The organism is Nannocystis exedens (assembly GCF_002343915.1).
GTDB classification, from domain to species: Bacteria; Myxococcota_A; Polyangia; order Nannocystales; family Nannocystaceae; genus Nannocystis; species Nannocystis exedens.
This window is the reverse complement of the sequence record NZ_NETK01000001.1, coordinates 10709977-11171349: the sequence shown is the minus strand read 5'-3', so window position 1 is coordinate 11171349 and position 461373 is coordinate 10709977. Positions and strand designations below refer to the sequence as shown.

The window sequence follows — 461373 nt, the reverse complement described above, 5'->3', positions numbered from 1 at the left end:
ACCGCTGGTGCGCGGGGGCTCATGCCGTCTTGAACCCATCCTCCGGTGACGAGCTTCTCACCGCACGCGCCGACGGAAGAAAGACCGTCTTCGGTCGAGTCGAGTCCCGCCGACGTCCAGGCGCCGACGAGCACGCCGCCGAGCGTATACTGCGCCGAGAACGCCCGAGTATACATGATGTTAAGGCCCTTCACCTGTCGGTCGCCGACCACCGTGAGGAGCTTCGTCTCCTCCTGCCACGCTACTCCGCGGGGGTGTTCGTTGTGGATGTTCTCGTCGTCGGTCCAGTCGTCGCCGGGAAGTGGGGCTGCGACTGGCGCCGACCAGATTTTAGTGCCCTTCAAGTCGAAGGCCTCCACGCGCCCATCGATGCGTAGAGGTTGCTCGTCGACCACCCGTTCACCGACCACGAAGATTCGTCCGGATGCCGTGGTTAGGCCACTGTATGTGTCCCCCGTGGCGCCCACGCGCTCCCACACGAGCGCTCCGCTCGGCGTGAGGACCGCGAGATACGGCCTACGATTGAGCCCGCTTCCAAGGTTCGCCGCGATCGCCGTGCGCCCGAGCTCGTCGACGGCCACGCTGACGGCCTGCGACGGCACGACTAGCGCGAGGTCACTCCACTTCGATATACTCCAGGGAAAGCCCGCCTCCGGCTCACACAGCCCAGGGTCAAGACGCCAGACAGTCGCTTCGAGCGACGGTGTCGCGTGAGTGCCGACCAGTAGAAGTGCCTCGTCGCTGTACGCCGCCCCGTTGAGCCAGCTCGTGCCGGTGTCCTCGAGGAAGCTGCACCTTTCTGTGCCTGTCGCAGGGAGCATCACCTCGAGCTCGGCCGACTTCATGGCCTCAAGCCCTTCGCCGTCGCGCGCCGTGAGGACGAACTCGTGGAGCCCGTTCGACGCCATCGCCGACGTGGCCCAGTAGGTCCACTCGAAGTCGTTCGGAGGGCCAGACCAGACCTCGGCTCCGTCGACGTCCAAGCGGAGGCTGACGACGTCGCCGCTGACCGACGCGCTCGCCGACGCCGTGCCCGCCTCGTTCAACTTCATCGGCTCGACCTCGAACTCGAGGATGTGGGGCCCCTCCGAGGGCAGGCCGCTCGAGGAGCTCGTCGAGCTCGAGGAGCTCGTCACTTCGGCCGAGGTCGTGGTGGGCTCGGCACCGGTTACCGTCTGGACCGAGTCCCCTCCGATCGTGCCCGCCTCTGCCGTGTCGCCCTCGGAGGTGCTTGTGCCGGTGCCCCCGGCCGTCGCGCTGTCGGGGAACAGATCAGACGCATCCGCCAGCAAGTCGGGCAGGCAGCCCGGCAGCGCGATGAGGGCGAGGACTAGAGATGCTCGAAAGCTCATGTTAGGCTCCACCTTCGTCAACGCTGGTCGGACCGCATGCTGTTCCTGGCGTCGAAGGTTGGTATACCAAAAAAGCACGGCCCTGACGGCCTGTCCGCACCGAGCGCCGCGAACGCCATTCTGGCGGAGACCTGTTGACGCTGAACCAGCGTGCCGCCCGTCACCTGCTAGGATCTCGGCGGCAATGTCGGAGCGGCCCAAGGTTCGACCGAGACGCGAACAGTTGTCGCTCGTGGTCGTGCTCCGTGCCGAGCTCGTCGCGCTGGCGGAGGACGCCGTGCGGCGATGTGAGACGGCGAGCCCAGCCGAGCGGCGCGACAGCCCCAGCCGAGCGGCGCGACGGTTCGAGCGATGACGACGTCCGCGGGGATGCAAGCGGACGCGCAACGCGGTAGGCTCGCCACGTGGTCGAGCTCGTGCAGGCGCTCGGAACGCTTCATCCGGCGGCTCAGGTGTTGAGCTTGTGCGTCGTTCTTGCCGCGCTTGTCCTGGCCGGCCTGGCGCTTGGCCTGGTGTTCGAGCGCGGCGACTGAGGGGCCGTGCAGCGACTCGTCGGCCGGCGCGGTCGGGTCTTATACGTATAAGACGCCGACCGCCCGGAAGTGCGCGGCCGGGTGGTATTCTCGCGGGTTTCGGCCCTCGCAACGCCGAGGAGGGGCGCGGCGCGGCTCCGTAGAGTCGAAGACGTGTCCGACGAGCGCTACTACACCGTCACCGCGAAGTTCGACCCCTCCGTGATCGCGTCGACAGACGACCCGTGGGTCCCTCCTGCGACCGCGGGCCAAGACCCCTCCGACATGCGGACCCGCAGGTTGGTGACGGCCGAGGTGGGCCGGTTTCCGCCCGAGGTCCTTGGGCGGAAGACACGGAGCGGGCGCTCGCTCGTGCAGGTCTGGACCGACGGCCCGGTCGCTCAGGGCGACCAGTACTTCGTGCTGGGTTCCAACAACCCCGACGAGTCCGACCCGCCGAACACGATCCGCGGCTTCGCCACGCCGCTCACGACCTCGGCGCTGCGGGCCCAGGTGGTCATGCTGGGGCCCGCCGACCACCTGGCAATCGAGACCCGCGACACCACCACCTGCTACATCGCCGTCCTCGATCTCGATGAGCACCAGCTGCTCGAGTGGCTGGCGGACACGCAGGGCGCCTTCCCCCTGACGAACCAGCCGCCGACCCAGATCGACGTCGGCGATGCCGCCCAGGTCGGCGTGATGCCGGAGGCCGCCCGCGCCGACCACCAACATCCCCTACCCGCTCCGCCGGCGCCGGCGACCGCGGGGGGCGTCACGAACGACGCCGGCGTCTCCACCTTCGTCTCTCGGGCCGACCACCGACACCGGGTCAACGTCGAGGTCCAGGCCGGCGGTGTGCTCCAAGGAGCGCGGCCGAGGCTCAACTTCATCGGCGCCGTCAGCGTCGCGGACAACGGCGCCAACGAGCGGGTCGACGTCACGGTCGCGGACTCTGCTGCCATCACCCTCCAACTCGCCAACGCTTCGGTGCTCCCGGCAGCAGTCGCTGGCGTCGCGCCGATCAGCGGCGCCATCGACTTCTTGAGCCTCATCGCCAACGCGAACATCGCAGGCGGCCCCCTGTCGGTGTCCCTCGAGCTCGCGGGCGGAGTCCTCGTCCCGGGCAGCCTCGTCACGTTGGCCAACGGAACCGCCGCGTTCACCCCAAGCGGGGCAGTGCCCCCGCCCACGACCGTCGTCCAAGGGGACGCTATCATCGCCCGCTTTACCGGCACGAACTCGGCCGCGGCGGTCGCTTCGGTCACGGTCCGCTTCAGGCGCTGACCCACCTGAGGGGTGCAGAACCTGGACGGCTTGAAAGCTATTTGCTCGAAAGCGGGCGTCTGGCGTTGGTCGCTGTAGCTTGACTCACAGTACACCAGCCTCCAGCGACGCGTTCTCCACAAGGGCGCGCGGTAGATCGAGCTCGTGCTGCGCAACGCTATAGAGCGTTTCATCGAGTTCATCACGTGCGTGCGGCGTCTCTCGCCGCACACCACTCGCGCCTACTCAGGTGACCTCCACGGGTTTGCGAACGGAGTCGAGCGCCGACACGGCCGGCCCGCCGCGCTCAGCGACCTCACCCGAGCTGAAGTGAGGACACATCTCGCAGAGAGGTTCGGCGAGACGGCTGCGAGCACGGCCGCCCGCGCCATCTCCGCCCTGCGCAGCTTTGGAGATTTCCTGCGCGAGAGCGGCGAGCTGGACGACAACGAGGTAGCGCTGGTCCGCCTGCCAAAGATTCCGGAGCGGTTGCCGCTGGTGCTTGAGGAACATGACCTTGAGAACATGATTGAAGGGCCAGGCCATGCCGAGGGCGCTCGTGGCCTCCGTGACCGCGCGGTCCTCGAGGTGCTCTACGGGGCCGGTCTACGTGTCGCCGAGTGCGTTGCGCTCGATGTTGATGATCTTCGTTGGGATGGCGACGATCTGACCATCCGGGTGGTGCGCGGCAAGGGGGACAAGGACCGCATTGTTCCCATTGGAACCCTCGGCGCGGCGGCGGTGCAGCGGTACCTCGAGGTGCGCCGCCAGTGGCTCAACGCGCCAGCCTCGCCCCTCTTCCTCGGCAGGAACGGCACCCGCCTCAGCGACCGCACTGTTCGAGAGCTGGTATATCGCCGCTGCAAGGCGGTCGGGGCCAAGGTCCGCGTGGGGCCTCATGGGATCCGCCACAGCTTCGCCACGCACCTGTTGCTGCGAGGCTGCGACCTGCGAAGCATCCAGGAGATGCTGGGTCACGCAAGTTTGAGCAGCACGCAGCGCTACACGAAGCTCGACCTCGGTTGGCTCGCGGCCGAGTACTACCGAGCCCATCCACGAACGTGAGGCGGGGATGCGGGCTTGGCGCCCCTGGCATTCCACCACCTTGTTGTGATACTGCGCGTCTGTGCAGGTTCCTGCCCAATTCGCCAGCCAGGAGCAAGTCATCACAGCCGCAGGCGTGCCCTCCCCTGTCGTCCGCAAGTGGGTGCAACGCGAGCTCATGCCAGAGCCGCGCCGGGCCGGCGGAGGACACGCCCAGGGCACCAGGAACCTGTGGCCGCCGTGGGCGGTTGAGCGCGCCAGCTGGATCCGTGAGCAACTCCGCGGTGGCGCATCGCTCGAGCAGCTGGTGGTGCTCGTGCGGCATGGCTTGGGCGTCCCCTCGGCGCCGATTCTCGAAGCTGAGGCAGACGGCGAGCTCTCTCACGCGCCGTCAGAAGAATCGGCAGTCGTCGACGCAAGTCCGACAATCATGAACGACCCCGTTGCTCCGGAACCGCTTCAGATCACGCTGGAGAGCTTCAACCTCCTCGCCGCCGAGCGCCGCCTTTGCGAAGTCGCACTCCAGCGCGCCGGCTCGCTGGTTGGAGCCGCCAAATTGCTCGGCATCACTCGGCACGCGCTGAAGCGCCGGATTATCAAGCTCAGGCTGGACGGCCCGGGGGCGCGTCAGGAGTGATCAGGCGCTCGGCGGCCGCGAGCGCCCGCCGAGCGACCCAGCCTCGGATCAGCAGTACCAGGGGCTCCTCGCCCACGCGAGAAACGCCGCGCGGTGCGGCTCGTCCCAGGAGGCCATCGCCGCGACCACGTTGAAGGTGCCGACCCGCCACGTCTCGGCGTTCGCCAGGCGCCGCAGCACCTGCGCCACCGGCTCGGTTCGTTCCTCCTCGGCCAGCCACTGCCGCACCGGGGTGTACTCGCAGGCGAGCTCGGCGGCGAGGCCGGCGGCCTCACGTGCCTTGAGCAGCTCGCCGAGCTGATAGGCGCGCCATGCCGCGAGCATCTTCTCCCGCGCGTGCGCGATGCGGCGGCGGATCATGGGCGCTTCGGTCTCCTCCCGATCGTCGAGCCGTTGGTCGCAGTCCTCGCGGATGCGGCGCAGCTCGGTGCAGAGTGCATCTCGCACCATTCCGACGGGGTTTGGCGGGCGATTCCAGATCGCAAGCACACAGGCGGCCGCGTGGCGCGAGCCGGAGGTGCCGGCCGGGCCGGCCGCCCATGTGTCGAGCGCGACCGGGTCCCACGGCTCGAGCGGCGCGTCGGCGAGGGTCGGGAAGCTGCGGGCGAAGTCGATGATCTTCTCGTACATGTTGATGTCCTCGTGCAAGCAGGCGTTACAGACTCAAGACGCCCGGCCCTCACGCAAGAGGGCGCCGTTCGTCTGAAGAGGCAAAATCAGCGCTAGCAGCTCGTCGCGCCGCCAGTCCGAGCACGCGCCGTCGGCGAGCGCATCGGCACGCAGAATTCGGGCGCGATGCGCCAGCGTATCGTTGTCGTGATCGATGTGTCGCACGCCCCTGTTTGCGCACGGCCGGCCCGGCCGTGCGCGACACGTGGGGCAGTACACCGCGTCGGTCCTGATGAACATGAGCTACTCCGCTGCGACGGACGCCGCAGCGCGCGCGCACGCCGGCGTGAAGCCTTCCCAGTGCGCTCGCACCCGGATCGGCGAGCTCGCCTTGAGCCACAGCCGATGCGTGCTGCTGCGCGGTGACAGGGAGCCGTGGAAGACGATCCAGTCGCCTTGCTCATCGGCCTCCACCGTCGCGTGGGCCGTAACCCCGGCGGACGCCGCCTCGGCACTCAGTTGGTGCGCCACGATACGGCCTTCGTCAGCGGTCAACCCGCCCTCACGCCCCTGCGACCAGCGCTCGCGCAGGAGCGACTCCTGGCGCGCGAGCTCTGCGCGGAGTCGGCAACCGCGTGCGAGCTCATGTCCTTGACGGTCCCCGCGACGACCACGGCCGCTCTTCGAGAGGTCGCCGGAAGCGAGGCGCAGGTCGAGCTCTTCTCGCAAGCGCGTGAGGTCGGGATGGTCCTTCAAGAATTCATCGATGGTCACCGGCATGCAGCTCGAACGCCCCAGACTGTCCCATTATTCAGGCTGTCCGAAAGGACATGCAGGAGACGGACATCGCCGGCCGATCATCGTGATCGGCCAGACCGCCCGTCCGAGCTTGCACGAGGCGATCGTCGCGTGTTATCGGAGCGGCATGGCACTCGTCGAAGAGATCAGGCTGCAGTCGAGAGATGTGCTAATCGCGGCTTTACGGCAAATTCTTCAGCGTGAACCCGATGCGACGCTCCAGGACCTCGTCGGGTGTCTGAAGATCCGGCCGGACCTTCGAGAGGTTCGCATCGTGGAGGTCCTCCCTGCGCTCTCAGGGCACCCGAGAGCTGCATCGCCAGCGCAGGTAACGAGGCCGACGCGCTCGCGGGCGAGGTCGACGCGCCCCTCGGTGACGCTGTCCGCGAGCTCTCCGACAGCGCGCTCGCCCGCGGCGAGCGCCAGGGCGAGCTCGCCGGTGACGAGGTCGACGCGCTCGCCGGCGACGTCGACGCGCTCGTCGGTGACGCCGTCCGCGAGCCCATCGGTAGCGCGCTCGCCCGCAGCGGCGACGAGCGGCAGGGCGAGCTCGCCGGCGACGACCAGCGCGAGATCGCCGGCGACGGCGGCGACGACGTCGGCGACGGCCAGCGCGAGCTCGCCGGCCACGTCGGCGAGCTCGCCGGCGACGTCGGCGACGACCAGGGCGAGCTCGCCGGCGACGTCGGCGACGACCAGGGCGAGCTCGCCGGCGACGCCGGCGAGCTCACCAGACACGCCAGCGACGCCGAGTTCGCCGACCGACTCCGAGCCGACCAGCCCGACGTCAGCAACGTCCGAGCGAGCGCACTCTCATGAGGCGCAACGGCGGCTCGCCGAGCAGAAGGTCGCGGCCTACTTGGTACAGGAGCTGCCTCCTGGGTCACTCAGCTTGCGGGTGACGCAGCAGACCATCGCCTGCGCCATCGGCAGCACGCGGCAATGGGTCGATGTCGTGCTGATCTACTTCCGGAACCAGGGCCTGCTGCAGCTGCGTGGTCGGGCTCTCGAGATCCTCAATCTCGAGGCGCTCAAGAGCCTGATCCCGCCACCTCCGCCGAGCGTGCTGCGGCGCAGACCATCCGATCCGCGACCTCGAGGCGCGCTGCGGAGCGCCGCTGTCACAGCGCGTCCGCGGCGTGACTTGTAAGTCGCTGTAATCATTAGGTTTTTACAAAGTCTCGCGCTCTCCCGCAAGCTTCTACAATCAGAGTCCGTCGCGCTTGCGAATGGCGCGCGCGAGCAGCGGGTCTACTTCGTCGAGCACGTCGAGGATGCTCGGGTTCCTCTCGTAGTGCTCGAGCCAGGCGCGGTGATAGCGGATCACGGGTTCGCCGTCGCGAAGGCCGAGCCGAGCGATGGCGTTGTTCGCGCGCTCGCGTTGCTCAGCGGGGCATCGCTCGGTAACGCGGAGCTGTAGACTCGGGAGGATGAGCTCGAACCAGTCGTCCTCGATCATGCACGGATCGAGGAGCTCGCTCGCGCGGACACGGTTTTTTCGGCTGTTGATCGACGGAGAGCAATAGCGGTAGTTGCTCCACTCGTAGGCGAGACTGCGGTCCTCGTGGCACGAGACGAAGTGGTCGACCTGGCCGTCGTAGATGGCGATCGCAGAGTAGGCACAACGCTGCTTGAACGCCGCCGCGAGCGCGGAGGTGATGACGACCCAGAAGTCGCGCGGCCGGCGCTTGTGCGGGTTCTTCTCGAGCCACCCGTTACCGGGTCGCCGAACCTCAGCGTCGAAGTTCGGCGGCTCTTCAGTGCGTTCGCAGCGGATCACGAGCCCACCCGAGTACTCACGATCCAGCGCGGCCAGAACGGATCTATGCCCGGTAGGAGGCGGCGGAGCTGGGCGTCGATCGCGTCTTTCGTGCGGAGGTCGTCGGAGAGGGCGGCGGTGTCGCCGCGCATGAAGGCTTCGGCGGCTTCGATCGCGCGCTCGGCTTCGACGGAGCGGGCCTGCTCGAGGCCGAAGTTGTCCGAGACAAGCCAGTTGACGACGTCCCCTTGCTTGGCCCAGGGCTGGCACTCGATGGCCGCGCGGCCGTCGACGAGTTCGAAGCGAAAGAGGGCGTCGCGCTCGGGCTCGAAGTGCGGCTCGAGCGAGGCAAGGACCAGCGGAGAGTGGGTCGTGACGACGAGCTGGACGTGGACGTCGCCCCACAGACTACGGATCGCTTCGAGGAGCGCGGGGAGGATCCGGCGCTGCCATTGCGGGTGGAGGTGGGCCTCGACCTCGTCGATGAGGAGGAGGAGCTCGCGGGCGGGCTCAACGCCACTGAGCTCGGCGGCGCGTACGTGCTCGTGGTAGGTCCAGACAAGCATGTACGCGAGGCTGAGGATCCGCTTCATGCCCGCGGAGGCGTGAATGACCGGGACCGCGGCGTGCGGGAATTCGAGGATGGGGATGTCTTGGGCCAGCGAGCGGGAGACGCGGGTCGGCTGGCCGAGGACGAGGCGCTCGTGCGGATGCGGAGAGAGCACTTGCAGGACGCGCTCAAGGTGAGGATACGGGGAAGACTGGCCGGCGGCATACATGAAGCACCAGGTCACCCAGTCGTCGAGCAGGCCCTTGCAGAGCTTGGACTCATGGCCGTACCAAATCGCCCGCTCGTCGAACGGAAAGACTACGCATGGCTCGTCGGGCCCACGCGGCCAGCGTTGCGAGTCGGATAGGGAGAAGCGGCCGTCCGCATGGGCGAAGAGATACGGGCCGGAGGTCGTCGGGAACGCGTGAGAGGGGCGGCTCCACTGCTGGATACTGTGCTTGAAGGCAGCGCGGGTCTGCTCGCGGGCGCCGTCGAGGAGCCACCGTAGCTCGGGGTGGCTTTCCTTCGGCGCGAAAGGGCGGCCGGGGGGGCGGAAGGGGCCGGCAGGGAGGCCGGCCCAGGTACCAGTCATGACCCACCAGATGACGTCGAGCAGGAAGCTCTTGCCGAGCCCGTTGTCGCCTGTCAGGATGTTGAGCCGTTCGGCGAGCTCGACGTCGAGTCGGGGGCTCGGACCGGTGTCGATGAGGTGGAGCTCGCGGAGCATGCGAGCCACGAGGATAGGACAGAAGCGCGCAGCGAGCCAGCGGGCCCAGCGGGGCTGTCAACGGCCTGCGCGGCAGTCAGGAGGGTGCCGCGGCACAACAACCCGCAGGAGGCCTACTGTCGCTCGTGGTGTCGTGAGCGACGCGGATTCGACTCGAATCGGCCGGGCCGGTCGCGGTGCTTGGGCTTGGATCTACCTTTTGCTCGAAGCCAAGGCGCATGCGCTCGCCCTTCAGCCTGTTCCCGTCGCCGCAGCGGAGCGCGGCCACGTCGAGGATCGCCTCTTCAACGAGTAGATGCCCTTTCAACAGGATCAGATCGGATCGGTCGTCGAGCGGGAGCTTCAAACGCGCGAGAGCGGCCGTGCGTAGGCGTTGTGCGAGGTCGGCCAGAGGTACCAGGCCAGGCCGAGGCCTGCGCCGACGATGACGCAGCCGACGAAGAACGCCGACATGTCCACCGGCGGCGGCGGCGGCTTCTTCTTCTGGTCGTTCATGAGGTCACCGTCCTGTCCTCGCTCAAACGGAGGAGCCGGCGGACCGACTCTGTGTGCCAGGCCCGCCCGCGGGGGATGAAGTTCTCGGCCGACAGCTGGCGGCCGATGGCACGGAGCGACGCGCCGGTCTCGGCGAGCTCGGCAGCTCGAGCAGCTGCAGCCCGCTCGCTCTCGGCGGGCACGAGGTGCTTGCCCTGGGCGGCGAAACCGTACGGGGCGCACGGGCCGGTGACCCGTCCCTCGGCCCGGCGGTGCGCCAGCGCCTGGCGGGTCCGGACCTTCGTCCAGAGCCGCTTGTACTGCGCGAGCGCGTCGAAGAGGGCTCGTTGGAACACGTCCTCGGGGCTGTCGTTCTCGCCGGTGCCGTCGAGCGCCACGAGCCGCGCGCGTTGCTCCGTGACGATGAACTCGAGCTCCGCCGCCACGTGTCGGTCGCGCGCGAACCGGTCCCGGTGGATGGCGACCAGCACCCCGGCGCCGTGAACCTGCAGGTCGGCGAGCGCCGCGACGAGGCCGGGCCGGCGATCGAGCCGGGTAGCGCCACTGACGCCGAGGTCCTGGTGGACGGCGATGAGCCGCTTGCCCCGCTCGGCGGCCCAGCGCTCGAGCAGCCCGCGCTGGACGTCGGGGCTGACCTGACCCTCGTCCTTGCTGACCCGCACGTACCCGATCGCGAGGTTCGGGTCCGTGGGGCGTCGCCGACGTGTCCGCTTCACGCCTCCCCCACCCCCTGCAGCAGCTCGGGCCAGAGCCACGCCTTGAAGACCGCGGTCGTGACCGGGAGGTCGAAGTCGCCGATGAGCAGCTCGGCGTTGAAGCCGCGCGAGGTCATGAGCTTGAAAGCCTCGGTGGTGGCGTCCTGCACCGACTTGGATAGCACGGACTGCAGCCACTGGCGGATCTTGACGTCGGCCTGGGGCGCGAGCGGCACCGAGCTCGTGTTGTAGCTCCCGCCGAGCGCGTAAGCCTGTCGGACCGCGAGGCCGGCGAACAGGCCCAGCGCGGTCGCGAGCGTGCCCGACGACCCGAGGCCGACGACGATGAGGCGGCCCTTCACCTTCCGCTCCTGCAGCGCGGCGAAGAGGAAGTCCTGCAGCCCGATCGAGACCTTCTGCAGCGTCATCAGGTCCGCCTGCGGCTCGATGTAGCTGCGCTTCTGGCCGCTCCCGACCGTGCCCAGCGGCACCAGGACGCGCGCGGGCGACTCGAAGCCGGCGAACATCGCGCGGATGTCCGCGTCGCCGCTGTCCGTGTCGTGGAGCACGACGATCGTCGGCAGCTCGGCGGCGGGGTCGGTCGCGGTGGTCGTCCACTCGGCGAACTCCCACGAGCCCAACTTCGGGGGCCCGTTGCCGTTGCCGTTGCCGGTGCCGTTGGGCGTCGGCTGGCCGAACGTGGAGATGAGGTAGCCGGCGCCCGCAAGGGTCGCGGCCGTGGCGAAGACGGTGACGAGAACTTTTCCCAGTGCCATGGTGTGCCTCCTCAGAACGGAATGTCGTCGCTCGGCACTCGAGCCTCGCGGGCATCCGTGAGCCAGCGGGCCGCGACCGCCCGGTCGCAAGTGCCGTTCTTGCAGCAGACCTCGAGCTCCTGCAGGTACGTCTCGAGGGGGTCGTACGAGCACACTTCCCCGCCGTAGCGCGGGTCGGCCGCGCACAGCTGCTCGGGCGCGAGCCAGGGCTGGTCCACGTACTTGCGGAAGGTCCGGATCCGGAGGCGCACCATCCGAGCCGCGTCCTTGCTCAGGCAGCGCTCGTTGTCCTTGAGCGCCTTCGTGCTCCGGCTGACGGCGTCCTTGAACCGCTCGGCGTCGTAGGCGTTCTTCACGGGCTCCTGCAGCTCGGGCGCGAGGCGCCCGTACTCGGACGGGCTCGGCAGGTCGCCCGAGCTGATCTGCTCGGGGCGCCACGTCACCGTGATGTCGGCCGTCTTCCCGCGGTCGAGGGCGTTGCGGCCGATCGCGGCGCCGAGGTATCGCTCGAACTCGGTGACGCGGTCCCAGGGGACCTGGTCCCAGCGGCGAGCCTTGCCGAACAGGTACTGCAGCAGCGCGGTCGTGCCGGACTTCGGCCCGGCCCGCCACAGCCGCTTCAGCCGCTTGCCTGCCTCGGTCTGGTCGAGTCCGACATGACGCTTGCCCCGCTTCACCTCCTGGCGCGACATCCACTCGGTGATCGTCTCCACATCGGGCGCGTAGTTCAGCGAGTGGTAGAGGCCGTTGTTCCGCATGTACTCCTGCACCGCGTTGCGGGTGGAGCGGAACGGCAGGACCCGTGTCCTCGTCTTGTGGCTGCGCCGGCGTTGTTCGTCGGCGGCTTGCTCGGCCGCTGCGCGCCGGTACTTCGGCGCGCGCTCGGCGGGCACGACGAAGCGGCTGAGCCGCGGCTCGATGTCGTCGGGATCGACGTAGACCGTGACGCGGCCGTGGGGGGTCGGCACTTCGGCCATGTATCCCCGCCGCAGCTCGGCGCCCAACATGCTCGCGCGGACAGGTTCCTCGGTCACCGGATCGATCGCCGCCACGTGGGCGGTGAGCGGGCGCTCGGCGGAGGCGGTCCGTTCTCGTTGCGCCAGGCGCTCGGCTTCACGACGCTCTCGATCGGCAGCGCGGGCGACCTCGGCTTCTCGGGCCCGCTCCCGCTCGGCCTGCTTCGCCTCGCGCTCGGCCTTCTTGGCGGCCTGCTCGGCTTGTTTTGCCTCGCGCTCGGCCTTCTTGGCGGCCTGCTGGGCCTGCTTGCCTTCCCTTTCGGCCTTCTTCGCCGCGGCCTGGGCTTCTTTGCCCTCCCGCTTCGCCGTCTTCGCCGCGGCGCTGGCCTGCTTGCCCTCGCGGGCAGCGGTCTTCGCCGCCGCTCCGGACTGGGACTTCGAGCTCGAGCTCTTCTTGGCGGCCTTCTTCTTGGCGGCCTTCTTCGGGGGCATGCGTGTCGTGCTCACGGTCGTTGTTTCCTGGGGAGGCCATGGCGGGGGTTGGGGGCCTGCGGGGACGTGTCGGTACGGTCCAGGTGGCCAGGGCTGGTCTGCGCGCTCGAACTGGTCGTGGCCCGCGCTGAACTGGTTGCTGTAGCGAAGGACGCCGCGCTCGAGGCCGCGAGCGATCGCCTGGTCCAGGTGGTCGCCGCGTAGTTGCCCCCGTGTCTTCGGACCATCCGACACGGCGGCGAGGATGGTCGCCAGCGTCGCATCGACGGCGGCGTCGCGGCGCCGGACCCGTTCATCCTTCGCCGCGCTGCGCCGCGCGAAGCCCTGGGGATCCTCGGCCTCGTGCTCGTTGCGGAACTCTCGCACCGCGCGTCGCTCCGCGGCGAGGCCTTCCGCGGCCTCCGGTCCGAGCATCTTGACGATGTCGAGGGACGCTGACTCGGGCCCCGGATAGCGGGTCTCCTGCTCACCGTCGTCTCGCATCAAGACGAGGTCGTCGCGGTTCCAGAACACCCTCCACCCTCGGCCGCCGGCCTCGAACTCCAGGACTTCCCGGGGACCAAGCTCGCGCAGGCGCTGCACCAACGAGGGGCGCCGAGGCGCGACGTAGGTCGGGATGGGGACGATCGGGTACTCCGGTCGGGTGCGAGGCACGTTCATCACCTCCGTGGGTCGTCGGAGATGCACGGTGACGGTGGCGACGTTGGTGGGCCGAGACGACTTGAGGAAGGCGCCCTCGTCGTTGTCCTGCCAGGTGCCGCCGATGCTCTCCAGCCAGCGCACAAATTCGGTCTCGATCCGGCCCTGTCGGAAGAACGGACCCTTGCTCATGATGGAGACCAGGACCCCGCCGGGCTTCAACAACGTGAACGCGTGGCGGACGTGCGCGACGTCCTGGTTGTCCTCGAAGGGTGGGTTCTGAATGATGGCGTCGTAGCCGCCCTGGTCGTGCTCGAGGAAGTCGCGGCCGATCAGCCTGAAGCCCTTCGCGGCGAGCAGGTTGCGCAGGCTCTCCTGGCGCTCGATCACGTCGAGCTCGGCTGCCGGCTGCGCGCGCTGGATCGCCTCGGCGAGGGCACCGCTTCCCGCCGACGGCTCAAGGACCCGCATGCCCGGGCGGAGCTTCGCGAGCGCGACCACCTCGTCGGCCAGGTCCGCCGGGGTCGGCACGAAGCCAGGAAAGCGCACGCCGACGAGGGCACGTTCGGCCGCCTTGATCGGGTCCTCCTGCTGCGGCCGGCCGTAGCAGCAGCTCAAGAACTCGCCCAGCGCCGCCCGAAACTTCTCCGGGGAGTCGAGACCCATCCGCTGCACTCGATGGAAGTCCGCGACCTCGTCCTTGATCCGCTTGGACATCCACGGGTCGAGCTTCGCGACCTTCTCGCCGAGCTCCTCGAATTCGCGGATGAGCCGTGGGTCCGTCAACTCGTAGCTCTGGCGGTTGTCGGCGTGTTGGAACAGCCTGCGGAACTTGCCCGCGAGGTCCTTGAGGCCGCGCTCGCCCTCGAGCTTCATCAGCGAGCCGAGGTAGTGGTCGGGCCAGGGGTCAGGCCAGGGGTACTTCGCGCGCGCGAGGTCCTCGCTGGTGAGGACCCGGCCGCGTTGTTCTTCCCTCGGCGGGATGAGCCGCGCGAGCACCCCGCGGAGCAGCTCGACGTGGGTCCGAGAAGACACGCCGTGTAGATGAGGCGCTGCGCCGCGTTCTACGGCATCGGCGACGCGGCGCATCGAGTCCGCGACGGCCTGCTGATGCCTCGCGCTCTGGTCGATGCCCGCTGCGATCCCTGCCCGGCGCGGGGTGTTCGCGTTGCGGGGACGGCGGAGTTCTTGCTCGGCGCGCCCATGCAACGTGTCGGCTGCGGCTCGCAGCTTGGATGCCGCCGCGGCGCGTGCCCCTGCTGGGGCGGGGCCTCGCTCTGCCCTCGCGCGCGCGGCTGCCGGCGCGGACGCTCGCTCTGCCCTGGCGGGCGCAACTGCCGGTGCGGACGCTCGCTCTTCCCTCTCCGCCCTCGCCCGTGCGTTGCGGTCTGAGTACGCCCGGCTCGGCGGGCTCATGCTCGCGGGCTGCGCCGCGAAACCGCCGTCTCGCAGCTCGAAGATGTTGTAATCGCCGCCACCTGGGCCAGACCCAGTCCCGCTGAGGCTCGAGCGGGTGCGGAAGCTCGCCCCCTCCACGTCGGTGTCCTGGAACATGGCCGGCTGCCACTCGCTGACCCAGGCGTCCTCGGACGCGAACCGATACCCGATGCCCGGAACGAGGCGCGGCTTGTCGATGAGGTCGGCCTCCGCGACCTTCCTCGAGGCGGCGCCCGCCACGACGGCCAGCCGCCGCCGTTCGAGCCCGGCCGCCAGATAGTCGTTGACCGGGCCCCTCGACGCGTCGAGCTGCCTCTCGTTGAGCAGGCCGACCCACACCTTCCGCGTCGCGGACATGATCCGCTCAAGCGCGGCCGCCGTCGTCAGCTGCTTCGTTTTCCAGGGCGGCGTGACCAGGTCGAGGCTCGGGTCACCCGGGCTCGGCACGATGCGGCCGCCGGCGCGAAGGTACTCGAGCACTCGAGCGGCCGCGCACTTCATCTCGCGCTGGTCCGAAAACGCCGCGAGCACCAGCTCGCGCCAGGTCAGCGCATCCGCGTCCGGTCGGGGTACCACCGGACCGAGCGGCGTGCGATCGGGCGTCGCGGGGACGGGACAGGCCTGCGGTGACGTGGCGAACAGCTCGCGCGCGAGCCTGCGTCCTTCCGCGAGCTCGGCGTCGGTGGGGACGCCGGCGACGCTCGCCGGAGAGGTTCCGAGCTCGGCCGCGTTCGCCTCGCCCTCCGTCGCGCCCGCCTTGCATCCGCAGTGGCAACTCTCCTCGCCCTCGACGTCCTCACGCACGGGGTGGAACGGCACGACATCCGCGTCGAGCGGCTCTGGCGGTGCGGATGCCTCCGCGGTCGCGGGCGCGCTCGGCCACGCGACGCCAAGCACCTCGGCGACGGCTCGGCGCGCGGCCTCGTTGCGCTGCCGCTGCCAAGCTCCATCGGAGGGCGCCCACCGGAAGCCCGAGCGCTTCAGCCGCTCGCGCACCTCGAACGAGGGCTTCGAGTCGAAGAAGATCTGAATCCGGTTCTTGTCGGTGTTCTCCTCGACGCGACCGCCGTCGAACGCGAAGCCGCCGGCCGGTCGCGCGCGCTCCTGCTGGAGCTCCGCGATGCGCTGCTCCATGCGACGGATGTTTGCGAGGTTGTTCGTCAGGGCGTAGTCGGGGAAGCCGATCCGTCCGGCGAAGTCCTTCTTGAGCAACTCGGCCGCGCTCACAGGCTTGATGCCGAGGGTCCCCAGCTGCTCGATCTTCTGCGCGTCGGTGAGGTTCCGTCGGATGATCTGGTTCGCCGCGCGCATGCGCTGCTGCAGCACCCTGCCCTCTTCGACCTTCCGCTGCAGGAGCTCGACAGCGTCGCTCCGGTCGGACGAGATGACCCGCGGCTGAGAGGGCCGCACCTCGTGCAGCATCGCGCGCTGCCGCTTCTCGTCCCAGTCGAGAAAGTCGTTGACCCGTTTCTCGTAGACCTGGCTCCGCTTCTCTTGTTGGCGGACCGGGAATCGTGACGGCCCCGCGACGAGCGTGCTCACGAGGCCGGCGCGGGTGCTCAAGACCTCCCGCTGCCGCTTCAACCAGTCGACCCGGTACTGCCGAAACAGCGCCAGGGCTTGCGTGAGCTCGGCCTCGTCACGCGCTCGGCGCTGTAGCGCGTGCCAGACCCGGCGCATGTGCTCGAGGTAGCCCTGCCGCACCTGGTGGCCCCGTCGGTCCGGCACGTGGGATGTGCCCGTGTGCGCGCGCTCGGCGAGCTCCCGCGGGATGTCGTCGATCGAGACGTCGGGCGGTTCCTCCTGACGAGCCGCCGGTGGCACCGGCGGCGGAAGGGATGCGGCATCTTCGAGCGCCGGCACGCTCACCTCTGCAGCTCTTCGAGCGCGGCGATGGACTTCTTGAAGTCCTTCTCGGTCAAGAACAAGCGGCGGCTCAAGAACGACGAGAGCGGCCTCGGCGTCACGACGCGTCCTTCGACCGTCACCTCGCGCTGAAGCGCGTCCGCGATGAACTGCGCCGCCAAGGTGGCCGTCGCCGTCTCGGGCGGGTGGTAGCCGAGAAACACGTCGTGGGTGGGGGCGAACGCGGGCTTGGCGGCGAGCCACACTTGCGCGAAGGGCTTGCCGGTCCAGGTGACGGTGTAGCTGCTGCGGGCGAGGCTCCCGGCATCCACGAGCCCGGTGGTGTCTCCCTCGAAGGAGAACCGGACCGTCGGCTCCGGAGCGTACAGCTCGGTCGCGAACAGGTGCTTACGACTCGTCGCCGCCATCGGTTGAGTGTCGGCGAGGCGGAGGACTCGCTCTTGGGCAACGCGTGCGCTTCGGAGGTCAGAAATGCCGAGGTCGTGCGCGGTCGTGCGCTGGCACCGACGAGTTCGCTGGAAGCCGTGCAAGGGCCGCCATCGTTGAGTCGTAGCTCCGACTCGGGCGAGCACGCGGCGGTCGGCGGCCGGCTGTCAGGGCGCGGGCTCGACGAGCCGCAGCTCGACGTCCTGAACCGTGCGGGTGGCGGCGGCGGCCGGCGCGAGCAGGGTGTAAAGCCCTGCGTCGAGGTCGAGCTCGACGTCGGTGTCGAGACCCGGGAGCCCGCTCGGCAGATCGACACAGGCGCCGCATCCCCACAGCTCGGCATAGCCGGAGGAGCGGAGGCGATAGCGGCCGGCGCGCTCGACCCGGAGCGTCATGGCGGTCCACATCCCCGTAAAGAACGCTTGCGACGAGTCGCGGACGCCGACGTAGCCGGGGTCGTCGCACGAGACGACGAAGCTGTGCGCCCAGACGTCCGCGATCCGTTCGGCGCTGCCCACGTCGCAGAGGTCGACCGCATACGTGCAGCCGAGCGGCGTGGCCAGGTATTCCGCCTCGAGCTCAGCCAGCGACTCACCGTAGACCTCGAGGAAGAGCGCGCGGATGTCGTCCTCGGACCATGTCTGCGCGCCCTGATACATCCGCCGGAAGGCGTCCACGCCGCGAGTGTCGATCAGGAAGCGGGTGAACAGCGCCACCGCGCCGTAATCGAGCGTCCCCGTCGTGAGGGTGAGTTGATCGCCGACGGGAACGGGCGCGCCCACGAGTTCGGGCCCCTGCAGCGCGGCGGCGATGCCCTCGGCGAAGAACGAGATGCTGGGCCCCCACGCCTCCCACGTCATTGCGTGGACGAGCTCGTGACGCAGCGTGGTCAGCGGCAGACCGAAATTGGCGAGCGATTCGAGGTACGACGTGTTCGGGTCCCCCAGGTAACACGCCGCCGCCGCCGCCGGGCACAGGGAGATGTCGCCCACCTCCACGAGCGCGACAAAGTCGTCGGGGACCGGCTCGCCGAGGAAGGCGAAGGTGCGCTCGATGAAGCGATCGAGGCTCTGCACGCTGCCGGCGCACAGCTGCTCCGTCTCGACAGTGGTGTCGATGGTGAAGTGCTCACCGACCCACGCCGGACGCGGCTCCTCGGCGTCGGACACCGGAGGCGCGCAGGCGATGAGGACGGCGAGGACGAGAAGAGGAGCGCGCATTCAACCCCCGCAGCCGTCCGGATCGACGAGGCACAGGCCGGTGCCCGGCTCCCCGTCCGCGTCTTGCTCGGCGTCGCAGACGGAGTCGTCGGGCCACGGGCACGGATCGAGCACGGTCACCTGGCCCTCGTTGTCGCCGACGCGAGGCTCGCCGTCGTGCTCGACTTCGGTGAGCAACGCGTCGACGGCCGCGGGAGGGAGCGCGGCGTTGCCGAAGATCCACAACTGGTCGGCGCGGGACAGCGCGGGCAGCCACGAGCGGAGCTCGGTGAGGCTCGCGTTGTGCTGGATGCGCAGGCCGCTCAAGCGCGCGAGGCCCGTCCAGGGGGCGATCTGCGCGAGTGCGGCGTTGTCGGTGAGGACCAGCCACTTGAGCTCCTCGCCGTCGATCGCGCAGTCGAACCGCGTGAGCGCGGCGTTGCCGGTGACGAAGACCGAGGCGGTCGTCTCCGGGACCGGGGTGAGGACCGCGGCCAGGCGCTGCAGGCCCGCGTTGCCGTGGACACTGAGGGAACCGAGGGCCCAGCCGGTGAGATCGAGCTCGGTCATCCGCGGGTTGTCCCCGAGGATGACCGCCCCGACGCTCTCGAGCGCGGAGAGCCCGGCCAGCCCGTCGAGCCCCGTGGACGCGAAATTCAAGCCCCCGCTCCGCACGAGCCCGGAGAAATCGACGCTGCGCAGGTTCGGCAGCGCGGCGAGACGGAGCCCCCCGTCGACGCGCGCCAACGCGGGGAACTCGAGCGTGGCGAGCCGCCCGCTGTCCTGGACGATGAAGTCGCCGGCCACGGACTCGATGCGTTGCAGGCCCGCGATCGAGGCGAGCTCGGGGTTGAGCGCGAGCTGGAGGCCGCCGATCTCGACCAGGCGATCGCCGAGCGCGACGGACACGAGGCGCGGGTGCTCGCCGACGTAGAGCGTCCCGCCGATCCGCTCGAGCGCCGGGAAGGCGTCGATCTTGGTGAGCGCGGGGTTGTCGGAGATCGACAGGGCGCCGCCGATCTCTCGCAGGGAAGCGAAGCGCGGCAGCTCGGTCCATTCGGGGTTGGCGAATACGAGGAGCGAGCCGGCGATCGATTCGATGCCCTCAAGGCGGGCGAGCTCGGCGGCCGTCCGCTCGTTCACGACGACGTCGCCGAGGACACACAACTGCCCCGAGACGCCGGCGTCCCACAGATCGAGCCCCTCGACCTCGGTGCACGGCTCGGGCGCACAGGCCAGGAGCCCGGCTCCGAGGATTCCGGCACGAGCCCTTCTGGCGACCATCCAATCCATCGTAACTGCGCCTCCTCCGTGGCGATATCGGGCCTCGCCTGGCCTCGACGCGGCCGCGCCGCCGCTTCGAGCGCAGGTCGATGCACGGCAGCAGGTCGTGCAGGCGACCGCCGTCGTCGGGTGCCTGGCGCGTCAGCTCGGTGCGTCGCGCCGCCACCCCGAGCGCCTCGGCGAGGCGGAGAACTCGCTCTTGGGCAACGCATGCGCTTCGGAGGTCAGAAATGCCGAGGTCGTGCGCGGTCGTGCGCTGGCACCGGCTGGTACGCTGCGATTTGTGCAAGGACCCGCCATCGCTGGAGTCGTTCTTGTCGGCGTTCTCGCGCTGGAGGGGCTCGGGGCATGGCTCCGCTTCAGCGAGCGCAGCTCGTTGTTCGCCGCCGCTGTCGCCCGCGCGAAGGCCCTCGGGCGCCCGCTCGTCGTGATCGGCGACCCCGACGCCGGCATGCACACGCGGCTCGCCCGGGCCTACGGCTGCGGCGACGTGTGCGTCGACCTCAACGGATGCCCGCTCTGCCCCGTGGCGATCGCGGCCGACATCACGAAGCCCCTGCCCTTCGCGGACAACAGCGTTGTGGTGTTCGTGTCCTGCGTCTTCGAGTACGTCGACAACGTGGAGGCCGCGTACGCCGAGCTGCTCCGCGTCGCCGGCAGCCCCGATAACTTGTTCGTGGTGGCCGTCCAGCCGTGGACGATCACGGCGCACCTGTACCCGGGCGCGAGCTGGGCGGGGCACGCAGTCAACGGCCGCGTGGCATTCGCTCCTGTGCCGACGTGGCGGAAGGTCGTCTACGGCGCGGGCCTCGTCGGACTCCTCGGCTACGCCACATCGCCCTGGTGGTGGCCCACGTCCGAGCCCGCGCTGGCCCCGGCCCCGACCCCCTCGCTCGAGGTACCCGATGCGCAGCTGGTCTCAGGTTGAAGCCGAACTCCGGGCCTCGAGCCCAGGGACGCGCATCATCGTCGGGAAATCCGAGATCGAGACGCCGGCGCAGGCCGGCGCAACACGGTCGATCGGGCTGCCGAGCGGCCAGCTGTCGGACTGGCGCTTCCCACCTTCTGCGGGGTGCCGCAGTGTGCATGTCCAAGAGTTTCCGACGACGTACCTCGCGCACCTGGACGAGGTCGACCCCGGCTGCGCGCCCGTGCAGCATCTCCTCGTGGATGCGCCGATCGTCGCGGCCCTGGGCGTCGGTGGCGCGGTTCTGGGGGCGATCGTGGGGCGGGTGCGGGGGACGTTCGTCGGACTGGCCGGTGGACTTGTCCTCGGCGCCCTGGTCCACTGGGCGGTCACTGCCCCTCCGCCAGCACCGACGCGTTAGGGGACCGAAGCCCGCTGGCCGGCCGCCATGTCCTGGCGCGCGTGCGGCCCACCGATTAAACTCTCCGGTATCCGCGCGCTCAGGTCATTGTCGTTTGTCGCCGCGATCGCCGCCTGTCAGCCCGAGCCGCCGGCCGTCGCCTTCGTCACCGACCGCTTCGACATCGCCCCGGAGTTCGACGGCCCGCTGTGCGCGGGCAACATCCCCTACATGGAGGCGCGCCTTTCCTGGCTCGAGGAGGTGCTGGAAGTCGAGCCGGTCGGACGCGTCCGCTACAATTGGGTCTCTGACGCCGGCGAGTTCTGCGACGGCCCGCTCGCTTGCGCCATCGGTCACACGCTCTACGGGCCCTGGAGCGAGTTCGAGCACGAGCTCGTCCACGTGATCGCCACGACGTCCATGGGGCGGGCGTCACCGTTCCTCGAGGAGGGCCTGGCGGTCGCGCTCACCAGCCTCTCGGCGGCGCCCGGTGTCCCGTCGGAGTGGCTGGGCCGGTTCCCGCACGACCTGGAGACGACGGCGCGGGGCGACTTCTACGGGGGGGCCGGCCACTTCGTCCGCTTCCTCCTCGACACGCGTGGCATGGCGCCGTGGAAGCGGCTCTACGCCGCCTCCGACTACGACGACAGCGCCGCCACCCTCCGCGCCAGGTTTGCCGAGGCCTACGGCGAGAGCTTCGCCGAGATCGAGGCGGAGTACCTGGACGCGGCGTGGGACGCCTACCCGCCGCTGTCCGGCTGCCCCGCGCCCGATCTGTTGCCATGGATGCCCTCCGGCGAGTTCGCGCTCGAGTGTGACGATCCGGCAGTAATGCGCACCGGGCCAAACGTGATGGTGCGACCGATCACCCTCGGTCTCGTCACCCGCACCGTCGGTGACTTCCTTGTGGCGGGTAAACGCGCCTCCCCCGACTGGTGCCCGCTCCGGCCGGTGTCCATCGACGGGTTGTTCGTCGGCTCGCTCGAAGCGGGCCTGCATACCGCGACGGTCGGGGCCCCGCTCGACGAGCCGAAGGTCGTGCGGGCCGAGTTCTGGCTGCGTTGACGGGTCACCGCGCGCCCGCCTCTCCTCGAGGTTGGGACTCCCGGATGGGCAGTTCACCCACCCCTCCGCCAGCCGGCCCGTTAGGGGCGTTCGTTCTCTGTGTACCAAAAAACGACCCCCTACCCTTTTTTTTTGGTGTCGGTAGGATCTACTCATGGTGCGCCTTGCACAGGCCCGTGAGGAGACCCTCGACAGAAAGCTCGAGCGGGCATCGCAACTCTTGTCGGAAGGCTACGCCGTTGGCGAAGTCGCACGTCGCATCGACCTTCCAGGGTGGGAATTTCGACGGCGCTTCAAGGAGCGGTACGGCCGAACACCGCAGCAGTTTCGGCCTCGCCGCGAGCAGCCGACCGTCTCGTTCAAGCTGAAGAGCGCTGCGGAACTGCACCTTCTTGAGGCCGCCGCGTCGCGCGCCAAGACCAACATATCGACGTTCGTTCGGCACTTAGTGCGCCGTCACCTGCGTCTGACAACGGCCTCTGAAAAATGATCGAAGGGACAGGTCGTGTTAGGCACCGTGCATGGCCAAGTTGCCGGCACGGTTGCGGCTGCCGACGCTGAAGCTGAAGGAGCTCGAGGCGATGGCCATTCGGCTGGCCCTGGAGCGAAACTTCTGGTCGCTGGCGGAAGCTGCAGAAGAGCTCGGCATCTCGCGGTGGGCGCTCATGCGCCGGATGCGAAGTCTCGGCCTGCGGAGCCCCCGAGCCGTGAGACGGCCGAGCATGAAGACGGATGGCACCGAGGGCAGCGAGCCTTAGAAGCGGCCACCCACCACCAGGCCGGCGCCGGTGAAGTCGGCGTAAGGCTTGAGGCGCATTGCACGTCGTCCGCTGACCACGAGGGGAATCGCCGCGCCGAGGAGTGCAGCGCTCGAGATCCCCAAGGCAATAGAGATTCTCTGCGCCGACTTCGCTGCGCCGTAGGCCTCGTAGAAGCTCGTCATCTCGGCCGGGGTCAGGTCCCGATGCTCGGCGCGTGCGCCGTCGACCAGCTCTCGGCCGAGGGAGACGTGGTGGCCGAACGCTGCGACCGTGCCGATCGTGGCAACGAGAAAGCCCCCGCCGAGGCCCGCCAACGTCCAGCCAGTGACGACCCTGCCCTTCCCAGGGGTGAGTGAGTTCGGCGCCAGACTCGCCGGCGACGAGCTCGCCGGCGACGAGCTCGCCGGCGACGAGCTCGCCGGCGACGAGCTCGCTGGCGACGAGCTCGCTGGCGACGAGCTCGCCGGCGATGCGGCTGGCGAGCTCGCCGTCGCCGTCGACGAGCCCGCCGGCGACGACGACTCGGAGCTCGCCGGTGACGCCGGGCTCGCCGGCGGCCCCTTCGGCGAGCCCACCGGAATCAGTGAGAGTTGAGCGCCGCCCGGTGGCGGTGCGGCCGTCACGTCGTCACAGCTGAGTGAAGCGAGTTCACGGTGCCGTCGCTCCAAGGCCGCGGTGTGCGGGACCTTCGGGTCGGCGAGGTATGCGGCCAGGAGCGCCTTTGCGGCGCAGCGCGAGGCCGGCGAACCGTTCTGCAACCAACCGCCCACCGCGATAGCTACGGCAGTGCGACGATCCTCGGGGTCGACTGCTGGGTCCCGTGCGAGCGGAGCTGCGAGCTCGGCCGCCTCGAGCGTCTGGCCCGCGAGCACGGCGTCGCAGACCCGCGTTAGGTTTTCGGGACAGTTCGGCGCGAGCAGGAGGAACAAGGACAGGGCGTGCATGCGTCTGATCCAACGCGGTGCGGTTTGCGGGTGTTCCTTCTGAGTATACCAAACTCCACGCGCTGTGTTAGGAAGGTTCATGGTCAGACCGGATCCGAAGCAGTGGGTAGGTAAGACCGTCGGCGGCGTGTACACGATCAAGCGCCACGTTGCGAGTGGCGGCTTCGCCGAGGTCTACGAGGCGTGGCACAACGAGCTGGACACACCGGTCGCGGTGAAGATGCGGCGGCCAGTCGCCCGCGAGACCGACAGCGCGTCTCAGAACGCCCGAACGGAGGACTACGCGTTCGCACACTTCAAGACGGAGGCCATCCTCGGCTTCCGACTGCGCGACCCGAACGTCGTGCGCGTCCTCGACTTCCGTCTCGAGGCCAAAGCGGAGTATCTCGTGATGGAGTGGCTCGACGGCCAGAGCCTCAGGGACCTGCAAGACGGCAGGCCGATGTACTGGCGCCGCGCTGCCGAGCTGACGGCTGCCGCCGCTGAGGCGGTCGCCAGTCTTCACGAGAAGGGCTGGTTTCACCGCGATATCAAGCCCGACAATTTCATGGTCGTTGGGGACGGCGCCGACGAGCGTGTGGTGCTGATCGACCTCGGCCTCGTGCGGCATCGGCCGCTCGAAGCACCGATCATGTCGCAGCTCGCGGAGCCCACCGGCTGGATCCCCTACACGCCCGGCTACTGCGCTCCCGAGGTCTACGCGCGCTCCGGCCAGCCCATCGAGGAGTCCCCCTTCACGGAAGCCTCGGAGGTCTTCGCCCTCGGCGTTACGCTGTTCAAGTTGCTCACCGCCCGGATGCCCTGGCCTGGAACCACAGCACAGGCGCAGCAGGTGGAGATTGCGCTCGGCGTCGTTCCGGCGCGTCCGTCGGAGTTCGAGGTGCGGTTGCCGACGGACCTCGAGAACCTCGTGATGCGAGCTATCGGCGGAGACCCAGCACAGAGGCCGGCCTCCGCGGCCGAGCTCGGGCGGCAACTTCGGCGACTCCTGGAGCCCTCAGCGCGCAAGGCCGCGGCGCCGACCGCCCGCGCGCCCGAACCGACGCCGCCGGCGCCAGCGCTCACGCCGGTCACCGGTCTCCGTGTCCCGCTCGGCCCCTCCCCCGCTCTCGCCCGGTCATCGGCGACGACGGCTCGGCCGCCCGTCCTCCCGCCACCGAGCACGCCCGCGCCGCCCAGGCCGTGGGTCCTCGCCGCGTCGCTCGGTTTCACGGTGCTTTTCGCCTGCACCTTACTCGCGGTCTTTCTCCTGCCCCCGGGCGTCACGAGTCCGACCGCCGAGCAGCTGGACGCGCAGCGGCTGGACGCGTTCGAGCCCGTCCCGGTGCCGACGTTGATCCCAGTGGAGCAACCTACGGCCGCGCCTGCGCCCACCTCGCCCACGGTTGTCACCACGCCGTCGCCGTCTCCGCCGACGCCGGCGCCACCGGCAGCGAGAGAGGTCTCTGAAGGAGAAAGACGTCAAAAAATCGAGGCACGTCTCCGCCGCTGCCCCGACGCTCCGTCAGGGCTTGTCATGGTCGAGATGCGGGGGGGCCGGTTGCGGACCATCGAGCTCGAGCCGTACGTGTCGACGGATCCGTGGCACGCCTGCGCTGCGCAGAAGCTTCGCGGTCTCGCCGACGGTCAACACGCCCTCCGGTTGTAAGTGCGGTGACGCAGGCAACGCGCCACCGGGCGCGCATGAGGCCCGGCGGCGCGCGTCGCGCTCACCTGCAGTGGACGTCGACCTCAGCTTGCTCGCCGAGAACCGTCACGTCACAGGTTGCACGGCTGTGCGGGCCACCGTCATTCGGACGGAGCGCAAGCACGACTGCCACGCTGATGCATGCGACGGCGAACACGTAGAGGCCGAGGTCGTTGCGAGCCCGGGCGAGGTTCTTGCGCCTATGACGCAGGGCGCGTACCGTCCGGGGCACGAGGAGGCAGGGGCTCTCTTTGACTCGCTTCTCGTAGGGTCCGGCGGAGTACCAGTCCGCCGGGCCCATTTTGCTGGTCTGCCACCTGCCTGGAGGAACCCACCTTCGTGGAGGAACCTGGCTTGATCGATCTCGAATTGCTTTCATCGGGATGTTCCTTCACCCGCTCGGGGTGAGGACGTCGCGTAGCGCGACTCTCGTGATCGAACAAGGGGTGAACGCGCCATGCACCGGGGGCGTCGCGCTTGTCGGCGAGCACGCGGTTGAACTCGTCGTAGCGGGGCTGGGTCGACCTGCCCTTGGTCGCCCCGTCGGTGACCGACAGCAAACCGCACTGGCTCACCCTCGACCTCGGCGGCGGGCAACGTCCAGGGCCTCCTCGTCCGCTTCACCGACGTCGATCTCGACATGGCCACCGCCGAGGAGGTTCGCGCGCCTTCCTCGCCTTCAAGGCCGAGGGCAAGCGAAAGCTCGTCTGTTACGCGGCCCCACTAGGCGCAGAGACTCGGTCATGGTTTACTCCGGTCGATGCTTCTGCCCGTCTCCTGGATCGACTTCGTCCTCGTCGGGTTCATCGCGCTCTACGTCGCAATCCAGTGGCGCCCTGCTCTGCAGGCGCTCGGCATCAAGCTCGGCCGGCCTTCTTGACCATCCGTTTCTCCGCCCGAGCCTGGGCAGCAGCGGCTCGACGGGCAGCAGCTCGATTCCGGCGCGAGCTCGGGTCGTCTTCGGAGGGCGGCAACGAAGGAGGCTCCTTGTCCGGCGGCCAGGGCGGTTCTCTCCCGACGTAGCGGAGGAAGTCCCGGCCGTCCTCGACCGGCACGAGCTGATACCAGTAGGGACCATGCGACGGCCTCGGGCAGCCAGCCCGACAGGTCTTCTTGCCGCACGCGGTGAACTGCAGCCGATACAGCGAGCCGTCGAACAGTTTGCGGTCAACGACCCACTGGCTTCCATAACCTCGCTTCTTTCGTCCCGGACGACGCACCTCACACCTCCCCCATCAATGCACGCCGCAGCGTGCTCCACCATCCAAAGGGGCCCGTCTCTGCATGCCTGAGCCGCTCGAGGCGGACGGGGGTTTCTTCCTCCCGAAGCCGCACGACCGGCTCGCCGGCGTCGTTGACGAAGGCTCGCCCCTGAACACGCACGAGCCCCGACCCGTCGAGGCACATCTCGCTGCCCTCGGCACAGCGCTCGTTGAAGCGTACGACCTGTAGCTCGGCGCAGGCGCGTTGCCAGCAGAGCGTCAAGTCGTACACGCGCAGCTCCACCTCGGCCTGGAACAGCCAGGCGCCGAGCCCCCGCCCGCATGAGCTCGTGCGCACCACGTGGAAGATGAAGGCCGGAGCTCCCTCGCTCCCGACGATCACGAGCATGCGGCCGCCGAGCTCCTCCGCGGTGGCGCGACGAGCTGCTTCGTCCGCCGTGGCGCCCTCGTAGAAGCGAACGACGCCCGACGCCCACAGCGTCTCGAGCGTCTGTCCCTCCAGCTCGGGATGCCAGTCGAGGGCCACGCAACTCCACGCGACGGGCCCCGTCACGACCGACCTCGGCGAGCCAGAACCTGCTCGAGGAACCCGTTCTCCATGGCCTGAATCACGCCGTCCCCTCCGAGCTGTTCAGCCGCCCGTGAGCCCACGCGATCGCCAGGTCGTCGCAGTCCTGCGGTCGGACCAACGCCGCGGTGAGCTGATCGCGTCGCCAGTCGTCCCTCCGCAGCAGCTCGTCAGCCTGCGGCTCTTGCTGTAAGCCGTCGGTGGCCACGTAGAGGGAGAGCGCAGGACCCTCGGCCTCCAGCACGACCTCGAGGCCGCTCACGACAGCTTCGACATCGCCCCCGCGACACAAGTTCGCGACGGTCATCGGCGAGTCGGGCTTGTGCTCCCGGCCGTGTGCGCTCCACCTTCGGCCGTAGCATGCGATCGCCACGGGCGACACGGGCGACGACGGCGAGCGCCCACGCCCGAGGCTGCCCGACGCACCCCAGGCGCCGTCGCCGACCAACCAGATGGCCGTCCACGCTGGCGTCGTCACGGCCAGAACGAGGGTGCAGTGGAGAAATGTCCCGGCATTCGGGCTGAGAACGGCCCAGAGGGGCAGCAGCTGGCGGACGAGGACCGTCGCCACATGCGTGCGCGCCTCCACGAAGCTCTGGCCCCGCAGGGCGGCGTCGAACGCAGCTCGCGCCGCGAGCTCGGCGACGAGCGCCGCGCCGACCTCTGTCTGGCTGGGGTGGCCATCCACCCGGCTCACGCCGTCCGCGACCGCTAGCGCGACCGCCCCCCGGTGTCGGAGCGCGACCGCGTGGTCCTGGCCACCTTGACGACGGCTCAGGTGGCGCTCGCCGGCGTCCACCAGCGACCCAGCCGTGTAGTTCTGACCGAGGTCGAGGTCACAGTCGGCTCGCCGCGGCTCGAGCGCCGCACGAAGACGAAGGCCCTCCAGGACCGGCGACGAGCTGTGCATCGGCGCGCTCATTCGCTGCCCCCTCTCTTCCTTCCGAAGTCATGCCCAACCGCCGAAAACAACAAGGAGACACAGACCAGGGGCAGGAAGGCCTGCGGCGGGGTGACGAGCTGGTGCTGGTCGTACAGCGCCACCGCGAGCGCACAGCCGAAGGCGCCCGCGACGAAGCCGGCGGCGCCGGCTACGTGGCCCCGCCGCATCACCAGGTGGATGTACACGGCGACGAAGAACGTCCAGGCCGCGGCGAGCTGCTCGGCGCGCTGATCCCCCGGATCGCGCTGGGCGGTGAAGTCGAGCAGCAGCATCAACGCGATGCCGATCGCCGAACCGAGAGCTTGCAGAATGAGGCTGGCCTGCATCATCGGCATTTTCATTGGCCGCCCTCCGTCCTGCGGATCTGCAGTCGCCAGGGCGAGCTCGGCGAGGGCTCCATGAACTCGAGCCAGTCGTCGCCGAACACGCTCACGATGTACGGGTGTTCCCACGAGCCCGGTCGGTGAAACCCATCGTCCAGGCGATCGAGCAGCTCGCGAAGCGCGGCCGTGGCGGACGGGCAGCCCTGGGACTGTTGACGGCGTAGGAGTCCAGCGTGGAGCGTCTCCAGCATCTTCCGTCGTTCTTCGGTCACGAACAGCTCGAGGCGTTCTGTGTGGCGGAACCAAGGGCGCCCCGTCGAAGCGAACGCCGCTGACACTTTCGCCGGGTCAAGCGTCCCGTGATGCGTGAGCGCGTCGGCGGTCGCCGCTGCGACATCGAACAACTTGAGCTCGAGCAGGTCGCGGATGGTCTTCAAGCCGGCTTCGCCTTCTTCCTGTCGCGCGATGGCGGCCTGCTCTTCGGTGAGTAACCGGGCGCGCACGCCGAGGTCGATCGCAAGTCGTCGGGCCTCGCCGCTCGTGCAGGCGAGAAGTGCGCGCAGGTCGGCTTGTGCGAGTTCGTGGTCGGTGAAGGTCTCGTCGTCGCTATCGCTGGTGGTCATGGCTCAGTCCTTTCGCATCCGGGTGTTGGTTCGGTTGTCGGTGAGTCGGCCTCGACACGAAGGCGACTCACTGCGGCCTCGAACAGGGCCGCAAGTTCATGGGCGCGAAGCGGGCGCTCGCGGCTCGTGCAGTACGAGGCGGCGAGGAAGTCGAACGTCCCGGCGATCGCAGCGATCGCTGCGAACTCGTGCTCCGTCGCCGCTCCGCGGTAGATCCCGTCGACGCAGGCGGCGCCGTCGCCCACCGCCCCGAGAGGGTCGTGAGGCTGTCCGGGCCATGCGCTGCAGCGTGGGCAGCAGCCCAGTGCAACCCGGGCTACCTGGTACAGCGCATCGAAACGGCGCCCGTAGCCCACGAGGGACACGAGCGACGGCACGGCCGCTTCGAGAAGGTCGGCCGTCCGCCTGAAGTAGGCACGAGAGGCCAGCGACCAGGCACGAGAGGCCAGCGACCGGTTCACGGCCCGTCCTCCGGCTTCTCGCCGCTGATGTTGAAGGCGCGTAGGGTCTGCCCGAGCTCGGCTTCGAGATGCTGCGCGAGGGCGGCCCGCCGCTCCCGGCCGAGGCGCCGCTCCACCAAGAGCACCATTCGGGCGGCGTCCTCGAGCTCTCCCGCGACCGTCCGGTCCCGCCAACGCCAACCGACGATGACGCCGAGGATGAACCCGCCGGCCAACACCAGGCCGAAAGCGATGGCGTAGATCACGACCCTCCCCCTTCCAGCACCGTCCACCCGCGATCGGCCACCAGGTCGGCGACTTGCCGCGCAAGCAGTCGGCCCGTTCGACGTCCCTCCTCAGGGGCCGGCTCGGGTGGGCCGAGGTGGAAACCCACGCGCTCGTCGAGAAGCGCGAGCGTCAGGCCGATGTCGGCGGCGGCGCCCAGCTCGTTGAAGAGCGCCCCAACCGCGAGCACGGCCGCCACTTCGCGCGGCTCCTCAAGGTCCCACGCGGCCCAGAACACATCGCCGAGGCATTCGTGGCCGAGATGTCGCTCACCGGGCCAAGCTTCACACTCGACGCACATGCCGAGCAAATCGGCGCCCATGTCGTAGACGCTCGTGGGCTCGGGCTCGTGACCATCCACCAGGTCGCTGCGGCTCTCGGCGCAGAGTCTCCGGGCTCCGACGACCAGGTCCCTTCCCGGTCCCGAACTCGGATGCAGGCGCGGCAGCGTGCGGCGGGCTCGCTGTTCGGAGAACATGCCTCGCTCGGCGAGGAACGCGATAAGCGCCGTGCGAGCTTCAGCGCTGAGAGCACTTCGAGCGCCGATGCAGTCCCACCGTGGATCCGCGACACAAGCCGGGCAGCAATCGGTCGCGCTCGACAGCGCCGCCGGCCACTTGCAGATCACGCAGGGCCGCGCATGGACAGCTCGCGCTCTCTTCTCGCGCCGCAGCAGCGCGCACCACAAACCACCGAGAATCGTCGCCGACACCGTCATGATAACTCCTCATCCAGGTCCTCGTCGGACTCAGGATGATCACGCGGCAACGAAGCCAGTTCTTCCGCTGTCCTTTCGGACATGTCCTCGCCGACACGCCCGCGTGCGCCGAGATCGTGCATCGCCTGCGCTCCCCCGCGTGGTCGGTGCATCACGGCGCGCCCCCCTGCACAGGTTTCTTCGCGATGAACAGCGCCTCGGTCGCTGCCACATGGCCAGGCCTCGGGTAGGCCAGCAGGCCGAGAGACCGGAGCGCGCCGAGGTTGTTCGCGAACGCTGAGCTCTCGGCGCTGGCACCGACTCGCCCCGCGAGCGCTTCCTTCTCAAGAGCTCGCGGATGGACCTCGAGCAAGGCCTTAAGCAGGCGGACTCGGGGGGCCGAGAGGCGCGAGAACACCTGCTCCTGCAGCTCGGCCGAGGTCGTCGGGAGACTTTCAGGGCTGGCGACCTGATGTCCCGCAGCCGTGAGTCGCACGAGGCCGCTCCCGGGATAGTCGATCAGACCCCTCGTCCGCAGGGCGCCGAGGTTGTTCGCGAAGGCAGAGCTCTTCGCGCTCGCGTCCGCCATCAACGCGAGGACCTGTCGATCGACGGTGTCGCGGATGCGCGCGAGCCAGGCAAGTGCGTTCAGGATGGCCTGCTGCGGCCGAGTGATCGCGGAATCCTCAGAGCGCTGCTTCCTCGGCCTGGCCCTCGCCGGTGACGGCGACCTCGCCGGCGACGGCGAGCTCGGCGAGGTCGGCGAGCTCGGCGAGGTCGGCGAGGTCGGCGAACTCGCCGACCTCGCGAGCCCCGACTCGCGGTCTCCGGCGAGCGCGAGAGCGTCGCGAACCGCGATCGCCATGGCCTCCTCGAGGTGACGCAGGGTTTGGGCCAGGTCGCTGACCCGAGCTCGCACGTGGACGAGCTCCTGCTTCAGTCGAGCGAGTTCGTCGGGCTCGCCGACGACGCCGCTGCCGCTCGCGGGCAAGTCACTCAGCTGCGGCAACAGGGCCCGGATCGTTGCCGTTGGAGGCGGCGGCGCGAACGCCAGGCGGCCGCCTGCCCTCGGATGGGACGTCTGGACGGGACCGATGGCGACCTCGGTGATGGTCGAGCTGAGCGCCGGGCCGAACGCGAAGAACTCACCTGGCTGCAACGTGCGAAGGGCTTCGCGGTCCGACCGCGACATGCCGAGCTCGTCACCGGCGCGCGCGATGTCCACGTCGAGCGCGGTGCGTCCGATGAGCTTGTTGTTGCACTCGGCAGCGGCATCCTTGTGGAGTTTCGAGAGCCTTTGCGTGGCGAGGACGGCGCAGTAGCCACGTTTTCGGCCGCGCGTGGCGAGGTCGATCACGGCTCGCGCACTCTCCGCGTTGCCCTTCTGCGGGCAGAACACGTGGGCCTCGTCGATGACGACCAAGGTGGGGTGCCACAGCTCCTTGGGGGCCTCGACTAGCGCCTCGAGGAACAAGCGCACGAACTCCACGCGCTCCGGAGCGCGGAGCTCGTAGATGTCGAGCACAGCCGAGACGCCGAGCTTCAGAAGGCGCTCCGCGAGGACCTTGGCGGAGCGCGGATCAGCAACGGCGTCAGCGTCTCGGCGGCCGACGAGGACGTAGTCGAACTTCTCGCGCAGCGTGGCGAACTCGCCTTCAGGGTCGATGACCAGCTGCTGGATGTGGCCGTGCGTCTGCTCGAGGAACCGGCGCACGCACCAGGACTTCCCGCCGCCGCTGTTCGCCTGGATTAGCAGCCGGGTGTCGACGAGGTTGCCGAGCTGGCAGCGCACCGGCTCGTTTGGCCCGGCCCCGAGCTGGAAGTGGAGGTCGGCGCCGGTCATGCCGCTCCCCGCCCCGCGCGTGGCCGTCTTATACGTATAAGACCCGCGCCAGCCGGCCGGCCCTCGCTGGCGAATCTGCCCCAGTGTTCATGTTGCATCGTACATGCTCCTTAGTTCGTGTTTTGACTGGCCGACCTGAACGACGCGGCCGCCCCTCACCTGGTTGTCGAGCCAGCGCCAGGCCGTACGCCGGCTGATGCGCAGCACCGCGGTCAGTTGCTCGAGGGAGAACCGCTGCGCCAGGGTCCCGAGCTCCTGGGCGGTCCGGGCGCGGCGCCAAATCTCGTCCGAGCGGAACGGCTTCAGCGGCCTCATTTCTGCACGCTCCCGTCCTCCTCGTCGGCGCCCGACGGGTAGTCCTTCAGGACATGTCCCAAAGTTTCGGCCAGCCGATGAAGCGCCGGCGGCGGTGCGGGCATCGCCGCGACGGCCCGGGCGAGCTCGGCGAACGCCGCGACCCGGGCGCCGTGCGGGCTTCCGCGGGCTGTCGCGTGGGCGACGACGGCAGCGAGCGCCTCGGCTGCCGGCGGCGGCGTCCCTCCGGCGTCGAGCGCCGCGCTGAACCGGAGCGACAGACGACGGAGTTCTGGATCGGGCGACACGCCCGGGCTCGCGGCGCGGCTCCACATCCGAGCGAGGACCGCGACGCTCCCCTCGTCGAGCTCGAGCCGCGGCGGCGCGGGCAGTCCCCGGCCCCGCCGCGCTGTCTTTTCGGCCATGTCCTGGCGGACACGCGCGCCTTGATCAGATTCTTCTCTTAATTTTTTAAATTCGGGGGTTGTGGTCGCGATTCGCGACGGATGACGACGGGCGAAAAAATTTTGAAGCTCGTCGTCCGTCATGCACACGGACGTCGTGTCGAGCCCCGACTGAACCTCGAGGCGCCATCCCTCCTCGGTTCGTTCCCAGCCCTCGCGCGTCGCCTGGCGTTCGACCTCCGCTCGTTCGTCGACCGCCGGGGCGGCAGGGACAGGTGGCTCGGACGCGGCTTCGATCAACGCGATGAGGGCGAGCTGGTCCGGGTTGACCTGCTCGCCCTGCGCCGTGACGTCCTCGCTCGTTTCGACCGGCTCAGCCCACGCCCCTCGCGGGCAGTCCTCTTCGGCCGGCTCGAGGTCGGGAAGGAGCGGCTCCTGGCGGGCTGGTTGCCGCGGCTCCGTGCCTCGCTGCTTCCCGTAGATCGCGATCTCGGCCTCGCGCCGGAGGCTCTTGGCGACGTCGGGGTTGGAAAGACGATCGAGAAGCGTCGGGCCCGGGAAGTAGAGGTTGGTCTTCGACCTCGCCTCGTTCTTGCGGACCTCGCTGGACTTCATGACGCAGACCCAGCCCTCGTCGGCGGCCTGCTGGCGGTACCGCCACCACGAACTGCGAGAGCGGCCGAGCTCGCTGGCGCCTTGCTCGTAGGACAGCTCGAGCGCCACGGCGCCGTCGCCATGGGCGCCGAGCACCATCGACAAGAAGCGGTCGAGCTTGGGGTCGTTGCCGAGGGCTCGATGCAGCGGAAGCGTCGTCCGCGAGCACAGCGCCTGCATGCCCCAGGACCGGCGCCGCAGCTCCTTCCACGCGGCCGCCGCTTCAGCGTGGTGCTCGGGCGACCTCCTGGGATGGCGGGTCGCGTCGTCGATCAGCTTCGAGCTCGATTCGCGGGGCCGCACCGCACGCGCGCCGGTGCGGAAGTACCTCAGAGGCCGGGGGAGAGATCTCTTCCAGGCCAGTGCGGGCGCCAGCTTCTCGAAGACTTGACCAACGTTTACGCGCATGGTGGAGCGGAGGATGGAATTCCACCGCTCGCAGCCGGTGCGTTAACGCACTTGACTAACCGAGATATCTATTATCGGCGAAACGGACCCCGGCCGAGGGACGTGTCGGTCACCTCCGCGCCGTCCACGAACACGCGCAGGCGCGCCGACCGGTCGTGGACCTCGAGCGACCGCCGCGCGAGCGCGGGCGGCGTCGGCGCGATCCACACGCTCAACGTCGGCCGTCCCTGCACCCCGAGCTCGCGTGCGAGCCGGCTCGGCGGGCCTCGCTGAACCTGCGTCACCACCAGGCGGCTGAAGGTTCGCGGCGCGTCCGAACTCCCAGAGAAAGATCCGGTTTCATCGGAACCATTATCCGCCCGCAGGTCGTCGTCCAGCGCCACATTTGCAGCATCGCATATTGGGGATTTTCTTCAATTCGATCCGGAGCAATTCAGTTATTATCACCTCCATTGATACGCTCGATGAAGCGCGCCAAATTTTGAGCGTAAGCGCCGGCGCGGGCCGCGACGCGGTCAAACGGGCGCATCGACGCCTGGCGTTCGCTTTTCACCCCGATCACCACAAGAGTTCGACGCAATTCGACGAGTTCCAGAAGCAGATAAACGTCGCCCGCGATACGCTGTATCGTGAAATAGACCGTCTCGCTGAATCAGCACTCAGCGAGACAGACAGCGCAATGGAGACGCCCGCGCCTCCAGCACCAGCGGCGGCTCCCCCGAAGGCGCCGCGAACGCGAGTTCGGCCCCCTGCTCCACCCGGCGTCGACGAGTACCGGGAGATCAGCTTCCCGTTCCTGACGATGCTGCGCGGGGGTCGGACGCGCATCAACGTGCCCCGGCCCGACGGCACGCAAGAGATGTTCGTCGACGTCCCCCAGGGCGCTGAGGCGGGTGTCCTGCTCCACGTCGTTGGCGGCGGCGGGCCGGGTTTACCGCCGGGGGACTTGCTGCTGCAAGTCGTCTCGGTTGAACCCGACCCCGTGTGGCGGTCTGCTCGCGCCGACGAGGGGCGCGCGCTCGACCTCGTCACGCGCCTCACTGTGACGTACGCCCAGCTCTACACCGAGCGCCTGATCCCCGTGCAGAGCCCTTGGGAGACCCGGAGCCTGGCCGGTGACACCGACAGCGTCCGTGGGGGGGCGATCGGTCTTCCACTGCGGGCGAACAACCTCGGCCCGTACAAGGTGAGGGGCCACGGTGTGCGTCGCGGCGGGGCTGCTGGCGACCTCCTGGTCTTCCTCCACGTCGTCTGGCCCGAGCGAGGCCGCGCGGACCTCGCCGCGGCCCTCTGGAGAGTCCAAGGGACTTCCACGCCAGACGACCGCTGACGCAATGCGCCCGCATGGCGCCGCGATGGCCATGGTGCTGGCGCACATCTGCCACCGAGACCCAGCGGTCGCAGTGCGCGCGGCTGGGCTGGACGCCCTATGCCCCGCTCCGCGCAGGTTCGACGCCTGTGCGGAGGCGGGCGGGTAATCTTCCGGCTGGTACCGCCCGGCGCAGGTGCGCCGCATTTTCCTGAAGGCCGCGCTCCGCCAGCACATGCGGCTCTCGACGGCCCAAAGTACCGTCCGGCCTACCGCGCAGTGACGCCTTTGGGCTCGAAGCGTGCGGTTCCCCGGCCGACGCTAGGACACAACCGCTCGTCCCGCCACGGGCCGGCAGCCGGCAGCATGCCCTGCAGCCGTGCCAAATCTCGCGTGGGCCTGCCCGCGCAACTGAAGCAGCAGGCGGACCGCCGACGAGCGGCGGTTGCCACGGCCGCCCGCAAGACGCGAACGAAGGGCTCGCGCCAGCCACGGCTGTGCGGACGAGGCGCGCCCGTGAGCCGTGTCCGCTGCTAGCTTTGGGAGCGTGCGCGCACCCGTCCTCGTCCTCGCCCTCACCGCCTGCCGTGCGACCTCCGGCGCCGGCACCCCGCCCGCCGAAGCGCCTGTCCTCGCGGACAGTTCGCGCGGCGTCTCCGACGGACCTGGCGCTTCGGACAGCTCGCTCGCCATGCGGGCGGACGACCGCGCGGTCGCCCGCGACGCGCTGGCAGCCGCCGACGGCGCCCCCGACCGTGCGGAGACGGCTGTCCTCGGGGACATCTCCGGTCCGCCGGGCGCGGGGGGCGGCGGACAGGGAAGCGGCCCGATCACCCTGGGGACGGTCGCGGATGCACCCCTGTCCGAAAGACCAGCCCAACAGCCAGGACCGGCCAAGAAGGCAGCTCCCTTGCCCGCGGACGCGCTCGTCGCCGGTCCGCTCGACGAGCGCGACGGCTCGTCGCTGTGTCCGGAGGTCGGCCCGTCGCACTGCTCGGTCCGGTTCGAGCTGGCCCGGTTCATGCTGCAAGTCGAGTTCTCGCCGGACGGCAGCGATGTCATCGCCGCACGCGGTCGTCTCCGCGCGTCCGAGCACGCGCTGCTCGCGTGCGCCGAAGCGGCCCGGCGGCGCGACCCGTGCGTGCGCGAGGGCCTTCAGCTCGACTTCCGGGTCACGCCGTACGGCCCACCGACACCGACCGGCGTGCGCGGGCTCGCCGACGCCGAGGCGCGAGCGTGCGTCGCGGCGATAGCGACCGAAGCGGGCCTGCAGCGAATGCTGCCGCGCGACGCGGGTGCGAGGGCGCTGCGGTTGCGGCTCGTCTACGTCCCGGCGCACGAGCAGTCGTTCGTCAGCCACGACGGGGACATCAGCTTCGGCCCCCTTCGGTCGCGCAACGCCGACCCACCGTGCCGCGACGTCACTGGGCGGGCCGGCTGAGTCCGCCTCGTACGGGCATTGTCGCGGCGAGGTGGATCGTCGAGCAGCTGGGCCAGATCACTCGACGCGCTCCCGGAGAGCGAAAATTCTGGCGAACCATGCCGGGCAGCACTAGCACGGCAGCCCGCGCCATCTCCGCCCTGCGCAGCTTCGGAGATTTCCTGCGCGAGAGCGGAGAGCTGGGCGACAACGAGATGATGCTGGTCCGCCGGCCGAAGATACCGGAGCGGTTGCCGCTGGTGCTCGGCGAACATGACCTTGAGAACATGATTGAAGGACCAGGCCAGAGTTGCGGCCCACGCGACGGTCGAGGCTGATGAGCGCGAGAAGAACTCGACCAGCGCCTCGCTTCCGGCCTTCGTTGGGACGGCGACGAGCAGACCATCCGGGTGGTGCGCGGCAAGGGGGACAAGGACCGCATTGTTCCTATCGGAACCCTCGGCGCGGCAGCGGTGCAGCAGTACCTCGAGGTGCGCCGCCAGTGGCTCAACGCGATCCCTCCACCTCCGTCCAGCGTGCTGCGGCGCAGGCCATCCGATCCGCGACCTCGAGGCGCGCTGCGGAGCCCCGCTGTCACAGCGCGTCCGCGATGTGACGCGTTAGTTTATGGGATCATTCGATTTTTTGTCCCAATCGTGACATGGACCTGCCGGGGCGAGGGTGGCCCGTGCCGGCCGATCGAGGCCTCATCGATCAGCTTCGCTCCCAGCGCTCGGCTATGCGCATCGCACCCGATCGATTCGTCGCGCGCGGGCCGGAATCGGGCGGGCGTGCCTATCGCCCGACAGGCTCACCGCGAAAGCCGCTTCAACGCCTCCGCCGAGTCGGTGTTGCCGGGATTGAGCCGCAGGGACTTGCGATACATCGCGACCGCCTCGTCGATCCTGCCGGCCTTCTCCAGCGCCTCGCCGTAGCTGTTGTAGGCGTTGTCGCTCTGTGCATGGAGCGCGGCGTTGATCCTGAAGGTCTCCAGGGCCTGGGCGGTATGGCCCTGCTCGAGGAACTGATAGCCGAGGTTGTTCAGGTCGTGCTCGCCCAGGGCGTAGCGTTCGGGCTGGTCCCGCAGGTCCTGCAGCTTGACGAAGGCGGCGTCGGCGCCGTCGGCCATCAAAGTGCGGCCGTAGATCCTGGCGAGGGACCGGGTGAAGGCCACGGGCGGCCGGCCGTTCAGCAGGCGCATCGCCGACAGGCCTTTCTTGTAGAGACCCTCGCCGCCAGTGTTGTCGAAGACGACGACCACCTGATCCTTGTCGAGGTTGCGCAGGAACAAGGTCGCGCAGCCGGGCATGCCGCCGGTGTGCCAGACGATCCGCCCGTCGTGCGCGTCGCGGAATACGAACCAGCCCAGGCCGTCGTCGGCCTCGCCCATGCCGCCGATGTTCAGCCAGACGAAGTCAGGCCCGCCGTCGGCCAGCCTGGCCGGCGTATAAGCCTCCCGGAGGGTCTCGGGCTTGAGCAGCCTGCCGTCGCGCAGCGCCCGGTCGAGCCGCAGCATGTCGCCGGTCGTGGAGACGACGCCGGCGTCGCCGAAGGTTGCTTCTTCATAATAGTCGAGCCGGACGCGCTGGCTCGAATAGCGGAAGGGATAGTCGTAGTTCCGGGCGAAGTTCGGCGTGTCCGCCCGATTGATCGCGGCGGTCTTCAGATAGGTGCGCCTCATGCCGGCCGGCCGCAGGATATGGGCCTTCAGGTAGCGGTCGAACGACTCGCCCGAAAGGTCCTGGACCAGCAGGGCCAGCAGCTTGTAACCGAGGTTGCAGTACCACCATTTCTCGCCGGGCCTCAGCTTCAGGTCGACCTTCGCCCCGGCCACCGCCGGGACCAGGTCGTTCATGCCGAGGCGCTGCGGCGCGATCCTGGCCCTGTACGCGTCGAACGCCGGGGCGAGGTCCTGGTCCGACAGGCCCGACGAATGCGACAGCAGCTGGCGGATCGTGATCGCTTCGTAGGGGAAGGCCGGGAAATACTTGGCGAGCGGATCGTCGAGGCCCAGCCGCCCCTGCTCCTTCAACTGCAGCACGGCCACGGCAGTGAAGACCTTGGCGATGGAGGCCATCTCGAACTCCGTGTCGTTCGTGTTGGCGCGCCTCGCCTCGAAGTCGGCATGACCGAAGGCGCGCTGGTAGACGACCTGGCCGCGCTCGGCGACCAGCACCGCGCCGTTGAACTCCCCCGCGTCCGCCAGCGCGACGAAATAGGCGTCGAGCCGCGCCCGGTCGGCGGCCAGGGCGAGCTGCGCGGGTTTCGACGGGACCGGGCCGGCGGTCGCGGCCGAGGATGGACCGCAGGTCACCGCGCAACCCCAGAGCACCGCCGACACGAGAAACCCTGCTTTCAACGCCCGCCTCCCGTCATGGTCCGATTCGCCCGGGATGATGCGGATCCTGCGAGGGACGCCGCAAGGGCGAGGTGACCACGTGGGGGCAACGTCCGCGCAGGGATGAGGGAGACCCGGACACCATCCGCACGCGAATTTCGCGCATCGATCGCCGGTGACCCCGATGCCCGGGTTCGGTGTTGCAGCGCCCGTCATGCCGCTCCCTCATCGTCCCCTTCTCTCGCGCCTGCTTCCCGTCGTCGCCCTCGCCTTCGGCGGTTGCATCCAGCTGACGGGCAACGGCGACGTCGTGGTCGAGGACCGCGCGCTCCACGGGTTCGACGCCGTCCACAACACGACCTCGCTCGAGGTCGAGATCGCGTTCGCCGACGAGGACGCAGTCCGGGTCGTCTGCGACTCCAACCTCGTGGACGACATCGAGACCTACGTCGACGTCGACGTGCTGTGGATCGACTCCCGCGGGGTGGCCAAGCTGCGCCCACGCGGCGATTGTCGGGTCGAAGTCGAGGTGAAGCGATTGACCACCCTCGAGAACAGCGGTTCGGGGCACGTCGAGGTCCTCGGCGAGGCGACGGAGCTGACGCAGGTCCTCCTCCAGGGCGCGGGCGGGCTCGTCGTCGAAGCGCTGACCGCCCCGGCGGTCGAGGTTCGCTCGACCAGCTCGGGCGACGTGCGCCTCGGCGGGCAGGTCGCCGACCTCTCGCTCGACAGCAGCGGCTCGGGCGCGATCTTCGTCCGCGAGCTGGCCGCCGAGGCCGTCGTCGTTCGATCACGCGGCTCGAGCGTCATCGAAACGAGCGCCAGCGAATTGATCGACGTCCAGTTGACCGGCTCCGGTGTCGTCCACGTGTGGGGTGAGCCCGGCGATAGCGACATCGACCAGACGGGCTCCGGTCAGGTTCTCTTTCACTGAGCGCTCGGTCAGGCAGAGGAATCGTGGGCAAGCTCGTGGGCGTCACAGGGATGCGACACCGGTCAAGCTCCCCTTGGGCACGTCCGCCGGTGACGCGGTCCCAGGGGGACCTGGTCCCAGCGGCGAGCCTTGCCGAACAGGTACTGCAGCACCGCGGTCGTGCCCGACCTTGGGGCCGGCCCGTCAAAGCCGCTTCAGCCGCTTGCCGCGCGCGGGCGGTGCTATGTCCGATTCGACATGTCCGAAGAGATGTGTCGGAAGGCGCGGGGGAATCGGGCGGCGCGGGGGAGCGGGACCCCGCGCGGGTGCGCGATACCCGCGGCGAGAAGAATTTCGAGGCGCTGTCGTGCCGGGAATTGCTCGCGCGTCTAGGATCGGACGCCGACAGCGCCACCACGAATCGCCCGGATCGGCGAGCTCGCCTTGAGCTCACCGGTGCATGTCGCCGGCCTTGAGCTTCGTCAAGCACGGCAGCGAGCGCACGGCCTCGGGGATCTCGGTCAACCGGTTCGCGCTCAGCACGAGCTCTCTCAGCTCGACCAACTCGGCGATCCGCGGCGGGCAGCGTGTCATGCTGACGTTGGCCAGCTCCAGCACTTGCAGCGAGCCGGGCAAGTACGCGTAGGTCGGCGTGTCCGCCAGACGGGTGCTGGACAGCACCAGCCGCTCGAGCGGCACCTCGCGCAGCTCGGCCGCCAGCTCGGTCATCGGCTCGAACGGTAGGTGCAGCACCCGCAGCTGCGAAAACCGCCCGATCGCGGGCGGGATGCTCGTGAGCCCCATGCAATGCGAGCCGTAGCCGTGCAGCTCCGCGAGCGTCCGCGGCAGGCGATCGAACAGCGGCGCTCCCAGCTGGCCCGCGAGCTGAAGCGTCGACGACGCGGCGAGCCCCCGGAGGTCGGGCAGCGAGCGCAACCTGTTGCCGAGCTCGAGCTCACGGAGATGCACGAGCTCCGCGATCGCGTCGGGCACCTCCTCCAGCTCGGACTGGGCCCTCAGCACAATCAAGCCGCGCGGCAGGGCGGCGACGTCGAACGCCGCGAGCCGATTGGCGGTGAGGTCGAGCCACTCGATCCGGCTGTCGCGCACGAACGCCGGGGTCTCCGAGATCGCGTTGAACCCGAGGTTGAGGCTCCTGAGGGACGGCGACGAGCGCAGGCTCGGCGGCAGCTCGACCAGCGAGTTGAGCTCGAGGTCGAGCTGCTCGAGCCGGGGCAGTTCCGCGAAGCGATCGGGCAGCGGCTCCAACTCGCAGCCGGACAGATCGAGCGACTCGAGGTTCGGCAGCTCGAACACCCCGGGGGGCGGTTCCGGACCCCCTCGTGCATGGTGATCCCGAGCGAAGTGATGTTCGTGCGCGCGACCTCGGCGACCAGCGAGCGCGTCAACAGCTCCGCCGGCACCGACAGCGCGGACCGGTTCTCGAACGCGGCGAGCGGCGGAAACTCCTCGCCGTCGCGCCACGCCATGTACAGATCGAGCATGCGCACGCTGGCGGTCGTGTAACGCCCAGTCCAGCAGGTGAAGTAACCGCTGCCTGGATCTTCGGTGTACTCCGCCGTCATGCGTGCCGCAGGATGACACGCCAGCACTCGCGCGTCGTCTCGCTGCGCAAGTTGACGATGTCGCCTGCTCTCGACGGCCGGCCGACGGCCGGGCTCGGCGTAGGGGACGCGACTCGACGGGCGGTTCTCGTTCACCGGGGCCACCCTCCGCCAGCGCCGACGCTTCCCGCCTTCCGCGGGGTGCCGCAGGTGCATGTTCAAGAGTTCCCGACGACGTACCTCGCGCACCTGGACGAGGTCGACCCTGGCTGCGGCCCGTGCAGCATCTCCTCGTGGATGCGCCGATCGTCGCGGCCCTGGGCGTGGGTGGCGCGGTTCTGGGGGCGATGGTCGGGAGGGTGCGGGGGACGTTCGTCGGACTGGCGGGTGGGCTTGTCCTCGGGGTCCTCGTCCACTGGGCGGTCACCACCCCTCCGCCAGCGCCGACGCGTGAGCCCTTCTTGGCCGACTTCTTTCGCCCCGGCCTTCTTGGCACGTTCAGCCCTCGCATCACCTCCGCTTCAGGATCCGTGCGGGCGTCTCGTTCTGCCACGGCCTGCACGGGGCGGACAAGCAGCTCGAGGTCGGCGACAAGAGCGGCCCGCAGCGAGTCCGGATACGCCGGCCCGGCTCCCGCATCCTTGCCTGCAGGCTCCTCGAAGTCGTCGCTCATCGCGGCTTCCTCTTGCTCCCCCACCCGCTTCATCGCGGGGCGCTGGCGAAGGCGCCGGAGCGGTGGCAGGCCGAGGCCGAGAAGTTCTACGCGGAGCTGGTGGCGGCGATGCGGTGAGGCTTCGCGTCACGGGTCGAATACGAAGCAACTGCACATGTCGAAGTCCTGGCTCTCGCACAGGATCGGGGTGGGGTCGAGGGTGGCGGCCCAGCCGGCGAGAGTGCCGGGGGCGAGCGAGGGGTTGTGGACGGCGTGGAGCTCGCTGACCGTCGCTAGCTTGGGGGCGCCGGTGAAGCCGGCGAAGTCGTCGTTGTTGCCGATCACGACGTTCCAGGCGACCTCGAGGTTGTCGAGGCCGGTGAGGTCGACGAGCTTGTCGAGGCCGGCGTCGGGGTTGTCGTCGCACGACCCGAGGCTGAGCTGGATGCTGATGGTGTGCAGCGACGACAGGCCCGACAGGTCGGACAGGGCGGGTAGGCGGTCGAGGGAGAGGACCGCGATGTTCGTCAGGGCGGACAGGGCGGACATGTCGGTGAGGAGCGGGAGGTCGGCGAGGGCGAGGATGTCGGTCTCGGCGAGGTCCTCGAGGCCGTGGAGGTCGGCAAGCTTCGGCAGCGAGGAGGCGTTCAGGGTGTGGATCGTTTGGGTGCCCTCGAGCTCGGCCAGCGAGGCGAGCTGCGGCAAGGACAGGAGGTCGAGGTTGTTGAACGCGGGGACGCCGTCGAGGCCGGCGAGGTCGGTGAGCGTGGCCAGGTCGCGGAGATAGACGAACACCGGGTCGGCCGACCGCAGCAGGTCGCCGACGCCGACCACGCTGGTCAGCGCGGGGCAGCCGATCGCGGTGAAGTAGAATTGGCCGTTGGTGGTGGTCATGCCGGCGAACACGTCGAGGTCGGTCAGGGCCGGGAGGTCGACGAAGCTGAGGCCGCCGAGCGCGTTGTCGGGTTCGAACGTCCATGCGGGGAGCTCGCTCAGGACCGGGAGGCCGTCGAGGTAGATCCCGCCGACGCGGCGGAGGTCGGCGAGGCCGGCGAGGCTGGTGAGGGCGCCGTTGTCCTGAAGACTGAGGCTGCCGGCGCTGCGCAGGCCGGCGAGGCCGGCGAGGCTGGTGAGGGCGCCGTTGTCTTGAATACGGAGGGCGCCGACGCTGCGCAGGCAGCCGAGGCCCGGAACGTCGGTGAGGCCGGCGTTGTCCCGGATCGTCACGCCGCCGGTGACCTCCTCGAGGTTGCCGAGGTGCATGAGGATGTCGCCGTCCGGCAGGTCGTGGATCTCGAGGTCGCCGTCGATGCGGCGGACGCAGGCGAAGGTCTGTGGGTCCGTGCCGGGCTCGATCTCGAGGTTGCCGGTGATGTCGCGCAGCTCGGCGCACGCGGGGCCGCACAGGGTCGGCTCGCCGGTCGTGGTCGATGTGGTGGCGGGCGGGTCGAGCGTCGTTGACGTGTTGTCGTCGGGGGCGCTCGTCGTGGCGTTCGTGGGCGTGTTGGTGGTCGCGGGCGAGTCGCTGGTGTTCGTCGGCGAGGGCGCGGAGGACGAGCCGGGGATGTCGCTGGTGGAGCCGTCGGCGGGGATCGGGAGGTCCGGGCCGCACGCGAGGAGGAGCAGGACGGGGGCGAGGCGGCGCATCTCGCCACTTTATCTCCGTTTGAGGTCAGCGCACAGGCGCAGCAGGTGGAGATTGCGCTCGGCGTCGTTCCGGCGCGTCCGTCGGAGTTCGGGGTGCGGTTGCCGACGAACCTCGAGAACCTCGTGATGCGAGCCATCGGCGGAGATCCAGCGCAGAGGCCGGCCTCCGCGGCCGAGCTCGGGCGGCAACTTCGGCGACTCCTCGAGCCCTCAGCGCGCAAGGCCCTGGTGCCGACCGCACGCGCGCCCGAACCGACGCCGCCAGCGCCAGCGCTCACGCCGGTCACCGGGCTCCGTGCCCCGATCGGCCCCTCCCCCGCTCTCGCCCGGTCATCGGCGACGACGGCTCGGCCGCCCGTCCTCCCGGCCTCGAGCACGCCCGCGTCGCCCAGGCCTTGGGTCCTCGCCGCGTCGCTCGGCTTCACGATGCTCTTCGCCTGCACCTTGCTCGCGGTCTTTCTCGTGCCCTCGGACGTCATGTTCCCGACTGCCCGGCAGCTGGACGCCCAGCAGCTGGACGCGTTCGAGCCGGTCCCGGTGCGGTTGTCATCACGCCGTTGCCGCCGACGCCGACGCCACCGGCAGCGAGAGAGGTCTCCGAGGAAGAGAAACGTCAAAAAATCGAGGCGCGCCTCCGCCGCTGCCCCGACGCTCCGTCAGGGCTCGTCATGGTCGAGATGCGAACCATCGAGCTCGAGCCTCACGTGCCCACGGATCCATGGCACGCCTGCGCCGCGAAGAAGCTTCGTGGTCTCGCCGACGGTCAACACGCCCTCCGGTTGTAGGCGCGCCGGGCGACGCGGCAGGCCAGCGATGGCCCTGCAACGGTTGTCGTCGGTGACGTAGGCGACGTACCGTTTGCCGCCCATGCTTTGGCAGGAGCCGAGTGCGGTAGTTCCGCTCGCTCGGATCTGTGCGGGGGCGGCCCGAGCTGAAGGGCGAAGGGCCGTCCCTACCGCGAGAGAAGGAAGGACCGGGCCTTGTGAGGCGCGCCGGCGGCCGGCCGCCGCGTCTGGTATAAGAATCAAGACTCCCGCCCTCGCCCACATGCACGTCGTCTTCATTCATGGCCCGGCCGCCTCCGGCAAGCACACCATCGGCACCCACGTGGCCGAGGTACTGGGCATCCCGCTGTTCCACAACCATCTGGCGGTGGACGCAGCGCTGGCCTTGTTCGAGTTCGGCAGCCCGGGCTTCCGCCGCCTGCGCGCGGCAATCTGGAGCGCAGCGTTCGCCGAAGCCGCCGCGGCCGGACGCTCGTTCGTCTTCACCTTCCATCCCGAAGCCAGCGTCGATCCGGCGCTGATCGAGTCCTTGACCGAATCGGTGCGCGCGCACGGCGGCGAGATGGTGTTCGTCGAACTGCTGTGTTCGCCCGAAGCCATCGCCCAGCGGCTCGACCAGCCCAGCCGGCGCCGTTTCGGCAAGCTCACCGATGTCGCCTTGTACCGCTCGATCGAGCGCGCCGGCGGCTTCGCGTTTCCGCCGCTGCCGCCGCCGTCGCTGCGCATCGATACCGAAGCGCACACGCCCGAGCAATCGGCGGCGCTGATCGTCGCCTTGCTCCACAAGACGGGTTGAGTCGCGCTGCTTCGGGTTCATTGCCCCCTTGGAGGCTGTCGTGGTCAACTGCGCGTGACGTCGTCCGCGTCGGGTTCATCGCGCCCTACGCCGCGCTCCAGTGGCGCCCTGCTCTGCAGGCGCTCGAGCATCAAGCTCGGCCGGCCTTCTTGACCGTCCGTTTCTCCGCACGAGCTTGGGCAGCAGCAGCTCGACGGGCAGCAGCTCGATTCCGGCGCGAGCTCGGGTCGTCTTCCGAGGGCGGCAACGAAGGAGGCTCCTTCCCTCCCCTCATCGAGGGCCACGCGGGTCCGCATGCGTGCGCTGCTCTGGCTCTCAATCATCGCGCTGGTCCTGGCCGGGCTCGGCTGGGGGCATCTATTCGCTCGTCTACGCCGATCTCGAGCGTGTCAAGGGACGGGCAAGCGGATGGTCGTCGGGACGGCCAAACGGTCGGGGACAGCGAGGTCGGCACGGTGGGCCTGACATCTGGACGCCGATGTTCGAAGTCGTTGCCGGCGAAGGTGGTGACCAGGACGCCGGACGTCTCCGCTCGCACGCCAGGCCGCCACATGCTTCTTCCACGTAGCTGCATCCGCCATCCCCTGCACCCTGCACTGCTCAGCCGGTCCTGCTCAAGACGGTGCTCGTGCAGCGGGTACGCGGTTTTGCGGGGCGAGAAGGCTCCCGACGACGCGCTGGCCCGCGAGCTGGGCGCGATGGGGGCTGCTCTGAGTCAGCGCGCGCGCCCGGCGGGGCCCTGTACCTGCGCGAGTTCGGGGGTCCTGCGGTGCGGCTGTTCGAGCTCCCCGCAGTGTCCCACAGGTTGCTCGTTTGCGCGGGCAACCTCGACGGCTGCGACCGTGACGGCAGCATCGGGCCCGACCACTACCGCGTCGTCCTGTGGCCGGGGATGCCGGAGCCGCCGCGCGTGGTCAAGGCGTACGAACCGGCGCTGCACATGCGGCGCACGCCGACCATGCCGCTCGCGTGGTGCATGGAGCTCGCGGCGAGCACCGACCGCGCCGCGCGCTACCACGCGATCGCCGAGCTCGCGCGGCACGGCACGGACGAGGCGCTGGCGCGACTCGAGGCGTGTGCGCGCCGCGGCGACGCGCTCGACCGCGTCCTGGTCGTGCAGGCGTTGGGGCTGGGCGATCCGGTGCGCCTCGATCGCCTCGAGGTCTTCCTCGACGACCCGCAGCCGGAGGTCCGGTTCGCGGTCTTGTCCGTGCTCCACCACGCGATGCTGGACTTCGAGTTCGACGAGCGCGCCGCGGCGACGCTCGATACGGACGTCGCGTACCGGATCCTGCACCGCGCCAGCGCCGGCCGCGACGCATCGGTGCGCGAGGGGATCGCCAAACTCACCAGCTACCTCGACGGCCTCGTCGACCTCGTCCCGCCCGCCGCCGATGCGGAGACGATCCACGCCCGTTCATTGCTCGCACGACTGTGCGACGAGGGTCTACTCGCGGTCGATTCCGACTTCGACCTCGAGGCCGCCGCCCGGGCGGTCGCCGCGGCGATCGACGAGAGCGAGGACGACGCCTCGACGACGGCCGCCGCGATCGCGGATACGGTCGTCGACCTGCCCGGCGTCGTCGAGCTCTACGCCGACGAGGACGCGCTGGCCCGCATCCTCGACGCGACCTCCTGATGAGCATGGTGGTGTGAGGATTCGGGCGGCCAGCTCAGGCCGCGGCAGGCGGGGCGCCGGGTCGTGCTCGCCGGTCGCGTGGGTCGGGTGGTGGGCGGCCACGTCCGCCATCTCAAGGTGAACTCGCTGCTGGGAAGTCGCTGCCCCGGGTCGGCCCGCGCGGGCACGCTGGCCGCCGCGTCGTCTCGGCCCGCGCCCGGCGAATGACCCTTTAAACCTGTGCGATCGGTCATGTGATGGGGGCGGGTGTCAGGGAACGGGGTCATGGATCGCGTCCGGGACACCCAAGCGGATCGCGTTCGGGATGGGCAAGCGGATTCGACGCAGTCTTCGCCGGGCTCGAGCGAGCCGAGCAGCTCGCCGCGACCATCGCCGGACCGAGCCGCCGCAAGCTGTCGTTCACGTGAGCGACGCGATCGGCACCGCCGCGACCGACCGCGGCGACGTCCCGCGGGCGCGGGCCGCCTACGCCGCGATCCTCGAGCGGGCCGAACGAGCCGCAGCCGCCGATCCGGGCGACGCCGACGTGCAGCACGAGCTCGCCATGGCGTGGAACGAGGTCGGACGCGGCGCGCGGCGTGCCGGCGGTCAAGGCGCGCCTTCCCGCACCTTCAGGGTCGTCTCGCGGACGGGCAAGACTGGACGGCGCTTTCGTCCGACCGCATGAACTGGTCGGGCTCGGCCTGGATCAGAGAAAAGCGCGGGACACTTTCGCCGTCGACCTCGACCGACTCCAGGAACATCGACAAAGGCCGTACCCAGAGGCCGTAATCGCCGTAGAGCGCCTGGTAGAAGACCATTTGCTCCTCGGTCTCGGAGTGCCGGGCGACACCGAAGACCCGGTACTCAGGTCCCTTGTAATGGCGATAGATACCAGGCTGTATCTGCATGTTCACTCCTCTGGAAAGATTCGCACGAGCTTGTCGATCCGCAGCGCCGACAGGCGGGGCGGGTCGCTCGCTTCGAGGGCGCGGGGCATGGCCGCCATCCTGCCGTCCGCCTTTCGGCGGCGTCAACGGCCCGCGGAGGCAGGGACGGCGCCGGCGGCGACCAGCCGTGGCCCTCGCTCCGACCGCGACGACGAAACACACGGCCGTCATGCCCGAGCGCTGGTGCAGGTCTGGACCGACGGGCCGGTCGCTCAGGGCGACCGATAATTCGGGCTGGGCTCCGACAACCCCGACTTGTCCGACCCGCCGAACACGATCCGAGGCTTCGCCACGCCGCTCACGACTTCGGCGTTACGGGCCCAGGTCGTCATGCTCGGGCCCGCCGACCGTCTGGCGATCGAGACCCGCGACACGACCACCTGCCACATCGCCGTCCTCGATCTCGAGGAGCACCCGCCCCTGCCCGCACGTCGTCCACGTTCACCAGTCGATCGCCAGTCGGGCCATGCACGACGAAGCCGTCCGGACGCAGGTCCTCCGCTTTCACGTCGCTGACCGCGCCGAGACGACCGCCGGCGCCGAGAGCACGACGAAAATCCCGTCCTCCGCCACATGGCTCGAAGGCCATGTGATGCGACCGCCGGCGGACGGGGACCGCCGCCGCGAGCGCAGGGACGCCGAAGGCCGCGCGGCTCGTGCGCCCGACGTCGTTCTCCGGCGTAGGCCAGGGTTGTCAGCTCGCGGCGGCGCGCGTTAGGGTCGGAGGCATGAGCCTCGACCGCACGCTGGCCGCCACGGGGGCGGTGATCGGGGCGGACGCCGGCGCATGGGCGACCGGCGGGCTCGCCAACGGGACCGCGGTCGATCGCTACATCGTGCTCGGCAGGCTCGGCGCCGGGGCGATGGGGGTCGTGTACTCGGCCCACGATCAGGAGCTCGATCGCCGGGTCGCGCTGCGTCCGGGATCGACCCGCTCGACGACAAACGCCGCGGCGTGAAGCGGCGCGTGCTCCTCGACGGCCCGATCAACGTCGCCGAATCCATCTGCGCTCGCCGTGTCGTTCCTCGCCCGACGGGCCCCCGACACGCTCGCCAGCGCCTGTCGGCGTCCGGCGTGAGGACTGCTCGAAGGGTCTCGGTCGCTAGGTCGAGCGGACGCACCCGACACCCGCCGGATCGTTCGCGGGTGCCGGCGGAAGCGACCCGTCGAAGTGGCGATCGCGCAGGACGATGCTGCGGACCGGTCCGCTCTTGTCGTCCTCGATGACTTCGTCCCAAGAGAAGAACACGCGCTCCGGCTGCGGCCGCCGCGGCACGACGAGCGAGCCGCTGCTGGACAGCATCGGCAGGGGTTCTTCTGCCTGCGGGGCCAGGACGACCGCGATGCCGGTCGGATCCTCGGAGGCCACGACGCCGCGACGGAGCGCTGCGCGGCCCTTGTAGACGTTGACGGGGGCGCCGATGAATTGCATGGTGGTGCCGCCTGGGGTTGGGGGGTCATCCACGCGGCGCGGGAGCGCTGCCAGTACGCTCTGCTCGCCGCGGCCGCATGACAGTCATAGCGCGGCGGAACGCATCGGCCAGCCGACATCGATCGGACGCATCATGCACCGCCTACGACGACTCATTGGCGGTCCTCGTGTACCCGAGCCTGCTCGGCGCCACAGCCCCGCGTTAGCGCCGCCACGCCGTGAAACCTGATTCAAACGCAGCGAACGGCGCTGCCGCGAACGTCGGTCGGGGCGGCGAAGCGCCGCGTTGGCTCCACGGCGACGACGATGATTGCACGTGCACCTCCGACATCGACACGCGCGATACGACCTCGAGAGCGTGGGCAGCGCGAGCTTTGCTGCGGCGTGCGAGCGCCCGAAATCGCCGCGAAGACGCTCCAGACGCCGCCCTGCGCGCCGGACGGCCCCCCTTCCTCCCCTCGCCTTCGCCCGCACCGGCTGTTTCCGAGCGTCGCAGCGAGGACCCCAAGGCGTGACTGCGTGAGTCCGAACAAATGTCCGGACGCCTGTCCGCCGCCCTGGCCTGGTCCTGAGACGCGATCTCGGGCCGTCCGGCAGAGATTTCCAATTTTGATGGTCCCAGCATTCTCTGTGGGTGCGAATCCTCGACTCCAACGAATGCGCCTCGCATGAGGCGCCACATGAAATTTGCTCACTGCGATGATTCGCCCTCCCTGACTCGCCGACCCGGCTTGCCGTCCGATGGGCACGTCTCTCAGGACAAGCTTCAGAGCACCTGCACGCCCCCGAGCCGCGGAACGGGCCGGACGCGGTGACACGCGCAGCCTCCTGTCGCGGCCGGTGGGCTCGAATCTGCAGGTGTCCGGAAGAACATGCTCCTAAAAACATGTCTAAAAGACAATACACGCCCTGTCGGCGCGAATGCGGACGGGGCGTGACCTCGCGCCCCGCGGTCTGGTACGCGCCGGGAACCTCCCGCCCGAGCCGCTGTCGATCGCGGCGTGCGCCGCGATCCTTCGATCGCCGGGCGCCGAAAGGTCGTCATGCGCCGGATCTTGTTCGCGGTGTCGTGCGCGTCGTTCGCGTACGGCGCGTCCCTGTCTACCAGTCACGCCGCGCTCTCCGTGGCAGAGTGTGTCCAGGTCGATTCCGAAGTCGGCGCGCGCGGGATGTCGCTGCGCGTCCACAACCAGTGCGATGTCGACGTCCGCTGCGAGCTGCGCTGGAGCGTGCGTTGCGAGGGCGACACCACGGACACGGCCGCGCGACCGATGAGCCTGGTGGTCCGCCTCGCTCCGGGCCACGCGCGCGATCTCCTGGCCTCCGGCGAGGCGTGCGGCGAGCGGATCTGGGAGATCGCCGACGACGTCTGGGAGTGCAAGGAGACGCGGTGAGCCGTCGCAGTGCTCCGCCGCGCCTCGCGCCGCGCTCACTCGAGCGAACAGTTGATGAAGCCCATCTCGAGCGGCCGGATCACGTCGAGCACCGTCGACGACAGCGAGTACGCGTCGACCGCGGGCGAGTTCAGCCGCATGAATTCGAGCGTCAGCGCCCGGCCGTTGGCGGGCGCCGTCACCAGCCTGAGGCACAGATCCAGGGCCGCGCGGGCCTCCGCGTTCATGGCGATCGACACCTTGAACGTCGGCGGCGAGAAGCTCCACTTGTTGCGCTCGCTGACCGTCACCCCGCCCGAGCCCTCGATCTCGAGCACGTCCGAAGCGAACTTCGTCCCGAGCTGGGAGCTGTTGAAGCTCGAGCGCAGCTTCAGCGCGCCCGCGTCCTTGAACGTCACCAGCAGGTCGCGGAGGTCGTTGGCCACCACCTTCGGCGGCAGCGTCGTCGACGGCGGGGGAGCCGCGGGGGCCGCCGTCAGCTTCGCCCCTGACTGCGACGGCCCGGACGGCGACGCGGGAGCCTCCCGCTTGCCCGGCTCCTTCTGCGCCGCCGCCACGCTGTAGGACAGCGCCGACGCCCCTGCGAGCGCGAGGGACAGGCCGAGGAGCTTCGGGGCGGAGAGGGAGTGACGGGGCCGCATGCTCATTCGTTGTCCCAACTCCGGCCACCGCGATCAACGTGCGGATCCGCCCGATGTCGCCTGGACCCCGCTGCGCGCCGACGCGCCGCCACCACGACCTCGCGGAGCGCGCCCGTGCGAGTCCACGTGCGTCGGCCGCACCGCGGGTCCAGCGTGCTCGACCGTGACGATGACGGCGCGCGCCGGCTCGAGCGAGCCGTGCGCAAGGATCCCGCGCTTTGCCGGCGCACCGGCACGACGCCGACAGGATGCGGCCGGTGTCCGCTGAGCTCGGTTCACGTCGAGCGCCCTGCCCCCGCTCCTGCGAGTCGCGGCGCGCCGGCCAGCGAACCCTTCGGCCAGGCGGAATTGCGTGCATCTGCACGAACGCGACGCCGACTCGTCGAGCCCTGCACAGGTCGAGCGTGCCCGCACTTTTGCGAATCGCCCAGCGGAGCGCTGCACTCTCGCCGACGTCGACGCCAGGCAGGAACGCGTCACTCGATGAATCGCGGCTCGCGGAGCCTGGCGCACCACGAGCGCCGCCCACTCGCTCCTGCGAGTCGCACCCCACACCCAGCGCCTCACGTTCGGCGCCGTCGGCGCCAGGCCAGGCGCGCCAGCACCAGCAGGCCTGCGCCCGGCGAGCCGTCGTGACGGCAGCCGCAGCCGTCCTCGGCGCCGAAGCCGGGCGGCAGCGCCCCGTCGGGCGCCGAATCCTGCGTCGTCGACGTCGCCGACGCCGAGCCGTCCTCGCCGGTCGGCGCCCCGCTGGTCGGCCCATCCGTCCCCGAGCTGCTCTCGCTCGCCTCGCAGCCCGGTTCCTCCTCGCCGGGGATGCACAGCGGGTCGTCGAGCACGTAGATCTTCGGACCTGTCCCTTTGACCAGCAGCGGCAGCGGCCGCAGCGGCGGCGCTCCGGCAGCGCCATCCGCAGCTCCGGGGCCCACGTCTCGGTCGCCTCGAGGTCGAGCTGCCACGCCGCCGCGATCGCCGGGTCGGTCAGCGGTCGACGCGTCCCCTGGTCAATCAGCCAGGTCGTCTCGGGCGCCGCGGGGCTGCGGGCCAGGATCGGCGCCGGCGGCGGGTCGGCCCCGGGCAACGCCGTCACCGCCGGGTCGGGGCCACGATCATCTGCCAGAACGGCGTCCCGAGGGACATGCCCCATCGGACCTGGCTCCACAGCCATTCAGCGCACCTGCGCCACGATCGACCGGTCCTGAAGGACCTATGCAGCCCCGGCGTCACTGGCCACCTCCGCCGACGAACGCCAGCGCCTCGACCTCCGCGCGCAGCGCGGCCAGGTCGCAGCCGGTGTCGCGGGCCGACGCGCACTCGAGGTCGAGGGCATACGCCGCGCCGTGCTCGATCCACGTCGCCGACTTGATCCCGTCGTTGTCGCTGACGAACGCGGGCACCCCGCGCAGCCGCTCCGGCCCCTCGTGGCGGCCGACGTGGGGCCGCAGCGTCGCCAGGCGCGAGCCGTGCAGCGTCAGCGTCCGCCCGGGCGATTGCGTCGCAAGCGTGAAGCGGAAGCTGGGCCCGTCGGGCGTCCGCGGGCTCGAGATCCGCGGGCGCCGCACCGGATCGGCCGGCGCCAGCACCGGCACCGGCGAGGCCGCGATCGCCGCCAACGCCGCGGCATCGAGGCGCGCGCGGGTCCGCTCGTCGCGCAGCGCCGAGTCCGGTGAGGCGATCACCCGCTCCACTCGCTCCCCCGCGACCAGCCGGCCACGGGAGGGCCTGGGCGGCGCCGACGGCGTCGATCTCGGCGCGGCCGGCTCCCGGTCCCCGGTCACGTCGCAAGCGATCAGGGCGGCGCAGAGGGCGAACGGCGGGACGAGCGCTTTCACACGACCATGAAGCGCGCAGTTTTGCGCCCGTGTCAGCCCGCCGGGCCGGTCGCCCGGACCGGCCTCCCCCGGGCCCCCTCGCCTGCAGCCAAGAGCGTCGGGGGGCCCCCGCGGCCCCCTCGCGCCGCTTTCAGCCCCTTGCGGAGACCGGGTACTTCGGCCACCCTCCCGGTCTCGCTCGCATAGCTCAGTTGGATAGAGCGACAGTTTCCTAAACTGTAGGTCCCAGGTTCGATCCCTGGTGCGGGCGCCAGGAGCCAGACTCCCTCAAGGGGGGCTGGACAGTTTGATCGAAGCGGCCGGGCTGGCTGGCCTGTTCGCCGAGATTTGCCACGGTGAACCGTGGAGGTCTCGCACGTGACCGTGGGCGAAGCCACGGCGCTGTGGCTGGCCGACATGGAGTCGCGCGCGGCCCCGCGTCCGGACGGGCTCCCTCCGGAGGCAAGCGCACCACGGTCAACGGGTGCCGCAGGGTGCTCGTCCCCAGGTCGCGGTGTTGCGACGAGGCACCGACGTGTCAATGCTCGGCCTCGGCAGCAGGACGAGGCCAAACGAGCCCGAGCTTGGTGATCTTCTGCTGCAAGGCATCTGGAGTGATGCCCAAGAGCTTGGCGGCCTTGACGATGCTGCCTCCGCGTTCAAGCGCCAGCTCGCACAGAGAGCGCTCGGCGTCCTCAAGGTTAAGGGTGGTCAGGACGACGGGACCCTGGTTTTCGGTGCATTTGTCCTTCGCCTTGCAGTCCGCAAGCTTCTTTGACCAATGGCTCTTGGTCCATGCGAGGTCCTTGTTGCATTTGTCAAGTTTCGCTTTCCAATGCGCGTTGCATTGGGCTGAGCACTGCGTGCAGGATGACCACCGACTGTTCGTCGACGAGAAGGTCGTCGATCCCGCAGTCGCGGTCGCAGTCGCACCAGGCACATCTCCGCCCGCGGGCGGCGCTGCCCAGCTCAGGTCGGGCAGCGCCAGCACAAGCATGAATACGGGGACAGCGAATTTGTTCATGAAGTTGGACTCCACTCAGGGTAAAGAGTAGCGACCCCTCCGCTTCGATCCAAAATAGTTGGCGATCTCTCGCCCGCGCGAGGCCACGCCCTCGCTGGGTGCAGCCTGCGCCTTCAGTGACGGACGTGGTGCGGCTGATCCCAGGCGGGCGCTACTCGATGCGCTTCAGCGGGTGCCGCCCACCAACGGCCGCCAGAACGCCGCGAACGCGAGCGCTGTGACCGTGGACGCGATAGCGAGGACCACCCCGAGATGAGGCACTGGCTTTCGGCTTCGTCACGGCTCGGTGGTGAGGCCCTTGCGGAGCCTGAAATGCAGGTGGGTCGAGCGCCCGGGCCAGTTGGAGACCTTGTAGGGACGCCCGGCGAACGCCACGTCGCGCGGCGCCGTTACGCCAAGGGTCTCGAGCCACTGCGCGATCGATTCGAAGACCGCGGGCGCGCGGGGGTCGACGGGCACGGTGCCCGGCGTCGGATAGACGCCGTCGAGCGTGAACGCCATGTCGAAGTCGCGTCCCCAGCGGTGCGACTTGTGCGGCGGGTACGGGACGCCGGGGCCGGCAGCTGGGCCGAAGGCTCGGTGACGCTGTGGTGCCCGGTGACGCTCTCGCTCGGCGATCCACTGTTTCCCGACAGCCTCTCGACCTTGCGCCTGTGGTACCGCGACCCGGACGGCACCGGGACCCGCAGCAGGGTCACGGCGCAGCTGCACTTCCGCCCCGCCAACTCGAGCACGCTCTCGACGATCGGCAGCCTGATCGACTCGAACACGAGCAGCGTGATGACGAGCGATCGCCTCACGAGCAGCGTGATGACGAGCAACCGCCTCACGAACGACTTCGCCGACCACACGCTGACGGACTCGCTCTACTTCGTGAAGGTCACGAGCTTCCGCGACGAGGCGCTCGAAAACGTGGCCTTCCACGGGATCGACCTCGGCCTCGACCCCTCGACCTGAGCGGCCGCCGCCCCGGTGGCCCTCGTCGCCTCACCGCTCGAGCGTCCCACGCGACGTGCGACCGCGCTCGCGCACCCCCCTCGCCGGCCGGCGCGAGGAGGACGCGAACGAGTCGCGGTCCTCACCGCTCACTGAGGTTCGGGCAGGCAGACGCCGCCCCCGAGAGACACCTGCGCCTGCGTGCGGAACGTGTTGAGGTTCTTCCAGCTCTTCGGCTCGACCTGCGGGATCGTGCCGTCCTCGCGGACGTTGGTGACGTGGTACGTGTGCTGGTTCCAGATCCGGCGCGCGGGGATCCAACGGTCCATCTTGTCGCGGATGACCTGGATCGGCGGCGCGTCGCTGTTGTTGTAGCCGAGGTTCGAGACGACCACGATCTCTGCCGACGCGTCGTTGTCGACGTCGACGACGATCGGCATCTCGAATTGCGTCCAGCTCCCGCGCGGCGAGGTCAGGTACGGCTGGCCCATCCCGTCGAAGATGAACAGCGACGTCTCGTCGGCGTACATCGCCTCGGCCGTGCCGTCGCCGAGGAAGTCGAACGCCGTGCTCGACGCGTAGCCCGAGCTGTCCTGAATGCTGGCGGTCCACTTCGGCGTCAGGTCGAGCTCGAACACGCTGTACGTGCTGCCCGAGCTGACCGCGAACTCCGGCTGCATGTCGCCGTCGAAGTCGTGGATCGACGCGGCCTGCAGGACCGCGAGGTCCGGCACCTGGTTCGCGTAGGTCAGCGCGCCGTTGTGTTCGATCAGCGCCAGGCCGGCGATCGTGACGACGAGGACCTCCGGCTCGCCGTCGGCGTCGAGGTCGGCGACCTGCGGGTGGCCGTCGCCGATCGGGACGCTGTAGTACAGCGTCCCGTCGTGGTGATACGCGGTCGGCCCGAGGATCACCTCCATGTCGTCGTCGCCGTCGAGGTCGGCCATCGTGTTGATGTATGCGCTCGTGCTGTTCGGCGCCTGCCACAGCAGCGCGCCGGTGTGGTCGAACACGCTGCCGTGGTGGACGATCTCGACGTCGCCGTCGTTGTCGAGGTCGGCGACGGCGATCGCCGACGAGCCGATGTCGTACTCGACCGCGCTGACCCACTTCTCGGTGCCGTCGTGTTCGAGCGCGAGGAGACGCCCGAGAGAATTCCCCACCGACGGGCGCCCGGTCAGGATCTCCGGCACCCCGTCGGCGTCGATGTCCGCGATCGCGGGATACGTGATGGCGCCGACGTTCGCGACCTTGTAGTGGACCGCGCCGGTGGCCCCGTCGAGGACGTAGAGGTTGCCCTGGTCGTTGAGGTACTCCGGCCCGGCGTACGCCGGCACGACGATGTCGGGCACGTCGCACAGGTCGATCGCGCCGTCGCCGTTGTCGTCGGTCAGGTTGGCGACCGCGACGGTCACCGCGACCTGCGTGTCGCCGTCCTGGCCGGGCCACGCCCACTGGATGTCGGGCTCGAAGCTGTTCGGCGGGGCCTCGTCGACGCACGGCACCACCGCGTCCATGTCGTCGGAGACCTTGCACAGGTCGACCGGCTCCCCGGTCGTGTCGTTGCCGGTCGTCGTCTCGCCGTTGGTGCTGCCGGTGCTCGTCGTCGTTCCGGTCGCGGTCGTCGTCGACCCGCTGACGGTCTCCGCGGTCGTCTCGTCGACGGGCCCGGTCGTGCTGGTGCCGGTCGCGCTGCCGGTGCCGGAATCGGTCGTGCCGGTCGGGACCTCGGTGGCAGTGCCGGTCGGGGACGCGGTCGCGCTGCCCGTCGGGCCGTCGCCGGTGGTGGCGGCCGTCGCCGAGTTCGCGCTCGTGCCGGTGCTGTCGTCGCTGCAGGCGACGAGCGCGACGGACAGACCGAGGGAGAGACAGCGGGGCGCGGTGCGGAAGATCGAAGAAGAAGACATGCTCGGCGATGATAGTCCGACAAGGCCGCGTGCCGGCAGGCCGCGATCCGCCGAATGCTCCACCCCTCCTCGGCCTCCACGCGAAGCGCGAGACCGACCGGCGAGCGAGCCGGCGAGAGAAGCGAGCTCCGCTCGAGGCCGGCATCGGCCCGCGCCGAGAGGGCCCGCGAGCGGCGCGCTTCGTGGTCGCACGTACGCGCCGCAGCCGGCCTCCGTCCGCGCCCTCATTGCCCGAGCTCGAACGCCCCGATGTCGCAGGCCTCGCCGGCGGTGCGCACCTCGCCGCGCTGGTCCGTCGTCAACGGCACCCCGTCGAGGTCGACGCAGCCGAGCGGATCGCCGGCGTCGCGCAGCGGGCTTGCCGGCATCAGCGCGTGCGTCGGCGTCGGGCCGCCGTTGTCTTCGAGCGGCCCGAACAGCGGCTCGGCCGGCGACAGGTCGCCCTCGCCGGTCTGCACCGCACACTCCATCGCCCCGAGCGCGTCAGCGTCCGCGTCCCGCCGAGCTGATCGAGTCCGCCGCCGCGCGAGCGGGCGGACGCCACGACAGCCTTCACGAGGGCATGTTGTCGAACACCGCCGAGTCCTCCACGATCACCTCGGCGTCCTCGACGTACAGTCCGCCGCGGGCCTCGACCGCGCCCGGGCCCTCGACCGTTGCGATGTCGGAGCGGACGGTGCTGCCTTCGAGCAGCGCGAGACTCCCCCGCGAGCATCCATGTGTCAGCGCAGGCGGTCGCTCTGGTCGCCGTCCTCGCAGGCCCCGGTCCGGTCGTTGCCGCTGGGGTCTGCTGGATGCCGTCGCCGCAGCGCTCCCGGGACATGTCCATGGAGACATGTCCATATGGCCACTCGATGAGCCCGGCGGACCCGCCCGCTCCCCCTGTCCCCGCTGCGGCCGTCTGCAAGCGGCTTCTCCCGCCAGGTCGCGGCCGCAGCCCCGGGGCCCGCCGGAGCCCGGCGGTCCTCGGGTCCCGCCCCGGCGACAAGACCTGCGACGGTCCTCATCGCCTCGCAGCCGCCCCCCGAGCAGTATCGGCTAGTCTCGGGCGCATGCCCAAGAAGCCGAGCACCGCTGCCAGGGCGAAGGCGACGAAGGCGACGAGGACGACCGCTGCCAAGCCGGCGACGAAGAAGACCGCCGTCAAGAAGGCGACGAAAACCACCGCCAAGAAGACCGCCGCCAAGAAGGCGACGAAAACCACCGCCAAGCAGACCGCCCCCGAGAAGGCGACGAAGAAGACCGCCACCAAGCGCCCCAAGATCGATCCGCTGCGCGAGCTCGCCTGGGACGTCCACGGTGCCTTCGACGCCGAGGACCCCACGCCGGCCGTGCAGATCGACTTCGTCGACGGCTACCTGGCCACCGCGGCGGACCGCGGCATCGACGTCGACCTCGACGCTGCCCTGCCCTACTGCGCCGAAGTCCTCGACCTCGAGCTGGGCGAGCTGCGGGCCACCTACGAGGCGCACGCGCGTCAGCTCGCGGCGGCGCGCGGCGCCTCGGGCCAGGCCGGCGAGGTCGACGCCCTGATCGCGCTGTGCCGCGGCGAGGGCCGCCACGGCCAGAGCTTCAAGGACGACGCCGCCAGGGCGTTGCCCCCCGCCTGGCCGCGCCTCGGCCCCGAGCTCGGCCGCTGTCTGTTCGCCGGGCGCAAGCACCTGTGGCTGCGCAACGCCGGGCCGTTCGCCACCCTCGCCGGCTTCGAGGCTGCCCGTGACGCGCGCTCGCTCGAGCTCCAGGTCACTCCCGACTGCGACCTCACCCCGCTCGCCAGCCTGACCCGGCTCGAGAGCCTGCGGCTCGACGGCAAGCTCGAGGGGTTCGGCGCCCTGGCCCGGCTGCCCAGGCTGAAGTCGCTGCAGACCGAGGCGAACGCCGCCGGCATCGCCGAGCTGGCGAGCCTGCCCGTCCTGCGGGTCCTCTCCCTCATCGTCGCCGCGGACGTCTCGATCGCCGGCCTCGTCGACCTCGAGCAGTTGAACCTCCTGGAGCTGCAGGCCGGCTCGCGGCCGCTCGACGACGTCACCGCCGCCACCATCGCCACGCTCGCCCGCAAGAAGTCGCGCTTGCTCCGGCTGGCCGAGCACGAGGGCTGGCCCCTCCAGCTCGCCCTGCCCTACCGCCGGACCCCGGGCTACGTCGACATCAACCGCCGCTGAGCCCCCGCGTCGCCCGCGGCCGCCTCGCCCGCGAGCGCCTCCACGAGCGGACTCCTCCGCCCGAGCCCGCCGCGCCCGGCCTCGGGGCGCGCGCCTCCGGGGACGGACCATGCGCCTGTCTCTGGGGCCATGTCGATCCTCACTCCCTCGCCGGCCCCGCGAGCGCACGCGTGCGCAGCCTCCGCAAGGGCAGACGCGCGTCGGATCGGGCCGGCGGCCTGCTAAAGATCGAAGGGATGTCGCTCAGCCGGATGGTCGTGTTCCTCGGGCTCGTCCTCACCGTGTCCGCGGGGATCCACTACTACCTATGGGCGCGGCTCGTGCGCGACATCGGCTGGCCTGCGCCCTGGGGACGCGTCCTCGGCTGGGGCATCGTCGCGCTGGCCCTCGCCTTCCCGCTGTTTCAGATGGCCTCGCGGTCCCTCCCGCGGGAGGTCGCCAGCCCGATTTCGTGGGTCGTCTACGGCTGGCTCGGCCTGATGTTCCTCCTGTTCGTCCTCCTGATCCCGGCCGACCTCGTCCGCGGGATCGCCTGGCTCATCGAGCGGCTCGCCGGCACTCCGGCCGACCCGGCGCGGCGGCAATTCCTCGCCCGGCTGTTCGGCGGCCTGGTCGGCGCCGGCGCGCTCGGGGCCGCCGGCTACGGCGTCTGGTCGGTCCTGCGACCGATCGCCGTCAAGCCGGTCACGGTCCCGCTGGCCAACCTGCCCGACCCGTTCGCCGGCTTCGTCATCGCCCAGATCACCGATGTCCACGTCGGCCCCACCATCGGCCGGGCCTTCCTCGAGGAGCTGGTCGCGAAGACCAACGCGATGGAGCCCGACGTCGTCGCCATCACCGGCGACCTCGTCGACGGCAGCGTCGCCCGGCTCGGCCACCTGCTCGAGCCGCTCTCGCGGCTCAAGGCCCGGCACGGCGTCTACTTCGTCACCGGCAACCACGAGTACTTCTCGGGCGCGGCCGAGTGGGTCGCGCATCTCGCCACGCTCGGCGTGCGGGTCCTGCGCAATGAGCGGGTCAGCATCGAGAAGGACGGCGCGGCGCTCGACCTGGCCGGCATCGACGACCCGACCGGCGGCAACTTCCTGCCCGATCACGGCCCGGACCTCGCCCGGGCGCTCGCCGGACGCGACCCCGCCCGTCCGCTCGTGCTCCTGGCTCACCAGCCGCGCCAGGTCCAGGAGGCCGCCGACCACGGCGTGTCCCTGCAGCTGTCCGGGCACACCCACGGCGGCCAGATCTTCCCCTTCAACTTCCTCGTGCCGCTGCAGCAGCCGTTCGTCGCCGGCCTGCACCGCGTCCGCGACACCGCCATCTACGTCAGCCGCGGCACCGGCTACTGGGGCCCGCCGATGCGCGTCGGCGCGCCGGCCGAGCTGACCCGGATCGAGCTCGCGCGCGCGTGATCGCGCATGGGGTCTGGAAGCCTCACCCTGTGGGAGGCCGAGATCGCTTGTCAAGAATTGCGGCGACCGAGGCGGAGGGGCTGGTTCCCGGCGTCCTGAACGATCTGGGTCCAAAGTGTAAGACGGGGGTAATTATCCCACAGCCGGGTGTGCGGCGGTCTTCGCACCCCCGGGTGACCGGGGCGACCCCGCTCGCCGGGTCGGAGTGGGACGCACCTGTGACCGGAGTCATACTGAAGGGCTGCTCCGCCCGATGTCCCTGCCCGCTCCGAGCCCGCGTGACTCGCTCAGCAGCGCCGATCTACACCGGCTCGATCAGGCCGCGTGGTTGCTGGCGCAGAAGGAGCCCACGCCGGATCCCGACGCCTTGCTCAGCGTCGCCGCCGGGCACGCTCTGGCGCACGGTCGGACCGGGCGCAGCGACCTCGTCATCGTCCTCGTCGCGGCGATGATCGACCGCCCGCCGGTCAGCAGCGCCCGCAACCAGGCGCGGGAGGACTGCGCCGCGCGGCGGCTGGCCGACCTTCTTCACGAGCTCGCCGGCTCGGCCGAGGTCGCGCTCGTGCAGCGGGCCATTCGCCGCGGCGGCCTCGACTTCACCCTCGCGTTGCCGGCGGCGCGGCGGATCCGTCGCGCCCTCAAGCGATCGCTGCGCGAGGGCCAGGCCAGCGAGACCGAGGTCGAGACCTTGCGCGGCCTGGCCACCGCCGGCTGGGAGTCCTTGCTCGACGCCCTCGCCCGCTCGCTCGCCCTCGACGGCGACGACGAGGTCTTGACCGACGTCGCCCTCGACGCCCCGCTCGACGGCTCCGGGGCCCGGCTCGCGCGCGTGCGGGCCCTGTTGAACCCGAGCGAGCCGATGCCGGACATCGAGCTGCTCGCGCGGGCCGGCGAGGCCTCGGCGCTGAGCCGGCGGATCGGTCGCTTCGTCCTCCTGCAGCGGATCGGCACCGGCGCCATGGGTGTCGTCTACGCCGCCTACGACGATCGCCTCGATCGCAAGGTCGCGATCAAGGTCCTGCGCCCGCAGGATCCCAAGCACAGCGCCCGGGCCCAGCTCCGCCTGCTGCGCGAGGCCCAGGCCATGGCCCGGCTGTCGCATCCCAACGTCGTCGTCGTCCACGAGGTCGGCACCGACGGCGCCGACGTCTATGTCGCCATGGAGTTCATCCGCGGCGTCACCGTCCAGGCCTGGCTGGCGAGCAAGTCGCGGACCTGGGAGGAGGTCGTCGACGTGTTCGTGCAGGCCGGTCGCGGCCTGGCCGCCGCGCACGCCGTCGGCCTCGTGCACCGCGACTTCAAGCCGAGCAACGTCATGATCGGCGAGGACGGGCGGGCCCGCGTGCTCGACTTCGGGCTGTGTCAGACGGGCGAGGACGCCAGCGGCGAGCATACCCGTTCGACAGGCTCGCTCAGCCGCGATCGCAACGCGGTCTCGGAGAAAGTGACGCAAGGCGGCGAGGTCGTCGGCACGCCCGCGTACATGCCGCCGGAGCAGTTCAGCGGCCGCCTCGTCGGCCCTGCCTCCGATCAGTTCGCCTTCTGCGTCTCGCTCTACGAGGCGCTCTACAATCAATTGCCGTTCCCCGGCGACACCGTCCACGAGCTGGCCCACGCGGTCGCGCGCGGCGAGGTGCGCGACCCGCCGCGGCTGACGCGGGTGCCCGCGTGGGTCCACAGCGTCGTCCTGCGCGGCCTCCGGCCTGACTCGAAGGACAGGTTCTCCGGCCTCGACGCCCTGCTGCGCGCGCTCGACCGCAACCGCGCGATCGGCCGCCGCACCTACCTCGGCGGCCTCGCCTTCGCCGGCGTCGCCGCGCTCGCCGGCTTCTTCGCCGCCAAGACGCAGGAGCCGCGGATCGACCCGTGCAGCCACGGCACCGCCGAGATCCACGGCGTGTGGGACGGCGAGCGCCGGCGGGCCGCCGAGCAGGCGTTCGTCGCCGCCGGCCCGGCCTTCATCAACGAGGTGTGGCCGCAGGTCAACGAGCGGCTCGACGTCTACATGAACGACTGGTCGCGCGCCCACGCCGACGCCTGCGAGGCGCGGCGGCGGGGCGAGCAGTCGGACGAGCTCGTCGATCGCCGCATGGCCTGCCTGGCGCAGCGCAAGGCCGCGCTGGCCGAGGCCGGCGCCCTCCTGGCCGAGCGCGACCAGAGCGTCGCCGTCCACGCGCTCGAGCTCACCTACAAGCTCCCGGCCATCGATCGTTGCAACGACCTCGCCGCCCTGCAGGCCGAGGTCGCCCCGCCGGACGACCCCGACGTGAGGCGTCGCGTCGCCGACGTCGAGGAGGGCCTGACCCGCGTCGTCAGCCTCGAGCACATCGGCCGCACCTCGCAGGCGATCGAGCTCGCCGACCAACTGCTCGCCGACGCCGCGGCCATCGACTACAAGCCGCTGCTGGCGCGCGCCCTGCTCTATCGCGGCCGGCTCTCGCTCAACCGCACCGCCATCGTCGAGCCGCAGTTCGAGATGCTGCAGGCCGCGATGCACACCGCGCTGGCCGCCGGCGTCGACTACGTCGCGGCCGAGGCCATGGCGCACATGCTGTTCGTGCGCGGCCGCCTGCCCGGCGGGGCCGCGCGCGCGCTCGAGGACCTCGGCACGTACAGCGCCTTCATCTCGCGGCTGTCGAAGCCCGGGCACCTGCAGGGCCTGCTGCTCAACAACGCCGCCGTCGTCCGCTTCGCCAGCGGCGACGTCGAGGGCGCGCGCAAGCTCTACGCCGAGGCGCTGGCGGTCAAGCGGGCCAGCAACGACGCGCCGCTCGAGATCGCCTACAGCCTGACCAACCTCGCCATCCTCGAGGACGACGGCGACGCGCGCGCCCACGACATGGCCGAGGCGGTCCGGATCTTCGAGCGCGAGCTGGGCCCGGCGCATCCGCAGACGATCGAGGCCCGGATCACCGCCAGCGTGTACATCCGCAACCCCGAGACCGCACGCCGGATCTTGCGGCCCGGCTGCGACGCGCTGGTCCGCTTCTCGCCCGGCGATCCGGTCCCGCGGGCCCGCTGCCTGGCGATGCTCGGCTATCACAGCAGCGAGGCCGGCGACTCCGACGAATCGCGGCAGGCGCTGCGGCAGGCCGCCGCGCTCCTCGCCAGCGAGCACTTCGACGGCGACCTTATCCGCGGCGTCGACGTCGCCCTCATCAGAGGTTTCGCCGCGCTCGAGGGCGGCGATCACGAGAGCGCCGTCGAGGAACTGCGGCGGGTCCTGGCCACGCGGCAGGGCGACTCGTGGTGGCGCCAGCGCGAGGCCGCCGAGCTCGAGCTGGTGCTCGGCCTGCACCTGCGAGCGCTGGGCGACCTGGAGGGCGCCGCCGAGGCGCTGCGGGCCGCGGTCGACGGCCTGGTCGCCGCCAAGGCGACCGCCCGCGACGTCCTCGTCGATCAGCGCCTCGCTCGCGCCCGCGTCGTGCTCGCCGACGTCTTGCTGGCCGCCCCGCGGCCCGCCGCCGACGACCTCGACCGCGCCCGCGTGCTGCTGACCGACGGGATGCGCTGGTACCTCGAGGGCGGCGACGAATACGCGTGGCGACTCGCCGAGATCCGCGCCCTCGACAACCTGCTCTCGCAGCGTCGCAGCGACCGCCGCGCAACGCCCTGAAAACATCGGCTCACGCGGCGAGTGTGGGCGCGGATCACATCCACCCTCCGATCGGGCTTGAAAGCGGCCCGACACTGCATAGAGAGGGAGTGGAGGGATTGTTGTGAAATCAAGAAACTGTCATGGAATCCGCGCCGCGATGGGCTTTTGCGGGCTGCTCGCCGCCTGTGACATTGATAAGACATTGATAAAGGAGGACCCTGGTGTCACCAATCCCCGAATCGGCGAAAAGGGCTCCAGTTGCCCGATCTGGCAGTGCGGATTCAATGCCGCCGAGGTGTTCGGCAGCTCGATCCACGAGCTCCACCTGGGCGGCGAGGTCAACGCGGCCGGCCTGCGGATCGTGAAGGTCGCGCCCGGTCCCAAGGCCGCGGCCGGCGGCTACGACCGGCTCGACGTCGTCGGCGACGCCCTGATCCTCCGCGACGCCCACGGCGCCGCGCTCGCCGGCGATTCCCTGGTCGGCACGCGCATTTACCTCGGTATGGGCGGGCAGTCGTTCGCGACCGTGATGATCGCCTCGCACGCCCGCGTCGCCCGCTGGGCCGCCGGCGCCCCGGACGTGGACGCCTACGGCCTCGTCTATATCGACGGTCATCACATCGAGCGGAATGTTTGCACCGGGAATCATGATTCACCCCGGGCTCCGATCGCGCTGGTCCTCGGCGGCGAGACCTACGACATGGAGGCCAAGGAGGTCCGCCCCGACCCCGAACAGCGGTGGTTCAGCATCGCCTGCGCCGGCTCGGCCGCGGCCAAGCTGTCGCTCCTGGGGTACGGCCCGCAGAGCAGCAACACCAGCCCCGCGCAGCGCCAGGCGACCCTCAAGATGATCACCGCGGATTACTGCGGCGACGGTCACAGCTACACCGCCGACGGCACGCCGATCCAGTGGGAGAACGTCGCGGGCACCGTGGAGCTCGGCGCCGAGCCGGCCGCGATCGAGGCGGTGTGGACCGCGGACGGGGCCCTCTGCGTCGACGAGACGCGGGTCGCCGGCACCGAGATCGAGTGCACGCTGCCGCGCTGCGGCAATTACGACCTCGCCGACGGCGAGTGGATCACCTACGTCCCCATGGTGCAGTGACTTGCAACCGGCCCCGGGATTTGCGACACGCATCGAGGCGTGGACTCCCTCTTCCCCTGCCTCGCGCACCCAGACGGCCGAACGGTGCTCACCGTCGGCGACGACACGTACACCGACCGCCAGCTCCTCGCCGCCGCGCGTCGCCACGCCCAGGCGCTCGCGCGCGCCGGCGTCCGCCCGGGCGACCGCGTCGGCGTGTGGACCCAGCCGCACCTCGGCACCGTCGTCGCCGTGGTCGGCGGCGCGCTCGCCGGCGTCGTCACCGTCCCGCTGAACCCCCGGCTCGGCGAGCGCGAGCGCTCCCACATCGCCGCGGACGCGGCCCCGCGCTGCTGCTTCGCCGCTCGCCCCGAGGAGTGCCCCGACGGCCCGCTCGGTCGCGCCTTACCTGTCACAGAGGACATGTCTGAAGACTCATGTCCTGAAGTTCACGAAGAGTTCGACCGCGCCGACGACCGCCCGCTCCTCCTCATCTACACCTCGGGCACCACCGGCGCGCCCAAGGGGGCGGTCCTCACCGCCGCGGGCGTGGCCGCCAACATCGACGGCCTCGCGCGCGCGTGGGCGTGGACGGCCGCCGACACCGTCGTCCACGCCTTGCCGCTGTTCCACGTCCACGGCCTCGTGCTCGGCCTGTTCGGCAGCCTGCGGATCGGCGGCCGCCTGCACTGGCAGCCGCGCTTCGACCCGGCTCCGCTGGCGGCGGCCCTGCGCGGCGGCGGGGTGCTGTTCGCCGTGCCGACCATGTACGTCCGCCTGGCCGAGCTGGCCGAGCGCGAGCCCTCGGTCGCCGCCGACCTCGGGTCCGCGCGCCTCTTGATCTCCGGCTCCGCGGCCCTGTCCGCGCGCGAGCACCGACGGCTCGCCGCGCTCACCGGCCGCGGCGTCTACGAGCGCTACGGCCTCACCGAGACCCTCATCGTGTGCGCCGTCCCGACCTCGGGCCCGCCGCGGCCCGGCCTCGTCGGTCCGCCCCTCCCCGGCGTCGAGGTGCGGCTCGTCGATGAGCGGCGTCACTCGCTCGACGTCGCCGACGACGCCACGCTCGGCGAGATCGCGGTGCGCGGCCCCAGCGTGTTCGCCGGCTACCTCGGGCGGCCCGACGCGACCGCGGCCGTGCGCGACGCCGACGGGTGGTTTTACACCGGCGACCTCGCCACCCGCACCGCCGATGGGGCCTACCGGATCGTCGGTCGCCGGGCCACCGACCTGATCAAAAGTGGCGGGTTCAAGATCGGCGCCGGCGAGATCGAGACCTGCTTGCTCGAGCACCCCGAGGTCGCCGAGGTCGCGGTGGTCGGGCTGCCCGACGACGACCTCGGCGAGCGGATCGTCGCCTTCGTGGTCGCCCGCGACCCGGCGCGCCCGCCGCTCGCCGAGCACCTCGTCGACCACGTCGCGCGGGCGCTCGCCCCGCACAAGCGACCGCGCGACGTCCGGTTCGTCGATGCCCTCCCGCGCAACGCCATGGGCAAGGTGATCAAGGCCCAGCTCAGCCGTCCCTGAGGCACCCGACCTCGCGGGCCACCGCCTCGACCACCGCCCCGTGACGCTCGGCGATGTGGCGGTGCATCATCGCGTTGTAGCCGCGCGCGTGGCCGATCACCGCCGGGTCGACCCCGCACGCGCCCACGTTGCGGTAGTCGATGTCGTATCGCAGGCGCAGGCGCTCGGCCAGGCGCGCGTGACAGGCTCGCGGCTGCTCGTACGACTCGAGCGCCAGCACGCCCCGGGCGAGATCGAGCGCCGCGTCGAGCGAGCCCTCGTCCTCCGCGTCGACGCTGCTCGTCGGCGCCGTGAGTCGCCGATCCGGGCAATCCGTCCGCCGGGCGACCGTCCAGTCCGCCTGCGGCGCCGCTTCCATCTCGATTGTTTCGTGGCCGTGAGGGGCGCAATTGGTCCCCGTCGTCGCCACCACCACGCACACCACCGTCTGACCGATCCGTCGCAGCGCGCTCGCTCGCATCGCAGGTCCTCCGCGCGCCGAGACAACCGCTGCGCGCCGCGGTTCCGGCCCGTCTGCAAGCGAGCGGTTGGCCGGCCCTGTCCGCCTGGTATCGTGCCGACATGCCTGGCCTGACCTGGATGCATCGCCGCGCCTGGATCGTCGTTCTGGCCGGCGCCTGCGGCTGCCAGATCTTGAACCCCGCCTTCGGGCTCGACCGCGACAGCGACGGCGCCTCCGCGACCGAACCTGTCCTTACGACCAGCAGCGGTCCGACCACCACCGCCGCGCCGACCACCGACGAGCCCGCCACCGCCACCGGCCCCGACACCACCGCGGGCAGCGAGCCGCCGCTCACCACCGGCGTCGACACCCACGACAGCAGCGGGCCCGTCCCGTCCACCTGCGGCGACAAGATCCTCGATCCGGGCGAGGAGTGCGACGACGGTGACGGCGTCGACGGCAACGACTGCACCAACAGCTGCACGATCGCCGAGTGCGGTGACGGCGTCGTGCACGACGGCGTCGAGGAGTGCGACCCGGGCGACGCCATCGACGCGCCGTGCACCCTGGCGTGCAAGCTCCCCGCGTGCGGCGACGGCCTCGTCCACGGCGACGAGCAGTGCGACGACGGCAACACCGACTCCTTCGACGGCTGCGCCGGCGATTGCAAGCTCTCGTGCAACGACGGCATGTTCGAGCCCGACCGCGAGGAGTGCGACCCGAGCGACCCGCTGTTCGCCGACTTCGTCCCCCTGTGCTCCGACGCCTGCGAGCTGAAGGCCTGCTTTCGCCTGACCAATACCGAGGACAAGGACTTCGCCGACCCGACATGGTTCGACGCCTGCGCCACCGCCCCCGGCCAGCGGATCGCCGTCCTCCTGCGCGACCAGGCCGGCGTGCAGTACCTGCGGTTCGGCGACAAGCCGGCGTCCATGTTCCCGTGGACCCCGTCCGACATGACCTGCACCAAGCCGCCGGCCGACCAGTGGAAGTTGAGCCACCACGACCGCAAGGTCGAGCTGACCGACCTCCTCTTCGACGAGCCCGAGCCGGTCGTCGACGTCCTCTATGCGTTCGGCGCCGACAGCCAGCCCAAGGCCTCCGAGGCCGCCACCTGCCCCTCGAGCCTCGGCGACGGCTACGCCCTGGCGATCGTCCCCGAGGGCCAATCGACCCACGCGCGCGTCCTGCTGATGCCGTTCGCCGGCGACACCATGCCGCGCAACCTCGGCGGCTGGCTCGCTACGGGCCCCGGCGTCGAGCTCGCCTTCGACGGCGCGCCCATGCCCCTGTGCAGCGCCGACCAGCCTCCCATCCCGTTCCTCGGCACCGTCGCCATCGCCGTGTTCTGAACATCATGTCCTCGTGAGCATGTTCGCAGGGGCATGCCCCTTGCAACATGCCCCTCGAGACATGCCCTTTCAGACATCCCCGGCCGGGCGGGCGCCGAAGCGCAGGCGGATCGCCTGGGCCCGGTACTCGAAGATCTCGCGCAGCCGCGGGCGCACGAACAGCACGTCGGCGAGCCGGGCGAGCGGCCCGAGCGGCGGGCGGTAGTAGACCGTGTCGTCCATCTCCGTCCCGCCGTCCTCGCGCGGCGCGAAGCGGTGCTCGTGCCACCAAACCGCGAACGGCCCGCGGGTCTGCACGTCGACGAAGCGGCGGTCCGGCTCCCACAGCTCGAACTCGGTGGTCCAGCGCACGCGCACCGGGCCGACCTGCAGCTTGTAATCGATGTGGCGCCCGGCCTCGACGATCAGCGGCCGCGGCGTCAGGATCTCCATCACCGCCGCGCGCGGCGTCATGATCCCGAGGTTCTCGGCGCGCGAGAAGAACGCGAACACCGCGGCGATCGGCGTCGCCAGCACGGTCGTCTGCCGCAGCACCGTCGTCGGCGAGCGGCGGGCCAGATACGGGCTCGGGGGCGCCATCTCGGCCGGCGCGAAGTGGGGCCGGTCGCGCCCGCCGAACAGGTCGTCGAGGGCCGCCGGCAGCGTCGGGAATTGGAACTCGAACCCGAGCGCCAGCGTGCGCGCCGGGATCGCCCGCTGGCTGGCGACCAGCGCGTCGGCGGCCTCGCCCTTGGCGACCCGCAGGGCCAGACGCGGCACCGGCAGGCGGGCCTTGCGGCCGAGCGACTCGGCCAGCGCCTGCGAGAAGGCCAGGTTGGTGACCGGCTGGGGCGCCACCGCCAGCACCGGCCCGCTGTAGCGCGCGTCGGTCACCGCGATCGTCAGCAGCTCGACCAGGTCGTGGAGGTGGATCCACGGGAACCACTGCTCGCCCGAGCCGAGCGGTCCGCCGAGCCCGGCGCGGAAGATCGGCAGCAGCTCCCCGAGCACCCCGCCGCCGTGGCCCAGCACCAGCCCGATCCGCGGCGTACACACCCGGACCCCGTGCGCCTCGGCCTTGCGGGCCGCCGCCTCCCACGCCTGGCACATCGAGCCGAGGAAGTCGTCGGCCGGCCGCGACGTCTCGTCGAGCTCCTCGTCGCCGCGGTCGCCGTAGTAACCGACGGCCGACGCCGACACCAGCACGCGCGGCCGCGGCTCGGCCGCCGCGATCGCCCGCACCAGCTTTTCCGTCAGCGCCACGCGGCTGTCCCAGAGCTCGCGCTTGCGCGCCGCCGTCCACCGTCCGACCCCGACCGACTCGCCGGCCAGGTGGATCACCGCCTCGCAGCCCGTCACCGCGCGGACCAGCGCCGTCTCGTCGCTCGCGGCCACCAGCTCGACCTCGGCGCCCAGCAGATCGGCCGCGCGCCGCGGCGAGCGCACCCAGGCGCGCACGTGGTGACCATCTCGCAGCAATCGGAGGACCAGCGCCCGTCCGACGAACCCCGTCGCGCCCGTGACCAGAATGTGCATGGGTATTCCGCTCGTCGGGCGGCAACTGTGGCACACGCCGGACGAGCGTCAAGCGCGGCCGCGACCGCAGGGCGCAGCGCCGCCGCGCAGCGACGTGTGACACGAGGGTCCGGTGATCCGCGAGAGCACGCGACCTCGCCGAGGCGGCGGCCGCGAGATCGCAATTCCGGTCCGCGACGCCGTGATTCGCCGTCGCCCGAGCGCCAGCCCGCCTGCTGAGCCCCGTCGTCCGCATCCCTGCCCTCCGCGACGGGTGCGAGCGCTGCATCACTGCCAGCGCGACATTCGGGCGCGACCTCTCGCAGCGTCGGCTCGTCGACTCGCGCCCCTTGCGAGTGGGGGCGAGCGACCGGCCGCCACCGCACGGGCCTCTCGCACGCTTCGCGGGCGACGGACCGTAGGAAACCCCCCTGGACAGCGCCTCCGTGATCTCATCCACTGACCGGGCGACGATGCCGCGCCTCACCGACCTCCTCCGCCCCGCCGCCGACGCCTCCGTCTTCTCCAACCACGGCCGCGGCTTCGCCGGTTCGGTCGACCGGACCGTCGTGCTGCTCGTCACCCTCGCCGGGCTCGCCTGTCCCTACGGACCTGTCCTTTGGTACAAGTCAATGCTGCTCGCCTTCGCCGCCGTCGGCGGCCTCGTGCTGCTCGGGGCGGGCGCCGCGACCGTGTTCGCGACGCGGCGGGGCGAGCGGATCCAGGGCCCGCGGCGGCGCGCCGCCCTGATCGGCCGCAGCGCCGGCGACACCGCCCTGGCCGCCTGGATCGCCGCCTGCTTCGCCGCCTGGCCGATGGCTCGTGCCGACGCCGGCGAGCCGATCGGCCTGGTGTGGTCGCTGGCCGAGGCCGGAGGCCTCTCGGCCGTCGTCTGGCAGACCTTGCTCGGCGTGCTGGTCCTCGACGCCTGGCTGTACTGGAAGCACCGGCTGCTGCACACCCGCCTGCTCTTCCCGTTCCACCGCGGGCACCACGTCTACCGCGACCCCACGCCGTTCGCCGGCTTCGCCGTCGGTCCGGTCGAGTCGGTCATGACCTTCTGGCCGATCCTCCTGGTCGCGTTCCCGTGGGCGACCCACTTCGGCCCGACCTATGTCGCCCTGGTCGTGGGATTCGTCCTCCTCAACTATTATTTGCACTGCGGCGTCACCTTCCGCGCATTGGAGGCGACGCTGCCGCGCCTGTTCGTCAACACCTCGGCGTTCCACAACCGCCACCACGCCAACGCCGAGGTCAACTTCGGCGAGGCGTTGACGCTGTGGGACCACATCTGCCGCACGCGGGCCGAGGACCGGCGGCGCTAGCCCGTCGCTGCGGCCAGCCGCGTCGGTGACGGCTGAACCGGGGGCGGCGGGCGGCAAGCGCGGCACAGGCCGGTCGCGGCGCCGCCTGCCCGCTCGGGTCCGCTTCCGATATCCTGCCGGCGCATGACGCCGCAGCACGAACCCGGCCAGGCCCGCCCGTTCCGCGTGATGAAGTTCGGCGGCAGCTCGGTCGGCGCCGCCGATCGCCTGTTCCAGGCCCTCGACCTGATCGCCCGCGAGCGCGAGAACGGCCCGGTCGCCGTCGTCGTCTCGGCCATGGCCGACACCACCGACCGCCTGATCGCCGCCGTCGACGCGGCCGCCGCCGGCCTGCCCGGCGACCCCCACGTCGACGCCATCGAGGCGCTCGTCGTCAACGTCGCACGTGACCTCACGGACAGGCTCGATCGGGCAGGTCTCTTAAAACATGTCCCCGAGGACCTGTCCTCCGCGATCGCCGAGCTGATGCGCCCGCTGCGGCAGCTGCTGCTCGGCGTCGGCCTCGTGCGCGAGCGGACCCTGCAGACCCGCGACCTCGCGCTGTCGTTCGGCGAGCGGGCCAGCGTCTTGGTCGTGCGCACCTTGCTGGCCGCGCGGGGCGTCCCGGCGGTCGGCGTCGACGCGCGCGACTGGACCGTCACCGACGACCGCTTCGGCCAGGCCACCCCCGACCTGGCCGCCTCGGCGCTGCAGCTCGGCGCCCTCTCGGCCGCGTGGAGCGGCGCCGTCAGCGTGCACACCGGCTTCCTCGGCCGCACCCGCGACGGCCGCACCACCACGCTCGGGCGCAACGGCTCCGACTACACGGCCGCCTTGCTGGCCCAGATCCTCGGCGCCGCCGAGCTGCAGATCTGGACCGACGTCTCCGGGGTCATGACCGCCGACCCCGAGCTCGTGCTCGAGGCCTACCCGGTCGCGCACCTCAGCCAGGCCGAGGCGCTCGAGCTCGGCGACCTCGGCATGATCCTGCACCCGCGCACCATGTCCCCGCTGATCGAGGCCCAGATCCCGCTGCGCGTGCGCAACACCGCTCGCCCCGACGATCCGGGCACCCTGATCGACGCCGTCGGCACCCGCGACGAGCGGCACCCGGTGTGCGTCGTCTCGACCGAGGACCTCGCGCTCCTCGACCTCGAGACCCGGCGGCGCCTCGGCCACGAGCGGATCGGCGAGCGAGCCCTGCGCGCGCTGGCCAACGCCGGCGTGCCGGTGTGGGTCGGCACCTCCGCCCCGCGCGACCGCGCCTTCGCCGTCGCCGTCGCCCGCAGCGACGCCGCGCGGGCCGAGGCCGCCCTCGCCGCCGAGTTCGGGCGCAACCCCGACGGCGAGCCGATCGAGCTCGCCCCGATCCGCGTGCGCGAGCCCGTCACCCTCCTCACCCTCGTCGGCGAGGCCATGGGCCGCACCCCCAACGTCGCCGGGCGGTTCTTCGGCGCGCTCGGCCAGATCGGCGTGCTCGTCCGCGCCAGCGCCCAGGGTGCAGGCGAGCGCTCGATCTCCGCCGTCATCGACGGCGAGGACACCGCCACCGCCGTGCGCACCGTCCACGCCGCGTTCAACCTCGCCGCCCAGGAGGTCAACCTCCTCGTCCTCGGCAAGGGCACCGTCGGCCGCGAGCTCCTCTACCAGCTCGCCGCGCAGCAGCAGGCGCTCGCCGGCGACCAGGACGTCCTGATCAAGCTCGCGGGCCTCGCCGACAGCCGGCGCGCCGTCTTCGATCCGGCCGGCATCCCGCTCGCGCGCTGGGACGTCCGGCTGCAGGAGTCGCATGTCCCTCCGGACATCCCCGCCCTGCTCGATCGCCTGCGCCGCCTGCCCGTCCCGATCCTCGTCGACTGCACCGCCGAGGACACCACCGTGATCTACGAGGCCGCCCTGACGCGCGGGATCCACGTCGTCGGCGCCAACAAGCGCCCGCTCGCCGCGCCATGGCCGAAGAGACAGGGTCTCATGGACCTCGCGCGCGCGCGGCACCGCCGGTGGGAGTACGAGACCACCGTCGGCGCCAGCCTCCCGGTCATCGACACCCTCAAGGGCCTCGTGCGCACCGGCGACACCATCCTGCGCATCGAGGGCAGCTTCTCCGGCACTCTCGGCTACCTCGCCGGCGAGCTGTCGCGCGGCGTCCCGCTGTCGCACGCCGTCCGCGACGCTCGCGCCCGCGGCTACACCGAGCCGCACCCGCGCGACGACCTCTCCGGCCTCGACGTCGCGCGCAAGGCCCTGATCCTCGCCCGCGAGCTCGGCATGCAGCTCGACCTCGACGCCGTCGCCATCGAGCCGTTCGCCCCCTCCGCGGCGCTCGGCCACGACGACCTCGAGCGGTTCTTCCTCGCCCTCGCCGAGCACGACGAGGCCGTCGCCGCCCGCATCGAGCGCATGCGCCAGGCCGGCCGCGTCCTCCGCTACCTGGCCCAGATCGACCCCTCGGCCCCCGCCGGCGCCCCGGCCGTGCGCGTCGGCCCGGTCGAGGTCGAGCCCGATCACCCGGCCGCGCGCCTGCGCGGCACCGAGGCCTTCGTCGCCTTCACCACCGACCGCCACCGCGCCTACCCGCTGCTCGTCCAGGGCGCGGGGGCCGGCGGCGCCGTCACGGCCGCCGGCGTGCTCACCGACATCCTCAAGATCGCCATGTCGCTGCGCGGGCGCTGATGGCCAACCTCGGGTACATCCAGGTCGTCCGCCACTGCAACCACTTCTGCGGGTTCTGCAGCAACCCCGCCACGCCGTACGTCCACACCCTCGAGTCGATGCAGGCGCTGGTCGACGACCTCGTCGCCCGCGACTACTTCGGCGTCATCCTCACCGGCGGCGAGCCGACCCTCCACCCCGAGCTGCCGGCGATCGCCGCCTACGCCAGCGGCCGCGGCCTCGACGTCCGCCTGATCACCAACGGCACGCGCCTGGCCGACCCGGCCTTCGCGCGGGCCCTCGCCGACGCCGGCGTCCGACGCGTCCACGTCTCGATCTACTCCGTCGTCCCCGAGATCGAGGCCCGCCTGCGCGGCGCCCCCGGCACCCTCGACAGGGCCTTCGCCGCCCTCGATCGCGCCCACGAGGTCGGCATCGACGTCCACGTCAACTGCGTCATCAACCGCCTCAACGCCGACCACCTCGATCGCAACATCCGCCACTTCCTCGCCCACCACCCGTACGTCCGCCACTTCGTGTGGAACAACCTCGACCCGTCGATGGGCCGCGCCGAGGTCAACCAGGCCGAGTTCGTCCCGCGGCTCGAGCAATTCGAGCTGTCGCTTTCGCGGGCCATGCGGCTGCTGCACGCCAGCGGCCGGACCTTCCGCGTCGAGAAGGTCCCGCTGTGTTACATGGGCGAGTTCGCGTGGGCCAGCACCGAGACGCGCAAGATCGTCAAGGGCGAGGAGCGCGTGGTCCACTTCCTCGACGACAAGCAGACCGTGCGCCAGACCGCCTGGGGCCACCTCTACGCGCCCGCGTGCGGCGTCTGCCGCCTGCGCCCGATCTGCGGCGGCCTGTTCGATCGCGGCGCCGCCTACGACCCTCGGGAGCTCGCCCCGCAGTTCGTCGATCCCGAGCCGATCGTACGCGCGATCCTCGACGACCCCAGCGACCCCACCGTCTCCGATCGCACCCTCTCCTCCTGGCGCGAGGAGTTCCGCCGCCGCGGCGCCGCGCGGACCGCCGTGACGACCGAGCCGGCCGCCGCGCCCCCGCGCGCCGCCGATGCGCCGCCCGTGGGCCGGATCACCGTCGAGGGCGTGCGCCTGTACCAGGCCCGCCGCCGCGCCGAGGCCCGCAAGGCCGACGCCCTCGGCGTGCGCCAGGAGCCCGGCCGCGACGACGAGACCTGACCGAACGGCCATGGCCCGATGAACCGGACCGATCGAACATGGCAAAAAATCCATGTTTTTCAGCACATGGTGAATAAGGCATGGCCATCACGACATGCTTTTGTCGACATGTCGCGACGGACATGAGCGACGCGCTCGCGACGAACATGTCCATCGAACAGGTGCCGCCCGTGGAGCGAGACGTCGCCGGCTCGCTCGAAGCGCGCGGGTGCCGGAGGCACGTCCCTCGCTCGCGGGCGCGCCCCTCGGCCGCGGCCTGCGCCGCTCGCCGCGCGTCCCGAGGCCCCGTTCACCCGCGCCCGCGCCTGCGTCTGCGCGGCCGCAGCAGCCCGAGCCCGATCAGCATCAGCGCGCCGAGCGGGCTCGGGGTCGTGCTGTCGCATGCGCACCCGTGATCGACCAGCCCGTCCTGCCCGCCCGACGCCGGTCCCTCGGACCCGTCCGTGCCCTCGGTCCCGTCGCTGCCCTCGCTCCCGTCCGAGCCCTCGCTGCCCGGCCCGTCGGTCGTGGGTCCCTCGGTCGGGTCGCCGCTGGTGTCGCTCGTCGTCTCTTCCCCCGCGGGCCACGGCGTGCAGTTGGCCGGATCCCAGTTCCACCCGTCCTCCGCGACCGCGCAGGTGTAGGCCCCCTCGGCGCACTCGGCCTTCAGCGCCGGCGCCGGATCGATCGCGTGGTCGCCGAGCTGCGCCGCCACGTCGGCCCCGTGACATGTCTCTTCGGACAGCGCCGTCTCGCCCGTGGCGAGGTTGCGCAGCCGCGCCGCCACGCAGAACGGCTTCGACTCGCGGACCGTCAGCGCGTCGAGGAAATCCGGGCGGAACGGCGTGCCGTCGACCATCAGCTCGCGCACCACCTGCGCATTGGTCGACGCCGGCAGATCGACCTCGACCGTGACATGCAGCTGCAGCGAGCCGAACGCGCGCTGCGGCGCGCAGAAGCCCTCGGTCCACTCGACGTACAAGCCCGACCCGCCGCAGTCGAACGCGTAGCTGTAGGGCATCGCCCCGTCGCAGCACACCAAGTCTTCGAGGTCGTCGCTGTCGTCGACGAGCAGCGTCTCGGAGACCGTGGCCTTCGGCGGGCTCAGCGGCGCCGCCGCCTCGGCCTCGACCGTGAACCCGAAGTCGAGCGCCAGCTCCTCGGGCGCGCAATCGTAGTACGGGATCTCGTCCGGGTTGTCGACGCTGCCGACCACCTTGTACTCGCCCGGCTCGAGCGGCTCGGCCGGCCGCCACAGCAGCACGTTGCGCACCCCGGCGGCCTCGACCGCGCCGGCGATCGGCTGCCCGTCGCGCGTGACCGTCAGGTCGACCTTGTCCAGCCAGTCCGCCTCTGGCGACGAGCCGTGACGCGCCCCCTGCAACAGCAGCACGCCGTCGACCGGGATCGTCGTGCTCACCGCCTCGAGCGAGCTCCACGCATCGATGTAGCCGCAGGGGTCAGGGGAGCAGGCCTCGGCCTCGTTCGGCATCAGGGCCGCGCCGGCCAGCGCGAGGGTCATTGCTTGGATCGCAGCAGAGTTGGCAGCCATGGGCGCCGGCGAGGTGCATGCGACGTGCCGACGCCCGTCTCCCCGCCGGCGCGCGCGCTCGGCCTTGCGAGCCTGCGCAGCCCGGCCCCGGACCTCCGCCCGCTCACGACGCCGGTGTCAGACCCCATGACCTCGCGGTCGGGTGGCCCGCGTCGCGACCGGCACGCCCCGTCCGCGACCGCGCCTCCGACGGCGGGGAAGGTCCCGTCCTGCGGCTGCACCGAGACCGACGCGACCGACCCGCCGCTCACCACGCTTCATCGCGGCCCGATTCGACACGCGGTTCGAACCTTTCCGAACCGATATGTCTGCCTGGACATGCCCCTTCGAACCTTTCCGAGGCGACATGTCCTCAAGCCTCTGTCCCGAGCGACATCCGGCACGCGGCCCCGAGCGCCCGACCGGTCGCCCGCGCCCGCCCCTGCCTCGGAGTCTCCGCCCCCGCTCACGCGCGCCGGGACCGGCGGCGCAGCGGCAGGAGCCCGGCCAGCAGCAGCAGCCACGAGGCTCGCGGGCCGTCGTCGGTGCGGCAGTCGCAGCCGTCGTCGCCGCCGTCGCCCCCCGTCAGCCCGCTGGCCCCGGTCGCGCCGGTGACCCCGCTCCCCCCGCTCGGATCGCTCGCGCCGGTCTCGTCGCCGTCGGACGTCCCGTCGCTGGTGGTCGGCGCGGGCCCGTCGGTCGTCTCCTCGCCGCCGGTCGTCTCCTCGCCGCCGGAGGTGCCCGGGTCCCCGGTGGTCGAGCCCTCGGCCGGCTGCACCGTCACGGAGAACGTCTCGCTGTCGGCGTTGCCGTACGCGTCCATCACCTCGATCTTGAAGGTGTACGTGCCCGCGGGCGGCTTGGTCAGCTGGATGAAGTCCCACGGGTCGTCGATCGGCCGCCACGCCGCGTACTTGTCGTTGCACACGTCGTTGGTGCAGCGCGAGTAGCCGGTGTCGGCGAAGTCGGGCGGCAGGCCCTCGAGCCAGCTCCACTTGACCCCGAGCATGTTGTTGTCGTCGGTCACGTCGGCGGTCACCAGGAACGACTCGCCGACGGTGAACACCGTGCCGTCGGCCGGCGACACGCTCAGGATCTCCGGCGCCACCGTGTCGGCCGCGCGCGGCCCGAACACCCCGAGCAGCTCGCCGTGCGAGTTCTGCTGCTCGCCCTGTCCTTCGGGACAGTAGAGCTCGTGGACGTACGTGCACTGCGTGACCCCGTTGCCGGTCGCGTGCGAGATGTCCATGCACTCGTCGCGGAACGAGTTGGCCCCCATCACGAACGGGTACATCAGATCCTGCTGCACGTCGGTGTGCTCGAGGCCCCAGTTGTGGGCCGTCTCCTGCGCCGCCACCTCGGCGGTCACGCCGACGCAGCTGTCGGGGAACGACAGCGACACGTGGTTGCGCTTGGCCCCGTCGCAGGCGACGTTGGCGATCCCGCACACGCCGTTGCTCTGGCCGGCGTTCTGCGACGACCCGCCGATCACCGCCATCGTGTACGGCAGGTAGTCGGGCGGGCGGTTGGTCGTGATCACCAGGTTGTACGCCGCGTAGTAGTTCTGCAGCTCCTGGAGCACCACCGCCTTGGTGTTCTCCCCGCCGGGCGGCTTCGGGAACACCGTCTCCTTGGAGACCAGCGGCGAGCAGTTGAGCGCCGCGTTGGCGCTCTGCGGGTGGAACCCGTTGCACTGGGGCCGCAGCGTGACCCCGTCCATCGCCAGGTAGAGGATCCCCGCCGTGGGTTCATGATCGAGCGCCGGCAGCGGCAGGCCCTGCTGCTCCAGCACGCTCCGGGCCAGGCTCTCGCCGTCGTAGACCAGGTTGCCGTCGCGCAGCGGGGCCACCAGCGTCGGGTCGTAGCCCTCGCCGAACAGCGATTCCAGGTAGCTGCGCGGCCCGTCGGCGGGCGCCACGGCCCACGGCGTGTCGGCCGAAAGCGGCGCGCCGGGCACGATACGGGGCAGCGGCGCCCCGGCCGCGTCCTCCAGCGACAGCGACGCGACCGCGAGCGACAGACCAGCGACGAAAGTCAACATGGTCTCACGCTACCCGCGGCGGACGCGGCCGTAAAGCCCCGTTTCGGCCGTCTTTCACCCGCGTGGCCGCGACCTGGACGAGCCGACTTCTCACCGCGGAAGCGGGCGGGTACCCTGTCGCCCGGGACCGGCGCTCGCCGGCCCCCGCAGCGCCTCGGGCCCCCTCCGTGACAGCCGCCGATCCACACGTCTCGCCCGCCGTCCTGGTCGTCACCCGCGACCCGGCCCTCTTCGACGACCTCCACAGCTTGCTCCGCGCCCGCGGCCGCCCCGTCGTGCACGTCACCGATCTCACGACCGGTTACGACCGGGCGCGGATCGGCCTCACGATCCTCGACACCTGCGACCTCGTCGGCGTGGAAGAGGCGCTGGCCCAGCTGCCGCGGCCGATCCTCGCGCTCACGGACGACGACGGGCGCGCCGAGGCCCTCGTCGGCGCCGGCGCCAGCGACTTCGCGGTCCTCCCGTGCAGCCGCGCCGTCCTCTCGGCCCGGATCTCCGCCGCGCTCAAGCTGCGCGAGCGCGTCGTACCTGCCCTTTCGGACAGCCAGGGCTCGCTCCAGACCCTGCTCGCCAACCTCCCCGGCGTCGTCTATCGCTGCGCCAACGACCCCGAGTGGTCGATGCAGTTCATCAGCGAGGGCTGCTACGACCTCACCGGCTACGCCCCCGACGAGTTCACCTCCGGCCGGGTCCACTTCGCCGGCCTCGTCCATCACGAGGACCGCGACCGCGTGCGCGAGCAGGTCCAGCAGGCCCTGGCCGACCGCCGCCCGTTCCGCGTCACCTACCGCCTCCACACCGCCTCCGGCGCCTGCAAGTGGCTGTGGGCCCAGGGCCAGGGCGTGCTCGACGCCGCCGGCGAGCCGATGGCGATGGAGGGCGTCATCACCGACCTGTCCGAGCTGCGCCAGACCAAGCTCGAGCTCGAGGAGCGCGAGGTCCTGCTCGAGACCCTGCTCGCCGTCACCGAGACCGCCTACATTTTGTGCGACGAGCACGGCGCCGTCGACTACGCCAACCTGGCCGCGCAGACATGGCTCAAGTTACCTGACAGCCGCCTGGTCGGCGCCCGCTTCGCCGACCTCCTGACCAGCCTGCCCAACGAGCTGCGCGAGGCCGTCGGCCGCGGCCGCGACTCGATCTTCACCGTCGACCACCAGGGCGGCGACTTCGAGGCCTACCACCTCGTCATGCGCAACGTCCAGATCAGCGGCCGGCCGCACACCGCCTACGCCTTCAAGCGCCTGACCCGCGAGCTCGCGCGCCAGGAGGTCGAGGTGTGGAAGAAGGTCATCCGCCTGATCGCCCACGAGATCAACAACACCCTCGCGCCGATCTCGTCCCTGCTCCACTCCGCCCGCCTGATCAACGCCGCCGAGGCCCGCGACGCCCGCCTCGACCGCATCATCGACACCATCTCCGAACGCAGCAAGCACCTCGGCGAGTTCCTCAAGGGCTACACCCAGTTCGCCCGCCTGCCGCGCCCGCGGCTCGAGAGCACGAAGTGGCGCAGCCTCATCGACCGCCTCGACGAGCTGGTCCAGTTCAAGATCGACGCCGCCCCCGAGGACCTCAACACCGTCAACGCGGTCGACCGCAGCCAGATCGAGCAGGCCCTGATCAACCTGCTGAAGAACGCGGTCGAGGCCGGCGGCCCGCCCGAGGAGGTCACCCTCCGCCTCCGCGCCCACCGCGAGGGCGACGAGATCCAGGTCCTCGACCGCGGCCCCGGCATCCCGCCCGAGCTCCTGCCCAAGGTCCTGCTGCCGTTCTACTCGACCAAGCGCACCGGCACCGGCCTCGGCCTGCCCCTGTGCCGCGAGATCATCGACGCCCACGGCGGCAACCTCCGCATCGAGGCCCGCGAGGGCGGCGGCACCGCCGTGATCCTTTGGCTGCCCCGCCTCGCCGCGGCCTGAGCTTCGAGGCATGTGCGAACGGACATGCCCGAGAGGGCATGTTCCCCGCGACATGTCCCTCCCATCACGTCGGACCTCGAGGCCACGGCCGCGGAGGCCGGGCGGCCAGCGCGTGGCCCTCCTCGTCGGTCAGGCAGAGCCGTCGAACACCTCGATGTCGACCTCGCGCCACATCCACGTTGGACGGTCGGTGCCGCGCTCGACGCCTTCCACCGGTCGGAGCCCGCCGCTCCTCTCGCGGCGCCCAGCGCCCCGCCGCCGCTCAGAACCCGATCTTGCGCATCACGAAGCGCGGCAGCCAGCGGATCACCAGCATCACCCAGCGCCAGATCGACGGCGTGTAGACGACCGGCAGCCCGCGATCGATCGCCCGCAGCACCTGCTGCGCCACCGCCTCGGGCTCGCCGGCGAACGGCGGCGGCTTCAGGCCCGCGGTCATCCCCGTCTTCACGAACCCGGGCTTGACCGTCACCGTGCGCAGCCCCTGGGCGCGGAACTTGTGGTCGAGCCCCTCGAGGTAGCGCGACAGCCCGGCCTTGGCCGCGCCGTACAGCACGACCGGCTTGCGGCCGCGCTCGCCGGCCACCGACGAGAACACGCACAGCGTCCCGCCGCCGCGCGCCAGCAGGCGCTTGCGCGCGTGCTCGCAGAACACCACCGTGCCGGTGAAGTCGACCGCCAGCACCTGCTCCGCCAGCGCGACGTCGGCCTCCATCGCCTCCTGCGTGGCGAACAGCCCCGCGGTCACCACCACCGTGTCGAACCCGCCGAGGTCCGCCTCGGCCGCGTCGAGCGCCGCCGCGAACGTCGCCGACGACGCCAGGTCGCACGCGTGCGTCCCGACCGGCGCATGCTGCGGGTGACGGGCCGCGAGGTCGGCCGCGCTGCGCTGCAGCTCCTCTGCTTCGCGCCCGAGCAGGAACAGTCGATCACCGCGCTCGACCATGCGTCGCGCCAGCGCGCGGCCCATCCCCTTGGTGGCTCCGAGGAACACCACTCGCATGCTTGGGGAGGCTCGCAGGTGCCGCGCACGCGCGCAAGGTCCTTGCGTTCCGGCCCGCGCGCGCTACGTGGGAGGGTCGTGAAGATCGCAGTCTGCGCCGACGAGACCTACCCCGTCCATGCCGCGCTCCTGCGGCTCATCGAGATCCACGGCCACACGCCGGTGCGCTTCGGCTCCTTCACCGGCGCCGATGTCTCGTGGCCCGAAGCGGTCGAGGCCGCTGCCGAGGCCGTCGCCGCCGGCACCAGCGACGAGGGGATCTTCCTCTGCTGGACCGGCACCGGCACCTGCATCGCCGCCAACAAGGTCGCCACGATCCGCGCCGCCCTCTGCACCGACGCGACCACGGCCGCCGCCGCGCGCGTGTGGACCCACGCCAACGTGCTGTGCCTGTCGCACCGCCTGCTCACCGACGACCTCGCCGACGAGATCCTGCGCGCCTGGTTCACCACCGACCCCGGCGACCGCGGCCGCGACGGCGTCGCCCGCCTCGCCGCCGTCGACCGCCGCCACCGCCGCTGAACCCCGGAGCGGCCCGCGCAGCGCCGCCGCACATGGACGAGGACACGCCGCCGGCGCCGTCCCACGGGTCCGGCGCTCGACGCCGCGCGCGGGCGCGCCGCCTCCCGCCGGCGACCCTGGTGCCGTCCGCGCGAACATGCTCTCTACGACATGCCCCGCACGACATGTCCAGGAGGACACCAAGCTCTGTTCCTCATGACATGTCCTGCACGACATACCTCGAGCACCATGTCGGAGAGGACATCCCAGCCTGTCCCTCGCAACATGCCCCAGGCGTCCGGTCCTTCCGGACATGCCCAAAAGCACATGCTCTTTTAAACAGCCTCAGGGCGGGTCGCCGAACATCCGCACCGACTGGGCCGAGCGGATCGTCCGCTGCGGGTCAAGGCGGTCGCGCACGGCCAAGAACCGCGGCAGGCGCGGGTCCATGGCGGCGTAGTGCTCCGGGCGGGTGAACGCGTCCTTCGACAGGTAGATGCGCCCGCCCTCGGCGATCACCAGCTCGTTGAGCGCGTCGACGAGCTTCTGCGTGTCGTCGCGGACGGCGAAGTCGACCGCGATCGAGATCCCGGGCCGGAGGAAGCTGAGCATCCCCTGCCCCTCGGCGGCCGCGTCCTTGATCACGCACAGGAACGAGGCCCCGCCGCGGCGCGTCAGCAGGTCGAGGAAGCGGCGGGCCGCCCCGCGGCCGGCCTCGTCGGGCAGCACGCACTGGTACTGCGTGAACCCGCGGCGGCCGTAGATCCGGTTCCACTGCAGGATCGCGTCGAGCGGGTAGAAGAAGCTGTCGGGGTGGCACAACTTCTTCTTCACCCGCGGGACGTGGCGCCAGTACCACATCGTGTTGAACGCCTGCGTGGTCAGCCGCCAGCGCAGCACCCACTCAGGGAACATGAACGGCAGCGTCAGCCGGCGCGTGACCGGCAGCGGACGCCCGCCCGTCTCCTCCGGCGTGGCCCAGCGCCCGCGATCGAGCAGCCCGCGGCCCATGTGCTTGCCGCGCGACAGGCAGTCGATCCAGCCGACGGTGAACGGCCACGTCTTGCCCGCCTCCTTGAGCCCGTCGATGAACTGGTCGATGTCGTCGACGCGCTCGGACTCGCTCCAGATCCACGGCGACGGGATCGCCTGCGTCTGGCACTCGACCTCGAGGATGTGCCCCGTCAGGCCCATCCCGCCGATCGTGGCCCAGAACAGCTCGGGGTCGCGCTCTGGTGAACATTCGACCAGGTCGCCCGAGGGCAGGCGCATGCGCAGCGAGCGGACGTGGCGCGAACCGAAGCAGCCGTGGCTGTGGTGACCCTTGCCGTGGACGTCCGACGCCACCATGCCGCCGAGAGTCACGAACTGGGTGCCGGGCGTCGAGCCGATGAACCACCCGCGGCGCAGGAACAGGCGGTTGAACTCCCACAGCGAGAAGCCCGCCTCCGCGCGGAGCAGCCCCGTGCGCCCGTCCCAGTGGAGGATCCGGTCGGCGAGGCGCGTTCCCACCACCTCGCGGCGCGACGGCGGGGGCAGCGACGAGTCGCCGTAGGAGCGGCCGAGCCCGCGGCTCAAAACCGCGGCCCGGGTCGCGCGCTCGAGGTCTTCGCTCAGCACCTCGCGGCCGGGCACCGCGAGGTTGCCCCATCCCGCCACTGTCGGCTCGCCGCGGTCGCTCACGCGGTCGCAGTGTAGAGCAGCGTTCGCCGGTCCGCTATGCTCGCGCCGTGACCGCGGGCAGCAGCGCCAAGATCACGATCGTCAGCGGCTCCAGCCGGCTCGAGAGCCGCGTCCACGCCGTCGTCGGCCTCGCCGCCGAGACCGCAGCGTCGGCCGGGGCCACGGTCGAGGTCGTCTCGCTGCACGAGCTCACCCTCCCCGTCATGGTCTACGGCGACCGCAGCCAGGACGATCTGCCGGGCGTGCAGACGATCCGCCGCCACGCCGCGTGGGCCGACGGCTTCATCCTCTGCACGCCCGAGTACCACGGCAACATGTCGGGCTGCCTGAAGAACTGGTTCGACTTCCTCTACGAGGAGCTCGCCGGCAAGTTCGCGGGCGTCCTCGCCGTCACCGGCGGCGGCGGCGGCGACATGTCGATCACCGCGGTGAAGACCAGCTTCGCCTGGTGCCACGGCTTCACCCTGCCGTACCACGTGGCCGCGCGGGCGGTCGACTTCGACGCCGAGGGCAACCTCGTCAACAACATGGTCGCCGACCGGATCCGCCGCGTCGCCTACGACGTCGTCCGCTACGCCCCGCTCGTGCACGGCGCCTTCGAAGAGGCCCGCCGCCTCGGCCCGGGCGTCCAGGCCGGCGTCGCCGGCGCGCACACCTAGCCGCGGACGGACGCCCCGCGCCTTCAGGCGGCGACGAGGGCTCGCGTCGCGGGCCTTACCACGGGGCTCCACGGCCCGAAGCCGGGCCCGCTCGCGGCCTCGATCCGCGGCCCGCTCCGCGCGGAGGTCGCCGCGACCTGTCCTCGGCGTGAAGCCCGTGTCTCAACTCTCGCGGCCGCGCTCGTGAGCGCGCGGCCGCGTGATATCGTGCCCGGCGTCATGACCACGTCCATCGAAGGCGCCCCTGCCGGGCTCGTCGTCGCCGACGAGCAGGCCGCCGCCGTCCACTTCCTCGTCGACGAGGAGCTCTACCCGCTCCCCGCGATCTACGGCGCCGCCTACGTCTTCATCGATCGCTGTTATGTCTTTTTGGACAGGCCCGAGCCCGCGCGCGTGCGCGTGGTCCTGACCGCCAAGTCGGGCGCGGCCGCGCCCGAGGCCTTGCGCGCGCTGATCGGCGAGTTCGCCAACGAGCTGCTGTCGTGCGCCTTCCGCCACCAGATCGCGCAGGACAACCGCGTCCTCATCGAGACCGCCACCATGCAGGCGCTGGCCGGCGCGATGGGCCAGCCCAGCCTCGACGACCTGGCCAAGTTCGACTTCAGGGACCAGGGCTTCGACGACCCGCTCGGGATCGCCATGTCGTGGGAGGAGAAGCACGGCCGCAAGTCGCCCAAGCCCGAGAGCGAGGGCGCGCCGTGAGCGACGTCCACGAGCTCCGCTTCTCCCGCCAGCTCTACAGCGGCGAGGCCGTCGACCAGGCCGTCAAGGCGTTCGCCCGCTTCGCCGCCTTCGATCTCGAGCAGACCGAGGACCACTGGGTCGTGCGCATGCGCCCGAGCGACCCGAACCTCGCCCGCCGCCTGCGCGGCGAGCTCGGCAACCACGCCCTCGGCCTCACCGTCCAGCGCGGAGGCGCCAAGTGAACCTGTCCCTTCCGCCAGCCCCCTCGCTCGTGCAGCTGCGCCCGCGCGCCGGCACCCAGGCCTACTTCCGCTGGCGCGCCGTCGGCGACAAGATCCTCGTCACCAACCTCGAGGGCAACTGGCTGCTGCTGACCGCCCCCGAGTTCGCCGCCTTCGTCGAGGGACATGTCCCCGAGGACAGCGAGCTGCACGCCCGCCTCAAGGCCGGCAACTTCCTCCGCGCCCACTACGACGTGCGCGCCGCCGCCGAGCGGATCCGGGCCCGCAAGAGCTTCCTCGCCGGCGGGCCCAACCTGCACATCCTCGTCGTCACCCTGCGCTGCAACGAGACCTGCGTCTACTGCCACGCCTCGCGGGCCAACATGGACCAGGTCCACACGGACATGACCCGGGAGACCGCCGAGCGCGCGATCGACCTGGTGTTCCGCAGCCCGAACCCGTTCATCACCATCGAGTTCCAGGGCGGCGAGCCGCTCGTCAACTTCGACGTCGTCAAGCACGCCATCGAGTACGCCGTCGACCAGAACCGCGCCCACGGCAAGCGGCTGCAGTTCACGATGGTCTCGAACTTCGCCCTGCTCGACGAGGCCAAGCTGGAGTACCTGCTGCAGCACCGGGTCCAGCTGTGCACCAGCATCGACGGGCCCGAGAAGCTGCACAACGCCCAGCGCAAGCTGCCGACCCAGGACGCCCACCAGCGCGCGGTCGGCTGGATCAAGCGGATCAACGAGGCCTACGGCGCCAGCGGCCTCGACCCGACGCTCTACCACGTCGAGGCCCTGCTCACGACCACGCGCGAGACCTTGCCGCTGTGGAAGGAGGTCGTCGACACCTACGTCGGCCTCGGCTGCAAGGCGCTGTTCCTCCGCGCCATCGACCCGTTCGGCTTCGCCGACCGCACCCGCCAGCGGCTCGAGTATCCGCGCGGCGAGTTCATGCAGTTCTACCGCCGCGCGGTCGACTACATGATCGAGCTCAACAAGCAGGGCGTGCAGATCCTCGAGCGCTACGCCAGCATCTTTCTCACCAAGGTGCTGCGCGGCGAGGACCCCAACTTCCTCGACCTGCGCAGCCCCTCGGGCGCGGGCATCGGCGCCCTGGCCTACAACTACGACGGCAAGGTGTTCACCTGCGACGAGGGCCGCATGCTGCACGAGATGGGCGACGACACGTTCCACCTCGGCGACGTGCGCACCAGCAGCTTCCGCGAGCTGGTCGGCCACGAGACGGTGCGGGCGATGACCATCGCCTCCAACCTCGACGGCCAGCCCGACTGCGTCCACTGCACCTACCAGCCCTACTGCGGCACGATCCCGAGCTTCAACCACAAGAGCCAGGGCTCGATCTTCGGCCGCATGCGCGAGAGCAACGTCTGCGCGGTCCACAAGGGCATCCAGGACTACCTGTTCGAGAAGCTCGCCGAGGCCGACCCCGAGACCCTGGCGATCTTCGACCGCTGGACCACCGTCCGCAGCCGCGACCACTTCGTCCAGCCGGCGCCGTGAGGCGGGTCGGCCTCACGCGCTTTCGGACATGCCCGAGATGGCATGCCCGTTGGAGCGCGCGTTCGTCGGCGAGGAGGCGCTGGTCTCGCTGATCCGCGACGTCCAGCCCGGCCTCGTGCAGGCCTACCTCGCCACCGACCCGATCGAGGTCGCGCGGGAGCTCGCCCGCGTCGAGCCGATGCGGCCGGCCGCGCTCGCGCCGGTGGTCGTCGAGCTGGCCGGGTTCGGGCACCTGGCCGCGGCGCTCGAGCTGCGCGTGCCCGCGCTCGCGCGGGCGACCAGCCCCGACGACCTCGTCACCCTGGCCCCCGCCGTCCTCGCGGTCGCGGCCGACCGTTCCGCCGCCACCGCGATGCTCGACGAGCTCGACCGCGCCGACGCGATCCGCGTCCACCCCGCGTTCACGAGCTTCGACGCGCGGTCGGCTTGAACGCGGCCGCCAACGCGTATGCCGGAAAGGACATGCTCGAGCGAGCATGTTCATTGAAACATGTCGCGATGGGCATGCTCCGAAGCATATGTCCAAGAAGACAGAGCGACACCGGTGCATGCATCGGCCCCGGGCCTCACTCGCACAGCGGCGCGAGCTCCATGCACACGGGCTGGCCGAGGTCGTCGTTGCACTCCCACACCCCGCCCTCGCAGCAGCTCGCGCCCTCGAGGCAGGGCGGGTCCGGCTCGGTCCCCGGCACGCAGCACGGCTCGCCCGGGCACAGTTCGCCGGGCGCCGCGCACGTCGACTGCCCCCCGCCGTCGTTGCAGGCCCACGCACCGTCGTCGCAGCAGCTCGCGCCCTCGAAGCACGGCGGCTTCGTGAGCGGGTCGCAGCACGGCGGCGGGCACACCTCTCCCGGCGCGTCGCAGTCGTCGCACGACCACTGCCCGCCCGCGCAGCAGGCCGAGTCGACGCAGGCCGGACGCATCCGCGGCAGGCAGCAGCCGAGCTCGCCGCTCGTCTCGCCCATGGTCTCGCCGGGGATCTCGTCGGGCCCGGTGCTGGCGATCGCGGTGGTCGAGCCGGTCGTGGTGCTCGCCCCTGTCGTGACCCCCGTCGTCGCGCCCGAGGTGGTCGTCCCTGTCGTCGTGCTGTCCTCGCCGGTGGTCGTGCTCGCGCCGGCGGTCGTGCTCGTGCCGGTGGTCGGCGCGGTCGTGCCGGTCGACTCACCGGTCGTCGTCCCCGTCGTGCTGCCCGAGGCCGTCGTCTTGCCGTCGCCGCCGCAGCCCGCCAGCATCAGCATCAGCGCCGAAGTCCGAAGGAGAGACGCGTGCATGGATCTCCCTTCGCACGCCGCGACGCCGCGCGCAAGTCCGCCGCGGTCGACCACCGTCTCGACCTGTCCTCGAGGCCAGACGATTCTCGCGCCGCCCTCCTCCCCGGCCGACCCGTCGGCGCATTCCTGCCTCACGCACTCGCCGGCGCGCTCGCGGGCGCCAGCGGCCGCACCGCCAGCGTCAGCGCCAGGCCGACCAGCAGCGCCACCGCCATGATCTGCAGCGTCGACGCGTACAGCTCGACCAGCGACCCGCCCGGCGGCAGCGCCTTCAGCCGCGCCTCGCGGATCGACGTGATGAGGATCGGCCCGGCCACGCCCGCCGCGCTCCAGGCGGTCAGGATCACCCCGTGGACCGCGCCGACGTTGCGAGCGCCGAACATGTCGGCCAAAAACGCCGGGATCGTGGCGAAGCCGCCGCCGTACATCGTGAAGATGACGACGACCGCGAGCTGGAACAGCTGCCACTGCCCACCCGCGGCGAGCTGGGGGATCGCCAGGAACAGCGCCGCCTGGACCGCGAAGAAGATCGAGAACACCGCCCTGCGCCCGATCCGGTCCGACAGCGAGGCCCAGAAGATGCGGCCGAACGCGTTGAAGCCGGCGATCACCGACACCATCGCGGCCGCCTGCTCGGGTGTCCTCTGGAACATGTCCTGCATCATCGGCGACGCCTGGGCCAGGATCGAGATGCCGGCGCTGACGTTGATGAACAGCATGGCCCACAGCAGCCAGAACTGGCGCGTGCGCACCGCCCTCGGCATCGTCAGCTCCGGCTCGCCGCCGAGCTGGATGGCCTTCGGGACATGTCCTTCGGGTCGCCAGCCGTCGGGCGGGCGGGCCAGCGCCCGGGCCGCGCTCAACATCACGAAGAAGTACACCGCCGCGAGGATCCACAGCGTCGATGCCACCCCGACCGCCTGGATCAGCCGCTCCTTCACCGGCGCGGCGATCAACGCGCCGCCGCCGAAGCCGAGCACCGCCATCCCCGTGGCCAGCCCGCGCCGGTCGGGGAACCACTTCACCAGCGCGCTGACCGGCGACACGTACGCCAGCCCCAGCCCGGCGCCGCCCACCACCCCGTAGCCGACGAACAGCAGCCACAACCAGCCGAGCCACACCCCGAGCCCGCCGAGCGCCAGCCCGCCGCCGAACAGGCACGCCGCCAGCGTCGCCGCGCGCTTCGGACCATGTCTCTCGAGCCAGGTGCCGCCGAACGCCGCCGACAGCCCGAGCAACGCGATCGCGATCGAGAACGTGTACGCCGCCGCGCCCTTCGGCCACGCCGGGTGCAGCGCCTCGATCGGCTTGTTGAAGACGCTCCAGGCGTAGACCGAGCCGACACACAGGTGGATCGCCACGGCGGCGGGCGGGATCGTCCAGCGGCTGCGCACGCCTCCACGATGCCAGATCGCCGGCGCGTCGGCAGCGGGTCCGCGGGCCGCGGGACGCCGGCGTCCACGTCGCCGGCGGGGACACCCGCGCGTGGATCGCCGCGCTCAGCCGACGACCACCGTCAGCGTCACCGACTCGAGCGTGCCCTTGTCGGCGAACGCCGAGTCGCCGGCGCAGAAGCGCCACGTGCCCTCGGACGGCTCGCCGACGAAGTCGCCGAAGTCCTCGCCGGGCCCGGCGCCGGGGCTCGGCGCGTACTCGCAGACCCCGTCGTCGCGGCACACCGCCTGGTCGATGCCGAGAGTGTGCCCCATCAGCTCGGCGTCGATCCCGTCGTTGCGGAACGCGACCGGCCACACCGGATCGATGTCCGAGTTCTCGGTGCTGTCGGACATCCCGTCGTCGGCCGCCTCCGCCCCGCCGGGCAGGCTCATGAGCGTCAGCACCGTGCCCTTCGGGCTCCACAGCTTGAACACCAGATCGCCGACGTGCGGGTGGTCGGCCCCGATCTTCATCCGCACGTCGTGCACCACCCCCACCTTGGCGATCGCCAGGTCGACGCACGCCATCGAGCTCTGGCCGCCGTCGTAGAGGTCGCTCGGGATCATGAGCGCGAGATCCTCGAGCACCACCTCGGTGTCCTCGCCCTGGCTCTCGAACCGGCACTCGGGGTCGCAGCCGTCGCCCGGCGCGAGGTTGCCGTCGTCGCACTGCTCGACGTCGTCGCGCACCAGCCCGTCGCCGCAGGCCGCCAGCTCGCAGCTCGCGGTGCACGCGGCGTCGTCGGCGTTGGCCGCCCCGAGGTCGCACTCCTCCTCGCCCTCGACGATGCCGTTGCCGCACATGTCCGAAGGACCAGGTCCCGTCGTGGTCGACGTCGCGTCCGTCGTCGTCGGCACCGCCGCCGTGGTGTCGCTCGTCGTCGTGTCGCCGGGGGTCGTCGGGTCGCCCGTGTCGCTGCTCGCGGTCCCCTCGCCCGTGCTCGTGCTCGCCGACGTCGCCCCGCTCGTCGTCATGCCCACCGTGAGGCCGGTGTCGGCCGGATCGCCGCCGCAGGCCGGCAACAGCCCCAGGAACGCCACGAAGCGCCGCACGTGCATGCGGCGGCCTATCGCACAGCCGCGCGCGCGTGCCAAGCGTGGCTGTCCCCGCTCGTGACAACCTTCACGCCCGCCGCGACTCGACCGCGCGAGAACCTCTCGTCGCATCCCGCCGACGTCCGGCTGTCTCGCCGGCCGCCTTTCCCAAAGGACAGGTAAGCCGCCTCACCACCAGTCGCCGACCATCAGCTGCCAGGTCGGGAACAGCGTCACCGCCGCGACGAGCCGCAGCAGCTTCTTGGTCGGGCCGGCCAGCGCCGCGAGGGCCTCGCCCAGCGTGCAGGCCTCGCTCGCCCCGTCGGCGCACGCCCTGGCCGCCAGCGCGTCGGCGGCGGCCCGATCCTTCCGCACCCCGCGGCCGAGCGCCATCATCCGCGCCAGCCTCGCGCAGCCCTTCGGCTCCTTCGCGTCGCAGGCCTTGCGGAACAGGCTCACCGCCTGGCGGTACCCGCTCGGTCGCTCGGCCAGGGTGCGGCCCCAGCGGACGCACGCCAGCGCGTCGCCGCCGTCGCACCACGGGCGGAACAGCTCGGCGGCCGGCTGGGGCGCGTCGGCGGCGGCGAACACCTCGGCCGCGGCCAGCTCACACTCACGGCGGGAGTTCGACTCGTGCGACGAGCACGTGCGATCGAAGCCGACCCGCGCCGCCTTCAGGTCGCGCAGCGCCGGGTCGGTCGTCCGGATCACCGCCGCGTTCCAGCAACCGCCCGCGTCGCCGCCCTCGCACGCCTGGTCGTACAGCCGCAGCGCCCGCGGAGCGTCGCGCTCGCCGCCGCGGCCGTCGGTCAACAGGCCCGCGAGGTTGAGGCACGCGTGCGGCTCCTGCTGCGCGCAGGCCTGCTCGATCAGCGCCCGCGCGTGGGCCTCGCGCGCCTGCCTGGGCGCGGCCGTCTCGTCGCGCTCCGACGCGTCGGTCCACTGCAGCAGCCGCAGCGCGCGGAGGTTGTCGCACGGGCTCGACGCGCCGGGGCACACCAGGTGTCCGAGCGTGCGATCGATCGCCGGCCAGTCGGGCGTCGGCGCCCGCAGCAGGTGGCCCAGCACCGGGTCGCACTGCGACTCCGAGCCGAGCGCGCAGCCGCGTTCGGCGGCGCGGAGGGCCTTGTCCGGGTCGGGTGGGCCGTCGAGGACCGAGCGGTAGCGGATGCCGAGCTCCTCGCACGCGCGGACCGAGCCGAGGTCGCACCCGCGCTCGAGCAGCGCCGTGGCCTGGGCCTTGTCCTTGCGCGGCGCCCCGCAGCAGCCGATGTCGACGAAGTCGGCGATCCGCCGGCAGCTGTGCGCCTCGCCCAGCGCGCAGGCTCGCTCGTGCGCGCGGAACGACTCCGCCTCCGCGCCGGCGCGCAAGCTCCTGAGGTCCGCGAGCGCGTCGCCCAGGCGCACGCACGCCTTCGCGTCGCCGCCGCCGCAGGCGCGCCGATCGGCCGCGAACACGTCCTCGACCGGCGCGCTCGCGCGATGGGCACAGGCCGCGGACAGCCCGAGCAGCACACCGCCGACGATCGCGCCTCGCACGAGCCGAGGCTATGCGACGGGCGCGGGCCCTGGCAACCGCTCGCGAGCCCGGGACGGCTCGCCGACCCTCGCCGCCCACGCTGCGGGCGGCGCTCACCGCCGCGCCGTGATTCGGAAGCACTTGTGGATCTTCGGGCTGCGCGCGAAGTCCTTCGGGATCGTCTTCGCCGACAGGTCCTCGATCTCGAGGTCCGCGAGCCGCTCCTGGTCGAGGCGGAAGCGGCGGTAGTTGGTCGAGAAGATCAGCACCCCGTCGCGCTCGAGCAGGCGCACCGCCGCGCGGATCAGCTCCACGTGGTCGCGCTGCACGTCGAGCACGCCCTCCATCTTCTTCGAATTGGAGAACGTCGGTGGGTCGAGGAAGATGGCTCCGTAGCGGCGCAGCTCGCGGGCCATGAACTCGCGGCACTCCGCCTCGACCACCCGGTGCTGCGGCCCGCGCAGCCCGTTGAGCTCGAGGTTGCGGCGGGCCCACGCGCAGTAGGTGCTCGACAGGTCGACCGACGTCGTCGACAGCGCCCCGCCCTTGCCGGCGTAGACCGACGCCGTGGCGGTGTACGCGAACAGGTTGAGGAAGCGCTTGCCGCGGGCGACCTGGCCGACCAGCGCGCGGGTGTCGCGATGGTCGAGGAACAGCCCGGTGTCGAGGTAATCGGTGAGGTTGACGAGGAAGCGACCTGGCCCTTCGCGCACCTCGAGCAGGTCGCCCGCGTCGTCGCGGCGGCCGTACTGCCCGCCGCCCTTGGCCCGCTCGCGGCGCTTGCACACCACCTGCGCCGCCGGGATCTCGAGCGCGTCCGGGATCACGCGCAGCGCCTCGCGCAGGCGGGCCGCCGCGCGCACCGGGTCGATCTCGGTTGGCGCCGCGTACTCCTGGACCAGCGCCCAGTCGCGGTAGAGGTCGATCGCCACCGCGTACTCCGGGATGTCGGAGTCGTAGATCCGGTACGCCTCGATGCCGTGGCGCGCGGCCCAGCTGCCGAGCTGCTTGCGGTTCTTCCGCAGCCGGTTGAACAGCGCCTCGCCGCCCTCGCTGCGGGGGTGCTTGCGCGGCTGCGCGGCCTCGCGCGGCACCTCGAAGCGCAGCAGGTGGACCGGGATCGCGCCGTTGTAGAGCACGTGGCGCCGCTCGGCCCGCAGCCCGATCGCGTGCCCGAGCTCGAGGTCGGGCGCCAGGATGGCCGCCTTCCACCCGCCGAAGTGGTCGCGCAGCCGCTCGCCGAGCAGCTCGTAGAGCGCCGGCATGTCGGCGCGGACCCCGAGCCGCTCGCCGTAGGGCGGGTTGGTGGCGACCAGGCCGGTGGCCTCTCGTTCCTGTCCCGAAGGACCTGTCCCCGGGGCCACGAGCTCGGCGAGCTCGCGCCGCTCGACGCGGATCCGCCCGCCGAGGCCCGCCCGCGCCGCGTTGGCGATCGCCGCCTTGACCGCCGCCGCGTCGCCGTCGTAGCCGAAGATCGGCGGCACCTTGCCGAGCCCGATCGCCGCCCGCGCGCGCGCCTCGGTCAGCAGCTCGTTCCACACCGCCGGCTGATGGCCGCGCCAGCCGAGCAGGCCGAAGTACTCGCGCCCCAGCCCCGGCGCGCGGTCGCAGGCCATGTGCGCCGCCTCGATCAGCAGCGTGCCCGAGCCGCACATCGGGTCGACCATCGGCGCCCCCGCGGCCGCCAGCGCCGGCCAGCCCGCGCGCATCAGCAGCCCCGCGGCCAGGTTCTCCTTGAGCGGCGCCTCGACCCCTTCCTCGCGGTAGCCGCGGCGGTGCAGGCCCTCGCCGGCGAGGTCGATCGAGATCACGGCCTCGTCGTGGGATGTCTCCTGGAACATGCCCTTGATGCCAGTCGACGCCGGCTTGCGCAGGTGGACGCTGACGCGCACGTCCGGGCGGCGCACCGCGACGTCGGGGCGGATCCCCGTCTTGGCGTTGAATTGGTCGACGATCGCGTCCTTGACCCGCTGCGCGCCGAAGCGGGTATGGACGATCGCCGCGTTGGCGCCGGTGAAGTCGACCGCCATCGTCCCGCGGGCCGACATGTGCTCGCGCCAGTCGACCTTCTGCACCGTCGTGTACAGCTCGTCGGCGTCGCGCGCCGGGCCCGTGCCGACCTCGAGCAGCACTCGACCGGCCAGCCGCGACCACAGGCACGCCCGGTAGCCGACGACCAGCGCTCCGCGGAAGTACACGCCGGCCGGCTGGAGCCGGATCGCCGTCGCACCGAGCGCGCGAAGCTCGTCGGCGAGCAGCTCGAGGAGGCCTTGCGGGGCGCTGGCGAAGAAGTTGTGCTCGTTCACGTGGCGCCCGGGCTATAGCGACTTTCGCGCGCGCACGCGAGTCTGCCCGCGCGTGCGTCCGCTTGCGCCGGGCGTGCGAGCTGACCTCACGGACAGCCGCAGCGGTGCGCCGTATGCGGCGTGGGCCTCGCTCACACCGGTCTGCGGCGGCGACGGGCGCCGACGAGCGCCAGCATGGCCCACAGACCTGGCGCCAGCCCGCCCTGCCCCGCGCCGCCCAACCGGCAGCCGTCGCCCTGGCCGTAGCCGGGCGGCAGCGCACCGCCGCCGGCTGGGCCCGGTTCGTCGCCGGTGGTCGACGAGGGCTCGCCGCCGCTGCCGGGGATCCCGTCGGTGGTCGGCACCTCGGCCCCGGTCTCGTCCCCGCCCGTCCCCGTGCCGCCCCCGGTGTCCCCGCCGGTCCCGCCCTCGACCGGGCACAGCGGGTCCGCCGGATCGCCGCCCGGCGGGCACTGCGGATCGTCGAGCATGTACACCGCCGGACCTGTCCCCTGGACCAGGAACGGCGCCGGCCACACATCTGTCCCTTGGGGCATGGCCATCAAGTCAGCCGGCGCGATGACCTGCGCCGACGCGGCGTCGAACTGCCACGCCGCCGCCACCTCCGCGCTGGCGATCCGGCGGCGGAACCCGGCGTCGACCAGCCACAGCGTCGGGTCGCCGGCGACCTGGACCAGCGCCGGCGCGCCGGCGATCGCCTGCCACTCGGGGATCGCGTTCAGCGTCGCGTCGTCGACCTTCGCCATCTGCCACAGCGTCGACAGCGACCACGCCTCCAGCGCCGCCGGATCGGGCACGTGGCGGCGCACCCCCGCGGGCAGCGCGGGCGGCGGGCAGGCGAACTGCATCGGGCTGCCGTCGAGCTGCGTCGGCCCGTCGCCGCCGAGGTCGACCCCGTAGACGTAGACCGGGTGCGACGCGCCGTCGAGCAGACTGCGCGGCAGCGCGAGCGACAGCCCGTGCGCGCACGAGCCGAGCGCCTGACACAGGTCGTCGCGGTGCTGGTCCGCCTTGACCGTCACCTCGATCGCGTTGGGATCGCCGTGCGGCGCCATGAAGCTGACGATCGCGTCGACCGGCGTGTCCTTCTGATCCGGGTCCCACGCCCAGCCCTGGATCCCCGCCGCGCAGTCGGCCGCGTCGAGCGTGCCCTCGGCCGGCTTGTTCGGCGGCACCACGCACGCGCCCTCCGCCTGCAGGATCTCGATGTCGTCGCCGTAGTAGAAGCGGAGGATGTCGGCGACCCCGTAGCCCTTCGTGTTCTCGAGGCAGCGCGCGCCCCACTGCGACATGCAGCCGCGGTTCTGCCCGTAGCCGTTCGAATTGAGGTCCTCCGGGAACACGAACCCGAGCTCGGTCTGGTCGACGTCGTAGACCGTCTTGCCCTCGTTGAAGGTCACCCACTTCTCGGTCGCCGACGCCGTCCCGTTGGCGGTGTCGACGCAGCTCGCCGGCTGCTGGCTGTCGCCGGCGACGTAGAAGGCGTACGTCAGCCAGCCGTTGTACGACAGGTACTGCCCGGCCGTCGCCGCGACCGCGTCGTACGCGATCTGCTTCGGCTCGGTCCCGCAGCCGTACACCTGGCAGCCCTGGCCGTCGCAGATCTGGCCGTCGTTGGCCATCGCGTAGTAGGCCACCGAGCGGGCCGCGATCGCCTGGGCCTTGAGCGCCTCGAGGTTGGCCCCGCCGTTCTCGCAGGTGATCACGCGCGGCAGGTAGTCGGTCTCCATCGCCCGGGTCACCCCCTCGACGACGACGTCGCAGTAGGCCCCGCCGAGCGGCGCCGGCACTGCGGTCAGCGGCTCCGGCAGCGGCGAGCCCTTGTCGAGCGGCGGCCCCATGCCCCGCGGGTCTCCTGGCCGATCCGACAGGTCCGAAAGACCATCCACGACCTCGGTCCGCTCGACCTCCGCCTCCGGCTGGGCGGGATCACAGGCCGAGAGCGACACCAGCACGACGAGCGCGGCGCGGGTCATGACAGACACCTCCACCCGTCATCATGCCCGGGGCACTTTCGCGCTACAAGTGAACTCGACGTGCGCCCAAGGGTCCTGCCGATGCTCGCCCAGGGCCCGTCCTGCGACCTCACGCGCTCCACGCACTCCGCCCTCGGTCGCCCCCTGCCCGTTTTCCCGCCCTTTTCCAACGCGTGCGCCCCTGCGGCGCATCTCCTTTACGCACGCCGCAGCGGGAGCTCCACGCCTCTCCCGATCTCCAGTTCACGCGTCTGCCGCACTGGACATGCGGCGGGAATGCTCGGACCGCGCTACGGTTTCTCCGTCGCTGTCGTGATGGATGGGGATCGACGCGCCCGACGTGGAGCACCGCCGTGGACCCGACCCGCGAGCGCGCTCGGGCTCGCGGCGCTCGGGCTCGCGGCGCTTGTCGTGGCCTGTGAACCCGCGGATCCGTGCGCCCGCGCCGGCGCCCTGTGCCTCGATGTCGCCGGCGCGCGGACCTATACGTGGGGCCTCGCCATCGACGCGGTCGTCGTCGCCGACCTCGACGCCGACGGCCGCCCCGACCTCGTCGTCGGCGGCGGCGACCGCGGCACCGTCGGCGTGTTCTGGGGCCGCGCCGACGCACATGGTGTTCAGGACATGCTCGACGGGACAGCCACGAGCTGGTCGCTCGGCGAGCCCGCGCGCGACCTCGCCGTCGCCGACCTCGACGGCGACGGCCGCCTCGACGTCGCCACGGCCTTGCCTGGCCGCGCCGAGATCGCCGTCCTGCGCGGCCGGGGCGGGCGCTCGCTGGGCGAGCCCGAGCGGCTCGCGGTCGCCGACGGCCCGCGCCGCCTCGCGGCCGTCGATCTCGACGCCGCCGGCCCGCCCGAGCTCGTGGTCGTGAGCGAGACCGCCGGCGCCGTCACCATCGTCCGCGAGCTCGTCGCCGATCCGCCGCTGCTCGTCGGCCCTGGCGCCCGCGACCTCGCGATCGCCGATCTCGACGGCGACGGCTCCCTCGATCTCGCCGTCGCCGTCGCCGACGCCGGCGCGATCCAGGTGCTGCGCGGCGACGGTCGCGGCGGCCTCGTGCCCGGCCCGCGTCACGCCGTGGGCCTCGCGCCCACGGTCGTCGTCGCCGGCGACTTCGAGGACGACGGCGCGGTCGACCTCGCCACCCTCGACGTGCTCGACGACGCCGTCACGGTCCTCCACGGCGACGGCGAGGGCCGCCTGCGCGCGCGCAGCCGCTGGCCGGTCGATCCCCAGCCGCTCGCGCTCGCGGCGGCGCCCGACGAGCACGGAAAACCTGCCCTTTTCGCCCTGTCCGAAGTCACAGGCAACATCCAGCGCGTCGATCCCCGCCACGGCGTGGTCCTCAGCGGCACGCCGCTCGGGCAGGCCACCCGGCTGGTGGTCGGCGACCTCGACGGCGACGGCCGCGACTCGCTCCTCTACGCCGGCCTCTCCTCCGGCCTCGGCGAGCTCACGCCCGACCTCGGCCTGCGCGTCGAGCCGCTGTGGCAGCGCGAGCGCACCGGCGGCATTTTCCCGCTCGACATCGACGGCGACGGCGTCGACGAGCTGCTCATCGACCTCGACGAGCAGCCCGAGCCCGATCCGTCCCTCCCGGTCGATCCGGAGGACCCGCCGTCGCGCGTCCTCGAGGTCGCGCGCGGGCCGGAGCGGCTCGCGGTTCAGCTCGAGTCGGGCCTCGGCGGCGCGCTGCAGGGCGCGGTCGCGGCCGACTTCGACGGCGACCACCGCAACGACCTCGCGCTGTGGGATCGCCGCACGATCGCCGTCCTCCGCGGCCGGCCCGACGGCACCTTCGACCCCGGCGTACCCGCGCCGCAGCCCAGCCAACCCCAGCATTACGCCGTCGTCCGCGGCGTCGACCGCGATCGGCTGGCGTTCGTCGTCGACGCCGCGCTCCTGCTCCTGCGCCTGGGAGCCGACGGCGCGCTGGTCCTCGAGGCCGAACTCCCGCTCGACGACCACCCGACCGCCCTCTCCGCCGTCGACCTCGCCGGCGACGGTCGCACCGACCTCGTCATGCACCTGGCTTCGTCGCTGCTGGTGATCGAAGACCTGCAGCTCGACGCGCCGCGGCGGATCGACGCGCCGGCGCTCGCGCGCAGCCGGGCGCTCCTGCTCGTCCCCGGCGAGCACCCCGGGCGCGACGCGTTCGTGTGCTCGGAGGCGGGCCTGGTCCACGTGCCCGACCTGCTGGGGCCCTCGCCGGGCGAGCCGGTCGTGCTCGACCCCTTCGGCTGCGAGCGCCTCGCCCTCCTCGACCTCGACCGCGACGGCCGGCGCACCGAGGTCGTCAGCCTGCGCATCGACGGCCAGGCCGCCGGCGCCCAGCCGGTGGTCCTCACCCCCTGGCGTCGCGACGATCACGCCTGGCGTTCGCGCGCCCCGCGGGCCGTCGCCGACGCGTTTGGCGTGCCGTCGCTGATCCGCCACGGCGGCGGTCGGCTGGCCCTGCTGCGCTACCGCTCCGTCGACGAATTGGTCGCTGAGGACATGTCCTTCGGGCCAGCCCTCGCCGCCCGCCTGCGCGCCTCGCTCGCGCTCGGCTTCGGGGCGACGCTCGGCGACTTCGACGGCGACGGCGCCCTCGACCTGTTCGTCGACGCCGGCCTGGCGGGCGCCGCCGGGCGTCACGGCTTCGCCTTCGGCGACGGCGACGGCGGGTTCGGCCCGACCGAGCTGCGCAGCGACCTCTTCGCTCCCGGCCTCGGCAGCCAGCAAGTCATGGCCCTCCAGCTCGACGACGACCCCGCCGACGAGCTCCTGTTCACCGTCCGCTCGTTCGCCCGCGACGGCTTCGATCTCGTCCGTCTCGACCTCGAGGACGGCGAGCCGCGCGCGCGGCCGTTGCTCCGCCTCCCCGGGCTCGACTCCATGTCCTTCATTCCCGGCGATCTCGACGGCGACGGCCGCTCCGACCTCCTGGTCCGGGGCCGCCTCGACGTCGCCGGCGCTCCCGTCGGTCCGGGCGCGGACGTTGACGGCAAGCTGAGCCAGCGCCTCGCGTTCCTCCGCGGCATCGACGGCGGCTTCGCCGATGCCCGCTGGAGCGAGGTCCAGCTGGGGCGCGCGATCAACCTCATCGGGCTCGCCGATCTCGACGGCGACGGTCGCCTCGATCTGCTGACCTCCGGCTTCGGGCTCGAGATGGCCCCCGGCCTGGGCGACGGCCGCTTCCAGCCGTCACGCCGGTGGAGCGGCGTGCGGCCGGACGACTTCGCCGTCGGCGACCTCGATCGCGACGGCCGGCCCGACCTGGCCGCCGTCCACTTCAACTACGACGCTTCTGCGGAGCTCCAGCAGCAGCAGCTCCTCCTGCTCCCCGGCGGCGCCACGGCCGGGCCGCCGCAGCCGCTCTTCGCCGGCGCCCGCTCGGTCGATCTCGCCGACATGGACGGCGACGGCGAGCTCGATCTCCTGGTCGGCGGCGCCGACGGCGACCTGCACATCGGCCGCCGGCAGGGCGGCGCCTACCGCTTCGACCGCTATCCCTTGCCCGGCTTCGCCCAGCACGTGCGTGCCCGCGACGTCGACGGCGACGGTCTGCGCGACCTCACCGCGCTGGGCCTCGGTTCTCTGACGATCGTGAGGCAGCTGCCGTGACCGTCCGCCGCCTCGCCCTGCTCGCGGTCCTCGCCGCCTGCGACCGGCTGCCCGAGCCCAGCCTCGAAGGCGAGCACGTCCGGATCGGCGCGAGCCCTGGTCTTGAGCCGTGCGCCGGCAACCTCGCGCACATGGACCTGTTCGTCGCGCGCCTGGCCGCCGAGATGGGCGTCACGGCCCCGACCGGCGACGATCGCTTCACCTTCTACTGGCTCACCCCGGACGACTTCGTCGACCTCTCGCCGTGTCCGCGCGAGGTCACCGCCTGCACTGTCTTCGACACCATCTACTCCAACGCGGCGATGCTCGACCACGAGCTCGTCCACCTGTTCGCCCACGACACCTCGGCCTTCTTCGCCGAGGGCTTCGCCGTCGCCTACGAGGGCCTCGGCGGCGGCGTCCACGACGAGCGGGCCACCCGGATCACGCGCCGCGACGTCTGGCCCTCGCTGCTCTCGGTCCTGTGGATCGGCGTCGACTACGACGACGCCGGCGCCTTCGTCGCCTACCTCCTCGATCGCCACGGCCTCGCCGAATTCCAGGCCGCCCTGCCGCACTTCCCCCTCCTCGCCTCGCGCGCCGGCATCGACCGCGTCTTCCGCGATCGCTTCGGCGTCTCGCTGGCCGACAGCGTCGCCGAGTTCACCGCCGAGCGCGAGCGGTGCCCGCACCTCGCCTACGACCGCAAGCTCATGGAGTGCGACGCCCCGCGGATCGCCTGGGACGGCCGCCGGTACGCCGAGTATCGCCGCCTCGCCGCCGACGAGCCCGACGCGATCGGCCCGTTCGGACGCGACGGCCTGCTCGTCCTGCGCAGCATCGACATCCCGGAGGACGGCACCTACGAGCTCGAGATCGTCGTCGATCCCCGCGTCACCGACGGCGTCGTGTTCTTCCGCCCGACGGTGAGCGTGGTCGGCTGCGGCGGCTGCGACGACGAGCCGGTGGTGCACGAGACCGACCAGGCGCGTCGCGTCGAGCTGCGCGCCGGCCGTCACTCCCTGCGGCTCCATGGATCCACGCGCGTCGACACCCGCGTCGCCTGGTCGATCACCCGCGTCGACGATCCGACCCCGCGCTGAGCCTGCGTATGCCCGCGAGGACAGGTCCGGAGGGACAAGTCTTGGCGGCCTCGTCACATATCCCCGACGACATGTCCGAAAGAGCACCCGTTTCGCCGACCGGACCTGGAGCGGCCGCACGATCGCTGACCTCGCGGCACCGGTCGCATCGCACAACCGACCCGATCGGCGACGCCATCGGTACTCGCGCCCGGTGAAGCCCGGAACACCTCCCCCGGGACGAGGGACACGCTGCCTGGCTTGCTGCCCGCGACGTCCACGCGGACCGAGCCCGCGCTCGCCGCCCGACATGGCGAGTCGGACAGCCCGCAGGCCGTTCGGCGCGCGGCCGCGCGCCGCTCCAGGACGGCCGTCGCCGTCGCCCCGCCCCACGCGCGGACCCTCGGCTCCGGGCGCCCCTCCTCTCGCCTCCCTTCGGCCGGCGAGCTCCGCGCCGGCCCGCGTCCGAAGCCCGTCCCATGCGGCGCTTTACAATTTGCCCCCGGCAGTGCTCTCGTGATGCTCGGGTTGATGCGCCGCTCGGTCTTCGTGTGGTTCGGCCTCGCGGCGTGCGCCGGGGCGCTCGCCTGCGTCCGCGACGACGGCTGCGACGACGGCCATCGCCTGTTCGGCGGGCGCTGCCTCGATCTCGGCGGCGCGGTGGCCTCGCGCTGGGGCTTCGCCCCCGAGGCCTTGCAGGTCGCCGACCTCGACGGCGACGGCGTCGCCGACCTCGTCGCCGCCAGCCCCGACGCCGGCGCGATCACCATCGTCTGGGGCGGGAAGGACATGTCCTCGGGGACAGCCACCACCTGGTCGGTGGCCGCCGCGATCGACGGCCTCGCGCTCGTCGACCTCGACGGCGACGGCCGGATCGACGTCGTCACCGCGGCCCCCGACGACGACGCCGTCGCCGTCCTGCGCAACCGCGGCGCCCGCGAGCTCGCCGCGCCCGAGCTCTACCCCACCCTCGTGCCCGGACCGACCGCCCCGCGGGCCGTCGATCTCGACGGTCGCGGCCCGCCGGAGCTCGTCACCCTGCACCGGGACGCCCGCAGCCTCGGCGTGCTGCTCGACCTGAAGCCCTTCGTCGCGCTCGAGGTCGGCCTCGGCCCCGTCGCCCTCGCCGACGGCGACTTCGACGGCGACGGCCGGCGCGACCTCGCCGTCGCCCTGTCCGAGGCAGCAGCCGTCCAGCTCGTCGTCGGCGACGGCGCCGGCGGCCTCTCGCTCGGCCCGCGGCACCCCGTCGGCGTCGCCCCGTTCGCCGTCGTCGCCGGCGACTTCGACGGCGACGGCGCCCAGGACCTCGCCACCGCCGACGCCCTCGCCGACGCCGTCAGCGTCCTCTACGGCGACGGCGCCGGCCGCCTGCGCGCGCGCGCGAGCTGGCCCACCGATCCCGACCCGCGGGCGCTGGCCGTCGTCCCCGATGAAACCGGAGGGCATGTCCTTTACGTCCTGTCCTATCAAACATCGACCATGCAGCGCCTCGACCTGCGGCGCGGCGTCGACCAGGTCGGGGCCACCCGCGAGCGCGCCGCGGCCCTCGCCGCCGGCGACCTCGACGGCGACGGCCGGTCCGAGCTCGTCTACGCCAGTCGGTCGGCCCGCGAGCTCGGGCGGGTCGTCCCCGACGCGCCCGGCTTCTCGCTCGCGCCGCGGTGGGAGACCGGCCCGGCCCGGCGCGCCTTCCCGCTCGACCTCGACGACGACGGCCACGACGAGATCGCCGTCGTCCCCGCCGCCGCCGAGGACGCCGTCGTCGACCTCGAGCGCACCGCCAGCCTCCAGCTGTGGCGCGCCGACGTCGACGAGGTCGCCGACATCGACCTCGCCCCGCTGCCGCGCGTCGACGCCGTCGTCGTCGGCGAGCTCGACGCCCGCCCCGGCCGCGAGCTCGTCGCCTGGTCTTATGGACAGCTCGTGATCCTCGGCGAGCGCGCCGACGCGTGGGTCGCCGGCGAGCTGCTCGACGTCCCCGGCCTGATGGGCGTCGTCGTCGTCGACCGCGACGGCGACGGCCGCCAGGAGCTGCTCCTGAAGCGCATCCTCGCCTCGGGCAGCCGGCTCGATCACGTCGAGCTCGCCGAGGACGGCAGCCTGCGCGAGCTCGCCTCGCGCGCGTTCACCGGCGCGCTCGGCCCCGTCGCCGCCGTCGACCGCGGCGGCGCCGGACCGCGGGACCTGTTGGTCATCGCCGGCAACCAGCTTCGGCTCGACGACGGCGGCGACGAGCCGCGCACCATCGCCCTCGACGGCGTCGGCGGCGTCGGCGAGTTCGCGCTCCACGACTTCGACGCCGACGGCCGCCTCGACGCCGTCCTCTGCACCAGCGTCGGCCTGCTGCGGGTCGACGATCTGTTCGGCGACCCGCCTGGCGAGCCGACCCGCGTCGATCGCAACGGCTGCAGCCAGATCGACCTCCACGACTTCGACGGCGACGAGCGGCTCGACATCCTCGCCGAGCAGAGCGACGCCAGCGGCGGCGCCACCCGCAACCTCCTCACCCTGTGGCTTGGGGCCGAGACCGGCGGCTGGACTCGCCTCGCCAGCCAGAGCCTCCCGGCCAGCGCCGGCCGCACCCGCGTCGTGCGGCTCGACGACGACAGCTGGCTCGACCTCCTGGTCGACGAGCTCGATCAGCCGGCGCGCGTCTACGACATGTCCTTCGGGACAGCCCTCGCCGACGAGCCGGTCTTCACCGGCGACCTCGGACACCGCTTCACCGACCTCGACGGCGACGGCGTCCTCGACCTGCTCGGCCTCGGGCGCGGCCTCGCGGTCGCCCACGGCGACGGCCAGGGCGGCTTCTCGCCGGTCCATCAGCGCGCGCTCGCCGACCTCCTGCCGGGGGCCGAGCGGATCTGGAGCGCCGCCGTCGACGACTTCGATCGCGACGGCGACGCCGAGGCGATCGTCGTCGCCCAGCGCGCCGACGGCTGGCGCTCCGACCTGCGCCTCCTCGAACCCGGGCGCGCCGCCTCGCCCGACGAGCCGCCGTTGCTCGAGCTGCCGAGCGTGTTCACCCAGCTCGCCCTCGCCGACTTCGACGGCGACCGCGTCCTCGACTTGCTCGCCTACACCGGCCTGCCCGATCCGCAGTACGCCGTGCTGCGCGGCGACGGTCGCGGCGGCTTCGCCGATCCCTCCTGGTCCCCGATCGCGCTCGAGACCACCGCGCCCACCGTCCGGCCGATCGACCTCGACGGCGACGGTCGCCTCGACCTGCTCGCCAGCCGGAGCGACGGCCTCGTCCTTCACCGCGGCCTCGGCGACGGTCGCTTCGCCGAACCGCAGCCGTGGCACCCGCTGACCGGCGGCGGCTTCGCCGGCGCCGCCGACATCGACCGCGACGGCCGCCGCGACCTCGCCATGCTCGTGCAGGGCGGCCTCGTCGCCCTCCTCGGTCGGCCCGGCGGCGCCGCCGTTTCGCCCGCCGTGCTGTTCGCCGACGCCAGCGCCGGCGCCGTCGTCGATCTCGACGGCGACGGCCAGCTCGAGCTCCTCGCCGGCACCGGCGACGCCCTCCACGTCGGCCGCCGCGAGGCCGACGGCCGCACCACCTTCGTGCGCCACGACCTCGAGCTCAAGGGCCTGTCCGGCATCTTCACCGCCGACTTCGACGGCGACGGTCTGCTCGACCTCGGCCTGCGCAGCGGCGCCGGCCTCACGATCGCGAGGCAGCGGCCGTGACCCGTCGCCTCGCCCTCCTCCTCGCCGCGGTCGGCCTCGCCTGCGACCCCTTGCCGCCCGTGCGTCACGAGGGCGTCCACGTGCGCGTCGCCCCCGATCCGGGGCTCGAGCTGTGCGGCGGCACGCTCGCGCACATGGACGACTTCGTCGCCCGCGTGTCCGCCGAGTTCGGCGTCGACCCGCCGACCGGCGACGATCGCTTCACCTACTACTGGCTCGATCCGGACGACTTCGGCCGCCGCACCCCGTGTCCCGACGCCGTCGCCGGCTGCGCCCTCTACGACGCCGTCTACTCCAAGGCCGCCCCGCTCGACCACGAGCTCGTCCACAGCGTCTCGTTCGCCTACGGCGTCGGCCCGCAGCTGTTCGTCGAGGGCCTCGCCCGCGCCTACGAGGGCCTCGAGGCCTGGCGTTCGCCGCAGCCGGAGCGGCCGCGCGACGTGTGGAAGTTCGTCGGCGCCAACTGGATCGCCCCGCTCGACTACGACGTCGCCGGCGCCTTCACCAGCTATCTGATCGCCCGCTTCGGCCTCGACGAGTTCTTGGCGATGTACGCCGGCCTCGGCCTCGTCGCCCGCGAGGGCGCCATCGATCGCGCCTTCTCGAGGCACTTCGCCGTCGACCTCGCCCGCGCGATCGACGACTTCACCGCCGACGGCGGCGACTGCCTGCACGAGCACGCCGATCCCAAGCTCAGCGAGTGCGGCGCCCCCGAGGTCGCGTGGGACGGCGAGTACGTCGCCGAGTACCGCCGCCTCGCCTGCGATCAGGAGGACGCGGTCGGCCCTTACTACGGGGGCGACGTCGTCGTCATGCGCAGCCTCGTCGTCCCGGTCGAAGCCACCTACGACATCGCCGTCATCACCGACGAGCCCGCCCTGGCGCCCGCCCTGGCGATCTCGCTGTTCCCGTGCAGCCAGTGCGGCACCGACCTCGCGGTCACCGTCGGCGCCGGCGAGCGAGTCACCGCGCGGCTCGGCGCCGGCCGGTACGCCTTGCGGCTGCACGGATCGGCGCGCCGCGACGCCCGGATCGGCTGGGCGCTGACCCGGCGCCCCGACGTCGGCGAGCGCTGACAGGCGGCGGGCTGCGGCCGAGCCTCGCGCGAGGAATGCGGGTGGTCATGAGGACATGTCCTCGATGACATGATCTTTTCAACATGTCGTTTCCGACATGTCCCGGCGCCACCCGTGTCGACGCCGCAGGCGGCGAGCCTCGAGGGGTCTCCCGCGCGAGACGTGCGCCGAAGCTCCCCTGTCGACCCGCGAGCGCACCGCGCATCGGACGGCCTGACGGCTGGCCCTCGCTCGACCCTCAAGACGGCTTCAGCGCCTCGCCCGCGCGCTCCGCCTCCTGGAGCTCCGCCCGCGTCGGCGCCCCCGTCTTCTTCGCGCAGGTGTCGATCAGCTCCTGCGCCCGCTCGCGCGCGATCCCGGGGGTCGCCTCGCGGAACGCGTGCGTCTGGCAGGCCGCGAAGCGGAGGTTGTTCTGGGCGACGCAGCGCTCCTCGGCCGGGTCGAGGTCGACGCCCTTCATCACCGCCCACCGCTCGGACTCGGTTTGGTCGCCGCGGACGCGCTGGCCGACGAACGCGTCGTAGGCCGCGCGCATCTCGGTGCAGGCCGTCTTGATGTCGGCCGGCAGCGACGCGGGCACCGTCGCCGCCTTGTCGATCTCGGCCGCGATCGCCCGCTCGCGGTCGGCCTCGACCTTCTCCTTCAGCCGGCGCATGTCCTCGCCGGCCTGCTTCGCGCTCGCGGCCGGATCGCGCTGGTGTTCGAACGCCGCCGCGATGCTCTTCGATTGCGCGCCCGGCTTGGGTTCACCGCAGGCGAGCGCCAGCGGCGCGCACAGCAGCGCCGCCAACGGGTGCAGACGTACCGGTCCCATCGTGGTCCCTCCTGGTTGCTTGCACGCGCAACCATGGGAGGGGTCGCCGGTCGCGGCCAGCGACGACGCGACCGGGGCCGGGCCCGCGGCCTCACTGGCCCGTCGTGACCTGCAGCGTCGCCAGCGTCAGGTTGACGTAGTCCAGGTACAGCTTGAGCGCCCCGACGACCGCCAGGTTCTCGCGGCGCCCGTGCGTCCGGTACATCTGCTTCACGCGCTGGCCGTCGTAGGCGACGAAGCCGGCGAACACCACCGCCAGCAGCGCTTGCAGCAGCACGTGCAGGCCCGGCTGGCGCAGCGCCGCCGCGTCGAGGAACATCGCCACCAGCGCGCCGATCAGGCCGGTCGCCAGCGCCGCCCCCCACGGGCTGAGGTCGCGGCGGCTGTAGTAACCGACCAGCGACCCGCCGACGAACACGCCGGCGGCCACCCCGGCGGCCGTCGTCACCTGCTCGGCCGTCACGTGGGTCGCCGAGCCGAGCCACGCCAGCGCCGCCCCGAGCAGCACCGAGAACGTGAGGAACGCGACGCGGGCGACCGTCGGCGGCAGCCGGTGCAGGCGCGCGCCGATCACCAGCACCGCGACCGCCAGACCCGGCCAGAACAGCACCCGCAGCTCGCTCGCCAGCGCCGCCTCGAGGCGGGGCTCGCCGCCGAGGGCGATCGCCGTGGCGGCGCTGAGGCCCACGCCGGCGGCCATCCACGCGTAGACCGAATGCATGAATCGGCCCACGCCGGCGTGCAGGTCGATGCCCAGGGGGTCGCGGAGGCGCTCCGACATCGGCCCATCTGGCCACAAGCCGCCCCTCCCCGTCAACGCTGCGCGACGGCCGACCTCGCCATGGCGCCGCCCCGGCGGCGCGGGCACACTGCGGGCATGTCGACCCGCCTCCGCGTGCTTGCGACCGGCCTCGGCCTCGGCCTGACCATGGCCGCCTGCAGTTCCAACCGCGTCACCGTCGGCGGCGGGCCCAGCTATCGCTACCCGCACCAGGAGGCCTACGGGCGGACCATGACCTGTCCCGACAGCCGCCTGCCGCCCCTGCGCGACGGCGGCGTCTCGCCGGACGCGGCCCGCTGCTCGTTCGCCGACGCCCAGGGATCGCGCGTCGTCCACGTCGGCGGCAAGGTCCTGACCGAGGCCGAAGATCCCTCCGAGCCCGGCATCGGCGTCGCCGACGTCGAGGTCGGCATCCACCGCCTCGCCGGCGTCTCGCTCAACCTCGACGATCCCGGCCCCAAGATCGCCCACGCGCGCACCGACGCCCAGGGCCGCTACAGCGTCTCCGGCACCTTTCCGCCCGGCAACTACGCCGCCATCGCCCGCCAGCCGCAGGATCAGCGCTTCCTCGCCTACCGCATGTTCGTCGTCGCCGAGGGCGCGATCGGCCGCATCGACGGCGTGATGATCACGATCCCGCTCGACCAGCGCCTCGGCCCGTGAGCCGACCGGACCGCGAGCCGGTCGCGCTGTCCTGGGGGACATGACCTTCAAGCCAGCAACCACTGTCTCTCGGGGCATGTCCCATCCGCCAGCTCCGCCGCAGCCGCGTCGGCGGGGCGCGGGGGACCGGCCGAGCCGGCTTCGGCGCGCGGGCGGGGTCGAGCGCGCGGCTCCGGCGACGGCGCTGCGCCCTTCACGTCGGCGCCCTCGCCCGCAGCGGATCTCGCGCGGCCGCCGACCCGCGGCAAAAACCGGCCTGCGGGCGGCCAACTCGCCCTCTGCGGCCCGGTCGAGGGCGAATTTTCGGCTCGCGTGACGATCGCCATCCCGCTCGCGCGGCAGTTCCTCCCGCGATCGGTGCTACAACCCCCATGTGACTGAACGCGGATCCGACCTCGCCGGCGCCGGCCTCGAGTCTGGACGCGAGACCGAGCTCACCGGCCTCGCCGAGCAGTCCGCCGCGCTCGAGGGCCAGTCGGCCGAGGCCATCCTCGCCTGGGTGTTCGAGCGCTGGGCGGGGCGGCGGGTCGGCCTCAGCTCCGCCTTCGGGCCCGAGGGGTGCGCCCTGATCCACCTCGCGCGCCAGATCCGGCCCGACGTCCCGGTCTACACCATCGACACCGGCTACCTGTTCGCCGAGACCATCGCCGTGCGCGAGGCCTTCCGGGCCCAGGGCGCCGACATCCGCGTCGTCGAGCCGCTGGTCACGATCCGGGCCCAGGCCGAGCGCCACGGCCCCGACCTGTTCGCCCGCGATCCCGACGCCTGCTGCGACATCCGCAAGGTCGAGCCGATGCGCCGCGTCCTCGACGCGCTCGACGTCTGGATCACCGCCATCCGCCGCGATCAGGCCGCCACGCGCGCCGGCACCCCGATCCTCGGCACCGCCCGGCGGGCCGACGGCAGCCTCGTCGTCAAGGTCGCCCCGCTGGTCGCGTGGACGCGCAAGGACACCTGGCGCTACCTCATCGACCACGACGTGCCCTACAACGCCCTGCTCGACGCCGGCTACACCAGCATCGGCTGCGAGCCCTGCACCGCCCGGCCGCCGGGCGACGACGAGCGCGGCGGCCGCTGGTCCGGCACCGGCAAGACGGAGTGCGGGATCCACCACCTCTAGTCCTGTCCTTTGGGGCATGCCCGTTCGAACCCGTCCTTATCGACCTGTCCGATCTGACCTGTCCTTACGAACCTTCCCCTGAGCACCTGCCGCCATGCCCCTGCGCTTCGTCCACTGCTCCGACATCCACCTGCTCGAGCTGGCGGGCACCACCCCGCAGCGGTTCTTCAACAAGCGGCTGACCGGCGGCGTCAACCTCCTGCTCAACCGCAGCCGCAAGTACGACGGCGGCATGTTCCAGAAGATCGTCGCCGCGGCCCACGCGCACGAGGCCGAGCGGCTGGTGATCACCGGCGACCTGACCAACCTCGCGCTCGAGTCCGAGTTCGAGCACGTCAAGCGCCACCTCGAGGCCGTGGGCCTGCCGGTCACCGTCATCCCCGGCAACCACGACGCCTACACCCGCGGGTCGGCGCGCGCGCAGCGGTTCGAGCACTACATGTCCGCGTTCATGGAGGGTGAGCGCGAGCCGGGCAGCGACTACCCGTTCGTCCAGCGGCTCGGCGACGTCGCCCTCGTCGGCCTGTCGACCGCGATCCCCTCGCTCCCGCTGTACGCCGTCGGCCGCGTCGGCGACGAGCAGCTGGCCCGCCTCGGCCGGTTCCTGGCCAAGCTGCGCGCCGAGGGCCTGGCGCGGGTCGTCCTCATCCATCACCCGGTGGTGCGCGGCGTGGCCAAGCCGCGCCACGACCTGCTCGACCTCGACGCGTTCGGGCGGGTGATCGCCGAGCACGGCGCGGAGCTCATCCTCCACGGCCACGAGCACCGGCGCCTCGAGGGCGCGCTGCCCGGCCCCGGCGGCGTCCCCGTCCCGGTCCACGGCGTCGGCTCCGGCACCTATCTGTCACAAAAGCCAGGTCGTCACGGCGCCTACTCCCTTTACACCGTTCGACCGGGCCAGGTGACCCGCACCTATCACCGGTGGGACGGCCGCGGATTCGTGGCGGACGAGCCGGACGCGCCGCTCCTCGCCGGAACCGGCTCGCACTGACCGCGAACATCGTCTACATTCCCGGGCCATGTCCACCTTGCTCGAACACGGCCGCACCCACGACTGCGGCAGCTTGCGCGCCGCCGACGTCGGCGCCACCGTGGTCCTCTTCGGATGGGTCCACCGCCGCCGCGACCTCGGCGCGCGGATCTTCGTCCAGCTCCGTGATCGCTTCGGCATCACCCAGGTCGTGTTCGGCAAGGACCTCGACGCCGGCGCCTACGAGGCCGCCACCGGGCTGCGCGGCGAGTTCTGCGTCGCCGTCCAGGGCACCGTGGTCGCCCGCGGCGACAACACCAACGCCGCCATGGCCACCGGCGAGGTCGAGGTCAACGCCACCGCGCTGCAGGTGTTCTCGCCGGCCGACATCCTCCCGTTCAACGTCGCCGACGACGACAAGCTCGACGCCAGCGAGGCCCTGCGGCTCAAGCACCGCTACCTCGACCTGCGCCGGCCCAGCCTGCAGAAGAACTTCGTCCTCCGCTCGCGCCTGGCCACGCTGACGCGCATCACCCTCGCCGAGCAGGGCTTCCTCGAGCTCGAGACGCCCTACATGGTGAAGTACACCCCGGGCGGCGCGCGCAACTTCCTCGTCCCCAGCCGGCTCAACCCGGGGATGTTCTACGCGCTGGCCGAGTCGCCGCAGATCTTCAAGCAGCTGTTCATGGTCGCCGGCATGGACAAGTACTTCCAGATCTGCCGCTGCTTCCGCGACGAGGACCTGCGCAACGATCGCCAGCCCGAGTTCACCCAGATCGACGTCGAGATCAGCTTCGCCACGCCCGAGCGGGTGTTCGCCCCGATCGAGCGCCTGATCCGCCGCGCGTGGAGCGAGATCCTCGGCGTCGCCCTGCCCGACCCGTTCCCGCGCATGACCTGGGCCGAGGCGATGAACCGCTTCGGCAGCGACAAGCCCGACCTCCGCTTCGGCCTCGAGTTCGTCGACATCACCGACCTGGCCCACAAGTCAGGCGCCAAGATCTTCGAGGCGGCCGGGCTGGTGAAGGCGATCGTCGTGCCCGCGGCCCACGCCGAGCCGCTGTCGCGCGGCCGCATCGACAAGCTGACCGAGCTGGTCAAAAAGCGCGAGTCGGGCGGCGCCAAGGGCCTCGCGTGGGCCAAGGTGCAGGAGGGCGGGTCGTGGAGCTCGCCGCTCACCAAGGCCATTTCCGCCGAGTTCCAGGCCGAGATCAGCGCCCGCGTCGGCGCCGAGCCGGGCAGCGTCATCCTCGTCGTCGCCGACGAGCCGCACACCGTCCACGCCGCGCTCAACGCCCTCCGGCTCGAGCTGCGCGACAGCCTCGATTTGGTCAAGCACTCGAGCTCCGACCCGTGGCGGTTCCTGTGGGTCACCGACTTCCCGCTGTTCGAGAAGAGCGAGCGCGGCTACGTCAGCGCCCACCACCCGTTCACCTCGCCGCGCCTCGACCAGATCCCGCTGCTCGACTCGGACCCGAGCCAGGTGCTCGCGCAGGCCTACGACCTCGTGCTCAACGGCAACGAGGTCGGCGGCGGCTCGATCCGGATCCACCAGTCCGACGTCCAGGCCAAGATCTTCCAGGTGCTCGGCCTGTCCGAGGCGCAGATCCAGCAGAAGTTCGGCTTCCTGCTCGACGCCTTCCGCTACGGCCCGCCGCCCCACGGCGGCATCGCCCTCGGCCTCGACCGCCTCAGCATGCTGATGTGCGGCGCCCAGAGCCTGCGCGACGTCATCGCCTTCCCCAAGACGCAGAAGGGCACCGACCTGATGACCGGCTGCCCCAGCGGGGCCGACGACGCCCAGCTGGCCGAGCTGTACATCCGCCACCGCGACCTGCCCGCCACCCCCGAGAGCTGAGCCGATGTCCGAGGCCGACCCGACACCGCCGTCCGCGCCGTCCGCGTCGCTGCGCGCGGCGGTGGCGGTGTTGCAAGTCCCGAAGAACATGTCCGAAAAGACAGCTCTACACGCTCGCCTCGAGCGGCTGCCGCCGCGGCAGCGGGGCCTGCTGCGGGTCGCCTGCGTCCTCCTGTGCGCCGCCTGCATGGTGCTGGGCTCGCCCGACTACAGCCAGTGGTACCTCGGCTTCGTCGGCTGGGTGTTCTGGCTGGCGGCGATCGAGGGGCTGGCGCCGAAGAAGGCGTTCTGGCTCGGGTGGCTGTGCGGCATCGCCACCGTGTTCTTCGGCTTCTTCTGGCTCACCGAGCTGCTGATCCGCTTCGCCGACTTCCCCGGCTGGGCCACCATGCTGGTCCACTTCATCTTCGCCGCCTTTCAGGGCCTGCAGTGGGCCGTCCCCGCCGCCGCGCTCAACTGGCTGCGCCGGCGGACCGGCCGCGACGTCCTCCTGCTCGCGCCGCTGGTGTGGGTCGCCGGCGAGGCCGTCCTGCCGCACATCTTCCCGTCGTACCTGGCGCTGATGTGGTGCTGGCAGCCGCTGTGGCTGCAGGTCGCCGAGATCGGCGGCGTGACCACCGTCGGGATGGTCCAGCTGCTGATCAACGCCGGCCTCTACGCCGCCCTGCGCGACTGGCTGCTCGCGCGCACGGTCAACCGGCGAGCGCTCGCCGTCGCCGGCGCCACCCTGGTCGGCACCCCGCTCTACGGCGCCGTCCGCATGGCCCAGATCGACGCGATGCTCGCCGAGTCGCCCAAGCTCAAGGTCGGCGTCGTCCAGGGCAACTTCGGCATCACCGAGTGGGGCAACCCGCGGATGAAGTTCCAGATCCTGCGCCGCGAGCAGCAGGGGTCGGCCCGCCTCGAGGCCGAGGGCGCCGAGGTCCTGCTGTGGGGCGAGACCGCCTACCCGTTCTCCTACGCGCTCCCGCGCGGCGACGGCTTCGACCTGCCGCAGGCCAACCCGCGCCGCGTCCGCCGTGACTTCACGATCCCGCTGGTGTTCGGGGTCGTCACCGCCGACCGCAAGGTCAGCGAGTTCGCGTGGAACACCGCCCGCGTGCTCGAGGCCGACGGCCGCCTCGGCGACAGCTACGACAAGGTCTACCCGCTGTGGTTCGGCGAGTACACGCCGCTCGTCGACCCGCACTGGTTCAAGGAGATGGTCCCCTCCGCCTCGCACATCAACCCGGGACCTGGCCCGAAGGCCCTGCGCGTCCATACCGGTCCCGAAGGCCAGCACGAGTGGCGGCTCGGCCCGCTGATCTGCTACGAGGACATCCTGCCGCGGTTCGCCCGCGGGGTCGCGGCCGAGGGCATCCACGCGTTCGTCAACCTCACCAACGACTCGTGGTTCGGCAAGTCCAAGGAGCAGGACCAGCACATGGGCCTCGCGGTCCTGCGGACCATCGAGAACCGCCGGGCGCTGCTGCGCAGCGTCAACGCCGGCATCAGCGTCTACGTCGACCCCGCCGGCCGCGTGCTCCAGCGCATCGACTCGACCAACCCCGACGAGGACGGCCCGCTCCCCGCGGCGGGCTTCGTCGCCGAGGTGCCGATGATCGACCCCGACTACCGCACGCTCTACACCCGCACCGGCGAGCTGTTCAACGCCCTCGTGCTCCTCGGCCTGTGCGGGATCGGCCTCCGCGGCCGCCGGCGCGAGTAGCCCCGCCGCGGGCGGGCCGTCGCAGCGCCCTCCGGACATGCTTTGAGGGGCATGTCCGGGGGGGCATGGCCGTGGCGACATGTCCCCGCGAGCATGTCCGGAGCGTCCGCCGCTCCGCGCCGGCGGGGCCGCGCTCCTCGGCGCGCTCGCCGGCGTGCGGCCGCTCGCCGCACGACGACACGGGCGAGCCACGGCGTCTCAGAACCGGTAGCGCAGCGCCTGGTGCATCTTGGCGATCCGCGGCCGCTTCGCGCACCACTGCAGCACCTTGCGCTGCAGCCAGCCGAGCTTGACCACGTCGGGCGAGCCGACGAGGGGCCACGCGTCCATCAGCTCGAGCCCGAACACGTGGCTCTCGAGCTCGTGCGGGTCGTCGAGGCCCCACACCAGGCGCGCGCCGGTCTTACGCAGGCTCGAGTGCAGACCCTGGGCCCGCAGCGCGCGCGAGCTCAGGGCGTCGAACAGCACCTGACCTTCCGGGAAGCGGACGACGATCCGGCGCAGCAGATCCTCGACCTCGGCCGCGGTCAGGTACGGGAAGATGCCCTCGGCCACCACCAGGGTGGGCTTGTCGTCGGGGATCTGGCCGAGCCAATCGGGGTCGGTGACGGACGTGCCGATCATCTGCAGGCCCGGCCGCTCGGGATACAGGCGGCGCCGCACCGCGATCACGTCGGGCAGGTCGACCTCGAACCACCGCACCGACGGCGGCGGCGCGACCCGGTCGATCCGGCTGTCGAGGCCGCAGCCGAGGTGCAGCACCGTCGCGTCGGGGTGCGCCGCCAGGTACTCGCCGGTCCACGCGTCGAGCTGCTTGGCCCGCACCGACGTGGTGAAGCGGTCGCCCTGGGCCGACTTCAGGCGCGCGAAGTCGTACGCGATGCTGTCGACCAGGCGCTCGGCCGTCTCGTCGCGGAGGATCGGGTCGGGCGAGCGGCTCTCGAGCGCGCGCGCGTGGAGCGTGATGAGCAGCGTTTCTTGCACCCCCGAGAGCTCGATCTTCTCGGCGTTGGGCTGCGTCGCGGCCGGCGGTATCATGGCCGGCGATGATAGCCTCAGCTTCCTCCTCGCGCCGCAACGCGACCTTCACGCTGCTGTTGCTCGTGATTTCGCGCGGGGCCGCGGCCGCCCCCTGGCAGCCGGACCCGAACCGGGCTGTGCCGGACGACGGTGGCGGAGTCGCGCAGAAGGTCGAACTCGTCGACATCGACGCTGACGGCTTCGTCGATCTCGCGTTCGCCAATAGCCGCGGCGACGCGCTCGGCGGAGACGCCGACGCCCAGCTCAACGCGCTCGTCCACAACGACGGCGGACTCGGCTTCTCGCTGCTGCCCGGCGTGTTCGAGGAGCCCGACAACGCCTACGTGATCAAGGCCGGCGACCTCAACGGCGACGGCCTCCCCGACCTCGTGGTCGGCGTCGCCTACTCCGGCGCCAGCTACGTCCTCCTCAACCTGGACGGCGCGTTTCTGCGGCACGATATCCTCGGCGGCGCGCCCTTCAGCGTGGGCGACCTCGAGCTCGGCGACGTCGACGGCGACGGTTCCCTCGACATCGTCGCCGCCGACTGGGGCGTCTCGCAGCCCCTCGGCGAGCCCGGCGACGGCGGCGGCCCGCTGCGCCTGTGGCTCGGCCACGGCAACGGCCTCTTCACCGACGGCGCCGCGTTCTTGCCCGGCTCGCTGCTGTCCTGGTCGTTCGACCTCGAGCTGCTCGACTTCGACAACGACTTCGACCTCGACGTCCTCGCCGCCTCGCGCGGGCCCGGTCCCGCCGTGGCCCTGCGCAACGACGACGGCGTGTTCGTCGTCCACCCGATCCCCGCGCTCGCCAACAAGGAGATCAACAGCGCCTTCACCGTCCTCGACCTCGACGCCGACGCCGATCTCGACCTCGTCACCCTGCAGGACGGGTTCGGCGGCGCACGCAACACCGTGCTCGTCGGCGACGGCGCCGGCGGCTTCGTCGACAACCTCGGCGCCTACTGGGCCCTCGTCGACAACCCGATCCGCCTCGACTTCGACGCCGACAGCCTCGACTTCGACAACGACGGCACCCCCGACGTCGTCGTCCTCGGCCCGCAGCAGAACCCCGGCGAGGTGCACGCGAGGCTGATGCGCAACGACGGCAGCTCGCTCGTCCCGACCGCCCCCGACGGCGCCGCGTTCGCGCCGGTGCCCGAGCTCCTCGCCAGCTTCGGCGTGGCGATCGCCGACTTCGACCTCGATCGCCGGGCCGACCTCGCCGTCGCCGTGCGCAGCGACGTGGCTCCCGACGCCGTCCTGTTCGGCGGGCAAGATGTCCCCGAGGACAGCACGCCGCCGCGTCTCGGGATCATCGAGTCGCTGCCCGCGGTCCTCTTCCCCGGGACGCAAGCGCTCGTGCGCGCCCGCGTCGACGACGGCCGGGTCCCTGCGCGCTGGCACGACTTCCGCCACGACCCGCTGCTGCCGACCTACCACCTCCACGGCGGCGGCAGCATCGCGCACCTGCGACGGGTCCCCTCCCTCGAGTTCGCCTTCGACCTCGCCGACCCCGCGGAGCTCGCCGCGCTGGCGGACGACGACCCGCTCAAGCACATCGCGCCCGGCGAGTGGTACGGCGAGGCGCTGTGGCGCGTCGCGTTCGACGTGCCGCAGCAGTGGGCCCGCGAGCACGCGATCCTGGTCTGGCGGCTGTGTGCCAGCGACGCCGCCGGCAACAGGAGCTGCAGCGAGCCCGCGACGTCGTCGATCGCCCGCGAGCGCCCGAACGACTGCGGCAACGGCACCGTCGAGCCGTGGGAGGACTGCGACGACGCCGTCGACCTGCTGTGTCAGAACTGCACGTTCACCTGCGGCGACGGGGCCTGCATCGCCCCCGAGGACGGCGACAACTGCCCCGCCGACTGCGCCGGCTGCGACGACGACGGCGCCTGCGAGCCCGGCGAGGACGAGACCTGCTGCGACTGCACGCGCTGCGGCGTGTGCGGCGACGGCGTGTGCCACACCGACCAGGAGAGCGCGATCGGCTGCCCCGAGGACTGCAGCGCGTGCGGCGACGGCATCTGCGACCTCCTCGAGAGCGAACAGTCGTGCTCCTTCGACTGCGCCGTGTGCGGCGACGGCCTGTGCAGCGGCCTGGAGACCAGCGTCGACTGCCCGTGGGACTGCTCGATCTGCGGCGACTGCGTGTGTGAGGGCAACGAGAACCCCGACAACTGCTGGGAGGATTGCGGCCTGGGCTGCGACGACCCGACTCACGGGAGCTGGTGCGGCGACGGCGTGTGCGCGCCCGAGGAGCGGGGGAGCTGCCTCGAAGACTGCCCCGCGTGCGGCGACGGCACTTGCACCCCGGGCGAGCAGGACTGCGAGCAGGACTGCGGCGTGTGCGGTGACTGCCTGTGCCAGATCGCCGAGAACCCGGAGAACTGCCCGGAGGACTGCGGCGACGGCGTCTGCGGCGAGGGCGAGGACTCCGCCACGACCGCACCGGAGCCCGACGCGGTCGACGACGGCCTCGGCTGCAGCTGCCGCGACGCGTCGGGCGGCGGCGGCCTGGTCTTCGGCCTCGGCCTGCTGGCGCGCCGGCGCCGGCGAGGTGGCCGATCGGGCATGTCGTGATCGACATGTCGTAACAATCATGTTTTGATGGACATGTCCGCGAGGCCTGTCGATCGGGTCACGCGGGCGCCCACGCCCGCCTCACGAGCCGGCGTGCCAGGACCGCTCCCTCCGTGTCTCCCCGAGCCCGTCGCCTCCCGCAGCGGCGGCGCGATCGTTTGCGATGGGCGGGCCCCGGCGAGCGTGCTAGCGTCGCCGGTGATGCGCGGCCGGCTCGTGCTCCTCGGCGTGTTCGTGTTCGGTTGTGGGCCCTCGAGTCCGGGAGCGACGACGCTGGCGAGCGAGAGCGCGACCTCGACGACCTCGATGGGCGCGACGACCAGCACGTCCGGGGCGACCGCGAGCACGGCGGTGACGGAGAGCGCCGGCGAGGTCTCGACCACCGGCGGCTCGCTGAACTTCGCCCAGCAGCCGGACCTCCCGGCACCGGGCGTCGCCTGCGATCCGTGGCAGGACACCTGCCCCGAGGGCCAGAAATGCAAGCCGTTCGCCCAGAACTTCGGGCCGTGGGCCGGCGCCAGCTGCGTGCCGGTCGCCGAGCCGCCGACGCCGGTGGGCGGCGCGTGCGAGGAGGCCGAGTGGGCGATCACCGACGCGTGCGAGCGCGGGGCCGTGTGCCACGGGTTCCTCGGCGACGACGAGCAGGGCCGGCGCTGTCACGAGCTCTGCGCCGGCACTCCGACCGAGCCGACGTGCGCCGACGCGTGCTCGACCTGCTTCAAGAACGGCGCCGTCGCGGGCGTGTGCCTGTTCCCCTGCGATCCCCGGGCGCCTGCGTGCCCGGCGGGTCAGGTGTGCCAGATCGCGGCCGATCTGCCGCGCTTCGCCTGCGGTCCCGGCGGCCGCCCCAGCCCCGCCGGCGAGCCCTGCACGTCGCCGGGCACCTGCGCCGAGGGCACGGCTTGCGTCGCGGCCGCGCTGGTGCCCGGCTGCGCCGGCGACACCTGCTGCGCGCCCGTCTGCGACCTCGAGGGCCCGGACGTCTGCGCCGGCGCGCTGCCCGGCACCACCTGCGCCCCGTGGCCGGTGAGCAGCCCCGACTTCGACGACGCGTGCCTGCCCGCCGGCCTGGGGCTGTGCTCGGCGCCCTGACACATGTCCGTTCGGACAGGCGCCGCAATTCGCGACGGAGGCGCCCACCCGGCACCTGCACGTCCGAGGCGCCGCCCGCTCAGAACCGGATCAGCAGCCGCCCGGCCCGCGCCTGCACGCGCGAGCGGCCGCGGATCGCTCCGGCGATCAGCGCCGCCACGCCGGCCGTCAGCAGCGCCCCCGCCAGGATCCCGCCGACCAGCGCCATCCGGTTCGCGCGCAGCCCCTCGGCCACCAGCTCGGTCTTCTGGCGTTCGCGAGCGGGGTCGCTGCCGCACGGGTCGAGCGGGTCGTCGCCCTGACACGGGCGGGCCGTCACCTCCTTCAGCTCGTCGTCGACCGCGCGCCCGGTCAGGCCGCCGGCCAGCGCGACCACACCGGCCACCACCGCCCCGCTGCCGAGCCCCGCCGCCGCCAGCCCGGCCTTGCGGTCGAACCCGCGGCGCCCCGGCTCGACGCGCGGGGCCGGCCGCGGGCCCTCGGGCGCGGATGCGCTCTGGTACATGGCCCAAAGTTCAGCTCGCCGCCCCTCGACGCCGGCGCGGTTCTCGTCGTCGGTCGGGTCGAGCCCGCCGAGGTAAGCGTCGAGCGCCGCGATCGCGGCGTGGAGTCGGGCCGCGTCGCCGGTCTCGCGGTAGCCCGCCGCCTCCGCGTCCGCGATCGCCAGCGCCGCGGTCGCTCGCCGCGGCGCGTAGCCGAACCCGCCCGGGAGGGCCCGGAACGCCCGCTGCCACAGCGCGATCGCCCCGTCGCGGTCGCCGGCCGCCAGCCGGGCCTGGGCCGCGGCCGACAGCTCCGCCGCCTCGTCGACCCCGTCCTGCGCGGTCGCCCGCGGCGGGCCGGCCTCGACGGCGCGTCTCTCTTCGGACATGTCCGAACGAACATCCCCAGGCGCCGCCCGCCCCTGCGCCGGCGTGGCGGCCAGCGCCAGCCCGAGCCACGCCGCCAGCGCCGCCCGCCACGTGCGGCCCCTCGCCTCGGGTCCGGCCGCGAGCGCCCGCCCGGCCCGTCCATCGCAGGACCTGTCCCCTCGGACATGCGCCGAACTTTCCGACATGTCCTCCCGGACATACCCCGCACGCCGCCGCCTGGACAAGGCAGCCGCGCGCACGACCTCCCGCTCCCGCGCTCGCTCCGCTCGGACATGTTCGCCCCGTGCGTACCTGTCTGCCTGGACGTGAGCCGACCCGGCGGACATGTCCTCGCGGACATGTCCGACGCTCCCCCGCCCACACGTCGCTGCCGCGCCAACGACCTCCGCCCCGCGTGGTCTGTCCGCTCGGACACCCGACACCCACGCGGACCTGTCCGTTCGGACATGCTCCGGGCCCTCGGACACGTCCGCTCGAGCACGCGGCGCTACCGTCAGCGGGCCCGCCGGCACCGCCCCCGCTGACATGTCCGTTCGGACATCCCGCGCCCCCGCGGAGGCGTCCGCTCGTCCCGCGCCGACCTCCGCCCCCTCGTGGGCGGGCGAGCCGTCGGCGACCCGGTCCCGGGCGGAGCCCGCGGGGGCGCGCGCGGGCGCCCGGACGACGGCGGCGGGGATCGCGGCAGGCACGTCGTTCGGATGGTAGACCACCCCTCCCCCCGGACAAGGCCTCGCGGGGCCCGGGGTGCGTTGAAGCGCGGGGCAGTTTCCGGGATCCTGGTCGTCGCGGTGGCAGGTGCCAAGTCCACGGCCCTTGTGGGCCGGAAGTTCTCGAGCCTCGAGCAGGCCGACACGGCCACGCCGCCGGGGTCGTCGGTCGCGCCGGACGACGCGCGCCACCTGAGCCGCCTGGCCAGCGAGGCCCGGCGCGGCGACGCGCTCGCCCCCGAGCGGCTGGCGATGGAGGCGATCAAGGCGCGCCTGTTCCCCGGCGAGGCCGCGCCGGCCAAGATCGGCCGCTTCACCGTCCTGCGGCAGATCGGCGCCGGCGGCATGAGCGTGGTCTACGCCGCCTACGACGAGCGGCTCGATCGCCGGATCGCCGTCAAGCTGCTGCGCTCGGGCGAGTCGGCCGACAACCAGGCGCGGCTGCTGCGCGAGGCCCAGGCCATGGCCCGGCTGTCGCACCCCAACGTCGTCGCCGTCCACGAGGTCGGCGCCTGGGAGCAGCAGGTCTACGTCGCCATGGAGTTCGTGCGCGGGCCCAACCTGCGCGACTGGTTGCAAGCTGTCCCGCGGGACATCCGGGAGATCCGCGAGGTCTTCGTGGCCGCCGGACGGGGCCTCGCCGCCGCCCACCACGCCGGCCTGGTCCACCGCGACTTCAAGCCGGCCAACGTGCTCGTCGGCGACGACGGCCGCGTGCGCGTCGGCGACTTCGGCCTCGTGCGTCACGCCGGCGACGAGCCGGCCGACGGCCCCGCGCCGGCACCTGTCCCTGCGGCCAGCATCGTCCAGGCCGGCGCGCGCGTCGAGCTGTCGACCACCCTCACCGAGACCGGCGCGATCCTCGGCACGCCGGCCTACATGTCCCCGGAGCAGCACCTCGGCCGGCCGGTCGACGCCCGCAGCGATCAGTTCTCGTTCTGCGTCGCCCTCTACGAGGCCCTCTACGGCGCCCCGCCGTTCGCCGGCCGCGACCTGTTCGAGCTCGCCAAGCGCGTGCTCGCGGGCGCCGTATCACCTGTCCCCGAGGACAGCAAGGTGCCCGCCTGGCTGCGGCGCGCCGTCCTCCGCGGCCTCGCCGTCGACCCCGCCGCGCGCTGGCCCAGCATCGACGACCTGCTCGACGAGCTCGAGCGCGACCCGGAGCGGTCCTGGCGGACCCGCCGGACCGCCGCGCTGGTCGGCCTCGCGGTCGTCGGCGTGGTCGTCGGCCTCGTGGTCGTCGCCCGCGAGCGGGCCGACGCCGCCGCCCAGGCCCAGCGAGCCGAGGCCGCCGCCGAGCGCCAGCGGCGCACCGCCGAGGACGAGCGGGCCGCCGCCGAGCAGGAGCGCGATCGAGCCTTCATCGACGCCAAGGCCCAGCTCGCCGAGGCCCAGCGAGCCCAGGCCGCGCTCAAGGATGCGCTCGCGGCCGCCGAGGCCCAGCGCCTCAACGCCGAGGCCCACGCCGCCCTGGCCGAGCACGCGCTGGCGGAGGCCGAGCGGCGCCGGCGCGAGGCCGAGGCCCAGCGCAAGGAGGCCGAGCGCCAGACCGGCCGGGCCGTCCACGAGGCCACGCGGGCCCGCGACGCCAACCGCCTGGCCCAGGCCCTCGCCGGCGCGCGCGGCGATCCGACCACCGTGCTCGCCCTCCTGCGCGAGGTCGAAGATCCCGCGGCCGCGCCCGGGTGGGTGCCCGCGGCCGTGGCGGCGCTGCAGCAGCCGGTCAGCGCCGCCGTCCTGCGCGGCCGCGGGGCCGCCCTCCTCGCCGCGGCCTTCAGCCCCGACGGCGCCCGGATCGCCGCCGCCGGCGAGGATCGGCGCGTGACCCTTTGGTCCTGGCCCGACGACCATGTCCTGAAGATCCACGAGCACCAGGGCCCGGTCCGCGCCGTCGCCTTCGCCCCCGGCGGCGAGCTGGTCAGCGGCGCCGAGAGCGGGGCCGCCGTGTGGCGCGACCCGCCGGTGCGCCTCCCCTCCGGCGCCGGCGACGACCTGCGGGCCTTCGCCCTCGCGCCCGACGGCCGCGCCCTCGTCACCGGCGGCGGCGACGGCCGCGTGCGCGCCTGGGACCTCGACGCCGCCCCGCCGCGCCCGCGCGAGCTCGCCCGCCACGAGGGCCCTGTCCATGCGGTCCTGTTCGATCGGGCAGGTCGCCTCGTCGCCTCCGCCGGCGCCGACGGGGCCGCGCGGATCGTCGACCTGCGCGGCGGTCCCCCGCGCTCGCTGCCCCACCCGAGCGGCGCCGTCCGCAGCGCCGCCTTCAGCCCTGACGGCCGCCAGCTCGCCACCGGCGCCCAGGACGGCCTCGTGCGGCTGTGGGACGTGGGGGGCTCGGGCGCGCCGGCGCTGCTGCGCGGCCACGCCGACGAGGTCGTCGCCCTCGCCTGGAGCCCCGACGGGGACCGCCTCGCCTCCGCCTCGCTCGACCGCAGCGCTCGCCTGTGGAGCGCCGTCGGCGCCCCTTTGCGGACCCTGCGCGGCCACGACGGCCGCGTCTATGCCCTCGCCTGGAGCCCCGGCGGCGACCGCCTGGTCACCGCCTCCCAGGACGGCACCGCGCGGGTGTGGCCGGTCGCCGGCGGACCTGTCCCTGGAGACATGCCGCTCGTCCTTCGGGGCCACGGCGAGGCCGTGGTCGCCGCCGGCTTCAGCCCCGCCGGCGATCACGTCGTCACCGCCTCGCGCGACGGCACCGCCCGCGTCTGGCGCGTCCGCGGCGGCGACCCGCTCGTCCGCGCCGTCCCGCTCGGCGGCCCCGTCGATCACCTGGTGTGGACCGCCGCCGGTCTCCACGCCGTCCGCAGCGACGGCCGCGCCCTCCGCCTCGCGCCCGCCGCCCTGGCCGCTGCGGGCCTGGCTGTCGAGACATGGCGAAAGAGCCATGTTTCGGAGGACATGGCCTCCGGGGAAGGCCCTGAAGGCCATGTCTCCCCCGTCATGTCCATGGGGACAGCCGGATCCGCCACCGCCACGGCCCCCGACGCGGCGGCGAGCCGCGGGCCCTCGACCAGCGGTCCCGTGGCGACCGCCGACCCGGCGACGAGCCCCGCGCCTCCGTCGGTCGGTCCCGACCTCCCCGCCGCCGCGGCGACGAGCCCCGCCGGGCCGGCCGCGCGGGCCCTCGCCCTCGCCGGCGCGGCGGCCCCGAGCCTGTTCGTCGGCGCAGGTCCGAACGGACATGTCCTCACGGTCACCCGCACCGGCGCCCTCCAAGGCTGGGACGCCGCCCGCCGGCCGCTCGAGCCCCGCCCGCTCGGCCCCGGCGCCGCCGCGGCCGCCGTCTCCGGCGACCTCGCCCGCGCCGCCGTGGCCCTGCCCGACGGCGCGCGCCTGATCGACCTGGCCGAGGGGACATCTCGCCCGCTGACCGGCCACCGCGGCAGCGTCACCGCCCTCGCCTTCTCGCCCGACGGCCGGCTGCTCGCCACCGGCGCCGCCGATCGCACGGCCCGGCTCTACCGCGCCGACGATCCCGCCGCCGCGGCGCGCGAGTTCGGGCCCCACTCCGGCAGCGTCACGGTGCTGGCCTTCGCGCCCGACGGCCAGCGGCTCGCCACTGGCTCGTGGGACCGCCGGGTCCGGGTCTGGCCGCTCGACGGCGGCGCCCCGACGATCCTCGAGGAGCACAGCGGCCCGGTGCGCGCGCTGGCCTGGCGCCCCGACGGGGCCGCGCTTGCGACCGCCAGCGACGACGCGACCGTGCGCGTGTGGCCGCTCGACGGCCGCGACGAGCCGGTGGTGCTGACCGGCCACCAGGGCCCCGTGCGCGCGCTGGCCTGGTCGCCCGCCGGCCCGCACCTCGCCTCGGCCGGCGACGACGGCCAGCTCCGCCTGTGGTCGGCAGACTTCACCCCCGCGACCTTGAAGGCCCGCCTGCGCGCCGCCTCGCCGGTGTGCCTGTCGGCCCGCCAGCGCGGCCAGCTCCTCGGCGAACCTCCGGCCCTGGCCGAGGCCAACGCCGCCGCCTGTCAGAGCGAGCGCGAACGCCAATCCACGCCGTGAGCACCCGGTCGCCCGGAACAAGCACAGCCCGCATCGAGTACCGCCTCCCGATGTTTGCGAGCGCGAACCCGTCCACGGACGCCCTCGGTCCCCTCGTGCTACAACGCCCTCGTATGCCCCGCCGTAGCGCCGCCGTCGTCACGATCGTCGCGCTCGCGCTGACCGGCGCCCCCGCCCGCGCCCAGCAGCCCGGCCCCGTCGCGCCCGCCCCCGCGCCGGAGTCCGTCCGCGTGGTCGAGCCCGCCCCGCAGCCCGTGCTCGTGCAGGAGTCCCCGCCGCCGGCCGTCTACGACACCGTGATCCTGCGCGACGGCAGCGTCCTGCGCGGCACCATCCTCGAGCTCCACCAGGACCGCGAGGTCGTCATCCAGCTCACCGGCGGCGCGCGGACGATCCCGTGGGCCGACATCGCCTCGACCACGTTCGCCGGCGCCGCCACCACCGGTCCCGAAGGACATGTCCCCCAGCCTCCGGGACATGTCCCCGCGGACAGCACCGCCGCGGTCGCCGACGACGAGGTCGCCCCGGGTCCGAGCCGGCCGCGGATCTTCATCGAGCTCACGCGCCCGGCCGACGTCCACCTGCTCGAGGCCGTGGCCCCGATCGGCGCCGTCAGCCCGCAGGCGGCCCGGGCCGGGCTCGCCGGGGCTCGCTCGGTCTGTCGCGCCCCGTGCGGCAAGGTCATCGACGGCCGCGCCGGCTACCCGTTCTACTTCGGCGGCGACCGGATGATGCCGTCGCAGACCTTCTTCCTCAAGGACCTCGAGGGCGAGTACGTCGCCCGCGTCCAGCCCGGCCGGCGCGGCCTCCTCATCGGCGGCATGTTGATGTCGGGCTACGGCGCCGGCGGCACGCTGGCCGGCGCCATGCTCACCGCCATCAGCCGCGACGGCGACAGGCGCACCGTCGGCGCCGTCATCCTCGGCGTCGGCGTGGCGATGCTGATCAGCGGCATCGCCATGGCGATCCGCGGCTCGACCCGCTTCCGCCTCGAACGCCGCCCCTGACGCGCGGCCTCAGCCTCGCGCCCGCGCCTCGCGGACCACCCCGAGCGTCTCCGTCAGCACCTGCCACACCGCGGCCACGCGCGGCAGGTCGCGCTGCGACCTGTGCCCGACCAGCCACAGATCGTCGACCGGCCAGCTCGCCGCGCTGGCCGCCAGCGTCGGGTCGTGGCGCACCTCGACCAGCTCGCGCGCCCGCGCGTACGGGGCGGGCAGCAGCACCACGCCCATCCCCGCGGCCGCCCCCGCCAGCAGGCTGGCGTAGTGGCTCGTCCGCAGCACCACGCTCGCGCGCGCCACGTGGCGGGCGATCCACTGCGCCGCCGGCGAGCTGGCCAGGTCGTGGTCGAAGCCCAGCCACGGCGCCGCGCTCCAGTCGTGCAGCACCCCGAGCGAGCGCGCCAGCGCCGGCGACGTCATCGCCAGCGAGCGCGCGTGCATCACCTTGCGGAGCACCAGCTCGGCGGAGGTCGGCCGCACCGAGCGCAGCGCCAGGTCGGCCTCGCCGCGCGTCAGGTCGACCACCCGCACCGACGTCTCGAGCTCCACCACGATCCCCGGGAACCGCTGCCGCAGCAGCACCAGCGCCGGCACCACGAACATGTCCGCCAGGCCAGGTGGCGCGCTGATCCGCACCACCCCTTCGGGCGCCGCCTCGACCGCCGACGCCTCGCGACCGAGCCGCGCGTGGGCCAGCTCCATCGCCTCCGCCGCCGTCAGCACCGCCTCGGCCGCGCGCGTCGGCGTCAGCCCGTGGCGCCCGCGATCGAACAGCCGCGCCCCGACCGTCGCCTCGAACGCCGTCAGGCGGCGGCTCACCGTCGAGATGTCGACCCCGAGCCGACGCGCCGCGGCCCCGAGGTTGCGCAGGCGATGGGCCGCCAGGAACACGCGCACGTCGTCCCAGCGGCCCTCCTCGCTTCCTTGCATGGTTGCCGAGATCGCTTGCACCGCTGCCGATTTTCTTGCGCCCATGCAACGACCATCCTAGCAGCATGCAAGCCACCTCCGCACCGCTCCACGTCGTCCTCGGCGCCGGCCAGATCGGCGGCCGCGTCGTCGAACTCCTGCGCGCCCGCGGCCTGCGGGTCCGCCAGGTCCGCCGCTCGGCGGTCGGCGTCGGCCCCGAGCTCGTCGCCGGCGACATCACGGACCTCGACTTCGCCCGCCGGGCCGTCGAGGGCGCCGCCGTCGTCTACGACTGCATGAACCCGGCCTATCACCGCTGGCCGCAGGAGCTGCTGCCGATGGCCCGCGGCGCCCTCCATGGGGCCCGGCACGCCGGCGCTCGCCTGGTCGCGCTCGACTGCCTCTACATGTACGGGCGGCCGGGCGGGCCGATGCGCGAGGACTCGCCGCAGGTGCCGTGCAGCAAGAAGGGCGAGCTGCGGGTGAAGCTCGGCGAGCTGCGGCTCGCCGCCGATCGCCGCGGCGACGTCCCGGTGGCGATCGCCCGCGCCAGCGACTTCTTCGGCGCCGACCTCGCCTACGCCGTGTGGAACGACCGCTTCTTCCGGCGGGTCCTCGCCGGCCGCAAGGGCCAGATGTTCGGCGATCCCGACCTCCCGCACGCGTACACCTACGTCGAGGACGTCGCGCGCGCCCTCGTCACCCTCGGCACCAGCGACCGCGGCTTCGGTCACGTCTGGCACGTCCCCACGCCGCCGGCCGAGAGCACCCGCAGCCTGACGCAGCGCCTCGGCCGCGCCCTCGGCCGCGACGCCGACGTCACCTCGGTCCCGCGCTGGCTCGTGCGCACGCTCGGCCTGGTCTCGCCGACGATGCGCGAGATGGCCGAGATGATCTATCAGTGGGAGGTCCCGTTCGAGGTCGACGACTCGAAGTTCCGCGCCGCCTTCGGCTGGTCGGCCACCCCCGTCGACGAGGCTGTCGCGCGCACCGCCGCGTGGGCCCGCACGCGCTACGGCCTCGCCCCCGCGCGCGAGGCGTCCGCGCGCCCGTGACGGCGCCGCGCGCTCGAATCTTGTGTCCCCGAGGACATTCTCCGGAGGACATGCTCGATCGAGCATGTCCTCCGTGACACGCCGATGAGCGTCAGCCCGGCGTCACGCCCGGGGCCGCCGGATCGAGCGACCACTCCCACGCGTCGAGCAGCACCACCGAGTCGAAGATGTGGCCGCCGGTGTCCCAGATCGCCAGGCGGATCTCCATGATCTCGCCCGGCGCGACGTTGCCGCTCATCGTCAGCCAGCCGGTGCCGCCGCCGATCATCGTCTGCGACGGCTCGCACGTCGAGAAGTCGTTCTGCTCGAAGCCGGTGCCGACCAGATCGGCGGTGCCCTCGCAGCCGTTGTAGTCGGAGGTCGGGACGTTCTGCGCCGCGCAGCCGACCTCGCCGCCCTGGCACTGGGTGAACAGCCCGTCGGCGACCTTGACGAGGTTGACGCCGATCGGCCACTGCGTCTGGCCGTCGTCGTAGATCGCCACGTTCTTGTCGTCCGGGTTGCCGTCGGCGTCCGAGTCGACCAGCGCGACGAAGAAGTCGTTGTACTGGCTGCACACGTACTCGGGGTACTCGGCCGAGAAGAAGTACATCTTGGTGGAGAACGACTTGGCGTTGGTCGGCACCCGGATCCGCAGCTTGAGCATGATCGGGTCGTTGGCCGACGGCACCTGCGGCACGTTGCAGCCGGGCGGGTTGGGCAGCTTGCCGCCGATCGCCGTCCACCAGTCCTGCGGCGGCGGGCTCGTCGTGCCGAGGTTGGCGCCGCCCTCGAACTTCACGAAGTTCGGCTTGGTGTCGTTGGCGTCGGCGGCGTGGCCGCTCGACAGCACCATCAGGCGGCTGTGCTTCTGCGGCCCGATCTTGTCGCCGAACGCGGCGCGGATCGAGCGCGACGCGGCCGCCGGCAGACCTGTCCCGTCGGCCAGGCTGAACTTGCCGCCGATGACGCCCCAGGTCTTGTCCTTCGGGTCAGCCGGGTCCTCGACGGTCATCTGGCACAGGTCGAGCGCGCGGGCGTAGTCGAGCGGGTCGGCCGAGTCGCTGGCGAGGGCCGCGTCGCAGCTCGGCGCCTCCTCGTCGGTGTCGCCGTCGCAGTCGTCGTCGACGGTGTTGCCGACGAACTCGTACGCGCCGGGGTTGACCAGCTCCGGGTCGGCGCACGCCCCGCTGGCGACGTCGCAGCAGTCGCCGCCGCACACGCCCCAGCCGTCGCCGTCCTCGTCGGCGTCCTCGTCGGCGTCGCCGTCGCAGTCGTCGTCGATCGCGTTGCCGCACACCTCGGGCGTCGGCCACACCGCGCCCTCGCAGGCGCCGAACCCGAGGCCGTTCTCGAGGCACGTCCGGATCCCCGACACGCACGCGCCCACGTCCTGGGTGCCGTCCGGGCCGCCGTAGCACGGCTCCTGCTCGCCCGGCTCGCACGGCTGCGAGCACACCCCGGCGTCGACGTCGCACACCGGGCCGTCCGGGCTGTCCTTACAATCCTGGTCCGAAGAACATGGCGTTCCGGACATCGTGGTCGTGCCGGTGACCGCGCCCTCGGTCGTCGTCGTCGTCGCCGCCGTCGTCGGCTCCGGCCCGGTGGTCGGTTCGCCGGTGGAGGTGTCGCCGGTGGAGGTGGTCGCTCCGGGCGCCGTGGACGCGCCGGAGGTGGACGTCTCGGTGGCCGAGGCGAAGCCGTTGGTCGTCGCGCCTTGACCGCCCCCGCAAGCGAGGAGCGCCCACAGGGGCAGCGTGGTGATCGCGGCCGCGGACGGCCCGGTGATTCGTGAAGAACGAGACATCGCGTGCTCCTCCGGGCTCGCGGGACGCGAGCGCGGCGAAGCTATGCCAAAAAGCCTCTGCGCATGCACGTGGGCCGTTCTTCCGTCAACTCACGCGTCACGGCGTCGTGACTGGTGCTGGTTGCACCCGAGGTCGCGTCACCTCGCTGTCACTTGCTCCTGCAACGGACACTCGTTCATGACGACCGCGTCATTGCGCGGGCGGGAACGAAGCGGGTATCGTGCCGCCCGATGCACTTTGGGACCCGATCCAGCCTGGTGTTGCTGGTGAGCGCGATTTCGCTCCCGGCCTGCAACGATGATACGAGCACCCCCCAGACCGAGGGTGACACCGACACCTCGACCACCGGCACCAGCGCCGGACCCGGCACCGACACCGACGTCGTGCCGACGACCACGGCCCCGACCAGCACCGACACCACGAGTGACGTGACGGTCACCACGGTCCCGACCACCACCGAGGGGCCGACCACCGAGACCGACACCGGTGACGAGACCGACACCGGCGACGAGACGGACACCGGCGACGAGACCGACACCGGCGACGAGACCGACACCGACGGCGAGACCGACACCGGCGGTCCGGTCGACGGCATCGTCGAGTGCGACGCCCCGCCGCTGGTCCCGCCGGCCGAGGGCACCTGCGAGGTCCTGGCCCAAGGGCCAGGTGGCACCTTGATCCGCGGCACCGTCCTCGCCCCCGACGTCGTCTACGAGAACGGCGCCGTGCTGGTCGACCCCGCCGGGGTGATCGCCTGCGTCGGCTGCGACTGTCTCGATCACCCCGCGGCCCAGGACGCGACCCAACTCGGCTGCGCCCAGGGCGTCATCTCTCCCGGCCTGATCAACGCCCACGACCACATCAGCTACGCCGGCAACGCCCCGATCGGCGAGGGCGTCGATCGCTACGAGCACCGCCACGACTGGCGGATCGGCAAGAACGGCCACCAGAAGCTGACCGTCCCCGGCGGCGCCTCCGAAGAGGAGGTGCTGGCCGCCGAGTTCCGCTTCATCATGAGCGGCGCCACCTCGACGGCCGCGGCGGGCGGCGAGCCGGGCCTCTTGCGCAACCTCGACATGGGCCTGCTCGAGGGCCTGCCGATCGCGGTCGCCAACAGCGACACCTTCCCGCTCGGCGACACCAACGGCTACCAGAACGCGTCGATGTGCGGCGGCTACCCCGACATCACGCTGACCACCGAGATCGCCGACGAGAACGCCTACCTGCCGCACATCGCCGAGGGCATCGACGACTACGCGCGCAACGAGTTCGTCTGCCTCAGCCAGGGCACCAGCGACATCGTCTCCGGCCAGACCGCGATCATCCACGCCATCGGCCTCACCGCCGAGGACAGCGCCACCATCCACCCCGACAGCGCGCGCATCGTCTGGTCGCCGCGCTCCAACATCGTCCTCTACGGCAACACCGCCCAGGTCACCGTCCTCGACAACCTCGGCGTCCCGCTCGCGCTCGGCACCGACTGGGTCGCCTCGGGCTCGATGAACATGCTCCGCGAGCTCCGCTGCGCCGACGAGCTCAACACCACCTACTACAACAATCACTTCACCGATCGCGACTTGTGGCAGATGGCCACGCTGAACGCCGCCCTCGCGACCGGCAGCGAGCACGCGATCGGCCTGCTCCGGCCCGGCTACGCCGGCGACGTCTCGGTGTTCGACGGCGCCGAGCTCGAGCGCCACTCGGCCGTCACCCGCGGCGAGCTCTCGGGCGTCGTCCTCGTCATGCGCGGCGGCCTGCCGCTCTACGGCGACACCGCGGTGATGGCCGCCTTCGAGGGCATGACCTGCGAGGACCTCGACGTGTGCGGGCGGGCCAAGACCGCCTGCGTCAGCGGCGACACCGGCGGCGTCACGGTCGCGCAGATGAAGACCGCGATCGAGGCCACCTACCCGCTGTTCTTCTGCGGCACGCCCGACGACGAGCCGACCTGCGTGCCCTCGCGCCCGGGCGAGTACGACGGCCTCGCGGTCGCCGACGACCTCGACGGCGACGCCGTGCTCAACGCCGACGACAACTGTCCCAACGTGTTCAACCCGCCGCTGCTCATCGAGCCGGGCGTGCAGCCCAACGCCGACGGCGACGCCGCCGGCGACGCCTGCGATCCGTGCCCGCTCGACAACACCGACACCTGCGCCTTCATCGACGCCGACGACATGGACGACGACGGCGTGCCCAACGGCGCCGACAACTGCATCCGCGTCGCCAACGCCGACCAGGCCGACGGCGACGACGACGGCAAGGGCGACGAGTGCGACACCTGCCCGACCGCCAACCCGGGCTACTCGCCGTGCCCGATCACGATCGAGGCCATCCGCGATCCCAACCACCCGCAGCACCCGCAGGACGGCGCGGTCGTCAAGGTGGTCGGCGCCTACGTCACCGGCATCCGCCCGCTGTCGGGCAGCTCGCGCGGCTTCCACATCGAGACCGGCACGCAGATGCCCTACACCGGCATCTTCGTGTTCACCGGCAACGCCTCGCCGGCGGTCAAGGTCGGCGACAAGGTCGACGTCACCGGCACCTACGAGCAGTACTTCGGCCTCGACGAGATCTCGTACCCGCAGGTCTCGATCGTCGAGACCGGCAACGTCCTGCCGTTCGAGCCGCTGCCTGTCGAACCGGCCGACATCGCCACCGGCGGCCCCGACGCCTTCCCGCTGCAGTCGATGCTCGTCTCCGTCGACATGCTGTCGATCACCAACGTCAACCCCGACGCGCCGATGGACTTCGACGAGTTCGCGGTCACCGGCGACCTCCGCATCGACGACCAGCTGTCGGACGCCCTCAAGGACATGCAGCTCAACAACGCCTGCCCCGTCGGCACCCAGATCGAGTCGATCGCCGGCGTGCTCGGCTACAGCTTCAACAACAGCAAGCTGCAGCCGCGGGTGAAGAGCGACATCGTCCTCGGGCCCGACAACATGTGCAACCCGTGGCCGTAGCGCCGCCGGTCGCGACCGCCTAGACTTGCGCCCGGTGTCTCCGGGTCGCCCCTCTCGCCACGCCTCGGCCCTCCTCGGGCCGGGGCGTCTCGCGTCGCGCGACGCGGCGAACTCGCGGCGCGCCGCCGACGCCTCGCGCGTCGCCGCCTGCACCCCGCCGGCCCAGCAAAGGTCGCGGCCCGTCGACGCCGCGGCCGGCTGCGCCGCGTCGTCGCGGCCGTCCCGGCGGCCCCTCGTCGCCGGCGTCGTCGCGGCCCTCGCCTTGCTGCTCGCCGCCGACGCCGCCGCCGAGCCGGCGCGGCGCTGGCCGTTGTGGCCGTCCGAGGTCTCGCGGGCGGCCGAGCCGCTGGTCGGCGCGCCCGACAGCGACCTTCGGCTCGTCCGCGACAGCCGGCGCGTCGCGGCCGTGCGCGACCTCGACGCGTTCGCCACCCCGCTGGTCGCCTCGATCCTCGTCGCCGCCCTCGAGGACCGCTCGAGCGCCGTCCGCCGCGAGGTGCTGCAGGCCTGTCTCGAGCGCCAGCTCGTCGCCTGCGCCCCGGCGGCGCGCAAGATCTGGCAGAGCGAGCTCGACGACCCCGCCCTCCGCGTCGCCGCCCTCCGCGTCGTCGTCCTCGCCCCGGACCCCGATCGCATCCAGCTGTTCCTCACCGCCCTGCGCGACCCGGACGCCCTGATCCGCGCCGAGGCGATGCGCACCTTCGCCGCCGCGAGCTGGCCCAAAGACCAGCTTGCGATCGTCCGCACCAACCTGATCGCCAAGCTCGCCGATCCGGCCCCCGAGGTCCGGCGAGCCGCCGCGCACGGCCTCGGCGTCCTCGGCCCCGACGACCCGCGCAGCGGCCGATCCGACGGCGCCCTCCCGCTGACCCGCCTGCTCGTCGACCCCGACCCGCAGGTCCGCCAGGACACCGCCGACGCGCTCGCCCGCCTGCGCGACCCCAGGGCCGCGCCGGCCCTGCTGCGCGCCCTTCAGGTCGGCGACGAGACCTACGTCGGCCGCAGCCTCCTGCACGCCTTCGCGGCCCTGCCCGGCCCGGCCCCGGCCGCTGCGGGCAAGCCCGGCGAAGGCCCCGACGGCCTCGACGTCGACGCCGAGCTGCTGCGCCTGCTCGACGCCCCGCCGCGCAATCTCTTGCCGCGCCACGTCGCCGAGGCGATCGCGCGCCGGCGCACCCCGAGCGCCGCGCTGGCCGAGGGTCTGGTCGCCCGCCTGCGCGAGGACGCCCTGCGGCAGACCGAGGCGCACAACCTGCGCCAGCCCGCGCTCGACGCCCTCCTCGGCCTGGGCGAGGCCGCGCGGCCCGCCTTGACCGCCGCGCTGGCCCGCGGCCTCGAACCGCCGCTCGAGCGCGAGGTCCGGCGCCTGCTCGCCGCCCTCGATCCGCCGCGCACGGCCGCCGACTTCACCCCGCCGTGGCCGGCCGACGCCGACCGCGACGCCTGGCAGCGCGCGCTCACGGATCCCGACCCCGCCGCCCGCCTGCGCGCCGGCGCCGCCCTCGGCCAGCGGGCCCCCGACTGGCTCGGCGGCGCCGCCGGGCTCCGCCTGGAGCTGGCGGGCGGCGCGGAATGGCGCCGCCCCTGGCTGCTCGCGCTCGCCAGCGCCCCCGCCTGGGCCGCCGTCGACACCGCGCTGCCGGCCCGCCTCGCCCTGTGGGCCGACGATTTGGCGCTCGCCAGCGCCGATCGCTGCCTCGCCGTCGCCGCCCTGGCCCGCCTGCGCCACGGCGGCGCCACCTTCCTCCGCGTCGCCGCCCGGCAGGCGGCAGCCGCCGATCCCGGCGTCCGCGCCTGCACGGCCGGCGCGCTCGCCTGGGCCTCCGCCCGCGCCGCCGATCCGCTGCTGGCCGGCCTCCTGCGCGACACCTCGGCGCGCGTGCGCACCAGCGCCGCCCTCGCGCTCGCCTGCCGCGACCGCCCCGACCCCGAATTCGCCCCGCAGCTCGCGCTGATGGCCGCCCGCGACCCCGAACCCGCGGTCCTCCGCGCCGTCGAGCTCGCCCGCGCCCCCGAGCGCTGCGACGCCTGGGGCCTCGTGCTCGCCCCGCCCGGCGAGACCGGCCCGTGGCTGGCCCTGCGCCTGCGTGGCCACGACCTCCTCGCCCCCGCCGAGACCCTCGGCCCCCTCCGCCTCGCCTTCGGCCCTGGCCTCGCCGACGCCACCGTCCGCGACCCCGCCGGCCCGCCGGCGGAGCCGACCAGCCCGCGGATCGTCTTCGACTAGCGCCGCGGAGCCCGCCGGTTCCGGAAGGCGAGCAGCCACCGACCGGCGCAGCTGGGTCCGGAAGGCGAGCAGCCGCCGACCGGCGCAGCCGGGACCGGCATCGCCGCGGCCGCGCCGGACCCCGCGGCGGCGACGAGCCCGCCGAGCGGGCAAAGGCCCGTCGCCGGAATCTCGTCGCCCTCCGCCGAGCTGTCCGCACCGACGATCCGCGACGCGCCTCGCCGGCGCCGGGGAGACCGCAGGTGCTCCGATCCCAGCGCCCTCTTCCATACTAAGGAAGATCGTCCCACTGGCCTCGCGAGCCTCGACGGCCCTCGCCCATTCGGCCGCGTTCGGCCTCTGCCCGCGGTTCCCCGCGCTCGCGCGACCTCCCGGACCCCGGCACCCCCGCGCTGCGAATCGTGTATCACGCCCCTCCCGACGGCCCGGCCGGCGGACCGAAGTCACCAACAATTGCTTTCTTCTCGAGAAAGCAATCGCCCGTGCGGCCGCGATCCGCCCCTCGCCCTCAACCTCCTGCAACCACACGCTTTTTCGTCTGGACCCGGACTTGCTTATCAGGTCGGGCATGCGAGCCGTGACCCCTGCCGACGAGTTTCTGGCCCAGATCACCCCCCACCTGCCGCGCCTGACCAGCGTCGGCATGCGCCTCACCCGGCAGCGCAGCGAGGCTCAGGACTTGGTGCAGGAGGCCCTGACGAAGGCGTGGGCCAACTGGCACCGCTTCCGGCCCGGCGGCAGCCTCGGCGCCTGGCTGTCGCGGATCCTGGTCAACACCTTCATCTCGCGGCACCGCCACCAGCGGGTCGTCGACGTCACCGCCGGTCGCAGCGACATCGCCGAGCACCTGTTCGACGCCGGCCGGATGGACGCCTGCAGCGCCCCCGAGGCCGCGTGGCACGCCGAGGGCCTGTCGGACGAGGTGGCCGCCGCGCTCGCCGCTCTGCCCGAGCACTACCGCGAGGTCGTCGAGCTCGTCGATCTGCACGGTCTGGCCTACCGCGAGGCCTCCGAGCAGCTCGGCTGTCCGCTCGGCACCGTGATGAGCCGCCTGCACCGCGCGCGTCGGCTCCTCCGCGACCAGCTCTCGGACTATGCTCAGCAGCACGGCCTCCACGCCGCCGCCGCCTGATGTCCGCCCTTCGACCCCGCGCCCTCCTCACCTGTCTCTTGGGACTGGTGCTCCTCCCCGCCTGCGAGGGCAAGCCCGGCGTCGGGGCCTCGGGCAAGACCGGCGGCGCCGCCCCGGTGCTCGCGCTCGGCGCTCCGGTCCCGCCCTTCGCCGGCACTACCTTGCGCGGCGAGCCGCTCAGCCTCGCCGACCTGCGCGGCCGCGTCGTCCTCCTCAACGTCTGGGCCACCTGGTGCGACCCCTGCCGCGAGGAGCTGCCCGACCTGCAGGCGCTCCACGTCCGCCACGAGGCCGAGGGTTTGACCGTCGTCGGCGTCAGCACCGACGCCGCGCGCGACGCCAAGACCCTCCGCAACATGGTGTCCGGCTTCGGCCTCACCTACCCCGTGATCCACGACGAGCGCAACGTGGTCGGCGGCCCGTTCCAGGTCGTCGGCTACCCCGCCAGCTTCCTCATCGACCGCGCCGGCAACCTCCGCTGGCGCCGCGACGGCCTGATCCCCACCGGCGACCCCGAGCTCGCCGCCGCCCTGACCGCCGCCCTGGCCGAGCCCGCGCCCTAGCGCTCTGGGACATGTCCGCGGGGCCATGTCCTCGCGCGCCTGCCCCATCGGACATGCTCTGCCGGCCAGCTTCGACGACCGGCGCCGAGCCTCCCGCGCCGGTCCGCACGAGGCGGCCCCGCCGGGCTCGAGACGTTCGTCGTCCGGATCGCGCCGCTTGCGCCCGGCCTCGCGTCCTGCTCGGGCGACGGCTCGAACCCGCCTACCAGGTCCACGCCGCCCGACGGCTTCGCCGCCGGCGTGCCGCAGCGACGACCTGGCTTCGACGAACGCGTGAGCGTGTCGCGACCGCCACGCTCGCCGCCCCGCCTGCCCTCGATCGAGATCCCCGGGAAGCCGGGCGCTCGTCGCGACATGTCCTCACCAACCTGTGAGACAGACCGGCCCGGCCTCCGCGCGGTCGCTACCGCCACGCTCGCCGCCGCCTGCCTTCGGTCGACGACCGCCGGGAAGCCGGGCGCTCGTCGCGACCCGTCCTCACCGACCTGTCTTGAAAGACAGGCCGGATCGGCCTCCGCGCGCCGAGCGTGGGCGCCCGGCGCCCATGGCAGCGCGCTCGCGACCCCGAGCGCGGTCAGACCCCGAGCAGCTCGCGGACGCTGCCCGCCACCGCCGCCGTGGGCAGGCACATGCGGGCCCCTGCCGCGCGGGCGGCCATGCGGATCTCGTCGGTCGGCGCGTCGTGGACCGCGATGATCTGCGGGTTTCCGGGCCCGGCGGCGAGCTTGGCGATCACGTCGGTGCTCTTGAGGTCGGGCACCGTCATGCTGAGGATCACGTAGCGCGGCGGGGCCGCCTGGGCGACCAGGAGCGCGTCGGCGCCGGTCTGGGCGGTCTTGATCTCGAGCGGCGGCGTCGCGCGCTCGAGCTCCTCCTTCACCTTCGCGCGGAAGTCGGCGTTCTGGGTGACGAGGAGCACCTTCGAGTTCTCGCGCGGGTCGGGCGCGGGCTCGATGCGGGGCTCGTCGCGGAGGTGGAACGCCTCGACCACCCGGCGGCGGACCTCGGTGACGTCGAGCGGCTTCTTGAGGCAGGCCGAGGCGCCGGCGGCCAGGATCCGCTCCATGTTGGCCTCGGTGTAGTAGCCGGTGATGGCGATGATCTCGGTGTGCATCGTCGACGCGTCGCGCTTGAGGCGGGCGCACACCTCGAAGCCGTCGACGCCGGGCATCATCAGGTCGAGGAAGATCAGCTGCGGGCGGAACGTCGCCACCAGGCGACCGGCGTCGAACGCGTCGCGGGCGACCTCGACGTCGAACTGATGGGACAGGTCCTTGAGGACATCCCGGACCAGGTCGAGCACGACCGGCTCGTCGTCGATCACGAGCAGGCGGCCGACCTCGTCGCCGGTGGGCACCGTGAACGGGATCCCGCGCTCCTGACAGACGCGCTCGAGGTCCTCGCGGCGCACGCGGCGGTGGCCGCCGACCGTCTTGAACGCCGGGATCAGGCCGTCTTCGATCCAGCGGATCACGGTGGTCGGCGTGACGCAGCAGATCCGCGCGACGTCGTGGGTGGAGTAGGTGTCTTTGACTGGTGTGCGTCCGCGGCTCATACGCTGGTGGGCCCCCCTTCGGGGGCGTCCGGGAGGTGGATCGTGAAGGTCGTACCCAGCCCGGGCTGCGACCGCACGAGGATATCACCTCCGTGGTCTTTGATGATTCCGTAGGAGATCGCAAGCCCGAGGCCGGTGCCCTTGCCGATGTCCTTGGTGCTGAAGAACGGGTCGAAGATGCGGTCGAGGATCTCCGGGGCGATCCCGCAGCCCTCGTCGGCGATTTCGACCACCACGCGCCCGTCTTCTCGATCGAGGCGGATGCGGATCCGGCCGCCGCGGGGCATGGCGTCGACCGCGTTCGACAGCAGGTTGAGGAGCACCTGCTCGAGCTGGTCGGCGTCCCCGACGACCATCGCCGCCTGCAGCCCGGAGCGCAGGATCCGGACGTTGTGCATCCGCCACTGGTACTCGCCGATGCCGATCACGCGGTCGATGAGCCCGCTGAGGTCGACCAGCCGGCGCTTGCCGCCCTCGCGCTGGCGCGAGAACAGCAGCACGCCCTCGACGATCTTGCGGCAACGCTCGCCGCTGGCCGCGATCTTCTCGACCTTCTCGCGCACGTTCGGGTCGAGCGGCTTCTCGAGCAGGAGCCGGCTGTAGCCGACCACGCCGCTGAGCGGGTTGTTGATCTCGTGGGCGATCCCCGCCGCCAACAGGCCGACCGCGGCCAGCTTTTGCGTGCGCAGCACCTGGTCTTCGAGCGCCCGGCGCCGCCGCAGGTCGAGCGCGACGAGCACCGCGCCGGCGCCCGGATCGTCGGCCCCGCGCAGCAGCCGGCCCTCGAGGTGCAGCGGGATCTCCTTCCCGCCCTCGGCCAGCACCGCGACCTCGGTGGCGATCGCGCCGTCCTTTCGCAGGCTCGCCCACAGGCTGTCCCATCGGGCAGGTTCGGCCAGGCGCGCGACCTCGACCCCGAACTTGCGCCCGCGCGCCGCCTCCGCCGAGATCCCGAGCAGCTGCTGACTGGCGCGGTTCCACGTGACCACCCGCCCGGCCGCGTCGATCGAGTTGATCAGCACGCTGGTCTGGTCGAGCAGCAGCGCCTGGTACGCCGCCAGCGCCTCGGTCTCGAGCATCAGCCGTCCGCCCTCGAGCCCGAGCGCCAGCTGCGGAGCGAGCAGCGCCAGCAGCCGCAGCGGCGGCGCGTCGCGCGGCCCGGCGCCGGCCAGCACGAAGAACCCGGCCACGCGGGGGTTGGCGCCGAGCGCCAGGCGGAGCGCGTGGCGCCGGCCCTCGAGGTCGCCGAACCATCGCCGGTGCGTCGGCTCCGACGCGTCGATCTCGACCACCGCCGGCCCGCTGCCCCACGTCGCCGGCGGATCGCCCTCGGCCGGCAGCGTCGACACCCGCGGCGCGCAGCCCGTCCGCAGCGTCCACCGCTGCCAGCCCTCGCCGACCCGCGCCAGCACCACCCCGCGGGTGAACCCGAGCGAGTCCATGATCGCCCCGCAGGCCGCGGCGACGTTGTCGTGCGGCCGGGCCGTCGACACCAGCAGGCGGTCGACCTGGGCCAGCAGGCGATCCTCGAAGTCCTGCTGCCGGCGCTCGCGGAGGTCGCGGAGCAGCGCCACCGTCGGCGCCCCCTCCTCGCGCCCGCCCGCCAGCGACAGCTCGACCGGCAGCGGCGCCCCGTCGAGCCGGCGCAGCTCGATCTCGCCGTGCCAGTTGCCGACCCGCGCCTGCGTCAGCGCCTCGCTGAGCGCCCGCCCGGCCGCCGGCTCCGCCAGCTCGAGCAGGCTGCGCCCGCCCAGGTGCGGCCCGCTCCTGGCCTCCGAGTCCTGTCCCGAAGGCCAGGGCCTCCCGGACATGTCCTCCGCGCCCTGTCGAGATCGCACCGGCGGCGCCGCTCGCTCGGCCCCCGCGGCTGGGCGCGGCTCGCTCCGGCCGGAGCCCTCCTGTCCCCCAGGCCAGGTCCGAGCGGACATGTCCTCCGCGCCCGCTCGCGCCCGCGTCGCCGCGCCCGGCCCGTCGCCCCGTACGGACGCGCGCGCCCTCGCCTCGCCCGCCCCCGGGGCGTCCGCGCCCGCCGGCGACGCCCCGCTGCGCGACGCCCCGTCGTCGCTCCGGTCCGCACCAGCCCGCTCGCCCGCGTCCGAGGGTCGCCGGTCCGGCGCGCCGGCCTCGCCCTCCTGGTCTCGAAGCAATGTCTGTTCCGACATGTCCTCGGCGCCAGGCCGGACGCGCCCGCGGACGTCGCCGGCGAACAGCGCCCGCGCGGCCGGGTTGGCGTGGACGATCATCCCCGCGCCGTCGAGCAGCAAGAGCCCCTGGTCGAGCGCCTCGAGGCAGCGGGCGAGCGCGCGGCCGACGTCGGGCGTCTGCGAGCGCTCGGGCGCGGTGAAGGTGAGCAGGACGTTGTCGCTGGCGAGCTTGCTGGCCCGCACCGCGCACGGCCACGCCCGGCCGCGGCCCGGCACCAGCGTCAGCTCGAGCGAGAAGTGGTGCCCCGCGGATCGCCCGCGCAGGCCGGTGAAGGCGCGCCCGAACGCGCTGCGCTCGCTGGCGCGCGCGATGTAGGCGAGGAACGGCTCGCCGCTGAGGTCCGCGGCGGCGAGGCCCTCGGCGAGACCGGGGTTCGCGGCGAGGATCAGGCCCGCGGGGGTCAGCACGGCCGCCGGCATGGCCAGGGCCGCGACGATCTCGCTGTAGGCGCCGAGCGCGCCGTCGGTGCTGAGACGGACCGTCGCTTCGGCGTCGCCGAGGCGCGGCAGCGAGGAGGTCTTGGAGCCCTGGCCCACGAGTGAGGCGGCATGCTTAGCAAAATTCCCCGGCCGGTGCCCGAGGTCGAAAACGCGCGGCGCCGTCTCGCGCCCCTCCGTCACGCCTGCTAGTCTGCCGCGCCGATGACGCTCACCGACCCTGGCCGCCTCGCGGGGGTGCGGCTCGCCGCCACCGTCGTCCTCCTGCGCGAGCGCGCAGCCGGCGACCCCCAGGTCTTCATGCTGCGGCGCAGCGCCAAGAGCCCGTTCATGCCCGACACCCTGGTCTTCCCGGGCGGCGCGGTCGACCCGGGCGACGGCCCGGAGGGCAGCGACGCGGCCTTCGACGCCGCGGCCCGCCGCGAGTGCCGGGAGGAGGCCGGCGTCGTCCTCGACGCCCACGACCTCCACTGGTTCGACACCTGGCTGACCCCCGCCGCCGAGCCGCGCCGCTACTTCGCCCGCTTCTACCTGGCCCGCCTGGCCGAGGGCGAGGCCGAGGACGCCGCCGCCGACGGCCACGAGACCCACGAGGGCCGCTGGGCCACCCCGGCGGAGATCCTGGCCGCCTGGGCCCGCGAGGAGGTCGACCTCCCGCCGCCGACGCTCTGCACCCTCATGCGCCTGGCCGACGAGCGCCGCGCCGGCCTGGTCGGCCTCCCCACCGCCGCCGTCCACCAGCCGATCCTCCCCAAGGGCCTCCTTCAGCCCGACGCCACCGGCGAGGCCCGCCTCGTCGTCGTCCTCCCCCACGACCCCGCCTACCCCGACCTGCCCGGCGACGGCGTCCCCGCCCCGGCCCGCGTCGCCGACCTGCCCCACCGCCTCGTCCGCGCCGGGAGGACCTGGCGCCCGTGCTGACTCTCCAGTCATGGCTCGAGCGACATGCCCCGAAGGGCATGTCCGATGCTGCAGGTGCGAAGGACCATGTCTTCAGTGACAGGTCCTCGGCGCCAGCCCCATGCGCCCCGCTCGCCCCCTGCGGCCTGATCCGCGCACCATCCTCACCTGTCTCTCGCGCCATGTCGCAGCGGCCATCCGCCCCGCCTGTCCCTCACGTCCTGTCCCTCGCCGTGTCGCAGCGGCCGTGCGCGCGCGCCCTCGTCCTCGGCCTCCTCCTCGCCGCCTGCGGCCGCTCCGAGCCCGAGCGCCCGGCCGCCGAGCCCGCGACCGAGCCCGCGCCGCAGACTTCCGCCGCCGCCGTCGAGCCGCCCGCGCCCGCGACCCCCGACGAGCGGCGCGTCCTCGCCTGGCTCGACCCCGACTCGCCGGCCGTGGCCTACATGCGGCTCCCCGCCGACCTCGAGCCCGAGGCGCTCGGCGAGCTGTTCGCCCTGCCCCCGCGCGCGCTGGCCCTCCTGCGCGCCCCGCTGAGCCTCGAGTCCGGCCTCGCCGCGCTGATCGGTCCGGCCGCCCCGCCGCCGGAGCAGTGGCTCGCGCGCGACCTCGTCGTCATGCAGCCGGTGCTCGCGCGCGGCCCCTACCTCGTGCGCCGGCTGCTCGCGCCGCGGGCCGACGTCGAGGCCTGGCTGCGCACCGGCGGCATGGAGGTCGAGACCGTCGAGGGCCTCGCCGTATGGACCCCCGGCCCGACCGCGCCCGAGGCCCCCGCCGGCAGCGCCCCCGGCCTCGCGCCCGACCTGGTGTTCCCGTGGCGGCTGGTGTTCCTCGCCGACGATCTGATCGGCGCCTTCTCGCTCACCGAGATCGGCAACGGCCTCAGCCCCCTGACCGCCGCCCGCGACCTGCCGCCGTCCGAGCTCACGCGCACGATCGGCGAGGTCGTCGCCGCCGACCCTGCCCTCCTCCTCGAGCTGTACGTCCAGGGCGCCATGCTCCACTTCGACCTCAGCGACGACGTCGGGGTCGCCAAGCTGTCGCTGCGCCGCCTCGTCGAGGCCGACGGCTCGCGCTCGCTGCCCCGCCACGCCGCCGCCGGCATCGACGGCGAGGTCATCCTCCAGCCGCTGGGCGACGTCGCCGAGGCCGCGGCGGCCCTCGAGGCCCGCGTCCCCGCCGGCGCCGCCACCGACGTCCTGCGCGACCTCTACAAGGCCGTCGCCTACACCCAGGACGGCCCGATCGTCCGCGGCCGCCTCCAGCTCGCCGCCGACGACCTCGCCCCCCTGCGCCGCGGAGGCGGCGGGTGAGGCCCGGGCCCGGACCTCGCTCGCGCGCCGCGAGCGAGCCGAGAGTGAGCCCTGCGCTCGGACCCGCCTCGCCCCCCGCGCGCGAGCCCCCCGCCAGCGCGCGAAAGCCCCGTCGAGCGGCCCCGCGCGCCCTGTTCCTCGCGCTCGCCGCTTGCGGCAGCCCGCCCGTCGACTCCCGGCCGGCCGGGCAACCGGCGCCTTCGGCCATGCCCGAAGCGACAGGTCCGAACAGACAGGCTCCTCCAGACATGTCGAAGCAGACATGCCCGGAAGTTCAGGACCCGCTCGGCGACCTCGAGTGGATCCCCGCCGACGCCCGGGTCGCCGCCCTGTTCGATCTCGGCGACCCCGGCGTCGACGAGGCCGCCGCCGAGCTCGCGCGCGCCAGCGCCACCGCTCCGGGCATGCCGGTGGTCGCCGCGCTCGGCCTCGGCTTCGTCGGCACGCAGTTGCAGATCCTCCGCCGCCAGCTCCGCGACGCCGCGCTGACCCCCCGCGAGCTGCTGCTCCTCCACGATCCCGCCGGCGCCGTCGTCTGGCTCGTCCGCGTCCGCTGCGACCTCGCCGCCCTGCAGGCCGTGCTCGCGCGCGCCTGGGGCGTCACCAGTCGCACCACTGCTGCCGGACCGCTGGCCGAGCCCGACCCCGCGCGCGGCTTCCCCCACGACGTCGTGTTCCTCGCCGACGATCGCCTGGCCCTCGTCCCCGCCGGCGCCGGCGGCAAGGTGCGCCGCTGGCTCGAAGGCCAGGCCGGCCCGCCCGACCTCGGCGACCGCCGCCGCCGCGAGACCCCGGGCCAGGCGCTGGCCCGCCTCGAGCCCGCCCCGATCCGCGTCGTCCTCGCCGGCCGCGGCCTGCTCGCCGGCGACGCCGCCAGCGCCCCGCGGACCCTCCGCGCCTGGCCCGATCGCGTCGCCCTCGACGCCGCGCCGCCCTGACACCCCCGCTCGCCGCGCCGTCCTGCCCGATCGAACCGGTCGGGGAACCACCGCTCCGGACCCTCTCCGCCGGCGCACCGCTCGCAGCGCCGACGACACGAGCCATCGCGTCGCGCGCGAAGGTCCTTCGTACATGACCCGAAAGACATGCCCGAACGGACCTGCCCCTGCGGGCATGCGCGATCGGACCCGCACCGCGTGTCGCGCCCGTGACCCATCGCACCGGCGGCTGCGGGGCCGCTGCGCGCGCACGGAGCTTCCGGGGGCGCGGACCCGCGACCTGCGCGAGCGATGTGAACTTCGTTCGAGCGCCGTCCACCTCGCCGTGGGCCGCTGCGGCCGGTTTGCCGCCGGGGCGCGCCGACGTGGCCTGCGGGCCCCTTTGCGCGCGTCCTCGCTCCGGTATAGTGAAGGGTATGCCTGTCGATCCGGGCCCGAGTTCGTCCTCCTCGTCCTCTGCTGTCATGTCCGTCGCCGCGGTGCTCGCGGCCGGCTCCGGCCCCTGGCCGACGCACCCGCCCGCGCGAGCCGACGACGTCAACTCGATCGACGCCATCATCCGCGCCATGTACGCCTCGGTCTCCTTCTCCGAGGGCCGCGGCCCCGACGCCGAGCGTCTGGCCAGCCTGTGCGTCCCGCACGGCCGGCTGATCAAGGTCCACGCCAACAACATCGACGACATGAGCGTCCCCGAGTTCGTCGAGCGGGTGCAGACGCGGATCAGCGAGCAGGGCCTGCGCAGCTTCGTCGAGCGCGAGCTGTTCCGCCGCACCGAGGTGTTCGCCGGGATCGCCCACGTCTTCACCACCTACGAGAGCCGGACCGACGACGGCGGCGGCGATCAGCTGCTCTACCGCGGGATCAACAGCGTCCAGCTGCGGCACGACGGTCGTCGCTGGTGGATCCTCACGATCCTCTGGACCGACGAGCGCGAAGACTGCCCGATCCCCGCGGCGTATCTTCCTCGTTCATGAGCGCCGTCCGCGGTCGCTACGCCCCCAGCCCGACCGGACCGCTGCACCTCGGCAACGCGCGCACCGCCCTGCTCGCGTGGCTCGACGTCCGCGCGCGCGGCGGCGCCTTCGTCATGCGCGTCGAGGACGTCGACTTCACGCGTGCCCGGCCCGAGTTCGAGGCCCGGCTGTTGCTCGACCTGCGCTGGCTCGGGCTCGACTGGGACGAGGGTCCCGACGTCGGCGGGCCGTTCGGCCCCTACCGCCAGTCCGAGCGCGGCGACCGCTACGCCGCCGCGCTCGCGCGCCTCGACGTCTACGCGTGCACCTGCACCCGGCGCGAGCTGCGGGCCTTGCCGGTCACCAGCATGACCGGGGAGCCAGTGTACCCGGGGACATGTCGCAACGGACAGTCGCACCCCGGCCGTCCGGCCGCGATCCGCTGGCGCGTCCCCGCCGGCGAGGTCGGCTTCGTCGATCGCCTGTGCGGCGAGCATCACCAGGACATCGTCCGCGACGTCGGCGACTTCGTGCTGCGCCGCGGCGACGGGGCCTGGGCCTACCAGCTCGCCGTCGTCGTCGACGACGCCGACATGGGCGTCACCGACATCGTCCGCGGCGCCGATCTGCTCGACAGCACCCCGCGTCAGCTCCACCTCCTGCGCGCGCTCCACCCCGAGCTGCCCGCGCCGCGCTTCGCCCACGTCCCGCTGATCCTCGGGGCCGGCGGCGCCAAGCTCAGCAAGCGCGACGGGGCCCCCGATCTCGGCGCCCTGCGCGAGGCGGGCGCTCCGCCGGCGCGCGTCCTCGCGGCCCTGGCCCGCAGCGTGGGCCTCGTGCCCCCGGACGTCCGCGAAGTGCGGCCGCACGAGCTCCTGACCGCCGTTCAAGCCGACGATCCGCTCGCACGGCTGAAGCCGCAGCCGCTCGATCTCGCCGGCCTGTGACCTCGCCGACGCCGTCCTCGGGCGCCCCGTGAGTCGCCCGACGTCGCCCCGGCGAAGCCTTGTCCGCGCTGCCGCGGGTCGATACAAAACCCGAGCCCTCTCCGGAGTCTTCTCGCCGATGCATCGCCGCCCCTCGCCCTTCGCGTGGTTCACCGCCGCTCTCGCCCTCGCCGCCTGCAAGCCCGCAGCCTCGACCCCCGGGCCCGCCGACGCCCCTCCCGGCGGCAGCGGCGGCGGCGGCGAAGTGGCCGCCAGGTCGGCCTACGACTATCCGCTCACGCGCAAGGGCGACACCGTCGACACCTACCACGGCGCGCAGGTGAACGACCCCTACCGCTGGCTCGAGGAGCTCGACACCGACGAGACGCGCGCCTGGGTCGAGGCGCAGAACAAGCTGACCTTCGGCGTCCTCGGCGGCATCAAGCAGCGCGACGCCATCCGCACCCGCCTCACCGAGCTGTGGAACTACGAGCGCTACGGCGTCCCCTCCAAGGAGGGCGGCAAGTACTTCTACAGCCGCAACGACGGCCTGCAGAACCAGAGCGTCCTCTACGTCGCCGACAGTTTGGCCGCCGAGCCGCGCGTCCTCATCGATCCCAACACCCTCTCGCAGGACGGCACCGTCGCGCTGTCGGGCACCGCGATCAGCCAGGACGGCAAGTACATGGCCTACGGCCTCGCCGCCGCCGGCAGCGACTGGCAGGAGTACCGCGTCCGCGAGATCGCCACCGGCAAGGACCTCGACGATCACCTCAAGTGGATCAAGTTCAGCAGCGCCGCCTGGACCCGGGACGGCAAGGGCTTCTTCTACAGCCGCTACGACGCCCCCAAGGAGGGCGACGCGCTCAAGCAGAAGAACGAGTTCCAGAAGCTCTACTACCACAAGGTCGGCACGCCGCAGGACCAGGACATCCTCGTCTACGAGCGCAAGGATCACCCGCAGTGGGGCTTCAACGGCGAGGTCAGCGACGACGGCCGCTGGCTCGTCATCCGCGTGTGGGAGGGCTCGGCCGACAAGAACGGGCTGTTCGTCCACGACCTCGCGGGCGGCGTCGGCAAGAAGCCGGTCGTCGAGCTGCTGAACAAGTTCGACGCCGAGTACACCTTCGTCGGCAGCAAGGGCAGCACCCTCTTCATCCAGACCACCCAGGGCGCCGCGCGCGGCAAGGTCGTCGCCATCGACGCCGCCAAGAAGGACGCCGGCGATCCTGCCACCTGGAAGGTCCTGATCCCCGAGGCGCCGGAGACCCTGCGCAACGTCAGCCACGTCGGCGGCAAGCTGATCGCCTCGTACCTCAAGGACGCCCGCAGCGAGGTCCGCGTGTACGACGAGGCCGGCAAGCTCGAGCGCGACATCGCCTTGCCGGGCCTCGGCACCGCCGCCGGCTTCGGCGGCCGCGCCAAGGACACCGAGACCTTCTACGCCTTCACCAGCTACACCTGGCCGACCACCATCTTCCGCTACGACCTCAAGACCGGCCAGAGCGAGGTCTTCCGTCAGCCCAAGGTCGCCTTCGATCCGAGCAAGTACGAGACCACCCAGGTCTTCTACACGAGCAAGGACGGCACCAAGGTGCCGATGTTCCTGACCCACAAGAAGGGCCTCGAGCGGACCGGCCAGAACCCGACCTACCTCTACGGCTACGGCGGCTTCAACGTCGCCCTCACCCCCGGCTTCTCCGTCCCCGACCTCATGTGGCTCGAGCTCGGCGGCGTGCTGGCGGTCGCCAACCTGCGCGGCGGCGGCGAGTACGGCGAGGCGTGGCACGAGGCCGGCACCAAGCTGAACAAGCAGAACGTGTTCGACGACTTCATCGGCGCCGCCGAGTACCTCATCGCCGAGAAGGTCACCTCGCCGAGCAAGCTCGCCATCGGCGGGCGCAGCAACGGCGGCCTGCTCGTCGGCGCCGCCATGACCCAGCGCCCCGACCTGTTCGCCGTGGCCCTGCCCGGCGTCGGCGTCATGGACATGCTCCGCTTCCACAAGTTCACGATCGGCTGGGCCTGGGTGTCCGACTACGGCTCCTCCGAGGACGCCGAGCAGTTCAAGGCCCTGCGCGCCTACTCGCCGCTGCACAACCTCAAGCCCGGCACCAAGTACCCGGCCACCCTCGTCTACACCGCCGATCACGACGACCGCGTCGTCCCCGGCCACAGCTACAAGTTCGCCGCCGCCCTCCAGGCCGCGCAGGCCGGCGACAAGCCGACGCTCATCCGCATCGACGTCCGCGCCGGCCACGGCGCCGGCAAGCCGACCAGCAAGCAGATCGAGGAGTGGACCGACCTCTGGGGCTTCGTCGTCCACAACCTCGGCATGACGATCTAGCGGCCGGCCCCCCGCACTCGCGCCCCGCGACCTCGGCAGCGAAGTCGCGGGGCTTCGCGCGTCCGGACCTCGCCGCCCGCGGTCGCATCGCGCGGCCGCGTTCGCCAAGCAAACTGTCCCTTTCGACATGTCACCGTGAGCATCACGGTCTGAGGCGAACTGCTTTCAAAGACATGTTTTCAAGAACAAGTTGCGTAAGACATGCCCCTAACAACATGTCATGAACGCCAGCACGCTCCCTGAGCGTCCGCGGGCCCGGCTCACCCGCTGCACCGGCCTCGCTCGACCTGGCCGTGCGCTCGGCGGCGCAGCTCCTCGCCCGGCCGGGCGTCGCTCATGACTCGAGGGCCATGGTGTCGCCCGCCCCCGGCCGGTCCGCATCCGCAGCCGCGCGAGCTTGCGATCGCCCGTAGATCCGTCGCTCGGCCGGCACGTTGGCGAGCGGGCCGTCATGCCGATCCGTCTGCGCTCCCTCGCCTGTCTCGCCGCGTTCTCCCTTCTCACCACCGCCGCCGGGGCAGCGCCCGACAAGGAGCGGGAGCGCCGGGAGCCGCAGCCGATGAAGGCGAACGTCTACGACTTCTCGGCCGACACGTTCGCCGCTGAAATGATGGCCCCCTCGCCCGCCATGGGAGCCACGCCGGGCGGCGCCCAGGACATCCAGTACTTCCGCGATCGCGTCAAGGCCGGCGAGGTCCCGCACCCCAACACCTTCACGCCCGAGGGTCTGTTCAGCGAGCACGACCTCCCGCTGGTGGCCGGGCGCGCCTGCGATCAGCTGCTCTGCACCGTCGGCGAGGCCACCGGCGCCGCTCTGCTGGCCCAGCCCGACGTGCAGTACCTCGCCCAGCTCGGCTTCAGCTCGGGCCTCGATCCGAAGACCTTCAAGCGGGCCCCCCTCAACCTCGTCGCCGTCATCGACAAGTCGGGCTCGATGTCGGGTCAGCCGCTGGATCTCGTGCGCGAGAGCCTCTACCGCGTCCTCGATCAGCTCGGCCCCGACGATCAGCTCTCGATCGTCCTCTACGGCGACCGCGCCCACGTCCACATGGCCCCGACCTCGGCCCGGGACAAGCGCGCGATCGCGGCTCACATCGCCGGCATCGAGAGCGCCGGTTCGACCGCCATGGAAGAGGGGCTGCGCGTCGGGTACGACCTCGCGCGTCGCAGCGGCCACGGCTTCAAGGGCACCACGCGGGTCATGCTCTTCACCGACGAGCGGCCCAACGTCGGTGCCACCGACAAGCAGAGCTTCATGGGCATGGCGCGCGACGCCTCGCACGGCGGGATCGGCCTGACCACCGTCGGCGTCGGCGTGCAGTTCGGGGCCGAGCTCGCCACCGCGATCAGCAGCGTGCGCGGCGGCAACCTGTTCTTCTTCCCCGACGCCGCGCGCATGACCAAGGTCTTCCGCGAGGAATTCGACACCATGGTCACGGAGCTCGCCCACGACCTCAAGCTCGAGGTCAGGCCGGCCGCCGGGCTCAAGATCGCCGGGGTCTACGGGATCCCGGGCAAGGCGATCGAGTGGGCGCCCGGCGGCGCGATCCGCCTCAGCGTCGAGACCATCTTCCTCAGCCGCAAGAAGGGCGCCATCTACGTCGGCTTCGGCCCGGCCGATCGCAACCTGCCCGCGCCCAGGGCCGTGGCCGATCGTCCGCTCGGCCGCGTCAGCCTCGCGTACACCGAGGCCGCCGTCGGCAAGCCGCGCAGCTCCGCCGTCGACCTGGTCTATAAGCCAGGTTCGAACGCCAGCGTCGGCCTGGTCCGCGGCGCGCGGCTCGTCGATCAGGCCACCGCGCTGGCCAAGGCCGCCGCGCTGCACCACGAGCAGAACGATCAGGAGGGCGCCTACCAGCTCGTCCACGCCCTCGCCTCGCTCTACCGCCAGGATCGCGACCCCGACCTCGCCGAGGAGCGCACGCTCGTGTTCGCCCTCGAGCGGACCTTCGCCAGGCTCTCGGGTCATGCCGGCGAGCCGACGCCCGCCGCGCCCGCCGTCGATCGCGTCAGCGGCCTGCCGCCGGCGCCCTCGTCGCGGCGTTCGCCCGTCGTCACCGCCGGCCCGCGCCACGACCTCCTCGACCGCATCGACCAGCCCTGAGCCCGCGCCCTCGTCGCGGCGTTCGCCCGCCGTCTCGTCGGCCCGCGCCACGATCACGTGGACCGCATCGACCGAGAGCCCACGCCTTCATCGTGGCCTCCGCGGTCCGTACCGCCGCCGCGCCGCGACCTCCTCGCCCGCCTCGATGCCCGGGAGCTCGCCCCCTCGCCGCGGCGCCCGCTGGCCATCACCACCGGCCTGCGCCGTGACCTCCTCGACCGCTCGATCCGCGGGAGCTCGCACCCTCACCGCGGCGCCCGCTGGCCATCACCACCGGCCTGCGCCGTGACCTCCTCGACCGCTCGATCCGCGGGAGCTCGCCCCCTCGCCGCGGCGCCCGCTGGTCCTCGCCACCGGCCTGCCCCGTGATCTCCTCGACCGCATCATCCCCGCCGTGAGCGCGCGCCGCGGCGCCCGCCGGCGGCGCGTTTGCCCCGCGCAGCGCGCGGCGTTACCCTCCGGCGGTGTCGTCGCGCGCCGCGCTCTTCTCCCTGTCGCTGGCGGCCTCGGCGGTGATCGGTTGCACCGGCGCCGGCGAGGCACCTTCCCCTTCGGACATGTCCAAAAAATCGCCTCCCTCGTCCGCCGCCGAGGGCGGCGCGCTCGAGGGCTTCCCGCTGTCGCGCCTGCGCTTCGACCACAACCCGGTCGAGCCGCTCGAGCTGCCGACCCCGCTGTCCGAGGACGACCTCAAGGCCCGGGGCGTGCAGAGCCACCACGTGTTCACGGCCACGAGCCCGCGCGTGTGGCTGTTCGTGTTCGAGTTCGCCGATCAGAACGCGATGTTCGCCGCGCTCCAGGACCCGCGCCTGCTGCTCCCGTCCGAGCCGCCCTATTCCCCGGCCTCGGCGTTCACCGGCCGCTGGCTGCTGGTCACGGGCTTTCCCTCGGAGAAGCCCGTCTCGCCGGAGATGGAGGCCGCGCGGACCATCTTCCTCGAGCGCTGGGCCGGCCAAGAGTAGTCCGCGCCGCAGCCCGGCGTGCGGTCCGCCCGCCCGGTCGGAGTCCGGCTGTCCTTGCGGGCATGCGCCGACGGGCATGTCCGTTCGAGCGTGTGCCTGCGAGCATGCCCCTTCGAGCAGCTCCTTTCAGGGCCACGTCTGTCGGCTTTCCGGCGCCCGCCTGAACGGATTCGCCTGACCGATGGAGCATGTGCCCGCGGACATGCCCGTTGGATCAGGCGCGCGGGACATGCCTGCGCGGCGCTCGGCGCCGCCCGGCGGTTCGTCCGCCCCGGGCCGCGGCCCGCTCGGGCAGCGCGCGCCCGTCAGCCGAGGACCACGCGGACCGAGCTGACCAGGGCGCGCAGCGCGGCCACGACCTCCTCGGTCGTCGCGCCCTTGACGAGCGCGTAGCCCTCGCCCTCGTAGCCGGACGCGCGCGGCTGGCCGACCTGCGGCAGCTTGCGGTCGACCACCCACGCCCCGGCGCGCTCCTGGGCCTCGGCCAGCCCCTCGACCGCGCGGACCACCTGCCCCGGGCCTTGCCCGCGGAAGAACGCCGCCCCGGCCGCGAACTGGCGGGGAGGCGCCTCGAAGCGGTCGAACACCATCAGCTCGGCCCACTTCTGCCACATGTCGATCCCGTGACAGAGGCCCATCATCGGCATGAGGTGCACGCCGGGCGGGCGGGCCGCCACCTCGCTGATCACCATCGAGCCGTCGGCGCGGAGGAACCACTCCATGTGCGTGAGGGCCGTGCCGATCCCGAGGGCTTGCAGCGCGCGGATGTTGAGCGCCCGGAACGTCTGCGCGTGCGGCTGCAGCTGCTCGCGGGGCAGCAGCACGCAGTACTGGATCCACGGGTTCTCGAGCACCTGCAGCGGCCCCGGCAGGTAGTAGCTCGACGAGTGCCACACCGGCTTGCCCTGGATCGTGATGGTCTCGAACGTGTGTTCCTCGCCGCGCACGAACTCTTCCGCCTGGGCGGGGTTCGACGGCGTCACGAACAGCTCCGCCAGCGCCGACGCCAGCGACTCGTCGTCGGTCGCGCGGACCGTCGCGCGCGAGCCCAGGCCGGCCGGCGGCTTGAGCACGATCGGGTACCCGACCTCGCGGACGAACGTGCGCGCGTCCTCGGCCGAGCCGATCAGCGCCTGGCGGGCCACCGGCAGCCCCGCCTCGCGCAGCTTCGCCTTCATGCGGTTCTTCTCGCGGAAGTTGCGGGCGATGGCCTCGCTCATGCCCGGGATCCCGAGCTTGTCGCGCGCGATGGACAGCGGGATCTGCATCTGCTCGAGGAACCCGATCAGCCGGTCGACCCGGCCCCACCCGGCCTGGAACGCCTTGCCCGCGGCGATCAGCTGCTCGGCGTCGAGGCAGTCGCGGACCTGATAGTGACCCACCACGCGCCCGCGGTAGCGCTCGGGCAGCGTCGACTCGGGCTCGTGGGTGATGAGGCCGATCCGGACATCGGCCAGCGAGGCCAGCCCATCGAGGCACTGCAGGATGTTGGCGCTGTAGTACGGGGCGACGTAGAGGACGTGAACGGGCATGCGCGGCCGCGATCATGCCAGATCCGGGGCCGGGCGGCGACGCGCCCGCCCGCGAGATCCTTCGTCGGGCCCCCGGGCCCGCGCCCGTGGACCGCCGACTCGGGGGCCGCGGAGCCGCGGAAACGACGTCCCGCCCCGACCGTCGCGAGCGCGTGACGAGCGAGGCGATCCGCGGCCGAGAGCACCTGCCCCGACAGACAGGAGCGATCCGCGGCGACCGTCGCGCCGAACCGATCCCCGGCAGCGGCCGCGAGGCGCCCTCGCGCGAGCGGCCTGGCATGACCTGTCCTCAAGACCAGCCGGTCCGAGGTCGCCGCGACGCGGCCCCGTCGCGGACGTCCCGAAGGACAGCCACTCGACCAACGGACCTCGCGGACGAGCCCCCTCGCGAATGTCCGCTCCATCCTGCCCCAAAGGACATCCCCCCGACCTCGCCGCAGCGCGGCCATAGCAGAGCCTGCCCGATCATGTCCCAAAGGGCATCCGCCCGACCTCACCGCAGGGCGACCCTCGCGGGGCCTGCCCCGTCCCGTCTCAAAGGGCATCCCGACCTCACCGCAACCCTCGCAAAGTTCGGCCCCGTCATGTCCCAAAGGACAGGCGCCCACGCGCCGGCCCGTCGCACATGTCCGCCTCGTCATGTCCAAAAGGACATGAAGCGAACACGCCAGCTCGCCTCGGCCGTCGCCGATGTCCGGCCCGTCATGTCGGAAAGGACAGCAACCTCACCCGAGCTCGCCGCGATCGATCCGCTCGAGCGCCGCCTCGGCCGCCGCCGACTCGGCCGCGCGCAGGTTCGGGCCCTCGCCCTCGGCCAGCACCACGATCTGTCCGTCGGGGCAAGTCACCTCCGCCCGCACCCGCCACAGCGAGCGCTCGTGCGGCGGGCGATCGCCGAGCGGCACGTAGATCGGCGGCCGGCGCCAGCGCGCCTGGGCCCACTCCTGCAAGCGAGCCTTCGCCGGCTTCCCGTCGTCGGGGCGCAGGCCGGCCAGGCGGGGCCCCAAAAGCGCTTGAAACACCGTGCCCGCGCACGCCAGCGGATCGCGGCCGGCCGCGCGGGCGTCGAGGAACGCCGCCCCCAGCACCGCCTCGGCCGCGTCGGCCAGCGACCCGTCGTGCTCGCGCAGCTCGGCCTGGCGGTGGGCCACCCACAGCAGCGGCCCCAGCTCGATCCGCCGCGCCGCCTCGGCCAGCGCGGGCGCCGACACCAGGCTCGCGCGCAGGCGCGTCAGCACCCCCTCCGGCAGGTCCGGGAAGCGGCGCCACAGCGCCTCCGTGGCCAGCAGCGCCAGCACCGAGTCGCCGAAGAACTCGAGGCACGCGTTGCTCGGCCAGCCCGAGCGCGCGTGTTCGTTGACCCACGTCGGGTGGGTCAGCGCCACCCGCAGCAGCGCCGGGCGGGCGAACGCATAGCCGAGGCGCTCCTGCAGCGGCGCCAGGCGGGTCTCGTTGTCGGGCCACGTCGGCGCTCCGCGGCGGTCGGGCAGGTCCTCGAGCAGCTCCGTCATCCTGCGGCCTCCGCGATCCAGCCGCCGCCGAGAACCCGTTCCCCCGCGTAGATCACCGCCGCCTGACCCGGCGCGGCCGCCTGGACCGGCTCGTCGAACACCACCGTCGCCCGCTCGCCCGCCAGCTCGACGCGCCCCGGCGCCGGTCGCCCGCGGTGGCGGATCTGCACCTCCGCGCGCAGCGTCTCGCGCTCGCCGAGCGGGGCCAGCCGGCGGACATCGGTCAGCGTCAGCGCGTGCGTCTGCAGCGACGCCGCGTCGCCGACCACCACCTGGCGCTGCTCGGGCAGCACGCGCAGCACGTAGCGGGGCGACGAGCCCGGGATCCGCAGCCCGCGGCGCTGGCCGATCGTCACTCGGTGGATCCCGCCGTGCGCTCCGAGCACGCGGCCCTCGGCGTCGACCACCTCGCCGGGCCCCAGATCGGCGGTGCCCAGGCCCAGCGCCGCCGCGCGCGCCTCGACCACCTCGCCGTGGTCGCGGCCGCCGACGAAGCACAGCTCCTGGCTGTCGGGCGTGTCGGCGCTCGGCAGCCCGAGCGCGCGGGCCTTCGCGCGGACCTGGTCTTTGTGCCATGTCCCGAGAGGAAACCGCACCCCGGCCAGCAGCGCCGGCGGGACCGCGAACAGGAAGTAGCTCTGGTCCTTCGCCGCATCGACCGCGCGCAGCAGCGCCCCGTCTTCCAGGCGCGCGTAGTGGCCGGTCGCCAGCGCCTCCGCCCCGAGCGCGCGGGCGCGGGCCACCAGCGGCCCGAACTTCACGTGCTCGTTGCAGCGGACGCACGGGTTGGGCGTGCGGCCGCGGGCGTACTCGCGGGCGAAGTCGTCGATCACGTGGGCCGTGAAGCGCTCCTGCTCGTCGACCGTGTAGTGCGGGATCCCGAGCAGCGCGCACACGTCTCGCGCCTGATCGATCTCCGCCGGCGAGCAGCACGACCCGCCGCGGCCCTGGCGTTCGTGGCCGCTGGCGTCGTAGAGGCGCATCGTCAGGCCGACCACCTCGTGGCCCGCCTCGACCAGCAGCGCCGCCGCCACCGACGAGTCGACCCCGCCGGACATCGCGCACACGATCCTCATGACGGCGTCACCTCGCGCCAGTCGCCGCCGCCCTCGGCCCCGCGGACGCGCGCGATCGCCTCGGGCAGCGCGGCCAGCAGCGCGTCGACGTCGTCCTCCGTGTTGCCGGCGCCGAGCGAGATCCGCAGCGCCGAGCGGGCCGCGGCCGGCGTCAACCCGAGGGCCAGCAGCACCGGCGACGGCTCGGGCGTGCCCGAGCTGCAGGCCGCCCCGTACGACACCGCGATCCCGGCGAGGTCGAGGTTCATCGCCAGCAGCTGGCCGTCGCAACCTTCGAAGCCGACGCTGACGGTGTTGCCGACCCGGCGCTCGCGGTCGCCGTGGACTGTCACATCGGACATGTCCGCAAGACCAGCCCGCAGGCGATCCGCGAGCGCGACCACGTGGGCGTGGCGGGCCGGCAGCTCGGCGGCGGCGAGCTGAGCCGCGATCCCGAACCCGGCGAGGCTGGCGACCGGCTCGGTCCCGGCCCGGCGTCCGCGCTCTTGCTGGCCGCCGAGCAGCAGCGGGTCGAGCGCCAGCCGGCGGCGGTGGACCAGCGCGCCGACCCCCTTGGGGCCGTAGATTTTGTGGCTGCTGACGCTGAGCAGGTCGAGATCCCAGGCGTGAAAGTCGAGGGGCAGCTTGCCGAACGCCTGCACCGCGTCGCAGTGGACCAGCGCGTTCGGCGCGATTTCGCGCACCACGCGGACCAGCGCCGGGATGTCGTAGGCGTTGCCGAGCACGTGATTTGCGGCAGCGAGCGAGATAACTCCGATCTCCGGGTTCTCCCGAAGGGCGGCGCGCAGCGCGTCGGCCTCGATTCGGCCGTGGGCGTCGACCGCGACCAGCGCCAGCGGGTGCCCCTCACGCTGCAGGCGGCGCGCCGCGGCCAGCACCGCGGGGTGTTCGAGCGGCGACGTGAGCAGTCCGCAGGGGCGCCCGGCGGCCCGCAGCGCCCGGGCTGAGCCGAGCAGGGCCAGGTTGTCGGCCTCGGTCCCGCCGGACGTGAAGGTCACCTCGAGGGGCTCGGCGCCGAGGGCCCGAGCCACCGCGCGGCGCGCCTGTTCGACGGCCGCCCGGGCGCGCTGCCCGGTGCTGTGTACGCTGGCCGGGTTCCCCTGAAGGAGGGGATCCGCCAGCGCCGCGATAACAGCGTCCCGAACCCGGGGATCGAGGGGGGTCGTCGCGTTGTGGTCGAGGTAGCGCACCCACGGCGGCTATAGCACGAGGCCCGGCGCGTGGAGCCCCGGTTACGCCGGCTTGTTGACGTGATGGGCTCCGACGTTGAATCATCACAGCGCGTGAGTCTCCTCGGGACCATGATGGTGAGAGCGGGCCTGCTCTCCGACGAGCAGCTAGCCGCGGTACAGGCCACGAGCGCCGAGCGCAAGCTCTCCTTCGTCGAAGCTCTGCTGGCGCACAGCTTCGCCGATGAAGACAGCGTCGTCGGCTTCCTCCACAGCAAGCTGATGATCCCCAAGGTGGGCGCCAGCATCCTCGACGGCGTCGACCGATCCGCGCTCGATCGGATCCCCGGCGAGCTGGCCGCGCGCCACGCCGTGCTCCCGATCTCGAGCGACGAGACCGGCAACCTCACGCTGGCGATGGTCGACCCGACCGACATGAAAGCGGTCGACGCCATCTCGGCGCACACGGGCGCGTACCTGGTCCGCGCGGTCGCGCCGCTGCGGGTCATCCGCTCCTCGATCGCCCACCACTACGGCATCCCGGCGCCGATCCTGCCCTCGCTGCAATCCACCAAGCCGGCCACCGCCGCGACCCCGGCCGCGGTCATCCCCGCCGGCGCGTCCACACCTGTCCCCGGGGCCAGCCAGAGCCGCGCCGCTCCGGCCGCCGCGATCTCCGTGCCGACGGTGACGCCGCCGACGGTGACGCCGCCGACGGTCGGCGCGCCGGGCGTGAGCCCGCCGAACGGCGCCCATGCGCCGGTGGTGCCTCCCGTCGTCGAGCCGCCGGGCGGCGCCGGACCGGGCCCCAACGCCGCGCGTCCGTCGGCGCCGAGCGGCGCCGCGATCCGCCCCGCCGCCGTGCTCCAACCCTCGGCCGTCCTCATGCCCGGGGCCCCGCGCCCTGCCGCGGTCTTGCCGGCGGCAGCCTTCGCGCCCTCGCCCTACGGCATCACGCCGCAGCCCTCCGCGCCGGTGGTGGCGCCGACCGCCTCGGCGCCCGCGGCGGCACCTGTCCCTCCGGTCAGCCCACCCGGCAACGTCACCCAACCGTTCGGCTCCTCGAGCCTCGCCGCCGCGCTCGCCGCCACGCCGGCCGCCGCCACCGCCCCCGCGGGCAACGTCACCCAGCCGCTCGGCTCGGCCAACCTGGCCGCGCCGCCGGTCGTCGCCTCACCTGTCTCTTCGACCAGCCCCGCGGCGGGTCACGTCACCCAGCCGTTCGCCTCCTCGAGCATCGCCGCGCCGACCCTCGCCGCGCCTGTCCCTTCGACCAGCCCCGCGCCCGGCAACGGCACCCGCGAGTTCGCCTCGTCGAGCCTGTCCGCGCCCGTGGCCGCCGCCAGCAAGGTCCCCACGGCACCTGTCCCTTCGGCCAGCTCCGCGGCGGCCGTCGCCGAGCCCGTCGACGGCAAGACCGTGCCGGTGTTCTCCGGCGCCATGGCCACGCTGCGCCCCGCGGACGAGGTCGACACCTCGCGCGGCCGCACCGAGCCCGGCACCGAAAGCGCCGCCGACACTCTGGCCAGCGCCGCCCGCAACGCCGACGACCTCGACATCCCGCTCGACGACCTCGAGTCCGACCGCGGCGGCGCGTCCGAGCCCGGGCCCGGCGAGGCGACCTTCGACGCCGCCAAGACCCAGACCTGGATCCCGCCGAGCTTCACCGCCGCCAACGAGATCATCCCGCTCTCGCCCGAGGCGTTCCACCGCCTGCTGCCGCGCTTCGCCACCGTCAAGACGCGCGACGAGGTCACCGACCTCCTGCTCGACTTCCTCGCCGAGGGCTTCTCGCGGGTCATCATGTTCGTCCACGTCAAGGGCGAGATCCGCGGCCGCGACGCCCGCGGCGAAGACCTGCTGGTCGAGGCGGTGCGCCAGATCCGGATCCCCGCCAACGGCCCGTCGGTGTTCTCCGGCGTGATCGAGCGCCGCGCCCCCTACTTCGGCCCGATGCGGACCGACACCCCGATCGACGCCGCCTTCTTCTCGGCGCTCGGCGGCGTCGAGGGCGTCATCCTCGTCCTCCCCGTCCTCCTGCGCGAGAAGGTCCCGCTGATCGTGTTCGCCTCCGGCTCGAGCAACCCGGTCGACCCGCGCAGCCTGCACGAGCTGACCCACGAGGTCGCCGCCGCCCTCGAGCGCATCATCGTGCTCGAGAAGGCCCGCGGGAAGTAGTCAGCGCGCCTGGCCGAGGCGACATGTCCCTTGGCGCATGCCCCCTCGGGCATGACCCCGGGAGCATGTCCCCGGCACACGACACGCAGCCCTCGCCTTGATACAGCGGCTCGCCGAGGTGCGCGCAGGCTGGCCCGCTCGAACATGACCGCTCGGGCATGTTCGATCCGCACGAGCCTCGGCCGCAGCGCGCGCGTACGGCATCCCGGCGGTTGATGTCCGATCGCACATGACCGGTCGAACATGCCCGCTCGAGCATGTCCCTCCGCACATGCCCTCGCCCGCAGCTCGCCCGAACGAGCCCCGCCTCACACGAGCGGCTTGCCGACGCGCGCGCAGTGGCCGAGGTGGGCCTTGAGGTACTTGCTGGGCAGCTCGCGGGCCAGGTGGCCGCCGAGGCGGGCGCTGATCGCGACCAGGCGATCGAGGTCGATCCCGGTGCGGCAGCCCATCCCGTGCAGCATGTACACCACGTCCTCGGTCGACACGTTGCCCGACGCGCCGGGGGCGTAGGGGCAGCCGCCGAGGCCGCCGATCGCCGAGTCGACGGTGCGGATCCCGAGCTGCAGCGCGACCGTGATGTTGGCCAGCGCCGTGCCGCGCGTGTCGTGGAAGTGGACCGCGAGCTGGTCGAGCCGGACCCCCGCGTGCAGCAGGCCGTCGAGGATGTACTCGACCTGCCGCGGCGTGCCGACGCCGATCGTGTCGCCGAGGCTCAGCTCGTAGCAGCCCATGTCGAGCAGGCTCTTGCCGACCCGCAGCACGTTCTCGAACGGCACCTCGCCCTCGTAGGGGCAGCCGTACACGGTGCTGACGTAGCCGCGCACCGTCATCCCGCGGCTCTTCGCCTCGGTCACCACCTCGCGGTACGTGGCCAGCGCCTCTTCCGTGGTCTTGTTGATGTTCTTGCGGTTGTGCGTCTGCGACGCCGCCATGAACACCGCGATCTCCTGCATGCCCGCGCGCGAGGCCGCGTCGAGGCCGCGGAGGTTCGGCACCAGCGCGCTGTAGGTGACGCCGGGCTTGCGGCGGATCCGGGTCGCGACCTCCATGTGGTCGGCGAGCGCCGGGATCCAGCGCGGGTTGACGAAGCTCGTCACCTCGATGCGCTTGACGCCCGCGTCGACCAGGCCCTCGATCATCTCGATCTTGCGGTCGGCCGACAGGATCGTCGCCTCGTTCTGCAGCCCGTCGCGCGGCCCGACCTCGTAGATCGAGACCTCCGCCGGCAACGATCCGAACAGGCGCGTCGGCTCGACGGTGTCGGTTCCGGAGGTTCGTGCGGACGAATCAGTCACTGGCCTTGCTCCCGGGCGCCTCGGGGCGCAAAAGCTCGAAGCGATCCGTCGTGCGAGTGTACGCGATCCCGCCGAGGCGGCCGATCGACTGCAATTGCCCGGGGTCGATCGGAAGCAGGCGGCCTCGCGCGTCGCGACGGAGCAGCTCGCTGGCGACGGCGAAATGGACCACTTCGGCCACGACCAGCGTGGCCGAGGGTTTGCCGGGGGCGCCGCCCCCCAGCGGAAGCGCGTGGACGAGCTTGCACTCGAGACAGGCCAGCGCCCCGGCCACGCGAGGAGGCGCAACGACCGCAGCCGGCTCGGCCGCGATCCCGCATGCCTCCCACTCGGAGGTCTCGGGCGGAAACGGCGCCGACGTCGCGTTCATCGCCTCCGCGTGCGCGGAGGTGACGTGGTTGATGACCACCTCGCGGGTCGCCAGCACGTTCGCCAGCGTGTCCTTCATCCGTCCGTCGGGCCACCACGCGACGCTGAACACCACCATCGGCGGGCGCGAGCAGACGGCCTGGTAGTAGCTGAAGGGCGCCAGGTTGCGGCGGCCGTCGTCGCTCACGCTCGACACCCACGCGATCGGCCGCGGCGCGACCAGGTCGGTCATCAACCGGTACGTCTCGGCGGCGCCGATGCTCGGCGCGGGGATCTCGGTGTGGCCGGGGATGCTCTTGTGATTAGCAGAAAAGCCCGTCGACCTTCCGCACGAGCCCCGTCTGGACCCTCACATCCGCGGCCCGGGCCTCACCTGACCGAAGGGACAGACTCGACCGCGCCGCGCACGAACCCTCGCGCGTCGTCCTCGACCGTGCGGAACACCACCAGCATCCCCCGGTTCGACATCGTGTAGAAGCGGCCCAGTTCGCCGTCGTACACCGGCGGCCCGGAGATCCCGCTGCCGGTGTTGAGGTTGGCGAGGAACTCGCCGGTCTCGACGTCGTAGGCGAGCAGGCCGTCGTCGGAGTGAGCGATGAACGCGATGTCGCCGACGATCAACGGCGTCTGCACGAACCCGGGGTTGAGCTGCTGCCGCCAGCGCACGCGGCCGTCGTGCTCGAGCGCGAAGACCCCCTCGAGCGCCGAGGCCACGATCATCAGCCCGCGCGGACCGGCAGCCACCGAGCCCGCCCCACGCAGCGGCCGGTACCACCGCTGCAGCCCGTCGGCCAGCGCCAGCCCGTACACGCCCGTGCTCTGCCCGGTGACCACGAGCTCGCCGCGGTCGCCCAAAATCAGCGGCGTGCCGTCGGCGTCGACGAAGTCCCCGCCCGCCGGCGGCGCCACGTTCGCCAGCCACATCGGCTCGCCCGACTGGGCCCCGATCGCCGCGACCTTGCCGTTGCTGAAGCCGGTGAAGATCGTCCCGGTCGGCGGGCCGGGCGGGCCCTTGCCGCCGGCCTGACCACTCCCCGCGCCGCCCGTCGTCGCACCGGCCTTGCCGCCGGCCGAGCCATGGCCCGCGCCCCCGGCCGCCTCGCCGCTCCCGGCGGGAGTCGAACCCGTCCCCGGTGCCGCCGCGCCGCCCGCGAGCGCGCCCGTCGCCGGCGCAGCCGCCCCGCTCGCCGGTGCCGCGTTTCCTGCAGCCGCCGCGTCGTCGCCTTCAGCGGGCGCGTCGCCGCTGGTCTCCGCCGCTTCTTCCTCGTTCGCCCCGCCCTCGCCGAGCACCGCCTCCGCCGAAATGGCGCTGGCGCTCGCGGCCTGGTCCGGCGCCTGCGTCACCTCGGCTTCGAGGTACGACAGGCCCGCGTGCCCGTGGACCGTGAATTCGGTCGGATACGGCTGCTCGTACTGCCAGCGCCACGCCCCCGTCGTCAGCTCGAGCGCGAACACCTGGTCGCGCGAGTTGACGACGAACACCGTGCCCCCGCGGACCAGCGGCTCGTTGCGGATCGTCCCCAGCGTCGAGTAGCTCCACCGCGTCTTGCGGGTGTCGAGCTCGATCGCCATCAGGTCGCCGTTGTCGGTCCCGAGCAGCATCAGTTCGCCGTCGGCCGCCAGCTTCGGGACGCTCGAGATGGCCCCGGGGAACTGCTGCTCCCACACCACCTCGCCGGTCTCCATCGACAGCGCCAGCAGCGAGCCCGCGCGCGTGCCGACGTAGATCAGCCGGCGGCCCGGATCGGGCGCCACGCCGGCGAACTCGTCGGGGTTGAGCACGCCGTAGTCGGGCAGCGCGATCTGCTGCACCCGCGCCAGCTCGAGGTTGGCGCGCGCGCCGGGCGTCAGCTCCGGGTGGGGCAGGACCGTGCGGGTCTCGCCCGCACATGCCCCGAGGGACATGGCGAGAGCGACATGTCCCCAGAGACAGTGGGCCCGGACCGCGCGCGTCACGGGGTGGGCGCTCCTGGCGCGTCCATCACCTGGATCGGCGACTCGGGCGCCGGCTGCCCGGCGAGCGCCTGCGGATCGAGCTCCTCGAGCCGCTTGCGCACGTCGTTCTGGGCGATCGACGGCTGCTGCAGCGGGTACTCGGCGATGTACTGGCGGTAGACCTCGAGCGCGGCGTCGGTCTTGCCCTGGCGCTCGAGGATCCGGCCTTTTTGCCACAGCGCCATGTCGCGGTAGAACGCGCCCTTCTGCCCGGCCAGCGTCTCGAGCTCGGCCAGCGCGCCGTCGAGGTCGTTCTGGGCCTCGCGCGCGAACGCCAGCCCCTCGCGGGCCGAGAACAGCAGCGGATGTCCGGCGCCGGCTTTGCCGAGGAACTCGCGGTACAGCGCCTCCGCGCCGGCGGGATCGCCCGCGCGCAGCAGCCCGGCCGCCCGCACCAGCGCGCCGACCATGGCCGCGTCGGTGCCGGCCGCCGAGGCGTCGAGCTCGTCGAGCGCCTTGTTGACCGCCGCCGTCCGCTCCGCCTCGTCCTTGACGATCGGCGCCACCGGCTTGCCCTTGTTGGCCCCGAGCAGCAGCGCCGGGTCGCCGACCTCCGCCTCCGACTCGTAGCGGGCCGCCGTCGCCAGCTGGCGGGTCGCCGTCGCCGACGCCGTCTGCCGGCTGTTGAAGATCACGATGATGCCGACGATCACCGCCAGCGCCGCGATCGCGCCGCCGATCACGAGCCCGCTGCGCGCCTTGGCGGTGCGCCCCGCTTCCTTCACGCCGGTGACGAACGCGTCGTCCTGCGGGCCCGCGTCGCCGCCGCGGCGCTTGCTGCGGCTGTGGTCCCACGTCGGCAGCTCCATGCGCACGCCCTGCCCGGTCGCTGGCGCCTTGTCTTCTTCGCTCACCGGGGCTGTCTACCGGGCCGTGGCTGCTTTGTCCACCATCGCCGCCGGGGCCCGCCCCTGACCCGTGCCGGACCTCCCTGCCGGCCCCCGGCCGCGCCTCGCGCAGGCGCCTGCCACCCCTCCGGAGGCCCTGCTGCGACCTGCGCCAAAAGCGCAACCGGCGATCGCCACGCGGCCGACTGCCGTGTCGTGGCTGACGCGGACCCCCAGTCGTCGCCGTGTACCCACTGCTGGCCGCGGCGGCCGCGTCGGTGCTGGCTGGGCGGCACGCCTCGTGACGCCGTGAACTCGGCGCCGACGCGTCCCTGCGCGCCGGCATCGCTCATCGGCTGCCGGCGCTCGCGCGGCCGTCAGCTCGACGCCGACGTGTACCCGCGCACCGATCGCACCCACGCCAGGCGGGCCAGCACCAGCAGCGTCGCGCTCACGGCCGCCAGCTGCGCGACTGTCCCCCAGGACAGGCGACCGAGCAGCGCCTCGGCCGGGTAGCTCGTCATCACCAGCAGCGGGATGACGAACGTGAACAGCAACCGCAGCAGCGGCGGGAACACCTGCGCCGGCCAGCGGCCGAAGTCCATCAGCGCCTCCATCACGTGCGTCAGCGCCTGCAGCTGCAGCGCCCGGAACGACGCGCACAGCACCAGCACGCCGAACGCGTACAGCGCCATCAGCCCGGCCGCGCCGGTCACCAGGCCTGCCAGCAGCCCCGTCGCCGTCACCTCCGCCTCGCCGAGCGACAGCCCCGCGACCACCAGCGCCAGCCCGCCCAGCACCTCCACCAGGTGCCACGGCTGGAACGCGCACGTCAGGCACAGCACCAGCCCGTCGGCCGGCCGCAGCAGCACGTAGTCGAGCGTCCCCTTGAGGATGTGCGTCATGCTCGCGCGCAGCGCCGGCTGCAGCAGCGCCGTGAACAGCCCCGACAGCATCGTGAAGCAGCCCGTCAGCACCACCAGCTCCCACCGGCCCCAGCCCTCGACCGCGCCGAGGTGGTCGACCGCGACGAACAGCGGCGCGATGCCGATCACGCTCCACAGCAGCCCCAGCAGCCCCTCCGTCCAGAACCCGAGCCGGTACTGCAGCGCCGTCAGCGTGCTCATCGCCAGCTGCGCCGCCACCAGGCGCAGGTAGAACAGCAGCCGGGGGCCCCGGCCCTTCGCATCTGTCCCTTCGGACAGGTCGGCCGCGTTCACGACCCCCTCCGAGGCAGCTGACCCCAGGGACATGCCCTTTCGGACCTGCCCTTCACGACAGCTTCCGAAGTCCGGCGCCACATGTCCTCGGGGACATGTCCGCTCACGTCCCGACCCCCTCGTACGCCCGCACCCCGCGCCGCCATAGCACGGCCGCCAGCGCCCCGAACGCCGCCACCCACAGCGCCTGCAGCGCCAGCCCGTGCGTCACCGCGGCGCCGGTCGCGCGGCCGATCGCCAGCTCGACCGGGAAGCCGAGCGACGCGTGGAACGGCAGCGCGCGCACCACCTCCGCCAGCCCGGCGGGGTACAGGCTGGTCGGCACCGCGGCCCCCGACAGCACCAGGTACAGCCCCAGCCACACCTCGAACAGCGCCGTCGACTCGGTGACCCAGAACGCCAGGCAGCCGATCGACACGTGGACCCCGAGGTTCAGCAGCCACGCCAGCGCCAGCGACAGCGCCAGCGCCGCCAGCGACCCCGGGTTCGGCCACGCCAGCCCGCCGGCCAGCGCCAGCACCACCCCCCCGATCGGCAGCGCCAGGGCGCAGCGGATCGGCAGCGCCGCCAGGTTCTGGATCGCGTGGTACAGCATCGGCGACATCGGCCGCATCAGCAGCGTGTTGAGGTCGCCGCTGCGGATCTGCCCCGACAGCTCCCACACCACCCAGCTGGCGGTGAACTGGCGGATCAAAAACGCCGCCACGAAGTACGCCACGAAGTCCGGGCGGGCGTAGTCGCCGACCGGGCCCGACGCCGCCAGCCCCGACCACAGCGCCAGCGACACCAGCGGGAACGTCGTCGTCAGCACCCACATCAGCATCGACACCCGGTACGCGATCGCCTCCGCCAGGCTGATCCGCCACACCGCCGCGGTCACCCGCGCCAGCTGCCCCGCCCGCTGGGACATGCTCTTTCGCCCATGTCCTTCTGTACCTGGCCTATCGCGCATGCCCGATCGCTCCGCCGAGATCGGCCGCCTCCTCGCGCCCGAACAGCGCGCGCATCACCTCCTCGAGCGGCGCGTCGTGGACCGCCAGGTCCTGCGCCTCCGGCAGCGCCACCAGGGCGCCGACCACCTCCGGCACGCGCTCCGGCGCGACGTCGAGGACCAGCCGCCCGCCCTCCCGCAGCACCACCCGCCCCATCGCCGTCGGGTCGTCCGGCAGCGCCGCCGCCCGCACCGACACCCGCCGCAGCGGCCGGATCTGCCGCCGCAGCGCCTCGATGCTGCCGTCGAAGCGCAGCCGGCCGCCGTCGATCACCAGGATCCGCGGGCACAGGGCCGCCACGTCCTCCATGTAGTGCGACGTCAAGATCACCGTCGCCCCGTGCTCCGCGTTGTAGCGGCGGATGAACTCGCGGATCCCGAGCTGCATCGACACGTCGAGCCCGATCGTCGGCTCGTCGAGGAACAGCACCTGCGGCCCGTGCAGCAGCGCCGCCACCAGCTCGCACTTCATGCGCTCGCCGAGGCTGAGCTGGCGCACCGGCCGGCGCATCACCTCGCCGACGTCGAGCAGCGCCGTCAGCTCCTCGAGCCGGCGCTTGTAGTGGACCGGGTCGATCTCGTAGACCACGCGGTTGAACTCGAAGTTGTCGATCGCCGGCAGGTCCCAGCTCAGCTGCCGCTTCTGGCCCATCACCAGGCTGACGCGGCGGAGGAACTCCGGCCGGCGGTCGCTCGGCGTGAACCCAGCGACCTCGACCCGGCCCGCCGACGGCACGATGAGGCCCGCGAGCATCTTCAGCGTCGTCGTCTTGCCGGCGCCGTTGGGCCCGAGGAAGCCGACGCGCTCGCCCGGCGCGAGCGAGAATTCGAGGTCGCGCACCGCCTCGACCACGCGGTACTCCCGCCGCACCAGCGCCCGCAGCGCGGCGCGCAGCCCGGCCTCGCGCCGCGGCACCGAGAACCGCTTGCACAGCCCCTCGACGCGCACCATCGCCGCCGCCGCCGTCATGCCTTGCCTCGCCGCGCCACCTGTCGCAGCGGCACGAAGGTGCCGACCTTCGTACACGCGTTGAGGCCGAAGCTGCGGCACACGTCGGGCCGCGCCACGTGGACCGTGCAGCCGGCCGAGAAGAAGCGGCACGGCCGCTCGCCGAGCGTGAGGTAGCCCGCCACGTCGTCCGCCTCGTCGTCGCCACCTTGCCGCGGATACAGGCCCAGCCCGCGGATCGTCGTCCCGACGTGGCGCGCCAGGCGGCGCGCGTCGGCGCGGGTGATCGGCACGCGGAGGCTGGTGCAACAGGTCCCGGCGCAGCTGTGACACAGCGCCAGCGCGCGTGTGACGGCGCCCGTTTCCGGATCCACCGAGCTCTGCTCGGTCAGCGCCGTGACCGGGATCTTCGCCGCGCGCATGCGATTGGCCAGGCGCTGGAGCGCGACCAGAGGCACGTGGCCGACGTTCAGGTTCATCAGGGGCCCGAGGGGGTCGCGCGGCGGCATCGCGGGGGCTGTAGCGCACCTTGGAGCGCGACGCGAGCCTCGCCGCCGGGCCCCCCGGTCCGGCTCGCGGGCGCGCGCGGACTTGCTCCGGTGGACGTCCCTGGCTAATCTCCTCCACCGATCGCATTTCTCAGGTACCGTGGGACCCGCTCCCACGGTCGAGGAGGCCGCCCCCGTGACGTTCAACCAGCAACAGCAGCCGTATTACGCCGACACCGCCACTCCCCAGGCCGCCCTCGCGGGCCGCGCCAAGTTCATCGAGCGCACGTACATCCACCTCGCCGGCGCGATCGCCCTGTTCGTCGCCCTCGAGTTCGTGCTGCTCCGGACCCCGGCGACCCTGAAGCTGGCGATCCAGATGACCGGCAGCCCGACCAGCTGGCTCGTGGTCCTCGGCCTCTTCATGCTGGTCGGCACCGTCGCCACCCACCTCGCCCAGGCCGCCCGCTCCAAGCCGATGCAGTACCTCGGCCTCGGCCTCTACGTGGTCCTCGAGGCGATCATCTTCCTGCCCCTGCTGCTCGTCGCGCAGGTCCTGAGCGGCCCCGAGAACAACATCATCCTCACCGCCGGCGTGACCACCCTGGCCACGTTCGCCGCGCTGACCGGCATCGTCCTCGCCACGAAGCGCGACTTCTCGTGGATGCGCTCGGCCCTGATGATCGTCAGCTTCGGCGTCCTCGGCCTGATCGTCGCCAGCCTGCTGTTCGGGTTCACCCTCGGGCTCGGCTTCACGATCGGCATGATCATCCTCGCCGCCTGCTACATCCTCTACGACACCTCCAACGTGGTGCATCACTACGAGGAGGATCAGTACATCTCGGCGGCGCTGGCCCTGTTCGCCTCCGTCGCGCTGATGTTCTGGTACGTCCTCCGCCTGCTCATCTCGCTCAACCGCGAGTGAGCCCGACGCCGCGGCGCCTGGACGGGCGCGGGTCCCCCCCGCGCCCGTTTCGCTTTCTCCGTACGAGCGCCCGGCCGCGGGGTGCACGGCACACGTTCTCTCGCGTCCGCTCGCTTCTCCGCCCGACGCTCCCCGTCGCCGAGTGGTGGGACCCCTGTCCCCGGTTCGCTTGCTTCGCCCGACGTGCCACCGGGTGACGCCGCGGCTGCGCTCCACGAGACCGCGACCCGCTTCGAGCGCCCCTCCTCGCTGCGCCGCCCCGCAAGGCTTCGTGCGCCCCCCTCGCTGCGCCGACCCCTCGTGACCTCGTGCGTCACGCTCTGCGCTTCACCTTGGGCCGAGTCGTGCGGCACGGCTCACTTCTTCGCGCTTAGGCCGGCCCCGACGAGCCGCTACAATACAGCGTCTTGTCTCGCCTCCTCGTCGCCCTCGCCGCGCTCACCGTCTCGGCCTGCTCCGCGCCCGCTCCGGCGACGCCGATCGTCACTCCGCCGGCCGCCGTCGTGCAGCTCCCCGCCGTTCCCCAGCCCGGCCGCGATCCTCACTCGTTCGCCCGCCCCGACGAGGTCCGCGTCGACGCGATCGAGCTCGACCTCACCGTCGACTTCGACGCCCACGTCCTCCGCGGCAGCGCCACCCTCGCGCTCACGCGCAGCGTCGCCGACGCCCCGCTGGTCCTCGACACCCGCGACTTGGAGATCGAGCGGGTCGAGGCCCATCTGCCCGATCGGACAGACTGGGTCACCACCACGCACGCGCTGGCCGGCCCCCACCCGATCCTCGGCCAGGCCCTCTCCGTCGACCTCCCGCCCGGGGCCGACCGGGTGCGCGTCCACTACCGCACCAGCCCTGCCAGCACCGGTCTGCAGTGGCTCGCCCCCGAGCAGACCAGCGATCGCGCCGGCGAGTTCCTCTACACCCAGTCGCAGGCGATCCACGCCCGCTCGTGGGTGCCGTGCCAGGACAGCCCTGGGATCCGCGCCGCCGTCGCCGCCCGGATCGCCGCCCCCGCGCCGTACCGCGCCGTCATGGCCGCGGAAGAGCTATCCAATGAGACAGGTCCGAACGGACATGTCCTCCGGACCTTCAAGCTCGACCAGCCGATCCCCGCCTACCTGCTCGCGCTCGCGGTCGGGCGCCTCGAGTCGGTCCAGCTCGGCCCGCGCACGGCCGTGTGGGCCGAGCCCGGCGTGCTCCCGCGCGCCCGCGCCGAGTTCGCCGACCTCGAGGCCATGCTGACGGCCGCCGAGGCCGCCGTGGGCCCGTATCGCTGGGGCCGCTACGAGGTCCTCGTGCTGCCGGCCGCCTTCCCCTTCGGCGGCATGGAGAACCCGCGCGTCACCTTCGTCACCCCGACGATCCTCGCCGGCGATCGCTCGCTGGTGTCGCTGATCGCCCACGAGCTCGCCCACTCCTGGTCCGGCAACCTGGTGACCAACGCCACCTGGCGCGACTTCTGGCTCAACGAGGGCTTCACCGTCTACGTCGAGCGGCGGATCCTCGAGGCCATCTACGGCCGCGAGCGCGCCGAGGTCGAGGCGGTGCTCGGCCGCGAGCACCTCGAGATCGAGCTCGCGGACATGTCCGATCGACCAGGCGACCAGATCCTCCACCTCGACCTCTCGGGCCGCGATCCCGACGACGCCGTCACCGACGTCGCCTACGAGAAGGGCGCGCTGTTCCTGCGCCGGCTCGAGCAGGCCTACGGCCGCGACGCCTTCGACCCGTTCGTCCGCGCCTGGTTCGATCGCCACGCCTTCACCGGCCAGACCACCGAGGCGTTCCGCGCCTTCCTGACCGCCGAGCTCAAGGCCCCCTTGCTCCCCGGGCAGACCGCCCCCGACGTCGATCGGTGGCTCGAGGCCCCCGGCCTGCCCGAGGACGCTCCGCGTCCGCAGGCGGCCAGCCTCACGCTCGCCGCCGACGCTGCGCGGGAATTCGCCGCCGGGCGCAAGATCGACGCCCGCGCCTTCTCGCCCTTGCAGTGGATCCACTTCCTCCGCGCGCTGCCGCTGAAGGACGGCTCACGCCCGGCCGCCGCGGTGCTCGCCGAGCTCGACGCCGCCTACCACTTCACGGCCGCCGGCAACGCCGAACTCCTGTCCGAGTGGCTGATCCTCGCCGCCCGGCACGGCTATCGTCCGGCCGACGCGCGGATCCGCGAGTTTCTCACCAGCGTCGGTCGCCGCAAGTACGTCCTGCCGATCTACGACGCCCTGCTCGCCACCCCCGAGGGCGCCGCGCTGGCCCGCGAGATCTTCGCGGTCGCCCGTCCGGGCTACCACGCCATCACCCGCGGCAGCCTGGACGCCCTGCTCGGCGCGCCGTGATCGTCACATGTCCTTCGGGACATGTCATTCTCGGCGCAAAAAAAAGCGCGCGTCAGTTGTCTGACGCGCGCCGCGGCGGAGCACCCCCCAGTGCTCCGACGCACCACTACACAAGAATGTCCGAGACTCGACGAGACCCCCGCGGACTCCAGGGCGCGACGACGACGTGCGCCCGACGATGTGAGCGGTGTTCGGACCCCCCATACAACCCCCGCCGTGATCGGGAATCGCGGGGCTCGGCGAGTTCGGACTGTGGACCGCGGCACCCCGCGCCGCCGTTCGGGCAGACGCGGAGAGGAAGGGCGCTCCGGGTGGACCCGAGGCGCGAGCTTCGTGCGTGGCTCACGTCTCTTCATGTCCGGAGCCTCGACCGTCCTTCACGGTCGCGAGAATTTTTTTTCGAGGCCGACGAGGCCCGCGCTCAGACGCTCGACGGCGGGGGGGCGCACAGCCAGCGGACCCCGTCGAGGAGCACCGCGCTGTCGACGGTCGGGTCACCGACGTCGAACAGCGCGAACACGACCTCGATCGACTCGCCGGGGTTGATCCCGATCTCCCCTGCGTACCACGCCGTCCCGGCGTGGCCTTCGAAGGCGAACTCCCGCAGCGGGATGTCGACGCAGTCGTCGTCGCAGGCGACCGGCATCGGGTCGAGCTTGATCTCGTACGGGAGGGTCTCGGCCGCGATCGGGTGGCCGTCGGGGTCGAGCGCGATGTTGCCGGTGTAGCGCTCGCTCGCCACCCAGGCGACGAACATGTCGTTATGGCCGCCGGGGAAGCGCGGCGGGTACTCCGAGGTCAGGAACGCGAAGTCGAACGCGAACCCGGCCGTGTACGTCGGCGCCACCGCCTGGAAGCGCAGCTCGGTGTAGTCGTAGGCGACCAGCGGCTCGCCGCCCAGGCCCCACTGGGTCTGGATCGTCTCGCTGCAGTCGCCGGGGCCCGGCGGCTGCTTGTTGGCCTCGCACTGCAGCGGCGTGGTGTCGATCGGCGGCGGCAGCTCCATCAGGTCGTTGCCCGGCCAGTCGGTCGACGGGCACGTCTCCGTGACCGGACAGTTGCCCAGGCTCGGCATCTGTCCCACCGACAGCAGCACGTGGCTGGCGTCGCCGGTCGACAGCACCACGCGGCGCGCCCCCTCGGTCGGTGCGAATACGTCCGTGATGCCGAGCTGCTCCGCGAGCACGCGGCGCGAGCCGTCGGCGCCCGACCACGTCAGCGCCCCCTCGGTCTGCAGCCCGCCCTCGCAGTTGAGGCCGAGCGCGTGGTCGATGTCCTCGTTGTCCTCGTCGCAGGGCACCAGCACCGTCGTGCAGAACTCCCACGGGTCCGGCTCGCCGACGTCGAAGCCGAAGTCCGGCGACATCAACGGGTCGGTGGTCGTCGCCTCGCCCGTGCTGGTCGAGGGGTCGCTCGCACCTGGCTCTTGGGTCATCTGATCGTTGGCCCCCGAGGACCCGGTGCCCCCGCCCGTCCCGGCCTCCTCGCCTCCCGCGTCCTTGACGAAGACCGTGAAGAGACAGCCGCTCTCGAGCAGGCATGCCGCGGCCACGATCAGCGCAGAGTGGGGGGAGCGCACTTTGGCGAGCATGCCACCGGAGTCAACTCACGGCACCGGCCGAGCGGCGGCCCGGCATGTGAGATCTGTGGCGAACGCGGACGATTTCGCCCGCGGTCCGTCACGGTCGGTCCAGCGCCTCGCGCACCTGGGCCGCGTAGGGCCCGTTCGGGTAACGGCTCAGGAACGCCGCTGCGCGCCGTTCTGCCTCGCTTTTGCGGTTCAGCTCGAACAGGGCCAGCACCGCCACGCCCTCCCATTCCTGGGCGAACTGCCCGGCCTTGAACTCGGCCGCCCCCGCCTCGGCCCGGGCCAGCGCCTCGGCCGGATCGCGCCCGAGGAACCCGCGGGCCGCCTGCAGGCTCCGGGCCTCGCGGAGGTAGTCGGCCGCGCCGTCGCCGGCCCGGCTCGCCCCGCGCGGCCCCTCGGCGCGCGACGACTTGCCCGTCCGCGGCTTCTTGGCGTCGCCGCGGGCCGACGACACGACTGGCTTTTCGGACATGTCCTGCACGACCTCTTCGGGCGCATCGACCGCCGCTTGAGCTGGCTTCGGGGACATGTCCTGTGCGACAGCTTCGGGCGCGGGCGAGGCCGGCATGACAGCTGGCTTTGCAGACATGTCCGGAGCGACAGCTTCGGCCTGCCGCCCGTCGCCCACCCCGGCGACCGCCGGCGTCGTCGGAGGCGGGGTCGTCGCCGACGGCTGCGACAGCCACAGCCCGGCGCCGATCAGTCCGCCGAAAATGAGCGCCCCGAGCCCGAACGTGCCGGCGCCCCAGCTCGAGGAGGCCGCGCCGGCGCCCTTGGCCAGCGACGCCTCGAAGCGGGCGGCGCCGGCGCCGGCGTCGTACGGCACGCGATGGCGAGCGGCGGCCGCGAGGTCGCGGCGAAGCCCGGCGGAGGCCGTCACGTCGTCGAGGAGGCGGGTGGGCTCTTGGTTCATGACGTCACCGTTTGCGAGCGAGCGAGCGGCCGAGCCGGCGCCGCGACGAGGCGGGCGTGGGCCTCCATGAATTGCTTGCGGGCCTTGTGCAGCCGCGAATACACCGTTCCGATCGGGATCCCCAGGCCGGCGGCGATCGCCTCGCAGCTCTCGCCCTCGAGCTCGAAGAGGATGAACACGGCGCGCTTGCCCTCTTCCAGGGTGTCGAGCGCCTGCTGCACGCGGCGCAGCGCCTCGCTGGCCTCGGCCTGTTCGCCGGGGGAGCTGCCGGCGTGCGCGGACGCGGCGGCGACGGCCTCGGTGTCGGCGTCCTCCCACGACCGGCGGCGCTTGCGACGGCCCGCGGACACCACGCGCAGCGTGATCTCGGCCAGCCAGGTCGTCGGCCGCGCAGGCCCCGGGACGAAGCCGCCGCGGCGGTGGGCGACCAGGAACACCTCCTGGACCACATCGTCGACCTCGGGGCGGCCGACCCCGAGGCGGACCGCGAAGTTGGCGACGAACTCCGCGTGCTCGCGGAACAGGCGCGCCGCATCGAGGACCTGAGGGCCGTCACGCTTGGCTGTATGTCGCGTGTCCGTCAAATCCTTCACCGGATCGTGAACGCTACGCCCAGGCTCACCACGGCACCCACGGGCGGCACCGGCAGCGATTGTCCGACCATACCTTGTTTACTCGGATCGCGCTCGGCGAGCACCGGCCGGACCACGGGGACCACGAGGTCGACCGCCAGGTCGAAGGCGAAGCGCTTGGTGGCCCAGATCCGCAGCTCCGTCGCCACCATCAACGCCACCCACGGCGCCACCACGGCCTGCACGCCGGGCGTCTTCGCGCCGCTCTGCAGCGCGCCGCCGGCTGGCCCGAAGCACAGGCGGGGCCGCACACGCGGACGCGCAAGCGCAGCACACACGTCCAGCCGACCGCCCACGAGGCTCGGCGTCACCACCGTGCCAGCGTCGATCGCGCGAGGACCCCCGTAGCCGCCGAACAGCCCTGCGCGCAGGTCCACCCACCTGCGCCACCCGAGCTCGAGCTGCGCGCCGCCCCCGCCCGCGAGCCCCGGCAACACCCCGAGCCACGCCCCGCCGCGCACGGCGGCCACCACCGACACCGAAGCGCGACGCGCCGGCGCCTCGTTCGTCTCGCCGCGCCGCGAGCGTCGCTGCAGCGGCGGCCGCTCCGGATCTTGCGCCTGCGGTACGCTCTGCTCGCCCGGCTCGATCACTTCATAGCCGAGGCCTTCGAGCACCGCCGCGTCGACGGCGATGGCGATCGCCAGCCCGACGAGCGCATGCAAATCGTTGCACGTCGGTCGCGGCGGATCGAGCGTGCGCTCGACGAGCTCGCCGCGGATCTCGAGCGCGATGGCCACCGAGTGCGGCCGCGTCGGATCGCCGCGGACGTCGATGCGGGCGACCGACGCATCGATCGTGTCGTGTCCGAGCCAGGTCGTCGCCGCGTCGGCGAGCGCGTCGGCGGTGAGGCACGTCGCGCCCGGCTCGACGCGCAGCGCCTCCCGCAGCGGCCGCGGGGGCGGAGGCGCCGGCGCGGGCGCGAGCAGCAGGCCGGCGGTGAACAGGGCGACGAGCACCGCCCCCAGGATGCGTCGCCCGGCCCGCGCCTGGCCAGTCGCATCTCGTGGTAAGGTCCCCGCGATGCAGCAAAAACGCGTCGGAGTCGTGCTGGCCGGCTGCGGCTACCTCGACGGAGCCGAGATCACCGAGGCCGTCCTCACCCTCTACTTCCTCGAGCGCGCCGGTCTGCAGCCTCGCTGCTTCGCCCCCGATCGTCCGCAGATGCACGTCGTCGACCACCTCACGGGCGAGCCCACCGGCGAGACGCGCAACATCCTCGTCGAGTCGGCGCGGATCGCCCGCGGCAAGGTCGAGCCGCTCGATCGCGCGCGCATGGAGGAGCTCGACGCGCTGGTCCTGCCGGGCGGCTTCGGCGTCGCCAAGAACCTCAGCGACTTCGCCGTCCGCGGTCCCGAGGCCGACGTCGACACCGAGCTGGTGCGCCTCGTCGGCGAGGCGCTGTCGCGCGGCAAGCCGCTGGTCGCCATCTGCATCAGCCCCGCGATCCTGGCCGCCGTGCTGCGCAAGCTCGGCATCGGCGGTGCTCGCCTGACGATCGGCGACGACGCCGGCACCGCGGCCGCCCTCACCGCGCTGGGCGCCCGTCACGAGGCCTGCACCGTCGATCGCGCCGTCGTCGACGAGCGCCTCCGCATCGTCTCCACGCCCGCCTACATGCTCGGCCCTGGTCCGCGCGACGTCGGCGCCGGCATCGAGCAGGCGATTGCGACCCTCGCCGGCTGGCTGCGGGAAGCGACCGGGGCCGTGTAACACTCGCCCGGACGCACCGTTGCCGAGGAGTCCTCGATGCCGCGCCGGTTCCCCCGTGCTCTCGTCCTCCTCGTCGCCCTCGCCTCCGCGTGCGGCGGCGGTGAGCCCGTCAAGCTGGCGCCCAAGGCCGAGAAGCTCGAGGTCAAGCCGCCGCCGCCGGCCCCGACCGCCGTCCACCTCGCCATCGACGGCACGAACGGCAAGCTGGGCTTCGACATGGAGGCCCCCGTCGAGAAGATCCGCGGCAAGGTCCGGGCCTCGGCCCTCGGGGGAGAGGTGTGGCTCGACCCGAGCGACCTCGCCAAGTCACGCGGCCTCGTGCGCGTCGAGCTCCGCGACCTCGAGCTCTACCAGCGCACCGCCCCCGAGGCGGGCAAGGAGTTCGGCGAGGAGGTCAAGAACGACACGCAGAACGAGCACGCCCGGCAGTGGCTCGAGATCTCGCCCGACACCCCCGCCGAGGAGCTGGCCAAGAACTCCGTCGTCGAGTTCGCGCTGACGCGGATCACCGACGCCTCCGTCACCGACCTGTCCAAAGTGACAGGTCCCGAGCGCGAGGTCACCTTCACCGCCAGCGGCGACTTCCTGCTCCACCAGCGCAAGGCCGAGAAGTCGGTCAAGCTCGAGGCCACCTTCCGCTACGACGGCGACACCCTGCGCGAGGTCCACGTCAAGAGCGTCGAGCCGCTGACGATTGGCCTCGACGAGTACGATGTCCGCCCGCGCACCGGCTTCAGCAAGCTGGCCGCCAAGACGCTCGAGCAGCTCGCCCCCAAGGTCGCCAAGGAGGCCGCGGTCTCGCTCGAGTTCGTCGCTCGACCCGACGGCAAGCCCGCGGCGTCCGGCGCCCCGGCCCCGGCGCCGAGCCCGAACCCCGCCGGCTCGACCGCCGCGGCCCCGTCGCCCGGCGCTGCCACCCCATCCACCCCCGCTGCCGAGCCCGCCCCCGCGGCCGCAGCCAAGTGACCGACGCGCAGCGATCCGCCGCGCGTCCACCCCCGTAACGAACGCACAGGAGCACTCAAATCATGGATATTCGCACGATCTCCGCCACCCTCGCCCTGCTCGGCTCCGGCCTCACTCTCGGCGGCTGCAACAAGGCCCAGACCGACGCCACCGAAGTCCCGGGCAACGCCGGCGCCGCGGGCGAGAAGTCGTGCAAGGGCCACGCGGACAGCGACAAGAGCTGCGGCGGCCACGCCGAGGGCGAGAAGAGCTGCGGCGGCGAGAAGGGCTGCGGCGGCGAGAAGGGCTGCAGCGGCGTGAAGGGCGACACCAGCTGCGCCGCCTCGAAGCCGACCGAGACCGCGGCCACCGACGCGGCGCCGGCCGCCGATCCGGCGACCACCGCCACCGCCACCGCCCCGGCCGACGCCGCCGCCACGCCGGCTACGACCACGACCGAGAAGAAGAAGAAGAAGCCGGCCGCCAAGAAGGCCAAGGGCGAGGCCGCCTGCGGCGAGGGCACCTGCGGCTGATCGCCGCGCTCGTCGGCTGTCCTTTCGACCAGCCCGGGCGCGCACGCCGGGCGGTCGTCCGCGTCAGGCCCGCGCGTGACCTGCCCCTTCGACCAGCCTGCGACTCGATCCTGCCCGCGTCCCGCCGCCGTGCAATCTGTCCCTTCGGCCAGCCCGGCAGCGGCACACCAGGCCCTGTCCCTTCGGCCAGCCGGGCAGCGGCTCGCAGGGTGGACCAGCATGCGTGACGCGACGATGAACCGTCCGACCGGCATCGGCCTCGGCTTGCGCTGGGCCTTCCTCGACGAGGCCCTGGCCGCGCCCGTCGACCCGGCGCTCGCGTTCTTCGAGATCTCGCCCGAGAACTACATGCGCCGCGGCGGCTACTTCCCGGCTGCCCTGGCGACGATGGCCGAGCGACGCCCGCTGCTCACGCACGGCCTCATGCTCAACGTCGGGGCCGCCACCGGGCTCGACGACGCCTACCTCGCCGAGCTGCGCGCCTTCCTCGACGCGCTCGGCGTCGCTGAACACACCGACCACCTGTGCTGGACGGGCCGCGACGGCGTCTGCCTGCACGACCTCCTGCCGCTGCCGTTCACCCGGCGCGCGGCCCGGCAGGTCGCCGACCAGATCCGCCGGGCCCAGGACGCGCTCGCGCGGCCGCTCGCGCTCGAGAACATCAGCTATTACGCGCCGGCCGGCGCCCCGCCCGGGGCCGCTCGTGGCGCCGCGTTGGCGGCCCGCGAGCTCGAGTTCCTCCACGAGGTGCTCGCGCGCGCCGACGCCGGCCTGCTCCTCGACGTCAACAACGTCGTCGTCAACGCCACCAACCACGGCTTCGACGCCGACGCCTTCGTCGCCGACCTGCCGCTCGATCGCGTCGTCCGCCTCCACGTCGCCGGCGGCGAGGTCCGCCCGCACCTCGGCGGCCTCGTCATCGACACCCACGGCGCCCCGGTGCCCGCGGCCGTTCGCGCGCTGATGGGCCGCGTCGTCGCCCGCCTCGGTCCCCTGCCCGTCCTCTACGAGCGCGACCACAACATCCCCGAGTACGCCGAGCTGGTGGCCGAGGTCCGCGCGCTGGCGGCGATCTACGACGCCGCGCTGGCCGGCCGCGAGACCGGGTCCGGACATGTCCTGGAGGACATCTCTTCCAGGGCGCCCCTCGACCTGTCCACGGCCGAGCGGACAGCACATGTCCCCGCGGACATACGACCATCCGCACCCCCGGCGGCCTTGAAAGCCCCTATCCTCGCGGACAGGCGACCCTCCGACCCCACGGCGGCCGGTCGTGCCGGGCGGGTCGAGTTGTCCACGTCACTGGCGTTCGACGCGCCCGCCGCCGACGATCCCTCCCGAGCCGACCCCGAGCTCGACGACATCCAGCGCGGGCTCTCGCGGCTGATCGTCGATCCGACCGTCGAGCCGGGAGCGCCCGCCGAGCTGGCCGCGTTCTTGCGCGAGCGCGGCGTCGGGCCGGCGGCCGTCGCCTCGCTCGCCGAGGTCGACCCCGCGCGGCTGCTCGTCTACCGCCAGCTCATCCGCCGCCAGGTGCGGGGCGTGCTCGCCGACCTGCTGCCGCGCACCGCTGCGGCCCGCGGCCAGGCGGCCTTCGAGCTCGACGCCGACGCCTGGCTCGCCGAGTCCGGCCCGCGCTCGCGCCTGCTCCGCGACCTGCCCGGCGAGTTCGCGGCGTGGGCGGGGCCTCGCTGGTCGAACGAACGTGTCCCGGAGGACATGCCCCGAGCGCCAGCATGGCTCGGCGACCTCTCGCGCCACGAGCTCCTGTTGCACGAAGTGGGCGCCGCCCCGCTGCGCCCGCCGGCGGACCCGCGCCCCTTCGCGCTCGACGCCCGCCTCGAGTTCGATCCGAGCGCCCGCCTCGGTCGGTTCGCCTTCACCGTCCACGAGCTGCCCGACGAGCCCGACGTCGCCCCGCGCCGCGAGCCGACCGCCCTGCTCCTCTACCGCGACCGCGAGCACGCCGTCCGCACCCTGCACCTGAGCCCCCTGGCCGAGGCCTTGCTCGACGCGCTGCTGGCCCGCGGCACGACCGTCGAGCAGGCCGTCCGCGAGGCCGCCGAGGTCACCGGCGCTGCGCTGGACGGCGAGTTCCTCGGCCGCGTCAGCGCGCTGCTCGCGGACCTCGGCGAACGCGGCGCCGTCCGCGGCGCTCGTTGAGCGTCATCGGTCCTCGTCACCGGCGCGACCCGAGCCGCAACGCGAGCGCGCGGTGCGATGACATCGCCGGCGACGAGCCTGCGCGATCAGGACCTCCGAAGTTGCAGCGCCGTGCCGGGCTGCGAAGACCACCGCCGCTACCAGTGCAGCCCGATCTGCAGCGCGCCCTGCAGCGCGTGGCCGACTTCCCAGTGCGCCGGCGTGATGCCGTCCTTCGGCATGTTGAGCGCGATCATGCGGTACACCGTCGTGAAGCCGAGCGTCACCTGGTTCGACACCCACGCGTCGAAGCCGAGGCCGGCGCGGATCTGGGCCCCGTGCAGGACGTCGCCGAGCGGCATCTTGGCCCGGGCGTAGCCGACGCCGAATTCCAGCAGCGGCTGGAAGCGCTTCTTCATGAAGTACAGCCGGACGAACACCGGGTCGAAGAAGAACATCCCGCCGTTCTTGATGGTCTTGTCGGTGGTCCCGGGCAGCGTCGTGCGGATGCTGGTGTGCGTCTGTCCCGAGAGGCCCATGCCGAAGCCGATGCGGTTGTTGAGGCGCACGCCGAAGTCGAACCCGCCGCCGATGGTCAGCAGCGTCGGCCGCGCCGGCTTGTCGCCGCCGATGGGTCCGGTGATGGTGAGCCGCGGTGCGATCCAGAACCTGCCGCGCCACGCGTCGCGCCGGATCTTCGAAGGATCGGCCGGCGTCGGCGGCGGCGGCAGCGGCTCGACCTGGCGTCCGCCCCAGTCGAACGAGGGCGCGGCTCCCGGGGTCGGCGCGGCTCCCGGGGTCGGCGCGGCTCCCGGGGTCGGCGCGGCTCCCGAGGTCGACGGTGCCGTGGTCGGCGGGGCCGTGACCGGTGGGGAGACCGGCGGCGGCGCGGCGGAGGGCGGCGGCACCGGCACCCCGGCCTCCGGCGTCGCGCTCGGGGTGGCCACCGACTGGGTCGCGGGCGCGGGTGCTGCAGGCGCGGGCGCGGGCGCTGCGGGCGCGGGAGCCGGTGCGGCGGCGGGCGCGGGCGCCGGGGCGGGCTCCTGCGCCTGAGCCGGCGTCGCGGCGAGCACGCCGGAGAGACAGATCAGGACCGCACGGATGTGAGCGAGCGTCATTGCCGGTGCCCTCGCGCTAACTTCGGAAGATCTACACCACGCGGAACCTCTGCGGCACTCGGCGGCTTTCCGGACAGCGCCGACGAAAGCGCACGCTCCGCCTCCGCGCGCAACTCGGGATCATCCTCGTTGGCGGCCGCGAATCGCAGGAATCCGACGGCATCGGTCCCGCCGAGGCGAGCGAGGGCGCGATACGCCTCGCGCGTGGCCCCTGGGTCCAGGCGATGCACCTCGCGCACGATCGCCGCCGCGTGGTCGAAAGTCCCCACCGTGCCGAGGACGTCCAGCACCGCCATGCGCACCCGCGTGTCCTCGCTGCGCAGCAGCGGCACCAGCCGGCTGGCGTGCTCCCTCGCCTCGCGGTCGCTGACGTAGCGGAGCGCCACCAGGATCTGCGACGGCTCGCCCGACGACAGCAGCACCTCCAGCCCGCTCGCGTCGCCGCGAGCCAGCCGACACTGCGCCTCGAGCCCGGTGATCGCCCGCCGCGCCGCGTCCGCCAGCGCCTCGCTCGACGGGCGGAACGCGTCCGTGCCGGCCGAAGCCGAGCTCGTGATCGCCGACACCGCGAACTTCGAGCGCAGGTCATCGGGCACGGCCATGCCGACGTGGAGGATCCACGGCGCCTCGGCGGCCTCGCGGGTCAGCGTGGCCTCGCCGTGGACCGTGGAGCCGTCGGCCCCGTCCGGAGCGAAGATCGCGCTGTCGCGCAACGCGGCCTGCAGCGCCTCGGACACCGGGCTCTCGAGGTCCGCGGCCTCGCCGGGCAGCGCCAGGCTGAGCCGTACCGGGTAGCGCCCGCCGTCCGACTCACTGCACGCCGAAGCGAACAGGACGAGGGCGAGCGCCGCGCGGAGTCGGATCATCGTCGATCGCTACCATACCCCTCCGCGTCCTCCCAGACCAGCGGCAGGCCCAACTGCGCCGCGTAGAGGGCCGCGAAGCGCCGCCCGGCCGCCTCGACGGACGTCGCTCGCCCGCCGACCGAGACCGCGCTGGTCACGGTCACGCCGTGCAGGCCGCAGGACACCAGCGCGCCGAACAGCTCGGGGTCGACCGCGAGGTTGATCGAGATCCCCTGGATCGACACCCCGCGGCTCACGTGGAGCCCGATCGACGCCAGCTTCTCGGATCCGCGCCACACGCCCGGGTGCTCCATGCGGAACTCGCAGCCGTCGACCCCGAGCTCCGCGAAGATCGCGATCGCCACGTCGCCGAGGCGCACGATGTGCTCGCGGATCCGCCGACCCACCATCACGATCGGATAGGCCACCAGCTGCCCGGGCCCGTGCAGCGTCACCTCGCCGCCGCGCGGCGCCTCGCACACCGTCAGGCCCGCGGCCGCGCGCTGCTCCTCCGACCACAGGATGTCCTCCCGCCGGCCGCGGCGACCGAGCGTCAGCACGGGCGGGTGCTCGACCAGGAACAGCACCCCCGGCTCGCCCGCGACCACCCGTTCGCGCGCGGCGAGCTGCAGCGCGAGCGCCTCTTCGAAGCCCATGCGGCCGAGCCACACGGCCCGCAGCGATTCAGGTGTCGAGGCCACTGATCGACTCGAGGACCGTCGGATCGAGCGCGCCGATCGCCACCGGCAACGGGCTGATGCCGACGCCCTGGGCGCGCAACCAGGCGGCGAGTTCGCCGGCGGTGACGACTCGGGCGTCGCCCCACGGCGGTTCGGCGGGCGGATCGCCCATGCAGAACACCAGGCAGCCGGACGCCTGCGCCCGCTCGAGATCGCCCGCCCACGCCGACGCGTCGATCCCCGCGCGACGCGGCAGGATCAGCGCCAGCAGCTTCGGGTTGGCCTCGTCCTCCTCGGACTCCGAGTCGGCGTCGCCCTCGATGTCGGCGATCACGAGCTTGGCGATCCCGCGGCTCGGGGGCAACGTCGCCAGCACCGGGTAGCCCTCGCGGGTCAACCAGATCCGCGCGACGGCCTCGAGCCCTCGCGGCCCAAGTGTCTGCAACCACTGCACGAACGCGTTGGCGATCTCGTTGTTGAGCGCGGCGATGGCGGCGTGCAGCGCCTGCTCGGCGGCGGTGACCGCCGGGGGCACGCGGCTCGCGTGCAGCTGGTAGCGCGCGTCGCCGCGGGCGATGAACCGCGACGCCCGACCGCCGTGGCGGATGTCGAGCAGGATCGCCGCCGTCACGGCGCGCTCGATCTCCGAGATCTCGCCGCCGAGTACGCCCATGCCGGCGAGGGTCTCGGCGATCTGGCGGATGTGCAGCGAGCGCGGCCCGGCGTCGGTCATCACCTGCGCGACCTGCTGCAGCAACGACTCCGACGCCTCGTCGCGGACCGTGCGGAGCTCGGTCAGCCCGCCCTCGCTGCGGCGGCCGCGGCGGCGACGACGGCGACGCCGCCGACCCGGGCGCTCCTCGTCGTCGCTCGCGGCTTGCGGCTGGGGCTGCGGCTGGGGCTGCGGCTGGGGCTGCGGCCGCGGCGGGGGGCGCCGATCGGACCGGGGCGCCGCAGGCTGCGGTGTTCGACCGCCGGCGCGCTCGGGGGCGGCGGCGGCGGGCGCTGCATGCTCTCGAGCTCCGTGCGCAGCTCGGGGCGCTCCTCGGCCAGCCGCGACATCGCGTTCGCCATCACCACCGCCACGTCGGTGACGCCGTCGAGCCCCGCGCCCTTGGGCGCCTCGAACTCGAGGTTGGGGGTCACGCGCTGCAGCACCTCGGCGCGCTTGCCGGAATCGAGCCCGCGGCGGGTCGGCTTGATCGCCACCTGTTGCGGGGCCGGAGCTTCGCCGCGGACGCCGAATCGATCTCGCCGCCGGCGACGGCGTCGACCGCCGCCCTCCTCGGTCGTCCCCTCGTCGCCCTCGCTCGTCTCCTCCTCGTCACGGGTGTCTTCGGTCAGCATCGAATTCGCTTCCACTTTTGGCTGCAAGGCTTCGACATCGTTCGACTTTTTTGCACTGACGGGCGCCGTCTCGAAGGGCAGCTCGAGGGTCGGCGCCGGGGCCGGCGGAGGGGCCGGAGCCGGGGGCGGCTCGGGGGCGGAGGCGCGGCCGCGGGCGGCGGCGCGGCGCCCGGGCGGAGCTGGAAGTAGCCCGGCTTGCTGCGCACGAGCAGCGCGCTGTCGCCCCGGACGGCGGCGTTGAGGCTGGCCTGCATCGCCGCGACCGGATCGCGACCCACGTGCGAGAGCAGGTTGCGATCGACGGCTCGCTTCACGATCTCGGAGAAGTGCAGTGGTTCGGGCTCGTGGCGGAGGACTTCGATCGCAGCTTCAAGGAAGGTCATGTGTACGACAGCGGCGCGCCGGGCGACGGCGACGGAGAGTTATGCAGAAAATTTGCGTGACGAGGTCGGAGTCTGCTAGCCGCGGACGACATGCGTGCGCACAACGTCGGCGTCCTGATCTCGACCGCCACCGCTCGCTCGGTGGGCGCGGACAATGATAGCCAAATCGACCGCGAAAGTGGCAGCGATCTTGCGGAAGCGCTGGGCCGGCTCGGCCTCGTGCCCGTCTCGCTGACCACCGACGACGCGCTCGACCTCGGCCTGCGGCGGGCCCGCCTGCGCGCCTGCTTGCTCGCCGCCCACGGCCTCGCCGGCGGGCTCGGCCGGATCCAGGCCCTCCTCGAGCTGCGCAAGATCCCGTTCGTCGGCCCCTCGGCGCAGGTCACCGGCCTCGCCTACGACAAGCTGCGCGCCCGCCAGATCTTGGCCTATCACAGCCTCCCGGTCCCGACCACGGTGGTCCTGGGCGGCGCGCAGCCGCCGAGCCGTCACGCCATCGGCCTGCTCGGCTGGCCCTGCGTCCTCAAGCCCCGTCGCGGCAGCCACGCGGCCGGGGTGCGCCTCTTGACCGACGCCGACGCCGTCGCCGACGCCAGCCAGGCCGCGGGGGGCAGCGACGAGCTCCTGCTGGAGCGGGCCGTCCTGGGTCGGGAGGTCCAGGTCGTGCTCCTGCACGGCAAGGTCCTGGGCGCGATGGAGGTCGTGCGCGAGGCCGACGATCTGGCGCAGATCCGCGCCATGACCTGCCCGCCCGGCCTCACCCGCAGCCAGCTCAAGGGCATCGGCAACCTCGCCGAGCACGCCACTCGCGCGCTCGGCCTGGTCCGCGGGGCCGCGCGCGTCGACATCCTCGTCCACCCGCGCCACAACGAGGTCATCCTCGAGGCCGAGCCCTGCCCCGACCTGCGCCGCGCCGGCGTGGTCGCCCGGGTCGCCCGCGCCGCCGGCCTGCGCTACGAGGCCCTCGTCCAGGAGCTCCTGCGCGGCCTCGTCGACGTGCCCGAGCGCGTCGCCCCCACCCGCAGCGTCCGCCGCGCCCCGGCCCCGGTCGTCGAAGCCGCTTCGCCGGCCGCGCTGCAGTGACCTGTCTCTGGGGACCTGCTCCCGAGGACCTGTCCTTATCGACCTGTCACCCAGCGCCTGCCCTCGAAGACCTGTCCGAAAGGTCTTGCGAGGGCGCGCTCGCGAGAGCCCGGCGTTCGGCTCGCCTCCGCCGCGGACGGCCCGCCCTTCGGGGCCGCGCGTCCCTGGCCGGTGCCTCGAGCGTTGCAGACGCCGCGCCCGCCGGCGGCCCGCGCGGCGCAGGACGCAGGACGGGAAGTGTCCAGGGAAGCCGCCTCGCCCGAGGCGCTCGCAGCCGCCGACGCCAGCGCCGGCCTGTCTCTGAAGACAGCCCTCGCCGCGACGCCCTCCCCGCGGCTCTCGCTCGTGCCCCGCGGAAGGAACCCCCCGGAGGTCGACGGCAGCGATGCACGAGCAGCGCTCGGGGTCGCGGACCCTCGACGTCGTCGAGGAAGCCGCCGGTGTCGGCGAAGCTCGACCTGACCTGCCGGTCGAGCGAGCGCGGCGGTGCTCCCCCTCGCCCCGCGCCGCTGACAGCGAGCCGCGTTCGGCCCGAGGCTCGCCCGAGCGCGGCCGGAACGCGAAGAGACCGCGGCGAGTCGCCTCGCGCGCGGTCTCTGCGTTCGCCTCGTGGGCCTTCAGGGCTGCGTCGCGCGGATCTGGGCCTCGAGCCAGCCTTGCTCGGTGACCAGCTTGCGGTGCTCCGCCGCGTCGATCGAGCCGAGGTCGTGCGACAGCTCGGCCTGGACGCGCTTGAGGTCCTCGCGGGCCTTGCCCGCGTCGATCTCGGACACCTCGAGCGCGCGCTCGACGAGGATGACCACGCGGTTGTCGCGGGTGACCTCGAGGAACCCGGCGCCGACGGCGATCCGGACCGACTCCGCGCCGTCGCGGAAGCGGACCACGCCGGGGACGACGGGCGTGATGAACGGGACGTGCTCGGGCAGGACGCCGAGCTCGCCGAGGAGGCCGGGGACTTCGACCCCGGGGACCACCACGCCGTGGCGCTTGGGGCCCAGCGGCGTGAGGATGTCGAGCTGAATCGTGGTCTCGGCCATGACGGTGGACTACTCCCGGCTCAGCCGGCGGCCTTGGCCTTCTTGGCCTCGTCCTCGGCCAGGCGCTTGGCCTTGGCGATCACGTCGTTGATGCCGCCGACCATGTAGAAGGCGTCCTCGGGCAGGGCGTCGTGCTTGCCCTCGACGATCTCGCGGAAGCTCTGGATCGTGTCGGAGAGCTCGACCTGGACGCCGTCGTTGCCGGTGAACACCTTGGCGACGTCGAACGGCTGGCTGAGGAACTTCTGGATCTTGCGCGCGCGGGCGACGGTGAGCTTGTCCTCTTCCGAGAGCTCGTCCATGCCGAGGATCTTGATGATGTCCTGCAGCTCCTTGTACTTCTGCAGCACCTGCTGGACCTTGCGCGCGGTCTCGTAGTGGTCCTTGCCGACGACCTCGGGGGTGAGGATCGTGCTCGTCGAGTCGAGCGGGTCGACGGCCGGGTAGATGCCGATCTCGGTCAGCGCGCGGCTGAGCACCGTGGTCGCGTCGAGGTGGGTGAACGCGGTCGCGGGCGCCGGGTCGGTGAGGTCGTCGGCGGGGACGTAGATCGCCTGCACCGAGGTGATCGAGCCCTTGCTGGTCGTCGTGATGCGCTCCTGGAGGCCGCCCATCTCGGTCGCCAGCGTCGGCTGGTAACCGACCGCGCTGGGGATACGACCGAGGAGCGCCGACACCTCGGAGCCCGCCTGCGTGAAGCGGAAGATGTTGTCGATGAAGAGCATCAGGTCCTGGCCCATCTCGTCGCGGAAGTACTCCGCCTGGGCCAGGGCGCTGAGGGCGACGCGGGCGCGGGCGCCCGGGGGCTCGTTCATCTGGCCGTAGACCAGCGCGACCTTGCTCTGGTCGTTGTGGACCTTGTGGACCTTGCGGGTCTTGTGGTCCCAGTCGGCCTTGATGACCTCGGACTCCATCATCTCGAAGTACAGGTCGTTGCCCTCGCGGGTGCGCTCGCCGACGCCGGCGAACACCGAGTAGCCGCCGAACTTCTTGCCGACGTTGTTGATGAGCTCCATCAGGAGCACCGTCTTGCCGACGCCGGCGCCGCCGAACAGGCCGATCTTGCCGCCGCGGCGGTAGGGCGCGAGCAGGTCGATGACCTTGATGCCGGTGACGAGGACCTCGGCCTTGGTGCTCTGCTCGGTGAACGGCGGGGCGTGGCGGTGGATCGGGCGGAACTCGGTCGCCTCGATCGCGCCCTGCTCGTCGACCGGGTCGCCGGTGACGTTCATGATGCGGCCGAGCACGCCCTTGCCGACCGGCATCATGATCGGCTTGCCGGTGTCGCGGACGTCCATGCCGCGGACGAGGCCGTCGGTGGTGTCCATGGCGATCGTCCGCACCGTGCGCTCGCCGAGGTGCTGCGCGACCTCGAGGGTCAGGTTGTCGGTCGCGTCGTTGATGCGCGGGTTGGTGACCTTCAGCGCGGTGTTGACCTCGGGCAGCGAGCCGGAGAACTCGACGTCGACCACGGGGCCGATGACCTGCGTGATCTTGCCGGTGTTGACGCCGGGCGTCGCGCTCTGCGGCGGGGTGCCGCTCGCCGGCTTGGCGCCGCCGAGGAAGGACGCGGGGGTGTTGAAGATGCTGGCCTTACCCAGGGGGCCAGACGGCGGGTTGGACGGCGGAGGCGGCAGGTTCGACATGGTGCTCCGAAAAGCGGCCCGACGGGCCGAGATGACTGGCGGAAGTTCGAGAGGCGCTCGGGCCGCTTGGCCCGTCTAGCCCTTGAGGGCCTCGGCGCCGCCGATGATCTCCATGAGTTCCTTGGTGATCGCGGCCTGGCGCTCGCGGTTGTAGAACAGCGTCAGCTCGCGGATGAGCTGGGTCGCGTTGTCGGACGCCGAGTCCATCGCGGTGCGACGGGCGGCGATCTCGCCGGCGATCGAGTTGAAGAACGCCTGCTGCAGCCGCGACTCGACGGCGATCGGCAGCAGGTGCCCGAGCAGCGCGTCGCGCCCGGGCTCGAGCACCGGCAGCACGCGCTCGTCGTTGACGATCTCGCGCGACTCGAACGGCAGCAGCACCTCGATCTTCGGCTGCTGCGTCAGCACGTTCTTGAAGTAGTTGTAGGCGAAGTACACCCGGTCGACCTGCGGCAGCTCGGTGTCGCCGCCTTCCTTGCCGCCGGTGAACATCGCCATGATCTCGGCCGCGACCATCTTCGCCTTGACGACGAGGTCGCCGAGCGTCGGCGCGTCGTGGTGACGGACGATCTTCTGCCCGCTGTGCTGGAAGAAGCCGCGGCCCTTCTTGCCGACGGTCAGCAGCACGACGTCGTTGCCGGCCTCGCGCTCCTTGCGGATGAAGCCCACCACCGCGCGGTTGAGGTTGGCGTTGAAGCCGCCCGCCAGGCCGCGGTCGGCGGTGATGTGGACGATCACGACCCGACCGTTGCCGCTGCGCTTCAGCAGCAGCGGGTGCGCCGCGCCCGCCTCGCCGGCGTCGCCCTCGCCTTCCCCGCTGCCGAGGCTGGCGACCAGCGAGCCGACCACCTGGTCGAGGCGCTCGCCGTACGGCCGCGCCCCCATCGCCGCCTGCTGCGCCTTCACCAGGCGCGCCGCGGCGATTCGGCTCATCGCCGAGGTGATCTTGCGCGTGTTCTTGACCGACGTGATCCGGTTCCGGATCTCCTTCAGGTTGGCCATGTCATGCCTTCTGCTTGCGCGCGGGGTCGCGGAGGTACTCGGCCTTGAAGGTCTTGATCGCCGACTCGAGCAGGTTGTCGAGCTCGACCAGCTCCGGCTTGCTCGAGGCCTTGTTGGCGTGGTCGATCACGTCGGCGCGGTTGTCCTTGATCCACGCGTGGAGCTTGCGCTCGAAGTCGCGGACCTCGGACAGCTCGAGGTCGTCGAGGAAGCCGCGGGTACCGGCGAAGATCGAGATGACCTGCTGGGCGACCGAGAGCGGCTGGTACTGGTCCTGCTTGAGCAGCTCGGTGAGCCGCTGACCGCGAGCCAGGGTGTCGCGCGTGGCCTTGTCGAGGTCGGACGCGAACTGCGAGAACGCGGCCAGCTCGCGGTACTGCGCGAGGTACAGGCGCAGCGGACCGGCGTAACGGCGCATCGCCGCGACCTGGGCCGCACCACCGACGCGCGACACCGAGATGCCGACGTTCACCGCGGGCCGGATGCCCTGGTAGAAGAGGTTCGACTCGAGGAAGATCTGGCCGTCGGTGATCGAGATGACGTTGGTCGGGATGTACGCCGACACGTCGCCGGCCTGGGTCTCGATGATCGGCAGCGCCGTCAGCGAGCCCGCGCCCTCGGCCTCCGACAGCTTGCACGCGCGCTCGAGCAGGCGGCTGTGGAGGTAGAACACGTCGCCCGGGTACGCCTCGCGGCCCGGCGGGCGGCGCAGCAGCAGCGACAGCTGGCGGTACGCGACGGCCTGCTTCGACAGGTCGTCGTAGACGAGGAGCGCGTGGCCGCCGCGGTCGCGGAAGAACTCGCCCATCGTCACGCCGGTGTACGGCGCGAGGAACTGCAGCGGCGCCGACTCGGACGCGGTCGCGGCGACGACGATGGTGTAGTCCATCGCGCCCTCGCGGCGCAGGCGGTCCACGACCATGGCGACGGTCGACTGCTTCTGACCGATCGCCACGTACACGCAGACCATGTTCTGGCCCTTCTGGTTGATGATCGTGTCGATCGCGATCGCGGTCTTGCCGGTCTGGCGGTCGCCGATGATGAGCTCGCGCTGGCCGCGGCCGATCGGGATCATCGAGTCGATGGCTTTGAGGCCGGTCTGCATCGGCTCGTGCACCGACTTGCGGGTGATGATGCCGGGCGCCTTGACCTCGACCACCTTCATCTCGACGCCGGTGAGCGGCGCGCCGCCGTCGATCGGCTCGCCGATCGCGTTGACGACGCGGCCGATCAGCGCCTCGCCGACCGGCACGCTCATGATTTGCTTCGTGCGCTTGACGACGTCGCCCTCTTTGATGAGCTGGTCGTTGCCGAGCAGCGCGACGCCGACGTTGCCCTCCTCGAGGTTCAGGATCATGCCCTTCACGCCGTGGGGGAACTCGAGCAGCTCGCCGGCCATCGCCTGGTCGAGGCCGTACACGCGGGCGATGCCGTCGCCCACCGTCAGGACGGTGCCGGTCTCCTCGACGGAGACCTTGGTCTCGTAGCCCTGGATCTGCTCCTTGATGATGCGGCTGATCTCGTCGGCTCTGATATCCATGGTGCGCTCGCGCGGTCCGCCGGGGCGGCTGGACCTGAAGTTGGGATCGATGGGGTGACGGGGTCGCGGGAGAAGCCGGAGGCTAGCCGCGGAGAGAGTTGCGGATGTTTCCGAGCTGGGTCTTCAGGCTGCCGTCGTAGACGACGCTGCCGACCTGGGTGACGACGCCGCCGATGAGCTCGGGGTCGACGGCGGACTCGATGAGGATGGTCTTGCCGGTGGCGCGCTCGAGCGCCGCCTTGATCTTGTTGACCGCGTCGGCGGGCAGCGGCCGCGCCGACGTCAGCTTGGCGTGGACGCGGCCCGACAGCGCGTCCGACATCTCGGCGTACTGCCCGGCGATCTGCGGCACGCCGGCGATCCGCCCGCGCTCGAACACGAACAACAGGAACTTGGCCACGGTCGCGTCGAGCGACATCCGCTCGAGCACCTTCTGCAGGATCGCGCGGCGCTCGGCCACGAGGTACGCGCCCGAGTCGAGCACGTCCATCAGCGACGGCTTGCCGAGCTCGTGCGTCGCGGCGACGCGGACGAAGCTGGCGATGTCGCGGCCGAAGATCTCGCGCTGGATCGGCGTGTCCGCGAGCTGGAGGAGCGCGCGGGCGTAACGACGGGCAAGGCTGCCGGGGATCATGAGAGCTCGTCCTGGAGTGGTTTCGGTGTCGGGGCCCGTGGGCCGGGAAAGGTGCTCACGCCGCCGGGCGGCCGTTCACGACCTCGACCGCGTAGTCGTCGACCAGGCGGGCCTGGTCGGCGTCGGTGAAGCGGGCGCGCAGGAGCTCCTCGGCGCGGGCGATGGCGCGGTCGAGGACCTCGTTCTCGACCGCCTGCTTGCGCAGCGCGACCTCGCGCTGCGCCGCAGCCATCGCCTGCGCCTTGAAGCGCTCGACCTCGGCGCGCGCCTCGGTCAAGAGCCGCTGGCGGTCGGCCTCGGCGCCGACGCGGGCCTGCTCGAGGATCTCGCGCGTCTCCTGGTCGAGGCGGTCGACCCGCCGCTTGTACTCGGTCAGCACCGACTCGGCCTCGGACATCGCTTGCTGCGCCGCCGTGACCTGGGCCTTGATCGCGTCGTGGCGGGCCGCGTTGTCGGCGACCAGCTTGCGGATGATCAGCCGGTGCAGCAGGAACGCCAGCACCAGGAAGTTGATCAGGAGGTACGCCAGACCGACCCGGTGGTCCTCGGGGTTCGGCCAGTTGAACCAGGTGATCCCGTGGTGGTGGACCACGTGCTCGGAGGCGTGGACGGCCTCGGACGCGACCTCGGCGGCCTCGTGGCCGACCGGCTCGTGGGCGGCGGGCGACGCCGCCGCCACCTGCCCGATCAGACAGATGAACGAACCGACGGCGAGGCTGGTGAGCGCAGAAAACTGTTGAAGCGCGCGACGCACGGTCACACCGTCCTCCCGAGCAACTTGGTGGCGATATCCTGGGCCAGCTCCTCGACCCGCGTCGCCAAGGTGGCACGGGCGGCCTCGGCCTCGCGGGTCAGGCGCTCGCGCAGGGCCTCGGACTCGTTGCTCGCGGCGGCGCGCGCCTCGGCGAGCTGGCGCTGGCGCTCCGACTCCGAGCCCTTCACGGCCTCGGAGCGGATCCCGGCGGCCCGGGCGCGGGCCTCGGCCAGGCGGGTCTCGTAGCGGCGCCCCTCCTCGTCGGCCCGGGTCCGGAGATCCGTCGCCGCCGCCGTCGTGCCGGTGATCGCCTGCTCGCGCCGCGCCTGCGTGGCGAGCCACGGCTTGAACAGCAGCGGATAGAGGATCGCCATCAACAGGAGAAAGATGCCCGCCTGGATGAAGAACGTGCCGTCGATGTCGACGACGGGAGCGGCTGCTGCGGCGAAGAGAGGTGCGTGCATGGGGCCGTGAGCTTGTTCGGGGTGCCGCCCGCGGGCCGTGGGGCCTGGCGGAGCGATGCGGTGCGCTGACTCTGGCGCCTCCGGGGGCCGCAAGTCCTTCGGCCCGAGAAAATCCGGCGGCTTTGGCGAGCGCGCTGGCAGATCCGAGAAGCGGCGGGCATCTACCACGCGAAATGCGGGTGGTCAACGGACGCGAGCTCACATGCGAGCGCCGTGTCGCAGGGCCTTGCACACCACCCTGGGGCCATCCCCAGACCTCTCGATCGTCCCTTGGGACAGGTCTGGACGGCGCTCCCGGAACGGGCCCATAAACCGTCACGGAACGTGAGAATTGTGGGGCCACTGGCGTCGGAGCCGGCGCACCTCGGACCCTCGTCGCGGGCCTCGCCCGCTCGGCTGTTTCCGCCCCCGGGTCCGCGCCGCCAGGCGCCCTGGGCGGCCCGGCGGCGACAATTTGCATAGCGCTCGCGGCCACCGTCGCTTACGCTGCTGGTCCGTGAGCAGCAAACGGCCCGACCCGTACGACCGCGCGATGAGCCCCCTGGCCGCGGACGACGACGAGAGTGATCGCGACATCGACGCCGATCTGCGGGGCGACACGCGGCCGATCGACCTCATCGACGTGTTCGGGCGGGCTCGCGGGGTGGTCGCCGAAATGGTCCGCAGCACGCCGACCGGTGACACCCTGGTGGTCGTCACCAACGAGCTCGGCTTCCCGGTCGGCCAACGCGCCATCCGCCGGCCCGAGAGCTTGCCGCACGCCCTCGTGTTCGGCCGCCACAACCGCTGCACCCTGTCGATCCCGCACGACTCGCGCGTCAGCCTGCGCCACATCCTGCTCACCGCGTGGCCCGGCCAGGGCGCCCTGCGTCTGCGGGGCTACGACCTCGGCGGCCGCGCCGGCATCGTCCTCGCCGACGGCAAGCGCGTGCCCGGCTTCTCGGCGCTCGGCCACGTCGCGCTGTCGTTCGGGCGCACCGGCCTGGTCGTGCTGCCCGGCGGCCCCGCGGGCCTGTCGTTGCTCGAGGGCACCACCGATCAAGCCTTTCAGCGCCTCACCGGCATCGACCGCGACGGCGGCGGCATTCGCCTCGCCATCTCGGCGATGGCCGAGCCGAGCGTCGCCCAGCTCGGCGGCTACCGCCCGATCGACGTCGAGGCCCGTCCGCAGCCGCGCGGCATCCTCCGCCTGCGCTCGCTGAAGTCCAAGTCGCAACGCGGCGCCGAGGCCTCGCGCGAGCTCGAGGTCGACAGCGAGCAGCTGCAGCGCGGCCTCCTGATCGGCCGCTACAGCGACCGCTGTTCGCTCGCGGGCTCGGGCCGCAACCTGTCCCGCGTCCACGCGCTGGTCACCGAGGAGGGCCCCAACTCGCTCCTCGTCTACGACCTCGCCAGCACCAACGGCGTGCGCCCCGGCCACGAGACCGAGGGCCCGTCGCACAGCGTCGTCCGGCTCCGCCACAACGAGCCGGTCATGCTCGGTCACTTCGAACTGAGCTGGACCCCGGCCGAGCGCATCCGCGTCCATTGACGCGCGACGCCTGCGGCGCCGGGCCTCCGGCGGTCGCCGAGTCGCGGCGGCTTCGCCCTCGCCCATTTTGCCGCTGCGCGCCCGGTTTGCGCGGGACGACCGGCCCGCGGCTGCGCCTGGCCGTGACGCCCCTTTCGCGGCGGTCCGCGCGGTGCGCTGGCGCTTGCGCATGCACACGACCGCGGACCGCGCTTTGACGGAGCCAACGCCGTGCGTCTGTGCTATCTGCCCCTTGCGTCCAGGCCCGTAACGGCCGTCATGCCGCGGCAGCTCCCGCCTCCTGCGGGTCGCGACTCGAGGCACCCGCGCCGCCGTCCTGGTCGCCCAGCTGGCCCCAACCGGACAATCCCATGACAGACGCGAAGCGGCCCGGACGCCTGAGCACCCTCGCCCGATCCACGATTGGCGCCAAGATCGTCATGGCGATCACCGGCGTAATCCTCGTCGGGTTCCTCGTCGTGCACATGCTCGGCAACCTGCAGATTTATCTCGGGCCCGACACAATGAACCACTACGCGCAGACCCTCAAGGGCACGCCTGCGCTGCTCTGGGGCGTGCGCGCCGTCCTGCTCGCCAGCCTCGTGCTGCACGTGCTCGCGGCCCTGCGGCTCAAGAAGCTCAACACGGCGGCCCGTCCGCAGGCGTACGCGGTGCCGCGGCGCTACCGCGTCACCAGCACCGCCGCCCGCTTCATGCTGCTGAGCGGCGCCGTGGTCCTGGCGTTCATCGTCTACCACCTGCTGCACTTCACCGTCGGCGTCACCAACCCGGCCGATTTCAACCTGCACGAGGTCCTCGACGTCGCCACGCAGACCTGGGTGCGCAACGACAACGAGCAGCTGATCGCCAAGCTCCCGCCGGAGATGGTGCGCCACGACGTCTACAGCATGTTCGTGCGCGGCTTCATGAACCCGCTGGTCGCCGGCGCGTACATCGTCGCCCAGCTGCTGCTGGCGATGCACCTCAGCCACGCGGTCGCCAGCATGCTGCACACCCTCGGCCTGTCCAAGGGGACAGCCGCGCGCCAGCGCAACATCAACATCGGCCGGGCCATCGCCGCCGTGATCGTGCTGGGCAACCTCTCCTTCCCGATCGCCGTCCAGGCCGGCCTCGTCCACCTCTAACGCCCCTCGCTCCCCCGCACCGCCATGGATCTCAACGCCAAAATCCCGGACGGCCCGATCGAGGGCAAGTGGGACCGCCACCGCTTCGAGATGAAGCTGGTGAACCCCGCCAACAAGCGCAAGTACAACATCATCGTCGTCGGCACGGGCCTCGCGGGCGCGTCGGCGGCGGCCAGCCTGGCGGAGCTCGGCTACAACGTCGACTGCTTCTGCTTCCAGGACAGCCCGCGCCGGGCCCACAGCATCGCCGCGCAGGGCGGCATCAACGCCGCCAAGAACTACCAGAACGACGGCGACAGCATCTACCGCCTGTTCTACGACACGGTGAAGGGCGGTGACTTCCGCGCGCGCGAGGCCAACGTCTACCGGCTGGCGCAGATCAGCGTGAACATCATCGACCAGTGCGTCGCCCAGGGCGTCCCGTTCGCCCGCGAGTACGGCGGCATGCTGTCCAACCGCTCGTTCGGCGGCGCCCAGGTCTCGCGCACCTTCTACGCCCGCGGCCAGACCGGCCAGCAGCTGCTGCTCGGCGCCTACCAGGCGCTCGAGCGCCAGATCGGCGCCGGCAAGGTCAAGATGTACCCGCGCCACGAGATGCTCGACCTGGTCGTCATCGACGGCGTGGCCCGCGGCATCATCACCCGCAACCTCGTCACCGGCGAGACGCGCGGGTGGGTCGGCGACGCCGTCGTCCTGGCCACCGGCGGCTACGGCAACGTCTTCTACCTGTCGACCAACGCCAAGGGCAGCAACGTCACCGCCACCTTCCGCGCCTACAAGCGCGGCGCCGGGTTCGGCAACCCGTGCTTCACGCAGATCCACCCGACCTGCATCCCGGTCAGCGGCGACTACCAGTCGAAGCTCACCCTGATGTCCGAGTCGCTGCGCAACGACGGCCGCGTGTGGGTGCCCAAGCAGAAGGGCGACGCCCGCCGCCCCGAGCAGATCCCCGAGGACGAGCGCGACTACTACCTCGAGCGCCGCTACCCGAGCTTCGGCAACCTCGTCCCGCGCGACGTCGCCTCGCGCGCCGCCAAGGCGGTGTGCGACGAGGGCCGCGGCGTCGGCCCGAGCAAGATGGCCGTCTACCTCGACTTCGCCGACGCCGTCCGCCGCCTCGGCCAGAACGTCGTCGCCGACCGCTACGGCAACCTGTTCGAGATGTACGAGCGGATCACCGGCGAAGATCCGTACAAGACGCCGATGCGGATCTTCCCCGCCGTCCACTACACGATGGGCGGCCTGTGGGTCGACTACAACCTGATGAGCACGATCCCCGGCCTGCACGTGCTCGGCGAGGCCAACTTCTCCGACCACGGGGCCAACCGCCTCGGCGCCAGCGCGCTGATGCAGGGCCTGGCCGACGGCTACTTCATCATCCCGTACACGATCGGCAACTACCTCGCGCAGGCCAAGCTGCCCAAGATCACGGTCGAGCACCCCGAGGTCCAGCGCTGCCTCGCCGGCGTGCGCGCGCAGACGACCCGCCTGCTCGGCATCAAGGGCCGCACCACCGTCGACGAGTTCCACCGCGAGCTCGGGCTCGTCATGTGGGACTACTGCGGCATGGGCCGCACCGCCGAGGGCCTCAAGATCGCGCTGCAGAAGATCCCCGAGATCCGGGCCCGCTTCTGGTCCGACGTCGCGGTCCCCGGCGCCAACGAGGAGCTCAACCCCTGGCTCGAGAAGGCCGGCCGCGTCGCCGACTTCCTCGAGTTCGGCGAGCTGATGTGCCTCGACGCGCTCCAGCGCAACGAGTCGTGCGGCGGCCACTTCCGCGAGGAGTTCCAGACGCCCGACGGCGAGGCGCTGCGCGACGACGCCAACTACTCGCACGCCGCGGTGTGGGAGTACACCGGCGAGGGCAGCGCGCCGCGCCTCCACAAGGAGCCGCTCGAGTTCAAGAACGTCAAGCTCGCGACCCGGAGCTACGCCTGATATGTCGAAGACGATGACCCTCACCCTGCAGATCTGGCGCCAGCGGAGCGCCAACACGCCCGGGTCGATGCAGACCTACAAGCTCGAGGGTGTGAACGAGCACATGTCGTTCCTCGAGATGCTCGACGTGCTCAACACCAAGCTGACGAAGGAAGGCCAGGACCCGGTCGCGTTCGATCACGACTGCCGCGAGGGCATCTGCGGCTCGTGCGCGATGGTGATCGACGGCCGCCCGCACGGCCCGCGCAAGGGCACCACGGCGTGCCAGCTGCACATGCGCACCTACAAGGACGGCGACACGATCACGATCGAGCCGTGGCGCGCCAAGGCGTTCCCGGTGATCAAGGATCTGGTCGTCGACCGCGGCGCGCTCGACCGCATCGTCGCCGCCGGCGGCTTCGTGTCGGTCAACACCGGCGTCACCGTCGACGCCAACGCCATCCCGGTCGGCAAGAAGAACGCCGACGAGGCCATGGACTACGCCGCTTGCATCGGCTGCGGCGCCTGCGTGGCGGCCTGCCCCAACGCCTCGGCGATGCTGTTCACCGGCGCCAAGGTCGGCCACCTCGTCAAGCTGCCGCAGGGCCAGGTCGAGCGCCGCGGCCGCGTGCTCCGCATGGTCGAGCAGATGGACCGGGAGGGCTTCGGCGCCTGCACCAACCACCGCGAGTGCTCCGAGGCGTGCCCCAAGGAGATCAGCTTCGACGCGATCGAGCTGCTCAACCGCGAGTACATGCGCGCCCAGGTCACGAACGAGTGATCGTCGCCTGAGTTCGACCGCAGGCACGCGGCCGTCGGGTCTCCCGCCGGCCGCGTTCGCGTTTTGCCCGCCGCGCGCCCGCGCGCGCTAGCAGCTCGGGTAGCCGTCCATGCCCGGATCGGGCGGCGGCTCGCAGGTCTCGAAGCTCTCGGGGAAGCAGCCGCTGGGCAGCTGGTAGATGTTCTGCCCCTTGCACACGGTCGTGATCGCGTCGTCGCAGCCCATCTGCGGCAGGCAGCCGAGGAAGCTGAACGGATCGTTGAGGCACCAGATCGCGCCGTCGAACTCGAACGCCTGGCCCTCGATCGGCAGGCAGCCGAGCATGACGCACTCGTCCTTGGTCTGGGCCGCCTCGCAGTCGACCGGCTCAGCCGTGGTCCCGGGCACCTCGCCGGTCGACGTCGACGTCGACCCGCCCGAGCCGCCCTGACTCTCCTGACCTGTCCCCGAGGACATGCCCTCGGTCTCGTTGCCGGAGCCGCCGCCGCCCTGCGTCTCGCTGTCGCTGCCGCTGCCGCTGACGTCGGTCGTGCCGGTCCCCGACGCGCTCATGCCCGAGTCGGTCGGCTCCGAGTCCGACATCGTGCCCGACATCGTCCCCTCGCTCGTCGCGTCCGAGCCGTCGCTGGTGCCCTGGCTCTGGCTGTTCCCGCCCGAGGCCGAGTTCGTGTCGCCGCCGCTGTCGCCGCAGGCCGCCAGCGCCGCCGTCAGCACGACCGCACTCGCGACCACCCCATGTCTAAGCCACGTCTTGCGCACGAACGCAGGCTACGCGGTGCCTCCGGGCACGTCAAACCGACCACGGCCGTGCCCGCTGTTGTCGTCCGCGCGCGTCTTCGACACACTCGCGCGGGTGACGATCTTCTACTGGGACTACTACGGTCCGGACGCCGAGGGCACCGCGCGCCACTTCCTCGTTCACCTCGGCGAGTACATCGTCCGCGCCGGTGTGACCGACTGCGAGCGGGGCGTCGAGTCGGCGCGTGCGGGCCACTGCGCCGTGTGGTGCAAGGCTCCCGACGACGCGCGCGAGGCCCTGCTGCGCCTGCGTCCGCGCCGCGCCGGCCCCGCGCCTTGAAGCGCCGCAACAATTTTTCGCGCGCGCTGCAAAAGTCGGCCGGCTCGCAGCGACCTTCGGGTGTGCAAGCGTCCTCCGAAGCCACCACCCTCCACCTTCATCCGCGTCAGCCCGACCCGGCCCGCGACCTCGCCCTCGCCCTCGACCTCGATCGCGCCGGCGGCCCCGTGGCGCTCGACCCGGCGCGCATCATCCTCGTCGGCAGCGCCCCCTCGGCCGACCTGCGGATCGGCGATCCGACCGTCTCGGCCCGGCACGCGCGGATCGGCGGCGACGGCCGCGGCATGGTCGTCGAGGACCTCGGCTCGACCAACGGCACCTACGTCGACGGCGTCCGGGTCCAGCGCGCCTGGCTCGCCCCGGGCGTGCGCCTCGGCCTCGGCGGCTTTCAGGCCACCGTCGTCGCGCAGAGCGCCGCACCGCGCCCGGGCCTCGGCAACCCGCCCGGCATGATCGGCAGCTCGGCTGTCTTTCAGGACATGCTCGCCCGCCTGCGCCGGTTCGCCGGCCTCCCGCAGGCCGTGCTCCTCCGCGGCGAGACCGGCACCGGCAAGGAGCTGGCCGCCCGCGCCCTGCACGCCGAGGGGCCGCGCGCCGGCGGTCCGTTCGTCGCCGTCAACTGCGGCGCCATCCCCGAGGGGCTGTTCGAGAGCGAGCTGTTCGGCCACGTGCGCGGCGCCTTCACCGGGGCCGCGCGGGCCCACGTCGGCGCGTTCGTCCGCGCCCACCGCGGCACGCTCTTCCTCGACGAGATCGCCGAGCTGCCGCTGGGCCTGCAGGCCAAGCTGCTGCGCGTGCTCGAGACGCGGCGCGTCGTCCCGGTCGGCGGCGAGCAGGAGCAGGCGATCGACGTCCGCGTCGTCTCGGCCACCCACCAGCCGATGGAGCGCCTGGTCGCCGAGGGCCGGTTCCGCTGCGACCTCTACCACCGCCTCGGCGTGCTCGCGGTCGACGTCCCCGGCCTGGCCGACCGGCCCGGCGACATCCCCGAGCTCTTGACCCATTTCGCCGCCGAGCTGGCCGCCGAGTTCGGCCGTCCCGTCCGGGTCACCGACCAGGGCCTCCGCGCCGCCGCGCTCCGCCGCTTCCCCGGCAACATCCGCGAGCTCCGCAACATCCTCCTGCGCGCCGCCGCCGTCCACGACGGCCCGCTCGGCCCGCACGAGCTGTTCCCTGCCGGCCCCGCGGCTCCGGCCGCCGCCGTCGACGCCCTCGCCGTCCCGCGGGGCACCTACGCCGCCATGCACCGCCGCATGCTCGAGCTGGTCGTGCGCGAGGCCGGCTCGATCCGCAAGGCCGCCGCCCAGCTCGACGTCCCGCGCTCGACCCTGTGCGCTTGGCTCAAGGACGAGGCCGCGTAGCTGTCCGTAAGAGCATGTCCCGAGCGACCTTCCCGACCAAACAGCCCACGCGCCGCCCGCGCCCTGCCCGCCTGACCGTCGTCCGCCCGCCGACGCGTCGCTACGTTGTGATCGGATCGTCCCACATGTCGTGAGTACGATCACCCTCTGTCCCACGTTCTCGCAGGCGGTTTGGCCTCCTCGTGGTGAATACCGGCCAAACGACGCTTTGGCGCATTCCGAAGCCTGGGGGCGACGGCCGTCGCCGAGGATCCACCCGGCGTCGGTGCGCATCGGCCGCCCGATTTCGGTATTCGCGCGCCGAACGACCCGGGTACCGTGGCGTCATGCGGAAATTGAGCCTCAACGTTGTTCTCGCGGGCCTCACGGGGATCGGCGGCCTGGCCGCCTGTGAGAGCAAGGATGCGGAAGATTCGGCGACCACGTTACCGGGCAATTCCGGGATCCTCACGCTCCCCACGACCCTGCCGAGCGGCGGCGAGAGCGAGAGCGACTCCGGCGCGAACACCGAGACTGGCGGGACCGACGGCGGGACCGACGGGGTCACGAGCGAACCCGTCACCACCACCAGCCCGGGGACCGGCCCCAAGTTCGACCTCGAGGCCTCGCCGGACGGCGGCATGGCCGACACCGGCGTCGAGCCGTGCAACAGCCCCAATGACCCTGGTTGCATGTGCAGCATTCCCGACCACGTGCCGTGCGACAACGGGACCCAGGATCCCTTCCTCGCCATGGGCCTCAACTGTCCGGGCGAACTGCAGGTCACGGCAACCAAGTCGGGTGCGCCGGGGGCGATCGGCGTCCGCTACGTCTTCGGTCAGGGCGGCACCTTCAACCCGCGCGAAGGGGCCTCCTACGCCGTCATCGGCAGCGGCCTGGTCTCGGACCTCAACAACCAGACCCCGGTCGGCGACTTCAACCTCCAGCCCACACACTGCAACGACGACGTGGGCGGCTTCGACCCCGGCAACAACCTGCCGCCGCCGCTGCGGATCAACGACGTCAGCGGCGACTGCACCCAGGACCCCGCCCTGCTCGGCACCGGCGACTGCTCGAACACCATCCAGGGCCAGTTCCAGAACTACGGCGCCAACGACTACACCGAGCTGCGCTTCGTCATGCAGGTCCCGCCGGACGTGACCTCGTTCAGCTACGACTTCGCGTTCTTCTCGGTCGAGTACCCCGACTACTATCAGTCGGCCTTCAACGACATGTACATCGGCTGGCTCGAGTCGGAGAAGTGGACCGGCAACATCTCGTTCGACCAGCAGGGCAACCCGATCTCGCTGAACGCCGGCTTCCTCGAGTTCAAGGACGACCCGACCGGCCAGAACCCGATCCCGCAGTTCCAGAACACCTGCATGCGCCAGCACGCGGGCACGAACTGGCTGCAGACCACCGCCGGCGTCAGCCCCGGCGAGACGATCACGGTCGTGTTCGCCATCATGGACATCAGCGACTCGATCCTCGACAGCTACGTGTTCCTCGACAACTTCAAGTGGGGCTGCGAGCCGACCGGCAAGCCCAGCACCATGCCGCCCGGCTGATCGGCGTCCGCATCGCCCGTCGACCGCCTCCGCTCCGGCCGGCTCAGCCGGGCGCTCGCTCGCGCCCGGCCGCGCCGGCCGGATCCAATTGACAAGCTGTGGGCCCCTGGTAGCGTCCCAGGCGCATGTCCGTCACGCCCAGCGACAACGAAGACGCGTACTTCCAGCAGCGCGAGCGAGAGCTCCGCGAGCAGCTCCGCGAGCAGCTCGACAAGGCGGCCGGCGAGCTCCGCGACGACCGCCAGAAAGACACCCTCTCGCTGTCCGACCGGATCGCCGCGCTCGGCTTCACCGGCGAGAAGCTCAAGGTGTTCGACCTCCTGCCGCTCGTCCACGTCGCGTGGGCCGACGGCTCGGTCAGCCGCAAGGAGCGGACCGCCATCCTCGACGTCCTCCGCGGCCGCGGGATCCAGCCCGGCACCGAGGCGTTCCGCACCGTCGAGAGCCTGCTCGAGGAGCGCCCGTCGCAGGCCTTCCTCGACCAGAGCCTCGCCGTGCTCAAGGAGGCCGTCGGCGGCGCCCGGGCCGCCAACATCGTCGACCTCTGCGTCCAGGTCGCCGGCGCCAGCGGCGGCTTCCTCAACATGGGCACCGTCTCCGACGAGGAGCGCGCCCTCATCCAGCAGATCGCCAACCAGCTCGGCGGCCCCGCGATCGCCGAGTTCAACAAGCAGCTCGGCTGACCCCCGGCCCCTGCCCTCGTGACCCGCGGCGCAGCTCGCCCGAGCCGCCCGCGGGTCTTCGCGCGCCCCCGCAGCGCGCGGCAGACTCCCCGCGGTCTTTTTGGTCATGTCCAATTGGATAGGTCCGAACGAACCTATCCATCCGGGCATGTCTCCTGGACCATGCCCCAAGGAACCGCAGCGCCGACGCGGCCCGTTCAGCCGCGCAGCAGTCGCGGCGGCACCTCGCCGCCCTGATTGATCATCTTGCGCAGCAGCTGCTGCAGCGCCGGCGTGTCCTTGAACTCGGTCGTCCCGTCCTCGGACTTGGTGGTGACGAACAGCTGGCGGTACTCGATGCTGCTGTCGGCGCGGGTGTCGGGCTCGATGATCTCGATCACCTGCATCGACTCGAGGTTGACCCCGCTGTTGAGGCGGATGACCACGTCGATCGCGTGCGCCAGGGACAGCGTGAGGCCCTGGACGGCGCCGCCGGAGGCGGTGCCGAGGGCGGCCAGGCGCGACAGCGCGTGGGCCGTGTTGATGCCCCACAGCGACACCACCGCGCCGCGGCTCGCCCCGGCCAGCGCGTCGATCACCCCGGCCGCGTCCTGGTGGCTGCACTGCTGCGAGATCAGCAGGTCGAGCCCGCCGCGCAGCAGCACCCCGAGGACCGGTCCGAGCTCGACCTTGTCGTTGGCCTCGGTCAGGCGGCGCACCGGGATCCAGCCCTTGCGCGAGCTGCCGAGCCGGCCCGAGTCGGAGATGCAGGCCACGCGCAGCGACTCGGGGATCTCGCCGACCAGCGCGCGCATGAAGCGGTCGAGGTTGACGCCGCCGGAGGCGCAGACCAGCACGCGCCGGCACGACTTCAGCGTCGCCACCAGGAACTCGCGCATGTCGGCCGACAGCACGCCCTCCTGGACCAGCGCCGTCAGGTTGTTGGCGTCGGTGCGCATGCGTCGGAGGCTGACGACGTACTGCCGGGCCGGGTGCGGGGGCAGCAGCGCGTAGAGGTAAAAGCCGTGATCGACGATGCCCTCGATGACGTGGGCGCCCTCGACCCACAGCCCGCGCTTTTTGCACATCCGTTGCATCGCCATCAGCAGCGCGCGCTCGCCGGTGAAGCGCAGCTCGAGCCGCTCGCCGTTGCCGTCGTCGCGGACGACGTGGATCGGCGCGGTGCCGACGACCTGGATCTCGCGCACCGAGTCGTCGCGCATGAGATCGCCGAGCGGGCCCCACTCGAGCATCTCTCGCAGGATCCGCTCGCGGAACGGCCCGACGTCGACGGTCGCCTCGATCTGCTGCGAGTCGCGGAAGTCGGCCAGGATCCCGTCGACCAGCTCGATGACCTCCTTGCGCTCCTCTTCGCCGACCTCGCCCGAGGTCATCGGATCGATCCGCGGCACCGCCTTCAGCAGCGTCTGGTGAATCTGCGCCGCCAGGCCGTCGAGGTAGGTGCTCTCGACCCCGGGCGCGGCCACGCGCTGGGCCGACGTCACGAGCCCGGTGTCGTCCTGTTCGTCGCGGCGGCGCTTGTCGTCGGCCGGCGTAGGGACGATCGCCGTGTCCTCGCCGTCGAGCATGAGGATGTAGTCGCCGACGTAGACTCGGTCGGTGCGACGGACCGTCCGCGGGCTCTGGACCTTGCGGCCGTTGAGGTAGGTGCCGTTGGTGCTCTCGAGGTCGACCACCTCGACGCGGCCGTCGACCTTGCGGAAGCAGAGGTGGTGCTTCGACACGTTGACCCGATCGAGCACGAGGTCGTTGTCGTCCTCGCGACCGATCGAGAACTCCTCGCCTGCGAACGCGAAACGCTGGGTCTGGCCGCCCTTTTCGTGGACTACTACCGTCAGCACAGACCGCTCTTACCGCGGAGCCCTCGCCCGCTCAAGACCTGCACCCGGGACAGTCGGCTTCAGCGGGCGCGGGCCGGCGTGCTAGAACTCGTCGACGCGGTCGAGCGCGTCGTCGAGAGCATCGATTTCGCGCTGCGAGGGCCCGCCCGGGCTCCCCGCGGGGCCGCCGGCGCGACGGGCCGCGCCGGGCACGGCCACGGCCGCGGCGTCCGGCGAGGCCGCCGCCGGCGCCGTGCGCTGCGTGCCACGCACCCAGCGGCGGGCGACGAAGAACAGCAGCGTCAACGCCACCAACGCCGCCACCGCCGTGCCCCACACGAGCTCGGGGCGCCCGACGTAGCCGCGGATGTCGGGGAAGCGCGCCACCAGGGTGTTCTCGATGGTCTCGCGCGACTGGCCGCTGCGCGCCTGGTCGAGGATCTGCGCCTCGAGCTTGCGCGCCTGCGGCGACGGGCAGGTCGCGATCGTGCGGCCCGGGCAGTACGGCGACATCAGATCGTGGCTGAGCTCGAGCATCAGCGCCTCGGCCTCGGCCTCGGGGCGGGCGCTGGTGGCCGCTTCAGGCGTCGCAGGACCTGAAGCCGGCGCCGGAGCTGGCGTGGCAGCCATGGCTCAGTCCTCGCCCATGTTCAGCTTCTTGGTGCCGCGCCCGCCGCCGCCGACGTGCTTCACCTTGGCCTTGCCCGTGTTCTTCGGCGGGTTCAGGGCCGCCAGGCAGAACTTGTCGTGGGCTTCCTTCTGCTTCGGATCGTTGAGATCCGGCTTCGGCAGCGGCTCGTCGGTGATGTTCTTGAGGTACTTGGTGATCTTGTTCTCGATGATGAGCCAGTGGGCGTCGGCCTGGGCGATCGCGTTCTGGTCGTTGTTGTTGTACGCGTCGGGGTAGCCGTGCATCACCAGCTCGTGGGCCTCGAGGAAGTGGCCGATGAGCTTGGACTTCTCGAGGATCCGCGGCTCGTTGGCGAACAGCCGCTGCTGCCAGGTGTTCACCAGCGGGATGAAGTTCTGCTTGAACTGGTACCACTGCTCTTCGGTCGGGCTGCCCGGCTCCGCACCTGCGCCCTTGGCGCCCTCTTTCTTCATCTCGTCGCGGAAGCACTCGAGCTCGCCGAAGTAGTTGAGCATCTTCTTCAAGTTCGCCTTGTCGAACTTGTGCAGGTGCTTCTCCCCCTCGGGGTCCTTGCGGTCCCAGGCCTTGAACTCCTCGTCGGTCGGCGGCGGGAGACCTGCGGGCGGCCGCTTGATCTCCTTTTTCACGTAGCCGGCCTCTTCCAGCATCTTCTTCTCCGGGTCTTCGGCCAGCTTCTCGGCCAGGGTCTTCCCGTCGCCCCCGCAGCCGGAGCACATCAGCGACAGGGGGACGATCACGCTGGCCAGAACACCGGGGGACGATCGCAGTGCGGACATATCGAAGATCCTGAGCTCGGTCGCCACTTTAGCCGGCCGCCCGCGCCCGTGTAAAGCGCGGCGCCGGCGGTCCGCGCGGCCAGCGGCGGCAGCGGCCGCCAGGCCCCGCCGCGGCGCCGTTCAGGCGGGCGCGGCCTTTTTGACTCGAGCCCGCGCATTTTTGCCGGGCCGGCTCGGGGCCGCGGACCGGAGCTTCGCGGGCCGCTTCGCGGGCACCCGTGACGAGGGCTGCGACCGCTCGGGGGCCCCGGCTCGTCCGCGGCTCACAGCCGGATCTCTCCCGGTCCCGATCACGCGGCGTCGTCTGCTCGACCGTCGGCGCGGGGTCTCGGCAAACGACGCGCCGGCTGGCGACGCGCCCTCGCGACGCGGATCGATCCCTGCCTCGATCGACGAGATATCGCCTCGATCACCGTCCGCACGCGACCTGTCCGATCGGACGGGACCTGCGCACGACGGTGTGTTGGTGGCGACATTTCAGCGTTGCGACGGTCGAGCCGACAGCCGCATCGACGCCGCCGCGACATCGTCGCCGCTGGTTGTTCTTTGATGCTGTGTCTGTAGACTCGCCGTGGCTGAACAACTCAACGCCACGGAGAGCCATGCCACCTCGCACCACCAGCGCGACCAGCAAGAAGACCGCCAGCAAGAAAGCCCCGGCCAAGAAGGCCGCCAAGAAGGCCGCCCCGGCCCCGGCCGCTCCGGCCAAGAAGGCCGGCAAGAAGGCTGCCAAGGCCGCTCCGGCCAAGAAGGCTGCCAAGGCCGCTCCGGCCAAGAAGGCCGCCAAGGCCGCCCCGGCGAAGAAGGCCGCCGCCAAGAAGACGGCCGCCAAGAAGGCCGCCAAGGCCGCGCCGGCCAAGAAGGCCGCCGCCAAGCGGGCTCCGGCCAAGAAGGCAGCGCCCAGCCGCTCCGAAGAGGAGGAAGAAATAGGCCCTGCGCTGAAGCCCGGCGACCCCGCGCCGACCTTCTCGCTCGCGGCGGACGACGGCAAGACCTACGCCCTCGGCGACTTCGCCGGGCGCCGGGTCGTCCTCTACTTCTACCCCCGCGACAACACCCCCGGATGCACCACGGAGGCGTGTGACTTCCGCGACCGCCAGCCCCGCTTCGCCGCGTCCGGCGTGACCGTGCTCGGCGTCAGCGGCGACAGCCTCGCCTCGCACGCCAAGTTCCGGGCCAAATTCGGCCTGAACTTCCCGCTGTTGTCCGACCCGGGGAACCAGGTCGCCGCCGCGTACGGCGCCTACGGTGAGAAGCAGATGTACGGCCGCAAGGTCCAGGGCATCATCCGCAGCACCTTCGTGATCGGCCCCGACGGCCGCATCGAGGCCGTCCACAGCCCCGTCAAGGTCGCCGGCCACGCCGACGCCCTGCTCGCGGCTCTGCCCGCCTGACACGCCGCCCTCGGCGCGGCTCCGGATCCCCGGAGCGCGTCGCGCCGCCGAGGGCCGGCGTGAGTCCCGGCCTCCCGGCGCGTCTCGTCGCGACCGCGCGAGGCCGGGTCCGTCGTCTCCGGCTCGCGCGCGCGGGAGGACCCTCCCATGCGTGGCGGCCTCCCGCGGCCGAGCCCGCTTCGTCGGGCCGCTCTCGCAGGGTTTTGCCCGTGGGTCCTCGCTCATGCCTTCGCCGGCCAGGTGCTCCTCGCCGACGCGCTCGCAGGGCCGGCCCCGCTGCGGGGTCCTCGCCGACGACCTCGCAAGGCCCTGGGCCTCTCATCGCCGCTTCCGCGGGCCGGGCTGCGCGGTGGTCCCCGGCCGCTGCCGGGCCGAACTCCACGTTCGTCCCTCGTCGCCGCCAGGCCGAGTCGCTGCCGTCCGAGCAGACTTCGGCCGCGTCACACCGCTGCGCACGCCCTCGGTTCGTCCCGCGTCGCCGCCAGGCCGAGTCGCTGCCGTCCGAGCAGACTTCGGCCCGGTCGACCTCGCGGGTCGTCCGCGTCACACCGCTGCGCACGCCCTCGGTTCGTCCCTCGTCGCCGCCAGGCCGAGTCGCGCCGTCCGAGCAGACTTCGGCCGGGTCGACCTCGCGGGTCGTCCGCGTCACACCGCTGCGCGCGCCCCCGGTTCGTCCCGTACTTTCGTGACACCCCGTCGCTGCGCCCGCCTCGTCCGCGTCCGCCGCCGACCCACGCGGAGGCCCCCGAGCCGGTCCGGGACTTGCCTCGCCCGGGATCCTCACATCCCCGCGCCGCGCTCGCGACCTCCGGCAACCTCCGGCGGCCGGCAGATCCCGCGCGCGCGCCTTTGCGACTCCTGCCGCCGGCAGATCCCGCCCGCGCCCCTTTGCGGTACCCTCCGCTCGTCATGAGCGCGCCGCCTCGCCCGGTCCTGCGCCGCCTGTCCTCGGCGACCTGGCCGATCGTGCCTGTCCTTTGCGCCCTGGTCTGTGCGACAGCCGCCGCCGAGCCGCCCCCGCCTCCGCCCGCCGCGCCCACCAGCGGCGGCTACTGGCTCGGCGCCCACTTGCTCGGTCCGGGCCCCGGCGTCCTCGCGGCGACCGAGGCGATGTCGCTCGGCACCTCGGTCGAGGGCGCGCCGACCTCGGTGGGGGCCGTCGTCGGCCAGGTCGGCACCATCCACGACGCCATGCGCTTCGTCGCCCGCTGGGCGTTCGCCGCGGTCGTCGGCTCGCCGCGCGATCGGGCCCTGCGCCAGCCGCCCGCCCCCGTCCCGGGCGGCGATCTGCTGCCGACGCACGGCGCCGTGCTGGTCGCGCTCACCGTGCAGGGCCGAAGCCCTGACGGCGGCAGCCGCACCGTCCAGTGGCCCAAGGACCAGGCCGAGCTGCTGCCGCCCGAGCTCGCGTGGATCCCCGCCGCCCTGGTCCCCGATCGCGCGCCCCTGTTCGCCGCCCCGGCGGCCCGCGTCCCGCCGACCGGCGAGCGCTTCGCCCTCGCGCGCCGCTCCGGCAGCCTGTTCGTGCTCGGCGCCCTCGACCGCTGCGACGACCGCTCGCCCCCGCTGCCCGGCGCCGCCGGCGAGCCGCAGCGCGTCTGTCTGCGCTGGTACCAGGTCGTCGCCCGTGACGGAGAACGGTTTCAGGCCGGCTACCTGCCCGCCTTCCAGGTCGCCCTCCTCGACGACTGGCGCCGCGGCCAGGGCGCGCTCCCGCGGGCGCAGCTGATCGCCAGCGGCACGCGTGGCGCCACGGCCCAGTTCGTCCTCCTCGCCCGCGCGCGCGACAACGCCATCCACCGCCTCACCCTCGAGGCCCCGCTGGTCGGCGACGCCTTCCCCGAGGCGACCCTCACCGTCGACGGCGACTGGGCCGAGGTCCGCTTCGCCGGCGCCGCCCCGCGCCGGATCGCCCTCGACGCGACGATGGACGCCCGCCCGCGCTGACCCTCAGGACATGCCTCGAAGGACAGCATCTTCGGTCCTCCACGACACGCCCTGATAGACGGGCATGTCCTTCGGGACCTGCATTCCAGGGCATGTTCTTCGGGTCATGCCCCATGCGACATGTCCCGGAAGACAGGCGAACTCGACGAGCGCCCCGGCCCGCCTCGAGCGACATCCTCTGCCGGGAACGCAGCGCGGGCGGCTGGCTCCGGCGGAGCGAATCGTCCGGCCTCGTCCCGCGCCCGTCGGCTCTCGACCGAGCCTCGGGCTCGTCGGCACGCGCGCGTTTCGGCCCGCGTTCGCGCCGTCCTCTCGCCGCGCTCGCGCTCGTGCGGGCGACGTGCTATCGGTGGGCGTATGCGTGTCCTCGCGGGCGACATCGGCGGCACCAAGACCCTGCTCGCGGTGCTCGATCGGCGGGCGGACGGTCGGCTCGACGTCCTCGCGCGTCAGCGCTACGTCAGCGCCGAGCACCCCGGCCTGGCGCCGATCGTGCGCGACTTTCTGGCCCGGGCCGACGTCCCCGACATCACGCGGGCCGGCTTCGGCGTCGCCGGCCCGGTGGTCGATCGGCGCAGCCGGGTCACCAACCTCCCGTGGCAGATCGACGCCGACGCGCTGGCCGCCGAGCTCGGCTTGCACTCGGTCGCGCTGGTCAACGACTTCGCCGCCGTCGCGCTCGGCCTGCAGGTCCTCGGCCCCGCCGACCTCGAGGTCCTGCAGGCGGGCGAGCGCGATCCGGCGGGCCCGATCGCCCTGATCGGCGCCGGCACCGGCCTCGGCGAGGCCGTGCTCCTGCCGAGCCCCGCAGGTCCGCGCTTCCTCGCCAGCGAGGGCGGCCACTGCGACCTCGCCCCGCGCAACGAGCTCGAGATCGCCTTGCTCCGCTTCCTCCTCAAGCGGCATCACCGCGTCTCCTACGAGCGGATCGTCTCCGGCCCCGGTCTCGTCACCGCCTATCAGTTCGTGGTCGCCGAGGGCCTCGAACCTGAACTTTTGGACACCCGCGCGCGCATGGCCGTCGAGGATCCCGGCGCCGTCATCGGCTCGCGCGCCCTCGCCGGCGACGATCCGGCCTGCGTGCGCGCCGTCGACATCTTCCTCGACCTCTACGGCGCCGAGGCCGGCAACCTCGCGCTCAAGGTCCTGCCGACCGGCGGCCTGTACGTCGCCGGCGGCATCGCCGCCAAGCTGCTGCCGCGCCTGCGCGAGGGCCGGTTCATCGCCGCCTTCGGCGACAAGGGCCGCATGAGTCCGCTCGTGCGCAACATGCACGTCGCCGTGGTCAAGAACACCGACGTCGGCCTGCTCGGGGCCGGCCTCGCCGGTCTCGCCTGAGGAGCCATGTCTGCGCGGGTCGACGCCCTGGTCGCCGGTTATCGCCGCGAGGTCCGCCACCGCTGGCTCCTCACCTGGGCCGGCCGCCTGGTCTCGCTCTACCTCGCGGTCCTCTACATCTACCTGCTGATGGTCCTGGGCCACGACGACCCGTTCTACATCAGCCTCAACCTGGTCGCCCTGGTCACCGGCCTGTCGGGCTTCGTCACCGCCTTCTACTACGAGGTCCCCGGCGTGGTGCGAGCGCTCCACAGCCCCGACCCGGCGCTCGCCGACGACGCCTGGGCCGCCGTCGAGCGCCTGCGCCCCGAGCTGTTGCCGCGCCTGCTCGTCGACCTCAACCTCCCGCCCGACGAGCGCCCCGAGCTCGCCCGCAGCCTCGACCGCGCGGGCCTCGTCCGCCTCACCGAGGCCCGCGCCCGCGACCGCTGGCGCACGATCGGCCCGATCTACCTCGTCGGCTTCGGCCTCGCCCTCGCCGGCTACCTCTGGCTCGTCCACACCTGGGAGCCCGCGACCGTCCGCTGAGCCGCGCCGCGCTGCGCATGTCTGAAGCGACATGTGCTCGCGCGCATGCACGCGAGAGCATGCCCGTTCGAGCATGCGCGAGACGACATGTCCTTCGGGCATGATGGGGGCCGCGTCGGGCCCGCTCGGGAGAGCAGCGCTGCGGCCCACCGTCGCCCTGGACCTGTCCCGAAGCGCAGGCCGTCTCATGGTGGCGGTCGCCAGGCGCGAGCGCCTCGGGCCGGTCGGGAAGCGCAGCTCGTCCGCAGCGCTCCCCTGCCCGGGGCGAAGCTGCGCCCCATCCGGGCAGGACCCGCGGTCTCGCGGCGCATCCCCGCGTGGCTCGCCTCGTTCAGCCGGCGTCGCCGGCCTCGGGTCGCGCGTGGCGTTCGACCCGCTCGCGCAGCGCCGCGTAGCCGTTCAAGCCCGGGTCGCGCGCCAGGAGCTCGCTCGCCAGCGCGCGCGCCGACTCGAGCAGCGCCACGCCCTCGCCGGCGAGCCCGGCCCAGGCCACGCGACCGGCCTGGCGCAGCCCGAACAGCTCGCCGGGGCCGCGCTCCGCCAGGTCGCGCTCCGCCACCGTGAAGCCGTCGTGGGTGTCGGCCAGCACCTGCAGCCGCCGCGCCGCCGCGCTGCCCGGCTCCGCGCCGGTGTGCAGCAGGCACCACGACGGCGCCGTCCCGCGGCCGATCCGCCCGCGCAGCTGGTGCAGCTGCGACAGCCCGAAGTGCTCGGCGTGCTCGATCAGCATGAACCTGGCCTCGGGGACATCCACCCCGACCTCGATCACCGTCGTCGCCACCAGCACGTCGATCGCCCCGGCGCGGAACGCCTCCATCGCCGCCGCGCGGCGGGCCGGGTCGACGCGGCCGTGGATCACCTCGATCCGCTTGCCCGGCAGCAGCGCCCGCAGCTCGGCCGCCGCCTCGTCGACGTCGCTGGCTTCGCGCGCGCCGGCCTCGATCTGCGGGCACACCACGAAGCCCTGCAACATGTCCCGGCGGACATGCTCGGCCAGGCGGAAGCGCGCCCGCGCCACCGGTCCTGCCATCAGCGTCGTGTCGGGCGGGCGGCGGCCCGGCGGGGCCTCGCGCAGCGTCGACACGTCGAGCTCGCCGACCAGCGACAGCGCCAGCGTGCGCGGGATCGGCGTCGCCGTCAGCACCAGCAGGTGCGGCGCCCGGCCCTTGTCGCGCAGCAACGCCCGCTGGCGCACGCCGAAGCGGTGCTGCTCGTCGACCACCACCAGCCCGAGGCGGCGGAACTGCACGCCCTCGGTCAGCAGCGCGTGGGTCCCCACCACCAGATCGGCCGTGCCCGCGGCCGCCGCCGCGATCACCGCCGCGCGCTCGCTGCGGGACATCGAGCCGGTCAGCAGCGCCAGCCGGATCCCCGCCGCCGCGCACCACGGACGCAGCGTCGCCACGTGCTGCTGGGCCAGGATCTCGGTCGGCGCCATCCAGGCCGCCTGCCCGCCCGCGGCCACGATCCCCGCGCTGGCCGCGAACGCCACCAGCGTCTTGCCCGAGCCGACGTCGCCCTGCAGCAGGCGCAGCATCGGCCGCGGGCGCGCCAGATCGGCCTCGATCTCGTCGATCGCCGCCCACTGCGCCCGCGTCGGCTCGAACGGCACGCACGCGCGCAGCTGCTCGCGACGGGCGCCCTCGTCCGGCAGCAGCGTCACCGTCACCGGCAGCGCCTGCGCGGCGGCGCGGCGGCGGAGCAGCGCCAGCTGGGCCACCAGCAGCTCCTCGAACAGCAGGCGCCGGTGCGCCGGCGAGCGCCCGGCCTGCAGCGCCGCGATGTCCTCGACCGGCAGCGCCTCGTCGGGCGCGTGCAGCAGCGCCAGCGCTTGCGCGAGCGGCATCAGGTTCAGGCGCGCGCACAGCTCGGGCGGCAGCGGATCGACGAGCGACGGCCCGAGCCGCTCGAGCGCCGCGCGGCAAAGCTTGGCCAGCGTCGCCTCGCCGACGCCCTCGACCTCCGGGTAGCGGACCGAGATCGCCGGCCCCGGCGCCTCGGGATCGCGGATCTCCGGGTGGATCAGCGCCAGCTTGCCTTTCTTGCGGCTGACGCGGCCGACCAGCAGCACCCGCTTGCCGGCCTGCGCGCGTTCGGCCAGCCCGCCGACGCGGTGGAACCACTGGCACTGCAGCCCGATCTCGCGGCCGCCCTCCTCGACCACGCAGTCGAGCCCGGCGAAGAAGCGGCCGCGGAAGAACCGCTGCGAGAACTTGCGGATCGTCGCCACCACCGCCGCCTCGGCCCCGTCGGCCGCCTGCGACAGCGGCGTGCGGTGGCGGCGGTCGCGGTAGCCGGTCGGCACCACGCGGGCCAGGTCGGCCAGCGTGTAAAGCCCGTGGGCGGCCAATTTGGCGGCGGTCTTGGGCCCGACGCCCGGCAGGGCGCCGAGCTCGCCGGCCTCGCTGTCGCGCGGCGGCACGATGACCGATCGTTCAGGTAGCGAGAGACAGGTCTCTCAGGTCAGGTCGCTGCGTTCGGCGGCGTGAACGTGAACCGCAGCTCGTGGTCGCACAGGAAGTACACGCTGCCGTCGTTGACCTTGTGGTTGTCGACGCGCTGGCCCTCGAACTCGATGCCGTTGGTGCTGCCGAGGTCCTTGATGAAGTAGTCGTTGCCGCGGCGGACCACCGACGCGTGGCGGCGCGAGATGTTGGCGTCCTTGATCGCCAGGTCGGAGAACTTCTGACCGCGGCCGATCACGAACTCCTCCTTGTCGATCTCGTACCACTGGCCCTCGAACAGCACGTACAGCGGGCGCGGCTTGCTGAGCGGCGCGCCGGTCGGGGGCGGCAGGCGCGAGGCCCCCGTCGGCGGGCGCGGCAGCGACGGCGCGACCTTGGCGGGGCTCGGCGCGCCGAGGGTCGGCGGGGCCGCGGGGATGGAGGCCGGCGGCGGCACCGGCGTCGAAGGGGCCGTGGCCGGCTTGGGCAGGCGCGGCTGCGGCAGCGCGCTCGGGGCGCGATTCTGGCTCGAGCTGATGCTGGCGGGCGGCGCTGCGGGGCCGGGCGGCGGCGAGGTCATCGGACCCGACGGCGGGGGGCGAACGCCGGGCGGACGCGGCACCGGGGCGGCGCTGGGCAGCGGGGCCGAGGCCGGCCGGGCGGCGCCGGGGTGCCCGGGTTGTGTGGACAACACCGACCGGGGCGGCGTATTGGGGCCGGCCGGGGGCGGGGCCGTCATCCCCGAGCTCTCGTCCTTTTTGCCCTTGGCCGCGCCCTTGAACAGCTGCAGCAGCGCCGCCTGAACGACATCGTCGGTGGCGATCCCACGGCGTTTGGCGAGGGCCTCGACCCGGGCCCAGAGGTCATCACGACATTGGAACTGGCGCAGCGTCTTGCTCATGCACGTCCCCCACGAGGTGCTCGCTCGGGAGGCGCGAGCGTGGTCCTCGGTACGCCGTGGCATCCTAAGAAGTTGATGGCGCGCGGGTCAACTGCGGCCGACGCGGTCAAACCGGGTTATCCTGCCCCCCGCGATGCGCTCTCGGCGACGGCGGCGGCGAACCTCGGACGGACCACGAGTCCTCCGCTCCGCCCGCGGGCGCGCGCGCGAAATCGCGCAAAGCCTCGTTTGCGGGGTCGTCGCGGCCGCTCTCCTCGGTGCGCCGGCGCTCGCCGAGGCCGCCCCCGGCCAGGCGCAACGACTCGGCGGTGCCGAGCCGCAGGGCCCCGCCAGCCGCTCGTTGACGGCGCTCCACCATAACCCGGCGATGCTCGCCGGAATGAAGGGCTTTCGCTTCCAGTTCGGCGGCGCCGGAGGCCTCGATCAGCGGTGGATCCGGCGCGAGGCCGTCGCGCCCGACGGCACCCCGACCGGCGAGCTGGGCCCGCGGATCAACCTCAACAACCCGCTCGGCGGCTACTTCGTCGCCGGCAGCCTCTACTTCGAGCCGTTCGCCGTCGGGATCGGCGCCTACGATCTCGGCAGCGAGATCCACTACAGCAGCGACGATCGCCTGCGCTGGCACCTCGCGCCCGAGGAGGACGGCCGCCCGCCGCTCTTCTGCCGGCGCGACGACCCCAACTGCAAGCTCAACGGCGGCGCCGCCACGCAGCGCACCGACATCACCATCGCCGTCGCGTGGAACATCCTCGCCAGCCTGCGGATCGGCATCGGCGTCCACCTGCCGCGGCTGCGCCAGCGGTTCTCCTACGACAACAGCACCGTCCTGTCCGAGCACCGCGACGACGGCCCGCGCTGCAACCGCGTCGAGAACCCGCTGTGCGCCGAGCGGCTCGGCTTCAACGGGCGCACGCGGTGGCTGCCCGATCGCGACGACAGGCCCGCCGGCTTCGATGTCGCCCTCACCTTCGGCCTCGCCGTCGACGTCAGCGATCGCGTCACGCTCGGCCTGCGCTACCGCACGCGCCCGCTGGTGCGCGGCGGCGAACTGACGCTGGCCGGGGACGCGCTGGTGTGCCGGCCCGACACCACCGAGGGCACCGACTCGGACGTCCTGCCGTGCAGCGTCGCCAGCCCGATCGACGCCACGCTGACCGAGCGAGTCAGCCGCGAGGCCGCGATCGGGGCCGCCTTCGTCCTCGATCGCGGCCGCTTCTGGCACATCGACACCAACCTCTACTGGATGGACCTCTGCAACGACATCGTCGGCCGCGGCGCCGGCGTGCGAAGTTGCGCCGACATGGGCAGCCAGCAGATAAGCCTCGTCGGCCTCGATCGCAACAGCGTGCTGTTGCCCGAGAGCACGCGCTATCGCGGCCGCCAGGACCTGTTCGGCTTCGACGTCTACACCACCTATCAGGCCCGCTCGAACCTCGCCGCGGTGCTGGGCGGGCACGTCTCGTCGCCGGTGGTCCGCAGGGGCGCGCGCGAGCCCGGCAACAACGACGGCTGGCGCGCGGGCATCACCGTCGGCGTGCCGCTGCGGGTCGGCTCGAGCAACCTGCAGATCGTGCCCGGCTACGGCTTCGACCTCTACTTGCCGAGCAGCACCGGCCGGCCCGGCGACTTCGATCCCGCGGCCGCGACCCGGTTCGCCGCCGCCGGCGGCGACATCAACAGCGACGACGCCGCGCTCGTGCTCGCCGGGCGCGGCAGGCCGAGCAACGCCGGCCGCTACACCGGCGCGGTGCACACCTTCATGCTGACCCTGCGGTGGGCGGAGCGCACGCCCGGCCGCGAATAGCGGCCTGCGCGCCTCGTGGCTGGCCGCGGCGCGAGGGTCTGCGTACACTGGGCATCGTGCGCCTCTTTCTCTCCGGCACCTCGCCTCTCACGGCCTGGCTCGCGCTCTTGCTCGCCGCCGCCCCGCTGCTGCCCGCCTGCGCCCGGGCCCCGCGTGGCGAGCTCCAGGCGCCCGAGGCGCCCAAGTCGATCCCCGACCTCGATCACTTCGCGCTCGCGCTCAACCAGTTCGCGCTGCTGCCCGAGAACAGCCCCAAGCGCGCCGACTTCCGCCGCGTCCTGCTCGACTTCCTGGTCCGCTACATCGACAAGACCCTCGACGACAAGCGCCCCGAGGAGGCGGTCGAGGCGCTGCAGTTCGCCGCCGGCCTGTGGCGCCCGAGCGAGCTCCGCGGGCCGCGGCAGATCGAGCCCGGCCTGTGCGCGGCGGCCCACCGGATCTACGTCGCCGCCGCGCGCCGCGGCAACGAGTCGCCGGCGCTGTTCGCCGCCGCCATCGAGCAGCAATTCGGCGACGACGACGTGCGCAAGCGGGCGATCGCCAGCTGGACCGAGATCGAGGGCTGGGTCGTGCGCAACAGCCCGTTCAGCGACGAGCCGGTGCTGCGCCACGAGGAGCTCGAGGAGTCGCTCGAGGAGATCGCCGCCGACTTCCCGGCCCCGTTCGTGGTCCAGCGCCTGACCGACCTCTACGTCGCCCGCTACGAGGCCGCGATCGAGGTCGCCAGCAGCAGCGAGAACCTCGAGCTCGGGCTCGCCGCGCGCCACCGGGCCGAGGTCACCGGCTACCTCGTCACCCGCCTCTACCTCCGCGCCGACGACTTCGACGGCGCCGGCCAGGCGCTGGCCCGCGTCGAGCTCGACATGCCGACGCGCAAGCTGATGGAGTACCTCGACAGCGCGCGCAACGCCAAGAAGAGCGCCCGGCCGCTGCTCGAGCTGGCGCGGCAGTTCCTGCCTGACGATGAGGACATGTCCGAAAGGATACCTCCGGCGTTCCTGACCCAGGGCTGGGGCATCGTCGAGAACCTGGCGCGGCGGGCCGTCCAGCGCTTCCCCGACGATCCGTTCGCGCACCTGCTGCTGGCCCGCGCGCTGCGCAAGGCCGGCCTCGTCGACGCCTCGATCGCCCACCTGCGGCGCACCGTCGAGCTCAAGGAGGACATCTTCGACGCGTGGCAGGACCTCGCCTCGATGCAGCAGACCAGCCTCGAGCGGATCGCCGCCATCGACCTCGACGCCGCGCTCGCGCGGATGCCCCAGCTCGAGAAGTTCCACGCCCGCGCGGTCGAGCTGTGGCGCGACCGCCCGATCCGCCCCGGCCTCGCCGAGGCGCAGTACACCCTCGCCGAGGCGCTCTACGAGCAGGGCAGCGTCGACCGGGCCAAGGACCTGCTGCAGCGCAGCGTCCGCGGCGAGCCGCAGCCGGCCGCGCTCGACCTGCTCGGCACCATCGAGTTCAAGGACGGCAAGGTCGCCGAGGCCCGCCGTCACTACGAGACCTTGCTCGGCCTGCCGTTCGACAACCAGCTGCTGCGCCTCCGCTGGGAGACCCAGGGCCGCGCGCAGCTGGCCGCGATCGCCCGCCGCGAGGGCAAGACCGCCGAGGCCCAGCAGGAGATGCAGACCGCCCTGCGCCAGCTCAACAAGCTGATCGCCTTCCCCAGCATCCCCCCGGGCGAGCGCGCCTCGCGGCTCATCGATCGCGGCAAGCTGCTGTTCCACCTCGGCGACGTCGAGCAGGCGGTCGCCGACTTCCGCCAGGCCCGCGACACCGCCGACGGCCGCGCCGAGGCCTACGCCGAGCCGATGATCTTCCTCGTCAGCCACGGCTACTACGACGAGGCCCTGGCGATCTTCCGCGCCGCCGCCCCGCGCGAGGACCTGCGCGGCAGCCTCAAGCTGTACTTCGCGCTGTGGCTGCACGAGATGGCGGCGCGGCAGAACCGGCCGCAGGACCCCGGCGTGATCGCCTTCCTCGAGGCCTACAAGGGCGAGCGCTGGCCGACCCGCCTGGCCGAGCACGCCCAGGGCAAGCTCAGCTTCGACGACCTTCTGCGCGGCGCCTCCGACTCCGGCGAGCGCGCCGAGGCCTACTTCTACGAGGCCCTCCGCCGCTGGCGCAGCGGCAACGCGGCCGGCGCGAAGGAGCTGATGCGCAAGGTCCTCGGCACCCGGCGCATGGCCTTCTTCGAGTACGACATGGCCCAGAGCTACCTCGAGTGGGACGACCTGCCGGCCAAGGCCCGCGCGCCTCGCTGAGCTTCGAGACATGTCTTGGCGGACATGCTGATAGAGGCATGTCCCGAGTGGCATGTCCCTTCAGTCGAAACGGCGCGCCGCCCCGTCGCTCGCAGGACGCTCGGGTCACGGCGCCGAGCGGGGCCCCGCACGCCGAGCGTGCGGGGCCGTTGCGCGCTCAGAACGAGCAGGAGATCGTGACCGCCTCCGCGACGTGGTGCTTCACCCCGTTCTCGTCGTACTCGAGCACGAGCGTGTAGAACTCGTCGCAGTGCTCGCAGGCGCTGTGGGCCATGCCGGGCAGCTTCGCCATCTCGACGCTGATGTACTCGCCGGCGGGCAGCGGCGGGCTCTCGATCGGCGAGACCTGGATCGGCTCGATCACCGGCGGATCGGCGCTCTCGAGCGACAGCGACGCGCCGGTGAGGACCGCCGCGGTGTCGTTCGGGTTGTCGGTGTTGTCGAACTCGACGTACCAGGTGCCCTGGACCGGGTCCGGCTCGGACACCGGCATGCAGTCGGCGTACAGGTACGCGTCGACGACGGCGATCACGAGCGGCGAGGTGCCCTCGGTGTCGCCGGTCGTGTCGGTCGTCTCGCCCGTCGTATCCGTCGTCGTCTCGCCGGTCGTGTCCACCGCGGTCGTGCCGGTCGTGTCCGCGGTCGTGCCGGTCGTGTCCGCGGTCGTCGCGTCCGTGGTGTCCGCCGTCGTCACGCTGGTCGTCTCGCCCGTCGTGGTGCCCGTCTCGCTCGCGCCCTCGGTGCCGGACGTCGGCTCGCTCGCCGTCGTCGGTTCGCTCGTCGTCGAGTCGGTCCCGCTCGTGGTGGTGGTGTCGTCGCCGGCCGTGGCGTCGGTCCCGGACGTCGTCGTGGTGTCGCCGGTCTCACCGCAGGCGAGCAGCGAAGTCATCAAGAAGGTCAAGGTCATGCGTCGCATCGGCGGGCGTGGTAGCGCGGCGGACTCGTGGTCGCAAGCTCATCCGCGACGTCGCCGTCGCACCCTGCCCGCTCGGCCGAACCGCTCCGCTCGCGCTGCCGCGCCCGCGTGAGACTGCCCATCGCGGCGAACCCGCGGCGCGGGGAGGCCGCGATCGGATGGCTTTCGAGACATGTTTTGCAGCGGCGTCGTCACGCGTCCGTGAAGCCCCGGTGTCATCCTCGCGCCGCGGATACGCGCGGCCGAACGACTGCGCTCGCTCGCGGAGCTCCTCGAGGAAGCTTGGCCTGCCCCGAAGGACAGCTCCGGAGCGACCGCTCCGTCTCGCGGGGCCGTCGCCCTGCGAGCCTGCCCGGCGCCGGCTCGAGAAAGCGCCGCGGCCCTGCTCCGAAGAACAGGGCCGCGAGGACATGGCCGCCAGGACAGGCGCGCCGATCGGCGACCGGCGCCCGGGCGTCTCACTTGGCGGGGTTCTTGCCCTCGATGATGTTGCCCTTCTCGTCGTAGGCGACATCGGAGGTGCCGAGCACGTCGCCGACGGTGTCGGTGAACTTGTCGTCGCCCTTGATGTTGGGCAGGCGCTCGCCGATGCTGGCCTCTTGCGTGCCGTCGACGACGGCGACGACGATGACGCCGTGGACCTCGGTCATGTCGAACGAGCGGACCTTCTCGTTCTTCTCACCGGTCCACTCGTTGTAGCGGAGCAGCACGGCGGCGGTCTTCGGGTCCTGCTTGACCTTGGCGGCCGGGTTGACGCCGAACCACTTCTTGAAGGAGTTGTCGACCACGCCCTGGTAGTCCTTGTCCGGCCACTTCTCCTTGTTGAAGGCGTAGACGATCTTCCACAGCTGGCCGTCCTTGAAGAAGTAGAACTTGCGCAGCTTCGAGCCTTCCTTGACCCAGATCATCTCCTCGTTGTTGTCGTCGGCGAACTCGTACTGGATGAGCGAGACGCCCCACTTGTGCTTGGTCGACGACGCGAACTTGATGTGACCCTTCTTGAGCTCGTTGAGCTGATCGTTCCGCTCCTTGCGGATCCGATCCTGGTCCATCGGGTTCTTGGTCTCCTTGAGCTGGTCGTCGAAGTACTTGTTGATCGACTCACCCAGCTTGGCGAGCACCTGCTCCGGGCTCATGCCCCACTCGAAGCCCTTGATCAGCGAGGCCACGCCGATCGACGCGCTGAGCTTCGGGTTGCTGTCGACCATCTCGCAGGTGGTCTCCTTCTTCTTCGCCTTGCCCTTGCCGACGGTCTTGGTCTTGCAGACCTCCTTGACCTCGGGCTTCTTGACCTTCGCGTCTTCCTTGGCGACGGCGGCGTCCATGTCGGTGGTCGCGGGCGCGGCCTCGCCTTCGCCCTCGCTCGAGGTCGGCGCGGCGGCGACCATGCTCTCCTCGTTGTCCTCGCTCACCCCCTTCTTCTTCGGGGTCTCCTCGGCGACCTCCTCGGGTGCCGTCGACTCCTCCTGCTTCTTGCATCCGGCGTCGGCGACCACGAACAGGCCAAAAGCCGCGGCGATGAACAACGAGCGCTTCAACATGCTGCCTCCTGGGGACGGGAAGCTATCACAAAGCGGCGCCGATGCGGCAGCGACGCGCACCCGCGGGCCCGCACGCGCGTGTGGGCGAACTCGCCCTGACGCCCGCGCCCGCGACCGACGGCGTCGGCGCCGCCCGGCTCGCGGCTCCGGGCCGGCGCGCTACGGGTCGAGCTGAAAGCTGAACCCGAGCTGCGGCTGCCCATCGACCTCGTGAGCGTAGATCTCCAGCTTCGCGCGGCTCTTGAGCACGTCGAGCATCGCCCGACACGCGCCGTAGAACACGCAGAGGAAGCCGCGGCTGTGCAAGATCTCCGGGACCAGGTCGTGGCTGCGCAGCTTGAGCCCCGAGCCGTCGTCGATGACTTCCAGCGTCCCGCACGCCTGACTCGACAGCAGCCACGCCCGCGGCGCCGTCTTGACGAGCCCCGACACCGCCGACTTGCCGAGCCCGAACCCGGCGAGCATCGTCAGCGGCTTCAGGATCCCGTGGTCGTAGCTGTCACGCATGAGGTCGGTCCAGAACCCACGCGCGGCCTCCTCACCGAGGACCTCGAGGATGGCGTCGCACAGCGCGACGACCGTCGGGACGGGCACCCAGTCGAGGCTCGCGGCGTCGCGGATCGCGGCCAGACGCTCGCTGCCGACGCGCTCCCGGATCCCGCTGCCCTTGCCCTCGGGGTAGGCACGCAGGCGCTTGAGCGCCAGCTTGGAGTAATGGGCGCGGATCGCGGGCGTCTCGTCGGACATGGGCGAGCGCCCCATCATAGCGGCGTCGCAGGGGGATTGCTCGGGTGGATCAGGGCTTGCGTAGGCGCGCGAACGGGTTGTTGCTGAAGGTCTGCTGGGCCCTCGGCGCCTCCGAGGGCTTCGGACCCCGACCCTTGTTCAGCGGCGTGCGTTCCTGCACCCTGGGCTGAGCGGCGGGTCCGCGCGGCGCCTCGCTCTTGGCGGTCAGGGCGATGCGCTTGCGCTCGAGATCGACCTCGAGCACGCGCACCTTGAGGCGGTCGCCGGCCTTCACGACCTCGTGCGGGTCCTTCACGAAGCGGTCCGCGAGCTGCGAGATGTGGACGAGGCCATCCTGATGGACGCCGACGTCGACGAAGGCGCCGAAGGCGGTCACGTTGGTGACGACGCCCTCGAGCGTCATGCCGACCTTGAGGTCGTTCATGGTCGTGACGTCGGCGCGGAACTTCGGCGGGTCGAAGCGATCGCGCGGGTCCCGGCCGGGCTTGCCGAGCTCGGCGACGATGTCCCGCAGCGTCGGCTCGCCGACGCTGTCGGTGGCGTAGCGGGCCACCGGGATCTTGGCCGCCAGCGCGGCGTCGCCGACCAGCTTCGCCAGCGGCACGCCGAGGTCGGCCGCGATCGACTCGACCAGCGCGTAGCGCTCGGGGTGGACCGCCGACGCGTCGAGCGGGTGCTCGCCGCCGCGGATCCGCAGGAAGCCGGCCGCCTGCTCGAAGGTCTTGGGCCCGAGGCCGGGCACGGTCAGCAGCGCCTGCCGGCTGGCGAAGGCGCCGTGGCGGGCGCGGTGCTCGACCACGCTCTTGGCCACCGCCGGCCGCATGCCGGCGACGCGGGCCAGCAGCGGCGCGCTCGCGGTGTTGAGGTCGACGCCGACGCCGTTGACGCAGCTCTCGACCACCTGGTCGAGCTTCTTCGCCAGCAGCGGCTGGAACACGTCGTGCTGGTACTGGCCGACGCCGATCGCCTTGGGATCGATCTTCACCAGCTCGGCCAGCGGGTCCTGCAAGCGGCGGGCGATCGAGACGGCGCCGCGGATCGTGACGTCGAGGTCGGGCAGCTCCTCGCGGGCGACCTCGGAGGCGCTGTAGACGCTCGCGCCGGCCTCGCTGACGGGCACGACGATGATGTCCTTGAGGCCAGCCGCGGCCAGCGCGGCGCGCACGAACGCCTCGGCCTCGCGCCCGCCGGTGCCGTTGCCGACGGCGATCGCGTCGGGCTTGTGCGCCTTGACGAACGCGACGAGCTCCTGCTCGGCGCGCGCCGCCGCGGCCGCGCCCTGGCTGGTGTAGAGCGTCGCCTGGCCGAGGTAGGTGCCGGTCTCGTCGAGCGCCGCGCACTTGCAGCCGGTGCGCAGGCCCGGGTCGACGCCGACGACGCGCCGCCCGCCGAACGGCGCCGCCAGCAGCAGCGCGCGCAGGTTGTCGCCGAACACCTGCACCGCCTCGCGGTCGGCCTTCATCTTCAGCTCGATGCGCACGTCGGTCTCGATCGTCGGCGCCAGCAAGCGCACGAACGCGTCGCGCACCGCGGCCACCATCTCCGCGTGGAACGGAGTGCCCGCGCGCGCCTTGGCCAGCGCCTCGATCCGCGGGGTGATGGCGTCGGGGCCGACGCCGATCTTGACCCGCAGCACGCCCTCCTGCTCGCCGCGACGGACGGCGAGGAACCGGTGCGACGGCATGTTCGCGGCCGGCTCCTCGTGATCGTAGTACTGCTCGAACTTGGTCGGCTGCCCGGCCTTGTCGGCCATCACCTCGGAGCGCACGGTGCCCTCCTTGGCGAACACCTCGCGGACCATCGCCCGCACCTCGGGCGACTCGGCGATGACCTCGGCGACGATGTCGCGCGCGCCCGCCAGCGCGCTCTTGACGTCGGGCACCTCGAGCTCTGCCTTGACGAACTTGGCCGCCTCGGCCTGCGGATCGCCGTCGTCGGGCTGCGCGAGGATCCGGTCGGCCAGCGGCTGCAGCCCGCGCTCGCGCGCCACCATCGCCCGCGTCCGCCGCTTGGGCTTGAACGGCAAGTAGAGGTCCTCGAGCGCGGCCTTGGTGTCGCAGGCGAGGATCTTGGCCCGCAGCTCGTCGGTCAAGAGCCCCTGCGCGGCGATCGTGTCGAGCACGGCGCGCCGGCGGTCCTCGAGCTCGAGCACGTAGGTGCGGCGCTCCTCGATCGCCCGGATCTGGACCTCGTCGAGCCCGCCGGTGGCCTCCTTGCGGTAGCGGGCGATGAACGGCACGGTCGCGCCCTCGGCGAGCAGTCGGACCACGGCAGCGACGCCCCGCTCGGGCAGTTGCAGGTCGCGGGCGAGCACGGGGACGGGATCGAAGTCGGCCGGGGTGGTCATCGCGGGCGGGGAACCTGGCACACGGAGCCGGCCGATGTCGACCCCCGTGCGGGCCGCGCCGGCGGATGGCGATCTTCCCCTCACCCCGTCAGGCCGGCGATCCGCGGGGCGGAAGATCTCGCCGGCGTGATCTCGACGGGGCGAGCGGCCGGCTGCGCGGCGGGTCGCTCGCGGCCCGCTCCCGGGGGGACGCCGCCCGAAAGACATGTCCTTCAGGACAGCTCCAAACACCCGGCAGGGCCCGACGAACATGTCCTCCCGGACATGTCGCCGCGTCGACGCGAACCTGTCCTTGCGGGCAGGCGTTCATCGACAGGAGGGCACCTGACCTTACGGACAGGTGCCCCGGCTCAACGCGGGCGCACCGTCGGCGCCGAGGCTCGCAGCGCGTCGCAGGCCGCGGCGACGATGGCGTTGTGCAGCGCCTGCGCCTCGTCGTCGGTGACCGAGCGCTGCTCGGCCGCGTAGTGCAGGCGCAGCAGCAGCGCGCGGTGGCCGGCGGGCACGCCGGCGCCGCGGTAATCCTCGAGCACCTCGACGGCGGGCTCGCCGAACGAGTCGGTGGCGAGGCGGACCTCGCCGGCGGTCGTCTTGCCGTCGCTGCGCTGGCTCGCCTCGATCGCGCTGCGGTGCACCTGACCCGCCGCGGCGGTCAGCGCCGCGACCACGCGGGCCGCGCTCAGGGTCAGCGGGATCTCGAGCGAGAGATCGCGGGCCGTCGACGGGAAGCGCGGCAGGTCGCGCGCCTTCGCGGTCGCGCGCGGCGGCATCGCCTCGATGTCGATCTCGGCGTAGTACACACGTGTCCCTTCGGGCAGGTCCCACGCGCGCACCAGGTCCGGATGGACCTCGCCGGCCTCGCCGACCACCGCGCCGTCGACCGCCAGCGCCGCCTGCACGCCCGGATGGAGGTGGGCGACCGGCGCGGGCGGATCGACGGGCCGGGCCCGCAGGCCGACGCGCGCGAGCGCCTGGACCGCCGCGCCGGTGATCTCGCGCGCGCTCGCCCCGCCCTTCGCCCCGGCGTAGATCAGCGCCGCCGCGACCGCGCGCTCGCGCGGCAACAACGCGTCGATCGCCGCCGTGGGCCCGTCCTTCGGGACAGGTCGTTCGGGCCAGGCATAGGTGCGGCCGACCTCGAACAGGCGGACCGGGCGGGTGTGGCGGGCGACGTTGTGCGCCAGCGCGTCGAGCAGCCCCGGCAGCATGTGCGTGCGCATCACCCCGGCCGCGCGCATCGGGTTCTCGACGCGGACCCGCCGCTCGGTCGGCACGGCGAAGAACTCGACCTTCGACTCGGCGACGAACGCCATCGCCACGTGCTCGTGCAGGCCCGCGTCGCGCAGGCCCTCCGCGAGGCGATCGCCGAGCTCGGTGATCGGATCGCTGTGAGCCGCGGCGCGCGCCTCGGCCGGCACCGTCAGCCGGGCCGGCACCTTGTCGAGGCCGTGGAACCGCATCAGCTCCTCGATCAAGTCGACCTCCCGGCGGAGGTCCGGGCGGTGCGTGGGGGCCACGCAGGTCCACGTCTCGGGGCTGTCCTCACGGACCTGTACTTCGAGGCCGCCGAGCACCGCGCGGGCGGTCTCGGCCGGGACTTCGACCCCGAGCAGCGCGGCGACCCGCGGCAGGCGCAGCGGGATGGCCGGCTGCTGCGGGCGATCGCCGGCCGCGTCCGTCCACGCGGTGCAGCGCCCGCCGGCCAGCTCGATCAGCAATCCGAGCGCGCGCAGGGCCGCCCGCTCGAGGCCGACCCCGTGATCGACGCCGCGCTCGAAGCGGTAGCTCGAGTCGGTGGCGTAGCCGTGGCGGCGGGCGGTGGCCCGGATCCCCGCTGGCGCGAACCAGGCCGCCTCGAGCAGCAGGTCGTGTGTGCCGGCGTGGACCATCGACTGGGCCCCGCCCATCACCCCCGCGAGGGCCTGCGGGGCGCTCGCGTCGGCGATCACCAGGTCGTCGGTCGTCAGCAGCTTCTGCGTGCCGTCGAGCGTGGTCATCGGCTCGTCGCGCTCGGCCCGGCGGACCACCACCCGGCCCTCGGCCAGGCGATCGCGGTCGAACGCGTGCAGCGGCTGGCCGCACTCCATCAGCACGAAGTTGGTCACGTCGACGACGTTGCTGATCGCCCGCAGGCCGACGCGGTGCAGCCGGACCCGCATCCACAGCGGAGAGGGCTGTACGGACATGCCCTCGAGGACATAGCCGAGGTAGCGCCCGCAGCGGTCGGGCGCCGCGATCGTCACCAGCCCGGGGGTGTTCGGCGCGTCGGGTCGATGCACGTGCGGCGGCCGCAGCGGGATCCCGAGCTTGGTCCCGACGTCGCGGGCCACGCCGATGTGTCCGAGCGCGTCGGGCCGGTTCGGCGTGACCCCGAGCTCGAGGATCGTGTCGACGATCCCGGGCACGCGATCGACCAAGCGGTCGCCGGCGCGCCAGTCCTCAGGCAGCACGAGGATCCCGCTGTCGTCGGCGCCGATCTCGAGCTCGGCCTCGGAGCAGATCATGCCCTGCGACGGCACCCCGCGCAGCTCGCGGGCCGCGATCGCCAGGCCGCCCGGCAGCACCGCGCCGACCGGCGCGAACGCCACCTTGCCGCCGAGCGGCGGCAGGTTGCTGGCGCCGCACACGACCTGGACGACACCTGTCCCATCGAACAGCTCGACGACCGTGAGCTTGTCGGCCTTCGGGTGCGGCGACTTGCCGCGGATCTCGCCGACCACGATCGATCGCACGCCCTCGCCGACGGCGTGGACGGCCTCGACCTCGAGGCCCAGGCCGGTGAGCAGGCGGGTGTAGGCCGCCGCCCTGCCCTCGGCCGACCAGGCCGCGAGCGCCGCATCGAGCGCGCCCTCGGCGAACATTTCACGGAGCCACTGGTGCGAGATCTTCACGGGAACTGCTCCAGAAACCGGACATCACCCTCGAACATGTGCCGCAGGTGCGGGACCGCGTGCTGCGACATCGTCATGCGATCGACGCCGAAGCCGAACGCCCAGCCGGTGTAGACCTCGGGGTCGATCCCGCAGGCCTCGAACACCGCCGGGTGGACCATGCCGCAGCCGCCGATCTCGATGTAACCTGTCCGCTTGCACAGGTTGCACCCGTCGCCGCCGCAGAACGGGCAGCCGATGTCGAACTCGGCGCCCGGCTCGACGAACGGGAAGAAGCTCGGCCGGAAGCGGACGTCGAGGCGGCGGCCGTAGAAGTCGCGGGTGAAGTCCATCAGCGTCGCCTTGAGGTCGGCCATGGTCACCCCGCGGTCGACGTAGAGGCCCTCGATCTGGTGGAACATCGGGCTGTGGGTCGCGTCGTCGTCGCAGCGGAAGGTGGTGCCGAGCGCGACGATCCGGATCGGCGGCTTCTGCGTCAGCATCGTCCGCACCTGCACCGGCGACGTGTGCGTGCGCAGGACCAGCTCGCCGGCGCGCAGGCGCATCGCCGCGTCGTTGTCGGTGTGGTCGTCGAAGCCGGGGTGGCGGTGCGGGCGGATGAAGAACGTGTCCGCCATGTCGCGCGCCGGGTGGTCCTTCGGCACGTTGAGGTCGTCGAAGTTGTACTTGCTGTGCTCGACGTGCGGGCCGACGGCCAGCGAGAAGCCGAGCCGCTGGAAGCTCTCGCTCAGGCGCCGGCGCGTCTGCGACAGCGGGTGCAGCGTGCCGGCGGGCGGGCGCAGCGGCGGCAGCGTCAGGTCCTCGACGCGCGCGAGGTCGAGGCGGCGCGCCTGCTCTTTGAGATAGGCGCGGCGCTCCTCGAGCGCGGCCTCGATGGCGTTGCGGACCCGGTTCCACTCGGCGCCGAAGCCCTTGCGCTCCTCCGGCGGGAGCTTGCCCATCTCGCCGCGGAGCTGGGTGACGGTGCCCTTCTTGCCGAGATAGGCGACCTGGAGCTCGTAGAGCGCGGCCTCGGAGTCGACGCGCGCGAGCGCCTCCTGGAAGGCCGCGAGCTGCGTGGCCAAACGTGCTGGCATGGCGAGAGTGTGCCTCTTTTCCGCCGCCCTCGCCGCCCGCTTAAACGGCGACGAGCCGGCAGCGCGGCTCGAACGGTGTCTCAGGGGTGAGGGCCGCCGCGGTTCGCGGCGCTCCAGCTCGCGACTCGGGCCCGACGCGCGACCGGCACGACGGGCCCGAGGAGGAGGTGGTTCGCTACGCGAGGGCGCCGCGGGCCTCGGCGACGACCTTGCCGAACGCCGCGTTGTCGAACACCGCGAGATCGGACAGCACCTTGCGGTCGAGGACGATCCCGGCCTTGCCGAGGCCCTCGATCAGGCGGCTGTAGCTGAGGCCGTGCAGGCGAGCGGCCGCGTTGAGGCGGACGATCCACAGCCGACGCATGACCCGCTTCTGGCCCTTGCGGCTCGTGTACATGTGCATCCACGCGTGATGCACGGCCTCGAGCGCGCGGCGGAACATCCGCGAGCGGCCGCCACGGAAACCCTTCGCGGCCTTGAGAATACGATTGCGGCGGCGCCGCGCCTTAAATCCACGTTTTGCGCGAGGCATGGTTCAGGTCCTCCCGTTCGGAAGCATGATCTCGATCCGCCGCTGGTCGGGCTCCGAGACGATCGTCATGCCCTTGAGCTTGCGAATGCGGTCGCTGTGCTTCTTGGTGAGGATGTGGTTCTTGTGCGAGTGCTTTCGCTTCGCCTTGCCGGAAGCGGTGAAGCGAAAGCGCTTCTTCGCGCCGGAGTGGGACTTCATCTTGGGCATGATGGCGTCTTCTAAAGAGCGAGGGCCAGTTCAGGCGCGGGGCGCCTTGAAGCGTGACGGGGGGCTGGAGATACCCCAGCTCGCCCGCGGACGCGAGGTCCGGGGCTGGCCGCTGGTTTTGTGTTGACTCACGGTTTCGAGCAGGCGGACGGCCCCGCCTGCCCCGGTTTCAGTTGGCGGCGTCAGCGTCCGGATCGTCGAGACCGGTCGTGTCGTCGTCGAAGTCGTCGTCGTAGCCCTCGTCGTCGTCCTCGTCGTCAGTGGACGGCGGCGGCGGCGGCGGAGCGGCAGGACGGACGATCGGGCCTTCGGGCGGCTTGGGCTTCACGGTGCCCGGACGCTGCGGCTTGGGGGCGAGCACCATGTTCATGCGGTTGCCCTCCATCTGCGCCAGCTGAAGCACCGTGGCGACGTCGACGAGCTCGCGGATCACCTTCTCGAGGATCGCACGACCCGTCTCGGGGTGGGTGATCTCGCGACCGCGGAACTGGACGACGAGCTTGACCTTGTCGCCTTCGTCCAGGAAGCGGCGGATGTGCCGCGTCTTGAAGTCGAAGTCGTGGTCATGGGTCTTCGGGCGGAACTTGACCTCTTTGAGCTCCGTCGTCTTCTGGTTCTTCTTCGCCTCGCGGTCGCGCTTGGCGGTCTCGTACTTGAACTTCCCGTAGTCCATGATCTTGCACACGGGAGGGCTGGCCTTCGGGTTGACTTCAACCAACTGAAGGTTCGCCTCCTCCGCGCGCGCCATGGCATCCTGGGTGAGCATGATCCCAAGCTGTTCGCCATTGGCGTCGATCACCCGGACTTCCTTGACGCGGATCCGGCGACCTACGCGATGGGTCTCGACGCGGGGCTTGGGCTTCTGTTGTCTGCGGCCGATGGTGGTACTCCTTCAAGAGAAATGCGGCGAGTGAGGCGAGCTTCGCGCACCTCCCCAGCCGGGGCGCCATTTTGTGTGCAATTCTGGACGCGCCGTCAAGCCCCTTCGACGCGCAGCACGCAGCGGCCCGCGCAGCGCACCCCGAGCCGGCTGTCGGGGCGGTGCGCGGCGCGGGCCCCAGGGTCCTCGCCAGGTCGTGCCAGCGTCGGCGCCGTCACATTCGTGACCGCGCCGTCACGACTTCAGGACGGGATCCGGGCCTCTTCGGCCATGCGCTCGACGAAGCCGGCCAGGGGCTCGAGCGCGCCCGTCTGACCGTCGCGGGTGCGCGGCGCGACGCCCCTGCCCTCGACCTCCTTGTCGCCGAGGACCAGCATCGTCGGCACGCGCAGCAGCGTGGCCTCGCGGATCTTCAGGCCGAGCTTCTCGTTGCGCAGGTCGGTGTGGACCCGCAGGCCGCGAGCGACCAGCGCCGCCTCGACCTCGCCGGCCCACGCGTGGTGCGCCGCGGTGATCGGCAAGATCGCCACCTGCACCGGCGCGAGCCAGGTCGGGAAGCGACCGGCGACGTGCTCGAGGTAGACGCCGAAGAACCGCTCGAGGCTGCCGAGCATGGCCCGGTGGATCATCACCGGCCGGCCGCGCGAGTCGTCGGGCGCGACGTACTCGAGGCCGAACCGCTCGGGCAGCTGGAAGTCGAGCTGGACGGTGCCGAGCTGCCAGCTGCGGCGCAACGCGTCGCGGACCTTGAAGTCGATCTTCGGCCCGTAGAACGCGCCGTCGCCGTGGTTGATGGTGTACGGCAGGCCGGCGCCGTCGAGCGCGGCCATCAACGCCGCCTCGGCCCGGTTCCACGTCTCGAGCTCGCCGAGGAATGACGCCGGGCGGGTGCTGACCTCGATCTCCGGCCGATCGAAGCCGAAGGTCTTGTAGCACTCGAGGATCATCGCCGTGACGTTGGCGATCTCCTGCCCGACCTGGTCGGCGGTGCAGAAGATGTGCGCGTCGTCCTGGCAGAAGCTGCGCACGCGGGTGAGCCCGTGGACCACGCCGGCGCGCTCGTAGCGGTGCAGGCGGCCGAAGTCGGCCAGGCGCTGCGGGAGATCGCGGTAGCTGTGGTGCGACTGGCGGAACAGCACGCAGTGGCCGGGGCAATTCATCGGCTTCACCCCGAACTCGCGCTCGTCCACCGTGCAGGCGAACATGTTCTCTTTGTAGTGCTCGTAGTGGCCCGAGGTGCGGAACAGATCCATGTCGAAGATCTGCGGCGTGATCACCTCTTGATAGCCGTGCCGGCGGTACAGCCCGCGCACGTAGGCCTGCAGCAGGTTGTACACGGTCGCCCCGCGGCCGGTGAAGAACGGGCTCGCCGGCGCGATCGGGTCGAAGTAGAAGAGCCCGAGCTCCTTGCCGAGCTTGCGATGGTCGCGGGCCTTGGCCTCCTCGAGCAGGCGCAGGTGCTCCTTCAGCTCCTTGCGGTCGGCGAAGGCCGTGCCGTACACGCGCTGCAGCTGCGGCCGCTTCTCGTCGCCGCGCCAGTACGCGCCGGCGATGCTCATCACCTTGAAGGCGCGCACGTCGGCGGTGCTCTTGACGTGGGGGCCGCGGCACAGATCGACGAAGTCGCCGCTGCGGTAGAGCGTCAGCGTGGCGCCGGCAGGGATCGATCCGATCGCCTCGACCTTGTAGGTCTCGTTCAGGCCGCGGAACAGCTCGATCGCCGCGTCGCGGGTGATCTCCTCGCGCACGAAGGGGTGACGCGCGTCGACCTCCTTCTGCATCTCGGCCTCGATCGCCGCGAAGTCCTCGGGGACGAGGCGGTGCGGCATGTCGATGTCGTAGTAGAAGCCGTCCTCGGTGTGCGGCCCGAACGCCAGCTTGGCCTCGGGCCACAGCCGCTTGATCGCCGATGCCATCACGTGGGCCGCGCTGTGCCGCAGAGTCTCGACCGGCGACAGATTCGGCACCGAAGGGTCGATCATGTGCTCGATCTCTTGCGCGTGTTCGTCCGCCATGGGGCGCGAAGCGTACACAAGCCGAGCCGCGGGAGCGAGCGAGAAACAAGAAAAACGCCGCTGAGGCGAGCCTCAGCGGCGTTCCATAGGACCGGACGGATTCGAACCGTCGACCTCTACCGTGTCAAGGTAGCGCTCTAACCAACTGAGCTACGGCCCTGTTTTTCGTGCTGCTCGCCGGTGCGGGCGAGGGGCTGCCTAGGTAGCGCAACCGCCCGCGGGCGTCAAGCATAAAGCGAACGGTCGCCGACCCCCTCGCCGCCACACCCCCGCGGCGGCCGCGCCGACTCAACCGGCGACCGCCCGCTGCCCGGAATCTGGGTAGAGCGCGGCGATCTGGGCCGCGTAGCGGTCCTGGACCTCGCGGCGGCGCAGCTTGCCGGTCGGGGTCAGCTCGCCGCCGGTGATCGTCAGCGGCGTGGTCACCACCGAGAACCGGCGGATCGCCTCGTAGCTGGCGAGATCGGCGTTGAGCGCGTCGATGTGGCCCTGGACGATCTGCAAGATCCGCGGGTGCCGCACGAGATCGGCCAGACGGCGCGCGCCCAGCCCCTCCTGGCGCGAGCGGGCCAACATCGCCTCCTCGTCGAGGGCGATCAGCGCCGCCAGGTAGGGCCGCCCGTCGCCGACGACCAGCACGTGGGCGATCCCCTCCGCCAGCTCGAGCCGCCGCTCGAGCGGCTGCGGCGCGATCGTCTTGCCGGTCGAGGTGATGATCAGGTCCTTCTTGCGGTCGGTGATCGTCAAGAACCCGTCGTGCAGCTCGCCGATGTCGCCGGTGTGCAGCCAGCCCTGGGCGTCGATCGCCGCGGCGGTCTCTTCGGGCAGGTCGTGGTAGCCGCGCATGACCCCCGGACCGCGCACCAGGACCTCGCCGTCGTCGGCGATCCGCAGCTCACAGCCCGGCATGGTCGGGCCGACGGTGCCGAAGCGGAACCGGTCGGGGCGGTTGACGGTGCAGGCGCCGGTCGTCTCCGACAGCCCGTAACCCTCGAGGATCAGGACCCCGAGCGCGTGGAAGAACTCGGCCACCTCGCGGGCCAGCGGCGCCCCGCCCGACACGAAGAAGCGCAGGCGACCGCCGAGGCGCTGGCGGATCCGGGCGAAGAACAGCTTGTCGGCCACGCTCGCCTTGACCGCCAGGGCGCCCGGCACCGCCTGGCCGCGCTGGCGGCACATGCTGACCTTGCGGCCGACTTGCAGGCACCAGGCGAAGCTGGCCTCGGCGAGCTTGCCGGCGGCGGCGACCTCCGCGCGGATCTGCGCGTAGAGGCGCTCGTAGATCTGCGGCACCGCGCCCATGAACGTCGGCGCGACCGCGACGAGATCCAGCTCGAGCTCGGCCGGGTCGGCGGCGAACGCGGAGACCGCCCCCTGCTCCACCGCGCCCCACAAGAGGTGGCGGCCGAACACGTGGGCCAGCGGCAGGACCATCAGCTGCTCGTCGGCGTGATCGGCCGCGATCACGCTCTTGATCGCCCACGCCTCGTAAACGATGTTCCGGTGGGTGAGCATCGCGCCTTTCGGGCGGCCCGTGGTGCCCGACGTGTACACCCACGTGAAGTCGTCGGTCAGCGACAGTTCCTCGGCGATCGCCTCGAGCGCCGCCTCGGCCCCCGGCAGTGCGCCCTCCCCGGCCGTCTGGAGCGCCTCGAACGAGCTCCAGTCGGCGGCCAGCGGCCCGGCCTCGTCGAAGCAGAACGTGTGGCGGAGCGCGTGGTCGCGCCCGCGCAGGCGCTCGGGCCAGCCGGGGTTGTCGGCGAACGCCAGCCGGGCGCCGCAGTCGCGCAGGATGTACGCCGCCTGCTCGGGCGTCACGCTGGGGTAGATGGGCACGCTGACGGCGCCGGCCATGGCGATGGCGAGGTCGACGAGAGCCCACTCGACCCGCGTGCGGGCCAGGACGGCGATCCGGTCGCCGGGCTGGACGCCGTGGATGCGCACCAGCGCGGCGGCGATGGCCCGGCTGGCCTGGTGCCAATCCCGCCACTGAAGCGTGTGCCAGCTCCCACGCAGCTTGTAGCGCAGCGCCGTGGCCGCCGGCGTGCGTCGCACGCGCGCGGCGAACATGTCCAGGGCGTTGGGGAAGGTCAGCCCCTCGGCGGGCTGGGGCACGAAACCGGAGCGGGGCATGGAACGCTGCTTTCCCCCTACCACGGATCGGCCCGGCGCGCGGAGCCCAGGCGCACCTTCGCGCCGGAGAGGTGCGCGGACGTGGTGTCTAAGGGCCGGTCCGGTCGCGTCCGGTCGCGTCCGGCGCCCGGGCAGCGGGCTCTCCGGGGCCGAAAAATCGCCCGCTGGAGCCGATCTGCCCGCGGGGCGGAACCGGCCTTGTGCCCTGCCGGGGTCGATCTGTAGTACACGGACGGAGCCCTCTTCCCGCGATGCCCACCCTGGTCGGAACCAAGCTCGACAAGTACGAGATCCAGAGCGAGGTCGGGCATGGCGGCATGGCCGTGGTTTACCGCGGCATCGACACGGTCCTGAGCCGCGAGGTCGCGATCAAGGTTCTGCACCCGCACATGGCCGGGCGCGAGGAGTCGCGGGCCCGCCTGCGGCGCGAGGCGATCACGGTCGCCAAGCTGCGGCACGAGAACATCCTCGAGATCTACGACTACTCGGGCGAGAGCGAGGCGGAGAGCTACCTCGTCACCGAATTCATCCACGGCATGACCCTGCGCGAGTGGCTCGACACGCGCTGGCGGCCGCGGCCGGCCCTCGCCGCGCTGATCATCCACCGCCTGTGCGCCGCCCTCGGGCACGCGCACAAGTCGGGCATCGTCCACCGCGACATCAAGCCCGAGAACGTCATGATCCGCAGCGACGGCTGCCTCAAGCTGATGGACTTCGGGATCGCCCAGATCATCGACCATCAGAAGCTCACCATGACGGGCCAGCTGCTCGGCAGCCCGGCCTACATGGCGCCGGAGCTGATCAACGGCAAGCCGATCGACTCGCGCACCGACCTGTTCGCCGTCGGCGTCATGCTCTACCAGCTGGCCACCGGCGAGCTGCCGTTCTCGGGCCGCAACCCGCACGAGGTGCTCGCGCGGATCGCCGAGGCCGAGTACACGCGGCCCAGCATCATCTGTTCGCTGGTCGACGACGAGCTCGAGGCGATCATCGATCGCGCCCTCGCGCGCGAGCCGGAGCAGCGTTACCAGACCGCCGACGACGTGGTCCGCGACCTCGAGCGCTACCTCGACGAGGTCGGCGTCAGCGCCACGCAGGAAGAGGTCACCGCCTACTTCACCGATCCGGACCGCTACGTCGACCAGCTCGACAAGCGAATCTGCAACGCGCTGATGACCCGGGCCGAGGGCGCCACCAAGGCCGGCCACAGCGCCCGGGCGATCCGCCTGCTCGGCCGCGTCCTCGAGCTCGAGCGCGACCAGAAGCAGGCCAAGCTGATGCTCTCGCGGCTGCGGACCCGCGAGCGCACCGTCAAGCGGCTGATGGCCGGCGGCGCCGCGCTCCTCGCCACCGCCGCGGTCAGCGGCGGGGCTGTCCTTTTGTACATGACCCCGCCGACCGAGGAGAACTTCCGCCCCGGCGACGAGGGCGCGGGCGGCGGCATCGTCCCGTCGACGGCGATCCGGCCCGAGCACAAGGCGACCTCGCCGAGCGAGCCGCCGCGCGAGGAGCCCAAGGCCGTGGTCGAGCCGCCGACCCCGCGCAAGAGCGTCGGCGTGCGCCCCGCCGAGGCGACCAAGGCCACGCCCAAGGCCGCGGCCACCACCACCCCGTGCGCCGTGAAGGTCGTCGGCATGCCGGTCGTGCTGCTGCAGGGCGGCCTGCACTCGCTGCAGATCGGCAAGCTCAAGCAGCCGCTGCGCAGCGAGGTCGTCGAGTTCGACCTGCCCGGCGAGCGCGCGCTGGTCCACGTCGCCGGCCCCAAGTACAAGGGCCACGTCACCGTCGAGCGCGGCGACTGTCGACCCGGCACGCCGATCGAGCTGCCGGTCAAGCCGCTCAAGGCGATCCTCGACTTCACCGGCAACCCGCAGCAGACCACCGTCGTGTGCGTCAGCGGCCCCTGCCCCGACACGCGCCCGCACCTCCTCGACGTCGAGCGCTTCCCCGACATCGACCTCGGCGTCCAGCTCGAGGCCGAGATCGTCATCGAGGTGCGCGCGCAGGGCTACGCCAGCAAGACCTTCAAGCAGCGGATCGGCCCCGGCCGCAATTCGTTCCCCATCGCTCTCACGCCGCTGTAGCGCCGCGTCCACCCGATCCCGCATGCGCCTCCTCGCCTGCTCGCTCGCTCTCGGTGTCGCCGTCGCGTCGCCGGTCCACGCGCGCCCGCCGACCACGCCCGCGCCGCCGCTCGTACCCACGACCGAGACCGACAAGGTCAACGCCGCCATCCAGGCGTGGAGCCAGGGCAACTGGGCCCGCGTACGCGCGCTGCTCGAGCCGATGCTGGTCGACGGGCGCAAGCTCGGCGATCCGCTGCTCGAGGAGGCCGCGCTGCGCTACCTCTCCGACGCGACCTTGCAGGACCCGGACATCGCGCCGGTCAGCCAGGAGTGGGCCACCGGGTACATCAAGCGCCTGCTGGCCTCCTCGCCCGACTGGCGCCCGCCGGCCGACACCCACAGCAAGGCCTTCTACGACCTCTACAACAGCCTCCGCGAGGAGCGCGACCGGGCCAGCTTCAACATGTGCAAGGGCGAGCGGGCCGCGTGCATCGCCGATCTCGACGAGCTCAAGGTCCGCCACAGCGCGCTCGGCCGCGATCACGAGCGGCTGCGCAAGGCCTACGAGCAGCAGGAGGTCGAGGTCGTCGAGAAGGTCGCCCGCAACCGCGCCGTCGCGCTGGTGCCGTTCGGCGTCGGCCACTTCTACAACGGCAACAAGGCCCTCGGCGGGGTGTTCCTCGCCAGCGAGCTGGCGATCGGGGCGGCCGCGCTCGGCCTGTTCATCAAGCGCGTGTCGTCCTGCGATCGCCTGAACGGCTACCAGCCCAGCTCCCTCGTCTGCGATTTGCAGGAAGAACCTGGCCTGCTGCTGCGCAACGCGGAGCAGACGATGGGCATCCTCTTTCTCGGCACCCTGGCCCTCGACATCGTCCTCGCGCAGGTTCTGTTCCGCCCGTTCACCACCGCCAAGCGGGTCCGAGTGCCGCGCAGCGAGCTCAAGGGCGACGACGACGCGCGCGGCAAAAAGCCCGGCAAACCGCCCGCGGGCAAGCCCGGGCCCCGGTCGAGCGGCCTCCGCAGAAGTGATATCCTGCAGGTGGCGCCGGCTCCCACGTTCGTCCCGGGCGGCGGGGGTCTCGGCGTCAAGATCCGCTTCTGAGAACCGCATGCCCCACCTGCAATACACCGGCCCCGACGGCGTCACCCAGCGCTTCCTGTTGCGCCACCGGATCACGCAGATCGGCTCCTCGCGCGACTGCCACCTCGTCTTGCAGGGCCCGGACATCGCCCCCTCGCACTGCACGCTCGAGCACACCGCCGGCAGCTTCAAGGTCGAGTCGTCGAGCCGCAGCACCGTGTTCTTCGTCGCCGGCAAGAAGCTGCGCGAGCACGTCCTGCGCCACGGCGACGTGATGCTCATCGGCAACGTCGAGGTCACCTTCTCGGCCGTCGACCCGCCGGCGCCGGCCGCCGACCCCGAGAGCGCCGCGCGCCTGCAGATCGACGCCATGCGCAACCTGCAGCGCTTCTCCGAGCTGCTCGCGCGGGCCGAGAGCAGCCTCGACGGCCTGCTGTCCGAGCTCATCGATCAGGTCGTCGCGCTGACCGGCGCCAGCAAGGGCTTCCTCGTGTTGACCGAGGGCGAGCGCTACGCCATCCGCGTCGCCCGCGGCCTCGATCGCCAGCCGGTCGACGACCCCGAGCAGCTCCTGAGCGACAAGATCCTGCGCGAGGTCATCACCTCGCGCGAGCCGCAGATCATCTCCGACGCGCTGAACGACGGCCGCTTCCAAAACAGCATGTCGGTCATCAACCTCAAGCTGTGCTCGGTGATGTGCGCGCCGATGATCGTGCGCGGCGAGCTCATCGGCCTGATCTACGTCGGCAACAACTCGGTGGTGAACCTGTTCAAGCCGAGCCAGCTCGAGATGCTGCGGGTCTACGCCACCCAGGCCGCGCTCTCGATCAAGAACGCCCAGACCCTCGGCGAGCTGCGCGACGAGAGCGCCGGCCTGCAGAAGCGCCTCGACCAGGTCAAGTTCGGCCAGATCATCGGCGCCTGCCCGCAGATGATCGATGTGTTCAAGCGGGTCGACAAGGTCGCCGGCACCGACATCAACGTCCTCGTCACCGGCGAGACCGGCACCGGCAAGGAGCTCATCGCTCAGGAGCTGCACAACCGCTCGCCGCGTGCCAAGGGGCCGCTCGTCACCGTCAACTGCGGCGCGATCCCCGAGAACCTGATCGAGTCGGAGCTGTTCGGCCACATCAAGGGCGCCTTCACCGGCGCGGTCACCAACCAGGTCGGCAAGTTCCAGGCGGCCGACAAGGGCACCATCTTCCTCGACGAGATCGGCGAGATGCCGATGCAGCTGCAGGTCAAGCTGCTGCGCGTGCTGCAGGACCGCCAGATCCAGCGCGTCGGCGACACCCGCACCCAGCCGGTCGACGTCCGCGTGGTTGCGGCGACCAACCGCGACCTCGCCAAGGAGGTCCAGGCCGGTCGCTTCCGCGAGGACCTGTTCCACCGCCTCAACGTCATCGACATCCGCCTGCCGGCCCTGCGCGAGCGCGGCAACGACATCCTCCTCATCGCCCGCTACTTCGTCACCCGCTACGCGCGCGAGTACGGGTCGAAGATCGACCCGGCGCGGCCGTTCGACGCCAGCGCCGAGCGCGGCCTCCTGCGCTTCGCCTGGCCAGGCAACATCCGCCAGCTCGAGAACCACATCAAGAAGGCGCTGGTGCTGGCCGACGGCCCGTCGCTGACCGCCCGCGACCTCGACCTCGAGATCGAGGTCCCCGGCCAGCCGGGTCCGGTCGAGATCGCCAACCCCGAGCAGATCCTCCCGCTCGCCGAGGCGCGCGAGCTGTGGCAGCGCGATTACATCAACCGCGTGCTCGCGCTGAACTCCGGCAACCGCACCAAGACCGCCCGCGACCTCGGCGTCGACCCGCGCACGATCTTCCGCCACCTCGAAAAGGAAGGCGAAAAGGGAGCCGCCCCGCGATGACGCGCCCTGTCCTCGGACCTGTCCTTGTCGCCCTGTCCCTTACGACAGCCGCCCTCTCGTGCGTGCTGCCCGACATCGACATCGAGTTCGAGGAGACGGCGATCACCAACCGCAACGCGGTGCGGATCATCGAGCCGGTGCTGCTGTCGATCGCCGCCGAGGTCTCGTGCGACCCGAACCTCAAGGACATGCTCCCGGAGACGTGCCCGCAGCCGGGGGACTCGGACCCGGGGGAGGCGGTGCCGCACTTCCTCGACCCGACCGACACCGAGGACATCGACGGCGACGTCATCTCGCGCTACGCGTACTGCACCTGCCCTGACGAGCAGAAGGACAGCAAGTCGTTCGACCTCACCCTCTACGTCGAGGATCAGGACGAAGAGCCGCGCCCGCGCAAACCGAAGGACAGCATCTTCGCCGCCCTCCTGCTCGACGTGCCGCAGGACACCATCCAGCCGTTCAGCTACGTCGACTACCTCCTTTTCTACGATCCCGAGCGCCCGCTCGACCTCGTCGGCGACGCGTACAGGCCGGCCGGCCGCCGCGACCCGCAGCTCCGCCAGCTCGTCCTCGGCGGCGACCAGGGCGGCATCGACCTGTGCAACGGCGGCAGGGAGCGGCTGTCGAAGGGCTTTCACACGTTGACGGTGATGGTCACCGATCGGGCGTGGTTCAAGCCCGAGGACGGCGCCCGTCAGTACGGCGTGCCCGACATCGACAACGGCGCCACCTACGACAGCACCCACTACGTGTTCCACTGCGACGAGGCGCCGCCCGACGCCGAAATGCACCCCTGCCAGACGAGCTGCGTGCCGGAGAAGGAGGCGCTGTGAAGCGCACCGCGCTGGCCGCCGCTCTCCTGGGCGCGGCCTGTTCGACCGCGGCGCCCGACAAGCAGGACCGTTCGTGCATGGACGACACGGACTGTCTCATGGGGCAGGTCTGCAACAACAACATCTGCTACGAGAACGACCTGCCGCCGCGCGACGGCATCGCCATCGACGTGCAGACGGCGGTGCCGCCGTTCCGGCTCGAGATTTTCGGCAACGACACGGCGCTCCAGCGGATCCTCGACCGCCTGCCCAACCGCTACTACATCGATCGCGCCCAGGTCCGCGACCGTCTGCGGATCACGCTGCTCGAGAACCAGCTCGACGACCTGGAAGAAGGCACCGGCATGGAGGTCCCGGTCGCCGCCAGCATCGAGCTGCAGCAGCCGTCGAGGTTCGCCCGCTCGCCGTTCGTCGTCACCGACCTCAGCTTCCCGCCGCCGACCCTCGACGGCGCGACCGACCCCGATCCGGTCCTTTTCAAGGCCTGGCCCCGCTACGACGCCGCCGCCACCGACGCCCATCAGCCGCTCTACGCCAAGCTGACCTACCAGGACGACGTCGGCGAGGACCTGCCGTTCCAGTGGGGCCGCGGGATCGTCGCCCGCCAGTTGATGCGCAAGAAGACCGACGCGCCGATCGACGACGAGTTCGAGATCCGCACCGTCCGCGAGTGTCACCGGCGCGTGCTCGGCAACATCCGCTTCCCCGACGGCCCGCTGGCGACCGAGCCGCCGCTCGAGCCGCCGGCGACCGTCGTCGTCAACATGCGCCACGCCGGGCGGGCCGACGACGGCGATCCCGAGACCCCGGTGTGCGATCCGAATCCGATGGGCGAGACCCCGGCGACCTGCTCGGTCGAGACGATCGTCAATCCGCCCTACCACGAGTGCTCCAACGGCCTGTGTCCCGATCCGTATGTCTGCTACCCCGACCTGGTCGACGACGTGAAGCGCTGCGGTTGCAAGCGCGACTCCGAGTGTCCCGAGGGACAGGTGTGCCGTGTCGATCTGCAGCAGTGCGCGCTCGACCTCACCGACCGGCCGGCCATCAAGCAGCTCTCCGCCGAGGCCAAGGACGACGCCACCGTGTCGGCGTGGGTCTACACCTACTGCGACGAGGACCCGACGGCCGACCGGACGATGGAGTTCATCGTCAGCGCCGCCCCGGACGCCCGTCTCGGGCTGCCGCGCCTCAACTTCCGCGTCGTCCTGACCTTCCTGGTCGGCGACCTCAAGGGCAGCACCCCGCTCGGGCGGATCTGCCTGCCCACCTGGGAGCGCCCGGTGGAGGTCCTGGTCCCGCTGTCCGGCAAGCCGGCGCGCCTGTTCGAGAAGGCCGAGCAGGAATGGACGTGTTGTGACACCTCGTGTCTGGCCGAGGCCGCGACCAAACCGCCGCCGGAAGCCCCGACGGTGTGCATGGTCAAACCCCCGATCACCGTCGTCGGCAACTTCGCCGTCCCCGACCCTGCCACCTGGGCGGCCGCCGCATGCATGCCGCTGAGCGGCGCCGACGAGCAGGGCAACGTGCGCGTCACCTACGGCTCGGCCGACTGCGACGGCGACGGCGACGCCTGCAGCGTCAACCTCAGCCCGGGCCCCGGGGGCGGCAGCGGCCAGGCCTACACGCTGCGGGTCGAACCGCCGGTCGGCTCGCTGTTCCGCTCGACGTTGGTGCCGGTCACCATCACCTCCGACTCCACGGCCCTGCCCGAAACGGAGCTCCAGCCCCGCGTGCTGCTGCGCGGGACGGTGACCCAGGAAGGTTGTACGGGCACCGGGTGCGTGCCGGCCGAGATCCTCGCCGAGCGCGTCATCTTGGGCGAGGACCCCGAAACCCTGCTCGGCCCGTACTTCTACAACACCACCACGACGCTCGGGGAGTTCGTCCTCCCGGTCAACCCGGGCGTCTACCTGGTGACGGCGCTGCCGACGGTGACCCCGCAGAACAGCGCCATCGGCCCGGCGCCGATCGTCGTCGTCGATCTCCGCGAAGACAACCCCGACCTCCTCGAGGAGGACGGGCTCTTGGTCTTCGACATGGACCCGTCCGACGACACGGCCGCATTCACCTTGACCGACGGCGCCGTTTACACCATCGAGCTCGACGACTTCGTCAGCAACAGCCGGGTGATCCCCCTCGACCTCACGAGCGGCGAGGGTCTCCTCCATCCTGACGGCGAGCCGCTGGATCTCAACGCCCCCGGCACCTGTCTGCCTGGCGAGGGTTGCCAGATCCGCCGGATCCGTCCCGTCTCCAGCCCGCTGCGCGTGCCGCAGAATCAGATCGTCCGCTTCGTCGCGCGAGCGGCGGCCGCCGCGGCCGAGTAACAACCTGGCACAAAAGACAGGTTCGCCCCCGGCGTGAGTTGTGAGCCAGCCTGGTGCTCGGGCGCCTCACCCGAAGCCGCCTCGGCCGGGGCTGGCAAAGCTCCGTGGCGCCCCGGGCGCCGCTCGGCCGCTTGACCCCTTGGGGGGAACCTGGGAGACTTGCCGCGCACTGACCCAAGCCGCCCCAGGACGTCTTACTCGTGATCGGCAACTCATTGTGTTGTGGGTGGTGGCCGCTGTTGTCGCCATCCTCTACGCACTGGTTGGGATCTACGCGGGGCTCGCGCAACAAGACATCGTGGCCCGACCGGCCACGGTGGAGTGCGGGTATCGCATCGATCTTCTCCGTGATCGCTTGGTCGCCTTGTTCGACCAGAGGCCCCAGCGATGGGCCGAGGAAGACGCGAATGCTGCGGCGGATCTCTCCAACCTCCTCCGCGAGACCCAGGCGCTATGCGCCGGCTCGGATACCGATCTCGGACGACGAATCGATCGGCTCCTCGCGCTTCATCGCGAGTTTGCCGAACGGGGTCGACGACACGCCGACGCACGCCGGGAGCTCCTTGCGCTCTAGGATTCCTCACCATGTCCCAAAATCCCTCGTCCGGCGACCAGCCGGACCGAGCCCCGATCGCTTCCTCGTCCGCTGAGGACGCCGGGTCCGACGCTGCGCCCGCCCAGGCCGCCGAGCAGTCCCCGACTCCCCGCGAACCCGCTCCCACCGACCCCCCGAACCCTGCCGCCGAAGCGGCTGCTGACGAGGCCGCTGCGTCCGAAGCGGCTGCTGACGAGGCCGCTGCGCCCGAAGCGGCTGCTGACGAGGCCGCTGCGTCCGCCGAGGCTGCTGCGCCGATCGTCGCCGCCGATGCGCGCGAGGCCACGGCCGCGGCGGTGGCCGACGCCACCGGCGACGCCCCGTCCGAGGCGACCGCGATCGCTGCCGACGAAGCGGCCCCCGAGGCCCGCGTCGTTGGCGACGCGCCGTCCGACCAGGCTGCGGCAGCAGCTGACGCGCCCGTCGACGGCGACGCCGTCGCAGCCGAAGCGACGCCCGCGACCGACGTCGTCGGCGATGCCGAACCGACGCCCGCGACCGACGTCCCCGTCGAGGCCACGGCCGAGCCCGAGCCGGTGAAGCTGCCCGAGTCGTTCGACGAGCTCGATCTGCCCGACGCGCTGCGGCGGGCGATCGCTCGCATCGGCTGGACCCGGCCCACGCCCGTGCAGGCGCTGAGCTTCCCGCCGCTCCACGCCGGCCACGACGTCCTGGTCCAGTCGCACACCGGCAGCGGCAAGACCGGCGCCTTCTGCATGCCGTGGCTGGCGGGTCGGTTCGACCCGCGTCCGGCCCAGCAGACGGGCGTCCAGCTGCTCGTCCTCCTGCCCACGCGCGAGCTCGCCAAGCAGGTCTGCGACGAGCTGCGGCGCCTGGCCGTCGAGACTCCGGTCGAGGTGCTGCCGATCTACGGCGGCACGCCGATGCAGCCGCAGTTGGCCGCGCTCAAGGCCGGCGTCCACGCCGTCGTCGGCACCCCGGGCCGCGTCCTCGATCACATCCGCCGGCGCTCGCTCGACCTCTCGAAGGTCACCACCGTGGTGCTCGACGAATGCGACGAGATGCTGTCGATGGGCTTCCTCGAGGACATCCGCGCGATCCTCGACGCCTGCACCGGCAAGCACCTCACCGCGCTGTTCTCGGCCACGATCCCGGGCGACATCCAGCGGATCGCCAAGCGCTACATGAAGTCGCCGGTCGAGGTCCAGCTGTCCGGCGATCAGGTCGCGGCGGCGGAAATCGAGCACGCGTACTACATCGTCAGCGGCGCGATCAAGACCCGCGACCTGCTCGACGTCATCGTCGTCGAGGAGCCGGCGCGGGCGATCGTGTTCTGCAACACGCGCGAGGAGACCAAGCTCGTCGCCTCGGTGCTGCGGCGCGAGGGTTACCAGGCCGAGGAGCTGTCGAGCGACCTGACGCAGGCGGCCCGCGAGAAGGTCATGGGGATGATGCGCGAGCACAAGCTGCGCTTCCTCGTCGCCACCGACGTCGCCGCCCGCGGCATCGACATCAGCCACGTCACCCACGTCATCAACTACTCGTTCCCCGAGGCCGCGGAGGTGTACATCCACCGCACCGGCCGCACCGGCCGCGCCGGCCGCACCGGCACCGCGATCTCGCTGATCCACGCGCGCGAGCTGGGCAACTTCTACTACCTCAAGCTGCAGTACGACACGATCGTGTTCCGCGAGCGCTTCTTGCCGCCGGCCGATCAGCTGGCGGCGCAGCGCATGGAGGTCAAGCTCGACGGGATCAGCAAGCGCTTCCCCGAGCTGGTCTCGCCGGAGTGGGTCCTGCTGGCCCGCAACCTCATGGCAGATCCTCGCGGCGAGCGCGTCATCGGCCTCCTGCTCGAGCGGGCGATGAAGCAGCCGCCCCCGCAGCCGCAGGCCGAGGACGGTGAGCGCCCGGCCGCCGAGGCCGCTGGCGGCGAGGGCGAGGCGCCCCGCGCCGACCTGTCCCCGCGGACATACGAGCCGCGCGACGGCGAGGAGCGCCCGGGCGGTCGGCCCGAGTACCGCGAGCGACGCGACCGCGACGATCGCTTCGGCCGCCGCCGCGATCGCGACGACCGTCGTGACCGCCGCGAGCGACGGCCCGAGCGCGACGAGCGGTTCGGCCGCCGCCGCGACGAGGAGCGCCTGCGCAGCGACGACGAGCGCCCGCGTCTCGACGAGCAGCAGCCCCGCGGCGACGAGGAGCGCCGCGCGGACGAGCGCCCCCGCGACGACGACCGCCCGCGCCGCGACGACGACCGCCCGCGCCGCGACGACGACCGCCCGCGCCGCGACGACGACCGTCGCCCGCGCCGCGACGACGACCGTCGCCCCCGGCGCGACGACGACCGTCGCTCGCGCCGCGACGACGACCGTCGTCCGCGCCGAGACGACGAGCGCCGCCCCCGCCGCGACGACGAGCGCTTGCGCCGCGACGCCGAGGCGCCGCGTGCTCGAGTCGCCGAGGCTCAGCCCGCCGAGGCCGCGCCCGCCGTGCCGGCGCTGGCGCCCGTGGCTGCGCCCGCCGTGGACCTGGTCCAGAGCACCGGTGAGACGCCCCGCTGGATCCCCTTCGGTCTCCGCGGCCGTCGCGGCGACCGCGGGCGCTTCGTCCAGTGGCCGCACATCCAGCCGGGAGTGCGCGCGGCGGCTCCGGCCGGCGCGGTCGAGCTCGACGCCAGCAGCCAGCCCGCGCCTGTCCCTGCGGACATGGTCGCAACGCCAGGTGCCACCGGCGATCTGATCGGCACCGCCACCCCGGGCCAGTCGTTCGACGAGGCCAGCGAGCGGCGCAAGCGGCGGCGCAAGCGGCGGCGACGGCGCGGCGGCGCCGGTGACGAGGCGGCGCCGGTGGTCGAGGCCGGCGGCGTCGAGGACGAGGGCGACGACGAGTCCGGCGAGGCCGAGGCGCCCGCGGGCGAGGCTGTCCCCGAGGTCAGGAACGGCGAGCCGGGCCTGGCGCCCGGCGGCCGCAAGCGTCGGCGCAAGCGCCGGGGTCGTCCGGGTCTCGAGGGCCCGCGTCCGGCGGCTCCGCCGGTCGTGGCCGCGCCCGAGCCTCCGCCCGCCCCGGCCCCGCGGCGACCCTCGCAGGACGAGATCGTCATCGACATCGACGAGGCCGAGCTCGAGGTCGTCACCAGCGAGTTCGGGGAGCTCGACAACATCGACGAGTTCGCCCTGCTCGACCGCCGGCAGGCCGTGATCGAGACCTTGCAGGAAGAGGGCGAGGTCGAGCTCGAGGACGTCTCGCGCCGCGACGCCGAGGCCGAGTCGGCCGAGGTCGAGGAGGACGACGAGACCGAGGGCGAAACGGAAGGCGAGGCCGATACCGAAGCCGAGGCCGAGGTCGCCGCCGGTCCGACCGCCCAGTCCGGCGACACCGAGGCCGAAGCCGAAGCCGACGCCAAGAAGCGCCGCCGTCGCCGTCGCCGCAAGAAGGCCGCCCCGGCCGCCCCGCCGGAGCTGACCGCGCCGCCGCACAAGGACTTCTGGGAGGTCTGGTCGAGCAAGTACTCCGCGCGCGACTTCGACGACAGCAAGTACGGTCACACCAGCGTCGAGCCCGAGCCGGTCCCGCCCCCGCCCGCACCCGTCGCTGCGCCCGTCGCCGCGCCGAGCCCCGCGCCGTCGCGTCCGCCGCGGCCGCACACGCCCGCCAGCGCTCCGGCCCGGCCGGCCGCCGCGGCCACCGCCGACGCCGACGACCGCGAGTACACCAAGGTCCAGCTGAACCTCGGGCGCGTCCACGGCCACAAGTCGTCGAGCATCCGCAACCTGCTGCGCGACTACCTCGGCCTCGAGGGCCGGTCGATCCGCGACCTCACCGTGCGCGACGCCAGCACGCTGTTCCGGATCCACGACTCCGAGGTCGAGCGCTGCCACGCGGTCCTCACCACGGTCGTCGTCGACGGCATCGGCCTCGCCCTCGAGCGGGCCGAGAACTCGCGCGAGGACCTGCGGGCGCCGCTGCCCGAGGACTTCGAGGACGCGCCGCGCGGCGAAGCCACCGAGATCCGGCTCGACCCGCTCGAGTTCGAGTCGGTGCTCCCGCTGGCCGAAGAGCCGGGCACGTGAACCCCGCCGACGAGCTCGCTCCCTACCCGAGCCCCGAGGGCCGCGCGACCGAGGTCGCCGCCCTCGCGGCCCGCGTCGGGGGCGAGCTCGTCGAGTACGGCGCCAGCGTCGAGGGCCGGCCGCTGGTCGCCGTACGTGTCCCTTCGACCCTGTCCGATCGGCCACGTATCTTCTGCGGCGCCAACATCCACGGCGTCGAGTTCATCGCCGGTCGGGTCGCCATCGGGCTGTTGCGCGCGCTCGCCGACGGCGACCCGCGCCTCGACTCGCTGCGCGCGCAGGCCGAGCTGTGGGTGGTGCCGAGCATCAACCCCGACGGCTACGCCCGCACCTTCGCGGCCGGCGGGCGCGGGCTTTTGTCTCATCTGCGAGGCAACGCGCGCGGCGTCGATCTCAACCGCAACTACCCGCGCCCCGGCGGCGCCGGCCCGAGCTGGCTGCCCGGCGCCGGCTCCGATCGCCCCGGTGACGCCACCTACCGCGGTCCGCACCCGCTCAGCGAGCCCGAGACCGCGGCCCTCGACCGCCTGTTCAGCGCGCAGAAGTTCGTCGCCGCCGCCAACTTTCACTCGTTCATGGGCACCCTGATCCCGGCGCGCGTCACCGACCGCCGCGCGTACGCCACGTATCGCCGGCTGTGCCGGACCTTCCGCCGGGCTCAGCCGCATCACCGCTACTTCCGCCTCGCCAGCCGGATCTTCGACACCTTCACCGGCGAGCAGGAGGATCATCAGCACCACGTCCACGGCACCTGGGCGGTGTGTGTCGAGACGTTCACGATCCTCGCGAGCTGGCGTCAGCACTGGCGGGCGCCGAGCGTGTTTTGGCGCTTCAATCCGCGCGATCCCGCGCCGTGGATCGAGAACGATGTCTCCGGCCTCTGCGCCTACTTCGCGGCTGCCTTGCGGCTCGAGCGCCCGCCCGCCTACGATCGCCGCGCATGAGCGAAGACAACACGCGCTACCGAGTGGTCGTCAATCACGAGGAGCAGTACTCGATCTGGCCCGAGGATCGCGAGCTCCCGCCGGGCTGGCGCGACGCCGGCAAGACCGGGCTCAAGGACGAGTGCCTGGCCTACATCCACGAGGTCTGGACCGACATGCGCCCGTTGAGCCTGCGCAAGCGCATGGAACGGCCCGAGGAGTAGCGCCGGCGGAGAGCCCGGGCCGGAGCGTTCGCAGAGCCCGAGGCGCTGCAGGCGAAGCAGGAGCGCGGCTCCAAGGGCCTCGTGGCGCCCTCGAGAGCCGCGCGGGAGCGCGACGAGCGGCGGGCTACACGACGAAGCGACCGGAGTCCTCGTCGTCCTCCTCGTCGTCCTCCTCGTCGTCCTCCTCGTCGTCGTCGTCCTCTTCGCCGTCCTCGTCCTCGTCGTACTCCTCGTCCTCGTCGTACTCCTCGTCCTCGTCGTACTCCTCGTCCTCGTCCTCTTCGTCCTCGTCCTCTTCGTCCTCTTCGTCCTCTTCGTCCTCTTCGTCCTCGTCCTCTTCCTCGTCCGCCTCGTCCTCGTCCTCGTCGTCCTCGTACTCGTCGTCCTCGTCGTCGTCCTCGGCGTCGTCGTCTTCTTCGTCCTCGTCGTACTCTTCGTCGAGTTCCTCGTCGGACGCGTCGTCTTCGTCACCGGCGAAGCGGAGCCAGGGGGCATGCACGTGGAGGGGGTTCATGGGCGCGCGCAGGATAGCACAAGCCTCGCGCGACCCGTCCCGGCCGCTCGCTCGCCGGTGTCGTGCCGGAGCTTCGAGTCGGCCTCGCGCCGATCCGAGAGGCCGCGAGCGGGGAGCGACCGACGAGCAACGCGGCCCGCATCGCCGCTCGAACTGCTCTGCTCGCCCGCTAGACCCGCACGCCGGCCGAGAAGCGACCTCGCCGCGCCTCGTGGCGCGCCAGCAGGGGCGCGAGGAACTCGGCCAGGAACTCGTCGACCTGCTCGGGTGCCCGCCCGACGTAGCGCGCCGGCGCGGTCAGGTCGGCGTCGACGAACGGCCCCAGCACCGGGTCCGCCTGCATGCGGGCCATCAGGTCGTTGGGCTCGCCGCGCTTCATGCCGGCCACCGCCTCGAGGCTGTGGCCGCGGACCAGGCGGTGCAGCTCCTGCCGGCTGTGACCGGCGCTGGTGCCTCGCATGAGCACGTTCTCGGTCGCCATGAACGGCAGCTCGTCGCGCATGTTGGCCGCGATCACCGGCGGGTGGACCACCAGCCCCGAGGTGATGTCGACCAGCAGGTTGAGGATCGCGTCGGTCGCCAGGAACGCCTCGGTGATCGTCAGTCGGCGGTTCGCGCTGTCGTCGAGGGTGCGCTCGAACCACTGGTTCGCGTGCGTCTCGCGCGGGCTGGTCGCCAGCGAGTGGACGAACCGGGCGAGCCCGCAGATCCGCTCGCTCCGCATCGGGTTGCGCTTGTAGGCCATCGCCGACGATCCGACCTGGTCGGCCTCGAACGGCTCGTCGATCTCTCGCTTGTGCGCCAAAAGCCGCAGGTCGACCGCGATCTTGCTCGCCGACCCGGCGATGTCGGCCAGCGCCGCGACCACCCACGTGTCGATCTTGCGGGTGTACGTCTGGCCGCTGACGGCGATCGACCCGGCGAAGCCCATCGCCTCCGCGACCGCCCGGTCGAGCGCCCGCACCTTCGCGTGGTCGCCGTGAAACAGCGCCAGGAACGACGCCTGCGTCCCGGTCGTGCCCTTGACCCCGCGGAACGGCAGGCGGGCGCGCAGCTGCTCGAGCGTCTCCAGATCGAGCCCGAGATCCTGGGCCCACAGGCACGCCCGCTTGCCGACCGTGGTCAGCTGGGCCGGCTGGAAGTGCGTGTAGGCCAGCGTCGCCAGCGCCCGGTGCTGGCCGGCGAACCGGGCCAGGGCGTCGAGCGCCGCCACCAGCCGGTCCATCAGCAGCTCGAGCCCGTCGCGGATCATCACCAGCTCCGCGTTGTCGGCCACGTAACAGCTGGTCGCCCCCAGGTGGATCACCTTGCCGGCGTCCGCGCCGGCGACCTCGCCGAAGTGCTCGATATGAGCCATCACGTCGTGCCGCAGCCGCGCCTCGTGCTCGGCGACCCGGGCGAAGTCGATGCGCTCCCGCGCCGCCCGCAACGCCGCCACCTGCGCCTCCGAGATCGGCACCCCGAGCGCCCGCTCGGCCTCGGCCAGCGCGATCCACAGGTCGCGCCACAGCAGCGCCCGCCGCCGGTCGCTGAAGTTGGCGACCATCGCCGGCGTGGCATAACGGGTGGCGAGGGGGCTGTCGTAGCGATCCACGGCTTCCATGGGCGGCGAGAGCTTAACCGCGCGCTTGTCGCACCCCCGCCTCCCCGGCCCCCCGACGCGACGAGAAAGCGCACGGTTTCGACCCCTTTCCGCGCGCCCACCGCAGGCCGATCCCACTTTTACGCCCCGTTTTCACGGTCCGGTGCTCCGGCCTGAAATAACTTCCAACCCCCTCCGGTACCCCGAACGCATGGACGCCACCGCTCGCAGGGCCTTCGAGTCCACCGTGCTGGCCCACGTCGACAGTCTCTTCGGCGCGGCCTTGCGGCTGACCCGCAGCCGCGCCGAGGCCGAAGATCTGGTGCAGGAGACCCTGGTCCGCGCCTATCGCTTCTGGGCCAGCTTCCGCCCCGGATCGAGCGTGCGAGCGTGGGTCTTCACGATTTTGCGCAACACCTTCATCACGCGCTACCACCGCCAGGGCCGGGAGCGGGCGCTGGCCGAGGGCCTGGAGCAGGAGTTCGCGGCCGTCGGCGAGGGGCCGATCGCCGCCCCGCCGAGCCCGGAGGCCGCCACTTCGCAGCTCCACCTGCGCGAGGAGATCGACGCCGCGCTGCAGCGCCTGCCGCCCGACTATCGGATGGCGGTGGTGCTCGCCGACATCGAGGGCCTCTCCTACAAGGAGATCGCCGAGGCGATGGAGTGCCCGATCGGCACCGTGATGAGCCGGATCCACCGCGGACGCCGGCAGCTGCACAGCCTGCTCTATCGCCACGCCGTCGATCACGGCCTCGCCGAAGAACCCGACGCCCCCGTATCCCTGGACGCTTACCGCAACCGCGCCGCTTCTGCCCGCTCATGAGCCACGATCTTCACACGCTCCAGCCCTTCATCGACGGCGAGCTCACCGAAGCCGAGCGCGCCGAAGTCGAGGCCCAGCTCGCCCGCGATCCTGCCATGCGTGAGGTCGCCGAAGAGCAGCTGCGGATCCGTCAGCTCCTGCGCGACCTGCCGCGAGCGACCGCTCCGCAGGCGCTGCGGGCCCGCGTCCTGCTCGAGCTCGACGCCATCGATCGGGAGACCGCGCCGAAGCCGGCCGCGGCGCCGCGGCCCTCGCGGTGGCGCAACTTCCTCCGCGGCGGCGCCTTGATGCTGCCCGCCGGCGCCGCCGCGTTCGGCCTGTTCCTCGTCGCCCGCACCCTGCCCGGCCCGGCCGCTCCCGCCCGCGACGCCGGCCCGCGCGACCTCGCGGTGCGGATCGTGGATGTCCCCGAGGACAGCAGCCCGCTGCAGCCCGTCGCGCTGCCCACCGGCGACGACGTCATCTACGAGGTCGGCCTGCGCCGCGTCATCGACCACCGCGACCAGGCCACCGCGGACGCCCTCCCCGAGCGCGTCCAGCTGTACCGCGGCGCCCGCTACCACCTCGGTCGCGGCGCCGACGGCCGCCCGCAGGTCGTGTTCGACGTCGGCGGCGTGCGCCACACCCTGCGCGAAGACCCCGATCGCGTCGGCGAGGTCAGCCTCGAGCAGAGCCTCGAGGCCTTGCTCGAGCTCGGCCACCTCGTCCGCACCAGCGCCGACGCCCCGCGCGCGCGCTGAGGCTGTCGCAGCGGGCATGCCCGTCGGGGCATGCCTCTTGGCACATGTTCGGATGCTCCTGTGCCAGGGTACATGTCTCGAAGCATCTGCAGCGTCTCGGCCTTGACCCGTTGGCAGGGACGCCGCCCAGCACGGTCGCGCCAGATGGCCGAGCTGCGTGAAGTCTCGCCCGCCGCAGACCTGTCTCTTCGACCAGCTCCGCTGTCAGCCGCCCAGCATGAACGCGCGCGACGGCGCGATCGCCTTCGCCCGCCGCGGGACCTGTCTCTTCGACCAGACCCGCTGTCAACTGCCAGCCAGGTCGCGCGATGGCGAGCTGCCTTCGCCCGGCGCCTGCCCGACCTGTCTCGTCGGCCAGGTCAGGGTCGTCCGCCGTCAGCCGCCAGCCAGATCGTGCGATGGCGAGCTGCTTTCGCCGGTCGCCTGCCCGACCTGTCTCGTCGGCCAGGTCGTCCGCCGTCAGCCGCCAGCCTGCTCGCGCGCGCGACCCTTCACGGTTACCGGCCGGCCCACCCGATGTCTCTTCGGCCAGGTCCGGGGTCGGGTCACGCCGCGCGCCGCCTTCACGGCTCGCCGGCCGGGCCATCCGATGTCTCTTCGGCCAGGTCCGGCGCGTCCGCCCGCAGCCGCCGCGCGATCGCCTCGGCCAGGCCGCCGTCGGTGAAGCCGAGCCCGCTGGTCGCGCTGGTCACCAGCACTTGCCCGCGGGGCAGCTGCAGCGCGCGGGCGATGCCGGCGGTGACCAGCCCGCGCTCGCTCTTGCTGAGCTTGTCGGCCTTGGTGACGGCGACGATGGTCCACAGCGCGCGGTCCGCCATGAACTCGAGCAGCGCGTGGTCGAACTCGCTGACCTCGCGGCGGGCGTCGATCAGCAGCACCAGCCCCTTGAGCGCCTCGCGCTTGCGCAGGTAGCCCTCGATCATCGGCCCGAACGACGCGCGCACCGCGTGGGGCGCGGCCGCGTAGCCGTACCCCGGCAGGTCGACCCAGCGCAGCCCGAAATCGCCGTGGCGCGGGTGGCGGAGCGTCGCGCGGAAGAAGTTGAGCAGCTGCGTGCGGCCGGGCGTCGAGCTGACGCGGGCCAGCCCGCGCTGGCCCGCGAACGCGTTGAGCAGGCTCGACTTGCCGACGTTCGAGCGGCCGGTGACGGCGATCTCGGGCAGATCCCCGGGCGGAGCCGCCCCCAGCTTGTCGGCGCTGCGTTCGAAGGTCGCCGACGTCACGCGCCAGCCGCCTGTGCTGTTCTTCTCGGGTTTGAACGGCTGGGTCATGGGCGCGGACTATACTAAAAGCGCGCCGCCCCCTAAGCTCCGAGGTCATGGACGTCTACGGCCTCACCGGCGGGATCGGCAGCGGCAAGTCCGCCGCCGCCGAGATCTTCGAGGACTGCGGGATCCCGGTCGTCTCGGCCGACGAGCTGTCCCGCGTCGTCGTCACCCCCGGGAGCGAGGGCCTCGGCGCCGTCGTCGCGGCCTTCGGCGAGGGCGTACTCGACGAGAACGGCGAGCTCAACCGGCGCAAGCTCGGCGCCGTCGTCTTCAAGGACCCCTCGCTGCGGCAGAAGCTCGAGGCGATCCTTCACCCGCGGATCCGCGAGCGCTTCCAGGACGTGCTCACCACCCTGGCCGCCACCGGGCACAAGCTGGTCGTCTACGAGGTCCCGCTGCTGTTCGAGACCGGCCTCGACAAGCAGGTCAAGGCCGTGATCCTCGTCTCGGCCCCCGAGGCGCAGCGGATCGCCCGCGTCGTCGCCCGGGACAAGCTCACCGAGCCCGAGGTCCGCGCCCGGCTGGCCGCCCAGCTCGACGACGCCAGCCGCCGCGCCCGCGCCCACTTCATCCTCGAGAACGACAAGGATCTCGCGCACCTCAAGCAGCAGGTCCTGGATCTGCTGCCGGCCCTCCGCAGCGGCACGATCCCGCGGCCCGCCGGCGAGGTCAAGGACGCCGCGCCGGCCCGCCCGGCGGTCCCGCCGCCGCCCCGCCGGCTCGCCCGGCCGCGAGCGTCCCGCCGCGCCCGCCGCCGCTGCCCAAGCCCTGAGCCTGCGCACCTGTCCTCGCGGGCCTGTTCCGGGGGACATGCCTGTTCGAGCATGTTGTCATGGACATGCTCCCGTGAGCATGTCCCATAAACCATGTCGGCCAACCCTCGCCGATCGGTCGCCCGCTCGCTCTCGCCGCGCTCGTCAGCTCGGCTGGCCAACGAGCTGCATCCTCCCTTCGAAGCTCCGCTCGCCGGCCTGCTGCATACCCGCCCTGCTCGCCCTCGCCGGCGCGCTCTGCCGCTCGCCGGGCTCGTGGTATAGCCGGAGGCGATGACGAGCGACTCCCTCCCTCTCGCCGGCACCGTGGTCGTCGACGTCTCGCGGATGTTGCCCGGCGCCGTGCTCGCGCGCTGCCTGCTCGACCTCGGCGCGCGCGTGATCAAGGTCGAAGATCCGGCCACCGGCGACCTCATGCGTCACGCGCCGCCGCTGATCGACGGCGTCGGGGCCGGCTTCATCGCCTTCTTCCGCGGCGCGGAGTCGGTCGGCCTCGACCTGCGCACCCCGGCGGGCGCGGCCGCCCTGCGCAGCCTGGCCGCCGGCGCCGACGTCCTCGTCGAGAGCTTCCGCCCCGGGACCATGGCGCGCTTCGGCCTGCCCGAGCAGGAGCTCTTGACCGACAACCCCGGCCTCGTGCTCTGCTCGCTACCTGGCTTTTCGGTCAGCTCGGCCGTCGGCCACGACCTCAACTTCACCGGCCTCACCGGTCTGCTGCGGGCGCTGCGGACCGAGGGCATCGTCGGCCTCCAGCTCGCCGACGTCACCAGCGGCCTGCTCGCCTGCAGCAGCGTGCTCGCGGCCCTGCTGCGGCGCGCTCGCACCGGGCGCGGCGGCCTGGTGCAGCAGCCGCTCCTCTCCGGCCCGCTGCCCTTCGTCACCTGGGCCTGGGCCGAGCGCGCGGGCGGGGGCGGTGGCATGTCCGAGGCCGTGCTGGGGGGCCGGGCCCCGGCCTACCGCGCCTACCGCTGCGGCGACGGCCGCGAGCTGTCGGTCGGCTGCCTCGAGCCCAAGTTCTGGTTCGCCTTCGCCCAGGTCGTCGGTCGCCCCGACCTCGCCGGGCTCGGCCTCGACACCGGGCCCGCGGGTCAGGAGGCCGCCGCGGCGATGGAGCAGCACCTCGCCGGCCACCCGCGCGACCACTGGCTCGCCCTGCTCGCGCCGCACGACCTCCCGGTCTGGCCGGTCCACGACCTCGACGCCGCCCCGCACGAGCCGCGCCTCGACGACCTCACCGAGTCGACGCCCACCCCCGCCGGCTCGTTCCGCGGCGTCGGCCCGTTCTTCCCCTCGCTCGGCCGCACCCCGGAGCGCAGCGCCCCTGGGCTCGGCGAGCACACCGACGCCGTCCTCGCCGAGTTCGCCCGCCGCTGACCTGTTTCGAGGGACAGGCGAGAGCTCCGCGCGGCCATCCGCAGGACCTGTCCCGAAGACCATTCGCCGCGCGAACTCGACCGCGACCTGCCGACCTGTCCCCGAGGACACGCGCGGACTCAACCGCCGCGGGCCGCCGCTCCTGCCGGCGGCGACCCGGCCGCCGCTGCGGCCCCGTGCTATCGTCGCCGTCCCATGGCCGACAGCCTCCTCCTCTACGAGACCGTCCACGGCTCGCAAGCCTACGGCCTCCAGACGCCCACCTCCGACGTCGACCTCAAGGGCATCCTCGTCGGTCCGGCGGCCTGGTACCACGGCTTCCTCGGCGGCCCCGAGCAGCTCGAGCTGTCGGCCGACCACGTCCGCTACGAGATCCGCAAGTACTTCCGCCTGGCCGCCGCCGCCAACCCCACCGTGCTCGAGCTGCTGTGGACGCCGCCCGACTGCCACACCGTCTGCACCCCCCTGGGCGAGCGCCTCCTGGCCGAGCGCGACAAGTTCCTGTCGCTGCGGGTCAAGGACAGCTTCTCCGGCTACGCGATGAGCCAGCTCGCGCGGATCAAGACCCACCGCAAGTGGGTCATGCACCCGCCCGATCACGAGCCCACCCGCGCCGAGTTCGACCTGCCGGAGACGCGCCTGATCTCGCGCGACCAGATGGGCGCGGTCGAGGCCATGCTCGCCGACGGGCGCATGGCCGAGGCCGACCTCACCACCAACTTCCTCGGCGTCCTCGACCGCGAGCGCCGCTACAAGGCCGCGCGCAAGGAGTGGGAGGCCTACCAGAGCTGGCTCAAGACGCGGAACCCCAAGCGCAGCGCGCTCGAGGCCGAGTTCGGCTACGACACCAAGCACGGCATGCACTTGATCCGCCTGCTGCGCATGGGCGCCGAGATCGTCGAGACCGGCACCCTCAAGGTCCGCCGCGACGACCGCGACGAGCTGCTGGCGATCCGCGGCGGCGCGTGGAGCTACGACAGGCTCATGGAGGCCGCGGACGCCCTCCACCAGCGCACCCAGGCGGCGGTCGCCGCCTCGCCGCTGCCGCTCGCGCCCGACGAGGCCGCCCTCGACGCCCTGTGCGCCGACCTCGTCGGCCGCGCCCTCGCGCAGGTGTCCGCGCGGCCCGCCCGCGGGACCTGACTACCTTCCCCGGGGGACATGCCCCTTCGAACATGTCCTGGAGGCCATCATGACCGTCGACCTGCCGCCCAACGCCCTGCCCGACCTCGAGCTCGGGCGCCGCTTCATCCTCACCTGCGCCGTGCCGGGCGACGTGTTCCAGTGCGGCGTCACCGGCAGCCACGACTACGGCTTCAGCTCGCCCGACAGCGACCTCGACCTCAAGGGGGTGTTCATCGCCCCGACCCGCTCGCTGCTCGGCCTACGCCGGCCGAACGACGCCGTCGAGCGGCTGACCGAGTTCGAGGGCCTCGAGTGCGACCTCAGCCTCACCGAGGTCGGCCGGGCGCTGTCCCTGCTGCTGGCCGGCAACGGCAACATGATCGAGCGCCTGCTCACGCCGTTTCAGCTCTACGAGTCGCCGGAGATCGAGGAGCTGCAGGCGCTGGCGCGCGGGGCCGTGTCGCGCCGGTTCATCCGCCACTACCAGGGCTTCTTCCGCGGCATGTGCCGCGAGCACGAGCGCGAGCCGGTGCCGCGGGCGAAGAGCCTCCTCTACGCCTACCGCGTCGCGCTCACCGGGGTTCACCTGCTCCGCACCGGCGAGCTCGAGGCCGACCTGCGCCGCCTGGCCCCGCTGTACGGCTACGACGACGCGCTCTCGCTGATCCGGATCAAGGTCGAGGGCGCCGAAAAAGGCGCGGTATCCCAGGAAATCGACGCCCTGCACCGCGCCGCCTGGCCGAGGCTCGAGGCCGACCTCCAGGCGGCCCTGGAGCACAGCCCGCTGCCGGCCGATCCCCCGAACGAGGTCGCGTGCGAGGCGTGGCTGGTCGAATTGCGGCGACGACGCCTGTGACGCCGCGCCGCTGCGCGCCCGCCCGTGTCCGACCCGACCGGCCCGGCCGTCGCTGACGCGGGCCCGCCGGGCCTGCTCGCCCCGGCCCGCGCGGGTCCGCGGCAGGACCCGGGGTCGGCTCCGCGCCGCACCACGCCCGCCCCTCGGACTCTGCTACAACAGCTTCACCGCCGTGGCTCACATCGTCCTCGACAGCTGTGCAGGTCGCGACGGCGGGCGCGAGGCGCTCGAGGCCGCCGCGATCGCCAGCCTGCAGCTCGATCACCAGATCACCGTCGTCGGCGATGAATCCGACATCACGACGGCGCTGGCGAAGATCGCCCACGACGCCGAGCGCCTGCGCGTCGCCCACGCCCGCGACCGCTGCGAGCCCGACGTGGACGCCGCCGAGGTGCTGCGCCAGGCCCCGCGCAACAGCGTCGTCGTCGGCCTCGAGATCGCCGCCCGCGACCCGAGCGCGGTGTTCGTCTCGGCCGGCGCGCCGGGCCTCATCGTCGCCGGCGCGCAGCAGATCCTCGGCCGGATCCCCGGCGTCCCCCACGCCGCGCTCGCGGCCGTCTACCCGACCCTGCGCCCGCACGGCCCCGTGTCCGACCTGTTCGCGCTGCTGCTCGACGTCGGCGCGACCGTCGAGTGCAGCGGCGACGACCTCGTCACCTTCGCGGCGATGGGCGCGGCCTATGCCGCCAAGATCTCGCGCATCGATCGCCCGCGCGTGGCCCTGCTTTGCAACGGCCACGGCATCGCCAACGCGCCCACCCGCGCGCGCGAGGCCCATCGCCGCCTGCTCGCCGCCACGACCGCCTTCGAGTACGTCGGCTGCCTCCGCGCCGACAGCGTGACCTCGGGCGACGCCGACGTGATCGTCACCGACGGCTTCTCCGGCGACGTCCTGCTGCGCACCCTCGAGGGCGTCGCGGCCACCGGCGAGAGCCTGCTGCGCCGCGCCGCCGAGAAGTTCCAGTGGCGGATCGGCGTGCAGATGCTGAGCGACGGCATCTCGGCGATCCGCGAGTTCACCGACTGGGAGAATTACGGCGGCGCGCCCCTGCTCGGCTTCGATCGCGCGGTGATGGTCACCCAGGCCGACTCCGGCCGGCGCGCCTTCCTCAACGCGATCCGCCTCGGCGCCAAGATCGATCGCCTGCAAGTCATCGCGGCCGTCGCCGCCGGCGTGGCCGAGTTCCACGGCCTCGGCGCGCCGTCGGCGAGCCCGCCCGCTCCGGAGGCGACATGACGTCCGACCCCGCCGACCCGTCCGAGCCCACCCGTCCCGAAGGACAGGCGCTGCAGCCGCGCCGCTTCATGCACCTGCGCTGGGACCTCGACAAGACCTACCTGCGCACCGAGTTCGACACGGTCAAGGATCTGATCAAGACCTTCCGCCAGAAGGCCGAGGAGAAGATCGCGGTCGCCGGCGCCAGCGCGCTGCTGCGCGCGCTGCTCGACCCGCGCGAGCGCAGCCACCGGCGCGTCACCTTCATCAGCGGCTCGCCCCGGCAGATGCGCAAGGTCCTCACGGCCAAGCTCGCGCTCGACGGCGTCGAGCCCGACATGTTCATCCTCAAGCCCAACCTCGAGAACCTGCTGCGCGGCCGCTTCCGGGCGATCCGCGGCCAGGTCGGCTACAAGCTCAAGGCGCTGCTGCTCAGCCACATGGCCGCCGAGCACGTCGACGAGTACCTGTTCGGCGACGACGCCGAGCAGGACGCCTTCATCTACAGCGTCTACGCCGACATCCTCGCCGGCCGCGTCGACGCCGTCGCGCTCGCCGCGATCCTCAGCACCTGCAAGGTCTACCGCGGCGACGTCGACGAGATCATGGCCTACCACCGCCAGCTGTTCGGCTCGGGCGAGGTGGTCCGCCGGATCTTCATCCACCTCGAGCGCCGCTCGCCCCTCGACCGCTTCGCCGCCTACGGCGCCCGCGTCGTCGCCATCTACAACTACTTCCAGGGCGCCGCCGTGCTGTTCGAGGCCGGCGCGCTCGAGCCCCGCGGCCTGCTCGCCGTCACCGAGGCGATGGAGTCCGAAGGCTACACGCCCGAGCGCCTGGCGAACTCGCTGCAAGACCTGATGCGCCGCGGCGTGCTCCACTTCGGCACGATCGAGCGGATGTCGCGCGAGCTGGCGGCCGCCGAGTCGACCATGGGCCGCCCGGTCCCGCGCTTCGTCCACGCGTTCGAGGACGCGATCGGGTCGCTCGAGAACCTGCAGCGGCCGGGGCCGCGCTGGGAGGCCGAGATCAACTACCTCGGCATCTACCACGAGGCCCGCTTCCGCCGGCAGCAGCACCGCTTCCTCGGCATCCGCCTGCTCGACTAGGCCCGGGCCGCGACGGCCCCCGGTGCCATGTCCATGGCACAAAGGACATGTCTTTATAGACATTTCATATCGAACATGTCCCGAGATACATAGAACCGATCGGCCGGCCCGCGTGCGGCCGATCGACGCGCGCGTCACTTGCGACCGACGCGGGCGGGCTTGGCGGAGATGGCGCGGACGGGCTTGCCGGCCTTCTCCTGGATCGGCGCCTTGCCGACGAGCTCGGCCTCGGGCGTCTGGACCGCGTAGAACCCCTTGGGCGCGGAGCGGGCCGCCGAGCCGCCGCCGCCGAGCTTGGTGGCGAGGATCTGGCACTCCTGGGCGGTCGCCTCCGACTCGAGCAGGAGGATGCTGGCCTGGCGCACCGTCGACTCGCCGCGGAAGGTGCCGGCGATCTCGAAGGTGCGGTCGGCGAGCTCGGGGAGCAGCGCCGTGACGTCCTGCGTCGCGCCGTTGTCGACGATCGACTGCGGCACGAGGTAGCCGGCGATGCCCTCGCGCTTGTAGCCGTGCCGGCCCTCGCCGAGCTCGTTGAAGTCGGTGGTGTAGAAGTGGTCGGTGCCGTTCCAGTAGCGGTACAGCGGCACCGCGCCGTGCTGCGGGCTGGCGTAGACGTAGCCGGCGATCCCCTCCTTTTGCCAGCCGTGGGCGCCCTCGCGGATCTCGTTGTAATCCGTCGTGTAGAAGTGGTCGGTGCCGTTCCAGTAGCGGTACAGCGGCACCGTGCCGGCCACCTGCGTGTGGAACAGGTACCCGGGCGAGCCCTCCTCGGTGTAACCGTGGTCCTCGGGGTGCTCGACCGCGGCGGTGTAGAAGTGGTCGGTGCCGTTGTACCAGCGCTGCAGCTTGACCAGCCCCTTCGGCACCACCGCGACCGCGCCGCCCTTGAGGAACACCATCATCGTGAACGGGACGTCCTTGACCTTCTCCTGCTGCACGACCGCCTGGAACACGACCCGCTTCATCGGCGGCACGTCGATCGGCGTCGAGAACTTGTAGAGGATCTCCTCGGTGGTCGTCTGCGTGTCTTCGGACTGGAAGTTGTAGCCGACCTCGACCTCGTTCTTGAACTTGATCCCGAGGCTGAACTCGAACCCCACCTTCCAGCCGAGCTTGACCCCGTGGGTCTTCTTCATCGTGACGGTGTCGACCACCTTCTTCTCGACGGCCGCGGTGATCGACTGCTTGACCGTGCCGCAGTTGGTGTACGTGATCTCGTCGATGATGAGCGGCGCCACGTCGCTCGTGCCCGGCTGCGCGATCAAGTTTTTGTCGTAGAGCGCGTCCGCGTACTCGCGCTCGGCGATCGCCAGCGCCGAACCGCGCGCCTCGAGCCGCTTGTTCATCTCTCGCACCATCTCGACCGTGATCGTCGGCATCTCCACTCCTCCCCATGCTCCGCAGGCCCGCGGCCGAGACGGCGCGCCGGGTGCGGGCGCCGTTAAGTGGCGAGCCGTGGCGATCGCGGCTCAGCAATTTCTCATCGCGCGCGCGCGCTCGCCATGAGGGCCGCTGCGCGCGGCCCCGCGCTTGACTTCCCCGCCCGGCTCGCGCATCAACCCCGCGAGGCGTGTGAAGGTTGAGCGACGTCCAGCGCCAGCGAGCCGTCGCCGACCTGTTCGACCGCCACGCCGATCAAGTCTCTCGCGTGCTCACGCGGATCCTCGGGCTCGACCCCGAGACGCCCGACCTGATCCAGGAGGTGTTCCTCCGCGCCTTCCGCAACATCGATCGCGTCCGCGGCACGCCCGAGGTGCTGCCGCGCTGGTTGATCGGGATCGCGGTGTTCGTCGCGCGCGAGCACATCCGCCGCAAGCGCGGCCGCTGGTGGCTGCGCTGGGCCGGCGCCGACGAGCCCCTGCCCGAGCCGCCGGCCGCCACCGCCAGCCCCGACGTCGTGCTGGCCTTGCATCGCGTCCGCAGCGTCATCGAGCGCCTGCCGGTCGACGAGCGGATCCCGTTCGCGCTGCGCTACCTCGACGACATGGAGCTCGAAGAGGTGGCCCACGCTTGCGACGTGTCGCTCGCGACCGTCAAGCGCCGACTCGCCCGCGCCCGCGCTCGCTTCGATAAGCTCGCGGCGCGCGACGCCATCCTCCTCAACTGGGTGGAGAAGGGACGACCATGACCGATCGATCGCTGGATGCCCTGCTCGCCGCGCTCGCCGACAGCGAGGAGCGCGCCCGCGTCGCCGCGCGCAGGCCGGATCAGCACGCTGCCGCCCGCGCGCGCCTGCTCGCCGCCGTCTCGGTGCTGCCCGACGGCGACCGCGCGGCGATGAAGTCCGCGCTCGCGCGCCCCGAGGCCTTCATCCTCGACCGCTTGAACCCGCTGCTCGGCCCCGCGGTGGCCCGGCGCGCGCTCGACCTCACGCGCACCGGCGCCCGCGACCTCCCGCTCGTCTGGCCCGACGTCGAGGCGATCGGCGCTTCGCTGTTCACCCAGCTGCGGCCGCTCGTCGGCGAGGACATCGCCGGCCTCGTGCGGCAGCAGCTCGCGCTCGGCGTCCTGCTGTGGGAGGAGCTGTGCGCGACCTGAGCCGCCCGCGCTTGCTCGCCGCGTTCCTCGGCCTGTGCGCCGTCGGGGCCGTCGGCCGCGCCGTCGTCGACGCCGGCGCCCTGGTGCCGCTGCTCGGGCTCGTCGCGCTCGCTCTCACCGTCACCGTGCGCGCCTACAAGCCCGACGATCCGCCGCGGCGCGCGTGGATCTGGCTCGCCTGCGCCGCCTGGCTCGCGGTCGTCGGCGAGACCGTCAGCGCGTCGTTCGGCCCCGGCCTCTCCACCTGGCTGATGGCCCTGTCCAACGCGATGTGGTGCGCCTCCCTGCTCGACGCCCGGCGCAAGATCCTCGCCGGCGCGCTGGTCCCTCCGCTGGCGCGACCGTGGCGCTGGGCCCTCGTCGCCGCCGTCCTCGTCGGCCTCGCCGTCGCCGTCGAGGTCGCGTCCACGCTGCCCCACGGCAGCCCGGTCTACCCGACCGTCACCGGCGCGCGCCTCTACCACCTCGGCTTCGTCGAGCTGTGCGACGCCGTGGTCCTGGTCGCCGGCGTGTGGCTGCTCGGCGCCCTCCATCCGCTGTGGGGCGGCGCCGCGGCGCGCCCGTTCCTGCTCGTCACCGCGGCCGCCGGCATCTTCGCCGTCAGCGACCTGATCCCGCTGTTCGTCGGCCTGCCGCTGCCGCGGCTGTGGACCCGCGCCCTCATCATCGGCGGCTGGTCGCTGCTCGGCGTCGCCGGCCTCGCGCAGCTCGAGCTCCGCCGGGCCATGTTCGCCCGCACCGCCGACCTCCGCGCCAGCCTGCAGGCCCTCGGGCCTCGCCCTTGACGCTCACCTGCCCCCGGCGGCCCGTGGAACATTGTTCTCCACGACATTCCAGGTATCATCGCGGGCGATGACGCACCCCGCCGATCTCGCGCGCGACACCGCCGTCGTGCGCAGCCCCGAGGGCCCCGCGCGCTACGTCCTCGACCTCCCGCCGCACTGGAACTACTTCATGCCCTCGGGCGGCGCGCTGATGACCGCGGCCCTGCGGGCGATCGCCGCCGAGATCGACGACCCGACGCAGAAGCCGCTGTCGGCCACCGCGATCTTCTGCGTGCCCGTCGGCCACGGTCCGCTCGTCATCGACGTCGTCGTCCTGCGGCGCGGCCAGCTCGCCACCCAGGTCCGCGCCGCGCTGTCGGCCGCCGGCGGACCGTCGCCCGGCCTCGAGGTCGTCGCCACCTTCGGCCGCGAGCGCCCCGGCCCCGAGCTCGGCCTCGTCCGCGCGCCGGTGCTGCCCGGCCCGCACGAGCTGCCGCCGATCGACGCGCGCGGCGAGGGCGGCGGCTCGCCCCCGTTCTTCCGCAACTACGACTGCCGGCGCGCGCTCGGTCAGCCGTGGTGGCGCGGGGATCGCTGGGCCCCCGGCCTCGACCGCGCCGCCTACTGGTACCGCCACCTGGTCCCGCAGACCTTGCCCGACGGACAGCTCGATCCGCTGGCCCTGCCCCCGCTCATCGATACCATGCCGCCGGCGATGTTCCAGCTCGGCGGCCCCGCGCTCGCCGGCACCATCGCCCCCAGCCTCGATCTCACCGTCCACTGGCTCGAGGACACCCGCCGCGAGTGGCTGCTGACGCACGCCCACTGCCGCCGCGCGCGGGCCGGCTACGCCACCGCCGACATCGAGATCTGGGACGACGAGGGCCGCCTCGTCGCCTGGGGCAACCAGCGCATGCTGCTGCGCCGGCGCCCGGACCTGCCGCCGTCGCGCTGAGCATGTCCGTGGGGACATGACCTTTCAGGCATGTCCCATCGAAACTAATCGACCGGACATGCCCCTCATGACATGTCCTTCGCTACAGGACCTTCAGATCGCCCGCGCCCGCAGCGTCGCCACCGGGTAGAACTGGCGGGCCCACTTGCGGAACAGCCCGATCGGCCCGTCGCCCTCGCACAGCAGCGGGCGAGCCAGGAACTTCTTGTGCTCCCACACGGCGATGTCCTGCTCGAGCTGGCGGCAGGCGTCCTCGATGAACTGTTGGGCCACGAACGCGGTGGCCGCCTCGTCGGGCAGGCGCTTGACGGTGAAGGTGAAGCGGACGTCGACGAACTCGTCGTCCATGGGCGTCAGCGTGGCGATGATCATCGCCTCGAGCAGCCCGCGGTAGCGGGCGGTGAACATGCCGAAGCCGAACGTATCGATGTCGAGGTCGCCCTCCATCACCCCGGCCGGGGTGTCGAAGGCCGTCCGCGAGTTGACCTGGAACAGCGGCCCGTTCATCGTCACCTTCGACTCGGGCAGGCGGACCGCGCCGTGGACGAAGCAGAAGTGGGCCACGTCGAACGCGTTCTCGACGATCTCGTGGACGTTGGTGCGGACGCGCCAGCGGCGGCGCGTGTAGGCGGTCCACGCCTGCGACTCGTGCTCGGCCAGCGCCGGGATCTCCCAGGTCGGCGCGTACGACTCGTCGGGCGCGTGGTGGACGAACAGCATCCCGTTGCGCTCGCACACCGGCCAGCGGCGCAGCATCGCCGCCGGCGGGATCTTCTTCGCATAGGGGATCCCGACGCAGCTCCCGGTCCCGTCGAAGCGCCAGCCGTGGAACGGGCAGGTGATGTTGTTCTCGACCACGCAGCCGCCGTGCCCGAGGTGGGCGCCGAGGTGGGGGCAATGCGCGTCGAGCACGCGGGCGACCCCGTCTTGCCCGCGGAACAGCACCAGCTCGCGCCCGAAGTAGTGCAGCGGCATCACGCCGGCCGGCTTCAGTTCGTCGGAGTAGGCGACCATGAACCAACCGATCGGGTTGGCGGTGAACGGAAAGCGACTGCTCATCTCGGAGCCCCCTTGTGCGGGCAAACGTGGGCAGCCCCCGCACCGCCGGCGTGTGACGAGCGCCGCTCTCGCCGCCCGTCCGCCGCGCACGGCCGTGCGAACCACGTTTCACCTGCGGCCAGGCCGAGCGCCCCCAGCCCCGGCCGCGGCGATGCGCACGCGGCGACCTAGTCGCAGCCGACGTCGCCCGGCTCGTGGCGGCGCAAGAAGTCGATCAGCCGCCGGTTGACCTCGTCCGGCCGCTCCTGGTGCAGGAAGTGCCCCGCCCCCGCGATCCGCTGCACCGACAGCCCGTGGGAGAAGTCCTCGGCGCGCATGAGATCGAACAGCCGGGTGTCGAGGCAGCCGTCGTCGGCGCCGGTCAGCGCGAGCGTCGGCACCGACACCGGCGCCCGCATCAGCGCCCGCGAGGTCGCGGCCGCGCGGGTGATCGGATCGAACATGTCGCGGTAGTAACCGAGCGCCGCCGCGGCCACCCCCGGCTGGCGGAACGTGCGCTTGAGCAGCCGCATCTCCTCGGCCGGCGGCGTGAACCCGGGCGACCAGTCGCGCCACAGCTTGTCGATCAGCGCGAAGTCGTTGCGCCGCAGCGCCACGTCGGACACGAGCCGCAGCTGAAAGAAGAACATGTACCAGGAGTTGCGCAGCTGCCCGGGCAAGAGCCGCAGCGCCGCCACCGACGCCAGCCGCTTCGGGTGCGGCACCGCCATCGCCGTCAGCGACGACAGCCGCTCCGGCGCTCTGGCCGCCACCTGGTAGCCGATCACCGCGCCCCAGTCGTGCCCGACCAGGTGGACGCGCAGGTAGCCGAGGTACTCGATGAACCCGAGCACGTCCTCGACCATCCGGACCGTGTGGTAGTCGTCGTCGATCGGCTGGGACGACGGCTCGTAGCCGCGGAGCAGCGGCGCCACCACCCGAAAGCCCGCGGCCTCGAGCGCCGGGATCTGCAGCCGCCAGGTCCGGTGGTGGTCGGGGAAGCCGTGCAGACACAGCACCAGCGGCCGCCGGCGGTCGCGCGCCGACGAGCGGGATCCCTCCAAAGCGGTGAACTGTAGTCCGCCCACGGACAAAGTGGTCGTCGGGAAGCTCGCTTCCATGCCGCCCAAGACGTACCACCGGGGCCGCCCAGGCGCGAGGACCGCGGCGCGGACGCAGGCGAGACCGGGTGTGGGCTCGCGCTCGCCGCGAGATACCCGCAGCCGCGCCAAGGAAGGGTAAAACCCTGGTCATGCAGCAGGTGCTCATCGTCGACGACAACCCCTCGGTCTGCACCGCCCTCGAGATCCTGTTCGACGTCCACGGGATGAGCACTCAGGTCGCCCACACCCCGCAGGCCGCGCTCGAGATCATCGCCCGGGGCGACGTCGGGGCTGTCGTTCAAGACATGAACTTTCAGACAGACTCGACCTCGGGCCAGGAGGGCGCGGCGCTGTTCCGCGAGATCAAGCGCCTCGACGCCGACCTGCCGGTCCTCCTCATGACCGCCTGGACCTCGCTCGAGACCGCGGTGCAGCTGGTCAAGGAGGGCGCCGCCGACTACCTCGGCAAGCCGTGGGACGACGCCAAGGTCGTCACCACCGTCAAGAACATGCTGCGCATGCGCGAGCTCGGGCTCGAGAACCACCGCCTGCGGGCCCAGTCCGCGCGCGCGCGCAACGAGCTGCAGCGCCACTACGACCTGTGCGGCCTGGTCTACGCCAGCGAGGCGATGCACCGCGTCGTCTCGCTCGCGACCTCGGTCGCCCGCGCCGACGCGCCGGTGCTCATCACCGGGCCGAACGGCTCCGGCAAGGAGAAGCTGGCCGAGATCGTCCACGCCAACAGCCCGCGCAAGCAGCAGCCGTTCGTCAAGGTCAACGCCGGCGGCCTGCCCGACGAGCTGCTCGAGGCCGAGCTGTTCGGCGCCGAGATCGGCGCCTTCACCGGCGCGACCAAGCGCCGGATCGGCCGCTTCGAGGCCGCCGACGGCGGCACCCTGTTCCTCGACGAGATCGGCAACCTGTCGCAGAAGGGCCAGATGAAGCTGCTGCGCGTGCTGCAGACCGGCGAGTTCGAGCGGCTCGGCAGCACCAGCACCAAGAAGGTCGACGTCCGCATCGTCTCGGCCACCAACGCCAACCTGCGGCAGATGATCGCCCAGGGCGTGTTCCGCGAGGACCTGCTGTTCCGCCTCAACGTCATCGAGATCCGGATCCCCCCGCTGCGCGAGCGCAGCGAGGACGTCCTGCCGCTGGCGGAGACCTTCCTGCAGGCTCAGGTCGGCCCCGGGCGCGAGCCGCTGCGGCTCGGCGACGAGGCCATGCGCGCGCTCCTGGGCCACGACTGGCCCGGCAACGTGCGCGAGCTGCAGAACCGGATCCAGCGCGCCACCCTGCTGTGTCAGAGCGGCGAGGTCACCCCCGCCGACCTCGGGCTCGACGACAAGGCGCCGGCGACCGACGGCACCGTCACCCCGCGCAACCACCCCTCCTCGGAGACCAAGCCGGCGGCCGTCGGCAACAACGAGGAGATCGAGGCCGAGCGGCGCTCGATCATCGCCGCCATCGAGACCCACGGCGGCGTCATCGCCCGCGCCGCGGCCGAGCTTGGGCTGTCGCGCCAGGCCCTCTACCGCCGCATGGACCGGCTCGGGATCAGCCTCGAGCGGCAGCTCAAGCAGAGCTGAATCGTTGCGCCCGCTCGGGCGCCCTGATACCCATCGAGGCGGGAGCTTTCGCATGAACATCCTGCTCTTGTCCCCCGGCTATCCCGGCGAGATGCCCAGCTTTACCCGCGGCCTCGCCGACGTCGGCGCGCACGTCTACGGCGTCGGCGACCAGCACCCCGGCGCCTTGCCCGAGTCGGTGCGCGAGCGCCTCGCCGGTTATCTTCAGGTGCGCTCGCTCTGGGACGAGGCCGCCGTGGTCGAGGCCGTGCGCCGCTGGCCCGAGGCGCGCCGGATCGACAAGGTCGAGTGCTTGTGGGAGCCGGGCATGCTGCTGGCCGCGCGCCTGCGCGAGGGCCTCGGCGTCGACGGCCTCGGCGTCGCCCAGACCTTGCCGTTCCGCGACAAGGAGCGGATGAAGCAGGTCCTCGACGCCGCCGGCCTGCGCACCCCGAAGCACGTCCGCTGCAACACCACCGCCGAGTGCTGGGAGGCCGCCGAGCAGATCGGCTTCCCGATCATCATCAAGCCGATCGCCGGCGCCGGCTCGGCCGACACCTACCGCGTCGAGTCGGCCGACGAGCTGCGGGCCGTGCTGCCGCGCCTCGGACATGTCCCCGAGGTCAGCGTCGAGGTGTTCGTCGACGGCTCGGAGTTCACCTTCGACACCGTCTGCATCGAGGGCAAGATCGCCTACTTCAACATCGCCTGGTATCGCCCGCGCCCGCTGGTCGCCCGCAGCAACGAGTGGGTCAGCCCCCAGGTGATCGCCCTGCGCCACGTCAACCAGCCTGCGCTCGCGGGCGGCGTCAAGCTCGGGCACGACGTCATCCGCGCGCTCGGCTTCCGGTCCGGCTTCACCCACATGGAGTGGTACCTGAAGGCCGACGGCGAGGTGGTGTTCGGCGAGATCGGCGCCCGCCCGCCCGGCGCCCACCAGGTCGACCAGATGAACTACGCCTGCGACTTCGACGTGTTCCGCGAATGGGGTCGGGCCGTCGCCTGGGGGCGCTTCGACGTCGACATCGAGCGCAAGTACAACGTCAGCACGATCTACAAGCGCGCCGTCGGTCAGGGCCGGATCCAGCGGATCGTCGGGCTCGACCGGATCCGCAAGCTCTACGGCGAGCACATCGTCTGGGACAATTTGCTGCCGATCGGCGCCCCGCGCCGAAACTGGCGCAACACGCTCGTCTCCGACGGTTTCTTGATGCTGCGCCACCCCGAGCTGCAGGCGCTCGTGTCGATCAGCGACGACATCGGCGAGAACCTGCAGCTTTACGCCGGCTGACGGCCTTTGGGTCAGCTGGCCTCAGGGACAGCCACGGGCGCAGAGGTCCGGGGATCGTCTCCGCGCCTTCTGCGCGATTCGATGTACTGGCACGCTTCGTGGTCGCAGTCGCACCTGGATGACCCCCGTGGCCCCGGCTCCGCAGACGGGTGGCGTCGCCATGGTGAATACTGGGCGAGTCGGGTGCCGTGGGATGTGCACACCGCCCCACCCGAATCGTCGCCAAAGTGCGGTTCGTATGCGGATCCGGTATAGCTTGATGTGGCGTGGTGCTCGGAGTGCCGATAAAGCCGCGGCGGCAGGCGCAAGCGTGCGCGGGCTTGCTTCGACGAGTGATCCGACGAAGGATCGCAGACGCTGACCGAAAGAGTCCCATGACCCGACGGATCGCAGCCAGCCCGTTCAGCGCCCGCGTCGAAGCGATCGCCACGACGTCGGCGCCGAACCGCACGGATCCGCGGGGGCGCCCCCTCGTGGCCGTTCCGGGGCAGCCGGCCGGGCTGGCGCCTGCTGTCGACGCGACCCAGTTCGCGTCATCGTCGGTCTCGCGGCAGCGCATCATGCAGCTCCCCAGGCTCGAGTGCCCCTACCAGCCCTCGGTCCACCCCGCGGCCGACCAGATCCACGAGAACACCGTCGAGTGGGCCCAGGCGATGGGCTTCGCGCGCAGCCAGAAGCACATCGACGCCCTGCGCGACAGCCGGGTCGGTCACCTGCTCGCCCGGATCTTCCCCGCCACCGCCGACATGGTCGCGCTGCAGGTCGCGGTCGACTGGACCACCCTGTTCTGTTGCCTCGACGATCGCCTCGAGCAGATCCACGGCGCCGTGCTGGTCGCGGCCTACCTCCGCACCCTCCTCGGCGTGTTCCGCGACGGCGCCCACCCGCAGCTCATCGATCCGTTCGCGCAGGCGTTCGGCGACCTGCGCGAGCGCATGCTCGAGCTGCGCGTCCCCAACTGGATCCCCCGGTTTTCGTCCTGCGTCGAGCGCCTGTTCCAGGCCTTCGTCGACGAGGCGAAGTACCGCGCGGCCGGGGTCGTGCCGGCGTTCGCCAGCCACAGCCGGATCCGCCAGATCACCGTCGGCCTCTACACCGGCTTCCTCCTCGGCGAGCTGACCGAGCACATCTTCCTCCCGCCCGACGTGCTCGAGCACGAGTCCGTGCGGGCGCTCGAGCGCAGCGCCAGCACCATCGTCGGCCTCGCCAACGACATCTACACCGTCGAGAAGGAGCGCGCGAAGGGCGAGGTCAACAACACCGTGCTCGTGCTCATGCACGAGGACGGCCTCAGCTTCGACGACGCGCTCGCGCGCACCGTCCAGCTTCACAACATCGAGATGCGGGAGTTCGAGCGGCTCGTCGCCGACCTGCCGAGCTTCGACGAGGACATCGACGACCAGCTGCGCCGCTACGTCCAGGTGCTCATCCACTTCATCTCCGGCCACGCCGACTGGGCGCGCAGCACCGGCCGTTACCAGCCCCCTGGAGACGGCGGCGCCGTGCGTTGACGCGATCGCACCGGCCGCGCTCCGCGAGCCGCGCCGGCGGGAGCCCGCCTGCGCCGCGTTTGCGCCCGTCCGCCGGCGCCGGTCGCAGCGGTCTTCTCAACGGCGACAAACCGTCTCACACTCCGCGTGCCCATGACCGCACCCAGCCTGTCCCGCCGCGGGCTCGACGCCCCGCGTCCCCGATCCGCCGCCTCACTCCCTACGCCGATCAGGCGCGGGCGCGCGGGGTCACCGTGCACCACCTCAACATCGGCCAGCCCGACCTCGCCACCGTGCAGCCGATGCTCGCCGCCTACCGGAGCTACGACGAGAGCGTCGTCGCCTACAGCCCGTCCGAGGGTTACCTGGCCTATCGGACAGCTCTGGCCGAGCACTACAACGGCCTCGACGCCGCGCGCGGCGGCGGGCCCATCACCCCGAGCCAGATCCTCGTCACCGTCGGCGGCAGCGAGGCGCTGCTGTTCGCCATCGCCGCCGCCTGCGACGTCGGCGATCAGATCCTCGTCGCCGAGCCCTACTACACCAACTACCGCGGCTTTTCGCACCTCCTCGGCGTCGAGGTCGTGCCCGTCTCGACCCACGCGCGCGAGAGCTTCGCCGTCCCGGCCGAGCGGGTGCGGGCGGCCATCACCCCGAAGACCCGCGCCTTCATCATCCCCTCGCCGGGCAACCCGACCGGCATGGTGCTGAGCGCCGCCGACCTCGCCGCGCTCGGCGAGGTGTGCGTGCAGGCCGGCATCTTCTTCGTCGTCGACGAGGTCTACCGCGAGTTCGTCTACCCCGACGAGCCGCCGGCCGCGGGCGCCCCGGTGCCGCGCGCCCCGTCGGTGCTCGCCGTGCCCGGCCTCGCCGATCACGCGGTGATGATCGACTCCGTCTCCAAGCGCTACTCGGCCTGCGGCGCGCGGGTCGGCTGCCTCGTCACCCGCAACGCCGCGCTGTACTCCGCCTGCCTGCGGTTCGCCCAGGCGCGCCTGTCCCCGCCGACCGTCGACCAGCACGCCGCGCTGGCCGCCCTGCGCACGCCGCCGGCCGACATGCGGGCCATGGTCGACGAGTACCGCGCCCGCCGCGACCTGATCGTCGCCGGCCTCAACGCGATCCCCGGCGTCTCCTGCCCCACGCCCACCGGCGCCTTCTACCTCATCACCGATCTGCCGGTCGCCGACGCCGAAGACTTTTGCATCTTCATGCTCCGCGACTTCGACCTCGGCGGCGAGACGGTGATGATGGCCCCCGCCGAGGGCTTCTACGCCACCCCCGGCCTCGGCAAGAACCAGGTGCGGATCGCCTACGTCCTCGGCCGCGACAGGCTCGCGCGCTGCCTCGAGATCCTGCGCGCCGGCCTCGACGCCTACAACCGCGCCGCGCGCTGACGTCGCGCCCGCCTCGCGCCGCCTCCGCGCGTGCGAGTCACTCTCCACGCGCGCCGAACCACCGCACGCCTCGGTGCTCGCCGGGCTCGCGCCCGTGCAAGGACCCCGGGCCGTCGCGCGAGGCGACCTCTCACGCAGCCTCCGCGCCCGCGAGTCCCCCTCCGCGCGCCGACCTCCGCCGCACGTCTCCGTGCTCGCCGGCCCTCGCCGTGCGCGGCAGACCCCGGCGCTCGCGGGACAACCACGCAACGCGACCTCTCGCGCCATCGACGCGCGCCGCCGTCCTGCGCCGGGATCCCGGCAGCGACGACCTCGGCCGTCGCCCCGCGTTTGCGGTCGCGAATCCTCCCGACCTCGCGATCGCGCGCCTCGGCGCGCCGGGTGCCGCTGCGTCACGCTGGCCTCGCTGCGTCGAGCGAGGCCGCGCCCAGCCGCCCGGCCACCTCGGACGCAAGGCCGGTTACACTCCGGCCATGAGCCTCGTGGCCCCCACGCCGCTCGGCTTCGAGCGCAGCCCGGTCGCCGGCGCCAGCGTCGACGACCTCGACCTCGCCGCGCTCGAGGCCTACGTCCGCCGCCGCGTCCCCGGCCTCGGCGCCGAGCCGGGCGTCCACGAGCGCGCCGCGCAACGGCTGGGCCTCATCGGCACCACCGGCGGACAACCCACGCCCACCGTCGTCGGCCTCATGGCCTTTGGGACAGCTCCGCAGGTCTCGCGGCCCGAGTGGGGCGTCTCGATCGTGCGGATCCGCGGCGCCGCTCTCGCCGACCCGGTCGCCGCGCGGCTCGACGCCGAGGGCAACCTCGCCGAGCTCGTCCGCCTCGGCCTCGAGTTCGTGCGCGCCAACACCCGCGCCGCGCCCAACCTGCTCGTCCCCGCCGACCTCGCGCCCGAGTACCCCGAGGAGGCCGTGCGCGAGGCTCTGGTCAACGCCCTCGTCCACCGCGACTACCGCCTCAGCGGCCGCGTGTCCCTGCGGATCTTCAACGACCGCCTCGAGATCTGGAGCCCCGGCGGCCTCGCCCTCCCGATCTCGCTCGACGAGCTGGCGCAGCACGGCGGCGCCTCGTTCCCGCGCAACCCGCTGCTGGCCGCGACCGCCCGTCACCTCGGCCTGCTCGAGCAGATCGGGCGCGGGATCCCGGCCATCCGCCGCAGCATCGCCAGCGCCACCGCCCTCCCGGTCCAGTTCCACACCTCGCAGACCGAGGTCCGCGTGGTCCTGCCGTCGTACATCAACGCCTCGATGGGCAACGTCTCCGGCAACTGACCGCCGGGACATGCCCTTCCGGGCATGTCTCATCGCCCATGTCCTGAAGGCCACCCCTCACCGCCCCGCGGATGACAAGGGTCCGACCGGGCCGGAGGCGGGGCCGCGTGTACGCGTCGCGGCAGAGAGCGATCCGCCTCCGGCCGGCCGGAGAACTTTTAGAAGCACTCCGCCTGGCAGGACCCCGACGCGCAGGCGCCGAGCGCGTGGTAGAGCGCGTGCCCGTCCGGATCGCTGTGGCACACCGCGTCGTCGTGGACGGTGAAGCAGCCGGTCCAGCACACCGAGTTGCCGTGGCAGGCCGCGACCTCCTCGCAGCAGCTCGCGCCCAGGCACGTCGTGCAGGCGTCCTGCGCCAGCTCGGCCAGCGCGTCCTCGCACGAGCCGACCGGCCCGCCGATGCACACCTCCTGGCACGCCGCGCCCTTGCACTCGAGGTACGCGTCGACGCGCGCGTGCGTCTCGGGCGTCGACTCGCACGCGTCGCCGTCCTCGCCCGACACGCAGGCCACGCAGGCCGCGTCCGCCTGGCAGTCCGCCAGCGCCTCGCAGCACGCCTCGCGCATGCAGCCCGTACACTCGTCGGTCGCCTCGGCCGCGCACTCGGCCTCGGTGGTCGCGGACGCGCCCGTCGTCGTCGAGCTCGCCGCCGTCGTCGCGTCCGTGATCGCCTCCTGCGTGGTGGCGGTGCTCGTGGTCTCGCCGGACGTGGTCGGCTCCGACGTCGCGGCCGTGGTCGACGTCTCGGGGCCCGTCGTCGCCGGCTCAGTCGTCGTCGTCGCGTCGGTGCCCGACACGGGAGCCTCGGTCGTGGTCGTCGGCTCCGCGCTGCAAGCGAGCGCGGCCGCGACGACGAGGAGGGACAGCGGAGATCGGGCAGGAGTACGCGGGGTCATGTCGGCAACGACGGCAGGAGGTAATGATATTCATTTTCAAAAATCAATTCAATCGTTCTCTCAGAAGCATTAGAGTGGCATTTCTCATCCCCGAGTTTGATTTTAATTTTCAACAAGCCAGCCATTCGCGTTGCCAATTTCCCCGCGCTCGGCCAACGCGCGCGCGACCCCGGCGGCCGCGACGTCGCACGCGCGGGCAGTTCGCCACGCGGCACGCCCCTCGTCGATCGCGTGTCTCCGCGTTCGCCGAAATTTTCCGAGCTCGCGCCGCGCCGCCGTCGCGCGCGCGAAGTGAGGTCGAGCCGCACCCACGCGAGCCGTTTGCGACCGTCGCGGCGACGCCGGCCGCCGCCGCGTCCGCCCGCCTGCGCTACACTGCTCGCCGGCATGCAGCCCGACGAAGAGCTCTACGTCGCCTGGCGGGGCGGCGACAGCAAGGCCGGCGTCCAGCTGTTCGAGCGCCACTACCCCGCGATCGCCCGCTTCTTCCGCAACAAGGTCGACGACGACGCCGGCGACCTCGTGCAGAAGACCTTCCTCGCCTGTCTCGAGAGCAAGGAGCGGATCCGCGGCGACTCGAGCTTCCGCACCTTCCTGTTCGCGGTCGCCCACAACGTCCTCTACAAGCACCTGCGCGGCAAGGTGCGCGAGGGGGCGCGCCTCGACTTCGGGCTCACCAGCGTCCACGATCTGCGGCCCACGCCGGCCACCTTGCTCGCTCGCCGGCGAGAGGAGCGGCTGCTCCTGCTCGGCCTGCGGCGGATCCCGCTCGATCACCAGGTCCTGCTCGAGCTCTACTTCTGGGAGAAGCTCGGCGCGCGCGAGATCGCCGACATCCTGGGGGTTCCCGAGGGCACCATCCGCACCCGTCTGCGCCGGGCCAAGCAGCTGCTCGAAGCGGCGATGACCGCGCTGGAGGACGGCGCGGCCGAATTGCGCGACAGCCTCGGCGATCTCGACGCCTGGGCTGCGGCCGTCCGCGGCCAAATCGGCTAAGAACACTGCGAGCCCGCCGCGATGTCGATCCTCGCCGCAGTCCGTCGACACTTCACCACACCGGTCCTGCGCAGGCGGTGGTTCGTCCTCCTCTTCACCCTCGGGCTCACCACCCAGCCGCTGTTCGGCGCGCTCGGCTACGAGGGCGCGCTGGTCCTCACCCCGGTGATCAGCCTGTTCGCGCTGGCCGTCGGCGTCGACGCGGTGCGTGACACCCGGCAGGCCCACCTCGCCGACCCGCACGCCATGTCCCTGCAGACACCCGGCGAGCGGCTCCGGCTGCTGTTCCTGCGCGGCCTCGGCGACCTCTGCAGCCTGCTCACGCTCGCGCTCGGCGCCTTCATCCTCGCCAACTTCTGGCAGGTCAACTGCGACCTGCCCGGCGGCCTGCTGTGGTTCCTCGTCCTGCCCACCGCCTCGGGCCTGCTCGGCCTCGTCGCCGGGCTGTGGGGCGGCGTGCTGGCCGACCGCCGCGGCGTCCAGCTGCTGCTCGCCGGCGTGCCACTGGTGTTCTCGCTGGTGCTCGGCCTGTGGCGGATCTACGTCGACCCGGTCGTCTACGCCATCGACCCGTTCTGGGGCTACTTCGCCGGTCCGCTGTACGACGAGGCCATCCCGATCACCGCCCGCCTGTGGTGGTTCCGCGCCTACAACTTCCTCGTCGCCGGCGCCGCGCTGGCCCTGCTCAGCCTGACCTTGGGGCCAGGTCTCAAAGTACGGCTGCGCGGCGTCAGCCTGCGCCGCGCGCCGTTCACCGTCGCCGCCCTGTTCGCGTGCCTGCTGCCCGGCACCCTGCTCGGCGTGTTCGCCGCCGAGAACGGCTTCCACGCCACCGAGGCCAGCCTCGCGACCGCCCTCCCGCGCACCCGCGTCACCGATCACTTCGTCATCCACTACGCCGCCAACTCGGCCGCCGCCCGCGACATCGACCTGCTCGCCGCCGAGCACGAGTTCGCCTGGCACCGGCTCGCCGCGCAGATCGGCCGCGAGCCGCGAGCGCCCGTCCACAGCTTCGTGTTCCCCACCCCCGAGCTCAAGCGGGCGTGGATCGGCGCCGGCAACACCGAGGTCGCCCCGCCGTGGCGCGGCCACATCTACCTCAACGAGCAGGCCTTCCCGCACCGCGTGCTCCACCACGAGCTCGCCCACGTGTTCTCGTACACCGTCGGCGAGCCGCTGTTCGGCACCTCGTCGGCGGTGTCCTGGCGCGGCCTGCGGGTCAACCTCGCCCTGATCGAGGGCTTCGCCACCGCGTTCGCCCCGCGCAGCGAGTCGGGCCTCGACCTCCACGACCAGGCCGCGATCCTCGACCGCCTCGAGCTGCGACCTGTCCTCGGGGACATCATGGGCCTCGGCTTCTGGGGTAAGTCGTCGCGCCGGGCCTACACCGCGGCCGGCTCGTTCTGCCGCTGGCTGATCGACACCCGCGGCGTCGAGCCCTTCCTCCGCCTCTACGGCACCGCCGGCGACTTCGAGCTGGCTTACGGGACCTCCCTCGAGGCGCTCGAGGTCGAGTGGCTGGCGTTCCTGCGCGCGCGCCCGCTGCGGGCCCGCGACATCGAGGCGCTGCGCCAGCGCTTCAAGCAGCGGCCGATCTTCCAGCGCCCGTGCGCCCACCGGGCCGCCGACCTGCTCGCCGAGGCCAACCTCGCCCACCACCGCGGCGCCGAGGTCCAGCGCATCGACCTCTTGCGCGACCTCTGCAGCATCGAGCCCGAGCAGCCCGAGCACCGCCTGCTGCTGGCGCAGGCCGAGGCGCAGGCCGGCATGCAGGAGGCCGCCGCGGCCACCCTGGCCGAGCTCTCGCGCGTCAACGACCTCACCGACACGATCGCCGCGCTGGTCGACGAGCGCCTCGGCGACCTCGCGCTGGCCCGCTTCGACCTCCCGGTCGCGCTCACCTACTACGACCGCGCGCTCACCCGCGGCCTCGGCGACAACCAGGTCCGCCAGCTGCAGATCAAGCGCATGGGCGCCGCCGATCCGGCCCTCGCGCCGCGCGTGCTGGCCTACTTCGATCCGTTCGAGCCCAACCCCGAGCACCCGAGCGAGGCCGTGCTGCGCCTCTACGCGGCCGAGCAGATCGCCGCGCTGCCGCGCTACGCCCCGCTCGGCGGCTACCTCCTCGGCCGCCAGCTCCTCAACGTCCAGCAGGGCGCCGCCGCCATCGAGCCGCTGCAGCGCGCGCTCCACCCCGAGGACGACGAGCACCCGCTCGCCACCTCCGAGCTGCGCCGCGGCGCCATGCTGATGCTGCTCGAGGCCCAGACCCGCGCCCGCAACTACGACGCCGCCGCCCGCGTCCTCGCCGAGCTGCAGGAAGACCCCGACGCCGACAGCGGCCTTCGCCTCGACGCCGCGCTGTGGACCGAGCGCCTCGAGTTCCTCCGCACCTACCTGCCCTGAGCATCCGCGAGGTCGATCGACCGCCCGAGTCACGGCACCCGCCGGTGTCCTCCGCGCTCACCTGCCCGAGCAGCAAGCGAGGGGACCAAGCCCCGCGAGCTCGCGGCACCCGCTCGCCGCACACCGGGCACCTGGAGGTCCTCCGCGCTTACCTGCCCGAGCAGCAGCGAGGGGACCCAGCCCCGCGAGCTCGCGGCGCCCGCTCGTCGCACCGAGCGCTCGAGCTCCTCCGCACCTACCTGCCCTGAGGTGCGCCCCCGGGCGACCCCCGACCTGTCTCCGAGGACAGGCTCGATGCGAGCCCGAAGGCCCGTGCTTTCACGGCCTCCAAGCCGCACGGAGCCACTCCTCGTGCTCCGGACCGGCGCCCGTCGGCTCGAAGCCGCGCCGGACGGCGATCGGACATTCGGCCAATTGCACCATTTATTCTTCAAAAACTACCATTCGTTTTATTTCTTCTGCCGGCGAACCAGGTCACAATGCAGGCGAGATGTCAGTTTCCCGCCGCACGCGCACCGCCAGCATCGCGCGACTTTGTGTCTGGACCGGTTTGCTCGTCGCTGCCGCGACGCGCCTGACGGTCGAGCCGAGCCGCGTCTCCGCCCACCCCGCCCCGACCGCCCGTGTCGAGCCCTTGAAGCGCCCTTTGGGACCTGCCGAGGAAAACATGTCCTTAAAGACAGCATTTGAGGCCGCCGGCGCGATCGCCCTGTCGACCCGGCCCAATCCGACATGTCCCTTCGATCAGGCGTGCCCGTCGCCCGGCGAGGTCGTCCCCTGACCGCCGGGCCGTTCGGACATGTCTCCTCGGCCATCCATCCTGGGTGCCTGCGCCGGCGGCCAGGACGATCCGTGCGGGGCCACCACCGCCGACGCGGTCACCACGACCGCCTCCACCTCGACGACCGCCAAGAGCGCGGCCGGACCCACGACCTCGGCTGCGCCCACCACCTCCACCGGCACGAGCGACGTCACCACCCGCGGCAGCCCGTTCATCCAGGCGCCTGACGCGGTGCGCGGTTACGCCTCGCCCGGCCGCGGGCACGTCGGCCTGTGCGCCCTCCCCTGCCCCTCACATTCAGCCACGCGATCGAGCCCGCCTCTCGCGACACCTCCACCTTGCACCCGTCCCTCGCCCTGCCGTTCCCCCCCTCGTCATCGCCCCTCGCGCGTCGCACGCCGGCGCGTGCGCCCGCCGGAATTCTCGATCACCTAGCCGTTCGTACATGTCCTTGTAACCAGGTCTGTTCCACCATGTCGCCTCGACCGCTCGCCGCCGCCCCGTGCGGCCGCCCGAGCACGCCATGAACATGCTCCTTCGGCCATGCTCCTTCGGACAGCCAGCCGACCGCCGCTCCGCGCCGTCTCCGGCACGTCCGTGATGACAGGACCTGAAAGCCATCCGTCACCCTCCGCCAGGATCCACCGCTCATGTCTCGCCGCCCGCTCGTCCTCCTCCCCCTCGTCCTCGCCGCCTGCGTCGCCCGTCCCAGCGGGGACACCGACGACCAGCCCACCGGCGAGCCCGCGACGGCCGCCACCGAGAGCGACAGCGGGCCCGACCCCTCGGGCTCGACCTCGGCGCCGCCGACCACCGCCCCGCCGACCACCGGCCCCGCGCCGACCACCACCGAGCCCACGAGCGGGACCGCGACGACCGACGCGCCCGAGCCGACCACCGACGCGATCACCACCACCCCGTTCATCCCCGGCCCCGACGTCGGCAGCCTGGTCGAGTGCGACCCATGGGTGGAGGACTGTCCCCAAGGACAGAAGTGCATGCCGTGGGCCAGCGACGGCGGCAACCACTGGAACGCCCTCAAGTGCGTCGACATCGCCCCGAACCCCGACGGCCTCGGCGAGCCGTGCAGCGTCATCGGCTCGCCGGTCAGCGGCGAGGACACCTGCGACAAGCACATGCAGTGCTTCAACGTCGACCCCGACACCCTCCAGGGCACCTGCCTCGCCATGTGCACCGGCACGCCCGACAAGCCCGGCTGCGAGCAGCCCGACGCGATTTGCAGCCTCTCCGGCGACGGTGTTCTCGCCCTCTGCCTGCCCCAGTGCGACCCCCTCGCGCCCGACTGCAGACCGGGCGACACCTGCATCCCCCACCCGAAAGGCTCGGGCTTCGTCTGCGTCATCGACGCCGGCGGCGACGAGGGCCAGCTGTTCGACGCGTGCGAGTTCACCAACTTCTGCGACCCCGGCCTCCTCTGCATCGGCCCCAAGCTGGCCAGCGAGTGCGACCCCGCCGAGACCGGCTGCTGCCTCCCGTTCTGCGATCTGACCGCCCCGCCGAGCTGCCCCGGCCAGGGCCAGGAGTGCCTGTCGTGGTTCGAGCAGGGCCAGGCGCCCCCCGGCCACGAGGACCTGGGCGTGTGCGGTCTGCCGCAGCCCTAGACCTTCACGCAGGTCCTCTTTGCCATGTCCCTTCTCCCATGTTCCATGAGCCATGCTCGATGGAGCATGCCCTGAAGATCGTTCTTTTACCCCACCGGCGCACCCGCTGGTTCGACCGTCTCTAATGGAGTTTATCGCCATGTCCAAACGAATCGTCGCGCTCCCCCTCTTCATCCTGCTCGCCTGCGGGCCCAAGGCCGGCGCCGACACCGACGGCGCCGTCGACACCGAGCCGACCGACGGCAAGACGACCCCGGGCGTGTTCGACAGCTCGAGCTCGACCGGCACGACGAGCACCGCGACGGGCCCCGGTGAGACCACCGCGGACGACCCGTCCGTCGGCACCACCGGCGATCCGCCCGGCGTCAGCACCAGCACCAGCGGCGTCATGAGCACCACCATCCCCGTCCCGCCCGACCTCGGTCCGGGCGAGTGCGACCCGTTCGGCGACGACTGCCCCGAGGGCCAGAAGTGCACCGGCTACGGCGACGCCGGCGACAACGGCTGGCACCACCTCAAGTGCGTGCCGATCGATCCCCAGCCCGACCAGGCCGGCGATCCGTGCACCGTCGTCGGTGAGGTCAACTCGGGCATCGACTCGTGCGACGATCACCTGATCTGCTTCTGGGTCGACGACAACCTGCAGGGCACCTGCGTGCCGTGGTGCGGCGGCAGCTTCGAGGAGCCGACCTGCGAGGACCCCGAGTCGTTCTGCAACGTCTCCGGCGACAGCGTGCTCAGCCTGTGCCTCGGGACCTGCGATCCGCTCGCCCAGGACTGCCCCGCCGGTCAGGGGTGCATCCACGCCGCGACCGAAGAAGTGTTCACCTGCGTCCCCGAATTCAGCTTCGAAGAGGGCCAGCTGTTCGATCCGTGCGAGTACGCCAACGCCTGCGACCCCGGGTTCGCGTGCGTGTCCGCCGACCTCGCGGTCGAGTGCGACCCGATGGCGTCGAACTGCTGCCTGCCGTTCTGCGACCTCACCCAGCCCAACACCTGCCCCGGCGCCGGCCAGGAGTGCTTGCCCGCGCTCGCCGAGCCGCCGCCGAAGTACGAGAACGTCGGCGTCTGCGCGCTGCCCCAGTGATCCGCGTTCGAGCGCCCGGCGGCCCCGGCTCGCCGCTCGGGGCGAGCAGCTCCTGAGCGGCGCGGCGATCGGTCTCGCCGCGTCGCCGGCGAGGCGCGCTACACTCGCGGTCGTGCGCACCACGGTCGTCCTCGCCTCGCTCGCCTGCGCCTGCGCGGGCGCACCCGCCGGCCCGGCCGGCACCACCGCCTACGTCGCCTCGACCACCGGCGGCGGCGAGCAGCGGTGGACCACCGAGCTGCAAGACCCGACGACGAGCACCACCGGCACCGGCGCCGCCGCGACCACCACCACCGGCGCGAGCGAGCCCGAGCTGCCGAGCGAGGGCTTTCACTGCGATCCGCGGCTGCAGGACTGCCCGGCCGGCCACAAGTGCACCCCGTTCGCCTCGGACATGGCCGACGACTGGAACGGCGCGCGCTGTGTCCCGCTCGTCGCCGACCCGGCGGGGCTCGGCGAGCCGTGCGAGACCGAGGGTCATCCGCACAGCGGCATCGACGACTGCGGGCCCGGGCTGATGTGCTGGTACTTCGAGAGCACCACCGATCTGCGCGGCCGCTGCCTCGGCCTGTGCGACGCGGACGACGGCTGCGTCGATCCCGACGCGCGCTGCTACGTGCAGCAATCGGCCAGCTACCTCTGCTATCCGCTGTGCGACCCGCTGGCGCAGGACTGCCCGCCGCCGGCGACGCTGTGCGTGCGCTCGAGCAGCGTCGACGGCTTCATCTGTCGCTACGCGCCCGCAGGCGAGCCGGCGGGTGCGGGGACACCCTGTGACGGCGAGACCGACTGCGCGCCCGGGCACGTGTGTGATCCGGTCGACCTCGTGAGCGGCTGCGCGGGCGAGCGCTGCTGCGCCCCGCTCTGTTCTTTGAGCCAGCCGAGCTGCCCGGCCGAGCTGCCGCAGTGCCAGGCCTACGACCCCGCGCCGCCGCCCGAATACGCCGACGTCGGGGTCTGTCGCGCGCCGTGAGATCGCGGCCGCGTCGCCCGCCGCGCGCGGCCGCGGCCCCATCATCTGTCTCTTCGGCCATCCACGCCGCGCGGCCCCCGCGCCGCGATCGTGTTAAACTGCGGCCGCAATGATCGCCGGCATGTCGCCCATGGCCCTGCTCCTGAACGCCATCCTCGCGGCGCTGGCGGGCTTTTTGCTGGGCAACCTGTGGTACCGCCACCGCCGGGCGCTCGACCGCGACCGGGCCCGCTGGTCGAGCCTCGCCGAGCGTCGCGGCTGGCACCTGGTGGAGCGCGCCGGCGGCTTCGCGGTCATCGGCAACGCCGACCAGGTCGCCTTCCACCTCAGCCAGGGCGCCCTGGCCCACGGCGACCTCGGCGTGTTCCTCGAGGCGCGCATCGATCGCAGCCCGTGGGTCGTGATCGAGGTGTTCGCCCTCAGCTCGCCGATCGCCTACACCGCGCGCCGCCCCGGCGACCGCGTGCGCACCGGCGACGACGCCTTCGACGCCCGCTTCGCCACCTACGCCTCGCCGCCGCGGCGGGCCGCGGCCCTGTGCGACGCGCCGCTGCGGGCCGCGCTCGAGGGCCTGCCGCGCCCCTACCTGATGGTCCAAAACGGGATCGTCGTGCTGATCTGGCCGTGGGACAAGCTGCCGACCGACGCCCAGCTCGACGCCGCCCTGGCCGTCCTGCGGGCCCTGGCCGCCCACGCCGCGCCGGCCGGCAACTGAACCTGCAGGCATGTCCTTCGCGGCATGTCCGAGAGGACATGCTCTTGCCGACATGCCCGAGAGACCTGCCGCTAGAACGGCTGCTCGGCGCTGAGCATCAGCCGCTGCGACAGGTGGTAGAGCTCGCTGTCGCGGGTGACGAGGCGGGGCGACTTGGCGATCACCTCGTCGAGCGAGGTCAGGATCGTCCGCGGCCCGCGGCAGCCGACCATCACGTCGCCCTCGACGGGCGGCTGGCCCTCGAGGCGGCCGATCTGGGCCACGTCGGCGGCGCCGGAGCCGAGCAGGCCGGCGAGGGTGTTGTCGAGGGCGGTCGGGCTGCCGCCGCGGGCGATGTGGCCGACCGAGTTGATGCGGACCTCCATCGGGTGGCCGAGGTGCGACTCGATCGCGGGGTCGGACTCGAGCTTGCGCTTCAGGCCCTCGCACCAGTCCTCGCCGGCGCGGCGGCGCACGCCCTCGGCGACGACGATGATGAAGTAGCGGTAGTCGCGGCGGACGCCGGCGTCGAGCGAGCGGACGATGCGGTCGTGGTCCCAGGTCTCCTCGACCTCGGGGATGGCGACCACCGCCGCGCCGCCGGCGATCGCCGACTGCAGGGCCAGCCAGCCCGAGGTGTTGCCCATGACCTCGAGGATGATCGCGCGGCGGTGCGACTCGATGGTGTCGCGCAGCTTGCGGATCGCGTCGACCACGTTGTTGAGCGCGGTGTCGTAGCCGATCGAGTACTCGGTGCCGTGGAGGTCGTTGTCGATGGTGCCGGGGAGGCCGATGACGCGGAACGGCCGGCGCGGGAAGTGCTGGCGGAACGCGTCGCCGATGATGCGGGCGCCGCGGAACGAGCCGTCGCCGCCGATCACGATGAGGTTGTCGACCCGCATCTGGTAGAGGTTGATGGCCGCGACCTTGAGGAAGTCGTCGCGGGCCGCCACGCGCTCGGCGTAGCCCGGGTGGCTCTCGGCCGGCACCAGCAGCTCGGGCACGCGGCCGGTGCCGATGAAGGTGCCGCCGCGGTGGATGATGTCGCGGACCGCCCGGCGGTCGACGTTGCGATCGGACGACGAGTCGAGCCGGCGCGCGAGGCCGCGGAAGCCGTCGCGGAAGAACACGATCTCGCAGTCCGGGTCGCGCATCTTGAGGCAGCGAAAAGCGGCGCGAACGGCCGCGTTCATCCCCGGGGCGTCGCCCCCGCTCGTCAGAATTCCGATGCTCATTGGCTGCTCGTGGGCTGTCCGCCGCGCGGAGGCCGGAGTATACCGGAGCGGTGAGCGTCGCCCAGCGTGCCTTCGCCGTGGCCCTCGCCCTCGCGGCGTGCCGCCCCGCCTACACCGTCCAGACCCCCGCGGCCGCCGTTCCGTGCCCCGAACCGGGCGCAGCAGCGTCCGCCGCCGCGCCCCCGCCGCCCGCCGGCAAGGGCGAGGCCGTCGCGGCCTACCTGGCCGCCCACTACACCAAGCGCGAGGTGCGAATCCCGATGCGCGACGGGGTGCATCTGCACACGGCGATCTACACCCCGAAGGACACCTCGAAGACCTACCCGATCCTGCTGAAGCGCACCCCGTACAGCTGCAGCCCCTACGGCGAGGACAAGTTCCCCGAGCGGATCGGCCCCAGCCCGATCTTCCTGCGCGCCGGCTACATCTTCGTCGACCAGGACGTCCGCGGCGCGTTCATGTCCGAGGGCGAGTTCGTCAACATGACGCCGCACCTGGCCCAAAAGTCAGGTCCGAAGGACGTCGACCAGAGCACCGACGCCTACGACACGATCGCCTGGCTGGTCGCCAACGTCGCCGGCAACAACGGCAAGGTCGGCCTCTACGGCATCTCCTACCCCGGCTTCTACGCGGCCGCCGGGATGATCGACCCCCACCCGGCGCTGGCGGCCGTCAGCCCGCAGGCGCCGATCGCCGACTGGTGGTACGACGACTTCCACCACCACGGCGCGTTCTTCCTGCCGCACACGTTCAACTTCTTCGCCTCGTTCGGCAAGCCGCGGCCGCAGCCGACCACCGAGTGGAACCGCCGCTTCGACCACGGCACCGGCGACGGCTACCAGTTCTTCCTCGACGCCGGCCCGCTGAAGGACCTGCAGGAGCGCCACCTGCACGGCGAGATCGCGTTCTGGAACGAGATGCTCGAGCACCCGAACCGCGACGAGTTCTGGCAAAAGCGCGACCTGCTGCCGCACCTGCGCAAGGTCGCCCCCGCGGTCATGGTCGTCGGCGGCCTGTTCGACGCCGAGGACCTCTACGGCCCGCTCAACATCTACCGCACCGTCGAGCAGAACAACCCCGGCGCGTTCAACATCCTGGTCATGGGCCCGTGGGGCCACGGCGGCTGGTCGCGCACGGAGGGCGACCGCCTCGGCGACATCGAGTTCGGCGCCAAGACCTCGCTGGAGTACCAGGAGCGGCTGGAACTGCCGTTCTTCGAGCACTTCCTCAAGGGCGTCGGCGCCCCACCGAGCGGCGAGGCCCACCTGTTCGACACGGGCGCGCACCGCTGGCAGACCTTCCCCGCCTGGCCGCCCCAGGCTGGCGCGAAGGACATGTACTTCGGGGAAGGCGGCTCGCTGACCGCGGATGCCCCGAAGACCAGGTCCGGCTTCGATTCGTTCGACAGCGACCCGGCCCGCCCGGTCCCGTTCACCCAGGAGATCGCCAGCGGGATGACGAAGGAGTACATGACCGAGGATCAGCGGTTCGCCGCCCGCCGGCCCGACGTCCTGGTCTACGAGACCCCGCCGCTGAGCGAGGACCTTACCGTCGCCGGCCCGGTCGAGGCCGAGCTGTGGGTGTCGACCACCGGCACCGACGCCGACTGGATCGTCAAGCTCATCGACGTGCTGCCCGGCGACACCGGCGCGACGAAGGGCGAGCGCGACGAGGTCAAGTACGGCAAGCTCGGCGGCTACCAGATGATGGTCCGCAGCGAGGTGGTCCGCGGCCGCTTCCGCGACAGCGCCGAGAAGCCGGCCCCGTTCGTGCCGGGCAAGGTCACCAAAGTGCGCGTGCCGCTGCTCGACGTCCTCCACACCTTCAAAAAGGGGCACCGCGTGATGATCCAGGTCCAGAGCACCTGGTTCCCGCTGGTCGACCGCAACCCGCAGACCTTCGTGCCCAACATCTTCAAGGCCGACGCCCGCGACTTCAAGAAAGCGACGCACAAGGTCCATCGCGCGGCCGCCCACGCCAGCCGCGTGCGCCTGCCCGTGTTCGCCGCGGCGCCGGCGGCCGCGAAGTAGCGTCGCGTCTCGCTCCCGCCTCGCACCCAACGTGGTGCGGGGCCGCGACCCGGGCGCGCCGATCCGCCTCGCGCCGGCGGGCCGCGCAAACGCGGCGCCCCGGCGCGCGCGCTCGATCGGCGACGGCCGCGGCCTCGCGCCCGCCAGGACCGGCTGCCGCCCGCGCCGGCGCCAGAGGCCGGCGGTTCCCCGGCATGCCCGAACGTGCATGTCCGCATCGACATGCCCGAACGGGCATGGTCGAAGCGGCATGTCCTCTACACCATGCCCTCCCGGACCGGGGCTCACGCCCGCTTCTTCAGCACGAAGGTCGTCTGGCACCACTCCGGCTGCGGCGACGCCAGCGGGGCCGCCACCCGCGGGCGGGTGTTGCGGGTGATCGCCTTGGTCGTCAGGTCCATGAAGCAGGTGGTGACGGCGATCCCCCCGGCGTCCGCGGGCGCGAGCTTGAGAAAGGCGATCGTGTTGCTGATCTCGGTGCCGAAGTGGTACGCGCGCAGGTTCGGCGGGCCGGACGGGCCGCCGGGGTAGGCCAGCGGGAACGTCAGGATCCCCTTGTCCTGCACGTCGAAGGCCTGGGCGCCGATCGACTCCATCGTCGGGATCATGCACGCCGGCGAGCTGACGAGCTCCCACACCTTGCGGTCCTTGGCGGTGTCGATCTCGAGCAAACGGCTGTGGTGGACGTCGCCCGAGAGCACCAGCACGTCGTACGGCGCGTTCGTCAGGGCTCGCCAGATCCGCGAGTAATCGGCGGGGAAGTCGGGCGGCTGGTAGTCCATCCAGTTGCCGCGGTCGATCCACAAAGGCTGGCCGAAGATGGCGATCCCGGGCGCCTGCAGGCCGGCCGCCCAGCGCTCGAACGCGACCAGCTCGGCCTCGGTGGTCATGCGCGGGCTGGCCGTCTTCATGATCGTGCGACCGGCCCGCAGGTCGAGGGCGAAGCACGACACCGGCGGGATGTCGAAGCGGTACGACAGGCCCGAGCGCGCCGCGGGCGGCGGGTTGAGCACCGCCTGGAACAGCTTGAGCGAGCCGAGCGCGGCGGCGGAGTAATCGGCGCGCGCGTTGGCCATGCTGCGCGCCAGGTGCACCTGCCACTCGGGGAAGTTGTTCCACAGCTCGTGGTCGTCCCACAGGCAGAACGTGGGCAGGTACGACAGCACGTCGGCGTAGCCGCTGCGCCAGTAGTACTGCAGGTAGCGTCCGACCGTCTCCTCGGCCCCGCTGCGCGCCTGCCCGGGCGCGGCGCCGACGTCGACGTAGATGTTGTCGCCGACCAGCAGCTTGGCGGCCAGCGGCCCATAGCTCGGCGCCGACTGCAGCAGCTGCAGGTAGTCCTTGTGGCGGCCGAACGCCTCGTAGTAGCAGCTCGCCAGCGCCAGCGAGATGCCGGCCTTCGGCAGCGCGGCGGGGAACGTCTTGACGTGGACCGGCCGCTGGTCGCCGGCGCGCAGGTGATAGTCGGCGCCGGGCCGCAGGTCCTTGGCCTCGCACACCCACAGCGACAGCCCGGCCTTGCGCACGTGTTGATCGATGCGCGGGTCGCCGGCCGCGTGCGCGCGCACCTCGAGCGCCGGCGCGGGTCCGCCCTGCAGCGCCTCGATGGTCAACGGCGGCGGCGCGTCGGCGTCGCTGATCACGAGCGCGCGCAGGCGATCGGTGCTGACGGCGCCTGGGATGATGCGGACCGGCACGGAGGGCTCGTCACCTCACGGTAACGCAGGCGTAGCGCGGGCTCAACCTCGGACTTGCCTCCGCCCGCGCCGCCATGGCACGAAACAGGGCTGTGCCGGCGATCGTCCGCGAAGCGCAGCGCGTGGTCTTCGACGAGCTCGGCCGCAGCGGGTCCCGCGTCGTCGTCCTCGCGCACAACTTGCTCGCCCACCGCGGCAGCTTCGCCGCCGTCGCCGCGCGCCTGGCCCCGCGCGCGCGCGTCGTCAACGTCGACCTCCGCGGCCACGGCGACAGCCGCGGCACCACGCGCGCGTTCTCGACCGCAGATCTGGCCGCCGACCTCGCCGCCGTGCTCGACACCCTGGCCGCACGCGACGCGATCGTCGTCGGCACCTCGCTCGGCGCCGCCGCGGCGGTGGAGCTGACCCGCCAGCGCCCCGAGCTGGTCGGCGCGCTGGTGCTGATCGCCGCCAACCCGCACGCCGCCAGCGCGCGCGACCGCCTGACCTTCGGCGCGCTGGCGACGATCCTGCGCACGCTCGGACCGGGTCCGGTGCTCACCAGCATCCTCGCCGGCCTGCACGCGCCCGACGCCGCCGCCGACGTGCGCGGCGCGACCACGGCCCACCTGCAGGCGATGGACCGCCGCGACATGGCCCGCGCCGTGAATGCCTGGGTCTCGCGCCCCGCCCTGCTCCCCGAGCTCGCCGGCCTCCGCCTGCCCGCGCGCGTGGTCGTCGGCGGCGCCGACTCGCCGGCCCTCGCAGCCGCCGGTCGCGTCCTCGCCGACGCGCTCGGCGCCCCGCTGCGCACGATCGCCGCCGCCGGCCACACGGTCCAGGCCGAGCGCCCGGCCGAGGCCGCGGCGATCGTCGAGGAGCTGCTCGCTACCACAGGTCCTTGAGACCATGTTCCATGGGCCATGCTTGTTGCCGCATGACCTATAGATCATGTCCTCAAGTTCATTCGACAGCGGCGCGGCCTCTCGCGCCGCCCGCGCACGGCTCTGGACAGCCTGCGTCCCCCCGCGACCGACCCGCTCCGGCGCGCTCGGCGGACCGAGCTACCTGGCTTCGAGGTCATCCATGAGCAGCGGCCGCGGCGAACGACTCGACGCGCGCTGCCTGCTCGACGATGGTCCCGGCGCCGTTCGCGGCTATCGTGAACGAGTGTCCGCCGAGACGTCACGTTCGTCGTCGCACCCGCACCCGTGGCGGCGCGCCCTCGTGATCCTCGTGACGATCGGGGCGCTCGCGGCGCTGGCTGCCAGCGACCTCGTGCACGATCTGCTGGCCCGACTGCTCGCCGTCACCGAGACGCTGATCGCGGCCGACCCGGCCGCCGGGGCCGCGCTGTTCGTGCTGTTCGCCGCGCTGTCGGGCATGTTCGCGTTCTTCTCGAGCGCGCTCATCGTCCCGATCGCCGTGTACGCCTGGGGGCCGATCCCGTGCGCCCTCCTGCTGTGGCTCGGCTGGACGCTCGGGGGCGCCTGCACCTACGCGCTCGGCCGTTCCCTCGGCCGGCGCGCCCTCCGCTGGTTGGCGCCGCGGGGCGCCCTGGCCCGCTACGAGCGGTGGGCGACCCGGGACATGCCGTTCGGCCTGGTCGCGCTGTTCCAGCTGTCGATGCCGTCGGAGGTCCCGGGTTACCTGCTGGGCCTGGCCGGCTACAGCTTCTGGCGCTACATCGCCGTGGTCGTGCTCGGCGAGCTGCCGTACGCGTTCGGCACGGTGATGTTGGGGGAGAGCTTCATCCGGCAACAGGTCGGGCCGCTGCTGCTGCTGGGCCTCGTCGGGGCGCTCTTCAGCGCGATCGCCTACACGCTGCTGCACCGCCGGCTCCGCGCCGCCGAGCCGTCTCGCGCCGCCGCGAGCCACGGATCAGCCTGTCCCGAGGGGCAGCCCGATCCTCGCCCGGCGACGCTGCGGCCGGTCGCCGCGGAGCCGTCTGTCCGAACCGACGGCACGCATCTCGCCCCGTAGGAACGCGATCGACAGCCGGGGAGCAGCCTGTCCGAACGGACAGGCGGCGGCCTCCCGCCGAGCGGCGGGTCAGCCTGTCCGAACGACCAGGCCGCGGTGCTCTCGCCCGGGCACGAGCGCTCGCGTCGCGCCGTCACGCCGCGCGCGCGAGCCGCTGGATCAGCATCCGCCGCTCGGCGCTCACGGTCGGCCGGCGGAGGAATTTGACCATGTCGTCGAGGCCCGCCAGCGTCAGCTGGAACATCGGGAACACCCGCGCGATCTCGGCGATCGTGCCGGAGCGCCACAGGCCCGGCTGCTCGGGGTTGAGCCAGACCGAGCGCGGGAAGCGGTCGGCGATCCGGGCCAGCCACGTCAGCCCGGACGGGCCGCGGTTCGACTCCCACCAGTCGCCGCTCGTCATCGTCAGCTCGCCCGGGTGCATGTACGCGTCGCCGACGAGGATCACCGTCCACTTGTGGTCGAGCTCGCGCAGCAGGTTGCTCGTCAGCACCGGCTTGCGGAACTGGGCGTCCTCGTAGACGCGGCCGTACACGCAGTTGTGGAAGTAGTACGAGCGCAGCTCGCGAAAGCCGCCGCCCTGGTGGGCCGCGCTGAACAGGCGCGACACCAGGTGCGCGTGCGGGTCCATGCTGCCGCCGACGTCGAGCAGCAGCAGCGTCCGCACCTGGCTGTGGCGCTCGGGGGTCAGCACGACCTCGATGTCGCCGCAGTTGCGCGCGGTCGCGTCGATGGTCTCGTCGAGGTCGAGCTCGAGCTTGCCGTCCTCGCGCGACAGCCGACGCAGGCGCCGCAGGGCCGCGGCGATCTGGCGGGTGTCGAGCACGACGTCCTTGCGGAACTCCTGGAACCGGCGCGCGTCGGCGACGGCCAGCGCCGAGCGGCCGCCGCCCTGCCCGCCCACGCGGATCCCGGCCGGGTTCTGCCCGCCCTGGCCGAACGGCGAGGTGCCGCCGGTGCCGACCCACGTGTTGCCGCCGTCGTGGCGCTCCTTCTGCCGCTTGAGCCGGTCGAGCAGCTCCTGGCGCAGCGTCTCGAGGTCGAGGGCCTTGAGCGCGGCGAGGGTCGCCTCGTCGAGCTCGGCCAGCGCCTTCGGGTCCTGCAACCATGCCTCGACGCCGGCGAGGAGCCCGCGCAGGTCGGCCTCGACCCCGCGGAAGACCTGGCCGAACACGCGGTCGAACTCGTCGTAGTGGACCTCCGACGAGACCAGCAGGCAGCGCGCGACCTGGTAGAAGCCGTCGAGCGAGTTCTGGTGGAGGCCGCGCGACAGCGCGTCGACGAGCGCCAGCCAGTTGTGCGTGCTGACCGGCACGCCGCGCGAGCGCAGCGCGTAGAAGAACTCGAGGAACAGCGCCCCGCCGGGCGACTCGTATGGCGTTACGAACATGTCCTCACGAACCTGTCCTCGCCTTCATGCGGCGGCCGACGTTGTCGATGTCCTGCTCCTTCTTGAGCAGGGTGCCGAGGAAGGGGATCTTGGCCCCCAGGAGCTTGGCCGGGTCGATCCCCGACAGGCGCAGCGCCGACAGCCAGTCGATGAGCTCGCTGGTGCTCGGCGGCTTGCGCAGGCCCTCGACCGCGCGCAGGGTGTAGAACGCCTCGAGCGCACCGGCGAGCAGCTTGTCCTCGACGTCGGGGTGGTGGACGCGGACGATTCGCGCCATGAGCGCCTTGTCGGGGAACTCGATCCAGTGGAACACGCAGCGGCGCAAGAAGGCGTCGGGCATCTCCTTCTCGTTGTTGCTGGTGATGATCACGATCGGCCTCTGACGGGCTGCGACGACGGCGCCGGTCTCGGGGATGGTGAACTCCATCGCGTCGAGCTCATGGAGCAGGTCGTTCGGAAACTCGAGGTCGGCCTTGTCGATCTCGTCGATGAGGACCACGACCCGCCGCTCGCTCGCGAAGGCGCGGCCGAGCGGCCCCAAACTGATGTAGCGAGAGATGTCGCGCACATCGCCGTCGCCGAACCTGGAATCGTGCAGACGCCGTACGGCGTCGTACTGATACAGTCCGTCGACGGCTTTCGTCGTCGATTTGACATGCCAACGCTCCAGTGGACACTCGAAGAAATTGGCGATATCCCGCGCCAGAAGCGTCTTCCCGGTGCCGGGCTCGCCCTTGACGAGCAGCGGCCGGCCGAGCGCGACCGCGACGTCGACCGCGCGCGAAAGTTCGGGGGAGACGATGTACTCGGAAGTCCCTGAGAAGCTCTGCACTTCCGAAGAGCTTGGCACAACCACCGCCCCGATCATGTCCGCCCGCCCCGTACGAACCTCACGCCCCGCCTGGCTGGCCGCCCTCGCCGGCTTCGCGCTGCCGATCGGCCCCACCGTCGCCCTGCTGACGTTCGGGCCGAGCTGCGACGAGGACGGCGACGACGACGCGTTCGTGGCGGTCGCCCGTCCGGACGCCGTCCGCGAGGCCGCGCACGCCGACGACGAGCTCGGGGCCGAACCCGGCGACGCCCCGCTGGAGCCGCCGCTCCCGGCCGCCGCGCCCGGCGAGCAGCCGACGGCGGGGGCGCCCGAGGCCGTGACCCAGCCGCTCCCGATCGGCATCCGCGGGGCCGCGCGGACCATCGTCGTCTACGCCGCGCCGCGCCACGGCAGCGACATGCGCGGCCGCATCGACGGCGGCAGCACGTTCGCCATCTACGAGCTGGTCGCCGGGACAGATTGCCCCGGCGAGGGCTGGGCCCGCGTCGACCACGACAGCTACGCCTGCCTCAAGAACGCGGTCGCGGACGACCGCGAGCCGGTGCTGCAGCCGCGGATCCCCGAGGGCCTGCTGGTGCCCTTCATCTACGCCAAGCCGAAGGCCGACCGCCAGGGCAACCTGCTGGTCGAGGTCCCCCGCTACAAGAGCAAGTTCGCCCTGACGCAGGGCGCCGAGCCGCTCGAGATCCTGGCGGCCAACCATCAATACGCGTTCGTCGAGGAGCTCCAGATCCCGGGCCACGGCAAGGTGATGCTCGACGGCGACGAGCAGGTGGTGCCGCTCGAGGGGCTGAAGTTCGAGAAGCCGAGCGAGTTCGCCGGCCGCGAGCTGGCCGTCCGCCCGATCCCGGCCGGGCTGGCGGCCGCGTGGGCGGTCTCCCGCGAGGCCCTGCTGCGGCGCCAGCCGAGCCTCAAGGCCGCGATCGAGGGCCAGCTCGAGTACCACCAGGCGCTCGACGTGAAGCCCGAGCCGCTGCGCGGCGGCGGGGCGCGGTGGCTCGAGATCCCCGACCACTTCGGGCCCGGCGCGTCCGCCTACGTCGAGGCCGACAAGCTGCGGCTATGGGTCGACGGCCCGGCCCTCGACGACATCCGCGACGACGAGACGTGGGTCGACGTCGACGTCGGCCAGCAGACGCTGGCGGTGATGCGCGGGCAGCAGCCGATCTTCGTGACGCTGGTGTCGAGCGGCACCGGCCACAAGCCCAACACCGCCACGCCGCGCGGGGTCTACCGGATCCGCAACAAGCTCGCCTACGGCCCGATGCGCAACCGCCCCGCGGACGCCGAGGACTCGCCCTACCACGTCGAGGCCGTCCCGTGGGTGCAGTACTTCTACCGCCGCTTCGCCCTCCACGGCGCCTACTGGCACGACGGCTTCGGCCACCGCAAGAGCCACGGCTGCGTCAACCTGTCGCCCCGCGACGCCCGCTACGTGTTCGAGCGCACCGGCCCGCAGCTGCCGGCCGGCTGGATGACCGCCTACGAGCACGCCGACCGCCCCGGCAGCGTGGTCCGCGTGCGCAAGGGCCTGGAGCCGTCGCCCGACCGCCGCACCGAGGTCGACCCCGCCGGCGAGGACGAGGTCCTGGTCGCCCGCGCCGAGCCGCCGGGGGTTTGATCGGACAGGTCCCTCCGGGCAGGTCCATTGCGACAGGTCGATCGGGGCATGTCCCGAAGGGCCTGTCGCAAGGAGCATGCGCTTTGCGCCACGCGGGCTCTCCTGCCGCCGGTCGACGGATCCCCGTTGCGGCTCGCCCGCGCCGCCCCGGCGCCGCTCCGCCGCTCGCCGCGATTCGGCCGTGAGAGGCGACGGCCGGGAGACGGAGCGCGGCCGGCGTCGTCGGGCGCAGACGCGACGCTCGCCGCGTGACCTCGGGGGTCTTGAGGGACGACACGGCCGCGGGGCTGCAAACCGCGCAGCCGTAGCGCCGGCACGTTCACGGCGCCGGCAGCGGGCGGTCGGGCTCGCTCGGCCGGGCGCCCGACGGGGCTCTTTGTGCAGGTCCCGACGGACATGTACAAAGAGCCCTGTCCGATCGGACAGGGCTCTTTGTACCTCGACGCGCGCGGGCGGACGCTCGGGGCCCCTCGGCGCGGGCGGGCCTCACTTCGGCGGCGGCGGCAGGTCGCCCAGGCCCTCGCGCGGCGGCTTGCTCGGCTTGATAATTTTCTTCGGCTCTTCCTTGGGCGGCTCGGGCTTCGGCGTGGTCTTCTTCGGCGTCGTCTTCTTCGGCGTCGTCTTGACCGGCTCCGGCGTGGGCTCGGGCGTCGGCGTGGTCGCCGGCGGCGTGGTCGCCGGCGGAGTCGTCGCCGGCGGCGTCCCGGCGGCCGGCGGCGTTCCGGCGGCCGGCGGCGTCCCGGCAGCCGGCGGCGTCCCGGCAGCGGGCGGCGTCCCGGCGGCCGGCGGTACGCCCGCGGCGGGCGGCGTGCCCGCGGCCGCGGCCGGGTCGACCGCGGCGGGCGGCGTCCCGGCGGTCGCGGCGGGCGGCGCGGTCTCGGCGGGCGCGGCGTTGACCGTCTCTTCGCTGGCCTGACCGCCCAGGAACGCGGCATAGGCCGCGCCGCCGCCGACCACGAGCAGGCCGACGAGCACGAGCACCCACGACGGCATCCCGGGGCTGAGATTGCTGGCCATGCGCTCCGGCCGCTCGCGCGACAGGTCGGGCATGCTGTCGAGGCTGCCGACGAAGGTGCGGCCGCCGGCCTCGGGCTTGGCGTGGGCGCCGGTGAACTCGAACACGGTGCGGGAGCCGCCGGTCTGCAGCTCGTCCATGCGCGCGTTGCCGGGCGGCGGCGGCACCGGGCCCGACTGCGGGTGAGGATGGACCTGCTGCACCGGCTGCTGCGGCACCTGTCCCTGGGGATAGGCGCCCTGCGGATACTGCCCGGGCGGGTACTGCCCCGGCGGATACTGGCCCGGCGGGTACTGACCCGGCGGGTACTGCCCCGGATGCTGCTGGGCGGCCATCGGCACCTGTCCCTGGGGATAGGCGCCCGGCGGCGGATGCTGCGCCTGCGGATACGGCTGCTGTCCCGGCATCGGCGCCGCGCCCGGATGGGGCTGCGAGGACCCGGGGAGCTGCACTGCCACGCCGAGCTGTGCGGGCACGTACTGCGGCTGAGCGGGGTTTTGCGAGCTGCCCAGCGGTACAGTGGAGGACGGCGGGTGCTGATTCACAGGCGAAGACTCCTTGGGCCGGAGCGAGTGTGCCACGCGGGCGCGCCCTGAGCGAGGAATCCGCGACCGTGCGGACGCGCCAAGGCGCGCGCGACTTTTGCTAGGCTCGCCCGCGATGCGTGAGTCAGGCGGACGTTTCATCGCCATCGAGGGGATCGACGGGAGCGGCACGACGCTGCAGACGCGCGCGCTGGCGCATTGGCTCCGACAGCGTGGCCACGAGGTCCACGAGACCCGCGAGCCCAGCGGGGGCGCGATCGGCAGGCTGATCCGCGAGCGCCTCCACGTCGAGGCGGAGCCCATCGATCCGGCCGCGCTGGCCCTGCTGTTCGCCGCCGATCGCCTCGAGCACATCGCGCACGAGATCGATCCGGCCCGCCGCCGCGGCGGCGTCGTCGTCTCGGATCGCTACCTCCTGTCCTCGCTCGCGTACCAGTCCCTCGACTGCGATCTCGACTGGGTCCGGTCGATCAACCAGGCGGCCCCGGCGCCCGATTTCTACATCTTCCTCCGCGTGCCCGCGGAGGTGGCGTTCGCCCGGATCCAGCGCCGCGCCGCCGAGGGCGCCGCGGTCAGCGAGCGGTTCGACGCGCTCGAGCTGCAGCGCCGCGTCGCCCGCCTCTACGACGCCGCCCGCGAGCGCGGAGACCTCGGCGAGATCGTGGTTCTGGACGGCACCCTGCCCCCCGACCAGGTCACGGCCCAGATCGGCGAGGCCTGCGCCCAGCGCGGGCTGTAGTCGGCCTCGGCCTGCCACGCCGGGCTCGACCCACCGGCTGGCACGAGACCCGGGTGTCACCGACCGGGCCGGCCCGACCGGCGCGCGAGCCGGTCGACCAGGTTGCGCGGCGCCACGCCCGCGGACTACCATGCCCGCGATGATCGACTACGCCGTGCTGTGCAGAGCCATCGAGGACTGGAAGGCGGGCAACGCCCCCAACATCCCTGTGTCGAGCCCCGTGCCGGTCGCGACCGAGACCGCGGTCGACAGCTACGAGGGGGTCGAGGCCGAGGCCGAGGCGGACGAGGAGATCGTCGACACCGACGTCGACGCCGGTGAGGGCGAGGGCGAGGTCGGGGCCGGCGAGGGCCAGCAGCAGGACCGCACGATCGTGTACCAGCTGCCGGAGATCGACGAGGAAGAGCAGGCCTGAGCGCTCGCCTGGCCGAACGAGCATGCCCGCGAGGGCAAGTTTGAAAAGACATGTCCAGATGGACATGTGATGAAGGGCCTGCCCGAAGGGACAGGCCCTTCGCGCTCGAGACGCGTCGCGGGTGGACGAGCCGTCCTCGCGCCGCCTGCCCTTCGCGCAGGCCGGCACGCCACCACCGGCCCTGCGGAGACACGTCTCGTTCGACCGCATCGCTCGCGGCTCCCGACCACGCGCTCGCGGCCGTCGCGGCCGACCGGCACGTCGTCGGGCTCGGAGCGCGCCGTCGTGCGACCGGGCCACGAACGCGAAGAGGCGCCCGGCATGCCTACCGGACGCCCCTGCCCTCGCCGGCGTGGGCTCAGGAGCTCGTCAGCGCCATCACGGCGACCGCGGCGATCACCAGCACGACGATGACGATGATCAGCACCTTCGAGCCGCCACCGGCGCCTTCGGCCGCCTCGGCGGTGGCGAACACCGACTCGGGCGGAGTGCTGGGCTGCGCCGCCGACACCGTCGGCTTGGCCGGCTCGGGCTGCGGCTTGGGCGGAGGCGTGAGGCCGCCGAAGTCGAAGCTCGAGTTGCCGGCGAAGCTCGGCAGATCGGGCGGCGACTGCGGGGCGGCGTCGCCGGGCGCCGGCGGCTCGGGCTCGGCGCTGCGGAAGCGCGAGCCGAACGAGGTCATTTCTTCTGTCCCCGCGCTCAGGTCGGCGGGCGGCTCGCCGACGCGTGAGCGGGCCTGCGGGGTCCCGGCGGTCGGGGCGAAGGCGACGACGGTGCCCGAGTCGGTGGTGACCTGGCCGTCGTAGAACTCGGGCTCGGCCGCCGCGGGCTCGGCCTTCGGCTCGTCCTTGCTCTGCAGCTCGGCCTCCATGAACATGGTCCAGCCGCGCGAGCTCGGCTGACCGCCGGCGGGCGCCGCCGCAGCCGCGGGGGCCGGTTCGGCCTTCTCCGGCGCGGGCGCCGGGGCTGCCGCCGTCGGCGGGGGCACGCCGGGCAGCGAGTCATTGAGCTCCTCGAGCATCGTCCAGCCGCGGACGGTCGGGCTGGCCGGCGCCGGGGCGCTGGCGGCGGCGGGCGTGGTGACGGCGAGCGCGGCCGCGTCGGCCTCCGGCTCGTCCATGATCATCGTCCAGCCGCGCGTGCTCGGCTTGACCTCGCCGCTCGAGGCGGCCGGTGCTGCGGCAGCCGCGGGCTGCACGGGCGCCGGCGCGGGCGTGGGCGCAGCGACGGGCGCCGGCGCGGGCGCGGGCGTCGCCACCGGCAGCGGGCCGCCGACCGGCACCCCGGGCGCCGGGGCGCCGCCGGACTCACCGTCGGTCGCCTCCATGAACATGGTCCACCCGCGCGTGCGGGGCTTGGCGCCCTGGGCCCCCGCGGTCGCGCTGGGGGCCGCGGCGGGCGGCGGGGCGAGGTTCGGCGCGGACAACGTCGGCGGGGCCACGCTCGGCGGCGCGAACGTCGGCGCCGACACGCTGGGCGGCGCGACGCCCGGCGGCTTGCCGATCGTCGGCGGTCCCAACAGCGGCGGCGCGCCGATCTTGGGCCCGACCGACGGCGGCGCGCCGATCGCCGGCTTGGCGGCCGGCGGCGGCGCGACCGGCTTGGCCGCGGCGGGTTCAGGGGTGGGCGTGCCCGGCCCGCTGAGGGCCGCGCGATCCGGGTTGAGCGCGTCGGGGTCGTTCATAGGGTCGTCCTGCTCGCGAGCATCGCGCGGGAAGTCGCGGACGATGTCGCCAAGATCCCCGAGGAACTTGGACAGCGCCGGCCGCGCCTTGGGGTCCTTCGCCAGGCCCGCGAACAGCGGCGCCGGCATCGAGCTCTCGGGCGGGAGACTGGCGGCGTGCTGCAGCAGCGCGGTGCCGGTGTCCTCGGTCGTGAACAGCGACTGGCCCTTGAGCAGGCGATACGTCAGCGCCGCGAGGTTGTACACCAGCGTGCGCTCGTCGATGTTCTTGCCCTCGACCTGCTCGGGCGCGATGCAATCGATGGCGCCGAAGCTGACGCCCCCTTGCGGGTCGCCGACGGCGAAGTTGAACAGGCGGATGTCGCTGCCGTGGCGCAGGATCGAGTCGGCCCCGAGGTTGCGGTGGACCACCCCGACCTTCTGCGCCGCCGCCAGCGCGGCGGCGACGTCCTGGACGATCTGCAACACCTCGGCCGGCGGCAGGCTGCCCACGCTGGACAGCGGCGTCCCGGCGAGGCGCTCGTGGACCTCGTAGATGCCGCCCTGCGACATCTTGCCGGTGTCGATCACCCGCACGATCTGGGGCGACTGGACCTTCTCGAGCTGCCGCAGCTCGCGGAGGCTGCGCTCGAGCGCCACCGGCGAGACGAAACAGCCGGCCGCGTACACGGTGACCTCCACCTGACCACCGCTGAGGTCCGTGGCCTCGTAGGTCACGCTGCCGCCGCGCTCCCGCACCACCGCGCCGAGGGTGTATGTCCCGTCGATCACTGTTCCCGGTGAGAGAGTTGGCGCGCCGGTCGTCGCTGTCGTCATGGGTTCTCCAGCAGGGAGGGAAGTCGCGCTCCGAGACTATGCGCTGCTAGGTAGTTGATCAAGCGCACAGCGGGCCCGGCGCCCGGCGCCACGGCGACCTTCGCATGGTTCACTCGCGACGAAAACCACGAGAGCCGTGCGACCCCGCCCGTGGCCTCCATGGAACGCGAGCCGTTCGCGGTTCCGCACGCAAATTGGGCCGATCACGGAGATCGGGCGGCGGACGCGGCGAGCCGCGAGACCTGATGGAAGCACACCGGCGGAGCCGCCGCGGCGATCTCGCGCGCGCAGGCGGGCGCCTGGGTTCTGCAGGGCGAGCGGCGAGCTCAACCCTTCGCCGGCGCGGCGCTCTTGGGCGCCGGCTTGCCGGGCTCGCCGAGAGCCGCGAACAGCTCCGTGGCGGACAGCGTGCTGTGCTTGCCCATCTTCATCTTACGGGCATGGCCAGCGTTCTTGGTACGACGAGCGCGCTTGCGCTTGGTGACTGCAGTGAAGGAAGCCATCGCGGAGGTCCTGTTTGCGGGAGGGCGGAGGGATAACCGGGCTTATCGGGCTTGTCAACCGCGCGCACGGGGCCTGCGCCAGCCGGCCCCCTGCCCGCGCGGCGCTCGGGTCACTCGGCGCGTGAGAACACCCGCTCGACCGCCAGCACGCCGGTGATGTCCCGCAGGGTCGCCATCAGCGAAGACAGCTGCTTGAGGCTGCGGACGGTGGTCTGGAAGGTGTTGATGGCGCGCCGGCCGCTGTCGTAGGCGCGACAATTGGCCTGCTTGATGTTGATCCCGTGGTGCGAGAAGGCCCGGCTCATCTCGGCGAGCAGGCCGACGGTGTCGGTGGTGCGGACCTCGAGGGTGACCGGACCGTCGATCTCCAGGCCCGACTCCCAGGCGAGGTGGAGGCGGCGCTCGGCGATCCGGCCGAGCGCCTCGGGACAGCCCTCGACGTGGGCCGCGATCCCCTTGCCCGGGACGAAGTAGCCGATCAGCGGGTCGCCCGGCAGCGGCGAGCAGCACGGCGCGAGCTGGATCATCGGCGCCCCGGAAGAGCCGGCCTCGATGCGCTCGCGCGTGACCAGAAGCGGCGAGCCCGGCGCGCCTTGCCCGGGCGCCAGGCGGCCGAAGCCCGGCAGCTTGGGCCCCGGCTTTTTGCCCGACATGCGCCGCAGCACGCGCTTGAACAGGTTGTCCTCCTCGTCCGCGACCGGCGCCAGCGCGTCCGCCACCACCGCCGGCGCGACCTGACCGGCGCCGAGAGCCTCGTAGAGCCCGTCCTCGCTGCGCAGATCCTTGGGCAGATCGAGATCGGCGATCCGGCTCGCCATCTGCCCCTGGGCCTCGAAGTCGGCCAGCTTGCGCCCGCGCCCGGCCAGCTCCGTGTCGAGCAGGCTGCGGCCCAGCGCGCGCAGCCGGCCGCGCTCCTGCTGCCGCAGGTACTGCTTGATCCGCGCCTGCGCGCGCGAGGTCTGGCACATCTTGAGCCACTCCTTGCGCACCGCCGGGTTCGGCGTGGTGATGATCTCGATCGTGTCGCCCTGCCGCAGCTGGTAGCGGAGCGGCACCATGTGGCCGTTGATCCGCGCCGCCGAGCAGTGGTTGCCGAGGTCGGTGTGGATCGCGAACGCGAAGTCGATCGGCGTGGCGCCGCGAGGGAAGGTGTGGATGTCGCCCTGCGGGGTGAACACGAACACCTCGTCGGCGAACAGGTCGGCCTTGACCGCGGCGATGAACTCGTGCGGGTCGGACACCTCGCCCTGCCAGTCCATCAGGCTCTTGAGCCAGGTCAGGTTCTGCCAGCCCTTCGAGCCGGCGCGGTCGCGTCGCCACTCGGAGACGATGCCCTTCTCGGCCACGTCGTCCATGCTCTCGCTGCGGATCTGCAGCGTCAGCCGGACCCCGTGGGCCATCACCGCGGTGTGCAGCGCCTGGTAGTGGTTCTGCCGCGGCAGCGCGATGTAGTCGCGGAACCGGCCCGGCACCGGCGTGAAGCGGCCGTGGACCACCCCGAGCGCGGCGTAGCAGCCGGCGCGGTCGCGGGTGATGATGTGGAACGTGACCAGGTCGGACACCTGATCGACGCCCTCGTCTTGCTCTTCGGACAGGCGGTAGACCTGGTACGGCCGGCGCACGCTGGCCCGCACGCTGGCCCGCCCGAACAGCGCCTCCGGCCACTCGACGCGCTCGTCCTCGGGCCGATCGCTCGGCGCCGGGTCGCTCGGCCCGGCTGGCGGCAGGAACGCCGCCTGCAGCTCGGCCAGGCCGCGGGCCACGAACTCCGGCGCGCCGGCGAACAGGTTGTCGATCTTGCTCTGCACGCCGTCGTAGATCGCCGGCTCGAGGTAGCGGAACGACAGGTCCTGCAGCTCGGTGCGGATCCACTGGATCCCGAGGCGGTTGGCCAGCGGCGCGTAGATCTCCATCGTCTCGCGGGCGATCCGCTGGCGCTTGTCGCCCGGCATGTGCTCGAGCGTCCGCATGTTGTCGAGCCGGTCGGCGAGCTTGACCAGCAGCACGCGGATGTCCTGGCTCATCGCCAGCAGCATCTTGCGGAAGCTCTCCGCCTGCTGCTCCTGGCGCGACAGGTACGGCACCTTGCCGAGCTTGGTGACGCCGTCGACGATGCCGGCGATCTCGGCGCCGAACTGCTCGGTCAGGTCGAACACCGAGAGGTCGCTGTCCTCGACCGCGTCGTGCAGCAGCGCCGCGATCACGCTGCTGGTGTCGAGGCCGAGGCGCGCGATCGTCTCCGCGACCCGCAGCGGGTGCGTCAGGTACGGCTCGCCGCTCTTGCGCACCTGGCCGGCGTGGCACTTCTCCGCCAGCGCGAACGCCTTCTCGACCGCGCTCGTGTCGGTCACGCCGTGGTCGCGCAGCTCGGCCAGCAGGGTCGCGACGCTCGGCTCCAACGGCCGCTCACAGGCAGGCTCGCTCACAAGCCCTCCTTGTCGTCCCCGATCGCGCCGCGGGCGATGCCGAGCACCTGTTGCCCCGACAGCACCGCCTCGGCGGCGCTCCGCTGGCGCGCGCAGCGGTGGCTCTCGGCGATGTAGATCGCCCGCAGCGCGGCGTAGGCGCGGTTGAGGTCGTCGTTGACGATCACGTAGTCGTACTCGGCGTAGTGGCTGAGCTCGTCGCGGGCGACCCGCAGGCGGCGCTCGATGACCTCGGGCGCGTCGGTGTTGCGGGCCTGCAGCCGCCGCTGCAGCTCGCCGAGCGACGGCGGCAGGATGAACACCAGCACCACGTCGGCCGGGAAGCAGCGCCGCAGCTGGCGCCCGCCCTGGAAGTCGATGTCGAACAGCAGGTCGGTGCCGCTGGCCAGCGCCTCGCGGACCAGCGACGCCGAGGTCCCGTAGTTGTTGCCGTGGACCAGCGCGTACTCGGCGAACTCGTCGCGCGCGACCATCGCCGTGAAGGCGTCGCGGTCGACGAAGAAGTACTCGCGCCCGTGGACCTCGCCGGGGCGCGGCGACCGCGTGGTGTACGAGACGCTGAACTGGATCTGCGCGAACTCGTCCCGCAGGCGCCGGCAGAGGGTCGTCTTGCCGGCTCCAGAAGGGCTTGAAACAACGAGCAGCAAACCTTTGTAATCACTCGACATTCTGAACCTGCTCACGGATGCGCTCTACGTCTCCCTTGGCGGCGATGACGAGCGCGGAGCCGGCGTGGCTCGTGATCTTGCTGCCGATCGTGGTCAGCTCGCGGAACAGCTCTTGCGCCAGAAAATCCAGGACCTTGCCCTGCCCGACCTGGGCCGGGGCGTCGAGGGTCGCGCGCAGCTGGGCGAGGTGGCTGTCGATGCGCGCGAGCTCCTCTTCAATGTCCCCGCGCTGGACCAGCGCGGCAACCTCCTGGGCCAGCCGCTCCGACGGCGGCGGACTCACGCCGGCCTTCTCGCACAGGGCCGTGACCCGCTCGCGCAGGCGCGTCAGCAGCCGCTCGGACTCGCCGACGCGGGCCGACTGCAGCGCCTCGGCGTGGCCCTGCAGCGCCCCGGCGAGCTCGCGCAGCGCCGACTCGAGGGCCGCGCCCTCCTGCTCGCGCATGGCGCACAGCGCATCGAGGGCCAGGTCGACGAGGTTGTCGAGCTCGGCCGGCGCGGTGGTCGGGGCCTCACCCGCGCCGCCGCTGCGGGCCGCGAGCAGGCGCAGGACGTCGAGCGCGGTGAACGGCGCCAGCGTCCCCGAGCCGATGGTCTGCGCGTGGACCTCGATCTGCCGCGCCTGCGCCAGCACCTCGGCGACCCGCTCGAGCTCCGCGGGCCCGAGCGCCGCGGCCCCGAGCGCAGCCTGCAGGTGGACGTAGACGTCGACGCGACCCCGTCGCAGCCGCGCCTCGACCTTGCGCCGCAGCGCGTGTTCGGCCGCCGCGCCGAACGGCTGGCGGATCTTCACCTCGAGGAAGCGCTGGTTGACGGAGCGGAGCTCGACCCCGAGCCGCATCGGTTGTCCGGCGATCTCGGTGACACAGCTCGTCGCGCCGAACCCTGTCATGCTGCGAAGCGGCACCTCTGCTCACTATCGCCTCCGCGGCCCCCGCCGCAAGTTGTGGAGAAAGCCCGAGCCGCGGCACCGACGCGTCGGTGCCGTGAGGATCGCCGGCAGGCTCGCGCGGGGGGCTACCGCCGGGGGCGTCCGAGCGCCTATGCTCCTGCCGGCGCATGGTCCGAGCTCGCGAGATCCCCGCCCGCGGACCGTGGGCCCTGTCGGTGGTCCTGGCCGTCGGCCTCGCCGGCCCGGCCCGCGCCGCCGGGCCCTCGGCCTCGCCCGATCCCGGCGGTCCTGCCCCCGGGCCCGTGGTCGGCGCCGCGGCCCCCGCCGCTCCCGGGCCCGCGCCGGCGCGCCCGGCTCATCCGCGGCTGAGCGAGCGGGATCCGGTGCGGCGCTGGGCGATCGGCATCGAGGGGGTCGGCCTGCAGATCCCGCCCTTGCGCCCGCGGGTCGTCGATCTGGACGCGCGCTACCTCGGCAACTCGGTCGCCGCGGGCGGCGTCGGCGCGCTGGGCCGGGTCCGGATCCGCCCGCCGATCGCCCTCGAGCTGGCGGTGCGTTCGGGCTCGGTGCGCTACCGCAGCGACAACGACCTGCTCTCGCAGGACCTCCTGCTGGCCGAGTTCGGCGCCCTGCTCTTCCTCGCGCGCGGCGACATCGGCCACTTCGCCCTCGACGCCGGCGTCGGCGGCCTCGCGCACGCGATCCGCTACGAGCTGGAGGGCGGCCGCGCGGGCGCCCAGATCGTCGGTGCGTTCACCGTCCGGGTCGGCGCCGACCTCGAGCTCCTGCTCGGTCGCGTCGCCCTGACCTTCTCGCTCCGCGGCTACGGGGTCGTCACCGACGTGGCCCGCACCCGCGCCACCGGCCCGCTGTTCGCCGGCGAGAGCGCCGCGCTGCGCCAGGCCCCGCTGCCGCGCCACCAGACCCACCTGCTGGGCTCGGCTGGCGTCTTGTACAGGTTCTAACGGACATTCCCCGGCGGACATGCTCCGGCGAGCATGTCGCAAAGACCATCAGCGCTCGTCGGCCTGCGCGGCCTCGGCGTCGAAGCGGGCGAACATCTGCTCGAGCCCGCGGTAGCGCAGACCGGCCTCGTCGTCGTGGCTGGTGGCACCGGCTTCCGGCGCGGTCGGGAACAGGAGGTGAAGGAACAGGATCCACGTCGCCATTTGCTTGCGCTCCTCGTGTTGACCCGCTAGTAGCAGCGTGTCGCACCCACCTCAACAATTCGGCAATTCTGCGAATAGCGGCCGCTGGAGCCCGATTCAGCCGCGAATTCGCCGAACGACCGCGACCCGGCCGATCCGCATCCGCCGATCTCGCACCGCGCGGCGATCGCCTCTCGCCGCGGACCGCGACGTCACGCCGCGCAGCTGCCGGGCGACCGCGCGCGTCGTCGACGGCCGCGCGGCTCGAGCGCCGCGTCGCCGATCGCGACGCGTCGCCGAATTCTCGACGCGGCCCCGGTCGGATCGCGCGCCGCTTCGTCCCGATCGCCGTCCGCGTCGCGCTCACCGGCTGCTCGCGGGTCGCTCGCTCACGGCTCGCGGATCCACGAGTCGTCGGTGCGGCCCGGCGCGAAGCCGAGGCGATCGAGGCGCGGCAGGTCGTCGACGAACTGCACCCCGGTCAGCGTGCGCGACAGCAGCGTCACCGCCAGCGGCGCGTGCAGCACGATCGCCGGGCGCAGCTCGCCGAGGCGGGCCGCGATCGCCTGCTTCGCACGATCGCGGTCGATGCGGGTCTGCGCCGCCCGGTACGTGTCGATCGCCGCGTCGAGCGTCTGGTCGGCCACTCCGGTCAGGTTGTGCGCCCCGCGGCTGTGGAACCACGGATACAGGTCGACGTCGCTGCCCGACGCCAGCCGCGCCAGCGCCACGCTGAACTTGCCGGCGCGCAGCAGGTTCGCCTGTACGTAAGGCCAGCTCGCGGTCACGCTCGGCGCCTGCACCCCGAGCTGTTTCCACGCCCCCCTCAGCGCGCGGGCCACCCCCGTCGCCAGCCCCGGGCTCGCGTCCCAGGTCAGCGGCAGGCGCAGCATCACGCCCTGGCGCCGCCGAACCCCGCGCTCGTGGATCCAGCCGAGCTCGTTCAGGATCGCGTCGGCGGCGGCGCGACCGGTGGCGTCGGCGGTCACCGCCGGCGGCGACACCAGCGGGCCGAGCCCGGCCTCGGCGTCGCGACCCTCGGCCAGGGCCACCAGATCGATCGGCGCCGGCGCGTGCAGATCGACCGGCGCCGTCACCGGCAGCCCCGGCAGCCCGTAGACCTGCAGCGCCAGCTCCCCGCGCGGGGCCGCGAGGTCGAGCGCCGCCCGCATCCGCGACCCCGACTGCGGGCCCTCGCGCAGGTTAAAGAGGAGCAGGTCGAAGCGCGCCGGGCTGACCAGATAGGCGGTGAAGCGGGCCGCCATCGCCGGCTTCGCCAGCTCTTTCGGCACGTGGATCGGCGCCACCTCGGCGAGCACGTGGACCTCCGCGCGGCGCAGGGCCGTCAGCGCCGCCGCGCCGTCGTCGATGGCGCGCAGCACGATCCGCCCGGCCAGCCCCGGCGCCTTGCTCGTGCGCTCGAGCATCAGGTGGACGTCGTCGCCGGCGACGAAGCGGAACGGCCCCGAGCCGATCGGCTGGTCTGGTTGGGCCACGCGGCCGCGCGGCACGATCTTGATCGCCGCGATCTTCTCGAGCACCAGCGGGTCGTCGTGCTCGAACACCAGGCGCAACCACCGGCCCGAGCTGTCCTTTGGGCCAGACGGCGGCCCGTCCGCCGGCACGGCGGCGCGCAGCCCGTCGAGCCCGTGGCGCTGGCGCAGCCCCTGCCCGCGCGGACCCAGCCACTGATTCACGCTGAGCAGCGCGTCCTCGCGCGTCACCGGCGAGCCGTCGTGGAACTGCGCGCCCTCGCGGAGGCGGCACACCACCCCGCGGCCGGCCGGGTCGTGGTCGACCTCGCAGCGGTCCGCGAGCGCCATCTCGATCCAGGGGGCGCTGTCCCCCTGGCGTCGGACGAGGCCCTCGAACAGCAGGTCGTCGACCACGCGCTGGCCCCATGGGTCGAGCTCCGCGAACGGGTCCAGGGTGGCGGGCAGGCGGCGCACCGCCACGACCACCGTGTCTTCGGCGGAAGGCGAGATCACCGGGGTCTGCGGACGGACTTCGCTCGGACCCTCTGCGGGGAGCGGCTCGGCGGGCGGGCTGCTGCAGGCGCTCGTGAGCGCGAGACACGCCCCCGCCAGAGATCGCAGGACGGCCGGCTTGCCCAGCCCTCTCGGTCTTCGGCGGCGGACCGGGAGTGGGGCCGCCACCTGCGCGCGTGGGGCCCTGGCGTCGCTCGGCGATTGCACCCCCACCGTCTACCAAACGGCCCGAGCACTTGAAACTACGCGCGTGCGCGTGATACAGCCAGGAATGTCGGCCTTCCCCCGCGGGAAGGCTCGGAGGACGACGCTCCCGATGATGCGCTCTGCTTCTACGCTCCTGATCACGACCGCACTCTGCATGGCTCCATGGGGCTGCGGAGGCGAGCCGGCCCCCAAGGTCAAAAAGTCCCAGGAGGACGAGGGACCATCGGCGGCGGACAACGTCAAGTTTGAACTCCCGCCCCCGCCCGACTTCGACGAGGGCAAGGTCGCCGAGAAGTGGGAGGACGGCGCCTGGTCGATCTACGGCCTGCGCAAGGATCTCGAGGAGAACGTCAAGATCGGCGACGCCGGCCAGGAGATCGAGCTCAAGGGCTTCGTCCAGGACATCTACGAGCCGCCGGTCTGCCCCGAGGGCGAGAAGTGCCCGCCCGGCAAGCAGCCGCACATCTGGATCACGGACAAGGCCGACGAGAAGGGCAAGAAGCGGGCGATGATGGTCGTCGGCTACCGCTTCACGATCCCCGACTACGACGCCAAGCGGTGGGAGAAGGTCCCCGACGTCGTGTTCGAGAAGGGCAAGCAGTACACCTTCAAGGGCAAGTTCAAGCGCTTCTCCGACCAGGGGTTCGCCGACGCCCGCGGCCTGCTGGACTTCACGTACTACAAGGCGATCGACCCGGCCACCGGCACCGAGGGCTGGATCGCGCCGAAGGCTGCGGCCTGGCACCCGATCGAGCTGCTCCGCGTCGAGGAGGAGCAGCGCAAGCTGGTCGAGAAGGTCAACAAGGGCAACAAGAAGGGCAAGTGAGGCGCGCCGTGCACAAGATCTTCCTGGGCTCGCTCTTCGGTTTCACCCTCGCCTTCGCGCTCGGCGCCTGTACGGCGCCCGAGATCGAGTCGTGCGAGAACTTCCGGGAGGTACGCAGCAGCTGCGACGGCAACAACGCGTTCCGCTACGAGCCGGTCAACTACGACCTGTGCAACAACGTGGACCCGGAGTGCAAGCAGTTCTACGACTGCACCGCCGCCTTGTCGTGCGTGCCCGACTCGAACCTCACCTGGCTCCTCGGCACCGAGAAGGTCGACACAAAAATCGGCGGCAAGCCCTGCGTCCCTCGCAGCCAGGATCCCGAGTGCGGCAAGCGCTGCTGCCCGGTCGAGTTCTACCGCACCCTGTGTCCGCAGCCCGAGGACAAGGAGTGTACGGACGACGACCTCCGGATCCCCGAAGAGGAAGACGAGGAAGAGTAGTCCTGCCATCGCGGTGACGCGCGCATGAGGGCGGCCCCGGCATTCCGCTGCGGCCGCCCTCTTCGTCTTGCGGCCACACGATCGCGGCGACCACGACCACACGGCGCTGCGGCGTCTCGCTCGTCCTCGTGCCCCGGCTCTTGCTCGCGCCCTTACCCCCCTCCTCCGCCCGGTCCGTCGCCGCAGGTCTCGCTTTCGGTCGCGCCCACGCCGGCTCCGCCAGCGAACGCCGCGCCGCGGGTTCGACCTCGGCGTGTCTCGCCTTCGATCGCGCCACGTCCGGTCCCGACTCGACCTGCCGGCGTCGTCGGAATGCGCTGCGGGCTCGCATCAGGCCGCGCGCGCTGCGACGACGACCGCGTCGCCATCGTCGGTGCGCGGCGCGATCGAGGCGTTGCGACCACGACGGCGAGCGCCCGCGGCCTGCTCGACTTCACCCCTCGCGCCTAGCGGTTGCTCCGTGACGGCGAGACGTGCAACGCTCGCAGAGACCGGTCCAGTGAGGCTCACCGTGCACAGATTCTTCCTCGTCGCCGCCTTCGCGTTCGCCGCTGCCTTCACCCTCGGAGCCTGCACCGCGCCGGAGGTGGAGTCGTGCGAGCAGTTCAAGGAGGCGCGCGCCGCGTGCGACGCCAAGAACGGCAGCGACACCAGCGGCGAGGACAAGGACGCCAACCTCTGCGACTCGGTCGACGCGGAGTGCAAGGAGTTCTACGACTGCGCCCGGCAGCAGGAGTGCGTCGAGGTCGGCGGCGTGTTCCGCCTCGACTACGCCAAGATCTGCACCATGCCCGAGGGCAAGGAGTGCACCGAGATCGCCGCCGCGGGCGACTGAAGCCCCGGGTGCGGACCGATCAGTTTGCCAGGCGACGCTCGAGCGGCGCGCTCCGCAGGCAGTGACACCCGTCGCCCGGTCGACGCGAGCATCGCCAGCCGCGGCCGAACCACTGGCGGCGTGCGCCCCTGACACCTTCGCCAGCTCGACGCGAGCATCGCCAGCCGCTGCCTGGCCGGCGACGAGCACGTGCGCCGACCGTCGGCGCGCGAGAGGTCCGCCGCTCAGCGACGCGCGGCGGTCTCGGCCGCGTAGTACCAGTCGGCCCCGCGCAGGCGCACCCACGCCGGCGTCTCCTCGATCGTCGGGCCGACGTCGACCGTCACCGTCGCCGCCCCGGGTCGGAGGATCTTCGCCGTCGTCGGCTCGCCGCGGGGTTCGCCCTGGACCAGGCGTACCGACCGGAACGCCTCCCACCCGGTCAGCCCTGCCAGCAGGGTCGGGTCGCCGGACGTCGACCACGTCGCCTCCTCGACCGCCTCGCGCGTCGCCGTCGCCGAACGTGTCCCCTGGGACAGCTCCACGCGACGCGCCTGCCCGAGCCAGAAGCGCAGCGGGTCCGAGTACAACAGGTCGTCGGCGAGCGCCGTGCAGGTCGACTTCGGCAGCAGCGCCGCGCGCGGCTGCCCCGGCACGTGGCCGACGCAGTCGGGGTGAAGCTCCAGCGTCGCCGCCTCGCTGCCGGTCCGCTCGACGCGGATCGTCCGCAGCGGCGCCGTCAGCGGGCGATCGGTCCAGGCCTCGGCGCGGGCCGCCTGCAGCCCGGCCAGCATCGCCTCGAGCCGGACCTCGTCGAGCGCAGCCGCCCCGTCGGGATGTACCGGCGCGTCGAGGCGCCACACTCCGAGGTCGAGGCGCACGCTCTGGCGCACCGCGTCGCTCCCCCGGCCGGGCAGCACCTCGAGCTCGCGCACCTCGCCTGTCCCGAAGGACAGCAGCCTGCGCTCCGCGAACGTCTCGCGGGTGAACGCCAGCGCCAGCGGCTCCTCGCGGGCCACCACCAGCGGCGGCGCCTCGTCGCGGCGGCAGGCCAGCGGCGCCCCGTCGGCCGGCCCGCAGCGCAGCCGCAGCCGCTGGCTGCTGTCGGACTCGATCGTCAGGTCGACCTCGGCGAAAAACCCCGCCAGCGGCCGCGCCGGCAGCTCGACCGGCGCCTGCTGCAGCGTCGTCCACCAGCGGAACACCTCCGGCTCGGCGACCTCGTGCAGCGCCCCGTCCTCCTCGACCACCCAGCCGCCGCCCAGCCGCCGCAGCCGCCGCTGCGCCGGCGCCTCCATCTGCACCGCCAGCACGCGCCCGTACGCGTACGGCGCCAGCTGCGGCTCGATCAGCCCCCCGTCGGGGTCGTCGATCGGCCACGGCGCGTCGATCTCCGCCTCCACGCAGCCGCGCGTCCCCGCCCCGCGGTCGACCACCACCCGCCCCGGCTGCCCCGGGCACGGCGGCCCGAGCCGCACCTCCCAGCGCCTGCCCGATCGGTCCTGGACTTCCAGCCATGGCGAAACGGGCAGCTCGCTCGCCTCCGCCGGCGCCGGCTCGAACTCCGCCGCGACGATGCGATCGAGGCGCAGCGCCACCGCCGGCTCCGACAGGATGTGCGGCGAAGCCCCGGCCACCACCCGCCACAGCGCGTCCGCCCCGCGCGCCAGCTCGAGCGGGCCCACGCGCACCGCCGCCGCCTCGCTGGCCTCGATCGGCACCAGCCGCCGCGACAGCCACGCCGACGCCGGCTGGGCCAGCGCCGCCGCCAGCTCCGGCTCGACCACCCACGTCCCCGCGCCCGCGATCGTCCCGTAGTCGCCGACCCCGTCGCTGGCCGCCCCGTGCAGCGTCACCGCCTGGCGGCGGCCGTCGACCTCGACCGCGATCTCCCCGCGCGCCGGCCCCAGCGGGCTGTCCTCCGCCACCGCGCGCAGCGTCGTCGCCATCCGCAGCGAGCTCCACAGCCCGGCCAGCCCCTCCGCGTCGGCCGGCCCCAGCGGCGCGTCGCCGACGAGCACCGCGTGCTGTCCGTTGTCCGCGGGCACCAGCGCCACCGGCGGCTGCCCGGCCTGCGTCAGCGTGATCGTCGCGCGCGCCAGCGCCGGCTCGCTCAGCTCCGGGAACACCCGCCGGGCCGCCGACTGCGCGCTGTAGATCATCGGCGCCGCCGGGCCGCCGGCCCACGGGTCGAAGCGCAGCAGCGCCGCGCTGGCGATCGCCGTCGCCGCCAGCCCCAGCGTCAGCGGCCGCGGGCGCCACGAGGCTGCCCGAGAGAACATGTCCCGCACAACATGTCCTTTCATACTCGCCGCCCCCACGGCCCAAGCGTCGCCGGCCCCCACGAAGCCGTCCGAGAGAACATGCCTTTCAGAACATGTCCTTTCATACGCGCCGCCTCCACAGCACCCACAGCCCGAGCGCCGCCCCGAAGCCGGGCAGGCCGACCAGGCACATCCACACCATCTGCGCCAGTTGGTCCTCCTGCAGCACCAGCTTGACGTGCTCGCGCGGGCGCGGCCGCAGCCCGAGCAGCGCGTCGCGCTCGCTGAGCCAGCCGACCGCGTTGAGCAGGAAGTCGCGCCCGCGGTCGTAGACCACGTCTTCGCGGAGCAGCGCGTTGAGGGCGAAGTCGGCCGAGCCGACCACGATCATGCGCGACCCGCCGAGCTCCGCCGCCGCCGCCACGGGCACCGGCCCCTCGCGGTCGCTCGCCGGGTCGAAGCGAGGCGCCTCGCCGCGGGTGAACGCCAGGATGTCGGCCTCGGCCCAGCCGCGCTCGCTCGTCTGGATCAGCGTCGTCGCCGGCGGCTCCACCGTCAGCTCGCGCACTTGCAGCAGCGAGATCGGCTGCCCGACCAGCCGCGCCGTCGCCGGGTGGTCGCCCCACCCCTCCTGCAGCGTGAACGCCAGGAACGGCGTCGCCCCGGCCATCGGCGACGGATCGACCACCACCCGCTCGCCGAACCGGATCCCCCGCTGCGCCGTCAGCTCCTCGAGCCCGTTCGGCGCCAGCCCGCTGCTCCCGCGCAGGATCACCGCCCCGGCCAGCAGCAGCACGTCGCCGCCGCCGCCGACGAAGCGCTCGACCTCCTTCACGTGCTCCGGCGGCAGCGGCCCCTGCGGCCCCCCGACCAGCAGCACGTCGCAGCCCGACAGCCCCTCCGGCCCCGACAGGTCGGCGATCCGCACCGTCAGCCCCGCGTCGGTCAGCAGGTCGCGCAGGTGCGCGTAGCCGCTGTAAGGCTCGAGGCTGTCGAGGGCCGGCTCCCCGTGCCCCTGCGTCGCGCACACCACCACGCGGCGCGCGTCCGTCACCGCCAGGAACTTGCCGAGCAGCGCCTCCTCGCCGCGGAACTCCTTCACCCGCGGCCCCGTCACCTGTACGTCGGGACCTGTCGCAAAGGACACCAGGTCGGTGGGCAGCAGATGCGCCTTGCGCAGCCCGGCTCCTTGCCCCGAGCGGATCAGCACCACCCCGTCGGCCAGCTCGCGGCCGGTCAGCGCGTAGTCGCCGATCGCCGCGCTCGCCTCCTGGTGATCGCGGTCGGGGTCGACGAAGCGCACCCGCAGCCGCTCGGGCGCCGCCGCCGTCATGCGGGCCAGCACCTCGCGCAGCTCGGCCTGCAGCGGGTTCGGCCGGCCGCCGCCGATCGTCGTCGGCACGATCACCGTCACCTCGACCGCCGCCGACAGCCCGGCCAGCACCTCGCGCGCGCGCTCGCTGAGCGAGTACACGTGCCCCCCCGTCCAGTCGCCGCGCTCCGCGTGCCGGCTCGCCAGCACCGCCGCGTTCGCCAGCGTGAACGCGGCCAGCGCGACCTGCAGCCCGTGCTCGAAGCGCCGCCGCGGGCTCACCACCACCACCGCCGCCAGCAGCAGCGACGCCGTCACCGCCAGGTGCAGGTACACCCAGCGCGGGTCGACGATCCCCTGCGCCAGCTCCTGCATCATCGTCAGCAGGCTGGTCGCCTGGATCGCCCGGCTCGCCGCCTCGGACTGCACCTGTCCTTCGAGCAAGCCGCTCATCACCGCGATCGTGCAGACCACGAACGTCATCACCGCCGCCGCCAGCTGGCTGCGGGCGATCGCGCTGGCCAGCAGCCCCACGGCCAGGAAGCTCGCGCCGACCAGCCCGACCCCGAGGTACCCGGCCAGCACCGGCCCCACCTCCGGCCGCGCCCCCGCGCCCATCAGCAGCACGTAGAACGACGCCGTCGGCAGCCACAGCGCCGCGTAGAACACGTACGCCCCGACGTACTTGCCGGCCACCAGCTGCCCCGGCGACAGCGGCGCCGTCAGCAGCGCCTCGAGCGTCCCGAGCCGCCGCTCCTCGGCCACGAGCCGCATGCTCAGCGCCGCGCAGATGAAGATCACCGGCAGCCAGAACAAGAAGAAGCTGCCGCCGAAGTAGAACTGCATCACCGGCCCGGGCGCCGCCAGCGGGTCGTTGAGCACGCGCAGCAGCAGCGCGAAGTTGTAGCCCTGGTTGAGCAGGAACAGCGTCGCCACCAGGTACGCCAGCGGCGTCACGAACAGCGACAGCAGCTCCTTGCGGGCCACGTGCCACGCCCCGCGCACCCACCAGCCGAGCGCGCTCACGGCTCACCCCGCCTTTCGGACATGTCCCGAAGGTTGGCGAGAAGGGCCTCGCCCCGCCGCCCGCGGAACTTCCACCGGCTCGTCCGCCCGGAGCCCGGGGCTGGCCTTCCGGACATGTCCCGAAGGCCAGCACACGCCGCGCCCCGGCCTCTCGGCGCCCCCCGCCTCACGGCGCACCTCGCCCGGCGTCCGCCTCGCCGCTCGTCAGGCGGTAGAACCGCTCCTCGAGGCTGCGGCGGCCGACCTCGAGCTGCACCGGCGGCACCCCGGCCTGCAGGCTCGCGCGCCCGAGCGCGGCGGCCAGCGCCTCCGCCTCGCGCGCGTCGGCGCAGCGGACCCGCGCCCGCGAGCCCGCGGGGTCGGCCACCGGGCCCTCGACCTGCGGCCCCTGGGCGCCCGCCAGCCGCAGCACCTCCGCCGCGCGTTCGGGCGGCCCGTCCCAGCGCGCCAGGACCTCGCTGGCGCGCAGCGCCTCGGCCACCGACTCGTCGGCCACGCAGCGGCCCTCGGCCAGCACGATCACGCGGTCGCACAGCGCCTCGACCTCCGCCAGGATGTGCGACGAGAAGATCAGCGTCTGGCCGCCGCCGAGCGACTTGAGCATCGCCCGGATCTCGAGCACCTGGTTCGGATCGAGGCCGACCGTCGGCTCGTCGAGCACCACCAGCGGCGGCGCGCCGAGCAGCGCGTCGGCGATCCCGACCCGCTGGCGATAGCCGCGAGACAGGTGCCCGATCGGCCGCTCGAGCATCTCGCCGAGGCCCGTCTGCTCCGCGACCCGGCGGATCTCCGCCGGCCGCGCGCGCCGGGGCACCCGCTTGATCGCCGCCCGGAAGTCCAGGTGTTCGCGCACCCGCAGCTCGACGTACAGCGGCACCTGCTCGGGCAGGTAACCGACCTGCTCGCGCACCTGCAGCGACTGCGACGACGCGTCGAGCCCCGCCACCGCCACCTTCGTGTCCGGGCCCGCCTGCACCGGCAAGAACCCGCACACGATCCGCATCAGCGTCGACTTCCCGGCCCCGTTCGGGCCCAACAGCCCGACGCGCTGGCCCGGCGCCACGCGGAACGACACGTCGCGCAGCGCCGGCGCGGGCGCCCCCGGGTAGCGGTGCGACAGGTGGTCGACCGCGAGCGACGCCGGCGCGCGGGTCATCGCTTCGTCGCCGGCGCCCCTGCGCCCTGCTCGGCCTTCGCCCCGGCCGGCTTCCCGTCGCTCGCCCCGGGAGCGCCTGCGCCCCCCGGCGTGCCCTGGCTCGCCCCGGCCCCTGCCGACCCGGCCCCGGCACCCGCGCCCGGCGTGCCCGCGCCCGCCGCACCTGTCTCCTCGGCCCTGTCCTTCAGGTCCTGTCCCTTCGCACCTGCTCCCTGGGCAATGTCCTTCGCGTCCTGTCCCTTCGCACCTGCCCCTGGAGCCCCGTCCCCCGCCGGCGCCCCCTCGACCGGCGCCGGCCCGGGCCGCGACTCGAGCGGGTCGCGCTCGATCTCCTGGACCGCCCACAGCATCGCCGCCTTGGCCTCCGGGTGGGCCTCCTTGGCCGCGGCGTCGGTCAGCGCCGCCTTGTAGCCGGCCAGCCGCTGGCTCCCCATCGCCTCCGCCAGCGCCTGGCGCACGACCGGGTCCGGCTCGCGCTGCAGCGCGTAGAGCAGCGCCAGCGCCGTCCCGTTGTCGCGGGCCGGGATCAGCGCCCGCGCGCACGCGGCCCGCTGGTCGACCGGCATCACGTAGGTGCCGTCCTTGTTCTGCAGCGTCAGCCCGTCGATGAGCCCGCGGCGCCGCATCTCGTAGGCCGCGTAGGCCTCCGTCGCGCCCTCGGCGCGGCCCGCCTTGACGTTGACCTCGCCGAGCAGCAGCCACGCCTCGAGGTCGTCGGGGTCGTCCTTCACGACCGCCTCCTGCTCGGGGATCGCCGCCTCGAATTGCCCGTCGGCCGCCAGCGCCAGCGCCAGCACCCGTCGCGGCTCGATCTCGTTCGGCAGCAGCGCCAGCGTCTGGCGGTAGAACGAGATCGCCGTCCGCCGGTCGCCCGCGCGCTCGTGCAGCGTCCCCAGCAGCAGGCTCGCGTTGGCCCGCAGCGGCGCGTCGCCGGCGTTGTCGGCGATCTCGCGCAGCCCGGGCCCGAGCTCGCCGACGATCCGCCGGGGCCCGTCCTTGTCCTCGGGCAGCAGCGCCGCCAGCCGCTCCTTCGCCTGCAAGTACAGCTCGGCGCGCGACTCGTCGGTCGGCCCGGCCTTCGCCTCCGGGGCGGCCTTCGCCTCCGCCCGCGGCTTCGGCGGAGGTGCCGGCGGCTGCCCCTCCCCGCAAGCCGTGAGTCCCAGGAGCACCGCCGCGCACCACCACGCCGAAACTGTTCGCATGGCCACGGGACAACGCCCTCGGCGACTCGGTTCCCGCGCGCGCGTTCGCTGCTGCACGCCGGAAAGGTGCCACAGGTCCCGCCCCTTGAACACCCGGCCGCGCATCGCCCCGGACCTCCGCGCGACGAGCGGCGCGGCGACCTCGGCTCCCTCGACCGCTCGTCGACCCGGCGACCTCGCCCACGAGTCACCCATGCCCGCAGCAACACCCCGGTCCCCTCCGCGCCTCTCGGTCGGCGTCGCCACGACCTCGGCGCCGTCGCCCGACCCGCGAGTCACCGATGAACGCAACGACCCCCGAACGCCGCGCCCTGGACCTGCCGGCCTCGGCCACACGATGCCCTCCGAACGGCCCCCACTGCTTCGGTGGCAGCCGTGCGTTCGCAGCCCCGAACTCGCGATCAGCCGAGCACGCGCCGCGGGAACCGCGGGTGCGTCTCCTCGGGCGCCGCCAGCACCGCCGCGATCGCGTCGGCGATGTCCAGCGCCACCGCGCCGACCACCAGCCGTTCGCCCGCCACCCCGTGGACATGCACCCCGGCCGTCGCCGCCGCCCACGGCGACAGCCCGCGCCCGAGCAGCGCCGCGATCACCCCCGCCAGGCAGTCGCCGCTGCCCGCGGTCGCCAGCGCCGGCCCGCCGCTCACGCACACGCCCAGGCGCGCGCCCTCGGCCACCAGCGTCCCCTCGCCCTTCAGCACCACCACCGCGCCCGTCACCGTCGCCAGCGAGCGGGCCGCCAGCGGGCGGTCGGCCTGCACCCGCGCCGCGGTCCACGACTCGCCTGTCCTCGCGGACAGCAAGCGAGCCGCCTCCGCCGGGTGCGGCGTGATCACCCGCGGCATCGGCGAGCGGACCGCGATCTCGGCCAGCGCCGACGCGTCCCACACCGCCGGCCGCCGATCTTCCAGCCACAGCGCCGCCAGCCCCGCGCGGTCCGCCTCGCGCACCAGCCCTGGCCCGACCACCAGCACCTTCGCCGCCGGCACCGGCTCGGCGCCGCGGGGCTGCACCATCAATTCGGGCCGGTGCGCCAGCAGCTGCGCCTGCACCTCGCGGTCGTCGGTCGCGATCGTCACCAGGCCCGCCCCGGCCCGCAGCGCCGCCGCCCCGGCCAGCACCGCCGCCCCCGGCGTCCCCGCCGACCCGCCGACGATGCCCACGTGCCCGCGCTCGCCCTTGTGCGAACCCGGCCGCAGCCCCGCGATCGTGCGCGCCACCTCGACCGGGTCGATCAGACATGTCTCATTCGACATGTCCTGAGAGACAATCCCGATGTCCGCCACCACCACCTCGCCGGCCGCCGCGCGTCCGGGCGTCACGTGCAGCCCCGGCTTCGAGCGGACGAACGTCACCGTGCGATCGGCCGCGAACACCGGCCCCGGCGCGGCGCCCGTGTCGGCGTCGATCCCGGTCGGGATGTCGATCGCCAGCTTCGGCCCCGGGTGCGCGTTGGCCCACGCCACCGCCGCCACGAACGGCTGGCGCAGCGGCGGCGCCGCCCCGGTCCCGAGCATCGCGTCGACGATCACCGCCTCCTCCTGCCCCGGCGGCAGCCCGCGATCGATCCGCACCCCCAGCTTCTCCGCCAGGGCCACCTGCTGGGCCAGCTCCGGGCTCAGGCGTTCGCTCAGCAAGAACGCCCGCGCCGGCACCCCCCACCCGTGGAGGATCCGCGCCACCGCCACTCCGTCGCCGCCGTTGTTGCCCGGCCCGCACAGCGCCCAGACCGGGAGGTCGCCGCGCATCGCCAGCGCCTCGCGGGCGCAGCACAGCGCCGCCCGCTCCATCAGCACCGGCGACGGCGTCCCGAGATCCACGATGGTGTGGCGGTCGGCCGCCGCCGCCTGGCTCCTCGTCCACAGCGTCGCCCAGGCGCGCGTCATGCCGGGAGGATAACTTGTCCGCCCCGCGCGGGCGAGCGCGCGGGCAACACATGTCTCGAGAACCATGTCCTCGCCGACGCGCGCCCTCTCTCCTCGCCCGCTCGGCGGGTCCTGCCTCCGTCCAAGCAAACCCTTCCTCCTCGCCCGCTCCGGGGGCCGGTCCTCGCCGACGCGCACCTCTCTCCTCGCCCGCTCGCGTCCTGTCCTCGCCGACGCCCCCCTCTCCTCGCCCGCTCGCCGTCCTGTCCTCGGGCGGTCCTCCTTCAGGACCGACCTTCCTCCACAACCTCCGGGCGTCCCGTCTTCGCCCACACACCCCTCTCTCGCCCGCTCGGCCGTCCTGCTCCTTGCCGGCGTCGACCCTGCCTCCACGGCCTTCGAGCGTCCCGTCGTTGCCCACGCATCCCCCTTCTCCTCGCCGGCTCGGCCCCTCCTGCTCCTTGCCCGCGTCGACCCTTCCTGCCATCCTCGGCGGCGATGGGCGTGCATCCTCGTCGGGCCGCGAGTTCGTGTCGCCGGCTGCTCGTGCTGGTCGCCGCGCTCCCGGCCTGCATGTCCTACGGCCCGCCGATGCGCAGCCCCGGCTACGGAGCGCCCGGCCGGATCCGCCAGGGCCAGCTCGAGCTCGGGGGCGCCGTCGCCCACCCGGGCTATCCCGGCAGCGGCGGCCCGTTCATCGGCTACGGCGTGCGCGACTGGGCCAGCGTCGAGGTCGGCGCCGACTTCTCGTTCCGCCAGTGGGCCCTCGGCTACCTCGGCGGCCGCTTCACCTACGCCCCGAACCGCGACCGCAAGCTCCACGGCGCCCTCGACGGCGAGCTCGGCGTCGGCGGCGGCGCCGGCGGCCGCTTCTTCTGCCCCGAGCACCCGTGCGCCGACGCCCGCGGCTGGACCGAGCGCGCCGCGCTCGGCGGCTACGCCGGCGGCGGCGCCGGCTACCACTTCAGCTTCTTCGCCCTCTACGCCCGCGGCCGCCTGCAGGCCACCGCCGCCGAGGGCCTGCCCTCCACGCTGTTCGGCACCCTCCACGGCGGCATGCAGTTCCGGATCGCCCGTCACGTCGACATCTTCGCCAGCGGCGGCCTGTTCGGCCTCCACAACCGCGAGGGCGGCGCGGTGAACCCCTACTGGGACGTCGGCCTCTCGGTCTACTTCGACGTCGTCCGCCGCAAGCAGCAGCCCGGCGCGCGCCTGCCGTTCCGCATGTCCTTCTAAACATGTCCGAAAGGCCTCACGACCTCCCGCCCCGCCCCCTGGGCCGCGCAGACGCTACCTGCCCGCCACGACCTCTGCTACGCTGATGGCGGTATGGGCGAACCGCAGCGCAAGCTCCCCGACCGGCTGACCGTCGACGAGTTCCTCGCCACCTCCTGGCCCGACGACGCCCGCCACGAGCTCCACGACGGCCACGTCGTCGCCATGGCCCCGCCGATGCGCGCGCACTCGACGCTCGTCGTCAATTTGGCCGTTGCGATTCGTCCCCTCCTCCCCCGCTCGTGCGACGTACTCACCGAGGCCGGCGTGCTCTCCCCCGCCCGCGCGTACACCTGCTACCAGGCCGACCTGCTCGTCACCTGCGAGCCGCCGGAGCCGCGCCAGCGCACGATCCACGCCCCGATCCTGCTCGTCGAGGTGCTGTCCCCGAGCACGCAGGCGATCGATCGCAGCCGCAAGCTGCCCGACTACCGCCAGATCGCCAGCGTCCAGGAGGTCTTGCTCGTCGACAGCGAGGCCATGCACGTCGAGCTCTACCGCCGCTTCGAGGGCACGCGCTGGCTCAGCGAGATCCTGCGCGAACCGACCGACGTCCTCCACCTCGACAGCGTCGGCCTCGACCTCGCGCTCGCCGACCTCTACCGCCGCGTCGTCTTCCCCGCCGAAGAAGCCGCCGGCTGACCTGTCCCCAATACCAGGTTGGCACCCCTCCCGCGCGCGAGGTCTTGCTCGTCGGCCGCGAGCGCATGCTCGTCGAGCTGCCCCGTCGCCTCGACGAGCGCCGCTGGCTCACCGAGATCTTGCAGCGCCCGCACGACGCGCGCGTGCCGGCGTCAAGCTCGCGCTCCTCGACCTCTGCGAGGACGTCGCGCTGCCCGCCGCCGACCGCGAGCGCCCGCTTTGACCTGTCCCCAAGGACAGCTCGCCGAATTGCCCCTCCGGCGGCCCCTGCGAGCAAGCGCACGCGCCTCGCCGCTCGCCTCGGTTTCTCGTACAATCGGCCCGACATGCCCGCCCCTCTGCGCGCCTGTGCGGTCTCGTTCCTCAACGCCTGGCCGCTCGTCCAGCCCCTCGTCGGCCAGCACCTCTCCGCCGAACGGATCCCGCGCCACCCTGACGGCACCCCGCTGTTCGATTTCAGCCTCGTGCTCCCCAGCGAGTGCGCGCGGCGCCTGGAGACCGGCGAGTGTGACGTCGCCCTCGTCCCCGTCGCCGCCTGCGCCGCGCACCCCGAGTGGGAGGTCGTGCCCGAGGTCGGCATCGGCTGTCGCGGGCCGGTGCACTCGGTCCTGTTGGTCTCCGCCGTCCCCCTGCAGCAGATCGAGCGGATCTACCTCGACGCCGCCTCGCGCACCTCGGTCATCCTCGTGCAGCTGCTCCTGCGCGCCCAGGGCCTCCGCCCCGAGTGTGTCCACGCCCCGCACCGCGAGGGCGCCGGCCTGGTCCAGGGCACCCACGCCGCCCTCGTGATCGGCGACGCCGCCATGGCGCTGCACGATCGCTTCCCGCACGTCTTCGACCTCGGCGCCATGTGGCTGGCCCAAACCGGCCTCCCGTTCGTGTTCGCCGTCTGGGCCGCGCGGCCCGGCGTCCTCACGCCCGCGCACGTCACCGCCCTGCAGGAGGCCCGCGCCTACGGCCTCAAGCACGCCGAGGAGCTCGCCCACGCCTTCCGCGAGCAGCAGCTGCGCGCCGGCCTCCCCGCGCGCGACCTGCTCAGCGACAACGCCTACGCCAACTACCTCCGGCGCGCGATCCGCTACAGCCTCTCCACCAAGGAGCGCGAGGGCGTCGTCGAGTTCCTCTCGCGGGCCACCGCCGCCGGCCTCCTCACGATCCCCGGCCACGACCCCGAGGACCCGGTCCACATCCGCTTCGCTGGCGGCGCCGCGTCCGAGGCCCTGGTCGCCGCGCGCCGGCCGCGGCCGCCGCTCGCGGCCGACGAGCTGCTCGCGCGTGCCGCCGCCGGAGGTCGCCTCGACCTCGCCGAGGGCATCTTCCTCTACGAGCACGCCGACCTCATGGCCCTCGGCGCGGCCGCCGACGCGCGTCGCGCGGCGCTCCATCCCGACGGCGTCGTCACCTACATCATCGACCGTAATGTAAACTATACAAACGTGTGTGTAACGCGTTGTAAATTCTGCAATTTTTACACCCCGCCCGGTGCCAAGGGCGGCTACGTCCTCAGCCGCGAGGAGCTGGCCCGCAAGTTCCGCGAGACCGAGGAATTGGGCGGCGTCCAGATCCTCCTTCAGGGTGGCCTCAACCCCGAGCTCAACCTCGAGTGGTACGAGGACTTCTTTCGCTGGACCAAGGCCAACTTCCGCCTCGCGTTGCACGCGCTGTCGCCGACCGAGATCATCCACATCGCCCAGCTCGAGGACTTGCCGATCCGGGACGTCCTCGTCCGGCTGCGCGCGGCCGGCATGGATTCATTGCCGGGCGGCGGCGCCGAGATCCTGGACGACGAGATCCGCGCCCGGATCTCGCCCTTCAAGAACACCGCCGACGAGTGGCTGGCCGTCATGCGCGAGGCCCACGGCCTCGGCATGAAGACCACCGCCACCATGGTGTTCGGCTTTCAGGAGACCGCCGAGCAGCTCGTCCACCACATGGACCGGGTGCGCAGCCTGCAAGACGAGACCGGGGGGTTCACCGCCTTCATCACCTGGCCGTTCCAGGCCGACGGCACCCGGCTCAAGCTGCGCGACGACACCAGCCCGCTGCGGTACTTGCGGGTACAAGCGCTGGCCCGGCTCTACCTCGACAACGTCCCCAACCTGCAGGTCAGCTGGCCGACCTTGGGGCCCGAGATCGGCGAGGTCGCCCTGCGCTTCGGCGCCAACGATTTCGGCTCCGTCATGATCGAGGAGAACGTCGTCTCGCAGGCCGGTGCGCGATTCATGATGAGCGCCGCCGAGATCGAGGCCCACATCCGGCTCGCCGGCTTCGTCCCCGCGCGGCGGAACATGCGTTACGACCGGCTGCCTGGCGTTTCGTCGGGTGGCGCATCGGTCGCCGCGCCGGCGGGAGCGAGCGGCGAGCTCGGGGTCTTGTGACCCCTCGCACGTCCGCGGGCGGCCGGCTGCACTCCGAAAAATCCCGCGAACATAGTAAACGCCCCCCAGGGCTCTCCGAGCGGTCTTTCGGACCGGTTCGGGCCGCCTCACTCCACGAGCCTCCGGGCTCCGAACTTCACGCACCGGATCTGCCCCTGCGACAGCCTTCAGGCCCGACTCGGTCCGCGCAAGAACCCGCACCATGACAGTACATCGGATCAAAAAGGGACTCGACCTCCCGATCACCGGCGCACCGCAGCAGGTGATCGAGGCCGGCTCGCCCGTACGTCACGTCGCCCTGCTCGGCGCCGACTACGTCGGCATGAAGCCGAAGATGGAGGTCAAGGTCGGCGACGCCGTCAAGCGCGGGCAGCTCCTCTTCGAGGATCGCAAGACCCCCGGCGTCCGCTTCACCGCCCCCGGCGCCGGCTCGGTGGTCGCCGTCCACCGCGGTGAGAAGCGCGCCTTCCTCTCGCTGGTCATCGCCCTCAACGAGCGCGAGCTCGCCGGCCAAGCTGGCCCCGAGGACCGGGTCACCTTCGCCAGCTACACGCGCAAGCCGGTCGAGCAGCTCGGCGTCGACGAGATCAAGGCGCTGCTGGTCGAGTCCGGCCTGTGGACGGCCCTGCGCCAGCGCCCCTTCTCGCGCGTCCCCAGCCCCGAGTCGACCCCGCGCGCGCTGTTCGTCACCGCCATCGACACCAGCCCGCTGACCGCCGACGTCGGCGCGGTGCTCAAGGGTCGCGAGGCCGACTTCCAGCGCGGCCTGGCCGTCCTGAGCAAGCTCGCGCCGAAGACCTACCTGTGCAAGGGTCCCGGCCTCGCCATCGACGCCGGCGGCGCCGCGGGCGTGCGCGTCGAGACCTTCGACGGGCCGCACCCGGCCGGCCTGGTCGGCACGCACATCCACCTGCTCGAGCCGGTCAGCCGCGAGCGGATCGTCTGGCACATCGGCTACCAGGACGTCGTCGCCGTCGGCCGCCTGTTCGCCACCGGCGAGCTCGACTTCACCCGCATCGTCGCGCTCGGTGGCCCCGTCGCCAAGCGCCCGCGCCTCCTCAGCACGCGCGCCGGCGCCAGCCTCGACGAGCTGACCGCGGGCGAGCTGCAAGCCGGCGAGAACCGGGTCGTCAGCGGCTCGGTGTTCGGCGGGCGCAAGGCCGTGGGCGAGGTCGACGGCTACCTCGGCCGCTACGTCAACCAGGTCAGCGTCCTCGCCGAGGGCCGGCAGCGCGAGCTGCTCGGCTGGCTCGCCCCGGGCGCGCGCAAGTACAGCACCATCCCGGTCTACTTCGGCTACCTGGCCAAGCTGTTCGGCAAGAAGTTCGACTTCACCACCACGACCAACGGCTCGCCGCGGGCCATGGTCCCGATCGGCATGTACGAGCGCGTCATGCCGCTCGACATCCTGCCGACCTTCCTGCTGCGCTCGCTCCTCGTCGGCGACACCGACCGGGCCGTCGCACTCGGCGCGCTCGAGCTCGACGAAGAGGACCTGGCGCTGTGCACCTTCGTCGATCCGGGCAAGTCGGACTTCGGCGCGGTGTTGCGGCAAAACCTCAACGAGATCGAGAAAGAGGGCTGACGCAGATGTTGCGAAAAATGCTCGACAAGCTCGCCCATTCCTTCGAAAAGGGCGGCAAGCACGAGAAGCTGTACCCGCTCTACGAGGCGGCCGACACCTTCCTCTACACGCCCCCGGACGTCGCCAAGCGCGACTCCCACGTCCGCGACGCCCTCGATCTCAAGCGCATGATGACCACCGTCGTCATCGCGCTGATCCCGTGCGTGTTGTTCGCGATGTACAACACCGGCCTGCAGGCGCACCTGATGATCGCCAAGGGCGCCGCGCCGCTCGACAACTGGCAGACCGCGCTCTACCAGATGTTCGGCTTCGGCTTCGACCCGGCCAACATCCTCGCCTGCTTCCTCCACGGCGCCATCTACTTCCTGCCGGTCTACATCGTCACGATGGCGATCGGCGGCAACTGCGAGGCGCTGTTCTCGGTCGTCCGCAAGCACGAGATCAACGAGGGTTTCCTCGTCACCGGCCTGTTGTTCCCGCTGACGCTGCCGCCGACCATCCCGCTGTGGCAGGTCGCGCTCGGCATCGCCTTCGGCGTCGTGCTCGGCAAGGAGGTCTTCGGCGGCACCGGCATGAACGTGCTGAACCCGGCGCTGACCGCCCGCGCGTTCCTGTTCTTCGCCTACCCGGCCCAGATCTCGGGCGACCAGCCGTGGGTGGCCGCGAACCTGTCGGCGCTGCCGCAGGGCGTCTCCGGCGCCACCGCGCTCGCCCGCGCCGCCGTCGACCCCAACGTGGTGATGAACCAGACCGGCGGCTGGACCGCGACCTGGTGGGACGCGTTCGTCGGCACCATCCCCGGCTCGATGGGCGAGACCTCGACGCTGTGCTGCCTGATCGGCGCCGCGGTCCTCATCCTCACCAAGGTCGGCTCCTGGCGCACGATGCTCGGCGTCGTGCTCGGCACGCTCGCGCTGTCGAGCCTGTTCAACGCCATCGGCAGCCAGACCAACCAGCTGTTCAACTTGCCGTTCGAGTGGCACATCGTGCTCGGCGGCTGGGCCTTCGGCACCGTGTTCATGGCCACCGACCCGGTCTCGTCGGCCTTCACCGACACGGGCAAGCTGATCTACGGCTTCGGCATCGGCGCCCTCGTCGTCCTGGTGCGGGTCGTGAACCCCGCCTACCCCGAGGGCATGATGCTGGCGATCCTGTTCATGAACATGTTCGCCCCGCTCATCGACCACTTCTTCGTCCAGGCCAACATCAAGAGGAGGCTCGCTCGTCATGGCGCAGCATAGTACCGGCTACACCATCGGCTTCGCCGCATTGGTCTGCGTCGTCTGCGGGGTCGGCATCGCCAGCGCCGCGGTCGCGCTGGCCGACCGCCAGGCCGAGAACAAGAAGCTCGACCAGCAGAAGCAGGTCCTCGCGGTCGCCGGCCTGATGAAGGAAGGCGAGGTGCTCAAGCCCGAAGAGGTCAAGAAGCGCTTCGCCGACAACATCAAGCCCGAGGTCGTCGACCTCAAGGGCGGCGTCGCGGCCCAGGGGGTCGACCCGGCGAGCTTCGACCAGCGCAAGGCCCAGAAGGACCCGGCGCAGAGCCGCGAGGCCCCGCCGAACAACGCCAAGGTCCTGCGCCTGCCCAACAACGCGTTGGTCTACAAGGTGATGAAGGACGGCAAGGTCGACACCTTGATCCTCCCGATCGAGGGCTACGGCCTGTGGTCGACGCTGTACGGCTTCCTCGCGCTCGACGCCAAGGACGCCAACACCGTCAAGGGCATCACCTTCTATCAGCACGGCGAGACCCCCGGCCTCGGCGGCGAGGTCGACAACCCCAAGTGGAAGGCCCTGTGGCCCGGCCGCAAGATCTACGACGACAAGGGCACGCCGCAGATCGGCGTCGTCAAGGGCCAGGCCGGCCCGCCGGCCAGCGACCCGTACCGCGTCGACGGCCTGTCGGGCGCGACCATCACCAGCAACGGCGTGTCGAACCTGGTCAAGTTCTGGTTCGGCCCCGACGGCTTCGGTCCCTACATCCAACACCTCAAGGCGGCGGGGGGCAAGTAAGTCATGGACAAGCAGACCAAGGGCGTCCTGTTCGACCCGCTGTTCAACAACAACCCGATCGCCCTGCAGGTGCTCGGCATCTGCTCGGCGCTGGCGGTCACGACCAAGCTCGAGACGGCGCTCGTCATGTCGATCGCGCTGACCACGGTCACCGCGTTCAGCAACCTGGCGATCAGCTCGATCCGCAACTACATCCCGTCGAGCATCCGCATCATCGTCCAGCTGACGATCATCGCCTCGCTCGTCATCATCACCGACCAGGTGTTGAAGGCGTTCGTCTACGACGTGAGCAAGCAGATGAGCGTCTACGTCGGCCTCATCATCACGAACTGCATCGTCATGGGCCGCGCCGAGGCCTACGCGATGGCGAACAAGCCGGGCATCAGCTTCCTCGACGGCATCGGCAACGGCCTCGGCTACAGCATGGTGCTGCTGGCGGTCGCCTTCTTCCGCGAGCTGTTCGGCTCCGGCAAGCTGTTCGGCATCGAGATCTTCAAGACCGTCAACGACGGCGGCTGGTACACCACGAACGGCCTGATGGTCATGTCACCGTCGGCGTTCTTCATCATCGGCGGCATGATCTGGGCCCTCCGGGTCGCCAAGCCCTCGCAGCAGGAGAAGGAGTGATCCCATGCTCGAGCACTACTTGAGCCTCCTGACGAAGTCGATCTTCGTCGAGAACATGGCCCTGGCGTTCTTCCTGGGCATGTGCTCCTTCCTCGCCGTGTCGAAGAAGGTCGAGACCGCGATCGGCCTCGGCGCCGCCGTCATCTTCGTGCTCGCGGTGTGCGTGCCGCTGAACCAGCTCATCATCGTGTCGCTCCTCAAGGAGGGCGCGCTGGTGTGGATCAGCCCGGACTTCGCCACCGTCGACCTCAGCTTCCTCAGCTTCCTGGTCCAGATCGGCACCATCGCCGCCGTCGTCCAGGTCGTCGAGATGGCGGTCGACCGCTACGCCCCCGCCCTCTACAACGCGCTGGGCGTGTTCCTCCCGCTCATCGCCGTCAACTGCGCCATCCTCGGCGCCTCGCTGTTCATGGAGCAGCGCGAGTACAGCCTCGGCGAGGCGGCGGTGTTCGGCCTCGGCTCGGGCATCGGCTGGGCGATGGCGATCGTCGCGCTCGCCGCCCTGCGCGAGAAGATGCGCTACAGCAACGTCCCCGAGGGTCTGCGCGGCCTCGGCATCGCGTTCATCCTCACCGGCCTGATGGCGATCGGCTTCCTCGCCTTCTCGGGCATCCAGCTCTGACCCGCGGAGGAGCACCACCTTATGACCACCATCATCATCCTCGGCGTGGCCATGTTCACGTTCGTGATCCTGGCCCTGGTGTTCATCCTGCTCGCCGCCAAGGCGAAGCTGGTCAACACCGAGGCCGTCACGATCGGCATCAACGGCGACCCCACCCTGGCGATGCGGGTCCCCGCCGGCAGCACGCTGCTCAACACCCTCGCCAACCAGAAGATCTTCATCCCCTCCGCGTGCGGCGGCAAAGGCAGCTGCGGCGTGTGCAAGGTGAAGGTGCACAAGGGCGGCGGCTCCATGGTCCCGACCGAGGCCGGTCACATCAGCAAGGGCGAGGCTCGCGAGGGCTGCCGGCTGTCGTGCCAGGTCAAGGTCAAGGGCGACATGGAGATCGAGCTGCCGCACGAGATCTTCGAGATCAAGAAGTGGACCTGCAAGGTCCGCTCGAACAACGGCGTCGCCACCTTCATCAAGGAGTTCGTGCTCGAGCTCCCGCCCGGTGAGGTCGTCCCGTTCCGCGCCGGCGGCTACATCCAGATCGAGTGCCCGCCGCACGTCGCCAAGTTCAGCGACATGGTCATCGAGGAGAAGTACCGGGACGAGTGGGACAAGTACAACTTGTGGCGCTACGTCTCGAACTGCACCGAGCACGTCGAGCGCGCCTACTCGATGGCGAACTATCCGGAGGAGTACGGCATCATCATGCTGAACGTCCGGATCGCGACCCCGCCGCCGAAGGTGCCCGACGCCCCGCCCGGGATCATGAGCTCGTTCATCTTCAGCCGGAAGCCGGGCGACCCCGTCGTCATCTCCGGCCCCTACGGCGAGTTCTTCGCCAAGGAGACCAAGAACGAGATGGTCTTCATCGGCGGCGGCGCCGGCATGGCGCCGATGCGCTCGCACATCTTCGACCAGTTCAAGCGCCTGAAGACCGACCGCAAGGTCTCGTTCTGGTACGGCGCCCGCAGCCTCCGCGAGGCGTTCTACGTCGAGGACTTCGACAGCATCCAGCGCGAGTTCCCGAACTTCAAGTGGCACCTCGCCCTGTCCGAGCCCAAGCCGGAGGACAACTGGACCGGCTACAAGGGCTTCATCCACCAGGTGCTGCTCGAGAACTACCTCAAGATGCACCCGGCCCCCGAAGACTGCGAGTACTACATCTGCGGCCCGCCGATGATGAACGCCGCCGTCATCAAGATGCTCACCGACCTCGGCGTCGAGCCCGAGAACATCCTGATGGACGACTTCGGCGGCTGAGCCTTCTGCCCGCCGCACCCACGCAGGGCCACCCCTCGTGACGGATCCGCTGAAACAGAAGTACGGGAGCAGGGCCACCATCCTGCTCCCGCTTTGCCTTTTGACGTTCGTGGCCCTGAGCGCCTGGCGCCTCTGGCCTTCGGGACAGGTCGCGCACGCCCCCTCGGGTACGCCCGCCGGCGCGCCCGCGAGCGGCCCGGCGCACGTGCTCTCGGGGCCGACCATGGGCACCACCTGGCGCGTCACCGTCGTCCACGAGGGCCGCGACATCGCGCCGATCCTGCCGATGATCGAGGCGGAGCTGTCGCAGATCGATCAGCAGATGTCGACCTGGCGCGACGACTCGGCGATCAGCGAGTTCAACCGCCGCGCCGACACCTCCGCCTTCCCCGCCCCGGCCGCGCTGGTCGAGGTCGTCGCGCAGGCGCAGGAGGTCAGCGAGCGCAGCGGTGGCGCCTTCGACGTCACCGTCGCCCCGCTCGTCGACGCCTGGGGCTTCGGTCGCAACGAGGCCGCCGCCCCGCCGACCGACGAGCAGCTCGCGGCCCTGCGCGCGCAGGTCGGCTGGCAGTCGCTGCACGCCGACCGCGGCGCCGGCACGCTGCGCAAGGACCAACCGGGCCTCACGATCACCCTGTCCGCGATCGCCCCCGGCTACGCCGCCGACGTCCTGTCCGACCGCCTCGTCGAGCTCGGCTTTGCCCGCCACCTCGTCGACGTCGGCGGCGAGTTCCGGGCCCGCGGCGACGGCCCCGAGGGCCCGTGGCGCCTCGGGATCGAGCGCCCCGACGGCCCGGCCGACGACCGCGTCGTGCAGGAGGTCGTGCCCTTGCGCGACGCCGCGCTCGCCACCTCCGGCGACTACCGCAACTACCGCGAAGAGGCCGGTCGACGGATCTCGCACACCATCGACCCCCGCAGCGGCCGTCCGATCGATCACAAGCTGGCCTCGGTCACGGTCGTCCACCGTACGGCCGCGCTCGCTGACGCCTACGCGACCGCGCTCAACGTCCTCGGCCCCGAAGACGGCTTCGCCCTCGCCGAGCGCGAGGGCCTGCCGGCCCTGTTCCTCGTCCGCGACGGCGCCGGCTTCACCCCGCGCGCCACGGCGGCCTTCGCGGCCTTGCGCGCAGGGTCGCCGTCCGCCACCCTCACTCCCTGACATGCCCACGATCCTGCTCACCATCGCCGTCCTCGGGGCCGTCATGCTCGGCATGGCCGTCGGCGCCATCTTCGCCGGCAAGTACCTCAAGGGCTCGTGCGGCGGCCTTGCGGGCGGCAACTGCGGCTGCACCGACGCCCAGCGCCGCGACTGCTCGACCAAGCCGGCGGCCTGAGCCGCGCCGCCGTCGCCCGGCCGCGAGAGCGCGCTCGCCCGCGCCCGGGGACATGTCCTCTACGACATGTCCTTCATCACCTGCCTCATCCGACAGGTCGCAGCGGTCACCCGTCGCTGAACGGCGTCTCCCCGGCCTGGCGCGGCTCCGGGAGATGAGCGACGCTCGCCGCCGGCCTGGAGCCGGCGGGGCGCGTTGAGCCGCGCCGCGCGGGCCCGCTGCCGCTATCCTGGCGGCATGCGACGAGAGCTCGCGGCGTGCGGGTTGCTCCTCGGCTGCGGCGCCGACGACGTCCAGGACGTCGGCAGCGACGGCCGCACCAGCAGCACCGCGGCCAGCGAGGTCGGCATCACCGTCCTGCCGACCGACGGCGCGCGCTTCGACCTCGGCATGCTCGACGTCGGCGCCGTCGACTGCGGCCTTCACAACGGCGACCTCGGCCTCTCCTTCATCTGGATCGCCAACAGCACCCAGGGCACCGTCTCGAAGATCGACACCGTCTCGCTCGCCGAGCGCGGCCGCTACGTCGTGCGTCCCGACGCCGCGGGCAACCCCTCGCGCACCTCCGTCAACCTTTCCGGGGACGTCGCCGTCGCCAACCGCAACGGCGGCATCACCAAGATCTACGCCTTGCCCGAGCGCTGCGCCGACAGCAACGGGACGCCCGGGATCCAGACCGCCGACGGCTCCGAATTCCTCGCCTGGGGCGTCGAGGAGTGCATCGCCTGGTACACGCCGATGACCTACGTCAGCCAGCGCCCGGTCGCCTGGACGCAGGGCGTGTTCGACCCCGAGGCCTGCAGCTTCCGCGAGCAGAAGCTGTGGACCGCCGGCATGAACACCCCGGGCACCGTCGACATCCTCCGCCTCGACGGCGACACCGGCGCGATCGAGGCCAAGGTCACCATCGACGACGCCTACGTCGACCACTACGGGATCTACGGCGGGGCCGTCGACGCGCGCGGCAACTTCTGGGGCTCGCAGGTCGGCCAGGCCAAGCTGCACTTCGTCGACTACGAGACCCTCGAGCACAAGAGCTGGGACCTCGAGGTCGGCGCCTACGGCATCACCGTCGACTCGCAGGGCTACGTGTGGACCTGCTCCGGCAACGCCTCGCGCTTCGACCCTGTCACCGAGACCTGGCAGCGCGTCCTCGCCGGCGAGTACGGCGGCTGCATGGAGGACGGCCACGGCACCCTCTACAAGGCCGCTCCGGGCGGCATCGTCGCCATCGACACCGCCACCCTGGCGATCAAAAAGACCTACGCCCTGCCGCAGCACATCCACGGCATCAGCGTCGACTTCTACGGCTACGTCTGGGGCGTGTCCCAGGGCTCGGAGGCCTACCGCCTCGACCCCCAGGGCGGCAGCTTCGAGACCGTCGGCGGCCTCGTCGGCGCCTACACCTACAGCGACATGACCGGCTTCGCCCTCAGCGCCGTCGGCGTCCCGTGAGCCGCTGGTCCGATATACATGTTCCACGGAGCATGTCCTTTCGACCCTGTCCGAAAAGACATGCCCTCTTCGACATGTCTCAGAAGCCATCCGACCGCAGCCGCTCTCAGCGCGGCTCGGCCTGCAGCAGCGCGACCAACTGCTCGCTGAGGACCCGGTACAGCGCCGCGGCCGGCCCCTCGAGGGCCGCCGCGTGCCGTGCCAGGGCTCCCAGGTCGCCGCGCGCCGCCGGTCCGGACACGCCGTGCGGGATCCCGAGCGCCAGCAGGTTCTCGAGCGCCGAGCGGACCAGCTCCCCGATCGCCCGGCTTGCGAGCGCCCCCGGCAGCCCGAGCGAGCGCATCGCCTCGGTCGAGCGCTCGGCCAGCACCGCCACGTGGTTGCCCGCAAGCGCGCAGGCCGCGTGGTAGCGCGTGCGTTGGTCCGCGTTCAGCCCCTGCAGATCGAGGTATCCCTGCGGACCGAGCCAGCGCAGCGCCACCGCTCGCGCCTCGGCGTCGCCCTCGAGGCCGAACACGCACGAACCCAGGCGGCTCTGCGTCCGCTCGCGGCGCAGGCTGCAGATCGGGTGCAGCGTCCCGACCGGATGGCCGGCCGCGGCGGCCGCCGCCAGCCCCTCGCGGGCGACCACCGCCCCGGCCGCGTGCAGCACCGGCACTCGCGGCGCGCCGCGGGCCACCAGCGCCGCCGCCATCGCCCCCAGCGATCGATCCTGTCCCAGCAGCCAGATCGCGTCGGGTGTCCCCTCGGGCAGCGCATCTGTCCCTTCGACCAGCCCGCGCGCCGACCCGAGCGCCGTCGACCACCCGCGCTCGCGCAGCCACGGCTCGGCGTGGGCCGCCACGTTCCCGCGCCCCAGCAGCCACACGTGACCGAGACGGCCGGCCTGGAGGCGGCGAAGCACCGCGGCCGGGACCGCCATCGTCAACGCCTCCTGCGCCGCAGGGTCGTCGCCGGCGGCCAGCCACCCGCGCACCGCCGTGCTGCTGATCTCCGGCAGCGCGCAGTCCTCCGCGTCGGCGAACCCGACCCGCGGCACCACGATCGGCGAGAACTCCGCCGCGATCTCGGCGGCCCGGTGCCAGCGCTGCAGCTCCCCGCGCACGACGATGTCCGAGCCGACCACCAGCCGTACCGCGTAGTTTGGGTGCTCCTCCGCCACCGCGCGCAGCAAGTCGTAGCTGTAGCTCGGTCCCTCGCCGCCGCGGCGGGCCGCCAGTCGCGCCTCGACGTCGCTCACCTCCACCGTCTCGGCTTGCGACGCCATCGCCAGCCGCGTCAGCGCCAGGCGGTCGGCGAACGGCGTCATCTGCTTGGCGAACGGGTGCGACCAGCACGGCGCCACCAGCACGCGCTCGGCGAGCCCGCGCGCCAGCAGATAGGTCGGGATCAGCGCGTGTCCGAGGTGCGGCGGATCGAAGCTGCCGCCGAGGACGGCGAGGACGGGACGCTCCATGCGCCCGCGATCGTCCCAGCCTTCCTGGGCCGCGGCAAGTCGTCGCCGCGCCGCGCACCCGCCCACGCGAGCCGCACCGATCTCTACTCCTGCCGGCGGTGCCCCGCGCCGCGCGCGGCTCACTCCGGGTACAGCAGGAACTGCCGCCGTCGGGCCACGAACGCCGCGCGCTGCGGCTCCTGGCTCGCCGTCATCTCGGCCAGCGACGTCTGCGCCTCGATCGCCTCGCGCAGCCACGGCCCGCCGGCCAGCAGATCGATCGCCGGCCGGTCCGACACGAACTCGTACGGCTCCGTGCGCCAGCGCATCGCGCCCTGTCCCAAGCGCCAGGTCGCCCGCAGCACCGCCCAGCTCGTGCGCAGCGAGCGGACCGCCGCCGGCTCGCGGACGTGCAGCTGGACCCCGCCGCAGCGGCGCCCCGCGAACTTCTGGAACATCGGCTTGAACCCGATCGGCCGCACCCCCAGCCCCGGGAGCGCCGCGTCGTCGGCCAGGAGCGCCGCCGCGAGCGCCTGTCCCTCGAGCCAGGGCGCGCCGAACATCTCGAACGGGCGGGTCGTCCCGCGGCCCTCGCTGAGGTTCGTTCCCTCGAGCAGGCACTGCCCCGGGTACACCAGCGCCGCGGACATCGTCGGCATGTTCGGCGACGGCAGGACCCACGGCAGACCTGTCTCGAAGAACAGCATCGAGCGCGACCAGCCGGCGCACCGCAGCACCTCGAGGCGCTCGGCGTCGACGCGGGCGCGCTCGAGGATCGCCATGCGGGCCAGCTCGCCGAGCGTCATCCCGTGGCGGACCGCCACGTCGTGCAGCCCGACGAAGCTCTCCTCGTTGGCCGCGATCCCGCCGCCCTCGATCTGGTCCGGCGCCCCGCCGATCGGGTTCGGGCGGTCGAGGATCAGCACCCGCAGGCCCGCCTGCAGCGCCACCTCGGCGGCCAGCACCGCCGTCCACACGTACGTGTAGTAGCGGCTGCCGATGTCCTGCAGGTCGATCACCAGCCAGGCCGCGCCGTGGAACATCTCCGGCGTCGGGCTCAGGCTGGCGAACGTCTCCCCGTAGAGGCTGTAGGCCGGGACCGTCGCCCGCGGCGCCTCGCCGCCCACCACTTCCATATCCTGCGCGGCCGCGTCGAGCCCGTGCTCCGGGCCCAGCAGGCTGACCACGCGCGCCCCGAGCCGGGGCAGCACGGCCGACGCGTGCTCGAGCTCCGCCGTCACCGACGCCGGGTGACACAGCAGCGCCACCGGCACGTCGCGCAGCCGCGGGCCCTCGCCGGCCGCCAGGCGATCGAGCCCCGTCTTCACCGCGGGCGCGCCGGCACCTGCCCCTTCAGACACGTCATGAGCGAGCACGGCCTCGCTATAGCGGTCCGCGGCGTCGCCCTCAAATTCTCGGGCGAGCGCGGCCGGAGCGGGCCCGCCCCTCGGCCCGATCTCCCGCCTTGATTCGCCGCTTTTTTGGGCCGCTCGCCGGGGCTTGGCATCCTACCTGTATGCGCGATCCTCTGGCGCCCATCCCCTCGCCCACTGCCAGCCCCAACTTCTGGGACACCGCACTGCTGCCTCGCGGCACGCGCGTCGGCGGCGACGAGCCCGTCGAGGAGTTCTCGCCGCTGCGGCTGCTGCAGCGCGACCAGGGTGACACCCACGGCCTCGATCGCCGCAGTCGACGTCGCGTCCGCGGGCAGACCGCGGACGCCCTCGACCACGGCAGCTCGCGCCTGATCTCCGCCGTCCACACCGTGCGGCGGGCCCTGCTCGGCCTCTCGACCGCGCACGGCTGGGCCCTCGTCCACACCTTGACCGTCGCGCCGACCGGCCTGCTCGTGCATCTGCTCGACCTCTTGAGCCCTGGCCTCAACCCCGAGCTGCGCGCCCAGGGTCGCAACCTCCTGGCCCGGATCGCCCCGCACCTCGGCGCGCCGCTGCGGCCGCGGGCGATTCACCGGCCCGGCTCGCCGCTGGCGACCGTCGGGGGCTGTCTCCTCGCGCCGCGGGTGGTCGCCGATCTCTCGAGCTGGGCCTCGCAGCCGAGCGCGCGTCGAGGCACCACGCGGGCCGGTCACGGCGCCTTCGCCGTCACCTTGCTGGCGCCGGCGGTCGATCCGCGAGGCGGCGTGATCCGCATCGAGGGCGAGCTGGTGCCGATGACCGACCCGCAACCGCAGGTCCTCGCGGTCGCCCTCTCGCCTCGGGCGCTCGCCGAGCTCGGACGGACCTTGCAGTGGCCCGAGGGTGGCCCGGCGCGGGTCGAGCTCGAATGAACGCCGGGTGAGGCGCCGCGAGATCCGCTCACGTCTGCCCACGTTTTTGTCCGCGATTGTCGTCCACGGGCTCGCGCGCGCAGGAAAAGTCCGGTAGAACGCGGTCCCGTGCCCCCAGAGGAGCATTGACGCTGCTTTGCCTTGTCTCTATCCTCGCGGGCAACATCTCTGGCGTATCACTTCGGCACGCCAGCGATAGACGCGTGTTCTTCTTCTTCTCGGCCTCCGGGCCTGCTCGCATCCCGGCCCATCGGGCCTTGCACTTCACGGCCCTTCGGGCCTGCACCTTCGGCCCTTTCCGGGCCACGGCCCACCGGCCTGCTTCTGTTCTTCCCGGCCCATCGGGCCTGTAGCGTGACTACCAAGGGGATCCGGCCTTGAACGCACCCAAGAAACCAGGAACCGACCTCAGCGCCCTCAAGGCGCGCCTCGCCAAGAAGACGGACGCGGCCGCACCGCCTCCCGCCGAGCCGGCAGCGCCGGCGGCCGCCGCTCCGCCGGCAGCCGCTCCGGCGGCGCCGAAGGCGGCTCCGCCGGCTCGCCCGCCGTTCAAGAAGGCGCCATCGCCGGCCGACCTGCCGCCGCCCGGAGAGTCCGCGCCGATCGACATTCCCCCGCCGGGTGAAGTCGCCGCGCCGATCGACATCCCTGCGCCCGGCGAGGTCGCCCTGCCGCCGCAGCCGGCCCCGGTCGCCGCGCAGCCCGTCGCGGCTGCCGTGCCCACGCCGCGCAAGTCCCTCGAGGACGGCACCCCGTTCGGCAGCAGCGCTGGTTCCTTCGATCCGAACGCCGGCCTCATCGACTCCGGCGAGGTCCAGACCAAGAGCAACCGCGGCCTCGTGATCCTCGCCGCCGGCGCGGCGCTGGCCTTCGGCGTCGCGCTCGGCTGGATCGGCCATCAGATCACCTCGAAGGGCGAGGTCAAGGCCGTCGCGCAGAAGAAGGGCAGCGACATGTTCAACGAGGCCACCAAGGTCTCGGACATGCGCAAGGGCATCTCGCTCAAGATCGACGAGCTGCAGAAGCTGGTCTCGACCGATCCGGCGAAGGGCGCCGAGGAGCTGGCCAACCTCCTCAAGACCAACTTCGAGAAGAGCCCCAAGGTCGACGACCTGTTCGGCTGGCAGCTCGCGGGCATCGGTCCCGAGGGCATCCGCCGCACCTTCGACCTCTACGAGGAGGCCAACGGCCTGCGCCTCGACCTCGGCTACCTCGTGAACTTCGTCGCCGGCAACGCCAAGGCGCTGACCGACGCGGGCGGCCCGCGGCTGTTCGCCGTCAAGTTCAAGAAGGACGGCGCGGTGCTGGTCGAGCGCGGCGAGGCGATGTGCGGCGAGGCTCCCTGTGCCGACGGCAAGGAGGGCGAGGCCACCGGCTACAAGGTGCGCGAGGCGGTCAACCAGGAGTTCACCGTCGCGGCCAAGGGCAGCGAGGACGGCCAGGTCCTGCCGCTGTCCGCCGACACCCAGATCTACGGCTACGTCGTCGGTCTGAACCCGGAGAACAACGCCAAGCTGGTCGCCGGCTCGCTGTTCGCCAAGGTCAAGGCGCGCCTCGAAGAGATGGCCAAGGCCGAGACTCGCGCGCTCAAGGCGCTCAAGAGCTACTCGGACGATCCGAACATCGACGGCGGCGGTCCCGCCGATCCTGGCGCCGACTGAGTGCAGCCGGGAGCACAGCCGCCTGTCCCACCTGCCGGTCCCGTCGCCGGCGACGCTGCCCCTTCGCGACCTGCCGGATCCGCAGGGGCAGCCCCTCCGGGCCCTCCGCCGCCGCCGGCCGCTCCGCGGCGTTCGGGGCCCGCAGGTCCGTCGCCGCTCGCGGACGGATCGCGCGTGTGGGTCGTCAATCCGGCGCGCGCCGGCCTGTTCGGCTGGCTCGTGCGCTACTACGTGTTCGCGGCCGCGTGCATCGCGGTGGTGTTGGGCTACGTCGGCGTGCGGGTCTATCGGGCCTATGACGCCGCCCTGCCCGACATCGCCGGCGTCGAGCAGTACGACGCGCTCGCGCCCGGCGTCACGCGGATCTACGCCGTCGACGGCAGCGTCCTCGCCGAGCTCGCGCGCGAGCATCGGGCCTACGCCCCGATCGACGAGATCCCCGACCGCCTGATCCAGGCCTTCCTCTCGGTCGAGGATCGCCGCTTCTTCACCCACGCCGGTCTCGACTGGCGCGGCCTGGCGCGCGCCACTCTGGCCAACCTGCGCTCGGGCACCGTGATCCAGGGCGGCAGCACGATCACGCAGCAGGTCGCCAAGGGCTTCCTCAGCGACGAGCGCACCCTCGATCGCAAGCTGCGGGAGGCGCTGCTGTCGCTGCGGATCGAGGGGCGGCTCGGCAAGTGGCGGATCCTCGAGATCTACCTCAACAAGATCTTCCTCGGTCACGGCGCCTACGGCGTCGCCGCGGCGGCGAGCCGTTACTTCGGCAAGGAACTGCACGAGCTGACCCTCGCCGAGGCCGCGCTGATCGCCGGGCTCGCGCGGGCGCCCTCGCGCTACAGCCCGATCGCCAGCCCCGAGCGCGCGCTCAAGCGGCGCTCGGTGGTGCTGCAGGACATGGTCGAGGCCGGCGCGATCACCCCGGCCGAGCGCGACGCCGCCGACGACGAGCCGCTCAAGCTGGCCGCGCAGCCGCCGGACGTGTTCCGCCTGCGCGCCCCTTACTACGCTGAGCACGTGCGGCGCGAGGCCGGGCTCCGCTTCGGCGAGGCCGCGGTGCTGCAGGACGGCCTGCAGATCGAGACCGCCGCCAACATCGAGATGGGCGCCCAGGCCCACGCCGCGATCGACTCGGCGCTGCGCCGGATCGACCGCCGGCAGGGCTGGCGCGGGCCGGTCGCGCACCTGGCCGACGAGACAGCTCGCGCCACCCTGCTCGAGCGCACCGCCGCCGAGTACGGCGACGACGCGATGACGGCCGACCCGCAGCGCTGGCGGCTCGCGCTGGTGACCGAGGTCAGCGCCAAGCAGGCCAAGGTCCGCGTCGGCAAGGTCGAGGCCCTGCTGCCGCTGAAGAAGATGGCGTGGGCCTCGCGCTACGACCGCAACACCGGCGTCAACGACGTCAAGATCACCCGCGTCGACGAGGCGATCGAGGCCGGCGACGTCGTGTGGGTGCGGCCGGCGCAGAAGCGGCGCAGCGTGATCGCCGAGATCGACGACGAGGCGGCCGCCGCCGAGAGCGCCGCGAATGACTCCGGGGACACGTCCGCCGGGGCAGTCGCGCTCGAGCCGCCCGACGAGGCCACCGGCCTGCCGCAGGTCGAGCTCGGCCAGATGCCGCGGGTCGAGGCCGCGATCTACACGATGGCGCACGACACCGGCGAGGTCGAGGCGATGGAGGGCGGCCTCGACTACGATCGCTCGCAGTTCAACCGCACCACCCAGGCCTGCCGCCAGCCCGGCAGCGTGTTCAAGGCCATCTACTACGCGCTGGCGCTCGACGGCGGCCAGTACACCATGGGCTCGGTGCTCGAGGACAAGCCCTACGTGCCCGAGCCGGGCGAGACCTGGAACCCGCAGAACATCGGCCAGACCCTCGACGGCAAGGTGCTGCTGCGCACCGCCCTGATCAAGTCGCTCAACCTGCCCTCGATCCGCCTGTTCGTCAGCCTCGGCGCCGACAAGGTGGTCGCGTGGGCGCGCCGGCTCGGCTTCACCACCGAGCTCATCGCCGACCGCGCGCTGTCGCTGGGCGCCTCGTGCGTGCGCACCGACGAGCTGTCGCGCGCCTTCTCGATCTTCGTCCGCGGCGGCTCCTGGGTCGACCCGATCTACATCCGCCGCGTGATCGACAAGCGCGGCCAGCTCCTGCTCGACCAGCGCCACCCGCTCGACGCCGGCCTCGACGTCGCCGGTCGCCTCGATCGCATGGCCGCCCTCGCCGTCCACGGCCCGCGCCAGGTGGTCGACGACCGCACCGCCTTCCTCATCACCCGCCTCATGCGCGAGGTCGTGACGGCCGGCATCGGCGGCCGCGCCTCGCAGATCGGCGTCCCCGCCGGCGGCAAGTCGGGCACCGCGTCGAAGAACGCCTACACCACCGACACCTGGTTCGTCGGCTTCACCTCGCGCCACATGACCGCGGCGTGGATGGGCGACGACACCTACGAGCGCTCGCTCGGCGACGAGGACGCCAGCTACACCACCGCGACGCCCATGTGGACGCAGTTCATGGCCGGGGTGGTCGCCGGGATCCCGCACGAGAACCTGCCGCTCCACCGGCCCCCGGGGATCTCCAGCCGCAACGTCGACGCCCGCACCGGCGAAGAGCCGGTCGCCGGCATGCCCTCGGCCACGCTGTACTTCAAGGACTGACCGCTCGGGCATGTCTTTAAAGACATGCGCGATCAGGCATGCTCGCGAGTCGACTGACCGTTCGGGCATGTCCGAAGCGACACGCCCGAGCAGACATGCGCGCGAGGACATGCCCCGGCCAGCATGTTCCTCGGGACATCTTCGTCCCGCTGGATCGGGCTCGCGGTCAGCGGAGCCCGGCGCGCGCGGACGTCGCCGGTCGGGTTTCCGGGCGCGCGCACGGGCCAGCGCCCGCGTCAGCGCGCCGCCCGCTGCGGCCCGCGACCGACGGCGGGCAGGATGGCCTGATCGACGATCGCCGCCAGCTGCTCGTCGCTCGGCGGCGCGTCGGCGTCGAGGCTGTGCTTGAGCACCAGCGCCTCGCCGATGTCGGCCACCACGGGCGTGATCAGGGCCGGGTCGAGGTGACCGCGGGCCGCGTAGTAGCGCAGCACCGTCAGCGTGAACCGGCCGCCGCGGGCGTCGAACACGCGCTCGTAGAGGGCCGCCGCGAGCTCGGGGTAGCGCTTGCGCTCGCCGAGGATCGCCGCCGCCGCGGCCGCCGTCGGCGAGCGCGTCCACTCGACCAGCTGCCGCAGCGCCCGGATCAGGTCGCCGCGCAGGTCGTCGGCCGAGGGCGACGGCACCTCCTGCGGGTGCTCGTCGTGGATCGCGTCCAGCAGCACGTCGTGCGGCGAGGCCCAGCGGCGATACAGCGACGTCTTGGCCGTGCGCGCCCGCCTGGCGATGCCCTCCATCGTCAGCCGGCCCAGGCCGACCTCCGCCAGCTCGGCCAGCACCGCCTCGTGGATGCTGCGGACCAGGTCGTCCCCACGCCTGCGTGTCGCCTGTTTCGTCATATCCCCCTTCACTTAAGATACGGCCACGTATCTTAATCACGATCCTTTAGATACGTTTGCGTAGCCAAAACCCAGGCATCCCGCAAATGTCCGCCGATCTACCCGCTCCACCGCCCTCGTCCGCTCCCCGCGCCCTCGCGCCCGACCTCGGCCGGGGCGTCATGCTCCTGGTCATCGCCCTGGCCCACGCGCAGGTGCTGGCCGCGGCCCCGACCGACCCCGGCGATCACCTCGTCACCGGCTTTCACGCCCTGTTCGTCGATAGCCGCGGCTACCCGATGTTCGCCGCGCTGTTCGGCTACGGCGTCGCCCAGCTCCTGGCCCGTCACCGCCGCGCCGGCGCCGACGAGCCCGAGGCCCGCGCCCGCCTGCGCCGACGCGGCCGCTGGCTCGTCGGCTTCGGCTTCATGCACGCGCTGCTGCTGTTCCACGGCGACATCCTGGGCGCCTACGGCCTCCTGGTGCTGCTCCTGCTCGCCGCCACCCGCAGCCGCGAGCGCCTCCTCCTCGCCGGCGCGGGCGGGTGCCTCGTCCTCGGCGCCCTCGCCTTCGGCGTCGCCGCCCGCTTCATCCCCGACGGCGCCGACGCCGAGCTCGTGACCGGTCCGCTGCTCTCCGCGGCGTACCGCGTGATCGGCTGGATCGCCACCACCCCGCTGTTCGCCGTCATGGCCGCGGGGCCGTTCCTGCTCGGGCTGTGGGCGGCGCGCCATGGCGTGCTCGAGCGACCCGGGCGGCACCTGCCGTGGCTGCGCCGCACCGCGACGATCGGCATCGGCGTGGCCGCCCTCGGCGGCTGGCCGCTGGTCGCCGTGCAGGCCGGCTGGTGGGGCGACGCCGCAGCGCCGCAGATCGCCGCGACCGCCCTGCACACCCTCACCGGCTACGCCGGCGGCTTCGGCTACGCCGCGCTGGTCGCCATCGTCGCCGCGCGGATCGGCGAGCGTCGCGGCCCCCTGGTCACCGCCCTGGTCGCCTGCGGCCAGCGGTCGCTGAGCTGCTACCTCGCGCAGTCCCTCGCCTGGCAGCTCCTCTTCGAACCCTACTGGGCCGGCCTCGGCGGCCGGCTGCGCCCCTCGGTCGCCGCGGCCGTCGGGTTCGGCGTGTGGGCGCTGACCGTCGCGCTCGCCGAGCTCTCGCGCCGCCGCGGCCGCCAGGGCCCCGCGGAGGCCCTGCTGCGCCGGCTCCTCCGCGACCCCGAGCGCAAGGAGTGAACCGACCGCCGGCAGCTCGACGTCAGCGGCCGCCCCGACGAACGGGCATGTCTGATTGCACATGCTCTTCCAAACATGCCTTCAAAGACATGTTCAGGCAGACACCCTCGGCAGCGACCGGCCGCACGGGCTCGACGCGCCGCGAGCCCCTGCCCTCCTGCGCGGGTCGTGCTGCGAAGGGACGGTCGCCGAGGCGATCCAGCTCGACGCCGCGGCGAGGTCGCGACGGCCGCGGCTCCTCGCCTCCACGCGCTGCGCGATCGGCCCGCTCGACCTCGCGGGGCGCCGACCGCCCGCGCCCCGACGTGTCGGCTCAAAACCAGGTCGACAGTCCGAGCGTCCCCGCCAGCGTGAACGACTGGGCGGTGCGGCTCCACACCGGCGCCGGCCCCGGCGGGATCGCGGGACCGCCGACGCGGCCGACGCCGTGGACCCACCGATAGTCGAACGTCAGGCCGAAGTCGATCGAGAAGTACGGCGTCACGAACGCGTGGGCGCCGAAGCCGACGCCGAGCAGCGGCGCCATCGCCCCGCCGCGGGTCCAGTTGGGCCCGTCGTTGCTCGTCAGCGTCGCGCCGGTGAAGCCGGTGCGGACGAGGATGAACGGCAGCACCGGCCCCTCGGCGATCGGCAGGATCTCGAGGTACGGCGTGAACGTGCCGACGAACGACGTCTGCGAGTCGTCGTTCTCGTCGTCGTTGGGATCGTTGTTGCGATCGAACGAGTGGCTCAGGTTCATGCCGAAGCGCGCGCCGAGGATCAGGTGGCGGTGAATGCCGTAGCCGACACCGAGCGCGATCACCGACGCCCCGCCGATCGGGTTGCCGTCGATGGTGACCGGGCGACCCGCGCCGAAGCCGATGACGTTCCAGCGCGGGTTCGCCGGGTCGGGCGCCTCGCCGGGGTCGTAGTATGGACGGCCGTGCGTCCACGACAGCACCTCGGTGTCGAGGTGGACGCGGACCTTGCCCTTCGGCGCGACCCTGGCTGCCTCTGCGGTGGTTGCGATGGACCCCAGGGCGCAGACGAGCGAGACGGAGAGTGCGAGTCGATGGAGCTTCATGGCTCCGCCAGGGTAGGCGACGCGCGCCGGCGAGCCAAGCGCCGCGGCGCTTGTGAAGATCGCGGTCTCGGGGCTACGCTCGCGGGCGAGAGGCCGCCACGTGGGCCGAGGCCAGAGCACTTCGCCCAGCTGGGTAGGGCGTTTGATTTGAGATCAAAAGGTCGCGGGTTCAAATCCCGCATTGTTCACCACCGCCGCGGTCGGGCGGCCTCTCGTTGATCTCCTGCGCCTCGCCTCGCTCGCGTGCCTCGCACGCGGCGAGCGAGCGCGCCTGCGCCTCGCCTCGCTCGCGTGCGCGGTGCTCGAGAGCACGACGGCGATCCTCCTGCCGCGGATCTCCGTCGATCCTTTCCGCACCGACGTGGCGACCGCGCTCCTCGCAGCCGCGTGGAGACGAGGGAATCACCTCGGGCTCGCGGGAGACTGCTCGCGCTCGCCGCTCGCGTCGAGGCGAGGGGGAATCACCGCAAGCTCGCCGCTCTCCTCGAGGCGAGCCATCACCGCATGCACGCGGCGACCGCTCGCACCTCGCGTCGGAGCCCAGGGAATCACTGCCGACAGGCGAGCGACCGACTTGCCGCCGTTCGCTCCGCCCTCGCGCAGCGACCTCGACCGAACGACAGTCACCGCCGCTCGCCCGCCCCTCGGGCGCCGCGACCCCGCTCGCCTCGCAGCGGCCTCGAGCACGGGGACGGCGGCTGCGGCCGCTCGTGCCGCGCGTGTGATTGACCGCTCCTTCCACCTCCCGTACCGTCTCCAGCGGGCTGCGCCGCCCGCTGTGGCTCGGCCCGCTCCTCTCACCCCCCGTCGAAGAGCCGCATGACCGCCGCCACTCGAGCCGAACCGCGCGCCGCCGCACCCGAGCGGATCCTCTCCCTCGATCGTCTCGCCGCTCTCTCGAGCGACGCCCTGCGCGGCCTCTACGCCCGCGGCGCGGTGCCCGACGATCTCACCGTCCTCGACGGTCGCCCCAAGGGCCGCATGCTGGCCGTCCGCGGCCTCGAACACGGCCCTGTCGGCCGCTTCCTCCGCGCCTTCGCCGGCCATCCGCGCTTCCCGTGGGACGGCAAGAGCTTCTCCCCTGAACGCGACGACGAGGGCCGCGGCATCAACCGGGTCGACCTGCTCGTCCGCCGCTTCGAGTGGTTCCCGTTCGTCACCCGCATCGAGCCCTCCGTGGTCGACGGCCAGCCGTGCGTCTACCTCGACTACGAACAGCCCGGCAACCCGTGGTTCATCGCCCGGATCCGCGACGAGCTCCGCGAGGTCGCCCCCGGCCTGTACCTCGGGCCAGCCATGTGGAAGCGCGCCGACGGCGGGGCAACCCACGTGCTGTGGTTCGCCGTCGACTTCAGCACGCCCTCGGACTTCTGAGGTCGCGCCCCGACCCGTTCCTCCGCCGCCGCGGTGAAGGCGACGCGACCGACGTGCGGAAGGTTCGCCGTCGGCCCCTCTCGGACTTCTCCGGTCGCCCCGACCTGCTCGCGCCGCGAGGCCGCCGAGCGCCGAGGGTCAAGTACCTCCGCCGCTTCGGTGAAGCGCGACGCGGTCCGCCGACGCGCTTGGCCGACGATCCCGGCACGAACTTCGGATCGAGCCCCGACCCGTCGCTCGCCTGCTCCGGTGAGCGCGCCGCCGGCGGGCCTACCCGCGTGGTCCCCAGTCGCTTCGGGGCGCCGACTCCGAGACGCCCGCCCTCCATCCGCAGCCGCCGCAAGGACATGTCCTGAACAACATGTTCCCATGGACATACCCCCCCTCGCTGCTGATCCGAGCGCGGGCGTTGTCGCGCCCGCACCACGAGCAACCACGCCCAAGAGCTCTGCCCTCGCGCGTGGCATACTCGGAGCCTCCCAGTGCTGCGCCGCTTCGCCCTGCTCGGCGACATCCACGCCGAAGACCGCCGCCTCGCCCTCGCGCTCCAGTGGCTCAAAGGACAGGCCCTCGACGCCGTCCTCGCCGTCGGCGACCTCGCCGACGGCCGCGGCGACCTCGATCGCTGCTGCGCCTTGCTGGCGGCGCACCGGGTCCTCGCCGTGCGCGGCAACCATGACCGCTGGCTGCTCGGCGACGAGCTGCGCGGCTTGACGCACGCCCACCACGCCGTCGACCTCGCCCCGGCCACGCTCGCCTACCTCTCGGCCTTGCCGGCCACGCGCCGGCTGGCGACGGTGCGCGGCGATCTCCTGCTCGGCCACGGCGTCGGCGCCGACGACATGGTGCGCCTGCGCCCGCACCACACCGGCTACGACCTCGAGGCCAACTTCGCCCTCGCCGATCTGCTCGCCGATCCGTCGCTGCCGCTGGCCGCCGGCGGCCACACCCACCAGCGCATGGTCCGCGCGTTCGCCCGCCCGGCCGGTCCTCCGCTCGTGTTCCTCAACCCGGGCACGCTGCACCCCGACTACGACAGCGGCTTCGCCGTCGTCGACCTCGAGCGCGGCCAGGTCGCCTACTTCGACCTCGTCGACCAGGCGGACGACTCGCTCGCGGTCCAGGCGGCCGAGGTCGCGCCGCTGCCCTGAGCCGCGGGGCCGCGGCCCTCGCCCTCGCCGGCTCTCCGCCGGCCAGCTGCACACCTGCGCCCGCCTCGACACCGGCGCCGTCGAGCGCCGGAGCGTCCCCGCGAGCGGGCAGCTCGGTCCCGGCGCCCCCAGAACCGCGGCGACCGCCCCGACGAGCTCGGCGCGGCCGGCCGTCTGGCTGTAAGGGTCATGTTCGATTGCGCATGTCCAAAACAACATGCCCTTACGAACATTCCTGAAGAGCGATGTCCGTCACGACATGCCCCTCGCTCCGACCCCCACCGGCGCGTCCCTCCGCCGATCGACGTCGCGCTCACGGCGGCCGCAGCACGTGCTCGCCGGGCGCGACCTCGCGGCGCGGTCCCTCGCCGCCGATCGGGTCGCGCTCACGGCGGGCGGCAGCGCGTGCCCGCCGAACGCGACCTCGCGGCGCGGCCCCCCATCCCGCACGCCGATCTCACGGTCCACGCGGCCCATCCCCCTCACCGGCATGCGTCGCTCCGCCCCTCACGGCGCCCGTGGCGCGGGTCGCCCGGCCCGCGGCACTTCAGGCACACCGGCGCGGCGCGCCCCGCATCGCGCTCACAGGCACTCGTTGCGCGGGTCGCCGGGCTCGTGGCACTTCAGGCACACGCGGTGGTTCCTGGCCGCCAGCGCCGAGCAGCGCATCGACGCCGCGAACCCGGGCCCGTGGGGGCTGACGTTCAGCCCCGGCATGGCGGCCCCGGTGGTCGCGTGGCAGGCCAGGCAGCTGTCCTCGGTGTGACAGCTGGCGCAGGTGGCGATGTTGCGCTGGGCCGCGAACGCGTGGCTCTGCGGCGAGTCGGGCGGGCCCTCCCAGCCGACCGGGTGGAACCGCAGCGACGAGCCGACGCCGAACTTCGCGTCGGGCCCGTCGCCCATGCCGAGCCGCTGGTGGCAGGCCAGGCAGTCGGTCTGCATGCGGTGGCACGACTGGCAGTCCTGCGTGTTCGCGCGGGCGTCGAGCGCGTGCGTCGTCATGTAGTCGGCCGCGTGGATCCGCATCGGCCGGACCGCGCCGGCGTGGCAGTCGGTGCAGAACGTCTCGGTGTGGCACTGCGCGCACAGGCCCGGGTTGGCCTTGGCGATCCCGCGGTGGTCCTCGACGAACGCCAGGTCGTGCGCCGCGCCCCAGGAGCTCTTGCCGCGGGGCACCAGCGCCGGCATCACCCGGTCGCTGAAGCTGCGGGTCGCCAGCTTGCCGTTGCTGTCGGCCGGGTGGCACGTCGCGCAGCGGCTGCTCGCCTTGCGCCCGTCGTGGCAGTTCAAGCACGTCGCCTCGCTCGGCAGCTGCAGCACCGTCGCCATCCGCACCTTCGACATGTCCCCGTGGCACGACTGACAGTTGGCCCCGGCCGCCAGGTGCTTCTTGTGCGAGAAGTGGAGGTTGGCCTTGGGCGCGCGCAGCGTCGCCGTCACCCGCCCCTCGGACAGCCGCGTGTGGCACTGCCCGCAGCGGGCCGGCTCGGTCGGCGGGCGCGGGTGCTGCGGCCCGTGGCAACTGTCGCACACCGCCCCGGTCGGGAAGTTGAAGTCGGCGACCTTGTCGCTGTCGCCGATCTTGGTGTGGCAGCGCGCGCACGCCAGCCCGAGCCCGAGGTGCTGCCCGTGGTTGAAGCGCAGCGGGATGTCCTGCTCCGGGTACACCGGGCTGCCGCCGCGCATCGGCCCGTGCGTCACCGGGGCGGTCGCCGGGATCTCGCCGACCGTGAGCCCGCCGCCCGCCTGCACGTAGAGACCTGTCCCGAAGGCCAGCCCCAAAATGGACGCCGCGATCGCCGCGGCGATCGCCGCCGACCGCCCCTGGCCTCGCCCCTCCCGCCGCGTGGTGTTCGTGTGCCGCGTCATGCTCACCTCCGCACCCGGATCGACCAGTCGGCCGTCAGCGCGCCGAACAGCCGGAAGGCCTGCGAATAGAAGGTCGTGAACATCTCCTCACCGAGCACCGCGACGTGGATGCCGCGCCACAGCTGGGCGTTGAGCCCGAGCTGCAGCGCCACGCTGTAGCCGCGCCGCGCCTCGGTCACCTCGTCGCGGTAGTACACGCCGTAGATGCGGGCGTCGAGGGCCAGGCGGTCCCACCACACCATCGTCCGCGTGTCGAGGCTGCCGCCGGCGCGCGTCCCGCCCTCGCCGCCGAGGCCGAAGCCGTCGAGGCGGCCCGAGAAGCGGCGCCCGCGGTACGCCGCCGAGGCCCCGCCGCCGGCCCCGATCTGCAGCGACTTCGCCGGCGACGTCCCGAGCGCGCCCGTCGTCTCGCCGCGGAAGAACCGCATCTGCCCGCGCGCCTGCAGCGAGATCCGCGGCATCGGCCGCGCCTCGAACACCAGCCGCGCGTCCTCGAACGGCGTCAGCGCGAACACGTTGAAGATCGAGTCGAGGTCGAAGATCGGCAGCGTGCGGATGTACAGCGCGCGCAGCAGGTGCTGCGGCGTGAACGCCAGCTGCAGGCCCGCGGTCACGTCGTCGAGGCGACCTGTCCCGAGGTTCATGCGCAGCGCGCCGTACGGGCTGACCCGCCCGCCGGCGAAGTTGCCGGCGAAGCTGGCGCTGACGACCTCCTGATCGACCCCCGACGGCAGGCCGAGGCTGCCGTCGTCGTCGACGATCTTGCGGTTGACCCCCGCGGGCGAGAACGTGCGCCGGTAGGCCACGCGCGCGTCGATCCACTTGAGCCCCCACAGCGACACGCCGGCGCCGAACATCGGCGAGAACGCGCGGTCGGCCGCGGTGCCCTGGGTCCCGTCGAGCTCGAACGTCGGCAGGCCGAACACCGCGGTGCCGTCGACCTGCAGGCCGCCGAACGCCTCGAGCGCGAGGTGGGCCGGGATCCGCACCCGCGCCCACCCGCCGTCGAACGCGTACCAGTCGAGCCCGCTGAACTCGAACTGGCGCCCGAGCTTGAAGTCGACCCGGTTGCCGAGGTTCTCGCCCTCGAGGTACGCGAACATCACGTCGATCTGGCGCCCGTCGATCGCGTTGACCAGCCGCGCCGCCCGGTCGTCGCCCGGGCGCACGTAGCTGCCGAAGTCGTGGCGCAGCCGCATCGACGTCACGATCCGCAGCTGCCCGTCCTCCCACGCGCGCCGCTTCTCGTCGGCCGCGCGCGGCGGCAGCAGCTCGTAGACCCCGAGGTTGACGTACTGGACCAGCCGGCGCCGCGACAGCAGCTGTCCTTCGGGACCTGGCACTTGGACCATGTACCCTTCGCCGAGCGTGCGGGCGACCGCGCGCACCTCGGTCGCCGCGGCCTCGTCGGGCGCCGCTGCGATCACCGCGGCCAGCGCGAGCGGAGCGGCCCGTCTCCACGCGCGGCCCGGCGCGCCGGCGACCCTGTGCGCGATCGATCCCCCTGCCCGCAGCAATCGCTCGTATGCTAAGCCATCCGCCGGCCCTCGGTCTCGGCCGATCGCCGTCGCCACCTCCTCGCCTCAGGGGCCACCCTTGCCGCGCTCCCGTCTCGCACGACCCAGGTCCGCCGCGCCGATCCCCAGCTCTGCCGCCGCCTCGTCGGGCGCGCAGCGACCCGGCGCCGCGCGCACGGACCCCTCCGCCGTCGGACCTGCGCGCGCGGGCGGGACCGGAGCTCGCGCGCCGCTCCCTGCGATCCCCGCGACCATGACCGCGACTTCATCTTCGCGTGACTGCGCCGCCGCGCACGCGGCCGCCGATGCCCCCGCCGCCGCGACCTCGGTCTCGCGCCCCGCGGCCTCGTCCTCCGCGCCCGCGGCTCCGCTCGCAGGCCCCGAGGCCCGGCGTTCGGCCGCGCCCGCGGCTGCGTCCTCCCGCTCCGCCATGCTCGCGTCCTCCGGCGCCGCCGCCTCGTCGACACGATCGAACACTCCCTCGCTGCGGCGCGCGACCCGCCTCGGCGTCCTCGGCCTCGGCCTCGCGCTGTTCGCCTGCCGGCCGCAGCAGACCACCGCCCCGGGCGACAGCGGCCCGGTCGCGTGGATCGACGCCGACCCGCTGCAGCCGGCCGAGATCCCGCCGGCGAACGCCTCCTCGCGGGCCGCGGCGGCGCGCCTCGATCGCCTGCTCGACCTCCTCGACGCCGCCCGCTTCACCGGCGACGAGGGCGCGCGCGAGGCCCTGTGGACCGCCCTCGGCGGCGCCGCCAGAGGTCGCGGCCCCGAGGCCACCCGCGAGGCCGAGACGCGGCTGCTCACCGAGGCGCTGGCCCTCGATCTCAAGCCCGACCTCGACGACGACGCGCGCGGGTTCTTGGCCGGCGCGATCACCTTGCTGTCCGCCGACCTCGGGCTCGTCGCCGGCAGCGAGGACCTCTCGGTGCGGGTCGCGGCCTACCGCAACATCGCCGAGGACGGCCACCCGCGCGCCGCCGACAACGCCCGCTGGCGCCTCTACGACCACGTGCGCGGCTGTTTGGCCGGCGCCGCCGCGGCCGCGCCCGAGCGCCGGCTCGAGGTCGCCGTCCACGGCCTCTATGTCCGCGAGGACAGCCTCGCCGCCTGGCTCGACGATCGGGCCGTCCACGCCCAGGCCCCGTGGCCGCCGCCGGCCGAGCTGTGGGGCCTGCTCACCGCCGAGCGCGACGCCCTCGCCGCCCTCCCGCGCTGGCGCGGCGTGCTGGCCCGCCGCGACCGCGGCGATGCTGTCCTTCAGGACACCTTCCTCGCCGCCCTCCCGGCCGCCCGCGACCCCGCGTGGGACCTCCAGCGCGTGCCCGCGGGGACCGGCCGCAAGGACAGCCTGGCCCCGGTCGTCGGCATCGCCGGGGAGGACGTCACGGTCGACCTCGGCCGCCCCGGCGCGCGCCGCAGCACCCGCGGCGCGCCCGAGCTCGTGCGCGCCGTCGAGGCCGCCCTGGCCCGCGACGGCCGCGGCGCGGTGCTCCTGGTCGCCCCGCCGCTGTTGCCCTCGCCGGCGCTGAACTCGATCCTCCGCACCCTGCTCGACGCCCGCGTCGCCCGCATCGAGTCGGCCGTGCGCGAGCCGAGGCTGCCCGAAGGGACAGGCGACATCATCGCCGCCCTCCCGCTCGAGGTCGTGCGGCCCAGCGACCAGGGTCCGGCCGCGCAGGTCCTGTCGCGCGCGCGGGTGCGCGTCCACCTCGGCGGCCGCGGCCCGCGGGTGGCCGTCGACGGCGGCTGGCTCGACCTTTTGCCCGGCCCCTCCGACCTCGACGCCCAGCTCGCCCGCCTCGACCGCGCCTACCCGCGCGAGCGCATGGTCACCCTCACCCTCGGCGACGACGTGCTCTACCAGCAGCTGCAGGACCTGCTGCGCGCGCTGGTCGGCGGCCCGCAGCGGCGCTTCGACGTCGTCGCCTGGACCCCGGCCGCCGCCCCGCCGCCCGCCGACCTGCCCGAGAAGTCGCTGGCCGAGGCGCGCCGCAGGCTCGACGTCCGCGCCGGCCTGTTCACCCGCACCGCCAGCGCCGGCCTGGTCCTCCCGGCCCCGCCGCCCGGCGCCCCGGCGGAGCCGCTCCTGCCCGAGGGCGACCACAAGCGCGCCGAGGCGCTCGCTCTCGGCTTCGTCCGCTGCCTGCCCGAGCTCGAGACCCCCCTGCGCCCGGGCGAGTTCGTCGACGTCGAGCTCCGCTTCGAGGAGGGCCGCCTCGCCGGCGTCGAGCCCAGGCCGCCGAAGACCCGCGTCCCCCCGCCGCGCCTGGCCGCCCTCAAGACCTGCGTCGAGGACGAGGCCCGCGGCTTCCGCCTGCGCGAGCAGCAGGCCGGCGTCCGCTTCACCGTCCGCGTCCGCCCGAGCTGAACGGCATGCCCACGCCCCGCCACCGCGCCTGCCCCGAAGAACATGGCGAGAAAGCCATGTCCTTCTCGACCTGCGCGTTCGCACCTGGCCCTGACGGCATGCCCCTGCCGACCTGGCCCTCCGAGCATGTCCCCTCCGCCATGCTCGCCCGACCCGCGCCCACGCGCGCCTGCGAGGCCCCATGAGCCGCCCCGGCCGCTCGCTCGTCCCCGCCTGCGCCGCGCTCGCGGCCCTGGCCGCCCTCGCCAGCGCCTGCGAGCCCGCCTTCGACTGCCAGGCCCCCGTCGCCGCCGGGGCCCTCGAGCTCTCGGGCGACGGCGCCGGCGCCACCATGAACTCGTTCTGCAGCGCCTACACCCTCGGCGTCGAGGTCGACGCCTTGATCGTCCACGACACGCGGATCCAGCACCTGCAGCTGCCCTGTCTGTGCGGGGTGACGCAGTCGGTCGAGATCACCGACAACCCCGATCTCGTCGATCTGAGCGGCCTCGGGCGCGTGCGGGCGATCGGCGGCGGCCTGGTCGTCGCCCGCAACCCCGGGCTCGAGACCCTGACCGGCTTGCCGGCCGACGCCGCGCTCGGCGTCGCCGTCGACGAGTCCAGCATCGTCATCGAGGACAACGACGCCCTGGTGGACCTCGCCGGCCTGCCCGACGGCGGCACCGAGCTGCGCGGCGACCTCGAGATCGTCGGCAACGAGCGCCTCGCCAGCCTGACCGCGCTGCCGCCCCGGCTCACGCGGGTCCGCGGCCTGCGGGTCGCCGGCAACCCCGCGCTCGACTCGCTCGCGGGCCTGCCCGCGGGCCTGACCGCCATCGGCGACGGCGGCCTCGTCCTCGCCGAGAACCACGGCCTGCGCGACCTCACCGGCCTCCCGCCGGGCCTCGCCCGCGTCGACGGCCCGCTGGAGATCCGCGCCAACGAGGCCCTCGAGCAGCTCACCGGCGTCCCCGCCGCGCTCGTCGCCGTCGGCGGCAACCTCGAGATCAGCAGCAACCCCGCCCTGCGCGACCTGTCCGGCCTGCCCGAGGGCCTGCAGGTCGCCGGCCTGCTCGAGATCCGCGACGACGATCGCCTCGTCGATCTGTCCGGCCTGCCCCCCGGGCTCCAGCTCGGGGTCGACAGCGAGAGCGGCGACAGCCTGCGCGTGCTGGGCAACGCCGGTCTGCTCGACCTCACCGGCCTGCCCGCCGACATCACCGCCCTGGCCGGCAGCGTGCGGATCGTCGGCAACCCCGACCTGGTCGATCTTTCCGGGCTCTTCGGACACCTGCACAAGCTCGGCGGCAGCCTCGAGATCGGCGAAAACCACGCCCTCCTCGACCTCGCCGGGCTCCCCGACGACTTGCAGCTCGGCGTCGATCGCCAGGGCCTGAGCTTCGTCGTCGCCGCCAACCAGGGCCTCGAGCGCCTGACCGGCTACCCCGCCGGCCTCGCGGCCCTCCCCGGCGGCCTCAGCGTCGTGCAGAACAATCGCCTGCACGACCTCACCGGCCTCGAGGCGCTGCGCCACGTCGTCGGCGACCTCGTCGTCGGCCACCGGCGCGTCCGCGACCTCGACCTCGCCTGCACCGGCGCCGACACGCCGGGCGGCAACGGCAACCTCGAGGCCCTCACCGGCCTCTCCGCGCTCGAGCGGGTCGACGGCACCCTCGCGATCGCCTGCAACCCCGTCCTCGCCGCCCTCGACGCCTTCGCCGCCCTGCACAGCGTCGAGGGCAGCCTCGTCCTGCAGGAGAACCCGGCGCTGGCCGACCTCACCGGTCTCGGCGGCCCGGACGGCGCCTTGACGCGGGTCGGAGGCATCTTCGAGGTCCACTGCAGCCCCCAGCTCGACCTCGAGGCCGTCGTCGCCGTGCTCGATCACGTCGAGGAGCCCGTCCCCGCGCTCCTCGACCTCGCGTGCCCGTGACAGCCGCGCCGCCTGCCGATACGCTGCGACGATGAGCGGGCGTGTCTACGAGACGCTTTACGAATTCAGCCGCACCTTGAGCGACGATCACATCGACGAAGACCTGTCGCAGATCGAGCTACCGAACAACCGCACGATCCAGTGCCAGGTCGTCCACGTCCGCGGCAAGCTCGACGGCCGGCCCGTGGTCGTCTCGTATCACTCGCACTACTTCGTCGCCACCCGCGGCTACTATTACATCCCCAACCTCCTCGAGGTGTTCGTCGCCGGCAACCACCTCAAATTCGAGGGCGAGTGCCGCGCCCGCGGCTTCCTCGACAAGGCGGCCCGGTGGTTCGGCGGCGGCGGCCGGCGCGGCCCCGACCCGATCTTCGACGCCCGCCGGATCGACGCCCCACGCGACGCCGACCTCACCGACTTCGCCCGCCCCGACTTCACCGCCCGCCTCGCCGCCCTCAGCGGTCACCCCCTCTGCGTCAAGGTCCAGGTCCAGGCCGGCACCGGCATCAACGCCCTGTTCCACGGCATCCCCTTCCGCGGCTCCCTCCCGCAGCTCCAGGCCGTCGTCCGCGACGTCGCCGCCCTCGCAGCCACATGACCCGAGAGACATCCGCTCCTCCGCGCCTCGGTTGAGCCCGCGCGAGCGCCCGCCGAATCGCAGCGCCCGAGTCGCCCGGCCCGGCCCGCTCCGCACCGCCTTCACCTGCACGAGGCTCCAGCCCGCCGAATCGCCGCGCCCAGGTCGCTCGCCGCGCCCGCTCCACATCGCTTCCCCTGCACGAGCCCGGGCGCCGAGCACGTCGAGTCGCTCCGCCCAGCTCGCCTGCGACGTCCGCCTCGCTTCACCTTCACCTGGACGGGGGGGTGCGAGTGATGTGTCTCCGGGGACATGTCCACCACGGTCGGCGAGGGACTGCCCCCTCGGCCATCCCTCGGACGCTCAGCCGCGCAGCCCCGCCCACGCCTCGGCCCACGCGCGCACCTCGATCGTCACCGCCCACGACGCCTGGCCCGGCCCCCACGCCGTCAGCAGCACCCGTCGCCTGTACCGCGACACGCACACGCGCGGCCCCTCGCGCGCCCCGCTCATCCACGTCAGCGGCGACTCCGACTCCGCCCACGGCTGCTCGCCCAGCACCACCAGGCGCACCAGCTGGCACCACGGCAGCGGAACCACCAATTGCGCCCCCGCCGGCAGCTGCGGCGACTCGATCACGAGCGCAGGGTCCTCGCTCCCGCCGCCGCAGTCGATCGTCACCGCCCGCAGCCGCAGCGCCTCGTTCCACGTCGTTCGCTCGCGGTGCCACGCGTTCCGGCCGCCGGGGTCGTACCCCGGGCGCGCGATCGGCCGCCCCACGCGCTGCCGTAGCCGGGCCAGCCGGCCCGCGATCGACCGCGGCGGCGTCGGGTCGACCGCCTGCTCGTGCACCACCGTCTCGTGCAGCGCGAACCAGTGGGGCCCCGCGCAGTCGCGATAGCCGAGCCCGATCTCGAGCCCGCACGCGCACACCAGGTTGGGCAGGTCGGCGCCGCAGCAGGCCAGGCCGCAGCAGCCCGCCGTGCGTCGCGGGTCGGGATGCACTCGCAGCCACCAGCGCGTCAGCGGCGCGAACAGCCACGGGTAGCTCGCGGGATGGCCCCCCAGGTACGAATCACGCAGCCGCGGGTGATCCCGGCGCACGAACCACTGCGACGGCAGCAGCCACGTCTGGCTCTCGAACGGGTTCAGCGCCTCCGCCAGCTCGAGCTCGCGCGACCACGGCGTCAGCGCCTCCCCGCAGCGAGGACAGCGGAACCGCGAGCGCATCGGCACCACCCGGCCATCCTACCGCAAGCCGGCCCTCGCATCCCCCCCGCACGCGGTCGCCCCGCCGAGCAGCCCCGCCCCTCCGACGACCGGCACGGCCCCCGCGGACCTCACGACGCCCGTCGCACGCACCCGAAGGCTCGCCGAGAAAGCAGGCCACGCCGTCACTTGCCGCCAGGAAGCGTCTGTTCGGCGGCCAGCCCTGGCCGTCGAACAGGCGCCCCGGGACCTGCCCCAGAAGACACCCTTCCATCGAAGCCGACGACGGCGAGGCGGCCGCTCACGGCTGCAGCCGTGCCAGGGGTCCGGTTAACTCCCGGCCGGCCCTTCCCCGGACCCCCCGCGAGGCGCAGTCGGCGATTCGCGCAGCACCCGTCCCCGCTCGCCACGGGCCCGGGCCGTCTCCAAAAGACATGCTCCGTTCGACATGTCCACATCTACATGCCCGACAGGACATGCCCTCCACGCCAGCCTCAGAACGGCTGCAAGAACGTCAAGTTCACCCCGACCCGAGGCAGCTGGAACTCCCCCGGATCGACCCCCTGATAGTCCGCCAGATAGTCCGGCAGCACCTCGTCGAGGCAAGTCGTGCGGCGGCGGACCAGCGGCACCGCCACATCGAAGCGGACGAACTGCGGCGTCACTCCCAGGAGCTGCAGGAAAGCCGTCACGCCGTAGCCGACCTGCCCGTACCAGCTCTCCTTCCCGAACCACCCGCGCAGCGTGTCGCACGGCGACACCGACGCCACCCCCGTGAACAGCGTCCCGCCGATCCCGCGCAGCCAGAACAGGTGGACCAGGTTCACATTGAAGTTCGACCAGAACATGTGGCGGTACTCGAGCTGGGCCAGCGCCACCCCGCGGCCGAACAGCTCGTTGCCGCCGTACGCCCCGAGCCCGTCGACGCCGCCGGCGCGGACCAGGCTGCGGAACTCCGGGCGGCCGACCAGCGGCACCATCATCGTCAGCTCGAGCCGGCTCGCCAGCGTGTGCTGGTGGGCCAGCGGCCAGATGTGCACCCACGACGCCGACGCCGTCAGGCTGTAGCGGTGGTCCGGCGCCGGCACCCCCGTGCGCAGCGTCTCCTGCGCGTACAGCCCGAACGCCAGGCGGTGGCCGCGGTCGGGCCACAGGCTGAACTTGCGCGTGTCGTCGATGATCGACAGCGACTGGGCGAAGCGCACCCCGCCGACCCCGTCGAGCCCGCGGGCCGTCAGCGAGTGGACCTCGCCGAACAGGCGCACCCGCCCGCGGCGGCGCCGGCGGTTCACCTTCTCGCCGAACCACAGCGTCGCCCCCCCGCCGATCGCCGCCGCCGACTCGCGGTCGCGGTGCAGCTGCAGGTGCCCGATCGATCCGAGGTCGCGGCGCCGGCTCATCTCGAACAGCACCCGCCCCGACAGCGCCTGCAGCCGGGCCGCCGGCGTCTTCCCGGCCAGGAACTCCGACGCCGACACCTCGAAGCCGAACCCTGTGTACACGAAGCGGAAGCTCGGCGGCGAGCGGTTGTTGTACAGCGGGTCGACGTTGCGCCGTTTACCCTGCGGCTCCTCGAGCAGGCGCGCGCGTGGGTCCACCATCACCGACCGCAGCTTGTTCTGCGTCTCGAGCGTGAACACGTGGTCGACCGTGCCTGTCCCCGGGGACACCTCGATATTGGTCCCCGACGCGGTCGACCCGTTCCACACCAGGTAGTGACGCTGTCCGCCGCGCTCGGTCGCCAGCACCTGCACCGGCTCGACCGCCGCGTGCTCGCCCTCCCGCCGGATCGTGATCGAGTGGCGCCAGCGGCCGTCGTCGAGCTGCACGCTGTCGACCTGCTGCACCGAGTAGTCGACCCCCGGATACGCCGCCAGCCACTGATCGAAGAACCACCCGAGCGAGCGCCCGTAGACCGCCTCGGCCGCCGCGATCGGGTCGGCGGCGCGGTCGCGGGCCACCTTCTCGTAGAACGCCTCGCGCTGGCTCGGCGTCATCAGGTCGACCATCTTCTCGTGGATCCGGCGCCCGGTCGGCAGCGGGTGCGAGAAGTACAGCGGGTGCAGGCGCAGCGGCATCACGTCTTCGCTGCCGCGGAAGTAGCTCTGCGCGAACGCGGCCTGGCCGGTGTAGAGGAAGTTGTCGACCATCGGCACGAACGTGATCCGCCGCAGGATGTCGCTGGCGAACTCGTCGCCCTGGGCGCGGCGGGCCCGCCACACGTCGAGCAGCGCGGTCGCCGTCGCGTCGTACAGCCACAGGTCGGTCGACGGGTCGTGGCGGCCGACGTAGGCCCCGTACATGATCGCGTCGAGCGTCGCCCGGGCCGTCGCCGCCTGATGGAAGCCCAGGAACCGCCGACCCGGCGACACCTGCAGGAACTGGTCGCTGACCAGCACCGCCGACGGGTGCGCCTGGGCGATCTCGGCCCGCAGCGGCCCCTGCACGACGGTCAGGCGGCTGTCGGGCGGCAGCTCCAGCCCCGCCAGCGTGGCCACGTCGACCGCCTCGCGGGCGATCCGCAGCACGTGGCCGGGCACGTCGCGGTACAGCTGCAGCTTGCGCTCGTCGGGCACCTGGTCGCCCGGGCGCCAGAACATGTGCAGCACCTCGATCTGCACCCCGCGCCAGGTCTCGCGGGCCCGCTTCCAGCGCGGGCCCCAGAACACCTCCGGGTAGGCCACCTCGGGCGCCCCGACCGCGCCGCTGGCGACCACCAGCTCGTCGCGCCCCAGCAGCTTCGCCTCTCTGTCCGTCGGGACATGTCCCGGAGACCATGTCGGTACCGCGGCGAACCGCGCGTCGACCGTCCAGCGCGCCGGCGTCACCACCCGCGCGTCCGGGTCGAGGCGCGCCCCGCCGCGGGCCTTCGCGCTCGGCAGCGGGGCCACCGCGCCGCTCAGGCTGCAGCGCCGGCGCGAGCAGCCGAACGGCCAGTAGCGGCGCGGCACCTCGACCGTGTAGTCGAGCGTCAGCGTATCTGTCCCTTCGGCCAGGGTCACCTCGACGTCGCGGCGCGAGTTCACCTGCCGCACCGCCGCCGCGCCGGTGTGCTCGCCGACCACCAGCCGGCCGCGGCGGAACGGCCCGTCGAGGTAGGTCGCCTTGGCCACCTCGTCGAGCTCGAAGGGCTCGCGCTCGAGCGCCTCGGCGAAGTTCAGCAGCACCAGCGTCTCGCCGGCGCGGGCCGGGCGGCTCAGCCGGTAGGTCGCGTGGCCGACGGCCGCGCCGCCCGCTCGCGGCACGCGTCGTCCGTCGGGCAGCCGCTCTCCGCCGCGCACCACCTCGAGGCGGACCTCGACCGCCGTCACCCCGAGGTCGTCGCTCGACGGGGCGGCCGTCGGCACCGGGTCCGTCGGCGGTCCGGTCGGCGGCTCGGGCGGCGCGTGAGCTTGCGTCGGCGACAGGTCCGACGGATGTGACGCGTCGCCGGGTGGCTCGTCGGCGGCCGGCAGCGACGGCAGGGTCGGCGCCCCGCGGACCGCCCACGGGTGGGCCTGGGCGGCCGGGGTCGCCGTTGCGACCGCGAGTCCGAGCAACCACGGCGCGAGCGGGCCCCCGGACAACCGCGCTCTTCTGGGGCCAGCCACCGCCGGCTTGAGAGTGCCCGACCTCTCCCCACCGCACCAGGGCCCGCGGCACTCCCGGCGTCCGGCGCGGGTTTGCCCCCCGTTTCCCGCCACGAGCTTGCCCACCGGGCGGGCCGGGCTCTACAGTCGTGTCGGCGGGTCCCGCCGGAGCTTACGCCATGACTTCGCTTTCTCGATGGTTCCGCGTCGCGCGCGCGGAGGGTATGAACGGTTCGTCGGAGGGGCTCGCGTCGCCGGATTGGCCGGCACAGCGCCGACCGCTGCCGGTCAGTGAATGGCTCCGCGGCTTCGCCCTCGGCCTGCTCGTCGCCGTCGGCTGCGGCCGCAGCGACTACCTCGGCCCCTGTGCCAGCGACGCCGACTGCGGCGACGGCTTCATCTGTGCCCCGGACGGCCTGTGCATCGAGGTCGGCGGCGAGTGCGTCGTCGACGACGACTGCCCCGAGGGCGAAAAGTGCCTCAACTACGAGTGCGTCGGCCCGCAGGTGTGCGACGACAACCTCGAGTGCCCCCCGGGCACGATCTGCGTGATCCCCGAGGGCGAGGACATGGGCGTGTGCCAGGGCCCGCCGCCGACCTGCCCGCCCTGCCCGGTCGGCACCGAGTGCGACGGCAACGGCCAGTGCGTCCCGGTCGACCCACCGGCCTGCCAGAACGACTTCGAGTGCCCCGAGGGCCAGGTCTGCATCGACGGCGAGTGCACCACCGGCGGCGAGTGCGAGTTCGACTTCGAGTGCCCGTTCGAGCAGCAGTGCCTCGACGGCCAGTGCGTCCCGGTCGGCTGCGACTTCTGCCAGTGCGAGAACGACTTCGACTGCCCGTTCGGCCAGCTGTGCATCGATGGCTTCTGCCAGGCCGAGTGCTTCAGCAACGACCAGTGCCCGTTCGGCGAGGTCTGCATCGACGGCACCTGCGTCCAGGGCGAATGCACCATCGACGCCGATTGCCCGCCCAACCAGGTGTGCGAGAACGGCTTCTGCCAGGCCGAGTTCTGCTTCGACAGCACCGACTGCGACCCCGGTGAGCAGTGCATCGACTTCCAGTGCGTCCCCGGCGGCATGTGCCAGACCGACGCCGACTGCCCGCCCGGCAACCAGTGCGACAACGGCACCTGCGTCCCGATCGCCGGCTGCCAGACCGACCTCGACTGCCCGCCCGGACAGCAGTGCCAGGGCGGCGCGTGCGTCCCCGGCCAGCTGTGCATGAGCGACGCCGACTGCCCACCCGGCGAGCTGTGCGTGAACGGCGTCTGCTTCTTCCCGCCCGAGTGCGTCGAGGACACCGACTGCCCGCCCGGTCAGCTGTGCGTCGACGGCGACTGCCAGGATCCGCCGCCGCCGATCTGCATGACCGACGTCGACTGTCCTCCGGGCCAGTTCTGCAACCAGCAGACCAAGATGTGCGAGCTGATCCCGCCGCCGCAGTGCATCGACAACGACGACTGCCCGGTCGGCCAGATCTGCAACGCCCAGCAGCAGTGCGTCCCCATCGTCCCGCAGTGCATCGACAACGACGACTGCCCGGTCGGCCAGATCTGCGACGCCAACCAGCAGTGCGTCGACGCTCCGCCCCCGCAGTGCATCGACAACGACGACTGCCCGGTCGGCCAGATCTGCGACGCCAACCAGCAGTGCGTCCCCATCGTCCCGCAGTGCATCGACAACGACGACTGCCCGGTCGGCCAGATCTGCGACGCCAACCAGCAGTGCGTCGACGCTCCGCCCCCGCAGTGCATCGACAACGACGACTGCCCGGTCGGCCAGATCTGCGACGCCAACCAGCAGTGCGTCCCCATCGTCCCGCAGTGCATCGACAACGACGACTGCCCGGTCGGCCAGATCTGCGACGCCAACCAGCAGTGCGTCGACGCTCCGCCCCCGCAGTGCATCGACAACGACGACTGCCCGGTCGGCCAGATCTGCGACGCCAACCAGCAGTGCGTCCCCATCGTCCCGCAGTGCATCGACAACGACGACTGCCCGGTCGGCAAGATCTGCGACGCCAACCAGCAGTGCGTCGACGCTCCGCCCCCGCAGTGCATCGACAACGACGACTGCCCGGTCGGCCAGATCTGCGACGCCAACCAGCAGTGCGTCCCCATCGTCCCGCAGTGCATCGACAACGACGACTGCCCGGTCGGCAAGATCTGCGACGCCAATCAGCAGTGCGTCGACGCTCCGCCCCCGCAGTGCATCGACAACGACGACTGCCCGGTCGGCCAGATCTGCGACGCCAACCAGCAGTGCGTCGACGCTCCGCCCCCGCAGTGCATCGACAACGACGACTGCCCGGTCGGCCAGATCTGCGACGCCAACCAGCAGTGCGTCGACGCTCCGCCCCCCGTGTGCGTCGGCAACGAGGACTGCGTGATCGACGAGGTCTGCATCGCCGGCACCTGCACCTTCATCGGTGACTGCCAGACCGACGCCCATTGCGCGATCGGCCAGACCTGCCAGGCGGGCGTATGCACCGGCGCGCCGCAGTGCACGACCAACGCCGAGTGCGCCGCCAACGAGTTCTGCCTGTTCGGCGAGTGCTTCGCGCCGAAGATGTGCGTCAAGAACAAGGACTGCGACGTCGGCCAGATCTGCGTGTTCGGCCTGTGCTCCGCCGGGGTCGAGTGCGCCGAACATGCCGACTGCGCCGCCGGTCAGGCCTGCTTCGAGGGTCACTGCAACACCCTGTGATCGGCGACTTGCGCCGACCTGCGCGAGCCCGCAGCGCCCTCGCTGCGGGCTCGTGACGTCAGTGGCGCCGCGGGCCCTCGACCGGCGTCCACTCGGCGGGCAGGGGATTCGCGCATCGGCGGCGCGCTCGCGAACCGTGGAACATCGCGCGGTCGCAGCGCGTAGCGAGCACGCCATGCGCATCGCGCTCGTGCTCCTCGTCCTCGCCGCCTGTGCGCCGGAGCGCGCCGAGCCTGCCGCGCCCTCGCCTGCGCCGGCACAAGCGCGAGCCCCGGACCTACCGCGCCTCGCCTATTCGAACCGCGCCACGCCGGCGGTCGAGACGCCCGTGCCACCGGCGGCGCCGGCGTTCTCGCTCGATCCGTCGCCCGACGAGCTGCTCGTCCTGCGCGCGCCGACCGAGCCGCACTGGCGCGGCCTGCGACGCTCCCTCACCGCGCCCGAGTACGTCGCGTGCGAGCTGGCCACCCCGGACGACCTCGCCCACCTCGACCTCGTGCGCGGCGAGATTCGCCTGTCCCCGCGGACAGCTCCGCATCCCGTCGCGCACACCTGCGAGCTCGTCCGCGTCGACCGCCGGTTCGCCCGCTCCGAGCACCCGATCCGCCCGCTCGCTGCCGATCACCTCGGCGAGCTGATCCTGGGTCTGAGCGCGGCCGAGCAGGCCTCGTGGCTGACGCACCCCGACCTCGAGCGGGCCCCGCAGCGCGGTTTCGTCGGCCAGGAGAGCGGCCACGTCGTGTTCGCCAGCGCCTGGCTCGAAGACCTCGGCGACCCATTCGCCGTCCCGGGTCGTCCCTTGCTGGCGCGCGCCGACCTCGAGCGCGACCTCGAGGCGCGGCGTGCCTCGGGCGCTCGCGTCGCGCGCCTCGGCGGCGCCCGTCACTTCGCGCCGCAGGTCGCCGACGCCCGGGAGCGGCTGGCGTTCGCCCGGGTCCCGGTCCTCTCGGTCACCGCCGCCTCGCAGCCCTATCAGGACGAGGGTCTGATGGCCGTGGTGCTCCAGGTAGCCGGCCAGCCGCGCTACCTCCTGTACCAGCGCGCGCCGATGCGGTCCTCGTGGGAAGCCGCGCTGCGCCGCGGTCGCGTGATCGAGCGGATCGTCGAGGACGGCGCGCGCCCCCGCGAGTGACCGCCTCGTTCCGCGCCCGCGTCGGTTCGAGCCGCCGCCGCCGTCGTTCGTGCCGGACCGCGGCTCGCCGGCCGCCGCGTCGGGTCCAATCGCGGTCCATGCCTCGCACCCTCGTCGTCGCCCTCGTCGCCCTCGCCGCCTGTCCCGCCCCGCCCGCCGCCGGAGGGACGGCGACCACCCACGGCTCTCCCGCCGCGAACACGACCAGCACCGCCTCGACCTCCGAGGTCATCAGCACGTCCGGCCTCGTGCGCCCTGTCCTCCGCGCTCTCGGCCTGTGGCTCGCGTTCGTGGCGGTGTTCGCCGCCAAGACCTGGCTGTCGCTGCGCCTCATCGACCGGTCCGCGCCGCTCGGCGACATCCTCGTCGGCGAGCTGCTCTCCCGACGTCGTCTTCCTCGACGTGCAGATGCCGGAGATGAGCGGCTTCGAGGTCGTCGCCGCCGTCGGCCCCACCGCCCACGATCGCTACGCCGTGCGGGCCTTCGAGGTCCACGCGCTCGACTACCTGCTCAAGCCGTTCGACGACCGGCGCCTGGCCCGCGCCGTCGCCCGCCTCGACGCCGCCGGCGACGGCCTCGACGCCCGCCTCGCCGCCCTGCTGGCCGAGCGCGCGCCGGCTCGCCCCGAGCGGCTGGTGATCCACGACGGCGGCCGGGCCCTGTTCGTCCCGCTCGCCGAGATCGACTGGATCGAGGCCGCCGGCCAGTACGTGGTCGTCCACGTCCTGCGCGAGTCGATCTCGACCCTCGAGGCCGAGCTCGACCCGCGCAGCTTCGCCCGGATCCGCCGCTCCTCCATCGTCCGCATCGAGCGGATCCACGAGGTCCGCAGCCTGCTCGGCGGCGACTACGAGGTCGTCCTGCGCGACGGCGCCAGCCTCACCACCAGCCGCGGCCACCGCCACCGCGTGCAGGCGCTGCTCGGCCGCCGCGTCGGATGAACGGAGGGCCGCGCGGCGCCCTGGGCATGTCCTCTCGGGACATGTCCGAGATGCAAGGTCCCAGCGAGCATGTCCTGTGCGACATGCCCGCTACGACATGCCCTCAAGGAGGGCTCAGCGCGCCGCGGCCGCCCCGGACTGCCCCTGCGGGAAGCTGCCGTACGAGAACAGCGCCGCCGGGGCGACCTCGATCACGTCGGCGAACTTCTTCAGCCCCTCGAGGTCGACGCGCTCGCGGTTGCCGACCAGGCCGACGATCGGCGGCACCGCGGAGAAGCTCGCGGCGAAGCCCTGGAGCTGCTCCTGCGTCATCGCCGCGATCGTCTGCCACACCCACGGGCGTGGGTCGGACTTCTCGCCGAGCTCGTCCCACGCGTGGACCATCCACGCGCTCGCGCGCGGGTCGACGCGGCTGCTGCGGTACTCCTGCTCGATGGCGGCCCGCGTCGAGCCCAGGCGCACGCCGTCGAGCGGGCGGCCGAGCAGCTCGAAGAACACCTTGAGCGCCTCCGAGGTCTTGTCCGACTGCGTGCCGAGCCCGCCGCGCAGCGCCCACGCGTCGGTCGGCCGCGAGCCGGCGAACAGCACGCCCCACGCGTAGTAGACCAGCCCCCTGGCCTCGCGCATCTCCTGGAACAGCAGCGTGTTCATGCCGCCGCCGAGGTACTCGCTGAGCATCCGCGCCGCCGGCCGCTGCTCGCGGGCCAGCGCGCGCGACGGCAGCGCCACGGCGATGGTGGACTTGGCGACGTCGCGGTGGGTGAAGTAGAGCGTCGGCTTCGGCACCTTGCGGTAGGTCACCGGCGGGCGCAGCGGCAGCTTGCGGTGGTTCTTGCCGAGCGCGACCGCCTGGGCCGCCTCGGGCGCCGCGCGCGGGCCGAAGTAGAGCGTCTTGTGCTGGTGGTCGAGGAAGTCGCGGGCGAGCTTCGCCAGCGCCTCCGGCTTGGCGGCCAGGATCTGCGCGTTGGTCGGCGCCTGCAGGTAGTCGCTGTCCTTGCCGTGGATCGCGTAGTCGGCCAGCGCGCCCGCCAGCTCGTCGGGGTCCTCCATCGCGTCGCGGCGGGTGCTGATCACGTTGTCGGCGATCCCGCGCAGCACGACCGGATCGATCTTCACCTCGCGCAGCCAGCGGTCGACCAGCGCCAGGCTCTGCTCCATGTTGGCGTCGACGCCCTCGATCGTGATCGCGCTCGCGTGGGCCTCGCACGAGAAGTGGACGCTGGTGCCGAGCGCGAACAACTTCTTCTTCAGCGCCTCCGCCGACAGCTCGCCGGCGCCCGACTGCTCGACCACGTCGAGCGCGTGGCACAGCATGCGCTCGCGCTTGTGCCCGCGCTCGAACCGGTAGGTCAGCGAGAACAGGTCGTTGCGGTCGTTCTTGACCGCCACCAGCGGCCCGCCCGGCAGCGCGGCGCGGGCGTAATGCGTGCCCTCGACCAGCCACTCCGGCTCGAGCTGCTTCGCCGGCCGCTTCAGCGCCGCCTCGGCGAACTTGCTGTGCCGCTCGGGGTGCAGCTCGACCGGCGTCAACGTCGGCTTGTCGATCTTGGCCACCTCCGGCTTGCCGGCGCGGCGGTGGACCGCGCTGTAGTTCTTGCCGAGGTACTGGTTGGCGACGCGGACGACGTCGTCGCGGGTGACCGCGCGGATCTTGCGGTCGCGGGCGACCATGTGCTTCCACGAGCGGCGCTGGATGAACGCCTCGGTCATCTTGCGCGCGCGGAAGTCGTTGCTCTCGCGGGCCCGCTTGTCCGAGATGTCCTGGTTGAGCACGATCGCCGCGACGTCCTCGGCCGTGAACTCGCCGCGCTTCAGCTTCTCGACCACCCCGAGCAGCAGCGCCTCGACCTCCTCGTGGGTCTGGCCGTCGCGCAGCTGCGCGCGCACCGTGAACCACCCGGCCGCCTGCAGGAACGTGCCGCCCGCCGAGGCCGACGGCACCTTCTGGCTCAGCTCGAGCTCGACGTTGAGCAGGCCGCTGGTGCTGTTGTCCATCAGCCAGTCCATCACGGTCAGCGCCGGCTCGTCGGCGTGATCGGCCGCGGTCGTCTGCCAGGCCAGCACGACCTCCTGCTCGCCCTCGGCGACCACGTCCGTCTGCACGCGCGCCTCGATCGGCTTCAGCGAGCCCGGGTCGAGCGGCTCCAGCACCTTCGTCTCGAGCTTGCCGAGCGTCTGCTCGAGCTTCGGCAGCGCCGTCGCCGCGTCGATGTCGCCGGCCAGCACCACCGCCATGTTGTTCGGCACGTACCAGCGGTCGAAGTAATCGACCATGTCCTGATAGGCCGGGACCTTCAGGTGCTCGATCTCCCCGATCGTCGTCTGCGTGCCGTACGGGTGGCGCGGGAACAGGTTGCGCGTGGTCGCGTAGTAGGTCCGCACCCACGGGTTGTCGAGCGACAGGTTCTTCTCCTCGTAGACCGCCTCCATCTCGGTGAAGAACAGGCGGAACACCGGGTCGCTGAACCGCTCCGCCTCGACGTCGGCCCACACGTCGAAGCGGTTGCTCGGCACATCGGCGATGTAGACGGTCTGGTCGAACGAGGTGAAGGCGTTGACGTCGGCGATCCCGAGCTCGGCGTAGACGCGGTCGAACTCGTTGGGGATCGCCGTGGCCGCGACCTTCTGATTCTCGGCGTCGAGCTCGGCGAAGATCTGCTTGCGCTCGGCGGGGTCGGTGGTCGCCCGCAGATCGCGGTACAGCTGCTCGATGCGGGCCAGGTGCGGCGCCTCGGCGGCGTGGTCGAGGGTGCCGAGCTCGTCGGTGCCCTTGAACAGCATGTGCTCGAGGTAGTGCGCGAGCCCGGTCGAGTTCGCGGGGTCGGAGCGGCTGCCGGCGCGCACGGCGATCCAGGCGTCGAAGCGCGGCTTCTGCCGATCCGTGCTGATGTACACGGTCAGCCCGTTGGCCAGCCGATGCACCGAGACCGCCAGCGGATCGTCGGGCAGCGCGTCGTGGGTCGGCGGCAGATCGGAGGCGGCGAGGATGACCTCGCGGACCGCCTCGGGGCTGGCCTTCGTCACCTCGGCGGGCGGGGTCGTGGTGGTGGCGGTCGAGGCGGTCTTGCAGGCGACGGCGCTGAGGACGAAGGCGCCGAACAGGCGCGAGGCGATCGTGGACATCGAGGCGATCCGGGGCGGAAGATCCGCATCTTACGCCGCCGCGATCGCGGCGATGCCCGCTTCGCGCCGCACGAACATGGTTCGATGCCGTCGCGCGGCGAGACGTCGATCACGCCTGCGCCGCGCCCCGCGAACCGGCGCGCGCACCCGCGAGAGGCCGCGTCAGTTCGGCATCTGCCCCGATGTGCCCACCGGCCCCGACGGCGGCCGGCCGCCGCGACGGCGCACCACCGGCCCCGCGTGGTGATGCACCATCTTCCACTCGCCGTCCTCGCGCACGAAGATGTTGGTGGCCACCAGCTCGGTGTCGCCGATCGTCTGGGCGCAGATGACGTAGCCCATGTCCTCGCCGGGGAACGCCTCGGCCGCGCCGTACTCGATCTCCCGCGGCGCCGAGCCGGCGAGGATCGCCTGCCAGCTCTCCATGATCTCCTCGCGCTCGACCAGCGGGGTCCAGCCCGGATGGACGCACGTCACCGGCACCGCGCGAGCCCACACGTCGTCCATCGCGCTCAGGTCGGCGCGAGAGAAGGCCTCGTAGAATCGACGGTTGGCGGCCAGCAGCGCGTCGCTCATCTTCGGCAGATATAGCAGCCGCCGCCGCCGCCGGCTCGCGCGGAACGGTGCTCGTCCTGGTCCGGATCGAGCGGGCGGTCAGCCGCGCGAGTCGGCGAGCCCGGCGCTGCGGGTGAGGCGCGCGCGCGCCTCGATCACGCGCGCGGCCGCGCCCTCCGCGGTGGGGCCGAGCGCCGTCAGGTGGCCCATCTTGCGCCCGACGCGGGCCTCCGACTTGCCGTAGAGGTGCAGCTTGACGTCGGGCAGCGCCAGCGCGGCCGCCCAGTCGGGCGTGCCGCCCTGCCACACGTCGCCGAGCAGGTTGGCCATCGCCGCCGGGCGCAGCAGCGCGGTCGAGCCGAGCGGCAGGCCGCAGACCGCCCGCAGCTGCTGCTCGAACTGACACGTCACGCACGCGTCGATCGTGAGGTGGCCGGAGTTGTGCGGCCGCGGAGCCAGCTCGTTGATCAGCAGCGCGCCGCCGGGCAGGCAGAAGAACTCGACGCACAGCACGCCGACGACGGCGAGCGACTCGAGCAGCCGGCGCGCGATCGCCTGCGCCTCGGCGGCGACCTCGGGCGCGACGCGAGCTGGCGCGAGGGACAGGTCGAGGATCCCGCGCACGTGCTGGTTCTCGATCGGCGCGTACACCTCGGTGTCGCCCGCGTGCCCGCGCACCGCCACCACCGACAGCTCGCAGGCGTAGGGCACCCACGCCTCGACGATCGCCTCGTCGGCCTGCAGCGCCGCCCAGGCGGCCGCCGCCTGCTCCGGGGCCTCGATCTTGACCTGCCCCTTGCCGTCGTAGCCCCACCCCGCCGTCTTCAGCAGCGCCGGCCGGCCGACCTCGGCCATCGCCGCGGCGACCTCGGCGGCCGAGCGGGCGGCGCGGAACGGGGTGACCGGAAAGCCATGTTCTTTGAGATATGTCTTTTCGCGCAGGCGGTGCTGCGTCGTGTGCAGCACCGAGCCGGCCGGGCGCACCGGCGCGACCGCGGCCGCGGCCTCGACCGTGGCCGCCGGCACGTTCTCGAACTCGAACGTGACCACGTCGACCGCCGAGGCGAACGCGCGCACCGCCGCCAGGTCGTCGTAGGGCCCGCGCAGCTCGAGGTCGGCGACCTGGCCGGTCGGCGTGTCGGCGTCGGGCGAGTAGGTGTGGACGCGGTAGCCGAGGCGACGCGCGGCGATCGCGAACATGCGGCCGAGCTGGCCGCTGCCGAGCACGCCGATCGTCGCGCCGGGGAGGATCGGCGCCTTGGGATCACGCATCGGGGAGCACCTCGCTGCGCACGTCTTCCGCGCGCTTCCGCTGGAACTCGCGCAGCGCCTCGGCGAGCGCCGGGCGGACCAGCGCCAGCACCCGGATCGCCTGCAGCGCGGCGTTGTAGGCCCCGGCGGCGCCGATCGCCAGGGTGCCGACCGGCACGCCGCGGGGCATCTGCACGATCGACAGCAGCGAGTCGAGCCCGCCGAGCGCGGCCGTCTGGATCGGCACGCCGAACACCGGCAGGCGCGTCTCCGCGGCCACCATCCCGGGCAAGTGGGCCGCCCCGCCGGCGCCGGCGACGATGACCGCCAGCCCGCGGGCCTCGGCCGAGCGCGCGTACTCGGCCAGCCACTCCGGCGTGCGGTGGGCCGAGACCACGCGGCACTCGTGCGGCACGCCGAATTGCTTCAGCACCGCCGACGCCTCGCGCATCGTCTCCCAGTCGGAGCGGCTGCCCATGATTACACCGACAAGCGGGTTCACACCGACAAGCGGGTTCGCGTCGACGGGGCTCGCCTGCTCGCCAGTCGTCTCGGGGCCGTGCGGGCCTGCGCTCATGGGCGGATTATCCAGATCTGGTGGAACACGACAACAAAAACTCGTGTTAATGCCTCGATGCCGCGAATTCCCGCGTTCCTCGGCGGTTGCCTGGTCTTCCTGCTGGCCAGCGAGGCCGGCGCAGAGCTCGAACCGAAGCGCAAGGGGCTACAGGTCGATGTTGCAGGCGGCCTGTCCTTTTGCATGCCGGGCGGCGCGGCGCGGTGCAAGCGCGTCGACGGCGTCACCGCCCCGCACGCCGGCGGCGTCGTCACCCTCGGCTACCGCTTCCGGCCGTGGCTGCTCGCCGGCCTGTCGTACGAGTTCGGGCTGCTGCGGCCGTCGTACACCGACATCCTCGGCGGCCGCCCGCTCTACGGCCCCGCCCGCCATCAGGGCGTCTTCGGCGTCGTGCGCACCGGCGTCGACGTCGGCCGCGTCGACCTCGGCCTCGAGCTCGGCCTCGGCTACTCGCAGCAGGTCGCGACCTACGTCCACGACGACTTCCGCGGCCAGCGCTTCGGCACGCTCGGGTTCGCGGCCCGCGTCACCCCGCTGGTCGCGATCTACGTCACGCGCCGGATCTACCTCGGCCTGCGCTGGGACGTGACGATGAACTTCCACCGCAGCCCCGCGTGTAGCCCCGGGCGCTGTACGGACCCCGTGCGCGCGCCCGCGTTCGGCCACCATTCGCTGCTGGGCCTGATGTTCGGCGTGACGATCTGAGCGGCCGGGCGGGCGCGAGTTCGCCCGCATCCCACGCACGATCGCCCGTCGCCTTGCGCCTCCGGCGACTGCCTCACAAACAACCCGCATGACCCCTGCCCGCCTCGCCCTCTGCGCTATCGCCGCTACCCTCACCTTCAGCGTGGCCACCGCCGTGGAGGCCGCGGACGTCAAGCGCCGCGGCGGGCAGGCCGAGATGATGGTCGGCGGATCGCTCTGCATCCCGAGCCAGACCGGCTGCAAGTCGACCGACGAGATCGTCGGCCGCACCCTGCCCTCGTTCGGCATGGGCTTCACGCTCGGCTTCCGCCCGATCCGGGCCCTCATGATCGGCGCCGCCTACAACGTCGGCTTCTTCAACGCCGACTACCAGACCGCCGCCACCGACGCCTACCGGGCCTCGTACCAGAACAGCTTCTTCGCGGTGATCCGCGGCATCTTGCCGATCTGGCGCATCGACCTCGGCCTCGAGATCGGCCCCGGCTTCTCGCGCCAGGTGTTCAACGCCCGCGGCGACGTGCTGCCGTTCGACCGCCAGTTCTCGCAGGGCTTCGCCCTCAAGACCGCGCCGTCGATCGACTTCTTCGTCACCCGGCGCTTCTTCATCGGCGGCAAGGTCGACTTCATCTGGAATTTCCACCGCGAGATCTGCACGAAGGAAGGCGGCAGTCGGGCCTGCTTCAAGCGCGACGACAACGATCAGGCCAGCGTGCACCAGATGATCGTCGGCTTCCACCTCGGCACCACCTTCTGAGCCCCGCGGCGCCGCGCCGGCGCCTCGGCCTCCGAGCTCGGCCGCGCGAGGCGGGCACAGTTCGGAGCTTCGAAGCGTCGCGCACGCTCGCCACGCCGCTCGCCGTCCGAGCTCCGCCGCGCGGGTGCCGTCCTGGGTCACTTCGCGGCGGACCGCGGCGGGTCGGGCGCGCTGTTACAGTCCGCAGGCCATGTGGACCCCGCCCGACAAGATCCGCCACGCGATCCCGCCGGCGCGCTGGCCGAGCGCCGAGGAGGCGGCCGCGAGCCGGTGGTTCTCGCCGATCGACGTCGGCCCGTGCCGCCTGCACGCGCGCACCTGGGTGCCGGCGATGGTGCCGTGGCGGGCCTCCGACGACGGCCTCGTCACCCCCGACGTGATCGCCTGGTACGCCCGCTTCGCCGCCGGGGAGCCGGGCGCGCTGGTGGTCGAGGCGACCGGGATCCGCGACGTCCCGAGCGGCCCGCTGCTGCGGATCGGCGGCGACCGCTTCGTCCCCGGCCTGGCCGCGCTGGTCGAGGCCGTGCGCGCGGCCAGCGGGGGGCGCACCCGCCTGTTCATCCAGCTCATCGACTTCCTGGCCGTCAAGCGCCGCCCGCCGCCCGACAAGTTCTTCGCCCGCTTCTTGCGCGTCGACGCCGGCCACCGCCGTCGCCTCGCCGCCGCCCGCGGCGACGACCGCTGGCTCGACGCGCCCGAGCCCGAGCTGCGCGCGCACCTGATGTCCGCCGAGCCAGGTCTCTTGAAACAGGTCCTCACGGACAGGGAGCGCCGCGAGCTCGACTACGGCTACCGCGAGCTGGTCACCGACCTCGACCTGCCGCACGTGCGCGACCTGCCCCGGGTCCTGCCCGAGCTGTTCGCCGCGGCGGCTGCGCGGGCCGAGGCCGCCGGGTTCGACGGCGTCGAGCTGCACTACGCCCACGCTTACACGATGGCGAGCTTCCTCTCGCGCACCAACACGCGCGGCGACGGCTACGGCGAAACCCTCGCGGGCCGGGCCCGCCTGCCGCTCGAGGTGCTCGCGGCCGTGCGCGCGCGCGTCGGCGCCGGCACGGCCGTCGGCTGCCGCATGCTCGGCGACGAGGTCATCGCCGGCGGCAGCGACCTGGCCGACGCGACCCACTTCGCCCGCGCCTTCGCGGGAGCCGGCATGGACTTCGTCAGCGTGTCGAAGGGCGGCAAGTTCGACGACGCCCAGCAGCCGAAGGTCGGCGAGGCCGTGTACCCCTACACCGGGCCGAGCGGCTACGAGTGCATGCCGACGATCCACAGCGACGCGCGCGGCCCGTTCGCCCGCAACGTGCCGCTGGCGGCCGCGATCCGGGCCGCGATCCGGGCCGACGGCCGCACCACCCCGGTGGTCGCGGCCGGCGGGATCCACAGCTTCGACCAGGCCGAGGCGATCCTCGCCGCCGGCCACGCCGACATCGTCGCCGCCGCCCGCCAGAGCCTCGCCGACCCCGACTGGTTCCTCAAGATCCGCCTCGGCCGCGGCGCCGAGGTCCGCCGCTGCAAGTTCACCAACTACTGCGAGGCGCTCGACACCCAGCACAAGCAGGTCACGTGCCAGCTGTGGGACCGCGTCGAGCTCGACGAGCCCGACCTGGCCCGCTCGCACGACGGCCGCCGCCGCCTGGTCGCGCCGCGATGGCGGCGATGACGTGTCGCTGCGGGCATGCTTCCATGGGCATGTTCGAACGGACATGTTCGCAAAGGCATGTCCCACCCGACATGTCCCGAGTCACCCGCGGCGAGCCAGGCGCGTCTCGGTCGGCCCGGGGCCGATCGTGAACAGCTGGAGCGTCAGCTGGCAGCCGTCGGCGCTGACGGCGACCGGGCAGGTGACGAAGCCGGCCACCCGCAGCGACGGGCTGCGCACGACCGTGTGCCAGCCGCCGTCGAGGCTGTCGCGCTCGGCGAACCACACCCCGGCGCGGCCGTCGTTGGGATTGCCCTGGCCGCCGCCGTCGCTGTCGAACGCGCCGAAGAACAGCCGCAGCCCGTCGGGCGCCAGCGCGGGACATGCGAGGACGCCGAAGCCCGGGTCGCTCGGCGACACCTTCACCGGCGGGACGTCGGGGAAGGTCGCGTGGATCTGCGGGTCGCGGGTGATCTGGTAGAAATTGAAGCCGAGCTGGAACTGCCCGAACGGCAGGCCGTCGTCGCGCTGGAACAGCAGCACCGCCCCGTCGGCCGTCGGGTTCGGGTGGCTCTCGTGACCGATCCCGAACGCCTGCGCCCCGCCGGCGGCCGTCGGCGTGCCCCACCCGTCGCCGTCGCGCGGCAGCACGTAGATGTCGCCGCCGGGGCTGTCGAAGAACAGCTCCTGCGTGCCGGCGACGAACGCCGGGCGGTCGGCCTGGTAGCTCGACGTCGGCCAGATCGACATCCCGGCCGGGAACGCGACCGCCGGATCGTCGCGGGCGGAGCGGATCACGTGCCACTCGTTGCCGAGGAACGCCCGCCAGTGCAGCGTCTTCGCGTCGGGCGTCAGCATGGGCGAGCTGCCGGGCGGATCGAGGCTCAGCGTCGAGACGTCCCAGTTGTCGATGCCGAGGTCCCAGCAGCTCGTCGGCTCGCCGGTGGTCGTGTCGGTCGTCCCCGAGGACATGTCCGGAAGGACCCCCGAGGTCGCGGTCGACGTCGTCACCGCCGAGGTGCCGGTGACCTCGGTCGTGCCGGTCGAGCTCGTCGGCACCACCCCCGTGCTCGTGGTCGAGGTCGTGGTGGTCGTGGTCGAGCCGACGGTGCCGCCGTCGGTCTCGACGGAGTCGTAGGCCGGGTTGGGTTTGAGACAGCCGGCGACCAGCGCCGCCACCGCCACCGTACACCGCGCGCGCCGCACTCCTGTTGGCATAGCGGATCGCGGGTCCGGCGTCGACGCCCGCGCAGGGAGGCCGGCCTAACCTGCGTTCGGCGGCGGCCGCCGCTCACGGCACCGCGATCGCGGCCTCGATGAACGCCGGTACGACGTCGCCCTGCAGGTGGACGCGCGCGAACAATTGGTCGGGGTCGAGCCCCGTGGCCGCGAAGTCGAACACGTGGCCGACACCGGGCGTGTAGGGCACCTCGTAGGTGTCGCCGACCGGCAGGTTGTCCTTGATGAAGGTGAGTGTCAGCGGCGCCCGCACGTGGACGGGATCGGCCGCGGCGACCTCGGGATCGAGCAGGCGGAAGCCGCTGATCGGCCACGTCTTCACCAGCTCGTAGGCCGGCGGCGGCCGCACCAGGTCGAGCGTCAGCTCGCCGCCCGCGAGCACCGCCGTCAGCGCGTGCTCCGCGGCGAAGGTGACCTCGAACGGCGCCGTCTCGAGCGCGTAGTCCTCGGTCGCCTGGCCGTCGAACGAACGCCCGGTGATCCGCAGGCGATAGGTCCCCGCGGGCATGTCCGCCGGGACCTGCCAGTCGACGTACCACTTCTGCTGGCGCTCGGCGAGCAGCTTGCCGTTCGGCTCGGGCACCGGCGCGTAGTGGGTCAGCATGTGATAGCGGCTGTTGTCGAGCGCGGCCCCGGCCCAGCCGCTCGGCGACGGCACGTCGACGAAGCCGTTCCCGTCGTCGACCTGGACCGTCACGCGCGGCTCGCCGAGCGAGGGCTCGCCGCCGTTCCAGGCGACCCGCAGCGTCTCGCCGCGCCCGATCCCCATCGGCGGCTCGCTCGTCAGCCCCGGCGCGTCGACGCTCGCCTCGAGCGGCCGCGGCTCGAACGACTTGCCGACCGACAGCGACGGCGAGTCCTCCGACCACACCGGCGAACCGTCGCCGGCGATCAGCGCGTCGACCACCGTCATCTGCCCGTCGACCAGGTACTTGGCGAGCAGCGGCCCCCACAGGCTCATCTCCGACTCGTAGCCGCCTTGCAGCCAGTCGTCGGGCTGCGTCAGGTACAGCAGGTGATCTTGCGAGTAGCCGAACACCATCCCGTCGACCGCGCGCGCCTCGTAGCCGGCGCGGGCGTACTCGATCACCGACGCCGTCGGCTCGCCGGGCAGCGTCAACATGTAGAAGTCGTCGAGGCGCGCCACCGTCAAGTAGGTCTGGTGCACCTCGCCGTGCGGCACCGTCTCGCCGAGCGACTCGAGCAGCCCCTGCAGCGGCATGCAGTTCTTCGGCTTGCCCTCCATGCTGGTCGCGGGGTTGCCGTCGTCGACGTCGCCCTCGGCGCCCTTGCACTGCCAGCCGCCCCACAGGTACGGCCCGCCCTGCGAGTTGCGGAACTCGGGGTAGTCGTCGTAGCCGATCCCGCTGTACGTCAGGTCGATGCGGCGCGAGCGGACCCCGAGCGTCGCCTCGTCGCGCCACTCGATGGCGTCGTAGAGCTCGAGGATCTTCGGCGCCGCCGCGTGGCCGACCCGCTCGATGCGGGCGGGCTCGGGGTGGCCGAGGCCGTCGCCCGCGGGCGACGCGTCGCCGCCGCCCGACTGCGCGAACATGCCGAAGATCGGCTGGCCCTTGGCGGCGAAGAACGCCTCCTCGAACTTCATCTCGAGCCCGCCCGGCGCGTCCTCGGTGAACAGCTCGTTGGGCGAGTCGAACACCGTCCCGTGCATGCCGAAGTTGATGACCGTCGCCATCGGCGTGCCGTCGGGCCGGCGGACCGCCAGCAGCGTCAGGCGGGCGTCCTTGCCGTAGGTCGGGTCGTTCTCGCCGCGGCGGTCGCGGTACACCTCGTCGTCCGGGTCCCAGTCGTCGTTCCACGCCACGCCCCACTGCGCCGGCCCGAGGTCGGCCACCGCCGCCGCGATCACGTCGGCCATCGCCGTCGTCATGCGGTCGATCAGCTCCTCGTCCGGCGAGTCGGCGCCGACGAACCCGAGCGGCGCCGGCAGCCGCCAGTAGCGGGCCAGGTTGTGGTGCGAGTGCGTCGCCGCGGTGATGAGCCGCCCGGTGAGGTCGATGTCGTGCAGCGCCTTGAGCTTCTCGATCGTGCCCTCGGTCAGCGAGTGCTCCGAGCTCATCGTCGGCGTCTTCATCACCACCAGGCGCTCGCCGCCGACCTCGATGACCATCGCCTTGATCGTGCCGAGCCCGTAGAAGCCGGACGCGCCGTTCAGCAGGTGGTTCCACGGGGTGCTGTTGGTGACGGTCCGCCCGCCGAACCCGGCCATGGACGCCCCGACCGGGCCGGTCAGGTAGCCGACCGCCACGCCGGCCCGGACCGGGCCCTGCGGCAGCGGATCGATCTCTTCCGTGGGGTTCCCCGTGGTCCCGTGGGTCGTCGAGGATGTCCCGCCCGATGTGGTCGGCGTCACGTCCGTGGTCGAGCCCGTTTCGGTCGTGGCGTCGGACGTCGACGAGCCGTTCGTGGCCGACGTCTCCGCCGTCGGCCCGGGACAACCCGCCAGCGCGAGGGCCGCGAGCGCCCGTGCCCACGAAAGCTGCTGCTTCATCATCATCGCCGACTATACCGCCGCGTGACCGCAACCGAACCGCGCGGCCAGTCCGGCCCGTGCATGCGAGCTCACGCGCCCACGCGCAGGGGCCTGCACGCAGCCCCTCGCGCGCCGAGGGGCGCGCACGCGGCCCGGCGGTGCGCCGACAAAGCGGCGCCTGCCTTTGCTAGCCTCGGATCCTCGCGTCCGTGGTGACCCCCCTCGCCACTGCCTTCTTCGTCGTCACGTGCTTCGCCGCGCGCGCGTCGGGCCATCCCTCGGCGTGGGTCCAGGAACCTGTCCTCAAGGACAGCGAGCTCGAACCTCCGACCGGGCCGCTCAAGTCGGACGCCGCGGCCGGCGGAGCGCCCGAGCCGGCCGCGATCCCGGCCGCCGCCTTGCCGGCCGGCGCCGTGCCCGAGGGGGCGCGGCCCGAGGGCGGCAAGGCCCCGACCGGGCGGGCGCCGACGCTCCCGCCGCGCGAGCGGGTGCGCTGGAGCTGGCTCACCCACCCGCTGTCGCCCACGCCCAGCCAGTTCCAGGTCCGCAAGGGCAAGAGCCCGCACCGCGTGCTGCCGCTGCCGAGCGTGCGCTCGCAGCCCGGCATCGGCCTCATGCTCGGCGCCAACATCTCCTACGCCTACCGCCGCAAGGAGGGCGACCCCAACCGGATCTACATGATCTTCGAGTCGCGGGTGTCGCTGAAGAAAGTCCAGGACCACAGCTTCTTCATCCGCCTGCGCGATCTCCTGCGCCGCGAGGAGGTGTTCGAGCTCGCCGTGCTCGGCTACGTCGACCCCGTGTTCCCGTACTTCGGGATCGGCAACAACAACAACCTCGAGGGCATCGACCTCCAGGCCCGCTACTACCAGACCCATCTCAACACCGTCGGCGGCTCGCTGACCTACCAGCACCCGCTGTGGCTCTTACCTGCCCGCGGGGACAGGCCGGCCGGCCTGCTGCGCTCGTACGCCGGGCTCGCCTACTACGCCGACCGCGTCAAGCCGTACGACAACTCGCTCCTCTCGGCCGAGCACCCGGCCGCCGACCTCAACGCGCGCCGCGGCCTCATCCGCCTGGGCCTCACCTGGGACCGCCGCGACAACGAGTGGAGCCCCGGCAAGGGCAGCCTGTTCGACGTCATCGTCGACAACGCCGGCCCGTGGACCGGCTCGACCGACGCGTGGGGCCGCTTCTCCGCCAACTTCCGCACCTACTGGACCCTCGGCGTCGACAAGCTGGTGCTGGCCCACCGCCTCAGCTTCGACGCGCTGTGGGGCGACCCCCCGCTGGTCCCGCTCGGCGAGTTCGGCGGCCTCTTGCCGACCGACGGCCTCGGCGGCGCCGCGGCCGGCCGCGGCTGGATGCGTCGCCGTTACATCGGCCGCCTCAAGGCCTTCGGCAGCCTCGAGCTGCGCTTCGAGCCGCTCGAGCTCAAGGTCCGCCGGCACACCCTCGGCATCGGCCTCAAGGGCTTCGTCGACCTCGGCGTGGTCGCCGGGCGCATGCAGGACCTGCCCAAGCACTGGCACGTGTCCGGAGGGACAGGCCTCCAGGTGATCTGGGACCGCTTCGCCGTGCTGCGCCTCGACGCCGGCTTCTCGCGCGAGAGCTTCGGCATCTACTTCATCAACGAGCACGCGTTCTGAGCCGCGCCGCCCGCTTTCCCGGCCTGCCCGGAAGGCGGCCAGGGCGACCCGGAGTTCGGCCAGACCTTCCTCGACGAGGTCGCAAACCCGTTCAGCGCCGACCTCGTCGCCGGCTGCGACGACACCTCCGAGGACCTCACGCAGATCGAGTTCGCCCACGCCGGCGTGACCGTCGCGGTGCCCGAGACGCGCTGGTCCACGCTGACGGCCGAGGGTCACACCTGGCTGCTCGACGTCAAGCAGGCCTCCGCCGCCGGCGCCGACCCCTGGTCGGCCCGGCTCGCGTTCGCCATCGTCCGCCTCGACCCGGCCGCCTCGATGTCCTGAAAAGCATGCCCTATCGGTCATGCCCTATCGGTCATGCCCATCCGAGCATGTCTCATCGACCATGTCTCCTAGCCCACGTCGCGCGCGCGGAACGCCAGTGCGCCCGCGATGGTCAGCCCCGCAGCGGCGAGCCCGAGGACGGCCAGCAGCCGCAGGTCGAGCGCCAACATCGGGTGCGACACCGTGAACGGGTTGAGCCACGGCCGCGTGATCGCGCCCGCCTCCCACAGCGCGACCTGGGCGGTGAACAGCGCCAGCACGCCCCAGGCGAGCGGCCCCGCGGCGCGCGGGAACCGGCCGAACAGCGCGGTCGCCAGGCCGATCATCACCCACGCCGCGGGCACGTGCGTGAGCGCGAGGCCGAGGCACTCCGCGGCGCGCTCCTCGCGGCCGCTCGTCAGCGCGTCCACCGAGCCGGCGCTGAGGCCAGCGGCCAGCGCCAGGATCGGCGGGCCGGCGAGCGCGAGCCCCACGTGACTGCCGAGCCACCTCGTGCGACTCGCCGACGTCGCCAGGATCCACGTCAGGTGACCGCGGGTCTCCTCCGCGCGCCCGCGCAGGACCGCGGCGACCCCGTGCGCGGCGCCGACGAGGGCCACCAGCACGTACAGCATCAACGCGAGGAAGGCGTCGCCCAGCGTCGCGCCTCGCAGCGGCGCCAGCCAGGCGGCCAGAGACGGACTCGCTTCCAGCCCCTCCGCGAAGCCGGCGCCGATGCCCCCGAGCGCCGCCCCGATCAGCGCCAGCGCCAGCGTCGCCAGCAGCAGCGGCCCGCGTTGCAGCCGCCACGCCAGCCCGACCAGGCCGCGCAGCCCCCGCCCGGCCGCGTCCGGACCTGTCCCGAGGGCCAGCAGGCCCGCGCCCAGATCGCGCCGCGCCGCCAGTCCGTAGGCCAGCGCGACCACTCCCACGGTCGCCGCCGCGAACAGCCCGAACACCGCCCAGCGCTCGTCCGCGTAGGCCCGCACCTCACCGGCCCAGCCGAGCGGCGACAGCCATGAGACCCACCCCGGCCCGCCCGCCGCCTCGCCGGCGTTGCCGAGCATGCGCACCGCCCACAGCCCCGCGAACGCGCCGATCGCCAGCTTGCGCGCGCTCGTGGCCGAACTAGCGACCTCGCCGGCCACCGCCGCGAGCCCGGCGAACAGCGCCCCCGCGGCCGCGAGCGTCGCCGCGAACGCGATCGAGCCGGCCACCGGAAACCCGACCACGAGGGCGAGCAACCCCGCCAGCAACGCTGCGGCCGCCACGTCGGCGACGATCACGACCGCGAGCGCGGCCGTCAGCCCCGCGAGTCGGCCCACCGCGCCGGCGCCGACCAGCTCGCGTCGCCCCGCGTCCTCCTCCGCGCGCGTGTGACGGATGACGAACAGCATGCTGCCCAGCGCCGCCGCGAACACCACCTGCAGCAGCGAGCGCCAGGCCACCAGCCCCGCGCCGGTAGCCGCGTGGATCGGCCCGTGGAACGCGACGATCAGCAGGTTGCCTTCGGTCTCGCGCACGAACGCCTGCATCTGCTCGGTCGACGCGAACATGCGCGCGAGCGCGGCGGCGTTGATCGGCGGGAACGCCAGCATGACTGCGATCCAGAGCGCCAGCGCTCCGCGGTCGCGGCGGACGAGCAGGCGGATCAGCGCGCCGGTCCCGGTGAACGCCTGCATCACCGCGCCTCCGCCTGGTAGTGGCGCATGAACAGCTGCTCGAGCGTCGGCGGATGCACCGTGATCGCGCGGATCCCCAGCTCGGCCAGCCGGCGGAACACCGGCTCGATCGCCTCGGCCTCGACCTCGCAGCCGAGCCGCTGGCCCTCGACGCGGACGTCGTGCGCGCCGGGCAGCGCCGCCGGCGGCGTCGTCGCCAGCTCCACCTCCACGCGGGTGCGGGTCAGGTGCCGCAGCGCCGCCAGCGAGCCGGACTCGACGATCCGCCCGGCGCGGATGATGCTGACGTGGTCGCACGTCGCCTCGACCTCCGACAGGATGTGGCTCGACAGCAGCACCGTGCGCCCCGCCGCGCGCGCCTCGATCACGCACTCGCGGAACACCACTTCCATCAACGGGTCGAGGCCGGACGTCGGCTCGTCGAGCAGCAGCAGCGCCACGTCGGCCGCGAACGCGGCCACCAGCGCGACCTTCTGCCGGTTGCCCTTCGAATACGTCCCGGCGCGCCGGCGGGGGTCGAGCTCGAAGCGCTCGATCAGCGCCGCGCGCCGGCGGGGATCGAGGCCGCCGCGCAGGCGCCCGAGCAGGTCGACGATCTCGCCGCCCGTGAGGTCGGGCCACAGCGTCACGTCACCTGGCACATAGGCCAGGTGGCGATGCAGCGCCGGCCCGTCGCGCCACGGGTCGCCGCCGAGCAGACGGGCTTCGCCCGCATCGGCGCCGACGAGGCCGAGCAGCGCGCGGAACGTGGTCGACTTGCCGGCGCCGTTGGGCCCGAGGAAGCCGTGGACCTCGCCGGCGGCGACCGTCAGGTCGAGGCCGTCGAGCGCGCGGGTGCGGCCGTATGTCTTGACCAGGCCGCGGGTGACGATCACCTCGGTCATCGCGTCGCCTTCCTTCCTTTCAAGTCGTCCTGGTACTCGGCCAGCGCGCGGCGTATCTTCACACCTGTCTCCGAGGCCAGGTAGTCGCTCATCGCCGTGTAGACGTCGAGCATCGCCGCGCTGATCACGTGCGCCTGCCCCGGCGCCAGCGGGTCGAGGCCCATCCACCGGGCCAGGTGCGCGTGCAGCACCAGCGTGCCGAGGTGCATCGCCGTCATGGTCGCGGCCCGCTGGCGCGTCACCTCGGCGCCCGCCGGGTAGCGCTCGGGCCAGCTGCGCGTCAGCCACTGCGCCGTCAGCTCGGCCCCGCGGTCGAACAGCGCCCCGACCCCCGGTGAGTCGTCGACCAGCGCGCGCGCCAGGTAGCGGACCACCCGCTCACTGGCCGCGTACATGCTTGCCAGCAGTTCGGCGCTGGCCGCCGCGCCGTCCCCCGCCTGCTCCGCTTGCCGCAGCACCGTGTCGATCACGTGGGCATCGCATGCCTCGCGGATCCCGTCCTTCGATCCGAAGTGATGCTGCACCAGCCCCGCCGACACCTCGGCCCGCCCGGCGATGTCGCGGATCGACGTCCCGTGTACGCCACGCTCGGCGAACAGCTCCAGCGCGGCGTCGCGGATCCGCGCCCGCGTCGTCCGATCGTCGAGCGGCGGGCCTGCAGAAGCCTTGGTTGAACGCATGTATTGGATACTATACGATCGTATTGCGTCGCGCAAGTGTGCCCGCGAACAGCCCTCCCAGCCCGCTCCCGGCGGCCTCCACGAGGTGGCCGGTCCGTGGAGTACATGTCTTTCAGGCCATGTTACCCCGCGGAGGGCAAAGATCCGCGAGGAGCTTCACCCGCGGCGAAGCGTCGCGATGCACGGCGAGGCCCGCCGGGGACTCGTGGGCGGCCTGTCCCGGTTCCGCGACCCTCGCCGCGCATGGAGCCGCGACCGCTCGCGCCGTGCGACGCTCACCGCCGTCTCCGGAGCTCTCGCGCTCCGCGCCGTGCGACGCTCGCCGCGTGTGAGGCGGCCTGTCCCATCGGACAGCCCCCGGAGCCGCAAAAAAAGGCGCGCCCTGCGGCGCGCCTCCTGTCCTGAAGGACCTGTCCAGGCGGACAGCTCAGTCGCCGTCGCCGCCCTCGGGCTCGGCCTTCGCGTCGTCCGCGGCGGGCGCGGGCCCCTTGGCCTTCATGTCGATCGGCGGGTGGCCGGCCGGCATCTCGCTCGGGTTGACCACGGGCGGGCGCTTCGGGCCGCGCGGGTCGGGGCCGAGCAGCTCCTCCATCTTGTTCTGGACCTTGTACTTGGCCAGCAGCGCGTCCTTCAGCTCGCGGCGGCCCTGGTGGAGCTTGCGCTGGCTGAGGCGCTCCTTGATCTGGTCGGCGAGCGCCTCCTTGGGCAGGTCGCCGGGCGGGTACTTGGCGAGGATCTTGATGATGTGGATCCCGAACTTGGTCTCGACGGGCTTCGAGATCTCGCCGGGCTTGAGCTTGAACGCCGCGACGCTGAACTCTTCGACCATGCGGTCTTTGGTGAAGATCCCGAGGTCACCGCCCTTGTCGGCGCTGGGACCGACCGAGTTCTCCTTGGCCAGCTGCGCGAAGTCGGCCCCGGGCGCGGTGGCCTTCTTGTGCAGCTCCTCGGCCTTGGCCATCGCCTCCTTGCGCCACTTGTCCTTCTCCTCCTGCGACGGCTCGGGCGGCTTCTCGCCCATCGGCGTCGGCTGCTCCTGCGGGCCGATCGGGATCAGGATGTGCGCGGCGTGGATCCGCTCGCCCTCCGACTTGTAGTTGGGCTTGATCTTCTCGTACTCCTCGTCGACCTCGGCGTCGGTGACGGTCAGCTTGCCGTCCTTCTCGAGGAACTGCTGCTCGAGGATCTCGGCCACGTACATGTCGCGGAGGCTCTGCTCGGTCTCACCGCGGCGCTGCAGGTGCTTGTCCCAGTCCTTGATGCCTTGCTTCTGCTGCGTCTCGCGCTCGGCCAGCTTGGCGGCGTCGACCTCGATGCCGCGGGCCTTGGCCTCCTGGCGCAGGATCTCGTTGTAGACCAGGCGCTCGGTGATCGACTTGCGATAGCGCCGGTCGGCCGACGGCGGGATCTCGCGGCCCCGGTCGGTGTACTTCTTCACCTTGAGGTCGTAGATGTCCTTGAACTGCGCCAGCGGGATCGCGACGTCGTTGACCGTGGCGACGACTTCGGGGAGCGCCGGCAGGCCCTCGCCCGCGGCCGCCTTCGTAGGCTGCTCCGGGGCGGCCTTCTCGTCGGTCTTCTGCGGCGTGGGCGTGCTCGGCGAGCAGCCGACCGCGAGGGCGAGACAAAGTCCGAGGGACACGCGAGGGACGAAGCGAAGCATTCTGTTCTCCTGGCCGACGCGAAGCGGGCGGTGCCCGTGCGGACCGGTCGTCGCATTCGCGCGGCGACCGCAGGGCGTCGGCGGCGCGAGATTGTAAGCCGGAGCGAGCGTCCGATCCAAGCGGCGACAACCGCGGCGGCCCACCCCGACCGCCCGGGTCGGGCCCGGAGCCCCGCGTGAGCCTCCCCCGGGGCGCCTGCGGGGATTTTGGCGTAGCATCCCGCGCCCATGACCCGCCTGGTCCAGATCCGCGGCACGAGGAAGGCGCCGGAGCCGCCCGCGCCCGCGCCCGAGCTGCCCGCCGCGTCGGAGCTGCCCAGAATCGCCGGGCCGCGCGTCTACGTCGAGACGCTCGGCTGCCAGATGAACGAGGCCGACTCGGCCCTCATCGTCGGCCAGCTGGCGGCCCGCGGCTACGTGCGCGTGCCCGATCCGGCGGCCGCCGACGTGATCCTGCTCAACACGTGCGCCGTGCGGGAAAAGGCCGAGGAGCGGGTCTACGGGCGCACCAGCCAGCTCCTGCGGCACCGGAAGGACAACCCCGATCTGGTGTTCGGCATCACCGGGTGCATGGCCGAGCACCTGCGCGACAAGGTGCAGAAGCAGGCGCCGCACATCGGCCTCGTCGCCGGTCCCGACAGCTACCGTCGGATCGGCGTCCTGGTCGACCGCGCGCGCGCCGGGGAGCGCGTCGTCGACGTCGCGCTCGACCGCGAGGAGACCTACGAGGGCCTCGACGGCGTGCCCGACGACGACGGCGTCAGCGGCCAGGTCACGATCCAGCGCGGTTGCGACAAGTTCTGCACGTTCTGCGTCGTCCCGTACACCCGCGGGCGCGAGCGTGGCGTGGCCCCGCGCGAGGTCCTGCGGCAGGCGCGGCAGCTGGCCGAGCGCGGCTACAAAGAGATCGTCCTGCTCGGCCAGACCGTGAACTCGTACGTCTGGGAGGACGCCAGCTTCGCCGATCTGCTGCGCGCGCTGGCGGCGATCGACGGCGTCGAGCGGATCCGCTTCACCAGCCCCTACCCGGTCGACTTCGACGAGCGGCTCATCGCCACCATGGCCGAGCTCGAGAAGGTCTGCCCGTACATCCACCTGCCTGCGCAGTCGGGCTCCGATCGCATGCTGACGGCGATGAAGCGCGGCTACTCGCGCGGCGAGTTCGTCGACCTGGTCGGCCGCCTGCGCGCCGCGCTCCCCGACCTCGCGCTGTCGACCGACCTCATGGTCGGCTTCTGCGGCGAGACCGAGGACGACCACGCCGAGACGCTGTCGCTGATGCGCGAGGTCCGGTTCGACTCGGCGTTCATGTTCCGCTACAGCGACCGCGGGATCACCTACGCCGCCCGCAAGCTGCAGGACGACGTGCCCGACGAGGTCAAGGGCCGCCGCCTGCAGGAGGTCATCGAGCTGCAGGAGCAGCACACCCGCGCGTCGCACCACAGCCGCGTCGGCAAGCGCGAGCGCGTGCTCATCAGCGGGCTGTCGCACCGCGGCGACCGGGTGCTCGGGCGCACGCCGCGGTTCCAGAGCGTGCTCCTGCCCCTCGGGACAGGTTCTCCGGGACAGACGGTCGAGGTCGAGATCACCGCGACCACCGGCCACTCGCTGATCGCCGGCTGAGCGGCGGACGACCAGCGCCGCCGCGCGGTCACCCGGGCTCGGTGGCCGTGGCCGCCGGCGCCGACGCGCGAGCCAGCAGCGCCTCCTGCCGCCGCCGGCTCAAGTACAAGAAATTCGCCGGCAAGCCGAAGCGCAGCGGCGCCTGCGTCGCGGGCGAGTCCTTGGCCGGAAAGCGCTCCGCCAGCGCGGCGGCCGCTCGCACGAGCGCGCGGTCGATCGCGCTCAGGTCGTACTCGGGGCCGAGCTGCAGCTTGGCACGGACCGCCGCCGGCACGATCGACACCGCCGCGCGCGCCATGGCCCGGTAGAAGAACCCGAGCCCCCGGGCCTGCCCCTTCCCCGTCTTCACGATGGTGAGGAACTCGTCGACGATCGGGTGCGCTTCGAACCGGGGCGCCAGCCGGTGCATCATCGCCTCGAAGTCCGCCTCGCTCGCGAGGACGTTCTGGACCCCGTAGAGGCGCGCGACCGGCCCGCTTTCGGCGAAGTAGCGGCGCCGGTCGGCGGCCGACACCGGCGCGACGAACCGGTCGTATGCGGTGAGAAACCCGTACACCGCGGTCGCGCTGACCCAATCGAGCAACTCCGGATCGAGGGCGCGGTACGGCTCGCCGGCCGGCGTCGAGCCGGTCACCTTCGCGTGCAGCTTGTTGACGCCGGCGATCACCCGCCTCGCCGCGCTCTGCGGCCCGTACGCGCCGACCATCGCCGCGATCGCGGTCCGCCGCGAGCGGCCGACCGGGTCGGCCTTGTACGTCGAGTGATCCCACACGCCGCTGCGGATCCGCGGATCCGCGAACTCCAGCAGCACCGCCGCCACGCCGCCGATCCCGAGCGCCACGGGATTTTTGTAGATGCGCCAGTGCACCGAGTCCGGACCGACGAAGCCGGGCTCGCCCCGTGGATTTGCGTAGTCGATCCGCCACCCCATGTAATTTGTCTGCGAACCACTGGAGTCCATGCCGCGCCTCCCGGGCAGCGATCGTATGACGGTTCGTCGGGCCCCCGGCAACCCGCCCCACGAAGCGGCCCGTCTGCCGCGCCAGCCATCGTGACAGCCGCGCGCTCGAAGATATCGACTCGAATCCGGCTCTCCTGTCGCTTCCGGGCCCCACGTCGCGGCCGCCCGCGGCGTGTGGTCGGCCACCGCCGTCGGCGGCTTCGACGGCACGCGCCCTCGCTCGGCCCGCCAGGATCCCAACGCCATGCTCGTAAAGACATGTCCTATCAAACATGTCCATACGGGAATCCCGCTCCGCGAGCCGGCGACCCAACGCGAGAGGGCCCGCGCCGGGTGGCGACGGGCCCTCGGGTCACGCCGCGGCGCGGCGGCTCAGAAGTTGAAGCCGAAGCCGAAGCCCTGCATGCCGCGGCTGAGGATCGGGCCGCCGCGGACGTTCTGGATCCGCGACACCGACTTGAGGCTCTTCTCGGTCTTGATGTAGTCCTTCGCGTCGGTGCGGTCCTGGTAGATGATGACGGCGAGGACGCCGGCGAGCAGGACGGTGGTGAGGAGGGCGACGTCGCCGCCGATCAGGCGGTTGCGCATCGTGTTGCCCTTGTCGGCCACGTCGGAGGCCATGACGGTGTACTCGTCGGACTGCAGCGGGTCGGTCTTGTCGAGGCCCGAGTTGTTGAGGTCGTCGAGCGCCGACTTGTAGGGCCCGCGGGCGGCGAGGCCGAGCGAGTAGAAGATGCCGGTGGTGAGCAGCGCGCCGGCGGTGAGGCCGAGGGCCACCCACGCGCGGGTCTGGAAGTAGCCGAAGATCGGCCCGCGCTTGCACACCGGGCGCAGGTCCTTCGGGTCGTCCTTGTTGACGCGCGGCTTCGGCGGGCCGGTGCGGCAGAACTCCTTGAAGTCCTTCTTGAGGTCGACCTTGACGTTGCTGGTGTCGATGAGCTCGCCCTGGCCGGCCGCGACCTTGCCGACGGCGTCGTCGATGGCCGCCTTCTCGGCCGCCAGCTCCTCGGGCGTCTTGGCCGGCTCGTCGAGCTCGGCCAGGATCTTCTGCTCCTCGGGCGTGGCCGGGGCCGGCGGCGTGCGGTAGTTGTTCAGCGAGGCGACCATCGCCCGCGGCAGCGCGAGCGGGAGGATCAGGTCGTCGGGGTTGATCGACGGCGTGAACTCCTTGACCTTGGCCTTCTTGGCGACGTCGTAGATGACGATCGTGCTCGGCGCGTTCGGGCCGCCGACGGTGCCGTAGATCAGGTAGTCGTAGACGGTGCCGGACTTGGCGGCGCCCTTGTTGAGCCACTCGATGACCTTGCCGACGCACGCGTCGGCCCCGCCCTTGCACTTGACCTTGCCGGCCGCGCCGTCGATGTCGAGCGCGACGCCCTTGACGTTGTACCCGGCGGCGCTCATGTCGGTGAGGATCTGCGAGCGCAGCGCCTCGGCCGCCGCCGCGTCGCCGCTGAGGCGAAACAGACCGATGGTGTTGCCGGTCGAAGCAGGGGCCGGCGCCGCGGCGAACATGCCGAAGGACGCCGGCGAAGACGCAGCCGCGGGCAACGGCGAGAAGGCGAGCGCCGCACAGAGGACGCCGGTGAAGGCGCGGAGGAGCGGCGACGGGCGAGACGACGTGATGGCTGCGGTCATGTGCGGGTCTGGGAAGCGCGGGGATGATAGCGGTCTGATTTTGGCCTGAGAAGCCCCAGGATCATGGCCGAGGCCCAGGGGTAGCAGAATCCGACGCGGAACGGACCCGCGGGAGCAGCACCAGCCCTGCGAGGGTGATCAGGACCCCGAACCCGAGGGCGATCCACATGGTCCGGTTGGACTGCGCCGCCAGGGCCTGACTGCCCGCCACGACCACGATCACGGCGGCCAGCAGGTGCTCGGCGATCGCGGGCCAGCGCCGCCCCCCGGCACCGCCAGCGCGAGCCCCGTGCCGGCCATCCACGCCATCGCCGCGGCCGGCGCGAGCAGGGCCGCCGCCCCCGCCGACATGCGCGACAGCACGAGCAGCGCCGCCGGGACGATCACCGCGAGGAGGGCACCGTGGGCCGCCAGCACCGGCCTGCGCGGCGCGAGCGCAGATCCCGCGAACCGCACCACCGGGCCGAGCAACGCCGCCAGCAGGCCGACCAGCAGCGCCACGGCGGAGGCGGCGACGACCCCCTCGGCGACGTCGATGCCAAGCCCGCTGCTGCGGTGGAGCCCCTCCCCCAGCCCGGCGATCACCCCCGCCAGCGGCAACGCCTGCGCCGGACCTGTCGGCGGCGTCAGCACCGGCGTCCACCACGTCGAGGCCGCCAGGCTGCACGCCAGCCCCGCCGTGCCGGCGACCAGCGGCAAGGCCCGCGCGACCAGGCCGCGCCAGCCGCCCCTCTCCGCCCGCGCCGGCCCGGCCGCGATCGCGGCGTGACCTGACCCGAGGGCCAGGAGCGCGACCCACGGCGCCAGCGCCCAGGGCGCCTCCCAGGCGGCCGGGCGGGCCCAGGCCTCGACCTGTACCGAGAGACCTGGCACGAGGAGCAGGATCGAAAGGACAGCCGCGATCGCGGCGACCGCCCCGCCCCAGCGCGACAGCCCGGCCGCGGCCCGCCCGCGCGGCCCGCAGGCGGCCAGGAACACCAGCCCGAGCGCGATCCAGGCCCACGCCCGCAGCTCGCCGGTCACCCGCTCGCGCGGCCACCCGAGCGCGCGCCCCAGCGACAGCCGCGGCTGGCCCAGCACCTCGGTGTAGCCGGTCCAGCGCCCGGTCAGCCCGAGCCCGGCGCTGGCCTCGGAGCTGTACTTGTCGGGGCACATGCGCTCCATCACCGCGTCGGGCTTGCGCGGCCGCGGGTCGTTGGGCGCGCCGGGGCACACGAACTCGACCCGCGAGGCGCGCCCGACCCCGCCCGAGGTCACGTGGAGGCGCGGCTCGGTCGGCGCCTCGGACGGGCGGTCGAGCCGCTCGCGCGCCTCGGGCAGATCTTCGGCGACCACCGTCGCCTCGGCGAACGCCTTGTGCGCGCGCGCCGGGCCGTGCTCGGCGTACTGCAGCTCGGCGATCTTGTGCAGGTCACGGGTCAGCGCCTCGGCCAGCGCCGCCGGTCCGTAGCCCTTGCTGCCGTCGGGCTCGACGTAGTCGTTGATCGGCAGGTCGAACGGCCCGTAGCCGTCGATCACGATCGCGGTGGTCTGGAACGGGTGGATGCCGAGGATCGGCCCGCCCCACGTCTCGCCGCGCGCGTGGGCCCCCGCGGCCTCGAAGCGGGCCCCGCCGGCCCCGGCCGCGAATGTCCCGAAGACCAGGGCGCAAAGGACAAGTCCTTGTGACCATGTCCTTCGGAGCAGGGGCCAAACCAGCGGCAAGACCAGGGCCGCGAGCAGGGCCGGCGCGGCCGCCCACAGCGCCGCCGGATAGGCGACCACGACCCCCGCGATCGCCCGCGCGGCGACGGTGGCGAGCGGGATCGCCGGGGCCAGGATCAGGGCCGCCAGCGCGATCCGGCGCGCTCTCGGCAGCGCGGCGACCACGGCCGGATCGGGGGCTCCCGGGCCGCGGCGCGCGACCAGCACGAGCGCGCCGAGGCCGGCCAGGACGGCCGGGACGACGCCCCACGTCAGCGGCACCGACAGGCCCGCGGCCAAACCGACCCCTGCGGCGACCGCGACGCCGCCGAGGTCGGCCACGACCGGCGGAGGCCCGGGCGAGGGCGGCACGATCTCGGAGGCGGCAGGGCCCGCGGACACGCGGCTCTTTTACCAGAGCGGCGCGGCGAGGCGGCGCAGATCGGCTAACCTCCCCGCCGATGTCCTCTCCCGCGATCACCGGGCCGCTCCCCCTCCTGCCCCTGCGCGGCGCCATCATCCTCCCCGGCGCGACCCAGCCGGTCGACCTCGGACGCAGCTCGCCGGCCATGCAGGCGGTGCGCGCGGCGCAGGACCGGGCGCGGGGCGGCGCGGGGCGCGTCATCGCCGTGCTCCTGCGCGACACCTCCGCCGCCACGCCCGACCTCGATCAACTCTACCCCGTCGCCATCGCCTGCGAGGTCGTGCAGGTGCTGGCGGGCACCCCCGGCCGCACCTCGGTGACGCTGCGCGGGCTCAGCCGCGTGCGCCTGCACGACATCTACCCCGAGCGCGACTACCAGATCGCCGAGTTCGACGCGGCCGCCGAGATCGTCCACGAGCCGACCCTCGCCTACGCGCTGGCCGGGGCGCTGCAGGACCTCGTCAAGCAGCACGACGGCCTCCAGCCGACGGCCGCGAAGTCGAAGGCGCGGGCGCAGGCGCAGGCGACGATCCTCGCCGAGCGCTCGCCGAGCCTGATCGCCGACCTCGCGGCCGCGCACGTCGAGCTCGACGGCGACGAGCGGCTCGCGGTCCAGCAGGAGGTCGACGTGGTCGCCCGCCTGCGCAAGGTCATCGAGCTCATCAGCCACCGCACCAACGTCCTGCAGGTCAAGCGCGACCTCGATCGCTACGTCCGCGAGCACCTGTCGAAGCACGAGCACGACGCGCTGCTGCGCCACAAGCTCAAGGCGATCCAGCACGAGCTCGGCGAGTCGGAGGGCGAGGCCGAGGAGCGCGCGCTGCAGGACCTCGAGCGCCGGCTGCAGGCCGCCGAGCTGCCGCCCGACGTGCGCGCAGCGGCCGACCGCGAGCTCGGGCGGCTGCGGCGGATGAACCCGCAGAGCAGCGAGGCGACCACCTGCCGCACCTGGCTCGAGTGGATCGCCGACCTGCCGTGGAGCCCGGCGGCGACGACGGCCGACAAGCTCGACATGGGCGCCGCGCGGACCCTGCTCGAGGACAAGCACTACGGCCTCCAGAAGGTCAAAAAGCGCGTCCTCGAGTACCTGTGCGTGCGCAAGCTGGCGCCCGACAAGCGCGGCCCGATCCTCTGCCTCGTCGGCCCGCCGGGCGTCGGCAAGACCTCGCTGGGCCGCAGCATCGCCGACGCGCTGGGGCGCCGCTACGTCCGGATCTCGCTCGGCGGCATCCGCGACGACGCCGAGATCCGCGGCCACCGGCGCACGTACATCGGCGCGCTGCCCGGGCGGTTCATCCAGGCGATGAAGCGCGCCGGCACCCGCAACCCGGTCATCGTCCTCGACGAGATCGACAAGCTGGTCGGCGCCAACCTGCGCGGCGACCCGGCCTCGGCGCTGCTCGAGGCCCTCGACCCCGAGCAGAACACCGCCTTCCACGACCACTACCTCGGGGTCGACTACGACCTGTCGAAGGTCATCTTCCTCTGCACCGCCAACGACCTCGGCACGATCCCCGGCGTGCTGCGCGACCGGCTCGAGATCATCCAGCTCACCGGCTACACGATCGAGGAGAAGCTCGAGATCGCCAAGCGCCACCTGCTGCCGAAGCAGCGCCAGGAGAACGGCCTGTCGGAGGTCGCGGTCGAGGTCCCCGACGAGGTGCTGCTGGCGCTGGCGACCCAGTACACGCGCGAGTCCGGGGTCCGCAACCTCGAGCGCGAGCTGGCCTCGCTGCTGCGCGACGTCGCCATGCAGATCGCCGAGGGCAAGCAGCCGAGCCTGGTCGTCGGGCCCGACGAGGCGCTGCGGATCCTCGGGCCGCCGCGCTACTACGACGAGCTCGCGGCCAAGGAGCCGTCGCCCGGCCTCGTCACCGGCCTCGGCTGGACGCCGACCGGCGGGACGATCCTGTTCGTCGAGGCCACCCTGACCCGAGGGACAGGTCACCTGCGGCTGACCGGCAAGCTCGGCGAGGTGATGAAGGAGTCGGCCCAGGCCGCGCTCATCCTGGTGCGCAGCCGCGGCGCGGAGCTCGGGGCCGACGCCGCCGTGGTCCGCGACCTGATGAAGCACTACGACGTGCACATCCACTTCCCCGCCGGCGCCGTGCCCAAGGACGGCCCCTCGGCGGGCATCGCCATCTCGACCGCGCTGGTGTCGCTGTTCTCGCGCCGGCCCGCGCGCGTCGACGTGGCCATGACCGGCGAGATCACGCTGCGCGGCCAGGTGCTGCCGGTCGGCGGGATCCGCGAGAAGGTCCTCGCCGCCCACCGCGCCGGCATCCGCGACATCATCCTGCCCGACCGCAACCGCAAGGACGAGCCCGAGATCCCCGAGGCCGCCCGCGCCGACATGCGCCTCCATTACGTGAAACACATCCGCGAGGTCCTCGACGCGGTCCTGCTGCCGAGCGAGGACGCCGAGGCCGCCGAGTAGCGGCGCGCCGGCGTCGATGAGCGTTCGGGCATGTCCTCGAGGGCATGCTCGAACGGGCATGCGCTTGGAGACATGCCCTCCAGGACATGCGCTCGACGAAGAGCGCTGCGGCTCGTACGACCCGAGCCGAGCGGCATGTCCTTTCATGGCATGCGGCCGCCCGCGCGGCTCGCATGAACCGAGCCGCGAGACACGGGCTTCAGGACATGCGCCCGACCGCGCGGCTCGGCGGCCGGGCCCTCACTTCGCGCGGATGACCTGGTCCTCGGCCGCCTTGATCTTGCGCGTGTAGTCGACGATCTCGGGGTAGCGGGCCGCCTCGTAGCTGCCCGTCACCAGGGTCGAGCGCGTCGTCAGCGTGATCTGCCCGGGGGCGACCTGCTTGACGGTGCGGCGGTAGGTGCCGAACGGGCCCTCGATCGTCTCCTCGGTCGGCGGCGCGGTGAAGGCGGCGCCGTCGAGCTTGATCGTCAGGCTGGCCTCGAGCAGCGGCGCGTAGGGCATCACCCAGCCGGTCCGGCGCTGCGGCAGCGAGGCGTAGTTGAGGCCCATGTTCATCGGCACCGAGTTGGCGCGCATGAGCAGCTCCCCGCCCTGCTGCACGATCGCGCCGCGGACCTTGGCGGTGAAGTGCAGCCGCAGCGGCTTCGGCAAGTCGAGCTTGTGCTCGATGTCGAGGTCGACCAGCTCGGCGCCCGAGCCGACCAGGATCGCGCCCAGCTCGGCGCGCTCGAAGCCCTCGCTGATCCGGTCGGCGTCGAGCGTGCGCAGGCCCTCGCGCCAGGCCGCGGCCTCCATGCCCTGGAGCTCGATCGTGCCGCGCAGCGTGCCGGTGCCGTCGCGCGCCAGCTCGAGCTCGAGCTCGTAGCTGCGGCGGTCGGCCAGGGCCGGCGGCGAGGCCGGCAGGCGGACCGGGCCGGGCGCCGGCTCGTCCTCGCCGAGCTGGACCCGCATGCCCTGGGCCTGCGACAGCCCCGGCATGAGGTAGCCGATCGGCAGCACCTTCGAGCTCGTGAGCACCATCGTCGGCGCCTTGCCGCCGGTGTCGACGGCCAGGATCGGCACCTCGTAGCCCTCGAGCATCGGGCTGCCGCCGGGCAACGGTTTGAGGGCGAAGTTGTCGCGGGCCAGCCACAGCTCGGAGCGCACGCCGGCCTCGCGCAGCAGCGCCTTCAGCAGCGTCAGTCGGTTGCCGCGGCGGGCCGACAGCGTCGCGGTGGCCGGCGCCGTGATGTCGCCGCCCTCCTCGACCTCCTCGACCACCCACGACCACAGCGCCTGCAGCTTGGCCTGCGGGGTGCTCGCGTTGCGCGTCAGGTTGGCGGCGAGCGTGCGCAGCTCGGGGTTGGCGCGCTGGCCGGTGTAGATCCGCAGGCCCAGGCTGGCGAGCCACTTGTTCGGGTCGACGTCGGTGTAGACGCGGACCGACGGCACCTCGTCGAGGATGTGGCGCATCTGCGGCTCGACGCCGATCCGCTTCGAGCGCTCGACCTTCCACGTCTTCAAGACCAGGTCGGTGCCGGCCAGCTTGCCCTCGACGGTGGCCGGCGCGCCGGCGCGCCGGTCGACCTTGATCGCCACCGACTTCGGGTGCGCGACCAGCAGCTCCGACACGTGGAACGGGGTCTCGGCCGACTGGAAGCGGAACGTGGTGAGGTCGATGTAGCCGGGGAGCAGGCCCAGCGGCTCGCGGTCGAGCAGCAGCTCGTACTCGACGCAGTCGCCGATCTGCAGCCCGCGCAGGCTGAGGCCGCTCTTCTCCGGGATCGACTCCGGCTCGAACACCGTGCCGTCGGCCTTGATCGTGTGCAGGGTCAGCACCCGCGCGCCCTCGGGCGGCGTGATCTCGCCGTAGCGATCGATCGCCTCCTTGCTGCGCAGCTCGACGATGGTGTGGACGATCTGGCGCTGGCTGCCGTCCTCGTAGACCCGGATCGCGCTGCGATCGAGCACCAGCACCTCGCTCGCGCCCTCGTAGTCGCTCGGGCGCGGGGCCGACCCGGCGCCGGCCGGGGCGGCGACCGCGAAGTTTCCGGCCCGGTAGGCTGCAACCAGCGGCACGCCGTCGACGCGCAGCAGCTGCAGGTCGTCGGGGATCCCGAGGCCGGCGGCGATCGTGTGCAGCGCCGAGCTCTGCGGCGCCTTCTCCAGCGCCGCCTTCACGCTGGCGCGCGCGGCGGCGGGGTCGCCGGCGCGGGCCTGCAGGTCGGCGGTGGCGACCAGCGTGCGCGCGCCGAACGGCCGCAGCGCCAGGATCTTCTTGCGCCACGCGATCGCGGCCGGATAGTTGCCCTCGGAGATCTCGAGCTCGGCCAGCTGCTCGATCACGTCGATGTCGTCGGGGGTCCGCTCGAGCAGCTTGAGGAGCAGCGCCCGGGCGTCGGCGTTGCGGCCGCGGCGGAACGCCAGGGCCGCGCGCGAGCCGGTGGTGCCGGCGCAGCGCTCGAGCTCGATCGCCAGCCCGTCCTCGCGGGCGACCTCGCTGCGCCGCTGGGCCAGCGTGCGCTGGGCCTTGAGCACCGCGCACGCGCGCGGGTGGATCGCGGCGGCCCGCGCGAGCGCGGCCTCGGCCAGCGGCTCGTTGCCGCGGGCGAGGTAGGTGGCGAAGCGGACCAGCTCGCCGGGCACGTGGCGCAGCGCCTTGTCGGGCAGCGCGGCCAGGGCCGCCTCGACCTCGCTGATCTCGTTCTTCTCGAGGTCGAGCTCGAGCAGGCGGACGCGCGCGCGGTCGAGGTCGGGCGCGAGCCGCAGGGCCTCCTCGATCGCCTCGCGTTGACGCGACGTCGAGGCGTTGCGCTCGCGCGTCGGATCGGCGATCTCGAACGCCGCGACCAGCACCTGGCCCTCGGGGAAGTCGGGCCCGTAGGCCTGCAGGTTGCCGGTGTAGCGCTCGGCGGCGTCGGAGTCGCCCTCGGCCAGCGCGTCGGCGGCCGCCAGGTACGCGCGCAGCGGCAGGTAGCTCGGCCCGGCCAGCGGCCCGCGGTCGGCCAGCATCTCGTGGTGGCCGATCCGCACCGGCTCGCCGGTGAACGGGGTGGTCGCCGCGGGGCCGTCGGCGGTCGCCGCGATCGGCTTGCCGGCGACGTCGGTGGCCCGCACCAGCACCCACGTCTTCTCGCGCGCGGCCGCGGTGTGGACCTCGAGCCGGTGCGGCCCGGGCGCGACCTTGAGCTGCAGCAGGTTGTCGGCGGCCGGCCAGCGGTCGCTGCGATCGCTGCGGAAGATCGGCTTGCCGTCGAGGTAGACCCGCATCGGCTCCTGACTCGACAGGCCGAGGACGAGGCTGTCCCCGGGGACAGCCAGGCTCGTGCGCATGCGCCTCACCCCGCCGCGCGGCGTCAGGTTCCACGTGCGCACCGCGCAGGCCAGCGGCGTCAGCACCGCCGCCGGGTCGGCCTTGAACTTATCTGTCCCGGAGGACATGTCCTTCGCGGCAGCCCGCAGCTCGAGCGCCTCGAGGCTGCCCTCGACCGGGCCGACCTGGAACGCGCGCACGCAGCCCTGCTGGTCGTAGTACTGCAGGTACGGCTGGTCGAGGCGGCGGGCGATCTGGGCCCGCAGGCTGACGAGCGGCTGGACCACCTCGACCGGCAGGCGGTCGCGCGCCAGCTTGTCGTAGAAGCGGACGAAGTCGTCGTCGTCGTCGGGCAGCTCGCCGTGGTTCTCGCTGAGCAGGCGCGCCGCCAGCTCGGCCAGGCCGACCTGGACGCGGCGGGCCTCGGCGTCGGCGCCGGGCTTCGTCGCGCCGACGATCAGCGCCTGGGCCATGCTGCGGGTCGTCTTGAGGTCGAGGCGGGCGTCGGCGAAGATCATCCGCGAGGCCTGGGCGACCGGGTCGCCCTTGCCGGCCAGGCGGTCGAGGATCGGCCGCGCCTTGTCCGGCTGCTTGAGGAACAGCCAGTGCAGGTGGGCCGCCTCGCGCCAGGCGTCGTCGTCGTCGGGGTGCGACTTGAGGCGGGCCTCGAGCGCCTTGAGGCGCGCGCGCGCGCTGCCCTCGGTGTGCGGCTCGCTCGTGCCCTCGCGCGGCTTGCAGGCCGGGGCGGCGGCGGTCAGCGCCAGGACCGAGACCAGTGCTGCACGAAGGGACATGCGCGAACGAACAGGGTGCAAGGGCAAGGTTCTCCGGAACATGTCAGTTCGCCCCCCGCGGCTCGGGGCGGAGCTCGAACGCCTGCTCGAGGGCGCCGTCGACCTGGCCGAGGAACTCGCGCAGGGCGCGGTAGTCGGCGGCCTTGAAGCGGTGGGTGCGGTACTCGAGCTCGGTGCGGACCTCGACGCGGTCGCCGCGGCCGGCGACGTCGAGGGTGAAGCGGGCGAACGGGGTCTCGAACGACTTGTTCGCCGGCGACTGGCCGAAGGTGTAGCCCTTCGGCGCGGTCACCTCGATGACGTTGACCTCGGTCGCCGGGGCCGCCATCACCAGGTCGTGCTCGCGGGTGGCCTGGCCGGCGAGCCCGCGCTGCAGCCCGGTGCGGTGGCCGAGCACGTTGAAGCGCAGCACGTCGTTCTGGCGCTGGGCCCACGCGGGCACGCTCCAGGCGGTGCGGATCTGGACCGGGTGCAGCACGTCGCCGAGGCCGGGCGCCTCGAGCTCGCGGATCTCGAGGCCCGGGAACTGGCCGCCCCACACCTGCGTCAGCCGCTCCTTGCGGTTCTCGGCCGCCTGCAGCGCGCTGCGCCACGAGGCCGCCGAGGCGCCGGTGACGGTGAACAGGTGCTTCACGTCGGCGCTGCCGTCGGGCTTGAGCTCGACCGTCTGGTGGACGATCTGCTTGTTGTCGCCGGCCGGGCTGACCGGGATGGTCTTGAATTCGGCGCCCTTGCCGTCGCGCACGATCAGCACCGTCGCGCCCTGGTCGCCGGTCGGCAGCTCCTCGGGCCCGGAGAACTCGGCGGTGCCGTCGAGGTAGAGGTCGAGGCTCGGGACGTAGGTGATCGCGTGGTTGAAGGCCGACAGGCTGGCCGGCGCGGCCCCGAGCGCGCCCTGGTCGCGCGTGCGCACCAGCACCAGGTGCGAGGCGATGCCGGCCTCGGCGAGCATGACCTTGAGCAAACTCGCCTTGTCCTTGCAGTCGCCGAAGCGGCGGTCGTACACGTCGGTGGTGCGGTACGGCTTGAAGCCGTGGATGCCGAACTCGAGCCCGACGTAGCGCGTGGACGTGATGACGTGCTTGTACAGCGCGCGCACCTTCTCGCGCTCACCTGCCCCTTTGGGCAGGCTCTTCAGGACATCCTGGACGGCGGCCTTGATCTTGGCGTCGACGACCAACTGCTCCTTGACCAGGTTCCAGTACCAGCGGCCGACCGCGTCCCAATCGCTGTAGGTGCTGACGTGGAGGTACTTGACCAGCTCGGTCCAGCCCGGCATCCCGCTCTCGGGCTTGACCCCGCGGCGCTCGCCCATCGTCACGCGGTAGCGCACCGTGCCCTCGGCGGGCCCGGGCTCCTGCTCGACCGGCTGGTTGAAGTAGAGCTTCCGCGACGACGGCGCCTCGAGCACGTACTCGCGCAGCAGCTGCGGCTCGAACCCCTCGAGCGGCACCATCTCGCCGAAGTAGTCGTCGAACTTGTTGCGCAGCGCGGTGTCGCGGCGCACGAACGCGACCTCGAGCACGTCGCCGACCCGCAGGCCGTTGAAGTTCACCCGCTGCTGCCGCTGGTCGTAGAACATGCGGTAGCCGGCGTCGGTCAGCGAGACGACGGTGGGATCGCCGATCTCCTCGATGCGCCCGTCGGTCCGCCGCACGCGCGCGCGGCGGACGTCGACGTAGGCCTCCTCGGGGTCGTAGACCATGCCCTGCACGGCCTGGCTGCGGATCCCGCGGTCGTCGAGGACGCGCACGACGCGGTGCTCGAGCCGCTCGGTGAGGCCGTTCGGCAGCACGCGCACGACCGTGCGGTGGAGCAGGACCCCGGCGTCCTTGCCGGCCCACGACTTCGGGGTCGGCTTCTTGGCCAGGGCCTCGAAGTCGACCGGGTAGCGGGCCAAAAGGTCGTCCTTCTGGGTCGCGTCGAGGGTCGCCAGGTAGTCGCGCAGCTCGGGCTGCTGCGGGCGCAGGGCCAGCGAGCGCCGCACGCTGCGGATCGCCGCCGCCCCGTCGCCGTCGCGCGCGGCCAGACGCGCGAGCGCGGTGTGGAGGTCGGCGTCCTGCGGCGCGAGGTCGACGGCCGCCTGCAGCGCCGCCCGGGCCTTCGTCAGGTCGCCGCGCGCCTCCTCGAGCCGGGCGACCTCGCGGAACGCCTCCGGCAAGCCGGGCACGGCGGCCGCGCGCCGGCGGCCGACCTCGGCGGCCGCGTCCGGCTTGCCGAGCCGCAGCTTGCCGTCGGCGATCTGCCGCGCCAGCCCGCCGTCAGTCGGCCGATCGCCGGCCAGCTTCTCGAGCAGCGCCAGCGCCGGCTCGGTGCGCCCGAGATCGAGCAGGCGATCGGCCTTGTCGCGCAGCAGCAGCGCCGAGCCCGGGTAGCGCTTCAGCATGTCCTCGACCCACTCGAGCGCGGCCAGCGGGAAACCGTCGGTCGCCAGGCGCGTGGCCAGGGTCAGCTCGATCAGCGGGTCGTCGGGGGTGGTGGCGAACGCCTCGTCGAGCAGCGCCCGGCCCCGCTCCTCGAGGCCGAGGCTCTGGTACCGCAGGCTCAGGTCGGCCAGCATCGACGCCAGCAGCGGCGCGCTCGCCTTGCCCTCCTTGCGCGCGCGCTCGATGCCGGTCAGCAGCGCGGTCCGGCTCGAGTTCTGGTCCGGGTCGAGGATCGCCAGCAGTTGCGCGCTGCGGGCGCTCTTCACCGCCTCGTCGGCCTCGCGGGCGCGGTCGACCGCCGTGCGATCCTCGGGGGCGAACGGCGAGGTCCAGCGGTAGAACTCGACCAGCGCGAGCCGGTCGGCCGGACGCGGACGCGGGCCCTGAGCGCGCGCCTCGAGCAGCCCGCGCAGGCTCCGGACGGGCCTCAGCTTGGCTGGCTGTTTCGCTTCTGGTTTCGCGGTCTTGGAAGCACCTTTTTCACCTGAAGCTTGAAGCCCTTCCGGCGGGCTCCCGCGGACCTCGAGGCCGGCCAGCGGGGCGCCGGAGGGCGCGCTGACGCGGGCGTAGAAGCCCCACAGCCCCTCGTCGGCCCCGAGCTTGACGAGCAGGCGGTTCCACCCGGCCTGGAGGCGCATCGGGTGGGCGTCCTGGAGCGCGTTCGGCGAGTGGTAGCTGGCCGCCTGGCCGACCGGGACGCCGTCGAGCCAGACCTTGTAGGCCCCGGCGGCGCCGATGTGCAGGGCGGCGTCGACGGCCCTGTCGCTGCGGATCCACACGGTCGCGTAGCCGGTGACGTCCGTGTCCGGCTGGAGGAGGTCGGCGAGGTTGACGAAGCCGTTGCGCGGCGCCTTGGCGTGGACGAACGACCGCCACGGCAACGGCTCGCCCGGCAGCTTGCCGACGAAGGTCTGGCCGGCCGAAAACGGCGCCGTCTCCGGCTCGAACACCTGGTCGTGGCCGCCGCGGCCGCTGTTGTCGAACGGGCCGACGATCTGCCAGTCGAGCAGGTAACCCTCGGCGCGGAAGGCCGCCTCGGCGTCCGGGCCCTGCCCCTGCCCCTCCTGCTCGAGCAGCTGCCCGCGCACGTAGCCGGCGTAGCTGGCGACCAGCGGCTCCCGGTGCTTGCGCGCGCCGTCGACGAAGGCCATGAGCTCCTCGCGCGGGACCTCGCCCTGGAGCTCGAAGACCAGGCCGAGCAGCGCGAGGATGGCCGCCGGGCCAGGTTCGTTGCGGAGGATCGCCTTGCGGCGCTCGAACTCGCGGACATAACGCCCCGGGTGGGCGGCGTCGCGGACGCCCGGCTTGAACAGCGGGGCCTGCGGCGGCGCGGCCGGGGGCGGGGTCGGAGCGGTGGACGGAGCGGCCGGTCCCGGGGCCACGGCGAGCGCGAGCGCGAGCCAGGCGTGGCGGGCGGCTGTGACGGCGAGCATGGGCGGCCCATGATGCGGGAGTTTTCCCCCGGTTGCCACAGTCCGCGCACCTTTGCGCGAGGAGGCCGCCGCGCGGCGGCCGGCGAGGCGCGCGCGACCTCAGCCGCGGCCGCGGGCGAGCGCGACGATGTCGTCGACGACCGCCGGCTCGGCCAGCGTGCTGGTGTCGCCGAAGCCGGCCGGGTCGAGCTCGCCGGCCGCGATCCTGCGGAGGATCCGGCGCATGATCTTGCCCGACCGCGTCTTCGGCAGCCCGCGGACCAGCAAGATCCGGTCGGGCGTGGCGATCGGGCTGATGGCCTTTCGGACCTGTTCCTTGAGCGCGCCGGTCAGCTCCTCGCGGTCCCAGGCGTCGAACTCGGGCCGCGTGATGACGTAGGCGCAGATCCCCTGCCCCTTGAGCGGGTGCGGGAAGCCGACCACGGCCGCCTCGACCACCGCCTCGTGGGCCACCAGCGCGCTCTCGATCTCGGCGGTCCCGAGGCGATGGCCGGCGACGTTGAGCACGTCGTCGACGCGGCCGGTGATCCAGTAGTAGCCGTCGCCGTCGCGGCGGCAGCCGTCGCCGGTGAAGTAGTAGCCGGGGAAGCGCGAGAAGTAGTTGGCGAGGAAGCGGGCGTGGTCGCCGTAGATCGTGCGCGCCTGCCCGGGCCAGCTGCCGGCCAGGCACAGGTTGCCGGCGACGTCGTCGCCCTCGAGGATCTTGCCGTCGTCGTCGACCAGCAGCGGTCGCACGCCGAAGAACGGCAGGGTGGCCGAGCCCGGCTTGCAGGCGATCGCGCCCGGCAGCGGGGTGATGAGGATGCCGCCGGTCTCGGTCTGCCACCAGGTGTCGACGACCGGGCAGCGACCGTCGCCGACGACGTCGAAGTACCAGCGCCACACGTCGGGGTTGATCGGCTCGCCGACGGTGCCGAGCACGCGGATGCTGTCGCGCCTGTACTTTCGGACAGGTTCGTCGCCCTCGCGCAGCAGCGCGCGCAGGGCCGTCGGCGCGGTGTAGACGATGGTCGCGCGCAGGTCGTCGACGACCTGCCAGTAGCGCCCGGCGTCGGGGTACGTCGGGATCGACTCGAACATCACGGTGGTGACGCCGTTGGCCAGCGGGCCGTAGACGATGTAGCTGTGACCGGTGATCCAGCCGGCGTCCGCGGCGCAGAAGTGGATGTCGCCCTCGCGCGCGTCGAACACGTAGCGGTGCGTGGTGGCGGCGTAGACGAGGTAGCCGCCGGTCGTGTGGAGCACGCCCTTGGGCTTGCCGGTCGAGCCCGAGGTGTAGAGGACGAACAGCGGGTCCTCGCTGTCGACCCACTCGATCGGGCAGGTCGCGCGCTGGCGGGCCAGCTCGTCTTCGAGCCACAGATCGCGGCCGGGAGTCATCTGCACCGCGGCCCCGGTGCGCCTGGCGACGAGCACGCGACGCACGCCGTCGAGCCCGGCGACCGCGGCGTCGACCACCGGCTTGAGCGGCACGCGCTTGGGCCCCCGCAGGCCCTCGTCGGCGGTGATGACGACGGCGCAGTCGGCGTCGAGGATCCGCTCGCGCAGGGCGTCGGCGCTGAAGCCGGCGAACACCACCGAGTGCACGGCGCCGACGCGGGCGCACGCCAGCATGGCGCACGCGAGCTCGGGGATCATCGGCAAGTAGATGCAGACCCGATCGCCCTTCTTGACGCCGTGCGCCCGCAGCACGTTGGCCAGCCGCCCCACCCGCTCCTGCAGGTCGCGGAACGTGATCGTCTCGTACTCGCCGGGCTCGTTGCGGGCCCAGAGGATCGCCGGTCGATCGGGCGTCCGCGCGGCGTGGCGATCGACGCAGTTGTAGCTGACGTTGAGGCGGCCGCCGGTGAACCACGCGATCTCGCCGGGGCGCGCGTGTGCGTCCCAGACGGCGTCGTACGGGCGGTGCCAGGCGATCCGGGCCGCCTGCTCGCCCCAGAAGCCGGCTGGATCGTCGATGCTGCGGCGGTACAGCGCCTCGTAGGCGGCGCGCGACGACACGAGGGCGCCCTGGGCGAACGCAGGCGGCGGCGGGACGAGGATCGACTCGGACATCGCCCGCAGGATACCGGCTCGCCGCGGCGCGTGGAGGACCTCGCGCAGAACGCCGCTCGCCGGGCCGGCACGCGGCGCGGGCGGCGGCCCGGCGTCGCGCGCCGGCCGACGGCGGCGCCGAAATTGACCTGGCGCGACGAGTCGCTGCGGGGCTCCGAGGACGCGCCGGCCCGCTCGTTCGCGGGTTCGGCCGGGGCACCGGCACGGACCGGGCAGCCGTCGCCGAGTCGATGCGGGGGCTCGTGTGGCTGGCCCGCTCGCGCGCGGCGGTCCGCCGACCGGGCCCGTGGCCACCGGGCCGCGCTCGACGAGTCGAGCCAGGGATCGCAAGACGCGGACGCGCCCGATCGTTCGCGGCGATCAGCCCACGCGCCGGTAGCGACCGGGCGGCGACTCGACGACGAGACCGAGACGCTGGGCCGTCAGCAGATCGACGAGTCGGTGCAGCGGATCGGGGATGGCGTCGAGGCTGAGGCCGCGCGGACCGGCGGCGGCGAGGGCCGCGTCGAGCCAGGCGAGCTCGGCCGGGAAACGGCTCGCGCAGGGGGCCTCGCCGGCCAGCCAGGCCGCGAACGCCGGCGCGAAGGCGTCGGGCTCGCACGGCAGGCCGGTCGCCCCGCGGGCCGCCAAATCGGCGCAGCCGGGGCTGCCGAGCACGACCGCCAGCCGTCGCCGGTGCTTCAGGGCCAGCAGCCCGGTGCCGTGGCTGCCCGAGCGCGCGGCCGCCTCGACGACCAGCACGGCGGCCGCCATGTCGACGACGATCGCGTTGCGGCTGGCGAACATCTGCCGGCACGGCTCGGTGCCCGGCGGGTGACAGAACAGCAGGCCCGAGCGCGGCGCGGCGGCGATCGACCTGTACCAGGGGACATGTTGCGAGGGATAGGGCCGATCGGCGCCGCACGGCAGCACGGCCAGCTGCGGCACCCCGCTCGCCAGCGCCGCGCGGTGGGCCGCGATGTCGACCCCGAGAGCGCCGCCGGAGATCAGCGCGAAGCCGGCGGCCTGCACGGCGGTGAGCGCCGGGCCGAGCAACGCGAGGCGATCGCGACGGGCGGCGCGGCTGCCCACGATCGCCAGGCGTGGACCGGGGGGCAGCTCGCCGGCGAGGAAGCAAGGGCCCGCGGTGGCGAGGCCGAGGTCGACCGAGGGGACGGTTCGCGTCGTGAACACATGGAGTAGTCGTTCGCCGGCCGCCCGCGCTTGCACGAAGTCCACGCGCGAGCTTTGGCAGGCTCGGACGTTTCGCAGGATCGTGCGGGCGGAACGCGACCGGATCGGCGTTGCGAGCGCGTGTCCGACCCCCTGACAGGGATGTCCCGATGGCGGGACAGCCGCCGCGTTGAATAAACTCATCATGCCGGAATCGTTGGGCTTTCACCGGCCGTCCGGCGCGCCCGTGACGTGCAATGTCGTCCGGCGTCATGGCCCGCCACGTCAGCGTCCTCGTCACCCTCCTCGCGCTCGCTCCCGCCTGCGCCGCGGACACCGGCGGCCCTTATCTCCAGGCCGGCGGGACCGACGACGGCGGCGACGAGGGCGGGGAGACCGGCGACGAGGAGGCGATGGAGCCGCTGCCGCGACAGCTGCTCGAGTGCGAGCTGACGGCGCCGTGCGAGTTCCCGTTCCTGGGCACCGGCTTCGACGCCGACCTGACGGCCTCCGCCTTCAGCCCCAGCGATCTCTGCGTGTTCACCAGCCTCGCGCGCGGCGAGCCGGGCCTCATCGAGACGGTGGCCGAGTTCAGCGACGCGACGGCGCGCCTCGACTACGCGATCGTCAGCCCGGGCGTGGCGCTGCGGCAGGCCTCCGGCGAGAGCGACGCCGGCGGCCGCTGGCTGAAGGGCGTGTTCCGCTGCGAGCTGCAGCCGAGCGCCTTCTTCCTCGACTGCCTGCAGGCGCCCTCCGCGGCCTGCCTCGACCCCGAGCAGTGGGTCGTGGGTTGCGAGCCTCTCGACAACTTGGTCTGCCCGGGCTAATCGTCCCCGGGTGAAGGTCAAGGCTGCAGTCGCTCATCGTGCCGGCGCGCCCCTCTCGATCGAGACCGTCGATCTCGAAGGACCACGCGCCGGCGAAGTTTTGCTCGAGATCAAGGCGACGGGGGTGTGCCACACCGACGCGTTCACCCTGTCCGGCAAGGACCCGGAGGGGCTGTTCCCGACCATCCTCGGCCACGAAGGCGCCGGCGTGGTGGTCGACGTCGGCCCCGGCGTGACGTCGGTGAAGAAGGGCGACCACGCGATCCCGCTCTACACGCCCGAGTGCCGCCAGTGCAAGTTCTGCCTGTCCGAAAGGACCAATTTGTGCCAGGCGATCCGCGCGACCCAGGGCCAGGGCCTCATGCCTGACGGCACCAGCCGGTTCTCGATCGACGGCAAGAAGCTGTTCCACTACATGGGCTGCTCGACGTTCGCGAACTACACCGTGCTGCCCGAGATCGCGGTCGCCAAGATCCGCGAGGACGCCCCGTTCGACAAGGTCTGCTACATCGGCTGCGGCGTGACCACCGGCGTCGGCGCGGTCATCAACACCGCCAAGGTCCGCCCGGGCGACAACGTCGTGGTGTTCGGCCTCGGCGGCATCGGCCTCAACGTCATCCAGGGCGCGCGCATGGTCGGCGCCAACATGATCGTCGGCGTCGACCTCAACCCCGGCCGCAAGGCCATCGCCGAGCGCTTCGGCATGACCCACTTCGTCGACGCCAGCCAGGTGCCGGCGAACGAGCTGGTGGCCCACATCGTCAACCTCACCGGCGGCGGCGCCGACTTCTCGTTCGAGTGCGTCGGCAACGTCAACGTCATGCGACAGGCGCTCGAGTGCTGTCACAAGGGCTGGGGCACGTCGGTGATCATCGGCGTCGCGGGCGCCGGCGAAGAGATCAGCACGCGCCCGTTCCAGCTGGTCACCGGCCGCGTCTGGAAGGGCTCCGCGTTCGGCGGCGCCAAGGGCCGCCGCGACGTGCCGAAGATCGTCGACTGGTACATGGACAAGAAGATCAACATCGACGACCTCATCACCCACGTCCTGCCGGTCGAGAAGATCAACGAGGCGTTCGACCTCATGCACCACGGCGAGTCGATCCGCACCGTCGTCACCTTCTGAGCGCGGCCCTCCGCCTACGAGGCCGGCGAACCGGCAGCGACGGCCCCCGCGGCCGCTTCTTTGCTCAAAAAGCGCGCCGCACCGACAGCGGCGTCCGCCCGCCGACGCGCGCCGCCATGCGCGGCCGTGATCCCGCGCGCGAAGGTGCGTGCGCCCCGAAGTCTCACGGGGTCGGCGCGCCGGGCGAAACGCGCGGGCTGCTACACTGCGCGCGCTCGTGCCCATGACGCCGCAGATCTTCGGCCGCTACACCCTGATCCAGCGGATCGGCGAGGGTGGCATGGCCGACGTGTTCCTCGCCGAGGCCGGCGTGGCCGAGGGGCTGAAGAAGCGCGTCGTCATCAAGAAGATCCGCAGCGACGTCGCCGATCAGCCCGAGTTCATGCGGATGTTCGTCGCCGAGGCCGAGGTCGCCCTCGGGCTCAACCACGCCAACATCGTCCAGGTGTTCGACTTCGGCCGCGTCGGCGGGGCCTTCTACCTCGCCATGGAACTGGTCGAGGGCGTCGACCTGATGCGCATGGTCCGGCTGGTCGGCCAGCGAGGCGAGCGCGTGCCGATCGTCATCGCCGCGTACATCGCCCACCAGGTCGCCGCCGGCCTCGCCTACGCCCACGCCAAGCGCGACGACTTCGGCCGCCCGCTGGCGATCGTCCACCGCGACATCAGCCCGCACAACATCATGCTGAGCCTCGCCGGCACGGTGAAGATCCTCGACTTCGGGATCGCCCGCACCGCAGCCAGGGCGCGCCGCGACGGCGCCGCCGAGGACAGCACGATCCACGGCAAGATCGCGTACATGTCGCCCGAGCAGGCCAACGGCTGGCCGCTCGACGCCCGCTCCGACATCTACTCGCTCGGCGTGGTCCTCTACGAGCTCCTCACCGGCGAGCTCGTGTTCCGCGACGCCGACCGCATGGCCGCGCTCGAGCAGGTCCGCACGCGCCCGCTGCCGCCGCTGCGCCGCGTCGCCCCCGAGGTGCCCGAGGAGCTGGCCGCGGTGGTCGACCGCGCCCTGGCGCGCGAGCCGGGCGAGCGCTGGGACAGCGCGCGGGCGCTGCAGAGCGCGCTGGCGGCGTTCCTCCACCGCGCCGATCCGGTCGTCGACGACGAGGTGCTGTCGGCCTTCGTCGCCGCGCGGGTGCCCGATCCGCTGTACGCCCGCGGCTCGGGCGACGCCGAGGTCACGCGCGAGATCGAGGGCTCGCAGTCGCAGCTGCACGCGCCGCCGCGGCCGGAGGTCCGGCGCGTCGTGCTGCTCAAGGCCGCGCTGGCGCTCGCGCCCGGCGCCGACGCTCCGGCCGAGCCGGCCCGGTTCTACGCGCTGGCCCGCGACATCGCCTACAAGCGCGACGCGCAGGTGTGCGAGCTCGGCCCGCGCGGCCTCTTGATGGTGTTCGGCGCCGTGCTCGACGCCGGCGACGTCGACGAGGCGGCGCTGCGGGCCGCGCTGGCGCTGCGCGAGTCGGCCGGCGAGGCCGCGCCCGGGCACCAGATCGGCGTGGTCCTGGCCGCCGCGCCCTTGCCGATCCGACATGTCCCTTCGGGCATGCCGACGGTCGAGGTCGGGCACGACCTGCGGCGGCACCTGCAGGCGATGGCCGACGGCGTGCTCGACGGGCCGGTGCTGGTCGCCGGCGACCTGGCGGCGCGGCTCGGGACGGCGTGGCAGTTCGGGCCGCCGCGCGCGATCGAGGTCGTGCGGCCGCGGCGGGCGGTCGATCTTACCGGCGGCGTGCTGCCGCCGTGGGCCAGCGCGCTGGCGCAGGCGGTGCCGCTGCTCGGGCCCGCGGTCGCGCCGCGGCTCGTCACCGCCGGCGGGCGCCAGCCGCTGTACGGCCGCGAGCTCGAGCTCAAGCTCCTGCGCGACAACTTCGCCGAGGCGATCCGCACCCGGGTCGCGCGCACCGTGCTGGTCGTCGGCGGGCCGGGGATCGGCAAGCGCGCCCTGCTCGACCGCTTCCTCGCCGCCCTGCCCCGCGGCGGCTGCGTCGTCCTGCGCGCGCGCGGCCAGTGGCGCCGGCGCAACGTCCCGCTCGGGGTGTTCCACGAGATGCTGCGCCAGTTCCTCGACGCCGGTCCGGAGACCAGCGCGGCCGACATCGAGTCGCGCCTGGTCGGCGAGCGGGTGATCGGCGCCGGCGAGCTGGCGCAGGCCCTCGCGCGCGCGCTCGGCGTGTCCCCGGGGACAGGTACGATCGCACATGTCCGCCCGGACAGCGAGGCCGCGAGCGACCCGCAGTCGCGGCGCGAGCGGCTGTGGCGGCCGATCCGCCGGCTGATCCGCGCCCTCGCCCAGCGCCGACCGGTGCTGGTGGTGGTCGAGGACCTGCACCACGTCGACGCCCACAGCGCGTCCCTCTTGCGCGAGTGGCTGCAGGAGCCGCACAGCCTGCCGCTGATGGGCCTGGCCACCGCCCGCCCCGGGCCGCGCGCCGACGAGGTGCGGGCGATGCCGCGGGTCCACACGATCGAGCTGCGCGAGCTCGACGAGCACGCCCGCCGCGAGCTGGTGGTCCGCCGCTTCGACGACCCGGCCGAGGCCGAGGAGCTGGCCGCCGCGATCGTCGCCCGCACCGGCGGCAACCCGCTGTTCATCGAGGAGACCCTGGCCGACCTGCTGCGCCGCGGCGTGATCGGCCCCGGCGACGACGGCCGGCTGTGGAAGGTCCACCAGCGCGGCGCTCGCATCGACGTCCCGCCGAGCGTCGAGGACGCCCTGCTGGCCCGCCTCGACGCGCTCGACCCCGAGGCGCGCGCGCTCGTCGACGGCGCGGCGGTGCTCGGCCTGACCTTTCGGACCGGCGAGCTCGCGGCCCTGCTCGAGCGCCCGCAGGCCGAGCTGGCCGCCCCGCTGGCCGCGCTGGTCGACGCCGGCCTGCTCGAGCGCCCGCCCCTGCCCGCCGGCGCCCCGCCGTCGGCCCGGTTCGCCACCCTCAGCCTGCACGAGGTTGCCCGCGCCAACCTGGCCCTCGGGACATGTGAGGCGATGCACGCGCGCGCGGCCGAGCTCAAGGCGGCCCGCGCCGACTACCAGCCCGGCCGCGACGACGGCCCGATCGCCGACCACTGGGCCCAGGCGCGCCGGCCCGAGGCGGCGATCGAGCCGGCCCTGCGCGCGGCCCGGTTCGCCCGCGACGTCGCCGGCAACGTCGAGGCCTACTACTACCTGTCGCTGGCGCTGCGGTCGATGCGGCCCGAGGCCGACCCGCGGGCCTGGGACGCGCTGCGCGAGCGCGAGGCGATCCTGGCCGCGTGGGGCCGCCGGCGGGCCCAGGGCGCCGATCTGCGGGCGCTGCTGCGGCTCGCGCTCGGCAACAACGAGCGCGAGGTGTTCGCGCTCGGCCGCCTGCTCCGCTTCTACCTCGACTGCGGGCGCATCCAGCGGGCCCAGCAATTGTTCCCGCGGCTGGCCCGGCAGACCGAGTCGCTGCCCGACGCCGACCCGCACCGCGGCCTCGTCGGCGAGCTCGGCTCGGCGCTGATGCTCGCGCGCGACCGGCCCGAGGAGGCCGAGCGCCTGGCCGCCGCCGGCCTGGCCCACTGCCCGCCCGAGGCCGCGGCCCAGCGCTGCCGCCTCCACGCCGCGCTCGGCCGGGCCCAGCTCGCGCAGGGCCGGCTGGCCGAGGCCGTCGTCAACTTCGAGGCCACGCTGCACCTGGCCCAAAAGACAGGCCTCTTGCGGCTCGAGGGCGAGGCGCTCAACAGCCTCGGCGAGGTCGCCGGCCGCGGCACCCGCTACCAGGAGGCCGTCGATTACTTCCGCGCCGCGCTGCAGGTCGACCGCGACCTCGGCGACCGCGCGGCGACCGGCACCAAGCTGGCCAACCTCGGCATCGTCTACACTGCGATCGGCCTCTACCGTCGCGCCGAGCGCTACCTCCGCAAGGCGCTCGAGCTGCACGAGGCGATCGGCCACCCCGGTTTGCTCGTCGAGGTCGTCGTCAACCTCGGCGAGGTCTCGGCCGAGCACGGCGACGTCCAGGCCGCGCGGGCGCTGCTCCTGCACGCCGCCGACACGGCCGCGGCCCGCGGCGACGCCCGCACGGAGCTGCGGGCCCGCGCCCGCCTGGCGCGCGCGCTGCTCGACGGCAGCCCCGACGACCTCGACGAGGCCCGCGCCCTGGCCGAGGACGTGCTGGCCCGCGCCCGCGGGCTCGGCCTGCGCACCGCCACCTGTCGCGCGTTACATGTCCTTTCGCGCCTGTCCGAACGCGCAGGCGACCTCGCGACCGCGCGCGCGCTCGAGGAGGAGGCGGTCGCGCTGGTCCGCGCCGGGGCGGCGCCGATCGACGGGGTGCTGTCGATCCACCACCTCGGCCGCCTGCTCGCCGACGTTCGCCCCGCCGAGTCGGCCGCGCTGCTCGCCGACGCCGCCGCGGCCGTGCGCGCCCGCCTCGAGGGCCTGCGCGACGAGGACCTGCGCCGCGGCTACCTGGCCCAGGCGAAGGTCCGCGAGATCCTCGGCGAGGCCGAGTGAGCGCGGGCGAGCTGTCTCATCGGACAGCCGCTCGCTCGCGCATTGGACCTGTCCGCTCGGACAGCCCCGCGCCCGCTCACTGCGGCAGGACCACGCTCTTGAGCTGCCCGCCGGTCATGTCGCTGTACGTGTAGTGGTCGCCCGCGATCGGCAGGAACTGCTTCATGTTCGGGTTCAGCGGGTCGATCTTCCACGCGCCGCCGCCGTTGCCGTCGACCCACTCGTCGACCACCCACACGAAGCCCTCGTCGTCGACGCTGACGCCGACCGGGATGCCGCACGGGTTCAGCGTGTGGAACTGGACCATCGTGTTCGTCACGTGATCGATCTGCACCACCCCGCAGGTGCCGTTGTCGGCCACCCACACGTGCCCGTCCTTGTCGGCCGCGAGCCCGCGGTAGCAGCCGTTCTCGGTCCCGGGCACGGCGATGAACTGCTGCGTGTCCGGGTCGAAGGTCGACACAGGGCCGCAGTTTCCGCCGAACCACGGGTCGCCGTCCGGGTCGACGGTCATGCCGTAGAACTGCAGGTTGAACGGCGGCGCCCAGCGATCGACGGTGACCGGGTCCTGGGCGGTGTTGAGGCGGAACAGCTCGCCGCGCAGGCCGGTGAACCACACGTCGAGGTTCTTGTCGAGCGCCGCGCCGTAGGGTCCCCAGGAGGTGTCGCCGATCAGCCAGTTGGGGATCGTCACCGTCTCCTCGACCACGCCGGTCATGCCGTCCAGGCGGACCATGTGGGCCGTCGCGTTCTGCACCGGCAGGTAGCCGACCCACACCTTCGGCTCGACGAACTGACACAGATTCATGTCCCAGGCGCCCGGCGTCCACGTCACCCCGCGCGGGCCGGAGCCGATGTCGCCCTTGAACGGCAGCGCCACCGACCACAGCACGCACTCGTCGGTGTCCCAGGCCCGGAGGTCGTCCTTGGTCTGCGACGTCTCGATCATCCCGTTGTTGTTCTTGTCCTTGCAGTCGTCGACGTTGGCCGCGATCATCGTCACGCGCCCGGTGCCGCGGTTGTTGACGACGACGAAGCGACCGTCGACGCTGACCGCCGTGCGCGACGGGCTCTCGGTGCCCCCGCTCGGCCCGCTGCGGTAGCGCGCCAGCTCGACCACGGACTGCGTGTCGACCTTGGAGATGCTGCCTTGATCGGTGTTGGCGACCCACAGGAAGCTCTTCTCGATGTCGCCCATGCCCTCGGTGTCGCCCGGCATGCAGCTCGGCGGGTCGCCGGTGGTCGATGTCGTCGTGGTCGTCTCCGCCGTCGTCCCCGTGGTCGTCGTCGTCGAGGTGCTCGTCGTGCTCGGATCGACCGCCGTCGCGGTGCCGGGATCGGTGGTCGTGCTCGTCGTGTCGGCCGTGGTCGACGTCGGCCCGGTCGTGGTCGTCTGCCCCTGAGTCTCGCCCGCCGTGCCCGACGCCGTGTCGGTGTCCCCGACGGTGGTCGTCGGCGTGGTCGTCGGCGTATTCGTCGTCGAGGTCGGCGAGGTCTCCGTGGTGGTCTGCGCCGCCTCGCTGGCGGAAGTGGTGTTGTCGTCGCCACAAGCCGCGACGACCAGTCCCAACAGACAGGGCAAGAACCGATAGGCGTGCATGCCGACCAGGCTAGCGGATCCACCTGTGTTCGCAGCAATTTTCAGGTGGATCCACTCACATCCCCGACAGGATCCGCGCCCAAACTTCCCAGGGAATCCCTGGCATCCCGGAGAACCGGCAGTCGCGCGCAGTCCCGCGCGCGCCCGCTTCGAGCACTGCCGCAGGGTCGCCGCTCGCTCACTGCGGCAGGACCACGCTCTTGAGCTGCCCGCCGGTCATGTCGCTGTACGTGTAGTGGTCGCCCGCGATCGGCAGGAACTGCTTCATGTTCGGGTTCAGCGGGTCGATCTTCCACGCGCCCTGGTACTCGTCGACGACCCACACGAAGCCTTCGTCGTCGACGCTGACGCCGACCGGCGTCGAGCACGGGTTGAGCGAGTGGAACTGGATCAGCGTGTTCGTCACGTGATCGATCTGCGCCACCCCGCACGGCCCGTTGCTCGCGACCCACACCGCGCCCTCCTTGTCGGCCGCGAGCCCGCGGTGGCACGCGTTGGTCCCGGCGATGCTCGTGAACTGGTTGTTCATCGGGTTGAAGGTCGACACCGGGCCGCTGCAGTTGCCGAACCACGGGTCGCCGTCGGGGTCGACCGTCATGCCGTAGAGCTGGTCGCCGCCCGGCGGCAGCCAGCGGTCGAGCGTGTTGCCCATCTGCGTGTTGATGCGGAACAGCTCGCCGCGCAGGCCGGTGAACCACACGTTGAGGTCCTTGTCGAGCGCGGCGCCGTACGGGCCGTAGTCGGCCCAGCCGTGGATCCAGTTCGGGATCGTCACCGTCTCCTCGACCACGCCGGTCTCGCCGTCGAGGCGGGCCATGTGCGCCGTCGAGAATTGCTGCGGCAGGTAGCCGACCCACACCTTCGGGTCGACGAACTGACACAGGTTCATGTCCCACGTGCCGGGCGTCCACGTCACGCCGCGCGGGCCGGCGCCGATGTTGCCGACCTGGATCGGCAGCTGCGTCGACCAGCGGATGCACTCGTCGCTGCCCCACGGCAGGATGTCGGCCGGGTTCTGCGACGTCTCGATCATCCCGTTGCCGTTCTTGTCGACGCAGTCCTCGAGGTTGGCGGCGATCATCGTCACCCAGCCCGACTGGCGGTTGTTGACGACGACGAACCGGCCGTCGACGCTGACCGCCGTGCGCGACGGGTTGTCGAGGTAGTTCTCGCCGTCGGGCCCGCTGCGGTAGCGCGCCAGCTCGACCACGCCCTGGGTGTCGACCTTCGAGATCGTGCCCTGATCGGAGTTGGCGACCCACAGGAAGCTCTTCTCGATGTCGCCCATGCCCTCGGTCTCGCCCGGCTGGCACGGGAACGGATCGGTGGTGTTGCCGCCGGAGCTCGTCGAGGTGTCGATCGGGTCGGTCGTGCCGGTCGTCGTGCTCGTGGTCGTGCCGGTCCCAGTCGTCGTGCTGGTCGCGTCGGTGGTCGTGCTGGTCGGCGAGCTCGTCGACGTCGGCGCCGTGGTCGTCGTCGTCTGCCCCTGCGTGTCGCCCATCGTGCCCGACGCGGTGTCGCTGGCGGCGCTGCCGTCGGTCGTGGTCGGCGTCCCCGTCGTCGTCGTCGTCGAAGGCGTCGTCGTCGCGTCGCTGCCTTGCGTTTCGGAGGCGGACGCAGTGGTGGAGCCGGCGTCGCCGCACGCGAGCGCGGCGAGAGACACGACCAGGCCCCAAGGACAGGTCAACACACGAAGGTCACGCATGCCGCCACCCTACCAGGGTGATTCCCTGTCCGGCAGAAAATAGAGTGGATCCACCTGTCCTATAATCGAGGGAGAACTCGCCATCGAACGCGGCTCCTCTGCGAGGATACCCCTCATTGCGGAGCTTGACGCGCGGGTTCGCCCGGCCTTCCGAACCACGCCCCCGCGAGAAATCGATCGTGCCAGTGAAACTCCGGCGGTGCGCGTCGCCAGGGGCCGCGCGGTGCGGGTCGACGGAGCGGACTTTCCTCGCGCGTGGCGACGATGATCTGCGAGGCCGAGCCGCACCGCTGACATCGGCGATGGTTATCCAACTTAACAAGCCCGAGCGGATCGTGATCATCGGCGGTGGCATGGCGGCCCTCACCACCGCCTTCGAGCTGACCGCGCGCCCCGACTGGCGCGAGCGCTACGACATCACCGTGTATCAGATGGGCCACCGGCTCGGCGGCAAGGGGGCCAGCGGGCGCAATCAGAGGCGCTTCGACCGCATCGAGGAGCACGGCCTCCACCTCTTCTACGGCTTCTACGACAACGCCTTCTCGGTCCTGCGCCGCTGCTACGACGAGCTCGCGCGGCCCGAGGGCGCCCCGCTGCGCACCCTCGAGGACGCCTTCCATCCGCACTCGCTGGTCGTGTTCGAGGAGCAGCGCGGCGGCCAGTGGCAGCACCAGCCGCTGCTGTTCCCGCGCAACGACGAGCGACCGGGCCTCGGGGCCGCGCCGCCGACGCCGGCGGAGCTCATCCCGAAGATGCTGACCTTCCTCCTCGATCTGTTCGACGAGCAGCCGCTGCTGAAGAACCCGGCGGCCACGCGCCGCGATCGCGCGGCGCTGCGGCTGCTCCGGCGCGGCGTGGCGAGCCTGCTCGGCGAGCTCGGCGAGTTCCTCCAGCGCCCCGGCGACGGTCTGCTGGTCGTGCGCCGGGAGGCCGTGCTCGGCCGCCTGCTCGCGTTCTCGCGCTGGACCTGGCGCCTGTGTGCCCCGCTGCTCGGCCGCCGGCCCGACCTCCGCGTCGCCTGGACCGCCGTCGACGTCACCCTGGCGATGATCCGCGGCATGATCGCCGACCGCCTGGTCGAAGAGACCGCCGTCGACTGGCTCCGCCTCGACCACGAGGACTTCCGCGCCTGGCTGCGTCGTCACGGCGCGAGCGACGAGGCCGTCGCCGCGTCCACGGTCGCGGGCGTCTACGCCGGCGCCTACATGGCCGACCAGGAGATCGGCGCCGGCACGGCCCTGCACTGGACGCTGCGCATGCTCTACACCTACCGCGGCGCGCTCTTCTACAAGATGCAGGCCGGCATGGGCGACGTCGTGTTCGCGCCGCTGTACCTGGTGCTGCGCGCGCGCGGGGTCAAGTTCCGCTTCTTCCACCGCGCCGACGCGCTGCGCCTGTCGGCGGATCGCAGCCGCGTCGACGAGGTCGTGTTCGGGCGCCAGGTCGCCGTCAAGGGCGACCGCGCGTACGAGCCGCTCTACGACGTGAAGGGCCTGCCGTGCTGGCCGAGCGAGCCGCTCTACGATCAGCTCGAGGACGGCGACGCGCTGGCGCGCAGCGGCGAGAACCTCGAGGACTGGGGCACGCAGTGGCCCGACGCGCGCGAGCCGCTGGTGCTCAAGGCCGGCCGCGACTTCGACCGCGTGCTGCTCGGCATCGGCCTCGGCGCGGTGCCGGCCCTGTGCGCCGAGATGATCGCCGACCCGAACAACCCGCGCTTCGCGGCGATGGTGCGCGCCATCAAGACCACGCACACCGCCTCGGCCCAGCTGTGGTTCCGCGGCGACCTGGCCTCGACCGGCTGGCAGTTGCCGCCGCCGGTGATGATCCCCTACGCCATGCCGCTCGACACCTGGGCCGACATGAGCCACCTGCTGCCGCGTGAGAGCTTTCCGGGACATGTCCCTGCGGGCAGCTGCGCCTACCTCACGGCGGCGATGGACGACAACGAGGCGCCGCCGGTCCGCCGCGAGGACGCCGACGGCTACTGCGCGCGCCAGACCACGCGGATCCGGACGCTCGTCGAGCAGCACCTGCAGCGCAGCAGCGCCCACCTGTGGCCGGCCGCGCAGAAACCCGGCGGCGGCCTCGATCATCGCGTCCTCGTCAGCACCGACGCCGACGCCGACCCGCTCGACTGGCAGCACTTCAGCCCGTGCCTGAGCCCGTCCGATCGCTACGTGCGATCGATCCGCGGCAGCACCCTGCACCGCCTCGACGCCGGCGCGTCCGGCTACGACAACCTGGTCCTGTGCGGCGACTGGACCATGAACCCGATGAACCTCGGCTGCGTCGAGGGCGCGACGATGTCGGGCATCCGCGCGGCCCAGGTCATCAGCGGCGAGGCGATCGCGCTGCACGACGACTGGCTGGCCGCGCGCCGCCCCGCCCTGCGCCCGCCCGTGCGCGAGCGGCCGCGCTACATCCAGCGCGCGCTCAACGAGTCGACCTCGCCGCCGTACGAGGCCCGGGCCACCGCGATGTACGCCGCCGTCCTCGCCGCCGATCCGGAGCGCCTCGCCGATCTGTGCGAGCGCCACCTCGGCCTCAACCCCGAGCGCTGCTACCTCCCGCTCGGCCCCTCGGTGGTGTTCTACGCCCAGCACAACCACGCGTTGTCGGCCGTCGACGCCCCCGGCGTGGTCCCCGAGCGCGACTTCGGCTTCCTCGTCCCGGTCGCGGTGTGCGAGCGGCGGGCCGGGCGGCTGACGCCGGTCGGCGTCGCCGTCTACATGCCGTACCTCTGGGTCGACCTCGGCGCGGCGCTGCTCGGCGGGCGCGAGGTCCTCGGCTTCCCCAAAGGCCAGGCGACGCTCGGCTTCCCGGCCGCCCCGACCGGCGCCGTCGAGCTGCGCGTCGACACCTGGATGCCGCCCGCGAGCGGCCGCAGCGGCGCCTGGCGCGAGGAGCGGCTGATCGACGCCCGCCTCGACGGCAGCGCCAGGAGCCGCGTCCGCTCGCTCGCCGACGCCCTGCGCTCCGGCTTCGACCCCGCCTGGCTGGCCGGCCGCGGCGTCGACCTGGCCGGCCAGCTCCGCCTGCTGCGCGCGCTCACCCTGTCCCTGCGGACAGGCGGCCTGCGGATGGTGTTCCTCAAGCAGTACCGCGACGCCGCCGCCTGCGACCGCGCCTGCTACCAGGCGATCGTCGAGGCCCCCTGCACCCGCGCCGGCGCCCCGCGGGTGGCCGCCCAGCTCCCCGGCGCGCTGCAGCTCCGGATCTTGCGCCGCTCCGGCCTGCTCGCCGAGCTGGGCCTGCGCGCCGAGGGCGGCGACCTCGAGCGCGCCCGCGTCCCCGCGCTGGCGACCTTCTACACCGAGCTCGACTTCACGATCGGCGCCGGCGACGTGGTGTGGGCGGCGTGACGTGTCGATTCGGGCATGCCCCTTCGGGCATGCCCCTTCGAGCATGCCCGCTCCGACATGCCCGAAGCGCCAGCTAGCCGCCCATCTTCTTGAACGGGTCCTTGAGGCCGAACTTGGTCCCGCTTCCCGGGTTCTCGGGCGGCGGGGTCGGCGTCTCGACCGGCGGCTTCTTGCTGTCGGCGGGGTCCTTGGGCGGCTTGTTCGTCTTGACGACGCTCGGCTTCTTCGCCTTGGGCTTCAGCGTGTACTCGAACCGCTGGCCCTCGCTCGGCTCCTTGACCTCGACGAGCAGGTCCTCGTGCTGGGCCGCGCGCAGCAGCAGCTTGTGCGGGCCGGCGCCGGCGAGGGCCACCCCGACGTCCCCGCTCATCCCGAGCCGGTGCGTCCCGGCCGCGTCGAACACCTCGGCGGGCGTGTTGGTGGCCACGATCACGCGCACGCGCGCCGGCGCGGCCGGCGGGTCGGGCGGCCCCACCGGAGGCGCGTCGACCTTGGTCGGCGTCTCGACCGGCGGCGGCGCGGCGACCACCACTTGCTGGGTCGGCGGCGGCGTGTCCTTCGGGGCAGGTTGCTCGGTCGCCTCGGCGGCGCCGAGCCCGTACAGCGCCACCGCGCTGCCGCCGAGCATCGCCGCGACCGCCAGGGCCACGCCGAACACCCCCCCGCGGCGGCTCGCCGGCGTCTCGACGGTGGGCAGCGTGATCGGAGCGGTGCGCGGGCGGAACTGCGTCGGGCCGGTGTTGGGCCGGCTGACGCGATTGGGCACCACCACCACCGGGGCGGCGTCGGTGCCGACGGCCTGGATCCCGTCCATCAGCTCGCGCAGGCTCTGGAACCGCAGCCCGCGGTCCTTCTGCATCGCCTTGAGGATCAGCGCCTCGACCTCGGGCAAGATCCCGGCCTCGGGCGCCACCTCGCTGGGCGCCGGCGGATCCTCGAACATGTGCTTCGTCAGGATCCCCATGAAGTTGTCGGCCGTGAACGGCACCTTCCCGGTCACGAGCTCGTAGAGGATCACGCCGACCGCGTACACGTCGGCGCGGTGATCGACCCGCTCGCCCTGGGCCTGCTCGGGGGACATGTACGTCGGCGTGCCGAAGATCATCCCCGTGCTGGTGAGGCGGCCGGAGCCGCCGTCCTCGCCGGTCAGCTTGGCGATGCCGAAGTCGAGCACCTTGATGAAGTCGGGGTTGCCGCTCCGCTCGATGCGGAAGCAGTTCTCCGGCTTCATGTCGCGGTGGATGATGCCCTTGTCGTGCGCGGCCTGCAGGGCGCGGCAGATCTGCATCGTGATGCCGGCGGCCCGCGACCACGGCAGCGGCGCCGAGCGCTTGATCGTCTCCGACAGGTCCTCGCCGACAAGCATCTCCATCACGAAGAACACCGAGCCGGTCGGCGTCGCGCCGAAGTCGGTGATCTCGACGACGTTCTCGTGGCCGATCATCGAGGCCGCGCGGGCCTCCTGCAGGAAGCGCTCGACCAGCTCGCTGCGGTGCGCGAACTCGGGGTTCAGGATCTTGATCGCGCAGCGCTTCTTGATCGTGACGTGCTCGGCCTCGTAGACGGTGCCCATGCCGCCGACGCCGAGCTTGCGCAGCAGACAATAGCGATCGAGGAGCAGCGTGCCGGTCAGGTCGGGCGCGGGCGGGATCACCGGCAGCAACGGATCGACGGGCGGGTCCGCCTGGGCCGTGGCCGGCGAGCTGACCACCGGGCTGTCCTCCGAGACAGCTTCCGAATTCCCCTTGCCGTAGATCAACGTCGCCGCCTGGTTTGACACGTCCGCAATGCTCCGGCTGCCCGCGTGCTTACCACCTTACGACCCGGTCCGGGTACTGGGCCGCGCGCCCCCGGACCTCACGCTCGCCCGTCACTTCTTCTTGGGAAACGGGTTCTTCAGCTCGCCGACGTCGCTCTCCTCGGCCTCCGGCTCCACCGGCTTTTGCTCCGGTAGCGGCGCCGGGGTGGTCTCCGTCGCCGGGGTCTTGGACGCCGGCGGCGGCTTGGCATTCCCCTTCGGCGTCTTCGAGCCCGTCTTTGCATCGGCGGGCGCTGGCGTCGGCGGCGTCGGTGTCGGCGGAGTGCCCACGACCGCCGGGGCCGGCTCCACGGGTGGGCCGGGCGGCGGCGCCGGAGGCGGCAGGGGTCGCATGACCACGCGGACCTTCTCGTGAGACTTGCCCGGTGCGACTTCGGTGGCCGTGTCCTGGTGATCTGCGAGGCGAAACACGTATCGGCGGAGCGGGCCCTGGGGATCGACCGCGAACACGAACGGCGTCACTCCGAGCTCCTCGACCCCGTCGCGCAGCACCTTGGCGCCCGGCGGATCTGACTCGAAGGTCAGGTTGATCCGCTCCGGCGGCTGCGGCAGCACGGCCGGCGCCGTCGCGGCCGGCGGTGCGACCTGCGGCTTGCGGTAGTACTGCTTGTAGAGCGTCACCGTCAGCGCGGCGCCGATGCTCGCCGCGGCCGCGACGATCAGCAGCGTCGGCGGCCCGCTGCTCGCCGCTCGCGGCGCGGGCATGAGGCCGGTGATCGGCGGGCGACCTGGGATCTCGCCGGTCTGCGCCCGCGTCGGCGGCGCGGCGATCCGCTCGACGTGCGTGCCGTGCTGGACGATCACGCTGGGTCGCCGCTCGATCCGCCCCGACGGCGACACCGCGCGGGTCGTCGCCGCGTCCTCGGCCTCGTCCGCCGCCTCCGGGGTCGCCGGGGGCACCGGCGTCTCGCCGCGCGCGGTCGTCGGCGAATTGCCCTCGGCCACGCCCCACGAGCCGATCGTCACCGTCGGCCGCCGCCCGCGCGGCGAGTTGGGCGCCGCGTCGAGCTCGGCCGCCGCCTTGAGCAAGCTGAGCGCCTCGGCGGCGGTCTGCGGCCGCTCGTCGCGGTTCTTCGCCAGCAGCAGACGGATCAGCCGCTCGACGTTCGGCAGATCCGGCGCGTCCGGCTCGACCTCTCGCAGCCCCGGCGGGGTGTCGAAGATCTGCGCCGACAACACCATCGCCACCGTCGCCAGCTTGAACGGCACGCGCCCCGCCAGCATCTCGAACAGGATCACGCCGAACGCGTAGAGGTCGGAGCGCTCGTCGGCCTCCTGGCCCTGCGCCTGTTCCGGGGACATGTACGCCGGCGTGCCGATCAGCGCCCCGTTGGCGGTGAGCCGCGTCTTCTTGTCGCGCACGCGGGCGATGCCGAAGTCGAGGATCTTGATCTGCACCCCGCCGTCGGGCCCGTCGCACAGGAAGATGTTCTCGCTCTTGAGATCGCGGTGGATGATCTTGCCGGTGTGCGCCGCCTGCAGCCCGGCGAGGATCTGCGCCGCGATCTCGAGCGCCAGCTGCGGCTCGAGCCGACCGCCGCGATCGATGCGGGCCGCCAGCGTCTCGCCGGTCAGGTACTCCATCGCGTAGTAGGCGGTGCCGCCGGGGATCTGGCCGTAGTCGCTGATGTCGACGATGTTCGGGTGCTTGACCCGCGAGGCGACCTGCGCCTCGAGCAAGAAGCGCTTGATGATGTCGGCCTGCGACGCGTGCTCCTGGCGCAGCAGCTTGATCGCCAGCGGCTTGTCGATGATGACGTGGCGCGCCTTGTAGACCACGCCCATGCCGCCGAACCCGATCGGCTCCTCGATGCGGTAGCGCTGATCGAGCACGCGACCGACCAGCGCCTCTTCCGGCGGCGCCGTCTTGACCGCCTCGCTCTTCGGCCGCGACAGCCCGCCCGCCGGGAAGAACGCCCCGTTCGGCAGCGCCTGCTCGACCGGCACCGCCGCGGCCGTCGGCGCCTGCATCAACCCCGCCGCGCCGCCGTTGCTGGCCTTTGGGACCTGCCCCTGAGGACCTGGCCCAACGGGCGGGCGCAACGCCAGCACGGTACGGGCGGGTGAGCGCGAGTCCGCGACCTGGGGTGCGGCCTCCGCTGCGCTCTCGGGGGCGCGCGCCGGGACCCGCCAGTCCTGGTTCGTGCGCCCGCTCGAGTCCTCGGCCAACGGGTTGCCGTCCATCGGGCAAAAGCCTTGAGACACGGGGTACTCCGTGCCGCAGACCGGGCAGCGCTTCATGTCTGGCCCAGCCTAAGCGGGCGGCGCGGCGCGGTCAACGCAGACCAGGGCCCCGCCCGAGCGCCGCCGCCGCGACCCGCTGGAGCGTGCGCCCGAGCCCGCCGGTGCGACCGCGCCGACGCACCCGCGAGGGCGCTCGCCTGCGCTGCCGCCTGCACGTCGGCCGCGTGCGGCACCTCCCTGGCGGCCCCGCACGCGGTTCGGGGACGTCGGGGGTAGGCTCCCTCGCCATGACGAGCCCTGAATCCGTCGTGATCGGCCACACGATAGCCCTGCGCGACGTGGACGCTGTCGCCCGCCGCGGCGCCGCCGTCTCGCTCGCCGCCGAGGCGCGCGACGAGCTGCGACGGACGCGGGATCACCTCGAGCGGGCCCTGGCCGGCGGCGCGATCATCTACGGCGTCAACACCGGCTTCGGCGCCCTGTCCGACGCGAAGATCGCCCCCGACGAGCTCGGGATCTTGCAGCAGAACCTGCTGCGCAGCCACGCGGCCGGGGTCGGCCCGGCGTTCACCGCCGACGTCGTGCGCGCCCTGCTGTTGCTGCGCGCCCACACCCTCGCGCTCGGGGCCAGCGGCGTGTCGCCGGCCGTCCCCGAGTTCCTGCTGCAGATGCTGGCCCGCGGCGTCCTCCCGGTCGTCCCCAGCCAGGGCAGCGTCGGCGCCAGCGGTGACCTGGCCCCGCTGGCCCATCTGGCCCTGGTCGCCATCGGCGAGGGCTTCGCCTGGTCCGAAGGACAGATCATCCCCGGCGCCGAGGCCCTCGCGCGCGCCGGCCTGACGCCGCTGCGCCTCGGCCCCAAGGAGGGCCTGAGCCTGATCAACGGCACCCAGGTCACCACCGCCGTCGGCGCCCTGGCCCTGTGCGACGCCGCCGAGCTGATCGCCGCCGCCGACATCCTCGGCAGCCTCAGCATCGACGCCCTGCTCGGCACCGTCACCGCCACCGACCCGCGGATCCACGCCGGCAAGCCCCACGCCGGCCAGCGCGAGAGCGCCGCGATCGCCCGCGCCCTGCTGATCGACTCGCCGCTCCGCGCCTCGCACCGGGACTGCGGCGAGGTCCAGGACGCCTACGCCCTGCGCTGCATGCCGCAGGTCCACGGGGCCGCGCGCGACGCCTTCGCCTACGTCGCCGGCGCGGTCCAGATCGAGCTCAACAGCTTCACCGACAACCCGCTGGTGCTCGCGCACGCGGGCGGCGGCTTCGACGTCCTCAGCGGCGGCAACTTCCACGCCGGCACCGTCGCCCTCCCGCTCGATCACATGACCGCCGCGCTCACCACCCTCGCCACCATCAGCGAGCGCCGCACCGACCGCATGCTCAATCCGGCGACCTCGCGCGGCCTCCCGGCTTTCCTGGCCGAAAGACCAGGTGTCGAGAGCGGCCTGATGATGGCCCACGTCACCGCCTCGGCGCTGGCCAGCGAGTGCAAGGCGCTCAGCTTCCCCGCCTCGGTCGACACCATCCCGACCTCCGCCGGCAAGGAGGACCACGTCAGCATGGGCCCGATCGCCGCCCGCAAGCTGCGCAGCGTGGTCGACAACCTCGCGCGCGTGCTCGCGATCGAGGCGATCGCCGCCGCCCGCGGCCTCGACCTGCGCCCGCACCCGACCAGCGCGCCGCTGCGCCGCGTCCACGCGGCGATCCGCGCCCACGTCCCCGCCTGGACCGGCGACCGCAGCCCGAGCGGCGACACCGAGGCCCTGGCCGCCGCGATCCTGCGCGGCGAGCTGCGTCGGGCCGCCGACGTCGCCTCGCCGCTCGACCGGGCGTGAGCCGGACGTCGCGGCCTCGGATCTCCAGGACATGTCCGAAACGACATGTCCTCTCCAACAGAGAGCCATCGCCGCTCCCCGGCGCGCTTGGCCGGGAGTCGCCACCTCACGCTCCACCGATGTCCGAATCGCCTCGGCCCGGCCGCCCGCACATGTCCCCTGGGACAGCCGACGGGCGGCCGCGCCCCTGACCCCGCCGTCCCCGCGGCGGCTCCGTGCTCCCGCCGCTGCTTGCGACGGGCGCCGTCCCGCCCTACCCTCGTCGCCATGCGCTCGCTTGACTTCGCCCTCGTCCTCGCCGCCCTGCTCGCCTGCAACCCCAGCGACCCCGGCACCACCGAGACGAGCAACGGCACCGGCACCGCCACCACGACGGGCACCACGGCCGGGACCACCGCGCCGACCGGCGACCTCACCACCACCGGCGGCACCGCGACCGGCGGCACCGCGACCGGCGGCATGACCACGGCGCCCACGACCTCGACCTCCACCACCTCGACCACCGAGCCCGCGACCTCGACCACCGAACCCGCGACCTCGACCACCACGACCTCGACCACCGTCCCCGGCACCTCGACCACCGACGACACCGGCGCCGTCGACCCGCAGTGCGCCCCGGCCACCGGCGACTACGGCGAGTGCGCGGCGATCATCGGCTGGGCCTTCGACGGCACCGACTGCACCCTGCGCTCCGGCTGCGGCTGCGAGCCCGACTGCGACAAGTTCTTCCCCACCGCGGAGGCCTGCGCCCTCTCGTGCGCCGCCGCCGACCACTGCAACTCCGACGAGTTCGACGGCGCCGGCCTGGCCGAGCCGCCGATCATGCCGGGCATGCACTGCGACGGCGTCTACATGTGCCCCGGCGACGACGACGGCCTCAAGCAGGCCTATCAGGCCATCTTCGGCCAGCTGACCTGCGAGCCGGGTGACTTCCCGTGCAGCGAGAACGGCGAGCACTGCATGGGCCTGCTCGCCGGCACGCTCGGCCCCGACGAGTGGGCCAAGATGTGCGCCGCCAGCCTCCTGCCCGGCTCCGGCCCCTTCATCTGCACCGTCTTCGGCCCCTGAGGTCCGCGCCGTGAAGCTCCCGGCCGAGGCCACGCGCCTGCTGTCCCGCGACCACCTGGCCGCCATCGAGGCCTGGTGGGCCGGCCTCGACGACGCCGCGCGGGCCGAGTTCACCGCCCTCTACGACGAGCGCGCCGAGGACACCGCCTTCTACGCCACCATCGTCGACGGCAAGACCGAGTGGCACGAGCTGCCGATCGAGCTCCACGGCATGTACGTCGACCCCGAGAACGCGCCGGAGACCGCGATGTGGAAGCAGGAGCTGTGCGAGTTCATCAGCAACACCGGCGTCCAGTTCTTCCTCGTCGATCGCACCTTCCACATCTGCCGCGCCCACTCGCAGGCCCGCGAGGCCCTCGCCTGCGGCGCGATCCCGGCCGGCTTCACCTGCCCCTTCGAACAGGCCGCCTGTCCCTTCGAGCAGGCGCTCGCCGCCCGCCCCGGCCAGTCGATCGTGCTGCTCCCGCGCCTGCGCGGCCGCCCTGCCGGCCCGACCTGAACCCTCGCGGATCGCTACCGCGCGCGAGCGAACCGCCCCTCGGGCCGCGGCGCGCGCCCGACGAGCGGGCCTGAACGCCCCTCTGCGCCCGCCTACGGCCGCGGCGGCGTGCGCAGCACCTTGCCGATCAGATAGATCGTCAAGCCGCCGACCAGCAGCCACGTGCAGCTCAGCATGATCCACGCGCTCGTGCTCACGACGCACCTCCTTCTTGCTCGTCCGGACGCCGCGTGCTCGCCTCGATGTTGCGGCCGCGGAACGCCCGCCACACCAGCGCCGCGATCGAAGCGAACACGGTCAGCAGGATCAGGCGCGTCAGGTCCTTGACGAACATCGGCGTGATCCTGCCGGCCGCGTCGAAGTACCCCCCGGTCTCGCCGACGTGGAGCAGCTTGCCGAGCACGCTGTCGCCCGCGAACGGCCAGCTCCCGGAGCTCATCAGCTGCGACGCCGCCTCGCTCCAGCCGACGCTCGGCTTGACGATCGCGCCCAGCAGCACGACCAGGATGAACAGCGGCGTCACGTACTTGATGACGTACTTGTAGAAGCTCGGCAGGCGCAGGTCGGCGCCCTTGTTGAGCTCGGCCCAGCCGCGGTCGATGCCGAAGATCCAGCCGAAGATCAGCACCTCGGCCAGCGCGAACACGATGAGGGAGAACGTCCCGGTCCAGAAGTCGAACTCGTCGAACGTCCCGCCCGGGTACAGCACCACCACCAGCCCGCCGAGCAGCAGCGTCGCCAGACCGAAGCCGAGCGCCGCCCGCTCGCGGGCGACCTTGAACTCGTCCTGCAGGAACGCCAGCACCGGCTGGCCCATCGCCAGCGACGACGTGATGCCGGCGAAGAACAACAGCCCGAACCACATCGCCCCCGCGACTGGCCCGAACCAGCCCCACTGGTTGAACAGCGTCGGCAGCGTCAAGAACCCGAGGCCGAAGCCCGAGCCGCCGGCGGTGGCCGCCTGCACCGCCGCCAGGCCGAGGTAGGCCGTGGCGATCGGGATCAGGATCGACCCGCCGAGGATGACCTCGACGAACTCGTTGACCGTGCCGGCCGTGGTCGCGTTGAGGGCGATGTCGTCCTTCTCGCGCAGGTACGCCGCGTAGCAGTGGATCGAGCCCATCCCGACCGACAGGGTGAAGAAGACCTGCCCGGCCGCCGCCAGCCACGTGCTCGGGTTGAACAGGCCCGACGCCTGCGGCTCCCACACGAAGTTGAGGCCGACCAGCGGGCTCTCGACCACGCCCGGGTCACCTGGCCCGAGGAACAGGCCCTTGATCGCCAGCACCGCGCCGAAGCCGAGCAGCAGCGGCATCCCGATCTTGGCCGCCAGCTCGACCCCGCGGACCAGCCCGCGCGACAGCAGCCACACGTTGAGCGTCAGCGTGGCGAGGAAGAACCCGGCCGCCTCGTACGGGATCGCGGCGATGTCGGCGTTGGTCGTGCCGAGGTACTCGGGGAAGAACGTGGTCGGCGGGGTCGCCGCGAACGTCCCGCGCAGCGAGTGCCACACGTACGCCAGCGTCCACGACTCGATGTAGCAGTAGTACGCCGCCACCGTCAGGTTGGTGAAGAGCCCGAACACGCCGACGTACTTGAGCCAGCGCGAGCGGCCGAGGCGGGCGAACATCCCCGGCGAGCTGTGGTGGCCGTACTGCCCGCCGTGGCGGCCGATCGCCCACTCGACCCACAAGATCGGCAGGCCCATCAGCACGAACGAGATCAGGTACGGGACCAGGAACGCCCCGCCGCCGTTCTGGGCCGCCTGGGCCGGGAAGCGGAGGAAATTGCCGAGGCCGACGGCGTTGCCGGCGACCGCCAGCACCAGCCCCACGCGCGTGCCCCATTGCTCCTTCTTCGCCCCGGACGGTGGACCTGACGCCATCGCCGGCGAAGGTACCCGGCGGGCTCGGCTTGTTCAACCGCCGCGGCCCGCTCGCCGGGCCGCCCACCTGTCTTCCGGGACAGGCGGCCGGCCCGCCCGCCTGTCACTTCGGACGCGTCATCTTCTTGCGGAGGCCGAGGAAGCCCTTGACCAGGCTGCCCAGGCTGCGGGTCGTGATCCCCTTCAGCAGCTCGAAGCCGTGCGAGACCTTGCCGGCGTACGGGAACCACAGCGGCTCGCTGTTCAGGAACCCGCGGTCGACCATGATGCCGCGGGTGTGCATGAACCCGAGGATGCCCGCGTCGCCGTGGTACCGGCCGATCCCCGACGAGCGCACCCCGCCGAACGGCAGCGCCGGGTGGCCCACCGACTGGATGACATCGTTCACCGAGACCTGCCCGCACTCCATGCGCGAGGCCAGGCGCAGCCCCTTGTCGATGTCCTGCGTCCACACGCTGCCGGCCAGCCCGAATTCGCTGGCGTTGGCCAGGCGCACCGCCTCGTCCTCGTCGCGCACCCGGATCACCGGCAGCACCGGCCCGAACGTCTCCTCGCGGAAGATCTCCATCTCCGGCGTCACCCCCGTCAGCAGCGTCGGCGCGAAGAACTGGCCGGGGCGCTGCAGCTTCTCGCCCCCGAACACCACCTTCGCCCCCGCCGCGATCGCCGAATTCACGTGGCGCTCGACGATCCCGAGCTGCGCGCCCGACGTCAGCGGCCCCATGTCGGCCTGCTCGTCGGGCCCGCCGACGGTCACCCGGGCCACCTTCTCGCGCACTTTCTCGACGAAGCGGTCGTGGATCGCGTCGACCACGAAGATGCGCTCGACCGACACGCAGGCCTGGCCGCAGTTGACGAGCCCGCCCCACACGGCGGCCTCGGCGGCGCGCTCGAGGTTGGCGTCGGCGCAGACGATCATCGCGTCCTTGCCGCCGAGCTCGAGCTCGACCGGGATCGGGCGCTGGGCGGCCGCCGCCATCACCTTGCGGCCGGTCGCCACCGAGCCGGTGAAGAACAGCATGTCGACCTCGGCCCGCGTCAGCGCCGCCCCCGTCGAGCCGTCGCCGTGGACGATCTCGACCACCCCGGCGGGCAGCCCGATCCGGCGGAACAGGTCCTCGACGACGCCGGCCACGATCGGCGTGATCTCGGACTGCTTCAGCACGACGGTGTTGCCGCCGATCAGCGCCGACAGCACCGGCACCACCGCCAGCTGGAACGGGAAGTTCCACGGCGAGATGATGCCGATCACCCCGCGGGGGAAGTGCTCGATGAACGCCGACTTGCCGGGCAGGACCAGCGGCGTCGGCACCTTCTGCCGGCGCAGCAGCACCGGCGCGCGCCGGAGCATGTAGTCGAGCAGCAGCGGGACCGCGCCGATCTCCATCATCGTCGCCTCGAAGGTCGGCTTGCCGGTGTCCTCGCTGATCTTGCGGGCGTAGTGCTCGCCCTGCTCGGCCAGGACCTGCTTGACGCGGGCCATGACCTCGGCGCGGGCCGCCAGCGGCGTGTCGCGCCAGCCCGGGAAAGCGGCGCGGGCCCGGGCCACCGCGGCGCGGACCTCGGCTTCGTCGGCGACGGGGAACTCGCCCAGCCGGGCGCCGCTGACGGGGCTCAGCTTCTCGAGCAGCCGGCGCGGCGAGGCGGGCGTGGAGGTCTGTGGCGCGGGGTCGGAGGTCTGGGAGGCGCTCATGTCCAAAAGCCTTCGGTCGCGGGCAGCGGCCCGTGCGAGGGGGTGAGTTTAGCAAAGGGCCGCCCCGACAGGGCGTGCCCGCGGCCCGCGGATACTGCTACCATGCCCCGTGCTGCCATGACGACCAGCCGCCGTGACGACCTGTTCCGCCGCTACCTCGGGCTCCTCGGGTGGGTCGGAGACCCCGGGCTCCACGAGCTCGTCAGCAGCCACCTGATCAAGATCCCGTTCGAGAACGTGTCGAAGCTGCTGCGCCCGGCCGACGCGCCGCGGAACGCCATCCCGCCGATCGAGGAGTTCTTGCGCGGGATCGGCGACCAGGACCTCGGCGGCACCTGCTACGCCCTCAACGCCCACTTCGCCGCGCTGCTGCAGTTCCTCGACTACGACGTCGAGCTGCTGGCCGCCGACGCCGGCGGCGTCCCGCGGGCCCACGCCGTCTGCCGGGTGACCTTCGAGGATCAGCAACACCTGGTCGACGTCGGCTACGGCGCGCCGTTTTACCACCCGATCGCGCTCGACTCGCTGCCGCTGCAGATCCCCCACGGCGACGTCAGCTACACCCTCGATCGCCACGCCTCGCACCGCGAGGCCGTCGAGGTCGTCATGCTCCACCGCGGCGCCCGGATCCACAACTACGTCGCCAAGCCCCCGCCGGTCGCGCCCGACGGCTTCGCCGCCGCGATCGAGCGCACCCACGCGCCCGACGCCCACTTCATGCGGCGGCTCAAGATCATCCGCTTCTTCGCCAGCCGGGTGCTCGAGATCGACAACAACCGGCTCGTCACCACCCACCACAACATCACCACCATCACCCCGATCCGCGACATCGACGAGCTCGAGGCGATCGTGCACGAGGCGCTGCAGCTGCCGCGCATGCCCGTGCGCGAGGCGGTCGAGGCCCTGCAGGCCCGCGGCGTCGACATCTTCGACGGCGCTACTGCTTGATCCCGCACAGGCCGACGTCTTCGAGCCCGGGCGGCGCCGTCCCCTGGTCGAAGAACGCCAGGCACTCCTGCTCCGGCGCGCCCGAGCACATGTCGGGCATCGACGGCGCCAGCGACAGGTCGCAGAACTCGGTGCAGCAGCCCGGGGCGTCGCAGCCCGGAACGTTCGAGGCCGCCGCGCACAAGAGGCCCGGGTCGCACACGTTGAGGAACTCGCACGGGTCGCCATAGAAGCCGGCGTCGCCGCTGACGTCGCCGTCGCACACGAACCCGCCGGCCATGCTCGGGATGCAGATCTGTCCGATCGGGCAGGTCGGCGCCAGCGGGTTGCAGGACGTGAGGCACAGCGCCAGAAGGCCGCCGGTTGACACGTCGCACACCAGCCCGCTGCCGCACGTCGGCGAGGCCGGCGTGCCGCCGCACATCGGCGTGCACGTCCCGTGGCCGTCGGCGTCGAGCAACCAGCACAGCAGGTCGGCGTCGCAGTCGTCGAGGCCGACGATCCCGCCCTCGGCCGTGCACGGGTCGCCCGCCTTCCCCGCGGAGCCGGCGATCTCGACGCAGCGGGTGCCGTCGACGACGCCGGTGCCGGTCGAGTCGAACGGCACGCACTTCGCGCCGGGCGGGCAATCTTGCATCCACACGCTGCACTCGCCGGCGACCTCGCCGGTGTCGCCGCTGGTCGTCGGCACCGGCGACGAGGTCTGCGCCTCGTCGGTCGTCGCCGACGCACCGGGCCCCGCGTCAGGACCGCCGCCGGCCTCCGTCTCGGACTCGTCCCCTTGCTCGCCGGTCACGCACCCCCCGAGTGTGAGAAGCACGACGAACCCCGCCGCTCCGAGCCTGCTCATCTCGTCAGCCTAACACGCGCGCATGGCCGCGCAGCGCCTCTGAGGCCGCTTCCGGGGCCTCGCAGTCGTCCTTGCGCGATCTCCGCCAACGGCAAGCCCAGCGGCGCGCGTCGCGGACAAAGCTTGCTACACTGTGCGGACCCTATGGGCGACCCCCCGAGTAAGGCCCGCAGCGGCCGATTCGACGGGCCGAGGAGCAGCGACTCTCGATGAGCGACCTCCTGCGACTCGTCTCGCTGTTCTTCCTGGTCTTGATGAACGGATTCTTCGTCGCGGCCGAGTTCGCGCTCGTCAGCGTGCGACGCACCCGGATCGAGCAGCTCGCCAACGAAGGCAACACGCTCGCGCGCCTGACCCACAAGGTGCTGCAAGACCTGGACCTCTACATCGCCGCCACGCAGCTGGGCATCACGATGGCGAGCCTCCTCATCGGCTTCATCGCCGAGCCCGCGATCGAGCACCTCGTCGCGCCGAGCCTGCTCGAGTGGGGCGTCCAGGCCGACAACGTGAAGACCATCTCGTTCGCGCTGGCCTTCGGCCTGTCGACCGCCTTGCACATCGTGTTCGGCGAGCTGGCGCCGAAGTCGCTGGCGCTGCAGCGGGCCGAGCAGGTCTCGCTGGCGATCGCCGTGCCGATGATCGCCTTCACCACCGTGTTCCGCCCGGTGATCTGGCTGCTCAACGTCACCGGCAACGGCGTCGTGCGCATGTTCGGCCTGCGACCGGTGCCCGGGCATCACTCGGCCCACTCCGAAGAGGAGATCCGGATGATCGTCTCGGCGTCGCGCCAGGAGGGCGTGCTCGAGGAGCAGGAGAAGGAGCTCCTCAACAACGTGTTCGACCTGTCGGACACGCCGGTGCGCGCGATCATGACCCCGCGCGTCGACATGATCGCGCTCGAGGAGAACGCCTCGCTGCGCCGCTTCATGGCGATCAACGAGGAGCACCAGTACTCGCGCGTCCCGATCTACCGCGACACGAACGACAAGATCGTCGGCATCGCCTACGTCGGCGACGTGCTCAAGCACCTCGATCACCTCGACGAGGTCACCCTCGGCAGCGTCGCCCGCCCGGCCGTGTTCGCCCCCGAGAACATGAAGGTCATCGACCTGTTCTCGCTGTTCCAAAAGAAGAAGACCCACATGGCGATCGTCGTCGACGAGTTCGGCGGCACCGCCGGCGTCGTCACCCTCGAGGACGCGCTCGAGGAGGTGGTCGGCGAGATCTACGACGAGAACGACGAGCCCGACGAGGAGAAGCAGATCCTCGACATCGGCGACGGCACCTTCCTCTTCGACGCTTTGATCAACGTGTCCGAGGTCGAGAAGACGCTGGCGGTCGACCTCGACGACGAGATCCAGGGCAACTACGAGACGCTCTCGGGCTTTCTGTTCCACAAGTTCGAGTACATCCCGCAGGTCGGCGAGGAGGTCGAAGCCGAGGGCTGGACCTTCCACGTCGCCGAGGCCGACGAGCGCCGGGTCATCAAGATCCGCGCCTACCGCAAGCAGCCCCCCACGCTCGAGACCCCGGCGTGAGGCCGCCCCCGCAAGCGCGTGCGGCCGGGGCCTCGACGCGCCGGTAGCGTGGGACACGCCTGACTGGAAGGACAGGCACCGCCTCGGTCCCGGCTCGGCGGCCGCGCGCGGCCGCCGGACACGCCCTGTCCGGAAGGACAGGCAGAGCGCGCGTCGGGTTCCCGGCCTGGCAGGCGCGCGGATCCCGGACCACCTGTCCGGAAGGACAGACCGGTCGCGCCTCGCCCGTCCAGAACCGCGACGGCCGATCCCGAACGACACGCTCGGCCTCAGCGCGTCGACCTTCGTCGATATGTCCCCAAAGACATATCGCCTCGCCCGCCGCTACAGCACCGCCAGCGCCCGGCGCAGCGCCAGCTCGGCCAGGGCGTGCGCGATCCGCCCCTCGGCCAGCGCCGCCTCGACCTCCGCGCGCCCCATCACCACCGGCGCCACCACTTCTTCCGCGTCGGCGTGCGGCGCTCCGACCTGCACGGCCTCCCGCACCAGGAAGAAGTGGCAGCGGTTGTCCTGCAGCACCGGGTTGGGGTGCGTGAAGCCCAGCGGCTCCGCCGTGGCCCCGGCGTAGCCCGTCTCCTCGCCCAGCTCTCGCAGCGCCGCGGCCGCGGGCGCCTCCCCGGCGTCGACCAGCCCGCCGGCGGGCTCGACCGTCTCGGCCGCGATCCCGAAGCGATGCTGGCGGACCAGCACGAACCGTCCCGCCGGGTTGACCGCCACCGCCATCACCCAGTCCGGCATCCGCAGCAGCGTCACCGGCGAGGCCCGGCCTTCGAGGCTGACCCGCTCGACGCGAAAGAAGCCGGCGTCGAACACCTCGGAGCGGCGTAGCTCGCGCATCGCCGCGGTGATACCACAGCTGCGCCGCCGGGGTCGCTCCGCATGTCCAGGACGACATGTCCCGCAAGACATATCGCGCTTTCCGCGCAATTTTCCGGACCCCTCGCAAAAAATTTTCGAAGACTCGGACGCCCCGCGCGTAGAGCCCGATCGAACGCACCCCGGAGCCCCATGCCCCGCTCGATCCACCGCCTCTTCCTCTTCCTCGCCTTCCCCCTCGTGCTCGCCTGCGAGGCCCCGCGGTCCGCCCCGGGCACCCCGCCCCTCGCCCCGCCGGCCCCGAGCACCGCGCCCGCGCCGGCCGACAGCGACGAGCCGCTCCTCCGCACCTACACCGTCCCGCCCGAGCAGGCGCGCTCGATCGAACAGGCCCTCGCCAGCGCCCTCTCGACCGGCAAGGACCTGCCGCCGCTCGGCACCGTCGAGCGCCTGCCGGACGGCCGCCTCGTCGTCGTCGCGCCGCCCGGGATCCAGGACGGCGTCGCCGCCCTGATCGCCGGCCTCGACCCCGCCAAGGCCCCGCCCGTGCGCACGGCCGAGTTCGACTACTGGATCGTCGTCGGCGAGCCCGCCCAGGCCGCCGAGGGCGTCGACGCCGTCCCTGACATCGCCCCCGCGCTGCAGGCGATCGTCGCCAGCCAGGGCCCGATGCGCTTCCGCTTGCACGAGTCGATGCACCTGTCCTCGCTGATCGACGAGCGCGCCGAGGCCGACGGCGCCCTCATGCAGGCGCGCCAGACCGTCTCCGAGGTCGGCGGGCGGCTCGTCGCCGACCTCAACCTCGTCGTCGCCCAGCAGGCCAAGGATCGCGCCCACCTCCTGACCTGCGCCGAGCACTGCAACCAGCTCCGATCGCGCATCCACGTCGATCCCGGCCAGCTCCTCGTCGTCGGCCAGGCGAGCCTCGAGGCGAGCGACGCCAAGGCTCAGCATGTCCCCAAGACCATGTTCTACATCGTCCGCGGGCAGCTCCGGACCGGGGGCGTGTGACCGAGCCCGCGTCCTCGCCCGGCCTGACGGTCGGCGACGTCGAGCGGCTCTTCGTGCAGATGGAGCGGCCGCTGTTCAACGTCGTCTACCGCTGGCTGTGGGACCGCGACGAGTCGGCGGAGCTGGTCCAGGAGACCTTCGCGCGGCTGTGGCAGGCCCGCGCCCGCGTGCGGCCCGACACCGCCGGCGCCTTCGTCTACCGGATCGCCGTCAACCTCGCCGCCAGTCGCCGGCGCTGGCGGGCCTTGCGGCGCTTCGTCGCCCTCGACGACGGCTCGCCCGACGCGAGCGACAACCGGCCCGACCTCGCCGTCCTCGGCGCCGAGCGGGCCGCCGCCGTGCGGGCCGCCGTCGACGCCTTGCCCGAGAAGCTGCGCCGCGTGCTCGTCCTCTGCGAGCTCTCCGAGCTCACGTACGCCGACATCGCCGCCGCGCTCGAGATCCCGGTCGGCACCGTCGGCTCGCGCCGCCACGCCGCCGCCGATCGCGTCCGCCGTCACCTCCAAGCCCAGGAGCACCGCCGTGAAGCCGCCGCCCGAAGATGACCTGAAGGACATGTTCGTCCGCCTCGACCCGCCGCCCGGCGGCCTCACCCGCCTGCGGGCGCGCCTGGACGCGCCGGCCCCCGCCCGCTGGCCGTGGTGGCTCGTCGGCGCCGGCCTCGCGGCCGCGGCGCCCCTCCTGGCGCTGTCGCTCCGCACCGCCGAGCTCCCCTCGGCGGCGCCCGCGCCGGTCGTCGCCGCCGCACCCGCGCCGGTCCCCGCGGCCGCGCCCGTCGACCTCATCGCCGGCCGCACCGACCTCCACCCCGCCTGGATCGGCCTCGGCCGGCTCGCCCCGCCCTCCGAGCCGCTGCAGCTCGCCCCCGAGCTCGCCGGCGCCCTCGCCTCCCGCCGCGTCGCCCTGCCCCGCCAGGACGTCGTCTTCTACATGCTCGACGCCAAAGGACATGCCCCCTGAGACATGCTTGAATCCACATGTCCGTCAGGACATGCCCCTCAGGCCTCGTCCCCGCGGCGGCCGAAGAACAGCAGCAGGTGCAGCAGCATCAGCGCGTGGAACAGCAGCGACACCCGCATCGACCCGGCGATCCCCGCGTGGAGCAGCACCAGCGCGATCGCGGCGGGGCGGCGGGTGCGGGCGAACCACAGCCCGCACCCGATCGCCAGCTCGAGCGCGATCGTCGACCACGCCAGCGCCTGCGCCAGCGGCCCCGGGGTCAACGGCAGCCACGCCGACAACAGGTGCTGGCCCTGGCGCGCCGAGCGGAAGATCAGCACGATCGCCTCGCCCGTCCACCAGGATGTCCCTTCGGCCAGCTTCGACAGCGCCGCGAACACGTACACCGCCGACAGCTGCAGCATCAACAGCCGCGCGGCCCAGCGCGGCCCCCTCGGCCCTGCCGGCGCCAGCGCCACGAACGACCACTGCAGCACCGCCAGCGCCGCGTAGGCCCGCGGCGCGCTCGCCTCGAGCCCGACCAGCAGCCCGAACAGGCCGGCCGTCGTCACCCGCGCCGCCCGGCCGCCGCGGCCCGCCGCCGCCGTGCCCGCCGCCACCGCCAGCAGCGCCAGCAGCCCCGTCACCAGCGCCGGCGGCGGCACCCACCCGCCGAGCCACCCCTCGAGCCAGCCGTCGCGCAGCACCGGCCGGCTGTACAGCTCCTCGCGGTGGGGCCACTGCGTCAGCGCGTAGGCGCCTGTCCACAAGGCCAGGCCGCGCGCGAACCGCTGCGTCCGCGCCGTCCCCTCGGTCGCGAAGAAGAACCGCGCCAGCGGCCCCGGACCGCGCTGCGCCCGCGCGCGCGCGGCGAACACCGGCAGCTCGGTCGCCTCAGCCACCGCCCACCCTGTACTGACCGATCGTCGCCGCCCCCGTCGCGTCGTCGCGGAGGTCACGCCAGCGCCGGATCAGCCGCACCTTGTCGATCGGCTGCCCGTCCGCGGCCATGCGCGCCGCCAGCCACGCGGCGAACGCCTGCCGCTCGCGCAGGTGCCCCCCCTCGAACACGATCGTGCTGTACTCGTACGCCCGCTCGCCCGTGGCCCCGCGCGTGTGCTGGAAGTAGCGCTCCAGCGGGATCGGCACCCACGTCCCGTCGGCGACGCGGCCCTCCGCCGTCAGCGTGCGCTCGAACGGCGACGGGTCGCTGAACATCCGCCACGGCAGGTGCGCCCCCAGCGGCGGCGGCAGCGGCAGCAGCCCCCGCACCAGCGCGACCGCCTGGGCCGCCAGCCACACCGCGACCACCCCCACCGCCAGCCTGTGTGGTTGTTCGGACATGTCCCGAAATCCATGCCCCTACGGGCCGGTGCCGCCTCAGCCCTGCTTGACCCCGATGGTCTCGCTCTCGGGCGCCGCCTCGTACCACGGCAGCCCGGCCTCCTCGCTGTGCTGCAGCTCGGAGATGATCTGCGCCCCGAGCAGGATGATGAGCGTGCCGATCTCGAGGGTCAGGAGCGCGATGATGACCGTCGCCAGCGACCCGTAGACCACGTTGACCAGCGAGATCTTGGAGAAGTAGACCATCAGCGCCCGGCGCAGCACGTCCCACAGCAGCGCCGCGGCCACTCCGCCGGTGAGGGCGCGGCGCCACGACACCTCGGTGATCGGCATGACGCGGTAGGCCGCCGTGAACATGAAGATCAGCGTGACGATGCCGCTCAGCTTGAGGACGAACGCCGGACCTGACCCGAGGGACAGCTGATAACCGAACAGCACCACCTCGGCCTCGGCCAGGCGCTCGAGCAGCGCGACCAGGACCGTCAGCACCAAAAGGCCGCCGGCGATGGCGACGATGAAGATGTACGGCAGCAGCGCCGACATCCAGAAGCTGCGCTGGCGGCGGGCGCGGCTGCGGGCGAAGATCACCGCCAGCGCGCCCTCCAGCATCTTGAACGCCCACGTGCTGAAGAACAGCATCACCCCGAGCCCGATCCCGCCGACCAGGTCGCGGTTGTCGAGCAAGCTCACCACCTCGCCGATGATCACGTCGGCCTGGTTCGGGATCAGCAGGTTGAGCTCGTGGCTGATGATCTCGGTCAGCTGGTCGACGTCCCACACGTGGGTCAGCGCCACCAACACCACCGCCAGCATCGGCACGATCGACAGCAGCGCGTTGTAGGCGACCCCGCCGGCCAGCAGCAGCGCCTTGTTCTTGCCGAGGTGGCGGAGCACCCGCAGCAGGAAGCTGCCGAGCCGCCGGAGCAGCAGCGAGGCGGCAGCGAGCGCAGCGGAGGAGCGGCCTTCGGGCATCGGCGCGGCTACCATACGCCGTTTTACGACGCACGGGGACCGCGCCCGGTCACGTCGCCGGCCCTCCCCATGGCCTTTTCACCGCAGGCCGAGCCTGCTATGCCGCGCCCCGGCGCGTCCGCCACCGCCACGAGTGCACGCGAGGGCGCCTCAAACTCCATGTCGATTCTCGTGCCACGGGCACGGGGCACCGAGGCGCGTGCGAGTGCGCAGGCAACGCGGCAACGGCTCTCCGGCGCGGTCCAGATCGCCGCGAGCCGGGCGCAAAAACTCCAGGCTCGCCGGACGAGCGCGAGCCTGGCGGCGAAGTTCTTACGTCCTCGGTCGCGCGCGTCCTCCGAGGATCTCGGCGAGCGCGTGCCCGTCACTCGCCGGGCGGTCCCGCCGCGTCCACGAGTCGCGCGCGGCACTCGGCGTCGAGCCGTGATCACGGCGCGCCGTCGGCGTCGGCGAGGAAAACCTCGACGTCGGCCCGCTCGCGCTCGCGGCCCTGGATCGTGCACAGCGTGTCGAGGGCCTGCCGCGCCAGCGTCCGCGCGCGGTCGCGGTCGCGCGCGGGGCCAGGCGCGTGCCACAGCGCTCGCGCGAGGGCGAAGCGGCTGCCCGCCAGCTTGTCCGGGCTGACCCCGCCGGCCTCGCCGATCCGCACGGCGCGTTCGGCCAGCCCCACGGCCTCCGCCGACTCGTGTCGGGCGAGCAAGACCTCGGCGAGGCCGGCCAGCGCGGCGGCGACGGCCGGGTGGTCGGGGCCGAACGCCTTCTCGACGATCGCAAGCGCGCGCTCGTAGTGCGCCCTCGCCTCGTCGTAGGCCCCCGTCGCCCGCTGGGTGCGGGCGGTGCCGAGGAGGGTGAAGGCGACGGTCGGGTGGTCAGGGCCGAGCGCCTTCTCGCGGATGGCGATCACTCGCTCGAACCTCGCCCTCGCGTCGTCGTACGCGCGCGGCGACGTCGAAGCCGGCGAGGTTGTCGCGCCCGCGAAGGGCCTGCGCCCTGGAGCGCCTCCCACAACGCGACGCAGAACGCGAACTGATCGGTACGCGCGTCGGTCTCCGCGCCGGCGAACTGCTCCGGCGCCATGTAGGCCGGCGTCCCCATGATCACGCCGGTCGTGGTGAGTTCGCCGGAGTTCCCGGGCAAGTCAACGGCCTCGCGCCCGGAGTGCCCGTCGAGGTCGACGCCCTCCATTACTCGCTGGCGTGCGAGCCCGAAGTCGCCGACGCGCACGCGACCGTCGTCGTCGACGAACACGTTGGCGGGCTTGAAGTCGCGGTGGACGAGGTTGACCCGGTGCGCCGCCGCCAGGCCCCGACCTGCCTGAATGAACATGTCCAGCACGGTCCGCCGGTCAGCCGCGGGCCCGCGCTCGCGCAGCCACCGAGTGAGGTCCGGGCCGGTGATGAACTCCATCGCCAGGAACGACTGCCCCTCGTGCTCGCCGACCTCGTAGAGGGTCACCGCGTTCGGATGCGAGAGCCTGGCCATCGCCTGGGCCTCGCGCTCCAGCCTGCGCCGCCGGGCGGTGTCGTCGCGCTGCAGCAGCTTGATCGCCACCCGCCGATCGAGCTCCGGGTCATACGCCGCATAAACCACACCCATGCCGCCCCTGCCGAGCCGGTCGAGCAGCGTGTAGCGGCCGATCCGCTGCGGCGCGGCTGCCCGCGGGAACAGCCGCGCGGCCATCAGATCTTCCATTCGCCGCTCGTCGGCCCCGTCGAGGCTGGGGAAGGCCAGGCCCGCCGGCGTGGTATCGGCGAGCCCGCGCGCGACGGTCTCGGCGCCCCCGAGCGCTTCCGTGTGACTCCGCGACATCCTCGTGTCCTCGACCGGTCTGAGTCGATCGAGCGACGCGTTCAATTCACCCGCCCCCCGAGACTCGGGCCCCGCTCTCATCGCGGCTCCCGTGAGCCCAGGCTTCGCGGCGCTGACCGGACGCGGCCCTGAAACACCGGTGCGAGGCGCAGCCGGGCGCGGCGGCCCCGGCCCGCACGATCGCCGGGCATCGCCGACACCTCGCCGATCTCGTGAGCCCGCATGCCCTCCCAGGAATACATCCCGCAGCGACCGAACCCGAGTCCTGCGCGCAGCTGTCGAGCTCGCCGGGCGCCTGCACCCCTTTTAGAAATTTCTGCACGACCCGCCTGGGATGGAGCTCTGCGTTCACCGGCGAGATCTCCCCCGCGTGCGAGGCGAGCCCAGCGCGGGCGGTCGATGCATTATTTTCGAGCCGAGCCCTGGACGGGCTCGTCGCTGCCGATGAACTACCGTCACGCCTTTCACGCCGGTAACGCCGCGGACGTGTTCAAGCACGTCGTCCTGCTGCAACTCGTGCGCCGTCTCCAGCACAAGCCCGCGCCGCTGAGTTACGTCGACACCCACGCCGGACGCGGCCGTTATCCCCTGGACTTCGGCGATGCCGCGCGTTCGCGCGAGTTTCAGCGCGGCATCGCCCGGCTGTGGCCTGCTCGGGGCGCGGCGGACCTCCCGCCGGAGCTCGCCGATTACCTCGCGCGCGTCGCCGAACTCAACATTAGCGGCGCGCTCGCCACCTATCCCGGCTCGCCGCGGCTGGTGCGGTCCGTCATGCGACCTGACGATCGCATGATCCTGTGCGAGCTCCAGCCGGGCGAGGCTGCCGCGCTGCGCGACGAGTTCAGCGTGCGCGGCGAGCACGGCCCGCGGCGCGACCCGCAGGTGGCGATCCACCAGCGCGACGGCTACGAGGCGCTGGCCGCTCTCTTGCCGCCGACGCCGCGCCGCGGCCTCGTCCTCATCGATCCGCCCTACGAGCGGCCCGACGAATTCGCCGCCGCCCTCGCCGGCGTCGAGCTCGCGCGGCGGCGCTGGCCGCAGGCTTGCACCGCGCTGTGGTACCCGATCAAGGGCCCGCTCGCGGCCACGCTGTTGCACGCCGCCGTGCTCCGCTCCGGCCTGCGCGACGTGCTCTGCCTCGAGCTGCGCACGAGGCCTGACGACCCCGCCGTGCTCAGCGGTTCGGGGCTGCTCCTCGCCGGCGCCCCGTGGCAGACCGACACCGTGTTCGGCGCGCTCCTGCCCCGGCTTGCGGCCCTCCTGGCCGAGGACGAGTTTCCCGGCGACGCCCGCGTCGACTGGCTGGTCCCGCCCTGATACCGTGCCGGCATGGACGACGTCGTCCCCTGTGCGTTCTGCGAACTCCCGCACACAAGTGACAACCTCCGCCGCGACTACGAGCTCGACTTTTGCGAGCGCTGCGCCGACGGTCACGCCGAGGTCGCGCTGCGCGAGCGCGGCCACACGATCGTGACCCGCGAGTGGCAGACGCGCGATCGCGTCGGCAGCGAGTTCTACACCTTCTATCACTTCTCGATCACCGCCCGCCCGCGCGTCAGCCTGTCGTTCCGCGCCAGCTTCGCCCGCGAGAGCACCCTCGATCGCATGATCAAGGTGTTCCGCAAGGATCTCCAGGTCGGCGACCCGCTGTTCGACGACTTCATCTACATCAGCACGCGCGACCGGGCCCAGGTCACCGCCATGCTCGACAGCACCGGCGCGCAGACGACCCTGATGGACCTCGTCAGCCGCTTCAACAGCGTGTTCTTCGACGGCGGCGCCTTCGAGGTCCGCGAGCGCGGCACCGAGCCGATCAGCCCCGACGCCCCCGCCATGCTGACGGTCGCCGCGATGCTCGTCCACCTCGAGCGCGCCGCCGGGGCCGCCGCCGCTCCGCCCGCCCCTACCGCCCCCTCCGACGAGGCGCCGAGCGAGACCTGAGCGTCGGGGCATGTCCCGAGTGACATGCTCGTTCGGACATACCTGAAGGAGCAGGCCCTTTGAGCATGCCCCTTCGGACATGTCCCTCACGCCTCGCGCCGTCAGGCCCGCAGGGTCCCGGCGCGCAGCGTCTTCACCAGCTCGCCGAGCGCCGCGGGTCCGCGCGCGCCGGCCTCGACCAGCGCCGAGCCGACCACCACCCCGTCGGCGTGCCCGGCCAGCGCGCGCACGTCCTCGGCCTTGCGCACGCCGAAGCCGACCACGATCGGCAGCGAGCTCGCGCTGCGCAGCGTCGCCAGGCCGGCGTGCAGGGCCGGGTCGCTCGGGTCGAGCGGCGCCCCGGTCACGCCGGTGAGGCTGACCGCGTAGACGAACCCGGTGCTGGCCGCCAGCACCCGCGCGCGGCGGGCCGGCGTGGTCGTCGGCGCGATCAGCCCGACCCAGCCGAGCCCGCGGGCGCTGGCCGGCCCGCGCAGGACCTCCGCGTGCTCGGGCGGCAGGTCGACCACCAGCAGCGCGTCGGCCCCCGCCTCGGCTGTCTCTCGGGACAGGCGCTCCGGCCCGTAGCTGACCAGCGGGTTCGCGTACGAGAACAGCACGATCGGCAGCTCGAAGCGGCGCCGGATCTCCGCCGCCAGCGCCAGCGCCCCCGCCACCGTGGCCCCGCTGGCCAGGGCGCGGGTCATCGCCGCCTGGATCGTCGGTCCGTCGGCCGTCGGATCGCTGAAGGGCACCCCGAGCTCGAGCACGTCGAGCCCGCCGTCGCAGGCGGCGAAGATCCGCTCGAGCGAGCCGTTGCGATCGGGATCGAACCCGGTCAGGTAGCCGACCAGCGCCGCGCGGTTCTCCGCGCGTGCCCGGGCGAACGCAGCCGCCACACGATCCACTCCGGCGCTCATGCCCCCTCCTTGCGCTCGGCGCGGAGCTCGTGACCGTCGACGATCAGCCCCTCCCCGCCCCCGTGCCCCGCCGCCCCGTGGTGCGCGGCGCGGGCCGCCTTGCGTCCGCGCTCGGCCTCGTCGATGAGGGCCAGCGTCGCCGGGTCGAGGTGGGTCATCACCGTGTGCATGTCCTTGTCGCCGCGACCCGACACGTTGACGATCACCACCGCCTCGGGCCCGAGCTCGCGGATCACCGCGGGCAGCGCCGCGATCGCGTGCGCCGTCTCGAGCGCCGGGATGATGCCCTCGGTGCGGGCCAACAGCTCGGTGGCCGCCAGCGCCTCGCGGTCGGAGATCCCGAGGTAGCGCGCGCGTCCGGTCGCGTGCAGGTGCGCGTGCTCGGGGCCGATGCCCGGGTAGTCGAGCCCGGCCGAGATCGAGTGGGCCTCGAGCAGCTGCCCGTCATCTGTCTGAAGGACCAGGCTGCGCATCCCGTGGAACACGCCGATCCGGCCCTTCGCCACGGTCGCCGCGTGGCGGCCCTGCAGCCCCTCGCCGGTGGCCTCGACCCCGAACAGCTTCACCGCCGCGTCGGGCACGAACGCCGCGAACAGGCCCATCGCGTTCGAGCCGCCGCCGACGCAGGCCACCGCCGCGTCGGGCAGGCGACCGATCCGGTCGAGGATCTGCGCCCGCGCCTCGTCGCCGATCACCCGCTGCAGCTCGCGGACCATCAGCGGGTACGGGTCGGGTCCCATCACGCTGCCGATCACGTAGTGCGTATCGGCCACGCTGGCGACCCAGTCGCGCAGGGCCGCGTTGATCGCGTCCTTCAGGGTCGCCGAGCCGCTCGTCACCGGCCGGACCTCGGCCCCGAGCAGGCGCATGCGCACCACGTTCAGCGCCTGGCGGGACACGTCCTCGGCGCCCATGTACACGGTGCAGGGCATCCCGAAGTACGCGCAGGCGGTGGCCGTCGCCACCCCGTGCTGCCCGGCCCCCGTCTCGGCGATGATGCGGGTCTTGCCGAGCCGGCGCGCCAGCAGCACCTGGCCGATGCAGTTGTTGATCTTGTGGGCCCCGGTGTGGTTCAGGTCCTCGCGCTTGAGGAAGATCCGCCCGCCGCCGATCGCCTCCGGCAGCCGGCGGGCCTCCGTCAGCGGCGTCGGCCGGCCGACGTAGTCGCGGAGGATCGCCCGGTACTCGTCGACGAACGTCGGGTCGGCCCAGGCTTTCGGCCACGCGCGAGCCAGCTCTTCCACCGCCGGCATCAGCGTCTCGGCCACGTAGCGCCCGCCGAACTCGCCGAATTCACCCAGCAGCTCGGGCGGGCCGCGGAGCGGGTTGTCATCCTCAGGTTGGGGTGCCGCGGTCATGCGCCGGGGGATGGTAGCACCGATCGTGCAGCGGCCTGCGCGGGCGCTATCGCCACGCCGGCCGCGTCTGCGTCGCGCTCTCACCTGTCCCGAAGTTCAGCTCACACCTGTGACCACGGCGGGCGGGGCGACCGCCTCGCCTGCATTCGGGGTCTCCCAGCCTCGCAAGGAGGCCGCCGGACCCCAGGCCGAGTCGCGGATGGACCTCGGGGGGCTGCCGGCGTCGCCGCTGCCACGGCGCGAATGGGATATCGTACACGGCGATGCGTGAGGCGGCGTCGAGCGACCGGGTCTCCGCCCTGCCCGCACCCGCGGGCACCGAGCGCGCGAGCCCCCGCCGGGGCATCGGTCCGCTGCTGGTGCTCGTGCTCGGGGTCGCCGGGCTCGGCCTCGCCGTCGCCCTCTTCGTCGGTGGTCAGCCGATCCTCTACGCAGCCAGCGCATTCGCCGCGGGGGCCCTCTTGCTGTGGTGTGTCCACGCCATTCGGGTCCGCGACAGCCTCATCCACGACCTGACCGCCGAGCGGGCCGTCCTGCACGCCTCGCGGCAACAGATCGACGCCGTCAGCCGGGCCAAGAGCGATTTCATCGCCAACATCAGCCACGAGATCCGCACCCCGCTGAGCGGCGTCCTCGGCACCACCGCCCTGCTCGCCGACACCCCTTTGAACGACGAGCAGCGGGCCTACCTCGCGGCCATCCGTGGCGCCGCCGAGGGCCTCATGGCGCTGCTCGGCGACATCCTCGACATGTCGAAGATCGAGGCCGGCCACCTCACCTTCGAGCGCTCGCCCTTCGATCTGCGCAAGCTCGCCGAGGAAGTGATCGCCATGTTCGGGTACGTCTCCCGCGACAAGGGCCTCGGCCTGCGCCTCAACTACCCCGAGGGCGCCCCGCGGGTGTTCTTCGGCGATCCGCTGCGGATCCGCCAGGTCCTGACCAACCTCGTCAGCAACGCCGTGAAGTTCACCGTCGCCGGTGAGGTCCGCACCGAGATCCGCGTCGGCCCGCTCCTCCACGACGAGGCCACCGTCGAGCTGCGCGTGCAGGACACCGGCATCGGCATCACCGCCGAGCAGCTGCCGCGGATCTTCGACAGCTTCGTCCAGGCCGACGCCTCGACCACGCGCCGCTTCGGCGGCACCGGCCTCGGCCTCGCCATCTGCCGCGCCCTGGTCCGCGGCATGGGCGGCAGCCTCGACGTCGAGAGCGAGCCCGGCAGCGGCTCGACTTTCACCGCCTCGATCCCGCTCACCGTCGCCAGCGAGCACGACCTGTCCCAGGGGACAGGCACGAGCCCGACCAGCGAGCGGCGGCTGAAGATCGTCCTCGCCGACGACAACCGGATCAACCGCACCGTCGTCCTCGCCCTGCTCGAGCGTGCGGGCCACACCGTCTTCCCGGTCGAGAACGGCCTGGCCGCTGTCGCCGCCGTCGAGGCGAACAGCCCCGACATCGTCTTCATGGACTGTCAGATGCCGATCATGGACGGCTACGAGGCGACCGCCCGCCTGCGCGAGGCCGGCTGCACCGCTCCGATCATCGCCCTCACCGCCAACGCCCGCGCCGACGACCGCGAGCGCTGCCTCGCCGCCGGCATGACCGACTACCTGACCAAACCGATCCGCCCCGAGGACCTCCACCTCGCGCTCCACCGCCACGTCCTCGCGCCCGACCCCCCCGCGAGCGAGGCGGCCGCGCCGGCCGCCCAGTGAGCCTCCAGTCCGGCGAGCCCGGCTCGCGCCGCCGATTCTCCGTCTCTCGGGACAGGCCCGATTCAACCTGTCTCGAGAGCCATCCTTGCTGACCTGTCCCTCCGGACAGCGAGTACCGCTGGCCGGCGATGGATCTGTCTCTTCAGACAGCTCGATCGCCACCCCCTCGACCGAACCGGTGGAGCTGCGAGGGACGAGGTCGTGGGCGCTGACGTGCGAGCGCCCCGAGCCCTCATCCGCGGAAGACTGGCCTGAGCATCGGCAGACCCCTCGCGACTCCGCAAAAACCAGTCTGGCGCCTCCAGTATCAGAGTGATATCATCCCGACATCACCCCGGAGCCCCGAATGACCTCGATCCAGCAGCAGCGCGCGTTTTCGCTCAACGGTTTCATCGCTCTCCTCGTCTGGCTGGCCCTCGCCGGCCTGTGCGCCAGCACAATCGTCGACATCGCCCAGACCCAGCAGGTCGCCAAGGTGTGGCAGCCGATCGTCCTCGGTCTGGTCCTCTTGCTCTCCCTCGGTGGTTTCTTCGTCAACCAGCCTAACGAATCGCGGGTGCTCGTCTTCTTCGGCCGCTACGTCGGCACCGTCGCCGGCGCCGGGTATCACTTCGCCAACCCCTTCGCCGCCAAACACCCGGTCAGCTTGCGCGTCCACAACTTCAACAGCGAGAAGCTCAAGGTCAACGACGCGCGCGGCAACCCGATCGAGATCGCGGCCGTGATCGTCTGGCGCGTCACCGACAGCGCCAAGGCCCTGCTCGAGGTCGAGAATTACCGCGGCTTCGTCGCCATCCAGAGCGAGACGGCCATCCGCGCCGTCGCCACCCGCTTCCCCTACGACTCGCACGACGGCGAGGTCGCCTTGCGCAGCCACCAGGACGAGATCAACGCCGGCCTCCAGCAGGAGGTCCAGGCCCGGCTCGACGTCGCCGGCCTCGAGGTCGTCGACTGTCGCCTCTCGCACCTCGCGTACGCCCCCGAGATCGCCCAGGCCATGCTGCGCCGCCAGCAGGCCGAGGCCGTCGTCGCCGCCCGCCGCCAGATCGTCGAGGGCGCCGTCAGCATGGTCGAGATGGGCCTGCGTCGCCTCGAGGAGCACGGCATCGTCCGCCTCGACGAGGAGCGCAAGGCCTCGATGGTCAACAACCTCCTGGTCGCCCTCGTCGCCGACCGCGAGGCCCAGCCGGTGATCAACACCGGCAACATCTACTCGTGAGCCCCCATGGTCGAGAAGAAGCGCTTCTTGCTGCGGATCGACCCGGAGCTCCACGCCGCCCTCGAGCGCTGGGCGGCCGACGACCTGCGCAGCATCAACGGGCAGATCGAGTTCGTCCTCAAGGAGGCCCTGCGCAGCGCCGGCCGCCTCAAGGAGCGCCCGACCGACCCCTACCGCAGCCGCGAGGACGACGAGTGAACCGCCCCTTCATGTCCCTCAAAACGTGCCCTTGTATCAGGGACTGCGGCTCGCGGTGACCTGAAGGTGCCACGAGCCTGGGGGCGGCGAGCAGCTCGAACATGCTTGAAGGACATGTAGAACGAGCGAGAGCCGCACGACCCGCGCTCGCGCGCGAACGCTTGACCTGCGTCCGCATGCCCCTCAGGGCATGCTCTGAAGCCCCTGTGAACGGCGACCCACCCGGCCCGCGCCCGCGCGAACGCGTGCTCCGCGTCCGCATGCCCCTCAGGACATGCTCTGAAGCCCATGTGGAACGGCGACCCGCCCGGCCCGCGCTCGGTCCTCGCGCGCGAACGTGCGAGCGGCCGTCACCCGGGGACCGCCGCGCCGCCCGGGCCTCGCCTCACAGGTCCCGAACGGCAGCCGCCTCGCGCCGCCTCACTGGCGCCCCTTGATCCCGGGATCGTCGCCGAGCGGGCCCGAGCGGACCTCGACCGGCCCGATCCCCGCCGCGCTCAGCACGGTCCCCGGCGTCGCCGCGCTGCGGTGCACGATCGCCAGCCCGCTCGCGCCGCCGTCCGGGTCGGGCGCCCAGGTCGCGGCGTGCCCGGCCTGCGGGCGATCGGGCGCCGCCAGCTCGACCGGTCCTTCCGGACATGTCCCGGCGTGCACGCGCACCAGCACCCGGTTGACCTGCCCGCGCGCGTGGATGCGCGCCAGCGGCTCCTGTCCCATGAAGCAGCCCTTGGCGTAGCTCACGGCCGCCACGAACCCGACCTCGGGCGGGAACGTGCCCGGCGTGATCTCGCGGCCCCACCCCGGCGCCGCCGCCTCGATCCGCCGCGCGTCCCACGTCGCCGGCGACACCTCGGTGGCGCTCGCCAGCGCCGCCGCCACCGCCGCCGGCGCCCCGAACACCAGCCAGCCCGGGCCCGGGTACTGCGTCGCCAGACACTCCACGCCCGCCGCGGCGATCGGCTCCGGCCACACCATTGCGAACTCGACACCTTCGTCGCGCGCGAGCGCGACGTCGTCCATGATGATGTGGCGATCGAGCAGCGCGATCGCCTCGTCGGCCGCCTCCGCCGGCAGCGCCAGGTGCAGCGCCCCATCGGCGCACGCCAGCACGATCGCCTCGGTGACGAGCTTGCCCTTCACCGTCAAGATCGCGGCCGGCAGCGCGTGGCCGGGCTTGGCGGCCTCGACGTCGGCCGACAGGATCCCCTGGAGGAAGCGGCGCACGTCGGCGCCCGACAGGCGTAGCAAAATGCGACGCCCGTGCGGCAGCGCGGCGAGGCGGACATATGTCAGGCCCGGCGGGCCCGCGGACGCTTGGAGCGGAGTCACGGGCGAAACCATGGCAATTCCCCCCGGCCCCGCGCAAGCGCGAGCACCTCGCGGCGAACGCACCCCCGCGTCCGGCCCGCGCCCCTTGATCGCCGCGGCGACCCCCCTTTAAAAGAGTCCCCGTGCCGCAGGCCAGGGCAGCAGGGTTCGTTCGCACGCTCGGGAGCGTCGTCTTCGCGGTGGCGGTCGCCTCGCCCGTCGCCGCCGCCCCCGCCCCCGCACCCGCCGCCTCCGCGCCCGCCGCCCCGGCGCCCGCTGCCTCCGCGCCTGTCTCTTCGACCACGTCCAAACCGACAGGTCCGAAGAGCCAGCCGCCGCCCTCGCCCGATCAGCCGTTCAACCTCCCGGTCGCCGCGCGCACCGACGCCTACGGCCCGCGCCCGCCCGGCGTGCCCGAGCTGACGCGCGACCAGATCGTCCAGTACGGCCTGCAGAACCCGCTGGTGAAGGCCGCCGACGCGCAGATCGAGCAGATGGAGGCGACGCTGCTGCGGGCCAAGTTCTCGTGGGTGCCGGTGATCAAGACCACCACCGCGCTCGCGCCCGGCGTCTACACCCGCTGCCAGGACATCCAGCTGCAGACCGCGGGCAACGGCGACGCGATCGACTTCCAGTACTGCAGCCCGGCCGGTCAGGACGGGACGAACATCGTCGACGTCGACACCATCGGCGGCTACTTCCGCCAGCTCAAGGAAGCGGGCATCGCTGTCCGCTTCGGCGCCGACTTCATCATCCCGGTGTTCACCTCCGGCAAGATCAAGAGCGGCAAGGAGATGGCGGCCGCGGGCGTCGCTCTGGCCCGGCTCAACAAGGAGCGGACCCGCCAGGAGACCGTCCTGCGGGTGTACCAGGCCCACACCGCGCTGCTGCTCGCGCGCGAGAGCCTCGCCATCCTCGACGAGGCGTGGAAGGTCGTGCAGGAGGCCAAGGGGCAGATCCTCGTCGACCTCGGCGAGAGCGAGGACGCCGATCCCGACGAGTCGAACCCCGACCGCGATCCCGCCGATCTGCCGCGCGTCGAGCTCGGCGAGCTCACCCTGATGGAGCGCGCGCTCGAGGCCCGCAAGATCGAGGCAATCGCGCTCGCCACCTTGTGGACGATCGCCGGTGAAGCCGCGCCGGTCGGCTTCGACATCGCCGAGCGGGCGCTCGTCACCGACACCATCGAGGGCGGCCTGCGCGAGCTGCCGCACTACCGCGAGCTCGGCGCGCAGCAGCGGCCCGAGGCGAAGATGGCGGCCGGCCTGGTCGAGCTGCGCAAGGCCGGCGAAAAGTTCGCGCGCTCGCAGTTCTTGCCGGACTTCGGCATCGCGGTGTCGGTGCAGATCTCGTACATGAGCCAGGCCGACCGCGACATGAAGGCGCTCTATTACTTCGACCGGTTCAACTACAACCGCGTCATCTTCGCCTTCGCGATGAACTGGAACCTCGACTTCCACAACAGCTACTTCGGGCTCAAGAAGGCGCGGGCCGAGCGGCGTGAGGCAGAGCACCAGCGGGAGGCCGCGCGCTACCTGCTCGGGCTCGAGGTCGAGAAGGCCTACCGCGACCTGCAGCACGCCGATCGCTCGGTCAAACTGACCGAGCAGGCGACCCGGAAGGCCAAGCAGTTGGTCGTCGACCAGCAGGTCAAGCAGACCGTCGGCGGCGGCAACTTCGCCGAACTCGAGAAGGCCCTCACCCGCTGGGCCGAGTGGCGCTTCAAGCAATTCGAGGCCATCCACGCTCACAACGTCGCCCTCGCGGCCCTGTCGCGCGCGGTCGGCACCTCCCTGGGGGCGTCCCCCAGTCCAACGGCGGCCTCTGCGCCCCGAACAACATTTCCGTCCCCTCAAGCCCTTGAAACTCGCCCGTGACGGGCTGAATGTCGCACCCAGGGCTGCCGTCCGAGCGCCCACCTTCGAGGCCGAACATGCCCATTTCCGCTCGCAGTCTCATCGCCGGGTTCGTGCTTTCCACCTTCGTCTTCTTCGGGCACGCGCCCGCCGCTGAGGCTGCGAACGCTGCGGCATCGCCCTCCGCCGTGTTCAAGGAGCGTCACGGCAAGGTCCTTGAGCTGGTGAAGAAGCGGGCCGACCCCGAGACGCTGGCGAAGGAGGTCGATCAGCTGCTCGACTACAAGGCCCTCGCCGAGGCCTCGCTCGGCGGCCCGGCGCGCTACGCCAACAAGTGCGCCCCGCGCTGCGCCGAGTTCGAGGCGCTGCTCACCAAGCTGATCCGTGAGAACTACCTCAAGCGGATCCGCACCGACAAGAAGTACGAGCTGACGATCGTCGGCGAGGACGCCAAGGTCGGCGGCGACATCCGCGTCATCACCAACATCGCCCTCACGCGGGACGGCAAGCCCGAGGTCGTCGAGGTCGTCTACGTCATGCACGCCGTGGGCGACACCTGGAAGGTCGAAGACATCGTCACCGACGGCGTCAGCCTGGCCAAGAACTACAAGTTCGAGTTCAACAAGATCATCCGCGACAAGGGCATCGACGAGCTGATCTTGCGCCTCGAGAACAAGCTGGTCGAGCTGGCCAAGAAGAACTGAGCCGCGACGCGCCGCCCGCCCCGTGCCGGGACGCGAGCGCCCCGGTTCGCCTGTGTTAGCCTGGAGGTCGTGGCCCGCGCCGCCGACACGTCCCGAACGAGGCGCCCCAGCCTGACGCTGGCGGCGCCTCTCGTCGTGGTTGCGCTGAGCGCTTGCCCGCAGGACGAGATCATCATCGTCGGCGAGTTCGGTCGCCCGCTCGCGCTCGGCAGCGGCGACGCCTCTCCGCTGCCGCGTCTCGTCTATCGCCCCGATGGTTGTCCGGGCGAGGCCGCGGCCGGTGGTTGCAGCTCGGTCTGCACGATCGCGCCGGAGAGCTGTCCGCCCGACGCCTGCCTGCCGCTCGTGGTCGACAGCGGCAGCCCGATCACCACCCTCGTCGGCGAGGGCGAGCCCGTCGCGGTGCGCGGCTGCTTCGAGGTCCGCACCGCCGAGGACGCGCTGGCCGACCCGCCGATCGAAGGCGCGGCCGGGCAGGCGTTTGCCCGCTTCCGCTTCGATTCGACCCCGTACGTCCGGCTGCCGCGCGCCACCGCCGACGTCTCGTGGGGCTGGCAGGTCGGCGACGCCAGCGCCGCGCCGTTCGTCGGCGGCGTGCTCGGCGGCAACGTCCTGCGGCAGATGGCCGTCCGCTTCACCGACGCGCGCGGCAGCGACGGCCCGCAGATCACCTTCTACCGCGAGTTCCCGGGCGTCGAGAGCGCCCTCGCCGATCAGGGCAGCGCCGCCCTCCCGCTGCAGTTCCCGGGCCTCTTGCTCGGCAAGCTGATCGACGACGTGTGCCAGCAGCCGAACGGCGACGACTGCGACCTCGCCAGCTTCGGCGTGTTCGACCGCAACCACCCCGAGAGCGCCTTGCAGTCGACGCGCATGGTGCTCGACGCCTGCCTCGGCGCGCCGCCGGCGGCCGTGGTCTACACGCCCGGCAACAACAGCTGCGAGCTGGCCTCGGGGCCAGGTAAGCCCGACAGCTTCCGCTCGCCGACCGGCGTCGAGCGGGCCGACCTGCGCGCCGGCTGCGGCCTCCAGGCGGTCGCCCCGGCGGCCGGCGACATCGATCACGGCCACGACGCCTCGGTCCTGATCGCCACCGGCTTGCCCGGCCTGGTGCTGTTCGAGGACAGCGCGCTCCGCATGTTCGGCAGCCTCGAGCTGCCGCCGTGCTTCGGCGACGGCGGCCTCTCGAGCGGCGCCGAGCGCGACACTCCCGCCTGTCGCATGGGACAGGCCGGCCTGCTGCGCGCCCCCGGGTGGCCGCCCGCCGGCACCGCCGAGCGCCCGCTGATCGAGCTGCGCGTCCGCAGCCTCGCCCTGGTCCCCGGCCTGACGCAGACCACCGGCCCGACGGCCTGCCAGCGGCTCGAGGTGCGCCTCCGCGCCCTCCGCTCGCAGTGCCACATGGCCGCCCGCGAGAAGGTCCCGCGCAGCGCCGCGAACAACTGCCGCTCGGCCTCCGACGACCTCACGCCGGGCTCGGCCGGCTTCACCACCGCCGCGGTGGTCGGGCAGGCCTTCGTCGCCAGCGACAGCCGCGTCGATCCCAACCTGTGGATCCCGACCCTCGTCGTCCCGGCGGATCACCCCCTGGCCTCCGCCGTCCGCCGCGACACCAGCCCCGAAGCGCTCCAGCTCGACGGCCTGGTCGGCACGGCGCTGCTGCGCGGCACCGACGTCGTCCTCGACTACACCGACCCGACCCCGAGCGTGCGGGTCGCCTGCACCGACCCCGACGACGGCAGCTGCCTGGCGATGCCCGCCTGCGTGCCTCGGGACGACCCGCGGGCGGTGGTGCCCGCGTGCTGCTACGGCCTGCCGGAGGACCTGCTCGTCAGCCTGATCCGCGATCACAGCGCCTACGGCTGCTGTGCGGCGCTCTCGCCGGCCACCGTGGACGAGCTGAACAACGCCGAGGCGATCGCCGGCCGCGAGCTTCCCTGCCCCGTGCGCGGCCGCTAGGTGAGGCTCGGCGCGGTGTGTCAACCACGGTTGGCGCGTGACCGCACGCTCGCCGCGGCGCGCGCCCGAGCGCGCCGCGCGGGCAGGCGGCGACGCGGCGTCGTATGGTTGAGGTCGTCACCATGTCTCCGACCGACGCGTTCGACGCTGCCACCCTCAGCACCTACGCCTGGGCATTCGGCCAGGGCGTCCTCGTCGACCTCACGCCCTGCGTCTATCCGCTGATCCCGATCACCGTCGCCGTGTTCGGGGCCAAGGGCGTGTCTCGCGGGCGCGCGCTGTTCCTCGCCAGCGCCTATGTGCTCGGCATGGCCACGCTCTACACCACGCTCGGCGTGATCGTGGCGCTCAGCGGCGGCCAGTTCGGCGCCTGGCTCGGCGAGCCGGTGGTGGTGCTGCCGATCGTCGCGGTCCTGCTGGCGCTCGCGGCCAGCATGTTCGGCGCGTTCGAGCTGCAGCTGCCGGCCTCGGTGCAGACCCGCCTCAACGCCGTCGGCGGCACCGGCCCGGTCGGCGCCTTCCTCATGGGCCTCGTCAGCGGCTTCATCTCCGCCCCGTGTACCGGTCCCGTGCTGCTGTCGCTGCTCGCCGTCATCGCCAAGGGCGCGGCCGAGGGCGACAGCCTGGCTTACGGCGCCTCCTTGCTGTTCACGTATGCGCTCGGCATGGGCACCCTGTTCTTCGCCGTGGCCCTGGGCGCCAGCCTGTTCCGCCCCGGCCGGTGGATGGAGTACGTCAAGAGCGTGTTCGGCGTCGCCCTGCTGGTGATGTCGCTGTGGTTCCTCGCCCCGCTCAGCCCCGAGCTGCGCCGCTTCCTCGCCGACCCGGCCTGGGGCGTGTGGCTCGGCCTGGCGCTGACCCTGCTCGGCCTGTTCGCCGGCGCCATCCACCTCAGCTTCTACGGCGAGCCGCTCGAGAAGGCCCGCAAAGCCGTGGCCGTCACCGCCACGGTGCTCGGGATCCAGGTGGTGATCAACAACACCGTCTACGTCCCGTCCGGCTCGTGGAAGGAGGTCCACACGATCGCCGAGCTCGAGGAGGCGCTCACCCGCGCCCAGGACCGCAACCTCCCGGTCGTCATCGACTTCGGCGCCACCTGGTGCGCCCCCTGCCTGGAGATGGAGAAGCTGACCTTCCACCACGAAGAGATCGAGCCGGTCCTCGAGAGCCGCTTCGAGCTGATCAAGATCGACGTCACCCAGGAGACGCCGGAGAAGCAGACCATCAAGCGCGCGTTCGCCAGCGAGACCCTGCCGAGCGTGCTGGTGTTCCCGTCGCAGGTCCGCTTCACCGAGCACTTCGACGAGCTCCGCGACGGCGCCGCCATGCCCGAGCCGGCCCACCACCTCCACAAGTACACGCCCGCCGACCAGTTCGGCCCGCTGATCGCCCAGGTCCAGTGACAGGTGCGTAGGGACATGCCCGAAGGGCCATGTCCCGCGCGTCATGCCGCGAAAAACATGTTTTTCGCGACATGTCCTGTGCGCCTGCCGAGGCGCCTCGTCGTGGACGGCCCGCCGCGACGCGCGGACTCGCGGTAGCCTCCGACGCCTGTCTGCCGCTCGCCGGCGCCCGGATCCGGCGCTCGGACCGCAAGGCCTGTCCCCGGCGGCCGCCCTCGCGCAGCCGAGTCAACGGCTTCTCACTGCTGTCGCCGGCGCCGCCGACGACGCCCGAGCCCGAGCAGCACCAGCCCCGCGAACCAGCTCGGGCCACCGCTCGCGCCCGAGCGGCACGCGCAGCCGTCCTCCTCGTCCTGCCCATACCCGTCGGGCAGCGCCGCCCCGCTGAGCACCGGCGGGCCGGCCTCGTCGCCGCCGGCCTCCGCCTCGGCCTCGCCGCCGCCAGCGTCGGTCGTCGGCTCGCCGCTGCCCGGCCCGGAGGTCGGCGCCTCGGTCGGATCGGGCAACCCGGTCTCCCCGACCTCGCCGCCCGCCTCGGCCTCACCGCCCGCCTCGCCCGCGCTCGTCTCGCCGCCGCCGCCCGTCTCGCCGCCGCCCGTCTCTCCGCCGCCGGTCGGATCGGGCGGCTCGACCGGCACCGGATCGACGGCGATCGCCACGCGCACGCCCGGGTACACCGCCAGGTCGACGAGCTCCGACGCCGGCTCGTACAGCCCCGGCCCGGCCACGTCGAGCGCGTGCGACCCCGGGCCGACCGGCGGCAGGGACACGAAGCCGTTGGCGTCGACCGCCAGCCCCGGCCCGCCGTCGAGGCTGACCGTCGCGCCCACCGCCGCCATCGCCGCCGGCGCGCACATGGCCGTGAAGTGGGTCGGGTCGACGAACGCCTCGGCGTCGAGCCCGTTGACGCCCGCGCACGGCCCCTGCCCGGCCTCCATCAACAGCCGCCGCCGCGTCCCGATCGGCGCCGACGCGTGCAGGTACGTCACCTGCGTCCCGGCGGCGATCGGACACAGCTCGGGCGCGGTCAGCAGGTCGATCGACTCGGCCGTGCGCTGCAGGTACGTGTTCGCCGTCGCGGTGATGGTGCACAGCTTGCTGCGGTCGACCACGGCGACCTGGATCTGGCCCTGCGGCACCACGTCGTGCACGAGCCCCATGTACATGTCCCAGTTCCAGCCGCCGCCCGGGTCGGTGTGGCTCTGGTTGGGCAGCTCGACGTGGCCGAGGATGTGGTCGCGGTCGACCGGGATGTCGTGGCGGGTCGTCAGCCAGCGCGCCAACCTGGCCGAAGAGACATACGTCTCCCAGGTGTACCACTTGGCCGGGTCGTCGACGAAGCCCTCGTGTTCGATGCCGATCGACGTCGCGTTCGACGAGCCGACGTGCCACGCCTTGTCCTTGTCGAGGACCATCTGCGTGACCTCGCCGTCGACCGAGCGCATGATGTAGTGGCACGAGACCTGCGCGTCCGGGTTCTTGAACCACGACTTGGTGCCGCCGTAGCTGCCCTGCATCGTGTGGACGACGACGTGCTGGTACGAGGTGATGCCGTTCACCGAGTAGTTGCACGAGCAGGCCGGGTCGAACGCCACGGCCAGCGGGTACTCCGGATCGGCGGCCAGCGGCGGCGGCGGCTCGATCGCCCACGACTCGAGCTCGGGCGGGCGCCAGTGGTCGTCCTCGCGCTCCTGCTCCGGCTCCGGCGGACCGGCCGCCAGCGGGTGCGCCGCGGCTGTCCCTGCGGACAGGCAAAGAACCGATGCGCCGACCCACAGCGCCGCGCGGCGCGTCCGGTCCGTGGAGACACCCGTCATGAGACGACGCTAGCCCCGGCCCTGTCCCCACGCAACCGGCCGTGTCGCGCCTGTGCGCCCTGCTACGGCGGCGGACGGGCGGCCTCGCGGCTCGGCGCAAACGCAGAGCGCTGCGCCGATCGCCCGAACGGATCGCCACCGCGCGGCGAGACCTTCGACGTTCGTCGGTCGGCCGCAACGGCTGCGCCGGGAGGTCGGCCGGCCCGCGCGAGGTCGTCCCTGCGACGGCCTCCTCCGCACCTGCACCTGCGATCCCGCGCGCGTGCGGCCAGCGAACCGCGCGCTTCGCCGAACGCGACGCACCGCCCCGCCGACGCGCGGTATTCACGGCACCTCGCGCCTCGCGTGCGACGAGCGAACCGCGCTTCGCCGAACGCGACGCGCCGCGGTCCGCTCCTTCCCCCTGTTCGGGCGCTCAGAGCAGCTGCTCGAGCCGCGCGCGGTTGAACCCGACCATCAGCTCTCCGCGCACGTCGATCACCGGCACGCTGCCGGTCTGGACGCCCTTCTCCTTGGCCTTGGCCCGCAGCTCGCCGGCGGCGGCCGAGTCCTTCTCGATGTCCTTGGCGACGTACTTGACGCCCTTCTTGTCGAGGTAGGACTGCACCTGCTTGCAGACCCCGCACCACTCGGTCTTGTAGACGATGACATCGGCCTCGCGCGGGGCGGCCACCGGCGCCTCGAGCCCCGGCGGCAGCTCGACCGCGCTGCTGCGGCCGAGCCCCAGCGCCAGCTCCTCGAACTGCGCGCGCGGCACGGTCGTCAGCTTCCACGACCCGTCGGCCTCGGGCGTCTTCAGGTTCGCCGCCCACACCGTCCCGTCGGGCGGCTGCGGCCCCTGCAGCAGCGTCACCCGCACCAGCCCGCGCGCCTCTTCGGGCACGTCGGCCGGCTTGCTGGTGTCCTTGAACTGCCCGCGGTCGCCCGCGTACGTCAAAATCGCGTCCTTCGCGTCGGCCGGCAGCACCGCCGCGCCCGCCTCGCCGGCCTCGGCCGCCGGAGCCGCCTGCGGCTTCGTCGGCGCGGGCGGCTTCTCCGGCTCGCAGCCGCCTGAGCACAAGATCCACAACCCGAGCAAGCTCGCACACCTTCTCGTCATGGCGGCGCGAGTATAAGCCGCCACCGCGCTCCGGGCCTGGTAGGCTCGCGCCCGCGCCATGGTGAGACTCGCATCCGGAGGGCCGCCCGAGGGCCGCAGCGTGCTCGCGCTGCTGCGGGCCGTGGTCGCCCTCGTCGTCACCCTCACGATCCTCACCTTCGTGCTCTACAGCGGCTATCTCTCGTACACCGACCTGTCCCCCGAGGAGGTCCGCGTCCTGGCCGCCGAGCTCACCGTCGACCGCGCCGGCCGGCGCGTCGCCTACGGCCGGTCCTCGCTCACCCGCGAGAGCCGGCTGTGGTTCCTCCACCTCGAGGGTCCGCCAGAGGAGATCGGCGACGCCCACGGCCGCCTCGCCGCCCGCCTGTGGGGGGAGCTCGACCGCGACGTCGCGCGCCTGCTGCGCAACCGCTACCCCGAGGGGCTCGAGCGCTGGACCGCCGACATGGTCATGCGCTGGGACTTCCGCGAGTCCGACCACAGCCTGGCCCCCGGCGTCCGCCGCGAGCTCGCCGCCCTGGCCGCCGCCATGCCCGAGGCCGGCGGCGAGCGGCTGTCGAGCTACCACCGCCTGTTCCTCGACCAGAGCTTCGTCGAGCTGACCCGCCGCCTCGACGACGTCCTGCTCGAGGGCACCATGTTCGCCGCCGCCGCGCGGCCCAAGGGCGGCGGAGAGCGCGGCAACCTCGTGATCGGCCGCAGCTTCTTCGCCGACCTCGGCCTCGCCGTCGAGCCCGATCGCCTGGTCGCCATCGTCCACCCCGACGGCAAGTACCCGTTCGCCTCTGTCGGCTGGGCCGGTCTGATGGGCGTCGTCACCGGCATCAACGCGCGCGGGATCTTCGTCGCCCTCGACCCCACGCGCACCGACGACGCGCTCGAGGAGGGCGTGCCGCTGCCGCTGATCCTGCGGCAGATCCTCGAGGACGCCGACACCCTCGAGCAGGCGCTCGAGATCTTGCAAGCCGCGCCCGCGCGCACCTCGGGCGCCGTGCTGGTCGGCGACGGCCGCCAGCGTCGCGCCGCCGTCGTCGAGCTCGCGCGCGACCGCGACGACCGCAAGCCCCGCGGCGACGATCAGCCGCTGGTGTGGGCCACCAATCACATGCTGCGCGAGTCGTTCGAGCGCGACGCCCAGAACGACCGGATCCGCCGCTTCACCTCGAGCGGCTACCGCTACGACCGCCTCGGCGAGCTGCTGGCGGAGGCGCCCGTCGACCCCGCGCGGGCCGTGGCGATCCTGCGCGACCGCAAGGGCCTCGGCGGCGGCGAGCTCGGGCTCGGCAACCGCAACGCGATCGACAACCTCCACCTGACCCACGCCGTCGTCGTCGACGCCACCGCCATGGTCATGTGGGTCGGCGAGGGCCCCTCGGCGCTCGGCCGCTTCCGCGCGATCGACCTCCGCCACGCCCTCGGCCGCCGCCAGGACCGCCCGGCCCCGCTCGATGACTTCCCGGCCGACCGCCTGCTCCACAGCGAGGAGTACAGCGACTACAAGGAGGCCCTCGAGGCGCTCGAGCACGCCCGCGGCCTGCTCGCCCGCGGCCTCCCCGAGCAGGCCCTCGCCTCCGCCAGCGTCGCCCTGGCCCTCGCCCCCGACGTCGGCGAGCTCCACCGCCTGCTCGGCGACATCGAGCGCGAGCTCGGCGACCTCGCCGCCGCCCGCCGGCACTACGAGCGCTACCTCGAGCTCGTCCCCGGCCGCCTGCGCGACCAGGAGCGCGTCCGCGGCCTGCTCGAGGAGCTCCGCGAGTAAGTCCGCGGGGCCTGTCCCGACGGACATGTCTGCGAGCGCATCCCCGCGCGGGCCTGTCTCGATGGACACGTCCGCGGGCGCATCCACGCGCGGGCAGCTCCGCGCCGGACGCTTGCCGCCTCCTCAGCGACGCGAGCGCAGCCGGCGGCGCCGAGACCCGCAGCCTCAAGACCCCTGCGAGCCGGTCCTTTCGAGCATGTCCTGCAGAGAATGTCTCTTCGGACATGTCGCAGAGAGAAGGTCCATCAAGACATGTTCACCCGGACATACCACGCCCCCAGGTGCTCGCGGCGTCCCCGTCCCGCGCACAGCAGGCGCCAGCCGGCTTGCGCCGAGTGGCCCGCCTCGCGCCGACGGACGCACGGCCGAGCAGCGCTCGCCGCATCCTGCACGCACGCGGCGACGCGCCTGACAGTCACGTCGCCTGCACGAGCCCTCACACCGGCCCGAGCGCCGCGCGCTCCTCGGCCGTCAGCACTTGCGGCGTCACCCGCGGCAGCTTCGCCCCCGGCGCGAAGAACGGCGACGGCTGGGCGCCTCGCCGCACGAAGCCGCGGCCCAGCAGCCACAGCACCCGCGGGATCGCCGTCACCGCCATCTTCTCCGGCGTCCCGGGCGGCGTCGGTCCGGTCGCGTCGCGGCCGAACAGGCGGGCCTTCACCGGCCCGAGCGCGCGCTCGCGGGCCGGCGCGTCGGCGGCGATGAACGGCACCAGCAGCCCTGCGAACGGCACCCGCGGGTCGCCCATCGTGTTGGCCACGGGCGTGCGGCAGCAATCGACGTACCAGCGGTGCAGCCCCTCGGCCGACAGCCGCACGCAGCGGAGCTGCTCCTGGCCGGTCTGGAGGGTGATCTGCGCCGGCGCGGTCTGGAAGATCTCCGAGCCCCCCGCCGCGTCGAGCAGCCCCTCGCCGCCGAGCCAGCGCGCGAACGCCTGACAGTCGCGGCAGTAGCAGACCGCGTGGATGCCCGACCGCGGCGACGCCTCGGAGAGCACCCCCCGCACCGCGCCGCAGCGACACCTGAGTCCGAGCGACTCGCTCATGGCGGCGACCTTACCACGCGCGGCGCCGCTCAGCCCGCTGCATCGCGCAGGTGGCTGCCGAAAGGCGCTCGCGCCGGATGAGCACCTCGATGCGATCATCCCCCGAGGGCATCCAGCCTCTCCCCGACACAGTGGGTCGGCACGCGGAGGCCGGAGATCGCGTGCAGATGCACGAAGCTCACGCTCGCCGCATGTCCTGCAGGTCGCCCGAGCCCGCCCGGATTACGGGGTTCGCTTCGGCCGGATCGCGACCGGTCGCGTCGCCAGATCGAGCGGCGCCTCGCAGCCGGAGTTGCGCAGCTTGCAGGACTTGCACATGCGGCCGCTCCAGATCGCCTCGTACATCGCCTGCACCTGGTCGATCACGTCTTCGTCCTCGGTGAGCATCCCGATCTCGAAGTTGCGGCGGCCCTCGCCCTTCGCCCCGAGGCCTGCGCCGGTCCAGTTGGCGCTGCCGAGGTAACACAGGCGGCCGTCGACGATGACCGTCTTGAGGTGGACGCGCGGGCACTGGCGCAGCTCGAGCCCGCCCTTGTAGAGCCGCGAGCGGCGGTCGAAGCTGCGGCGGAACGGCCCGGACGGCGGGGCGGCGTGCAAGATCCGCAGCTCCACCTTCTGCTGGGCCAGCGCGCTGAACACCTCGAGCACCGAGTGGAAGCGGTTGCGCGAGCGGATCGTCGCCCGCGGGTCCTCGACCAGCAGCTCTTTCAGGTTCGCGGTCGCGATCCACACGCTCGTGCGCGCCGAGCGGAGCGCCGGGATCACCGCCTCGTAGTGGCCGCGCCCGGCGAGGAGGCGCATGCGGACCGGCCGCTCCGGCAGGACGAAGTCCACCGCCTCACTCCGTCGCCGCGCGCGCGCGCAGTTCGAGCTGGTCGCCGGGTCGCCTCATCGCGGTCGGCGGATTGTACTCGCCCGGCCGGGAGCTGTCGCCGGCGCGTGCCGGTGCGGGCGGCGCCGGCCGGCTCGTGGGAGCCTCCTCCTGACCTGCGGCGGCCCGCGGCCCCTGCGCGTCGGAACCGCGGGCGCCGTCGGGCCCCCGCGTGACCATCCCCTTCGAACATGTCTGTTCGGACCTGCTCCCGGGGACCTGCCCCCGGGGACCTGTCCCTGCGGCCCAATCCCATCACATCGGCGGGGGCACGAAATCGTCGCAGGTCTGGGCGATCAGGCCGACCGCCTCGGAGAAGAACGAGTCGTAGCTGGGCGCGCAGACGCTGCCGGAGATGCCCTGGTCGCCGAACGACTCGACGAACTCGCGGATCCGGGGGCTCGGCTCGGCGCCGGAGCTGTCGACCAGCGGCCCGCAGATGCCGTTGGGCTGGTCGTTGTCGCCGTAGAGGCCGAGGACCACCAGCGCCTTCTCGTCGCCCTTCTTCGCCGCGACCAGCGACGCCTTCCAGCCGGCGGGGTTGCCGGCCGAGCCGTCGCCGAAGTTGTCGTCCTCGTCGGTGACGATGGTGACGACCAGGATCGCGTCCTTGCGCAAGAACCCGGTGTTGCACTCGAACGCCGGGCCGGAGGGGGCGACCGCCTGGACCATCGCCTCCATCGGCTTCTCCGGGTCGTCGGTCGAGCCGGTGCCGACCTGGGCGGCGCAGGCGAACGTCGCCGTCAGGTCGGGCTCGGTCACGTCCATGTAGCGGAAGCCGGTCGAGAAGGCGCAATCCTTCGAGCTCGACTGCAGGCCGCGCGGGTGCGTCACGCCGGCGCCGAGCACGTCCTCGCATTCGAGCGGCGGCGTGCCGCAGGTGTAGTCGAGGCCGGCGACCGGGCAGGTGTTGCCGAACAGCGGGCAGATCAGGTTGCAGCCCTCGAACACCCAGCTGTCGGTGTCGATCACCATGATGTGATAATCCTGAGCCTCGTCGAGCTGGCTCTGGATCGCCGAGATGAAGCCGGGGAAGCTGGCGATCAGCGATTGTTGCTCGTCGCTCATCGAGCCCGAATTGTCGATGATGAACAGGAAGTCGACCTTGCGACAGCCCTTCTCCTCGCCGTCGGTGGTCGCGCCGTCGGTGGTCTCCTCGACGCCGACGTCGAGCTTGGGGAACCCGCCCGAGGTCGTCGGATCGACCATCCCGGTGCTGGTCGGCGCCGTCGTCTCGCTGTCGCTGTCGCTGTTGCTGCCGCTGGCCTCGGACGTGCTGTCCGTGCCCGAATTCGACGACCCGGTGGTGCTCGTGGTTTGGGTCGCGCTCGTACTATTGGTGGTGGGCGCCGTCGTCACGCCGGCGGTCGAGCCGCCGCTCGAGGTTCCGCCGTCGTCACTGCACGCGGGGAGGGTCGACAGAGTGGCGAGGAGGATGCAGGTGCGACGAAATCGGGTCATGGCAGCATCCTCCTTATATCCGACGCCAGTCCCGCCTCGCCGCCCTCGCCGCCGCCCCTTCCGTTAGCTGGCGCACGACCTTCACGGACCCGCGGGCTCATGGCCCCGCCGGACACACGTCCTTCGCTCGCCCGAACCGCATGACGGGACCCCCGCCCGCGGTGATACCCTCGCGGCGACGACACCGTCCCCACGCCCCGTGCTGCTCTTCGCCCTCACCATCTTCCTCAGCGCATTCCTCCTGTTCCAGGTCCAGCCTCTGATCGGCAAGATCATCCTCCCCTGGTTCGGCGGCACGCCTGCGGTGTGGACCACGTGCATGCTGTTCTTTCAGGTCCTGCTGCTGGCCGGCTATGCGTACGCGCACGCCGTGATCGCCCTGCCGGCGCGGCGCCAGGGCCTCGTGCACCTGGCCGTGCTGGCGGCGGCGGTCCTCGCCAGCGCGCCGACCATCTTCCCGCCCGAAGGTTACAAGCCCGAAGGCGACGGCGTCCCGCTGCTGCAGATCTTGCTCGTGCTGACGGTCAGCGTCGGCCTGCCGTACTTCGCCCTGTCGACCACCGGCTCGCTGGTCCAGGCGTGGTTCTCGCGGCTGCACCCGTCGCGCTCGCCCTACCCGCTCTACGCCCTGTCGAACATCGGCTCCCTGCTCGGCCTCTTGACCTTCCCGTTCCTCGTCGAGCCGCGCCTCGGCTCGGCCACCCAGGCCTCGGTGTGGTTCTTCGGCTTCGCCGCCTTCTGCGTGCTGTGCGGCACGATCGCGGTCCAGACCACGCGCGCGGGCGCGGCCGGGCGGGCCGCCGCGGGACAGGCGACCGACGCTTCCGCCGTCCCCGCGCCGACCTGGGGGCTGCGCGCCGTATGGGTCGCGCTCGGGGCCTGCGCCTCGATCATGCTGCTGGCGATGACCAATCAGATGGCGATCGACGTCGCCAGCGTCCCGTTCCTCTGGGTCATCCCGCTCGCGCTCTACCTGCTGAGCTTCATCCTCTGCTTCTCCTCCGAGCGCTGGTACCCGCGGGTGCTGTTCTACCCGCTGTTCGTCGGCGCCACCGCGGGCGTGGTCGGCCTCATGCTCGCGGGCGCCGACGCCGGCATCGAGCAGCAGGCGCTGGTCTACTGCGCCGCGATCTTCATCTACGCGATGGTCTGCCACGGCGAGCTGTACCGTCTCCGCCCGCACCCGCGTCACCTCACCGCCTTCTACCTCGCGCTCTCGGTCGGCGGCGCGCTCGGCGGCGTGTTCGTCGGCGCGATCGCCCCGCTGGTGTTCTCCGCCTATTACGAGCTGCACATCGGCCTCGTCGCCACCTCGCTGCTGGTCCTGCACGCCTTCCGCCGCGACCAGCGGCTCGAGCTGCGCGGCCGCCCGGTCGCCGCCATCGTCCTCGCCGGGGCCGCCGCCGTCGCCTACGCCCTGTGGCGGATCCAGACCGAGAGCCCCGACTCGTTCCGCTACATCGCCCCGCTCGCCGGCGCCCTGCTGTGCATGCTGCTGTTCGGGTTCCTGTGGAGCCTGCGCGTCGGGACAGGTCCTTCCGACCAGGTCCCGCAGGACAGCCCTGCCGGCCCGCGGTGGGTCGACGGGGGCGCGCGCATCAACTACGGCCGGGCCCGCCTGGCCTGGCTGCTGCCGCTCGCCGCCATCGTCCTGCTCGGCGTCAACCTCGGCATCGAGGCCCGCTATCGCACCAGCGAGGCGCTGACGATCGAGCGCGGCTTCTTCGGCGTCTTGCGGGTCGCCGATCGCTACACCCACGACCCGCTGCAGGCCCGGCGGATCCTGTTCCACGGCGCGATCAACCACGGCTTCCAGTACCGCGCCCCCGAGCGCCAGATGTGGCACAACTCGTACTTCGCCGAGGAGAGCGGGATCGGCACCGCGCTGACGCGCCACCCCAAGCGCAAGCTCGGCGAGCCGCTCAAGATCGGCCTCCTCGGCCTCGGCTCCGGCACCTTGCTGACCTACGGCCGCCCGGGCGACAGCATCCGGATCTACGAGATCGACCCCGAGGTCGAGCCGCTCAGCCGCAAGTACTTCACCTACTTCGATCGCACCGAGGCGAAGACCGAGGTCGTGCTGGGCGACGGCCGCCTGTCGCTCGAGCGCGAGCCCGACCAGGCCTACGACGTCCTGATCCTCGACGCCTTCAGCAGCGACGCCATCCCGATGCACCTGCTGACCCGCGAGGCGTTCGTCACCTACTTCCGCCACCTGAGGCCCGACGGCATCCTCGCCGCCAACATGAGCAACCGGCACGTCGACATCCGCCCGGTGCTCAAGCAGTTCGCGCAGCACTTCGGCTGGAGCTTCGTCTGGATCGAGAACCACAGCGACGACCCGCGCGGCGTCTACGCGGCCGACTGGGGCCTGCTCACGCGCAACCAGGCGTTCCTCGACGACCCGCTGGTCAAGGCCCGCCAGGGCGACACCAGCGGCGTCTCGACCGACCTCCGCATGTGGACCGACGATTACAGCAACCTGTTCGCCGTCCTCAAGTGGGTCCAGGGGGGCTGAGCCCGGCGCGGGGGGTCGAGCTCGTCGCGCTCCCCTCGCCGGTGCCCCTGCGCCCTGGCAAATCACGGCCTTCAGCCGTCTACGCGCACCTCGCGTCGCAGAATTCGATCGCCTCGCCGACGCACGTCGAGTCCCACTCCGTCTCGCAGCAATACGCGTCGCGGTCGCACACGCACTCGACGACCTCCGGCTCGTCGCAAGCGGGCTCGTCCGACGCCTCGCAGCAGGGCTGCTCGCCGACCGGCAGCGTGTCCGGGTCGACGGTCGGTCCGGGCTCTTGATTACAGTCCTGCACAAAAGGGATCGCTAACGCCAGACTCCCGACGAGACTTCCGATCTGATTCCATAGCATCGCATTCCTCGTTTCCGGCGGCCCACGAGCGGACTCGTGCGCCGCACCGTCGCGCCAATTGTGGGCCCGAGGAAGAGCGAGGCAATCGCGGATCTTGCTGCGCACCACAGCGCGACGGCCCGCACCGGGCGCGAGCGCAGGCGCGGCGAAGGGGCCCCTCCGTCGCGCCGCGCGAGCACCCGGCTGCCCGCACCCGTCACGGGCCCACCGACGCCCGCGTCGTCCCCGCTGGCATCGCCCGCGCAGGCCTCGATCGCCGCGACCACGCAGCCGGGCTCGTCCCCGCGGCAGCGCATGCCCGAATGCACATCGTCGCCCCGGCTCGGCGGTCTCCGGCCATGCGCTCGCATGGTCGGCAGGGCACCGAGAGGAATTCAGCAACATGGATCACCCTCCGAACCCCGCGCCGCCGCCCGCGGAGCCGGCCGCGCGCGCGCCGCCCGGGGAGCATGCGGTGAAACGTCCGTGGGCAATCGCCAGGGGTTGCGCCGCGCCACACCCCGCCCACCGTCTGCCACGAGGGCGCGGCGAGCGGCCCTGCTATGCACATTGTCGGCACGCCCCGTGTGCCCCCGCCGACAAGGACCGCGCGAGAATGATTGCCATGACCCGGCCCGCCCTCGACTCGGTCCTGCCGCCATTCGCCCCGGCCGCCCCGCGGCCCCGGGCTCGCGGCATTCGCGGCGCCTCCGCGATCGTCGCCCGCCTGGCCCGAGGCCCTCGCGCTCGGCCGCCGCCGAGGGTTCGTCTCCTGCCCCGTTCGGCCCCCACGGCGACGGCCGCGGCGCTACACTGCCGCGCATGACCGCCCCCCTCGTCGCCCGCGGCCTGACCAAGCGCTACGGCACGACCTGTCTGTTCGAACAGCTCGACCTCGACGTCGCGGCCGGCGAGGTCCTCGTGCTCGTCGGCCCCAACGGCGCCGGCAAGTCGACTTTGATCGGCTGCCTCGCCGGCGGCGTGATCCCCGACGCCGGCCGCGTCATCCTCGGCGGCCACGACCTGCGCGGCGCCCCGCTGGCCGCCCGCGCCGCCCTGCGCTACCTCCCGCAGGAGGTCGAGGTCCCGCAGGGCCTCACCGGCCGCGAGCTCGTCGAGTTCTACGCCGGCGTGTTCCGCGAGCCGCTCGGGCGCGAGCGCGTGATCGCCCTCGCCGACCTCGGCCCCGCCATCGACCACCTCGCCACCACCTACAGCCTCGGCATGCGCAAGCGCCTCGTCGCCGCCGCCCTCACCCTCGGCGGCGGCGTCCTCTACGTCCTCGACGAGCCGTTCGCCGGCCTCGACCGCGAGGCCCGCGGGGCCCTGATCGCCGCCCTCGTGGCCGCCCGCGCCCGCGGCGTCGGCCTGGTCCTGTCCGCCCACGACCCCGAGGACATCGCCGCCCTCGGCGGCGCCCGCGTGCTCGAGCTCGGCCGCCCCGTCACCGCATGACCTGAGGGGCATGTCCGATCGCGCCTGTCCGTTCGCACCTGCCCGATCGAGCCTGTCCTTGCAGACCTGACCGATCGGCCCTGTCCTTCCTCACTCGCACCCCGCCGAACCCCGTGCCGCAGCTCCACGCCGACCGCGCCGTCACCTCCTACCGCCACGCCGGCAGCGGCCCCGCGCTGCTGCTGCTCCACGCCGGCGCCAGCAGCGGCGTCCAGTGGGAGCGGGCGATCGCCGCCCTCGCCCCGCGCTGGTCGGTCGCCGCCCCCGACCTCTACGGCCACGGCCAGACGCCTTGCCCCGAGGACATGACCCCCGAGACCTTGCTCGCGCGTCAGGTGGCCGTGCTGCTCGCCCTGCTCGACGTCCTCGGCGGTCCGGCGCGCGTCGTCGGCCACTCCTACGGCGCCGTCCTGGCCTTGAGCCTGGCCGCGACCGCCCCCGAGCGGGTGCGCGACCTCGTGCTCGTCGAGCCGGTCGCCTTCGGCCTGCTCGCGCCGGGCGACCCAGCGCTCGCGCCCGTCGAGGCCGTCGAGGCCGAGTGCCGCGCGCTCGTGCTGGCCGGCGACTCGGCCGCGGCCACGCGTCGCTTCCTCGACTTCTGGAGCGACCCCGAGCTGTGGGACTTCTTGCCCGAAGCCGACCGGCTCGCCATCGTCGCCGGCGCCCGCGAGCGCCACTTCATCGGCGGCCCGGCCGTGTTCGGCGCCCCCTTCGCCGCCGCCGACCTGGCCCGAATCACCTGTCCGGTCCGCCTCGTCATCGGCGACGACGGCCCCGCGGCCCCGCGCGCCGTCGCCGAACGGCTCGCCGCCTCGCTCCCGCAGGTCGAGCCGATCACCGTCCCCGGCGCCGGTCACATGCTGCCGCTGACGCACCACCGCGCGTTCCTCCGCCTGGTCGAGGCGATGCCCTGAGCGCGCAGGGTCCCCGCCTGCGGGCGCCCGCACGACACGACGGCCGTCCCCGAGCACCTCGCGCACGGACCGGACCCGACCCGAACCGCGCGTCGCCCGAGGCTCGCGACGAGGTCGCCCCTCGTCGCCATGCACTCCCGCGCTCCACGGTGCGACCGCCGACGAGGCGGGGCACCGGACCGGGGATCGCGGCGCGAGCCAGTGACGGCCAGGCGCGGAGCCCGGGCGCCGACGTCGGCGTCCTCCGAATCACCCGACCTGGCGATCGCTCGATCGCCGCGCGACCGCGCGCGGGCGCTCCACGCACACGTCCTCGCCTCACTCGCGCGCCTGCCCAGGCATCGACGCTCGCGGCTACCATGCCCCGAAATTCGGAGGGATTGAGATGAAGTTTGCCACTCCGCTGCCGCAGCTCGCGGCGGCATGCCTCGTGCTCGGCGCCTGCGGCGACGACGGCCGCGCCACTGCCACCGAGGTCACGACCGCGCCGGCCACCGCGACCACGACCATGACGACCGGCGCCACGCCGGGGACCACCGGCGAGCCCGGCACCGGCAGCGACAGCGGCAGCGACACCGCCGTCCCGACCGGGACCACCGCCTCCGACCCGACCACGACCACCGGCACCACCGGCACCACCGAGCCGGCGCAGACCTCGAGCACCACCGCGCCCGGCTGCGGCCCCTGCGATCAGCCCAACCAGCAGTGCGTCGACGGCGAGTGCCTCACCGCGTGCCAGGGCCAGGGCCCGGACGCCTGTCCCGAAGGCCAGGTGTGCGACATCATCAGCGGCGAGTGCCACGCCGCCGGCGACCCCTGCACCCTCGCCGGCACCGAGACCGCCTGCGCCGACCTGTCCTGCGGGCCAGGCAGCACCTGCGACGGCGTCGGCGCCTGCGTCCCCGTGGCCCCCTGCGCCGACGTCGCCTGCACC

General features: G+C 72.5%; 362 protein-coding genes, 3 tRNA genes and 1 pseudogene (2 of these 366 cut by a window edge). 189 read left to right on the top strand and 177 right to left on the bottom strand.

The window, feature by feature from the left end:
- Positions 1-1352 carry the 5' portion of a hypothetical protein gene (locus NAEX_RS43520; RefSeq protein WP_143140141.1) on the bottom strand. It extends 295 nt beyond the left edge of the window, so 1352 of the gene's 1647 nt are visible here — the first part of the coding sequence; it begins with the start codon at positions 1350-1352; its stop codon lies off the left edge, out of view.
- Between the two features lie 404 nt (positions 1353-1756).
- Here NAEX_RS43520 and NAEX_RS54155 point away from each other — a divergent pair, with 404 nt between their 5' ends.
- The 4 genes from NAEX_RS54155 (at position 1757) to NAEX_RS43505 (ending at position 4811) form a co-directional block, all read left to right on the top strand.
- Complete coding sequence (locus NAEX_RS54155) at positions 1757-1885, top strand: hypothetical protein (RefSeq protein WP_256253978.1); 129 nt, start codon at positions 1757-1759, stop codon at positions 1883-1885.
- A 153-nt stretch (positions 1886-2038) separates the two neighbouring features.
- The gene (locus tag NAEX_RS43515) at positions 2039-3151 is read left to right on the top strand and encodes a hypothetical protein (protein ID WP_096333369.1); all 1113 of its coding nucleotides are present in this window, start codon (positions 2039-2041) and stop codon (positions 3149-3151) included.
- A 144-nt stretch (positions 3152-3295) separates the two neighbouring features.
- The gene (locus tag NAEX_RS43510) at positions 3296-4195 is read left to right on the top strand and encodes a tyrosine-type recombinase/integrase (protein WP_096333368.1); all 900 of its coding nucleotides are present in this window, start codon (positions 3296-3298) and stop codon (positions 4193-4195) included.
- A gap of 61 nt (positions 4196-4256) precedes the next feature.
- Positions 4257-4811 (top strand): hypothetical protein, encoded by a 555-nt coding sequence (locus NAEX_RS43505; protein ID WP_143140140.1) that lies wholly within the window; start codon positions 4257-4259, stop codon positions 4809-4811.
- Between the two features lie 48 nt (positions 4812-4859).
- On the opposite strand, the gene NAEX_RS43500 is transcribed toward NAEX_RS43505, so the two are convergent.
- The 3 genes from NAEX_RS43500 to NAEX_RS43495 are packed head-to-tail and all read right to left on the bottom strand — an operon-like array spanning position 4860 to position 6194.
- Positions 4860-5441, bottom strand: coding sequence for a hypothetical protein (locus tag NAEX_RS43500; protein WP_143140139.1), 582 nt, complete (start codon positions 5439-5441; stop codon positions 4860-4862).
- 33 nt (positions 5442-5474) lie between these two features.
- Entirely contained in the window at positions 5475-5720 is a 246-nt protein-coding gene (locus tag NAEX_RS51660; protein ID WP_420814155.1) for a zinc finger domain-containing protein, read from the bottom strand.
- 3 nt (positions 5721-5723) lie between these two features.
- On the bottom strand, positions 5724-6194 hold the full coding sequence (locus NAEX_RS43495) for a hypothetical protein (protein WP_143825741.1): 471 nt from the start codon (positions 6192-6194) through the stop codon (positions 5724-5726).
- 258 nt (positions 6195-6452) lie between these two features.
- Between NAEX_RS43495 and NAEX_RS49125 the strand changes: the two genes are divergently transcribed.
- A complete protein-coding gene (locus tag NAEX_RS49125; RefSeq protein ID WP_100792685.1) occupies positions 6453-7037 on the top strand; it encodes a hypothetical protein in 585 nt (194 codons plus the stop codon).
- 34 nt (positions 7038-7071) lie between these two features.
- A pseudogene (locus tag NAEX_RS49120) lies at positions 7072-7368 on the top strand (helix-turn-helix domain-containing protein); the annotation flags it as partial.
- Between the two features lie 57 nt (positions 7369-7425).
- On the opposite strand, the gene NAEX_RS43485 reads toward NAEX_RS49120, so the two are convergent.
- From NAEX_RS43485 to NAEX_RS43455, 9 genes are all read right to left on the bottom strand, one after another.
- Positions 7426-7998 carry an HNH endonuclease family protein gene (locus tag NAEX_RS43485; protein ID WP_096333363.1) on the bottom strand — a complete coding sequence of 191 codons (573 nt, stop codon included), beginning with the start codon at positions 7996-7998 and terminating at the stop codon, positions 7426-7428.
- On the bottom strand, positions 7995-9254 hold the full coding sequence (locus NAEX_RS43480; RefSeq protein ID WP_096333362.1) for an AAA family ATPase: 1260 nt from the start codon (positions 9252-9254) through the stop codon (positions 7995-7997). The genes NAEX_RS43485 and NAEX_RS43480 overlap by 4 nt, the downstream gene beginning before the upstream one ends.
- 342 nt (positions 9255-9596) lie before the next feature.
- Positions 9597-9749 (bottom strand): hypothetical protein, encoded by a 153-nt coding sequence (locus tag NAEX_RS51655; RefSeq protein ID WP_170136501.1) that lies wholly within the window; start codon positions 9747-9749, stop codon positions 9597-9599.
- The gene (locus NAEX_RS51650; protein WP_170136500.1) at positions 9746-10465 is read right to left on the bottom strand and encodes a recombinase family protein; all 720 of its coding nucleotides are present in this window, start codon (positions 10463-10465) and stop codon (positions 9746-9748) included. Before NAEX_RS51650 ends, NAEX_RS51655 begins: the two co-directional genes overlap by 4 nt.
- Positions 10462-11220, bottom strand: coding sequence for a hypothetical protein (locus NAEX_RS51645; protein WP_170136499.1), 759 nt, complete (start codon positions 11218-11220; stop codon positions 10462-10464). Before NAEX_RS51645 ends, NAEX_RS51650 begins: the two co-directional genes overlap by 4 nt.
- A gap of 11 nt (positions 11221-11231) precedes the next feature.
- A complete protein-coding gene (locus tag NAEX_RS51640; protein WP_170136498.1) occupies positions 11232-16472 on the bottom strand; it encodes a methyltransferase in 5241 nt (1746 codons plus the stop codon).
- Between the two features lie 137 nt (positions 16473-16609).
- A complete protein-coding gene (locus NAEX_RS43465) occupies positions 16610-17017 on the bottom strand; it encodes a hypothetical protein (RefSeq protein WP_096333360.1) in 408 nt (135 codons plus the stop codon).
- A 186-nt stretch (positions 17018-17203) separates the two neighbouring features.
- The gene (locus NAEX_RS43460; RefSeq protein WP_096333359.1) at positions 17204-18256 is read right to left on the bottom strand and encodes a hypothetical protein; all 1053 of its coding nucleotides are present in this window, start codon (positions 18254-18256) and stop codon (positions 17204-17206) included.
- On the bottom strand, positions 18257-19519 hold the full coding sequence (locus NAEX_RS43455; RefSeq protein ID WP_143140137.1) for a receptor L domain-containing protein: 1263 nt from the start codon (positions 19517-19519) through the stop codon (positions 18257-18259).
- Between the two features lie 106 nt (positions 19520-19625).
- On the opposite strand from NAEX_RS43455, the gene NAEX_RS43450 reads away from it, so the two are divergent.
- The 5 genes from NAEX_RS43450 to NAEX_RS43435 all read left to right on the top strand — a co-directional run bounded on the left by NAEX_RS43450 (position 19626) and on the right by NAEX_RS43435 (position 22649).
- On the top strand, positions 19626-20447 hold the full coding sequence (locus tag NAEX_RS43450) for a hypothetical protein (protein WP_143140136.1): 822 nt from the start codon (positions 19626-19628) through the stop codon (positions 20445-20447).
- A complete protein-coding gene (locus NAEX_RS43445) occupies positions 20425-20847 on the top strand; it encodes a hypothetical protein (RefSeq protein ID WP_096333356.1) in 423 nt (140 codons plus the stop codon). The genes NAEX_RS43450 and NAEX_RS43445 overlap by 23 nt, the downstream gene beginning before the upstream one ends.
- Positions 20848-20934: 87 nt before the next feature.
- Entirely contained in the window at positions 20935-21891 is a 957-nt protein-coding gene (locus tag NAEX_RS43440; protein ID WP_096333355.1) for a hypothetical protein, read from the top strand.
- Between the two features lie 154 nt (positions 21892-22045).
- Positions 22046-22381 carry a helix-turn-helix transcriptional regulator gene (locus NAEX_RS49100; RefSeq protein WP_143140135.1) on the top strand — a complete coding sequence of 112 codons (336 nt, stop codon included), beginning with the start codon at positions 22046-22048 and terminating at the stop codon, positions 22379-22381.
- A gap of 31 nt (positions 22382-22412) precedes the next feature.
- Entirely contained in the window at positions 22413-22649 is a 237-nt protein-coding gene (locus NAEX_RS43435) for a helix-turn-helix domain-containing protein (RefSeq protein WP_096333354.1), read from the top strand.
- Here the strand turns inward: NAEX_RS43435 and NAEX_RS43430 are convergent.
- Positions 22646-22966: a hypothetical protein gene (locus NAEX_RS43430; protein ID WP_096333353.1), complete on the bottom strand. Its 321-nt coding sequence runs from the start codon at positions 22964-22966 to the stop codon at positions 22646-22648. The genes NAEX_RS43435 and NAEX_RS43430 overlap by 4 nt on opposite strands.
- A 34-nt stretch (positions 22967-23000) precedes the next feature.
- Between NAEX_RS43430 and NAEX_RS43425 the strand changes: the two genes are divergently transcribed.
- Both NAEX_RS43425 and NAEX_RS43420 read left to right on the top strand, forming a co-directional pair.
- On the top strand, positions 23001-23246 hold the full coding sequence (locus tag NAEX_RS43425) for a hypothetical protein (RefSeq protein ID WP_170136497.1): 246 nt from the start codon (positions 23001-23003) through the stop codon (positions 23244-23246).
- Between the two features lie 429 nt (positions 23247-23675).
- Positions 23676-25244, top strand: coding sequence for a serine/threonine-protein kinase (locus NAEX_RS43420; RefSeq protein ID WP_096333351.1), 1569 nt, complete (start codon positions 23676-23678; stop codon positions 25242-25244).
- A gap of 896 nt (positions 25245-26140) precedes the next feature.
- On the opposite strand, the gene NAEX_RS54915 is transcribed toward NAEX_RS43420, so the two are convergent.
- The 11 genes from NAEX_RS54915 to NAEX_RS49095 form a co-directional block, all read right to left on the bottom strand.
- Positions 26141-26503, bottom strand: a complete 363-nt coding sequence (locus NAEX_RS54915) for a DUF6788 family protein (protein WP_476703775.1) — start codon at positions 26501-26503, stop codon at positions 26141-26143.
- Position 26504: 1 nt separating this feature from the next.
- Complete coding sequence (locus tag NAEX_RS43415; protein WP_096333350.1) at positions 26505-27059, bottom strand: hypothetical protein; 555 nt, start codon at positions 27057-27059, stop codon at positions 26505-26507.
- A gap of 55 nt (positions 27060-27114) precedes the next feature.
- The gene (locus tag NAEX_RS43410) at positions 27115-27984 is read right to left on the bottom strand and encodes a protein phosphatase 2C domain-containing protein (protein WP_170136496.1); all 870 of its coding nucleotides are present in this window, start codon (positions 27982-27984) and stop codon (positions 27115-27117) included.
- 8 nt (positions 27985-27992) lie between these two features.
- Entirely contained in the window at positions 27993-28346 is a 354-nt protein-coding gene (locus tag NAEX_RS43405) for a hypothetical protein (RefSeq protein ID WP_143140133.1), read from the bottom strand.
- 8 nt (positions 28347-28354) lie between these two features.
- Complete coding sequence (locus NAEX_RS43400) at positions 28355-28963, bottom strand: hypothetical protein (protein WP_096333347.1); 609 nt, start codon at positions 28961-28963, stop codon at positions 28355-28357.
- Positions 28964-29420: 457 nt separating this feature from the next.
- Positions 29421-29669, bottom strand: coding sequence for a hypothetical protein (locus NAEX_RS43395; protein ID WP_096333346.1), 249 nt, complete (start codon positions 29667-29669; stop codon positions 29421-29423).
- On the bottom strand, positions 29666-30406 hold the full coding sequence (locus tag NAEX_RS43390; protein WP_143140132.1) for a hypothetical protein: 741 nt from the start codon (positions 30404-30406) through the stop codon (positions 29666-29668). Before NAEX_RS43390 ends, NAEX_RS43395 begins: the two co-directional genes overlap by 4 nt.
- Positions 30407-30557: 151 nt before the next feature.
- On the bottom strand, positions 30558-32228 hold the full coding sequence (locus NAEX_RS43385) for a helicase HerA domain-containing protein (RefSeq protein WP_096333344.1): 1671 nt from the start codon (positions 32226-32228) through the stop codon (positions 30558-30560).
- An 87-nt stretch (positions 32229-32315) separates the two neighbouring features.
- A complete protein-coding gene (locus tag NAEX_RS43380) occupies positions 32316-32543 on the bottom strand; it encodes a hypothetical protein (protein WP_096333343.1) in 228 nt (75 codons plus the stop codon).
- Positions 32540-33883, bottom strand: coding sequence for a hypothetical protein (locus tag NAEX_RS43375; protein WP_143825739.1), 1344 nt, complete (start codon positions 33881-33883; stop codon positions 32540-32542). The genes NAEX_RS43380 and NAEX_RS43375 overlap by 4 nt, the downstream gene beginning before the upstream one ends.
- Before the next feature lie 176 nt (positions 33884-34059).
- Entirely contained in the window at positions 34060-34371 is a 312-nt protein-coding gene (locus NAEX_RS49095; RefSeq protein WP_143140131.1) for a hypothetical protein, read from the bottom strand.
- 17 nt (positions 34372-34388) lie between these two features.
- Here NAEX_RS49095 and NAEX_RS43370 point away from each other — a divergent pair, with 17 nt between their 5' ends.
- The 3 genes from NAEX_RS43370 (at position 34389) to NAEX_RS43360 (ending at position 37055) form a co-directional block, all read left to right on the top strand.
- Positions 34389-35318 carry a J domain-containing protein gene (locus tag NAEX_RS43370; protein ID WP_170136495.1) on the top strand — a complete coding sequence of 310 codons (930 nt, stop codon included), beginning with the start codon at positions 34389-34391 and terminating at the stop codon, positions 35316-35318.
- A 526-nt stretch (positions 35319-35844) separates the two neighbouring features.
- A complete protein-coding gene (locus NAEX_RS49090) occupies positions 35845-36738 on the top strand; it encodes a hypothetical protein (RefSeq protein WP_143140130.1) in 894 nt (297 codons plus the stop codon).
- Between the two features lie 98 nt (positions 36739-36836).
- On the top strand, positions 36837-37055 hold the full coding sequence (locus NAEX_RS43360; protein ID WP_096333339.1) for a hypothetical protein: 219 nt from the start codon (positions 36837-36839) through the stop codon (positions 37053-37055).
- Between the two features lie 473 nt (positions 37056-37528).
- Here the strand turns inward: NAEX_RS43360 and NAEX_RS43355 are convergent, their stop codons facing one another.
- Entirely contained in the window at positions 37529-39058 is a 1530-nt protein-coding gene (locus NAEX_RS43355; protein ID WP_170136494.1) for a serine hydrolase domain-containing protein, read from the bottom strand.
- A 211-nt stretch (positions 39059-39269) separates the two neighbouring features.
- On the opposite strand from NAEX_RS43355, the gene NAEX_RS43350 reads away from it, so the two are divergent.
- Positions 39270-39989: a GIN domain-containing protein gene (locus NAEX_RS43350; RefSeq protein WP_170136493.1), complete on the top strand. Its 720-nt coding sequence runs from the start codon at positions 39270-39272 to the stop codon at positions 39987-39989.
- Between the two features lie 429 nt (positions 39990-40418).
- On the opposite strand, the gene NAEX_RS43345 is transcribed toward NAEX_RS43350, so the two are convergent.
- Entirely contained in the window at positions 40419-41285 is an 867-nt protein-coding gene (locus NAEX_RS43345) for a leucine-rich repeat domain-containing protein (RefSeq protein ID WP_096333337.1), read from the bottom strand.
- Positions 41286-41315: 30 nt separating this feature from the next.
- Here NAEX_RS43345 and NAEX_RS43340 point away from each other — a divergent pair, with 30 nt between their 5' ends.
- On the top strand, positions 41316-41495 hold the full coding sequence (locus NAEX_RS43340; protein WP_096333336.1) for a hypothetical protein: 180 nt from the start codon (positions 41316-41318) through the stop codon (positions 41493-41495).
- Between the two features lie 837 nt (positions 41496-42332).
- On the opposite strand, the gene NAEX_RS51635 is transcribed toward NAEX_RS43340, so the two are convergent.
- Entirely contained in the window at positions 42333-43832 is a 1500-nt protein-coding gene (locus NAEX_RS51635; RefSeq protein ID WP_096333334.1) for a hypothetical protein, read from the bottom strand.
- Positions 43833-44879: 1047 nt separating this feature from the next.
- Here NAEX_RS51635 and NAEX_RS43325 point away from each other — a divergent pair.
- Together NAEX_RS43325 and NAEX_RS43320 are read left to right on the top strand one after the other, a co-directional pair.
- Positions 44880-45413, top strand: a complete 534-nt coding sequence (locus tag NAEX_RS43325; RefSeq protein WP_096333333.1) for a nucleoside/nucleotide kinase family protein — start codon at positions 44880-44882, stop codon at positions 45411-45413.
- A gap of 793 nt (positions 45414-46206) precedes the next feature.
- Positions 46207-47052 (top strand): HEAT repeat domain-containing protein, encoded by an 846-nt coding sequence (locus NAEX_RS43320; RefSeq protein ID WP_143140127.1) that lies wholly within the window; start codon positions 46207-46209, stop codon positions 47050-47052.
- A gap of 262 nt (positions 47053-47314) precedes the next feature.
- Here the strand turns inward: NAEX_RS43320 and NAEX_RS43315 are convergent, their stop codons facing one another.
- Positions 47315-47644 (bottom strand): hypothetical protein, encoded by a 330-nt coding sequence (locus tag NAEX_RS43315; protein ID WP_096333331.1) that lies wholly within the window; start codon positions 47642-47644, stop codon positions 47315-47317.
- Positions 47645-47663: 19 nt separating this feature from the next.
- On the bottom strand, positions 47664-47942 hold the full coding sequence (locus NAEX_RS43310; RefSeq protein ID WP_096333330.1) for a DUF1653 domain-containing protein: 279 nt from the start codon (positions 47940-47942) through the stop codon (positions 47664-47666).
- Between the two features lie 767 nt (positions 47943-48709).
- Between NAEX_RS43310 and NAEX_RS43305 the strand changes: the two genes are divergently transcribed.
- A complete protein-coding gene (locus NAEX_RS43305) occupies positions 48710-48940 on the top strand; it encodes a hypothetical protein (protein ID WP_096333329.1) in 231 nt (76 codons plus the stop codon).
- 144 nt (positions 48941-49084) lie between these two features.
- On the opposite strand, the gene NAEX_RS43300 is transcribed toward NAEX_RS43305, so the two are convergent.
- The gene (locus NAEX_RS43300; protein ID WP_096333328.1) at positions 49085-49414 is read right to left on the bottom strand and encodes a hypothetical protein; all 330 of its coding nucleotides are present in this window, start codon (positions 49412-49414) and stop codon (positions 49085-49087) included.
- Between the two features lie 1124 nt (positions 49415-50538).
- Here NAEX_RS43300 and NAEX_RS43295 point away from each other — a divergent pair.
- Positions 50539-50808, top strand: coding sequence for a hypothetical protein (locus NAEX_RS43295; RefSeq protein ID WP_143140126.1), 270 nt, complete (start codon positions 50539-50541; stop codon positions 50806-50808).
- Positions 50809-50843: 35 nt separating this feature from the next.
- Here the strand turns inward: NAEX_RS43295 and NAEX_RS43290 are convergent, their stop codons facing one another.
- The 3 genes from NAEX_RS43290 to NAEX_RS43280 all read right to left on the bottom strand — a co-directional run bounded on the left by NAEX_RS43290 (position 50844) and on the right by NAEX_RS43280 (position 53128).
- Entirely contained in the window at positions 50844-51449 is a 606-nt protein-coding gene (locus tag NAEX_RS43290) for a hypothetical protein (RefSeq protein WP_143140125.1), read from the bottom strand.
- 563 nt (positions 51450-52012) lie between these two features.
- Positions 52013-52378, bottom strand: a complete 366-nt coding sequence (locus NAEX_RS43285) for an MYXO-CTERM sorting domain-containing protein (RefSeq protein ID WP_096333325.1) — start codon at positions 52376-52378, stop codon at positions 52013-52015.
- A gap of 294 nt (positions 52379-52672) precedes the next feature.
- Positions 52673-53128: a hypothetical protein gene (locus NAEX_RS43280; RefSeq protein ID WP_143140124.1), complete on the bottom strand. Its 456-nt coding sequence runs from the start codon at positions 53126-53128 to the stop codon at positions 52673-52675.
- 329 nt (positions 53129-53457) lie between these two features.
- On the opposite strand from NAEX_RS43280, the gene NAEX_RS43275 reads away from it, so the two are divergent.
- A tRNA-Arg gene (locus NAEX_RS43275) sits at positions 53458-53534 on the top strand.
- A gap of 264 nt (positions 53535-53798) precedes the next feature.
- Here the strand turns inward: NAEX_RS43275 and NAEX_RS43270 are convergent.
- Positions 53799-54284, bottom strand: a complete 486-nt coding sequence (locus tag NAEX_RS43270) for a helix-turn-helix domain-containing protein (protein ID WP_143825738.1) — start codon at positions 54282-54284, stop codon at positions 53799-53801.
- Positions 54285-54560: 276 nt separating this feature from the next.
- A complete protein-coding gene (locus NAEX_RS43265; RefSeq protein WP_096333322.1) occupies positions 54561-54785 on the bottom strand; it encodes a hypothetical protein in 225 nt (74 codons plus the stop codon).
- 30 nt (positions 54786-54815) lie between these two features.
- Here NAEX_RS43265 and NAEX_RS43260 point away from each other — a divergent pair, with 30 nt between their 5' ends.
- A complete protein-coding gene (locus NAEX_RS43260; RefSeq protein WP_096333321.1) occupies positions 54816-55241 on the top strand; it encodes a hypothetical protein in 426 nt (141 codons plus the stop codon).
- Positions 55242-55369: 128 nt separating this feature from the next.
- Here the strand turns inward: NAEX_RS43260 and NAEX_RS43255 are convergent, their stop codons facing one another.
- Together NAEX_RS43255 and NAEX_RS43250 are read right to left on the bottom strand one after the other, a co-directional pair.
- Entirely contained in the window at positions 55370-57127 is a 1758-nt protein-coding gene (locus NAEX_RS43255) for an FG-GAP repeat domain-containing protein (RefSeq protein ID WP_096333320.1), read from the bottom strand.
- A 224-nt stretch (positions 57128-57351) separates the two neighbouring features.
- On the bottom strand, positions 57352-57597 hold the full coding sequence (locus NAEX_RS43250; RefSeq protein WP_096333319.1) for a choice-of-anchor Q domain-containing protein: 246 nt from the start codon (positions 57595-57597) through the stop codon (positions 57352-57354).
- 582 nt (positions 57598-58179) lie between these two features.
- On the opposite strand from NAEX_RS43250, the gene NAEX_RS52570 reads away from it, so the two are divergent.
- The 5 genes from NAEX_RS52570 (at position 58180) to NAEX_RS43220 (ending at position 66904) form a co-directional block, all read left to right on the top strand.
- Positions 58180-59289, top strand: coding sequence for a hypothetical protein (locus NAEX_RS52570; protein ID WP_177325846.1), 1110 nt, complete (start codon positions 58180-58182; stop codon positions 59287-59289).
- Between the two features lie 236 nt (positions 59290-59525).
- On the top strand, positions 59526-60695 hold the full coding sequence (locus NAEX_RS43235; RefSeq protein ID WP_096333910.1) for a metallophosphoesterase: 1170 nt from the start codon (positions 59526-59528) through the stop codon (positions 60693-60695).
- A 253-nt stretch (positions 60696-60948) separates the two neighbouring features.
- A complete protein-coding gene (locus tag NAEX_RS43230) occupies positions 60949-64311 on the top strand; it encodes a serine/threonine-protein kinase (RefSeq protein ID WP_143140122.1) in 3363 nt (1120 codons plus the stop codon).
- A 184-nt stretch (positions 64312-64495) separates the two neighbouring features.
- Complete coding sequence (locus NAEX_RS43225; RefSeq protein WP_211302569.1) at positions 64496-65398, top strand: ADYC domain-containing protein; 903 nt, start codon at positions 64496-64498, stop codon at positions 65396-65398.
- A 39-nt stretch (positions 65399-65437) separates the two neighbouring features.
- Complete coding sequence (locus tag NAEX_RS43220; RefSeq protein ID WP_096333314.1) at positions 65438-66904, top strand: AMP-binding protein; 1467 nt, start codon at positions 65438-65440, stop codon at positions 66902-66904.
- On the opposite strand, the gene NAEX_RS43215 is transcribed toward NAEX_RS43220, so the two are convergent.
- Positions 66891-67364 (bottom strand): hypothetical protein, encoded by a 474-nt coding sequence (locus tag NAEX_RS43215; protein ID WP_143140120.1) that lies wholly within the window; start codon positions 67362-67364, stop codon positions 66891-66893. The genes NAEX_RS43220 and NAEX_RS43215 overlap by 14 nt on opposite strands.
- A 101-nt stretch (positions 67365-67465) precedes the next feature.
- Between NAEX_RS43215 and NAEX_RS43210 the strand changes: the two genes are divergently transcribed.
- Positions 67466-68698, top strand: coding sequence for a DUF4215 domain-containing protein (locus tag NAEX_RS43210; protein ID WP_096333312.1), 1233 nt, complete (start codon positions 67466-67468; stop codon positions 68696-68698).
- Between the two features lie 69 nt (positions 68699-68767).
- Here the strand turns inward: NAEX_RS43210 and NAEX_RS43205 are convergent, their stop codons facing one another.
- A complete protein-coding gene (locus tag NAEX_RS43205) occupies positions 68768-70213 on the bottom strand; it encodes a TIGR01777 family oxidoreductase (RefSeq protein ID WP_096333311.1) in 1446 nt (481 codons plus the stop codon).
- A 452-nt stretch (positions 70214-70665) separates the two neighbouring features.
- Between NAEX_RS43205 and NAEX_RS43200 the strand changes: the two genes are divergently transcribed.
- From NAEX_RS43200 to NAEX_RS43190, 3 genes are all read left to right on the top strand, one after another.
- Positions 70666-71517, top strand: a complete 852-nt coding sequence (locus NAEX_RS43200) for a sterol desaturase family protein (protein WP_096333310.1) — start codon at positions 70666-70668, stop codon at positions 71515-71517.
- Between the two features lie 123 nt (positions 71518-71640).
- Positions 71641-74169 carry an aspartate kinase gene (locus NAEX_RS43195; RefSeq protein ID WP_096333309.1) on the top strand — a complete coding sequence of 843 codons (2529 nt, stop codon included), beginning with the start codon at positions 71641-71643 and terminating at the stop codon, positions 74167-74169.
- Positions 74169-75347 (top strand): radical SAM protein, encoded by a 1179-nt coding sequence (locus tag NAEX_RS43190; RefSeq protein WP_096333308.1) that lies wholly within the window; start codon positions 74169-74171, stop codon positions 75345-75347. The genes NAEX_RS43195 and NAEX_RS43190 overlap by 1 nt, the downstream gene beginning before the upstream one ends.
- Positions 75348-75636: 289 nt before the next feature.
- On the opposite strand, the gene NAEX_RS52565 is transcribed toward NAEX_RS43190, so the two are convergent.
- Both NAEX_RS52565 and NAEX_RS43180 read right to left on the bottom strand, forming a co-directional pair.
- Positions 75637-76848: an MYXO-CTERM sorting domain-containing protein gene (locus NAEX_RS52565; protein WP_177325844.1), complete on the bottom strand. Its 1212-nt coding sequence runs from the start codon at positions 76846-76848 to the stop codon at positions 75637-75639.
- A 475-nt stretch (positions 76849-77323) separates the two neighbouring features.
- On the bottom strand, positions 77324-78898 hold the full coding sequence (locus NAEX_RS43180) for an MYXO-CTERM sorting domain-containing protein (RefSeq protein ID WP_096333307.1): 1575 nt from the start codon (positions 78896-78898) through the stop codon (positions 77324-77326).
- 167 nt (positions 78899-79065) lie between these two features.
- Between NAEX_RS43180 and NAEX_RS43175 the strand changes: the two genes are divergently transcribed.
- Entirely contained in the window at positions 79066-80820 is a 1755-nt protein-coding gene (locus tag NAEX_RS43175; protein ID WP_096333306.1) for an ATP-binding protein, read from the top strand.
- Positions 80821-81082: 262 nt separating this feature from the next.
- Here the strand turns inward: NAEX_RS43175 and NAEX_RS43170 are convergent, their stop codons facing one another.
- Positions 81083-81823, bottom strand: a complete 741-nt coding sequence (locus tag NAEX_RS43170; protein ID WP_096333305.1) for an SDR family NAD(P)-dependent oxidoreductase — start codon at positions 81821-81823, stop codon at positions 81083-81085.
- Between the two features lie 78 nt (positions 81824-81901).
- On the opposite strand from NAEX_RS43170, the gene NAEX_RS43165 reads away from it, so the two are divergent.
- Positions 81902-82345, top strand: coding sequence for an RpiB/LacA/LacB family sugar-phosphate isomerase (locus NAEX_RS43165; RefSeq protein ID WP_096333304.1), 444 nt, complete (start codon positions 81902-81904; stop codon positions 82343-82345).
- Positions 82346-82669: 324 nt separating this feature from the next.
- Here NAEX_RS43165 and NAEX_RS43160 read toward each other — a convergent pair whose 3' ends face one another.
- The gene (locus NAEX_RS43160; RefSeq protein WP_096333303.1) at positions 82670-84007 is read right to left on the bottom strand and encodes an FAD-binding oxidoreductase; all 1338 of its coding nucleotides are present in this window, start codon (positions 84005-84007) and stop codon (positions 82670-82672) included.
- A gap of 47 nt (positions 84008-84054) precedes the next feature.
- On the opposite strand from NAEX_RS43160, the gene NAEX_RS43155 reads away from it, so the two are divergent.
- From NAEX_RS43155 to NAEX_RS43135, 5 genes are all read left to right on the top strand, one after another.
- Positions 84055-84666, top strand: a complete 612-nt coding sequence (locus tag NAEX_RS43155; protein ID WP_100792679.1) for an NADPH-dependent FMN reductase — start codon at positions 84055-84057, stop codon at positions 84664-84666.
- Between the two features lie 219 nt (positions 84667-84885).
- Complete coding sequence (gene hxsD, locus NAEX_RS43150; protein WP_143140119.1) at positions 84886-85368, top strand: His-Xaa-Ser system protein HxsD; 483 nt, start codon at positions 84886-84888, stop codon at positions 85366-85368.
- A complete protein-coding gene (locus tag NAEX_RS43145; protein ID WP_096333300.1) occupies positions 85365-85592 on the top strand; it encodes an HxsD-like protein in 228 nt (75 codons plus the stop codon). Before hxsD ends, NAEX_RS43145 begins: the two co-directional genes overlap by 4 nt.
- Positions 85589-87097, top strand: a complete 1509-nt coding sequence (hxsB, locus tag NAEX_RS43140) for a His-Xaa-Ser system radical SAM maturase HxsB (protein WP_170136492.1) — start codon at positions 85589-85591, stop codon at positions 87095-87097. The genes NAEX_RS43145 and hxsB overlap by 4 nt, the downstream gene beginning before the upstream one ends.
- A 37-nt stretch (positions 87098-87134) precedes the next feature.
- The gene (locus NAEX_RS43135; RefSeq protein WP_211302568.1) at positions 87135-87527 is read left to right on the top strand and encodes a hypothetical protein; all 393 of its coding nucleotides are present in this window, start codon (positions 87135-87137) and stop codon (positions 87525-87527) included.
- A gap of 136 nt (positions 87528-87663) precedes the next feature.
- Here NAEX_RS43135 and NAEX_RS52560 read toward each other — a convergent pair whose 3' ends face one another.
- The 6 genes from NAEX_RS52560 to NAEX_RS43105 form a co-directional block, all read right to left on the bottom strand.
- Positions 87664-88368 carry a hypothetical protein gene (locus tag NAEX_RS52560; protein ID WP_177325843.1) on the bottom strand — a complete coding sequence of 235 codons (705 nt, stop codon included), beginning with the start codon at positions 88366-88368 and terminating at the stop codon, positions 87664-87666.
- 131 nt (positions 88369-88499) lie between these two features.
- Positions 88500-89762 (bottom strand): L-lactate MFS transporter, encoded by a 1263-nt coding sequence (locus NAEX_RS43125; protein ID WP_211302567.1) that lies wholly within the window; start codon positions 89760-89762, stop codon positions 88500-88502.
- Between the two features lie 105 nt (positions 89763-89867).
- On the bottom strand, positions 89868-90863 hold the full coding sequence (locus NAEX_RS43120) for a DUF4215 domain-containing protein (protein WP_143140118.1): 996 nt from the start codon (positions 90861-90863) through the stop codon (positions 89868-89870).
- A gap of 165 nt (positions 90864-91028) precedes the next feature.
- Entirely contained in the window at positions 91029-92378 is a 1350-nt protein-coding gene (locus NAEX_RS43115; RefSeq protein ID WP_096333295.1) for a tetratricopeptide repeat protein, read from the bottom strand.
- A gap of 93 nt (positions 92379-92471) precedes the next feature.
- Complete coding sequence (gene rlmKL, locus NAEX_RS43110) at positions 92472-94664, bottom strand: bifunctional 23S rRNA (guanine(2069)-N(7))-methyltransferase RlmK/23S rRNA (guanine(2445)-N(2))-methyltransferase RlmL (RefSeq protein WP_096333294.1); 2193 nt, start codon at positions 94662-94664, stop codon at positions 92472-92474.
- Between the two features lie 131 nt (positions 94665-94795).
- Positions 94796-96640, bottom strand: coding sequence for a SpoIID/LytB domain-containing protein (locus NAEX_RS43105; RefSeq protein WP_143140117.1), 1845 nt, complete (start codon positions 96638-96640; stop codon positions 94796-94798).
- Positions 96641-97051: 411 nt separating this feature from the next.
- On the opposite strand from NAEX_RS43105, the gene NAEX_RS43100 reads away from it, so the two are divergent.
- The 4 genes from NAEX_RS43100 (at position 97052) to NAEX_RS43085 (ending at position 106082) form a co-directional block, all read left to right on the top strand.
- Positions 97052-100249 (top strand): FG-GAP repeat domain-containing protein, encoded by a 3198-nt coding sequence (locus NAEX_RS43100; protein WP_170136491.1) that lies wholly within the window; start codon positions 97052-97054, stop codon positions 100247-100249.
- Positions 100246-101331, top strand: coding sequence for a hypothetical protein (locus tag NAEX_RS43095; protein ID WP_096333291.1), 1086 nt, complete (start codon positions 100246-100248; stop codon positions 101329-101331). The genes NAEX_RS43100 and NAEX_RS43095 overlap by 4 nt, the downstream gene beginning before the upstream one ends.
- A 510-nt stretch (positions 101332-101841) precedes the next feature.
- The gene (locus tag NAEX_RS43090; protein WP_170136490.1) at positions 101842-105006 is read left to right on the top strand and encodes an FG-GAP repeat domain-containing protein; all 3165 of its coding nucleotides are present in this window, start codon (positions 101842-101844) and stop codon (positions 105004-105006) included.
- A complete protein-coding gene (locus NAEX_RS43085) occupies positions 105003-106082 on the top strand; it encodes a hypothetical protein (protein ID WP_096333289.1) in 1080 nt (359 codons plus the stop codon). Before NAEX_RS43090 ends, NAEX_RS43085 begins: the two co-directional genes overlap by 4 nt.
- A gap of 238 nt (positions 106083-106320) precedes the next feature.
- On the opposite strand, the gene NAEX_RS43080 is transcribed toward NAEX_RS43085, so the two are convergent.
- Both NAEX_RS43080 and NAEX_RS49075 read right to left on the bottom strand, forming a co-directional pair.
- The gene (locus tag NAEX_RS43080; RefSeq protein ID WP_143140115.1) at positions 106321-106896 is read right to left on the bottom strand and encodes a hypothetical protein; all 576 of its coding nucleotides are present in this window, start codon (positions 106894-106896) and stop codon (positions 106321-106323) included.
- Positions 106897-106987: 91 nt separating this feature from the next.
- Positions 106988-107677 carry a Bax inhibitor-1/YccA family protein gene (locus NAEX_RS49075; protein WP_100792677.1) on the bottom strand — a complete coding sequence of 230 codons (690 nt, stop codon included), beginning with the start codon at positions 107675-107677 and terminating at the stop codon, positions 106988-106990.
- Positions 107678-107773: 96 nt separating this feature from the next.
- On the opposite strand from NAEX_RS49075, the gene NAEX_RS49070 reads away from it, so the two are divergent.
- The 5 genes from NAEX_RS49070 to lnt all read left to right on the top strand — a co-directional run bounded on the left by NAEX_RS49070 (position 107774) and on the right by lnt (position 113996).
- Positions 107774-108340: a hypothetical protein gene (locus tag NAEX_RS49070; RefSeq protein WP_100792676.1), complete on the top strand. Its 567-nt coding sequence runs from the start codon at positions 107774-107776 to the stop codon at positions 108338-108340.
- A 373-nt stretch (positions 108341-108713) separates the two neighbouring features.
- The gene (locus tag NAEX_RS43070) at positions 108714-109460 is read left to right on the top strand and encodes a phosphoadenylyl-sulfate reductase (RefSeq protein WP_096333286.1); all 747 of its coding nucleotides are present in this window, start codon (positions 108714-108716) and stop codon (positions 109458-109460) included.
- A 94-nt stretch (positions 109461-109554) separates the two neighbouring features.
- Positions 109555-110451, top strand: coding sequence for a metallophosphoesterase family protein (locus NAEX_RS43065; RefSeq protein ID WP_096333285.1), 897 nt, complete (start codon positions 109555-109557; stop codon positions 110449-110451).
- Positions 110452-110479: 28 nt separating this feature from the next.
- Positions 110480-112288: an aspartate--tRNA ligase gene (gene aspS / locus NAEX_RS43060; protein ID WP_096333284.1), complete on the top strand. Its 1809-nt coding sequence runs from the start codon at positions 110480-110482 to the stop codon at positions 112286-112288.
- Between the two features lie 4 nt (positions 112289-112292).
- The gene (gene lnt, locus NAEX_RS43055; protein WP_096333283.1) at positions 112293-113996 is read left to right on the top strand and encodes an apolipoprotein N-acyltransferase; all 1704 of its coding nucleotides are present in this window, start codon (positions 112293-112295) and stop codon (positions 113994-113996) included.
- A gap of 198 nt (positions 113997-114194) precedes the next feature.
- On the opposite strand, the gene NAEX_RS43050 is transcribed toward lnt, so the two are convergent.
- Entirely contained in the window at positions 114195-115034 is an 840-nt protein-coding gene (locus NAEX_RS43050; protein WP_096333282.1) for a class I SAM-dependent methyltransferase, read from the bottom strand.
- 8 nt (positions 115035-115042) lie between these two features.
- Here NAEX_RS43050 and NAEX_RS43045 point away from each other — a divergent pair, with 8 nt between their 5' ends.
- Complete coding sequence (locus tag NAEX_RS43045; RefSeq protein WP_096333281.1) at positions 115043-117598, top strand: FG-GAP repeat domain-containing protein; 2556 nt, start codon at positions 115043-115045, stop codon at positions 117596-117598.
- 201 nt (positions 117599-117799) lie between these two features.
- The gene (locus NAEX_RS43040) at positions 117800-118690 is read left to right on the top strand and encodes a hypothetical protein (protein ID WP_096333280.1); all 891 of its coding nucleotides are present in this window, start codon (positions 117800-117802) and stop codon (positions 118688-118690) included.
- Positions 118691-118769: 79 nt separating this feature from the next.
- Here NAEX_RS43040 and NAEX_RS43035 read toward each other — a convergent pair whose 3' ends face one another.
- Positions 118770-119561: a hypothetical protein gene (locus NAEX_RS43035; protein WP_096333279.1), complete on the bottom strand. Its 792-nt coding sequence runs from the start codon at positions 119559-119561 to the stop codon at positions 118770-118772.
- A gap of 816 nt (positions 119562-120377) precedes the next feature.
- Between NAEX_RS43035 and NAEX_RS54150 the strand changes: the two genes are divergently transcribed.
- Both NAEX_RS54150 and NAEX_RS43025 read left to right on the top strand, forming a co-directional pair.
- Entirely contained in the window at positions 120378-124271 is a 3894-nt protein-coding gene (locus NAEX_RS54150; RefSeq protein WP_170136489.1) for a WD40 repeat domain-containing serine/threonine protein kinase, read from the top strand.
- A 113-nt stretch (positions 124272-124384) separates the two neighbouring features.
- Positions 124385-125278, top strand: a complete 894-nt coding sequence (locus tag NAEX_RS43025) for a hypothetical protein (protein WP_096333277.1) — start codon at positions 124385-124387, stop codon at positions 125276-125278.
- 9 nt (positions 125279-125287) lie between these two features.
- On the opposite strand, the gene NAEX_RS43020 is transcribed toward NAEX_RS43025, so the two are convergent.
- The gene (locus NAEX_RS43020) at positions 125288-126205 is read right to left on the bottom strand and encodes a LysR family transcriptional regulator (RefSeq protein WP_170136488.1); all 918 of its coding nucleotides are present in this window, start codon (positions 126203-126205) and stop codon (positions 125288-125290) included.
- A 65-nt stretch (positions 126206-126270) separates the two neighbouring features.
- Between NAEX_RS43020 and NAEX_RS43015 the strand changes: the two genes are divergently transcribed.
- Positions 126271-127239: an NAD-dependent epimerase/dehydratase family protein gene (locus tag NAEX_RS43015; protein ID WP_096333275.1), complete on the top strand. Its 969-nt coding sequence runs from the start codon at positions 126271-126273 to the stop codon at positions 127237-127239.
- 91 nt (positions 127240-127330) lie between these two features.
- On the opposite strand, the gene NAEX_RS51625 is transcribed toward NAEX_RS43015, so the two are convergent.
- Entirely contained in the window at positions 127331-129025 is a 1695-nt protein-coding gene (locus NAEX_RS51625) for a choice-of-anchor L domain-containing protein (protein ID WP_170136487.1), read from the bottom strand.
- A gap of 231 nt (positions 129026-129256) precedes the next feature.
- On the opposite strand from NAEX_RS51625, the gene NAEX_RS54840 reads away from it, so the two are divergent.
- From NAEX_RS54840 to NAEX_RS42985, 4 genes are all read left to right on the top strand, one after another.
- Positions 129257-131989 carry an amidohydrolase family protein gene (locus NAEX_RS54840; protein WP_143140114.1) on the top strand — a complete coding sequence of 911 codons (2733 nt, stop codon included), beginning with the start codon at positions 129257-129259 and terminating at the stop codon, positions 131987-131989.
- Positions 131990-132023: 34 nt separating this feature from the next.
- On the top strand, positions 132024-134216 hold the full coding sequence (locus tag NAEX_RS42995) for a HEAT repeat domain-containing protein (protein WP_100792675.1): 2193 nt from the start codon (positions 132024-132026) through the stop codon (positions 134214-134216).
- Positions 134217-134784: 568 nt separating this feature from the next.
- The gene (locus tag NAEX_RS42990; protein ID WP_096333270.1) at positions 134785-135348 is read left to right on the top strand and encodes a sigma-70 family RNA polymerase sigma factor; all 564 of its coding nucleotides are present in this window, start codon (positions 134785-134787) and stop codon (positions 135346-135348) included.
- Positions 135349-135395: 47 nt separating this feature from the next.
- Positions 135396-135911: a TlpA disulfide reductase family protein gene (locus NAEX_RS42985; protein WP_177325842.1), complete on the top strand. Its 516-nt coding sequence runs from the start codon at positions 135396-135398 to the stop codon at positions 135909-135911.
- 574 nt (positions 135912-136485) lie between these two features.
- Here NAEX_RS42985 and NAEX_RS42980 read toward each other — a convergent pair.
- Both NAEX_RS42980 and NAEX_RS42975 read right to left on the bottom strand, forming a co-directional pair.
- On the bottom strand, positions 136486-137466 hold the full coding sequence (locus tag NAEX_RS42980; RefSeq protein ID WP_096333268.1) for a response regulator: 981 nt from the start codon (positions 137464-137466) through the stop codon (positions 136486-136488).
- A complete protein-coding gene (locus tag NAEX_RS42975; RefSeq protein ID WP_096333267.1) occupies positions 137463-140207 on the bottom strand; it encodes an ATP-binding protein in 2745 nt (914 codons plus the stop codon). Before NAEX_RS42975 ends, NAEX_RS42980 begins: the two co-directional genes overlap by 4 nt.
- A gap of 105 nt (positions 140208-140312) precedes the next feature.
- Here NAEX_RS42975 and NAEX_RS42970 point away from each other — a divergent pair, with 105 nt between their 5' ends.
- The 8 genes from NAEX_RS42970 to NAEX_RS42935 all read left to right on the top strand — a co-directional run bounded on the left by NAEX_RS42970 (position 140313) and on the right by NAEX_RS42935 (position 150548).
- The gene (locus tag NAEX_RS42970) at positions 140313-141029 is read left to right on the top strand and encodes an NUDIX hydrolase (protein WP_096333266.1); all 717 of its coding nucleotides are present in this window, start codon (positions 140313-140315) and stop codon (positions 141027-141029) included.
- A 161-nt stretch (positions 141030-141190) separates the two neighbouring features.
- Positions 141191-142318 (top strand): hypothetical protein, encoded by a 1128-nt coding sequence (locus tag NAEX_RS42965; protein WP_096333265.1) that lies wholly within the window; start codon positions 141191-141193, stop codon positions 142316-142318.
- 248 nt (positions 142319-142566) lie between these two features.
- Complete coding sequence (locus NAEX_RS42960; protein ID WP_096333264.1) at positions 142567-143256, top strand: hypothetical protein; 690 nt, start codon at positions 142567-142569, stop codon at positions 143254-143256.
- 464 nt (positions 143257-143720) lie between these two features.
- Positions 143721-144230, top strand: coding sequence for a hypothetical protein (locus NAEX_RS42955; RefSeq protein WP_096333263.1), 510 nt, complete (start codon positions 143721-143723; stop codon positions 144228-144230).
- Positions 144227-145156 carry a tRNA glutamyl-Q(34) synthetase GluQRS gene (gluQRS, locus tag NAEX_RS42950; RefSeq protein WP_096333262.1) on the top strand — a complete coding sequence of 310 codons (930 nt, stop codon included), beginning with the start codon at positions 144227-144229 and terminating at the stop codon, positions 145154-145156. Before NAEX_RS42955 ends, gluQRS begins: the two co-directional genes overlap by 4 nt.
- A gap of 118 nt (positions 145157-145274) precedes the next feature.
- Complete coding sequence (locus NAEX_RS42945) at positions 145275-147482, top strand: prolyl oligopeptidase family serine peptidase (protein WP_096333261.1); 2208 nt, start codon at positions 145275-145277, stop codon at positions 147480-147482.
- Between the two features lie 451 nt (positions 147483-147933).
- On the top strand, positions 147934-149586 hold the full coding sequence (locus NAEX_RS42940; protein ID WP_096333260.1) for a vWA domain-containing protein: 1653 nt from the start codon (positions 147934-147936) through the stop codon (positions 149584-149586).
- Positions 149587-150050: 464 nt separating this feature from the next.
- Positions 150051-150548: a hypothetical protein gene (locus tag NAEX_RS42935; protein WP_096333259.1), complete on the top strand. Its 498-nt coding sequence runs from the start codon at positions 150051-150053 to the stop codon at positions 150546-150548.
- A gap of 305 nt (positions 150549-150853) precedes the next feature.
- Here NAEX_RS42935 and NAEX_RS42930 read toward each other — a convergent pair whose 3' ends face one another.
- From NAEX_RS42930 to NAEX_RS42915, 4 genes are all read right to left on the bottom strand, one after another.
- Positions 150854-152080, bottom strand: coding sequence for an ATP-binding protein (locus NAEX_RS42930; RefSeq protein ID WP_096333258.1), 1227 nt, complete (start codon positions 152078-152080; stop codon positions 150854-150856).
- A gap of 725 nt (positions 152081-152805) precedes the next feature.
- Positions 152806-153591, bottom strand: a complete 786-nt coding sequence (locus tag NAEX_RS42925) for a ribonuclease III family protein (RefSeq protein ID WP_096333257.1) — start codon at positions 153589-153591, stop codon at positions 152806-152808.
- Positions 153588-154667 (bottom strand): tRNA 2-thiouridine(34) synthase MnmA, encoded by a 1080-nt coding sequence (gene mnmA / locus NAEX_RS42920; RefSeq protein ID WP_096333256.1) that lies wholly within the window; start codon positions 154665-154667, stop codon positions 153588-153590. The genes NAEX_RS42925 and mnmA overlap by 4 nt, the downstream gene beginning before the upstream one ends.
- Positions 154664-155857, bottom strand: coding sequence for a cysteine desulfurase family protein (locus NAEX_RS42915; RefSeq protein ID WP_096333255.1), 1194 nt, complete (start codon positions 155855-155857; stop codon positions 154664-154666). Before NAEX_RS42915 ends, mnmA begins: the two co-directional genes overlap by 4 nt.
- A gap of 111 nt (positions 155858-155968) precedes the next feature.
- Here NAEX_RS42915 and NAEX_RS42910 point away from each other — a divergent pair, with 111 nt between their 5' ends.
- Positions 155969-158014 (top strand): GspE/PulE/PilB domain-containing protein, encoded by a 2046-nt coding sequence (locus NAEX_RS42910; RefSeq protein WP_170136486.1) that lies wholly within the window; start codon positions 155969-155971, stop codon positions 158012-158014.
- Positions 158015-158322: 308 nt separating this feature from the next.
- Here NAEX_RS42910 and NAEX_RS42905 read toward each other — a convergent pair whose 3' ends face one another.
- The 8 genes from NAEX_RS42905 to NAEX_RS42870 form a co-directional block, all read right to left on the bottom strand.
- Positions 158323-159258 carry a hydroxymethylglutaryl-CoA lyase gene (locus NAEX_RS42905; protein ID WP_420814183.1) on the bottom strand — a complete coding sequence of 312 codons (936 nt, stop codon included), beginning with the start codon at positions 159256-159258 and terminating at the stop codon, positions 158323-158325.
- Between the two features lie 46 nt (positions 159259-159304).
- Positions 159305-159913, bottom strand: coding sequence for a flavin reductase family protein (locus NAEX_RS42900; RefSeq protein WP_096333252.1), 609 nt, complete (start codon positions 159911-159913; stop codon positions 159305-159307).
- 137 nt (positions 159914-160050) lie between these two features.
- A complete protein-coding gene (locus NAEX_RS42895; protein ID WP_096333251.1) occupies positions 160051-161586 on the bottom strand; it encodes an outer membrane protein assembly factor BamB family protein in 1536 nt (511 codons plus the stop codon).
- A 47-nt stretch (positions 161587-161633) separates the two neighbouring features.
- Positions 161634-162530, bottom strand: a complete 897-nt coding sequence (locus tag NAEX_RS42890; RefSeq protein ID WP_143140113.1) for a tetratricopeptide repeat protein — start codon at positions 162528-162530, stop codon at positions 161634-161636.
- A 350-nt stretch (positions 162531-162880) separates the two neighbouring features.
- Positions 162881-163723, bottom strand: coding sequence for an ABC transporter permease (locus tag NAEX_RS42885; RefSeq protein WP_170136485.1), 843 nt, complete (start codon positions 163721-163723; stop codon positions 162881-162883).
- 103 nt (positions 163724-163826) lie between these two features.
- On the bottom strand, positions 163827-164633 hold the full coding sequence (locus NAEX_RS42880) for an ABC transporter permease (RefSeq protein WP_170136484.1): 807 nt from the start codon (positions 164631-164633) through the stop codon (positions 163827-163829).
- A 31-nt stretch (positions 164634-164664) separates the two neighbouring features.
- Complete coding sequence (locus NAEX_RS42875) at positions 164665-165666, bottom strand: ABC transporter ATP-binding protein (protein ID WP_096333909.1); 1002 nt, start codon at positions 165664-165666, stop codon at positions 164665-164667.
- 14 nt (positions 165667-165680) lie between these two features.
- Positions 165681-166172 carry a YkgJ family cysteine cluster protein gene (locus tag NAEX_RS42870; RefSeq protein WP_096333908.1) on the bottom strand — a complete coding sequence of 164 codons (492 nt, stop codon included), beginning with the start codon at positions 166170-166172 and terminating at the stop codon, positions 165681-165683.
- A gap of 139 nt (positions 166173-166311) precedes the next feature.
- Between NAEX_RS42870 and NAEX_RS42865 the strand changes: the two genes are divergently transcribed.
- Positions 166312-167076: a Bax inhibitor-1/YccA family protein gene (locus NAEX_RS42865; protein WP_245913926.1), complete on the top strand. Its 765-nt coding sequence runs from the start codon at positions 166312-166314 to the stop codon at positions 167074-167076.
- Between the two features lie 407 nt (positions 167077-167483).
- Positions 167484-169406: a M1 family metallopeptidase gene (locus tag NAEX_RS42860; protein ID WP_211302566.1), complete on the top strand. Its 1923-nt coding sequence runs from the start codon at positions 167484-167486 to the stop codon at positions 169404-169406.
- Between the two features lie 421 nt (positions 169407-169827).
- Here NAEX_RS42860 and NAEX_RS42855 read toward each other — a convergent pair whose 3' ends face one another.
- The 4 genes from NAEX_RS42855 to NAEX_RS42840 all read right to left on the bottom strand — a co-directional run bounded on the left by NAEX_RS42855 (position 169828) and on the right by NAEX_RS42840 (position 173498).
- The gene (locus NAEX_RS42855; protein ID WP_143140112.1) at positions 169828-170985 is read right to left on the bottom strand and encodes a choice-of-anchor L domain-containing protein; all 1158 of its coding nucleotides are present in this window, start codon (positions 170983-170985) and stop codon (positions 169828-169830) included.
- A 100-nt stretch (positions 170986-171085) separates the two neighbouring features.
- The gene (locus NAEX_RS42850) at positions 171086-171907 is read right to left on the bottom strand and encodes a hypothetical protein (protein WP_096333246.1); all 822 of its coding nucleotides are present in this window, start codon (positions 171905-171907) and stop codon (positions 171086-171088) included.
- A complete protein-coding gene (locus tag NAEX_RS42845; protein ID WP_170136482.1) occupies positions 171904-172500 on the bottom strand; it encodes an RNA polymerase sigma factor in 597 nt (198 codons plus the stop codon). Before NAEX_RS42845 ends, NAEX_RS42850 begins: the two co-directional genes overlap by 4 nt.
- Positions 172497-173498, bottom strand: coding sequence for a hypothetical protein (locus NAEX_RS42840; protein WP_096333244.1), 1002 nt, complete (start codon positions 173496-173498; stop codon positions 172497-172499). Before NAEX_RS42840 ends, NAEX_RS42845 begins: the two co-directional genes overlap by 4 nt.
- Positions 173499-173562: 64 nt before the next feature.
- On the opposite strand from NAEX_RS42840, the gene elbB reads away from it, so the two are divergent.
- From elbB to NAEX_RS42820, 4 genes are all read left to right on the top strand, one after another.
- Complete coding sequence (gene elbB, locus NAEX_RS42835; protein ID WP_096333243.1) at positions 173563-174252, top strand: isoprenoid biosynthesis glyoxalase ElbB; 690 nt, start codon at positions 173563-173565, stop codon at positions 174250-174252.
- Positions 174253-174288: 36 nt separating this feature from the next.
- Positions 174289-175218 (top strand): hypothetical protein, encoded by a 930-nt coding sequence (locus tag NAEX_RS42830; RefSeq protein WP_177325841.1) that lies wholly within the window; start codon positions 174289-174291, stop codon positions 175216-175218.
- A 62-nt stretch (positions 175219-175280) separates the two neighbouring features.
- On the top strand, positions 175281-175730 hold the full coding sequence (locus NAEX_RS42825; protein ID WP_096333242.1) for a hypothetical protein: 450 nt from the start codon (positions 175281-175283) through the stop codon (positions 175728-175730).
- Between the two features lie 219 nt (positions 175731-175949).
- Positions 175950-177893 (top strand): MbnB/TglH/ChrH family RiPP precursor modification enzyme, encoded by a 1944-nt coding sequence (locus tag NAEX_RS42820; RefSeq protein WP_143140111.1) that lies wholly within the window; start codon positions 175950-175952, stop codon positions 177891-177893.
- Positions 177894-178030: 137 nt separating this feature from the next.
- Here the strand turns inward: NAEX_RS42820 and NAEX_RS52555 are convergent, their stop codons facing one another.
- Genes NAEX_RS52555 through NAEX_RS54835 form a run of 6 tightly spaced genes read right to left on the bottom strand, consistent with a single transcriptional unit; the run spans position 178031 to position 182194 of the window.
- The gene (locus NAEX_RS52555; RefSeq protein ID WP_177325840.1) at positions 178031-178990 is read right to left on the bottom strand and encodes a hypothetical protein; all 960 of its coding nucleotides are present in this window, start codon (positions 178988-178990) and stop codon (positions 178031-178033) included.
- On the bottom strand, positions 178987-179856 hold the full coding sequence (locus tag NAEX_RS42810) for a HEAT repeat domain-containing protein (protein ID WP_096333240.1): 870 nt from the start codon (positions 179854-179856) through the stop codon (positions 178987-178989). Before NAEX_RS42810 ends, NAEX_RS52555 begins: the two co-directional genes overlap by 4 nt.
- Positions 179853-180536: a lipoyl(octanoyl) transferase LipB gene (gene lipB / locus NAEX_RS42805; RefSeq protein ID WP_143825736.1), complete on the bottom strand. Its 684-nt coding sequence runs from the start codon at positions 180534-180536 to the stop codon at positions 179853-179855. Before lipB ends, NAEX_RS42810 begins: the two co-directional genes overlap by 4 nt.
- Positions 180520-181272: a hypothetical protein gene (locus tag NAEX_RS42800; protein ID WP_096333238.1), complete on the bottom strand. Its 753-nt coding sequence runs from the start codon at positions 181270-181272 to the stop codon at positions 180520-180522. The genes lipB and NAEX_RS42800 overlap by 17 nt, the downstream gene beginning before the upstream one ends.
- A gap of 38 nt (positions 181273-181310) precedes the next feature.
- Complete coding sequence (locus tag NAEX_RS42795) at positions 181311-181862, bottom strand: hypothetical protein (protein ID WP_096333237.1); 552 nt, start codon at positions 181860-181862, stop codon at positions 181311-181313.
- On the bottom strand, positions 181856-182194 hold the full coding sequence (locus NAEX_RS54835; protein ID WP_245913998.1) for an HTH domain-containing protein: 339 nt from the start codon (positions 182192-182194) through the stop codon (positions 181856-181858). The genes NAEX_RS42795 and NAEX_RS54835 overlap by 7 nt, the downstream gene beginning before the upstream one ends.
- Between NAEX_RS54835 and NAEX_RS53520 the strand changes: the two genes are divergently transcribed.
- Positions 182141-182305 carry a hypothetical protein gene (locus NAEX_RS53520; protein WP_245914002.1) on the top strand — a complete coding sequence of 55 codons (165 nt, stop codon included), beginning with the start codon at positions 182141-182143 and terminating at the stop codon, positions 182303-182305. The genes NAEX_RS54835 and NAEX_RS53520 overlap by 54 nt on opposite strands.
- Positions 182306-182464: 159 nt before the next feature.
- Positions 182465-183328, top strand: coding sequence for a D-alanine--D-alanine ligase family protein (locus tag NAEX_RS42785; protein ID WP_170136481.1), 864 nt, complete (start codon positions 182465-182467; stop codon positions 183326-183328).
- 617 nt (positions 183329-183945) lie between these two features.
- Here the strand turns inward: NAEX_RS42785 and atpC are convergent.
- From atpC to NAEX_RS42750, 7 genes are all read right to left on the bottom strand, one after another.
- Positions 183946-184365, bottom strand: a complete 420-nt coding sequence (gene atpC / locus NAEX_RS42780) for an ATP synthase F1 subunit epsilon (RefSeq protein WP_096333234.1) — start codon at positions 184363-184365, stop codon at positions 183946-183948.
- Between the two features lie 20 nt (positions 184366-184385).
- The gene (gene atpD / locus NAEX_RS42775; protein ID WP_096333233.1) at positions 184386-186011 is read right to left on the bottom strand and encodes a F0F1 ATP synthase subunit beta; all 1626 of its coding nucleotides are present in this window, start codon (positions 186009-186011) and stop codon (positions 184386-184388) included.
- 75 nt (positions 186012-186086) lie between these two features.
- Complete coding sequence (gene atpG / locus NAEX_RS42770) at positions 186087-187013, bottom strand: ATP synthase F1 subunit gamma (RefSeq protein ID WP_096333232.1); 927 nt, start codon at positions 187011-187013, stop codon at positions 186087-186089.
- Between the two features lies 1 nt (position 187014).
- Entirely contained in the window at positions 187015-188553 is a 1539-nt protein-coding gene (gene atpA, locus NAEX_RS42765) for a F0F1 ATP synthase subunit alpha (RefSeq protein ID WP_096333231.1), read from the bottom strand.
- An 82-nt stretch (positions 188554-188635) separates the two neighbouring features.
- Positions 188636-189187 (bottom strand): ATP synthase F1 subunit delta, encoded by a 552-nt coding sequence (gene atpH / locus NAEX_RS42760; protein ID WP_096333230.1) that lies wholly within the window; start codon positions 189185-189187, stop codon positions 188636-188638.
- A gap of 55 nt (positions 189188-189242) precedes the next feature.
- Positions 189243-189941: a F0F1 ATP synthase subunit B family protein gene (locus NAEX_RS42755; protein WP_170136480.1), complete on the bottom strand. Its 699-nt coding sequence runs from the start codon at positions 189939-189941 to the stop codon at positions 189243-189245.
- 2 nt (positions 189942-189943) lie between these two features.
- Complete coding sequence (locus NAEX_RS42750; protein ID WP_096333228.1) at positions 189944-190405, bottom strand: F0F1 ATP synthase subunit B family protein; 462 nt, start codon at positions 190403-190405, stop codon at positions 189944-189946.
- Positions 190406-190901: 496 nt separating this feature from the next.
- Between NAEX_RS42750 and NAEX_RS42745 the strand changes: the two genes are divergently transcribed.
- The 4 genes from NAEX_RS42745 (at position 190902) to NAEX_RS42730 (ending at position 195758) form a co-directional block, all read left to right on the top strand.
- Positions 190902-191936 carry an FHA domain-containing protein gene (locus tag NAEX_RS42745; protein WP_096333227.1) on the top strand — a complete coding sequence of 345 codons (1035 nt, stop codon included), beginning with the start codon at positions 190902-190904 and terminating at the stop codon, positions 191934-191936.
- Between the two features lie 350 nt (positions 191937-192286).
- Positions 192287-193060: a succinate dehydrogenase cytochrome b subunit gene (locus NAEX_RS42740; protein WP_096333226.1), complete on the top strand. Its 774-nt coding sequence runs from the start codon at positions 192287-192289 to the stop codon at positions 193058-193060.
- Positions 193061-193084: 24 nt separating this feature from the next.
- Positions 193085-194998, top strand: a complete 1914-nt coding sequence (locus tag NAEX_RS42735; protein WP_096333225.1) for a fumarate reductase/succinate dehydrogenase flavoprotein subunit — start codon at positions 193085-193087, stop codon at positions 194996-194998.
- Between the two features lie 13 nt (positions 194999-195011).
- The gene (locus tag NAEX_RS42730) at positions 195012-195758 is read left to right on the top strand and encodes a succinate dehydrogenase/fumarate reductase iron-sulfur subunit (protein WP_096333905.1); all 747 of its coding nucleotides are present in this window, start codon (positions 195012-195014) and stop codon (positions 195756-195758) included.
- A gap of 87 nt (positions 195759-195845) precedes the next feature.
- On the opposite strand, the gene NAEX_RS42725 is transcribed toward NAEX_RS42730, so the two are convergent.
- Positions 195846-196490 carry a hypothetical protein gene (locus NAEX_RS42725; RefSeq protein WP_096333224.1) on the bottom strand — a complete coding sequence of 215 codons (645 nt, stop codon included), beginning with the start codon at positions 196488-196490 and terminating at the stop codon, positions 195846-195848.
- 121 nt (positions 196491-196611) lie between these two features.
- Here NAEX_RS42725 and NAEX_RS53515 point away from each other — a divergent pair, with 121 nt between their 5' ends.
- The 4 genes from NAEX_RS53515 to NAEX_RS42710 all read left to right on the top strand — a co-directional run bounded on the left by NAEX_RS53515 (position 196612) and on the right by NAEX_RS42710 (position 200427).
- Complete coding sequence (locus tag NAEX_RS53515; protein ID WP_245913925.1) at positions 196612-196836, top strand: hypothetical protein; 225 nt, start codon at positions 196612-196614, stop codon at positions 196834-196836.
- A gap of 62 nt (positions 196837-196898) precedes the next feature.
- On the top strand, positions 196899-198197 hold the full coding sequence (locus NAEX_RS53505) for a sigma 54-interacting transcriptional regulator (protein ID WP_275937647.1): 1299 nt from the start codon (positions 196899-196901) through the stop codon (positions 198195-198197).
- 326 nt (positions 198198-198523) lie between these two features.
- A complete protein-coding gene (locus tag NAEX_RS42715; protein WP_100792670.1) occupies positions 198524-199744 on the top strand; it encodes a choice-of-anchor L domain-containing protein in 1221 nt (406 codons plus the stop codon).
- 125 nt (positions 199745-199869) lie between these two features.
- Positions 199870-200427 carry a tellurite resistance TerB family protein gene (locus tag NAEX_RS42710; RefSeq protein ID WP_096333221.1) on the top strand — a complete coding sequence of 186 codons (558 nt, stop codon included), beginning with the start codon at positions 199870-199872 and terminating at the stop codon, positions 200425-200427.
- Between the two features lie 197 nt (positions 200428-200624).
- On the opposite strand, the gene NAEX_RS42705 is transcribed toward NAEX_RS42710, so the two are convergent.
- From NAEX_RS42705 to NAEX_RS42695, 3 genes are all read right to left on the bottom strand, one after another.
- The gene (locus NAEX_RS42705) at positions 200625-202268 is read right to left on the bottom strand and encodes an FHA domain-containing protein (protein WP_096333220.1); all 1644 of its coding nucleotides are present in this window, start codon (positions 202266-202268) and stop codon (positions 200625-200627) included.
- Between the two features lie 81 nt (positions 202269-202349).
- Positions 202350-202877, bottom strand: coding sequence for a cytochrome c-type biogenesis protein (locus NAEX_RS42700; RefSeq protein WP_096333219.1), 528 nt, complete (start codon positions 202875-202877; stop codon positions 202350-202352).
- A 3-nt stretch (positions 202878-202880) separates the two neighbouring features.
- Positions 202881-203636 (bottom strand): hypothetical protein, encoded by a 756-nt coding sequence (locus tag NAEX_RS42695; RefSeq protein WP_096333218.1) that lies wholly within the window; start codon positions 203634-203636, stop codon positions 202881-202883.
- Positions 203637-204277: 641 nt separating this feature from the next.
- On the opposite strand from NAEX_RS42695, the gene bcp reads away from it, so the two are divergent.
- The 4 genes from bcp (at position 204278) to NAEX_RS42675 (ending at position 208882) form a co-directional block, all read left to right on the top strand.
- The gene (gene bcp / locus NAEX_RS42690; protein WP_096333217.1) at positions 204278-205069 is read left to right on the top strand and encodes a thioredoxin-dependent thiol peroxidase; all 792 of its coding nucleotides are present in this window, start codon (positions 204278-204280) and stop codon (positions 205067-205069) included.
- A 909-nt stretch (positions 205070-205978) separates the two neighbouring features.
- Positions 205979-207016, top strand: a complete 1038-nt coding sequence (locus tag NAEX_RS42685; RefSeq protein WP_096333216.1) for a hypothetical protein — start codon at positions 205979-205981, stop codon at positions 207014-207016.
- 357 nt (positions 207017-207373) lie between these two features.
- Entirely contained in the window at positions 207374-208354 is a 981-nt protein-coding gene (locus tag NAEX_RS42680) for a glucokinase (RefSeq protein ID WP_096333215.1), read from the top strand.
- Between the two features lie 6 nt (positions 208355-208360).
- Positions 208361-208882 (top strand): hypothetical protein, encoded by a 522-nt coding sequence (locus tag NAEX_RS42675; protein WP_096333214.1) that lies wholly within the window; start codon positions 208361-208363, stop codon positions 208880-208882.
- Between the two features lie 331 nt (positions 208883-209213).
- On the opposite strand, the gene NAEX_RS42670 is transcribed toward NAEX_RS42675, so the two are convergent.
- Both NAEX_RS42670 and NAEX_RS49060 read right to left on the bottom strand, forming a co-directional pair.
- Positions 209214-211304, bottom strand: a complete 2091-nt coding sequence (locus NAEX_RS42670; RefSeq protein WP_096333213.1) for an ATP-dependent DNA helicase RecG — start codon at positions 211302-211304, stop codon at positions 209214-209216.
- A 41-nt stretch (positions 211305-211345) separates the two neighbouring features.
- Positions 211346-212227, bottom strand: a complete 882-nt coding sequence (locus NAEX_RS49060) for an FHA domain-containing protein (protein ID WP_100792669.1) — start codon at positions 212225-212227, stop codon at positions 211346-211348.
- 367 nt (positions 212228-212594) lie between these two features.
- Here NAEX_RS49060 and NAEX_RS42655 point away from each other — a divergent pair, with 367 nt between their 5' ends.
- Complete coding sequence (locus NAEX_RS42655; RefSeq protein WP_143140107.1) at positions 212595-214031, top strand: hypothetical protein; 1437 nt, start codon at positions 212595-212597, stop codon at positions 214029-214031.
- Between the two features lie 56 nt (positions 214032-214087).
- Complete coding sequence (locus NAEX_RS42650) at positions 214088-216292, top strand: tetratricopeptide repeat protein (RefSeq protein WP_096333209.1); 2205 nt, start codon at positions 214088-214090, stop codon at positions 216290-216292.
- A 157-nt stretch (positions 216293-216449) separates the two neighbouring features.
- Here the strand turns inward: NAEX_RS42650 and NAEX_RS42645 are convergent, their stop codons facing one another.
- From NAEX_RS42645 to NAEX_RS42590, 12 genes are all read right to left on the bottom strand, one after another.
- Positions 216450-217208 carry a hypothetical protein gene (locus tag NAEX_RS42645; protein ID WP_143140106.1) on the bottom strand — a complete coding sequence of 253 codons (759 nt, stop codon included), beginning with the start codon at positions 217206-217208 and terminating at the stop codon, positions 216450-216452.
- A gap of 458 nt (positions 217209-217666) precedes the next feature.
- Positions 217667-218749, bottom strand: a complete 1083-nt coding sequence (locus NAEX_RS42640) for a hypothetical protein (protein WP_096333207.1) — start codon at positions 218747-218749, stop codon at positions 217667-217669.
- Positions 218750-218908: 159 nt separating this feature from the next.
- Positions 218909-219496 carry a hypothetical protein gene (locus NAEX_RS42635; protein ID WP_096333206.1) on the bottom strand — a complete coding sequence of 196 codons (588 nt, stop codon included), beginning with the start codon at positions 219494-219496 and terminating at the stop codon, positions 218909-218911.
- 49 nt (positions 219497-219545) lie between these two features.
- Positions 219546-221843: a Tex family protein gene (locus NAEX_RS42630; protein ID WP_096333205.1), complete on the bottom strand. Its 2298-nt coding sequence runs from the start codon at positions 221841-221843 to the stop codon at positions 219546-219548.
- Positions 221844-222193: 350 nt separating this feature from the next.
- A complete protein-coding gene (gene pheT / locus NAEX_RS42625) occupies positions 222194-224734 on the bottom strand; it encodes a phenylalanine--tRNA ligase subunit beta (protein WP_096333204.1) in 2541 nt (846 codons plus the stop codon).
- The gene (gene pheS / locus NAEX_RS42620) at positions 224731-225810 is read right to left on the bottom strand and encodes a phenylalanine--tRNA ligase subunit alpha (protein WP_096333203.1); all 1080 of its coding nucleotides are present in this window, start codon (positions 225808-225810) and stop codon (positions 224731-224733) included. The genes pheT and pheS overlap by 4 nt, the downstream gene beginning before the upstream one ends.
- Before the next feature lie 175 nt (positions 225811-225985).
- Positions 225986-226342, bottom strand: coding sequence for a 50S ribosomal protein L20 (gene rplT, locus NAEX_RS42615; RefSeq protein WP_096333202.1), 357 nt, complete (start codon positions 226340-226342; stop codon positions 225986-225988).
- Positions 226343-226345: 3 nt separating this feature from the next.
- Entirely contained in the window at positions 226346-226549 is a 204-nt protein-coding gene (rpmI, locus tag NAEX_RS42610) for a 50S ribosomal protein L35 (RefSeq protein ID WP_096333201.1), read from the bottom strand.
- A gap of 169 nt (positions 226550-226718) precedes the next feature.
- Positions 226719-227348 (bottom strand): translation initiation factor IF-3, encoded by a 630-nt coding sequence (gene infC, locus NAEX_RS42605; RefSeq protein WP_245913924.1) that lies wholly within the window; start codon positions 227346-227348, stop codon positions 226719-226721.
- Positions 227349-227671: 323 nt separating this feature from the next.
- On the bottom strand, positions 227672-229444 hold the full coding sequence (gene thrS / locus NAEX_RS42600) for a threonine--tRNA ligase (protein ID WP_096333199.1): 1773 nt from the start codon (positions 229442-229444) through the stop codon (positions 227672-227674).
- 86 nt (positions 229445-229530) lie between these two features.
- Positions 229531-229604, bottom strand: a tRNA-Val gene (locus NAEX_RS42595).
- A 128-nt stretch (positions 229605-229732) separates the two neighbouring features.
- Positions 229733-231577, bottom strand: a complete 1845-nt coding sequence (locus NAEX_RS42590; protein WP_096333198.1) for an AMP-dependent synthetase/ligase — start codon at positions 231575-231577, stop codon at positions 229733-229735.
- 251 nt (positions 231578-231828) lie between these two features.
- On the opposite strand from NAEX_RS42590, the gene NAEX_RS42585 reads away from it, so the two are divergent.
- The 9 genes from NAEX_RS42585 to NAEX_RS42550 all read left to right on the top strand — a co-directional run bounded on the left by NAEX_RS42585 (position 231829) and on the right by NAEX_RS42550 (position 245539).
- The gene (locus NAEX_RS42585; protein WP_096333197.1) at positions 231829-233661 is read left to right on the top strand and encodes a serine/threonine-protein kinase; all 1833 of its coding nucleotides are present in this window, start codon (positions 231829-231831) and stop codon (positions 233659-233661) included.
- Between the two features lie 22 nt (positions 233662-233683).
- On the top strand, positions 233684-234745 hold the full coding sequence (locus tag NAEX_RS42580; protein ID WP_096333196.1) for a hypothetical protein: 1062 nt from the start codon (positions 233684-233686) through the stop codon (positions 234743-234745).
- A 7-nt stretch (positions 234746-234752) separates the two neighbouring features.
- Complete coding sequence (locus NAEX_RS42575) at positions 234753-236600, top strand: sigma 54-interacting transcriptional regulator (protein WP_096333195.1); 1848 nt, start codon at positions 234753-234755, stop codon at positions 236598-236600.
- Positions 236597-237433, top strand: a complete 837-nt coding sequence (locus tag NAEX_RS42570; RefSeq protein ID WP_143140105.1) for a hypothetical protein — start codon at positions 236597-236599, stop codon at positions 237431-237433. The genes NAEX_RS42575 and NAEX_RS42570 overlap by 4 nt, the downstream gene beginning before the upstream one ends.
- On the top strand, positions 237430-239763 hold the full coding sequence (locus NAEX_RS42565; RefSeq protein ID WP_096333193.1) for a hypothetical protein: 2334 nt from the start codon (positions 237430-237432) through the stop codon (positions 239761-239763). The genes NAEX_RS42570 and NAEX_RS42565 overlap by 4 nt, the downstream gene beginning before the upstream one ends.
- Before the next feature lie 217 nt (positions 239764-239980).
- Entirely contained in the window at positions 239981-240337 is a 357-nt protein-coding gene (locus tag NAEX_RS49055) for a hypothetical protein (RefSeq protein WP_100792668.1), read from the top strand.
- 317 nt (positions 240338-240654) lie between these two features.
- On the top strand, positions 240655-244392 hold the full coding sequence (locus NAEX_RS42560) for a DEAD/DEAH box helicase (protein ID WP_143140103.1): 3738 nt from the start codon (positions 240655-240657) through the stop codon (positions 244390-244392).
- Positions 244389-245336 carry a M14 family metallopeptidase gene (locus tag NAEX_RS51620; RefSeq protein ID WP_170136479.1) on the top strand — a complete coding sequence of 316 codons (948 nt, stop codon included), beginning with the start codon at positions 244389-244391 and terminating at the stop codon, positions 245334-245336. Before NAEX_RS42560 ends, NAEX_RS51620 begins: the two co-directional genes overlap by 4 nt.
- Complete coding sequence (locus NAEX_RS42550) at positions 245333-245539, top strand: MbtH family protein (RefSeq protein WP_096333190.1); 207 nt, start codon at positions 245333-245335, stop codon at positions 245537-245539. Before NAEX_RS51620 ends, NAEX_RS42550 begins: the two co-directional genes overlap by 4 nt.
- Positions 245540-245663: 124 nt before the next feature.
- Here NAEX_RS42550 and NAEX_RS52550 read toward each other — a convergent pair whose 3' ends face one another.
- Both NAEX_RS52550 and purB read right to left on the bottom strand, forming a co-directional pair.
- Positions 245664-246053, bottom strand: a complete 390-nt coding sequence (locus NAEX_RS52550) for a hypothetical protein (RefSeq protein ID WP_177325839.1) — start codon at positions 246051-246053, stop codon at positions 245664-245666.
- Positions 246054-246222: 169 nt separating this feature from the next.
- On the bottom strand, positions 246223-247656 hold the full coding sequence (gene purB / locus NAEX_RS42540; RefSeq protein ID WP_096333189.1) for an adenylosuccinate lyase: 1434 nt from the start codon (positions 247654-247656) through the stop codon (positions 246223-246225).
- A gap of 190 nt (positions 247657-247846) precedes the next feature.
- On the opposite strand from purB, the gene NAEX_RS42535 reads away from it, so the two are divergent.
- Positions 247847-248458 carry a sigma-70 family RNA polymerase sigma factor gene (locus tag NAEX_RS42535; RefSeq protein WP_170136478.1) on the top strand — a complete coding sequence of 204 codons (612 nt, stop codon included), beginning with the start codon at positions 247847-247849 and terminating at the stop codon, positions 248456-248458.
- A complete protein-coding gene (locus NAEX_RS42530) occupies positions 248455-249198 on the top strand; it encodes an anti-sigma factor family protein (protein WP_096333187.1) in 744 nt (247 codons plus the stop codon). The genes NAEX_RS42535 and NAEX_RS42530 overlap by 4 nt, the downstream gene beginning before the upstream one ends.
- A gap of 563 nt (positions 249199-249761) precedes the next feature.
- Here the strand turns inward: NAEX_RS42530 and yihA are convergent.
- Positions 249762-250469, bottom strand: coding sequence for a ribosome biogenesis GTP-binding protein YihA/YsxC (gene yihA / locus NAEX_RS42525; RefSeq protein WP_096333186.1), 708 nt, complete (start codon positions 250467-250469; stop codon positions 249762-249764).
- A 47-nt stretch (positions 250470-250516) separates the two neighbouring features.
- Here yihA and coaE point away from each other — a divergent pair, with 47 nt between their 5' ends.
- From coaE to NAEX_RS42495, 6 genes are all read left to right on the top strand, one after another.
- Positions 250517-251329 carry a dephospho-CoA kinase gene (coaE, locus tag NAEX_RS42520; protein ID WP_096333185.1) on the top strand — a complete coding sequence of 271 codons (813 nt, stop codon included), beginning with the start codon at positions 250517-250519 and terminating at the stop codon, positions 251327-251329.
- Between the two features lie 183 nt (positions 251330-251512).
- Complete coding sequence (locus NAEX_RS42515; protein ID WP_096333184.1) at positions 251513-252613, top strand: CaiB/BaiF CoA transferase family protein; 1101 nt, start codon at positions 251513-251515, stop codon at positions 252611-252613.
- A 195-nt stretch (positions 252614-252808) separates the two neighbouring features.
- Entirely contained in the window at positions 252809-253756 is a 948-nt protein-coding gene (locus NAEX_RS42510; RefSeq protein WP_096333183.1) for a nucleotidyltransferase domain-containing protein, read from the top strand.
- Between the two features lie 49 nt (positions 253757-253805).
- The gene (locus NAEX_RS42505) at positions 253806-254594 is read left to right on the top strand and encodes a nucleotidyltransferase domain-containing protein (RefSeq protein ID WP_096333182.1); all 789 of its coding nucleotides are present in this window, start codon (positions 253806-253808) and stop codon (positions 254592-254594) included.
- A 172-nt stretch (positions 254595-254766) separates the two neighbouring features.
- Positions 254767-255831, top strand: coding sequence for a phosphate acyltransferase PlsX (locus NAEX_RS42500; protein WP_170136477.1), 1065 nt, complete (start codon positions 254767-254769; stop codon positions 255829-255831).
- The gene (locus NAEX_RS42495; protein ID WP_096333180.1) at positions 255828-256919 is read left to right on the top strand and encodes a phosphatase domain-containing protein; all 1092 of its coding nucleotides are present in this window, start codon (positions 255828-255830) and stop codon (positions 256917-256919) included. Before NAEX_RS42500 ends, NAEX_RS42495 begins: the two co-directional genes overlap by 4 nt.
- Positions 256920-257053: 134 nt before the next feature.
- Here NAEX_RS42495 and NAEX_RS42490 read toward each other — a convergent pair whose 3' ends face one another.
- Positions 257054-258298 carry an ETX/MTX2 family pore-forming toxin gene (locus tag NAEX_RS42490; protein WP_143140102.1) on the bottom strand — a complete coding sequence of 415 codons (1245 nt, stop codon included), beginning with the start codon at positions 258296-258298 and terminating at the stop codon, positions 257054-257056.
- Positions 258299-258498: 200 nt separating this feature from the next.
- Between NAEX_RS42490 and NAEX_RS42485 the strand changes: the two genes are divergently transcribed.
- From NAEX_RS42485 to NAEX_RS42470, 4 genes are all read left to right on the top strand, one after another.
- The gene (locus NAEX_RS42485) at positions 258499-259047 is read left to right on the top strand and encodes an RNA polymerase sigma factor (RefSeq protein ID WP_096333178.1); all 549 of its coding nucleotides are present in this window, start codon (positions 258499-258501) and stop codon (positions 259045-259047) included.
- Positions 259044-259457 carry a hypothetical protein gene (locus NAEX_RS42480; protein WP_096333177.1) on the top strand — a complete coding sequence of 138 codons (414 nt, stop codon included), beginning with the start codon at positions 259044-259046 and terminating at the stop codon, positions 259455-259457. The genes NAEX_RS42485 and NAEX_RS42480 overlap by 4 nt, the downstream gene beginning before the upstream one ends.
- Positions 259445-260242 carry a hypothetical protein gene (locus tag NAEX_RS42475; RefSeq protein WP_096333176.1) on the top strand — a complete coding sequence of 266 codons (798 nt, stop codon included), beginning with the start codon at positions 259445-259447 and terminating at the stop codon, positions 260240-260242. The genes NAEX_RS42480 and NAEX_RS42475 overlap by 13 nt, the downstream gene beginning before the upstream one ends.
- A 67-nt stretch (positions 260243-260309) precedes the next feature.
- Positions 260310-261176 carry an acyl-CoA thioesterase gene (locus tag NAEX_RS42470; RefSeq protein WP_096333175.1) on the top strand — a complete coding sequence of 289 codons (867 nt, stop codon included), beginning with the start codon at positions 260310-260312 and terminating at the stop codon, positions 261174-261176.
- A 93-nt stretch (positions 261177-261269) separates the two neighbouring features.
- On the opposite strand, the gene NAEX_RS42465 is transcribed toward NAEX_RS42470, so the two are convergent.
- Together NAEX_RS42465 and NAEX_RS42460 are read right to left on the bottom strand one after the other, a co-directional pair.
- A complete protein-coding gene (locus NAEX_RS42465) occupies positions 261270-262235 on the bottom strand; it encodes an aromatic ring-hydroxylating oxygenase subunit alpha (protein WP_096333174.1) in 966 nt (321 codons plus the stop codon).
- Between the two features lie 167 nt (positions 262236-262402).
- Entirely contained in the window at positions 262403-263335 is a 933-nt protein-coding gene (locus NAEX_RS42460) for an alpha/beta fold hydrolase (protein WP_096333173.1), read from the bottom strand.
- A 131-nt stretch (positions 263336-263466) separates the two neighbouring features.
- On the opposite strand from NAEX_RS42460, the gene NAEX_RS42455 reads away from it, so the two are divergent.
- The 5 genes from NAEX_RS42455 to NAEX_RS42435 all read left to right on the top strand — a co-directional run bounded on the left by NAEX_RS42455 (position 263467) and on the right by NAEX_RS42435 (position 270331).
- Positions 263467-264903: a sigma-54-dependent transcriptional regulator gene (locus tag NAEX_RS42455; RefSeq protein WP_096333172.1), complete on the top strand. Its 1437-nt coding sequence runs from the start codon at positions 263467-263469 to the stop codon at positions 264901-264903.
- 52 nt (positions 264904-264955) lie between these two features.
- Positions 264956-266173: an ATP-grasp domain-containing protein gene (locus NAEX_RS42450; RefSeq protein WP_096333171.1), complete on the top strand. Its 1218-nt coding sequence runs from the start codon at positions 264956-264958 to the stop codon at positions 266171-266173.
- A gap of 560 nt (positions 266174-266733) precedes the next feature.
- Positions 266734-267684 carry a terpene synthase family protein gene (locus NAEX_RS42445; protein WP_177325838.1) on the top strand — a complete coding sequence of 317 codons (951 nt, stop codon included), beginning with the start codon at positions 266734-266736 and terminating at the stop codon, positions 267682-267684.
- Positions 267685-267866: 182 nt separating this feature from the next.
- Positions 267867-269060 carry a pyridoxal phosphate-dependent aminotransferase gene (locus tag NAEX_RS42440; RefSeq protein ID WP_420814182.1) on the top strand — a complete coding sequence of 398 codons (1194 nt, stop codon included), beginning with the start codon at positions 267867-267869 and terminating at the stop codon, positions 269058-269060.
- A 473-nt stretch (positions 269061-269533) separates the two neighbouring features.
- Positions 269534-270331, top strand: a complete 798-nt coding sequence (locus NAEX_RS42435) for an ATP-binding protein (RefSeq protein WP_096333168.1) — start codon at positions 269534-269536, stop codon at positions 270329-270331.
- A 158-nt stretch (positions 270332-270489) separates the two neighbouring features.
- Here the strand turns inward: NAEX_RS42435 and NAEX_RS42430 are convergent, their stop codons facing one another.
- Positions 270490-271227 (bottom strand): hypothetical protein, encoded by a 738-nt coding sequence (locus NAEX_RS42430; RefSeq protein WP_143140101.1) that lies wholly within the window; start codon positions 271225-271227, stop codon positions 270490-270492.
- Between the two features lie 387 nt (positions 271228-271614).
- Here NAEX_RS42430 and NAEX_RS42425 point away from each other — a divergent pair, with 387 nt between their 5' ends.
- Together NAEX_RS42425 and NAEX_RS51615 are read left to right on the top strand one after the other, a co-directional pair.
- Entirely contained in the window at positions 271615-272223 is a 609-nt protein-coding gene (locus NAEX_RS42425) for an RNA polymerase sigma factor (protein WP_096333166.1), read from the top strand.
- A gap of 21 nt (positions 272224-272244) precedes the next feature.
- The gene (locus NAEX_RS51615) at positions 272245-274629 is read left to right on the top strand and encodes a hypothetical protein (RefSeq protein WP_096333165.1); all 2385 of its coding nucleotides are present in this window, start codon (positions 272245-272247) and stop codon (positions 274627-274629) included.
- Between the two features lie 474 nt (positions 274630-275103).
- On the opposite strand, the gene NAEX_RS52545 is transcribed toward NAEX_RS51615, so the two are convergent.
- Together NAEX_RS52545 and NAEX_RS51610 are read right to left on the bottom strand one after the other, a co-directional pair.
- Positions 275104-275298 carry a hypothetical protein gene (locus tag NAEX_RS52545; RefSeq protein ID WP_211302565.1) on the bottom strand — a complete coding sequence of 65 codons (195 nt, stop codon included), beginning with the start codon at positions 275296-275298 and terminating at the stop codon, positions 275104-275106.
- 75 nt (positions 275299-275373) lie between these two features.
- Positions 275374-275625 carry a hypothetical protein gene (locus tag NAEX_RS51610; protein WP_096333164.1) on the bottom strand — a complete coding sequence of 84 codons (252 nt, stop codon included), beginning with the start codon at positions 275623-275625 and terminating at the stop codon, positions 275374-275376.
- A gap of 435 nt (positions 275626-276060) precedes the next feature.
- On the opposite strand from NAEX_RS51610, the gene NAEX_RS42410 reads away from it, so the two are divergent.
- The 4 genes from NAEX_RS42410 to NAEX_RS42395 all read left to right on the top strand — a co-directional run bounded on the left by NAEX_RS42410 (position 276061) and on the right by NAEX_RS42395 (position 279807).
- On the top strand, positions 276061-277032 hold the full coding sequence (locus NAEX_RS42410) for a hypothetical protein (protein ID WP_096333163.1): 972 nt from the start codon (positions 276061-276063) through the stop codon (positions 277030-277032).
- 139 nt (positions 277033-277171) lie between these two features.
- Entirely contained in the window at positions 277172-278119 is a 948-nt protein-coding gene (locus NAEX_RS42405) for a hypothetical protein (protein WP_143140100.1), read from the top strand.
- A 112-nt stretch (positions 278120-278231) separates the two neighbouring features.
- Entirely contained in the window at positions 278232-279092 is an 861-nt protein-coding gene (locus NAEX_RS42400; protein WP_096333161.1) for a hypothetical protein, read from the top strand.
- Between the two features lie 121 nt (positions 279093-279213).
- Complete coding sequence (locus NAEX_RS42395; RefSeq protein WP_143140099.1) at positions 279214-279807, top strand: hypothetical protein; 594 nt, start codon at positions 279214-279216, stop codon at positions 279805-279807.
- A 71-nt stretch (positions 279808-279878) separates the two neighbouring features.
- Here the strand turns inward: NAEX_RS42395 and NAEX_RS42390 are convergent, their stop codons facing one another.
- A complete protein-coding gene (locus tag NAEX_RS42390; protein ID WP_096333159.1) occupies positions 279879-281021 on the bottom strand; it encodes a 6-phosphofructokinase in 1143 nt (380 codons plus the stop codon).
- Positions 281022-281071: 50 nt separating this feature from the next.
- Between NAEX_RS42390 and NAEX_RS42385 the strand changes: the two genes are divergently transcribed.
- Positions 281072-283051, top strand: coding sequence for a CocE/NonD family hydrolase (locus NAEX_RS42385; protein ID WP_245913922.1), 1980 nt, complete (start codon positions 281072-281074; stop codon positions 283049-283051).
- A 284-nt stretch (positions 283052-283335) separates the two neighbouring features.
- On the opposite strand, the gene NAEX_RS42380 is transcribed toward NAEX_RS42385, so the two are convergent.
- Entirely contained in the window at positions 283336-284748 is a 1413-nt protein-coding gene (locus NAEX_RS42380; RefSeq protein ID WP_096333158.1) for a metallophosphoesterase family protein, read from the bottom strand.
- 74 nt (positions 284749-284822) lie between these two features.
- Here NAEX_RS42380 and NAEX_RS42375 point away from each other — a divergent pair, with 74 nt between their 5' ends.
- Both NAEX_RS42375 and NAEX_RS42370 read left to right on the top strand, forming a co-directional pair.
- Positions 284823-285632, top strand: a complete 810-nt coding sequence (locus tag NAEX_RS42375; RefSeq protein ID WP_096333157.1) for an alpha/beta fold hydrolase — start codon at positions 284823-284825, stop codon at positions 285630-285632.
- A gap of 265 nt (positions 285633-285897) precedes the next feature.
- The gene (locus NAEX_RS42370) at positions 285898-286710 is read left to right on the top strand and encodes a VTT domain-containing protein (RefSeq protein WP_245913921.1); all 813 of its coding nucleotides are present in this window, start codon (positions 285898-285900) and stop codon (positions 286708-286710) included.
- Positions 286711-286843: 133 nt separating this feature from the next.
- On the opposite strand, the gene NAEX_RS42365 is transcribed toward NAEX_RS42370, so the two are convergent.
- Together NAEX_RS42365 and NAEX_RS42360 are read right to left on the bottom strand one after the other, a co-directional pair.
- On the bottom strand, positions 286844-288100 hold the full coding sequence (locus NAEX_RS42365; protein ID WP_245913920.1) for a vWA domain-containing protein: 1257 nt from the start codon (positions 288098-288100) through the stop codon (positions 286844-286846).
- Between the two features lie 4 nt (positions 288101-288104).
- Positions 288105-288968, bottom strand: coding sequence for an AAA family ATPase (locus tag NAEX_RS42360; protein ID WP_096333155.1), 864 nt, complete (start codon positions 288966-288968; stop codon positions 288105-288107).
- Here NAEX_RS42360 and NAEX_RS42355 point away from each other — a divergent pair.
- On the top strand, positions 288967-290553 hold the full coding sequence (locus NAEX_RS42355; RefSeq protein WP_096333154.1) for a L,D-transpeptidase: 1587 nt from the start codon (positions 288967-288969) through the stop codon (positions 290551-290553). The genes NAEX_RS42360 and NAEX_RS42355 overlap by 2 nt on opposite strands.
- 486 nt (positions 290554-291039) lie before the next feature.
- On the opposite strand, the gene NAEX_RS42350 is transcribed toward NAEX_RS42355, so the two are convergent.
- Positions 291040-292113 (bottom strand): hypothetical protein, encoded by a 1074-nt coding sequence (locus tag NAEX_RS42350; protein ID WP_143140098.1) that lies wholly within the window; start codon positions 292111-292113, stop codon positions 291040-291042.
- Between the two features lie 115 nt (positions 292114-292228).
- Between NAEX_RS42350 and tmk the strand changes: the two genes are divergently transcribed.
- Together tmk and NAEX_RS42340 are read left to right on the top strand one after the other, a co-directional pair.
- Positions 292229-292852, top strand: coding sequence for a dTMP kinase (gene tmk / locus NAEX_RS42345; RefSeq protein ID WP_096333152.1), 624 nt, complete (start codon positions 292229-292231; stop codon positions 292850-292852).
- Positions 292853-292991: 139 nt separating this feature from the next.
- Positions 292992-293267 (top strand): hypothetical protein, encoded by a 276-nt coding sequence (locus NAEX_RS42340; protein ID WP_143140097.1) that lies wholly within the window; start codon positions 292992-292994, stop codon positions 293265-293267.
- 358 nt (positions 293268-293625) lie between these two features.
- Here NAEX_RS42340 and NAEX_RS42335 read toward each other — a convergent pair whose 3' ends face one another.
- From NAEX_RS42335 to NAEX_RS42320, 4 genes are all read right to left on the bottom strand, one after another.
- A complete protein-coding gene (locus tag NAEX_RS42335) occupies positions 293626-295722 on the bottom strand; it encodes a serine/threonine protein kinase (protein ID WP_211302564.1) in 2097 nt (698 codons plus the stop codon).
- A 658-nt stretch (positions 295723-296380) separates the two neighbouring features.
- Positions 296381-298669, bottom strand: coding sequence for a RelA/SpoT family protein (locus tag NAEX_RS42330; RefSeq protein WP_143140096.1), 2289 nt, complete (start codon positions 298667-298669; stop codon positions 296381-296383).
- Between the two features lie 23 nt (positions 298670-298692).
- Positions 298693-299364: a guanylate kinase gene (gene gmk, locus NAEX_RS42325; protein ID WP_096333148.1), complete on the bottom strand. Its 672-nt coding sequence runs from the start codon at positions 299362-299364 to the stop codon at positions 298693-298695.
- A complete protein-coding gene (locus NAEX_RS42320; RefSeq protein ID WP_143140095.1) occupies positions 299354-300271 on the bottom strand; it encodes a YicC family protein in 918 nt (305 codons plus the stop codon). Before NAEX_RS42320 ends, gmk begins: the two co-directional genes overlap by 11 nt.
- 152 nt (positions 300272-300423) lie before the next feature.
- On the opposite strand from NAEX_RS42320, the gene NAEX_RS42315 reads away from it, so the two are divergent.
- On the top strand, positions 300424-301221 hold the full coding sequence (locus tag NAEX_RS42315; protein ID WP_143140094.1) for a hypothetical protein: 798 nt from the start codon (positions 300424-300426) through the stop codon (positions 301219-301221).
- A 48-nt stretch (positions 301222-301269) separates the two neighbouring features.
- On the opposite strand, the gene NAEX_RS51605 is transcribed toward NAEX_RS42315, so the two are convergent.
- Both NAEX_RS51605 and NAEX_RS42310 read right to left on the bottom strand, forming a co-directional pair.
- Positions 301270-301425, bottom strand: coding sequence for a hypothetical protein (locus NAEX_RS51605; RefSeq protein ID WP_170136475.1), 156 nt, complete (start codon positions 301423-301425; stop codon positions 301270-301272).
- Positions 301426-301793: 368 nt separating this feature from the next.
- The gene (locus NAEX_RS42310) at positions 301794-303392 is read right to left on the bottom strand and encodes an ABC transporter substrate-binding protein (RefSeq protein ID WP_096333145.1); all 1599 of its coding nucleotides are present in this window, start codon (positions 303390-303392) and stop codon (positions 301794-301796) included.
- A 361-nt stretch (positions 303393-303753) separates the two neighbouring features.
- Between NAEX_RS42310 and NAEX_RS42305 the strand changes: the two genes are divergently transcribed.
- From NAEX_RS42305 to NAEX_RS42295, 3 genes are all read left to right on the top strand, one after another.
- Positions 303754-304425 carry a hypothetical protein gene (locus NAEX_RS42305; RefSeq protein ID WP_096333144.1) on the top strand — a complete coding sequence of 224 codons (672 nt, stop codon included), beginning with the start codon at positions 303754-303756 and terminating at the stop codon, positions 304423-304425.
- A gap of 8 nt (positions 304426-304433) precedes the next feature.
- On the top strand, positions 304434-304868 hold the full coding sequence (locus tag NAEX_RS42300; RefSeq protein WP_143140093.1) for a hypothetical protein: 435 nt from the start codon (positions 304434-304436) through the stop codon (positions 304866-304868).
- Between the two features lie 511 nt (positions 304869-305379).
- Positions 305380-305703, top strand: coding sequence for a hypothetical protein (locus NAEX_RS42295; protein WP_100792664.1), 324 nt, complete (start codon positions 305380-305382; stop codon positions 305701-305703).
- Positions 305704-305927: 224 nt separating this feature from the next.
- Here the strand turns inward: NAEX_RS42295 and NAEX_RS42290 are convergent, their stop codons facing one another.
- From NAEX_RS42290 to NAEX_RS42270, 5 genes are all read right to left on the bottom strand, one after another.
- Positions 305928-307964 (bottom strand): hypothetical protein, encoded by a 2037-nt coding sequence (locus NAEX_RS42290; RefSeq protein ID WP_096333141.1) that lies wholly within the window; start codon positions 307962-307964, stop codon positions 305928-305930.
- A gap of 103 nt (positions 307965-308067) precedes the next feature.
- Positions 308068-310284, bottom strand: coding sequence for a Gldg family protein (locus NAEX_RS42285; protein ID WP_096333140.1), 2217 nt, complete (start codon positions 310282-310284; stop codon positions 308068-308070).
- A gap of 166 nt (positions 310285-310450) precedes the next feature.
- Positions 310451-311440 (bottom strand): ABC transporter ATP-binding protein, encoded by a 990-nt coding sequence (locus tag NAEX_RS42280; RefSeq protein WP_096333139.1) that lies wholly within the window; start codon positions 311438-311440, stop codon positions 310451-310453.
- Positions 311437-312609 (bottom strand): tetratricopeptide repeat protein, encoded by a 1173-nt coding sequence (locus NAEX_RS49040; RefSeq protein ID WP_100792663.1) that lies wholly within the window; start codon positions 312607-312609, stop codon positions 311437-311439. The genes NAEX_RS42280 and NAEX_RS49040 overlap by 4 nt, the downstream gene beginning before the upstream one ends.
- A 434-nt stretch (positions 312610-313043) precedes the next feature.
- Positions 313044-314528: an NAD(P)H-hydrate dehydratase gene (locus NAEX_RS42270; RefSeq protein ID WP_170136474.1), complete on the bottom strand. Its 1485-nt coding sequence runs from the start codon at positions 314526-314528 to the stop codon at positions 313044-313046.
- 477 nt (positions 314529-315005) lie between these two features.
- On the opposite strand from NAEX_RS42270, the gene NAEX_RS42265 reads away from it, so the two are divergent.
- The 12 genes from NAEX_RS42265 (at position 315006) to NAEX_RS42210 (ending at position 327692) form a co-directional block, all read left to right on the top strand.
- Entirely contained in the window at positions 315006-315743 is a 738-nt protein-coding gene (locus tag NAEX_RS42265) for a hypothetical protein (RefSeq protein ID WP_096333137.1), read from the top strand.
- A 93-nt stretch (positions 315744-315836) separates the two neighbouring features.
- Positions 315837-316424 carry a Uma2 family endonuclease gene (locus NAEX_RS42260; protein WP_096333136.1) on the top strand — a complete coding sequence of 196 codons (588 nt, stop codon included), beginning with the start codon at positions 315837-315839 and terminating at the stop codon, positions 316422-316424.
- Positions 316425-316750: 326 nt separating this feature from the next.
- Positions 316751-318802, top strand: a complete 2052-nt coding sequence (gene mqnC / locus NAEX_RS42255; RefSeq protein ID WP_096333135.1) for a cyclic dehypoxanthinyl futalosine synthase — start codon at positions 316751-316753, stop codon at positions 318800-318802.
- Positions 318803-319004: 202 nt separating this feature from the next.
- Positions 319005-320387 carry a Na(+)-translocating NADH-quinone reductase subunit A gene (locus NAEX_RS42250; RefSeq protein WP_096333134.1) on the top strand — a complete coding sequence of 461 codons (1383 nt, stop codon included), beginning with the start codon at positions 319005-319007 and terminating at the stop codon, positions 320385-320387.
- Positions 320388-320392: 5 nt separating this feature from the next.
- Positions 320393-321628, top strand: coding sequence for an NADH:ubiquinone reductase (Na(+)-transporting) subunit B (locus NAEX_RS42245; RefSeq protein ID WP_096333133.1), 1236 nt, complete (start codon positions 320393-320395; stop codon positions 321626-321628).
- Complete coding sequence (locus tag NAEX_RS42240) at positions 321615-322400, top strand: Na(+)-translocating NADH-quinone reductase subunit C (protein WP_096333132.1); 786 nt, start codon at positions 321615-321617, stop codon at positions 322398-322400. Before NAEX_RS42245 ends, NAEX_RS42240 begins: the two co-directional genes overlap by 14 nt.
- A 3-nt stretch (positions 322401-322403) precedes the next feature.
- Positions 322404-323027, top strand: a complete 624-nt coding sequence (locus NAEX_RS42235) for an NADH:ubiquinone reductase (Na(+)-transporting) subunit D (protein ID WP_096333131.1) — start codon at positions 322404-322406, stop codon at positions 323025-323027.
- A gap of 4 nt (positions 323028-323031) precedes the next feature.
- Positions 323032-323649, top strand: a complete 618-nt coding sequence (nqrE, locus tag NAEX_RS42230) for an NADH:ubiquinone reductase (Na(+)-transporting) subunit E (protein WP_096333130.1) — start codon at positions 323032-323034, stop codon at positions 323647-323649.
- A gap of 21 nt (positions 323650-323670) precedes the next feature.
- A complete protein-coding gene (gene nqrF, locus NAEX_RS42225; RefSeq protein ID WP_096333129.1) occupies positions 323671-324900 on the top strand; it encodes an NADH:ubiquinone reductase (Na(+)-transporting) subunit F in 1230 nt (409 codons plus the stop codon).
- Between the two features lie 37 nt (positions 324901-324937).
- On the top strand, positions 324938-326062 hold the full coding sequence (locus NAEX_RS42220) for an FAD:protein FMN transferase (protein ID WP_143140092.1): 1125 nt from the start codon (positions 324938-324940) through the stop codon (positions 326060-326062).
- 1 nt (position 326063) lies between these two features.
- Positions 326064-326237: a DUF539 domain-containing protein gene (locus NAEX_RS42215; protein ID WP_096333127.1), complete on the top strand. Its 174-nt coding sequence runs from the start codon at positions 326064-326066 to the stop codon at positions 326235-326237.
- Between the two features lie 237 nt (positions 326238-326474).
- A complete protein-coding gene (locus tag NAEX_RS42210; protein ID WP_143140091.1) occupies positions 326475-327692 on the top strand; it encodes an NHL repeat-containing protein in 1218 nt (405 codons plus the stop codon).
- A gap of 106 nt (positions 327693-327798) precedes the next feature.
- Here NAEX_RS42210 and NAEX_RS42205 read toward each other — a convergent pair whose 3' ends face one another.
- Positions 327799-329148 carry a DUF2520 domain-containing protein gene (locus tag NAEX_RS42205; protein WP_096333125.1) on the bottom strand — a complete coding sequence of 450 codons (1350 nt, stop codon included), beginning with the start codon at positions 329146-329148 and terminating at the stop codon, positions 327799-327801.
- 119 nt (positions 329149-329267) lie between these two features.
- On the bottom strand, positions 329268-330503 hold the full coding sequence (locus tag NAEX_RS42200; RefSeq protein WP_245913917.1) for an exo-beta-N-acetylmuramidase NamZ family protein: 1236 nt from the start codon (positions 330501-330503) through the stop codon (positions 329268-329270).
- 140 nt (positions 330504-330643) lie between these two features.
- Here NAEX_RS42200 and NAEX_RS42195 point away from each other — a divergent pair, with 140 nt between their 5' ends.
- The 3 genes from NAEX_RS42195 (at position 330644) to NAEX_RS42180 (ending at position 335733) form a co-directional block, all read left to right on the top strand.
- The gene (locus tag NAEX_RS42195) at positions 330644-331414 is read left to right on the top strand and encodes a hypothetical protein (protein WP_096333124.1); all 771 of its coding nucleotides are present in this window, start codon (positions 330644-330646) and stop codon (positions 331412-331414) included.
- Between the two features lie 377 nt (positions 331415-331791).
- Positions 331792-333075, top strand: a complete 1284-nt coding sequence (locus tag NAEX_RS42185; protein ID WP_170135323.1) for a hypothetical protein — start codon at positions 331792-331794, stop codon at positions 333073-333075.
- A gap of 174 nt (positions 333076-333249) precedes the next feature.
- The gene (locus tag NAEX_RS42180; protein WP_096333121.1) at positions 333250-335733 is read left to right on the top strand and encodes a penicillin-binding protein 1A; all 2484 of its coding nucleotides are present in this window, start codon (positions 333250-333252) and stop codon (positions 335731-335733) included.
- Positions 335734-335969: 236 nt separating this feature from the next.
- On the opposite strand, the gene NAEX_RS42175 is transcribed toward NAEX_RS42180, so the two are convergent.
- Positions 335970-336572, bottom strand: a complete 603-nt coding sequence (locus NAEX_RS42175; protein WP_096333120.1) for a TetR/AcrR family transcriptional regulator — start codon at positions 336570-336572, stop codon at positions 335970-335972.
- Positions 336573-336733: 161 nt separating this feature from the next.
- Between NAEX_RS42175 and NAEX_RS42170 the strand changes: the two genes are divergently transcribed.
- A complete protein-coding gene (locus NAEX_RS42170; protein WP_211302563.1) occupies positions 336734-337786 on the top strand; it encodes a DUF418 domain-containing protein in 1053 nt (350 codons plus the stop codon).
- Positions 337787-338099: 313 nt separating this feature from the next.
- Here the strand turns inward: NAEX_RS42170 and NAEX_RS42165 are convergent, their stop codons facing one another.
- Positions 338100-338849 carry a hypothetical protein gene (locus tag NAEX_RS42165; RefSeq protein ID WP_096333118.1) on the bottom strand — a complete coding sequence of 250 codons (750 nt, stop codon included), beginning with the start codon at positions 338847-338849 and terminating at the stop codon, positions 338100-338102.
- A 114-nt stretch (positions 338850-338963) separates the two neighbouring features.
- Between NAEX_RS42165 and NAEX_RS42160 the strand changes: the two genes are divergently transcribed.
- From NAEX_RS42160 to NAEX_RS42150, 3 genes are all read left to right on the top strand, one after another.
- Positions 338964-339040, top strand: a tRNA-Ser gene (locus NAEX_RS42160).
- Between the two features lie 628 nt (positions 339041-339668).
- The gene (locus NAEX_RS42155) at positions 339669-340223 is read left to right on the top strand and encodes a hypothetical protein (protein WP_096333117.1); all 555 of its coding nucleotides are present in this window, start codon (positions 339669-339671) and stop codon (positions 340221-340223) included.
- A gap of 482 nt (positions 340224-340705) precedes the next feature.
- Positions 340706-341374, top strand: coding sequence for a metallophosphoesterase family protein (locus tag NAEX_RS42150; protein ID WP_096333116.1), 669 nt, complete (start codon positions 340706-340708; stop codon positions 341372-341374).
- A gap of 582 nt (positions 341375-341956) precedes the next feature.
- Here the strand turns inward: NAEX_RS42150 and NAEX_RS42140 are convergent.
- The gene (locus NAEX_RS42140; protein WP_096333114.1) at positions 341957-343243 is read right to left on the bottom strand and encodes a cytochrome c3 family protein; all 1287 of its coding nucleotides are present in this window, start codon (positions 343241-343243) and stop codon (positions 341957-341959) included.
- Positions 343244-343245: 2 nt separating this feature from the next.
- Entirely contained in the window at positions 343246-344670 is a 1425-nt protein-coding gene (locus NAEX_RS42135; RefSeq protein ID WP_096333113.1) for a hypothetical protein, read from the bottom strand.
- 520 nt (positions 344671-345190) lie between these two features.
- Here NAEX_RS42135 and NAEX_RS42125 point away from each other — a divergent pair.
- The 3 genes from NAEX_RS42125 (at position 345191) to NAEX_RS42115 (ending at position 349638) form a co-directional block, all read left to right on the top strand.
- The gene (locus NAEX_RS42125; RefSeq protein ID WP_096333111.1) at positions 345191-347128 is read left to right on the top strand and encodes a hypothetical protein; all 1938 of its coding nucleotides are present in this window, start codon (positions 345191-345193) and stop codon (positions 347126-347128) included.
- 181 nt (positions 347129-347309) lie between these two features.
- Positions 347310-349040 (top strand): NEL-type E3 ubiquitin ligase domain-containing protein, encoded by a 1731-nt coding sequence (locus NAEX_RS42120; protein ID WP_096333110.1) that lies wholly within the window; start codon positions 347310-347312, stop codon positions 349038-349040.
- Between the two features lie 31 nt (positions 349041-349071).
- Positions 349072-349638, top strand: coding sequence for a hypothetical protein (locus tag NAEX_RS42115; protein ID WP_096333109.1), 567 nt, complete (start codon positions 349072-349074; stop codon positions 349636-349638).
- A gap of 342 nt (positions 349639-349980) precedes the next feature.
- Here the strand turns inward: NAEX_RS42115 and NAEX_RS42110 are convergent, their stop codons facing one another.
- Complete coding sequence (locus NAEX_RS42110; protein WP_143140089.1) at positions 349981-350853, bottom strand: hypothetical protein; 873 nt, start codon at positions 350851-350853, stop codon at positions 349981-349983.
- Positions 350854-351320: 467 nt separating this feature from the next.
- Positions 351321-354392 carry a BamA/TamA family outer membrane protein gene (locus NAEX_RS42105; RefSeq protein WP_143140088.1) on the bottom strand — a complete coding sequence of 1024 codons (3072 nt, stop codon included), beginning with the start codon at positions 354390-354392 and terminating at the stop codon, positions 351321-351323.
- 182 nt (positions 354393-354574) lie between these two features.
- Here NAEX_RS42105 and NAEX_RS42100 point away from each other — a divergent pair, with 182 nt between their 5' ends.
- The 3 genes from NAEX_RS42100 (at position 354575) to NAEX_RS42090 (ending at position 359177) form a co-directional block, all read left to right on the top strand.
- Positions 354575-357103, top strand: coding sequence for a hypothetical protein (locus NAEX_RS42100; protein WP_143825735.1), 2529 nt, complete (start codon positions 354575-354577; stop codon positions 357101-357103).
- A 175-nt stretch (positions 357104-357278) separates the two neighbouring features.
- Positions 357279-358235, top strand: a complete 957-nt coding sequence (locus NAEX_RS42095) for a hypothetical protein (protein ID WP_096333105.1) — start codon at positions 357279-357281, stop codon at positions 358233-358235.
- A gap of 255 nt (positions 358236-358490) precedes the next feature.
- The gene (locus NAEX_RS42090; protein ID WP_100793030.1) at positions 358491-359177 is read left to right on the top strand and encodes a LytR/AlgR family response regulator transcription factor; all 687 of its coding nucleotides are present in this window, start codon (positions 358491-358493) and stop codon (positions 359175-359177) included.
- Positions 359178-359291: 114 nt separating this feature from the next.
- Here NAEX_RS42090 and NAEX_RS42085 read toward each other — a convergent pair whose 3' ends face one another.
- The 4 genes from NAEX_RS42085 to purE all read right to left on the bottom strand — a co-directional run bounded on the left by NAEX_RS42085 (position 359292) and on the right by purE (position 364584).
- The gene (locus NAEX_RS42085) at positions 359292-362300 is read right to left on the bottom strand and encodes a M16 family metallopeptidase (protein ID WP_096333103.1); all 3009 of its coding nucleotides are present in this window, start codon (positions 362298-362300) and stop codon (positions 359292-359294) included.
- A gap of 162 nt (positions 362301-362462) precedes the next feature.
- On the bottom strand, positions 362463-362876 hold the full coding sequence (locus tag NAEX_RS42080; RefSeq protein WP_096333102.1) for a nuclear transport factor 2 family protein: 414 nt from the start codon (positions 362874-362876) through the stop codon (positions 362463-362465).
- Between the two features lie 78 nt (positions 362877-362954).
- Complete coding sequence (locus NAEX_RS42075) at positions 362955-364127, bottom strand: 5-(carboxyamino)imidazole ribonucleotide synthase (protein ID WP_096333101.1); 1173 nt, start codon at positions 364125-364127, stop codon at positions 362955-362957.
- Entirely contained in the window at positions 364120-364584 is a 465-nt protein-coding gene (gene purE / locus NAEX_RS42070) for a 5-(carboxyamino)imidazole ribonucleotide mutase (protein ID WP_211302562.1), read from the bottom strand. Before purE ends, NAEX_RS42075 begins: the two co-directional genes overlap by 8 nt.
- A 156-nt stretch (positions 364585-364740) precedes the next feature.
- On the opposite strand from purE, the gene NAEX_RS42065 reads away from it, so the two are divergent.
- From NAEX_RS42065 to NAEX_RS42055, 3 genes are all read left to right on the top strand, one after another.
- Positions 364741-365388, top strand: a complete 648-nt coding sequence (locus NAEX_RS42065; RefSeq protein ID WP_100793031.1) for a hypothetical protein — start codon at positions 364741-364743, stop codon at positions 365386-365388.
- Between the two features lie 142 nt (positions 365389-365530).
- On the top strand, positions 365531-366142 hold the full coding sequence (locus NAEX_RS42060; RefSeq protein WP_096333098.1) for a hypothetical protein: 612 nt from the start codon (positions 365531-365533) through the stop codon (positions 366140-366142).
- A 190-nt stretch (positions 366143-366332) separates the two neighbouring features.
- Complete coding sequence (locus NAEX_RS42055; RefSeq protein WP_096333097.1) at positions 366333-367805, top strand: oxidoreductase; 1473 nt, start codon at positions 366333-366335, stop codon at positions 367803-367805.
- Positions 367806-367886: 81 nt separating this feature from the next.
- On the opposite strand, the gene NAEX_RS42050 is transcribed toward NAEX_RS42055, so the two are convergent.
- Complete coding sequence (locus NAEX_RS42050; RefSeq protein ID WP_143140653.1) at positions 367887-368990, bottom strand: hypothetical protein; 1104 nt, start codon at positions 368988-368990, stop codon at positions 367887-367889.
- A gap of 85 nt (positions 368991-369075) precedes the next feature.
- Complete coding sequence (locus NAEX_RS42040) at positions 369076-371535, bottom strand: hypothetical protein (protein ID WP_143140654.1); 2460 nt, start codon at positions 371533-371535, stop codon at positions 369076-369078.
- Positions 371536-371726: 191 nt separating this feature from the next.
- Here NAEX_RS42040 and NAEX_RS42030 point away from each other — a divergent pair, with 191 nt between their 5' ends.
- The gene (locus NAEX_RS42030) at positions 371727-373166 is read left to right on the top strand and encodes a BamA/TamA family outer membrane protein (RefSeq protein ID WP_096333092.1); all 1440 of its coding nucleotides are present in this window, start codon (positions 371727-371729) and stop codon (positions 373164-373166) included.
- Between the two features lie 165 nt (positions 373167-373331).
- A complete protein-coding gene (locus NAEX_RS51600; RefSeq protein ID WP_170136473.1) occupies positions 373332-373493 on the top strand; it encodes a hypothetical protein in 162 nt (53 codons plus the stop codon).
- A 68-nt stretch (positions 373494-373561) separates the two neighbouring features.
- Here the strand turns inward: NAEX_RS51600 and NAEX_RS42025 are convergent, their stop codons facing one another.
- The 4 genes from NAEX_RS42025 to NAEX_RS49035 all read right to left on the bottom strand — a co-directional run bounded on the left by NAEX_RS42025 (position 373562) and on the right by NAEX_RS49035 (position 378360).
- Positions 373562-375157, bottom strand: coding sequence for an ABC transporter permease (locus tag NAEX_RS42025; protein ID WP_096333091.1), 1596 nt, complete (start codon positions 375155-375157; stop codon positions 373562-373564).
- Positions 375154-376038, bottom strand: coding sequence for an ABC transporter ATP-binding protein (locus NAEX_RS42020; RefSeq protein WP_096333090.1), 885 nt, complete (start codon positions 376036-376038; stop codon positions 375154-375156). Before NAEX_RS42020 ends, NAEX_RS42025 begins: the two co-directional genes overlap by 4 nt.
- Positions 376035-376718, bottom strand: a complete 684-nt coding sequence (locus tag NAEX_RS42015; RefSeq protein WP_096333089.1) for a TetR/AcrR family transcriptional regulator — start codon at positions 376716-376718, stop codon at positions 376035-376037. The genes NAEX_RS42020 and NAEX_RS42015 overlap by 4 nt, the downstream gene beginning before the upstream one ends.
- A 427-nt stretch (positions 376719-377145) precedes the next feature.
- Positions 377146-378360, bottom strand: coding sequence for a peptidylprolyl isomerase (locus tag NAEX_RS49035; protein ID WP_170136472.1), 1215 nt, complete (start codon positions 378358-378360; stop codon positions 377146-377148).
- 249 nt (positions 378361-378609) lie between these two features.
- Between NAEX_RS49035 and miaB the strand changes: the two genes are divergently transcribed.
- Positions 378610-380004, top strand: coding sequence for a tRNA (N6-isopentenyl adenosine(37)-C2)-methylthiotransferase MiaB (gene miaB / locus NAEX_RS42005; protein WP_096333088.1), 1395 nt, complete (start codon positions 378610-378612; stop codon positions 380002-380004).
- A gap of 28 nt (positions 380005-380032) precedes the next feature.
- On the opposite strand, the gene NAEX_RS42000 is transcribed toward miaB, so the two are convergent.
- The 3 genes from NAEX_RS42000 to NAEX_RS49030 all read right to left on the bottom strand — a co-directional run bounded on the left by NAEX_RS42000 (position 380033) and on the right by NAEX_RS49030 (position 384688).
- Complete coding sequence (locus tag NAEX_RS42000; RefSeq protein WP_096333087.1) at positions 380033-380965, bottom strand: oxygenase MpaB family protein; 933 nt, start codon at positions 380963-380965, stop codon at positions 380033-380035.
- A gap of 372 nt (positions 380966-381337) precedes the next feature.
- Entirely contained in the window at positions 381338-382603 is a 1266-nt protein-coding gene (locus NAEX_RS41995) for a hypothetical protein (RefSeq protein WP_143140655.1), read from the bottom strand.
- A 219-nt stretch (positions 382604-382822) separates the two neighbouring features.
- Positions 382823-384688 carry a hypothetical protein gene (locus NAEX_RS49030; RefSeq protein ID WP_170136471.1) on the bottom strand — a complete coding sequence of 622 codons (1866 nt, stop codon included), beginning with the start codon at positions 384686-384688 and terminating at the stop codon, positions 382823-382825.
- A gap of 59 nt (positions 384689-384747) precedes the next feature.
- Between NAEX_RS49030 and lon the strand changes: the two genes are divergently transcribed.
- On the top strand, positions 384748-387147 hold the full coding sequence (gene lon, locus NAEX_RS41990) for an endopeptidase La (protein WP_170136470.1): 2400 nt from the start codon (positions 384748-384750) through the stop codon (positions 387145-387147).
- Between the two features lie 240 nt (positions 387148-387387).
- Here lon and NAEX_RS41985 read toward each other — a convergent pair whose 3' ends face one another.
- The 4 genes from NAEX_RS41985 to NAEX_RS52540 form a co-directional block, all read right to left on the bottom strand.
- Complete coding sequence (locus tag NAEX_RS41985; protein ID WP_096333084.1) at positions 387388-391236, bottom strand: hypothetical protein; 3849 nt, start codon at positions 391234-391236, stop codon at positions 387388-387390.
- A gap of 43 nt (positions 391237-391279) precedes the next feature.
- Positions 391280-395095: a DUF3857 domain-containing protein gene (locus NAEX_RS41980; protein ID WP_096333083.1), complete on the bottom strand. Its 3816-nt coding sequence runs from the start codon at positions 395093-395095 to the stop codon at positions 391280-391282.
- Between the two features lie 99 nt (positions 395096-395194).
- A complete protein-coding gene (gene acs / locus NAEX_RS41975) occupies positions 395195-397150 on the bottom strand; it encodes an acetate--CoA ligase (protein WP_096333082.1) in 1956 nt (651 codons plus the stop codon).
- Between the two features lie 360 nt (positions 397151-397510).
- On the bottom strand, positions 397511-398323 hold the full coding sequence (locus NAEX_RS52540) for a DNA-processing protein DprA (protein WP_177325930.1): 813 nt from the start codon (positions 398321-398323) through the stop codon (positions 397511-397513).
- Positions 398324-398574: 251 nt separating this feature from the next.
- Here NAEX_RS52540 and NAEX_RS41965 point away from each other — a divergent pair, with 251 nt between their 5' ends.
- The 3 genes from NAEX_RS41965 (at position 398575) to NAEX_RS41955 (ending at position 404732) form a co-directional block, all read left to right on the top strand.
- On the top strand, positions 398575-399129 hold the full coding sequence (locus NAEX_RS41965; RefSeq protein ID WP_100793036.1) for a hypothetical protein: 555 nt from the start codon (positions 398575-398577) through the stop codon (positions 399127-399129).
- A 10-nt stretch (positions 399130-399139) separates the two neighbouring features.
- Positions 399140-400252 carry an S-(hydroxymethyl)glutathione dehydrogenase/class III alcohol dehydrogenase gene (locus NAEX_RS41960; RefSeq protein WP_096333079.1) on the top strand — a complete coding sequence of 371 codons (1113 nt, stop codon included), beginning with the start codon at positions 399140-399142 and terminating at the stop codon, positions 400250-400252.
- Between the two features lie 223 nt (positions 400253-400475).
- On the top strand, positions 400476-404732 hold the full coding sequence (locus NAEX_RS41955; protein WP_096333078.1) for a serine/threonine-protein kinase: 4257 nt from the start codon (positions 400476-400478) through the stop codon (positions 404730-404732).
- 76 nt (positions 404733-404808) lie between these two features.
- Here the strand turns inward: NAEX_RS41955 and NAEX_RS41950 are convergent, their stop codons facing one another.
- Positions 404809-406332 carry a lyase gene (locus NAEX_RS41950; RefSeq protein WP_143140657.1) on the bottom strand — a complete coding sequence of 508 codons (1524 nt, stop codon included), beginning with the start codon at positions 406330-406332 and terminating at the stop codon, positions 404809-404811.
- A 178-nt stretch (positions 406333-406510) separates the two neighbouring features.
- Entirely contained in the window at positions 406511-408037 is a 1527-nt protein-coding gene (locus tag NAEX_RS41940) for a lyase (protein ID WP_143140658.1), read from the bottom strand.
- A 302-nt stretch (positions 408038-408339) separates the two neighbouring features.
- Between NAEX_RS41940 and NAEX_RS41935 the strand changes: the two genes are divergently transcribed.
- The gene (locus NAEX_RS41935; RefSeq protein ID WP_096333074.1) at positions 408340-411402 is read left to right on the top strand and encodes an NAD(P)-binding protein; all 3063 of its coding nucleotides are present in this window, start codon (positions 408340-408342) and stop codon (positions 411400-411402) included.
- Between the two features lie 73 nt (positions 411403-411475).
- Here NAEX_RS41935 and NAEX_RS41930 read toward each other — a convergent pair whose 3' ends face one another.
- Together NAEX_RS41930 and NAEX_RS41925 are read right to left on the bottom strand one after the other, a co-directional pair.
- A complete protein-coding gene (locus NAEX_RS41930) occupies positions 411476-413182 on the bottom strand; it encodes a serine/threonine protein kinase (protein WP_143140659.1) in 1707 nt (568 codons plus the stop codon).
- 90 nt (positions 413183-413272) lie between these two features.
- The gene (locus NAEX_RS41925) at positions 413273-415462 is read right to left on the bottom strand and encodes a serine/threonine-protein kinase (RefSeq protein ID WP_096333072.1); all 2190 of its coding nucleotides are present in this window, start codon (positions 415460-415462) and stop codon (positions 413273-413275) included.
- 230 nt (positions 415463-415692) lie between these two features.
- On the opposite strand from NAEX_RS41925, the gene hutH reads away from it, so the two are divergent.
- The 3 genes from hutH (at position 415693) to NAEX_RS41910 (ending at position 418807) form a co-directional block, all read left to right on the top strand.
- Complete coding sequence (gene hutH, locus NAEX_RS41920; RefSeq protein ID WP_096333071.1) at positions 415693-417240, top strand: histidine ammonia-lyase; 1548 nt, start codon at positions 415693-415695, stop codon at positions 417238-417240.
- A 267-nt stretch (positions 417241-417507) separates the two neighbouring features.
- Positions 417508-418308 carry a hypothetical protein gene (locus NAEX_RS41915; RefSeq protein WP_096333070.1) on the top strand — a complete coding sequence of 267 codons (801 nt, stop codon included), beginning with the start codon at positions 417508-417510 and terminating at the stop codon, positions 418306-418308.
- A 10-nt stretch (positions 418309-418318) separates the two neighbouring features.
- Positions 418319-418807, top strand: a complete 489-nt coding sequence (locus NAEX_RS41910; protein ID WP_096333069.1) for a hypothetical protein — start codon at positions 418319-418321, stop codon at positions 418805-418807.
- A gap of 193 nt (positions 418808-419000) precedes the next feature.
- On the opposite strand, the gene NAEX_RS41905 is transcribed toward NAEX_RS41910, so the two are convergent.
- Both NAEX_RS41905 and NAEX_RS41900 read right to left on the bottom strand, forming a co-directional pair.
- Positions 419001-420692, bottom strand: coding sequence for a sodium-dependent transporter (locus tag NAEX_RS41905; RefSeq protein ID WP_096333068.1), 1692 nt, complete (start codon positions 420690-420692; stop codon positions 419001-419003).
- Positions 420693-420795: 103 nt separating this feature from the next.
- The gene (locus NAEX_RS41900) at positions 420796-422385 is read right to left on the bottom strand and encodes an aldehyde dehydrogenase family protein (protein ID WP_096333067.1); all 1590 of its coding nucleotides are present in this window, start codon (positions 422383-422385) and stop codon (positions 420796-420798) included.
- A 102-nt stretch (positions 422386-422487) separates the two neighbouring features.
- Between NAEX_RS41900 and NAEX_RS41895 the strand changes: the two genes are divergently transcribed.
- A complete protein-coding gene (locus NAEX_RS41895; RefSeq protein ID WP_096333066.1) occupies positions 422488-423333 on the top strand; it encodes an arylamine N-acetyltransferase in 846 nt (281 codons plus the stop codon).
- On the opposite strand, the gene NAEX_RS41890 is transcribed toward NAEX_RS41895, so the two are convergent.
- Complete coding sequence (locus tag NAEX_RS41890; RefSeq protein WP_143140660.1) at positions 423323-424183, bottom strand: hypothetical protein; 861 nt, start codon at positions 424181-424183, stop codon at positions 423323-423325. The two genes, NAEX_RS41895 and NAEX_RS41890, sit on opposite strands and share 11 nt — an antisense overlap.
- Before the next feature lie 209 nt (positions 424184-424392).
- Here NAEX_RS41890 and NAEX_RS41885 point away from each other — a divergent pair, with 209 nt between their 5' ends.
- Positions 424393-425721 carry a hemolysin family protein gene (locus NAEX_RS41885; protein ID WP_096333064.1) on the top strand — a complete coding sequence of 443 codons (1329 nt, stop codon included), beginning with the start codon at positions 424393-424395 and terminating at the stop codon, positions 425719-425721.
- Between the two features lie 324 nt (positions 425722-426045).
- On the opposite strand, the gene NAEX_RS41880 is transcribed toward NAEX_RS41885, so the two are convergent.
- Positions 426046-426558: an NUDIX hydrolase gene (locus tag NAEX_RS41880; RefSeq protein ID WP_096333063.1), complete on the bottom strand. Its 513-nt coding sequence runs from the start codon at positions 426556-426558 to the stop codon at positions 426046-426048.
- Positions 426559-426729: 171 nt separating this feature from the next.
- On the opposite strand from NAEX_RS41880, the gene NAEX_RS41875 reads away from it, so the two are divergent.
- Genes NAEX_RS41875 through NAEX_RS41865 form a run of 3 tightly spaced genes read left to right on the top strand, consistent with a single transcriptional unit; the run spans position 426730 to position 428508 of the window.
- On the top strand, positions 426730-427548 hold the full coding sequence (locus NAEX_RS41875; protein WP_096333062.1) for a hypothetical protein: 819 nt from the start codon (positions 426730-426732) through the stop codon (positions 427546-427548).
- Positions 427545-428093 (top strand): RNA polymerase sigma factor, encoded by a 549-nt coding sequence (locus NAEX_RS41870; RefSeq protein ID WP_096333061.1) that lies wholly within the window; start codon positions 427545-427547, stop codon positions 428091-428093. Before NAEX_RS41875 ends, NAEX_RS41870 begins: the two co-directional genes overlap by 4 nt.
- A complete protein-coding gene (locus tag NAEX_RS41865) occupies positions 428071-428508 on the top strand; it encodes a hypothetical protein (protein ID WP_096333060.1) in 438 nt (145 codons plus the stop codon). The genes NAEX_RS41870 and NAEX_RS41865 overlap by 23 nt, the downstream gene beginning before the upstream one ends.
- A gap of 38 nt (positions 428509-428546) precedes the next feature.
- Here NAEX_RS41865 and NAEX_RS41860 read toward each other — a convergent pair whose 3' ends face one another.
- The 5 genes from NAEX_RS41860 to NAEX_RS41840 all read right to left on the bottom strand — a co-directional run bounded on the left by NAEX_RS41860 (position 428547) and on the right by NAEX_RS41840 (position 432612).
- Positions 428547-429389: an HTTM domain-containing protein gene (locus NAEX_RS41860; protein WP_096333059.1), complete on the bottom strand. Its 843-nt coding sequence runs from the start codon at positions 429387-429389 to the stop codon at positions 428547-428549.
- Complete coding sequence (locus NAEX_RS41855) at positions 429382-429831, bottom strand: hypothetical protein (protein ID WP_143140661.1); 450 nt, start codon at positions 429829-429831, stop codon at positions 429382-429384. Before NAEX_RS41855 ends, NAEX_RS41860 begins: the two co-directional genes overlap by 8 nt.
- Before the next feature lie 36 nt (positions 429832-429867).
- A complete protein-coding gene (locus NAEX_RS41850; RefSeq protein WP_170136469.1) occupies positions 429868-430803 on the bottom strand; it encodes a YihY/virulence factor BrkB family protein in 936 nt (311 codons plus the stop codon).
- Between the two features lie 427 nt (positions 430804-431230).
- Positions 431231-431707 (bottom strand): tetratricopeptide repeat protein, encoded by a 477-nt coding sequence (locus NAEX_RS41845; protein WP_170136468.1) that lies wholly within the window; start codon positions 431705-431707, stop codon positions 431231-431233.
- A complete protein-coding gene (locus NAEX_RS41840) occupies positions 431704-432612 on the bottom strand; it encodes a serine/threonine-protein kinase (RefSeq protein WP_100793039.1) in 909 nt (302 codons plus the stop codon). Before NAEX_RS41840 ends, NAEX_RS41845 begins: the two co-directional genes overlap by 4 nt.
- A 444-nt stretch (positions 432613-433056) precedes the next feature.
- Here NAEX_RS41840 and NAEX_RS41835 point away from each other — a divergent pair, with 444 nt between their 5' ends.
- Complete coding sequence (locus tag NAEX_RS41835; protein ID WP_170136467.1) at positions 433057-433929, top strand: 23S rRNA (adenine(2030)-N(6))-methyltransferase RlmJ; 873 nt, start codon at positions 433057-433059, stop codon at positions 433927-433929.
- A 12-nt stretch (positions 433930-433941) separates the two neighbouring features.
- Positions 433942-434553 (top strand): hypothetical protein, encoded by a 612-nt coding sequence (locus NAEX_RS41830; RefSeq protein ID WP_096333053.1) that lies wholly within the window; start codon positions 433942-433944, stop codon positions 434551-434553.
- A 101-nt stretch (positions 434554-434654) separates the two neighbouring features.
- On the opposite strand, the gene trpA is transcribed toward NAEX_RS41830, so the two are convergent.
- Together trpA and trpB are read right to left on the bottom strand one after the other, a co-directional pair.
- Positions 434655-435452 carry a tryptophan synthase subunit alpha gene (gene trpA, locus NAEX_RS41825; protein ID WP_096333052.1) on the bottom strand — a complete coding sequence of 266 codons (798 nt, stop codon included), beginning with the start codon at positions 435450-435452 and terminating at the stop codon, positions 434655-434657.
- Positions 435449-436810: a tryptophan synthase subunit beta gene (gene trpB, locus NAEX_RS41820; RefSeq protein WP_096333051.1), complete on the bottom strand. Its 1362-nt coding sequence runs from the start codon at positions 436808-436810 to the stop codon at positions 435449-435451. The genes trpA and trpB overlap by 4 nt, the downstream gene beginning before the upstream one ends.
- Before the next feature lie 263 nt (positions 436811-437073).
- On the opposite strand from trpB, the gene NAEX_RS41815 reads away from it, so the two are divergent.
- From NAEX_RS41815 to NAEX_RS41805, 3 genes are all read left to right on the top strand, one after another.
- The gene (locus NAEX_RS41815; RefSeq protein WP_096333050.1) at positions 437074-438525 is read left to right on the top strand and encodes an ATP-binding protein; all 1452 of its coding nucleotides are present in this window, start codon (positions 437074-437076) and stop codon (positions 438523-438525) included.
- Positions 438526-438871: 346 nt separating this feature from the next.
- Complete coding sequence (locus NAEX_RS41810; protein WP_096333049.1) at positions 438872-439744, top strand: SPFH domain-containing protein; 873 nt, start codon at positions 438872-438874, stop codon at positions 439742-439744.
- A 6-nt stretch (positions 439745-439750) separates the two neighbouring features.
- Complete coding sequence (locus tag NAEX_RS41805) at positions 439751-439942, top strand: type II toxin-antitoxin system antitoxin (RefSeq protein WP_096333048.1); 192 nt, start codon at positions 439751-439753, stop codon at positions 439940-439942.
- Between the two features lie 420 nt (positions 439943-440362).
- On the opposite strand, the gene ygfZ is transcribed toward NAEX_RS41805, so the two are convergent.
- Positions 440363-441271 (bottom strand): CAF17-like 4Fe-4S cluster assembly/insertion protein YgfZ, encoded by a 909-nt coding sequence (gene ygfZ / locus NAEX_RS41800; RefSeq protein WP_170136466.1) that lies wholly within the window; start codon positions 441269-441271, stop codon positions 440363-440365.
- Between the two features lie 122 nt (positions 441272-441393).
- Here ygfZ and NAEX_RS41795 point away from each other — a divergent pair, with 122 nt between their 5' ends.
- The 4 genes from NAEX_RS41795 to NAEX_RS41780 all read left to right on the top strand — a co-directional run bounded on the left by NAEX_RS41795 (position 441394) and on the right by NAEX_RS41780 (position 447169).
- Positions 441394-443127: a TolC family protein gene (locus NAEX_RS41795; RefSeq protein ID WP_143825729.1), complete on the top strand. Its 1734-nt coding sequence runs from the start codon at positions 441394-441396 to the stop codon at positions 443125-443127.
- A gap of 167 nt (positions 443128-443294) precedes the next feature.
- Positions 443295-443810 (top strand): MlaC/ttg2D family ABC transporter substrate-binding protein, encoded by a 516-nt coding sequence (locus tag NAEX_RS41790; RefSeq protein ID WP_170136465.1) that lies wholly within the window; start codon positions 443295-443297, stop codon positions 443808-443810.
- A 135-nt stretch (positions 443811-443945) separates the two neighbouring features.
- Complete coding sequence (locus NAEX_RS41785) at positions 443946-445766, top strand: hypothetical protein (protein WP_096333044.1); 1821 nt, start codon at positions 443946-443948, stop codon at positions 445764-445766.
- A gap of 122 nt (positions 445767-445888) precedes the next feature.
- Positions 445889-447169: a protein-disulfide reductase DsbD family protein gene (locus tag NAEX_RS41780; protein ID WP_170136464.1), complete on the top strand. Its 1281-nt coding sequence runs from the start codon at positions 445889-445891 to the stop codon at positions 447167-447169.
- 239 nt (positions 447170-447408) lie between these two features.
- On the opposite strand, the gene NAEX_RS54140 is transcribed toward NAEX_RS41780, so the two are convergent.
- Positions 447409-448986, bottom strand: a complete 1578-nt coding sequence (locus NAEX_RS54140; RefSeq protein ID WP_177325931.1) for an N-acetylmuramoyl-L-alanine amidase — start codon at positions 448984-448986, stop codon at positions 447409-447411.
- A gap of 415 nt (positions 448987-449401) precedes the next feature.
- Positions 449402-450085 carry a glutaredoxin family protein gene (locus NAEX_RS41770; RefSeq protein ID WP_143140663.1) on the bottom strand — a complete coding sequence of 228 codons (684 nt, stop codon included), beginning with the start codon at positions 450083-450085 and terminating at the stop codon, positions 449402-449404.
- Positions 450086-450143: 58 nt separating this feature from the next.
- Between NAEX_RS41770 and NAEX_RS41765 the strand changes: the two genes are divergently transcribed.
- Complete coding sequence (locus NAEX_RS41765; RefSeq protein WP_096333041.1) at positions 450144-451844, top strand: C45 family autoproteolytic acyltransferase/hydrolase; 1701 nt, start codon at positions 450144-450146, stop codon at positions 451842-451844.
- A gap of 436 nt (positions 451845-452280) precedes the next feature.
- Here NAEX_RS41765 and NAEX_RS41760 read toward each other — a convergent pair whose 3' ends face one another.
- The 3 genes from NAEX_RS41760 to NAEX_RS41750 form a co-directional block, all read right to left on the bottom strand.
- Positions 452281-452889 (bottom strand): DUF6151 family protein, encoded by a 609-nt coding sequence (locus NAEX_RS41760; RefSeq protein ID WP_096333040.1) that lies wholly within the window; start codon positions 452887-452889, stop codon positions 452281-452283.
- A 222-nt stretch (positions 452890-453111) separates the two neighbouring features.
- Entirely contained in the window at positions 453112-453723 is a 612-nt protein-coding gene (locus NAEX_RS41755) for a phospholipase D family protein (protein ID WP_245913916.1), read from the bottom strand.
- Positions 453724-454015: 292 nt separating this feature from the next.
- A complete protein-coding gene (locus tag NAEX_RS41750; protein WP_096333039.1) occupies positions 454016-455221 on the bottom strand; it encodes a hypothetical protein in 1206 nt (401 codons plus the stop codon).
- Positions 455222-455420: 199 nt separating this feature from the next.
- Between NAEX_RS41750 and NAEX_RS41745 the strand changes: the two genes are divergently transcribed.
- On the top strand, positions 455421-457739 hold the full coding sequence (locus NAEX_RS41745) for a spermidine synthase (protein ID WP_096333038.1): 2319 nt from the start codon (positions 455421-455423) through the stop codon (positions 457737-457739).
- Positions 457740-457818: 79 nt separating this feature from the next.
- Here NAEX_RS41745 and NAEX_RS41740 read toward each other — a convergent pair whose 3' ends face one another.
- The gene (locus tag NAEX_RS41740; protein ID WP_096333037.1) at positions 457819-458034 is read right to left on the bottom strand and encodes a hypothetical protein; all 216 of its coding nucleotides are present in this window, start codon (positions 458032-458034) and stop codon (positions 457819-457821) included.
- 858 nt (positions 458035-458892) lie between these two features.
- On the opposite strand from NAEX_RS41740, the gene NAEX_RS51590 reads away from it, so the two are divergent.
- From NAEX_RS51590 to NAEX_RS51585, 3 genes are all read left to right on the top strand, one after another.
- Positions 458893-459525, top strand: coding sequence for an ABC transporter ATP-binding protein (locus NAEX_RS51590; protein WP_170136463.1), 633 nt, complete (start codon positions 458893-458895; stop codon positions 459523-459525).
- Between the two features lie 113 nt (positions 459526-459638).
- Complete coding sequence (locus tag NAEX_RS41730; protein ID WP_170136462.1) at positions 459639-460439, top strand: alpha/beta fold hydrolase; 801 nt, start codon at positions 459639-459641, stop codon at positions 460437-460439.
- Positions 460440-460824: 385 nt separating this feature from the next.
- Positions 460825-461373, top strand: partial view of a hypothetical protein gene (locus NAEX_RS51585; RefSeq protein ID WP_170136461.1) — the 5' end (the start) only. 975 nt of this gene lie beyond the right edge of the window; only the first 549 of its 1524 coding nucleotides appear in the window; its start codon is at positions 460825-460827; its stop codon lies beyond the right edge, outside the window.

Coding starts and splice junctions, on each gene's coding strand:
- NAEX_RS43500 (WP_143140139.1), bottom strand. CDS start 5,441: ATGTACGAGAAGATCATCGACTTCGCCCGCAGCTTCCCGACCCTCGCC.
- NAEX_RS51660 (WP_420814155.1), bottom strand. CDS start 5,720: ATGTTCATCAGGACCGACGCGGTGTACTGCCCCACGTGTCGCGCACGG.
- NAEX_RS43480 (WP_096333362.1), bottom strand. CDS start 9,254: ATGCTCCGCGAGCTCCACCTCATCGACACCGGTCCGAGCCCCCGACTC.
- NAEX_RS51655 (WP_170136501.1), bottom strand. CDS start 9,749: ATGAACGACCAGAAGAAGAAGCCGCCGCCGCCGCCGGTGGACATGTCG.
- NAEX_RS51645 (WP_170136499.1), bottom strand. CDS start 11,220: ATGGCACTGGGAAAAGTTCTCGTCACCGTCTTCGCCACGGCCGCGACC.
- NAEX_RS43465 (WP_096333360.1), bottom strand. CDS start 17,017: ATGGCGGCGACGAGTCGTAAGCACCTGTTCGCGACCGAGCTGTACGCT.
- NAEX_RS43460 (WP_096333359.1), bottom strand. CDS start 18,256: ATGCGCGCTCCTCTTCTCGTCCTCGCCGTCCTCATCGCCTGCGCGCCT.
- NAEX_RS43455 (WP_143140137.1), bottom strand. CDS start 19,519: ATGGTCGCCAGAAGGGCTCGTGCCGGAATCCTCGGAGCCGGGCTCCTG.
- NAEX_RS43445 (WP_096333356.1), top strand. CDS start 20,425: ATGCGCAGCTGGTCTCAGGTTGAAGCCGAACTCCGGGCCTCGAGCCCA.
- NAEX_RS49100 (WP_143140135.1), top strand. CDS start 22,046: ATGGTGCGCCTTGCACAGGCCCGTGAGGAGACCCTCGACAGAAAGCTC.
- NAEX_RS43435 (WP_096333354.1), top strand. CDS start 22,413: ATGGCCAAGTTGCCGGCACGGTTGCGGCTGCCGACGCTGAAGCTGAAG.
- NAEX_RS43420 (WP_096333351.1), top strand. CDS start 23,676: ATGGTCAGACCGGATCCGAAGCAGTGGGTAGGTAAGACCGTCGGCGGC.
- NAEX_RS43410 (WP_170136496.1), bottom strand. CDS start 27,984: ATGCACAGCTCGTCGCCGGTCCTGGAGGGCCTTCGTCTTCGTGCGGCG.
- NAEX_RS43405 (WP_143140133.1), bottom strand. CDS start 28,346: ATGATGCAGGCCAGCCTCATTCTGCAAGCTCTCGGTTCGGCGATCGGC.
- NAEX_RS43400 (WP_096333347.1), bottom strand. CDS start 28,963: ATGACCACCAGCGATAGCGACGACGAGACCTTCACCGACCACGAACTC.
- NAEX_RS43390 (WP_143140132.1), bottom strand. CDS start 30,406: ATGACGGTGTCGGCGACGATTCTCGGTGGTTTGTGGTGCGCGCTGCTG.
- NAEX_RS43385 (WP_096333344.1), bottom strand. CDS start 32,228: ATGACCGGCGCCGACCTCCACTTCCAGCTCGGGGCCGGGCCAAACGAG.
- NAEX_RS43380 (WP_096333343.1), bottom strand. CDS start 32,543: ATGAGGCCGCTGAAGCCGTTCCGCTCGGACGAGATTTGGCGCCGCGCC.
- NAEX_RS43360 (WP_096333339.1), top strand. CDS start 36,837: ATGCCGGGCAGCACTAGCACGGCAGCCCGCGCCATCTCCGCCCTGCGC.
- NAEX_RS43350 (WP_170136493.1), top strand. CDS start 39,270: ATGCCGCTCCCTCATCGTCCCCTTCTCTCGCGCCTGCTTCCCGTCGTC.
- NAEX_RS43340 (WP_096333336.1), top strand. CDS start 41,316: ATGGTGATCCCGAGCGAAGTGATGTTCGTGCGCGCGACCTCGGCGACC.
- NAEX_RS51635 (WP_096333334.1), bottom strand. CDS start 43,832: ATGCGCCGCCTCGCCCCCGTCCTGCTCCTCCTCGCGTGCGGCCCGGAC.
- NAEX_RS43325 (WP_096333333.1), top strand. CDS start 44,880: ATGCACGTCGTCTTCATTCATGGCCCGGCCGCCTCCGGCAAGCACACC.
- NAEX_RS43310 (WP_096333330.1), bottom strand. CDS start 47,942: ATGCAGATACAGCCTGGTATCTATCGCCATTACAAGGGACCTGAGTAC.
- NAEX_RS43305 (WP_096333329.1), top strand. CDS start 48,710: ATGAGCCTCGACCGCACGCTGGCCGCCACGGGGGCGGTGATCGGGGCG.
- NAEX_RS43300 (WP_096333328.1), bottom strand. CDS start 49,414: ATGCAATTCATCGGCGCCCCCGTCAACGTCTACAAGGGCCGCGCAGCG.
- NAEX_RS43290 (WP_143140125.1), bottom strand. CDS start 51,449: ATGCGGCCCCGTCACTCCCTCTCCGCCCCGAAGCTCCTCGGCCTGTCC.
- NAEX_RS43270 (WP_143825738.1), bottom strand. CDS start 54,284: ATGAACAAATTCGCTGTCCCCGTATTCATGCTTGTGCTGGCGCTGCCC.
- NAEX_RS43265 (WP_096333322.1), bottom strand. CDS start 54,785: ATGGCGTTCACGCTCGACGGCGTCTATCCGACGCCGGGCACCGTGCCC.
- NAEX_RS43255 (WP_096333320.1), bottom strand. CDS start 57,127: ATGTCTTCTTCTTCGATCTTCCGCACCGCGCCCCGCTGTCTCTCCCTC.
- NAEX_RS43250 (WP_096333319.1), bottom strand. CDS start 57,597: ATGGAGTGTGCGGTGCAGACCGGCGAGGGCGACCTGTCGCCGGCCGAG.
- NAEX_RS52570 (WP_177325846.1), top strand. CDS start 58,180: ATGCCCAAGAAGCCGAGCACCGCTGCCAGGGCGAAGGCGACGAAGGCG.
- NAEX_RS43235 (WP_096333910.1), top strand. CDS start 59,526: ATGTCGCTCAGCCGGATGGTCGTGTTCCTCGGGCTCGTCCTCACCGTG.
- NAEX_RS43230 (WP_143140122.1), top strand. CDS start 60,949: ATGTCCCTGCCCGCTCCGAGCCCGCGTGACTCGCTCAGCAGCGCCGAT.
- NAEX_RS43215 (WP_143140120.1), bottom strand. CDS start 67,364: ATGCGAGCGAGCGCGCTGCGACGGATCGGTCAGACGGTGGTGTGCGTG.
- NAEX_RS43210 (WP_096333312.1), top strand. CDS start 67,466: ATGCCTGGCCTGACCTGGATGCATCGCCGCGCCTGGATCGTCGTTCTG.
- NAEX_RS43205 (WP_096333311.1), bottom strand. CDS start 70,213: ATGCACATTCTGGTCACGGGCGCGACGGGGTTCGTCGGACGGGCGCTG.
- NAEX_RS43200 (WP_096333310.1), top strand. CDS start 70,666: ATGCCGCGCCTCACCGACCTCCTCCGCCCCGCCGCCGACGCCTCCGTC.
- NAEX_RS43195 (WP_096333309.1), top strand. CDS start 71,641: ATGACGCCGCAGCACGAACCCGGCCAGGCCCGCCCGTTCCGCGTGATG.
- NAEX_RS43190 (WP_096333308.1), top strand. CDS start 74,169: ATGGCCAACCTCGGGTACATCCAGGTCGTCCGCCACTGCAACCACTTC.
- NAEX_RS52565 (WP_177325844.1), bottom strand. CDS start 76,848: ATGACCCTCGCGCTGGCCGGCGCGGCCCTGATGCCGAACGAGGCCGAG.
- NAEX_RS43180 (WP_096333307.1), bottom strand. CDS start 78,898: ATGTTGACTTTCGTCGCTGGTCTGTCGCTCGCGGTCGCGTCGCTGTCG.
- NAEX_RS43170 (WP_096333305.1), bottom strand. CDS start 81,823: ATGCGAGTGGTGTTCCTCGGAGCCACCAAGGGGATGGGCCGCGCGCTG.
- hxsD (WP_143140119.1), top strand. CDS start 84,886: ATGACCACGTCCATCGAAGGCGCCCCTGCCGGGCTCGTCGTCGCCGAC.
- NAEX_RS43135 (WP_211302568.1), top strand. CDS start 87,135: ATGGCATGCCCGTTGGAGCGCGCGTTCGTCGGCGAGGAGGCGCTGGTC.
- NAEX_RS52560 (WP_177325843.1), bottom strand. CDS start 88,368: ATGCACGCGTCTCTCCTTCGGACTTCGGCGCTGATGCTGATGCTGGCG.
- NAEX_RS43120 (WP_143140118.1), bottom strand. CDS start 90,863: ATGCACGTGCGGCGCTTCGTGGCGTTCCTGGGGCTGTTGCCGGCCTGC.
- NAEX_RS43105 (WP_143140117.1), bottom strand. CDS start 96,640: ATGACCCGCGCCGCGCTCGTCGTGCTGGTGTCGCTCTCGGCCTGTGAT.
- NAEX_RS43090 (WP_170136490.1), top strand. CDS start 101,842: ATGCGCCGCTCGGTCTTCGTGTGGTTCGGCCTCGCGGCGTGCGCCGGG.
- NAEX_RS43080 (WP_143140115.1), bottom strand. CDS start 106,896: ATGGGACCGGTACGTCTGCACCCGTTGGCGGCGCTGCTGTGCGCGCCG.
- NAEX_RS49075 (WP_100792677.1), bottom strand. CDS start 107,677: ATGTCGGAGCGCCTCCGCGACCCCCTGGGCATCGACCTGCACGCCGGC.
- NAEX_RS49070 (WP_100792676.1), top strand. CDS start 107,774: ATGTCGACCCGCCTCCGCGTGCTTGCGACCGGCCTCGGCCTCGGCCTG.
- NAEX_RS43065 (WP_096333285.1), top strand. CDS start 109,555: ATGCCCCTGCGCTTCGTCCACTGCTCCGACATCCACCTGCTCGAGCTG.
- aspS (WP_096333284.1), top strand. CDS start 110,480: ATGTCCACCTTGCTCGAACACGGCCGCACCCACGACTGCGGCAGCTTG.
- lnt (WP_096333283.1), top strand. CDS start 112,293: ATGTCCGAGGCCGACCCGACACCGCCGTCCGCGCCGTCCGCGTCGCTG.
- NAEX_RS43050 (WP_096333282.1), bottom strand. CDS start 115,034: ATGATACCGCCGGCCGCGACGCAGCCCAACGCCGAGAAGATCGAGCTC.
- NAEX_RS43045 (WP_096333281.1), top strand. CDS start 115,043: ATGATAGCCTCAGCTTCCTCCTCGCGCCGCAACGCGACCTTCACGCTG.
- NAEX_RS43040 (WP_096333280.1), top strand. CDS start 117,800: ATGCGCGGCCGGCTCGTGCTCCTCGGCGTGTTCGTGTTCGGTTGTGGG.
- NAEX_RS43035 (WP_096333279.1), bottom strand. CDS start 119,561: ATGTCCGAAGAGAGACGCGCCGTCGAGGCCGGCCCGCCGCGGGCGACC.
- NAEX_RS43025 (WP_096333277.1), top strand. CDS start 124,385: ATGCCCCGCCGTAGCGCCGCCGTCGTCACGATCGTCGCGCTCGCGCTG.
- NAEX_RS43020 (WP_170136488.1), bottom strand. CDS start 126,205: ATGCAAGGAAGCGAGGAGGGCCGCTGGGACGACGTGCGCGTGTTCCTG.
- NAEX_RS43015 (WP_096333275.1), top strand. CDS start 126,271: ATGCAAGCCACCTCCGCACCGCTCCACGTCGTCCTCGGCGCCGGCCAG.
- NAEX_RS51625 (WP_170136487.1), bottom strand. CDS start 129,025: ATGTCTCGTTCTTCACGAATCACCGGGCCGTCCGCGGCCGCGATCACC.
- NAEX_RS54840 (WP_143140114.1), top strand. CDS start 129,257: ATGCACTTTGGGACCCGATCCAGCCTGGTGTTGCTGGTGAGCGCGATT.
- NAEX_RS42990 (WP_096333270.1), top strand. CDS start 134,785: ATGCGAGCCGTGACCCCTGCCGACGAGTTTCTGGCCCAGATCACCCCC.
- NAEX_RS42980 (WP_096333268.1), bottom strand. CDS start 137,466: ATGAGCCGCGGACGCACACCAGTCAAAGACACCTACTCCACCCACGAC.
- NAEX_RS42970 (WP_096333266.1), top strand. CDS start 140,313: ATGACGCTCACCGACCCTGGCCGCCTCGCGGGGGTGCGGCTCGCCGCC.
- NAEX_RS42965 (WP_096333265.1), top strand. CDS start 141,191: ATGTCGCAGCGGCCATCCGCCCCGCCTGTCCCTCACGTCCTGTCCCTC.
- NAEX_RS42960 (WP_096333264.1), top strand. CDS start 142,567: ATGTCGAAGCAGACATGCCCGGAAGTTCAGGACCCGCTCGGCGACCTC.
- NAEX_RS42955 (WP_096333263.1), top strand. CDS start 143,721: ATGTCCGTCGCCGCGGTGCTCGCGGCCGGCTCCGGCCCCTGGCCGACG.
- gluQRS (WP_096333262.1), top strand. CDS start 144,227: ATGAGCGCCGTCCGCGGTCGCTACGCCCCCAGCCCGACCGGACCGCTG.
- NAEX_RS42945 (WP_096333261.1), top strand. CDS start 145,275: ATGCATCGCCGCCCCTCGCCCTTCGCGTGGTTCACCGCCGCTCTCGCC.
- NAEX_RS42940 (WP_096333260.1), top strand. CDS start 147,934: ATGCCGATCCGTCTGCGCTCCCTCGCCTGTCTCGCCGCGTTCTCCCTT.
- NAEX_RS42930 (WP_096333258.1), bottom strand. CDS start 152,080: ATGCCCGTTCACGTCCTCTACGTCGCCCCGTACTACAGCGCCAACATC.
- NAEX_RS42925 (WP_096333257.1), bottom strand. CDS start 153,591: ATGACGGAGCTGCTCGAGGACCTGCCCGACCGCCGCGGAGCGCCGACG.
- mnmA (WP_096333256.1), bottom strand. CDS start 154,667: ATGAGGATCGTGTGCGCGATGTCCGGCGGGGTCGACTCGTCGGTGGCG.
- NAEX_RS42910 (WP_170136486.1), top strand. CDS start 155,969: ATGATGGTGAGAGCGGGCCTGCTCTCCGACGAGCAGCTAGCCGCGGTA.
- NAEX_RS42900 (WP_096333252.1), bottom strand. CDS start 159,913: ATGACCGACCTGGTCGCGCCGCGGCCGATCGCGTGGGTGTCGAGCGTG.
- NAEX_RS42895 (WP_096333251.1), bottom strand. CDS start 161,586: ATGTCCCTCGGGGCATGTGCGGGCGAGACCCGCACGGTCCTGCCCCAC.
- NAEX_RS42880 (WP_170136484.1), bottom strand. CDS start 164,633: ATGTCCCAGCGGGCGGGGCAGCTGGCGCGGGTGACCGCGGCGGTGTGG.
- NAEX_RS42875 (WP_096333909.1), bottom strand. CDS start 165,666: ATGGTGCGCGTCGAGGGGCTGTGCAAGCGGTTCTCGGTGCCGCGGCGC.
- NAEX_RS42870 (WP_096333908.1), bottom strand. CDS start 166,172: ATGCCGCCGCGCGACCCCCTCGGGCCCCTGATGAACCTGAACGTCGGC.
- NAEX_RS42850 (WP_096333246.1), bottom strand. CDS start 171,907: ATGAACCAAGAGCCCACCCGCCTCCTCGACGACGTGACGGCCTCCGCC.
- elbB (WP_096333243.1), top strand. CDS start 173,563: ATGCAGCAAAAACGCGTCGGAGTCGTGCTGGCCGGCTGCGGCTACCTC.
- NAEX_RS42830 (WP_177325841.1), top strand. CDS start 174,289: ATGCCGCGCCGGTTCCCCCGTGCTCTCGTCCTCCTCGTCGCCCTCGCC.
- NAEX_RS42825 (WP_096333242.1), top strand. CDS start 175,281: ATGGATATTCGCACGATCTCCGCCACCCTCGCCCTGCTCGGCTCCGGC.
- NAEX_RS42820 (WP_143140111.1), top strand. CDS start 175,950: ATGCGTGACGCGACGATGAACCGTCCGACCGGCATCGGCCTCGGCTTG.
- NAEX_RS52555 (WP_177325840.1), bottom strand. CDS start 178,990: ATGACGCTCGCTCACATCCGTGCGGTCCTGATCTGTCTCTCCGGCGTG.
- NAEX_RS42810 (WP_096333240.1), bottom strand. CDS start 179,856: ATGATCCGACTCCGCGCGGCGCTCGCCCTCGTCCTGTTCGCTTCGGCG.
- NAEX_RS42795 (WP_096333237.1), bottom strand. CDS start 181,862: ATGCTGACCGAAGACACCCGTGACGAGGAGGAGACGAGCGAGGGCGAC.
- atpC (WP_096333234.1), bottom strand. CDS start 184,365: ATGGCCGAGACCACGATTCAGCTCGACATCCTCACGCCGCTGGGCCCC.
- atpD (WP_096333233.1), bottom strand. CDS start 186,011: ATGTCGAACCTGCCGCCTCCGCCGTCCAACCCGCCGTCTGGCCCCCTG.
- atpG (WP_096333232.1), bottom strand. CDS start 187,013: ATGGCCAACCTGAAGGAGATCCGGAACCGGATCACGTCGGTCAAGAAC.
- atpA (WP_096333231.1), bottom strand. CDS start 188,553: ATGGATATCAGAGCCGACGAGATCAGCCGCATCATCAAGGAGCAGATC.
- atpH (WP_096333230.1), bottom strand. CDS start 189,187: ATGATCCCCGGCAGCCTTGCCCGTCGTTACGCCCGCGCGCTCCTCCAG.
- NAEX_RS42750 (WP_096333228.1), bottom strand. CDS start 190,405: ATGCACGCACCTCTCTTCGCCGCAGCAGCCGCTCCCGTCGTCGACATC.
- NAEX_RS42740 (WP_096333226.1), top strand. CDS start 192,287: ATGACAGACGCGAAGCGGCCCGGACGCCTGAGCACCCTCGCCCGATCC.
- NAEX_RS42735 (WP_096333225.1), top strand. CDS start 193,085: ATGGATCTCAACGCCAAAATCCCGGACGGCCCGATCGAGGGCAAGTGG.
- NAEX_RS42730 (WP_096333905.1), top strand. CDS start 195,012: ATGACCCTCACCCTGCAGATCTGGCGCCAGCGGAGCGCCAACACGCCC.
- NAEX_RS42715 (WP_100792670.1), top strand. CDS start 198,524: ATGCGGAAATTGAGCCTCAACGTTGTTCTCGCGGGCCTCACGGGGATC.
- NAEX_RS42710 (WP_096333221.1), top strand. CDS start 199,870: ATGTCCGTCACGCCCAGCGACAACGAAGACGCGTACTTCCAGCAGCGC.
- NAEX_RS42700 (WP_096333219.1), bottom strand. CDS start 202,877: ATGGCTGCCACGCCAGCTCCGGCGCCGGCTTCAGGTCCTGCGACGCCT.
- bcp (WP_096333217.1), top strand. CDS start 204,278: ATGCCACCTCGCACCACCAGCGCGACCAGCAAGAAGACCGCCAGCAAG.
- NAEX_RS42685 (WP_096333216.1), top strand. CDS start 205,979: ATGAGCGCGCCGCCTCGCCCGGTCCTGCGCCGCCTGTCCTCGGCGACC.
- NAEX_RS42680 (WP_096333215.1), top strand. CDS start 207,374: ATGCGTGTCCTCGCGGGCGACATCGGCGGCACCAAGACCCTGCTCGCG.
- NAEX_RS42675 (WP_096333214.1), top strand. CDS start 208,361: ATGTCTGCGCGGGTCGACGCCCTGGTCGCCGGTTATCGCCGCGAGGTC.
- NAEX_RS49060 (WP_100792669.1), bottom strand. CDS start 212,227: ATGAGCAAGACGCTGCGCCAGTTCCAATGTCGTGATGACCTCTGGGCC.
- NAEX_RS42655 (WP_143140107.1), top strand. CDS start 212,595: ATGCTCGCCGGAATGAAGGGCTTTCGCTTCCAGTTCGGCGGCGCCGGA.
- NAEX_RS42645 (WP_143140106.1), bottom strand. CDS start 217,208: ATGCGACGCATGACCTTGACCTTCTTGATGACTTCGCTGCTCGCCTGC.
- NAEX_RS42640 (WP_096333207.1), bottom strand. CDS start 218,749: ATGTTGAAGCGCTCGTTGTTCATCGCCGCGGCTTTTGGCCTGTTCGTG.
- NAEX_RS42635 (WP_096333206.1), bottom strand. CDS start 219,496: ATGTCCGACGAGACGCCCGCGATCCGCGCCCATTACTCCAAGCTGGCG.
- NAEX_RS42630 (WP_096333205.1), bottom strand. CDS start 221,843: ATGACCACCCCGGCCGACTTCGATCCCGTCCCCGTGCTCGCCCGCGAC.
- pheS (WP_096333203.1), bottom strand. CDS start 225,810: ATGCCAGCACGTTTGGCCACGCAGCTCGCGGCCTTCCAGGAGGCGCTC.
- rplT (WP_096333202.1), bottom strand. CDS start 226,342: ATGCCTCGCGCAAAACGTGGATTTAAGGCGCGGCGCCGCCGCAATCGT.
- rpmI (WP_096333201.1), bottom strand. CDS start 226,549: ATGCCCAAGATGAAGTCCCACTCCGGCGCGAAGAAGCGCTTTCGCTTC.
- thrS (WP_096333199.1), bottom strand. CDS start 229,444: ATGGCGGACGAACACGCGCAAGAGATCGAGCACATGATCGACCCTTCG.
- NAEX_RS42590 (WP_096333198.1), bottom strand. CDS start 231,577: ATGCCCCGCTCCGGTTTCGTGCCCCAGCCCGCCGAGGGGCTGACCTTC.
- NAEX_RS42585 (WP_096333197.1), top strand. CDS start 231,829: ATGCCCACCCTGGTCGGAACCAAGCTCGACAAGTACGAGATCCAGAGC.
- NAEX_RS42580 (WP_096333196.1), top strand. CDS start 233,684: ATGCGCCTCCTCGCCTGCTCGCTCGCTCTCGGTGTCGCCGTCGCGTCG.
- NAEX_RS42575 (WP_096333195.1), top strand. CDS start 234,753: ATGCCCCACCTGCAATACACCGGCCCCGACGGCGTCACCCAGCGCTTC.
- NAEX_RS42570 (WP_143140105.1), top strand. CDS start 236,597: ATGACGCGCCCTGTCCTCGGACCTGTCCTTGTCGCCCTGTCCCTTACG.
- NAEX_RS42550 (WP_096333190.1), top strand. CDS start 245,333: ATGAGCGAAGACAACACGCGCTACCGAGTGGTCGTCAATCACGAGGAG.
- NAEX_RS52550 (WP_177325839.1), bottom strand. CDS start 246,053: ATGAACCCCCTCCACGTGCATGCCCCCTGGCTCCGCTTCGCCGGTGAC.
- purB (WP_096333189.1), bottom strand. CDS start 247,656: ATGGAAGCCGTGGATCGCTACGACAGCCCCCTCGCCACCCGTTATGCC.
- NAEX_RS42535 (WP_170136478.1), top strand. CDS start 247,847: ATGGACGCCACCGCTCGCAGGGCCTTCGAGTCCACCGTGCTGGCCCAC.
- NAEX_RS42530 (WP_096333187.1), top strand. CDS start 248,455: ATGAGCCACGATCTTCACACGCTCCAGCCCTTCATCGACGGCGAGCTC.
- yihA (WP_096333186.1), bottom strand. CDS start 250,469: ATGACCCAGCCGTTCAAACCCGAGAAGAACAGCACAGGCGGCTGGCGC.
- coaE (WP_096333185.1), top strand. CDS start 250,517: ATGGACGTCTACGGCCTCACCGGCGGGATCGGCAGCGGCAAGTCCGCC.
- NAEX_RS42515 (WP_096333184.1), top strand. CDS start 251,513: ATGACGAGCGACTCCCTCCCTCTCGCCGGCACCGTGGTCGTCGACGTC.
- NAEX_RS42510 (WP_096333183.1), top strand. CDS start 252,809: ATGGCCGACAGCCTCCTCCTCTACGAGACCGTCCACGGCTCGCAAGCC.
- NAEX_RS42505 (WP_096333182.1), top strand. CDS start 253,806: ATGACCGTCGACCTGCCGCCCAACGCCCTGCCCGACCTCGAGCTCGGG.
- NAEX_RS42495 (WP_096333180.1), top strand. CDS start 255,828: ATGACGTCCGACCCCGCCGACCCGTCCGAGCCCACCCGTCCCGAAGGA.
- NAEX_RS42490 (WP_143140102.1), bottom strand. CDS start 258,298: ATGCCGACGATCACGGTCGAGATGGTGCGAGAGATGAACAAGCGGCTC.
- NAEX_RS42480 (WP_096333177.1), top strand. CDS start 259,044: ATGACCGATCGATCGCTGGATGCCCTGCTCGCCGCGCTCGCCGACAGC.
- NAEX_RS42470 (WP_096333175.1), top strand. CDS start 260,310: ATGACGCACCCCGCCGATCTCGCGCGCGACACCGCCGTCGTGCGCAGC.
- NAEX_RS42465 (WP_096333174.1), bottom strand. CDS start 262,235: ATGAGCAGTCGCTTTCCGTTCACCGCCAACCCGATCGGTTGGTTCATG.
- NAEX_RS42460 (WP_096333173.1), bottom strand. CDS start 263,335: ATGGAAGCGAGCTTCCCGACGACCACTTTGTCCGTGGGCGGACTACAG.
- NAEX_RS42455 (WP_096333172.1), top strand. CDS start 263,467: ATGCAGCAGGTGCTCATCGTCGACGACAACCCCTCGGTCTGCACCGCC.
- NAEX_RS42450 (WP_096333171.1), top strand. CDS start 264,956: ATGAACATCCTGCTCTTGTCCCCCGGCTATCCCGGCGAGATGCCCAGC.
- NAEX_RS42445 (WP_177325838.1), top strand. CDS start 266,734: ATGCAGCTCCCCAGGCTCGAGTGCCCCTACCAGCCCTCGGTCCACCCC.
- NAEX_RS42435 (WP_096333168.1), top strand. CDS start 269,534: ATGAGCCTCGTGGCCCCCACGCCGCTCGGCTTCGAGCGCAGCCCGGTC.
- NAEX_RS42430 (WP_143140101.1), bottom strand. CDS start 271,227: ATGACCCCGCGTACTCCTGCCCGATCTCCGCTGTCCCTCCTCGTCGTC.
- NAEX_RS42425 (WP_096333166.1), top strand. CDS start 271,615: ATGCAGCCCGACGAAGAGCTCTACGTCGCCTGGCGGGGCGGCGACAGC.
- NAEX_RS51615 (WP_096333165.1), top strand. CDS start 272,245: ATGTCGATCCTCGCCGCAGTCCGTCGACACTTCACCACACCGGTCCTG.
- NAEX_RS52545 (WP_211302565.1), bottom strand. CDS start 275,298: ATGTTTTCCTCGGCAGGTCCCAAAGGGCGCTTCAAGGGCTCGACACGG.
- NAEX_RS51610 (WP_096333164.1), bottom strand. CDS start 275,625: ATGAACGGGCTGCCGCGGGTGGTGACGTCGCTCGTGCCGGTGGAGGTG.
- NAEX_RS42410 (WP_096333163.1), top strand. CDS start 276,061: ATGTCTCGCCGCCCGCTCGTCCTCCTCCCCCTCGTCCTCGCCGCCTGC.
- NAEX_RS42405 (WP_143140100.1), top strand. CDS start 277,172: ATGTCCAAACGAATCGTCGCGCTCCCCCTCTTCATCCTGCTCGCCTGC.
- NAEX_RS42395 (WP_143140099.1), top strand. CDS start 279,214: ATGTCGCCCATGGCCCTGCTCCTGAACGCCATCCTCGCGGCGCTGGCG.
- NAEX_RS42390 (WP_096333159.1), bottom strand. CDS start 281,021: ATGAGCATCGGAATTCTGACGAGCGGGGGCGACGCCCCGGGGATGAAC.
- NAEX_RS42375 (WP_096333157.1), top strand. CDS start 284,823: ATGGCACGAAACAGGGCTGTGCCGGCGATCGTCCGCGAAGCGCAGCGC.
- NAEX_RS42365 (WP_245913920.1), bottom strand. CDS start 288,100: ATGTTCGTAACGCCATACGAGTCGCCCGGCGGGGCGCTGTTCCTCGAG.
- NAEX_RS42355 (WP_096333154.1), top strand. CDS start 288,967: ATGTCCGCCCGCCCCGTACGAACCTCACGCCCCGCCTGGCTGGCCGCC.
- NAEX_RS42360 (WP_096333155.1), bottom strand. CDS start 288,968: ATGATCGGGGCGGTGGTTGTGCCAAGCTCTTCGGAAGTGCAGAGCTTC.
- tmk (WP_096333152.1), top strand. CDS start 292,229: ATGCGTGAGTCAGGCGGACGTTTCATCGCCATCGAGGGGATCGACGGG.
- NAEX_RS42340 (WP_143140097.1), top strand. CDS start 292,992: ATGATCGACTACGCCGTGCTGTGCAGAGCCATCGAGGACTGGAAGGCG.
- gmk (WP_096333148.1), bottom strand. CDS start 299,364: ATGTCGAGTGATTACAAAGGTTTGCTGCTCGTTGTTTCAAGCCCTTCT.
- NAEX_RS42315 (WP_143140094.1), top strand. CDS start 300,424: ATGGTCCGAGCTCGCGAGATCCCCGCCCGCGGACCGTGGGCCCTGTCG.
- NAEX_RS51605 (WP_170136475.1), bottom strand. CDS start 301,425: ATGGCGACGTGGATCCTGTTCCTTCACCTCCTGTTCCCGACCGCGCCG.
- NAEX_RS42305 (WP_096333144.1), top strand. CDS start 303,754: ATGGCTCCATGGGGCTGCGGAGGCGAGCCGGCCCCCAAGGTCAAAAAG.
- NAEX_RS42290 (WP_096333141.1), bottom strand. CDS start 307,964: ATGTTCTCTCGGGCAGCCTCGTGGCGCCCGCGGCCGCTGACGCTGGGG.
- NAEX_RS42280 (WP_096333139.1), bottom strand. CDS start 311,440: ATGACCCGCGCGCCGGCGTCGCTCGCGGTCGACCACCTGTCGCACCGC.
- NAEX_RS42270 (WP_170136474.1), bottom strand. CDS start 314,528: ATGACGCGCGCCTGGGCGACGCTGTGGACGAGGAGCCAGGCGGCGGCG.
- NAEX_RS42265 (WP_096333137.1), top strand. CDS start 315,006: ATGGGCGTGCATCCTCGTCGGGCCGCGAGTTCGTGTCGCCGGCTGCTC.
- NAEX_RS42260 (WP_096333136.1), top strand. CDS start 315,837: ATGGGCGAACCGCAGCGCAAGCTCCCCGACCGGCTGACCGTCGACGAG.
- mqnC (WP_096333135.1), top strand. CDS start 316,751: ATGCCCGCCCCTCTGCGCGCCTGTGCGGTCTCGTTCCTCAACGCCTGG.
- NAEX_RS42250 (WP_096333134.1), top strand. CDS start 319,005: ATGACAGTACATCGGATCAAAAAGGGACTCGACCTCCCGATCACCGGC.
- NAEX_RS42245 (WP_096333133.1), top strand. CDS start 320,393: ATGTTGCGAAAAATGCTCGACAAGCTCGCCCATTCCTTCGAAAAGGGC.
- NAEX_RS42240 (WP_096333132.1), top strand. CDS start 321,615: ATGGCGCAGCATAGTACCGGCTACACCATCGGCTTCGCCGCATTGGTC.
- NAEX_RS42235 (WP_096333131.1), top strand. CDS start 322,404: ATGGACAAGCAGACCAAGGGCGTCCTGTTCGACCCGCTGTTCAACAAC.
- nqrE (WP_096333130.1), top strand. CDS start 323,032: ATGCTCGAGCACTACTTGAGCCTCCTGACGAAGTCGATCTTCGTCGAG.
- nqrF (WP_096333129.1), top strand. CDS start 323,671: ATGACCACCATCATCATCCTCGGCGTGGCCATGTTCACGTTCGTGATC.
- NAEX_RS42215 (WP_096333127.1), top strand. CDS start 326,064: ATGCCCACGATCCTGCTCACCATCGCCGTCCTCGGGGCCGTCATGCTC.
- NAEX_RS42210 (WP_143140091.1), top strand. CDS start 326,475: ATGCGACGAGAGCTCGCGGCGTGCGGGTTGCTCCTCGGCTGCGGCGCC.
- NAEX_RS42205 (WP_096333125.1), bottom strand. CDS start 329,148: ATGGAGCGTCCCGTCCTCGCCGTCCTCGGCGGCAGCTTCGATCCGCCG.
- NAEX_RS42195 (WP_096333124.1), top strand. CDS start 330,644: ATGCGCGATCCTCTGGCGCCCATCCCCTCGCCCACTGCCAGCCCCAAC.
- NAEX_RS42175 (WP_096333120.1), bottom strand. CDS start 336,572: ATGACGAAACAGGCGACACGCAGGCGTGGGGACGACCTGGTCCGCAGC.
- NAEX_RS42170 (WP_211302563.1), top strand. CDS start 336,734: ATGCTCCTGGTCATCGCCCTGGCCCACGCGCAGGTGCTGGCCGCGGCC.
- NAEX_RS42165 (WP_096333118.1), bottom strand. CDS start 338,849: ATGAAGCTCCATCGACTCGCACTCTCCGTCTCGCTCGTCTGCGCCCTG.
- NAEX_RS42155 (WP_096333117.1), top strand. CDS start 339,669: ATGACCGCCGCCACTCGAGCCGAACCGCGCGCCGCCGCACCCGAGCGG.
- NAEX_RS42140 (WP_096333114.1), bottom strand. CDS start 343,243: ATGACGCGGCACACGAACACCACGCGGCGGGAGGGGCGAGGCCAGGGG.
- NAEX_RS42125 (WP_096333111.1), top strand. CDS start 345,191: ATGCTCGCGTCCTCCGGCGCCGCCGCCTCGTCGACACGATCGAACACT.
- NAEX_RS42120 (WP_096333110.1), top strand. CDS start 347,310: ATGAGCCGCCCCGGCCGCTCGCTCGTCCCCGCCTGCGCCGCGCTCGCG.
- NAEX_RS42115 (WP_096333109.1), top strand. CDS start 349,072: ATGAGCGGGCGTGTCTACGAGACGCTTTACGAATTCAGCCGCACCTTG.
- NAEX_RS42100 (WP_143825735.1), top strand. CDS start 354,575: ATGACTTCGCTTTCTCGATGGTTCCGCGTCGCGCGCGCGGAGGGTATG.
- NAEX_RS42095 (WP_096333105.1), top strand. CDS start 357,279: ATGCGCATCGCGCTCGTGCTCCTCGTCCTCGCCGCCTGTGCGCCGGAG.
- NAEX_RS42085 (WP_096333103.1), bottom strand. CDS start 362,300: ATGTCCACGATCGCCTCGCGCCTGTTCGGCGCCTTCGTCCTCAGCGCC.
- NAEX_RS42080 (WP_096333102.1), bottom strand. CDS start 362,876: ATGAGCGACGCGCTGCTGGCCGCCAACCGTCGATTCTACGAGGCCTTC.
- NAEX_RS42075 (WP_096333101.1), bottom strand. CDS start 364,127: ATGCGTGATCCCAAGGCGCCGATCCTCCCCGGCGCGACGATCGGCGTG.
- purE (WP_211302562.1), bottom strand. CDS start 364,584: ATGGGCAGCCGCTCCGACTGGGAGACGATGCGCGAGGCGTCGGCGGTG.
- NAEX_RS42065 (WP_100793031.1), top strand. CDS start 364,741: ATGCCGCGAATTCCCGCGTTCCTCGGCGGTTGCCTGGTCTTCCTGCTG.
- NAEX_RS42055 (WP_096333097.1), top strand. CDS start 366,333: ATGTGGACCCCGCCCGACAAGATCCGCCACGCGATCCCGCCGGCGCGC.
- NAEX_RS42040 (WP_143140654.1), bottom strand. CDS start 371,535: ATGAAGCAGCAGCTTTCGTGGGCACGGGCGCTCGCGGCCCTCGCGCTG.
- NAEX_RS42020 (WP_096333090.1), bottom strand. CDS start 376,038: ATGACCGAGGTGATCGTCACCCGCGGCCTGGTCAAGACATACGGCCGC.
- NAEX_RS42015 (WP_096333089.1), bottom strand. CDS start 376,718: ATGCGTTCAACCAAGGCTTCTGCAGGCCCGCCGCTCGACGATCGGACG.
- miaB (WP_096333088.1), top strand. CDS start 378,610: ATGACCCGCCTGGTCCAGATCCGCGGCACGAGGAAGGCGCCGGAGCCG.
- NAEX_RS42000 (WP_096333087.1), bottom strand. CDS start 380,965: ATGGACTCCAGTGGTTCGCAGACAAATTACATGGGGTGGCGGATCGAC.
- NAEX_RS41995 (WP_143140655.1), bottom strand. CDS start 382,603: ATGACCGCAGCCATCACGTCGTCTCGCCCGTCGCCGCTCCTCCGCGCC.
- lon (WP_170136470.1), top strand. CDS start 384,748: ATGTCCTCTCCCGCGATCACCGGGCCGCTCCCCCTCCTGCCCCTGCGC.
- NAEX_RS41985 (WP_096333084.1), bottom strand. CDS start 391,236: ATGTCCCTTCGTGCAGCACTGGTCTCGGTCCTGGCGCTGACCGCCGCC.
- NAEX_RS41980 (WP_096333083.1), bottom strand. CDS start 395,095: ATGCTCGCCGTCACAGCCGCCCGCCACGCCTGGCTCGCGCTCGCGCTC.
- acs (WP_096333082.1), bottom strand. CDS start 397,150: ATGTCCGAGTCGATCCTCGTCCCGCCGCCGCCTGCGTTCGCCCAGGGC.
- NAEX_RS41965 (WP_100793036.1), top strand. CDS start 398,575: ATGGCCCGCCACGTCAGCGTCCTCGTCACCCTCCTCGCGCTCGCTCCC.
- NAEX_RS41955 (WP_096333078.1), top strand. CDS start 400,476: ATGACGCCGCAGATCTTCGGCCGCTACACCCTGATCCAGCGGATCGGC.
- NAEX_RS41950 (WP_143140657.1), bottom strand. CDS start 406,332: ATGCACGCCTATCGGTTCTTGCCCTGTCTGTTGGGACTGGTCGTCGCG.
- NAEX_RS41940 (WP_143140658.1), bottom strand. CDS start 408,037: ATGCGTGACCTTCGTGTGTTGACCTGTCCTTGGGGCCTGGTCGTGTCT.
- NAEX_RS41935 (WP_096333074.1), top strand. CDS start 408,340: ATGGTTATCCAACTTAACAAGCCCGAGCGGATCGTGATCATCGGCGGT.
- NAEX_RS41925 (WP_096333072.1), bottom strand. CDS start 415,462: ATGAAGCGCTGCCCGGTCTGCGGCACGGAGTACCCCGTGTCTCAAGGC.
- hutH (WP_096333071.1), top strand. CDS start 415,693: ATGACGAGCCCTGAATCCGTCGTGATCGGCCACACGATAGCCCTGCGC.
- NAEX_RS41915 (WP_096333070.1), top strand. CDS start 417,508: ATGCGCTCGCTTGACTTCGCCCTCGTCCTCGCCGCCCTGCTCGCCTGC.
- NAEX_RS41905 (WP_096333068.1), bottom strand. CDS start 420,692: ATGGCGTCAGGTCCACCGTCCGGGGCGAAGAAGGAGCAATGGGGCACG.
- NAEX_RS41900 (WP_096333067.1), bottom strand. CDS start 422,385: ATGAGCGCCTCCCAGACCTCCGACCCCGCGCCACAGACCTCCACGCCC.
- NAEX_RS41895 (WP_096333066.1), top strand. CDS start 422,488: ATGCCCCGTGCTGCCATGACGACCAGCCGCCGTGACGACCTGTTCCGC.
- NAEX_RS41890 (WP_143140660.1), bottom strand. CDS start 424,183: ATGAGCAGGCTCGGAGCGGCGGGGTTCGTCGTGCTTCTCACACTCGGG.
- NAEX_RS41885 (WP_096333064.1), top strand. CDS start 424,393: ATGAGCGACCTCCTGCGACTCGTCTCGCTGTTCTTCCTGGTCTTGATG.
- NAEX_RS41880 (WP_096333063.1), bottom strand. CDS start 426,558: ATGCGCGAGCTACGCCGCTCCGAGGTGTTCGACGCCGGCTTCTTTCGC.
- NAEX_RS41875 (WP_096333062.1), top strand. CDS start 426,730: ATGCCCCGCTCGATCCACCGCCTCTTCCTCTTCCTCGCCTTCCCCCTC.
- NAEX_RS41855 (WP_143140661.1), bottom strand. CDS start 429,831: ATGTCCGAACAACCACACAGGCTGGCGGTGGGGGTGGTCGCGGTGTGG.
- NAEX_RS41850 (WP_170136469.1), bottom strand. CDS start 430,803: ATGCCCGAAGGCCGCTCCTCCGCTGCGCTCGCTGCCGCCTCGCTGCTG.
- NAEX_RS41840 (WP_100793039.1), bottom strand. CDS start 432,612: ATGTCGCGGAGTCACACGGAAGCGCTCGGGGGCGCCGAGACCGTCGCG.
- NAEX_RS41835 (WP_170136467.1), top strand. CDS start 433,057: ATGAACTACCGTCACGCCTTTCACGCCGGTAACGCCGCGGACGTGTTC.
- NAEX_RS41830 (WP_096333053.1), top strand. CDS start 433,942: ATGGACGACGTCGTCCCCTGTGCGTTCTGCGAACTCCCGCACACAAGT.
- trpA (WP_096333052.1), bottom strand. CDS start 435,452: ATGAGCGCCGGAGTGGATCGTGTGGCGGCTGCGTTCGCCCGGGCACGC.
- trpB (WP_096333051.1), bottom strand. CDS start 436,810: ATGACCGCGGCACCCCAACCTGAGGATGACAACCCGCTCCGCGGCCCG.
- NAEX_RS41815 (WP_096333050.1), top strand. CDS start 437,074: ATGCGTGAGGCGGCGTCGAGCGACCGGGTCTCCGCCCTGCCCGCACCC.
- NAEX_RS41810 (WP_096333049.1), top strand. CDS start 438,872: ATGACCTCGATCCAGCAGCAGCGCGCGTTTTCGCTCAACGGTTTCATC.
- NAEX_RS41805 (WP_096333048.1), top strand. CDS start 439,751: ATGGTCGAGAAGAAGCGCTTCTTGCTGCGGATCGACCCGGAGCTCCAC.
- NAEX_RS41780 (WP_170136464.1), top strand. CDS start 445,889: ATGTCTCCGACCGACGCGTTCGACGCTGCCACCCTCAGCACCTACGCC.
- NAEX_RS54140 (WP_177325931.1), bottom strand. CDS start 448,986: ATGACGGGTGTCTCCACGGACCGGACGCGCCGCGCGGCGCTGTGGGTC.
- NAEX_RS41770 (WP_143140663.1), bottom strand. CDS start 450,085: ATGACGAGAAGGTGTGCGAGCTTGCTCGGGTTGTGGATCTTGTGCTCA.
- NAEX_RS41765 (WP_096333041.1), top strand. CDS start 450,144: ATGGTGAGACTCGCATCCGGAGGGCCGCCCGAGGGCCGCAGCGTGCTC.
- NAEX_RS41760 (WP_096333040.1), bottom strand. CDS start 452,889: ATGAGCGAGTCGCTCGGACTCAGGTGTCGCTGCGGCGCGGTGCGGGGG.
- NAEX_RS41750 (WP_096333039.1), bottom strand. CDS start 455,221: ATGACCCGATTTCGTCGCACCTGCATCCTCCTCGCCACTCTGTCGACC.
- NAEX_RS51590 (WP_170136463.1), top strand. CDS start 458,893: ATGACCGCCCCCCTCGTCGCCCGCGGCCTGACCAAGCGCTACGGCACG.